The sequence below is a fragment of the Pseudomonas sp. FDAARGOS_761 genome, from assembly GCF_013343155.1.
Classification (GTDB): domain Bacteria; phylum Pseudomonadota; class Gammaproteobacteria; order Pseudomonadales; family Pseudomonadaceae; genus Pseudomonas; species Pseudomonas aeruginosa.
In genome coordinates this window covers 1,492,871-1,938,526 of record NZ_CP054572.1, presented here as the reverse complement: position 1 = coordinate 1,938,526, position 445,656 = coordinate 1,492,871, and the positions used below count along the sequence as shown (strand labels likewise).

Below are 445,656 nucleotides of genomic sequence, written 5' to 3'. Positions count from 1 at the left end.
GTAGCCCGGAGGAACTGCTCGGCCACCGTTGCATCGGCTGGCGCAAGGTGTCTTCCGGAGAGCTGTACAAATGGCAATTCAGCAAGGGCACGAAAGCGCTTTCGGTGGCCGTGAGCGGACCGCTGGTCCTCGACGACCCGCGCCTGATGCTACAGGCGGCGCTGGCCGATGTCGGGATTGCCTTCGCCATCGAGGAGGAAGTCGCCGAGCACCTCGCCGCCGGCCGCCTGGAACGGGTCCTGGCGGATTGGTGCGCCCCCTTTCCCGGTTTCCATCTCTATTATCCAAACCGCCGCAACCACCCGGCGGCGTTGAGCGCCGTGATCGACCTGCTGCGCTACCCCGGCGAGGAACACCCAGGTCCCGCGTAGGCACATCGGCGGAAGCGCCCGTGGCAGCCTGGAGGCAAGCATGGAGGCTGGCCCGTACCGACGCACGGCGTAGGGCGTAGGGCGCATAACCGCATCGCGGTTATCCGCCGAATCTCGGCATATCGGCGGATAGCGCCTGTGGCGCTATTCGCCCTACCAATGGCGGCTGGAGGCAAGGGCCTGTACCGACGCGCGGCGTAGGGCGCATAACCGCATCGCGGTTATCCGCCAAACCTCGGCATATCGGCGGATAGCGCCCATGGCGCTATTCGCCCTACCCGTGGCGGCCTGGCTGGCAAGAACCAGGGGATACCGGGGTGGCGTCATCCGCCGCGGTACGCGACCACGAGAAAGCCGGCCCGAAGCCCGGCTCTCCATGCGACGTCAGGACTCAGAACAGCTCGCCCTTCGCCGCCTTCTCCAGCAACAGCGCCGGCGGCTCGAAGCGCTCGCCGTACTGTTCGACCAGGTATTGGGCGCGGGCGATGAAGTCCTTCAGGCCGTACTGGTTGATGAACTGCAAGGCGCCCCCGCTCCAGGCGGCGAAACCGATACCGAAGATCGAGCCGATGTTCGCGTCGGCGGTGGAGTGCAATACCCCCTCCTCCACGCAACGCACGGTCTCGATGGCCTGGATGAACAGCAGGCGGTCGCGTACGTCCTCGGCGGATATTTGCGCATCGGGCTTCTCGAAGCGGCTCTTGAGTTCCGCCCAGAGATGTTTCCTGCCGTTCGCCGGGTAGTCGTAGAAGCCGGCGCCGGCCGCCTTGCCCGGGCGCTTGTACTCATTGACCATCAGGTCGATCACGGCGAACGCGGGGTGCGTCGGCAGAGCCTTGCCCTCGGCCTCGAGGTCGCGGGCGGTCTGGTTGCGGATGTGGGTCATCAGGCTCAGCGAGACTTCGTCGGAAATCGCCAGCGGCCCCACCGGCATACCGGCCTGGCGCGCCTGGTTGTCGATCATCGCGGCGCTCACGCCTTCGCCGAGCATGGCGATGCCTTCGTTGGTGAAGGTGCCGAATACCCGCGAGGTGAAGAAGCCGCGGCTGTCGTTGACCACGATCGGCGTTTTCTTGATCTGCAGCACGTAGTCGAAACCGCGTGCCAGGGTTTCGTCGCTGGTCTTTTCGCCACGGATGATCTCCACCAGCGGCATCTTGTCCACCGGGCTGAAGAAGTGCAGGCCGATGAACTTCTCCGGCCGCGCCACCGCCTGGGCCAGACCGGTGATCGGCAGGGTCGAGGTATTGGACGCCACCACCGCATCGGCCAGGGCATGTTTCTCGGCCTCGGCGGTGACCTTGCCTTTCAGCGCGCGGTCCTCGAAGACCGCCTCGATGATCAGGTCGCAGCCTTCGAAGTCGGCTTCGCTGACGCTCGGCACGATCCGCGCGAGGAAGGCGTCGCGCTTCTCGGCGGACAGGTGCCCGCGCGCAACTTTCTTGTCCAGCAGCCTGGCCGAATAAGCCTTGCCCTTCTCCGCCGCTTCCAGCGAGACGTCCTTGAGCACCACCTCGATGCCGGCCGCCGCCGATACGTAGGCGATGCCCGCGCCCATCATCCCGGCGCCGATCACGCCGACCTTTTTCGTCGCCCGCACCGGATACCCCTGCGGCCGCGACTTGCCGGCGTTGATCTCGTTGAGCTGGAACCAGAAGGTGCCGATCATGTTCTTCGCCACCTGGCCGGTGGTCAGCTCGGTGAAATAGCGCGCCTCGATCAGTTGCGCGGTGTCGAAATCGACCTGGGCGCCCTCCACCGCCGCGCACATGATCTTCTCGGGCGCCGGGAAGCAACCCTTGGTCTTGTCGCGCAGCACCGACGGTGCAATGGCCAGCATCTGCGCCACGTTGGGACTGGCAGGCGTACCGCCGGGAATCTTGTAGCCGGCGCTGTCCCAGGGCTGCTTCGCCGCCGGGTTGGCGAGGATCCAGGCGCGGGCCTTCTCCAGCATTTCCTCGGGGCTGTCGGCCAGTTCGTGGATCAGCCCGGCCTTGAGCGCTTCCGCCGGACGCACCTTCTTGCCTTCGGCGAGGTACGGCAGGGCTTTCTCCAGGCCAAGCAGGCGCACCATACGTACCACCCCGCCGCCGCCCGGCAACAGGCCGAGAGTCACCTCCGGCAGGCCGAGCTGCACGCCGGGATTGTCCAGGGCGATGCGGTGGTGGCAGGCCAGGCAGATCTCCCAGCCGCCGCCCAGCGCAGCGCCGTTGATCGCGGCGACCACCGGCTTGCCGAGGGTCTCCAGGCGCCGCAGTTGGCCCTTGAGTTCGAGGATGCCCTGATAGAAGACCGGGGCGTCGGCCTTGGTGACCTTGATCAGCTCGTTGAGATCGCCGCCGGCGAAGAAGGTCTTCTTCGCCGAGGTCAGCACCACGCCGGCGATCCCCTCTTTCTCCGCCTCCAGCCGCGCGATGGTCTTCGCCATCGCCTCGCGGTAGACACCGTTCATGGTGTTGGCGCTCTGCCCGGGCATGTCCATGGTCAGGACGACGACGTTGTCCTGACCTTTTTCGTAACGGATAGCGTCAGTCATTCCGGTTCTCCCTTCACACGCGCTCGATGATGGTGGCGATGCCCATGCCGCCACCTACGCAGAGGGTGGCCAGGCCGTAGCGCAGGTTGCGCCGCTCCAGTTCGTCGAGCAGCGTGCCGAGGATGATGCAGCCGGTGGCGCCGAGCGGGTGGCCCATGGCGATGGCGCCGCCGTTGACGTTGACCTTGCTTTCCGCCACGCCCATGTCCTTCATGAATTTCATCACCACCGAAGCGAACGCCTCGTTGACTTCGAACAGGTCGATGTCTTCCACCTTCAGGCCGGCCTTGGCCAGGGCCTTGCGGGTCGCCGGCGCGGGGCCGGTAAGCATGATGGTGGGGTCGGTGGAGGTCACCGCGGTAGCGACGATCCGCGCCCGCGCCTTCAGGCCCAGTTCGCGGCCCTTGGCCTCGGAGCCGATGAGCATGGCGCTGGCGCCGTCGACGATCCCCGAGCTGTTGCCCGGCGTATGCACGTGCTCGATGCGCTCGACCTGGCTGTACTTGCGCAGCGCGGTGGCGTCGAAGCCCATCTGCCCCATCATCTCGAAACTCGGCTTGAGCGCGGCGAGCCCTTCCAGGGTGGAGTCGGCGCGAATGAACTCATCGTGGTCGAGCAGGACGATGCCGTTCTGGTCGGCGACCGGCACCAGCGACTTGCCGAACAGCCCTTCGGCGCGGGCCTTGGCGGCCTTCTGCTGGGAGCGCAGGGCGAAGGCATCGACATCGGCGCGACTGAAGCCTTCCAGGGTGGCGATCAGGTCGGCGCCGATCCCTTGCGGGACGAAGCTGGTGTGCAGGTTGGTTTCCGGATCCAGTGCCCAGGCGCCGCCGTCGGAGCCCATCGGCACGCGTGACATGGACTCGACGCCGCCGACCAGGACTAGGTCCTCGAAACCGGAGCGTACCTTCATCGCCCCCAGGTTCACCGCCTCCAGGCCGGAGGCGCAGAAACGGTTGATCTGCACGCCGGCAACCTGTTCGTCCCAATCGGCCACCAGCGCCGCGGTCTTGGCGATATCGGCGCCCTGGTCGCCCACCGGCGTCACGCAGCCGAGCACGATATCGTCGACCTGGGCGGTATCCAGGTCGTTGCGCCGCTGGACCGCGCGCAACAGCCCGGCCATCAGGTTCACCGGCTTGACGCTGTGCAGCGCGCCATCCTTCTTGCCCTTGCCGCGGGGAGTACGCACGGCGTCGTAAATGAATGCGTCGGTCATGGCGGTCTCTCTTATCCTGTTCTCGTCCGGCCGAGCGGGCCTCCGCCTACCTTAAACAGGCTCGCCGGCGGGACAATGACCGAACCGCTCAGGCTGATTGACCGCCCAGCTCAGCCTGCAACGCCGGGAAGATAGCACCATGCCATCTTTCGACCGGAAACCCGGACACCGGACGAACGGTCGAGACGCACGCCAGAGCCGTCACCACGCTGTCATATAGAGGGAATATGTCTAGACCGGAGCAGCTTGTATCCAAGTGGTCTAAGCCCGCGCAGGCCGGGGCTTAGACTGATTCATGCAAGCGTTCGAAAGGGAGGTCGACGCCGGGGATGCCGGGCCGACCGAAGAGTACGCCACTGCGTGGCAAGCCGTTCCGCCGGGCCGTAGCGCGGAGCAGGCAGCCACCCGACAACAAGAAAGGCAGACAGGCCATGTTGAACGAGCAGCCAAAAAGATGGCGGCAAGCGAGCCTCATCGTCTTCGCCACCACAGTCATCCTGATCCTTCCCAACCTTAACAGTCTGATCCGCTAGGGCACCCTGCTGCCTGCACGCTGCGCACCGCCTCGCGGTCAGCGCAGCGCAGGCAGCCACCAGGTCAGCAGCAGCGGAATGAAGGCGAACGACAGCAAGGTCGAACACAGCACCAGGCTGGCGACCTGATCCGGCGAACGATTGCCGCGCAAGGCGTAGAGATAGTTGAACACCGCCACCGGCATCGACGATTGCACCACCAGCACCCCCTGCGCCAGCGGCGGCAATTGCAACGCCAGCGCCACCGACCAGCCCACCAGCGCCCCCAGCAGAAGACGCAGGCCGCCATAGAAGAAGCCATTGCCCAGTTGCCGCGGACGGATGCTGGCCAGGGACACGCCGAGGGTGATCAGCATCAGCGGAATGGTCAGCCCGGCCATCAGGTCGACGGTATTCGCCATCCAGCGCGGCAGTTGCAGGTCGAGCCCCATCAACAACAAGGCCAGCAACACGCTGAGCAGGATCGGATTGCCCAGCAGCGAGCGCCAGGAGCGCTCGCCGCTCATCCAGAACACGCCGAGGCTGAAGTTGCCGATCGACATGATCAGGTAGAACGCCACCGCCAGGGTCATCCCCGCCTCGCCGAACGCATACAGGCACACCGGCAGGCCCATGTTGCCGACATTCGGGAAGCTGTAGGCCGGCACCAGCACCTGCCACTCCTGGCGCCCGAGGCGCGCCGCCGCCCAGCCCAGCGCAGCCATGCAGACGCAGATCAGCGCGCTGGCCAGGGCCATCCGGCCGAAGCTGTGCAGGTCCACCCGGGTATGCGCCAGGGTGGCGAGGATCAGGCATGGCGAACCGATGTTGAACACGATGCGCGAAACGAACTCGGTCGGATAGGCGTGTCCGAGACGGACCCAGACATAACCGACACCGGCGCCGAACAGCACGGGCGCCATCACGGCGAACAACTCGGCGAGCACGGGAACCCCTTGGTTAGCCAGCTATGCAATGGCCCGCATGCTACCGCGAGGCCCCCGTTCCGTGCCAATCTCTCGCTCCATGTCATAACCGGCGGATGCACGAGGAACCCGCATGCCTGTCACTTTCCCGCGCCTGGCGTTGCTAGGTGCCCTGCTCTTCCCTGTGGCTGCCGCCTGGGCCGCCGAGCTCCGCCTGGAACTGCCGGGGGGCACGCAGACCTGGAGCAGCGAAGAACTGCTCAGGCATCCGCAGGCCCGCGACCTGGACATCCCGGCCGACGTCGCCTACCGCCGGAACATGCGCTACCGCGCCGTGCCACTGGCGGCCTTGTTGAAAGGCGTGCATCCCGAAGACCATTTGCAGGCCGTGGCCAGCGATGGCTTCGCCGCCGAGTTGCCGGCCGCCCCGCTGCTCGCCGAACAGGGCTCGCAAGCCTGGCTGGCGATAGAGGATCCGCAGCGCCCCTGGCCGCTGTTGGGCGCCGGCAAGCCGTCCGCCGGGCCGTTCTATCTGGTCTGGAGCAAACCCGAGGAAAAACGCATCGGTCCGGAGCAATGGCCCTTCCAGGTCGTCCGCATCCGCTATCAGCCCCCTCTGGCCGAACGCTTCCCGGCCCTGCTGCCGGCCGCCGACGCCAGCGCGGAAGTGCGCGCCGGCTTCGCCGTGTTCCAGAAGAACTGCCTGGCCTGCCACCGTCTCAACGGTGCCGGCGACGCCCAGTTCGGCCCGGACCTGAACCTGCCGTACAACCCCACCGAGTACTTCCAGCCGCAATTCCTCGCCCGCTACATCCGCGACCCGCAGGCGCTGCGGCAATGGCCACAGGCGAAGATGCCGGCGTTCCCGGAACGGGTGATCGACGACCAGGAGTTGCGCCAGCTGATCGGCTACCTGCGCCACATGGCCGGCCGCAAAGCGGGCGCGGCCGGCTGAAGCGGCGTCAGATGTTGTACGCCGAGGGCGGCGACGGCAGGCGCTCCAGCAAGTCGTGCAGGCCGGCGCTCCACTGGCGGCGGATGGCGCTGAAATAGGCGTCGTCCTCGGTGACCCGGTAGCCCTCCGGCAGGATCAGGCTGTCGCGGTGGTAGACCAGCAGGTCCAGCGGCATGCCCACCGAGAGGTTGCTGCGGATGGTCGAGTCGAACGACACCAGCGCGCAGCGCAGGGCCTGCTCCAGCGGCGTGTCGAAAGTCAGATTGCGGTCGAGGATCGGCTTGCCGTACTTGCTTTCGCCCAGTTGCAGGAAAGGCGTGTCCGGCGTGGCCTGGATGAAGTTGCCCTGGGGGTAGATGCTGTACAGCGCCGGCGGTCCGCCGGCGATCTGCCCGCCGACCAGGAAGGAACAGCTCAGGTCGGTATTGCCGGCCAGATTGCCGCCGTCGCGGGCCATCACCTCGCGGGTGGTCTCGGCGATCAGCGCCGTGGCGTCGTAGACCGAGGGCACGTTGAGCAGGCTGGCGCCGTCCCGGCGGATGCGCTGCTGCAGCAGGTTGATCACCGATTGCGAGGTCGCCAGGTTGCCGGCCGTCTGCACCACCAGCAGGCGCTCGCCGGGCGTGCCGAAGGTGAACAGCTTGCGGAAGGTGGCGATATGGTCGATCCCGGCGTTGGTCCGCGAATCGGAGGCGAACACCAAGCCGTCGGCCAGGTGCATCGCGACACAGTAGGTCATCTCGAATCTTCCTTATTCCGTCCGTCCCCGCCCCTCAAGCGTAAAGGCAATCGCCGATAACGCCAGGCGCGCAATGGATCGTCACTGTTGCTGCACCTGCAGCAGCGGCGCGCTGACCAGCACCCGCGCATGCATCTGCTCGCAACCGCCGCCACGGCGCAAGCCGCGCACCGGGCAGGCATCCAGGTAGTCGAGGCCGACGGCCAGCTTGAGATGGCGCTCCGGACGGCCGAGCCGGTTGGTCACGTCGAAGCTGTACCAGCCGTCGCCGAGCCAGGCCTCGGCCCAGGCATGGCTGGCCAGGTGCGTGTCGTCCTCGGTGTAGAGGTAGCCGGAGACATAGCGCCCCGGCACACCCTGGCTGCGGATGCAGGCGAGGAAGGCATGGGCATGGTCCTGGCAGACCCCGGCGCGTGCGCCGAAGGCCTCGATGGCGGTGCTGTCGACGCGGGTCGCCCCCGGCTGGTAGAGGATATGCTCGTGCAGCGCATGCATCAGGTCGAGCAGGCCGCCGCGATCCTTGCGGCCGCCCATGGCGCGTTCGGCGAAGGCGCGCATCTCGGCATCGGCGCCGGTCAGGCGGGTGCTGCGCAGGAACGGCAACGGCGACTGGCGATCGTGCTCCACCTCGCGCTCCTCGTCGATCTCGACCAGGCCGTGGGCGGCGATCAGGACCGACTCATGCGGTTCGTCCAGGGTCAGGACGTGCAGGATGTTGCCGTACGGATCGCGCAGCGGCCGCGCCGGGCGCGGCAGGTCCAGGCGCCAATCGACCACGTGCTGGCGCTCGCTGTCCTGCGGGGTCAGGCGCAGGTACTGGATGCTGGCGCGCACCCGGTCTTCGTAGCGATAGGTGGTGTCGTGGGTGATCGAGAGTCTCATGCGGCCTCCAGGTAGGAGCTGTGAATGGCGTTGGCCAACTGGCGAACCAGCAGGATGTAGTCGGTGATCCAGGTATGCAGGCCCTGTTCCAGCACCTCGTCGATGCCGGTGTAGCGCACCCGCGCCTCCAGCTCGGCGGCCAGGCGCTGCGCCGGCCGGCCGTTGACGCCGGGCAGGCCGGAAAGGATCTCGCTCAGTTCCTCGATGCAGGACAGCAGCGAGCGCGGCACGTCCTCGCGCAACAGCAGCAATTCGGCGATGTTGCGCGCGTTGGGCGAGGCGCGGTACAGCTCGGTGTAGCCCTCGAAGGCGGATAGCGCCCGCAGCAGCGCGCTCCACTGGTAGTAGCCGCGCGCGGTGCCCTCGTCCGCCCCGGCGAGCGCCGCTTCGCCCTGGGTCTGGTAGCGCGCATCGAGCAGGCGCAAGGTATTGTCGGCGCGTTCGATGAAGGTTCCGAGACGGATGAAGCGGAACGCATCGTTGCGCATGCTGGTGGCGAAGGTCGCGCCGCGGAACAGGTGCGAGCGGTCCTTCACCCATTCGCAGAAACGACTGATGCCATAGCGCAGGATGCCCTCGGCGGCGATGCCGCGCATTTCCAGCCAGGTGGCGTTGATGTTCTCCCACATGTCCAGGGTGATCCGCCCGCGTACCGCATGGGCACTGGCGCGCGCTGCAGCCAGGCAGCTGTAGATGCTCGCCGGGTTGTCCGGGTCGAGGGCGAAGAAACTCAGCAGGCGCTCGGCGGCCAGTTCGCCGTGGCGCTCCAGGTAGGCGTCGAGGGTGCCGGTGATCAGCAGCGGCATGGCCAGTTCGTCCAGGCCGCCGCCGTTGCGGTCCTGCGGCAACAGCGACAGCGAGTAGCTGACGTCGAGCATGCGGGCGAGGTTCTCCGCGCGTTCCAGGTAGCGCGACATCCAGTACAGGTCGGAAGCGGTCCGGCTGAGCATGCTTATTCCTCCACCACCCAGGTGTCCTTGGTGCCGCCGCCCTGGGACGAATTGACCACCAGCGAGCCTTCGCGCAACGCCACCCGGGTCAGCCCGCCAGGCACCAGGCGAACCCGATCCGGCGCCGACAGGACGAACGGCCGCAGGTCGATATGGCGTGGCGCGACGCCGCTCTCGACGAAAGTCGGACAGGTCGACAGGGACAGCGTCGGTTGCGCGATATAGGCCTCCGGGCGAGCCTTCAGGCGCTCGCGGAACAGCTCGATTTCCTCCCGGCTGGCCGCCGGTCCGACCAGCATGCCGTAGCCGCCGGAACCCTGGGTCTCCTTCACCACCAGCTCCGGCAGGTGCGCCAGGACGTGCGCCAGTTCCTTCGGCTTGCGACATTGCCAGGTCGGCACGTTGTGCAGCAGCGGGTCTTCGCCGAGGTAGAAGCGGATCATGTCCGGCACGTAGGGGTAGATCGACTTGTCGTCGGCCACCCCGGTACCGATCGCGTTGGCCAGCACCAGGTTGCCGGCCCGGTAGGCGGCCAGCAGGCCGGGCACGCCGAGCAGCGAATCCGGGTTGAACGCCAGCGGGTCGAGGAAGGCGTCGTCGATCCTTCGGTAGATCACGTCCACCGGTTGCGGTCCGGCCGTCGTGCGCATGTAGACCCGCTCGTCGCGGACGAACAGATCGGCGCCTTCGACCAGTTCCACGCCCATCTCGCGGGCGAGGAAGGCGTGTTCGAAGTAGGCGCTGTTGAAACGTCCCGGCGTCAATACCACCACGCTCGGCGATTCGACGTCACTGGCCCGCTTGAGGGTGTCGAGCAGCAGGTCCGGGTAGTGGTCGATCGGCGCCACGCGCTGGCGGACGAACAGCTCGGGGAACAGGCGCATCATCATCTTGCGGTTTTCCAGCATGTAGGAAACACCGCTGGGCGTGCGCAGGTTGTCCTCCAGCACGTAGTAGTTGCCGCTGCCGTCGCGGACCAGGTCGACCCCGGCAATGTGCGCGTAGACGTTGCCCGGCAGGTCCAGTCCCTGCATCGCCAGTTGGTACTGGTCGTTGGCCAGGACCTGCTCGGCAGGAATCACGCCGGCCTTGAGGATGCGCTGTTCGTGGTAGAGATCGGCGAGGAACAGGTTCAGCGCCTGGACGCGCTGGATGCAGCCGGCCTCGATGTGCGCCCACTCCGCCGCGGGAATGCTGCGCGGGATGGTGTCGAAGGGGATCAGGCGCTCGGTGCCCTGCTCGTCGCCGTACAGGGTGAAGGTGATGCCGGCGCGGTGGAACAGCAGGTCGGCTTCGCGCCGGCGTTGCAGCAATTGCTCTTCAGGGGTGTCGGCCAGCCAGCGAGCGAATTCCCGATAATGCGAGCGGCATTCGCCGCCAGCATCGTGCATCTCGTCGTAAAACATGCGTGCCATGCCGGACTCCTTGTCGTCACGAACGATGGGGAACTCGCAAAGCCCGTGCCAGCGCGCGGATCACGGCTCGTCGGCGATTCGCAGGGTCGGCGCGGCGGGTTCGCCCCAGTCTGGTGCATCCTGCCCACAGGGAGAGGAAGGGCGCCCCGTTCGACGGCATGCGCGCCCCGCGGCCACGGACCGGCATCGACCTGCCGATCGCGAAGCGACCTGTGGGACCGATAAGTCTAGAACAGACCCGGAAGGGAGACGGCTTCTCCCCTCCCTTCCATGCAGACAGCCGTCTCGCTCGAACGAGCGATAAAGCGGACCGGCGGTAGTGCCAGGGAGGCGCCCGCGGCCGGGAAGGTCAATCGATCAGCGACAGCCAATGACGGTAGAAACCCTCGGCCACCCGATTCAGCCCGGCAACCTTGGCAGGCAACCCGGCCAGCATGTCCTCGGCGGATTGCTGGCTGGGCTGGGAGGGATCGAGCAGGTGCGGCCAGCCGGCGATCCAGCGCCGCACCAGTTCCTCGGTCATTTCCGGATGGCCTTGCAGGCCGAGTACGTGATCGCCCCAGGAAAACCCCTGGTTCTCGCACCACGGGCTGGACAGCAGGCGCTCGGCGCCCTGCGGCAGGTCGAAGGCATCGCCGTGCCACTGGAAGATCGAGAAGCGCTCCGGCAGCCCGGCCAGCCATGGACTGTCGCGGCTTTCCCGCTGCATGGGCTGCCAGCCCATTTCGGTGTAGGGCTGGTGCCGCACCGTCGCGCCCAGGGCGCGGGCCAGCAACTGGCCGCCGAGGCAATGGCCGATCAGCGGGATGCGCCGCTCGATGAAGCGACGCAGCAGCGCCAGTTCGTCGCGCAACCAGGGCAGGTCGTCGTTGACGCTCATCGGCCCACCCATGATCGCCACCGCTCGCGGGCGTTCGGCGTCGAGACCGGCGAGTTCGCCGAGGTCGGCGCGGATCACGCGGAAGTCCAGGCCGCGCGCCGCCAGCACGGCACCCAGATGGCCTGGCGGACAGAACTCGGCATGGGTCAGGATCAGAATATCGCTCATGGCTTACCTCCTTCCCCAGTCTGAAGGAAAGCCTTCGAGGAAGGAAAGCCCGACGCAGGAGCCCCGGCCCAGGATCGCGGCCGGGGTCCCGCCGCCGTCACGGACGCAGCGAAGTGACCTCCTGGGTCACGCCCCACCCGTCCAGCACGCCGCCCAGCGGCACCACGACTTCCTCCAGGTCGTGTTCGAAGGCACCGATGGCGGCATGGGTGGCGTACATCACCTTGCTGACCTGCAGGTTCCAGGAGCCATCGTCGCGAGCGACGACCTGGGCCCTGAGGGATTCGCCGCGAAACTGGCCCGCTGCCTGGCGGGCCTCCCGCTCACTGGGAAAGATGGCGAAGAAGTCGATGGGATGGATGCGCGCGAAGTCGAAGCCGCCTTCTTTCATGCGACGCAGGACATTCACGCTGACATCATCCGAGAAGGGCTTTTCCATGAGACGCACCTCCTGTCGAGACATTCAGAAAGTTCACCGATTCCCCATTCAGCTGAAGCCATCGTCGGCGATCATGAGAGTTTTTTGATCAAGCCAGAGGAAGATCGGACGACCATGGCTTCTTTCAGGGTAGCGTCAACCTGCCAGCGCTGCCGAGCTTTCCGCCGCCTGCCCCGGCGGGCGGCGACCGGCGGCAGACAAAGCGCTGTACAAAAGGCCCGGCCGTTGAGCAAGATTCCGCCTGCGCCGGCGACCGTTGGTCCTGCCCGATGGCATTGGCGAAAGCGACTCATGCAATAATATCAGGTTGATATCAACCACTTCTCTCCCGCTATCCCGTTCGGACGCTTTCATGCTTATCAGCAGCTACAACCAGGTTCTTGTCGCCTTTTCCCTGATTGTGGCCATCCTGGCGTCCTACACCGCTCTCGACATGGCCGGCCGGGTGACCCTGGCGAAAGGCCGCGAGGCGCTCTCCTGGCTGATCGGCGGCGCTTTCGCCATGGGCTTCGGCATCTGGTCGATGCATTTCGTCGGCATGCTCGCCTTCAGCCTGCCGATCCCGCTCGGCTACGACCTGGGCCTGACCCTGCTGTCGCTGCTGCTGGCCGTCGGCAGTTCGGCCTTCGCCCTCTGGCTGGTGTGCCAGGCGGAACTCCCCTGGCAACGCCTGGCGCTGGGCGCCCTGCTGATGGGCAGCGGCATCGCCGCCATGCACTACACCGGGATGGCCGCCCTGCTGATGATGCCGGGGATCGTCTACGACCCGCTGTGGCTCGGCCTCTCCATCCTGATCGCGGTGATCGCCTCCGGCGCCGCGCTGTGGATCGCCTTCCGCCTGCGCCATGGCAGCCGGCGCATCGTCCTGGTCCGGGCCGGCGCCGCCCTGGTGATGGGCTGCGCCATCGTCGGCATGCACTACACCGGGATGGCCGCCGCGCAGTTCCCCCTGGGCAGCTTCTGCGGCGCCGCCGGCCGAGGCATCGACAACGGCTGGCTGGCGGTGCTGGTCATCGTGATCACCCTGGCGGTGATCGCCATCGCCCTGATCGTCTCGGTGCTGGACTCGCGCCTGGAGGCGCGTACCTCGGTGCTCGCCACCTCCCTCGCACGAGCCAACCGCGAGCTGATCCAGTTGGCCCTGCACGACAACCTGACCAAGCTGCCCAACCGCATGCTCCTCGACGACCGCCTGGAGCAGGCGATCCAGCAGGCGATCCGCGACGATCGCCGGTTCGCCGTGCTGTTCATGGACCTGGACGGCTTCAAGGCGGTCAACGATGCCTACGGCCATCACCTCGGCGACCTGTTGCTGATCGAAGTCGCCGAGCGTATCCGCGCCAACGTCCGCGCCCAGGACACCATCGCCCGCCTCGGCGGCGACGAGTTCGTCCTGCTGATCGAGGCCCGCGAGCCCGCCGACGCCGCGACCCTGGCCGAGAAGCTGGTGAAGCGGATCAGCCAGCCGTACCAGATATCCCGCCACGAGGTGCGGATCTCGGCGAGCATCGGCATCGCGCTCTACCCCGGCGACGGGCAGACCCGCCACGAACTGATGATCAATGCCGACGCGGCGATGTATCACGCCAAGGACCAGGGACGGAACGGCTACTGCTTCTTCGAGAGTTCGATGAACGCCAACGCCCAGGAACAGTTGCAACTGCTCCATGACCTGCGCCAGGCCCTGGAGCGCCGGCAGTTGGTCTTGCACTACCAACCCAAGGTACTGGCGCCGAACGGACCGATGGTCGGCGTGGAAGCGCTGCTGCGCTGGGAGCATCCGCAACACGGACTGATCCCCCCCGACCAGTTCCTGCCGCTGGCGGAAAAAACCGGCCTGATCGTGCAGATCGGCGAGTGGGTGCTCGACGAAGCCTGCCGGCAGATGCGCCTCTGGCTGGACGGCGGGCATGCGGAGTGGAACATCGCGGTGAACCTTTCGGCCCTGCAGTTCGCCCATGCCGGCCTGGTCGACTCGGTGCGCAACGCACTCCTGCGCCACAGCCTGGAGCCCAGCCACCTGATCCTCGAGGTGACCGAATCGACCGCCATGCGCGATGCCGATGCCAGCCTGGTGATCCTCGAGCAGTTGTCGGCGATGGGCGTCGGCATCTCCATCGACGACTTCGGCACCGGCTACTCCAGCCTGCTCTATCTCAAGCGCCTGCCGGCGAGCGAACTGAAGATCGACCGTGGCTTCATCAACGAGCTGGCCCACGACAGCGACGACGCCGCGATCGTCTCGGCGATCGTCGCCCTCGGCCGCACGCTGAACCTGAAGATCGTCGCCGAGGGCGTGGAAACCGAGGCCCAGCAGGAGTTCCTGACCCGCCTCGGCTGCAATTCGCTGCAAGGCTTCCTGCTCGGCAGGCCGATGCCGGCCGAGCAGTTGCTCGCCAGCGTCGCCTGAGCGCCGCCAGCGGCGCGCCACGTGACCTGTCAGAAGCGGCAGATTCGCCCATCGCCGTCTCGTTGACTTCCGCCCGCGCTGCGAACACCTTATGTCGCGCCCGCCGGGCGGCATGCCGCGACATGTCACGCCGCCACGACGAGCGTCTATCCAATAACGAGAAAACATGCATGAACAGGCTGTGTGTACTGGGGCTTCTCATCGGGCTGAGCGGGAGCCCGGCACTGGCGGCTGGCCAGGGCGAATCCGGCAATCCACCGGCTACCGACAAGGAGCGTTTCATCGCCAGCCTGATGGCTCGCATGAGCAACGCGGAAAAGATCGGCCAGCTACGCCTGGTCAGCGTCGGCGCCGACCATCCCAAGGAAGCGCTGATGGCGGATATCCGCGCCGGCAAGGTCGGCGCCATCTTCAATACCGTGACCCGCCCGGACATTCGCGCCATGCAGGACCAGGTCCGCCATAGCCGCCTGAAGATCCCGCTGTTCCATGCCTACGATGTGGCCCACGGCCACCGCACCATCTTCCCCATCAGCCTCGGCCTCGCCGCCAGCTGGGACCCCGAGGTGGTCGCCCGCAGCGCGCGGATCTCCGCCCTCGAAGCCAGCGCCGACGGGCTCGACATGAGCTTCTCGCCGATGGTCGACATCACCCGCGACGCGCGCTGGGGGCGGGTCTCGGAAGGCTTCGGCGAAGATACCTACCTGACCTCGCTGCTGTCCGGCGTGATGGTCCGTGCCTACCAGGGCTCCAACCTGGCCGCCCCGGACAGCATCATGGCGGCGGTCAAGCACTTCGCCCTGTACGGCGCGGCCGAAGGCGGCCGCGACTACAACACCGTGGACATGAGCCTGCCGCGCATGTTCCAGGACTACCTGCCGCCCTACAAGGCCGCGGTGGACGCCGGCGCCGGCGCGGTGATGGTCTCGCTGAACACCATCAACGGCGTGCCCGCCACCGCCAACCGCTGGCTGCTGACCGACCTGCTGCGCCAGCAGTGGGGCTTCAAGGGGCTGACCATCAGCGACCATGGCTCGGTGAAGGAACTGATCAAGCACGGCCTCGCCGGCAACGAGCGGGACGCCACGCGCCTGGCGATCCAGGCCGGTGTCGACATGAACATGAACGACGATCTCTACTCGACCTGGCTGCCGAAGCTGCTGGCGGCCGGCGAGATCGACCAGGCCGACATCGATCGCGCCTGCCGCGACGTGCTGGCGGCGAAGTACGACCTCGGCCTGTTCGCCGATCCCTACCGGCGCCTGGGCAAGCCGGACGACCCGCCGTTCGACACCAACGCCGAGAGCCGCCTGCACCGCCAGGCCGCCCGCGAGGTGGCTCGCGAAGGACTGGTCCTGCTGAAGAACCGCGACGGTCTGCTGCCGCTGAAGAAACAGGGGCGGATCGCGGTGATCGGCCCCCTGGCCAAGAGCCAGCGCGACGTCATCGGCAGTTGGTCGGCAGCCGGCGTGCCACGCCAGGCGGTAACCGTCTACCAGGGCCTGGCCAATGCCGTCGGCGAGCGTGCCACCCTGCTCTACGCCAAGGGTGCCAACGTCAGTGGCGACCAGGCGATCCTCGACTACCTGAACAGCTACAACCCGGAAGTCGAGGTCGATCCGCGCTCCGCCGAGGCGATGCTCGAGGAGGCCTTGCGCACCGCGCGCGACGCCGACCTGGTGGTCGCCGTGGTCGGCGAATCGCAGGGCATGGCCCACGAGGCCTCCAGTCGCACCGACCTGCGCATCCCGGCCAGCCAGCGGCGGCTGCTGAAGGCACTGAAGGCCACCGGCAAGCCGCTGGTGCTGGTGCTGATGAACGGCCGACCGCTGTCGCTGGGCTGGGAGCAGGAAAACGCCGACGCGATCCTGGAAACCTGGTTCAGTGGCACCGAAGGCGGCAATGCCATCGCCGACGTGCTGTTCGGCGAGCACAACCCCAGCGGCAAGCTGACCATGTCCTTCCCGCGCTCGGTGGGCCAGGTACCGGTCTACTACAACCACCTGAACACCGGCCGGCCGATGGACCACGACAACCCCGGCAAATACACCTCGCGCTATTTCGACGAAGCCAACGGCCCGCTCTACCCGTTCGGCTACGGCCTCAGCTACACCGAGTTCAGTCTCTCGCCCCTGCGCCTGTCCAGCGAACGGCTGGCCCGCGGCGACACCCTGGAAGCGCGGGTCACGCTCAGCAACAGCGGCAAGCGCGCCGGCGCCACGGTGGTCCAGCTTTACCTGCAGGACCCGGTCGCCAGCCTCAGCCGTCCAGTGAAGGAACTGCGCGGGTTCCGCAAGGTGATGCTGGAGCCCGGCGAATCGCGGGAGATCGTCTTCCGCCTCGGCGAGGCGGACCTGAAGTTCTACGACAGCCAGCTCAGGCACACGGCCGAGCCAGGCGAGTTCAAGGTCTTCGTCGGCCTGGACTCGGCGCAAACCGAAAGCCGCAGCTTCACCCTGCTCTGAAGGCGCCGACCGCACCGCCAGCGTCGCCGCCGCGGGCGAACGGCAGCGCCTCAGCCCTCGGCCCGGAGCCAACACCCGGGCCGGGGGCGGCGCCTGGTTCCCTCAACCGGCGTCCCCTTCCTCCTCGCCGCTCCGCGCCACGCCCTCCGTCAATGCGGCCTGCAACGCCGCCAACTGGCTGTCGAGCGATGCGTCGATGATCCCGATCTCGGTTTCCAGGATGCAACCGCCCTGGTCCAGCCGGGCATCGCCGACCACTTCCAGGTAGCCCACCTCGGGGAAATCCTTGAGCACCCGGGCGACCTGCTCGCGCACCGCGACCAGCTGTTCCGGCTGGACGTGCAGGATCACCTGCTTCTGGTTGCTCACCAATGCCAGTGCCTCGCGCGTGGCCGCCAGGGTCAGCTCGACAGCGTCGTAGTGGCGCAACACCTTGCGCACCGCCTGCAGCACCACCTCGCCAAGCTGGCGATCGACCTGCCGGTAGTAGCGATTGCAGCGCAGTAGCGTTTCCTGGATCAGCCCGGCCTGGCGCAGACGCGCCTCCTCCAATCCGGCCTCCCAGCCCAGGCGCTTCTGCTCCTGGTAAACCTCGTGGGCCTCGCGCTCGATTTCGGCGGCACGCTCGCGTGCCGCTTCCACCAGGCGGTTGGCGCTGAGGTAGTCCTGGTAGTCGCGGGCGCGCAACAGGGCCTGCCCGGGGGCCAGCCGTACGCGACTGGCGTCTAGTTCAACAAATGGAAGCATTCATCGCTCGCTTGTCGGGCGACCTTCAGGCACAGGGTCCGCGCCAGGGATCGCCGTTGTTCGTCGAAGGTCCAGTCCGCCGGGGCCGGCATGGCCTCCAGACGCAGGCGCAGGCGCCGCGAGAAACCGCAGTCGGCATCGCTACAGGCGGCCAGCCAGAAAGCCAGGCCGCAGCGCCGGAAATAGCCGTCTTCCGGGTTTTCCGGCAAGGCCCGCTGCCAGCCGGGCGGCCAGCGACCGATGAGCAGGTCGAGCTGTTCCAGGCAGAAACGCTGGCCCTGTTCGCCGATCTGCGCGCGGATGCGCCGTACCCGCGCACCGTCCAGCACCTGCCGCAAGGCCTGGCCGTGCAGCAGCGCGCCGAGCCAGCCCAGGGTCCGTTCCAGCGCCGCCTGCGGGTAAAGGGCCAGCCCGCCCAGTTGCGCGGGCATGCGGAACGCGCAGTCCAGTTCCAGCTGCTCCAGCAGCCAGGCGTTGAGAACGCTCTGTCGCCGCCAGTCCGGCAGCGCCGGCAGCAACCGCAGCAATACCGCGGGCAGGTGCGACTCGTGGATGTAGCGGGCCGGGCAGAAGCGCAGCTGGTAGGCCGTCAATGGCATCGCGCCGCTCAGCCCCGTTGCCGGTGCCAGAAGAACTGCGCCAGGTTGCTCGCCAGCAGCAACGCCAGCAGCAGGCCGAACAGACCGAGCAGGCGTCCGCGCGAGTGCTCCGCCACCTGGATCGAGAAGACACTCTCGAAGCGTGGCGCCAGCGGGACCTGGCGGACCCCGGCCGACGGCACCAGCACCACGCTGATGCGGTCGTAGCTGAGGCCTTCGATGCCGTTGTTCACCAGTTGCTTGATCTGCGGTACGTAGGCATCCAGTTGCACGTCGGCGGCGTGCTTGATGAACACCGAGGCCGATGCCGGCGAGGACTTCCTGCCCAGTCCGTCGCGCTCCTCGGGCAGCACCACATGGACCCGCGCCACCAGCACGCCATCGATCTCGGAAAGGGTATGGGAAATCTCCTGGGCCTTGGCGTAGTTGAGCCGCGCGCGCTCTTCGATGGGCGAGGAAATCAGCCCGTCCTTGGGAAACACATCCTTCAGCGTGGAGAAGTTCTCCCGCGGATAGCCCTTGCGCTTGAGCACCTCCACCGCCTCGGCGATATCCGACTCCTCCACCAGCAGGCGCACGGTGCCATCCTTGTCCGCCTGCTTGTCCGCGGAAACGCCCTCCGAACGCAACAGCGCCAGCATCTCGTTGCCTTCCTTCTGGCTGATCCCGGTATAGAGTTCGACCTTGCACCCGCCCAACGCCAGGACCAGCGCCAGGAGCGCCATGCGCGACAGACCTTTCACCGTTCGCCTCATTGGGTCTTCATCAGGGTTTCGACGTTCTGGCTCATGCGCCCGACGGTCTTGGCGATCAGCTCTTCCTGCATGGTGATGCGCATCAGCGACCACTGCATCTGCATCAGGCTGTTGGGATCGTCGCCGGGCGTCGACAGCTCCACCTGCAACTCCTGCTTGGCCTGGCTGAAACGCTCCCTGATCTGCCCCAGTTCGCTGAGCAGGTCGCCGCCCAGGCTGCCGGCACCGCCCATCGCCCGTTCGAACTCGGCGACGTGGGCCGCGCCGGCCGGGCCGCCGGAGAGTTCTTCGAGACTGGTGATCTGCGCCTGGGCGCCCATCCGAGAGATATCCATCATGACTCCAGGTCGAGTTTGTGGCTGTTGCGCACGAGGTTGTCGAGCATGCCGTTGAGCGGGATCAGCACCTGCAATTCGCGACGCACCAGTTGCGCCAGGTATTCGCCGCCCGGCGCATGCTCGACTGCACCGAGCAACTGGAGGAGAAAGGTTTGCTGCTGGCGCCCCAGCGGCAGTTCCGCGCGGAGCATCGCCTTCAGCTCCAGGCGGTCCGCCTCCAACCCTTGCAGCGGCTGGGCAAAGCGCTGCAGCAGGCGCTCGCCGAGAGCGCCGTTCTCCAACCCGGCCAGGCGGCGTCCGGCCGCCGGCGGCTCGCCGCCGAGGGCCTGCTCGAAAGCCAGCACCTGATCGACAGCCGGCAGGTTCGCCGCCTTTGGACTGGCCGACGGATAGACGGCGAATCCCGGCGGCGTGTCGATGCGGCTCATGTCCGCACCTGGGCGCGCATGCCGGCGGCGAAGTCGGCCAGGGCAGGATCGCTGCTGCCGCCCAGCCCGGCCAGCCTGCGGTCCAGCGCGGCGCCCAGCCCCAGGTGCCACTCGCACAAGGCGAACCAGGGCTCCAGCGCCGGCCAGGGATTGCCATGGGCGAAGACCAGGGCCTCCTGATAGCGCCCCTGGTTGGCCAGGCTGGAAATCCGGATCAGCCGTGCCGCTTCGTCCTGTCCGAGGCGCTCCAGCCACTCGGCGATGCACAGCGCCTCTTCGTGGCAGTGCTGCCCGCTGCCGGCCAGCGCCAGTTCCGCCAATTCGCGTATCAGTGAAGTGTCCATGTTCAGATCTTCTGCAGGATGCCTTGCATCAGGTCGCGCAGCGCCCGGGTCACCGTCGAGTTGATGTTGTAGATGACCGACCACTTGTTGATCTTGTGTTGCAGCTCGGCCAGCAGCGCCGGGTTGTCGGCATTGTCGGTCCCCTGCAAGGCCTTGATCGCGTCGTTGACGTCCTTGTTCGCTGCGTTGGCCTGCTCCTTCAGGGCATTGGCCACGGTATCGAGGGTATTCCCCGGGTTGGGGTTGAATATCTGCGCCATGCTTAGTCCTCTGTGAGCTGCGAAAGAATGCCGAGACCGCCTTCGAGGGCCCGGGCCTGCTGTTGCAGGAATTGAAAGCGCTCCGGGCCGGCGCCTCTGGCCAGTTCCCGGCGACACTCCGCCAGCGCCGCCTGCAGACGCTGCCGGAGCGCTGCGGCATGCGTGCCGTCAGCGACCGACAGTCGCGTTTCCAAGGCTGTCATCATGGAGCACCTCCCCTTTGAGATTGATGATGAAACGCTGCTTGCCGCGGGCCACCAGGATCGACTCCGGCTCGATGGCGAGGATTCGCACACCGCGGGATGTCGAGGCGCCCACCGGGTATTTCTGGCCGTCGCCGAGCACTACATAGGGCACCCGCCCCAGCGACACCGAGCGCACCGTGAACTCCAGTTCGTCGCCGCTGGCGCGCTTGCCGCGACTGAGCAGCTCCAGGCTCGGGCGGTTGCCGAACTCCTGCTGGAACTCGCGCTGCAGGCGGTAGAAGGCGCTGAGCTGGACCTCGTCGAGCGTGCCGCTCAACTCGATGCGCTCGCCGCGCTCGCGGAAACTCAGTTGCCGGTCGAGGCCGGCGTCCGCCAGCAGGCGCTCGAGGCGGCGCAGGTGCGAGCCGGCCACCCGGACCTGGTTTTCCACCCCGAGCAGGCCCGGCACCTCGGACTCCAGCAATGCGTCGATCCGCGCCCAGCGTTCGTCCTGTTCCGCCAGTTCGCCGTTGAGCCGGACCCAGCCAGGCTTGTCCGCGTTGCTGCTGAGGATCTGCCGATAGCCGAATTTCTGCAGGATGAAATCCACGCCCTGGCGAATGTCTTCCATGCTCCGTGCTTCCAGTCGGTAGTCCACGCCGCTGCCATCGAGGTAGCGCTGCAGCGCCAGGCGCCGAGCGTTGTCCTCCAGGTAGCCGCCGAGCAGGAGACTGTCGCCCTGGCGCTGCACATCCACCTCGCTCATGCCCTGCTCGCGCAGGTAGGCGCGCACCCTCGCCAGGGGCTCCTCGCCGGCCATGCCGTGCTGGCGGGCCGACCAGGGTTCGACGAGCATGCCCAGCAGGCACAGGGCCAGCGCCAGGCTGATGCCGAGCAGCCAGGCCCCGCCGGCACGGGCGGACGGCTTGCGGCGCACTGGCGCGGTCTGCGCCTCGACTTCGGGGAAACGCTCGGGAAAACTCCGCTGCGGGTCGCAGAATGCCCAGCGCAGCGGGCCGCAGGTCTGCCCGGCAAGCGCCTGCAGGATCGCTCCGGCGACTTGCGCCTGGCCGTCCTGGCGAGGCTCGCAGCCCTCCGCCCACTCCAGCAGGCGCACGCCCTGGGCATCGACCTCGAGCACCAGGTGGACTGCCGCGATGCCCTCGTCGAGCAACACCAAGTCGGCCTGCAACGGATCGCTGCCAAGCGCCACCCGGCCCTCTCCGAGCGAGACTTCGGCGCCCTGGTTCAGCCCGCTGTAGAAGCGGATCTTCCAGGCCATGCTAATTCCCGCGCTCCGCGCCGACGCACCAGGCGCCGTCCTTGGGACAGGCGCCGTCGGTCACCCGCCAGCCCTCCTGCGCCCCCATCCGGCAGGGCGTGAGGAACGAACCCTGGCCGGCCTGGCGCAAGCGCTCCTGTTCGGCCCTGGCCGGCGCCAGCGCCTGGCAGCGGGCGCTACCGAGCAGCTTGCGCAACGACAGGCTCTGGTTCGACAACTCGTCGATTTCAAGCAGGCCGCCGCGCAGGTCGCGACGGTTGTTCAGCGCCAGGTAATGGCCGACGCCATCGTCGATCAGCCGAGGCTCGATGAGGAACAGCCGCACCGAGCGGCGCACGGTGTCCGCGGTAGTGCGGAACAGCGCGCCGAGATAGGGAATGTCGCCGAGCCAGGGTACCTTGCGCTGGCTCTGGCTCAGTTCGTCGCGGTAGATGCCGCCGATCAGCAGGCTCTGGCCATGGCCCACGCGGGCGATGGTATCGATCACCGTGCGGTTGATCGTGGGGATCTTGTCCAGGCCGGCGCTGTTGGGTTTCTGGCTGCCGTCCTCGATGTGCAGGCTGAGGCTGATCTCCGGCGTATCGCCGAGAGTCACCACTCGCGGCGTCATTTTCAGCATGGTGCCGTAGGTGATCGCCTTCAGCTCGGCCACCCGCTCGCCCGTGACCCGCACATAGTAGGTTTCGCTCTGGTCGAGCACCGCCTGGGTATTCTCCTGGGTCAGCAGGGTCGGCCGGGATCCGATCTGCGCCTGCCCCTGGCTCTGCAACAGGGTGACCTTGGCCAGCAGGAAATCCAGCCCGCGACTGTCCACCAGACTGCCGACCGCCCCGTTACCGGCGCCGCCGCCCTCCTCGCTATCCTGGCCGGTGGTACGGATCTGGATCGACTTGTTGTTGCCCAGGCGAATCCCGGCGCTCCAGTCGACGCCCAGCTGGGCGAGGTTCTCGGCATTGATGTCGATGATCGACAAGCCGACCTCGATCCGCGCCGAGGGCCGGTCGAGGGCTTCGATCAGGCGGCGATACATGGGCAACCGGTCCTTGTGGTCGCGCACCACCACCGCGTTCAGCGACGGTTCCGCCTGGACCACCGCATGGCTCGATTGCGGTCCCGGGCGCAGCTTGCCCGGCTCGTCGCCCACCGCAACCACGTTGGCATCGCTGAGCACCCGCGAGAGGATGCTGGCGATGCCCGGCGCCTCGATCTCGTCGTCGCGGTACTCGATCTTGCGGTCCTCGGCGACCGCATAGCGCAGCGGGAAGATCTCCACGCTGAGGTCGCCGGTCTTTTCGCTGCGCAGGGTGTATTGCTGCTCCAGCACCTGGGCGGTCTGCTCGACCAGTTCGAGATAGCGCCCCGGACCGGACACGTGCACCAGCCGCCCGGAAGGGTCGGCACGCCAGCCGAAGCGCGGTTCCCAGATGCCGGCGGCGGTCAGCGCGCGCTTCAGCTCGGCCTCGCCGACCTGCTCCAGCCTCACCAGCCGCGATTGCATCTCGGTGGTCTTGAATACGTACAGCACGGTGCCGTCGTAGTACCAGCCGAGGTTGTAGAGGGAGGCCATCAACTGCAGGAAGGCCTGCGGGCTTTCCAGGTCGAAGCGACCGCTGACCTGGTCGTTGACCTTGTCGCTGACGATCACCGAGGCATCGTAGTTGGCGCCGAAGTTGGCCAGCACGTCGCGCAGGCTTTCGCCCTGCGCCACATAGTCGTAAGGCAGGCTGGGCCAGTCCAGCGGCTGCGCGCGCAAGACCGCGCCAGGCAGCAGCGCCAGCAGTCCGCCGATCAGCAGGCGGCGCATCAGGGACGCCACACCGGAACCTGCGGCGGCAACCCGCGGGGCAGCGGCTCCAGCTCCGGCGCCAGCGCCTCGAGCAGCCCCACCTGGGCGGCCAGGGCCCGTTCGAGTCGCTCGGGATCGAGGCCATCGAGGCCCAGCCGCGCCTGCAACAGCAGGCGCCCGTCCGCATCCAGGACGATGGCCTGGGGATAGCGCCGGCTCCAACTGGCGACCCGCGACAACAGCGCCCGCAGCAACCCCTGCTGGTCGCGCTGCGGGTCCAGGGGGGCGTGCTCCAGCGGGCTTTCCAGCAGCAGGTCGTCGCCCTGGCGCAGCAACAGGACGCTCTGTCCGTCGATGCGCAGGTGGTACGAACCCGTCCGATCGGCAACAAAGGGCCCTTGGCCCAGGCGAGTGGCCAATCCGCTCAACAGATGATCCATGATTCCTCGGTAGGGCCGGCTTTCGCCGGCCGCTCAGCTCTGCCAGTAGAAGTGATCCTGTGCCTGGCACAGGTTGCGTTCGTGCAGCCAGGCCTGGACGGCGTCCGCCGCGCCGACGTCGTCGTCCAGCCGGCAGAGAGGTTGCCAGAGGCATTCGAGGACCTCGGGGATCGGCTCGAAGCCGGCCAGCCCGCCGCTGGCGAGCAGCGTCGCCATGCCCCGCTGCCAGTTCGGCCAGGCGCTCTTCGCCAATGCCGAAGCCGTCTCCAGCTTGCCGGCCAGTTCGGCCACCTGTTCCTGGGTGCGCGCCTGGCACTTGGCGACCCTGGCCAGTTCCTCGCGGGCCTGCTCCGGCTCCAGCTCGGCCACGCGGGACCAGAATTCGGACTTGATTCGCAGTTGCCGAGACTGGGTTTCCAGCTCCACCAGCGACAGGCGCCAGCCGGGGATCGCCTGGTCGAGCAGGCTTTCCCACCAGCCATAGACCGGCAGCAGGACCCAATCGATCATCGACTGCGGCACGGCGAGGTTGACCCGATCGCCCAGTTCGGCGCACCAGCCGTCGTCGTCCTGCGCCGCGCAGAGGAGAATCTGCCGCACCTCTTCGCGCCCCAGTGCCAGGCCGCGCGCCAGGCGCTGCTGCAACCATTCGCAGCGGAACAGTTGCTCCAGCCGCAGGCGCGGCAGCATCCGCTGCAGCAACGCCAGTTGCCGCGCACTGATGATTCCGGACTCACGATACAAACTGCTCGATGCGTAACCCGGCACCCGACCCCGCGAGCGGGCGTCCGAGCCCACCACGGATACCCGCCTGCCGGCGAACACCGCTTCTCGGGAGTACTGCTTATCGTCTTCCTGCTCCATTCTCTGCCTTGGCTTCCTCACTACATTGCGCGCTCGTCAGAGCCTGCAATTTGGGCCGATTCTACTCATGCAGCCGCTACCGGGCTTTCAAAAAACGTCAGTTATTTTTAGCCCGGCATTCGTCCTTCCCCTGCCGCGAGCGGCTCGGTGTGCAGCCGAAACGGCGGCGATAGCTCTGGGTGAAATAGGACTGACTGGAAAAGCCCGCCTCCATGGCGATGTCGACGATGCTCATGTCGCTGTTGAGCAGCAACTGATGGGCATAGAGGATTCTCCGCTCGCTGATCCAGGCGCGCGGCGAAACCCCGTAGACACTGCCGAACAGCTCCTTGAAGGTGGTCAGCCCCATGCCGAACTCGCGGGAGAAGTCGGACAGCTTCCACTCGTTGAGGTAGTGCTTCTCCATGAATAGCTGCAGACGCTCGACATGCCGGTTGCTCAGTTGCCGCAGGACCGACATCAGCAGCGGCCCCTGCGGACTGAACGCGAAGAGCATCAGCAACTCCTCGATCTTCAGGCAGGCGAGCATCGGCGGATGCTCATGCACAAGCAATTCCTTCAACCCCTTGACGCAACCGGCCAGCAGAGGCGTGGCAGCGAACGCGATGATGCCCGGCACGGGCTCGTCGCAACGCTCGACTTCGCTCAACAGCGCGCCGAAGCGCTGGACGAAGCCTTGTAGAAACTGGGCAGATAATGGAATCCAGAGTATTCGGCTGTCCTTTCCCTTGGTACTTACGACATAGCTTCCGCGGCGGACGAAAAGCAACTCGCCAGGCGCCAGGCAAAAAGTGGAATCGATGTCCTGGACGGTCAGTTCGCCCTCGAGCAGAACATATACGCCCTCTTCCTTGTTTACCCTGTATTCGAAAGTTGGAATGTTCCAATGACAAGACGTTATCTGCTTTCGGCCAAGAGATTTGGCTCCTTGCATATTATAAGAACCCCAACACTTCCCGTCGTACCTTGAATGCCCCGCCTAGCGGAGAGGCATGAATACGCTCCGTTTTATTGATTTTCAAAGCCATGAGCACGGAGTCGATTTTATAATAATCAGGATTATCCGACGTGCGCTGATTCGCAGAGCGAGTCGGCTTCCGCCAATTAATCCAGCCTTCTTTAGAAGCGGAACAAAAGTACCAGTTTTATTATTCGAGGCCTTCCCTGACAACGAACGAGACTTGCACTTCTTTAATCTCCATACGCACTTTCCGAAACAGCAGGCAATGTATCAATCGTTGCCAGATCTTTCTTCCGGGCGAGCGGCCGTACAATTCGGAAAACAGTCGCGCCGAACCAGCCGGACCCGCTCATCGACGCCCGCCGCCACCCGCTGCCAGGCGCTCGCCTGGACCGCCGCGACGCCCACCCAGGAAAGCTCGGTGCGTAGGTACAATGCCTCGCCCTCCAACCTGTCGACCTCCAGATCGAACGCATAGCGCAACGGCAACCCGGACACCCGGTAGCGCCGCTCGGCAATCGTTTGCATCCCTCCCTGAACGACGGCATACAGGCGCAGCCTGAGTTGCGCCTGGCGCGCCTGCAGGGAAACGCCGCCCACCGAACCGCCCACCGTCACCTTCGGCGACATCGGCGCGGGCTGGCTGACGCAACCGCCGAGCAGCAACGCCAGCGGCAACAGCATCCAGCACCTCACCTGCGCCGGACCGTGCGCGCCTCCAGCGGCGTGCCGTCGCCGTCGGCGAGGCGCTGCAAGGCCTGCTCGCTGCGCGGATCGCCAGCCACGTTGCGCGCCAGCCAGCGCGCCAGCCCGGCCACGCTGGAACGGTCGTCGCCGCGAACGGCCGCGCGGGTCACCGAACGCCCCTCGAAATGCCCCACCGTCTCGGCTCCTGCGTCTTGGGACGGCTGCACCGGCGAAATCGATTCGATTTTCATGGGGCCACTCAAACCCTCATGCCGACCGCAGCGACCGCCTCGCGATCGCTGTCGCACGGCAGCAGGCGTTGCCAGAACTCGGCGTGGTCGAGCAGGTTGGCCAGGGTCGCCTCGAAGCATTCGAGGGTCAGTTGCGCTGCGAGAATCTGCGCATACAACTGGACCTTGCCGGTCAGCTCGTCGAAGCCGAAATGCAGATCGAAACGGTGCCAATGGCGGTTGAAGCTGGCGAGCTGGCGAAAGATCCCCTCGCCCAGCACATCGATGCCCGCCACATCGGCCTCCAGCAACAGACGCTCGCGCTCGGCGAGCAGCAACAGGGTGACGCCCACCTGTTCGTCGAACAGCAGGCTCGCCATGCCCTCTTCGTCGAGGGACAGGGAAGGCAAACCGATACGGCCTGCGAACTCGGCAAGCAGTCGGTTGACCTTGCTCGTTAAATCCATGGGGGCGCCTCCTAAAGCTCAGCGCATGCTAGCACCGGGCTATGCATCGCTTTTGTCACTGAGAGACTTTTCTTTTAAGAAAAAAGCCACATCGCTGTGGCCTTTTTCCTCCCGCGCGGAGACGGCTCAGACCACTCCGGCCGCCGCACGCCAGGCCTGGTTATGGCTCTGGGTGTACTGCTGGATGAGCTGCAGGACGTCCTTCATGAAGCCGGCATCGAAGCTCATCTGGTCCTCGACCTTCTGCTTCTGGCTCTGCCCGATGGTGGCGTTGACCTCCTCTTCCCGGGCGCTCGCCTGCGACTCGCCCTGGCGCACCTGGACCGAGGCGTTGGCCATCTGGACGAAGGACTGGATCACCGTGTTGGCCACCTGCAGGGCGCCGTTGCGGCTCTCGAAGGCACGGCCCGCCGCGCGCAACGCCACACTGTCCTGCGCCTGGTCCGCCGCCCAGACCTTGCCGACGATCTTGCGATCCTCATCGGAGGTCTTGCCCAGCGCCTGCATCTTCGCGTCGATCAGTTCGTTGCGCCCATCGATGTTCTTCTGCAGGGTCTTCTCCTGGCTGATGGCCTTGCCGTTCTTCAACGCGCCGAGACTGCCGACCACTGCCGAGGCCAACGCGCCGACGCCGGCGATCACCGCCATGGCGATCATCAGCGTGGCGCCGCTGCGCATCTCGTCCACCTGCGCCTTCTGCGCGTGGATGATCGCCTGGTTCTCGTTGTCGCGCTGGAGCACGCCCAGCTCGCGCGCCTTCTGCGCGATGCGGAAGAGAATCAGCAGAAGCTCGACGCTGCTGTCCAGCTCGCTGCCGGCCGCTTCCATACGCACCGGGTCGAGCGCCTGGCGCGGAGCGTTCAGTTCGACCCGGTCGGCCCGCGCGGCCGGCACCTGCGGCAGCTCCGCAGCCGCTTGCGGCGTGCCGACGGAACGCCCGGCGGCGCCGGGAGCGATCGGCTCGGAGGGGATCGCGGCCTGGGTAGCCGCCAGGGAATATTGCGTATCGATCATGTGACGCCTCCTCAGATCGCTGCCGGTCGGCTGGACAGGTTGTGCAGGGTTTCACCCTTGGCCTGGAGCATGGCGAAGATCCGCTCCATGATTTCCTGGAATGCTTCCAGCATGCGGCTCAGCTCTTCCTTCAGGCGCTCGATCACGCCCTGCAGGGTGGTCAGGTCGGCACGCGATTCCTGCACGTCGGCCTGGCGGTTCGCGGCCTTCGCCTGGAATCCCGAATGAGTGGCCTGGGCCGCGCCGTTGGCGACGTCCAGGGTCAGGTCGGAAACCTGCACGCCGAGTTTCAGCGAGTGCGACAGCGATTGGCCGGCCAAACTGCCGAACTTGCCGCCCAGGTCGGCGACCTTGCTCGCCAGGCTGGCGGTCATCTCGGCCGCCTTGCCGCCGATCTTCGCGCCCAGCTTGGCCAGCCCGCCGACCGCTGAGCCGCCGAAGCTGACCACCGCCGCCAGCAGCGCGACGGCGATCTCGATACCCATCAGTGCCGGGCCGAGCTTTTCCATCACTTCCTTGCTGATCAATCCGTCCGCGGCTGCCTGCTGTACCGACTGGGAGACCACTCCCATGACACCGCCCGCGATCATCAGTGCACCCGCGGCCGCGCCGACGCCGGTTGCCACCATGATTGCGCCGACGATGATCGAAGCTATTGCACTGATCCAACCAAAGATTTTGGCTGCCAGACCGGACTTCTGGGCTTCTTTCGCGGCTTCTTCCGATTCCCTGATCTTCTGCTGGTTGTCTTCCATCTTCTGCAGGTTCTGCTTTCGCGCCTGCTCGATTTCGGTCAGCTTGAGTTTCTTCTGCTGGTTCTCGACTTCGCCGGTGATTTTCGCCAGCTCGATCTCGAACGCCTGCGGCGACATCAGGCCGACGGACAACAGCGTCGAAGCGCCGGCCAGCACAACCTGCCGCGCCAGTCCGGCATCCTCGCCCACTGCTTGCACCAGGCTGGCGATCTCCGCACGATTGGCGACCTCCAGGCGCTGCTGGCTGGCTGCGGACGGCGGCGTCAGCGCCACCCCCGTGCCGCTCGCGGAAGCCGCGGCCGGCGCCGCCAGGCGCTCCACCCGCAGACTCTCGACATCCCTCGCGACCGGCCTGCCGAGCGCCGGGATATCCCCGGCGTCGGCCACCCCGTAGGGCAGTCCGGCGCGTTCAAGCGTTATCGGATTCATATGTTCGATCCTTTCTCGCGGTTACGGCTTCCAACATGGCGCCGGCACGCGCGGCCAGGGCCTCGTGCGCCGGCTGTGCCGCGGCCAGGGCCCGGGCCGAGTAGAAGCCACTCTCGGCTCCGTCGAGATCACCCAGTTGCAGGTGGCACTCGGCGGCATGGAAGGGAAAGCGCGGCTCGTTGATGTCCATCAGCGCGCCGTAGCTGTAGCTCTGCAGGGCCTGTTCATAGAGACCGAGGGACTGGCGGCAGGCGCCCAGGCCGAGAAAGTAGCGGGCGTCGTAGTGGTCGAGCATGCACAGTGCCTGGAAGATCTTCTGCGCGTCGTCCCACTTGCCCGCCTGGTACTGGTTGAAGCCCAGCGCATAGAGCTGCTCCAGGGTGTCCTCGCTGAGTCCGCGAAGCATCGCCAGGGTGCCGCCGTCGCGCAGGAAGGCCTCCAGCGCCTGTTGCTGGTCGGTGTCGGAAGGGGTCGCTTGCTGGTTCATGGATACCTCTAGATCGCGCTGAGAATGTCGCGCAGGACGCTGTCGTATTTCTGGATGAAGCGGTTGAGCGCCTCGACCGCCGAGTTGTAGCGGGAGCTGGTGTCGTTGAGCAGGGTGGTCTTCTCGTTGACCTTGTCGTTCAGCGGACGCGAGCGGTCGCTCACCGTGGTGGCGAAATTGCCGACCGGGTTGTTGTCCTTCTCGAAGGGGTACTCATCCTTGAGGCCCTTGAGTTCCCCGCTCTGCTTCGGCGAGCCGCTGAGAAAATCCTTGATCGACAGCTTGCCGCTGAAGGTATCCAGATTGCTCAGCAACGCATACTCGGGGCTGTCCTTCCACCTGGGATCGCCGACGGCATAGCCATAGAGCGTGGGGTCGACCAGATCGATACCGCCAGCGTCGATCCTGATGCCCTGCTTGGCCGACAGCGCGGCGTTGATCTGCGACTGGATCACGCTGTAGACCTTCAACTCCGCGGTCAGCGCCTTGAGCTCGTCGAGCAGCGCCTTGCGCTTGCCGTCCTGGGTCTGCAGGACATCCTTGTAGACACCGATGACATCCTCGTCGAGACGGCCGTGCAGGCTGAAATAGGCCGACACCAGGAACTCGCGCAAATCCCACTGCGCACCGGGCTGCCGACGTGCCTGCAGGACTTCGCGGAGTACCTCGAGGCCCTGCCCCGGAGGCGCGGACGGATTGGCCGCGAGCAACCAGGCGAGCGCCTTGAGCACTTGCGCCTCGCTCAGCGGCTGGCCGGCGTGGGCCAGCACGATCCGCTCGCTGCGCAACAAGGCCAGCAGTTCCTCCTGCTCGGCACTGGCAGGCGCCGCCGGCGCGGCCAGGAGTTCGTCCAGGAACAGCTCGCGAGCGGCATTAAAGTTTCTGACTTCCATCGTGATTCCTCAGATCAACAAGCCACGCATCGGCGTCGGACGCCGCGGCCGGGTACCCTGCTCGCCCTGCGTCGGCTGGGAACTGCGCATGCGCCGCAGTTCGGCCAGCAGCTCCTCTTCGGCGGCTCGCGCCAGCTCTCGCTCCGGCGCCAGGAACAGCAGCTCGCCGGCGTCCGCGGCAAGCCCCAGGCCTTGCCACATTTCCGCCAGCAGGCGGCCGCGTTCCTCGCTGTCGCGAATCGCCAGTTCGGCGGCCTGGACGGTCGCCCGCAGGGTGTCTTCGGTGTATTCGTTCATGTCGCCCATGGTAGGGATCGACGTCGCCGGAGCCTGTCAGGCACGGTCGGGTTTTTGTCGTTTTCGCAGGCTTCGCTGCGTCACCACCCGCCCGGCCTCCAGCTCGAACCAGCCGTCGGCGGGCTCGGCGGCGCCGGTCCAGCGGCGATAGAAGCGCGCCATGCGCTCGCCAGGCAGCGGGCTGCCGGCCAGCGCCAGGACCTTGCCGTAGAGACGCTGGCGCGGCCCCAGCGTATCGAGCGTGGCCTCCGCCAGCAGGTACAGCGCGGCGAATGGATTGGCCAATCCGCTGCGCGCCTGCCGCCGACGCAACATCACGATCCAGACCCGCTCGCCGTCGCAGCGCCAGGCCAGTTCGCAGCCATGGGCCAGGACCTGCCAACCGAGCGCGATCGAGGTGTCGCGCAGGCAATGCGGACGCACCGCCAGGCCGCGGGCGAGAAACCAGGGAATCAGCGGATCGGCGCTCACAACACGATCCTGCCAAGCGGCTGGATGTTGATCTGCTGGGTCAGCTCCTGGTAGGACAGCACCGGCAGCCCGGCATAGTCGCTCTCCACCAGCTTGCGCACGTAGCGGCGGATATCCATGGAAACGATCAGCACCGGCCGGTTCTGCATCTGCGCGAGATCGCCGACGGTCTGCCGCACGCGCTCGAGGAAGGCCTGGGTTATCGCCGGGTCGAGGGCCAGGTAGCTGCCGGCGCTGGTCTGGCGGATGCCACCGCGGATCTGCTCCTCCACCGCCTGGTCCAGCAGGTAGGCGGGAAGGATGTTGTTGCCGCTGGAGTACTTGTAGCAGATGTAGCGCTTGAGGCTGCTGCGGATGTACTCGGTGAGCTGCACCACGTCCTTCTCCTTCTGCCCCCACTCCACCATCGCCTCGAGGATCGCCCGCATGTTGCGGATCGAGATGTCCTCGCCGACCAGGCGCTGGAGAATCTCGGTCATCCGCTGCAGGGGAACGATCCGCTGCGCCTCCTTCACCAGCTCGCCGTAACCCTGCTCCATCTGCTCCAGCAGGTAGCGCGTCTCCTGGATGCCGATGAAATCCTCGGCGTACTCCCGCAGCACATGGGACAGGTGCCAGGTGAGCACCTGCTCCAGGCCCAGGCAGGCACAGCCGGAACGCTCCAGGCGATCCTGGTGCGCCTGCTCCACCCAGCTCGCCTCTTCTCCCGGCACCTGCAGCTCTGCCGGCTCGTGGGGGACCGCGAGCAGTTCCAGCTGCGCGGCGCGTTCGCGCACCAGCAACCAGCCCGGCCGCAGGCATCCGCGCGCGACCGGGACCTCCTGTAGCTGCACCAGGTATTCGCCATCGCCCATCGCTTCGTTGAAGCGCAAGTGGATACCCGGGAACGGCACGCCGAAATCCAGGTACAGCGCGCGTCGTACCCGCACCAGCTCCTCGTTCAGCGACATCGCCTCGAGACGTTCCTGGAGGCTGGCATCGACGTCGATCAGCAACGGCACGGTGAGGGCGAATTCTTCCTGCTCGGCGAGACGCCCGGCCTTCGGCTTGCCGCCGCCAGCCTTGCCACGCGCCTTGGCCGATGGCGCTCCGGCGCCCTGCGCGAGCAACGCCGGCAGGTCGCGGGAACCGGCGCTGGCCTGGGCCCGCTGGCGCCAGAGCATGAAGTAGCCGCCGCCACCAACCAGCAGCGCGAGAGCCAGGAAGGTCAGGGTCGGGAAACCGGGAATCAGGCCGAACAGTACCAGCAACAGGCCGCCGATCAGCAGCGCCTTGGGCTGCGCCACCACCTGTTCGCCGATGTCGCTGCCGAGGTCCGCCGACTCGTCGGAAGACACCCGCGTGACGATGATCCCGGCGGTGATGGCGATCAGCAACGCCGGCACCTGCGAGACCATGCCATCGCCGACGGTCAGCACCGCGTACAGTTGCAGCGCGTCGGCAGTGCTCAGGCCCTTCTGCGTGACGCCGATGGCGATGCCGCCGAGGATGTTGACGACGATGATGATCAGCCCGGCGATGGCGTCGCCCTTGACGAACTTCATCGCGCCGTCCATGGAGCCGAACATCTGGCTTTCCTTTTCGATCACCGCGCGCCGCGCCCGCGCCTCGTTGACATCGATCACGCCGGCACGCATGTCGCCGTCGATGCTCATCTGCTTGCCCGGCATGGCATCCAGGGAAAAGCGCGCGCTGACCTCGGCGACCCGCTCGGCACCCTTGGTGATCACCAGGAACTGCACGATGGTGATGATCAGGAAGATGATGATGCCCACCACCAGGTTGCCGCCGACCACGAAGCTGCCGAAGGTGTTGACGATCTGCCCCGCGTCGGCCTGCAGCAGGATCATCCGCGTGGTGCTCACCGACAGCGCCAGGCGGAACAGCGTGGTGATCAGCAGCACTGCCGGGAACACCGAGAACTGCAACGGCGAGCCGATGTACACCGACATCATCAACAGGACCACGGAGATGGTGATGTTGACGGCGATGAGGATGTCCAGCAGCAGCGGTGGCAACGGCAGCACCATCATGAACACCACCGCCAGCAGCAACACCACCAGCAGGATGTCCTTGCGCTCGCCGACCCGGCCGAGAAGCCCGCTCAGGTCGTTCATTCCCGCGCCTCCAGCTCCAGCGCCCGGGCGTGCGCGGCACGCGCCGCGTCGAGACGCCCGGCGAGCTGTTCGGCACGGCTCAGGCAACGCCACAGACCGGGCTCCTCCTCGCCATCCTCCTGCAACTGCCGGCACAGGCGCACGGCGGGCTCGCCGAGGCCTTGCTGGAGCAACGCCAGGAGCAAGGCGCGGCGCCCGTCGCGGCGCTCCGGCGCAACGCTCAGCAAGGCCTCCAGCAACACCTGGGCGCGTCGCGGCTGGCCGCATTGCAGGTGCAGCCAGCCCAGCATCAGCAACAGGCGCTGTTGCGTCGGTTTCAACGTCATCGATTCATACCTTGTGCAACAGGTTCAGGGCCATTTGCAGCAGTCGCTCGTCTTCGTCGCGCTCGCCGAGCAGGCAGGCCGCAGCCTGCAGGGCTGGCTGGCCGGGCAGCGTGAGGGCCAGGCGGAGATCGCGCAGCGCCTGGCGGAAGTCGCCGGGGCGCAGCAGGCCGTGGAACTCCAGCTGGGGCCGGGCGTAGTCGAACAGGCGCTGTTGCGCCTGCTGCGCGGGATACAGGCTGGCGACGTGGGTCTCGACCGGCCGGCCGTCGGGCGCCAGTAGATGGCGCTCCGGCAGGGGCGGCGCGAACGGCTCGGCATGCGCCAGGTCGAGTCGTTCGATGCCGATGTGCCAGGCACCGACCCGGCTCATGCGGCGAGCACTTCGCTGCGCGCCGAGCGCAGCGCCTGCAAGGCCTGGTGCAGCGTCGGGATGCCGACCTGCCGGGCTTCCAGGGTGATGCACAGCAGCAGGCGCGATTCGCCGCTCCAGGCGCAACGCAGCGGCAGGCTCCCGGCCGCGCGCGCATGGCACAGGCGCAACGCCCGCAGCGTTCCGCGATAGGCCTGGTGCCAGGCCAGGTCACAGGCCAGCCAGAGCGACAACTGTTCGCCATGGCGTTCCAGCTGCAAGGTGCCGCTGTCCTCGAAATCCAGTTGCACCACGCGCGCCAGCGGCGCCGGTACGCTCACCCGCAGGTCCTGGCAGAACTGCGCGACGGCCAGCTCAACCCAGTCCATGCTGCTGCTCCTCTTCGCGCTCGATCGCCAGGTCGAGTGCCATCTGGCAGGCATTCAAAAGATTCTGGCGCTGCTCGTCGTCGCCGAACACTTCGACCGGCAACAGGCGGTAGAGACGCTTCAGTTCGCGGAAGAAATGGATCTGCCGGGCGACGTCGGCCAGCGGCAACGGCTCGAGCAACGCCTGCACCTCGGCGACGCCGACCCAGCGCTTCTCGAGCAAGGCGATGACTGCGCCGGTCAATTCAGAAGGCCCGTATGCCATGGCCCCGCTCCCCTGTCACCAGCACCTGCCAGAGCGCCCCCACCTGCTCCGCCAGGCCGCCGAGCACGCGCAGCTTGTGCATGTCGCTCATGACCCGCTCCAGCTTCACCGGATCGAGCCGGCTCGACTGACTGTCCAGGTCGGCGCTCAGGGCTTTCTGCAGGAAGGCCACGACCCGCTCCAGCGGCGTCGCGGCGAAGCGCGCCTGGATGTCCTGCCAGGCCGCCGACAGGCCCCGGTAGTCGAGTACCGCGTCACGGTAGGTATCGCGCAGCGCCTGGATATCGCCGACACCGGCGGCGGAAGCCTCGGCGGCCAGCGGCTCGATGCGCAGGCCGAGTTCGATCTCCAGGCCCTGCTCGTCGGCCATCCGCAGCAACGCCTGGTCGACCAGCGCCAGCATCGCCCGCGCCTCCGGCCGCCCGGCCAGGACGTCGCGCGCCCGCGACAGCGCCAGGAAGCGCTGGCTGATCTCGCTGGAGAAGCCCTCCAGGTAAGCACTGAGCTGCGCCAGGCTGCTCAGTTGGCCGCTGCCCAGGTGGGCGATCAGCGCCTCGAGCTTCTGCTGGCTTTCCAGGTCCGGAATGCGCTTCCAGTACTCCTGCAGCATGGCCTGGACTTCGCTCAGGCGCGCATGGGCGTCGCTCAGGCGGCGCTTGGCCAGGGATTTCTCGGCGCGCTCGGAAAAGGCGAAGGTCAGCTCTTCCGCGGCATCGGCCAGCGACTGCGAAACGGAAACGTAGTGGACGCGCTCGCCCTGGAAGCTGCCGCCGGCCTGCTGCGCGGGGGCGTTGGCCGCTTCCCGCGGCGCGAGGGGCGCGGCGGAGGAACTCTGGAGGATGTCCATCGTGGCTGTGGTTCCTGGTCTGCAAAGGCGGCGCAGTATAGGAACCGGCCCGGCGCCGCCGATGCCAATATCGGCCGGTTTTTTTTAGCCGCGGCGGCAACCGATTTCTAAAAACTCCCGGCTGGCACTGAAATTCGTCGCGCGAGGCTTTCTCTATAGTGCGCGCCGACTCCAGCCGAACCGACCCGCCATGCCCGCGCCTCTCTCTCCTCTCATCGTCCGGATGCGCCACGCCATCGAAGGCTGCCGGCCGATCCAGATCCGCGGGCGGGTCACCCAGGTCACCGGAACCCTGCTCAAGGCCGTGGTGCCCGGCGTGCGCATCGGCGAACTCTGCCAGTTGCGCAATCCCGACCAGAGCCTGGCGCTGCTCGCCGAGGTCATCGGCTTCCAGCAGCACCAGGCGCTGCTCACCCCGCTCGGCGAGATGCTCGGGGTTTCCTCCAACACCGAGGTCAGCCCTACCGGCGGCATGCATCGCGTGGCGGTTGGCGAGCACCTGCTCGGGCAGGTGCTCGACGGCCTCGGCCGCCCCTTCGACGGCAGCCCGCCGGCCGAGCCGGCGGCCTGGTATCCGGTCTACCGGGATGCCCCGCCGCCGATGAGCCGGCGCCTGATAGAGCGGCCGCTATCGCTGGGTGTGCGCGCCATCGACGGCCTGCTGACCTGCGGCGAAGGCCAGCGCATGGGCATCTTCGCTGCCGCCGGCGGCGGCAAGAGCACCCTGCTGGCCAGCCTGGTGCGCAATGCCGAGGTGGATGTGACGGTACTCGCCCTGGTCGGCGAGCGCGGTCGCGAAGTCCGCGAGTTCATCGAAAGCGACCTCGGCGAACAGGGGCTGCGCCGCTCGGTGCTGGTGGTCGCCACTTCCGACCGACCGGCGATGGAGCGCGCCAAGGCCGGCTTCGTCGCCACCAGCATCGCCGAGTATTTCCGCGACCAGGGACGCCGCGTCCTGCTGCTGATGGACTCGCTGACCCGCTTCGCCAGGGCCCAGCGCGAAATCGGCCTGGCGGCCGGTGAACCGCCCACACGCCGCGGCTATCCGCCATCGGTGTTCGCCGCGCTGCCACGCCTGATGGAGCGTGCCGGGCAATCCGAGCGGGGCTCGATCACCGCGCTCTACACCGTGCTGGTGGAAGGCGACGACATGAGCGAGCCAGTGGCCGACGAGACCCGCTCGATTCTCGACGGGCACATCGTGCTGTCGCGCAAGCTGGCCGCCGCCAACCACTATCCGGCCATCGACGTGCTGCACTCGGTGAGCCGGGTCATGAACCAGATCGTCGACGACGATCAGCGCCATGCGGCCGGACGCTTGCGCGAATGGCTGGCGAAGTACGAGGAAGTCGAGTTGCTGCTGAAGATCGGCGAATACCAGAAAGGCCAGGACAGCGAAGCCGACCAGGCCATCGAGAAGATCGGGGCGATCCGCCAGTGGCTGCGCCAGGGTACCCACGAAACCAGCGATTACGCACAGGCCTGCGCGCAGTTGCGGAGCCTCTGCGCATGAGCCTGGCGCTGCTGTTGCGCGTCCGACGCCTGCGCCTGGACCGGGCCGAGCGCGCCCAGGGCCGCCAATTGCTACGGGTTCGCGCCGCGGCGCAGGAACACACCGAGCGCCAGGCGGCGCAACGGGACTACCGCGACTGGCGACTGGCCGAAGAGCAACGGCTGTTTCTCGCCTGCCAGGCGGCCATGCTCGACCGCCGACGCCTGGAAGCCTGGCAGCAGCAGGTAGGGCTGCTGCGGGAAAAGGAAGCCGGCCTGGAACAGGACTGCGCCGAGACCGCGCAGCGCCTCGAAGGGGAGCGCGAGCGCCTGCGGCAGTGCCGGCGAGAACTGCTGGAACGCCAGCGGCAACTGGAGAAGTTCGCCGAACTGGAGCGCCACGTCGACGCCGAGCGCCAGGGGCTGCGCGAACGCAGCGAGGAAGGCGAACTGGAAGAATTCACCCGCCACGAGACCTGGCCATGCTCAAGCTGAACGCCGTGGATACGGCTCCGCTCGTGTCGTCCGACACCCCTGCCCCCCTTCCGCCGCTGCGCGCGCAGCAGATCGCCTTCGAACAGGCCCTGCCCGCGCACCGACCGCCGGCGCCCAGGCCACCGTTCGACAAGGGCGACGAAACGACAGAGGCCGAAGAGCCCGCCGCGACAGCCGACGCGCCGACCTCGACGCCTCTCGCCGACCAGCCCGCGGCGCCTGCCGCCGACCGGCCGCCGACCACTCGGCAAGCCCCCGTGCCAGTTGCCGCGGACGCAACGCCAACGCCAACGCCAACGCCAACGCCAACGCCAACGCCAACGCCAACAGTGTCGCCGTCCGGATCGGTAGCACGGCAAGCGCCGGCGGTCTCCGCGCGCGTCGCGGCGTCCACGCAAGCCCGGGAGCCGGCCAGCGTTTCGGCGCCTCCGGTCGACGAACCGCCGCTGGTGCCGGTGTCCTCCCACCCGCAAATCGCAGGTCGGACGCATGAGCGGCCGCAGCCCGGCCCCGGCTTCCCGGCGAAAGCCGCAGCCGAGGTCGCGCCCACGGCGCAGGCCAGTGCCCAGGCTTCGCCGCCCGCGCCGACAGCGGGCGGCGAAGGCCGCGGAGAGGAGCGTCGGCAACCCGGAGAAACCGATCCATCCGCACTGCCCCCCGACGACCAAGCGCCTGTGCCACTGCCTGCCATGCAAACCCCCGGCGACCGCCTGCTGGCACGCCTGCTGGCATCGAGCGGGAGCCGGCCACTGCCGCTGGCCGATCTCGCGCGCCTGCTCGATGCCGTGCAGGGGCGCATCCAGGTCGCCAGCGCAGCCGAAAGCCATGCGGCACGCCTGCAGGTGCAACTGCCCCAGCTCGGCGCCGTGGAGGTGCAGGTCCTGCATGGCCATGGCCAGTTGCAGATCGAGATCAGTGCCAGCCCCGGCAGCCTGGCGTTGCTCCAGCAAGCCCGTGGCGAGTTGCTCGAACGCCTGCAACGGCTGCATCCGGAACAACCGGTGCAACTCACCTTCAATCAGCAGCAGGACAGCGGTCAGCGCTCGCGGCAACGTCGCTACCTGCATGAAGAGTGGCAAGCCGAATGAACGGTGCGGACCTCGACCTGCCGCTCGCCAGCCGCGCCGAACTGGATCTCCAGCGACGTCTCGCACGTTGCCGTCGCCACTATGTCGGCAACGCTTTGCAAGCGCGCCTGGACATCGCCCAGGCCGCCCCCGACGTCGATCTCGAACTGAGCCTGGCGTGGGACGGCCTGCCCCTGCGCTTTCTCTGCCAGGCCCCGGCGCTGGCCCGCTGGCTCGCGCCGAACCTGCAGGAGGCAGCCTTCGCCAGCCTGCCGGCGGCCCTGCAACTGGCCTTGCTGGAGCGCGAAGGCAACGTCTTTCCCGGCCTGGTCTGGTACGGCCTGAGCCCGGCGCAACCACGCGCTGCGATGGGCCTGCGCCTGAGCCTGGAACGCGACGACCAGCGCCTGGCGCTCTGGCTCGACGGCGATCCGGCGACGCTGCTGGCACGCCTGCCGCCGCGCCCCTCGGCGCAACGCTTGGCCATACCGCTGCGCCTGTCGCTGCAATGGCCCGGCCTGCCGCTGGAGGCCGGCGAGCTGCGCACCCTGGAGCCCGGCGACCTGTTGCTGCTGCCTGCCGGCCATCGCCCCGACGCAGCGCTGCTGGGGGTTCTCGAAGGACGCCCCTGGGCGCGCTGCCAACTCCACTCCACGCAACTGGAACTGCTCGACATGCACGACACCCCCTCCCTCGCCGACAGCGAGGACCTGCACGAACTCGACCAACTGCCGATCCCGGTCAGCTTCGAGGTCGGCCGCCGCACCCTGGACCTGCATACCCTCTCGACTCTGCAGCCAGGCTCGCTGCTCGATCTCGACTGTGCCCTGGACGGCGAAGTGCGCATCCTCGCCAACCGGCGCTGCCTCGGTATCGGCGAACTGGTCAGGCTCCAGGACCGGCTCGGGGTGCGCGTAACCCGCCTGTTCGGATACGACGAAGCATGATCCAGTTGCCCGACGAGCTCGGCCTGATCCTCGGCCTGGCCCTGCTCGCGCTGGTCCCGTTCATCGCGGTGATGGCGACCTCCTTCATCAAGATGACCGTGGTCTTCTCGCTGCTGCGCAACGCCCTGGGCGTCCAGCAGATTCCGCCGAACATGGCGATGTACGGGCTGGCGATCATCCTCAGCCTGTACGTGATGGCACCGGTCGGCTTCGCCACCCGCGACTACCTGCGCAACCACGACGTCAGCCTGAGCGACTCGGCATCGGTGGAACGCTTTCTCGACGAGGGCATGGCGCCCTACCGGAACTTCCTCAAGCGGCAGATCCAGGAGCGCGAACACACCTTCTTCATGGAAAGCACCCGCCAGGTCTGGCCCAGCGAATACGCCGAGCGGCTCGACCCGGACAGCCTGCTGATCCTGCTGCCGGCCTTCACCGTCAGCGAACTGACCCGTGCGTTCGAGATCGGCTTCCTGATCTACCTGCCCTTCATCGCCATCGACCTGATCATCTCCAACATCCTCCTGGCGATGGGCATGATGATGGTGTCGCCGATGACCATTTCCCTGCCGTTCAAGCTGCTCCTGTTCGTCCTCCTCGACGGCTGGGCGCGGCTGACCCACGGCCTGGTCATCAGCTACGGAGGCTGACCATGAGCAGCGCCGACATCCTCCACTTCACCAACCAGACCCTGTGGCTGGTGCTGGTCCTGTCGCTGCCGCCGGTACTGGTCGCGGCCCTGATCGGCACCCTGGTATCGCTGGTCCAGGCACTCACCCAGATCCAGGAGCAGACCCTCGGCTTCGTCGCCAAGCTGGTGGCCGTGGTGGTGGTACTGTTCGCCACCAGCGGCTGGCTGGGCGGCGAGCTGTACCGTTTCGCCGAAATGACCCTGCTGAAGGTGCCGCTGGTGCGATGAGCGTCCAGGACCTGCAGCAACTGCTGCTGACCTACAGCCTGCTGCTGCCGCGGATCATCAGTTGCTTCGTGGTCCTGCCGGTGCTGGCCAAGCAGACCCTGGGCGGCGGCCTGGTGCGCAACGGCGTGGCCTGCTCGCTGGCGCTGTTCGCCTACCCGATCGTCGCCGGCAGCCTGCCGCCGGCCCTCGGCGCGCTGGACATCGCCCTGCTGATCGGCAAGGAAGTGCTGCTCGGCCTGCTCATCGGCTTCGTCGCCACCATTCCCTTCTGGGCCATGGAAGCGACCGGCTTCATCATCGACAACCAGCGTGGCGCGGCACTCGCCTCGACCCTCAACCCCAGCCTGGGCAGCCAGACCAGCCCCACCGGGCTGTTGCTGACGCAGACGCTGATCACCCTGTTCTTCTCCGGCGGCGCCTTCCTCGCGCTGGTCGGCTCGCTGTTCAGGAGCTATGCCAGTTGGCCGGTGAGCAGTTTCTTCCCGCAGTTCGGCAGCCAATGGGTGGCATTCTTCTACGCGCAGTTCTCGCAGATGCTGATGCTCTGCGCGCTGTTCGCCGCGCCGCTGCTGATCGCCATGTTCCTCGCCGAGTTCGGCCTGGCGCTGGTCAGCCGCTTCGCCCCGTCGCTGAACGTGTTCATCCTCGCCATGCCGATCAAGAGCCTGGTCGCCAGCCTGCTGCTGGTGCTCTACCTGGGCATCCTCATGGAGCACGCCTACGATGCCCTGCTGCTCGCCGTCGACCCGCTGCGCCTGCTGCGTCCCGTGCTGGAGACGCCATGAGCGCCGAGAAGACCGAGCAGCCCACGGCGAAGAAGCTGCGCGACGCCCGCCGGCAGGGCCAGGTGGTGAAGAGCAAGGAAATTGTCTCCAGCGCGTTGATCCTGTCGCTGGTGGCGCTGCTGATGGGCTTTTCCGACTACTACCTGGAGCATCTCGGCAAGCTGCTCCTGCTGCCCGCCGAGTACATCGACCTGCCGTTTCGCCAGGCGCTGGAGACCATCCTGGAGAACCTTCTCCAGGAACTCCTCTACCTGCTGGCGCCGGTCCTGCTGGTCGCGGCGCTGGTGGTGGTGCTCAGCCATGTCGGCCAGTACGGCTTCCTGCTCAGCCTCGACAGCGTCAAGCCGGACCTGAAGAAGATCAACCCGGTGGAGGGCGCGAAGAAGATCTTCTCGATCCGGAGCCTGGTGGAGTTCCTCAAGTCGACCCTGAAGGTCGCCCTGCTCTCCCTGCTGGTCTGGCTGACCTTGCAGGGCAACCTGGCCAGCCTCCTGCGGATTCCCGCCTGCGGGCTGGACTGCGTGGCACCGGTGAGCGGGCTGATGCTCAGGCAACTGATGCTGGTCTGCGCGGTCGGCTTCCTGGCGATTGCCGTCGCCGACTACGCCTTCGAACGCCACCAGCACTACAAGCAGTTGCGCATGAGCAAGGACGAAGTGAAGCGCGAGTACAAGGAGATGGAGGGCAGCCCGGAGATCAAGAGCAAGCGCCGGCAATTCCATCAGGAACTGCAATCGAGCAACCTGCGCGCGGATGTCCGGCGTTCCTCGGTGATCGTCGCCAACCCGACCCACGTCGCCATCGGCATACGCTATCGACGCGGCGAAACACCCCTGCCGCTGATCACCCTGAAGCACACCGACGCCCTGGCCCTGCGGGTCCGGCGCATCGCCGAGGAAGAAGGAATCCCGGTGCTGCAACGAGTTCCGCTGGCACGGGCGCTGCTGCGCGACGGCAATGTCGACCAGTACATACCGGCGGACCTGATCCAGGCCACCGCCGAAGTCCTGCGCTGGCTGGAAAGCCAGCAGACGGATACACCCTGAACGCTATCGGGCAGGGCGGCCGCCTCGGCACCGGCAACGCAAGACGCTGCGACCTGGCGCCGAAAAAAAGGGGCCCGAAGGCCCCTTTCTCATGCTTGCTACGGGTCAGTCCTTGTCCGGGATCCCGTGTACCACGCCCGCGGTATTCTCCAGCAGGCTCTTGGTCGCGGTCTGGATGAACGACTCCAGCTTCTTCTGTAGCTCGGCCTGGTCCGGCACGTCCTTGGTGATCACCGCCTTGGCATCGCCGCCCAGCTGGTAATCGTAGACGCGCACGTCACCGTCCTTCGGCCGCACCAGGATGCGGTTGCCGGAGACGATGGCGACGTTCTGCTCGCTGCCCGACGGCTTGATCACGCCGAAGCCCTTGTCGCCTTCCGGCAGGTTCAGCAGGTCGCGGCCCCAGCACTGGTGGACGGTCTCGCCGCCGAGCAGGCCCATGATGGTCGGCACGATGTCGACCTGGGTACCGACGGTCGGCAGGTGGGTACCGAACTTCTCCTGGATGCCGGGGGCGATCAGCAGCAGCGGCACGTTGAAGCGGTGCAGGTCCATCTCGGTGAGCTGCTCGGGGCTGCCGAAGCCATGGTCGCCGACCACCACGAAAAGGGTGTCCTTGTAGTACGGCGACTTCTTCGCCTTCTCGAAGAACTGGCCCAGCGCCCAGTCGGAATAGCGCATGGCGGTCAGGTGCTCGTCGAGCGAACCGTAGCCGGTCACGCGCTCCACCGGCAGGTCCTTCGGCAACGCGTAGGGCACGTGGTTGGAGAGGCTCTGCAACAGCGCATAGAACGGCTTGCCGGTGCTCGCCAGCTTGTCCAGCTCCTCGTTGCCACGGGCGAACATGTCCTGGTCGGAGACGCCCCAGGTCGGATCGGAGAACACCGGGTCGACATAGTCGTTGCGGCCGATGAAGGTGGTCATGCCCTGGTTGCTGAAGAAGCCGGACTGGTTGTCCCAGGCGAAATCGCCGTTGTAGACGTAGACGTCCTCGTACTGGCGGGCGCTGAGCAACTGCGGCAGGCCGGAGAACTTGTGGCCGCCCTCCGGGGTTTGCATCAGGTATTCGAAGCCCGGCAGGTTGGGGAAGCAGGCCATGGTGGCGAACATGCCCTGGTGGGTATGGGTGCCGTTGGAGAAGAACTGGGTGAACAGCAGGCCTTCCTTCGACAGCTTGTCGAAATACGGCGTGATGTTGCCCGGCGCGCCCAGGGCGCCGACATAGTGGCCGGCGAAGCTTTCCAGCAGGACCACCACCACGTTGCGGATCGGCAGGGTATTCGCCGCCGGCGGGGTGAACTCGCGGCGCACCGCGGCCTCGTCGGCGTCCACCAGCTTGTCGTTGGGGGTCAGCAACATCTGCCGGGTGGTCTCCAGGGCGACCTTGTCGTCCAGGGTGGCCTTCCAGATGTTCGCGCGGTCTTCGGAGAAGCGCTCCTTGGCCGCCTTGACCAGGGTCAGGGTGCCGTTCAGGCCCAGTTGGTTGGCGAACATGGATTCGGTGGTGAAGGCATCGCCCCAGCGCAGCGGCGGGCCCTGGCGCAGGGTGCCGCGGGCGGCGAGGACGCAGACCAGCACGCAGAGGAACAGCACCACGCCGCGCACGTACCAGGGCGCGGCAGCGCCCGGGCGGGCGATCACGCTGTCTTCGCGGGGCTTGCGCTGGCTCGGGCGGGTCGCCAGGTCGATGGCCTTGAACACCCGGTACAGCACCCAGGTGGCGAAGGCCCAGGCCAGCAGGTAGCGGACCACCGGGAAGCCGTACCAGAGCATGCTCATGACGGTCTTCGGGTCTTCCGACATGTACTGGAAGACCAGGCTGTTCAGGCGCTGGTGGAACTCGCGGTAGAAGTCCAGTTCGAGTACGCCGAGGAACAGGGTGATGCTGGCGAACAGCGTCAACCATGTACGGAACAGGCCGCGAGCGGCCATCGCGCGTACCGCGAACAGCGACAGCACCAGCGGCGCCACGGCATAGACGACGACCCGCAGGTCGAAACGCACGCCGTTGCCGAACGCCTCGAGGAAGGTGCTCGCCGGGGTCGCGCCGATCAGTTCGCGGTTGTAGATCAGCAAGGCCAGGCGCAGCAGGCTGAACATGACCAGCAGCACCAGCGCGCTGAGCGCGGTGAACGCCAGGTGGCTGCGGATGGTGGGCTGGAACAGCCGTGGGGGCGATTGGGTGGTTCGGACTTCCGTTTGGTCCATGTTTACAATTCGCTCTTCTGTCGTTCGATTTCGAGAATGCGGTCCCGCCCCTGCTCGGCCAGCAGGTAGCGGCCGGGCCCGATGGGCAGTAGGGACTGTGCGGAACGCAGGCGCCGTACGATCACCTGCAGCGGCCCGTCGGGCGGCAGCAGCAAGGCTCGCGCGTTATGCGTCGAGTCCTCGGTGATCCACAGGCCTTCGCTGTCGCACAGCAAAAAGCTCGGTGCATTCAGTCCGTTCAGCACCACCTCGTCCTCGGCCCCCTCATGCAGACGCATGACGTGGCCACGTTTCTTTTCCGTGTAGAAGACGCTTCCGTCCGGGCAGGCGGCCACCCCTTCGGAGCGCTGCAATCCCTCGCGCAGTACCGTCAGTCCGCCGGTCTCCGGGTCGTAGCGGAGAATCCGCCCGTCCAGGTCGCGATCCTCGGCGGCGTACAGGTAGCGGCCGTCGCTGGCGACGCCCTCCACCTGGATGCCGTCGAACAGCGGCCGGGCCTGCTGGGCATGCCACCAGAACACCGGCGAGGCGCCCTGCTCCTGGCTGATCGCGATGCCGTCGCGGAAGCTGGCCATGCCGTCGGGCTTGGACAGCCCGTCGAGCACCGTATCGCGGCTGCCATCGGCGGCGATGCGGAACACCAGGCCCTTGCCGTCCTGCAACTCCTGGCTCACGTAGAGCAGGCCGTCCGGGTCGCGGGCCAGGGCACTGACGTGGGGAATGTCCTCGAGCACCACCCGGTAGGTCCAGCCGGACACGGTGGCTGCCGGGGCGAAACGCTGCCAGCCGAGGAAGGCCAGGGCGATGAAGAGGACGCTACCGAGCAGGCAGGAGACTACTACGCCGCTCTGGCGCAATCGTTTGGTCAGCATTCGATGCACTCAAGGACAAAACTGCCATTTATAGCCATGGCAACGGAAAAAAGCGCGCAGATTTTCCCGGATCGATTGTGAAAAAAATGTTAGCTGGCAGTAACAGGGGATGTCGGAGCGACGCATGAAAAAGGGCCTTGCGGCCCTTCCCGGTGAAGCGTCAGTCGTTGTCCTGCTTGCCGATGGCCTGCAGCACGTACTGCGGCAGAGCAAACGCGCCCAGGTGGATATCGGCGTTGTAGTAGCGGGTGGCGATGCCGCTGTCGCGGAAGCGCTGGCGCAGCGTTTCCAGCGGAAGGCGACGCAGGCCTTCGCGAGTCGAGCCCCAGGCGAAGGTCATGGCGCCGCCGATATAGGTCGGCACCGCCGCCTGGTAGAAATGCCAGTCGGCGAACAGCCCGTCGGTACGTGCGGCGGTGGTGCGCACTTCCTCCAGTTGCATGAACGGCGTGCCGTTCTGGGTGACCAGGATGCCGCCCTCGTTCAGGCAGCGCCGGCAGGCCTGGTAGAAGTTCTCGGAGAACAGCACCTCGCCAGGGCCGATCGGGTCGGTGGAGTCGGAGATGATCACGTCGAAGCGTTCTTCCGTGGTAGCCACGAAGCGCATGCCGTCGTCGATCACCAGGTTCAGCCGCGGGTCGTCGAAGGCGCCCTGGGAGTGGTTGGGCAGGAACTCCTTGCACATGTCGACCACGGTGCCGTCGATCTCGACCATGGTGATCCGCTCGACGCTCTTGTGCTTGGCCACCTCGCGCAGCATGCCGCCGTCGCCGCCGCCGATGATCAGGACGCGCCGGGCCGCGCCGTGGGCGAGGATCGGCACGTGGGTGAGCATCTCGTGGTAGATGAACTCGTCGGCCTCGGTGGTCTGGATCACTCCATCGAGCGCCATCACCCGGCCCATCCGGGCGTTTTCGAAAATCACCAGGTGCTGGTGCTCGGTGCGCACCTCATGCAGCATGTTGTCGATGCTGAAGCGCTGGCCGTAGCCCTGGTACAGAGTTTCCTGATAATCGCTCATGGGCCGGGATCTCCCTGGTAAGGCTGCAATCTGGCAGCGGGACTTGCCCGCGCCGCGAAGAAAGGCGCGCATTCTACGCTGGCGGCAATGACAGGTCGAACCCCGCCGGCGGATGGCGCCGGCTGCGCCGGACAGGTATCGTCTGCCCATGAGCCAGCCTACCTCTCCCCTCGTCCTGCACCTGCCCTACCAGTCGCCCTGGGAATGGCGCCAGTTCCACCAGCATTTCGCCCTGCGCCTGCTCGCCGGTGTCGAAAGCCTGGGCGACGACCACTATGCCCGCAGCTTCCGGGCCAACGGCCGCCCGGCCTGGTTCGAGGTGCGACCGCTGGCGGAACGCCAGGTCCTGGCGCTGAGCCTCAGCCCGTCCGCCCATGCCCTGGCCGCCGAACTCGAGGCACGGGTCCGCCGGATGTTCGACCTGGACAGCGACCCGGCCGCCATCGCCCGGCATTTCGCCGGGGATCCCCTGCTCGGCCCGCTGGTAGCCGCCAATCCGGGGCTGCGCCTGCCGGTGGCCTTCGACCCCTTCGAACAGGCGGTGCGCGCCATCGTCGGCCAGCAGGTCACGGTGAAGGCCGCGGTGACCATCACCGGGCGCCTGATCCAGCGCCTCGGCGAGCCGCTGGAAAATCTCGGCTACGACGGCATCAGCCACCTGTTCCCGACACCCGCCGCGCTGGCGCAAGCCAACCTCGACGGCATCGGCATGCCCGGCAAGCGGGTACAGACGCTGCAACGCTTCGCCGCGGCGATCGCCTCGGGAGAGCTGAGCCTGGACCTGGCGGACGGCCCCGAGGCGCTGGTGGAGCGCCTCTGCGCGTTGCCCGGCATCGGCCCCTGGACCGCCGAATACATAGCCCTGCGTGCCATGGGCGAAGCCGACGCCTTCCCCGCCGCCGACCTCGGCCTGCTGAAATCCACGGTCTGGGGGCCGCAAGGCATCGATGCGCGCAGCCTCAAGGCCCGCGCCGAGGCCTGGCGGCCTTGGCGCGCCTACGCCGCCATCCACCTGTGGCACCACTACGCCGCAGGCGGCTAGCGCCGCGGCGGGAGGCTACAGCCTGACGTTGCCGCGCGGGCCGGCGATGGCCCAGATGATCAGGCCGAGCACCGGCAGGACGATGATCACCAGGACCCAGATGATCTTCATCCCGGTTTCCGCAGTGCTTTTCAGGATGTTGACGATGGCCCAGATATCCAGGGCCAGGATGACCAGGCTGATCAGCCCGCTGAGGGTGGAACCCATGGCGCGATGCTCCCGAGCAAGAGTGTTCCCTCAGGATAGCCGGCGCGCTCACTCCACGACGATGTCGGCGAAGCTGGCCACCGTCGGATGGCCGTCCAGGCTGCCGCCTTCGCGGGCCAGGCCGAGCGTGCGCATGCCCGCGTCGCGCGCGGCATCCAGCTCCTGCAGCACGTCGGAAAGGAAAAGGATTTCCGCGGCCGGCAGGCCGATGGCCCCGGCGATCCGCGCATAGGAGGCGCTTTCCCGCTTCGGCCCGCTGGTAGTGTCGAAGTAGCCGGAAAACAGCGGGCCCAGGTCGCCGGCCTCGGAACAGCCGAAGATCAGCTTCTGCGCCTGGATCGAGCCGGAGGAATAGACGTACAGGTCCAGCCCACGGGCCTTCCACTCGCGCAGCGCCTGCACCGCGTCCGGGTAGACGTGGCCCTTCAATTGACCGTCGCGGTAGCCCTGGGCCCAGACCATGCCTTGCAGGGCCTTCAGCGGCGTCGCCTTGCGGTCCTCGGCGATCCATTGCAGGAGGATCGCGATCGCCCGCTCGACATCGGCGTCCGCCTCACCGCTCTCGGCACGCACCGCCGCCAGTTGCGCGGCTACCTCGGGCTCCCCGGCGTGTTCGCGGACGAAGTCCGGCAGGTGCCGGGCGGCATAGGGAAACAGCACGTCGAAAACGAAGCTGACCGCGCTGGTGGTGCCTTCGATGTCGGTGAGGATGGCTTTGATGGTCATGCGGACTCCGGATGAAACCGCCCCCGGCAGGACCGGGGGCGCGGATGGTGACGGATGGGACGGCGCCTCGCTCAGTCTTCCAGCAGGGGGAAGCGGCTGGCGATGTCGTCGCCGGTGAACTGGGCGACCCAGCCCTCCGGGTTGTTGAACAGGCGCACGGCGACGAAATGCGGGTGCTCGCCCATGTCGAACCAGTGGCGCGTGCCGGCCGGCACCGAGATCAGGTCGTTGCGCTCGCAGAGCACGGCGTAGACATGCTCCTCGATATGCAGGACGAACAGGCCGCGCCCGGCGACGAAGAAGCGCACCTCGTCTTCGCCATGGCGGTGCTCGTCGAGGAACTTGGCGCGCAATTCGGCCTTCTGCGGGTGGTCGCTGTTCAGGCTGACCACGTCCACGGTGATGTAGCCGCGCTCGCGCTTGAGCCGCTCGATCTCGTGGGCGTAGGCGGCGATCACCTCGTCCTGGCTGGCGCCGGCGGCGATCGGCGCGGCGGCTTCCCAGCGTTCGAAACGGACGCCGACCTCGGCCAGGGTCGAAGCGATGTCCTCGGCATGGGTCAGCAGCTTCAGCGGCTGCTCCGGCTGGTTCTCGTGATAGACGGTAAGGCTGCTCATCGGCTCAGACTCAGTACTTTCAGTTCACACTCGAACAGAAACTCGAAAGCTTCCACCTGACGCAGGGCATCGCTCATGCGCGCGCCCCAAGTGTACAGCCCGTGGCCGCGGATCAAATACCCCGGGCAGTGCGGATGCGCCTCCAGCCAGGGCTGCACGCGGCTGGCCAGGCGGGCGATGTCCTGGTCGTTGTCGAAGATCGGCACCTCGACCTGGCCTTCGTGGGTGGTGACCCCGGCGAAGGCCTTCTGCAGTTCGTAGTCCTGCAGCACCAGGCGGTCGCCGCGAACCAGGCGGGAAAGCACGGTGGCATTCACCGAGTGGGTATGCAGCACCGCGCCGATCGCCGGGTTCCAGGCATACAGCTGGGTGTGCAGGAGGGTCTCCGCCGAGGGTTTCTTGCCCGGTTCCAGGCTGTTGCCGGCCAGGTCGGTGACCAGCACGTCGTCGAAGCCCAACTGGCCCTTGTGCTTGCCCGAGACGGTGAGCAGCGCGCGCTGTTCGTCCAGGCGCGCGGAGTAGTTGCTGCTGGTTGCCGGCGACCAGCCGCGGCCGTAGAGGAACCGGCCGGCGTCGATGATCTGCTGGGTCAGCTGTTCACGGTTGTCGTTCATGCCCGCACCTCTTGCAAACGGGTACTGATGATAGCGGCTGCCAGCAAGGCTGCCAGGCTGGCGATGGCGAAGGTCCAGGCAGGGCCCAGGCTGTTCCAGCTATAGCCGGAATACAGCGCGCCCAGGGCTCCGCCGGTACCGGCCAGCGCAGCATACAGGGCCTGGCCCTGGCCCTGCTGGCGCGGGCCGAAGCTACGCTGCACGAAATGGATGGCAGCCGCATGAAAACTGCCGAAGGTAGCGGCATGCAGCGTCTGGGCAAAGACCAGCAGCGCCAGGCTGTCGGCCAGGTTGCCGAGAAGCAGCCAGCGCAACGACGCCAGCAGGAAGCTCGCGGCCAGCACCTGGCGCAGGCTGAAACGTTGCAGCAGGCGTGGCATGGCGAGGAACAGGATGACCTCGGCGACCACCCCTAGCGCCCAGAGCAGACCGATCAGCGCCCGGCTGTAGCCCAGCGATTCCAGGTGCAGGGTCAGGAAGGTGTAGTACGGCCCATGGGACAGCTGCATCAGGCACACGCACAGGTAGAACGCCAGCACGCCCGGCTGGCGCAACTGGGCGAGGAAGCCGCCCTCGCCTTCGCGCGGTTCGCGATGGGCCGGCTGGGCATTGGGCACCCACCAGCTGCACAGCACGATGCCGAGCATGATACCCAGCAGCGTCGCCGGGTAGACATCCAGGCTCAGGCGCTCGAACAGCGCGCCGAGACCGACCACGGTGCAGATGAAACCGATCGAGCCCCACAGGCGAATCCGGCTGTAGCTGGCGCTGCGCTCGCGCAGGTGGGCCAGGGTGATGACCTCGAACTGCGGTAGCACGGCATGCCAGAAGAACGCATGCAACGCCATCACCAAGGCCAGCCAGGCGTAGCTGTGGCTGACGAAGATCAGCGAGAAGCCCAGCGCCGTGCATACCGCGCCGAAGCGCACGATGGCCAGGCGCTGGCCGCTGCGGTCGCCCAGCCAGCCCCACAGGTTGGGCGCGACGCAACGCATCAGCATGGGAATCGCCACCAGCTCGCCGATGCGCGGGCTGGGGAAGCCCAGGTGATGGAAATACAGGGCGAGGAACGGCGCCGTGGCGCCGAGCAGGCTGAAATAGAAGAAATAGAAGCTGGACAGGCGCCAGTAGGGAACCGCGCTGGTCACGATCCGCCGTTCACCCGTCCCGCACCGCGGCCTGCCACAGCCCTCACAGCTGCGGCAGGACCGGCGTGTCGACGCGCACGTCGGCGTTCTGCCCACGCTGGCGCAGCAACTGGTCGAGCAGGACGATGGCCATCATCGCCTCGGCGATCGGCGTGGCGCGGATGCCGACGCACGGGTCGTGACGGCCCTTGGTGATCATGTCCACCGGCTCGCCGGCGGTATCGATCGAGCGCCCGGGAGTGGTGATGCTGGAGGTCGGCTTCAGCGCCAGGTGGGCGACGATCGGCTGGCCGGAGGAGATCCCGCCGAGGATGCCGCCGGCATTGTTCGACAGGAAGCCTTGCGGGGTCAGTTCGTCGCGGTGCTCGGTACCGCGCTGGGCGATGCTGGCGAAGCCGGCGCCGATCTCCACGCCCTTCACCGCGTTGATGCTCATCAGCGCATGCGCCAGTTCGGCGTCCAGGCGGTCGAAGATCGGCTCGCCCAGGCCCGGCGGCACGCCTTCGGCAACCACGGTGATCTTCGCCCCGACCGAATCCTGGTCGCGGCGCAATTGGTCCATGTAGGCCTCCAGCTCCGGCACCTTGTCCGGGTCGGGGCTGAAGAAGGCATTCTGCTCGACGCTGTCCCAGCTCCTGAACGGAATCTCGATCGGCCCGAGCTGGCTCATGTAGCCGCGCACCTGGATGCCCAGGCCCGCCAGGTATTTCTTGGCAATAGCCCCGGCGGCCACGCGCATGGCGGTCTCGCGCGCCGAAGAACGGCCGCCGCCGCGGTAGTCGCGCACGCCGTACTTGTGGTGGTAGGTGTAGTCGGCGTGGGCCGGGCGGAACAGGTCCTTGATCGCCGAGTAGTCCTTGGACTTCTGGTCGGTGTTGCGGATCAGCAGGCCAATCGGCGTGCCGGTGGTCTTGCCCTCGAACACCCCGGAAAGAATCTCCACCTCGTCGGCTTCCTGGCGCTGGGTGGTGTGCCGGCTGGTGCCGGGCTTGCGCCGGTCGAGGTCGCGTTGCAGGTCCCGGGCGGACAGTTCCAGCCCCGGGGGGCACCCATCGACGATGGCGACCAGCGCCGGGCCGTGGCTTTCGCCTGCGGTGGTGACGGTGAAGAGCTTGCCGTAGGTGTTGCCGGACATGCGAGGCTCCGCGTGAGGACGAGAGGGAAAGACATGGGAGTATACCCGTCAAGGACGGGCCTGCGAACCTTCCCCGGAGGACGCGATCAAAGCGCTATCATCGGCCCATGAAGACCTCCATGCCGCGCGCCCTCCTCGCCCTGTTCTGCCTGCTCGCCAGCCTGGCCCACGCCGCTCCCAACAGCATCCTGCACCGCCCCTACGACCTGGACACCGGGCACGGCGTGCTGCGCGGCTCCTTGCTGCTGCCGCGCAGCGCCGTGCCGCCGCCGGTGGTCCTGCTGGTCGCCGGCTCCGGTCCCACCGACCGCGACGGCAACAACCCCTTCGGCGGCAACAACCGCTACCTGCTGCGTCTCGCCGAGGCCCTGGCCGAACGCGGAATCGCCAGCGTGCGCTACGACAAGCGGGGAGTCGCCCGCAGCCTGGCGGCGGCGCCGCGCGAGGAAGACCTCAGCGTCGGCGCCTATGTCGACGACGTGGTCGCCTGGAGCGAGCGGCTGGCCCGCGACCCGCGCTTCTCCCGGCTGATCCTGGTCGGCCATAGCGAAGGCGCGCTGATCGCCAGCCTGGCGGCGCCTCGCACGCCGGCCGAGGAATTGATCGCCATCGCCGGCAGCGGCCAACCCATCGACCGGGTGTTGCGCGAGCAACTGCGCGGTCGCCTGCCGCCGGCGCAACTGCGCCAGGCCGACTCGGTGCTGGCTTCGCTGAAGGCCGGCGAGACCCGCAGCGATATCCCGCCGGCGCTCTCCAGCCTGCTCCGACCCAGCGTGCAGCCGTACCTGATCTCGCTGTTCCGCGAAGACCCGGCCCGCGCGTTCGGCCGCCTGCGCATCCCGACCCTGATCGTCCAGGGCCGCAATGACATCCAGGTCGGCGTCGCCGACGCCAAGGCGCTCCAGCGGGCCAAGCCCGACTCGCAACTGGTGCTCATCGACGGCATGAACCACATCCTGCGGATCGCCCCGAGCACCGGTCTGCAGCAGCTTTCCGCCTACAACGACCCGAACCTGCCGCTGGCCCGGCAACTGGTCGAGGCGGTCAGCCGCTTCATCCTGCGCGGCGCAGACGCGGAAAAAGGCCGCTGAGCCGCTACAGAAATCGCTTCCCGCGCCGACAAGTTCTGAAAGCCGGCCCGTGAAGGCGGCCGGCCAGAGGATGTCCGATGATCGATAGCGATACCCAACCGGCCGCAGAAGAAGCCGAGAAGAAACCGCCGCACCCCTGGGCCGAACTGGCGCCGGAGCATTTCCGCCTGCTCCGCCTGGCGCCGCTGCCCACCGACCGCGCGACCGGCGCCCGCCCCCTGCGCTTCGTCCAGCTCGGCAGGGTCGAACGGCATAGCGCGGACCAGAGCCTGCTGCGCCTGAGCATCCAGGTGCCAGGCCTGATGCTGCGCAAGGAGCAGAACCTGCTGGAGGTCTGGGCCGATCATCGCAACAAGGAAGTGCGTTTCGGCTCGGACGCCGGGCTCAGCCTTGAACCCTTGAACCGCGGGCTGGGCCGTTTCCTGCTGGCCCAGGCGATCGCCTGGGCGCAACGACGCTGGGCCCACTACAAGGTGGAAGGCGGCGCACTGGCGCTGAAGGATGGCCTGACCGAAGACGCACGCCTGCGCCGCGACCATTTCATCCGCGCCCAGGGCTTCGACGTCAGCTATGAGGACCAGCGGTTGCTCAAGGCCCGCTACAGCGCCGGCCGGGTCAGCGAGCTGCACAGCGATTGGCACAAGGACAAGGTGCAGATCGTGCCGCTGCTGGACGCCGCGGCGATGCTGGAACAGGCCGAGCAGACCCTGCAGGCCCAGGATGCGGAGATCCGCCAACTGGAACAGCGCATCAACCACTACCGCCGCGACGACACCAGCTTGCGCTTCACCATCGCCTGCCTGACCGCCTTCGCGGTGTTCCAGGCCGGCCTGCTGATCTGGATCGCCACTCACTGAACCGGCGGCACCAGCCGCCTCCGATCACTTTTCCAAGCGCGAACGGAACAGTTCCCGGTGCTCGCGGCACTGCGCGGCGGACAGCATGAACACCCCGTGGCCGCCGTGCTCGAACTCCAGCCAGGTGAAGTCCACTTCCGGATACAGCGCCTGCACATGGACCTCGCTGTTGCCCACCTCGACGATCAGCAGGCCTTTCTCGCTGAGGTGGTCGGCCGCCTCGGCGAGCATCCGTCGCACCAGGTCCAGGCCGTCGTCGCCGCAGGCCAGGCCGAGTTCAGGCTCATGATGGAACTCCGCCGGCATGTCGGCGAAATCCTCGGCATCCACGTAGGGCGGATTGGACACGATCAGGTCGAAGCGCTGGCCGGGAAGCCCGGCGAAACCGTCGCCCTGGACGGTGTAGACCCGCTCGCCGAGGTCGTGGCGCTCGATATTGACGTTGGCCACCTCCAGCGCATCGAAGGACAGGTCGGCGAGCACCACCTCCGCCTGCTCGAACGCATAGGCGCAGGCGATGCCGATGCAGCCGGAACCGGTGCAGAGGTCGAGGATTCGCGCCGGCTCGGCCGGCAGCCAGGGCGCGAAGCGCTGTTCGATAAGTTCGGCGATAGGCGAGCGCGGCACCAGCACGCGTTCGTCGACGCTGAAGGGAATCCCGCAGAACCAGGCTTCGCCCAGCAGGTAGGCCGCCGGAATCCGTTCCTCGATGCGCCGCCGGAGGATCTCCGCCAACTCGGCGCGTTCATCGTCTTCCAGGCGGCAATCCAGGTAGCTGTCAGAAATTTCCCAGGGAAGGTGCAGGGAGCCCAGAACCAGGTGGCGCGCCTCGTCCCAGGCATTGTCGGTGCCGTGACCGAAGAACAGGCCGGCGGCGTGGAAACGGCTGACAGCCCAGCGGATGTAGTCGCGCAGGGTGAGCAGACGGGACTCGGACATGACGGAATTGCTCCTCGCAACGCACAAAAGGGCGACATTCTAGCCGATCGCGCCGGAGCTGGCCTCCAGCGCGGGAAGTCCATACCACTTTAGTGCGCATGCGGCAAAGGTTCACAGGCTCGCCGATAGGGGCCAGAATGAAAGGCATGTGCCTTCTCAGGAGTAGTGACATGCCTCATCCGCTCACCCTTTTGCAGATCAGCGGACGCGGCTACCCGCCAGCCCCCCTTCGGCAGAGCACCTTGCTGATCATCGATGCCCAGGAAGAGTACCGCAGCGGCGCCCTGAGCCTGCCAGGCCTGGACGCTGCCGCCGCGGAAATCGGCGTGCTGGTGCAGGCAGCCCGCGCCAACGGTACGCCCATCGTGCATGTGCGCCACCTGGGTATCCAGGGTGGCCTGTTCGATCCGCAGGGTCCGCGCGGCCAGTTCCTCCCGGAACTGCAACCGGAAGCCGGGGAAAAGGTCGTGGAGAAACGCCTGCCCAATGCCTTCTCCGGCACCGAGCTGCACGACCTGCTGCAGAACCACGGCCGTCTCGACCTGATCGTCTGCGGTTTCATGACCCATTCCAGCGTCAGCACCACCGTGCGCGCGGCCAAGGACTACGGCTACCGCTGCACCCTCGCCGACAGCGCCTGCGCCACCCGCGACATACCCACCCTGAACGGCGGGGTCCTGAGCGCCGCGGACCTGCAACGCGCCGAGATCGCCGCCCTCGGCGACAACTTCGCGGCGATCGTCGCCCAGGCCCGGGACCTGCTCTGACCGCCCATCCAGCCGCCCTCCCGCCCCGCCCTGCGGAGGACTAGTCTGCCTGCAGGGCCATGGCTTGCGGCGAGAAGACGAGCGGCGCACGGTTTGCCCACGGCTCCCGGGAATCCGGGAACCCGGCCGGAAGGTTCCGGTCCTAGCCCCGATGACACACGAGGAAGTCGGGATGAAGCTGTCCGATAGTTTCGATGCGCGCCGGCTGCGCCCGCGCCGGCCGAGAGTCTGGCGCTGGCGCCTGGCGGCGGCGTTCGCGGCCCTGGTGGCGAGCCTGGGCGTGCTGCTGTCGCTGGCCGGCACCTCGGCCTTGATCGGCCGCCAGCCGGCTGTCGGCATGCTGCATATCGAACCCGCCGCCGGCGGCGTATTGCTGGCCCTTGGCCTGCTGTCGCTCTGCCTCGGCGTGTTCTTCTGGCGTTTCAGCCGCCGTCGCAGCCGCCGCAACAGCGACCTGAGCCTGTCGCCGAACCTGATGAAAAAGCGCGACTGAGCGGGCTGCCGGCGTGCGGCCGATCCGGTAAACTGCGCCGCTTCGCGGAGGCTCCCATGCAAGACGACGACTTTTCCCTGTTCAAGAGCGAGATGCGCGGCGTCAAGCGCATCTCGGTCGATCGAGCCGATACCGGCAAACCTCGCAACGACCGCCAGCAACTCAAGCAGCGCCAGCTCAATGCCAGCGTGCGCAACGACGAAATCCGCGTCGACGGCCTGTCCGACCAGTTCGTCATCGACGTCGGCCCCGAGGACGAGCTGTCCTGGGCCCGCGACGGCGTCCAGGAAAGCCAGTTGCGCAAGCTCAAGCAGGGCCTGGTGCCCTTCGACGGTAGCCTCGACCTGCACGGCATGAGCGTGGAGAAGGCCCGGCAGACGCTATGGGACTTCCTTGCCGAGGCCACCCGCCTGGAAATCCGCTGCGTGCGCGTGACCCATGGCAAGGCCGCGCGCAAGGACGGACGCAGCCCGCTGGTGAAAAGCCACGTCAATACCTGGTTGCGCCAACACCCGCAGGTGCTCGGTTTCACCTCCTGCCTGCCACGCCACGGCGGCACCGGCTCGGTCTACGTGATGCTGCGCAGGACCATGCTCGAAGGCCGCGACGAGTAGCCGGCAAGCGCCGAGTCTTGCCAGCGGCCCGGCGACGTCCTACCCTCCGCGCTGGTAATCGTCTGACTGGAACGCCCATGTCCCTGGAACAACACTACTCCTCGATCCTCACCCAGCTCGGCGAGGACGTTAACCGCGAAGGTCTGCTGGACACGCCCAAGCGTGCCGCCAAGGCCATGAAGTACCTGTGCCGCGGCTACCAACAGAGCCTGGAAGAAGTCGTCAACGGTGCCCTGTTCAGCTCCGACAACAGCGAAATGGTATTGGTCAAGGACATCGAGCTGTACTCGCTCTGCGAGCACCACCTGCTGCCCTTCATCGGCAAGGCCCACGTGGCCTATATTCCGAACGGCAAGGTGCTCGGCCTGTCGAAGGTCGCGCGGATCGTCGACATGTACGCCCGCCGCCTGCAGATCCAGGAGAACATGAGCCGGCAGATCGCCGAGGCGGTCCAGCAGGTCACCGGCGCCCTCGGCGTCGCGGTGGTGATCCAGGCCCAGCACATGTGCATGATGATGCGCGGCGTGGAGAAGCAGAACTCGTCCATGGTCACTTCGGTGATGCTCGGCGAATTCCGCGACAACGCAGCCACCCGCAGCGAATTCCTCAGCCTGATCCGCTGAGGCCAGGTCCGCTGGCGAAAGAACCGGCCCCACTGGGCCGGTTTTGCGTTTCCTTCCCCGGCGATCAGCCGAAGAAGCGCTTCATCGAGCGCGACAACCAACCGCCCTCGCTCTTGTCCTTGACCAGTTCGGACATGCTGTGGCGTACCGCATCCACATATCCGGCGTCGTCGTTGCGGATGTGGTTGAACAGCCAGCGCGAGAGCAAGCCCTTGAGTTCATCGCCGACATCCTCGCCGGCCTGGAAGCGCACCCGGTATTCGGAGACCCGGCGGATGAACAGCTCGTGGATCTTCTTGTGCGCCCGGGAAAACTGGTAGCCGGCATCCTCCATCAGGGTTTCCTCGAAGGCGAAGTGCGACAGCGTGTAGTCCACCAGCTCCTCGATCACCTCGGCGATCGCCGCGTGTTCCTTGCCTTGCTGGGCGTCGTGCAGGTGATTGATCATCTCGACGATGCGTTTGTGTTGATTGTCGATGACCTGAATACCGGTATTCAGGTCATCCTGCCAGACCAGATGCGCCATGATGACTTCCCCCAAGCGAACAGCGAACGGCCTTTCCGAACGGCCTGGGGCCAGGGTATTTTTGTGACGCAGTACGGGTATTGACGCCGGTCAAGCGGGACAAGATGTTAATGAATTTCGCATGAATTCATTCGCCCCCCTCGCGGCGGCATGCCCGCCCGATCCGCTCGGTTTCGCGCGGCTGAACATCCGCCATCGTCGCCGGAAAGCGGCGTCACCAGTGGTCCCGACAGGACAGGAAGGAAATGAACCTGATCGCGCACGTGGAAATACCGGTGTCCGACCTGGAGAGGGCGATGCGTTTCTACGCCTCGGTGTTCGGAGTGGCGTTCGGCGAGGTAGCCACCCTGCACGGAAGCAGAATGGCGCATTTCCCCTTCGAGGAAGGCCGTGACGGTGCCAGCGGCGCACTCGCCGAGGGCGACGTCTACGTGCCTACGCTACATGGGGCGATCATCTACCTGAATGTCGCGGACCTGGATGTCGTCCTTGCCCGGGCCCTCGGCGAAGGCAGCGAAATCCTCTTCCCGAAGACGCCGCTTGGCGACGGCGTGTTCATCGCCGAGATCAGGGACAGCGAAGGCAATCGTATCGCCCTGCAGAGCGCTTGCGGAGAGCGGCCGTAGAGGTCCTGCAAACCGAGCGCCGCCGGCTCAACGGGCAAGAACGCCGGCCAGCCAGGAACGCCGCGCGCCCAGCGCTTCCTGCAATTCGCGGACGCCGATGCAGCGCCGTTCGGGGTCGAGGCTCAGGGCGGTACGCAGCGCCGGCCAGCAGCGCCGAGGCAGGTGTCCGGGCGCGCGCAGCTGGCGCTCCAGCCCCTGCTCCCGGGCCTGGTTCGAGGGCAGGCGGCGGAACGGATGGCGACCGTCGGCCAGTTCGTAGAGGACGCAGGCCAGCGCATACAGGTCGGCTGCCGGCGACAACGGCGCACCCTCGAGCAGTTCGGGAGCGGCGTAGCCCGGGGTCCAGGCGTCGATGCGGCCCCGGCTGAGCTGCGGCAGGCCGTCCAGGATGCCTGCCTGCGCCTGGCCGAGGCCGAAGTCGAAGAGCCGCACGCCCTCCTCGCCGAGCATCACGTTGCTCGGCTTCAGGTCGCCATGCAGCACCCCTTGTTCGTGGACATAGGCCAGGGCGTCCAGCAACGGCCGGGCGATCGCGCTCAACTCGGACCAGGGCAGGCCTTCGGGACGTTCGCAGAGCAGGCGATCGAGCGGCAGGCCAGGCATGAGTTCCATGACGATGTAGGCGCGCTGGCAGGCGGTGTCGACGTCGAAGGTGAACAGACGCACGACGTTCGGATGGCGCAAGCGCCGGGTCAGGGCGAACTCGCTATAGAGCAAGGCGCTGGCGTCGGGTGACTCGGCGACCGATTCGTTGAGCAGCTTCAACGCTACCAGCGGCGCCGGGTCGCCGAACTGCTCATGGAGCAGGTCCCGGGCACGGTATACCGTGCCCATGCCGCCGGCGCCGAGCATCCGCTCCAGACGGTAGCGCCCGGAAAGAACGTCCGGCAGCGGACCGGGCAACACCGCCGGCAGGTCCGGCGCCGAGGCGGTCGGGGCGGCGAAGGCGAAATAGGTCAGGTTCGCGCCGCCCTCCTCCTCCGGCAGCAGCTCCAGCGACGACAGCGGTTCGTTCATTGGCGGATCACCACGGCCGTCAGGTTGTCCCGCGCGGCGCCGCTCAAGGCGCCGTCGAACAGCCGCTCCACCGCCACCTGCGGCGATGCCAGGCTCAACGCGCGGCCCAGTGCATCGGCGCTCAGCTCTTCGTAGAGTCCGTCGCTGCAGAGCAGGAAGACGTCACCGGGATGCACCTCCAGTTCCAGCACGTCCAGCACCAGTTGTTCGCTGGCGCCGACGGCACGGGTCAGCGCGCGCGCCGAGGGATAGGCGCGGGCCTGCTCGATATCCATCCGCCGTTCGTCGACCAGTCGCTGCAACAGCGAGTGGTCGCGGGACAGCTGGTACAGCCGCTGGCCGCGCCACAGATAGCAGCGGCTGTCGCCGACCCACACGCAGGCCGCCCGCGCCCCCTCCACGACCAGCGCCACCACCGTACTGCCGATGATCCTGTCGCCGCGTTCGGCGCTGAGGGTGAGTTCCTCGCCCAGGCGCCGGTTGAGCCAGTGCAGGCACTGGCGCATCGCGTTCAGGCGCTCGTCGAATCCCGTCCGGGCCGGCAGTTCCGCCAGGCTGGTGACGATCATCCGGCTGGCCAGGTCGCCGGCCTGGTGCCCGCCCATGCCATCGGCGACCGCCCAGAGCCCGCGATCCGGGCAGTCCAGGAAGGCATCCTCGTTGCGCGCGCGGACCTTGCCGCGATCCGTGCGCGCCGCGCTGCGCCAGGGCTCGGTGCGTTGCATCAGAGCTGCACCGGCATGCGGAAGCTGCGCAGGACCGCGAGATCGAACGGATTCGGCGTGCGCTGGGCGAGCAGCAGGTAGTTGGCGCGCAGGCCGCCCAGGTCGGCCTTGAGCACCATCACGTCACGCCCGCTGAGGTACTCGGTCTGCATCAGGTCGAACAGCCTGAACAGAGACCAGGGCCCGGTATTGCGTTCGATTCCCACCGGTCGTCCGGCCATCTTCTCCAGCACCAGGCTGGTGCGGCCGCCGTCGGCGTCGCTGGGCCACTTGAACGACATCGGCACGATCGGGCCGTGGCGGTACTCCATGGACTGACCGTCGAAACGGAACTCGGCGCGGCTGACGCCAGGATCGAGGGTATAGGGCTCCAGGCGGAAGCGCACCTGTGGCTCGGCCGGGTTCTCGGCGAAGAAGCTCTGGCGGATCACCTGGGCCGTGCCCATCTGGTCGAGATAGACCTTGGACATCGGCAGGCTGTAGCCGTCCACGCTGCGCAGGCGGTAGCTGCCCGGGTCGCCGCTGACGAAGGGCCGCATGTAGGTTTCGAAGAAGCGTTCGGCGACGCCCTGCGCCTTGAAGAACTCGCGGAAATCGCTGACCGCGACATCGCTGGCGCTGTGCGCGTTGAACGGGTAGCGCTTGTTGATCGCCTTGCTGTAGAAACCGTACAGCTCGCTCTGGTAGCGCTGGTTGAGGTACAGGTAGGCATCGCCGAGGACCAGCCGCCAGGCGTCTTCGGCCAGCACGCTGAACCATCCGCCGAGCGGTCGCGGCAGTCGCGCGGAGGCGTTGCGCAGGTTGCTCAGGGCATCGCGCTGGCCGCCCATGCGGCTCTTCGCCATGTCGAAAGCCGCCTGCTCCGGCTGGCTGGCGCGCGCCAGTCCGGCGAGTTGCAACTGCAACTCGTTGAGCGCCTGCAACAGCGGAGTGAGGTCGGCCGCCGGGCCGTTGTTATCGTCGAGCAGGCGATGCAGGGGCTCGAAGCGGCGTTGCAGGGACTTCTTCGCGGTATCCGGCAGGTTCTTCGCCAACGCGTCCCTGGCCTTGCCGGCCGCCGCGGCGGCCGCCTTGCCCAGCTTGCCGCCCTTTTCCGCGGCCTTGTCGCTGGCCTCTGCCAGCGCCTCGGCGCTCTCCGCCAGGACCGGGAAACGGGTGTTCTCACGGACCTCCAGCAACAACTGGAGGATCGGCGAGTTGGCGGCGAGCAGCCCGGAAACCTGGTCGGCGCCCTCGCCGGCATCGTTGAACGGCAGCAGGCCCAGGCGTCCGACCGCCTCGCTCCAGAAGTTCGCGTAGTCGCGGAAATACAGCTGCTCGAGTTCGACCATCAGGCGCCGCAGGTCCATGTCACTGATCCCGCTGCCCTCGCCCAGGACCCAGTTGTCGCGAAGGATGTCGTTGACCAGGCTGGCGCCCTGGACCACGAAGTACTGCTGGTAGCCCTGCTGGGTGTAGAACCCCGGGATCACGTAGTCGGTGCCGACGAACAGACCGGCCTGCGGCCCCAGGTGCTGGCCGAAGCGATACTCGGGCAGGCTTCGCGCCTGTTCGCGCAGCACCCGGTAGACCACGTTGGCCAGGGACTCGCTGCGCAGCACCTGGCGTGCCTGGGCCACCAGGGTGTCGTTCAGCGGATAGCTGAACGGTTGCTCGAGCAGACGGGCGAAATGCGTGTTCAGGCCATTCTGCACGGTGCCGTTGCCGGCATAGCGCTGCGACCAGTCGGTAGCCACCCAGTCCTTGAGCCATCCGTTCTCGCGGCGCTCGCGCAGATTCAGCATCAGGTAGGCCCGCAGGCTGTTGAGCAGGCGTTCGCGATTCTGCATGTTGCCGCGGATCTGCGCTTCGAGCATCCGCGCCACGCGCGGCAGCAGTTGCGTCTCCAGCTCGCGGCGATAGGCAGCGGCCAGCGGCGGGTTGACCTCGTTGCCCTGGTACAGCCCGGCGCGCTCGTGCAGCGAGACTTCCCCTTTGGGCGGAAACACGGTGGTCGCCGCATAGCTGCTATCCAGCGTCTTCAGCGCCGCCATGGCGTCATCGCGCTCGCCAAGCGCCTGGCGCTGCTGGGTCCATTGCTGCGCCAGCTCGCGGACCCGCTCCAGGCGCTCGTGGTTGGCCGAGAAACCGCCAGCCCAGAGCAGGCCGAATAGCAGAAGGAGCGCCAGCGAACCGACGTACAGGGCGCGCTGGCCCCAGTGGATGCGCGTGCGTTCGCGGCGATCGAGACCTGCCAGGTTGGCCTCGGGGAAGATCACCTGGCTCAGCAGGTGATGGATGAAGCGCGAGCGCCCGTTGCGCAGGGTCGGCAGCAGGCCGCTGGCGATCCCCAGGTTGGCGCCGATGCCGGCGGTGTCCTCGTCCAGCTGCTGGGCCAGGTGCGGCGCGCTGGTCAGGTAGAAGCCGCGCAGGCGGCTGGCGCGCTGGTAGCGATTGCCGGTGAAGGCGAGTTCGACGAACAGGCACAACCGCTCGCCGATCTGGCCAAGCTGGTGCGGGAAGTCGAGGATGCGACCGCGACGCAGGGTATCGCGCTCCTGGTGGATGCGCATGATCACCTGGCTGTTCAGGCGTCGCAGAAGGTCCTCGAACGCCTGGCGCAGGACCGTCACATCGGTGCCGTTCTGCTCCTTGCCGAAGCTGGTGCCCAGAACCTGGTCGCTCTCCTCGTGGCTCAACTGGTCGAAGAACTCGTCGAAGCCGAGCAACTGGTCGGCCTTGCTCAGCACCAGGTAGACCGGCAGATCGAGGTGCAGGGTCTGCTGGATTTCCTGCAGGCGCGCGCGCACCTGGCGAGCCAGCGTATCCAGCGCCATCTCGTCGTCGCTGAGCAACGTCTCCACCGGAATCGACACCATCACGCCATTCAACGGCCGTGCGCGGCGGCGCTTGCGCAACAGGCCGAGCAGGGTCGCCCAGGCGCCCCCATCGACCTCGCCGTCGGCTTGGGTCAGGTAGCGCCCGGCGGTGTCGATCAGGACGCCGTGATCGGCGAAGTACCAGTCGCAGTAGCGCGTGCCGGCGGTATCGCGGGTCAGCTTGCGGTCGATCCGGTTGATCGGGAATTCCAGTCCGGAAAAGTCCAGCAGGCTGGTCTTGCCGCTTCCCTGCGGGCCGATCAGCAGGTACCAGGGCAGCTCGTTGCGCCAGCGCTCGCTACGACCGCGGTACAGGCTGGAGGTCTTCAGGGTGCGCAAGGCGTCCTTGAAGCGGCTGCGCAATTCCTTCTGTTCGTCTTCGATCAGACCGTCGCGGCGCAGGCGCTCCTGGCCCTCGTCGCTGTCCTCGACGGCCTTGCGCCGCACTCCGGCGCGCCAGCTGACGAAGACCATCGCCAGCCCCCAGACCAGGAACATCAGGCTGATGCTCAGCAACCGCGAAGTCGGGCTTTCCCAGAACTTGTAGTCGGCGACCGCCAGCAGCGGCCCGACGAACCACACCAGCAATGCCGCCAGGAGTACCAGCAGCAGCGTCCAGACCCACGTCTTGCGCAGGAAGGCGCCGACTTTCTTGAAGAAGTTTTTCATTTCGCGTCCCTGTGTTTACGAACCGGGCTGTCCTGCCGCCGCATCGAGCGACTGGTAAGGCTGCAGCACCGTGTCGCGTTGCTCGCCGAGAACCCAGGCGAATCCCGAATACATCACCACCAGGCAGACCAGGGTGAACAGCGCCACCATCCACCAGGGCACGATCCGCACCAGGCCGCGACGCTGGTCGCTGAGCCCCTGCCAGTGCGGCGACAGTTCGCGCGGCACGTCGCCGCGCAACTGGCGGATCTGCCGGTAGAGCGCATCGGAAATACCGTCCAGGTCGAGCACGCCGCGAGCCATCACCCGGTACTTGCCCTCGAAGCCGAGGGCCAGGCAGAGGTACATCAGCTCCAGCATCGGCAGGTGCTTGACCGGGTTCTTCGACAGCCGGTCGAGCAACTGGAAGAACTTCTCGCCGCCGAAGGTCTCGTTATGGAAGCTGCTCAGCAGGCTGATCTTCGACCATTCGCTTTCGTTGCCCCACGGGGTAGTCACCACCGCCTCGTCGACCACCGTGCACAGCACGTAGCGCGCCGCCATGACCTGGCTGTTTTCCACGCCATCCTGCACGGCGCGGAATTCGAAGAGCTTCATGGCGGAGGTCAACCGCTCCTTGAGCGCCGCAAGGTTCTCCAGCACGGTGCTGTGCTTGAGCCGGACCACTTCCGAAAGCAGTTCGGAAGCCGCCGCCACCAGCGGGTTCAGGCTGACGTTGAAGGCCTCGCCCGGACGCAGGCGCGCCGCGTAGATCATCCGCTCCTCGAGCTGCTCGAAGCGCGGCGGTTCGGCGAAATCGGTCAGCGGCCCCTGGGCCGGTACCTGTCCCTGGTGATCGAGGAGGACGGTCTTCTCGTCCTCGTGGTATTCCCTTTCCTTGATCATGTTCAGTTCCTGATGGCCCAGAATTTCAGTTCAAGCTCGGAGAACTCGCCGGATACGTGGAACGCGAAACCGCCGGAGCGCTCCAGCTGGGTCATATCCTCGGCGTTGGGTTCGAGAATGAAATAGGTCTTGTTGGAGTGGAACGGGATCTGCCGCGGCGCCACCGGCAGCGGCTTGACCCGGATCCCCGGCAGGTGCAGGTTGACCAACTGGCGAATGTGCTCGACCGCACCCACCTTGAGATGCGCGGGCAGGCGCTGGCGCAGTTCCTCCGACTCGCAATTGGCACTGGCGGCGAGCACGAACGAGGCGCTGCCGAGCAGCTTGTGGTCGTGCAGGGGCGAGACCAGGATGCCGTACTGGCGGGCCTGGAGAGGCAGTTCGATGGCATGCTGCTCGAGCACCATCGACAGGACCTGGCGGATCGCCTCCATCAGCCTGCGGAAGCTGGCGCCCTGGTCGCTGTGCTGGTAACGGCTGTCCAGGCGCGGACGCTTGCTCTCGCTGCCGAAGGTGGCGAGGTCGCCGAGCATGGTCAGCAGCACCCGGTACAACTGCTCCGGATGCACCTGCTCCAATCCCAGGTAGTGGCGCAGCAGCAACTCGGTGCGATTGATCAGTTGCAGCATCATGAAATCGCCGACCTCCGCGCCGCCGACCTTGCCATTGGACCGGATACGCTCGGCGATGGTGTCGCCGCGATGGCCGAGCATGCTGATCACTTCCTTCAGGCAGGACAGCAGGTAGGCGGATGCGTGGGCATGGAGGTAGCTCGGCACGAAGTCGGGATCGAGGCTGATCACCCCGTCCGGCGTGGTATCCAGCACCACCGCCACCTTCAGTTTGACGTAGGCCTGGTCACTCTGCTGCTCGCCGAGCAGCAGGCGAAAATCCGGCCGCGCGCAGCTGACCTGCACCATGGAATCCTCGCCGGCGTTGGAGTCCGCCACCTCCAGGTCGTAGGCGGTATAGCGCGCCAGGACCTCGGCCTGCTCCGGCCGGCGCGCCTCGATGTGGTTGCCGGTGACCAGCGGCAGGGCCAGGTAGATCGGCACGTTCGAGGTATTGGGCGGCACGTCGAGGGCGAGCGGCTCGGTGTTGCCGCCGAGTTCGAACAGGCTGCCGTCGGGCAATACGCCGGAGGCCTGGCTGATCACCAGCTTGCCCATGTTGAGGAACTGGCGGTCCAGCTCCAGGGCGAGGAAGCCCCAGTTGTAGCTGCCCAGCAACTGGGTCCGGGCCTTCATCTGGTTGTCGTAGTAGCGGTCGTTGTGTTGCAGGTGCTGCGGGCGCAGCAGCATGCCTTCCTGCCAGACGATCTTGTGCACGTTCATCGCGCGTCACCCGCCTTGCCGAGCAGTTCGCCGGCATTCAGGATGCCCTTCTGGCCCAGCTTCAGCTCTACCCGGGTCAGCTCTTTCGCCGTGACCGGCACCACGTAGCGCCACCTTGCCTCGCCGAGATCGCGGTAGGCGGCGAGCACGCCCACGTAGCGGCTCCCCTCCTCCACGCTGAGCTTGAGTTCGACCCGCTCGCCGGGACGCAGCTCCAGCTCCTCGCTGGTCACCAGGTCGGGGTCCAGGGTCTCCTTGGGACGTTCGTAGAGGCTGAAGAAGTCGGCGTTCTCGAACGCCACCGGGTGCTTCAGCTCGAACAGCCGCACTACCACCGGCGACGGCCGGCCATTGAGGTCGGGATTGACCCGCTCGCCGGCGCTCAGGGCGAGGTCGAGCTTGGTCAGTCTGGAATACGGCGATAGCGTGGAACAGCCGGCCAGCAGCGCCAGGACGGCGAGCATGGCCAGCGCCCTGGCTGGCGGAATCGGGCGACGAGACATGGCGATCATCCTTGGTGCTCGGTGTAGAGGGTGGAAATCAGGCGAACCTGCTCTTCGTAGGCCTGGGCGAAATCACGTGCCAGCAGGCGCTCGCTCCAGTCGTCGTCCTGGCATAGCGACTGGTGGTAGCGACCATAGGCACGCCAGCGGCTGCCCGAGGTGGCCAGCAACGGCCGGCGGCCGTCGCGCTCGAAACGCAGGGTCAGCTGCTGCGGCGAGAAATGCTCGAGGGTCGCGCGCACCGCCGCCCGGCTGGCGCCGAGCAGCGCCACCTGGTGCGCCTGGAGGTCGCGGAAACTGCGTGCGACGGCCTGTTCGCCACTCAACTGGCCAGGCTTGCCATCCCGTAGCAGATGACCCAGCGCCTCGCCGGCATCGGCGCTGAAGCGCAAGGGATTCTTGCCGGTATCGCGCAACGTGCTCAGCGACAGGCGCAGTTCGTTCTTCAGTTCGCTGCGGGTCCGCAGGCTCTGCTGCAAGCCGCCGATGCACTGCCGCAGCAAACCGGCGGCGTTGATCGCCAGCGCTTCGCGCGCAGCGCCGTCGAGGCCTTCGAGGTCCATTCCCAGGGCCTGGCCGAAACGCTGCCAGAAGGCTTCGTCGTGACCCGGACGCGGACTTTCCACGGGTTCCTGCGGAGCCGCCGGGGCGGGCACCAGCTCCGGTACGACCAGGCTTTCCATGTCGATCCGCGCGTAGTCCGCACGCGCCCCGGCCTCCTGGCTGGGCAGGGCGATCGCGCTCAGGTCGTCGAGTTCGTAGGCATCTGCACCGTCCTGGTCGAGCGCCTGCAACGGATCGAGGGCCAGGAAGGCATCGTCCGGAATGATGCTGCCCGCCGGCTGCGGCCGCCCGACGTCCATGGCGAGCTCGTCGGGCTCGCGCAGCAACCGCGCGCGGATCTCGAAGTCGCCGAGCAGGAAGACGCTGTCCTGCTCGATGCGCTGCGGCTCGCCATGCGGCAGGCGGCTGCCGTTGCCGGCGCGGATGCCGTTGCTGCTGGTGTCGGTCAGGTAGAACGCGCCGTTGCGATAGCTGACCCGCGCATGCTGCTTGGACAGGTGCCGCTTGCGATCGGGAATCGCCCAGTCGCACTCACCGCCGCGGCCGATGAGGCCTCCGTTCCTGCCGAAGGTCTTGCTGCACAGCTCCGTCGGTACGAATTGCTTGGCGCTGAGCATTTCCAATACCAGTTCCATGAGATCGCTCCTTGCGGTCACTTGCCGCGATTGACCGCCTGCGGATCGCCAAGCGGGCGATAGTCGCCGTCGTTGAATTTGTAGTTGCCGCTGCAACCGGCGAGGCCGCAGAGGACGGCCAGGGCCAGAAGCACGGCGGGCCAGTGACGAACAGGCATCAGGGAGTCTCCATGGAAGGGCCGCGGACGCCGCGCTCCAGGCGCGCGCCCGGCAGGGCTGGATGGAAGGAAATCTCGATCATGGGCTTCAGGTCCGGGGATCGCCGAAATGAATGTTCAGGCGTCCCATGCGATAGATCAGGGTTCGGCGCGGCAGACCCAGTTCGCGCGCAGCGAGGGTCTGGTTGCCAGCGTTCCTGCGCAGGCAGGCGAGCAGCAGGTCGCGCTCGATCTGCTCCAGGTGCTCGCGCAGCTTGAGCGGCGCCTCCGCTTCCGGGGGCGCGCGCAGGGAAAAGTGTTCGGCCAGCAGCACATCGCCTTCGCAGAGCAGTACCGCGCATTCCACCAGTCCCTTCAGCTCCCGAACGTTGCCGGGAAAGCCATAGCCGTCGAGCAGTTCCAGCGCTTCCGCGGACCAGCCCAGCGGCGCGCGGCGCAGGAACACGCAGGCGCGTTCGGCGAAATGCCGGGCCAGTTCGAGGGCGTCGCCCTCGCGCTGGCGCAACGGCGGCAACTCGATGGGAAACTGCGCCAGCCGGTAGTAGAGGTCTTCGCGGAACTTGCCATCGCGTACCAGCAGGGCGAGGTCACGGTGGGTAGCGGCGATGATGCGTACATCGACCTTGTGCGTGTCGTTGCCGCCGAGCGGGCGAATCTCGCCTTCCTGCAACACGCGCAACAGCTTGGCCTGGAGCGACAGGGGCATGTCGCCGATTTCGTCGAGCAGCAGGGTTCCGCCATCCGCGGCATCGAACAACCCGGGACGATCGCGCTCGGCACCGGTAAAGGCGCCCTTGCGGTAGCCGAACAGCTCGCTTTCCAGCAGGTTTTCCGGAAACGCCGCGCAGTTCTGCACCACGAACGCCTGTGCTCGCCGCGGGCCGTACTCGTGGATCGCCCGTGCGACCACCTCCTTGCCGGTGCCGGTCTCGCCCTGCAGCAACACGGTATAGGGGTTGTGCAGGACCTTGCTGATCAGGCGGCAGGTCTCACGCATCGCCGCGCTCCTGCCGATCAGCCCGTAGCCGCTGACCACCGGCGCGCTGGACGGTCCCTGCGGCTCGCCGGAGGGTTGCGAGAGGCGTTGCAGCAGATGCAGCTGGGCCAGCACGAACGAGCCCAACTGGCCCAGTGGATGGGCGAATCCCTGCAGGTCCAGTGGGCGCCGGGTGGCGCAGACCACCATGCCCTCGACCGTTTTCTCCGGGCTCACCAGCGGAACGCAGAGCAGGGACAGCCAGGGCTGCTCCCCTGCCGGCAGGAAGCCGGTCTCGTGCAGCCGCGACGGCAGGTCGACGAGACTGACCACGCGGTTCTGGCACAGGGCGAACTGCAGCAACTGCTCGCCGGTGTAGTCCGCCGGCAGGCTCGACGGCTCCAGCGCCTGCAACAGGCCGTCCCGGCATTCGGCGTTGAGGGTGAGCGCGGTATGGGTCTGGTCGAGCAGATACAGCTGGCTCAGCTCGCAGCCGCTGAGTTCGCCGACTGCGCGTGCGAAACCGCCCAGCAGGGCCGCGATGTCGGTTTCCCGCGACAGCGCGCCGAACTGAGCGAGCAGGGCTTCGGCGAAGGCCAGGGGTTGCGGTACGCGGCTGAACATCGCACCCACCTCAGGCGAACTCGCAGAGCACGCGGCCGTGCTCGCCCAGCGTCGCATGGACCCGCTCGAGACGCTCGTCGCGCGCCATCGCTTCCAGCAAACGGTCGGCCACCAGCGGCAGCAGGTGCGTGTCCAGCAGGTGGTCGATCAACCGTGCGCCGCTGTCGCTCTGGGTGCAACGCTCGGCCAGGTGGTCCACCAGCGCCTGGCTGTAGTCGAAAGCCAGTTGACGGCGCGCCAGACGCTCGCCGAGGCGTTCCAGCTTGATCTCGATCAGCTCGCGCAGTACCGGGCCGCCCACCGGGTAGTAAGGCACCACGCGCATGCGCGCCAGCAGCGCCGGCTTGAAATGCCGGCTGAGCGCCGGCCGGATGGTTTCCTCCAGGAGTTCGGCGGAAGGCCGCGCGCCGTCCTGGCAAAGCGCGGCGATGTGCTCGCTGGCGAGGTTGGAGGTCATCAGGATCAAGGTATTGCGGAAATCGATCTCGCGCCCTTCACCATCGTTGGCCACGCCCTTGTCGAAGATCTGGTAGAACAGGTTGAGCACGTCCGGATCGGCCTTCTCCACCTCGTCCAGCAATATCACCGAATAGGGCTTCTGGCGTACCGCCTCGGTGAGCATGCCACCCTCGCCATAGCCGACATAGCCGGGCGGCGCGCCGATCAGGCGCGAGACGGTGTGCTTCTCCTGGAACTCGGACATGTTGATGGTGGTGATGAAACGCTCGCCGCCATACAGCAGGTCGGCCAGCGCCAGCGCGGTCTCGGTCTTGCCCACCCCGCTCGGGCCCACCAGCAGGAACACGCCGACCGGCGCATCGGGCTTGTTCAGCCCGGCCGCGGTGGCGCGCATCGCGCGGTCCAGGGCGCTGACCGCCTGTTCCTGGCCACGGATCCGCGTCCGCAGGTCGTCGGCGAACCCCATCACCTTGGCGTTGTGTTCCCGCGCCAGTTGTTCCACCGGTACGCCGGTCCAGGCGCCGATCACCTCGGCAACCAGGCGCGGGCAGACCTCGAAGCTGACCAGCCGCCCCTGGGCCTGGGCATCGGCGAGCGCCTGGCGGGTTTCGTGAAGGGCCTTTTCCAGGGCTTCGACACCGCCATGCTCGTCGGCCGGGAAAGCCTCCGCGTCCGCCTCGCTGCCCTGCTCTTCCCGGTTCGCCTCGCGGGCCCTGGCCAATTGCTGGCGCAGGGCGAGCAGGCGCTCGGCGAGTTCGCGCTGGCGGCTCCACTGGTCCTCCTGTACGTGCCGCTCGCTTTCCGCCTGGGCCAGACGCTCCTCCAGCGCCTGCAGGGCATCGTGGTCGATCGGCAGGCCTGCCTCGGCATCGCGGCGCAGGGCCTGGCGCTGGCGCTCACCTTCGGCCAGCTCGCCGCGCAGGCGCTCGAGACTCTCCGGCGCCGCCGCCAGGCTGATGCGCACCCGCGCACAGGCGGTGTCGAGGACGTCGACGGCCTTGTCCGGCAACTGGCGACCCGCCAGGTAGCGGGCGGACAGTTCGGCGGCGGCCACCACCGCGTCGTCGCGCAGGTAGATACCGTGGCTTTCCTCGTAAACCCGGGCCAGGCCACGCAGGATCGTCACCGCCTCGGCAACGCTCGGCTCATGCAACTGCACGGGCTGGAAGCGCCGGGCCAGCGCCGGGTCCTTCTCGAAATACTTCTTGTATTCGGCCCAGGTCGTCGCCGCGATGGTGCGCAACTCGCCACGTGCCAGGGCCGGCTTGAGCAGGTTGGCGGCATCCGAGCCGCCGGCCTGACCGCCCGCGCCGATCAGCGTATGGGCCTCGTCGATGAACAGGATGGTCGGCCTGGGCGCTGCCTTCACTTCGTCGATGACGCCTTTCAGGCGCCGCTCGAACTCGCCCTTCACGCTGGCACCGGCCTGCAACAGGCCCATGTCGAGGGACAACAGCTCGACGTCCCTCAGCGCCGGCGGCACTTCCCCTGCGGCGATCCGCGAGGCCAGGCCTTCGACGATGGCGGTCTTGCCGACGCCAGCCTCGCCGACCACGATGGGGTTGTTTTTCCGCCGACGGGCCAGGATGTCGACCATCTGGCGAATAGCCCCGTCGCGACAGAGCACCGGATCGAGCTTGCCGTCGCGCGCCTGCTGGGTAAGGTTGTGGGTGAAACGCTGCAACAGGGACTCGCCGCCGCCCGGCTTGCCGCTGGGCGCGCCCTCCAGCGGCTGCGAGAGCGCGAAATCCTTCAACCGCTCGATGTCGAGCCGCGCCAGCAGCGGCTGGTAGCGGCTGCCGGCATAGCGCAACGGGTTGCGTAGCAGGGCCAGGATCAATGCCGCCTGGTCGATCTGGCTACGGCCCAGTTCGAGGTTGGCCAGCAACAGCGCATCCTGCAGCCACTGCACCAGCTCGGGCGCGAACACCGGATTGCGCGAGGCGCTGTGCTCGCCCCGCGCTTGCAACGCGGCGTTGAGTTCGCCGGCGTCCACCGCGGCATCCTGCAGGGCGCGCGCCAGCAGTCCCTGGGGACGCTCCAGCAGGCCCAGCAACAGGTCCTCCACCAGTACCTTGCTGCCGCCACGGGCTACGCAGCGCTCGGCCGAGCCTTCGAGGTCGCGCCGGGTGTCGGCATCCAGCGCCTGAATCAGTTGTTGCAGGTCTACGTTGATCATGCTCATCCATCCTTAATGAATCTTGCTGCCCAGCGTCACCACGCCATCGGCGCGCTCCCGGCCTAGCCAGCTGGTCCAGCCAAGGCGGCAGGCGTTCTGCGCGCCGATGCGGAACTCGCGGATTTCCTCGTGGCGCAAGACCAGCCGGATGTCGTAGTCGAGCGGGTCGCGCAGGGTGAAGCGGACCAGCGCGCAAAGCGGCTGGTAGCCGGGACCGATCGGCAGGAACTCGTGGAAGCGCTGCCAGTCGAGCTGGCGGATATGAATGCGGAACTTGCCGCTGCGGTCGCGGACCCGTTCGCCCAGCACCGCGTCTTCGCCAAGCTGGCTGTTGAACAGGCCGAGTCGGTTGCGCTGCTCTTCGAGGATCGCGACGCGCCGTTCGATACACTGCTCGGCGACCAGTTCGGCATGCTTGAAGTAGTAGCGCAGCACCGACTCGATCAAGGCCGCCGAGTGCGCCCGCAGGCTGAGCAGGCCCAGGTAGGGCAGCAGGCGTTTCCAGTTCAGTTCCCTGGCCTTGCGGATCTCTTCCCCGCCCAATCCGACGAGGGCGAACAACTGAGCGGAGAACGCATCGCTCGCGCCGCTCTGGAAGCTCACCCGGTAGCGGTACTTGCGCCAGATCGGCAACAGCAGCCGATGCAGGCGGTGATGGAAGAGATCGAGGAAGTTCCGCGTAGGATTGCCCTCCTCGCTGTCGCCCAGGGCCTGTTCGCTGTAGAACGCCGGCAACGGCGAACTGGCACCGAACAAGCCGATCAGGTTGAAACGCAGCCGCGCCCGCAGCATGCCGCGCTCTTCGAAGAACTCCACCCGATCGACATCGCTGCCCGGGAAGCCGAGGCTAGGATTGGCCTGGAATTCCAACTGATCGTAGAGCGCCTCGTCTCCCAGGCCGGGATGTTCCTCGCGCAGGCGATCCATGACCAGCAGGACCGCCTGGAACAGCGAGTACTCGCGAATGCCCCGGGCCAGCGCGCTTACAGCAGGGGCTGCAAACCCATGCGCGGTTTCCATTGGTACACGTCTCCCTGTGTGCTCCTCACCCGCAACTCGTGGTAGGAGTTGATGCTGGCGTAAAGCGCGAAAAATTCGTTCAGAACCGAAGCGAACACGAACAGGTCGCCCTCGCCGATGTAGCCTTCCGGATCGATCGTCAGCTCGGTACGCAAGCCGCGCAGCGGCAGGCCCCGATGCAGGCGGTCGACATGCTCGTGGCGGACCGCCTTGAGCCCGCCCAGCAGGCGCTTGCTGACCTTCGCCGCATGCTGGTCGTAGTAGCGCGGCAGGTCGTAGGTTTCGAGGATCACCTTGAGCGCGTCGACGTTGGCCAGCGACAGGTAGTTGAGCGACATGTTGCTGATCAGTTTCCAGAGGAAATCGCGGTTCAGCGGCGGCGCGTAGCTCGGCGTCGCCGGGGTGATATTGCGGAAACTGAGGAACTCCGGCGTGCCTTCGCAGGCGACGCAGATATCGCCCAGGCGCAGCCGTTGGGGCAGGTTCTGGTTGGTGCAGGTCAGTTCCACCGACAGCGTCTCGATCTGCTCGGGATGGCGGATGCCGAAGCTCAGGTAGGTGTCCAGGCCATCGTGCAGCAACGAGGTCCGTTGCCGGACGCTGTAGTGGGGCCGTGCTTCGGGAACGTCGAAGCTGGGATCGTGCTCGAAGGACTCGAACGGCACGTAGGCCTGGTAGCCGAGCCCGCCCGGCCGCCAGCCAGTGACGCCTTCTACCGAGAACACCCCGCAGTCCTCCAGGCTGTATTCGGCCGGCATCAGCAGGTACTCGTCCTGCTTGCCGTCGAGGCGGATCGGCAGCGCATCGTGGCGGAACAGGTTGGCCACCGGCGTACAGTACAGCTTGACGTTCTCCAGCGTCGGGTGCAGGCGCTGGATGCCGCTCTTGCGGATATCGAAGCGCAACTCGAGGCCGCGGACCTGCTTGAGGGTTTCCTCGGGCAGCGCGCCGAGCAGGTCAAGGCCATCCACGTCGACGAACAGGAACTTGTCCTGGAACGCGAAGTACTCCTGCAGGTAGCGATAGCCACGGAAGGTATTCAGCGGATAGGGAATCAACGCCTCGTCTTCGGCGAAACCCACCGGCTGCACCCGCTCGCCCGTCAGGCGGAACGACATCGGCTTGCCGGCCACGCCATCCAGCGGCCGCCCATGGGCGTCCAGCGGAATCAGCTGGATGCTCTCCAGGTTGCGCAGCAGGCACAGGTAGAGCATCTGGCTGATGTAGCGCTCGCCGGCCAGGTGCAGGCGCAGCCGACTCAGGCCCAGCTCGCCGAGGTGCCCGTCGCAGTTCATCGCCAGGCGCAGGCCGAGCAGCGCTCCCTCGCCGGTCACCGAATAGTTGAGCGCCTCCAGCACCAGCGGCAGGACCTCGGTGGCGTAGCAGGTACGGAAGCGACAGGCGACCTCGCCCACCGGCCGGCTCTCGACCGGCGTATCGCGCTCCACGCGCAGCGCCCCGCCCGGGCGGGTCAGGGGGTCGAACTGGAGAATGCTGAAAGCCGGCAGCGGGCGCATATAGTTCGGCCACAGCAGGTGCATCATCGAGTGGCTGAGTTCCGGCAACTCGTCGTCCAGCTTCTGCCGCAACCGCCCGGTCAGGAAGGCAAAGCCCTCGAGCAGGCGCTCGACATCCGGATCGCGTCCGACCTGCCCGAGAAACGGGGCCAGGGCCGGGCTACGCTCGGCGAAACGGCGCCCCAGCTGGCGCAGTGCGGTGAGTTCGCTCTGGTAGTAATGATTGAAGGACACGGCTTACCTGCTGGATATCGTTTCACTGATGGCAGTCGTCTGACCGCTGCCGCCAAAACCGCAATGACATTTCTGGCCTGAAGATCGGAAACCCACGGTGTCCGTTGTCTTTCCGTAATCGACCCGATTCGCGCCCATCTCAGAAGACCTCATGGACGAACCAGGCATCGAAGCGGTACAGCGCCAGGCCGAGGCGTCACCCTGGCGGGCCGCCGCGAGGCCGTCGAAGAACACGTCGGCGGAACCGACGACGATGGGATTGCTGCCATGCCCGGGGAGCGGACAAGCGGTAGGATCGGAAACGCGGGCTGCGGGTTTGCCGGACATCGAAACCTCCTTAGCTGACCTTCACCTGGCCGCTGCCATCCAGGCATGCGGAAAAACTCACCTGGCGCTTGAAACCTTCCACCTCCAGCAACCCTTCGATGCTGAAGGCCAGGCGGAGCTGGTCGTTGTCGCGCGGCAGGGAAACGACACGCACGTTGCTCAAGCGCGGTTCGTAAGCCTCGATGAAACCTTCGATGGCCGAGCGGGCCTGGCTCAGGGAGTCGTGCAGGCTCAGGCGCATGTCGTTGAGATCGGGCAACCCGTAGTCGGACAGCGTCTGCACGCTGCCCGCCCGGGTGCTGAGCATCTTGCCCAGATGGGCAGCCACCGACGCCATGGCGGAAACCTCGCGGCTCCAGCCGACGCGCTTATCCGCGTCGCCGTTCAGGCGCTCGAACAGGCTGCCGTATCCGGTCATGGAAAGCTCCGCTTACTCTTTGTCCAGCTTGCCGACCAGCGACAGGGTGAAGTCCGCCCCCATGTACTTGAAGTGCGGGCGCACGTTCAGGCTGACGCGGTACCAGCCCGGCTCGCCCTCGACGTCACTGACGATGATCTGTGCAGCGCGCAGCGGGCGACGGCCGCGCACTTCGGCGCTGGGGTTTTCCTGGTCGGCGACGTACTGGCGGATCCACTTGTTCAGCTCCAGCTCGAGGTCGGTACGCTCCTTCCACGACCCCAGCTGTTCGCGTTGCAGGACCTTCAGGTAATGGGCCAGGCGGTTGACGATCATCATGTACGGCAACTGGGTGCCGAGCTTGTAGTTCAGCTCCGCGGCCTTGCCTTCGGCGCTGATGCCGAAGAACTTCGGCTTCTGCACCGAGCTGGCGGAGAAGAACGCGGCGTTGTCGCTGCCCTTGCGCATGGTCAGGGAAATGAAGCCTTCCTCGGCCAGTTCGTACTCGCGGCGATCGGACACCAGCACCTCGGTGGGGATCTTGGTCTCGATCTCGCCCATGCTCTCGAAGTGGTGCAAAGGCAGGTCCTCCACCGCACCGCCGCTCTGCGGCCCGATGATGTTCGGGCACCAGCGATACTTGGCGAAGCTGTCGGTCAGCTTGGTGCCGAAGGCATAGGCGGTGTTGCCCCACAGGTAATGCTCGTGGCTGTTGGCCACGGTCTCCTTGTAGGCGAACGACTTGACCGGATTCTCTTCCGGATCGTAGGGCGTGCGCAGCAGGAAGCGCGGTACGGTCAGCGCCACGTAGCGGGAATCCTCGGACTGGCGGAAGCTCTGCCACTTGGCGAACTGCGGGCCTTCGAAATGATCCTTCAGGTCCTTCAGGTCCGGCAGGCCGGTGAAGCTTTCCAGGCCGAAGAACTTCGGACCGGCGGCCGCCACGAACGGCGCATGGGCCATGCAGGCCACGCTGGAGACGTATTGCATCAGCTTGACGTCGGGCGAACTGGGCGACATGTAGTAGTTGGCGATGATGGCGCCGACCGGCTGGCCACCGAACTGGCCGTATTCGGCGGTGTAGATGTGCTTGTACAGGCCGGACTGCATCACCTCGGGCGAGTCCTCGAAATCGTCCAGCAGGTCCTGCTTGGAAACGCTGAGAATCTCGATCTTGATGTTCTCGCGGAAGTTGGTGCGGTCGACCAGCAGTTGCAGGCCGCGCCAGGCCGACTCCAGCGCCTGGAAATCGGGATGATGGAGGATCTCGTCCATCTGCGTGCTGAGCTTGGCATCGATCTCGGCGATCATCCGGTCGACCATCGCCTTCTTCACCGGCTCGCCGTCGTTCTGCGGCTTGAGCAATTCCTCGATGAAGGCGGAGACGCCGCGCTTGGCGATGTCGTAGGCCTCGTCGTCCGGGCTCAGGCGGGTCTCGGCGATGATGCTGTCGAGAATGTTGTATTCGCCGTTCTGGTTCCGGCCTTGCTGTGCGGCACTGGTGCTCATGTATCTGCTTCCTTGGCTAGGGGTGGCTCAGGCGTCCTGGGAGGGGGCGGCGCTCAGCCCCAGCTCGCCCAGCACACGGCTACGGGACTCGTCGTCGGCGAGTACGCTTTCGATGGCCTTGCGGAACGCCGGGGCGTTGCCCAGCGGGCCCTTGAGGGCCACCAGCGCATCGCGCAACTCCATCAGCTTCTTCAGCTCGGGCACCTGCTCGACGATGCTGGCCGGGTTGAAGTCCTTCATCGAGTTGATCTGCAGCCCCACCGCCAGCTCGTCGCTGCCGCCCTCCTCCTGGAGACGATTGGGTACGCTCAGCGTCAGCCCCAGCTCCTGCTTGGCCAGGACCTCGTCGAAGGTCATCTTGTCGATGCCGATCGGCTTGCGGTCCTCCACCTTGCGCTCATCCGCGCGCTGGGTGTAATCGCCGATCGCCAGTAGCTTCAACGGCAGTTCGATTTCTTCCTGGGCACCGCCGGTGGCGGGCTTGAAGGTGACGTTGATGCGTTCCTTTGGGGCTACCGAGCCTTCTTTGGCCATGGCTTTTTCTCCTTGAGAATTGAGGGCGCGAAGCCCTATTCGAGCACCACCTCGAGATCGAGGTGGCACAGCCTGCGATAAATGTCTTCCTTGCGTTCTCGCACGGCGTGGTTCTGCGGCAACAGCTCGCAGCAGCTATGCAGCAGGTGCAGTACATCCAGCGCCAGATCGGGCTCCCAGGCGTGCAATCCCGATTCGTGCAACTGATGGTCGAGGCTCTCCAGCTGGGTCTTGGCCAGCTCGTACTTCTTCGCCAGGAAGCACAGTCGCGCGAGGCTCAGTTGCCAGAAGAACCGGGCGCGCCCGCCGTGGGCGCGCTTCATGCCCTGCTTCAACACCTGTACCGCCGCCTTCAAGCCGTCCTTGCGCAACACCGGCTGGACCTCGTCCAGGGCGACGTCCCATTCGGCCTGCAGGGCCACGGTCTCGACCTTGCGCGGCGCACTGTCGTTCTGGAGATGGGGCATGACATGGGCGCTGATCCAGCCGCGGGTGGCCGCATCGGCGAATGCGCTGCCGTCGTGGAAACGCAGCTCCACCAGCCCCGGCAGACGCTGCAGGAGCAAGGCGAAATGCATTTCGACTTCCCGCATCGCCTGCTCGGCGTTGAGCCCTTGCAGGCACTCCCAGACCAGGCGCTGGCCGTCGAACCAGAACGGCGCCCGTGCCAGGCTCGCCTCCAGCTCCACCAGGAGATCGGCGTACAGGCCCTGGGCGAAACGCTCCTGGTAGCTTTTCAGCTTGTCCGCCGGCACTCCCCTTAGCGCGGTGACCTGTTCGGCATTGCGCTCGGGCATGGACTCGATGGGCAGCCAGAGCATCGTCCGGTTGAGGCGCAGCGCGCGCAGATCGGTGGCTTTCTGCTTCAGCCACCAGGCGCACAGGGGGCGTGCGGCCTCCTGCTGGGCGCGCATGGCCTTGTGGGCGTCGCGCTCGTTGTCGATGGGCGCACCCGGCGCCAGCAACTGGCTGGCCGCCTGCTTGACCTGGGCCACCACGGCGCCGACCACGCCAGGTTCGGGCTGGTTGTCGGCGGCGCGCTGGAGCATGCCCGAAAGGCGTCGGCTGATCGGCAGCAACAAGGGCGCGTCGTCGCCCAGTTGCGCGGTCAGCGCGGTATCGAGTTTTTCCAGGTGCTCGGCGAGACGCCGGAACAGGGGGAGTTGCTCCTTGATCGGTACGTTCTCGTTCAGCGCCTGCTCCAGCCGGGGCACCAGCCAGGCAATGGCCGCGGCGCGAGTGCGCGCCTTGAGCGGATGGATCTCGACCCAATGCCGGCTGCACAGACGTTCCAGCAATCCCAGTCCGGCCAGCAAACCGGGAAAGGATTCCCGTTGGTAGAGGGCCCAGGTCAACCAGGCTGCAACACGCAGGTCCTTGGATTGGGCACGAAGCAGCGCTTCGCTGTTTTCCAGGATTTTCAACCAGTCGGTCTGGCCGTTCTCATGGAGCGAGAGCGCCTTGCCCAGCTCATTTTCCAGCGCCTCGTATTCGCTGGAAAAACGCACATCCTCACCCGCAAAGACATCCTTTGAAATCGGCTGTTCCGCGAGTTCCAGATAATGCGAGGAGAGCTTGCTCGAATAGGTCATCCTAACCCTTCAATGCACACCATGTGCGCCAATGAATATCTTAACAATTCAACTAGTTGGCATAAAAACCGAACGAGAATCCCAATAGTCTGAAAAGCTCTTTGCCTTTTCCATGAAAACAACATAAAAACTGGCAAGCAACAGGACATTCCCTCTTTGGGAATTTTCCTATTCATTGATACGAATCAATGAAAGATTTTCAGCCAAACGTCAGGCGTCTGCGTCCATGCCCTTTACGGCTTGGCTATAGCCATCATAACGACATTGATGGCCATTTGGAAAACCCTACCAAAACAGGTAGTTAACAATTTATAAAAAATAAGGCAGGCAGTATGGATTTATCCGGAGAGCCTCGAAACATAGGCCTTCCAAGCGGACCAACAGCTGATTTAGAGCGTAACAGCGATTGTGCAAGAAGTTGCACAATGAAAACCAAGAAACATCCCCAATAACAGTCCACAGCCCTTGAAAATACTGGCCTGGACACTACTGCGCAAAAAGTTGCACAGCACTGCGCAACTTCTTGCTCAATTCACTTGTTATATTTCTTTTCAGAATGAGACATGGATAACAATCAGCCATTGTATGAGATTGATTAAAAGAGCCATGAAAAGACTGGCACGGGAATTGTTCGAGAAATTAATCGAGATGGGCGGTCCCATGGCCACCGGCGAGGAAGTTGCGCCGTGACCGACTGCAGGCGGGACGCACCGCTGCGTTTACCCTGGACACGCCCGTACCGCACCGGCTGGGCGGAAATCGATAGCGACCCGAGCAGTCAGGAAAGCAGGATTCGATGACCGCCGCAGCGCCTATCGCCAAGCCCTCGATGACCAACTTATGCGGTAGGCCGCGTACGGCGACGACAGAGAATTGCGCACCGCTTACCCGCTCGACAGTGCTGTGCGCCTACTGGCGAGAAAGCTGCCCGACAGTAGTCGGGTCGGCTAGCGCGGCCAGTCGGTCGATGCCCTCCTGGGCATCGACCTCAACGGCCAGTAACTGACCCGCCACCAGCGCAGCGCCGGGTACCAACAGCAGCGCCAGGAAAGCGAGCTACGAATAATCAGGAAAAACGCGCATCCAGCCCGATGCATAAAAATTTCGCTCTACCCGAAATTCCCGCTCATGACAGAAATCACTGCCTCGCCAACCGCTGATCGAAGCTCCCCTCAATCCAGCATCCCCACATACCCCGGCACCTCCCCCACTCGCTTGATCCACGCGCGGATCGCCGGGTAGGCCGTCAGGTCGAAGCCGCCTTCATGGGCGACATGGGTGTAGGCGTAGAGGGTGATATCGGCGATGGAGAACTGTTCGCCGACCAGGAATGGCGTGCGCGACAGCTGTTTCTCCATGACGTCGAGGGCCTTGTAGCCGCCGATCTTCTTCTCTTCGAACTCGGCGCGGCGGGCTTCCGGGAGGCCGAGGTAGAGCTTGATGAAGCGCGCCACGGCCACATAGGGCTCATGGCTGTATTGCTCGAAGAATTGCCATTGCAGCACCTGGGTGCGCAGGCGCGGTTCGCTGGGCAACAGGGTGCTGCCGTCGGCGAGGAAGTTGAGGATGGCGTTGGACTCCCACAGGCAACTGCCGTCCTCCAGCTCCAGCACCGGTATCTTGCCGTTGGGGTTCTTCGCCAGGAACTCCGGGGTCTGGGTCTCGCCCTTGAGAATGTCCACCGGAACCCACTGGTAGTCGATGCCGAGCAGCGACATGGCCAGCTTGATCTTGTAGCAGTTGCCCGAACGGTAATCACCGTAGACCTTGTACATCGTGTCGCTCCTCGGATCGAATGGCCGGCGCCCTCGGAGGAGCGCCGATGAGGGTTCAGGCCGCTTCGGCGGCCTGGGCGTCGCGGACGACCTTGGCCAGGCGCCGCAGGCCTTCGTGCAGGCGCTCCGGGGCGACGTGGCTGAAGTTCAGCCGCAGACGCCCGAGGTTCTGCTCCGGCTCGGCGAAGAAAGGTTCGCCGGGCATGAATGCGACATCGGCGGCCAGCGCCGGCTGGAGCAGGGTGCGGGTATCCAGCGGCTGCCTGAGGGTCAGCCAGAAGAACAGCCCGCCCTCCGGGATATTCCATTCGGCCAGCTCACCGAAGTGCTCCAGCAGCGCCTCCTGCATGGCGTCGCGGCGGACCCGGTAGAACTCGCGCAGTTCGGCCAGGTGCTGGCGGTAGGCCTCGCTGCCGAACCATTGCAGCGCCTGCCACTGCCCTACCCGGTTGGTATGCAGGTCGGCCGACTGTTTCAGCCGCAGCAGGTGCGGGAACAGGTCCGGGGTGGCGATCAGGAAACCGACGCGCAGGCCCGGCAGCAGGGTCTTCGACACCGTGCCGGTATAGATCCAGCTGGACTTGCGCAGGCGGCTGACCAGCGGGGTTGCGCGGCCCTCGTCGAACACCAGTTCGCGATAGGGTTCGTCTTCGATCAGGGTCACGCCGAATTCGTCGAGCAGCGCCGCCACCGCGTCGCGGCGTTCCTCGCTGTAGCGCACGCCGGACGGATTCTGGAAAGTCGGGATCAGGTAGGCGAAGGCCGGCTTGTGTCGCTCCAGGCGCTGCCGCAGGGCAACCAGGTCGGGGCCCTCGGCACCCAGCGGCACGGTCACGCAATCGGCGCCGAACAATTGGAAGGCCTGTAGCGCGGCGAGGTAGGTCGGCGCCTCGAGCAGCACCTCGGTGCCCGGATCGATGAACAGCTTGCTGGCCAGGTCGAGGGTCTGCTGCGAACCGCTGACGATCAGCACCTGGCTCGCCTCGCAGGGGACGCCGAGGGCACGCGCTTCGGCGGCGATGGCTTCGCGCAGGGCAGGCTCGCCTTCGCTCATGCCGTACTGGCCCATGGAGGCCGGCATCTGCTCCCACTGCACCTTCGGCAGCATCGGCTCGGCCGGCAGCCCGCCGGCGAACGACATCACCTCCGGACGCTGCGCCGCGGCAAGGATTTCGCGGATCAAGGAGCTTTTCAGGCGGGAGATGCGTTCAGAGAAGGCCATGGGATCACCGGTAGCGTAGGCGGGGAAAAATGAGTCAAACTGCTTGACCGAAACTACGATGCCGCACCCGGAAGCGTCAATATGCCTGACCTGAAAAACCACGCCGTCCAGCAGCAGGCCATGATGGAAGCCTTCTTCTTCGCGTACCAGGCCTTCACCACCAAGCCTGACGAGATGCTCGCCCGCCGCGGCCTGGGTCGCGTGCACCACCGCGTGCTGTTCTTCATCGCCCGCTATCCGGGACTCAGCGTGAAGGAACTGCTGGCCCTGCTCGGCGTGACCAAGCAGGCGCTGAACATCCCGCTGCGCCAGTTGCTGGAGATGAACCTGATCGGCAGCGCCACCGCCGACGACGACAAGCGCAAACGCCTCCTCGGCCTCACCGCCGAGGGCGTGCGGTTGGAAAAGGCGCTGCGTCGCGAGCAGTCGCGGCTGCTCCAACGCTGCTTCGAGGAAGCCGGCGGCGAAGCGGTCTCCGGCTGGCTGGCGGTCAATCGCACCCTGGCTCGGGCGCATGCAGGCAGCCGCGGCGAAGCGGCGACGGAGGCCGCCGACTGACGCCCATGGGCCTGGCGCCTGGACGCTCGGCAAGCCGACCGGCTGCCCGCTAGCCCCGCTCCAGCTCCCGCGCCGCGCGCCAGCAGGCCAGCGCCATGGCCAGGGTGGCGGCCAGCAGCGGCAGTACCGCCAGCACCAGCAACAGCACCGAAGCCAGCATCGCGCCGCCGGCGATGTCCAGCCAGGCCATGATCCGCAGCGACGGATAGAGGTTTTCCTGCTTGAGCAGACGCAGGCCCAGCCAGAGGGTGGTAGCGCCGATCAGCGCAAGCAGCGCGAAGTACACCAGCGCCTGCCAGTTCCAGCCCTGCAGCGCATCGTCGGTAACCGCCAGCAGGCTCCAGCCCTCGCCCAGCAGGGTCAGGAGAATCGACAACCATACCGGCCAGGCCAGCGAGGGGCCGCGAAAGCGCGACTCGACCAGGTGCTTGAGCCGCAGCAGCAGGTAGGCGCCGAGCAGGCTGAGGAGCAGGCCCAGCCAGTCGGCGTAGACCCCGAACGCGGCGCCATCGCCGAATGCCTCCAGCAGGCTGAGCACCATCAGCACCACGCCGCCGGCTATCGAGGCCAGGCAGAGCCAGGCGAGGATGCGCAGTTGCGCGGGCGTCCAGCGCCGGCGGAAAGCATCCGGTATGCCCTGCTCGACCAATTCGACACGCGGCGTGGCGTAGGGGTTTGCATCCATGGCGAAGCTCCTCGGCAAATGCCGGGAAGTTACCAGCTCCGCCAGCTTCCGGCAGCTGCGACTGTATGGCCAACTATGTCCGCGGCTGTACCGGGACAGCCCCTGGCCGGCTGTTTAGGCTGCGCAAAACAGAAAAAGATGATCGGCACTCCGCGCCTCGCGCAACCTGCCCCGTGGCTCCGCCCACCGCCGTGCCCGGTCGTCCCGCACACTCCATGGAAGTACCCGGCATGACCGAAACCACCCAGCCCCAGCCTCGTCTGCGTCCGTTCGCCGACTCCTCTCCCGCCGCCGTGGTGGCCGGCTTCGTCGCCATGCTCACCGGCTACACCAGCTCGCTGGTACTGATGTTCCAGGCCGGGCAGAACGCCGGTCTCAGCAGCGCGCAGATTTCCTCGTGGATCTGGGCCCTGTCGATCGGCATGGGCCTGGCGACCATCGGCCTGACCCTGCGCTACCGGGTGCCGATCGTGATCGCCTGGTCCACCCCCGGCGCGGCGCTGCTGATCAGCAGCCTGCCCGGAGTGCCGTACAGCGAGGCGATCGGCGCCTTCATCGTCTGCGCCCTCCTGATCACCCTGTGCGGCGTCACCGGCAGCTTCGAACGCCTGATGCGCCAGGTTCCCTCCTCGCTGGCCTCGGCGCTGCTGGCCGGGGTGCTGTTCCGCATCGGCATCGAGATCTGCAACGCCGCCGAGCAACAGACCCTGCTGGTGCTGGCGATGTTCTTCAGCTATCTGCTGTGCAAACGCTTCTCGCCGCGCTATGCGGTGTTCGCTGCGCTACTGGTGGGGGTGCTGCTGGCCGGGATACTGGGCCAGCTGGACTTCAGCAGGTTCCGCCTGGAACTGGCGGTACCGGAGTGGACCACGCCGAGCTTCTCCCTGGCCGCCACCATCAGCATCGGCATCCCGTTGTTCATCGTCGCCATGGCGTCGCAGAACATGCCCGGCATCGCCGTGCTGCGCGCCGACGGCTACCAGGTGCCGGCCTCGCCGCTGATCTCGAGCACCGGCATCGCCTCGATCCTGCTGGCGCCGTTCGGCTCCCACGGGATCAACCTGGCGGCGATCAGCGCGGCGATCTGCACCGGTCCCTCGGCCCACGAGGACCCGCACAAGCGCTATACCGCGGCGCTCTGGTGCGGCTTCTTCAACTGCGTCGCGGGAACCTTCGGCGCCACCCTGGCAGCGTTGTTCGCGGCGTTCCCCAAGGCACTGGTACTGTCCATCGCCGCCATCGCCCTGCTCGGCTCGATCATGAACGGCCTGGCCAACTCGATGGCCGACGAGCGCCAGCGCGAGGCCGCGCTGGTGACCTTCATGGTCACCGCCTCCGGCTTCACCCTGCTGTCCATCGGCTCGGCGTTCTGGGGCCTGGTGGCCGGCCTGCTGACTCAGTTCGTGCTCAACTGGCGGCGCGGCTGACCGACCTCAGTCCGGCGCCGTCACGGGCGCCGGCGCGGCCTGGTGGCCACGGCTGACCCACCAGCCGAAGGCCGCCGCGGTGAAGAACATCAACACCCCGTAGATCGCCGGCGGAATCGCCATGGTGCTGTTGTTCAGCAGGCTCGGACTCAGCGCCAGGGCGATCGCCAGGGTGCCGTTGTGGATGCCGATCTCCATGCCGATGGCCACCGCCTGGGCCTTCGGCAGGCGCAGCAGGCGCGGTACCCAGTAGCCCACCGCCAGGCTCAGCAGGTTGAAGGCCAGCGCGGCCAGCCCGACCACCGGCGCGTAGGTGACAAAGGTCTGCCAGTCCTTGGCCAGCGCCAGCAGGATGATCACCAGCAACAGCAGCGCGGAAAGGATCTTCACCGGCTTCTGCAGCCGATCCGCCACGGCCGGCAGGCGGTTGCGCACCAGCATGCCGATGGCCACCGGGCCGAGGACGATGACGAACACCTGCATGACCTTGCCGAACTGCAGGGGAATCGCCTGCCCGTCGCCCATGAAGTATTGCAGCGACAGATTGACGATCAGCGGCATGGTGAGGATGGCGATCACCGAGTTCACCGCGGTCAGGGTGATGTTCAGTGCCACGTCGCCATGCGCCAGGTGGCTGTAGAGGTTGGCGGTGGTGCCGCCGGGCGAGGCCGCCAGCAACATCATGCCGACCGCCAGGGCCGCCTCGAGGGCGAAGCCCTGGACGATCAGGAAACAGGCCATGGGCAGCAGGACGATCTGGCACACCAGGCCGACCAGCACCGGCTTCGGGTAGCGCACCACGCGGAGGAAGTCGGCCGGGGTCAGGGACAGTCCGAGACCGAGCATGATGATGCCCAGGGCGATGGGGAGGAACAGGGTCAGGATGGGATCGGCGGTCATTATTGTTATTGCTCCGATGCGATGGAGACGGGCTCAGGCCCCGGATTCTCGACCCAGGTTAGTCCCCCGGCAGTGGCCTGGCGCGCCAAACCGCGTGCCGACCTGTAACAGAATGCGAATGCCCCGCGCCGGGGCATCCCGGTTGTATCGCCGCCCGCTCAGATCGCCGTCGCCCCGCCGTCCACCGGCAAGGCGATACCGGTGGTGAAGCCTGCGTTGTCGCTGCACAGATAAAGCACCGCGGCGGCGATTTCCTCGACCCGCCCGACCCGACCCAGCGGATGCATCGCGGCGGCGAACTCGGCCTTGCGCGGATCGGCCTCGTAGGCGCGGCGGAACATGTCGGTGTCGATCACCGCCGGACACACGGCGTTGACGCGGATGCCCTTCTTCGCGTACTCGATCGCCGCCGATTTGGTCAGGCCGATCACCGCGTGCTTGGAAGCAGCGTAGATGCTCATCTTCGGCGCCGCGCCGAGCCCGGCGACCGAGGCGGTGTTGACGATCGCGCCGCCGCCCTGGGCCAGCATCAGCGGGATCTGGTGCTTCATGCACAACCAGACGCCCTTCACGTTGACAGCCATGATGGCGTCGAACTCGGCTTCGTTGCCGTCGGCCAGCTTGCCCTGCTCGATCTCGATGCCGGCGTTGTTGAAGGCGTAGTCGAGACGGCCGTAGGCCGCCGCGCAACCCTCTACCAGCGCCTTGACCTCGGCGTCGCGGGTGACGTCGCAGCGAATGAAGAGGGCTTCGCCACCTGCCTGGCGGATCGCTTCGACCGTGCCCTCGCCGCCGGCGCTGTCCAGGTCGGCGACCACCACCTTGACCCCGGCGGCGGCGAAGGCCAGCGCGGTAGCGCGGCCGATGCCCGCCGCACCGCCAGTGACCAGTGCGACCTGGCCGGAAAGAAGTTTGCTCATCTGCTGCTCCTCGGAAAATCGCCTTCCGCCAACCGCGACGGAACCGGGCCGCGCCAGTCTAGCCAGGGCCGGCGCAAGGCATAGCACTATCAGGGGACTGGAGGATGGGCCATCCAGCCCGCTGATAAGACTGATGGCGGCGAATCATCGGCATAGATGACCGGTCATTTCCGCACTCGCCTTCGCTTGCCGCCGGCGCCGGCGCCGGCTATCCCTAGGGGCCTGTTTCCCGACATTCGAGTGCCCTGCCATGACCTCCCAGATCAATCGGCAATACCAGTTGGCCCAGCGTCCCAGCGGGCTGCCCGGCCGCGACACCTTCAGTTTCGTCGAGACCCCGCTCGGCGAGCCGGCCGAGGGCCAGATCCTGGTGAAGAACGAGTACCTGTCGCTGGACCCGGCGATGCGCGGCTGGATGAACGACGCCCGCTCCTACATCCCGCCGGTGGGGATCGGCGAGGTGATGCGCGCGCTCGGCGTCGGCAAGGTGCTGGTTTCGAAGCACCCCGGCTTCCAGACCGGCGACTACGTCAACGGCGCCCTCGGCGTGCAGGACTATTTCGTCGGCGAGCCCAAGGGTTTCTACAAGGTCGACCCGTCCCGCGCGCCGCTGCCGCGCTATCTCTCGGCGCTGGGCATGACCGGCATGACCGCCTACTTCGCGTTGCTCGACGTCGGCCAGCCGAAGAGCGGCGAGACCGTGGTGATCTCCGGCGCCGCCGGTGCGGTGGGCAGCGTTGCCGGGCAGATCGCCAGGCTCAAGGGCTGCCGGGTGGTGGGCATCGCCGGCGGCGCCGAGAAATGTCGCTTCCTGGTCGAGGAGCTGGGCTTCGACGGCGCCATCGACTACAAGAACGAAGACCTCGCCGCCGGACTCAAGCGCGAATGCCCGAAGGGCATCGATGTGTTCTTCGACAACGTCGGCGGCGAAATCCTCGACACGGTGCTCACCCGTATCGCCTTCAAGGCACGCATCGTCCTCTGCGGGGCGATCAGCCAGTACAACAACAAGGAAGCGGTGCGCGGCCCGGCCAACTACCTGTCGCTGCTGGTCAATCGGGCGCGCATGGAAGGCATGGTGGTGATGGACTATGCCCAGCGCTTCCCAGAAGGCCTGAAGGAGATGGCCACCTGGCTGGCGGAAGGCAAGCTGCAATCGCGCGAGGACATCGTCGAAGGCCTGGAGACCTTCCCCGAGACCCTGCTCAAGCTGTTCAGCGGGGAAAACTTCGGCAAGTTGGTGTTGAAGGTCTGAGGTCCGCCGCCGGCGCGAAGAAGCGGCGGATAGTGCCTGGCGCTATCCGCCCTGCGCCTCGCCTCGAAGAGCGTGTGCACTGAAGAAATAATGATTCCCGGCAATCCTGCCGCCTGTCCTTCGGGCTAAGCTGCGGCATCCGCGCCTGCAAGGAATCAGCCGCATGCCACTCGCCCGCTGGGTACCCGGACTCGATAGCCTGCTCCACTACCGCCGCGCCTGGTTCCGTCCGGATGTCCAGGCCGGGCTGTCGGTGGCGGCGATCCAGATCCCCACTGCCATCGCCTACGCCCAGATCGCCGGCTTCCCGCCCCAGGTAGGCCTCTATGCGTGCATCCTGCCGATGCTGATCTACGCCCTGATCGGCAGCTCGCGACAGTTGATGGTCGGCCCCGACGCGGCGACCGCGGCGATGGTCGCCGCCGCCATCACCCCGCTGGCGGCGGGCGACCCGCAGCGCCTGGTGGACCTGTCGATGATCGTCGCGATCATGGTCGGGCTGTTCTCCATCGTCGCCGGCCTGGCCCGCGCCGGATTCATCGCCAGCTTCCTCTCGCGACCGATCCTGGTCGGCTACCTCAACGGCATCGGCCTGAGCCTGCTGGTCGGGCAACTGGGCAAGCTGTTCGGCTACGAGGCGGCGACCAGCGGCTTCGTCGCCGGCATCCTCGCGCTGCTGGAGAACCTGCTGCACATCCATTGGCCGACGCTGATCCTCGGCAGCCTCTCGCTCTTGCTGATGGTGCTGCTGCCGCGGCGCTTCCCGCAGTTGCCCGGGGCGCTCTGCGGCGTCCTCCTGGCCAGTCTCGCCGCGGCGCTGCTGGGCCTGGATCGCTACGGCGTGGAACTGCTTGGCGAGGTACCGGCCGGGCTGCCGCAACTGAGCTGGCCGCAGACCAGCCTGGAGGAACTGAAAAGCCTGCTGCGCGACGCCACCGGCATTACCGTGGTCAGCTTCTGCAGCGCCATGCTCACCGCGCGCAGCTTCGCCGCCCGTCACGGCTACAGCATCAACGCCAACCACGAATTCGTCGCCCTCGGCCTGGCCAACATCGGCGCCGGGGTCTCCCAGGGCTTCGCCATCAGCGGCGCCGACTCACGCACCGCGGTGAACGACATGGTCGGCGGCAAGACCCAACTGGTCGGCGTGGTCGCCGCGCTGGTGATCGCCGCCACCCTGTTGCTGCTGAACAAGCCCCTGGGCTGGGTGCCGATGCCGGCGCTCGGCGCGGTCCTGTTGCTGGCCGGCTGGGGCCTGATCGACGTGCAGGCGCTGAAAGGCTTCTGGAAGCTCAGCCGCTTCGAGTTCAGCCTCTGCCTGCTGACCACCGTCGGCGTGCTCAGCGTCGGCGTGCTGCCGGGAATCTTCGTCGCCGTCAGCATCGCCGTACTGCGCCTGCTCTACTACACCTATCGCCCGAGCGACGCGGTGCTCGGCTGGATGCACGGCATCGACGGCCAGGTCGAGCTGGCCAAGTACCCGCAGGCCACCACTCTTCCCGGCCTGGTGATCTACCGCTTCGACGCCCCCCTGCTGTTCTTCAACGCCGACTACTTCAAGCAGCGGGTGCTTGCCGTGGTGGACGGCAGCGAGCGGCCGAATGCGGTGCTGCTCAACGCCGAAGCCATGACCAACCTCGACATCAGCGGCCTGGCCACCCTCCACGAGGTGCAACAGATCCTCAAGGCCCAGGGCGTGCACCTGTCGCTGGCGCGGGTGACCGGGCAGACGCTGGACCTGCTGCAACGCTCGAGCATGCTCGGCGAGATCAAGCCGCCGCTGGTGTTCAGCTCGGTGCGCTCCGGGGTCAGTGCCTATCGCTACTGGCTGCGCCAGCAGGAAAGACTCGCCGCCCAGGCCGCGGCTACAAGCGGAAATGCCTGACCATGCCCTGTAGTTCGCGCCCCAGCTCCGCCAGTTGTTCGCTGGACGAAGCCGTCGACTGCATGGCCTGGGCCGACTGATCGGCCACCTCGCGGATCGCCGTGACGCTGCGGTTGATCTCCTCGGCGACCGCGCTCTGCTGCTCGGAGGCCGCGGCGATCTGCTGGTTCATCTGCTGGATCAGCGCCACCGCCGTGGCGATGTTGCCCAGCGCCGCCTCGGTCTGCAGCGCGTCGTCGACGCTCTGGTCCACCAACTGGTGGCTGCGCTGCATACGCTGCACCGCCTGCTGCGTGCCATTCTGCAGGGCACCGATCAGGGTCTCGATCTCGGCCGTGGACTGTTGGGTGCGCCGCGCCAGCGCCCGCACCTCGTCGGCGACCACGGCGAAGCCTCGACCCTGGTCGCCGGCCCGCGCCGCCTCGATGGCGGCGTTCAGCGCCAGCAGGTTGGTCTGCTCGGCCACGCTCTTGATCACGTCCAGCACGCTGCCGATGCGCTGGCTGTCGGCGCTCAGCGCCTCGACGCTGGCGGTGGCCGCGCGCACCGCCTCGGCCAGTCGCTCGATCCGATCCAGGGTCTGGCGTACCACCTCCTGGCCGACGCTGACCTTGCCGTCGGCGCTTTCCGCCGACCCCGCGGCTTCCTCGGCGTTGTGCGCCACTTCGTGAACGGTGGCGGCCATCTGGTTCATCGCCGTGGCCACCTGTTCGGTTTCCGCCCGCTGGCTGTCGATTCCCAGGCGGGTGCGCGTGGTAACGCCGGACAGCGCCTCGGAGGCGCCGGCAATCCGCCCGACGCCGTCCTGCAACTGGCTGACGATACCGCGCAGGCTACCGGTCATGGCGCGCATCGCGGCCATCAGTTGGCCAACCTCGTCGCGCCGCTCGCTGTCGACCCGTACCGCCAGGTCGCCTTCGGCGATCCGCTGCGCCACGCCCATCGCCTGGCGCAACGGACGGACGATCAGCAGGCTGATGCCGAAGGCCGCGCCCAGGCCCACCAGCAGCGCCAGCACGGCGGCGCCGACGATCAGCAGGGAGTTTGTCCGCAGGCTGTGGAGCATGGCCTGCTGCTGCGCCTCCCAGCTACGGTCGACACGCGCCATCACCTGCCCGGCACGCTCGCCCATGGCGGCGTACATCTGCCGCTCCTGGCGCTGGCTGGCGCGGTACTCGGCGAGCTTGTCGGCGAAACCGCGGATATTGGTCAGCACGTCCTTGACCACCGACACGTAGGCATCGTCGGTGATCGCCTGCTCCAGCCGGGCGGCCAGCTCCAGCGCCTCGCGCAGCGATTTCGGCGGCCCCTCCTGCGCATCCGCGGCGCGCGCTTCGAGACGCGAGCGGGCCTCGTCCAGCCCCTGCAGGACCAGGCGATTGACCTGGGCGACCTGGGCCGCCTGCTGCAACAGCGGTTCGCCGTCGCGTCCCTGGCTTTCCTTCAGCGCATAGGCGCCATCCTCGGCCAGGCTGGACTGGAGGATATCGAGGCTGTTGGCGGCGCCGTTCAGCGACCAGCTGGCGCTTTCCCAAGCCAACTGGCGTCCCTGGATGGACTGCTCGAAGCGGCCGAACGCTTCGAGGTATGCCGCCAGCACCTGCTCCACCTCGGCCATGCCAAGCGCCTGATCGGCGTCGCCGTCGGCCTTGAGCCGGCCCACCCGTTCGAGGGTCGCGGCCAGGCGCTGGCGCAAGCGCTCGGCGTCGCTCTTTTCCCCGTGCAGGGCAAAGTCCTTCTCGGCCTGGCGAACCTCCAGCACGTCGCGATTGATCGCGCTCATCTCCTGCAGGCGCGCGAAGCGCTGCCCCAGCGCATGCAGCGAGAGCACCGCGAGCGCGGCCACCAGCGCGGTCAATAGCAGGACCAGGGTAAAACCGATGGCCAGTTTCTTCGCCGTGCCGAGATCGGCCAGACGCCTGCGCAGCAACCCCAGCATGACTCCCCTCCCCCGTGACGCGCCGTCTGCGTGCGCATTTCCCGCTGTGTCGCGCGTTTTTCGCCGAACCTGAGCGGCCGGGCAAGGTAGTGGCACGATAATGGCCAGGAGAGATATGCGCAGGTCGTTTCCAGGATATCCGGGCTGACGTCGGGCGGGCGCGGAGCCATACTGGGCGCCCCATGGAAAAAGGAGCTTGCCATGCGTCCCGTATTGCCGCTGTTGCTGTCGCTGAGTCTGTGCGCCCCCGCCCTGGCCGACTGGAGCGGCCCGATCGAGCAGCCGCTCTGGTCGTTGCCGGCGGCGCCGGGCCTGTCGCGCTGGCTGATCGTGCACAACCTGTCGAGCGCGGCGGCCGACGGCCTGTACCACGTCGAGGTCCTGGAGCGCCGCCAGGGCCAGCAGCCCTGGCAGTTCCAGCGCCTGGCCGCGCACCTGGCGCTGACCGAACAGGCGCTGCGCGCGAGTATCGTGGCGCCGCTGAAACGCGGCGGGGTGTATCCGGAAAGCTACCAGTTCGCCTATCGCCAGTGGCAGGAACGGCAGGCCGCGGGCCAGGCGCCGGTGTGCCGGCGCACGGTCGACGAGTGCCTGCGGGCGCCGGACTGAGCCCGGCTACCTGGGCCGGATCATGCTGAACGTGTCGCGGGTATAGCTGTAGTGGCTGCCGCCCAGGCGACCGACCAGGTCGAGCCTGTCGCTATCCACATGGCGCTCGTCGGCCAGCACGGCATCGTCGACATGGGCCAGCAGCACGCGGGCGAAGATCAGGTGGCAATTGGGGTTCTCCGCCGGATACGGCTTGATCTCCGCCACCTCGCACTCGAAGGCCACCGCCGCCGCGGCGATCCGCGGCGGCGCCACGCGTACGCTGGACACGGTAGGGATGCCGACCGTCTCGATCTCGCTCACGCCATGGGGCAGCCAGGCGGAGGTGGCGTTCATGGTCTCTGCCTGGGCGGCGCCGACCAGGTGGATCACCAACTGCCCGGTGGCCTGGACGTTGCGCAGGGTGTCCTTGAGGCTGCCGTCGTCGCGCAGGCTGACGTTGACCATCAGGGTCGGCGGCTCGTCGCTGATCACCTGGAAGAAGCTGAACGGGGCCAGGTTGCTGGCGCCCTCGGCGGACAGGGTCGAGACCCAGGCAATCGGTCGCGGGGTGACGGTGGAAGCCAACCAGCGATAGGCCTCGGCGGGAGCGATGGTGGTGAAGTCCAGTTGCATGGCGGTCTCGCGGAAATCGACGGAGGGGACGCCGATTATGCCGCAGCCCCGCAGCTCTCGCGACCGTCTGCGCCGCGGCCCTGCGCCACCTGGAGGCAGCGGCTAGACTTGCCCTACCCTCACCCAGGAGCCTTGCCATGAACTATCGAGGAAGCTGCCACTGCGGAACCATCGCCTACGAAGTCGAAGGCGACCTCGACCAGGTGATCCAGTGCAACTGTTCACTGTGCAGCCGGCGCGGCTGGCTGCTGTGGTTCGTCCCGCGCGACCGTCTGGCGCTGAAGACGCCGGCCAGCGCGATGCACACCTATACCTTCAACACCCATCGCCTGCAGCATCACTTCTGCCCCACCTGCGGCTGCGCGCCGTTCAGCGAAGGCATAGGCCCGGACGGCCAGGCGATGGCCGCGGTCAACGCGCGCTGCCTGGAGGACATCGACGCCAGCGCGCTCCCGGTACAGCACTACGATGGCCGCAACGCCTGACGCTGGCGCAGGTAGCCGATCACCTCGGCCTGGTTGCCGCGGAACTCGACGCGGTCTTCCTTGCTCTGCCGCTGGAAGGCGTACATCGGGTCGTAGTACTCCTTGAGCAGCCCCTCGATCCAGCCGCGATGGGTATCCACCGAGCCGTCGCGGCCCTGCTCTTCCAGCGCCTGCACGAGGATCGCCGCCAGCCGCTGGTAGCGCTCGCCGCCGAGGCGCTTGACGATGCCGGCGAGGCTCTTCTGCAGGTAGGCGGAGAAGGCGGCGAAGCCCTCCTCCACGCCCACCACGCGCTCGAACTCGCTGCGCAGGTCGATCACGTAGTCCCTGAGGATACGCTCGACACGCTGCTCGAAGGCATCCTCCAGCCAGACCAGCGGGTAGCCCTGCATGCCCTGGTACAGCTCCAGCGGCAAGGAGCAGCTGCCGACGATCCGCCCCTCGTCCTCGAGGACGAACTGGCCGACGCCACGATGACGCTTCTTCAGGATGTCGATGGCCAGGCGGTTCTCGAAGTCGATCTGCGCCGGCTGCGGCGTGGCTCGCCGGCCAAAGCTGGAGCCGCGGTGGTTGGCGTGGCCTTCGAGATCGAGGCTGTTGTCCAGCGCCGCGATCACCTCGGTCTTGCCGCAACCGGTGAGGCCGCCGACCAGCACGAAATCGCACTCGTCGACCGCCGCTCGGGTGGTTTCGAAAAGGAAGTTGCGCAACGCCTTGTAGCCGCCGATCACCCGTGGGTAGTCGATGCCGGCGTCCTGCTTCAGCCACTGCTGGACGATCTGCGAGCGCAGGCCGCCGCGGAAGCAATACAGGTAGCCGTTCGGGTTGGCTTCGGCGAAGGCTTTCCAGGCCGCCAGCCGTTCGGCCTTGAGCGCCCCGCAGACCAGTTCGTGACCAAGGGCGATGGCGGCCTGCTGGCCGTGCTGCTTATAGCTGGTGCCGACCTTCTGCCGCTCGATGTCGTTCATCAGCGGCCGGTTGACCGTGTTGGGAAAGGCGCCCTTGTGGTACTCCACCGGGGCGCGCACATCCATCAGGGGGATATCGTCGAGAAACAGTTCGCGGTAGTGCTGGGTGTTGTCGCGCATTACAGCACCTGTACCGCGAGACTCTGTCGCTCGACCAGTTCGCCGATCGGCGCCAGTTGCAGGCCGAGTTCCGCCGCCACGGCGAGGAACTCCGCCTCGCCTTCCGGAGCCACCGCCACCAGCAGGCCGCCGCTGGTCTGCGGATCGCAAAGCAACAGCTTCTGCACCTCCGGCAGTGGCGCGATGCGCTCGCCATAGCTGTCGAAGTTGCGCAGGGTGCCGCCGGGCACGCAGCCCTGCTCCAGGTAATATTCGGCACTGGCCAGGCGCGGCACCGCGGCGTACTCAACGCGCGCGGTGAGCTTGCTGCCGTCGGCCATTTCCACCAGGTGGCCGAGCAGGCCGAAACCGGTGACGTCGGTCATCGCCTTGACCCCGGCCAACCGACCGAAGCGCGCGCCAGGCCTGTTCAGGGTGCACATCCAATCGCGCGCCACGCCGACGTCCTCGGCGCGCAGCCTGGCCTTCTTCTCGGCAGTGGTGAGGATGCCGATGCCCAGCGGCTTGGTCAGGTACAGCCTGCAGCCGGCCTCGGCGGTGTCGTTGCGTTTCATGAAACGCTTCTCCACCACGCCGGTCACGGCCAGGCCGAAGATCGGCTCGGGGGCGTCGATGGAGTGCCCGCCGGCCAGCGGGATGCCGGCTTCCTCGCAGACCTTGCGGCCGCCGGCGATCACCTCGCGGGCGACTTCCGCGGCCAGCACGTTGACCGGCCAGCCGAGGATGGCGATGGCCATCAGCGGGTCGCCACCCATGGCGTAGATGTCGCTGATGGCGTTGGTCGCGGCGATACGGCCGAAATCGAAGGGGTCGTCGACGATCGGCATGAAGAAATCGGTGGTGGAGACCACCCCGCGCTCCTCGTCGAGGGCGTAGACAGCCGCGTCGTCGCGCGAGGCGTTGCCGACCCAGAGCTTCGGATCGAGGTTCTGCGCGCCGCTGCCGGCGAGGATCACCTCCAGTACCTTGGGCGAAATCTTGCAGCCGCAGCCGGCGCCGTGGCTGTACTGGGTCAGGCGGATCGCCTCGCTCATCGGTGTACTCCCGTGGATGTCGGAAAAGTGCCCATTCTAGCAAAGCCGGCGCCGCCGCCAGAGGTCCGATCGCCGCGCCCGGCTCAGCGCCCGGCGCGCGACTCGCGGATATAGAAGCGCGCCTTCTCGGCCTTGCTGGTGCAGCCCTCGTAGGCTTCGAACTGCTGCTGGGTCTTGGCCCCGGTGAGCAGGGTCAGGGCCTTCGAGTAGCTGACGGTGCCGGCGAAGCCTTCGGCCTTGGCCAGGTCGAGTTCCTTCCAGGCCGCGTCCAACTGGTCGGCGCAGTTCTCCCGGTAGGCGGTCTTGCCGGCGCAGCCGGCCAGGGTCAGGGCAAGGACGGGCAGAACGATCCAGGTTTTCATCGAACGATCTCCGGACAGGGAAAGGGCCGCGCATCGCCGCGACGCACTTGGCGGCGGCCGGGCGACACGCGTATCGTTTTCGCTTCGTCACGCAGTATTGGCAAGGGGTTGCAGATGAGCAAACAGGTCGCCCTGGTATTGGGCTCCGGCGGTGCGCGCGGCTACGCGCACATCGGCGTGATCGAGGAACTCGAGGCGCGCGGCTATGAGATCACCTGCATCGCCGGTTGTTCCATGGGCTCGGTGATCGGCGGCATCTACGCCGCCGGCAAGCTGCGCGAGTACCGCGAGTGGGTGGAAAGCCTGGATTACCTCGACGTGCTGCGCCTGCTCGACGTCAGCTTCCGCCTCGGCGCAATCCGCGGCGAGCGGGTGTTCGGCAAGATCCACGAGATCCTCGGCGAGGTGAACATCGAGGACCTGTCGATCCCCTACACGGCGGTTGCCACCGACCTCACCAACCAGCAGGAAATCTGGTTCCAGGAAGGCTGCCTGCACCAGGCCATGCGCGCCTCGGCGGCGATCCCCAGCCTGTTCACCCCGGTCATGCAGGGCAGCCGCATGCTGGTCGACGGCGGCCTGCTCAACCCGTTGCCGATCGTGCCGGTGGTGTCGGCCCACAGCGACCTGATCATCGCGGTCAACCTCAACGCCACCAACCAGAAGCAATACCACCTGCCGGTGATCGAGCGTCCGGCCGCGCTCAAGGGGCGCTTCGACAGCATGATCGAGAGCCTCGGCCACAAACTCTCGTTCTTCCGCCGCCACGGCGACGACAATACCCCGCCGGAGCTGAGCGCCGACGCCCTGCTCCATCCGGTTCCGGCGGAATCCGAGGAGCCCGCCGAGCCGCAACTGCAACAGCCGGCCGCGGCGCCGCAAGGCAAGGACTCGCCGAAGTCGGCCAGCGGCACCACGGTGGTGGAAAGCAGCGGTCCGGCATCGCTGCTGGAACTGGTCAACCAGAGCTTCGAGGTGATGCAGACCTCGCTGGCGCAGTACAAGATCGCCGGCTACCCGCCGGACATCCTGATCAACGTGCCGAAGCGGGTCTGCCGCTTCTTCGAGTTCTACAAGGCGCCGGAGTTGATCGCCCTCGGCCGGCAGATCGCCAGCGACACCCTGGACCGCTACGAGGAAGACAACGCCTGAGCCTCAGCGGCTGAACTCGAGGACCTCGTAGCCGCCGCGCCGTTCCGGGAACAGCAGGAGGAAGCCGCCGGCGTGCGGGCGCAGCAGCGCGACCACGTCGGACTCAGCCGGCGCGCCGTGGGCCAGGCCACTGAAGGCCACCTGGGGCTCGTCGTTGACCGTGGCGCCGCCGAGGAACACGTAGCGCTGCGTGCCTTCGCGGAACAGGTAGCCGCTGACCCGCTGCGAACCGCTGGTCTTCTCCAGGAACAGGCCGCGGTCGGTACGCCGGATGCGGCACTGGAAGTTCGGATAGCGATAGATGCCGTACTGGTCGGCCTGGGTCGAGCGGCACTTCCAGTCGCCCAGCAGGCCTTTCTCGTCGACGGCGACGACGGGCTGCGCCAGGCTGAGTTCCAGTTGCTCCAGTTCCGGCAGGAATTCCTCGAAGGCACTGTCGTAGTAGCGCTTGTTGATGGCCTCGGCGTCCTGCTCGACGGCCAGCACGCTGCGCTGCTGCTGGTCGCTGGTATAGCCACGCCAGTCCGGCTCGGCGGCGCCGGCGTGCGCGCAGGCGGCGAGAACGGTGAGGCAGGCGAAGACACGGGAAACGGGAATCGGGCGGGACATGGCGACCATCCTGGCGAGTGGACCGGCGCATCCGGCGCCGGCAAGCGGTAGCCGCAGAACATAGCGCAGCGGCGCCGGGAATTCGAGCGCCACCACGACGGGCGGCGGTTTCAGAAGATCGACCAGCCGATCCGCTCGCTGAGTTTCTCCAGCGCGGCGATGCCCGCCAGCGAATTGCCCGCGGCGTTCAGCTCCGGCGACCAGACGCAGACCGTGAAGCGCCCCGGCACTACCGCGATGATGCCGCCGCCGACACCGCTCTTGCCCGGCAGGCCGACCCGGTAGGCAAAGTTGCCGGCCTCGTCGTAGAGCCCGCTGGTGGCCATGATCGCGTTGACCTGCTTGGTCTGTCGCTCGTTGAGCACCTGCTCGCCGCTGTGCTTGCAGAAGCCCTTGTCGGCGAGGAAGCAGAACGCCCGCGCCAGGTCGACGCAGCTCATGCGCAACGCGCAATGATGGAAATAGCTGAGCAGCACCGCCTCGACGTCGTTGTGGAAGTTGCCGAACGATTTCATCAGGTAGGCCGCCGCCGCGTTGCGCGAGCGGTGCTGGTACTCCGAGCGCGCCACCACCGAGTCCGACACCACTTCCGGGTTGCCGCACAGGCGCCGGACGAAATCGCGCATCGATTGCGCCGGCGCGGCGAAACGCGACTGGTTGATGTCGCAGATCACCAGGGCGCCGGCATTGATGAACGGATTGCGCGGCTTGCCGCGCTCGAACTCCAGCTGCACCAGGGAGTTGAAAGGCTGGCCGGAGGGCTCGTGGCCGAGGCGTTGCCAGATGTCCTCGCCGGAATGCTGGATCGCCTGGACCAGGCTGAACACCTTGGAAATGCTCTGGATGGAAAACGGCCGCAGGGCGTCGCCGGCATGGAACAGCTCGCCGTCGCGGCTGTACACGGCGATCCCCAGCTGGTTCGGCTCGACGCCGGCGAGCGCGGGGATGTAGTCGGCGACCTTGCCGCGCCCGATCAGCGGGCGGACTTCATCGAGAATCTCGTTCAACAGTTGCTGCATGATGACCTTCGTCGTGACACCGGGGCGCCGACCCGGCGCATCCGGGCCAGCGCGAATGCGCGGCATCATAGGCGATGAACGCGCGGGAGGCATGCCCCTCGCGCAGAATTGCGCTGCGCGTCAGCTGTCGCGCAGGCGATAGCCGACGCCCGCCTCGGTCACCAGGAAGCGCGGGCTGGCCGGATCGTCGCCGAGTTTCTGCCGCAGGTGGCCGACCACGACCCGCAGGTAATGGGTGTCTTCGACATGGGTCGGGCCCCAGATATCCTTGAGCAGTTGCTGCTGGGTCACTACCCGTCCGAGATGGCGTGCCAGCGCGGCGAGCACCGCGTACTCCTTGCGCGTCAGCGCCACTTCCACACCCTCCAGGGTGACCCGGCGATAGGCGAAGTCCACCTGCAACGGGCCGACCGCCACCGCCGCCTCCGGGCTTTCGCCCTGCGCCGCCTGGCGCAGCAGGACGCGCACGCGGGCGAGGAACTCCTGGATGCCGAACGGCTTGGTCACGTAGTCGTTGGCGCCGCCGTCCAGGGCCAGTACCTTCTCGCCCTCGCTGGCGCGCACCGACAGCACCAGCACCGGCACCTGCGACCATTCGCGCAGGTCGCGGAGGATGTCCTGGCCGTCGCGGTCCGGCAGGCCGAGGTCGAGCACCACCAGGTCCGGCCGGTTCAGCGCGGCCTGGGCCAGCCCCTCTTCGCCGGTGCCGGCCTCGAGTACCCGGTAGCCCTGGGCATTGAGGCTGATACGGAGGAACTTGCGGATCTGCGGTTCGTCGTCGATCAGCAGGATGCTGTTCTGCAATTGGGTCATGGCACTCGGCACGGCAGGTGAACACGGCGACGAGCCAGCGGCGGCGTCGCGGAAACGGCAGGAATAGCGCGAGCGCGGGCGCCAGGCAAGTGCGCCGGGCTCATTCGTCGCCCTCCAGTTGCCCGAGGTCCGGCTGCGGATGCAGCGGCAGGTGCAGGACCAGCGTGGTGCCGCGACCGTCCAGGCCTTCGCCGACGCTGATGCGCCCGCCGTGGGCGCCGATCATGCCCTGGCAGATCGCCAGGCCCAGGCCGGTGCCCTGGCCACCGCGGTCGCCACGGGCAGCGGTGTAGAACATGTCGAAGATCTTCTCCCGCTCGGCCTCGGGAATCCCCGGCCCCTCGTCGCTCACCGCGAAACGCAGCTCGGCGGCATCCTGGCTGACCTCGATGCGCAACCGGCCGTGGCTCGGCGAGAAGCGCGCGGCATTTTCCAGCACGTTGATCAGCGCCTGTTCGATCAGCGCCGCATGCACGTAGAGCAACGGCAGGTCGTTGGCCACGATCGCCTGCACCCGGTACGGCGCCAGCACCGCACGCAGGCGGTTCAGCGCGCTGCCGACGATGTCGCCCGGCGCCACCCAGTCGCGCGCCAGCTTCAGGCCACCGTGGCCGAGACGGGTCATGTCGAGCAGGTTCTGGATATAGCGGTCCAGTCGCTCGGCCTCGTCGCGGGTGCTTTCCAGCAGTTCGCGACGATCCGCCGGCGGGATCGCCTCGCCCAGCGCCAGCAGGCTGTCGATGGAACCGCGCATGGCCGTCAGCGGCGTGCGCAGGTCGTGGGACACCGAGGCGAGCAAGGCGCTGCGCAGTTGCTCGGTTTCGCCGTGCAGGCGCGCGGCCTCCAGGTCCTCGGCCAGGCGAGCCCGCGCCAGGGCCTGGGCCAGGGGCTGGCCGAGGGCGGCGAGCAGGCGCCGGCGCTGCGGGCTCAGCGGCTGGCCGTCCAGCGGCGCGACGCCGAGCAGTGCCAGCGGCCCCTCTTCCGCCGACAGCGGCCACCACCACCAGCGTCCTCCGGGCAGCGTGCCAGTACCGAGGCCGGCCGGCTGGTCGTGGGCCCAGGCCCAGTCGGCGGCGACCCGTTCCTGGTCGGCGAGTTGCCGCTGCACGCCGGCCTCGGTCTTCCACTCGCCATTGACCTGACCGAGCAGGCAGACCTCGACGTCCTTCCAGTCGTCGAACTGCTGGGCGGCGGCGGCCAGCACCGCCTGGCGGTCGGTGGCGGCGGTGAGCTTGCGCGACAGCTCCAGCAGCAGGCTGGTTTCCTCCTGGGTATCACGCAGCGCCTCCAGCTGGCGCCGCTGGCGTGCCGCCAGGTTGCCGGTGAGGCCGGCCATGAACAGGAAGAACGCCAGGCTCAGCAGGTCTTCATGGCGATGGATGGCGAAGGAAAAATGCGGTGGGATGAACAGGAAGTCATAGGCCAGGAACGACGCCACCGCGCACAGCAGTGCCGGCATCAGGCTGCTGCGCACTGCCACCAGCAGCACCGCCATCAGGAACACCAGGGAGATGTTCGGCAGTTCCAGCAGGTGCGCCACGACCCAGGCCAGGCCGCTGGCCAGGGCGGTCGCCAGCAGCGCCAGCAGATAGTCGTTCCACACCACCGGATAGCGTGGCCGCGGTTCCGCCGGGCGCAGGTCGGCCTCGCTGTCCAGGGCACTGATCTCCAGGCCCTGGCCGTCGCGCAGCAGGCGCCCGGCGAGACCACCGCCGAAGGCCCGGCGGTACCAGCGGCGCCGCGACTGGCCAACCAGGACCAGGCTGGCGCGGCGCTCGCGGGCATGTTGCAGGAGGGTCCGCGCCACCTCGCCGGCGCGCAGCACGACGATCTCGCCGCCGAGCCGCTCGGCCAGTTGCTGCGCACCCTGCAGGCGCATCCGCGCCTGCTCGCCGCGCAAGCCGCCGGTATCGACGTGTACCACGCTCCAGGGCAGGTGCCGACGTTCGGCGACCCGGCAGGCGTGGCGCACCAGGCGTTCGGCCTGTTCGTCACCGTCGATGCCCACCAGCAGCCGCCCGCGCAACGCCGGCGCCTCCTCGCCGCGCTGGCGGTAGCGGTGGTTGAGGTCGGCGTCGACCCGCGCGGCGGCGGTCTGCATCGCCAGTTCACGCAGCGCGGTGAGGTTGGTCTGCGAGAAGAACGCGTCGATCGCCGCCCGCGCCTGTTCCGGCACGTAGACCTTGCCCTCGCGCAGGCGCTCCAGCAGCTCGCGCGGCGGCAGGTCGATGAGGACGATCTCGTAGGCCTCCTGCAACACCCAGTCCGGCACCGTCTCGCGGACCTGCACGCCGGTGATGTCGCGGACCTGGTCGTTGAGGCTCTCCAGGTGCTGGACGTTGACCGTTGTGTAGACGTCGATTCCCGCCGCCAGCAACTCCTGGATGTCCTGCCAGCGCTTGGCGTGGCGGCTGCCGGGAACGTTGCTGTGGGCCAGTTCGTCGACCAGGGCCAGCGCCGGCGGGTCGGCGAGGAGACCGTCGAGGTCCATTTCCTGCAGTTTCATCCCTCGATACTCGAGGCTGCGCAGCGGCTGCTGCGGCACGCCTGCGAGGAGGGACTCGGTTTCCGCCCGCGAGTGGGTCTCGACCACCCCGGCACGCAGTTTCACGCCCTGGCGCAACTGGGCCTGGGCGGCCTGCAGCATGGCGAAGGTCTTGCCCACCCCCGGCGCCGCGCCGAGAAAGACTTTCAGGCGGCCGCGCCCGTCAGCGGGCAGGTCGGCCAGCAGCGCGTCGGCGCGTGCGGTGTCGGTCATGGATCGGTCGTACTCCGTTGCTCTGCGCCGCGCGGGGCGGACGATCGCCGGCGATCATCCGCCGATGCGGCGATATTGCAAGCCCTTGCGTGGGTCTCTGGGGAAACCTAGCGCTTCAACCCCGTCAGCGCCATGTTCAGCGCCAGCACGTTGACCACCGCCGGCCCCACCAGCGGCCGCTCGGTGTGGCTTTCCACCAGGTCTTCCACCAGCCGCAGCGGCAGCCCGCGCGCCGTGGCCACCCGCAGCGCCTGGTAACGCGCGGCCTGCGGCGGCAGCTGCGGATCGAGTCCGCTACCGGAGGTAGTGACCAGCGCCAGCGGCACCGGCCCCTGGTCGGCGATACGCTCCTGCGCGGCGTCCCTGGCGATGCGCTCGGCCAGTGCCGGGTTGCTCGGCGCCAGGTTGCTCGCGGCACTGGAAACGGTGGCGTAGTCGCCCGCCGAAGGCCGCGAATGGAACCACTCCTCGCCGTCGAACTTCTGCGCGATCAGCCGCGAGCCGAGCACCTTGCCCTCGGCGTCGCGCAGCAGGCTGCCATTGGCCTGCTCGGGGAACGCCAGTTGGGCGATACCGGTGACCAGCAGCGGATAGGCCACGCCGGTGACCAGGCTCAGCACCAGCAGTGACGCCAGTGCCGGACGGAGTTGCTTGAACATGTGCAGATCCTCTCTTCAGTCCCAGGCCCTCGCCCGACGGCGAGGGCCGTTGTTCATGCCAGGCCGACGGCGGTCAGCAGCAGGTCGATCGCCTTGATCCCGAGGAACGGCGCCACCAGGCCGCCGACGCCATAGATCAGCAGGTTGCGCTGCAGCAGTTGCGAAGCGTCCGCCGCCTGCACCCGCACGCCGCGCAAGGCCAGTGGGATCAACGCGACGATGATCAGCGCGTTGAACACGATGGCCGACAGGATCGCGCTCTGCGGGCTTTGCAGGCGCATCACGTTGAGCACGTCGAGCTGCGGGTAGATGCCAACGAACAGCGCCGGCAGGATGGCGAAGTACTTGGCCACGTCGTTGGCGATGGAGAAGGTGGTCAGCGCGCCGCGGGTGACCAGCAACTCCTTGCCCACCTGGACCACGTCGAGCAGCTTGGTCGGGTCGCTGTCCAGGTCGACCAGGTTGGCCGCCTCGCGGGCGGCCTGGGTGCCGTCGTTCATGGCCATGCCGACGTCGGCCTGAGCCAGCGCCGGGGCGTCGTTGGCACCGTCGCCGCACATCGCCACCAGGCGACCTTCGCCCTGCTCCTGGCGAATCCGCGCCAGTTTCTTCTCCGGGGTAGCCTCGGCGATCACGTCGTCGACCCCAGCCTCGGCGGCGATGGCAGCGGCGGTCAGCGGGTTGTCGCCGGTCACCATCACAGTGCGGATGCCCAGCCGGCGCAGTTCGGCGAAGCGCTCGCGAATGCCCGGCTTGACCACGTCCTTCAGGTGAATGGCGCCGAGCAGCCGGCCGTTGGCTACCACCAGCAGCGGGGTGCCGCCGCTCTGGGCGATCTTGTCCACCTCCCGCGAAAGCACCTCGGGCATCTTCTCCCGCGGCAGGTCGATGAAGCGCAGCGCCGCATCCACCGCCCCCTTGCGGTACACCTGGCCGTTCCAGTCGACCCCGGACAGGCGGGTTTCCGCGCTGAAGGCGATCGGCGTCAGCTCCTCGCGGCGCGGCTCCTCGATCGGATGCAGGATGCGCAGGTATTCGACGATCGACTTGCCTTCCGGGGTGTCGTCGGCCAGCGAGGCCAGCAACGCGCCCTCGGCCAGTTCCTTGCCGCTCACCCCCGGCGCGGCGTACAGCGCGCTGCAGCGGCGGTTGCCGAAGGTGATGGTGCCGGTCTTGTCGAGCAGCAGCACGTGGACGTCGCCGGCCGCCTCCACCGCGCGACCGGACTTGGCGATCACGTTCAGGCGCACCAGGCGGTCCATGCCGGCGATGCCGATGGCCGAGAGCAGGCCGCCGATGGTGGTCGGGATCAGTGTCACCAGCAGCGCCACCAGGAACACCAGCGGCAGGTTGCCGCCAGCGAACAGGGCGAACGGCTTGAGGGTCACCACCACCAGCAGGAAGATCAGGGTCAGGCCGATCAGCAGGATGTCCAGCGCTACTTCGTTGGGGGTCTTCTGCCGCTTGGCGCCTTCCACCAGGGCGATCATCCGGTCCAGGGTCGACTCGCCCGGGTTGGCGCCGATCCGCACCAGCAGCCAGTCGGACACCACCTGGGTGTTGCCGGTCACCGCCGAGCGATCGCCGCCGGACTCGCGGATCACCGGCGCCGATTCGCCGGTGATGGCGGCCTCGTTGACCGCCGCCACGCCTTCGATGACTTCACCGTCGCCGGGAATCATCTCGCCGGCCTGGACCCGTACCACGTCGCCCTTGCGCAGGCTGCTGGCAGCGACGCTCTCGAAACTGCCGTCGGCGCGCCGCTTATTGGCGGAGAGGCCCTGGCTGCCGGCCTTGAGACTGTCCGCGCGGGCCTTGCCACGCCCCTCGGCTAGCGCTTCGGCGAAGTTGGCGAAGAGCACGGTGAACCACAGCCAGAGGGCGATCTGCAGCGCCACCGAGGTCGGCACCGCCTGGTCGGGGACGAAGCACAGCAAGGTGGTGAGCACGGCGGTCAGTTCGACCACCAGCATCACCGGCGAGCGCAGCAACTGGCGCGGGTCGAGCTTGACGAAGGCTTGCAGCAGCGCCGGCCGCCACAAGGCGGCGAGGCTGGTGGACGCGTTGTGGCGACGTTCGAGCGATTTGTGCAAGGCGTTCTTGGACGCCTGGGTCTGAGCGTTCATGTGCGATTCCTTCAGAAGCCGAGGCTCAGTTGTTCAGCGATCGGGCCGAGGGCCAGGGTCGGCAGGAAGGTCAGGCCGCCGACCAGCAGGATGGTCACGGTGAGCAGGCTGACGAACAGCGGACCATGGGTCGGGAAACTGTTCGGCCCCACCGGGCTGGCCTTCTTCGCCGCCAGGCTGCCGGCGATGGCGAGGATCGGCAGGATGTAGCCGAAGCGGCCGATGAGCATGGCCAGGCCGATCATCAGGTTGTGGAACGGCGTGTTGGCACCGAAACCGGCAAACGCCGAGCCGTTGTTGGCGCTCCCCGAGGTGTAGGCGTAGAGCAGTTGGCTGAAACCGTGCGGGCCGGGGTTGGTCACCGCCGAGGCCGGTCCCGGCAGGCTGGCGGCAATGGCGCCGAGCACCAGCACGCCGACAGGCATCACCAGGAGGGTGAAGACCAGCAGGCGGACCTCCTTCGCCTCGAGCTTCTTGCCCAGGTACTCCGGCGTCCGCCCGACCATCAGGCCGGCGAGGAACACCGCGATCAGGACGAACAGCAGCATGCCGTAGAGGCCGGCGCCGACGCCGCCGAAGATCACCTCGCCGAGCATCATGTTCAGCAGCGGCAGCATGCCGCCCAGGGGGCTCAGGCTGTCGTGCATGGCGTTCACCGAGCCGTTCGAGGCGGCGGTGGTGGTGATCGCCCAGAGCATGCTGGCGGCGGTGCCGAAGCGACTCTCCTTGCCCTCCATCGGTGCGCCCTGCTCGACCGGCAACTGCGCCAGCGCCGGGTTCGGCTGGTATTCGGCCCACAGCGACAAGCCCAGGCCGAGGCAGAACAGCAGCAGCATGCAGCCGAGGATCGCGCGGCTCTGGCGCAGGTCCTTCACGTAATGGCCGAAGGTGAATACCAGCGCCGCCGGGATCAGGATGATCGAGGCCACTTCGAACAGGTTGCTCCAGGCACTCGGGTTCTCGAACGGATGAGTCGAGTTGACGCCGAAGAAGCCGCCGCCGTTGGTGCCCAGTTGCTTGATGGCGATCTGGCTGGCCGCCGGACCGAGCGGGATGGTCTGCTCGGCGCCTTGCAAGGTGGTGGCATGGACGTAGTCGAAGAAGGTCTGCGGCACGCCCTGCCAGACCAGCAGCAACGCCAGCAGCAGGCACAGCGGCAGCAGCACGTAGAGGGTGCCGCGGGTCAGGTCGACCCAGAAGTTGCCCAGCTGTCGTGTGGAGCGGCGGCTGATGCCGCGCGCCAGGGCCACCAGCACGCAGAGGCCGACCGCCGCGCTGACGAAGTTCTGCACCGTAAGGCCGACCATCTGGCTGAAGTAGCTCAGCGAGGCCTCGCCGCTGTAGGCCTGCCAGTTGGTGTTGGTGACGAAACTGACCGCGGTGTTGAACGCCAGGGTCCATTCCAGGCCCGGCAGGTGCTGCGGGTTCAGCGGCAGGCTGCCCTGCAGCATGAGGATCGAGAACAGCAGGACCAGGCCGGCCAGGTTGAATGCCAGCAGCGCCAGGGTGTAGGTCTTCCAGTCCTGCTCGCTCGCCAGATCGACGCCGAACAGGCGATAGCAGACGCGCTCCAGTGGCGCCAGCGGCGCGCTGAGGAGATTGCGTTGGCCTTCCATCACCTTGAAGCAGTAGCGCCCGAGGAACGGTGCAGGCACCAGGACCAGGGCGAAAAAGGCCAGGATCAAGAGAATCTCGTGGCTGTTCATGTGCCCTCCCCTAGGCACGGTCGGCGCGTAGCAGCGCCACCAGCAAATAGACGAACAGTCCCGTGGCCAGGGCCAGGGACAACCAATCCAGAACGGTCATGTGTGCGATCTCTCCTTCGAACGGCCTCTGCCGCTTGAGGGAAAGTCTCCGCAAAGGGGGCGTAAAGAAGCGATTCCGGGCCGCGCCGGACGGCATAAAGAAAGCGTAAAGAGTGGCGCGGACAGCGCCTGGGAGAGCAACCGGCCGGGGACTGCGCCACGGCCGGTGACAAGGCGAAGGATCGACGCTAGCCCTGGGCGGCGCGGATCATGTTGCGGGCGATCAGCAGTTGCTGGATCTGCGTGGTGCCCTCGTAGATGCGGAACAGTCGCACGTCGCGATAGAAGCGCTCGATCCCATAGTCGCCGATATAGCCGGCGCCGCCGAAGATCTGCACCGCGCGGTCGGCGACGCGGCCGCACATTTCCGAGGCGAACAGCTTGGCGCAGGACGCCTCGGTACCGACATCGCGGCCTTCGTCGCGCTGCCGCGCGGCGTCGATGACCATGCAGCGCGCCGCGTAGGCTTCGGCCTTGCTGTCGGCGAGCATTGCCTGGATCAACTGGAACTCGGCGATCGGCTGGCCGAACTGCTTGCGTTCCAGGGCATAGCGCAACGCATCCTCGAGCATCCGCTCGGCGACCCCCACGCAGACCGCGGCGATGTGCAGGCGGCCCTTGTCGAGCACCTTCATCGCGGTCTTGAAGCCGACGCCCTCGACCCCGCCGATCAACTGGCTGGCAGGCACCCGGCAGTCGTCGAAGATCACGTCACAGGTATGCGCGCCCTTCTGTCCCATCTTGCGATCCGGCTTGCCCAGGGACAGCCCGGGCGTACCGCGCTCGACGACGAAAGCGGAGATTCCGCCGGCGCCACGGATCGCCGGGTTGGTGCGTGCCATCACGGTGTAGATGCCGGCCTGCGGGGCGTTGGTGATGAAGCGCTTGGTACCGTTGAGCACGTAGTGCTGGCCGTCACGCACCGCCGTGGTCTTCAGCGAGGCGGCGTCGGAACCGGAGTCCGGTTCGGTGAGGCAGAACGAACTGAGCAGTTCGCCCGACGCCAGGCGCGGCAGGTAGCGCCGCTTCTGTTCTTCGGTGCCGTCGATGACGATGCCCTGGGAGCCGATGCCATTGTTGGTGCCCAGCAGCGAACGGAACGCCGGCGAGGTCCGCCCCAGTTCGAAGGCGATGCTCACCTCTTCCTCCATGGTCACTCCGAGGCCGCCGTAGGCCTCCGGGATCGACAGGCCGAACAGGCCCATCTCGCGCATGCGGGCGATGATCGCCTCGGGGATGCGGTCGGTTTCCGCCACCTCCTGCTCATGAGGCACCAGGCTTTCGCGGACGAACTGGCGGATGCTGTCCAGCAGCAGGTTCAGGGTTTCCGGATCACGAATCATGCTCACTCCAATAGGCCCTTAGGCCGGTTGCCATGATTCCGTCACCGGCCTCGGTCAGCGGGTGGCGGCCTCGATGTTGTGGACCATGTGCAGCAGGCGCGGGCCGATGTCGTCCTCCAGTTTCTCGCGCTTGAGGTGGAAACTCGGCCCGCCGCAGTTGAACGCCAGCAGCCCATGGCTCTCGTGGTGCAAGGCCACGCCCACCGCGTTGACGTCGCGTTGCCACTCGCCGAGCGACAGGCAGAAGCCGTAGTCGGCATAGTCGCGGAAGGCCCGCTCCAGCCCCTTGCGCACTTCCGGCCAGTCTTCCGGGTGGCGCTTGCGGATGTGCCCGAGGATGAACTCCCGCTCGTCCTCCGGCATCGCCGCCAGGCAGGCCCGACCGATCGCGCTGCGGTGCAGCGAGAGGTGGCTGCCGACCTGGCGACGCATGGTCAGGTTGGCCTCGCCATGCACCACGTCGAGGTAGACCATGCTCAGCCGGTCGCGGGCCGCCATGGCCACCGCGGCCTTGGCGTAGCCGGCCATCTCTTCCATCAACGGGCGGGCGAGCGCGCGAATCGACAGGTTCGAGAGCATCGCGTAGCCGAACGACATCACGCCCACTTCCAACTGGTACTTGCCGCTATGCGGCAGGTGACGCAGATAGCCCAGCCGGGTCAGGGTGTGGGTCAGACGCGACACCGTCGGCTTCGGCAGGCCGGTCTTCTTCGCCAGTTCCTGGTTGCCCAGCAGGCTTTCCCGTGGTGTGAAACAGCGCAGCAATTCCAACCCGCGGGCCAGCGCGGTGACGAACTGGCGGTCCTTGAGTTCCTCGTCTTTCTCCTGCATCGGGTCGATCAGCACAGCTTCGAAGGCGAACACTTCCGCTTCCGTACTGGCACCTTCCGCCGGACTCCGGCGCTCGTCGTTGCCGCGCATAGTAGGGACCTCTTTTTCAAAAAATCAATAAAACAAAATCATATTTCGCATAGCGAAACTAATAGAAGAACCCATGAACTTTCAACAACGAAAATAAAATCCTTTTAAAACAGTAAATTGTATAAGTAGATCGTCCGAAATCCGACGCGAGTATTTACAACGCCACGGCTGGCGCTGATTATTTTCGATAAATCATGAAACTATATTTCGCATAGCGAAATATCAATTCATCGGAGCTTCCATGTCCGCCGATCCTTCGCCCGTGGTTCTGCTCGAATTTCCCGCAGCCGATATCGCCCTGCTTCGCCTCAATCGTCCGCAAGCCAGGAACGCGCTGAACGACGAAGTGCGCCAGCGCCTCGCCAGCCACTTCCAGACGCTCGGCGCGGATCCGGCGATCCGCGTCATCGTGCTCACCGGCGACTCGCGCTGCTTTGCAGCTGGCGCCGATCTCCGCGATCTCTCGACGAGCACGGCGATCGGCCTGTACGGCCGCCACAGCGAGCGCTACTGGGAAGCCATCGCGCGCTGCCCGAAGCCGGTGATCGCCGCGGTCAACGGCTTCGCCCTGGGCGGCGGCTGCGAACTGGCGATGCATTGCGACCTGATCGTCGCCGGCGAGTCGGCACAGTTCGCCCAGCCGGAGATCAAGGTCGGGGTGATGCCGGGTGCCGGCGGCACCCAGCGCCTGGTACGGGCGGTGGGCAAGTTCCAGGCGCTGCGCATGCTGTTCACCGGCTGCCTGGTGAAGGCTCCGCAAGCGCTGGCCATGGGCCTGGTCAGCGAAGTGGTGGCGGACGAGTCGACGCGGGCGCGCGCCCTGGAACTGGCCACGGAGATCGCCCGCCTGCCCCCTCTGGCGCTGGCGCAGATCAAGGAGGTGGTCCTGGCCGGTGCCGACCTGCCGCTGGACAGTGCCCTGGCCCTGGAACGCAAGGCGTTCCAGTTGCTGTTCGACTCGCAGGACCAGAAGGAAGGCATGCACGCCTTCCTGGAGAAACGCCCGCCGAACTACCAGGGGAAATAGACGATGCCCGATATTCGTTGTATCGCCGTGGTCGGTACCGGTGCGATGGGCACCGGGATCGCCCAGATCGCCGCCCAGGCCGGCCTGACCGTGTGGCTGTTCGACAGCCGCGCCGAGGCCGCCGCCGAGGCACGCCAGCGCCTGCGGCAGACCTTCGAGGGCCTGTGCGGCAAAGGCAAGCTGAGCGCCGCCGACGCCGAGGCCGCGCAAAACCGGCTGCGGGTGGCGGAACGCCTGGAACAACTGGGCGACTGCGAACTGGTGGTGGAGGCCATCGTCGAGCGCCTGGAGGCCAAGCAGGAATTGCTGCGCCGGCTGGAAGCCATAGTCGCGCCGGAGACCATCCTCGCCAGCAATACCTCGTCGCTGTCGATCACCGCCATCGCCGCCGCCTGCGAGCGGCCGCAGCGGGTCGCCGGCTTTCACTTCTTCAACCCGGTGCCGCTGATGCGCGTGGTCGAGGTGGTCGACGGCCTGGCCAGCGCTCCGGAAGTCGGCGACGCCCTGCTCGCCCTCGCCGCGCGCCTGGGCCACCGCGGCGTACGGACCAAGGACAGCCCCGGCTTCATCGTCAACCATGCCGGCCGCGCCTATGGCACCGAGGCCCTGCGCATCCTCGGCGAAGGCGTCGCCGAATGCGCCGAGATCGACCGTGTGCTGCGCGAGTGCGCCGGCTTCCGCATGGGGCCGTTCGAACTGCTCGATCTTACCGGCCTCGACGTGTCGCACCCGGTGATGGAATCGATCTACCAGCAGTACTACCAGGAACCGCGCTACCGCCCGCACCCGCTGACCCGCCAGTTGCTCGCCGCCGGCCGTCTCGGGCGCAAGAGCGGCCAGGGCTTCTATCGCTACGTCGACGGCCAGCCGCAGGACAAGCCCGGTCCGCAACCGGTGCCGCAGGCCGCCGCCCGACCACCGGTGTGGCTGGGCTGCGAAAACGAGGACGACCGCCGCACGCTCGCCGAACTGCTGCATCGCCTCGGCGTCGAGCCGGAAACCGGCGAACGCCCTTCCGCCGCAGCGCTCTGCCTGCTGGCCGCCTGGGGCGAGGACCTGAGCAGCGCCGTGCAGCGCTTCGCCTGTCCCGCCGAGCGCAGCGTCGGCATCGACCTGCTCTGCGACCTCGAGCGCCGGCGCTGCCTGATGCTCTCGCCGCTGACCGCCCCGGCCATGCGCGACGCGGCACACGCGCTACTGGCTGGCGACGGCGTCGGGGTCACGGTGCTGCGCGACAGTCCCGGCTTCGTCGTCCAGCGGGTACTGGCGATGATCGTCAACCTCGCCTGCGACATCGCCCAGCAGGGCATTGCCAGCGTCGAGGATATCGACCAGGCGGTGCACCTCGGCCTCGGCTATCCCCACGGCCCGCTGGAATGGGGCGACCGCCTCGGCCCGCGGCGCCTGCTGAGCATTCTCCAGCGCCTGCAGGCGCTTACCGGTGACCCGCGCTACCGGCCCAGTCCCTGGCTGCGCCGACGAGCGCAACTGGGCATGTCCCTGCGCGCCGGCGAAACCACCGCCGTAGACTGACGCATCGGCGACCTGGCGGCGCAGCGTCATGCGTCTCGCCGCCAGGCCAACGCGTTTTCCCCGAGCGACGCTTTCCGGGCTTGCAGCTGCCGAGGTATCCTGCGCGCCAATTCATCCGATGATTGGATGTTTCTTCCGTGACCATTCCCCTCAAGCGCTCCCTGGTGGACATCGCCCTGGAGCAGATCCGCCAGCGCATCGACGCCGGCCATTGGCCGCTCGGCCAGCGCCTGCCGCCGGAGCCGGAACTCGCCGAGCTGCTCGGCATGAGCCGCAACACCGTGCGCGAAGCGGTGCGCGTGCTGACCTTCTCCGGCGTGCTGGAAGTCCGCCAGGGCGACGGCACCTACGTGCGCGCCTGCGCCGATCCACTGGAAACCATGCTGGTGCTGGCGCGCAGCGCGGTGCAGCACTCCCTGGAGGCACGCGGGATGATCGAGATCGAGGCGGCGCGCCTGGCTGCCGTTCGCCGCGACGACAGCGACCTGAGCGCATTGCGCGAGTATCTCGACGCATCGCGCCAGCGCTACGGCAGCGACGACCTGCAGGACTACATCGAGCACGACGTCCGCTTCCACCAACGGATGGTCGATGCCGCCCACAATCCGGTGCTCAGCGAACTCTACCGCTACTTCTCGCAGGTCATCCGGACCTCGCTGGAACGCACCATGGCCGACCCACAAAGGGCCCAGCCCTGCTTCGAGCTGCACCAGCAACTGCTCGACGCCATAGAACGCGGAGACCCGGACGCTGCCGCCGCGGCCAACCGCGCACTGCTGATCTGAACCCGGGACAGACCCATGACTCACGCCTTGAATGCCCGGCCGGGAGCGCACCCCGGCCATCCTCCGGAAGAACTGCTGATCGATGCCGAAGTCGACGACGAACCAGCCCCGCCGGCGCCGCCGCTACGCCCCTGGCTGCTCCTGCTGGGCCTGGTGCTGGTGGCGCTGAACCTGCGCCCGGCGCTGTCCAGCCTCGCCCCCCTGCTCAACCAGGTACGCGACGATACCGGCCTCTCGGCCGCCGCCGCCGGCCTGCTGACCACCGCGCCGGTACTCTGCCTGGGGTTGTTCGCGCCGCTCGCGCCGCGCCTGGCCCGGCGTATCGGCGCCGAACGCAGCGTGCTGCTGATCCTCTTCTGCCTGGCCGGCGGCATCGTCCTGCGCAGCCTGTTCCCGGTGTTCGGCCTGTTCGCCGGCAGCGTTCTGGCCGGCGCCAGCATCGGCATCATCGGCGTGCTCCTGCCGGGCATCGTCAAACGCGACTTCCCGCGCCAGGCCGGGGTGATGACCGGGGTCTACACCATGGCCCTGTGCCTGGGGGCCGCGCTCGCCGCCGGCGCCACTGCGCCGCTGGAGAAGCTCTTCGGCAACTGGGAACTGGCGCTGGCGTTCTGGTCGCTGCCGGCGATCCTCGCCGCCGCCTTCTGGCTGCCGCAGACCCGCCAGGGCCAGCACGCCCATCGCCAGGCCTTCCGTGTCGTCGGCCTGTGGCGCGACCCGCTGGCCTGGCAGGTCACGCTGTACATGGGCCTGCAATCGTCCCTGGCCTACATCGTCTTCGGTTGGCTGCCGTCGATCCTGATCGACCGCGGCATGACTGCGGTGGAAGCCGGCCTGGTGCTGTCCGGCTCGGTGATGCTGCAACTGATCACCGCCCTGCTCGCGCCCTGGCTCGCCGCTCGCGCCAGGGACCAGCGCCTGGCGGTGGTGCTGGTGATGGCTACCACCCTCGCCGGCCTGCTCGGCTTCCTCTATGCGCCGCTGCCGACCATCTGGGGCTGGGCGGTCCTGCTCGGCCTCGGCCAGGGCGGCACCTTCAGCATCGCCCTGGCGCTGATCGTCCTGCGCTCGCGCGACGCCCACGTCGCCTCGCATCTGTCGGGCATGGCCCAGGGCGTCGGCTACACCCTGGCGGCCATGGGACCGTTCATGGTCGGCGTGGTCCACGACCTGACCGGCGGCTGGAACGCGGTCGGCTATATCTTCATCGGCGTCGCCATCGCCGCTACCCTGTTCGGCCTCGGCGCCGGGCGCAGCCAGTACGTGGGGGCCCGCAGCGAACACCTGTAGCCCCGCAGACGCAAAAAGCCCCGCATCGCGGGGCTTTTTCTCCTTCGTCACTCAGGCATCCGGGCCGCGCCCTTCGCCGGGCGGCGTCCGCGGCGTGCTGGCGATCCAGTCGCTGAGCAGGTTGTAGGCCACTGCCAGCAGGATCGGGCCGAGGAACAGGCCCATGAAGCCGAACGCCAGCAGGCCGCCGAACACCCCGAGCAGCACCACCACCAGCGGCAGGTTGCCGCCACGGCTGATCAGGTAGGGTTTGAGGATGTTGTCCACCCCGCTGATGATGAAGAAGCCCCACAGGCCGAGGAACACCCCGTGGCCATAGTCGCCCTTGAAGAACAGCCAGGCGGTGGCCGGGCCCCAGACCAGCGGCGGGACCATCAGCAGGCTGCAGGCGAAGGTCAGCAGGCCGAGCAGCATGGCTCCCGGTACGCCGGCGATCGTGAAGCCGATCCAGGCCAGCAGGGCTTGCGCCGCGGCGGTGCCGATCACCCCGTTGACCACCCGCTGTACGGTGCCGGCGACAAGGTCGCGATAGTGCTCCGCGCGGTTGCCGATCAGGCGTTCCAGGGCACGGTGGACGATGGACTCCAGGCGCGGCCCGTCGCGGTAGAAGAAGAAGATCAGGATCAGACTGAGGACCAGTTCCAGGATCCCTCCACCGATCTTCGCGCTGCGCGCCAGCAGCCAGTTGCCGACCTCGCCGACATAGGGCTTGAGCACGTAGAAGAACGCCACGCCCTGTTGGTCGATGGAGTTCCACCAGCCGATCAGGCGGTCGCCGATCAGCGGGACGCCGGCCATCCACGAAGGCGGCGGCGGCAGGCCCTCGACCTGGAGATTCTTCAATAGCTCCATCAGCGAACGAACGTTGTCCGCCAGGCCGAAGCCGAGCCAGATCAGCGGCAACGCCACCAGGACGATCCAGCCCAGGGTCAGCAGGCCCGCCGCCAGCGACTCGCGGCCACCGAGCAGGCGCGTGAGCATACGCATCAGCGGCCAACTGGCGAAAGCCAGCACCGCGGCCCAGAACAGCGCCGACCAGAATGGCGCCAGCACCCAGAGACTGGCACCGAGCAGGCCGAACAACAGCACGCGAAGCAACAGCCGATCGTTATCGAACATCAAGGCAGGCCTTCCTCAAAGGGGGATACACCGATAGACAGCGCTCGGCGTGCGCCGTTTCCAGCCGGAGCGTGGGGCGCGGGGGAAAGGCAGTCTACTCTGGCGGGCGGCCTTGCCGAAGGCATTTTCGCCATCGCCCGGGCCCGCAGGCCCGGGCGAACGCGTTCAACGCAGCCAGTTGAGGTGCAGGCCCTCGACCTCCGACTGGCCCAGCTCCATGCGGCTGTTCAGCACGCCCTGCCCGCGCAGGGCGTCGCGCCACTCCTGGGCGTGCTTGCCGGACAGCTCGACCCGCACCCCGGTATCCAGGCGCAGGGTCCGTACCAGCAGCTCCAGCCAGGAGCCGGCCGGCTCCGCCGGCACATGGCTGAGGGTCAGTTCGCCGTTGGCCTTGAGCAGGCGCAGCAGGGTCGCCGGGCTCGGCAGCAGTTCCGCCAGCGGCGCATCGGCCTTGAGTTCCTCGGCCTGCAGGTAGGCGCGGCGATTGCCGCGGGTGATCGAGTAGACCGCCACCAGGCTGTTCTCCTGTGGCGCCGCCAGGCGCACCAGCAGGTAGGCCTGCTGCTCGTCCGGGCCGTACAGCTTGGCATTGCCGAACACGGCGTTGGCCAGCAGGCTGCTGGAGCCGCAGTCGCGCCGCTCGCACCAGAACAACGGCGTGGCGTCGGCCTTGAGCAGCGCGGTGCGCGCCGCGGCGAACGCCTCCTGGCTGCTGTGCTCGGGCGGCAAGCGGTAGGTTAGTGCGGTCAGCTTGCCTTCGGCGCGCACCTCGCCCTCCATGCGCAGGCGACCGCTGATGCGGCTGATCGCCCCTAGCGGGTAGATACGCTCCTCGCTCGGCGCCTGGCGGAAGTCGACGATCTCGGCGCGCGGGAAGCGCGGCAGGACGTCCAGGTCATGGCTGCCGGGAAGGTCGGCGGCCAGCGCCGAAAAGCTGAAAACGCCCAGGGATAGCAACAGGAACCCTCGCATACCGGCCCTCAACGGGTCAGCATCGACTGGGCGGTACGGATGGCGTCGTCGCCCTCCTTCTCCCGCCGCGGCACCAGCAGTCCGCGCTGCACCGCGGGACGCGCCTCGATGGCGGCGATCCAGCGCTGCAGGTTGTCCAGCCCGTCGACGGCGACACCGGACCAGTCGTGGATGCGCACCCAGGGATAGGTGGCGATGTCGGCAATGCTGTAGTCGCCGGCGAGGTACTCGGCCTCGCCCAGGCGACCGTCGAGAACTTCGTAGAGGCGCCGGGTCTCATGCTGGTAGCGGTCGATGGCGCCCTGCAACTTCTCCGGGAAATAACGGAAGAACACGTTGGCCTGCCCCTGCATCGGGCCGACCCCGCCCATCTGGAACATCAGCCACTGGATCACCCGCGAGCGACCCTTGACGTCGGCGGGCATCAGTTGCCCGGTCTTCTCGGCGAGGTAGATGAGGATCGCGCCCGACTCGAAGACGGCGAAGTCGTCGTTGTCGCGGTCGACGATGGCCGGGATGCGGCCGTTGGGATTGATCCTGAGGAATTCCGGAGCCTTCTGCTCCTTCTTGTCGAACGACAGCGCGTGCACCCTGTAGGGCAGGCCCATTTCCTCGAGGGCGATGGAAACCTTGTGGCCGTTCGGCGTGGCGGCGGTGTAGAGATCGATCATGCGGTGACTCTCCGTAACGATCCGTCCAGCCTTACGGCTGGACCCGGAATAGTCAAGGAAACAACGGCAAGCCGGTGTTTCAGCGCGCGAAGAAGGCCGCGAAGACCCTGGCCACCGCCTGCGCCCCGGCCTCGTCGTCCAGATGCAGGTGATGCCCGCCCGGCAGGTGGTGCCGCTCGAACGGCAGGGTCTCCAGCAGCGCCCGCATGCGCGGCTCCACCGCCAGCATGCCCTGTTCGGCCAGTACCAGGCTGACCGGGCATTCCACGCTGCGCACGAAGTTCAGCGCGTGGGCCTGGGTCAGGCGCAGCGGCGACGGTAGGGTCAGGCGCGCGTCGGTGCGCCAGGTATAGCCGCCGGGCACCGGTTCCAGGCCGCGCTGGGCGAGCAGTTCGGCGGCCTCCCGGGAGATCTCGCCGACCCCGCGCATCCGCGCTTCCACGGCTTTTTCCAGCTCGGCATAGACCGGCTTGCGCTTGTGGCGTAGCGCCAGTTGCGCCTTCAGCGCTTCGCCGAGCTTCTGCGGCGCCTTGTCGGCTTCGCCAGTGTAGGGAATCAGGCCATCGATCAACGCCAGCCGCTCGATGCGCTCGGGCAAGGCCCCGGCGAGCAGCACCGAGACGATGGCGCCCATCGAGTGTCCCAACAGGGAAAACCGCTCCCAGCCCAGTTGCTCGGCCACCATCAGCACGTCCAGCGCGTAGTCCCAGAGCAGGTAGCTGGCACCCTCGGCACGATGCGCGGAATGCCCGTGGCCGGCGAAGTCAAGGGCGACGATACGCAGCCCGGCGAGCTTCGGCGCCAGGCGCGAGAAGCTCATGGCGTTGTCCAGCCAGCCATGCAGGGCGATCACCGGCTTGCCGTCCGGCGGACCGAACAGATGCGCGGCCAGTTCGATGTGCGGCAGGCTGATGCGTACTTCCTCGACCTGCAGGCTCATGCCGAACGCTCCTCGGTCGCCCGCGACCAGCGATCGAACACGCCTTTCAGCAGTTCGGCGGTTTCCCGCGGGCGCTCCAGCGGGAACATGTGGCCGCCGGGCAGCGACATGAACTCGCCGCGCGGCATCGCCCGGATCAGCCGGGTGTGGTGCGGCAACACCACCTTGCTGTGCCGCCCGCGCACCATCGCCAGCGGCACCTGCAACTGCCGCGCACGCCCCGGACTGCTGTGCGGCACGCTGCGGTAGATGCTGATCTCGGTGGCCGGATCGAAGCGCAGGCGCAGGCCGGAACCGCCGCCGCTGTCGGCCAGCCCATGGCGTACGTAGGCCTCCAGGCAGTCGGGGTCGAAACGGCGGAACAGCGCCTTGCCGGAGAAGTAGGCCCGCGCCTCTTCCAGGTCGGGGAACGCCTCGCGACGCCCCAGGGTGCGCCCGGCCGGAGTGATCCGGTCGATGAAGCCGAAGCGCTTGGCGGCACGGATCACCAGGCGGTCGGCGAGGGTCAGCACCGGCGAATCGAGCATCACCACGCCGCGGTAGAGTTCCGGCCGGCGCAGCGCCGCGTGGTAGTGCAGCACGCCACCGAGGGAATGGCCGACGCCCCAGACCGGCTGTTCCAGGCTGGCGAGATGGTGCAGCAGTTCGTCCACCAGGTTGTCCCAGTTGTCGTTCACCGGGAAACGCGGGTCGTGCCCGTGCATTTCCAGGTGATCCACCCGGTACTCCGGCGCCAACGCCTCGAACAGCTTGGCGTAGGTAGCCGACGGGAAGCCGTTGGCGTGGGCGAAGAAAACCGATTGCGACATGCGCGACGTCTCGACAGGGCTGATGCCAGGGATTCTCCGGCAGCCTCGCCGAGGCGGCAATGGCTTTGCCGGCTGCCTTGCACGGCGAAGCGGCCAAAACCTCAGGCAGAGCGGACGAGATGCTCGAGGATCGCCGCCGCAACCAGCAGGAACACCACCCCGCAGGCCGCGTCCAGCCAGGGCACCGCGCGCAACAGGCGGGCCTGCAGGGCCGGGCGGGTAAGGGTCAGGCTGAGCAGGCCGAACCAGCAGGCGCCCATACCGAACAGCAGCGCCGCCACCGCCAGCTTGCCGCCGAGCGACATCTGCGCAGGAATCAGGCTGCCGAGCAAGGCGATGAAGAACACCAGCGCCTTGGGATTGAACAGATTGGTCGCCACCCCGCGCAGCCAGGGCCCCAGGGGCGACGGCGGCAGCGCCCCGTCGAGCCGGCCCGGCTGGCCGTCGCCGCGCCGCAGCCAGGCGCGCAGCGCGCCGACGCCGAGCCAGGCCAGGTACAGCGCGCCGAGCGCCTGCAGGATGGCGAACAGCACAGGCGTACGGCTGAGCAGCAGCGACACGCCGGTCAGCACCAGGGTGGTATGCAGGAGAATCCCGCAGGCCAGCCCCAGCGCGCTGGCCAGGCCGGCCCGCCGCCCCTGGTGCAGGGACGTGCGCACCACCAGGGCGACATCGGGACCGGGGCTGACCAGGGCGACGGCGAACACCGCCGCCAGGGTCAGCAAGACAGACAATTCCTGCATGGCTACTCCACGAAAAAGGGATCGGAAAGGAAAACGCGATTCAGCGCTGGCGCAGGCGCGCCGGCGGTAACCCGTAGGTGCGACGGAACAGACGGCTGAAGTGCGCCTGGTCGTAGAAACCGAACTGCTGGGCCACCTGGCTCAACGGCTGCTCGCCGCGCAGTACCAGCGGCAAGGCGCGCTCCAGGCGCAGTTGGGTCAGCCACTGGTGGGGCGGCAGGCCGCAGTGACGGCGGAAGCGCCGCAGCACCTGCCAGGGGCTCAGGCCGCAGAAGGCGGCCAGTTCCTCCAGGTTCGGCGGGTACTCCAGGCGCGACTCCAGCCAGTCGCGCAGCCGCGTCCAGTCGCGCTGGCCGAAGCCTTGCCGGTCGCCCTCCTCCAGGCGCAGGCTGCTGCCCAGGCTGAGCAGGCAGGCCAGCGCCTGCCAGAGGTGCTCTTCCAGGGCCAGACGGTTCTCCAGCGCCGCCGCGCCGCCGAGCATGCCCAGGTGCAACTGACGCAGGCGCTGTTGCAGACGCTCGTCGCGGACCAGGCTGCTGGTCAGGCGCGGCGCCCCCCGGCGGCCGTCGCTGAAGTCGCGGCTGGCGCGCTCCAGCCAGTCGGCATCGAGCGCCAGGACGCGGATACGGTAGCCCTCCTCGCCGGCGCTGCTGCCGTCGTGGATGCTTTCCGGCGCCATCAGCAACGCGTCGCCGGCCCCGGCCAGGCGCCGTTCGCCGCCGGCGGCATAGCGATGCCGGCCCTGCAGCAGCAAGCCGATGTGGTACTCCAGGTGGAAGTGCCGGGGAAAGGAAAAGCGGTTGTGCTCGGCGTCGATCAGGCGTACGCCGGGAATCCCGCTGCTGAGATGGGTGATCTGCTCCATCCCGCTACTCTACCGCCAGCGGGACGGAACGATCTTGGACAAAATTGCGGACCGCGCTCAGCCCGCCCTGCCCGCCAGCGGCACCACCGCCATGGTCAGGCGGGCGATGCAACTCGGCTTGCCGTCGTCGCCACTGAGGCGGATGTCCCAGACATGGGTGGTACGCCCCAGGTGGATCGCCCTGGCCACCGCAGTGACCCGGCCGCTGCGCAGGCCGCGCAGGTGGTTGGCGTTCACTTCCAGGCCGACGCAGTAGTACTGGCTGGTGTCGACGCACAGGTAGCTGGCCATCGAGCCCAGGCTTTCCGCGAGGACCACCGAGGCGCCGCCATGCAGCAGGCCGAACGGCTGGTGGGTACGCGAGTCGACCGGCATGCTGGCGGTCAGCGACTCGTCGTCGAAGGCTTCGAAGCGGATGCCAAGCAGGTCGCCGATGCTGTTCTTCTGCGAGGCGTTCAGTTGCTCCAGGTCGGGCGTTTGTCGCCAGAGGCTCATGGGAATTCCTTGCGCAAGGGGGAAGCCCGGAAGGGCTTCCCGTCGGTGGGAGTCATTCGTGCCAGAGCACGGCCTCGCGGCGTTCCACCCATTCGTGGAAGCGCGAGCCATAGGCACCTTCCACCATATTGCGCTTGATCTTCAAGGTCGGCGTGAGGAAACCGTTGTCCACCGCCCAGGTTTCCTGCACCAGGACCAGGCCGACCAGGCGCTCGTGCTTGTCGAGCGCACCGTTGACCTGTTCCAGGTGCGCCCGCAGGCTGCTTTCCAGCGCCCCGCGGGTACCGTTGAGGGCCTCCCGGCGACCGACCTCGGAGAGCACGCAGAGCCCCAGCGGCGCGCTGAGGCCCTCGCCGACCACGCAGACCTGCTCGATGCGATCGTGCACCGCCAGGCGATTCTCGATCGGCGCTGGCGCCACGTACTTGCCCTTGCTGGTCTTGAAGATTTCCTTCATCCGCCCGGTCAGGCGCAGGTTGCCGTCGGCGTCCTGCTCGCCCTTGTCGCCGGTGCGCAGGAAACCGTCGGCGGTGAGCACCTCGGCGGTCTTCTCCGGCTCCTTGTAGTAGCCGACCATGGTTGCGCCGCTACGCACCTGCACCTCGCCCTCGTCGCTGATGCGTACCTCGACGCCGGGGCTGTTCTGGCCGATCCAGCCGGTCTTCTGCCTTCCGGGCCGGCAGACGTGGGAGTAGCCGCTGTTTTCGGTCATCCCGTAGACCTCGAGCACGTCCAGGCCCAGGCGGCGATACCAGAGCAGCAGCGCCTCGGGTACCGGCGCCGCGCCGCAGAGCGCGTAGCGCACCGCGTCCAGGCCTAGCCCGGCGAGCACCTTGCGACCGACGATGCGGCCGAGGATCGGCAGCTTCAGCAGGCGGTCGAGCTTCTGCGCCGGCATCTTCGAATACACCCCCATCTGGAACTTGGTCCAGATGCGCGGCACGCCGAACAGCAGGGTCGGCCGCGCACGCTTCATGTCCTCGACGAAGGTGTCCAGGCTTTCGGCGAAGAACACCGTGGTTCCCCCGTAGAGCGACCCCATCTCGACGAACATCCGCTCCGCCACATGGCACAGCGGCAGGTAGGAGAGCATCCGGTCGTCTTCGCGAGTGCCGAACAGTTCCACGCCGCGGCTGGCGGCGAAGGCGAAACTGCTGAAGTTGTGCATCACCCCCTTGGGCACGCCGGTGGTTCCAGAGGTGTAGATCAGGGTGGCGAGTTGCTCGGCGGCGGTCGGCGTGTCGCCTTCGAGCGGCGCGCAGGCCTGCAGGTCGCTCCACTGGCGGTCGAAACGCCCTTCCGGGTGCAACGGCATGGCCACGGTCGGTATGCCCTCGGGGACTCCGGGCGCCATCGCCGGCCAATCGTCGAGCTTGCCGACGAAGACCACCGCCGACTCGGAATGCTCCAGCACCTGGCGCGCCGACTCGGCGGTGAGATTGGGATAGAGGGGGACGGAAACGTGCCCGGCCATCCAGATCGCCAGGTCAGTGACGATCCAGTGCGCACAGTTCTTCGAGATGATCGCGATACGGCTGCCGGCGGGGAGATCCAGGCTGCGCAACCAGGCGGCTGCACGCCGCGCCTGGTCGCCCACCTCGCCCCAGCTCAGCTCCTCGACCCGGCCGCCACCGATGGGCTGCACCAGGTAACGCCGTTGCGGATGACGCTTTTCGCGCTCGAAGAAGACTTCGAGCGGCAGACGATTTGCAGTGACCACGTACCGCCTCCGTTGTTGTTGTTCTGGGAGATCGACCAAGCACTTGCTTGGTCGAATATTTCATCACAGCCAACCGCAGGCAAGCCGGGAAATGTTTCGGTTTGTAGTCGTTGCGCCAGGCGCTTCCTAGCCGTGCCGCGGGTGATGCAGCGAGACCAGGGTCATCAGCCCGGCGGCGGCGAAGTCGCCTTCCAGCTCGGCCAGCGAGGCAGTGCTCATCGGCAACGGATCACGCCGGTTGCCATGCACCAGCAGACCGCCCAGCGCTCCGACCAGGGGCTGGTGGCTGACCAGCAGGAGATTGCGCTCGCTGCGCTCGTCGAGGAAGCCGAGCACCTCGCGCGGATCGTCGTCGGGGGTCAACCAGGGGGCGGTGCCGACCGGCTCGACCAGGCCCAGTGCCTCGCGCACCAGTTCGGCGGTCTGCTGGGCGCGCACGTAGGGGCTGGCGAGAATCCCGTCCAGCGGCAACCCGGCCAGCCGCGCGGCGCTCTGCAGCACCTCCTTGCGTCCATGGGCGGTCAGGCGCCGCTCGGAGTCCCGGCTGGCGTGCGGTTCGGCCTCGCCGTGGCGCAACAGCCAGAGCTTCACAGCTTCGGCTCTTCGTCGCGCGCCGGGTGCGCGGCGGGCGGCACGCTGTGGGCGGCCTCGCCCTCGGCGGCGCGGGCGCTCGGCCAGTCGGCGAACGGCCAGGGTTTCTCGTCGCTGTGGAAGGTACCGAAACGGCCGATCTGCGCCAGGTACTGGCTGAGGCTGTCGCCGAAAGCCATCAGGCTGCCGTTCGGCGCGCCGTAGATCAGTCGGTAGACCAGCTGGATCACCACCACCGCCCCGAGGAGCAGTTCGGCGACCTGCCAGACCAGGACGAACAGCAGCATCCAGAGGATGCGGATGGCGATCGATTCGCGTGCTTGCGGGTCTGCGGACATGGCGGTCTCCTCGTCAGAAGCCGGTGGTGGGAATGAAATCGACGTCGGTCTTCGGCTCGCCGCGCATCAGCAGCTGGATGACCTGCGCCAGGGTGCGGCCTTCGAAGAGGATCGCATGGAGACCGGCGACCAGCGGCATGTACACCTGCATCTCGTCGGACTTTTCCTTGAGTACCTTGAGAGTGTTCACACCCTCCGCGGTCTCGCCCATGCGCGATACCGCCTCCTCCAGGCTGAGCCCCTCGCCGAGGGCGTGGCCGACCTGGTAGTTGCGGCTCTTCGGCGAGGAACAGGTGACGATCAGGTCGCCGACGCCGGCGAGGCCGAGAAAGGTCATCGGGTTGGCACCGAGCTTGACGGCGAACCGGGTCATTTCCGCCAGCGCCCGGGTAATCAGCATGCTGCGGGTGTTCTCGCCCATGTCCATCGCCGCGGCCAGGCCGGCCATGATCGCGTAGACGTTCTTCAGCGCACCGCCGAGTTCCACGCCGAAGCGGTCGCGGCTGGCGTAGACGCGGAAGGTGCGGCCGTGCAGGGCCGCCTGGACGCGGGCGCACAGCTCGTCGTCCTCGCTGGCGACCACCGTGGCGGTCAGCTCGTGCTCTGCGATCTCGCGCGCCAGGTTCGGGCCGGAAATCACCCCGATACGGGCTTGCGGGGCGATTTCCTCGAGAATCTCACTCATCAGCTTGAAGGTGTGCGCCTCGATGCCCTTGGTCAGGCTCACCAGCAGCTTGTCCGTCAATGCCGCCTGGTGTGGTTGCAGAACCTTGCGCAGGGCGCTGGAGGGCAAGGCGACGAAGATCAGTTGGCAATCGGCCAGGGTGCGCTCCAGGTCGGTGACCGGGTCGACTCCGGGATGCACCTTGACCCCTTTCAGGTAGCGCGGGTTCTCGCGTCGTGTGCGGATCGCCTCGGCCTGTTCCGGGTCGCGCATCCACTGGCGGACCGCCTGGCCGTTCTCGGCCAGCAGGTTGGCGATGGCGGTGCCGAAACTGCCGCCGCCGAGCACGGCAATCGGTTGCTGCTCTGTCATGATTCATCCATTTCTGGCCGCCACGCGGCAATCACGCCATTATACGGTCGGCCAGCCGGCCGACCAGTCTTGACGCCGGCGCTGGCAAAAGCCCGCGCCTCGTTTACCATGCCCGGGCCAGACAATACCTATCGAGAACAAGGTCGTTCCGTGCCCATCGCTTCGCGTGCTCCCGTCTCCCTGACCCTGCTGGCCCTGCTGTTCGGCAGCAAGCTCGCGGCCGCCGACCTGTTCAACGATCCCAGCGGCGTTCCCGAAGTATTGACCGCGACACGCCTGAAACAATCCCCGGCGGAAGTTCCCGGCAGCATCAGCGTGCTCGACCGCGAGCTGATCGTCGCCAGCGGCGCCCGCGACATTCCCGAACTGATGCGCCTGGTCCCGGGCATGATGGTCGGCTACCTGTCCGGCAACCAGCCCACGGTCAACTACCACGGCACCAGCATGTCGGGGGCGCGGCGCCTGCAAGTACTGATCGACGGTCGCTCGGTGTACCGCCCGGGCCTCGCCAGCGTCGACTGGAGCGACCTGCCGCTGGCCCTCGAGGATGTCGAGCGGATCGAAGTGTTCCGCGGTCCGAATACCGTCAGCTACGGCGCCAACGCATTGATGGGGGTGATCAACATCATCACCCGGGCCCCCGGCGAGTCGCCCGGCACGCGCCTGAAATACACCGCAGGCCAGCGCGGCATCCGCGACTGGTACGCCAGCCAGAGCATCGCCCTGGAAGACAGCGACTTCCGCCTGTCGCTGTCCGGCCAGGAAGACGACGGCTTCGACCACGACCACGACGGTCACGCCCTGCGCGACGGCCGCCGGCTCAGCCGCTTCAACCTCAACGCCAGCCACAGCCTGGCGCCGAACCAGAGCCTGGAGTGGCAACTGGCGGCCAAGGAAGGCTCGAACCAGCACCCCTACGCCTACCGCTCGCCGTTTCCCCAGGTTCCCGACGACGTCGACAACTCCGATACGCTCGCCCACGACTATGCCGGTTCGCTGCGCTGGAACGTCGACCTCGACCCACGCCACAGCTTCTATATACAAGGCTACGCGCAGCACTGGGAGCGCCGGCAGGAGTGGAACGCCTGCGAGGCGGGCATCGCCTTCAGCCCGCAACTGGCGCAACTCTGGGAACTGAACCCGGACTACCTGCGCAGCTTCGCCGACGATCCGACCCGGCTGCCGCCCGGCAGCGCCCAGGAGTTGCAACTGGCGACCCAGGTCCTCGACCAGCTACGCAACGGCGGACTGCGTCCGGTCTGCGGCCGGGTCGACCGCAACATCCGGGAAAGCCGCTACGACCTGGAGATGCAGGACACCCTCAGCCTGGGCGACAACCTGCGCCTGCTGAACGGCCTGAGCTACCGCTACGACCAGGCAAACTCCGAGACCTTCTACGGCGGCAGGGTCAGCAGCCAGATCTGGCGGCTGTTCAGCCAACTGGAGTGGCATGCCGGCGAACACTGGCTGCTGCAGGGCGGCGGGATGCTCGAAGACGTCGAGGGCTCCGGCAGCTCGTTCAGCCCGCGGCTGGCGGTGAACTACCTGTTCAACCCCCAGCACAGCCTGCGCGCGGTCTATTCGGAGGCGGTGCGGTCGCCGGGCATGTACGAAAACGACGTCGACTGGCGCTACCGGGTCCGCCACCTGACACCGGCGCCCTACGGGCAGAGCGAAGCCTACTACTTCGCCAGCGCCCACGGCCCCGGCGACCTGGGCAAGGAACACACCCGTTCGCGCGAGATCGGCTACAACGGTTTTTTCCGCGAGACCGGGCTGGCCGTGGATGTACGCCTGTTCCACGAGGAAATCACCGGACTGATCAGCGATCCGCTCAGCGTCGTCGACTTCAGTCCGGACAATGGCGATCGCATCCGCTTCTCCGGCGCGGAAGGCCAGCTCGACTGGCGCCTGGGCCTGCGCGACCGCCTGCGCGCCACCTACGCCTATCTCGACTACGACGCCACCAGTCGCTACGACCGGCGCCTGACCGCCCGCCACGGCGGCTCGGCCGGCTGGATGCGCGACTGGGGCCAAGGCTGGTCCAGCGCCCTCTTCTATTACGGCGACGATTCGCTCAATGGACATCGTTTCGAACGCGTCGACCTGCGCCTGGCCAAGCGCATTCCCCTGGGCAAGGCCGCCCTGGAATTGGCCGGCGTGCTCCAACAGCGTCTCGACGACCAACCGCTGACTTTTCCCGACAACCGCTACGACAGCCGCCACCTGCTCTACTTCAGCGCCGAGGTGACGTTCTAGATGCGTCGCTTGCGCCCCGCCCGTCGGGCTTTCCAGGCGCTGCTCGCGCTCGTCGTCTGCTGTCTCCCGCATGTCGGCGAGGCCGCGCAACTGGTCCTGGTCAGCGCCAACCAGGGGGCCGCGGTGAACGCCTTTCGCGACGCCCTGTCGCAGCGACGGCCGCAGGACCAGGTGGAACTGCGCACGCCCGCGGCCCTGGCGGAGGGGATGGTCTTCACCGACGACACCCGCCTGCTCCTGCTCGGCCCCGAGGCCCTGGCCTGGCGCCTGCGCCAGCATCGGGCGCCGCCGACCCTGGCGCTGCTGCTCAACCGGGTCGATGGCCAGCGCCTGCTGCCAGGCGCCAACGGGCATGGCGGACACGGCGTCGGAGGGCTCTGCGTACTCTGGAGCGACCCGCCGGCGGCCCGCCAGCTCCGCCTGGCGCGCCTGATCCTGCCGGGCATCCAGCGCATTGGCGTGCTCTACGGCAAGGACAGCGAATTCCTCCTCGACGAGCTTCGTCGCGAGGCCCGCAGCCAGGGGCTCGAGCTGTTCGTCGCCAGCAGCAGCGGCAACGACGACCCGCGCCCGCTGCAGTTCCTGCTCGGCAATAGTGACCTGCTGCTCGGCATCGACGACAAACAGCTGTACAACTCGCAGAGCATCAAGAGCCTGCTGCTCGGCAGCTACGCCAAGAACCGCGCGCTGCTCGGACCCACCGCAGCCTTCGTCAAGGCCGGCAGCCTGGCGAGCAGCTACAGCGACCAGGAGGACTGGCTGGACACCCTCGACGAACTGCTCGGCCAGGCGCCCAGGCACTGGCCCCTCAGCCTCTATCCAGGGCATTTCAAGGTGCTCGGCAATCGGCAGGTAGCCCGCTCCCTGGGTATCGACCTGGCCAGCGACGCCGACCTCGGCCGGCGCCTCGCCGAAGGAGAAGAACCATGAGCCAGCGCCACGGCTGGGACATCCGTACCCGCATGCTGGCGATCAGCCTGGGCCCGGCGCTGTTGCTGACCCTGCTGCTCACCGCCTACTTCACCTACTCCCGCTTGCAGGACCTGCGCCAGGAACTGACCCATACCGGCCAGTTGATCGCCGACCAGTTGGCGCCGGCCGCCGAATACGGCGTGATCGCCGGCAACACGCCCGTGCTGCAGAAGCTGCTGCAGGCCACCCTCGACACCCCGCATGTGCGCTTCATCGAGGTACGCGACCGCAACGACAATATCCTGGTGTACGTCGAACAGTTGTCCGGCGCGTTGCAGAACGCCGCGCCGATCGACATCTTCCACTCCACCATCCAGCGCCAGCGCATCGCCCTGGCCAGCGACCCGCTGCTGGACGGCGCCAGCGAAGGCGACGGCCAGTCCGGCGAGGACTACCTCGGCCGGGTGGTGGTCGGCATGTCCAACGACGCCTTCAGCCAGCGGCAACAGGAAATCCTCCTGAAGGCCGCCCTGCTGGCCGCCTTCGCCCTGATCCTCACCTTCCTCGTCGCACGCCGCCTGGCGCAGCGCCTGTCGGCGCCGATCAGCACCATGGGCCAGGCGGTCGAGGCGATCCAGAGCGGCGACTACAAGACCAGCCTGCCGATCCTCGACGACGGCGAGATCGGCGACCTGGCCCGTCACATCAACAATCTCGCCAGCGGGCTGGACCGCGCGAGCCGGGAACAGGAACAGGCGATCGGCCAATTGATCAGCGCCCGCGAGGAAGCGGAGCAGGCGAACCGGGCGAAGTCCGACTTCCTGGCGATGATGAGCCACGAGCTTCGCACCCCGATGAACGGCGTGCTGGGCATGCTGCAACTGCTGGAAACCACCGAGCAGACCCGCGAACAGGCCGAGTACACGGCGCTGGCCACCGAGTCCACCGAACACCTGCTGAAGGTCATCAACGACATTCTCGATTTCTCAAGGATCGAACGCGGCGCGCTGGAACTGGAGTGCATTCCCTTCAACCTGCTGGAACTGGTGCAAGGCTCCGCCCTGGTGTTCCAGCACAGCGCCCAGCAACGCGGCCTGGCGCTGGAATTGCAGATCCAGGCCGGCCTGGAGAATATCGAGGTCTGCGGCGATCCGACGCGGATCCGACAGATTCTGGTGAATCTGCTGGGTAATGCGCTGAAATTCACCGAGGAAGGCGCCATCCATCTCAGCCTGGAGTGGCAGGCGCTCGATCACGACGTACTGTGGCTGACCTGCGCGGTGCACGACAGCGGCATCGGCATCTCGCCGGAACGCCTGGAACATATGTTCGACGCCTTCCAGCAAGCGGATTCGTCGATTTCCCGGCGCTACGGCGGCACCGGGCTCGGCCTGGCGATCGCCAGGACCCTGGCGGAACGGATGGGCGGCACCCTGCAGGCAGAGAGCAAGGAAGGCTCGGGATCGACCTTCACCCTGGAGATTCCGCTGCCCTTCCAGCAGTCGCCGGCGCACCGGCAGCAGGCCGCTGGCGACGCCGCCCCGATTGCCGCCGGTCAGGAAATCCTCCTGGTCGAGGACAATCCGGTGAACCAGACAGTCATAGAAGCCATGTTGCGCAGCCTCGGCTATCGCGTCACCCTGGTCGCCGACGGTATCCAGGCGGTACGCAGCGCCGAGCGCCAGCGCTACGACGCGATCCTGATGGACTGCCGCCTGCCGGTGCTCGACGGCTACTCGGCGACACGGGAAATCAGGGCCCAGGAGAACGGCCGGCGGGTACCGATCATCGCCCTGACCGCCAACGCCCTGCAGGGCGATCGGGAGAACTGCCTGCAGGCGGGAATGAACGATTACCTGGCCAAGCCATTCAAACGGGCGGAATTGCAACGCATACTGCAACGCTGGATCGGCTCGCAGCCGGAACTCCCCGTGACGTCGAACGAAACCGGACGAGGGGAGCCGGAATGATCTACGACAAGGGCGGCAAGCGGACGCGGGAATAAAGTGAACATCTGTTCGCCGGACACTGTGACTTTCACCGCAACGCAACAGTCTATGACTAGGCTGCCGCTGCGACGCCGATACAATAACCCGGCGCGACGGCCGCTGGACGAACCGCCACAACCCTGCAGTTCAGGGATTTTTGAGGAGCTCGCATGACCAAACAACACGCCTTCACCCGAGAAGACCTGCTGCGCTGCAGTCGCGGCGAGCTGTTCGGCCCGGGTAACGCGCAACTTCCCGCCCCCAACATGCTGATGATCGATCGCATCGTTCACATCAGCGATGTCGGCGGCAAGTATGGCAAGGGCGAGCTGGTCGCCGAGCTGGATATCAACCCGGACCTGTGGTTCTTCGCCTGTCACTTCGAAGGCGATCCGGTCATGCCCGGTTGCCTGGGCCTGGATGCCATGTGGCAGTTGGTCGGTTTCTACCTCGGCTGGCAGGGCAACCCCGGCCGCGGCCGCGCCCTGGGTTCGGGCGAAGTGAAGTTCTTCGGTCAGGTTCTGCCGACAGCGAAGAAGGTCACGTATAACATTCATATCAAGCGCACGATCAATCGTTCGCTGGTCCTGGCCATCGCCGACGGCACCGTCAGCGTCGATGGCCGCGAAATCTACAGTGCCGAAGGCCTCCGCGTCGGCCTGTTCACCTCCACTGACAGCTTCTAAGGGTTATCCGCATGCGTCGCGTCGTTATCACCGGTCTGGGCATCGTTTCCTGCCTCGGCAATGACAAAGACACCGTTTCCGCCAACCTCCGTGCGGGTCGGCCCGGCATTCGCTTCAATCCGTCCTACGCCGAGATGGGCCTGCGCAGCCACGTTTCCGGTTCGGTCGACCTGAACCTCGAAGAGCTGATCGATCGCAAGGTCTTCCGCTTCATGGGCGATGCCGCCGCCTACGCCTACCTGGCGATGGAGCAGGCGATCAAGGACTCCGGCCTGACTCCGGAACAGATTTCCAACCCCCGCACCGGCCTGATCGCCGGCTCCGGCGGCGCTTCCACCCTGAACCAGATGGAAGCCATCGATACCCTGCGCGAGAAAGGCGTCAAGCGCATCGGCCCATACCGCGTGACCCGCACCATGGGCAGCACCGTATCGGCCTGCCTGGCCACGCCGTTCCAGATCAAGGGCGTCAACTACTCGATCTCCTCCGCCTGCGCCACCAGCGCGCATTGCATCGGCCAGGCCATGGAACAAATCCAGCTGGGCAAGCAGGACGTGGTCTTCGCCGGCGGCGGCGAAGAGGAACACTGGAGCCAGAGCTGCCTGTTCGACGCCATGGGCGCCCTCTCCACCCAGTACAACGAGACGCCGGAAAAGGCCTCCCGCGCCTACGACGCCAAGCGTGACGGCTTCGTCATCGCCGGCGGCGGCGGCATGGTGGTGGTCGAGGAGCTGGAGCATGCGCTCAAGCGCGGCGCCAAGATCTACGCCGAGATCGTCGGCTACGGCGCCACCTCCGACGGCTACGACATGGTCGCCCCGAGCGGCGAAGGCGCGATCCGCTGCATGCAGCAGGCGCTGGCCACCGTCGACGCGCCGATCGACTACCTGAACACCCACGGCACCTCCACCCCGGTCGGCGACGTCGCCGAGATCCGAGGCGTGCGCGAAGTGTTCGGCGACAAGGCGCCGGCCATCAGCTCGACGAAGAGCCTGTCCGGCCACTCGCTGGGCGCCGCCGGCGTACACGAGGCGATCTATTGCCTGCTGATGATGGAAGGCGGCTTCATCGCCGGCTCCGCCAACATCGACGAACTCGACCCGGAAGTGGCCGACCTGCCGATTCTCCGCGAGACCCGCGAGAACGCCAAGCTCGATACCGTCATGAGCAACAGCTTCGGCTTCGGCGGCACCAACGCCACCCTGGTCCTCAAGCGCTGGCAGGGTTGATTCCCTCCATCGCCGCATGAAGCGCCCTTCGGGGCGCTTTTTTGTACCCAGCGTTTCTTTACCCGAACTGCATGAACGGGCTAAACCTGGCGCCCCGCCTGCCGATAGAACTGATCAGCCCCGTCTCTCTCCTGCCCCCTGGAATCCGCCATCATGTCTTTGCGCAGTATGCCCATCGCGACCCGTGCCGCCCTGAGTTTCGCCCTGATCACCGCTCTGCTGGTCATCACCGGCATCTTTTCCCTGAACCGAATGGGTTCGCTCAACGAAGCCTCTTCGGACATCAGCGACAACTGGCTGCCTAGCGTCCGCGAAAGCGCCGAGTTGAACGTTCTGCTCGCCGAACTGCGGCAGGTGCAACTGGCCCATGTGCTGGCGGCGGACGACAGCAGCAAACGCTTCCTGGAAAGCCGCATGACGGAAATCGGCAAGGAACTGACCGATCGCGAGGGCGCCTACCAACGGCTGATCAGTGGTGCCGACGAGCGCTCGATCTACGAGCGCTACCTGGCTACCCGGCAGACGCTCCTGCAAAGCCAGCAGACCCTGGTGCAGATGTCGCGCAGCAAGCCGCTGGAAGAGACCCGCCAGTACACCGAAAGCACCTTGCTCGACCAGTACCGCGCCACCCAGCAGCAACTGCAGGCGCTGATCGACTTCAACGTCAAGGGCGCCAGCCAGGCCAGCCACACGGCCGATGAGGTCTATCACAGCGCCTTCGCCGCGGTGATCGGCGTACTGCTGGTCGCCGGCCTCGCTACCGTGGTACTGGCCTGGCTGTTCACCCGCAGCATCACCCAACCGCTCGGCGAGGCGCTGCGAGTGGCCGAGGTGATCGCTTCCGGCGACCTCACCAGCCGCATCGACACCTCTGGCCGCGACGAACCGGCCAAGCTGCTGGTCGCCCTCCAGGACATGCAGGCACAACTGCGCCAGACCATCCAGCAGATCGGCAGCTCGGCGACCCAACTGGCCTCCGCCGCGGAGGAACTCAGCGCCGTCACCGAGCAGGGCAACCGCTCGCTGACCCAGCAGAACGACGAAATCCAGATGGCCGCCACCGCGGTCAACGAGATGACCGCCGCCGTCGAGGAAGTGGCGCGCAACGCCAGCTCCACCTCGGACGCCTCGTCCGCCTCCGAGCAATCGGCGCAGAACGGACGCCAGCGGGTACTGGAGACGGTCCAGGCGATCCGCCTGATGAGCGAAGAAGTGGACAATACCTCGGCGCTGGTCGGCGGCCTGGCGGAAAAGGCCCAGGACATTTCCAAGGTCCTCGACGTGATCCGCGGTATCGCCGAACAGACCAATCTCCTGGCGCTCAACGCGGCCATCGAGGCGGCTCGCGCCGGCGAGCAGGGCCGCGGTTTCGCCGTGGTCGCCGACGAGGTTCGCGCCCTCGCCCATCGCACCCAGGAATCCACCCGCGAGATCGAGCAGATGATCGCCAACATCCAGGAAGGCACCGGCGCCGCGGTCGGCGCCATGGACAGCAGCAGCGTACGCGCCCGCAACATGCTGGAGATCGCCGAAGCCGCCGGCCTGGCGCTGAACGAGATCGCGGAGCGGGTCGGCCAGATCAACGAGCGTACCCTGGTGATCGCCAGCGCCTCCGAGCAGCAGGCCCAGGTGGCCCGCGAGGTCGACCGCAACCTGGTGAACATCCGCGACATCTCGCTGCAGACGTCCGCCGGCTCCAACCAGACCGCCGCCGCCAGCCAGGAACTGTCGCAACTGGCCATCGACCTGAACAACATGGTCACCCGCTTCGTCGTCTGACCATGCCGTGCGCCGTCTCACGGCGGCGCACTTGCTGCGGTTGCCCAGCGTGGAGCCCGGGTTTTACCATGAAACCCGATCCTCTCCCCTCCGGAGCCGCCCTGATGGTCAAGCGCACCAGCCACAAGCAAGCCAGTTGTCCAGTCGCCCGCCCGCTGGACGTGATCGGCGACGGCTGGTCGATGCTCATCGTGCGCGATGCCTTCGAAGGACTGACGCGCTTCGGCGAATTCCAGAAGAGCCTCGGCCTGGCCAAGAACATCCTGGCGGCGCGCCTGCGCAACCTGGTGGAGCACGGCGTGATGGTGGCGGTCCCGGCCGAAAGCGGCAGTCACCAGGAATACCGCCTGACTGACAAGGGACGCGCGCTCTTCCCCCTGCTGGTGGCGATTCGGCAGTGGGGCGAGGACTATTTCTTCGCCCCGGACGAATCCCATGTCCGCCTGGTCGAGCGCGACAGCGGCCAGCCGGTGCCGCGCCTGCAGGTACGCGCCGGCGACGGCAGTCCGCTCGCCGCGGAAGATACCCGGGTCAGCAGGGACTGATCGAAGGACGAACAAGCTACCATCGGCATCCGCGCGTACGCCGCCAAAACGGCGGATAACCGCAGGCGGTTATTCGCCCTGCCGCACGCAGGCAACCCTTGCCCGGTAGAGCGAATGGCGCCCCCGCGTTATCCACGCGACACAAGAAAACCAGCGCTTTGCATGGCTCGCGCTCAGCGCACGTCGAAGGATTTCGACGCCAGCAGGCGATCGCCCTGGAACACCATCAACCGCCATTCGCCCTTCACCACTTCGTGCGGCTCGGTGAATTCGTAGGCCATGACATCGGTCGGCGCGCCCGGCACCAGCTTCTGCACCACTTCGAACTTGTCATGCCGCTGGCCATCCGGAGTGACCACGCCCGGGGTGAGGTAGAGCAGCGTCAAAGGCGTATCGCCTTCCTGCTTGCCGCTGAGTTGATAACGCATGCCGAACTTGGTGCCGAGCTTGGCCGGGACTTCGGTGGTCTGCTGGATGTTCTGCTCGCTACGGGTCAATACCCGTTCGCCGGGCTGGAAATCCTGGTAGCGGCTTTCGAACACGCCATATTCGATGGGGCCGTCGATACGCACCTCGGCCTGCGCCGCCACGGCGACGCCGGCGCCGAGCAGGAAGACGGAACGACTGATGCAAGAACGGATGAAGGACATGACTCACTCCTGGATGGGACTGGCGCGAGCCTATGACGCCGGCATGACAGACTGATGACGAATCCGGGTTATTCGCCTCGCGGATCGGCGGGCTGGCGCGGCAGCACCGCCAGGAAGTTGTCCCGCGCCACCTGGCGAGCGACCTGCTCGGGCAAGGCGTCGAGGAACGGATCGAAGCTCGCCATCAACTCGGGCAGGCTGTCGAACTGGCCGACCACATCGGAACCGAGCATGAAGCGTTGCGGAAACCGCTCGACCAGTGCCAGCCACTGCGGGTCGGGCTTGCCCTGCTCGTCCAGCAGGTACGGGCGCAACACCGACCAGGACAGGTCGATGTAGAGGTTCGGGTAACGCTGCAGCAGACGCCCAAGGGTCGGCAGGAGGAAGTCCAGTTTCTTCTGGTGGCGATGGATCTCCATGCTGGTCCCGGCATGGGCCCAGATGAACCGCACATGCGGGTGATTGCGCAGGGGCTCCTCGATTTCCGCCAGGTACAGCGGGTTACGTTCGCGCTTGGAAGTGACGTTGGCGTGCAGCAACACCGGCAGGTCGAATTCGGCGGCCAGGTGATAGACCCGCGCCAGCGCCTCATTGTTGGCCCTCGGCACGTCGCCGTAGGTCAGCGCGGTGAGGTCGTCGTGCCGGGTAAAGATCTCGCCGATGCCCTGCCAGAGTCCCGGGTCCAGCTCCAGCATGCGACGGATGTGCGCGTCGGCGTTCTTGTCGGTCGGGTTGAAACCGGTCAGGAACGGATGCACGCGCCGCCGCTGCTCGGCTGGCAGGGATTTCACCGCCGCCGCCACGATCACGTCGGTGGCGCTGTACCAATAGGCTCCGGCATCGTCGCCAGCGTAGTAGCGCGGCCGCTTCGGCTCGTCCTCGTGCCATTTCTTGGCGACCGCGACGCCGCTGAGCATCACATGGTCGACCCGGCCTTTGTCCATCGCCTCCAGCAGGCGCGGCATGCCTTCGCTTTCCTGGAAGAAATCCACGTAGTGCACGTGAGCGTCGCTGTAGCGATAATCCCTGGCATGGGTCAAGGATGTCACCAGGGACAGGGCGAACAATGTCGAAAACAGGGCACGCGTACGGGGGCCAGCCATGGCATTCCTCCTGATAGGCCTGAGTGAACATAGACCGCAGCCGCTCGGCCAGGGTTCGCCGCTCCGCTGGCTGGCCCTGCTGTTCGGCCTGCTGGCCTGGCATGCCGGGGCTGGCGAACGGCTGATCTATCCGCGCCATTCCGAAGGGCGCAACCCCGAACCCTACGTCGTCGAGCTGCTGCAACTGGCGCTGGCCAGGAGCGGCGGCGACTACCGCCTGGAGCCCAGCGCGCAGCCCATGCCGCAGTCCCGTGCGCAACTGCGCCTGGAGCAGGACGATCCGGGCCTGCAGGTGATGTGGGCGCAGTCCCGCGACGACCTGGAAGAGACCCTGCTGCCGATCCGCATTCCGATCTATCGCGGCCTGATCGGCTGGCGCATTCCTCTGGTCAGCGCCGCCAACAAGGACCTCCTGGCCTCGGTGCGGACCCTCGACGATCTCCGCCGCCTGCGCTTCGGCCAGCGCCAGGACTGGGCCGACACACCGATCCTGCGCGCCAACGGCCTGGAGGTGAAGACCAGCCAGAGCTACGAGAGCCTGTTCCGCATGCTCGATGCCGGCCGCTTCGAGGTCTTCCCCCGCGAGGTCGTAGTGATCGACGGAGAACTGGAGGACGCCTCCCGCGCCGGGCTGCACCTGGCGATCGACCAGCACCTGGCCCTGCACTACCCCGCGGCCTTCTATTTCTTCGTTTCGCGTCAACGCCCGGAACTGGCCGAGGCCATTCGCCAGGGCCTGGAGAAGGCGATTGCCGACGGTAGCTTCGAACGGCTGTTCGAGCGACATTTCAAGACGCGGCTGGAAAAGCTTGCCCTTCGGCAGCGGAGAATAATCGAGCTGAAAAACCCCTATCTTCCAGGAAAAACTCCTTTTCAGCGCGAGGCACTCTGGTACCGGCCGTGAGCTAGAATGAGGCCCTCACGCCACCACCGATGCCCAGCATGTCCCGTACCACCCCGTACCGCCTCGACGACCAGATCGGCTTCATCCTGCGCCAGGCCAACCAGCGCTATGCAGCGTTGTTCGCCAATGGCATCGGCAACGGCCTGACCCCCACCCAGTGGGCCGCCCTGGTCCGCCTCGGCGAGACCGGACCCTGCCCGCAGAACCAGCTCGGCCGGCTCACCGCCATGGACGCCGCGACCATCAAGGGCGTCGTCGAGCGCCTGGACAAACGGGGACTGATCCAGCGCAGCGCCGATCCGGACGACGGCCGGCGCCTGCTGGTCAGCCTCAGTCCTGCCGGACGCGCCGAACTCGAGGCCGGCCTGGCGGCCGCCCGCGAGATCAACCGGCAGGCCTTGGCTCCCCTCTCCCCGCAAGAACAGGAAACCCTGCGCGGGTTGCTCACTCGCCTGATCTGAGGCCATTGCGGTCTATCTTTTTTTCCGCGTTACGTCGTCCGGAGCTGCGCCTTTCGTCGTAGCGGCCTGCCATTGACAGTTCGCCGCAGGCATCCATAACATGTTTGTATACAAACAAATTCCCGCAGAGCCGCACGCTACCAGGCACGGCCGACGGGACATCCGCCTGATGAACAGCCATGCCCCCGGCATGGGGAGAAACCGCCATGAGCGATGCCCTTGCCCTGACCGTCAACGGTCAGTCCCTGCGCCTCGATGTCGCCCCCGATACCCCCCTGCTCTATGTCCTGCGCAACGACCCGCAACTGAACGGTCCCAAGTTCGGCTGCGGCCTCGGCGAGTGCGGGGCCTGCACCGTGCTGATGGATGGCGTCGCCACCCGCTCCTGCATCACCCCGGTGGAGGCCGCCGTGGGCCGCCGGGTAGTTACCCTCGAAGGACTCGGCGATGCCGCCCATCCGCATCCGCTGCAACAGGCCTTCATCGACGAACAGGCCGCCCAATGCGGCTACTGCATCAACGGCATGGTGATGACCGCCAAGGCGTTGCTGGATCGCAACCCGAACCCCAGCGACGGCGAGATCCGCCAGGAATTGGCCTACAACCTGTGTCGCTGCGGCACCCATGTGGAGATTCTCAAGGCCGTGCGGCGTGCCGCCGAGAGCCTGAAGGAGCGTCAGGAGGAGCACCCGGCATGAGCCTGGCCAATCCCTCGCGACGCGGCTTCCTCAAGGCCGGCGGCCTGCTGCTGGTCACCGTCAACCTGCCCGCCCCGCTGCTCGCCCTCGCCGAGCAGGGCGCCACCGACCTGCCGCTGGACCAGGTCGACTCGTTCATCGCCATCGCCGCGAACGGCAAGGTCACCGCCTTCTGCGGCCACGTCGACCTTGGTACCGGCATCCGCACGGCACTGGCGCAGATCGTCGCCGAAGAGTTGGACGTCGCGTTCGAGCAGGTCGAGATGATCCTCGGCGACACCCGTCGCACACCGGACCAGGGGCCGACCATCGCCAGCGCCAGCATCCAGGTCAGCGCCGTGCCGCTGCGCCAGGCCGCCGCCGAAGCCCGGCGCTTCCTCCTGCGCCAGGCCGGAAGCCATTTCCCGGTGCATCCGGACAGCCTGCGCAGCGAAAACGGCCAGGTCTTCGCCGCCGCCAATCCGCAGCGACGGATCGGCTACGGCGAGTTGCTGCGAGGCCAGCGCTTCAACCTGAACATCGACGGCAAGGCGCCGCTCAAGCCGCGCAGCGAGTACCGCCTGGTCGGCAAGCCGGTGCGTCGGGTGGACATCCCGGCGAAGCTGACCGGCCAACTGACCTATGTCCACGACATGCGCCTGCCCGGCATGCTGCATGGGCGAGTGGTACGCCCGCCCTATACCGGCGCGGATGTCAGCGCCCCGCTCGGCAGCGGCCTGCTGGCGGTGGACGAAAGCTCGGTCGCCGGGCTGCCGGGGCTGGTCAAGGTGGTCGTGATAGGCGACTTCGTCGGCGTGGTCTGCGAACGCGAGGAGCAGGCGATCCGCGCCGCGCGCCAGCTCAAGGTGCGCTGGAAGGACTGGCAGGGCCTGCCGCCGCTGGAACCCGACCGGCTCGAGGACACGCTTCGCCGGCATCCGAAGAAGCCACGCACGCTGCACGACTCGCCCGGTCTCGAGCAGCACCTCGCGGGCATCGCCCGGCCGCTGTCGGCCACCTATGTCTGGCCCTACCAGTTGCACGCCTCCATCGGCCCTTCCTGCGCCCTCGCCGAGGTCGATGCGCAGCGCGCTCGCGTCTGGTCCGGCACGCAGAACCCGCACGACCTGCGCAACGACCTGGCCAGGCTGCTGCAGCGCGAGACCGGGGACATCGAGGTGATCCGCATGGAAGCCGCCGGCTGCTACGGACGCAACGGCGCCGACGACGTCAGCGCCGACGCCGTGCTTCTGGCGCAGGCGGTGGGCCGGCCGGTGCGGGTACAACTGATGCGCGAACAGGAACATGGCTGGGAACCGAAAGGCACCGCGCAACTGATCGAGGTCCGCGGCGGTCTCGACGAGCAAGGCCGGGTGGCGGCCTACGACTTCGCCACCTGCTACCCCTCCAACGGTGCGCCGACCCTGGCCCTGCTCCTCACCGGGCGGATCCCGGCCACCCCGCAGGTGGCCGACATGGGCGACCGCACCGCGATCCCGCAATACCGCTACCCGCGGATGCGGGTGGTGGCCAACGACGCCGCCCCCATCGTCCGCGCGTCCTGGATGCGCGGCGTCTCGGCGCTGCCGAACGTGTTCGCCCATGAGTCCTACGCCGACGAACTGGCGCACCTGGCCGGCATCGACCCCATCGCCTTCCGCCGCCGCTACCTGGACGACCAGCGCGCCCTGGCGCTGATCGACGCCCTGGTCGCCCGCGCCGGCTGGCAGCCACGCACCTCCCCCAACCCAGAGGCGCGCCGGGACGGCGTGCTGAAGGGACGCGGCTTCGCCTATGCGCGCTACTTCCACAGCAAGTTTCCCGGTTTCGGCGCCGCCTGGGCCGCCTGGATCGTCGACGTCGAGGTGAACCCGGAGAACGGCGCGGTGCGCGTCGCCAAGGTCTGGGTCGCCCATGACTGCGGGCAGATGGTCAATCCCGATGGGGTCAGGCACCAGGTCCACGGCAACGTCATCCAGTCCACCAGCCGGGTACTCAAGGAGTTCGCCACCTTCGACCGCCGTGGCGTCACCAGCCTGGAATGGGGCGGCTACCCGATCCTCGGCTTCCCCGAACTGCCGGAGATCGACGTGCTGCTGCTCGACCGCCCCGAGCAGCCACCGATGGGCGCTGGCGAGTCAGCCTCGGTGCCCAGCGCCGCGGCCATCGCCAATGCGATCTTCGACGCTACCGGAGCGCGCCTGCGACAGGTGCCGTTCACTCCGGAACGCGTACTCGCGGCGCTGCGCAGCGCGCAGGCCTGATCCTTTTCCCCGGGGCGCCGCGGCGCCCCGCGCAGTGGATGACTGACAGATGAAGAAGGCAACACGCATCGGCCTCTGGGCCTCCGGCAGCCTCGTCGCGCTCGCCGCCATCGCCCTCGGCTACGCCTGGCAACCGGCCATCGCGCCACTGGAAGGCACACCCGGTCCCTTCAGCGCCGAGCAGATCGCCCGCGGCGAACGCCTCGCCGCCCTCGGCGACTGCGCGGTCTGCCACACTCGCGAAGACGGCCCGCGCAACGCCGGCGGACGGGCCTTGCCGACGCCGTTCGGGACGATCTACAGCAGCAACCTCACGCCGGATCGCGCGAGCGGCATCGGTGGCTGGTCCTACCCCGCCTTCGAGCGGGCCATGCGGCATGGCGTGGCCCGCGACGGCAGCTATCTGTATCCGGCGTTCCCTTACACCGCCTTCACCAGGACTCGCGACGAAGACCTGAAGGCCCTGTACGCCTACCTGATGAGCCAGCCGGCGGTGCACAGCGAAACGCCTGCCAACCAGTTGCCGTTCCCCTTCGACCAACGCCAGCTGATGGCCGGCTGGAACCTGCTGTTCCTGGAGCCCGGCGCCTACCGCGACGAGCCGACGCGCAACCAGCAATGGAACCGCGGCGCCTATCTCGCCGAAGGCCTCGGCCATTGCAGCGCCTGCCACTCGCCGCGCAACGCGCTCGGCGCGGAAAAGTCCGGCAGCGCGCACTTCGCCGGCGGCGAAGCGGAGGGCTGGACCGCGCCAGCCTTGAACGCCAGTTCGCCGGCGCCCATCGCCTGGAGCGAGGAGGCCCTCTACGCCTACCTCCGCCACGGCTATTCGGCCTACCACGGGGTCGCCAGCGGGCCGATGGCGCCAGTGGTCGGCGAAGGCCTGGCCAAGCAGTCGGACGAGGACCTGCGGGCCCTGGCCCATTACCTTGCGTCCTACGCCGCTGCCCCGGCCGGGGAAACCGATCAGCAACAGGCGCAACGCCTCGACCGGCAGGGCTACGGCCGCGTGCAACCGCCCAGCGGCAGCGGCGCGCGCCTGTTCGCCGGGGCCTGCCTGGCCTGCCATCATGACGGCGACGGGCCGCGCTTCTTCGGCGTGCGTCCATCCCTGGCGCTGAACAGCAATGTGCATGCGGACAGCCCGGACAACCTGCTGCGGATCATCCTCGACGGCATCCACAGCCCGGCCACCGGCGACCTCGGCTATATGCCCGGCTTCCGCCATAGCCTCGACGACCGGCAAGTCGCCGCCCTGGCCAACTACCTGCGCGAGCGTTTCGCCGGCAAGCCCGCCTGGCCGGACCTCGCGGCCAAGGCGGCAAGCCTGCGCCGACAGGCGGCGCCCTGAAGCATGCGGCTCAGTTGGGCAAGCGCAGGGAGCGGGCGAAGCAACCGGGGGTCTGGCCGAAATGACGCTGGAACAGGCTGATGAACGCCGAGGTGGAGTCGTAGCCAAGGTCGCTGGCCACCCGCGTCACGCTGGCGCCCTCCTCCAGCGCGGCGACCGCGTTGAGCAGACGCAGGCGCTGGCGCCACTCGCGAAACGACAACTGGGTCTGCTCGCGGAACAGCCGCGCCAGGGTCCGTCGGGAAGCCCCCACCAGTCCCGCCCAATCCGAGATGCCGCGCGGATCGGCGGGATCCGCCTGTAGCGCGTCGGTGATCCGGCGCAAGCGCGGGTCGCCAGGCAACGGCAGGTTCAGCGGCGCCTCGCGAAGGCGCCCGACCTCATCGGCGACCACCTGCATGAGACGCTCGGCCTCGCCACCCGGCGGATATTCACGGGGAAACTCCGCCGCCCGCAGCAACAGTTCGCGCAGCAGGCCGGACACCTCCAGTACCCGGCAACCGCCGGGCAGCGAACGATCCAGGTAGAGACTGCGGAACAGCACAGGGTTGCAAGCCTCCGCGGCGTGCCGGACGCCCGGCGGAATCCACAGCGCCCGCTGCGCCGGCACCAGATAGCTGTGCCGCTCGGTGCTGGCGCGCAAGGTGCCGCTGGCGGCGTACATCAGTTGGCCCCAGGGGTGGTCGTGCATCTCCACCCGGTGCCCGGCGGGCATCTCGAAGGCGCGCAGATACACCGCGCAGGGCAGGCTGCGGAATCGCGGCAGGTCGCGTTCTTGTCCCGTTTGCGGCATCGGTTGTCCCCATCCGTCGAGTGAGCGGTGCGTGGCCGATGGTAGCGTGTGGCTCCCCATAGACAAACCGGAGCCACGCCATGAGCAGTCATCGCCCGCAACATCGCCTGTCCGTTCCCGATATCCAGCGCCGCAAGGGTGCCGGCAGCCTAGTGGCGCTGACCGCCTACAGCACGCCCATGGCCCGCCTCCTCGATCCGCACGCCGACCTGCTGCTGGTCGGCGATTCGCTGGGCATGGTGCTCTATGGCATGCCCAGTACCCTGGGAGTGAGCCTGGAGATGATGGTCGCCCACACCCTGGCGGTGATGCGCGGCAGCCGGCGCGCCTGCGTGGTGGCCGACTTGCCGTTCGCCAGCTACCAGGAATCGCCCCGACAGGCGTTCCGCAACGCCGCACGCCTGCTGGCAGACAGCGGCGCCCAGGCGGTGAAGCTGGAAGGCGGTGAGGAAATGGAAGAAACCGTGGACTTCCTGGTACGCCGTGGCATACCGGTGCTCGCCCATATCGGCCTGATGCCGCAGCAGGTCAACGCCATGGGCGGCTTCAAGGCCCAGGGGCGTGACCCGGAAAGCGCCGAACGGGTACGCCGCGACGGCCTCGCCATGCAGCGCGGCGGCGCCTTCGCGGTGGTCATCGAAGGCGTAGGCGAGCCGCTGGCCCGTCGCCTTAGCGAAGAACTGGCGATCCCCTGCATCGGTATCGGCGCCTCGCCGGCCTGCGACGGCCAGGTACTGGTCAGCGAGGACCTGCTCGGGCTAAGCGGCGAACAGGTACCGCGCTTCGTCGAACGCTACGCGCGCCTCGACCGGGAAATCGACGAGGCGGCCCGGCGCTTCGCCGAGGACGTGCGTGAAAGGCGCTTCCCCAAGGCCAGGCATTGCTTCGCCATGCGCGAGTGAGCCGGCGGTCTCAGGCGAAGACTTCCGCCAGCAGGTCGTCCATCGCCTGGAAGGCACGCCGGGAGGTCCTGGCGTCATAGTGCATCTTGCCCGGCACCTTGGCGTTCGGATCGGTGAAGGAATGCACCGCGCCGCCGTAGCTGGTGAGCTGCCAGTCGACGCCGGCATCGGTCATCTCCCTGGCGAAGGCCGGCAACTGCTCGCGCGGCACCAGCGGATCGGAGGCGCCGTCGAGGACCAGTACCGCGCCCTTGATATTCCTGGCATGCGCCGGGTCCGGCGTATCCAGGGTGCCATGGAAGGACACGAAGGCCTTCAGCTCGGCGCCGTCGCGAGCCAGCTCCAGCGCGCAGCAACCGCCGAAGCAGAAACCGAAGGCGGCCTGGCGGGTCGTATCGACAGCCGCGAGCGCCTGTCCGCGCAAGGCCGCCAGCGCTGCCTGCATGCGCTTGCGCAGCAGGGCCCGGTCGTTCTTCAGCGGCATCATCGCCGCGCCCGCCTCGTCGCCGTTCTGCGGACGCACGTCCCTGCCGTAGAGGTCCGCCACCAGCACCACGTGCCCACGACCGGCGACCTGCCGGGCGATGTCCAGCGCGGCGGCGCTCACGCCCATCCAGTTCGGCGCCATCAGCAGGCCCGGGCGCGGCCCCGCGTAGCTGGCGTCGTACACCAGTTGACCTTCGTACGGCTGCCCATCGATGTCGTAGGCGACCGGCTCTACACGAATCTCACTCATGGGTACTGCTCCTGCGAGAGTTGGAAAAGACAAAGCCCGCCGAAGCGGGCTTTGTCGGGGCTACTGCTTAAGCGGACAGCTCCACCAGCAGCTTGTTCAGTCGGCGTACGTAGGCGCCCGGATCCTTGAGGCTGTCCCCCGCGGCCAGGGCGGCCTGGTCGAAGAGAATATGCGACAGCTCGCCAAAGCGGTCCTCGTCCGGCTCCGCATCCAGCTTCTCGATCAGCGGATGCTGCGGGTTGATCTCGAAGATCGGCTTCGAGTCCGGCACTTTCTGCCCACTGGCCTCGAGGATCTGGCGCATCTGCAGACCAAGGTCCTGTTCGCCGATGGCGAGGATCGCCGGCGAATCGGTCAGGCGGTGGGAGACGCGGACTTCGCTGACCTGCTCGTCGAGCACCTTCTTCAGGCGCTCGATCAGGCCTTCCTTGCTCTTGGCGACTTCTTCCTGGGCCTTCTTGTCCTCTTCCGAGTCCAGGCTGCCCAGGTCCAGGTCGCCGCGGGCGACATCGACGAACTGCTTGCCGTCGAACTCCGGCAGGTAGCTCATCAGCCACTCGTCGATGCGATCGGTGAGCAGCAGCACCTCGATGCCCTTCTTGCGGAAGACTTCCAGGTGCGGGCTGTTCTTCACCTGCGAGTAGCTCTCGCCGGTGAGGTAGTAGATCTTGTCCTGGCCTTCCTTCATCCGACCGATGTAGTCGGCCAGCGCTACGCTCTGCTCGCCCGAATCGTCGCCGGTGGAGGCGAAGCGCAGCAGGCCGGCGATCTTCTCCTTGTTGCCGAAGTCTTCCGCCGGGCCTTCCTTGAGGACCTGGCCGAAGTTCTTCCAGAAGGTCTTGTACTGCTCCGGCTCGTTCTTCGCCAGCTTCTCCAGCATGTCCAGCACGCGCTTGGTCAACGCCGACTTCATCGAGTCGATCACCGGATCCTTCTGCAGGATTTCCCGGGAGACGTTCAGCGACAGGTCGTTGGAGTCGACCACACCCTTGATGAAGCGCAGGTACAGCGGCAGGAACTCGTCGGCCTGGTCCATGATGAACACGCGCTGTACGTACAGCTTCAGGCCTCGCGGCGCTTCGCGATGGTACAGGTCGAACGGCGCGCGGCCCGGCACGTAGAGCAGCGAGGTGTATTCCAGCTTGCCTTCGACCTTGTTGTGGCTCCAGCTCAGCGGGTTCTCGAAGTCATGGGCGACGTGCTTGTAGAACTCCTGGTATTCCTCGTCCTTCACCTCGGCGCGCGGACGGGTCCACAGCGCGCTGGCGCGGTTGACCGTTTCCCATTCCGGCTCGGCGGGCTTGTCGGCCTCTTCGCCGTGGAATTCCTTGGGTAGCTCGATCGGCAAAGCGATGTGATCGGAGTATTTCTTGATCACGTTGCGCAGGCGCCAGCCATCGGCGAACTCCTCCTCGCCCTTTTTCAGGTGGAGGACGATGCGGGTGCCGCGCTCGGGCTTGTCGATGGTGGCGACGTCGAACTCGCCCTCGCCCTTCGACGACCAGTGCACGCCTTCGCTGGCCGGCTGGCCGGCGCGACGGGAGTAGACGTCGACCTTGTCGGCGACGATGAAGGCACTGTAGAAACCGACGCCGAACTGGCCGATCAGGTGCGAATCCTTCTTCTGGTCGCCAGACAAGTTCTTCAGGAAGTCGGCGGTCCCGGACTTGGCGATGGTGCCCAGGTGAGTCACCACATCCTCGCGGCTCATGCCGATGCCGTTGTCTTCCAGGGTGACGGTGTTGGCTTCCTTGTCGAAGCTGACGCGGATCTTCAGCTCGGCGCCGCCCTCGAGCAGCTCGGGATTGGCCAGGGCTTCGAAACGCAGCTTGTCGGCGGCGTCCGAGGCGTTGGAAATCAGTTCGCGGAGGAAGATTTCCTTGTTCGAATAGAGAGAATGAATCATCAGGTGAAGCAGTTGCTTCACTTCAGTCTGAAAGCCCAGTGTCTCTTTTTGGGTTTCCACGCTCATCGCTCCAAGCTCCATCAATGACATAAGCCGCGTACCACGGCGGATGTCCCCTAGGTGGGGCCTTCTTCCGGCTTTTCAAGCGCTTATGCGAAAAAACCGCGCACCGTCGTGCGACGACTAGCGTTCGAGCAGTTCGAGACGGGCGATCTCCGCCGGGCGCAACAGGTAGCTCGCCTCCCCCGCACCGGGCATTTCCCGGCGGATCACCAGGCGCCCCTCGCTGTCGAGGCCGGTGAAACGGCCCTCGGCGATACGCCCGCGTACCGTAGTGGCCTTGACCAGGCGCTGGCTGTAGCTCTGCGGTTCGACCTGGACCAGCTCCAGGTCGAGGGTGGCGTTGCCCGGCGCCGGCAGCGCCTGCGGCTCGGGCGGCGCCGCCGCGGCCACGGTCGCAGGCTCCGCCGGCAAGGCGGGGAACGCGTCGCCGCGCACCGTCCACTCCCGCCGGGCGTTCTTCTCCAACGTCAGCTCCAGCACCTGAGTCTGGCCGGCCACCAGGGCCTCGATACGCAGCGGCCGCGCATGGCTGGCCGCGCGCCAGGACGGCGCCCGCACGAGGCTGACGTCGCGGCTGGCGAAGCGTCGCTGCAGATAGTCGCGCAAGACCAGGGCCAGGGTATCGTCGGAGTCGTAGCCCAGGTCGACCTTGCCGTGCCGATAGCGCAGCCGGTCGGTATACAGCTCGACGTGGCCGCTGAGGGTGGTCCGGTAGTCGCTCGGCAGGCTCAGGTGGAACTCGCCCTCCAGGCGGTTCGGCGCCTTGGGCCGCAGGTCCAGGTGCAAGGTATAGCCACGCAGGAGACGACGCGCCTCGGGCAGGTCCTGCTCCGGTTGCAGCCAGCTCAGCTCGACTTCTGGCAACGCGCCGCCGTCCTCGGGCAGCACGTCCAGGCGCAGCGCCCCGAGCGGCTGTGCCGGAAGGCGGATCTGCAGCTCGCGCTGGGCGTAGAAATCGTGCCCCTGGCGCAGGCTCAGCACGCCGCCGATCAACTCGCCGCTCTGCGGCGCGAAAGGCTTGCCGTTGAACTCCCCGCTGAGCGCGATGGCCAGTTCCGCCGGCGGCCTGGCCTCCGGCTTCAGCCAGCGCAGGCTGAGGATCGCCTCCAGTCGCGCAGCGTCGTGACTGGCCAGCAGCGCCAGGCCGACCACCAGCGGGATGCAACCCAGCGCGGCCAGCCCGACGCCCTTGCGCGCCGTACGCCAGTGCACGCCGATATAGGCCAGTGCCACCGGCGGGAAAAGGCTGCCGTAACCCCACAGCAGACCGGTACCGAAGGCCAGGACGATGACCCAGATATAGCCGGCGACCATCAGCAGCAGGCCGCCCAGAATCAGCAAGGCATCCATCGCGATATCCTCAGCCCACTTTCCGCAGCGTACGGCTCACGGCTCGTCCACCTTGAAATGCGCCCGCGCGGTGGCGATGGGCTCGCCCTGGGTGGTCTGCCAGGCGTTGATCGCGACGTTCGCCACCCGTCGCCCCTGGCGCCAGACCTGGCATTGCGCGTAGGTATCGCGGAAGTGCCCGGCACGCAGGTAATCGATGGAGAAATCGATGATCTTCGGCAGGTGCGGAATGCTCATGAAAGTCAGCAGGTGCAACATCGCCGCATGCTCCATGAAGCCGGCGATCACACCGCCATGGATGGCCGGCAGGGTCGGGTTGCCGATGTTGTCCTTGTTCGCCGGCAGGCGGAAGACCATGTCGTCGCCCAGGCGCAGGCATTCGATGCCGAGCAGCTTGGCGTACGGGATCAGCTCCACCAGCGGGCTGTAGTCGTTGTTCCGGCGCGCGTCGCGGACCAGTTGCTCGAGGCTGGTCGGGCTCATGCCGCACCTCCCTGCGCGGCCGGCCTGGCCGCCCCGGAGCGAGCCGAACCGCCCATGCGCATGAAGGCGCCGACGACATGGGCGATGGGCTGGCCCGGATCGTCCTGGTAGGCGAAGCCGCGGGTGAAGATCACGTTCGGCGTGACCCGGTAGCACTCGGCGAAGCCATAGACATCCTTGTGCGGTTCGGCGGGATGCATATAGTCGATGCGCAGGTCGAGCGTCGGGCAGATCTCGAAGTCCGGCAGCACGCAGACCGTGGAAATACCGCAGGTGGTGTCCATCAGGGTGGTGATCGCACCGCCGTGGACGACCCCGCTTTCCGGGTTGCCGATGATCGCCTGGCTGTAGGGCAGGCGCAGGGTCAGTCCTTTCTCGTCGGCGGCCTCGACCGTCAACCCCAGCACCTGGCAATGACGCAAGGCCGAGAGAAAGCGCCGGGCGCGCTCGAGGAGAGGATTTTCCGACATGACGGCGACCTTGCTGGGAGTTTTCTGGAGGGCGAATCATACCCTGCCGCCAAAGCCCCGGCAGCCGGGGTTTTGGACATAACGATCGAAATAGTCGAAGTGTGTGGAACTTCACGCCAGCGCAAATGTTCAAAGGGCTACAACGAGGAAAGCCGCACATGGAGGCTAAACGATGAAAAAGACCGTAACTCTTGCCCTGCTGCTCGCTGCCAGCCTTGGCCTGGCCGCTTGCGACAAGAAAGAGGAAGACAAGGCAGCGGCCCCGGCAGCTCCGGCTACCGAGACCCAGCCGAGCGCTCCGGCTACTCCCCCTGCCGAGCCCAGCGCCCCGGCGCCGTCGAGCGACACTCCGGCAACCCCGCAGACTCCGGCACCGACTCCGGAGCAACCGCAACAGAACCAGCAATAAGTTCTCGTTGACGTACCCTGAAAGAGCCCGCGCAAGCGGGCTTTTTCATGCCAGGGATTCAGCCTCTGGGCACCTCGCCCTCGCCTTCCCGCGGGCTTTCGGCGATTGCGGTCTCGGTGTAGACCATCACCTCCAGCACGTCCGAATGGAACTCGCGGCGATACAGGACCAGCACCACGCCGGCCGTCACCAGCATGAAGAACCAGGAGTTGATGAACCAGGCGAGCATGGCCAGGCCGAAATAATACGAGCGCAAGCCGAAGTTGAACTGGTTGGCCGCCAGCGAGATGACCCGGGCGGCACGCTCGGCAAAGGATTTGCGCTCCAGCTCGCCGACGTTGCGCTCGCCGATCATCGGTGCCGAGCCGACCAGGATCGCCGCGAAGTTGTACTGGCGCATGCACCAGCTGAAGGTGAAGAAGGCATAGACGAAGACCACTGCCAGGCACAGCAGCTTCAGTTCCGACAGTCCCCGGCTGGCCTCCTCCACGAACGGCAGGTCGGCCAGTACCGAGACGGCGCGGTCGGTGGAGCCCAGCAGGGTGAGGATGCCGGCGAGGATGATCAGCGTGCTGGAAGCGAAGAACGACGCGTTGCGCTCCAGGTTGCCGATCACGCTGGCGTCGGCGATACGGTTGTCACGCAGCAGCAGCCGGCGCATCCAGTCCTCCCGGTAGAGGTGCAGGACGCTGGCCAGGCAGGCGGTGTCGCGGCCCTTCCAGGTGGCGTAGCGGGTGTAGCCCACCCAGCAGAACAGGAACCAGAGCGCCGCCAGCAGGTGTTGCGGCAGGTGCCCGTTGAAAATGCCGAGTTCGGCGGTCATGAAAACTCCCTCTTGAGCCGGCCGGGAATCGCCCCGCCGTTGTTTCGCGCCGTTGGGACGCCGCTCGCCGCGGCCAGGACACGACTTTCGTCGGCTCATGAAAAAGGCCGCCCGGAGGCGGCCTTCCTGGGGTTCGCCTGACGTCTCAGGCGACCGCTTCGCGCGGCTTGCCCAGCAGCCGATCGCAAACGACTGCCAGGACCAGCGCAATGGATACCGGCAGCAGCCAGCCAAGGCTCTGATCGGCGAGCGGGAGCTTGGCGAAGACGTCCGGCACCCACCCGTTCAGCTTGGCCGCCCCCAGCCCGTCGACGATGCCGAAGAGCAGCGCGACGATCATCACCGGCACGAACACCCGCGGGGCCGACACCCAGAGCCGGTCGAACAGGCTCAGGGCGATCAGCACGATGGCGAGCGGATAGAGTCCCACCAGAACCGGTACCGAAAGGCTGATCAACTGGGTCAGTCCCTGGTTGGCGACCAGCAGGCTGAACAGCGAGAACACGATCACCACCGTCTTGTACGAAACCGGCAGCAGGTCGCTGAAGAACTCGCCGCACGCCGTGATCAGCCCTACCGCCGTGGTCAGGCAGGCCAGGGTGATGACCACCGCCAGCAACAGGCTGCCGGAAACGCCAAAGGTCTGCTGCACATAGGCGGTGAGGATCTGTACGCCATTCTGGGCGTCGCCGGCGATGCCCTGGCTGGTGGCGCCAAGATAGAACAGCGCCAGGTAGACCAGGGACAGGCCGGTGGCGGCGATGACCCCGGCGATCATGGAATAGCGCGTGACCAGCCGGCTGTCGCTGATGCCGCGGTCGCGAATGGCGGTGGCGATGACGATACCGAAGACCAGGGCACCGAGGGTATCCATGGTCAGGTAGCCCTGCAGGAAACCCTGCACCAGGGGCGCGCTCTGGTACTCGCCGGAACTGCTGCCGATCTCTCCCGCCGGCGCGAAGATCGCCGCGCCGCCAAGGACCAGCAGGGCCGACAGCAGCACCGGCGTGATGACCTTTCCGACCCGGTCGACAAGGCGACCCGGGTTCAGCACCAGGAACAGAACCACGGAGAAGTAAGCGACGGTATAGACGAGCAATGGCGCGCCGCCGTCCCCGGTGAAGGGCGCGACGCCCATCTCGAAGGACACCACGGCTGTACGCGGGGTGGCGAACAGCGGGCCGATGGCAAGATAGACGGCGATGGCGAACGCCACTCCCGCGCGCCGCCCGATCGGCTGGGTCAGGCGGCCAATACCGCCTCCGACCCGGGCCAGGGCGACCACCGTCAGCAACGGCAGGCCGACACCGGTAAGGAGGAAGCCGAAAGCCGCGCTCCATACGTGTTCGCCCGCCGCCATGCCGGCACTGGGAGGAAAGATGATGTTACCCGCGCCGAGAAAAAGCGCGAACGTCATGAAGCCAAGGGCGAGCAGGTCGAACCCTTTCAAATGAGTCATAGGAGGATGTACCACTGGCAGAAGTCTCGGTTGTTCGGGGTTTCCCTTTGGGGGTGTTAGGAAACATCGTCCTTCCGGATGAGGAGGACCGGTCAAGCCGCCCGACCCCTTTTGAGGGCCATGTGGCGCTATAGCTGCAGGCGCGCTGGCCTGCGGGATGATGCGTGGCGCGCCCGGGGTTTTGTCGGACACGAACCGTTGGCAATGATAGCGCATCGCGGCAACATTCGTTTGACGGATGCGATAGAACGACGAAGGCCACCGCTGTGAGGCGGTGGCCTTCGTCCTGGAACTCAGAAAACCCGGGAAATCAGGCCTTCTTCACTTCCCAACCGGTCAGCTCGGCCAGGGCCTTGCCGATGTCGGCCAGGGAACGCACGGTCTTCACACCGGCGTCCTGCAGGGCGGCGAACTTCTCGTCCGCGGTGCCCTTGCCGCCGGAGATGATGGCGCCGGCGTGGCCCATGCGCTTGCCCGGAGGGGCAGTCACGCCAGCGATGTAGGACACCACCGGCTTGGTCACGTTGGCCTTGATGAAGGCCGCGGCTTCTTCTTCGGCGGAACCACCGATCTCGCCGATCATGACGATGGCTTCGGTCTGCGGATCTTCCTGGAACAGCTTCAGGATGTCGATGAAGTTGGAGCCCGGGATCGGGTCGCCGCCGATGCCCACGCAGGTGGACTGGCCGAAGCCGGCGTCGGTGGTCTGCTTCACGGCTTCGTAGGTCAGGGTGCCGGAACGCGACACGATGCCTACCTTGCCCGGCAGGTGGATGTGACCCGGCATGATGCCGATCTTGCACTCGCCGGGAGTGATCACGCCCGGGCAGTTCGGGCCGATCAGGCGTACGCCCAGCTCGTCGCACTTGACCTTGGCGTCCAGCATGTCGAGGGTCGGGATGCCTTCGGTGATGCAGACGATCAGCTTGATGCCGCCGAATGCCGCTTCCAGGATCGAGTCCTTGCAGAACGGAGCCGGAACGTAGATGACCGAGGCTTCGGCGCCGGTGGCTTCCACGGCTTCCTTGACAGTGTTGAACACCGGCAGGCCGAGGTGGGTGGTGCCGCCCTTGCCGGGGGTCACGCCGCCGACCATCTTGGTGCCGTAGGCGATGGCCTGTTCGGAGTGGAAGGTGCCCTGGCTACCGGTGAAGCCTTGGCAGATGACTTTGGTGTCTTTGTTGATCAGGACGCTCATTACTTACCCTCCGCGGCCTTGACGACTTGCTGGGCAGCGTCGGTCAGGCTGGTTGCCGCGATGATGTTCAGGCCGCTTTCGGCCAGGACCTTGGCACCCAGTTCAGCGTTGTTGCCTTCCAGGCGGACGACAACCGGAACCTTCACGCCGACTTCTTTGACGGCGCCGATGATGCCTTCGGCGATCATGTCGCAACGCACGATGCCGCCGAAGATGTTCACCAGGACAGCCTTCACGTTGCTGTCGGACAGGATGATCTTGAACGCTTCGGTCACGCGCTCCTTGGTCGCACCGCCGCCAACGTCGAGGAAGTTGGCCGGCTTGCCGCCGTGCAGGTTGACGATGTCCATGGTACCCATGGCCAGGCCGGCGCCGTTGACCATGCAGCCGATGTTGCCTTCCAGCGCGACGTAGTTCAGCTCCCACTTCTGCGCATGGGCTTCACGGGCGTCGTCCTGGGACGGGTCGTGCATGGCGCGCAGCTTCGGCTGACGGTACAGGGCGTTACTGTCGATGTTGATCTTGGCATCCAGGCAGTGCAGGTTGCCGTCTTTCTTGATCACCAGCGGGTTCACTTCCAGCAGGGCCAGGTCGTAGTCCTGGAACAGCTTCGCCAGGCCGACGAAGATATGGGTGAACTGCTTGATCTGGTCGCCCTTCAGGCCCAGCTGGAAGGCCAGCTCGCGGCCCTGGTACGGCTGCGCGCCGACCAGCGGGTCGATGGTGGCCTTGAGGATCTTCTCGGGAGTGTCGTGGGCGACCTTCTCGATGTCCACGCCACCTTCGGTGGAAGCCATGAACACGATGCGGCGGCTGGAACGATCGACGACGGCGCCGAGGTACAGCTCCTTGTCGATGTCGGTGCAGGACTCCACCAGGATCTTGCTGACCGGCTGGCCGTTGGCGTCGGTCTGGTAGGTCACCAGGTTCTTGCCCAGCCACTGCTGGGCGAACGCCTTGGCGTCCTCTTTGCTCTTCACCAGCTTCACACCGCCCGCTTTACCGCGGCCGCCGGCGTGCACCTGAGCTTTGACGACCCACTCGCTGCCGCCGATCTTGTCGCAGGCTTCTGCGGCCTCTTCGGGGGTGTCTACGGCAAAGCCCTTGGATACAGGCAGGCCGTATTCAGCGAACAGCTGCTTACCCTGATATTCGTGGAGATTCATGCTTGTCTACCGTTATTCGTCTAGGTATTGCGCATTTCGGCGGAGCGCTCGTGGCACCCCACCACCTGTGACCGTCGCTTCGCGAACCACCCGGCTCGCGAAAAAACAGTCCGGCGGCATACGCCCGCGGCCACCTCGCAACGGTCGCCGGCGCTCACCCGCCGTGGTTCTTCTGAAAGTCTGCCGCCTGCGTCATCCCGACGCAGGCGGCAAACCGTGGATTCTACAGAACCCGGACCCGACAAGGCCAGGAACCTGTCCTGGCCTGACGGACGACGCGTCCCGCGTCGCTGTGACGCCCCTGGCGTGAACCGGGGCGTCGGATCACTCAGCGCTTCTTGCGGTTGGCGATGTGGATGGCATGGCCATTCACCGCCAGGGCAGCTTCGTGCAGGGCTTCGGACAGCGTCGGGTGGGAGAAGACCATCATGCCCAGATCTTCGGCGCTGGTGCCGAATTCCATGCCGATCGCGCCTTGCTGTACCAGCTCGGCGGCGCTCGGGCCGATCACGTGGACGCCCAGGACGCGGTCGGTCTTCGCATCGGCGATGACCTTGACCAGGCCGGTGGTGTCGTTGGCAGCCATCGCGCGACCGCTGGCGGCGAACGGGAAGGTGCCGACGTTGACTTCGACGCCCTCGGCCTTGAGGGTCTGCTCGGTCTTGCCGACCCAAGCGATTTCCGGGTGGGTGTAGATGACCGACGGGATCAGGTCGTAGTTCATCTGCGCCTTGTGGCCGGCGATGCGCTCGGCGACCATCACGCCCTCTTCCGAGGCCTTGTGCGCGAGCATCGCGCCGCGAACCACGTCACCGATGGCGAAGACGCCCGGAACGCTGGTCTTGCAGTGGTCGTCGACGTAGATGAAGCCACGCTCGTCCAGGGTCACGCCGCTGTCGGCGGCCAGCAGGTCGGTGGTCACCGGGCGACGGCCGACCGCGACGATCAGCTTGTCGAAGGTTTCCTTCTGCTCGCCGTTGGCATCGGTGAAGGTCACGGTTACCTGCTTCTTCTTCACTTCCGAAGCGGTCACGCGGGCGCCCAGGCGAATGTTCAGGCCTTGCTTGGTCAGGACCTTCAGGGCTTCCTTGGCGATCTGCTCGTCGGCAGCCGGGAGGAACTTGTCCAGGGCTTCCAGCACGGTCACCTCGGCACCCAGGCGGGCCCATACCGAACCCAGCTCCAGGCCAATGACGCCGGCGCCGATCACACCCAGCTTCTTCGGCACGGCCTGGAATTCCAGGGCGCCGGTGGAGTCGACGATGATGTCGTCGGTCAGCGGGGCCGGCGGGATCTCCACCGGGCGGGAGCCGGAAGCGATGATCACGTTCTCGGCTTCCAGGACCTGGGTCTTGCCGTCCAGACCGGTCACTTCCACCTGCTTGTTGGCCAGCAGCTTGCCGTGGCCTTCGAAGGAGGTCACGCCGTTGGCCTTGAACAGGGTAGCGATGCCGCCGGTCAGGTTCTTGACGATGTTGGCCTTGCGCGCAACCATCGCCGGAACGTCGATGGTGACGCCCTTGGCTTCGATACCATGGACTTTGAAGGCCTCTTTGGCCTCATGGTACTTGTAGGAGCTGTCCAGCAGCGCCTTGGACGGGATGCAGCCAACGTTCAGGCAGGTACCGCCGAGCGCCACCTTGCCTTCCTTGCCGATGTACTTCTCGATGCAGGCGGTCTTCAGGCCCAGCTGGGCAGCGCGGATGGCGGCAACGTAACCGCCGGGGCCGGCACCAATCACTACCACGTCGAATTTCTGGCTCATATCTCAATCCTTATTCGGGTGAAACCGGACGGCCCCACGAGGGGGCCGCCGTGAAGAGAAACGCTAAATCAGACGTCCAGCAGCAGGCGAGCCGGATCTTCCAGCAGGTCCTTGATCGCCACCAGGAAGCTCACCGCTTCCTTGCCGTCGATCAGACGGTGGTCGTAGGACAGCGCCAGATACATCATCGGCAGGATCACCACCTGGCCGTTCACGGCCATCGGGCGCTCCTGGATCTTGTGCATGCCGAGGATGGCGGTCTGCGGCGGGTTGACGATCGGGGTCGACAGCAGGGAACCGAACACGCCACCGTTGGAGATGGTGAAGGTGCCGCCGGTCATGTCTTCGATGGTCAGCTTGCCTTCCTTCGCCTTCTTGCCGAAGTTGGCGATGCCGCCCTCGATCTCGGCCAGGCTCATGAACTCGGCGTTACGCAGTACCGGAACCACCAGGCCGCGGTCGCTGGAAACGGCAACGCCGATGTCCTGGTAGCCGTGGTAGACGATGTCGTTGCCGTCGATGGAAGCGTTGACCCCCGGGAAGCGCTTCAGCGCCTCGGTGGCGGCCTTGACGAAGAAGGACATGAAGCCCAGGCGCACGCCGTTGTGCTTCTTCTCGAACAGGTCCTTGTACTTCGAACGCAGGTCCATGATCGGCTTCATGTTGACCTCGTTGAAGGTGGTCAGCATGGCCATGGCGGACTGCGCCTCGACCAAGCGCTCGGCGACCTTGGCCCGCAGGCGGGTCATCGGCACGCGCTTCTCGACACGGTCGCCGGCGGCGAAGATCGGCGCCTCGGCAGCCGGGGCGGCAGGCTTGGCCGGGGCGGCCGGGGCGTTCTTCTTCGCTTCGACCGCAGCGACCACGTCTTCCTTGGTCACGCGACCGCCCTTGCCGGTGCCGGCGATGCTGTTCGGATCGATACCGGCCTCCTCGGCCAGCTTGCGCGCGGCCGGGGACAGGATGGCGTCGTCGCCGCCAGCGGCGGCCGGAGCGGCGGCCTGGGCAGCCGGAGCGGCGGCGGGCGCAGCGGCAGCCGGAGCGGCCGGAGCGGCGGCGCCGCCTTCGTTCAGCTTGCCGAGCAGCTCGTTGCTCAGAACGGTGTCGCCTTCGTTCTTGATGATCTCGGCCAGCACGCCGTCAGCCTCGGCGAGAACCTCGATGACCACCTTGTCGGTCTCGATGTCGACGATCAGTTCGTCGCGCTTGACCGCTTCGCCCGGCTTCTTGTGCCAGGTGGCGACGGTGCCGTCGGCGACCGATTCCGGGAAGGTTGGGGCTTTGATTTCGATAGCCATTGTGTGCGTTTCCTTAAATTCGGTTTCTTCAGCGCGTAGGCGTTAAACAGTAAAGGCGTCTTGCAGCAGTTTTTCCTGCTGCTCGGCGTGCATCGAGGCGTAGCCGCAAGCCGGAGCAGCGGAGCCTTCGCGGCCGGCGTACTCGAGATTGAGGCCCTTCTTGTGCGCGGCGATGACACGACGCATGTGATGCTGGCTGCAGAACCAGGCGCCCTGGTTCATCGGCTCTTCCTGGCACCAGACGATGTGCTTGAGGTTCTTGTAGGGAGCCAGAACTTCCGCCAGGTCGTCTTCCGGGAACGGATACAGCTGCTCGATACGGACGATCGCGGTATCTTCGCGGCCTTCCGCGCGACGCTTCTCCAGCAGGTCGTAGTACACCTTGCCGCTGCACAGCACGACGCGGTCGACCTTCTTCGGATCCAGGCTGTCGATTTCCGGGATCACGGTCTGGAAGGAACCGTTGGCCAGATCTTCCAGGGTCGAGATGGCGAGCTTGTGACGCAGCAGGGACTTCGGCGTCATCACCACCAGCGGCTTGCGCAGCGGGCGGATCACCTGACGGCGGAGCATGTGGTAGACCTGAGCCGGGGTGGTCGGCACGCAGACCTGGATGTTCTGCTCGGCGCAGAGCTGCAGGTAGCGCTCCAGGCGCGCGGAGGAGTGCTCCGGACCCTGCCCCTCATAGCCGTGCGGCAGCAGCATGGTCAGGCCGCAGAGTCGGCCCCATTTGCTTTCGCCACTGGTGATGAACTGGTCGATGACCACCTGGGCGCCGTTGGCGAAGTCGCCGAACTGAGCTTCCCAGATCACCAGCGAATTCGGCGTGGTGGTGGCGAAACCGTATTCGAACGCCAGCACGGCCTCTTCCGAAAGGAAGGAATCGTAGATATCCAGGCGCGGCTGGCCGTCGAACAGATTGGCCAGCGGTACGTAGACCGAGTCGTCCTTCTGGTTGTGCAGCACCGCGTGACGGTGCGAGAAGGTGCCACGGCCGACATCCTGGCCGGTCATCCGTACCGGATGGCCTTCGAACAGCAGGGTCGCGTAGGCCAGGGTCTCGGCGAAGCCCCAGTTGATCGGCAGGCCACCGGCCGCCATCTTCTGGCGATCTTCGTAGATCTTCGAAACCTGGCGCTGAACCACGAAGCCTTCCGGCACTTCCAGCATCTTGCTGGACAGTTCCTGCAGGGTCTTCAGGTCGAAGCGGGTGTCGTGACGCGCGGTCCAGGCATGGCCCAGGTACGGACGCCAGTCGACGAACAGTTCCTTGTTGGGTTCCTTGACCAGGCTCTTCACCACGTGCAGGCCGTTGTCCAGGGCGTCGCGGTAGTCGTCGATCTTCGACTGAACCTGCTCGGCGCTGAGCACGCCGGCGTTCACCAGCGCGTCGGCGTACAGCTCGCGGGTAGTACGCTGCTTGGCGATCTGCTGGTACATCAGCGGCTGGGTGCCGCTCGGCTCGTCCGCCTCGTTGTGGCCGCGGCGACGGTAGCAGACCAGGTCGATGACCACGTCACGCTTGAACTGCATGCGATAGTCGACGGCCAGCTGGGTGACGAACAGCACGGCTTCGGGATCGTCGCCGTTGACGTGGAAGATCGGCGCCTGAATCATCTTCGCCACGTCGGTGGCGTACTCGGTGGAACGCGCATCGTCCTGGCGGCTGGTGGTGAAACCGACCTGGTTGTTGATCACCAGGTGGATGGTGCCACCGGTCTTGTAGGCGCGGGTCTGCGACATCTGGAAGGTTTCCATGACCACGCCCTGCCCCGCGAAGGCGGCATCGCCGTGGATGGAAATCGGTACCACCTTGTCGCCGGAGCTGTCCTTGCGGCGGTCCTGGCGGGCACGAACGGAACCCTCGACCACCGGGGAAACGATTTCCAGGTGGGACGGGTTGAACGCCAGCGCCAGGTGGACTTCGCCGCCGCTGGTCATCACGTTCGAGGAGAAGCCCTGGTGGTACTTCACGTCACCGGAGCCCAGCTCGACGATCTTCTTGCCTTCGAACTCGTCGAACAGGTCGCGCGGGTTCTTGCCCAAGGTGTTGACCAGGACGTTCAGGCGACCGCGGTGGGCCATGCCGATGACGATTTCCTTGGCGCCGTAGGAACCGCAGCGCTGGATGATCTCGTCGACCATCGGGATCAGGCTTTCGCCGCCTTCCAGGCCGAAACGCTTGGTGCCCGGGTACTTGGTGCCCAGGTACTTCTCCAGGCCTTCGGCCGCGGTCAGGCGCTCGAGCAGGTGCGCACGCGCCTCGGCGGAGAAGCCGGGACGGCCACGCACGCTTTCCAGGCGCTGGAGGAACCACTTGCGCTGCTCGGAATCGACGATGTGCATGAACTCGGCGCCGAAGGTACCGCAATAGGTGCTCTTCAGGCTGTCGACGATTTCACGCAGGGTCGCCTCTTCCTTGCCGATGTAAAGCTCACCGGTGCGGAAAGTGGTGTCCAGGTCGGCACCCGTCAGACCGTAGTGGTCGATCGACAGGTCGGCAGGCGCGGGACGCTGCCACAGGCCGAGCGGGTCGAGGGTGGAAGCCTGGTGGCCGCGGAGACGGTAAGCGTGAATGAGACGAAGGACTTCGACCTGTTTCTTCTCGTGCTCGCTGCTCACGCTACCGGCGGAAACCGGCTGGGCACGGCGCTGGTTCTTGGCCAGCAGGACGAAATGATCGCGCACTGTGGAGTGCGAGACGTCGGGGGCGGGATTGCCATCGGCGGGAAGCTTCTGGAAATACGTGCGCCACTCTTCTGGCACAGCGTTAGGGTCGTGCAGGTAGAGCTCGTAGAGCTCTTCGACGTAGGCAGCGTTACCACCGGATAGATGGGCACTGTTCCACATCCGCTGCATTACGCTTTCGTGCATGCTAGGTCACCCTCGGTAAGGGGACAACCACCTGGCGAAACCTTGAAGGCTCCGAAGTCCTCAGGCAGCGACATCGGTATGGCCACTACAGATCCCGCAGATAGTCCGGGTACCAGCCCGGATGCCCCTGCTGGTCATATTTTTCAAATCTGGGCCATGGCTTTGTGAGCTTGGCCCGCTTAGTTGCTGCGACGCCGGAAGAACTCCGGCGCCACAGGTGTTGCTAGGTACAACTCATATAACAACTGCGAGAGGATCAGGTTCCGCTCTGCAGCAGCATATTACGCACGTGGCCGATCGCCTTGGTCGGGTTCAGACCCTTCGGGCAAACGTTCACGCAGTTCATGATTCCGCGGCAGCGGAACACACTGAACGGGTCGTCCAGCGAAGCCAGGCGCTCTTCGGTCTTGGTGTCACGGCTGTCGGCCAGGAAACGATAGGCTTGCAGCAGTGCGGCCGGACCGAGGAACTTGTCGGGGTTCCACCAGAAGGACGGGCAGGAGGTCGAGCAGCAGGCGCACAGGATGCACTCGTACAGACCGTCCAGCTTCTCGCGCTCTTCCGGGGTCTGCAGACGCTCGATGGCCGGGGCCGGCGTATCGTTCTGCAGGAACGGCTTCACCTTCTCGTATTGCTTGTAGAAGATGCTCATGTCCACGACCAGGTCACGAATGACCGGCAGGCCGGGCAGCGGACGGATCACCAGCTTGCCGCCCTTCAGGCCGGCGGCCGACAGCGGGGTGATGCAGGCCAGGCCGTTCTTGCCGTTGATGTTCATGCCATCGGAGCCGCAGACGCCTTCACGGCAGGAACGACGGTAGGAGAAGCCCTCGTCCTGTTCCTTGATCAGCGCCAGCACGTCGAGGACCATCACGTCCTTGCCGTTGGTGTCGACCTGGAAATCCTGCATGTACGGCGCAGCATCTTTGTCGGGGTTGTAACGATAAACACTCACTTGCAACATGGCGGGCACCCTTAGTAAGTCCGAACCTTGGGTTCGAATGCCGGAACGGTCTTCGGCGCGAAGTTGACGGAACGCTTGGATACGCGCTTCTCACCCGGGAAGTACAGGGTGTGGCACAGCCAGTTCTCGTCGTCGCGCTCCTCGAAGTCTTCACGGGCGTGGGCGCCACGGGACTCCTTGCGGTGCTCGGCCGCGATCGCGGTGGCCTCGGCCACCTCGAGGAGGTTTTGCAGTTCCAGCGCTTCGATGCGCGCGGTGTTGAATGCCTGGCTCTTGTCGTTGATCTTGACGTTGGCGATACGCTCGCGCAGGTCGGCCAGCTGGGCGATGCCCTTCTGCATGTACTCGCCGGTGCGGAATACACCGAAGTAGTTCTGCATGCAGCTTTGCAGCTCGCGCTTGAGCGGAGCGACTTCTTCGCCGCTGGTGCGCTCGTTCACGCCGTTCAGGCGCTTGAAGGAGGCTTCCAGGTCGCTCTCGGAAGCGCCGCGGGCGTCGATGCCCTCTTTCAGCGCTTTTTCCAGGTGCAGACCGGCGGCACGGCCGAATACCACCAGGTCGAGCAGCGAGTTGCCGCCCAGGCGGTTGGCGCCGTGTACCGATACGCAGGCCACTTCGCCCACGGCGAACAGGCCTTCGACGATCTGGTCGTTGCCGTTGGCGTCCTGGGTGATGGCCTGGCCATGGATGTTGGTGGCAACGCCGCCCATCATGTAGTGGCAGGTCGGGATCACCGGGATCGGCGCAACGACCGGGTCGACGTGGGCGAAGGTCTTGGACAGTTCGCAGATGCCGGGCAGGCGGCTGTGCAGGACTTCCTCGCCGAGGTGGTCGAGCTTCAGCAGCACGTGGTCCTTGTTCGGACCCACGCCGTTGCCGGCCAGGACTTCCTTGACCATGGAACGGGCGACCACGTCGCGGCCGGCCAGGTCCTTCGCGTTCGGCGCATAACGCTCCATGAAGCGCTCGCCGTGGGCGTTGATCAGGTAACCGCCTTCGCCGCGGCAACCTTCGGTGACCAGTACACCGGCGCCGGCGATGCCGGTCGGGTGGAACTGCCACATCTCGATGTCCTGCACCGGCACGCCGGCACGCAGGGCCATGCCCACGCCGTCACCGGTGTTGATCAGCGCGTTGGTGGTGGAGGCGTAGATACGGCCGGCACCGCCAGTGGCCAGGACCACGGCCTTGGAACGGATGTAGACGGTCTCGCCGGTCTCGATGCAGATGGCGATGATGCCGACCACCGCGCCGTCCTGGTTCTTCACCAGGTCGACCGCGTACCACTCGTTGAGGAACGAGGTGCCATTCTTCAGGTTGGCCTGGTACAGGGTGTGCAGCAGCGCGTGGCCGGTACGGTCGGCGGCGGCGCAGGTACGGGCGGCCTGGCCACCCTTGCCGAAGTCCTTGGACTGGCCGCCGAACGGACGCTGGTAGATGCGGCCGGTTTCGGTACGGGAGAACGGCAGGCCCATGTGCTCGAGCTCGAACACGGCCTCGGGGCCGACGGAACACATGTATTCGATCGCGTCCTGGTCACCGATGTAGTCGGAGCCCTTGACGGTATCGTACATGTGCCAACGCCAATCGTCGTTCGGGTCGGCCGAAGCGATGGCGCAGGTGATGCCACCCTGTGCGGATACGGTGTGGGAACGGGTCGGGAAGACCTTGGTCACCACGGCGGTCTTGTGGCCGCCCTGGGCCAGTTGCAGCGCGGCACGCATGCCGGCGCCACCGCCACCGACGATGATGGCGTCAAAGGAAAGTGTACGAATGCTAGCCATGGATCACATACCCCAAAGAATCTGCACACCCCAGACGAAGAATGCGAACATCGCCATGCCGCAAACCGCCTGGAAGAGGAAACGCACGACTGTCGCCGCCTTGCCGAGAGCCATCGAAGTCAGGTAGTCGGTGGAGATGGTCCACATACCGACCCACGCATGGACGCTCAGGGCAACCAGGGTCAACAGGCTGAAGATGCGCATCCAACCCTGCGAGAACAGGCCGTGCCAGTCCGCGTAGGAAATGTTGGGGTGAGCAATGAGGTAGCCCAGCAGGAAAATGACATAAGCCGCGAGAACGACCGCGGAAACGCGCTGGGCCATCCAGTCGTAGAGGCCGGAGCGCGAGAAGTTTGTGACGTTAGTTACCATACCCATACCCCCGCCAGAACGATCAGCACCACCGCGATGGCGATGACGATTTTGGAGCCACGCTTACCGCCTTCCAGCGTCTCGCCGACGCCAGCGTCCATGACCAGGTGGCGAACACCGGCCACCAGGTGGTACAGCAGCGCAGACAGCAGGCCCCAGATCACCAGCTTGGCCAGGGGACTGGTCAGGCACGCCTTCACCTGCTCGAAGCCTTCTTCCGAACTCAGCGACTTGTCGAGCGCGAACAGCAGCACGGCAATACCGAGGAACAGGATGACGCCAGAGATACGGTGGAGAATGGACGTGTAAGCGGTGACAGGGAGTTTGATGGTCCTTAGGTCTAGGTTTACAGGTCGTTTGCTATTCACGGCTTTTTTCACACTGAGAGCCCTAACGAACAGGGCTAGTTGTCGGGAAGTGCACTTGTCAGGTACCCATCACCAGGGAGTGGCGACCGTCTATGAAAGCGGGCCAGGAATACCCCTTGCGGTCGGACGCCGAGTATAGACAGTTAGGCTACTAATGACAACGAAAACACCCATCGCCAAATGGTTGATTGCGGGCCTTTTATAAAAGGCGTAAATAGCCCCCTTTTTCTGCGAAAACCCCGCAACGAAAGGCTCTACGGCATGGATTCGCGCAAATTGACTTTCGAATTTATCCCTCTATAGTGGTGCGGGCCCTGCGTGGGGGGTACTGATGATTTCAAGCATAAATAGGAGGCCATCATGGCTGACAAAAAAGCGCAGTTGATCATCGAGGGCTCAGCCCCCGTCGAACTGCCCGTCCTATCCGGTACCATGGGTCCCGATGTAGTGGATGTACGGGGCCTCACCGCCACGGGCCACTTCACCTTCGATCCTGGCTTCATGTCGACCGCCTCCTGCGAGTCGAAGATCACCTATATCGACGGCGACAAAGGCGTCCTCCTCCATCGCGGCTACCCCATCGAGCAACTGGCAGAGAAATCCGACTACCTGGAAACCTGCTACCTGCTGCTGAACGGCGAGCTGCCCACCGCCGCGCAGAAGGAACAGTTCGTCGGCACCATCAAGAACCACACCATGGTTCATGAGCAGTTGAAGACCTTCTTCAACGGCTTCCGCCGCGACGCCCATCCGATGGCCGTGATGTGCGGCGTGATCGGCGCCCTCTCGGCCTTCTACCACGACTCCCTGGACATCAATAACCCGAAGCATCGCGAAGTCTCCGCGCATCGCCTGATCGCCAAGATGCCGACCATCGCCGCCATGGTGTACAAGTACTCCAAGGGCGAGCCGATGATGTATCCGCGTAACGACCTGAACTACGCGGAAAACTTCCTGCACATGATGTTCAACACCCCCTGCGAGACCAAGCCGATCAGCCCCGTGCTGGCCAAGGCCATGGACCGCATCTTCATTCTCCACGCCGACCACGAGCAGAACGCCTCCACCTCCACGGTGCGTCTGGCCGGCTCCTCCGGCGCCAATCCGTTCGCCTGCATCGCCTCCGGCATCGCCGCCCTGTGGGGACCGGCCCATGGCGGCGCGAACGAAGCGGTGCTGCGCATGCTCGACGAGATCGGCGACGTGTCCAACATCGACAAGTTCGTCGAGAAGGCCAAGGACAAGAACGATCCGTTCAAGCTGATGGGCTTCGGCCATCGTGTCTACAAGAACTTCGACCCGCGCGCCAAGGTCATGAAGCAGACCTGCGACGAGGTCCTCCAGGAGCTGGGCATCAACGACCCGCAACTGGAACTGGCGATGAAGCTGGAAGAAATCGCCCGCCACGACCCCTACTTCGTGGAACGCAACCTGTACCCGAACGTCGACTTCTACTCGGGGATCATCCTCAAGGCGATCGGCATTCCGACCAGCATGTTCACCGTGATCTTCGCCCTGGCGCGTACTGTCGGCTGGATCTCGCACTGGCAGGAAATGCTCTCCGGCCCCTACAAGATCGGCCGCCCGCGCCAGCTCTATACCGGCCACACCCAGCGCGACTTCACCGCCCTCAAGGATCGCGGCTGAAACCCGTCACGCCCGGCGAGAAAGGCTGCTTCGGCAGCCTTTTTTGTGCCCGCCCCCTTTCCGCCGGACACAAAAAAACCGCCCCGGAGGCGGTCTTTTTGCAAGGAAGGCGCGCTCAGCGCTTCTCGGCGGCGCTACGCAGGCCCTTGAGGGTGTTCAGCGGCGCGTCGACCACGAAGCTGTTGGCCAACCAGGAAGGAATGCTGCCACCCGGCTCGGTTTCCACCTGGTAGGTCACTTCCGTCACGCCCTGCCCCTTCGGCTGCAACTTCCACTCGCCGACCAGCTTGGGCACGCGGATCTGGCCCTTTTCCTCGGGGATATAGGTCGGATCGGCCTTAAGGTGACGGATCACGGTGCCATCCGCAGTCTTCTCGGTGGTGACATGGATGACCACGTCGCGACCGGTGACCGGCCAGGGCATGTCGATCTTCGAGTAGGTCCAGGCGTCGGCGCCTTCCTGCTTCAGGAGTTTCATCTCGGCGCAGGCATGGATCCACTTGCAGGAACCCTTGACGTCCTCCTGCAGCGCCTCGATGGTCGCCACGTCGGCCTTGATGTCGGTAACGCCGCGATAAGCCTTGTACTTGGAGCCCTGGACACTGCTGAGGTAGACCTTCACGCCATCCTCGTCCTTGGCCAGCTTCCAGTCTTCGGCCAGCGCATTGCCGGCCACCCCGAACACTGCGGCAGCCAGCACGGTCATACGCAAAATGCCACGCATCGTTCCTGTTCCTCTCTTTATGGTTATTTTCGGTTCGCCGGCCGGGCGGTCGACGCCCTGCAAGCCGCGATCCTGAGCCTTCGGCGCAGGATGCGCAGCAGTATGGCGTGAGACAGCCAGACTTCCAACCCGTTCACGCGGCAGTGATGACTTCCCACTCCGCGATCAGGGCCAGCGCCTGCTCACGGCTGTCGCCGCAGATTTCCGGATCGGCGCCGAACTGGCCGCACACAGCCGGTCGCTCCGGTCGGCCGAACAGCCCGCAGAGATGGTTTTCGTCCAGGTGCAGGCAGCGTACGCCCGCGGGCTTGCCGGCCGGCATGCCCGGCAGCGGAGAGGAAATCGACGGTGCTATGCAGCAGGCGCCGCAGCCGGCTCTACATTGCATGGGAAGGATCTCGCCCGAAAGTTGGCAGAGGAGCGGCCAGGACAGCCGTCCGGAACGGGCGCAAAGAATACGGACCGGCCAGGCCGCCGCCAAGCCCGGCGGATCAGCGGCGCGTTTCCGCCTCGAGACGCGCGCTACGAAGCTGCCACTGCTCGCGGTTGCCGGCAGCGAACAGCCAGGCCCTGGCCGACTCGGTCGCAGCCCGCCATTGCACCCGGCCCGGCTCGCGCAGGTCGAGGGATTGCGCCGCCGTCGAGTGGCCGAGGAAGGCGTTGCCAGCGGAACTCCAGTAGCCGGCGACCCCGGCCGGCAAGACCCAGGAGCGACCTTCCGCCTCGTCATCGACGATACCGGACAAGCGCTCCCCCGCTCTACGCCGCCAGGACAGGGCGACCCGGTTCAGCTCGCTGTCCGCCAGCGCGACGCGCACCTCCACGCCGCCCTGGCGCGGCTCGAACGACAGCTCGTAGGCGCTGAGCCGGCCATCGGCGCAGCGCAGGTGCCCCTTCAGGGACAAGCGTCGACCGACCAGCTCGAAGCTCTCCAGGCTCTGCTCCTGGCAGCGCAACTGCAGGCGACCGGCGCTTTCCCGCCCGGCCCCGAGAAAACCGCCCTCGCTCTCCCACAACGGCGGCCGGGCGCTACCCGCCACTGACAGGGCGAGGCTCTTGCCGCCCCAGCTCAAGCGGTATTCGCCCAGGTTGAAATCGCGCGGGATGGCAAACGCCGGCGGCACCCGCAGCTCGCTCCACAGAGCCGGCTCCCGCGACGCCTGGCTCGCCCACCAGGCGGCCGCCAGCACGACGGCCAGCCCGCTCAGCGCGAGCCCCCAGACCAGCGAGCGCTTGTGCAACCGCATACCTTTCATCCTTTTCCGAGCACCAACCCCTACCGACCGATGCCTGCCCACTTGGTTTTATCGCCGCAGCCAATTAGGCTGCGCCGTCCCAGCCCTCCGGAGCCCATCCATCATGCCTGTCTGGCTGCAAACCGCCTTGTTGCTAGCCTGCTCCAACCTGTTCATGACCTTCGCCTGGTATGGCCACCTGAAGACCCTCAACAGCAAGCCCTGGATCATCGCCGCCCTGATCAGCTGGGGTATCGCGCTGTTCGAATACCTGCTGCAGGTGCCGGCCAACCGCATCGGCTACACCGAACTCTCGGTCGGCCAACTGAAGATCATGCAGGAAGTCATCACCCTGGCGGTCTTCGTCCCGTTCAGCGTCTACTTCATGCAGCAGCCGCTGAAACTGGACTACCTCTGGGCCGGCCTGTGCCTGCTCGGCGCGGTGTACTTCATCTTCCGCGCCTGAGCCGCGTCACGAACGTAGCCGGGCGATCAGGCTGGAGGTATCCCAACGACCGCCGCCCATCGCCTGCACTTCGGCGTAGAACTGGTCGACCAGCGCCGTGACCGGCAACTGCGCGCCGTTGCGTCGCGCCTCGGCGAGCAGGATCGACAGGTCCTTGCGCATCCAGTCCACGGCGAAGCCGAAGTCGAACTCTCCGGCCAGCATGCTCTGGTGGCGGTTTTCCAGTTGCCAGGACTGGGCCGCGCCCTTGCCGATCACCTGCATCGCCGCCTCGCCGTCGAGACCGGCGCACTGGGCGAAGTGCAGCGCCTCGGCCAAGCCCTGGAGCAGCCCCGCGACGCAGATCTGGTTGACCATCTTGGTCAATTGCCCGCTACCCACGTCGCCCATTCGCCGGACCATCCGCGCATAGCTGCGCAGCAGCGGTTCGGCGCGTCGATAGAAGGCCTCCTCGCCACCGACCATCACCGTCAGGGCGCCGTTGACCGCGCCCGCCTGGCCGCCGGAGACCGGCGCGTCGAGAAAGCCCAGCTCACGCTCGGCAGCCAGCAGCGACAGCTCGCGGGCGACTTCCGCCGAAGCGGTAGTGTGGTCGACGAACAGGCTGCCCGGCGCCATTCCGGCGAAGGCGCCCTGCTCGCCCAGCGCCACGGCACGCAGGTCGTCGTCGTTACCGACGCAGCAGAACACCAGTTCGGCGCCGGCACAGGCCTCGCGCGGCGTATCGGCGTATCGTCCGGCGTACTCCTCGACCCAGCGCAGCGCCTTGGCCGACGAGCGATTGTAGACGCAGACGTGATAGCCCTCGCGCTGCAGGTGCCCGGCCATCGGGTAGCCCATCGTGCCCAGGCCGAGAAATGCGACCGCAGTCATTCCGTCATCTCCTCGAAATCCGATCCCGCAGCCTAGCACAGCGGTTTGCCGAGGTCCGGAAGCCCCGCCATACTCAGCGCGGACCCTGGTATGGATAGCTCCGATGCCTCACTGGCTGGTAATCGATCTGGAGGCCACTACCGCGGAAGGCGGCTGGCCCCTGGAGGAAATGGAAATCATCGAGATCGGCGCCACCCTGGTCGCCGCCGCGGACGCCCGCGAACTGGACCACTTCCAGCGTTTCGTACGACCGGTCAGGCGGCCGCTACTGACCCACTTCTGCCGCGACCTCACGCATATCAGCCAGGCCAACGTCGATGGCGCCGCCCATCTCGACACGGTCTGGGAAGCCTTCGAGCGCTGGCTCGCCCAGCATCGTCCGCGACTGGCCGGCTGGGCCAGCTGGGGCGACTACGACCGCCGCCAGTTGGAGCAGGAGTGGCGCCAGCACGGGCTGACCAGCCAGCTCAGCGAAGTGCCGCACGTCAATCTCAAGCAACGCTTCGGCGAAGTCCGCCAGTTGCCCCGCCCGGTCGGCCTGAACGCGGCCCTGCAACTGGCCGGGATGAGTTTCCAGGGCCAGCAGCACCGCGCCCTGGAGGATGCCCGCAATACCGCACGGCTGCTGCCGCTGGTATTGCCGGTGGAGCATTGAACGAGGCCCGCGCCGCCTAGTGACGCCTTTCCGAGGCTTGGGCATACTGGCGGGCCTTTTCAAACCCGCCTGTTCACCCCTTCAGGAGAAGCCCATGTTCAAGGTCAACGAATACTTCGACGGCACCGTCAAATCCATCGCCTTCGACATGACCGCCGGCCCGGCCACCATCGGCGTGATGGCGGCAGGCGAATACGAATTCGGCACCAGCCAGCTGGAGATCATGCATGTGGTCGCCGGCGCGCTGACGGTCAAGCTGCCGGGCAGTGACGAGTGGCAGGAATACGCCAGCGGCAGCCAGTTCACCGTCCCGGCGAACAGCAAGTTCCAGCTCAAGGTCGCCCAGGACACCGCCTACCTCTGCGAATACCGCTGAGCCCCGGCAGACAGGAAAACCGGCCGCAGGCCGGTTTTTTCTTGCCCGCCGTCCAGCGGCGGCGGAGGGATCAAGGTACGCTCATCCGCCGCTGGAGCGGCTCGCCTAGCCCATTCAGCCCTGCGGGAAGCGGTAGTGGCCGATGACCTGGTAGCGGAACAGCAGGTCCTCTTCCCGCACGCCGGCACCGATGTTGTGCAACACCAGCGGCCTGCCCTCCAGCCTGCGATCGGAAAGCACGCCGATATGCAGCAGGCCGTTGTCCAGGCGCCAGGCGACGATGTCTCCGGCCCGGTAGGCGGAGGCGTCGCGGCTCGGCGCCAGGGCCAGGCCCTGGCGGCTGAACCAGGTCATCAGGTTCGGTACGCGGCGGTGATCGATGTTGCGGTCGGTGCCTTTCATCCCCCATTGCTGCGGGTAGGCCGCGAAGTGGCGACGCATGTCCTCGTGCACCGCCTTCTGCAGGTCCAGCCCCTGTCCACGCAGCGCACGGACCACCACGTCGGTGCAGACCCCGGTCTGCAGCGGCACGTCGCCGCCCGGATAGTCCAGTTGCCGGTAGGCCGGGTCGTAGCCCAGGGTTACGCCCACCTGGGCACGCGCCGCATCCACCAGTCGCTGCGGTTCGACCGCAGCGGCCGCCACCAGCGGCAGTCCGAGCATGGCGAGCAGCAACAGGCAGCGCAGCGCGCCGGATACGTCCTTGTCCATCCTTTTCCTCCTAAGCGCCCGCGGGCGCGTCCTGGTCCTTCCCGTATCCCAGCGGATACAGCAGTTCTTCCTTGTAGCCGGCCCAGACCCGGATGGCGTCCGGGAAGCTGTCGTCCAGCACCGGGTCGCCGCTGTCGACCAGCAACGGGCGGCCCCCGAGGGTCCCCAGCTTGCGCTTGGTGGCGACCACCCGCATGCGCTCCAGGCCGATGGCGCGCAACACCCGGGGACTGATCTGCTGGTTGCCGCGACCGATCACGTGGCCCTGGCCGCCGATGGCGGTGACCAGCAGGAACGCCGGATGACCGTCCACCAGTTCGAACAGCCGCGCCTCGTCGACGTCGCGGGCGAGCACCGCGCCATACTCCAGCACGTCGACGCCCAGCAGGGTGGTTTCCAGGCCGAGATTGCGCGCCAGGCCATGCAGGGTCGAGCCCGGCCCGAGCACATAGCGCACGCCGTCTTCCCAGCTTTCCGCCAGCCAGTCGGCGAGGTCCACCAGCACCAGCTCCTCGGACTCCATCCCTGCCTGCTTCACGTGCTGCATGAAGTGGCCCTCCTCCGGCACCGTCATCTCGCCGTACCAACGCGCGGCGACGCGGCCGGCGCGCAGCGCCTCTTCGTCGAGGTCGCGCACCTCGCCGCTGGCCAGGCGCACCAGGCCGCCCTCGACCAGGCGCCTGGCCAATTCGCCGGCCGCGCGCGGACTGATGGCATAGACCCCGGAGTGGATCTTCACCCCGGCCGGAATGCCGAGCACCGGCTGTTGCTCGCGCACCACCCCGGCAACATCCCGTGCTGTGCCATCACCACCGGCGAACAGGATCAGGGCGACGCCGGCCTCCTGCAAACGCTCGACCGCCAACCGGGTATCCGCCGCGCTGCTGACCGCTCCCTGCCACTCGCCGAGCAGGCGATGGCGGAAGCCCATGCGCTCGAGCAACTCGCCGCCCATGGCCCCGGGAAAGGTCAGGAACTCGATCTTCTCGACCAGTGGCAACAGGCACTCCAGGGCTATCCGGGTGCGCTCCAGCGCACGTGGTTCGGCGCCTCTGGCCAGGGCCTCGGCGGCCACCCCGTCGCTGCCCTTCAAGGCGACCGGGCCACCCAGCCCGGCCAGGGGATTGACCACCAATCCCAGGCGAAACATGTCCATACTCATCCTCGGGCGAACTCCAGGGCGCCCACACCGGTCGGACCACTATAACCAGAAAAACCCAGCGGTAGCCGGCAAGCTGGCACGCCGACTGCAAGATTGCTATGGTCCATGGCTTTCGCGTTGGAGCGGCACGACATCCGCCGTTTGTCACGGCGGTTTCATCTGCGCTCCCTAGACTGCCGATAAACCTGATGAGGAGACGGGCAATGAATTCGCAACACACCGATACCGCCAAGCGCCGCGTGATCCCCTTCAATACGCAGCAGCACAGCGGTGGCGCCATCATCGACGCCCAGGGCCGGGAGATCCCGATCACCGAGGTGATGATCCAGCGCGCCTGCCGCGAACTGGACAGGTCCCTGGAGCAGGAACAGAAGCAGGCCTGAGTGCCCGCCAGCACGACTTCGAAGCCCGGCATCCGCCGGGCTTTTTTTCGCTTGCGCGAAGCCACGCCCTAGCTCGGCGCCGACAGGTCCTCGCCGACCAGGTCGAGGAAGGTCTCGACGATCCGCCGCGAGCGCTGTTCGCGCAGGCACACCAGGGTCTCGGTCAGGCGTCGCTGGCAATCGACGATGGGCAGCGCATGGACCCGCGTGTCGGCGCCGAACTCCGCGGCCGACACCACCCCCACGCCGATCCCCGCCACCACCGCCTCGCGCGAGGCCTCGCGGCCTTCGACCTGGATCGCCGGGCGGATCCGCAGGCCGGCGCGGCTCATCTCCTCCTCCAGGGTCTGGCGGGTCACCGAGCCCTGCTCGCGCAGCACCAGCGGCATGTCGTCGAGATCGGCGAGGCGGATCGACTCGCGCCCGGCCCACGGATGGCTGAGCGAAACGAAGGCGACGATCGGGTCGTTGCGCAGGGTCAGCGAAAGCAACCGCTCGTCGCTGACGTCCCGGCCCAACAGAGCCAGGTCGGCCTGGTAGCTGAACAGTCGCTGCAGAGACTCGTCGGTATTGCCGGTCTCCACCCGCACCGCGATGCCCGGATAGCGCTCGCAGAAACGCGCGATCTGCGGCAATACGTGCACCGGCGCATCCACCGCCAGGGTCAGGGTGCCGGTCCGCAGGGCGCTGGAGGCGGACAACAGCTCCTCCGCCTCGGCCTCGATCGCGAACAGCCGCTGGGTCACCGCGAGCAGGCGCTCGCCCAGTTCGCTCAGGCGCACCGAGCGCTTGTTACGGTGGAACAGCAGCACGCCGTAACGCTCCTCCAGCTTGCGCACCTGGTCGGAAACCGCCGGCTGGGTGAGAAACAGGCGCTCGGCGGCGCGCGTGAAGCTGCCGTACACGGCGACTGCATGGAAAGCCTTCAACTGCGCATGGGATACCGACATGGACCTTCACCACTCCAGGCAGGACAAGGGGTTCCGCGCCATGGGCGGCGCACACGGGGATGACCGTTCGGTCAACTTCTTCGAGCCACGCGGCGTCAGGCCTACGGACAAACAAGTAAAACTTATATTTAAAATTTGATAAATCGATTTCATTTATTTATCCGGAATTGTTTCCATCGCTTCACCACAGCGCGCCAGCGCCTCGGCAGCCAGCCCCTGCCTGGGCATGCGCAACCCTTACCCAGGAGGTGAAGCCGACTCCAGATCCCTCTGACCAGGCACCGCGACATGGCGGTGCGGAAGTGCTCATCAGAACAACAACAAGGCGTGTTCCCCTCACACCTGCCGGCACCGATAACAAGATCGAGGTCAGAACCATGAATCAACGTCCCGGGACGGCGCTGCCGTCCTCTCCCGTGTCCAGCTTCCAGCGCTGGCGCCTGCAGATATTCGCGATCACCTGGCTGGCCTACGCCGCCTTCTATTTCACCCGCAAGGCCTTTTCCGTCGCCAAGCTCGGCATCGCCGAAGATCCGGGCTTCCAGTTGGACAAGATGGCGATGGCCGATCTCGACGCCATCTATCTCGCCGCCTATGCCGTCGGCCAGTTCACCTGGGGCGTGCTGGCCGACCGCTTCGGCCCGCGCATCGTGGTGTTCGGCGGCCTGCTGATCTCCGCACTGGCCGCGCTGGTCATGGGCACCTTCGCCACCCTGCCGATCTTCGCCACTTGCATGGTGGTCCAGGGACTGGCGCAGTCCACCGGCTGGTCGGGGCTGTGCAAGAACATCGGCAGTTTCTTCGCCACTCACGAACGCGGTCGGGTGCTCGGCCTGTGGAGCACCTGCTACGCCTTCGGCGGCCTGGTCGCCTCGCCGTTCGCCGGCTGGTGGGCGTACAGCGTGTTCGGTACCTGGCACGCGGCGTTCTACTCCAGCGCCGCGGTGGTCGGCGGCTTGGCCCTGCTGTTCCTGTTGTTACAGCGCAACCGCCCGGAGGACGTCGGCCATCCACCCGTCGAACCGCAGGTCGCGAGCGAGGCCGTGCGCTATGCCGGCTTCAGGCCGGAAGGCGGCAACGGCGGCAGCCTGCAGGTACTCGCCAAGGTGGTGCGCAACCGCACGGTGCTCTGCCTCGGCCTGGCCTACTTCCTGCTCAAGCCGGCGCGCTACGCGATCCTCCTGTGGGGACCGGTGATCGTCTACGAACGCATGCCGGCGCTCGGCAAGGTCGGCGCGGCGATCGTTCCCACCGCCTTCGAGGTAGCCGGCCTGCTCGGCCCGATCCTGATCGGCTTCGCCTCGGACAAGCTGTTCGGCGCACGGCGCATGCCGGCCTGCGTGATCAGCCTGCTGGCGCTGACCGTCTGCCTGGCGCTGTTCGTCCCGGCGATGACCACCGGCAGCATTCCGATAGTGGTCGGCCTGCTGTTCATGATGGGACTGACCCTGTACGGCCCGGACTCGATGATCTGTGGCTCCGCCGCCATCGACTTCGGCACCGGCGAGGCCGCCGGCACCGCCTCCGGCTTCGTCAATGGCTGCGGTTCGGTGGGCGCGATCCTCGGTGGCCTGCTGCCCGGCTATTTCGACACCTACACGGTGTTCATCGGCTTCACCGTCGCCGCCCTGATCGCCACCGCGGTGCTCCTCCCGCACTGGAACAGCCGACCCGACGGTGTTGTGAAAGGCCACAGGAACATCCCCAGCCTGGGGGACTTCCGCCCGATCCGCTCCTGACTCCGGCGCGCCCGCCGCGCCACCAGCGTCTTTTCAAGCCAGGGAAACCCTCATGCATATCGAACGCTTCGAAGTCGTCAAACGCCGGGCCGAAATGGCCCTGCACGGCAACACCCTCTACATCGGCGGCCAGGTCGCCGACGATCCCAGCGGTGACATCCAGGACCAGACCCGCCAGGTCCTGGAGAACATCGACCGGCTGCTCCAGAGCGTCGGCAGCGACCGCGGCCAGGTGCTCTCGGTACGCATCCTGCTCGCCCACCGCGAGGACTACGCCGGTCTCAACCAGGTCTGGGACCAGTGGTTTCCCGAAGGCCGGGCGCCGACCCGCGCCTGTAGCCTGGCCGAGTTGATCGACCCGCGCTGGCGGGTGGAAATGATCGTCGTCGCCGCCCGTCCGCAGTGAGAGCACAGCCATGACCTTCCGACCCTTCTGGCTGGACCAGGCCCTACGCTCCGAACATGCGGCCCCCTGCCCGCCGCTGGCCGGCGATACCCGCGCCGACCTGTGCATCGTCGGCGGCGGCTACACCGGCCTGTGGACCGCCATCATGCTCAAGGAGCACGATCCCGGACTCGACGTGGTGCTGGTCGAGGCCGACCTCTGCGGCGCCGGCGCCAGCGGCCGCAACGGCGGCTGCGCGCTGTCCTGGTCGGCCAAATTCTTCACCCTGGAACGGCTGTTCGGGCTCACCGAGGCGATCCGCCTGGTCAAGGCCTCCGAGGACAGCATCCGGGCCATCGGCGCCTTCTGCCAGCGCTACGACGTCGAGGCCGACTACCGGCTGGACGGCACCCTCTATACCGCCACCAACCCGGCCCAGGTCGGCAGCACCGACAGCGTGATCGCCGCCCTGGAACGCCATGGCATCAACTCCTTCGTCAAGCGCCCGCTGGCCGACGTGCAACGCCTGGCCGGCTCGCGCCGGCACCTGGAAGGCTGGTTCTCGCCGGCTGCCGCGACGGTGCAGCCAGGCAAGCTGGTTCGCGGCCTGCGCCGGGTCGCCCTGCAACTGGGGGTACGCCTGTACGAAGGTACGCCGATGCGAGGACTGGAGCACGGCCGCCCGGCGGAAGTGGTCACCCCCCACGGGCGGGTCGTCGCCGACCGCGTGGTGCTGGCGCTGAACGCCTGGATGGCGAGGGCCTTCCCGCAGTTCGAACGCAGCGTGGCGATCGTCTCCAGCGACATGCTCATCACCGAGCCACGACCGGACCTGCTGCAGGAGATCGGCCTGACCAGCGGGGTCAGCGTGCTCGACTCGCGGATCTTCGTGCATTACTACCACAACACCCCGGACGGCCGGCTGATGCTCGGCAAGGGCGGCAACACCTTCGCCTACGGCGGACGCATGCTGCCGGTGTTCGACCGCCCCTCACCGTATCTCGGGCAACTACGCGGCAGTTTGCGGGAGTTCTTCCCCGAGTTCGCCGAGGTCGCCATCGAAGCCAGCTGGAACGGTCCATCGGATCGCTCGGTGACCGGCCTGCCGTTCTTCGGCCGGCTCGACGGCCGCGACAATGTGTTCTACGGCTTCGGCTACTCCGGCAGCGGCGTCGGCCCATGCCACATGGGCGGGCAGATCCTTTCTTCGCTGGCGCTCGGCCTGGACAATCCCTGGACCCGTTCGCCGCTGACCCAGGGACCGCTCGGTCGCTTCCCGCCGGAGCCGATCCGCTATGTCGGTTCGCTGATGGTGCGCAACGCGATCCGCCGCAAGGAGCGCGCCGAAGACGTCGGCCGGCGCCCGCGTCATCTCGACGTACGCCTGGCCAGGTTCGCCGCCGCCGCGGGCAAGGCCGACAAGGGGTGAGCCGCTTTCCGGGCGCCTCTTCAGCCCATTCGGGGGCGCCCTTCTTTTTCCTTCGGTTTCGATTTCGCTCAAGCAAAGGTCGTAAAAAGCGCATTTAATTCACCCGTCAGCCTGTGCGAGTCTGTTCCAACCCCTGGCCCAGTTTTCCTTCATGCACCTACCGACGACGCGCACCCTGCCCTACCAGCCTTCCGCCAACCCGGCCGGAACGCCCGCGCGTCTACCCCGCAAGCACAGCCGGTGGCTGGAACTGGAGCCGCTCGCCCTCCCTCTCGAACTGGCCTTCTGGGCGCTCTGGCATTGCCGCCACGCGCGTCCGCCGGACGCTCGTCACGCCTGATTTCCCTCCGGCCCCGCGCAACGGCGGGGCCGGCCTGCCGCTTGCATGCCGTTCCGCGACGCTGCCGTCGCCGGAGCGCCGCTGCGAGCATCGCGACGCTACCGGACAAGACCGACAAGAGAGCCCCATGAACTTCGCCTGCGAACAAGAAGCCCAGGATTTCCTGGCCGCCAACCCCGATATCGAACTCTTCGAACTGTTCATTCTCGACGCCAACGGCGTGCCGCGCGGCAAGCTGCTGCACCGCGACGAACTGCTGGCCGTCTACCGCAGCGGCCGGCCGCTGCCGAGCACCATCCTGGGGCTGACGATGAACGGCGAGGACGTCGAGGACTCCGGCCTGGTCTGGGACGTCGGCGACATCGACTGCCGCGCCTACCCCCTGTCCGGCAGCCTGGTGCGCCTGCCCTGGCGGCAGATCCCGACGGCGGCGGTGCAGGTCAGCATGCACCCGAGCGAGGGCCTGCCCGCCAGCGTCGCCGATCCGCGCCACCTCCTGGTGCGCACCATCGACGCGCTGAAGAGCGAGGGCTATCACCCGGTGATGGCCGCCGAGCTGGAGTTCTACCTGCTCGACCGTGAGCGCGACGCCAACGGCCGCCCGCAACCGGCTCGCGACGCCGATGGCGGCCGCCCGCGGGCGACCCAGGTCTACGGCCTGCGCGAACTGGAGCAGATCGAGCCGTTCCTCGCCGACCTCTATGCCGCATGCAAGGCGCAGGGCCTGCCGGCACGCACGGCGATCTCGGAATACGCCCCGGGCCAGGTGGAAATCACCCTCGACCACGGCGACGCCCTAGTCGCCATGGACCAGGCGATCCGCTACAAGCGCCTGGTCAAGGGCGTCGCGCACAAGCACGGAATGCTCGCCTGTTTCATGGCCAAGCCGTTCGACGACCTGGCCGGCACCGGCATGCACCTGCACGTCAGCCTGGCCGACGAACAAGGCCACAACCTGTTCGCCAGCGACGACCCCGCCGGCACGCCGTTGCTGCGCCAGGCGGTCGGCGGCATGCTCGCCAGCCTGCTCGACTCGCTCCTGCTGTTCTGTCCCAACGCCAACTCCTACCGGCGCTTCCAGGCCAACAGCTACGCGCCGCTGGCGCAGACCTGGGGCGTCGACAACCGCACCGTGAGCCTGCGCGTGCCGGGCGGCCCGGCCTCCAGTCGGCATATCGAGCACCGCATCTGCGGCGCCGACGCCAACCCCTACCTGGCCGCCGCGGCGCTTCTCGCCGGGGTCCACCGCGGCATCCGCGAAGGCATCGATCCGGGCGCGCCGGTGGAGGGCAATGGCTACGCCCAGGCCGGCAAGCGCCTGCCCACCGACTGGCTGACCGCCCTCGACGCCCTGCAAGGCTCCGAGTGGGCGCGGGAAGCCTTCGGCGAGCCGTTCCTCGGCGTCTACCTGGCGGTGAAGCGCGCGGAATACCGGCAATTCATGGGCGAGGTCGGCGAGCAGGACTGGCGCTGGTACCTGACCCAGGCCTGAGCCACCCCGGACCCGCCCGCATACGGCGGCGCGCCGGCAGGACGCGCCGCACTGGAACAAGGAATACCCGATGAACGCAGCAATCCATCCCCGTCCGGCCGCGGAACGCGCGCCATCCTACTACGCCGCCACGCTCAACGAGGAAACCGACTATCCGACCCTGCTGGGCGCGGTGACGGTCGACATCGCCATCATCGGCGGCGGCTTCACCGGCGTCGCCACGGCGGTCGAACTGGCCGAGCGTGGCTACAAGGTGGCCCTGGTCGAGACCCATCGCATCGGCTGGGGTGCCAGCGGGCGCAACGGCGGCCAGGTCACCGGCAGCCTGTCCGGCGACGCGGCGATGCACAAGCAGATGCGCCAGTGGCTGGGCGCCGAGGTCGAGGACTTCATCTGGCACCTGCGCTGGCGCGGCCACGAGATCATCCGCCAGCGGGTGGAGAAGTACGGCATCGCCTGCGACCTTCGCCATGGCCACCTGCACGCGGCGATGAAGGCCAGCCACATGGGCAAGCTGCAGGCCTCCTACGAGGAGGCGGTGCGCCGCGGCATGGGCGACCAGGTGCTCCTGCTGGACAAGGCCGGCGTCCAGGCCCACCTGGAGACCGAGCTGTACTGCGGCGCGCTGAAGAACACCCGCAACATGCACCTGCACCCGCTCAACCTGTGCATCGGCGAGGCCAGGGCGGCGGCCGGCCTCGGCGCGCTGATCTTCGAACATTCCGAGGTCCTGGATATCGTCCACGGCCCGCGGCCGGCGGTGATTACCCGCGAGGGAAGGATCGAGGCGCAGCAGATCCTGCTTGCCGGCGATGTCTACCACAAGCTCGAACGCAGGCAGCTCAAGGGCATGATCTTCCCGGCCATGGGCGGAATCGTCACCACCCGGCCGCTGGGCGAGCTGGCACGGGAGATCAACCCGCAGGGGCTGGCGGTCTACGATTGCCGCTTCGTCCTCGATTACTACCGCCCCACCGCCGACGGCCGCCTGCTGTTCGGTGGCGGCGCCAACTACTCGGGCCGCGACTCGCGGGACATCGCCGCCGAGCTGCGGCCATGCATCGAGCGCACCTTCCCGCGCCTGAAGGGCGTGGAGATCGAGTTCCAGTGGAGTTGCGCCATGGGCATCGTGATGAACCGCATCCCCCAGCTCGGCAAGCTCTCCGACAACGTCTGGTACTGCCAGGGCTACTCGGGGCATGGCGTGGCCACCAGCCACATCATGGGCGAAATCATGGCCAAGGCGATGAGCGGGAGCCTGGAGCAGTTCGACACCTTCGCCCGTTGCAAGCACCTCAAGGTGCCGCTGGGCGACCTCTTCGGCAATCCGATGCTGGCCGCCGGGATGTGGTACTACCAGCTCATGGAGAAGCTGCGCTGAAGCGCGTGGGATGGCGGGGTCCGCGGAAGGCCTAGTCGGCCTTCTTGCGGATCCAGTAGAGATAGGTGCCCGCCTCTTCCTGCTGCTCGACCAGCTCGTGACCGAGGAACACGCAGAACTTGGGGATGTCGCGGCGGGTCGAGGGATCGGTGGCGATCACCTTGAGCAGGCCGCCGGGCGCCAGGTCGCGGACCTTGTTGTGCAGCATCATCACCGGCTCGGGACAGTTCAGGCCGGTGGCGTCGAGAATGGCGTCGACAGAATGGGTCATCGGGAAACTCCGCAACAGAATCCGCGCATTGTCGCGCATGCGGCGCGGCCGGTCACCTGTCCCCGGCCGGAATGCCGCCGCCCCTCAGCGTTCAAGGCGGCGTAGATGGCAGGTCACTTCCTCGCGGTCGTGATACAGCTGCTTGCAGCCGATCGCTACCTTCAGGCCGCGCGCGTCGAAGCTCTCGCGCAGGCGCTGGAGGATCTTGCGCACCTCGGCGTAGCGCTGCTTCATCGGCAGCTTGAGGTTGACCACCGCCTCGCGGCAAAGCCCTTCGCCGATCCAGGTCTCGATCAACGCACCGGTGCGTGCCGGCTTCTCGACGATGTCGCAGACCATCCAGTCGACCCGCTGGCGCGGGCGGTACTGGTAGCCGTCGACCTTCTGGTGGTCGACCAGCCCGGAATACATCAGGTTCTCCGCCATCGGCCCGTTGTCCACGGCGGTCACCCGCATCTCCCGGTTAACCAGTTGCCAGGTCCAGCCGCCCGGCGCCGCGCCGAGGTCCACGGCGAGCATATCCGGCGCCAGGCGCTTGTCCCATTCGCTGCGCGGGATGAACTGGTGCCAGGCTTCCTCCAGCTTCAGCGTCGAACGGCTCGGCGCCTCGCGGGGAAACTTCAGGCGCGGGATGCCCATCGGCCAGAGCGCGCTGTTGCGCGGCTCGGCGAGGCCGACGAAGACCTCCCGGCCGGAGCGGAAGGTCAGCAGCAGGCGCGGCAGCGCCGGGTCCTCCTGCAACCGCCCGGCCTTCACCAGCGCGGCGCGCAGCGGTTTCTCGAACTTGCGGCAGAAGGTCGAGACCTCCTTGCCGGCATTGGTGTCCAGCACCTCCAGCCAGAGGCTGCCGCAGACCGGATAACTCGCCAGTTCCGCCAGCAGCACCTCGATGCGCTGGCTTTCCGGCAATTCGATGAAGCCGGGTCCGCGCGCCCACTGGCGCGGGAAGATCAAGTCGGCGAAACGCAGGCGGCGCATCAGGCGCTCGGCGCCGTCGGCGTCCTGGCAGACGAACTCGACGTGGGCGCTGGCCGGCTTGCTCTTGGCGTAGCCGGGAATCTCGAGAGTGGCTGCATGCTCGGCGATTTCGGCGCAGACTTCACCTTCGAAGCCTGGCCGGCAGTGCATCAACAGGGTATTCATGGGGTTGTCTCCTTGGCCGCGCACTATAGTGCCGGGCATGCCTCAAGGGAACTGCAGCGACCGTTCGTCGGTCCAGTGTATATGGCAGGAGCCCTCGAGCCGGTCTAGCTTGAAGGTTTCGAACAACGCTATCCCAAAGTCTGACTCTCGCCAGCGGCCGGTACCGATGGGATCGGGCCACCGCGCATTACCGAGGTAACGGCACCCTGGCGTCCGCGGACGCCGCGGGTCCCGGGCGAAGCCAGGCACTATCGGCTCGACGACGGGCCTGGCGTCAGGACGAGGCCAGGCCCGCCGCCCCCGGGCCCGCCGTGAGGAAATCAGAAATGCCTGCTTTGGACAGCCTGAAAACCCTTCGCAGTCTCGCTGTGGACGGCAAGACCTACCACTACTACAGCCTCCCGGAAGCCGCCCGGACCCTGGGCGATCTCGGCAAGTTGCCGATGTCGCTGAAGGTCCTGCTGGAAAACCTCCTGCGCTGGGAGGACGGCAGCACCGTCACCGGCGACGACCTCAAGGCCCTCGCCGGCTGGCTCAGGGAGCGCCGCTCCGACCGCGAGATCCAGTACCGCCCGGCGCGGGTCCTGATGCAGGACTTCACCGGGGTGCCCGCGGTGGTCGACCTGGCCGCCATGCGCGCGGCCATGGCCAAGGCCGGCGGCGACCCGCAGAAGATCAACCCGCTGTCGCCGGTGGACCTGGTCATCGACCACTCGGTGATGGTCGACAAGTTCGCCAGCGAATCGGCCTTCGAACAGAACGTCGAGATCGAGATGCAGCGCAACGGCGAACGCTACGCCTTCCTGCGCTGGGGCCAGAACGCCTTCGACAATTTCAGCGTGGTACCGCCGGGCACCGGCATCTGCCACCAGGTCAACCTGGAGTACCTGGGCCGCACGGTCTGGACCAAGGAAGAGGATGGCAGGACCTACGCCTTCCCCGACACCCTGGTCGGCACCGACTCCCACACCACCATGATCAACGGCCTCGGCGTGCTCGGCTGGGGCGTCGGCGGCATCGAGGCGGAAGCCGCCATGCTCGGCCAGCCGGTATCGATGCTGATCCCCGAGGTCATCGGCTTCAAGCTCACCGGCAAGCTGCGCGAGGGCATCACCGCCACCGACCTGGTGCTGACCGTCACGCAGATGCTGCGCAAGAAGGGCGTGGTGGGGAAATTCGTCGAGTTCTATGGCGACGGCCTGGCCGACCTGCCCCTGGCGGACCGCGCCACCATCGCCAACATGGCCCCGGAATACGGCGCCACCTGCGGCTTCTTCCCGGTGGACGAGATCACCCTCGGCTACCTGCGCCTGTCCGGACGCCCGGAAAGCACGGTCAAGCTGGTCGAGGCCTACAGCAAGGAACAGGGCCTGTGGCGCGAGAAGGGCCACGAGCCGGTGTTCACCGACACCCTGCACCTGGACATGGGCGAAGTCGAGGCCAGTCTGGCCGGACCGAAGCGCCCGCAGGACCGCGTGGCCCTGCAGAACGTCGCCAGCGCCTTCAACGAGTTCCTCGGCCTGCAACTGCATCCCTCCAGCACCGAAGAAGGCCGCCTGCTCAGCGAGGGCGGCGGCGGCACCGCGGTCGGCGCCAACGCCGCCTTCGGCGAGATCGACTACCAGCACGACGGCCAGACCCACCGCCTGAAGAACGGCGCGGTGGTGATCGCCGCCATCACCTCCTGCACCAACACCTCCAACCCCAGCGTGATGATGGCCGCCGGCCTGCTGGCGAAGAAGGCGGTGGAGAAAGGCCTGCAACGCAAGCCCTGGGTGAAGAGTTCGCTGGCGCCGGGCTCCAAGGTGGTCACCGACTACTTCAAGGCCGCCGGCCTGACCCGCTACCTCGACGAACTCGGCTTCGACCTGGTCGGCTACGGCTGCACCACCTGCATCGGCAACTCCGGGCCGCTGCTGGAGCCGATCGAGAAAGCCATCCAGCAGGCCGACCTGACCGTCGCCTCGGTACTCTCCGGCAACCGTAACTTCGAAGGCCGCGTGCACCCGTTGGTGAAGACCAACTGGCTGGCCTCGCCGCCGCTGGTGGTGGCCTACGCCCTGGCCGGCAGCGTGCGGATCAACCTCAGCGAGGAACCGCTGGGCACCGGCAAGGACGGCCAGCCGGTCTACCTGAAGGACATCTGGCCGAGCCAGAAGGAAATCGCCGAGGCGATCCAGAAGGTCGACACCGAGATGTTCCACAAGGAGTACGCCGAGGTCTTCGCCGGCGACGAGAAATGGCAGGCGATCCAGGTGCCGCAGTCGGACACCTACGAGTGGCAGGCCGACTCCACCTACATCCAGCATCCACCCTTCTTCGAACACATCGCCGAGGCGCCGCCGGCCATCGCCGACGTCGAGCAGGCGCGGGTGCTGGCGGTGCTGGGCGACTCGGTGACCACCGACCACATCTCCCCCGCCGGCAACATCAAGGCCGACAGCCCGGCCGGCCGCTACCTGCGCGAGCACGGCGTGGAACCGAAGGACTTCAACTCCTACGGCTCCCGTCGCGGCAACCATGAGGTGATGATGCGCGGCACCTTCGCCAACATCCGCATCAAGAACGAGATGCTCGGCGGCGAGGAAGGCGGCAATACCCTGTACGTGCCCAGCGGCGAGAAACTGGCGATCTACGACGCGGCCATGCGCTACCAGCAGGACGGCACCCCGCTGGTGATCGTCGCCGGCAAGGAATACGGCACCGGCTCGTCGCGCGACTGGGCGGCCAAGGGTACCAACCTGCTGGGCGTGAAGGCGGTGATCGCGGAGAGCTTCGAGCGCATCCACCGCTCCAACCTGGTCGGCATGGGCGTGCTGCCGTTGCAGTTCGAGAACGGCCAGGACCGCAAGAGCCTGAAGCTGACCGGCAAGGAGGTGCTGAACATCCGCGGCCTCGGCGGCGAACTCAAGCCGCACATGCCGCTCAGCGTGGAAGTGACCCGCGAGGACGGCAGCCAGGACAGCTTCAAGGTCCTTTGCCGCATCGACACCCTCAACGAGGTCGAGTACTTCAAGGCCGGCGGCATCCTCCACTACGTGCTGCGCAGCATGCTCTGAGGCAGCGGCGGTACGCGCGGAGGGGTGGCTTCGGCCACCCCTTTTTCATTCCGGCGCCCGGGGCGGCGGGCGCTTCGCAGGGAGAACAACGCCCCGGCGTCATCCGCCGATACCCCGCAGTACCGGCGAATGGCCGCCTCGCGCTTATCCGCCAGGCCCCTCCCCAGCCCATGCGCGCCGCCGGGAATGACACGAAACCGTAACGTATTGACCTCCATCAGCGAATCCGCCATCTATCCGACCACGTGGTCGGTTCTCATGCTTTGGGTCAATAGCTATCTGTTTTTCCTCGTGAAAGCATTCACAAATCCCTCATGTGAAAGGCGTTTTCGCCGATGCAGAGGTAAATGCTTCACTTGTTTTGGAAGGCCCATGCGCAACAATCAACCGATCACCCAGCACGAGCGCGTCTATCCGGCGGAGCAACGCCTGATCACCACCACCAATCTCAAAGGCATCATTACCTACTGCAATGAAGCCTTCATCGACATCAGCGGCTTCAGTCGCGAGGAGCTGATGTCCGCGCCGCACAATCTGATCCGTCACCCCGACGTCCCGCCGGCGGTGTTCGCCCACATGTGGACCACCCTCAAAGCCGGCCGCCCGTGGATGGGGATCGTCAAGAACCGCTGCAAGAACGGCGACCACTACTGGGTCAGCGCCTATGTCACGCCGATCTACGACCAGGGCGCGGTGGTCGGCTACGAGTCGGTGCGGGTCAAGCCGACCGCCGAACAGATCCAGCGCGCCGAGGCCCTCTACCGTCGCCTCGGCGCCGGCAAGCCGGCGATCCCCCGGCGCGACCGCTGGCTGCCGGTACTGCTCGACTGGCTGCCGTTCATCCTGATCAGCCAGATCGGCTTCCTCATCGGTATCTGGCTGAACTCCTGGTGGGGCTTCATCCTCGCCGGCCTGCTCGCCGTTCCGCTCGGCCTGGCCGGACTGCGCTGGCAGAAGCGCGGGCTGAAGCGCCTGATGCGGCTCGCCGAACAGACCACCTCCGACCCGCTGATCGCGCAGATGTACACCGACAGCCGCGGCGAGCAGGCGCGCCTGGAAATGGCCATCCTCAGCCAGGACGCGCGCCTGAAGACCTGCCTGACGCGCCTGCAGGACACCGCCGAATACCTCACCGAACAGGCGCGCCAGGCCGACACCCTGGCCCACCACAGCTCCGCCGGTCTGGAACAGCAGCGCGCAGAGACCGAACAGGTGGCCACCGCGGTCAACGAGATGGCCGCCACCACCCAGGAAGTGGCGAACAATGTCCAGTTGACCGCCGACGCCACACAGAAGGCCAACGAACTGACTTCGCGCGGCCGCGACATCGCCGCGGAGACGCGCAACGCCATCCAGCGCCTGTCGGAGTCGGTGGGCGAGACCGGGGCCGCGGTGAGTCGCCTGGCCCAGGACAGCAACGAGATCGGCGGCGTGGTCGATGTGATCAAGGGCATCGCCGACCAGACCAACCTGCTCGCCCTCAACGCCGCCATCGAGGCGGCGCGGGCCGGCGACCAGGGACGCGGCTTCGCCGTGGTGGCCGACGAAGTGCGCTCGCTGGCGCAACGCACCGCAGCCTCCACCGAGCAGATCCACCATCTGATCGCCAAGTTGCAGAACACCGCCAACGATGCGGTACATACCATGGAGAGCGGCCTGCAGCAGGCCGAAGCCGGGGTCCAGCGGGTGCTGGAAGCCGACAGCGCGCTGGTCGGCATCAGCGAGGCGGTCAGCAACATCACCGAGATGACCACCCAGATCGCCGCCGCCGCGGAAGAACAGAGCGCGGTGGCCGAGGAAATCAACCGCAACATCAGCACCATCGCCGCCCTGGCCGAGCAGACCTCCGACGAGGCGCTGCGCACGGCGAAACTGAGCGAGGAACTGACCACCACCGCGCAGAGCCAGTATTCCCTGGTCGAGCGCTTCAACCGCTGAGATCAGGCCGCGGGGAGGAAACTCCCCGCGCCTGCCGTCACTTGAAGTCCCATTGCATCTGCGCCGGGATGCTCACCGCGCTGGACGACTGCACGCAGACGTCGAGGTAGTCGGTGAAGCGCGGTGGCGCGGAGATCCCCTCCTCAAGCAGACGGCTGTTGTCGAACAGGTAGTTGAGGTCGGCAAAGCCGCTGTACAAGCGCAACGCGCGCAGGACCAGACGCGGATTGGCCGGGCCGATGCGCGACTCGAAGCTCTTCGCCAGTTCCTTGAGGTCGTCCACCTCCACCTTGCGGTAGCGCTCGCCTACCGGCGCCGCCCCGTTGGCGCGGGCGAAGGCCTCGTCGATCTCACCGAAGGTGCAGGCCGCGCGATGGCCGGCGGAGATATGGTAGAGGCTGTGCCCCAGGCACGGCTTCAGCGCCAGGCCGATCAGCGCCTCGGCGCAGTAGTCGACCGGGATCACGTCGATCTGCTCGTCCAGGCCGCAGGTGAAGCTTTCCAGGGCGAAGCCCATGCGGAAGACCCAGAAGATGCTACCGGAGGCCTGGCAGCCAAGGGTACGGTGGCCCACCACGATGGATGGCCGCGCCACCACCAGGGGCAGGCCCGGCAGTTCCTCGCGCATACGCCGCTCGATTTCCGCCTTGGACGCGGTGTAGTCCACCAGTTGCTGCTCCGCCGCCGGGAATTCCCAGGACTCGCTGATCGGCGACTCTCGCTGCGGTCCGCAGCACATCGCGGTACCGACGTGGAGGAAACGCTTCAGTCGCTTCGAACGGCTCAGCACGTCGGCGAAGGCGAAAGTGCCGTCGACGTTGACCGGCCAGATGGTCGGGTTCTTCGAGAACGACGCTACGGCGGCGCAATTGATCACCCGCTCCACCTGCATCAGGCGCGGCGTCTCGCGGGCCAGCCAGGAGGTGTCGAGGAAATCGCCGCAGAGGATCTGCTCCGCCCGCAGTGCCAGGCAGTCGGCTTCGTCGACGCCATGCATCAGCAGGTTGCCGCGCAGGCGCTCGAGCCCCTCCTGGCGGGATTCGGCGCGGACCAGGAAGGACAGGTTGGCGCCGTGTCCGGCGGCGATCAGCTGGGCGGCGACCGAACCGCCGAGAAAGCCGGTGGCCCCCGTCAGCAGGATGCGTTCGCGGGTATCGATAGCGGTGATCTGCTCACCGTCGGCATGCATGTTCATGTCTTCCCCCCTCAGAGAAGTCAGTCGCCCACGCCTCGATGCGAGGGTGGTTGCGCCGCAGCTTATGAGGGGATGCCTTAAGGAACCGTTAATGGCCCTGGAGCCCGCGAAGGAAGCCGGCCACCTCCCGCGCCGTTGCCGCCAGGTGCTGCTCGTGGGTCAGGCCGGAGGCCTTCAGCGGCTTGAGGTCGTGGTCCGCCGCGGCCAGCCAGTGCAGGCGGATCGTCGGCGCCAGCGCATAGCCCGCCACCGCCTCGCGGTTGCCCAGGGCGTCGCGCTCGCCCTGGACGATCAGGGTCGGCGTGCGCAGCCCGGCGAGGTGCGCGACTCGCGGCTTCTCCGGCTTGCCGGCGGCGTAGAACGGGTAGCCGAGGCAGACCAGGGCATCCGCGCCCAGCTCGTCGGCCAGCAGGCTGGCCATGCGCCCGCCCATCGACTTGCCGCCCAGGGCCAAGGGCCCGTCCAGGGTCTCGCGGACCTGCGCATGGACCCGCCGCCAGCAGTCGAGCAACTGCGCCTGCGGATTCGGCGGACGCTTGCGGCCGTCCTCGCGGCGCTGGGCCATGTAGGGAAACTCGAAGCGCGCGACGGCGATGCCCTGGGCGGCGAGCAGTTCGGCGATGCGCTCCATGAACGGGCTGTCCATCGGCGCCCCGGCGCCATGGGCGAGAATCAGGGTGGCCGACAGCGAGCCGGCCGGGCGGTTCCATTTCAGCGACAACTTGCCACACCTCGTATGCAGTGGGGGTCGGGAAGCCAATTGATCCCGATCAATATTTCATAACGCCCCATTATCCATGCTTCCTCTCGCTAATTACGCCAATTAGACCAGCCCCAATGGGGGGACGCCCGGCATCCCAACTGCCGGAAAAAGCCATAGCGTATAACCGTGGATGGAAGCCCATAGCATGAGCACCACTAACCCAGAGTCCGCCTATAACTACAAGGTGGTCCGCCAATTCGCCATCATGACCGTGGTCTGGGGCATCGTCGGCATGACCGTCGGTGTCCTGATCGCCGCCCAGCTGGTATGGCCCGACCTGAACTTCGGCTTGCCGTGGACGAGCTTCGGCCGCCTGCGCCCGCTGCACACCAACGCGGTGATCTTCGCCTTCGGCGGTTGCGCACTGTTCGCCACCAGCTACTACGCGGTGCAGCGCACCTGCCAGGTGCGACTGTTCTCCGACACCCTCGCCTCCTTCACCTTCTGGGGCTGGCAACTGGTGATCCTGCTGGCCGCCATCAGCCTGCCGCTGGGCTACACCTCGTCCAAGGAGTACGCCGAGCTGGAGTGGCCGATCGACATCCTGATCACGGTGGTCTGGGTCGCCTACGCGGTGGTGTTCTTCGGCACCCTGGTCAAGCGCAAGGTCAAGCACATCTATGTGGGCAACTGGTTCTTCGGCGGGTTCATCCTCACCGTCGCCATGCTCCACGTGGTGAACAACCTCGAGCTGCCGGTGACCTTCACCAAGTCCTACTCGCTGTACGCCGGCGCCACCGACGCCATGGTCCAGTGGTGGTACGGGCACAACGCCGTGGGCTTCTTCCTCACCGCCGGCTTCCTCGGCATGATGTACTACTTCGTGCCCAAGCAGGCCGAGCGTCCGGTCTATTCCTACCGCCTGTCCATCGTCCACTTCTGGGCGCTGATCGCGGTGTACATCTGGGCCGGCCCGCACCACCTGCACTACACCGCGCTGCCGGACTGGGCGCAGTCGCTGGGCATGGTGATGTCGCTGATCCTCCTGGCGCCGAGCTGGGGCGGCATGATCAACGGCATGATGACCCTCTCGGGCGCCTGGCATAAGCTGCGCAGCGACCCGATCCTGCGCTTCCTGGTGGTGTCCCTGGCCTTCTACGGCATGTCCACCTTCGAAGGCCCGATGATGGCGATCAAGACCGTCAACGCCCTCTCCCACTATACCGACTGGACCATCGGCCACGTACACGCCGGCGCCCTCGGCTGGGTCGCGATGGTTTCCATCGGCTCGCTCTACCACCTGATCCCGAAGGTCTTCGGCCGCGAGAAGATGTACAGCCTGGGCCTGATCAACGCGCACTTCTGGCTGGCCACCATCGGTACCGTGCTTTACATCGCCTCGATGTGGGTCAACGGCATCACCCAGGGCCTGATGTGGCGCGCGGTCAACGAGGACGGCACCCTGACCTACTCCTTCGTCGAAGCGCTGGCCGCCGGCCACCCCGGCTTCATCGTGCGCATGCTCGGCGGTTTCATCTTCCTGCTCGGCATGTTCCTGATGGCCTACAACACCTGGCGCACCGTCAGTGCCGCCAAGCCGGCCGAATACGAAGCCGCCGCACAGATCGCCTGAGGAGCCGAGCATGAAACACGAAATACTCGAGAAGAACGTCGGCCTGCTGGCGCTATGCATGGCCGTGGCCGTGAGCATCGGCGGCCTGACCCAGATCGTGCCGCTGTTCTTCCAGGACGTGACCAACACCCCGGTCGAAGGCATGAAGCCCTACACCGCGCTGCAACTGGAAGGCCGCGACATCTATATCCGCGAAGGCTGCGTCGGCTGCCACTCGCAGATGATCCGTCCGTTCCGCGCCGAAACCGAACGCTACGGCCACTACTCGGTGGCCGGCGAGAGCGTCTGGGACCACCCGTTCCTGTGGGGTTCCAAGCGTACCGGTCCGGACCTGGCCCGCGTCGGTAGCCGCTACTCCGACGACTGGCACCGCGCGCACCTGTTCAACCCGCGCAACGTGGTGCCCGAGTCGAAGATGCCGGCCTACCCGTGGCTGGTGGAGAACAAGCTCGACGGCAAGGACATCGAGAAGAAGCTCGAAGTGATGCGCACCCTCGGCGTGCCCTATACCGACGAAGACATCAAGGGCGCCAAGGACTCGCTGAAAGGCAAGACCGAAATGGACGCCGTGGTCGCCTACCTGCAGGTGCTCGGCACCTCGATCAAGAACAAACGGTGACGGCAATGGATATCGGGACGCTGCGAGGACTCGGCACGCTGCTGATCATGGTCGCCTTCATCGGTCTGGTGATCTGGGCCTACAGCGGCAAACGCAAGAAGAGCTTCGACGAAGCGACGATGCTGCCCTTCGCAGACGATCCCGAAGCCAAAAAGCACGTCGAGCAAGCTTCTAGGAGTAACAAAGAATGACCACCTTCTGGAGTCTGTACATCACAGCTCTTACCGTCGGTACCTTGATCGCCCTGCTCTGGCTGGTCTTCGCCACCCGCAAGGGCGAGGCCAAGGGTACTACCGAAAAGACCATGGGCCACTCCTACGACGGCATCGAGGAGTATGACAACCCGCTGCCGAAGTGGTGGTTCATGCTGTACATCGGCACCATCGTCTTCTCCGTCGGCTACCTGGTCCTGTACCCGGGCCTGGGTAACTGGAAAGGCGTGCTGCCGGGCTACGAGGGCGGCTGGACCCAGGACAAGCAGTGGGAACGCGAGATGAACATCGCCCAGGAGAAGTACGGGCCGATCTTCGCCAAGTACGCCGCCATGCCCATCGAGGAAGTGGCCAAGGACGAGCACGCCATGAAGATGGGCAGCCGCATGTTCGCCACCTACTGCTCGATCTGCCACGGTTCCGACGCCAAGGGCGCCCTCGGCTTCCCCAACCTGGCCGACAACGAGTGGCGCTGGGGCGGTGACCCGCAGAGCATCGAGACCACCATCCTCGGCGGTCGCCACGCGATCATGGCGGCCTGGGGCGACATCCTCGGCGAAGACGGGGTGAAGAACGTCGCCGCCTACGTCCGCACCGAACTCGCCGGGCTGAAGCTGCCGGAAGGCACCAAGGCCGACGTCGAGGCCGGCAAGCAGATCTTCTCGGTCAACTGCGTCGCCTGCCACGGCCCGGAAGGCAAGGGTACCGCCCTGGTCGGCGCGCCGAACCTGACCAACCCCGGCGCGTTCATCTACGGCTCCAGCTACGCCCAGCTCCAACAAACCATCCGCCATGGCCGCCAGGGCCAGATGCCGGCCCAGGAGCCCTACCTGGGCAAGGAAAAGGTGCACATCCTGGCCGCCTACATCTACAACCTGTCGCACAACCAGGGCAGCAACTGACCCCTCCCCCCACCCGCGCCCTCCCGGGCGCGGGTCCTCCCCCCGGTCTCAGACCTTAGTCCCAGGCGGCGCGACGAAGTGTCGCACCAGCGGACGCCTTTCCTACCCATCCTTTTCAATCGCGTCTAAGCTGCTCTGCATTCGTCCCTCTCCGGCAGAGCGACGGGACACCTAACTTCACCGGCCGAACCCACTCGCCCGGATAGCGCCAGAAAGCCATACGGCCGCCTTGGAAAGCGCTCTGAAGCAGGCATCAAACTGGCGTCGCCCCTGGCCTGGCGCGTTGCAATGCCCACCCGCTTTCTCCATACTTGCCGCCGATTTTTTGTCCCTAAAAAAGTCCATTAACCGTGGAACCCCTAGCATGAGCACAGCAATCAGTCAGACTGCTTATAACTATAAGGTGGTCCGCCAGTTCGCCGTTATGACGGTGGTCTGGGGGGTCATTGGAATGGGTCTCGGTGTCCTGATCGCCGCCCAACTGGTATGGCCCGAATTGAACTTCGACCTGCCGTGGACGAGCTTCGGCCGCCTTCGCCCCCTGCACACCAACGCGGTGATCTTCGCCTTCGGTGGGTGCGCCCTCTTCGCCACCTCGTACTACGTGGTGCAACGTACCTCGCAAGCCCGACTGATTTCAGACACGCTGGCGGCCTTCACCTTCTGGGGTTGGCAGGCCGTGATCGTGGGCGCCGTGCTGACCCTGCCGCAGGGTTTCACCACCTCCAAGGAATACGCCGAACTGGAATGGCCGCTGGCCATCCTCCTGGCGATCGTCTGGATCACCTACGCGATCGTGTTCTTCGGCACCATCGTCAAGCGCAAGGTCAAGCACATCTATGTGGGCAACTGGTTCTACGGTGCCTTCATCCTGGTGACGGCGATGCTGCATATCGTCAACCACATGTCGCTGCCGGTGAGCTGGTTCAAGTCCTACTCCGCCTACTCCGGCGCCACCGATGCGATGGTCCAGTGGTGGTACGGCCACAACGCCGTGGGCTTCTTCCTGACCACCGGCTTCCTCGGCATGATGTACTACTTCGTGCCCAAGCAGGCCGAGCGTCCGGTCTATTCCTATCGCCTGTCCATCGTCCACTTCTGGGCGCTGATCTCCCTGTACATCTGGGCCGGCCCGCACCACCTGCACTACACCGCGCTGCCGGACTGGGCGCAGTCGCTGGGCATGGTGATGTCGCTGATCCTCCTGGCACCGAGCTGGGGCGGCATGATCAACGGCATGATGACCCTCTCCGGCGCCTGGCATAAGCTGCGCACCGACCCGATCCTGCGCTTCCTGGTGGTATCCCTGGCCTTCTACGGCATGTCCACCTTCGAAGGCCCGATGATGGCGATCAAGACCGTCAACGCCCTCTCCCACTACACCGACTGGACCATCGGCCACGTGCACGCCGGTGCCCTCGGCTGGGTGGCGATGATCTCCATCGGCTCGCTCTACCACCTGATCCCGAAAGTCTTCGGTCGCCCGCAGATGCACAGCATCGGCCTGATCAACGCGCACTTCTGGCTGGCCACCATCGGCACCGTGCTGTACATCGCCTCGATGTGGGTCAACGGCATCACCCAGGGCCTGATGTGGCGGGCGGTCAACGAGGACGGCACCCTGACCTACTCCTTCGTTGAAGCACTGGTCGCAAGCCACCCGGGCTTCATCGTGCGCATGATCGGCGGTGGTTTCTTCCTCACCGGCATGCTGCTGATGGCCTACAACACCTGGCGCACCGTGCGTGCTGCCAAGCCGGCCGAATACGAAGCCGCCGCGCAGATCGCCTGAGGAGCCCGACGTAAATGAAGAACCACGAAATACTCGAGAAGAACGTCGGCCTGCTGGCCATCTTCATGGTGATCGCCGTCAGCATCGGCGGCCTGACCCAGATCGTTCCGCTGTTCTTCCAGGACGTGACCAATACCCCGGTCGAAGGCATGAAGCCGCGTACCGCCCTGGAACTGGAAGGTCGCGACATCTACATCCGCGAAGGCTGCGTCGGCTGCCACTCGCAGATGGTCCGTCCGTTCCGTGCCGAGACCGAACGCTACGGCCATTACTCGGTCGCCGGTGAAAGCGTCTGGGACCACCCGTTCCTGTGGGGTTCCAAGCGTACCGGCCCGGACCTGGCCCGCGTCGGCGGCCGTTACTCCGACGACTGGCACCGCGCGCACCTGTACAACCCGCGCAACGTGGTGCCCGAGTCGAAGATGCCTGCCTACCCGTGGCTGGTAGAGAACAAGCTTGATGGCAAGGACACCGCCACCAAGATGGAAGTCCTGCGCAAGCTGGGCGTGCCTTACACCGACGAGGACATCGCCGGTGCACGTGAAGCCGTGAAGGGCAAGACCGAGATGGACGCCCTGGTGGCGTTCCTTCAAGGCCTGGGAACCTCTATCAAGAGCAAACGGTGAGTGTGATGGATATCGGGACTCTGCGTGGACTGGGCACCGTGGTGATCATGGTCGCCTTCATCGGCCTGGTGATCTGGGCCTACAGCGGCAAGCGCAAGAAGAGCTTCGACGAAGCGACGATGCTGCCCTTCGCAGACGATCCCGAAGCCAAAAAGCACGTCGAGCAAGCTTCTAGGAGTAACAAAGAATGACGACCTTCTGGAGTCTGTACATTACAGCTCTCACCCTCGGCACCCTGCTGGCGCTGACCTGGCTGATCTTCGCCACCCGCAAGGGCCAGCGCAGCAGCACCACCGACGAGACCGTGGGCCACTCCTACGACGGCATCGAGGAGTACGACAACCCGCTGCCGAAGTGGTGGTTCATGCTGTTCGTCGGCACCCTGGTGTTCGCCGTGGGCTACCTGGCCCTGTACCCGGGCCTGGGCACCTGGAAAGGCCTGATGCCGGGCTACCAGTCCGCCGACGAATTCGCCGACAAGGAAAAAGGCTGGACCGGCGTCCACCAGTGGGAAAAGGAAATGGCCAAGGCCGACGAGAAGTACGGCCCGATCTTCGCCAAGTTCGCCGCGATGCCCATCGAGGAAGTCGCCAAGGATCCGCAGGCGGTGAAAATGGGCGGTCGCCTGTTCGCCTCCAACTGCTCGATCTGCCACGGCTCCGACGCCAAGGGCGCCTACGGCTTCCCCAACCTGACCGACGCCGACTGGCGCTGGGGCGGCGAGCCGGAAACCATCAAGACCACCATCATGGCTGGCCGCCACGCCGCCATGCCGGCCTGGGGTGAAGTGATCGGCGAGGAAGGCGTGAAGAACGTCGCCGCTTTCGTCCTCACCCAGATGGATGGCCGCAAGCTGCCGGAAGGCGCCAAGGCAGACATCGAGGCCGGCAAGCAGGTCTTCGCCACCACCTGCGTCGCCTGCCACGGTCCGGAAGGCAAGGGCACCCCAGCGATGGGCGCTCCCGATCTGACCCACCCCGGCGCGTTCATCTACGGCTCCAGCTTCGCGCAACTGCAGCAGACCATCCGCTACGGTCGCCAGGGCGTGATGCCGGCGCAACAGGAACACCTGGGCAACGACAAGGTGCACCTGCTGGCCGCCTACGTATACAGCCTGTCGCACGGCGAGAAGAGCGCCGAATAAGCGCTCCCCTCCCCCACGACCCAGACGGCGCCGGCAACCCCGGCGCCGTTTTATTTTGTGCAAAAGAAAAGCGCGAATGGGACAATACGCGACCAAAAGTCGCACAGTTACCGCAAAAAGCCTGATAGATCAGGCGTATAATCAGTAGGCGTGCAACTATTTTCTGACCCTGTCGGCATGTACCGGCCGGGCGCCCCCCACTGCCGTGGTACGCACTGATGAGCAAACAGATTCCCGTTCAAGACGTCACCCCGCCTGCCAAGGGCGACACCAATAACAACGATCTCTACGCCAAGCGCGAGAAGATCTACACCCGGGCCTTCACCGGTATCTTCCGCCGACTGCGCATGGTGGGCGGTGCGGCGCTCTTCCTCCTCTACTTCGGAACCGTCTGGCTCAACTGGAGCGGTCGCCAGGCCGTCTGGTGGGACCTGCCCGAGCGCAAGTTCTACATCTTCGGCGCCACCTTCTGGCCGCAGGACTTCATGCTGCTGTCCTGGCTGCTGATCGTCTGCGCCTTCGGCCTGTTCTTCATCACCGTGTTCGCCGGTCGCGTCTGGTGCGGCTATACCTGCCCGCAGAGCGTGTGGACCTGGATCTACATGTGGTGCGAGAAGGTCACCGAAGGCGACCGCAACCAGCGCATCAAGCTGGACAAGGCCCCGATGAGCGGCAACAAGCTGCTGCGCAAGACCGCCAAGCACAGCCTGTGGCTGCTGATCGGCCTGGTCACCGGCCTGACCTTCGTCGGCTACTTCTCGCCGATCCGCGAGCTGATTCCCGAGCTGCTCACCGGCCAGGCCGACGGCTGGGCCTACTTCTGGGTCGGCTTCTTCACCCTGGCCACCTACGGCAACGCCGGCTGGCTGCGCGAGCAGGTGTGCATCTACATGTGCCCCTACGCGCGCTTCCAGAGCGTGATGTTCGACAAGGACACCCTGATCGTCTCCTACGATCCGCGTCGTGGCGAGAAGCGCGGCCCGCGCAAGAAGTCCCTCGACTACAAGGCCCAGGGCCTGGGCGACTGCATCGACTGCACGATGTGCGTGCAGGTCTGCCCGACCGGCATCGACATCCGCGACGGCCTGCAGATCGAGTGCATCGGCTGCGCGGCGTGCATCGACGCCTGCGACAGCATCATGGAGAAGATGAACTACCCGAAAGGGCTGATCAGCTACACCACCGAGCACAACCTCAACGGCCAGAAGACCCACCTGGCCCGGCCGCGCCTGATCGGCTACGCCATCGCCCTGGTGCTGATGATCTCCGCCCTGATCACCGCGGTGGTCCTGCGTCCGCTGGTCGGCTTCGACGTTAGCAAGGACCGCGTGCTCTACCGCGAGAACGAACTCGGCCGCATCGAGAACGTGTACAGCCTGAAGATCATGAACAAGGATCAGCAGGACCACACCTACATCCTCGGCGCCAAGGGCCTCGAAGGCCTGACCCTGGAAGGCCGGCGCGAGCTGAAGGTGGCGGCGGGCGACATCCTCAACCTGCCGATGGAACTGTCCATCGAGCCGGAGAAGCTGCCTTCGACCACCAACGAGATCGTCTTCACCATCGAGTCGGCCGACGACCCGAGCATCCATAAAGAAGCGAAGAGTCGCTTCATTGGCCCACGCACCCGTTGAGTAACTTGAGCATGCAGTCCGAGACCCACCCTCAACCCTGGTACAAACACTTCTGGGCCTGGTTCATCGTGGCCCTCCTGGCGACCTCGGTGGTGCTCGGGCTGAGCCTGGTCACCATCGCGGTGCGCAACCAGGACACCCTGGTCACCGACAACTACTACGAGGCCGGCAAGGGCATCAACCGCTCCCTGGAACGCGAGAACCTGGCCGTACGCCTGCAAGTCCACGCCAAGGTCAAGGTCGACGACCTGACCGGCGAAGTCGAAGTGCGCCTGACCGGCAACAGCCGTCCGGATCAGCTCACCCTCAACCTGATCTCGCCGACCCAGCCGGAGAAGGACCGCCGCGTGGAGCTGCTGCGCAGCAACTCCGACCGCGAGCGCTACGTCGGGCAACTGACCGACGCCGTCGAGGGCCGTCGCTTCGTCGAACTGCTCGGCCAGGAAGGCAGCGGCCAGTGGCGCCTGTTCGAGGAAGAGGTGGTATCGCCGACCGTGGTCATGGAGCTGGGTGACGAACCGCTCCAGGGAGCAGAAGCGAAGCGCCCATGAGCGCCCCCCTGCCCTGCTACCACTGCGGCTTGCCGGTCCCCGCCGGCAGCCGCTTCGAGGCCCGCGTGCTCGGCGAGACGCGGGCCATGTGCTGTCCCGGCTGCCAGGCGGTGGCCGAGGCCATCGTCGCCGGCGGCCTGGAAAGCTACTACCGGCACCGCAGCGAAAACGCCGCCAATCCCGAGGCATTGCCCAAGGCGCTCAGCGAGGAGTTGCAGCTCTACGACCGCCCGGACGTACAGGGTGGCTTCGTCCGCCATGAGGGCGAGCTGGCGGAAACCAGCCTGATGATCGAAGGCATCAGTTGCGCTGCCTGCGGCTGGCTGATCGAGAAGCACCTGCGCCAGTTGCCTGGCGTGGCCGAGGCGCGGCTCAACCTGTCCAACCATCGCCTGCACGTGCGCTGGCAGGACAGCCAGCTGCCGCTCAGCCAGTTGCTCGGCGAACTGCGCCAGATCGGCTATGCCGGCCATCCCTACCAACCCGACCGTGCCACCGAGCGCCTGGCCATGGAGAACCGCCGCGCCCTGCGCCAGCTCGGTGTCGCCGGGCTGCTGTGGATCCAGGTGATGATGGCGGTGATGGCGACCTGGCCGGAATTCAACCTCGACCTTTCCGCCGGCATGGACCGCATCCTGCGCTGGGTCAGCCTGATCCTCACCACGCCGATCGTCTTCTACTGCTGCGGCCAGTTCTTCCGTGGCGCCCTGCGCGACCTGCGCACCCGCCACCTGACCATGGACGTCTCGGTGTCGCTGGCGATCGGCGGCGCCTACGTCGCCGGCATCTGGTCGACGATCACCGGCCAGGGCGAGCTGTATTTCGACGCGGTCGGCATGTTCGCCCTGTTCCTCCTCGCCGGCCGCTACCTCGAACGCCGCGCGCGGGAGCGCACCGCCGCCTCCACCGCGCAACTGGTCAACCTGCTGCCGGCGTCCTGCCTGCGCCTGGACGCCGCCAACCAGGGCGAGCGCATCCTGCTCAGCGAACTGCGCGTCGGCGACCGCGTACTGGTACCGCCAGGCGCCGTGCTGCCGGCCGACGGAGTGATCCTCGACGGCCAGTCCAGCGTCGACGAGTCGCTGCTCACCGGCGAGTACCTGCCCCATCCACGCCAGGCCGGCGACACCGTCACCGGCGGTACCCTGAACGTCGAGGGGCCGCTGACCGTCGAGGTCGGCGCCCTTGGCGACGACAGCCGCCTGTCGGCCATCGTCCGCCTGCTGGAACGCGCCCAGGCGGACAAGCCGCGCCTGGCGGAACTGGCCGACAAGGTGGCGCAGTGGTTCCTGCTCATCGTCCTGCTGGTCGCCGCAGCGGTCGGCGCGCTGTGGTGGCAGGTCGACCACCAGCGCGCCTTCTGGGTGGTGCTGTCGCTGCTGGTCGCCACCTGCCCCTGCGCCCTGTCGCTGGCCACGCCCACCGCGCTCACCGCGGCCACCGGCAGCCTGCACAAGCTCGGCCTGCTGATCACGCGCGGGCACGTGCTGGAAGGGCTGAACCACATCGACACGGTAATCTTCGACAAGACCGGCACCCTCACCGAAGGCCGCCTGACGCTCAAGCAGGTGCTACCCCTGCGCGATCTCGACGCGGATCGCTGCCTGGCCCTCGCCGCCGCCCTCGAGAACCGTTCCGAACACCCCATCGCCCGCGCCTTCGGCCGTGCGCCGGAGGCCGCCGACAGCGTCGCAAGCCATCCGGGACTGGGCCTCGAAGGCCTGGTGGAAGGCCGCCGCCTGCGCATCGGCCAGGCCGCCTTCGTCAGCGACCTGGGCGGCAGCGCCACGCCCGCGATGCCCGGCGACTCCGGACAGTGGCTGCTGCTCGGCGACGAGCAGGGACCGCTGGCCTGGTTCGGTCTCGACGACCGCCTGCGCAGCGACGCCCCCGCCCTGCTCGCCGCCTGCAAGGCGCGCGGCTGGCGCACCCTCCTGCTATCCGGTGACGCCTCGCCGATGGTCGCCAGCGTCGCTGCCGAACTGGGCATCGACGAAGCCCGCGGCGGCCTGACCCCGGACGACAAGCTGGCCATGCTCGAACGCCTGCACGGCGAGGGCCGCCGGGTGCTGATGCTCGGCGACGGAGTCAACGACGTACCGGTGCTCGCCGGTGCCGACATCAGCGTCGCCATGGGCAGCGCCACCGACCTGGCCAAGACCAGCGCCGACGCGGTGCTCCTGTCCAACCGCCTGGACAGCCTGGTGCAGGCTTTCCGGCTGGCGCGCCGCACCCGCCATATCATCATCGAGAACCTGGCCTGGGCCAGCCTGTACAATGGCCTGGTCCTGCCCTTCGCCGCGCTCGGCTGGATCACCCCGGGCTGGGCGGCGATCGGCATGTCGGTCAGTTCGCTGCTGGTGGTGGTCAACGCCCTGCGGCTGACCCGAATCCCTTCGCCGAGGTCCGTATGGCCGCGCTCTACATCCTGATCCCCGTCGCGATCGTCATCGTCGCCATCGCCATCTACGTGTTCTTCTGGGCGGTGGACAGCGGCCAGTACGACGATCTCGACGGCCCCGCCCACAGCATTCTCTTCGACGACGAAGACCCGAAGCACCAGGCCGGCGTCGACGAAGCGGAGAAGCCGTCGAAACCCGAGGACCGACCGCGTGGCTGAACTGGCGCCGCTGCTGGTTTCCGCGCTGATCCTCGGCCTGCTCGGGGGAGGCCACTGCCTGGGCATGTGCGGCGGCCTGATGGGCGCCCTGACCCTGGCCATTCCCGCCGAACAGCGCGGCCGTCGCCTGCGCCTGCTGCTGGCCTACAACCTCGGCCGCATCCTCAGCTACGCCTGCGCCGGCCTGCTGCTCGGCCTGGCCGGCTGGGCGGTGGCGCGCACCCCGTTGGCCGGCGCGCTGCGGGTGGTCGCCGGGCTGCTGCTGATCGCCATGGGACTCTACCTGGCCGGCTGGTGGAGCGGCCTGACCCGCGTCGAGGCGCTCGGTCGCGGCCTCTGGCGCCACCTGGAACCCTTCGCCCGGCGCCTGCTGCCGGTCTCCAGCCTGCCACGGGCCCTGCTGCTCGGAGCGATCTGGGGCTGGCTGCCCTGCGGGCTGGTCTACAGCACCCTGCTCTGGGCCACCAGCCAGGGATCGGCACTGGACAGCGCGCTGCTGATGCTGGCGTTCGGCCTCGGCACCTGGCCGGTTCTGCTGGCCACCGGCATGGCCGCCGAACGGGTGACCGCCCTGCTGCGCCGTCGCGGCGTACGCATCGTGGGCGGCCTGATGGTCATCCTCTTCGGCCTCTGGACCCTCCCAGGACCGCACCAGGCCTGGCTGATGGGGCATTGACGGACGCCCGTCCCAACATCGGGCGACACATCCTGTATACATTCACCCGCTTGATACAAATCAACAGGCCTTCCCGGCGCAATCCCTAGACTTCCCGACTAAAGCTCGCCAACTGGGGATCTCTGGCATGCTCGACACCATTCGCTGGGACGCTGACCTGATTCGGCGCTACGACCTTTCCGGCCCGCGTTACACCTCCTATCCGACCGCCGTGCAGTTCCACGAAGGCATCGGCCCGTTCGACCAGTTGCACGCCCTGCGCGACAGCCGGAAGGCCGGACACCCCCTGTCGCTCTACGTGCACATCCCGTTCTGCGCCAACATCTGCTACTACTGCGCCTGCAACAAGGTGATCACCAAGGATCGCGGGCGCAGCGCGCCGTACCTTGCGCGCCTGGTCCGCGAGATCGAGATCGTCAGCCGCCACCTCTCCCGCGAGCAGGTGGTCGAGCAACTGCACTTCGGTGGCGGAACCCCGACCTTCCTCAGTCCCGGCCAGTTGCGCGAACTCATGTCGCAATTGCGCACCCACCTCAACCTGCTGGACGACGATTCGGGCGACTACGGCATCGAGATCGACCCGCGCGAGGCCGACTGGTCGACCATGGGCCTGCTCCGCGAACTCGGTTTCAACCGCGTCAGCCTCGGCGTACAGGACTTCGACATGGAGGTGCAGAAGGCGGTCAACCGCATGCAAACCCCGGAGGAGACCCGTACCATCGTCGAGGCCGCGCGCACCCTGCAGTACCGCTCGATCAACCTCGACCTGATCTACGGACTGCCGAAACAGACGCCGGACAGCTTCGCCCGCACGGTCGACGAAGTGATCGCGCTACAGCCGGATCGCCTCTCGGTGTTCAACTATGCCCACCTGCCCGAGCGTTTCATGCCGCAGCGGCGGATCAACGCCGACGACCTGCCGAGCCCGGGCCAGAAGCTGGAAATGCTCCAGCGCACCACCGAGCAACTCGCCGCGGCGGGCTACCGCTATATCGGCATGGATCACTTCGCCCTGCCCGACGACGAGCTGGCCAGCGCCCAGGAAGACGGCACCCTGCAACGCAATTTCCAGGGCTACACCACCCACGGGCACTGTGACCTGGTAGGTCTCGGGGTCTCGGCGATCAGCCAGATCGGCGACCTCTACAGCCAGAACAGCAGCGACATCAACGACTACCAGACCAGCCTCGACAACGGCCAGTTGGCGATCCGTCGCGGCCTGCACTGCAACAGCGACGACCGGGTGCGGCGCGCGGTGATCCAGCAACTGATCTGCCACTTCGAACTGGCCTTCGAGGATATCGAGACGGAGTTCGGCATCGACTTCCGCAGCTACTTCGCCGAGCTGTGGCCCGACCTCGAACGCTTCGCCGCCGACGGCCTGATCCGCCTGGACGCCAAGGGCATCGACATCACGTCTTCCGGACGTCTGCTGGTGCGTTCGATCTGCATGCTGTTCGACCGCTACCTGCCCAGCCTCAACCGGCAGCGCTTCTCCCGGGTGATCTGAAAGCGCACCGCCCTGCCCGCACGACAGGGCGGTGAATCCCCGCCCCTTCTACCGGCTGCCCATGACCTTCATGATCAGCGCCGGGTCGCTGATACCCATCTCCTTGATGGCCGATGCCATCGCTGCCGTCGCCGTCTGCAGGGCGGAGTTGAGTTGTTGCAACTCCTTCTGCAACTCAGACACGCGAGCCTCCTTCGCCCCCGGATCGGACGACCTCATGGCCTCCTGCAGCTCCCTGAGCTTCTCCTCGATCTTCTTCTTCAACTCGCGGATCATCTTCACCATCGGCCGCAACTCCTGCGGGATATCCTCGTCCTCCTCCTCCACCGGCACCCCCATGGTGGCGGCCAGCTCGCGCCCTGCCTGGGAAAGCTGTACATGCTGATCGGCGGCGTCGGTACCGGCGGCCGGGTCTTCCGCCTGCTCGGCGGTGCCGGTCCGCGCGGCCTTGGCGTCCGCGGCGGCGCGCGATGAGGGCGGCACCTGGGTGGTGATCCAGCCACTGAGGGTCAACATTCCAGTCACTCCGGGAAAAATGGAATTCTTCCATTGGATCGGCCCACGCGTCGCGAACTTGAGCCCCCTTTTCGTCGCCCCTTGACAGGGTGCGACAGGTAGTCGCAGCTGTTTGACGCAAGTCACTGATTGGAAACGCCATCGGCCTGTCAGAAATGGTCGTTGCCAGACCTATGGCTGGCACCCGCATCGCGGCTGCGTTACCCTTACTCCTGTTGTGCCTTTAACCTAGCAAGGACCCCTCAATGGCCGAAACCATCAAGGTGCGCGCACTGCCCCAAGCACACTGCAAGGATTGCAGTCTGGCCCCGCTGTGCCTCCCCCTGTCGCTGACCGTGGAAGACATGGATTCGCTGGACGAGATCGTCAAGCGCGGTCGTCCCCTGAAGAAAGGCGAATTCCTGTTCCGCCAGGGCGATCCTTTCGGCTCGGTCTTTGCCGTGCGCTCCGGCGCCCTGAAAACCTTCAGCATCACCGATGCCGGCGAAGAGCAGATCACCGGCTTCCACCTGCCCAGCGAGCTGGTCGGCCTGTCCGGGATGGATACCGAGACCTATCCGGTATCCGCCCAGGCCCTGGAAACCACCTCGGTCTGCGAGATTCCCTTCGAGCGCCTGGACGAACTGTCCGAGCAGCTGCCGCAACTGCGCCGTCAACTGATGCGTCTGATGAGTCGGGAAATCCGCGATGACCAGCAGATGATGCTGCTGCTGTCGAAGAAGACTGCCGACGAGCGCATCGCCACCTTCCTGGTCAACCTGTCGGCGCGCTTCCGTGCCCGTGGCTTCTCCGCCCAGCAGTTCCGCCTGGCCATGTCGCGCAACGAGATCGGCAACTATCTCGGCCTGGCCGTGGAAACCGTGTCGCGGGTCTTCACCCGCTTCCAGCAGAACGGCCTGATCAGCGCGGAAGGCAAGGAAGTGCACATCCTCGACTCCATCGAGCTGTGCGCCCTCGCCGGCGGCCAGTTGGAAGGCTGAAGCGCCTGCGAACCGCCGACGGGCCCGCCTCAGCGCGGGCCCGTTGTATGATGGGCCCCGAAAAACGCCCAGCCCAGGATCTTCCATGATTTTCGACGAGTTCACCCTCAAGTCGCAGATCCGCGCCGTGCCGGACTTTCCCAAGCCCGGCGTGGTGTTCCGCGACATCACCCCGCTGTTCCAGTCGCCGCGCGCGCTACGCATGACCGTGGACAGCTTCGTCCAGCGCTACATCGAGGCCGATTTCAGCCACATCGGCGCCATGGATGCCCGTGGCTTCCTCATCGGCTCGGCGGTGGCCTATGCGCTGAACAAGCCGCTGGTCCTGTTCCGCAAGCAGGGCAAGCTGCCCGCCGACGTACTCGCCGAGGGCTACCAGACCGAATACGGCGAGGCCTTCCTCGAAGTACATGCCGACAGCCTCTGCGAAGGCGACAGCGTACTGATCTTCGACGACCTCATCGCCACTGGCGGGACCCTGCTGGCGGCCGCAAGCCTGGTACGACGCCTCGGGGCCAGGGTCTTCGAGGCCGCGGCGATCATCGACCTGCCGGAACTCGGCGGCTCCACTCGCCTGCAGGACGCCGGCATCTCCACCTTCAGTCTCACCGCGTTCGCTCTCGACGAGCGTTGATACGCCGGGGCGCGCCCTGGCGCCCCGCGTTCGCTTCTTGCGCCCCATCTTCCGTCTGGTCGAGCCGACCTGGCCATTAATGACTTCGAAATGGCCAGAAATGACCTCCCGCTGTTGGACAATCCTGCAATAATTACATCAGCTAATGACACATTCAGAGGTGTTATAGCGAACTCGCCATAGGGAACCCGAGGAAACCTGTGCGTTTCCCCTCCCCAGAACAACAAAAGGAGTTAGCCATGACTGCCACTGGCACCGCCTCCCCGGTTCGCGCCAATTTCCCCGTGCGGCGGATGGATTTCAGCTTCAGCGAAACCCCGAAGTACTGGTGGGACGGCCAACCCTTCATGACCCAGTTCATGAACAACCTGTCCTCGCTCTTCCCCTACGGCGAAAAATTCTTCGTCGATAGCGTGCGCGCGGTGCGCGACCGCCTGGAGGATCCGCAACTGAAGAAGGACGTCAGCGCCTTCATCGGCCAGGAGGCGATGCACTCCAAGGAGCATGCCGCCTACAACGAATATGCCGAGGAGCACGGGGTCGACCTGGAGTGCCTCGAACTGCGGATCAAGGTCCTGCTGGAAAACGTCAGCAAGGTCACCACCAGGAAACACCAGTTGGCGATCACCTGCGCCCTCGAGCATTTCACCGCGACCATGGCCGCGCAGCTGCTCAAGCGCGAAGACCTGACCATCCAGATGCAGTCGCCGAAGATGTACAAGCTGTGGATGTGGCATGCCATCGAGGAGAACGAACACAAGAATGTCGCCTACGATGTGTACCAGAAAGTCTACGGCGGCTACTTCACCCGGGTTCTGGTGATGATGCTGACCACCCTGATGTTCTTCGGCGTCATCGGCTGGTTCCAGCTCGACCTGCTACGCAAGGACGGCCAATTGTTCAACTGGCGCTCCTGGAAGCATGGCCTGGGCACCCTGTTCGGCCTGCGCAAGGGCTTCTTCACCCGCCTGCTGCTGCCCTACCTGGACTACTACCGGCCGGGCTTCCACCCCAGCGACCACGACACCGCGAAACTGGAGAAATACTGGAAGGACAAACTGGCCTTCGCCGATTGAAGCCCGCCTCCGCCAGTGCCGCTCCGCCCCCGACGCCAGGCCCCGCCTGGCGTTTCTTATTCGAGAGAAGAACAGGATATTGCACACGGAAAAGCCTCCGTTTCGACTACCGTTCCTGAATCCGCCATTTTACGGAGGAAATAATTAGTCAATTCCTATCGATTGGCTTTTTATGATGCCCTGAGGTAATATCATGTTCATTATGTTGAACACTAAGGCATTACCTCTCCCCACTTCCCGTCTGGTCTCCCGCGAGCGTCACTGGACCGGCGACCTCTAGCTCCCTCCCTCGACACCTGCTGTCGGTGGCGACCGCCCCTGCGCTTCGGGGTCTTTCCCGCCCCTCGCCACCGCTCTTCGTCATCTTTGGCCGCGGCCTCCATTCCGCGGTGCCCATGGGAGGGCAACATGCGTTCCTGGATCTATCTGTTACTGGCTATCGGCGCCGAAGTGATCGGCACCACCTCGATGAAACTGGCCGCCACCCACGCCCCTGTCGCAGGCATGCTGCTGATGTACGGGATGATCGGCCTGTCCTATTTCTTCCTCGCCCTGGCGGTCAAGCGTGTCCCCGTCGGAGTCGCCTACGCCCTTTGGGAAGGCATTGGCATCGTCCTGATCACGGCGGTCAGCGTCGCCTGGCTGGGCGAAAGCATCGGCCTGTACAAGGCCGTCGGCCTCGGCGTGATGATCGCCGGCATCCTGCTGATCAAGTCCGGCACCCGCAACGCCAGCGGCACGCCGGCGCAGCCCCGTGGGGAGGCCGTCACATGCTGACCCTGAACTGGATTCCCTTCGCCTGGCTCGGCCTGGCGATCGCCCTCGAGGTCGTCGCCAACCTGCTGTTGAAATACTCCGACGGTTTCCGCAGGCGCGGCCTCGGGATCGCCTCGATCCTCTGCGTGATGGCCGCCTTCACCGCGCTGGCGCAGGCGGTGAAGGACATCGAGCTGTCACTCGCCTATGCGATCTGGGGCGGCTTCGGCATCCTCGCCACCGTCGCCATGGGCTGGGCGCTGTTCGGCCAGCGCCTGGCCTGGCGCGGCTGGCTCGGCCTGTTGCTGCTGCTGGCCGGCATGAGCCTGCTCAAGCTGGCCTGACGCCTCGGCGTCCAACGAAACGCCCATCATCTGCAGGACCGCGGCGCCGGTGAACAACAGCAGTATCTGTTCCTCACCCAGGGCGCAGATTTCCCGACGCCGCTCCGGCTGGCCGATATAGTCCAGCGACAACTGAAACAGCTGGCGGCCGATCAGGCTGGAGAGGCGGCGGATGGTCGCCTCGCTCACCGCCGGCAACAACCTGAATTCGATGATGTCCTCCGACATGTCCTCGGCGAACTCATCCATGATCTGACGCAGGGCACCACGCAGCACCGGCGAAGCCCCATGCAGTTCGCGCACGCCGACGATGAACGCGGCGGGATTGCTCTCCACGAAGTCGAAGAACAGCCGCACCGTCTCCCGGCAGACCCGCCGCCCCCTTTCCAGGTCCAGCCCGAACGGCGTCGTCTGCGCTCGGGCGCTGGGCGCCGCACGAGTCGCGGCCTCGCGGCGAAGCTGGCGCAGCGGCTGGCGCAGCTGGGTAGAGATGTCGCGGATCATGGTCAGGCCAAGATCGTCGATATCGCGGAAATGCCGATAGAAGGTGTTCGGATTCAGGCCCGCCTCGCGCGCCAGCTCGCGCAAGCCGATGGCCCCCAGGCTGCGGCTGCTGCTGCCCAGGCGCAAGGCCGCCTCCAGCAAGGCGCGTTTGCCGGGAGCGTCGGCAACCCTGTCCTTCGTTTCGTTCATATCGCTCATGTTCCACCTGGTTGTTTCCATGCGCCACAAGTTCGGCCGTTGCGTCGCGCCGACCCTACCTAAGGTTGGCTTGACCCTGAAGTATACAGATGTCTACATTCGCAGGTAGACGAGTGTATACGCCAGCAAACAATCATAACAGGAGCTTGGCCATGAGTACCCAACCCACCCCTGCCGCCGCCCGGCACTGCAAGGTCGCCATCATCGGCACCGGTTTCTCCGGGCTGGGGATGGCGATCCGTCTCCGCCAGGAAGGCGAGGACGACTTCCTGATCTTCGAAAAGGACGCCGGCGTCGGCGGCACCTGGAGAGTCAACAACTACCCTGGCTGCGCCTGCGACGTGCAATCCCACGTCTATTCCTTCTCCTTCGAAGCGAACCCGGAGTGGACGCGGATGTTCGCCCGCCAGCCGGAAATCCGCGCCTATCTGGAGAAGTGCTGGGAAAAATACCGCTTGCAGGAAAAGACCCTGCTGAACACCGAGATCGGCAAGCTGGCCTGGGACGAGCGGCAAAGCCTCTGGCACCTGCATGACGCCCAGGGCAACCATTACACCGCGAACGCCGTGGTTTCCGGCATGGGCGGCCTGTCCACCCCGGCCTATCCACGCCTCGATGGCCTGGAGAACTTCCAGGGCAAGGTCTTCCATTCCCAGCAGTGGGACCATGACTACGACCTCAAGGGCAAGCGCGTGGCGGTGATCGGCACCGGCGCCTCGGCGATCCAGTTCGTCCCGGAGATCCAGCCGCTGGTGGCCGCGCTCGATCTCTACCAGCGCACTCCGCCATGGATCCTGCCCAAACCCGACCGGGCAATCAGCGAAACCGAGCGCCGCCGCTTCCGGCGCTTCCCGCTGGTGCAGAAGCTCTGGCGCGGCGGCCTCTACAGCCTGCTCGAAGGGCGGGTGCTGGGCTTCACCTTCGCCCCGCAGGTGATGAAGCTGGTGCAGCGCCTGGCGATCCGCCACATCCACAAGCAGATCAAGGATCCGGAACTGCGCCGCAAGGTCACGCCGGACTACACCATCGGCTGCAAGCGCATCCTCATGTCGCACAACTACTACCCGGCCCTGGCGGCCGCCAACTCCACGGTGATCACCGAAGGCATCCGCGCCGTCACCGCCAACGGAATCGTCGACGGCAACGGCCGGGAGCGCGAGGTCGACGCGATCATCTTCGGTACCGGCTTCACCGCCAACGATCCGATCCCCCGCGGAGTGGTCTTCGGTCGCGACGGCCGCGACCTGCTGGACAGCTGGACCAAGGGCCCGGAAGCCTACAAGGGCACTACCACCGCCGGCTTCCCCAACCTGTTCTTCCTGATGGGACCGAACACCGGCCTCGGCCACAACTCGATGGTCTACATGATCGAGTCGCAGATCGCCTACGTCCTCGATGCGCTGAAGCTGATGAAGCGCCGCGAACTGCTCAGTCTCGAGGTCAAGGCCCCGGTGCAGGAACGCTACAACGAATACCTCCAGCGCAAGCTGGACCGCAGCGTCTGGAGCGTGGGCGGTTGCAAGAGCTGGTACCTGCATCCGGTCAGCGGCCGCAACTGCACCCTGTGGCCGGGATTCACCTGGCGCTTCCGTGCCCTGACCCGGCAGTTCGACGCCTCCGCCTACCACCTCACCACGACACCGCTCGCCGCCCTGAGCAACGAAGCCCGCCAACAGGCCGAAGGGGTACCCGCATGAAGTCGTTCGAAAACAAAGTCGCCGCCATCACCGGCGCAGGCTCGGGCATCGGTCGCGCCCTGGCCGTGGAGCTGGGCAGGCAGGGTTGTCACCTGGCCCTGGCCGACGTCAATGCCGCAGCTCTCGAGGAGACCCGCCAATTGCTCGCCAGCAGCGGGGTACGCGTCTCCACCGCGGTCGTCGACGTGGCCGACCGCGAGCAGGTGCAGGCCTGGGCCGACAAGGCGGCCAGCGAACATGGCCGGGTGAACCTGATCTTCAACAACGCGGGCGTCGCCCACGCCGGTACCGTGGAAGGCAGCGACTACTCGGAATACGAGTGGATCATGAACATCAACTTCTGGGGCGTGGTGAACGGCACCAAGGCGTTCCTTCCGCACCTGAAGGCCTCCGGCAACGGCCACGTGGTCAATGTCTCCAGCGTCTTCGGGCTGTTCGCCCAGCCCGGCATGAGCGCCTACAACGCCACCAAGTACGCGGTGCGTGGCTTCACCGAGTCGTTGCGCCAGGAACTGGACATGGAGGACTCCGGCGTCTCCGCCAGTTGCGTGCATCCCGGCGGGATCAGGACCAACATCGCCAAGACCGCGCGAATGAACGAGAGCATGGCCAAGGTCACCGGCCAGGCTGCCGACAAGGCTCGCCAGCAATTCAACGACCAGTTGCTGCGGACCACCCCGGAGAAGGCCGCCCAGGTCATCTTGCGCGGCGTGCAGCGCGACAGCCGGCGCATCCTGATCGGCGCCGACGCCCACGCGATCGACGTGATGCTGCGCCTGGCGCCAGTGCTCTACCAGCGCGTGGTCACCGCCAGCATGCGCCTGGCAGCGCGCTTCGCGCCGCGCCCGAAGAGCCCCCAGGGCGCCCGCGAAGCCAGCGAGTGAACAGGCCCGCCGGGTAGCCGCTAGGCTGCCCGGCACGTCATACTCGACGGCCAGTCTCCAGGGTACGGCCGTCATGAACCCTCCCCTTCCTCACTTCCGCTACCATCCCGAACCGCTCGCCAGCGGCAGCATCGAGGCTTCCGCCACCACCTGCCAGTGCTGTGGCAAGGCTCGTGGCTACGTCTACACCGGTTCGCCCTATTCCCGCCACGAGTTGCCGCCCGGCAGCCTTTGCCCCTGGTGCATAGCCGACGGCAGCGCGGCCGCGCGCTACGAAGCGAGCTTTTCCGACGACTATCCGCTGCTCGACGCCGGCGTCGCCGCGGATATCGTCACCGAAGTCTGCGAGCGCACGCCCGGCTACACCTCCTGGCAGCAGCAGGAGCGCTGGCTGGTTTGCTGCGAGGATGCCTGCGCCTTTCGCGGCGACGCGGGGCGTGAGGAAATCGGGCAACTGGGAGCCGAGGGCCTGGCGCAGCGCTTCGCCGATTTCGCCTGGCCGGCTAGCACCTGGCAACGCCTCGTCGACGCCTATACGCCCGGCGGCAATCCGGCCATCTACCGCTTCGACTGCCTGCACTGTGGCCAGGCGCATTACGACCTGGACTTCACCTGATAGAACGCGGCCCTACAACCCCATCTGCTTGCCGATGATCTCGTTCATGATTTCCCGCGAACCGCCGCCGATGGAGAGAATCCGGTTGTCGCGATACAGCCGCTCCACCAGGCTTTCGCGCATGTAGCCCATGCCGCCGAGCACCTGCACGGCATCATAGGTCAGGCGATCGGCGACATCGGTAGCGAAGTTCTTGGCCATCGAGATCTCCTTGATCACGCTCTTGCCGGCAGCCATCTTCGCTGCCTGGCGATAGGTGAACTCGCGGGAAACCTCCAGTTGCGTGGCCATTTCCGCGAGACGATGGCGCAGCACCTGGAACTTGCCGATCGGCTTGCCGAACGCTTCTCGCTCGCGCGCCCAGCGCAGCGACTCCTCCAGAGCCAGTTGCGCGGTCATGTTGGCCATCACCGCCAGGGCCAGGCGCTCGCTCTGGAAATTGGCCATGATGCAGGCGAAGCCAGCGTTCTCCACGCCGATCAGGTTTTCCGCAGGCACCCGGCAGTCGTCGAAGAACAGTTCGGCGGTATCCGACGCCCACCAGCCCATCTTCTTCAGCTTGCGTCCGACACTGAACCCGGCAGTGCCCTTCTCCACCAGCAGCAGGCTGATGCCGGCGAAACCCTCGCCGCCGGTACGCACCGCCACCGTGTAGTAGTCCGCGCGCACGCCGCTGGTGATGAAGGTCTTGCTGCCGCTGACGCGATAGTGATCGCCATCGCGCACCGCACGGGTCTTCAGGTTGGCCACGTCGGAGCCGCCGGAGGGCTCGGTGACCGCCAGGGCCATGATCTTCTCGCCGCGCAGCACCGCCGGCACCACCCGCTCGCGCACCTCGGGACGGGCCCACTTGACCACCGGGGGCAATCCGATATCCAGCGATCCCAACCCGGCGACCAGGCCGCCGGAACCGCAGCGCATGAGTTCTTCGCTGGCCGCCACCTTGGCGAACAGATCGCCTTCGCAACTGCCGCCGTAGGCTTCCGGGTAGCCGATGCCGAGGATCCCGGCCGCGCCGGCCTTGAGATAGAGTTCACGGGGAAATTCCTCGGCCTCCTCCCATTCATCGATGTGCGGCAACACCTCGCGCTCGACGAAACGGCGCACCGAATCCCGGATCAGTTGATGGGACTCGTCGAAGTACTGCTGGAAGTCAGTCATGGCCGGGCTCCTGATGGGAGCCTCAGAACTTACCTAGCGCTTGCTTGGTTTTCAATACGGGAAACTGGCCATCGGCGAGGGCGTATAGGCCGCTCTTCCTACGGACACGGGAGGCACAGAACTCAGGAGATCGGCCGCCGTCCGGCCAGGGCGTGGGCCAAGGTGCCGCCATCGACCAGCTCCAGCTCGCCACCCAGCGGCACGCCATGGGCGATACGCGACAAGGTCAGGCCGCGGCCGGCCAGTAGCTGGGCGATATAGTGGGCGGTGGCCTCGCCTTCCACGGTGGGGTTGGTGGCGAGGATCACCTCGCTGAAGGCTCCGTCCCTGATCCGCGCTTCCAGTTCGGGAATGCCGATCGCCTCCGGCCCCAGGCCGTCGAGCGGCGACAGGTGTCCCTTGAGCACGAAATAGCGGCCGCGGTAGCCGGTCTGCTCCACCGCGAATACGTCCAGCGGGCCTTCCACCACACAGAGCAGCGAGTCGTCGCGTCGCGGGTCGGCGCACTGCGGGCACAGCTCCTCCTCGCTGAGGGTACGGCACTGCCGGCAATGACCGACCCCTTCCATCGCGGCGGTCAACGCCTGGGCCAGCTTCAGGCCGCCGCTGCGATCGCGCTCCAGCAGCATCAGCGCCATGCGCTGGGCCGACTTCTGCCCGACACCGGGAAGAATGCGCAGGGACTCGATCAGTTGGCGGATCAGCGGGCTGAAACTCATGCAGGACTCGTCGGATAGAGGGAGGGGAATGGCTGCCGGGCGCCGTCCTAAGAAGGCGGACCCGGCACGAACGCAGAATCAGAAGGGCATCTTGAAGCCGGGCGGCAGTTGCATGCCCGAGGTGAAGCCGGACATCTTTTCCTGGTTGTTCTGCTCGATCTTGCGCACCGCATCGTTGACCGCGGCGGCGATCAGGTCTTCGAGGATTTCCTTGTCTTCCTGCATCAGGCTGTCGTCCAGGCTGACGCGCTTGACGTCGTGGCGCCCGGTCATCACCACGCTGACCAGACCGGCGCCGGATTGCCCGGTCACTTCGGCGTTGGCCAGCTCTTCCTGCATCTTCTGCATCTTTTCCTGCATCTGCTGCGCCTGCTTCATCAGGCCGGCCATGCCACCTTTCATCATGTTCTTCACCTCGAATGTCGTCTTGTTGCGTGCGCCAAGCGCCGGTCAGGCCTTGGCTTCCAAAGGTTCGATGGTACCGTCACGGACCACCGCGGCGAACTGCTCGCGCAACTGCCGGACCAACGGGTCGGCATCGATCGATGCCTCGGCCGCCCGCTGGCGCTCGGCACGCCGGCGTGCCGCTGCCTGGGCCGGGGTCTCCTGCTCAGGCTTCTGCAGGGTCACCTCCAGTTTGAGGGTGCGCCCCAGGTGCTGGTTCAGCGCATCGTTCAGCCGCCGCTGCTGGGTGGCGTTGAACAGCGCGCTCTGGCCCGGATCGAGATGCAGATGCCAGTGGTCGCCGTCGGCAGCTACCAGCGTACAGTTGGCAGCGATGCTCGCGGTCAGGCCGCCGAGGCCGAGCCGCGGGAACAGCTCCAGCCACTCCGCGGCCAGGCCGGTGGCCGGCTTCGCCGCCGGCAGCGGCTCCTCCACCACGACCACGTCAGGCTCGGGCGCGGCATCCAGGTAGGCCAGGGTATCCATGTCGACTTCGTAGTAGTCGTCCGCGGGCGGTGGCTCATCGTCCTGCTCGTCCTGCTCGTCAGGTGCTACCGGCAACGCAGCCGGCAGGGCTTCCAGAACGGTTTCCACCACCGCCTCGACCGCCACTGCCGGAGGGACCGAGGGAGCCTCCACGGCTAGCGGCTCGGGCTCGGGCTCGGGCTCGGGCTCGGGCTCGGGCTCGGGCTCGGGCTCGGGCTCGGCAGCGAGGCTCGGAGCCGGCTCTTCCCAGGGCAAGTCGACGACCTCTGCCGCGGCGGCGGGCTCTTCGACAACCGCTTCCGCGACGCGCACCTCGACCGCCGCCGGCGGCGCGGATGGCGCTGCCGGCGGGGCAGCCGGGGCTTCGACGGGCGCAGCCACGACAGGCGCGGCAGCAACGGCAGCGACCGGCGCAGGCGAGGCCGCGCCGGCCACGGGGGAGTTGGCGGGATCAGTCGTGGCCTTGCTGATCCCCAGGTCCTTTAGCGGCGTCCTCGGCGCGCCGTCGGCGTCCGCCGGGCGGAACGCGAGCATCCGCAGCAACACCATCTCGAAGCCGCTACGCGGATCGGGCGCCAGCGGCAGGTCGCGACGGCCGATCAGGCCCATCTGGTAATAGAACTGTACGTCTTCCGCCGGCAACGCCTGGGCCAGGGCCAGCACCCGCTCGCGGTCGCCCTGGCCATTGTCGATCGCTTCCGGCAGGGCCTGGGCGATCGCGACGCGGTGCAGCACGTTGAGTATTTCGGCAAGCACGCCGCCCCAGTCCGGCCCCTGCTCGGCCAGGTGGCGCACCGCTTCGAGCAGGGCGCGCGCATCGCCCTCCAGCAAGGCCTGGAGCACGCCATAGACCTGGCCGTGATCGAGGGTACCGAGCATCGCCCGCACGTCTGCGGCCAGCACCTTGCCCTCGCCGAAGGCGATGGCCTGGTCGGTCAGGCTCATGGCGTCACGCATCGAGCCGTCGGCGGCGCGCCCGAGCAACCACAGGGCGTCATCCTCGAAGGGCACGTTCTCGGCTCCGAGCACGTGGGTCAGGTGCTCGACCACCCGCTCCGGCGGCATGTTCTTCAGGGAGAACTGCAGACAGCGCGAGAGGATGGTCACCGGCAACTTCTGCGGGTCGGTGGTGGCCAGCAGGAACTTGACGTGCGGCGGCGGCTCCTCGAGGGTCTTGAGCAGCGCATTGAAACTGTGCGACGAAAGCATGTGCACTTCGTCGATCAGGTAGACCTTGTAGCGTCCGCGGGTCGGCGAGTACTGCACGTTGTCGAGCAGCTCGCGGGTATCCTCGACCTTGGTCCGGCTCGCGGCGTCCACTTCGATCAGGTCGACGAAGCGGCCTTCGTCGATTTCGCGACAGACCGAGCATTCGCCGCACGGCGTGGAGCTGACCCCGGTCTCGCAGTTCAGGCACTTGGCCAGGATCCGCGCGATGGTGGTCTTGCCGACCCCGCGGGTACCGGTGAACAGGTAGGCATGGTGCAGCCGCTGGTTGTCCAGGGCGTTGATCAGAGCCTTGAGCACATGGGTCTGGCCGACCATTTCACGGAAGGAACGGGGACGCCATTTACGCGCAAGAACTTGATAACTCATCGAAAACCGTCGCAGAAGGGAAGCACAAGTCGGCCAATGCTAGCGCAATTTACCCCTTCTGCGCTCGCCGACTTGGCAAACTGCGTGCTAAGAATTCCCCTGGCCCTTCAGCAGCCCTCGTCGGTGGCAATGACTCTACCCTCCCTGACTTCGTTCATGCCTCATTTCGGCGCACCGGCGCTGCTCCTGCTGCAGTTGCTCGCGGCCCTGCCAGCGACGGCCGCGGAGGCCGACGCGACGCCATTGCGCTTCTCGGTGATGGAAAGCTGGAGCATGCCGTTGGTCCGCCTGCAACGGGGCCAGCCGATCGACGGCATCGTCTACGACATCACCCGCTCCCTTGCCCGGCAGGTCGGCCGCAAGGCGCTCTACCACCCCTACCCGCGCGGGCGCATCGAGCAGGCGATGAACGCTGGCGAAATCGATGTCCGCTGCTACATCAGCCCCGCCTGGCTCAGCCACGACTTCCCCGGCTATCGCTGGAGCGTCGCGCTGCTGGTGCAACGCGACATCCTGGTCGCCCGCGAAGGCTTCGCGCCGATTCCCGAGGCGCTGCCGGCCCAGCGTATCGGTACCGTCCTCGGCTACAGCTATCCGCGCTTGCAAGCGCTGTTCGACATCGGCCGACTGCGCCGCGACGATGCGCGCACCCAGGACCTGGTGCTGGAAAAGCTGCGCGCCGGCCGCTACCGCTACGCGGTCAGCCATCAACTGTCGCTGCACTGGAGCAACCGCCAGGCGCCGGGGCAGCCGCCACTCCAGGAAGCCGCGCAGCTCGAAGAGACGGCGGTGAGCTGCCTGGTGCGGGACTCCGCGGAGGTTCCGGTGGAAGCGATACTGAAGACGTTCGAGGAAATGAAGCGCAGCGGAGAGATCGAGGAGATACTGCAGCGCTACCGATAAGAGCGTCGACGGCCTGCGAAAAATGGCGGGCCTGAAATGGAGGCGGCCCCGCCAGTAGCATCCTAACGCCGGCAAGGCATCACCCGACGCCAACTGGTATCGCCTCAGGAACGGGGCGAAGTAATACAGGAAATGAAAAAGCCCGCTAGTCAGCGGGCTCCTATTAGCAGCACGCAGCTCATTCGTAGTAAGCAATGGAGCCCTTGAGCTGATCTGCGAATGTGTAGATGTCATCCAGGGAGGAGATAGGATGACGAGTTTCGTTCTTCTCTTGGTCGAACAGGCCAATGTACTTCTGACTACGATTAAAGTGAAGCCTGCAAATCGGCTTCCGGTTGTTATCGTCCAGCAACACGCCGAAGTAGCTCTGCGTATCGCGATGCACAATCCGCTTCGCATCAACGACAGCCCGAACAATAGCCTTAACGATATGAAACCCCTCCAGCTCCTCCAGCGTGGTGTGGACTCGGTCATCGTCAGTATTGCTTTCAGCCTGAGATGCCATGGAAGGCTCTGCGGGCGCCATCGTGATCGCCGGCTGAATTGCACCGCTCATGGCCGACTTCAAGCGGTCGTTGACCTGATCTCCTAGAAATTGAGACGCAGCCTTTCGGGTTAGAACACCAAACTGCTCTCGCACCTTCTGCGTGATGATTCCGTCGTATACGCGCGCAGCGAAAAACCTCACGAAATCGTCGTCAGGCTGATTGAACTGATTGGCCATTTCCCGCTTGATCTGACTCACGTACTTCAGCTCCCCAGCCGCATTGATGATCGAATCAACATCGAATGCAGCCTTGGTTAGCTTCTGGAGCTCGGGCAATACGTGCTCATCAACATCCAGCAGATCAAGCTCCAGGAACGGCTTTTCGTCCATCTTGTTGGGAGCGTCTAGGTCCGTGAAGAACTTGTAGACCTGCCCGTTAGTGAGGATGGAGATTCGGGCACTCGTGACGTGGAAGTAGCGGAAAAGCTGGCTGGCATGATTGATGTGCAAAGGCTCACCGATCTTCTTGCACTCAATCAGAATCTGAATCTGGCCATCCTTCAGAATGGCGTAGTCGATCTTCTCGCCTTTCTTGGTACCGATGTCGCAGATGTATTCAGGCGTCACCTCGGACGGGTCGAACACATCGTAGCCGAGCACAGAGTTTATGAAGGGCATCACCAAGGCAGTCTTGGTGCCTTCCTCCGTCTGGATCGCCCCGCCTTGCTGTCGAACCTTGGCTGAGAGTGCATTCAGTCGCTCTACGAATTCCATGTCACGCTCCTTGTTGAGAACACATTCATCGTAGTAACAGGCGTCGATACTGGCAATTGGCAAGCACAGCCCGCCAGTTGACCCAGCTCAAAGGCAGCAGCGAAGGCTTCGGTACGGACAGCAGAGCACCAGCTCTACAGCGATTCAGCGGTATGACGGCCTACATCAGAGAAAAGCGGACGGCTAGAATCGCCCTTACGGCGCACCACACAGGTGTACCAGGGCGCTGTCACACTCAGAGTTTTTCAGGAGAGGAAGTCCTTTAGAATTAAGGACCTACGAAATGGAGGCGGCCCCGCCAGCCACACCCCGGCACACGATGTTCCCGCTGTGGCTGCTTCCTTCCGGACCTGACCAGGTTGACGGGTAATCGTTGCGGGGGGACCGACAGGGCCACCATTGCAGCCTACCCTCGGGTAGGCCGCGCCATTCTACCGGCTTGCGCGTAAGTTACAACCACTTCAAGCACTTACGTTTGCAATCCATTTCGCGAAAGCGGTTCATTGCTGCTGGATCAGACCCTCCGGCGGCGGCTGGGTCGATACGCTCAGCTCGGTATCGACATACAGGTCCAGGGTGCCCCAGCCCGGCTTGGTGCTGAACGACGCATACTTCTCCTCACCGCGATGGAAGGAGAAGGCGATCCGGTAATCGCTGCCGCCGAACAGCTTCACCGGAAACTCGCGGACCTGGCCGGGCCGGATCTCCCCGGAGAAGGTTTCCACGCCCTGCTCCTTGTAGCTGTAGGCGATCGGCGCCGAAGCCTGGCCACTGTAATGCAGCAGGATGCGCGGCCGCTCGCTCCAACCCACGTAGGCGCCGAACAGCACCACCAATGCGAGCACGCCCAGCAACCGCTGCTTTCTTGCCTTGTCCATCGTTCACTCCAGTCTTCGGAAATCTTTCGCAGCAGCGCCGCCGCTTCAGCGGGCGACGCCGTGCTCGTCGAACAGTTTCAGCAGGCCGTCTTCGTCGAGCACCTTCACGCCCAGCTCGTTGGCCTTGGTCAGCTTCGAGCCGGCGCCGGGCCCGGCGACCACGCAGTGGGTCTTGGCCGACACCGAGCCGGCCACCTTGGCGCCGAGCCCTTCCAGCTTGTCCTTGGCCACGTCCCGGCTCATCGCCTCCAAGGTGCCGGTCAGCACCCAGGTCTGCCCGGCCAGAGGCAGGCCTTCGACCGCCTTGCGCTCGCTCTGCCAATGCATACCGAACTCACGCAACTGCGCCTCGATGGCCAGGGCACGCTGCACGTTGGCCGGCTCGTCGAAGAAATCGCGCAGGCTTTTCGCCGCTCGCTCGGGCAGACGCTCCACCTGGCGCAGATCGAGCCAGTCGGCACGGATGATGCCGTCGAGCGAACCGAAGCGGCTGGCCAGCTTTTCCGCGCCGGTGGCGGCGATGAAGGGAATGTTCAGCTTGTCGATGAAACCGGCCAGCGAGGCACAGGCGGCGAACTCCGCGGCGACCTCGCCCTCTTCCTGCAACTGCACGCCATGTTCGGCATCGCGCAACTGGGCGATCACCTGGCGGTTGTGCTCGTCGGCGAAGAAGTTGTGGATCTCGTAGGCCACCTCGGCGCCGACGTCCGGCAGGTAGGTCAAGACTTCCGGGAGCGCCTTGCCGATCCGCTCGAGCGAACCCAGCGAACGCGCCAGCAGCTTGGCGGTTTCCTCGCCGACGTCGGGAATCCCCAGGGCGAAGATGAAGCGCGCCAGCGAAGGCTTGCGGCTGTCGGCGATGGCCGCCAGCAGGTTGTTGGTGGACAGCTCGGCGAACCCTTCCAGCTCGAACACCTGTTCATAGGTCAGGGTATAGAGATCCGCCGGCGAGGCGACCAGCCCGCGATCCACCAGTTGCTCGACGATCTTGTCGCCAAGACCGTCGATGTCCATTGCCCGGCGCGATACGAAATGGATGATCGCCTGCTTCAACTGCGCCTGACAGGAGAGGCGGCCGACGCAGCGATAGATGGCGCCCTCGCTGATCGACTCCCTGCCCTTGCTACGCTTGACCAACTGGGTCCGCTCCACGGCCGAGCCGCAGACCGGGCAATGCTCGGGCACCTCGATCGCCTGCGCATCCGCCGGGCGGCGCTCGAGCACCACCTGCATGACCTGCGGAATCACATCGCCAGCACGGCGGATCACCACCGTATCGCCGATGCGCAGGCCCAGGCGGGCGACTTCATCCATGTTGTGCAGGGTCGCATTGGACACCGTGACGCCGGCCACCTGCACCGGCTTGAGGCGTGCCACCGGGGTCACGGCGCCGGTGCGGCCGACCTGGAACTCGACACCCAGCAGCTCGGTCAGCTCCTCGCGCGCGGGGAACTTGTGGGCGATCGCCCAACGCGGCTCGCGCGCGCGGAAGCCCAGTTCGCGCTGGAAGGCGATGCGGTTGACCTTGAACACCACGCCGTCGATCTCGTAGGCCAGCGCATCGCGTCGGCGACCGATGTCGTCGTAGTAGTCGCGGCAGGCCTGGGCGCCCTTGACCAGGCGCAGCTCGCGACTGATGGGGATACCCCAGCCGCGGAACGCCTCGAGGATGCCCACCTGGGTGTCCGGCAGCGTCCCGCTAACCTGGCCGAAGCCGTAGGCACAGAACTCCAGCGGGCGACTGGCGGTGATCTTCGAATCCAGCTGGCGCAGGCTGCCGGCCGCCGCGTTGCGCGGGTTGGCGAAGGTCTTGCCGCCGGTTTCCACGGCCTTGGCGTTGAGCGCCTCGAAACCGGCCTTGGACATGAACACCTCGCCGCGCACTTCGAGGATCTCCGGCCAGCCTTCGCCGTGCAGCTTCAGCGGTACGTTGCGAATGGTGCGTACGTTGCTGGTGATGTCCTCGCCGGTGCTGCCGTCGCCGCGGGTGGCGCCGCGCACCAGTTGGCCGCGCTCGTAGAGCAGGCTGACGGCCAGGCCGTCCAGCTTCGGCTCGCAACTGTACTCGACCTCCGCGCCACCGCCGAGCAGGTCGCCGCCAGGCAACAGGTCGGCCAGTCCTTCGCGTACGCGGCGGTCGAAGTCCAGCAGGTCCTGCTCCTCGAAGGCGTTGCCGAGGCTGAGCATGGGGATCTCATGGCGCACTTCGCCGAACGCCGAGGCCGGCGTGCCGCTGACCCGCTGGGTCGGCGAGTCGGGCGTCAGCAGTTGCGGGTACTCGGTCTCCAGCGCCTGCAACTCGCGGAACAGGCGATCGTATTCGGCGTCGGGAATGCTCGGTTCGTCGAGCACGTAGTAACGGTAGTTGTGGGTGTCCAGTTCGGTTCGCAGTTGCGCGATGCGTTCGGCGGCAGCCTGGGTGTCGGTCATGGTGGGAGTCCGTGAAACGAAAAGAGCAGCCTCGGCTGCTCTATAGAGTAGTTCGCCCCCTCTCCCGCACGAAGAAAGGGGCTGTGGCCGGATCAGCGCTTCTGCATCAAGCTGCGGCGCTCATGGTCGATGATGCGCTGGCGGTAGTGCTCGATGGTCTGGGCGGTCAGCACGCTGCGCTGCTCGTCCTTCAGCTCGCCGTTCAGCTCGTGGGCCAGCTTGCGCGCGGCGGCGACCATCACGTCGAAGGCCTGCTTCGGATGGCGCGGCCCCGGCAGGCCGAGGAAGAAGCTCACGGCGCGGGTGCTGAAGTTGTCGATGTCGTCCAGGTCGAAAGTGCCCGGTTTCACCGCATTGGCCATGGAGAACAGGATCTCGCCATTGCCGGCCATGCTTTCGTGGCGATGGAAGATGTCCATGTCGCCGAAGCGCAGGCCGCTCTCGAGGATGTTCTGCAGCAAGGCCGGCCCCTTGAAGCCGCTTTCGTCGCGGGCGATGACGTTGATGATCAGCACCTCGTCGACCGGAGCAGGTTCGGCAGCGACCGCAGGGGCTTTCTCCCGCTCTTTCTCCTTGCGTCCCTTCGACTTGCCCTTGCGTGGCTCCACCGGCTCGGCGGCATCGCTCGGGTCCGCCTCAAGGGCCAGCCCCTCGTCGAGGTCCAGATCGCCCTGGCGCGGCTCTTCCTGGCGCTTGCCGCCCTTGCGCTCCTTGGTTTCGCGGGCACTGACGCTGGGCAGGTCCTGTTCGTCGAAGGACGGCTCGCGATGCTCGACCACCCGCGCCGGCCCCAGCAGTTCAGCCGAGTCGCCGTCGTCGTCCGGCAGATTGGCGAAACTGCGGTCGAGCTTGAACTTCAACTTGCCCTTGCCGCCCCGCATCCGCCGCCAACCGTCGAAGAGAATGCCGGCGATCACGATAAGCCCGATAACGATAAGCCATTCGCGCAGACCGATATCCATGTAATTCCGTAGCCCCTAGTGAAAATGGTGAATAAAAAAATGAAAAAAGGACGTCCCGTCCCTTGAAACGTGGAGCCAACCTTGTTCTGACAGAACTTTCCCACGCGATACAAAAAGTGGCCATTAAACTAACATGCCCATGCACAAGTTTACACTGCCTGACACTCAGGCTTCAGCCAATGCGACCGCCTCTTCCACGTCAACTGCAACAAGCCGTGAACAGCCCGGCTCATGCATGGTCACGCCCATCAACTGATCGGCCATTTCCATGGCGATCTTGTTGTGGGTGATATAGATGAACTGCACCTTTTCCGACATCTCCTTCACCAATCGCGCATAACGTCCGACGTTGGCATCGTCCAATGGCGCATCGACTTCGTCGAGCATGCAGAACGGCGCCGGGTTCAACTGGAAGATGGCGAATACCAGCGCCAGCGCGGTCAGCGCCTTTTCCCCGCCGGACAACAAGTGGATGGTGCTGTTCTTCTTGCCCGGCGGGCGCGCCATGATCGCCACACCGGTATCGAGTAGATCTTCGCCGGTAAGTTCCAGATATGCCGTACCGCCGCCGAATACCTTCGGGAACAATGCCTGAAGGCCAGCATTGATCTGGTCGAAGGTTTCCTTGAAGCGATTGCGGGTTTCCCGGTCGATCTTGCGGATGACGTTTTCCAGCGTCTCCAGCGCTTCGGCCAGGTCGTCGTTCTGCGAGTCCAGGTAGCGCTTGCGCTCGGACTGCTGCTGGTACTCCTCGATCGCCGCCAGGTTGATCGGCCCCAGACGCTGGATGCGCGCCGCGAGACTCTCGAGACGCTCCTCCCATTCGCGTTCACTGGCATCCAGGGGCAGGTTGGCCAGTACCGTGTGCAGGTCGTAGCCGTCTTCGGCGAGTTGCTCCTGCAAGGCCTTGCGCCGCACCACCAGCCCCTGCCACTCCAGGCGCTGCTGCTCCAGCTGGCCACGCAGCAGTTGCGATTGCTGCTCGGCCTGGCCGCGGCGCTTCTCCACCTCGCGCAGTTCGCGATCGGCGTCTTCCAGGGCCAGCCGCGCCTGCTTGAGTTCGTCCTCAACGGCCATCCGTCGCTCCAGCAACTCCTCGAGCTTCATGCGCAGCTCTTCCAGCGGCGCCGCACCCTCCTCCAGATTGAGGTTGAGCTGTTCGCAACGCTCGTTGAGGCGCGCCGACTGCTGGTCGAGGCGCTCCAGAGCCTGCTGGGTGGAATTGTGCTGCACCCTCAGCGAGCCGACCCGCACCGCCAGTTGGTGCGCATGGTCCTTGTGGGTACGGGCATCCTGGCGAATCCGGTCGAGCCGTTCGCGCAGGGCGTCACGCTCCGCCAGCAGGGTTTCCCGGCGCTCGGTGTCCAGCGCCATGCTATCCAGCGCTTCCTGCAGGGTCAGGCGCGCCTCGCTCAGTTGCTCCTGTTCCAGCGCGCGCTGCTCGACCAGTTCCGCCACTTCTTCGTCGAGACGGCGGCGACGCAGTACCAGTTGCTCGACCTTGGCCTGCTGCGCGGACAACTGCGCCTTCAGCTCGCCGTGCCGGCGGCCCTCCTCCTGGATCTGGCGCCGCACCTGCTCGCGCGCGCCTTCCAGCTCGCGCTGCTCGTCGCGGGCCGCAGCCAGACGCTCCTCGCCCTCGGCGACGCGGGTTTCCAGGGCCTCGCGCCGTTCCTGCAACGCCTCCAGTTCCTGGGCGCGGGCGAGCATGCCGCCTTGGGCCTCGTCGCTGCGCCGGACCCGCAGGAAGTGCCGGCCGACCCAGTAGCCATCGCGACTGATCAGGCTCTCGCCGTCGTCCAGGGCGCCGCGCTGGGCGAGCGCCTGTTCCAGGGTCTCCACCGGTTTCACCCGGGCCAACCAGGGACTCAGGTCGGCGTCGGCGCGGACCTTGTCCAGCAGCGAACCGGCCGCCGTCGCGGCTCCGCGAGCGGGGCTGAGCAGGCGCAGCTCGCCCTTGCCGAAGCCGGCCAGGGCGAGCCCGTCGAAGCCGTCCAGCAAGACCGCCTGCAGATCCGCGCCGAGCACGGTCTCCACCGCCAGCTCCCAACCCGGCTCGACACGCAAGCCTTCGGCGAGGCGCGGACGTTGTTCCAGGCCCTGCTCGCGCAACCACTCCAAGGCGCCCTGTCCGGGGTCGAGAGCGGCCTGCTGCAGGGCCTCCAGCGAAGCGATGCGCCCGTTCAGGCGCTGCAACTCGCCCTGCGCCTGGTGCTGTTCGGCGGCCAGCTGCTGCAATTCCTGGCGCAATTGTTCGAGTCGCTCGGCTTGGCCCTGCTCCTGCAATTGCAGTTCTTCCAGGGCCAGTTCGGCGATCGCCACCTGTTCGTTGAGTTCGAGGATCGCCGCGTCCTCGGGGTCGGCCGCCAACTGGCCACGCTCCTCCTGCAGGCGCCGCTCGCGATCCTGCAGGCGCTCCAGGCTCTGCTCCAGGTGCTGGATGCGCGACTGCTGCACCTCGGCCTGGCGGCGGGGTTCGGCGCTCTGCTGGTTGAAGGCATCCCACTGCTGCTGCCAGGCCTGCATGCCCTGCTCGGCCTGTTCCAGGGCGATGCCCGCTTCTTCCGCGGCGGCCGCGCTGAGTTCCTGTTCCGGTGCGAGCATGGCCATTTCCTCGGCCAGGGTCGCGAGCAAGGTACGGTCGTGCCCGAGGTGCGATTCGGTTTCCTGGCGGGTCCGTTCGGCTTCGCGCAAGTCGTCCTGCAACTGGCGCTGGCGCTGCTGGCCATGCTGGATGCTCTGCTCGACCCGGGCGATGTCGCCGCCGACCGAATAGAAGCGCGCCTGCACCTGGTTGAAGCGTTCGGACAACTCGTGATGGCCGTCGCGCAGCCGTTCGATGCCGGCATCGGCACCACGCTGCTCGGCCACCAGGGCCTCGAAGGCGATCTCCTGGTCGCCGATGACCCGCTCGCGCTGACCGACCTGCTCGTTCAGGTCGCGCCAGCGCACGGCACCCAGCTGGGCCTTGAGCTGGCGCTCCTCGGCCTTGTGTTCCTGGTATTTTTCCGCCGACTGGGCCTGCCGGTGCAGGCGTTCCAGTTGCCGCCCCAGCTCTTCGCGCAGGTCGGTGAGGCGTGCCAGGTTTTCCTGGGTCCGACGGATGCGGCTTTCGGTTTCGCGGCGGCGCTCCTTGTACTTGGAAATACCCGCGGCTTCCTCGATGAAGTTGCGCAGGTCTTCCGGACGCGCCTCGATCAGCTTGGAGATCATGCCCTGTTCGATGATCGAGTAGCTGCGCGGCCCCAGGCCGGTGCCGAGGAAGATGTCGGTGATGTCGCGCCGCCGGCACTTGGTGCCGTTGAGGAAATAGGTGTTCTGCCCATCCCGCGAGACCCGTCGGCGAATGGATATCTCGGCGTACTGGGCGTATTCGCCCACCAGGGTGGTCTCGGCGTTGTCGAAGATCAGCTCGATGCTCGCCTGGCTCACCGGCTTGCGGGTATTCGAGCCGTTGAAGATGACATCGGTCATCGACTCGCCGCGCAGGTTCTTCGCCGAGCTTTCGCCCATCACCCAGCGCACCGCGTCGATGATGTTCGACTTGCCGCAGCCGTTCGGCCCTACCACTGCCGCCATGTTGCTGGGGAAGTTCACCGTGGTCGGATCGACGAAGGACTTGAACCCCGCCAGCTTGATGCTCTTCAGGCGCATGCGTGCGCTCCCGCCAGGGTCGCCATCAGCGTTCGGCGAGCGCGGCCAGCACCAGCTGGCAGTTGTGGCGGCCGTATTCCAGCAGGACCTCGCGGATCCTCGCCTCGTCACGGGCGATCACCGCTTGCAGGAGCTGGGCGAAACTGCCGAGGAACTGGTTCATTTCCGCCTTGCGCCGCTCCAGCGCCAGGTGGTAGGCGCGACTCACCGCTGGCAGCAGGTTTTCGACGGTCTCCTGCAGGTAGGGATTGTTCGCGAAAGGAAAGGCCGCGCGCATGATGTCGAAACTGGCCTCGACGAAGCCGTCGATATCGCTTTGCGCCAGGTTGTTCAGCAGGCGCTGCTGGATGGCCAGGAACGGTGCCAGCTCGGCTTCGCTGCGCCAGCGCCGGGCGACGCTTTCCGCCAGCAGGATGTAGAGCTGCACGATCAGGGCGTAGAGGCTTTCCACATGTTGCGGGGACAGTTCGGACACCTGGGCGCCGCGGCGCGGCAGGATGTTCACCAGGTGGCGGCGTTCGAGAATCAGCAGCGCCTCGCGGACCGAGCCGCGACTGACGTTGAGGGTCTGGGTGACCTTCTGCTCCTGGATACGTTCCCGTTCCTTGAGTTCTCCCCGGATGATGCGTTCCGCGAGGTGGTGGGCGATCTGCTCTGCCAGGCTGTCCGGGGCCTTGAACGTCATGGTGATCCTTTTATCCAGGGGCGCGTTTTCCGGGGGTATATGGATGGGAAGTGTAACACAGGGCGTTACCCCGCCGGCTTCCCGGCGAAGCGGCGGACAGAACGAAGGTTGGGATGGGGCAGGCCGGCCAAGGGAGGACAATTGTCAGACAATCTAACAAGATAAATACGAGGACTTCCCATGTTTGCCTCGCTTTCCTCTGCCTGGATGCTGCGTCTGAAAAAGTACGGCTACTGGATCTGGCTGATCGCGGTGCTCGGCATTCCGCTCAGCTACTGGTGGTCGCTCGGTAGTGACTATCCCAACGCCTGGCCCTGGCTGGTGATCAGCGTGGTGTTCGGGCTGATCCCGATCCTCGATGCCATCGTCGGCCGCGATCCGGCCAACCCCGAGGAAGCCAGCGAAGTGCCGGAGATGGAAGCACAGGGCTACTACCGCGTACTGTCCCTGGCCACCGTCCCGCTGTTGCTGGGCATGCTCGTCTGGTCCGGCTGGATCCTCGCCCACGAGACCCGCTGGGACTGGGTCGGCCAACTGGGCTGGATCCTGTCGGTGGGCACCGTGATGGGCGCCATCGGCATCACCGTCTCCCACGAACTGATCCACAAGGACCCGCAACTGGAACAGAACGCCGGCGGCCTGCTGCTGGCAGCGGTGTGCTATGCCGGCTTCAAGGTCGAACACGTGCGCGGCCACCATGTACACGTCTCGACCCCGGAAGATGCCTCGTCCTCGCGCTACGGCCAGAGCCTCTACTCGTTCCTCCCGCACGCCTACAAGCACAACTTCCTCAACGCCTGGCGCCTGGAGGCCGAGCGCCTGAAGCGCAAGGGCCTGCCGGCCCTGCACTGGCGCAACGAGCTGATCTGGTGGTACGCCATCAGTGCCCTCTTCCTGCTCGGCTTCAGCCTGGCCTTCGGCTGGCTGGGAGCGATCTTCTTCCTCGGCCAGTCGGTGATGGCCTTCACCCTGCTGGAGATCGTCAACTACGTCGAGCACTACGGCCTGCATCGGCGGCGTCTGGACAACGGCCGCTACGAACGCACCACGCCGGAACACTCGTGGAACAGCAATTTCCTCCTGACCAACCTGTTCCTTTTCCACCTGCAGCGCCATTCCGACCACCATGCCTACGCCAAGCGCCGCTACCAGGTGCTGCGCCACTACGACAGCAGCCCGCAACTGCCCAACGGCTACGCCGGGATGATCGTCCTCGCCCTGTTCCCGCCGCTCTGGCGCGCGGTGATGGACCCGAAGGTGCGCGCCTACTATGCCGGCGAGGAATACCAGCTTACCGACACCCAGCGCATCTGAGCGTCCCGCCCCTGGGAAACGGCACCTTCGGGTGCCGTTTTCGTTTATGGGGAAACTGACTGACCTACAGGTCAAAAAATTATTTGACTCAAAAGTCAGTTTTTTCTAGATTCGCCTCCATAGCTCCTACCGTGGAGCCCTGTGCGGAAACCGCCCCACTCCGGCCGGTTCTCCTGCAAGGCCTAGAATTCAATAACAAGAACCCGCCTGGAGGCACGCCTTGATCAGGTTCCTGCTCAATCGGGAGATCCGCGTCGAAGAACGCCTGGACCCCAACCTCACCGTCCTCGACTACCTGCGCCGGCACCTCGGCAAGACCGGCACCAAGGAAGGCTGCGCCTCCGGCGATTGCGGCGCCTGCACCGTGGTGGTCGGCGAATTGGTCACCGGCGAGGATGGTGCCGAACGCATCCGCTATCGCAGCCTGAACTCCTGCCTGACCTTCGTTTCCGCCCTTCACGGCAAGCAATTGATCACCGTCGAGGACCTCAAGCACCAGGACCGTCTGCACGACGTGCAGCAGGCGATGGTCGACTGCCATGGCTCGCAGTGCGGGTTCTGCACGCCGGGCTTCGTCATGTCGCTGTTCGCCCTGCAGAAGAACAGCGCCGGCGCCGATCCGGCCAAGGCCCACGAGGCGCTCGCCGGCAACCTCTGCCGCTGCACCGGCTACCGGCCGATCCTCGACGCCGCCGAGCAGGCCTGCTGCCACAAGCGCGCAGACCAGTTCGACGCCCGGGAAGCCGCCACCATCGAGCAATTGCGCGCCATCGCTCCGCGCGAAACCGCCGAGCTGAACAGCGGTGACCGGCGCTGCCTGCTGCCACTCACCGTCGCCGACCTGGCCGACCTCTACGGCGCCAATCCGCAGGCACGCCTGCTGGCCGGCGGCACCGACCTGGCGCTGGAGGTCACCCAGTTCCATCGCGAACTGCCGGTGATGATCTATGTCGGCCACATCCGCGAAATGAAACGCATCGAAGTGGGCGTCAACTGCCTGGAAATCGGCGCCGCCACCCCGCTGACCGACTGCTACCAGGCGCTGGCCGCGGACTACCCGGACTTCGGCGAATTGCTGCAGCGTTTCGCGTCCCTGCAGATCCGCAACCAGGGCACCCTCGGCGGCAATATCGGCAACGCCTCGCCGATCGGCGACGCCCCGCCGCTGCTGATCGCCCTCGGCGCGAAGATCGTCCTGCGCCGCGGCGAACGGCGCCGCGAGCTGCCGCTGGAGGAGTACTTCCTCGACTACAAGGTCACCGCCCGCGAAGAAGGCGAGTTCATCGAGAAGATCCTCGTCCCGCGTGCCCGGCCCAGCCAGGCGTTCAAGGCCTACAAGGTCTCCAAGCGCATCGACGACGATATTTCCGCGGTCTGCGCCGCCATCAGCCTCGACCTGGAAGATGGCCGGATCGCCCGCGCCAGGGTCGCCTTCGGCGGCATGGCGGCGATTCCCAAGCGCGCCGCCGCCTGCGAAGCGGCGCTGCAAGGCGCGCGCCTGGAAGCCGCCAGCTTCGAACGCGCCGCCGCCGCCCTGGCGAACGACTTCACCCCGCTCAGCGACTTCCGCGCGAGCAAGGAATATCGCCTGCTGACCGCGCAGAACCTGCTGCGCAAATGCTTCCTGGAGCTGCACGCTCCCGCCGTCGAAACCCGGGTGACCGCCTATGTCTAACCATCGCAAGCCGCACAAGAGCCAGGAAGAGCTGGCCGACCTGTTCCGCGCCGAGCTGACCACCGGAGTCGGCCGCAGCGTCAAGCACGAAAGCGCCCCCAAGCACGTCAGCGGCGAGGCGATCTACATCGACGATCGCCTGGAGTTTCCCAACCAGTTGCACGTCTATGCGCGCCTGAGCGAGCGCGCCCACGCCCGCATCACCCGCCTCGACGTGACGCCCTGCTACCAGTTCCCCGGCGTCGCCATCGCCCTCACCGCCGCCGACGTTCCCGGCCAGCTGGACATCGGCCCGGTGGTGGCCGGCGACCCGCTGCTGGCCGATGGCAAGGTGGAGTATGTCGGACAGATGGTCCTGGCGGTCGCCGCCGACAGCCTGGAAACCGCGCGCAAGGCGGCCATGGCGGCGATCGTCGAGTACGAAGACCTGGAACCGGTGCTCGACGTGGTCGAGGCCCTGCGCAAGCGCCATTTCGTCCTCGACAGCCACCAGCACCGCATCGGCGATTCCGCCGCCGCGCTGGCCGGCGCGCCGCATCGCCTGCAAGGCACGCTGCACATCGGCGGCCAGGAGCATTTCTACCTGGAGACGCAGATTTCCTCGGTAATGCCCAGCGAAGACGGCGGCATGATCGTCTATTGCTCGACGCAGAACCCCACCGAAGTGCAGAAGCTGGTGGCCGAGGTCCTCGGGGTTTCCTTCAACCGCATCGTCATCGACATGCGCCGCATGGGCGGCGGCTTCGGCGGCAAGGAAACCCAGGCCGCGGCGCCGGCCTGCCTGTGCGCGGTGGTCGCCTACCACACCGGGCGTCCGGCGAAGATGCGCCTGCCGCGCATGGAGGACATGCAGATCACCGGCAAGCGTCACCCGTTCTACGTCGAATACGACGTCGGCTTCGACGACGATGGCCGCCTGCACGGCATCCAGATCGACCTGGCCGGCAATTGCGGCTATTCGCCGGACCTCTCCGGCTCGATCGTCGACCGCGCCATGTTCCACTCGGACAACGCCTACTTCCTCGGCAACGCCACCATCAACGGCCATCGTTGCAAGACCAACACCGCCTCGAACACCGCCTACCGCGGTTTCGGCGGGCCCCAGGGAATGGTCGCCATCGAGGAGATCATGGACGCCGTGGCCCGCAGCCTGGGTAAGGATCCGCTGGAGGTGCGCAAGCTCAACTACTACGGCAAGGACGAACGCAACGTCACCCATTACCACCAGACCGTCGAGCACAACCTGCTGGCGGAGATGACTGCCGAGCTGGAAGCGAGCAGCGAGTACGCCCGCCGCCGCGAGGAAATCCGTGCGTTCAATGCCGCCAGCCCGGTCCTGAAGAAAGGCCTGGCGCTGACCCCGGTGAAGTTCGGCATTTCGTTCACCGCGACCTTCCTCAACCAGGCAGGTGCGCTGATCCACATCTATACCGACGGCAGCATCCACCTGAACCATGGCGGCACCGAGATGGGCCAGGGCCTCAACACCAAGGTCGCCCAGGTGGTCGCCGAGGTCTTCCAGGTCGACGTGGAGCGCATCCAGATCACCGCCACCAATACCGACAAGGTGCCCAACACCTCGCCCACCGCCGCCTCCTCGGGCACCGACCTGAACGGCAAGGCCGCGCAGAATGCCGCCGAAACCATCAAGCGGCGCCTGGTGGAGTTCGCCGCGCGGCACTGGAAGGTCAGCGAGGAAGACGTCGAGTTCCGCAACAACCAGGTGCGTATCCGCGAGCTGATCCTGCCGTTCGAGGAACTGGTCCAGCAGGCCTACTTCGGCCAGGTCTCGTTGTCCAGCACCGGCTTCTACCGCACGCCGAAGATCTTCTACGACCGCGAGCAGGCCCGTGGCCGGCCCTTCTATTATTTCGCCTACGGCGCTGCCTGCTCGGAGGTGATAGTCGATACCCTCACCGGCGAATACCGCATGCTGCGCACCGACATCCTGCATGACGTCGGCGACTCGCTGAACCCGGCCATCGACATCGGCCAGGTCGAAGGCGGCTTCGTCCAGGGCATGGGCTGGCTGACCATGGAGGAACTGGTCTGGAACGCCAAGGGCAAGCTGATGACCAGCGGCCCGGCCAGCTACAAGATTCCCGCCGTCGCCGACATGCCGCTGGACCTGCGGGTGAAACTGCTGGAGAACCGCAAGAATCCGGAGCAGACCGTGTTCCACTCCAAGGCCGTGGGCGAGCCGCCGTTCATGCTCGGCATCTCGGTCTGGTGCGCGATCAAGGACGCCGTGGCCAGCCTCGCCGACTACCGCGCGCAACCCGCCATCGACGCGCCGGCGACGCCCGAGCGGGTGCTCTGGGGCGTGGAACAGATGCGCCGGTTGAAGACCGCCCAGGCGCAAGCGGCGGACGCCGCGGTCGAGCCGGCCTGAACCGCCGCGATCGGGAGGATGACGAGATGAACTGGATCAGCGCCCTGGCCGAGTTGCAGCATAGCGGCGAACCTTGCGTTCTGGTGACCATCATCGAGGAGCGCGGCTCGACCCCGCGCAACGCCGGCTCGAAGATGGTGGTCAGCGCCGAGCGGCTCTACGACACCATCGGCGGCGGCCACCTGGAATACAGGGCCCAGGCCATTGCCCGGGAAATGCTCGCCGCGCGGACCCAGGACACCCGCCTGGAGCGCTTCAGCCTGGGCGCCAGTCTCGGCCAATGCTGCGGCGGCGCCACGGTGCTGCTGTTCGAGCCGATGGGCCAGCCGCAGGCACACATCGCCGTGTTCGGCGCGGGCCACGTCGGTCGCGCCCTGGTACCCTTGCTCGCCAGCCTGCCCTGCCGGGTGCGCTGGATCGATTCGCGGGAACACGAATTTCCCGCGCTCCTGCCCGACGGCGTGGAGAAAGTGGTGAACGACGAAGTGCTCGACGAGGTCGAGCGGATGCCGCCCGGCAGCCACTTCATCGTCATGACCCACAACCACCCGCTGGACCTGGAGCTTACCGCGGCGATCCTGGCGCGCAACGACTTCGCCTACTTCGGCCTGATCGGCTCGAAGACCAAGCGCGTCAAGTTCGAGCACCGCCTACGCGAACGTGGCGTCGACGCCGAACGCCTGCAACGGATGCGCTGCCCGATGGGCCTGGATCAGGTGAAAGGCAAGCTGCCGGCGGAGATCGCCATCTCCATCGCCGGCGAGGTGATCGCCACCTACAACGCCGCCTTCGGCCTGGAACGCAAGCAGGGGCCGTCGAGCGTCACCCGGCTGACCCCGGAGTCGCGCCGCGCCCACGAATCCTGAGCGGCCCCCCGCTCCCCCGCGTCCGCCGCCAGGCGGCGGACCTCCCACGAACCTTTTTTCGAGACTGCCATGACCCGCAACGCCAAAGCCTACCGCGCCGCCATCCTGCACAGCATCGCCGACCCCGCGGAGGTCGGCGTCGAACGCTCCTACGAATACTTCGAGGACGGCCTGTTGCTGGTGGAGGACGGCAAGGTCGCTCGCCTCGGTGACGCCGAAGCCCTGCTCGGCGAGATCGGCGACGTCGAGGTCTTCGAGTACCGCGACGCGCTGATCACCCCCGGCTTCATCGATACCCACATCCATTTCCCGCAGACCGGGATGATCGCCTCCTACGGCGAACAACTGCTGGACTGGCTGAACACCTATACCTTCCCCACCGAGCGCCAATTCGGTGACCAGGCCCATGCCGATCAGGTCGCCGAGATCTTCCTGCAGGAACTGCTGCGCAACGGCACTACCACCGCGCTGGTCTTCGGCAGCGTGCACCGGCAGTCGGTGGAATCGCTGTTCGAGGCCGCCCGGCGCCTGGACCTGCGCCTGATCGCCGGCAAGGTGATGATGGACCGCAACGCGCCGGACTACCTGACCGACACCGCCGAGAGCAGCTACCGCGACAGCAAGGCGCTGATCGAGCGCTGGCACGGCCAGGGCCGTCTGCTCTACGCAGTGACCCCGCGCTTCGCCCCGACCAGCACCGCGGAACAGCTGGACATGGCGGCGCGGCTGCTGCGCGAGCATCCCGGCGTATACCTGCACACCCACCTGTCGGAGAACCTCAAGGAAATCGAGTGGGTGAAGGAGCTGTTCCCCGAGCGCAGCGGCTACCTGGACGTCTACGACCACCACGGCCTGCTCGGGCCGCGCTCGGTGTTCGCCCATGGCGTGCACCTGTGCGACGGCGAATGCCAGCGCCTGGCGGAGACTGGCTCGGCAGTGGCGTTCTGCCCGACCTCCAACCTGTTCCTCGGCAGCGGTCTGTTCGACCTGCCGAAGCTGGAGCGCTACAAGGTCAAGGTCGGCCTCGGCACCGATGTCGGCGCCGGCACCAGCTTCTCCCAGTTGCAGTCCCTGAACGAGGCGTACAAGGTCATGCAGTTGCAGGGCGCCCGCCTCGATCCGTTCAAGTCGCTCTACCTCGCCACCCTCGGCGGTGCCCGCGCGCTGGAGCTGGACGACCGGATCGGCAGCTTCGCCACCGGCAACGAGGCGGACTTCGTGGTCCTCGACTACCACGCCACCCCGCTGCTCTCCTACCGCCTGAGCCAGGCCGGCAGCCTGGCCGAACGGCTGTTCGCGCTGACCATGCTCGGCGACGACCGCACGGTGAAGGAAACCTTCGCCGCCGGTCGCTCGGTGCATCGCCGCGACTGACTCCCGGCGGAAACGAAAAAGCCCCGCATCGCGGGGCTTTTTCATGCTTCGGATCAGGCCGCCGAGTCGCTGTCGGCCTTGGCCCGGCGAGGCTTCTTCTTGCCGCCGAGGAGGTGCGAGAACACCGCGTGCAGGTCGCCGGAAGCGTTGTCGCTCTCCAGGTTGAGCTTGCTGTCGATATGCTCCATGTGGTGCATCATCAGGGTCACCGCGCGCTCCTTGTCGCCCTTCTCGATGGCGTCGAGGATCTCGTTGTGCTCGTCGAACGAGCAGTGCGAGCGACCGCCGCTTTCGTACTGGGCGATGATCAGCGAGGTCTGCGACACCAGGCTGCGCTGGAAACTCACCAGAGGAGCGTTGCGCGCCATCTCGGCGAGCTTCAGGTGGAACTCGCCGGACAGGCGGATGCCGGCGCCCCGGTCGCCACGGGCGAAGCTGGATTGTTCCTGCACCACCATCTCGCGCAACTCGGCCAGGCGCTCGGCGGTGGCGTTGTCGGTGGCCAGTTCGGTGATGGCGCGCTCGACGGTGCGGCGGGCGAAAAGGATCTGCCGGGCCTCGTCGATGCTCGGGCTGGCGACCACCGCGCCGCGGTTCGGCCGTAACAGCACCACCTGCTCGTGGGCCAGGCGCGAGAGGGCGCGGCGAATGATGGTGCGGCTGACGCCGAATATCTCGCCGAGCGCTTCCTCGCTCAGCTTGGTGCCGGGGGCCAGGCGTTGTTCGAGGATGGCGTCGAAGATGTGGGCGTAGACGATCTCGTCCTGGGTACCGCTGCGGGCAGCCTTGCCGGTGCGCGGCGGCTTCCTGATGTGTTGCAACTGATCGGTCATCGGTCTCGAACCTTGTGCGTCCGGCTTGTGGCCTGGGCTGATCCTCGCTCACGGGCGTGGGTGAGGCACGCCGGCGGCTGATAGCGAAATAGTGTACACAAGCAGCGGCATCCGGCGCACCACCCCTTTCCGCCCATCGTTCCGAGCGCGCGGCACCGCCCGGAAGGACGCGTGACGGAAAGCTGATAAAAATGTGGCGAAACACCCTCAAACATTCTTTGACCTTTTTGTATACAAAGGCATAATCGCTCGCACGAGTTCTTGACCCAAAGGTCAGAAAATCGTGCCCTCACATCACCTTCGAGCCGCGTCAGGGATCTGGTAACCAACCGGCCCGCAGGACCTAACAACAAGAGCGATGAGGAGTACCTGCTGTGGAAAGCACCAAACAAGAAGAACAAGGGATCTACGCTGCGACACCGCCCGCCACCGGCCTGCTCGAACGCCTGTTCAAGCTCCGCCAGCATGGTACGACGGTCAGGACCGAGCTGGCGGCCGGGCTGACCACCTTCATCACCATGGCCTACATCATCTTCGTCAATCCCAACATCATGGCCGACGCCGGCATCGACCACGGCGCGGCGTTCGTCGCCACGTGCCTGGCGGCCGCCCTCGGCTGCTTCCTGATGGGCTTGTACGCCAACTGGCCGGTGGGCCTGGCGCCGGGAATGGGGCTGAACGCCTTCTTCACCTACACCGTGGTCGGCACCATGGGCTACAGCTGGCAGATCGCCCTCGGCGCGGTGTTCATCTCCGGGGTGATGTTCATGCTGCTGACCTTCTCCCGGGTCCGCGAATGGCTGCTCAACAGCATCCCCCGCAGCCTCAGGTTCGCCATGGGCGCGGGTGTCGGCCTGTTCCTCGGCCTGATCGGCCTGAAGACCGCCGGCATCGTGGTGGCCAGCCCGGCGACCCTGATCAAGCTCGGCCACCTCACCTCGCCCGGCCCGCTGCTGGCGGCACTGTGCTTCCTGATGATCGCCGTGCTCGAGTACCGCCGGGTGTTCGGCGGCATCCTCATCAGCATCCTCAGCGTCACCCTGGTCGGCTGGGCCCTCGGCCTGGTGCAGTACGGCGGGGTGTTCTCGGCGCCGCCGAGCCTGGCGCCGACCTTCCTGGCGATGGACATCGCCGGCGCGTTCAACGTCACCATGATCAGCGTGATCCTGGCCTTCCTCTTCGTGCACATGTTCGATACCGCCGGCACTCTCATGGGCGTCGCCCAGCGCGCGCACCTGGTGAAGGAGGACGGGCGCATCGAGAACCTGTCGAAGGCGATGAAGGCCGACAGCGCCTCCAGCGTGTTCGGCGGCATGCTCGGTGTCCCGCCGGTGACCAGTTACGTGGAGAGCGCCGCGGGCGTGGCCGCCGGCGGACGTACCGGGCTCACCGCGGTGGTGGTCGGCGTGCTGTTCGTCGCCGCGATGTTCTTTGCCCCGCTGGCCGGGATGATCCCCGCCTTCGCCACCGCCGGCGCGCTGATCTACGTGGCCATGCTGATGATGGGCGGGATGGCGCACATCGACTGGGACGAGCACACCGAAACCATCCCGGCGATCGTCACGGTGATCATGATGCCGCTGACCTTCTCGGTGGCCGACGGTATCGCCCTGGGCTTCATCACCTACGTCGCGATGAAGGTCCTCACCGGCAAGCACCGCGAAGTCTCGGCCAGCCTCTATGCCTTGTTCGTGATCTTCGTCGCCAAGTTCATCTTCCTCTGACCCGCCCGGATGGCGGATGGCCGCACGCGGCTATCCGCCTCGAACCTGTCGTTGCCCCGCAGGGCTCGCGACGCACAGCCTCATCCGTCGCCCATTCACACCTTGCGCCGCATCGTCCTGCCCCCCCGCAGATGGCGGATAACCGGCAACCCTCGGCGCCTTCCCCGCGAACGAAAAAAGGCCCGCTCGACGGCGGGCCAGGGAAAAGGACTCAGGGAGTCAATGTTTCGTGGCACGCACCTAGCTGCCGCGATAGGTCGAATAGCTGTAGGGCGAGATCAGCAGCGGCACATGGTAGTGATCGTCGGCGGAGGCGATGCCGAAACGCAGCACCACCTGGTCGAGGAATGCCGGCTCCGGCAATTGCACGCCGCGGGCGCGATAGTAGTCGCCGGCGTTGAACACCAGTTGATAGACCCCGGGACGGAAGTCCTCGCCTTGCAGCACCGGCTGGTCGCAGCGGCCGTCGTGGTTGGTCAGGGTGGTGGCGATCAGTTCCAGTTGCTGGCCTTCTACCCGGTACAGCTCGATCTTGATGCCATGGCCGGGGCAGCCGTGTGCGGAATCCAGTACATGCGTGGTCAAACGTCCCATGGGTTGCGGGCGCCCGCTGGCGGACACCACTCCTCCTCTTGCCTTCGTTCGATGGGGATCGCTCCGGGACCTGCCCGGCGCCGCTCGCTTGCAGCCCGCCAGGGAGCCGCTTGCGAAGCAATATAAGTTATCTTTCGATGAATTGTATACAAAAAACACCGCCACAACCGAAAATGCGGCAGCCGCCCCGAAATCGGGCATTCCTTCCACAAGCCCCACCCCGCAGGGCCTCATTCTTCGCTAACTGACCAGTCGGGCAGGTTTTTTGCTGGATGAATGGCAGGGATCGGCAAGCAGGATTGTATTTACAGACCGCAGGCAAACTTGTATACAATAAATCCATCACGGCATCCCCGGCCCGTCCGGCCCGCCGCCCCATCCACAATAAGGAACACTGCTGTGAGCGCTGACTACCCACGCGACCTGATCGGATACGGCAACAACCCTCCCCACCCTCACTGGCCCGGCGATGCGCGCATCGCCCTGTCCTTCGTGCTCAATTACGAAGAAGGTGGCGAGCGCTGCGTCCTGCATGGCGACAAGGAGTCCGAGGCGTTCCTTTCCGAGATGGTGGCTGCCCAGCCCTTGCAGGGCGTGCGCCACATGAGCATGGAATCGCTCTACGAATACGGCAGCCGCACCGGGGTCTGGCGCCTGCTCAAGCTGTTCAAGCGACGCAACGTGCCGCTCACCGTGTTCGCCGTGGCCATGGCGGCGCAGCGCAACCCTGAGGTGATCAGGGCGATGGTCGCCGACGGCCACGAAATCTGCAGCCACGGCTACCGCTGGATCGACTACCAGTACATGGACGAGGCCCAGGAGCGCGAGCACATGCTCGAAGCCATCCGCATCCTCACCGAACTCACCGGCCAGCGCCCGGTGGGCTGGTACACCGGACGCACCGGCCCGAACACCCGGCGCCTGGTGATGGAGGAAGGCGGCTTCCTCTACGACTCCGACACCTACGACGACGACCTGCCCTACTGGGACCCGGCCAGCACCGCGGAGAAACCGCACCTGGTGATTCCCTATACCCTGGACACCAACGACATGCGCTTCACCCAGGTGCAGGGCTTCAACAATGGCGAGCAGTTCTTCCAGTACCTGAAGGACGCCTTCGACGTGCTCTACGAAGAAGGCGCGACGGCGCCGAAGATGCTCTCCATCGGCCTGCATTGCCGGTTGATCGGTCGCCCGGCGCGGATGGCCGCCCTGGAGCGCTTCATCCAGTACGCGCAGAGCCACGACAAGGTCTGGTTCGCCCGCCGCGAAGACATCGCCCGCCATTGGCACCGTGAGCATCCTTTCCAGGAGACCGAGGCATGAGCCGTTTCCAGACCCTGACCCCCGCCTCGCTGTCCCGCGAGGCCTTCATCGAAGCCTTCGCCGACATCTACGAACACTCCCCCTGGGTCGCCGAGAAGGCCTATGACCTGGGTATCGACGACAGCCTCAACGATATCGAGGGCCTGCACCAGCGCATGGCCGACATTCTCCTGTCGGCAAGCCGCGAGGCCCAGCTGGCGCTGATCAACGCCCACCCGGACCTCGCCGGCAAGGCGGCGATCCGTGGCGAACTGACCGCCTCCAGCACCTCCGAGCAGGCCGGCGCCGGGATTCACGAATGCAGCGCCGAGGAGTTCGCCCGCTTCACCGAACTCAACGACACCTACAAGGCCAGGTTCGGCTTCCCCTTCATCAAGGCGGTGAAGGGCAGCAACCGCCATCAGATCCTGGCGGCCTTCGAGGAACGCATCCAGCACTCCGCCGACGAGGAGTTCGCTACCGCGCTGGCCGAGATCAACAAGATCGCCCTGTTCCGCCTGCAGCAGCTCTGAGGCCTGCGGAGACGAGCATGAACGCCGAACACTCGCCCTTCCGCCACTACCTCGACCTCGCCGACGCACGCCTGGGCAGCCAGGTGGTCGCCGTCAGCGACGAATGGTTCGCCCCGGCCAGCCGCATGCTGCAGGCCGGCGAACCGGTGTGGAAGGAAGGCGTGTTCGACGACAGCGGCAAGTGGATGGACGGCTGGGAAACCCGCCGCAAGCGCTTCGAGGGCCATGACCAGGCGGTGATCCGCCTGGGTGTGCCGGGCGTGCTGAAGGGCGTCGACATCGACACCCGCTTCTTCACCGGTAACCACCCGCCGGCGGCTTCCCTGGATGGCTGCTTCTGCGCCGAAGGCGACCCGGACGACAGCACGTCCTGGAGCGAAGTGCTGGCGGCGGTGGGGCTGCAGGGCGATAGCCATCACTACCACCCGATAGACGACGAACGTCCCTGGACCCACCTGCGCCTGAACATCTACCCGGACGGCGGTATCGCCCGCCTGCGCCTCTATGGCGTGCCCTACCGCGACTGGAGCAGCCAGCCGCCGGGAACGGCGCTCGACCTGGCCGCAGCGGTCAACGGCGGCCGGGCGCTGGCCTGTTCCGACCAGCATTTCGGACGCATGGGCAACCTGCTCAACCCCGGACGCGCCATCAACATGGGCGACGGCTGGGAAACCGGCCGCCGCCGCACGCCGGGCCACGATTGGGTGATCGTCGCCCTCGGCCATCCCGGCAGCATCGAGGCCGCGGTCGTCGATACCTTGCACTTCAAGGGCAACTATCCGGAAAGCTGCAGCATCCAGGCCGCCTTCGTGGAAGGCGGAAACGAGGCCCGGATCGAGGCGCAGAGCCTCTTCTGGCGCGAGCTGCTGCCAGCGCAGAAGCTGGAAATGCACCAGGAACACCGGTTCGAGCGGCACCTCAACACCCTCGGCCCGATCACCCATGTACGCCTGAACATCTTTCCCGACGGCGGCGTCAGCCGCCTGCGCCTGTTCGGCAGGCCACAATTACCGTGAGACCCGGGCCCCGCGTGCGTCCGGAATACAACAAACAGAATCGACAGGATCAGTATGCGCACTCTCAAGATCGAGCCGTTGACCAAGGAAGCCTTCGCCCCGTTCGGTGACGTGATCGAAACCGCCGGTAGCGACTATTTCATGATCAACAACGGCTCCACCCGCCGTTATCACAAGCTGGCCACGGTCGAGACCGCGCAGCAGGAAGATAACGCGATCATCAGCATCTTCAGCGCCGAGAAGCTGGAAATGCCGTTGCGCATCCGCATGCTGGAACGCCATCCGCTGGGCAGCCAGGCCTTCATCCCGCTGCTCGGCAACCCCTTTCTGGTCGTGGTCGCGCCACTTGGCGATGTACCTGTACCGGGCCTCGTCCGCGCCTTCCTGACCAACGGAAGGCAGGGCGTCAATTACCACCGCGGCGTCTGGCACCATCCGGTGCTGACGATCGAAAAGCGGGATGACTTCCTGGTGGTCGATCGCAGCGGTTCCGGGAACAACTGCGACGAGCATTTCTTCACCGAGGACGAACAGCTCCTCCTCGACCCCCAATCAAACCAATAAGAGAGGTCCTGCCGCCGGTCCGCCGGCCAGGGCAAGAGGTACAAGACTGTGGAAGCACATCTCATCGAATGGCTGAACCTGCTGGTGCGCTGGATTCACATGATCGTCGGGATCGCGTGGATCGGCGCTTCGTTCTATTTCGTCTGGCTGGAGAACAACCTCAACCGCAGCAACCCGCGTGAAGGCCTGTCCGGAGACCTCTGGGCAATCCACGGTGGCGGCATCTACCACCTGGAGAAATACAAGCTGGCTCCGCCGAAAATGCCGGAGAACCTGCACTGGTTCAAATGGGAGGCCTACTCCACCTGGATGTCCGGGGTGGTGTTGCTGACCATCGTGTTCTACCTGAACCCGACCCTCTACCTGATCGCCCCCGGCAGCGACCTGGCGCCGGCGGCGGCCATCGCCATCGGTATCGGTTCGCTGGTCTGCGGCTGGTTCGTCTACACCATCCTCTGCGATTCGGCGCTGGGCAAGACCCCTGCCCTGCTCGGCCTGGTCCTGTTCGTCCTGCTGGTCGCCGCCGCCTACGGCCTGACCCAGGTGTTCAGCGGCCGCGGCGCCTACCTGCACGTCGGCGCGATCATCGGCACCATCATGGTCGGCAACGTGTTCAGGGTGATCATGCCGGCCCAGCGCGCGCTGGTGAAAGCCATCGAAGAAAACCGCGAGCCCGATCCGGTGCTGCCGGCCAAGGGCCTGCTGCGCTCCCGGCACAACAACTACTTCACCCTGCCGGTGCTGTTCATCATGATCAGCAACCACTTCCCGAGCACCTACGGCAGCCAGTACAACTGGCTGATCCTGGCCGCCATCGCGGTGCTCGCGGTACTGGTACGCCACTACTTCAACACCCGCCACGAAAGCAACCGCTTCGCCTGGGCACTGCCCGCCGGCGCGCTGGGCATGATCGCCCTGGCCTTCGTCACCACGCCGAACTACCAGCAGGCTTCCGCACCGCTGGCCAGCACCCCGGCGGCGGCACCGGCACAACCGGCGACCGGCGGCGACGCACCAGCCGCGCCCGCCGCGCCCCAGGCCTCCAATGCCGGGACCGCGAGCGGAGCCGACTTCGACAAGGTCCATCACGTGATCCAGGAGCGCTGCACCGTCTGCCACTCGGCGAAACCGACCAGCCAGCTGTTCAGCACCGCGCCAGGCGGGATCATGCTCGACACCCCGCAGCAGATCCAGCAACTGGCACCGAAGATCCAGGCCCAGGCCGTGGCCTCGCAGATCATGCCGCTGGGCAACATCACGCAGATGACCCAGGAAGAACGCAACCTGATCGGCAGCTGGATCGCCAAGGGCGCACAGATCAACTGAGCCTTGGCCGAAAGGCGAAGAACCGCACCTCCGGTTCCCCGCAGCAGAACAACCCTGCTGGCCCTACCCCAAAAGCCCTCTCCATAGAGGGCTTTTGGCCATAACTCGCCATATCTTTCAGCCCCCAACCTCTCCGATAACTCACTTTCCTTCACCCTGGGCCGATGGAACGAAACCGTGCGGCGCTATCTTCGCCTACCTTGCCAATGAAGAACTGTGCAACTTTTTGGTTGATAACGTTGTGGATAGAACGCTAGGGAACAAATACCCAAAGGGCTCCGAGAGAGTGCGCAACTTTTTGCAAGCGGTGCGCAAAAAGTTGCGCAATTTTCAGTGTTCTTCCCATGAGAATCGCCAGCGAATTTTTGGTTTCCCCCAATAACGCCTTGATGGAAAAGAGTTTCAAGACCAGTGGCACGGTTCTTGTCTAGCACCGGTGACCCCGGCATATCGCCTGGGCACTTTCAACGACAAGGAACGTATCCATGGCAACCCCCGCCTATATGTCCATCACCGGCACCAAGCAGGGCCTGATCACCGCCGGCGCCTTCACCGAGGACTCGGTCGGCAACACCTATCAGGAAGGCCACGAGGACCAGGTGATGGTCCAGGGCTTCAACCACGAAGTGATCATCCCGCGCGACCCGCAGTCCGGCCAGCCGACCGGCCAGCGCGTGCACAAGCCGGTGGTCATCACCAAGGTCTTCGACAAGGCCTCGCCGCTGCTGCTGGCCGCCCTGACCTCCGGCGAGCGCCTGACCAAGGTCGAGATCCAGTGGTACCGCACCTCCGCCGCCGGCACCCAGGAGCACTACTACACCACCGTCCTGGAAGACGCGATCATCGTCGACATCAAGGACTACATGCACAACTGCCAGGACCCGGGCAACGCCCACTTCACCCACCTGGAAGACGTGCACTTCACCTACCGCAAGATCACCTGGACCCACGAAGTCTCCGGCACCTCCGGCTCCGACGACTGGCGCTCGCCGGTCGCAGGGTGAGTTGACAGGCACACCGGTCGTACACCTGTGCGATCGGTTCTCCGTCGAGCCGAAAATGTCCGCTACTTCGCGAAATCGACACAGAGCCAAGACTTTCGGCAGCGGCTGAGCAAGAGTAACGTGGGGCTCGCTTCTCCAACGGATGGGGGAGGAACCGCCCGCCAGGAACAAGGAACGATCCATGCGTCAAAGGGACCTGAAATTCACCTTCGTCGTCGGCGAAGGGAAACTCGCGTTCGATGTCGTCGAGTTCGAACTGGAAGAAGCGCTCTGCGAGCCTTTCCGCCTGAACCTGAAGCTGGCCAGCGACAAGAACGCCATCGATTTCAAGCAGGTACTCGACCAGCCGGGCACCTTCACCCTCTGGCAGGACGGCCGTCCGGCCCGCTACGTCCATGGCATCGTCAGCCACTTCACCCAGGGCAGCTCGGGTTTTCGCCGGACCCGCTACGAACTGCTGCTGGAACCGCAGTTGGCGCGCCTGGAGCTGTGCTGCAACTGGCGGATATTCCAGGAGAAGAGTGTTCCGGAGATTCTCCAGGCGCTGCTCAAGGAGCACCAGGTGCTCGACTACGAACAGCGTATCTACCACGAGCACCTGCCACGCGAATACTGCGTGCAGGCCGGCGACAGCGATCACTACCTGCACGACCGGCTGGCCTTCGAGGAAGGCCTGGTCTACTACTTCCGCTTCGACGAACACCGCCACACCCTGGTCTGCAGCGACCGGCTCTACGTCCAGGAGCGTATCACCGGCGGCCCGGTACTGTTCAGCGCCCAGCCGGAGGGCGACAACCCACAGCCGGTGCTTCATTCTTTCCGCTACAGCGAAAATGTTCGTACGGCTCGACAGACCCAGCGGGACTACAGCTTCAAGCGCCCGACCTACGACCAGGAGCATCATCTCGCTGGCGAGGCGCTCGAGCATCAGGGCTCGTCCTACGAGCGCTACGACTACCCCGGTCGCTACAAGCAGAGCGGCGCCGGCCGGCCTTTCAGCGAAAGCCGCCTCAGAGGGCACCGGCGCGATGCGCGGGTGGCATCGGTCAGCGGCGACGACCCGCGGCTGATCCCGGGCCACGCCTTTGCCCTGGAAGGTCATCCGCGTGCCGACTTCAACGCCTGGTGGCGGCCGGTACGGGTGGTCCATCGCGGCACCCAGTATGCCGGCCAGGAGGAAGAGTCCGCCGACGCCCCTCTGGGGGTGAGCTACGACCTGCGCGCCGAACTGGTGCCCGAGGACGTCGAATGGCGTCCCGCACCGCTGCCTCGGCCGCGTATCGATGGTCCGCAGATCGCGACGGTAGTCGGCCCGGTAGGGGAAGAGATCCATTGCGACGAGTGGGGGCGGGTGAAAGTCCAGTTCCCCTGGGATCGCGAGGGACGTCACGATGAATTCAGTACCTGCTGGATACGGGTCGCGCAGAACTGGGCAGGTGCCGACTGGGGGCACATGGCGATCCCGCGGATTGGCCAGGAGGTGATCGTCGATTACCTGGACGGCGACTGCGACCAGCCGATCATCACCGGGCGTACCTACCGGGCGACCAACCGGCCGCCCTACGCGCTGCCCGACCACAAGATCCTCAGCACCATCAAGAGCAAGGAGTACAAGGGCAGCCGGGCCAACGAGCTGCGCATCGACGACACCACGGCGCAGATCAGTGCGGCGCTGATGAGCGACCACGGTGCCAGCGCGCTGCACCTGGGCTACCTGACCCATCCTCGGCCCGAAGGCGGCAAGCCACGCGGCGAGGGCTTCGAACTGCGCACCGACGAACATGGCGCGGTGCGTGCGGCCAAGGGGCTGCTGCTGAGCACCGAGGAGCAGCTCAGGGCCGGCGCCGGCCATCTCGACCGAGGCGTCGTGGTGCAGGTGCTGGAGGCGGCGCTGGAGCTGGCCCGCGAGCTGGGCGACTACGCCGGGGAGCACCAGGGCGTGGGGCACGACGCGGCGCCGCAGCAAACCCTCCAGGAAGCCGTGCGCGACCTCGGCCACGGTGCCAACGACGAGTCCGGCAAGAGCAACGGAGGCAAGCCGGCGATCGCCTTGAGCGGTCCGGCAGGGATCGCCGCGGCGACGCCGGCGAGCCTGACCCTGGCCGCCGGCGAGCACGTCGACAGCGTGGCCCGGCAGAACCAGCAGGTGACCGCCGGGCAGAAGGTGGTGATCAACGCCGGCAGCGACATCGGCCTGTTCGCCCAGGGCGGCGAGCTGCGCCAGATCACCCACCAGGGGCCGATGCTGCTGCAGGCGCAGAAGAACGACATCCGCCTGGAAGCCGAGCAGAGCGTGGAGGTCAGCGCCAGCCAGCAGCACGTGCTGGTCACCGCGAAGGAGCACATCACCCTGATGTGCGGCGGCGCCTACCTGACCCTCAAGGGCGGCAACATCGAGCTGGGCATGCCCGGCAACTTCGTGGTCAAGGCGGCGAAGCACAGTCATGTCGGTCCCGCTCATGCATCGACCAGCTTCAACGCCTGGGATTCGACACCGTTCGATGACCGGTATGTCCTGCGCGACGAAGCCACGCTGGAGCCGTTACCCAATATCGCCGTTGAAGTGATACGAGGCGATGGTGGTGTGGTGAAACTGATGACCGACAGCCAGGGCCGTTTACCCAAGCAACAACACCTGGCCATGGACCCGGTGCAGATACGCATCCTGGGCAAGGGCAGTCACAACAGCGACACGGAGTCCAACACATGAGCAGCGAACCGCTCGAGCCGAATCAGGATGTGATCATCCCTCGCTCTCGCGACAGGCTGGGACGGCCTGTCTACAAGGCGCAGTTGACCCGTACCGACAACCAGAGCGAAAAGGTGGCGCTGGTTCGGCAGACCGCTCCCCTGCCGGTGATCTTCATTCCGGGGATCATGGGAACCAACCTGCGCAACAAGGCAGATAAAAGCGAGGTCTGGAGGCCGCCGAATGGTCTGTGGCCTCTGGGAGACTTCGCTGCCTCGTTTGGTGCGTTGTGGACTTGGGCCTGGAGGGGCCCAAAGGTCCGTCAAAAACTTCTGAGATCCGAGAGAGTGGAAGTCGATGACCAAGGCACGATCGATGTCGGCCAGTCTGGCCTGGATGAAGAGGCTGCCCGCCTGCGCGGCTGGGGCAAGGTCATGCGCAGTGCGTACAACCCCGTCATGGGATTAATGGAGAGGCGACTGGATAACATCGTCAGCCGTAGGGAACTCCAGGCATGGTGGAATGACGAAGCCCTCTCTCCTCCTGGAGATCAGGGTGAGGAGCAGGGAAAGGTGGGGCCGATCGATGAAGAGGAATTGCTCAAGGCCAGCCGATACCAGTTCGACGTCTGGTGCGCCGGTTATAACTGGCTACAGTCCAACCGGCAGTCGGCGCTGGATGTACGCGACTACATCGAGAACACGGTGTGGCCCTTCTACCAGAAGGAGTATGGTCTCGATCCCGAGCAAATGAGTCGTATGAAAGTCATTCTGGTCACCCACTCGATGGGAGGGCTGGTGGCGCGTGCCTTGACGCAGTTGCACGGCTATGAGCGCGTATTGGGGGTGGTGCATGGCGTGCAACCTGCGACGGGTTCCTCGACCATCTACCATCATATGCGTTGTGGCTATGAAGGTATCGCACAGGTCGTGCTGGGACGAAATGCCGGTGAAGTGACAGCCGTTGTCGCCAACTCGGCCGGCGCGCTGGAGTTGGCCCCTAGCGCCGAATACCGGGAAGGACGTCCCTGGCTGTTTCTGTGCGACGCGCAAGGCCAGGTACTCAAGGATATTGATGGAAAGCCTCGGGCTTATCCGCAGAACCAGGATCCTTATGAAGAGATATACAAGAGCTCTACGTGGTATGGATTGGTTCCTGAACAAAATGCACAATATCTAGACTTATCAAACACTGAAAATAAAAAGAAAAATCCCAGGGTAATTTTTGAGAAGAAAATTGATGCTATTGCTGACTTTCATAATGAATTGGCTACGGCGGGCTACCACGTCGAAACCTATGTTCATTACGGTGCTGACGATAGCCGCCATAGTTGGCGTGATTTGATCTGGAAAGGTGACCCGACCCCTCTGGAAACCCCTGGCGCCACACTCAACGACGATGAGAACGGCACTTACAACAGTTGGTTCCGCCGGGGCTTGCCCACCATAGTGCAGGGTCCGCTGGAGGCGGGAAATCCACTGGACGCTTCCGGCAGCGGAGGTGACGAAACGGTACCGACCGACTCCGGCCAGGCGCCTGCCCTGGCAGGTGTCAAGGCCAGCTTTCGGCATGGCAGCAAGGGCAAGGGACAGGCCAATACCAAACGGGGCTATGAGCACCAGGAGAGTTACAACGATGCTCGTGCCCAATGGGCAGCGCTATATGGTGTGATCAAAATCACCCAGTTGGCGGATTGGCATCCTAATGACAAAGGAGGGACATGATGCATCCCCGTCGGTTGTTTGCTGTACTTGGGTTGGTGGTCTTGACCAGCATGACCAGTTGTACTTCGTTTTCTTCTTCTCGGAGCCCTTCCATGGACAAGACCGGATGGATCACTCACTGCTTTGGTCGCTTTCTGATTGATCTGCCGCCTGACGCGGTAATTAACGCCGGATACTATCTATGGGGCGACAACATCCAACGGCTAGATGGCACACCTGCTGAGCTAGCAGCCAGGATTGCCCATCGCGAGCAAGAGTTACGGAATGGCATTCATAAAAAAACAAAGGAGAGCATGTTTGTTCGGAGGGCGGAAGACAAGGCTGGAGCCATTAGCCTGTGGTCTTGGGATTCGAATGCTAGTTTGCTTTCTTATAGGGTTGACTCATATTTTGTGGCTCATCCCAAGGGAGAGGTTTTTCTATACTCAGGAGAAGTTACTCACGACAAAGAGAAGGAAGGGGAGGAAGCTATCAATGATATATCCCGAAGCCTTCGCTCTCGCGAGCCCAAAGAAGCTCCAACTGAGCCGGGCTTTTGCATTGATCATGCCTATATTGCAGGGGATAGTTTTCAAGATGAAGAGTTTGGCGTAGGTGTTACCTTTCCCAATCACCCTGGTGCGCGCTTTGAATTCCGCTCCTCCACGGGATCTGAGCTAAACAGCCTTCTTGAGCGAGTCGACGGCTTCGTGCAGAACATGCTCGCTACGGTTGCTGGAGTCGAGAGATTGAGAAAGGGGAAGCACCCTGTGGGGAGCCTTCCGGGAGAGGAGTACTTGGTTGCGGGAAGCAACAAGGGACAGCGCGCCTACACATTCATGTGGGAGGTTCAAGGCAAGGAGGAATCGCTAACCGAGCCCAATCTTACTGCGGGACTGGCGGTACTGGAACGCAGCAATGAAAACGGTAAACCACCGCCCCCTGCCTTCAAATCGGACAAAGAGGCTTTGGAACTGTGGGACGCCATTGTCGATTCGATCCGCGTGCGCCCGACGTCTTCATCGCCGCGTGGCGGAAATGCCGGTCCTTCCCCTGCTCCGAAACCCGCTACGCCTGGCGGCCAAACGCTCGGTGATGACTATGTCTATGAGGAATTCCTCTCTAGCCTGAAGCCGAAAGACAGCTGGCTGGACGACCTATAGGAGCAACCCGCGATGGACATCATTCGCCTTGGCGACACCACCAGCCATGGAGGCACGGTGATTGAGGCGTTCGGCCAGACCGACCTCAACGGCAAGCCGATGGCCGGTGTAGGCCACCAAGTGGTTTGCCCCTTGTGCAAGGGAACCTTCCCCATTACCGAAGGTAGCGCCCTGCTGGATGTGAATGGGGTCCCGGTCGCGCTACATGGGATGAAAACAGCTTGTGGTGCCAGCCTGATTGCCAGTGGCCCGTTGGGCGCTGCCGAAAACTGAAAAAGGGGGGACGTTCGATATGCCGAACGACTTCGGCGACCTCCTTCGTGCCTCTCCTGTAGAACGCTCAGGAAAACTCCGCCGGCTTCTTGTCCAGCCTGACCTGCCCCGAGCCTTGGCACGTTGGCCAGTCTGCCGTTGTGCACTCCAGCAAACGCTGGCGGCATTCTCTTTGCTCGTTGAGCGTCTCCATTGCCGCCAGGATCTACTGGCGCTCAGATAGCCGGTTGCTCTCGCGCACGTCGCTGCTTGTAGTCGCCAATGCAAGCAGGCGTTCCGCAAAGCCCCATGGCTGATCCCGGGCGACAGGGTTCAAGGCCTTGCTGCACCAGGCTTGCGCTCACTGAGGTAGGGGTCGCTGAAAACTCCCAGCGGCTAGAGCACGTCGGCTATCCGACCAATGTCGTACACCGCCGGGCGTCCCGGGGGTAGCCGGCGCCAGTTCTATGGATACAGTGGAAGCAGCTCTGGAAAGCCTGTAGTAGACCGATTGGTCAACTACAAAAATTTCTTTGTATACAAAAAATCGATTGAATCGAGCACACAACGGGGATATAAAACACCCCACCGCATCGCCCTGAAGCCTGGGGTGGATGTTCGGCCAGAAATACCCGGCCGCCGGAACCTGTCTTTTCCGGTGTCCGCCTGCGACTGACAACAATAAAAACGCCTGAGGTGTTGCATGTCCGTGGTAACTGATCGCCGCATCCCCGACTCGCCCGTAGACCAGCGCCTGCCTCTGACGCAGCTGCTGCTGGTGGGCTTCCAGCATGTGTTGCTGATGTACGGTGGCGCCGTCGCCGTGCCTCTGATCGTCGGCCAGGCGGCCGGCCTCTCGCGCGAGGAAATCGCCTTCCTGATCAACGCCGACCTGCTGGTCGCCGGCATCGCCACCCTGGTCCAGTCGCTGGGCATCGGCCCGATGGGCATCCGCATGCCGGTTATGATGGGCGCCAGCTTCGCCGCCGTCGGCAGCATGGTGGCGATGGCCGGGATGCCCGGCGTGGGCATCACCGGGATCTTCGGCGCGACCATCGCCGCCGGCTTCTTCGGCATGCTCATCGCCCCCTTCATGTCGCGCATCGTGCGTTTCTTCCCGCCGCTGGTGACCGGCACGGTGATCACCTCGATCGGCATGTGCCTGTTCCCGGTGGCGATCAACTGGGCCGGCGGCGGCAAGGGCGCGGAAGACTTCGGCTCCCTGCACTTCCTGTTCCTCTCCAGCCTGGTGCTCTGCACCATCCTCCTGATCAACCGCTTCATGCGCGGTTTCTGGGTCAACATCTCGGTGCTGATGGGCATGGGCCTGGGCTACGCGATCGCCGGCGGCATGGGCATGGTCGACCTCGGCGGCCTGGCCGAGCGCCCCTGGTTCGACATCGTCACCCCGCTGCACTTCGGCGCGCCAACCTTCGACCTGGCGCCGATCCTGTCGATGTGCCTGGTGGTAGTGATCATCTTCGTCGAGTCCACCGGCATGTTCCTCGCCCTGGGCAAGATCACCGGCCGCGAGATCACCCCGACCGAACTGCGCCGCGGCCTGCTCTGCGACGCCGGCGCCTCGTTCTTCGCCGGTTTCCTGAACACCTTCACCCATTCCTCGTTCGCCCAGAACATCGGCCTGGTGCAGATGACCGGGGTGCGCAGCCGCTACGTCACGGTGGCCGCCGCCGGTTTCCTGATCCTCCTCAGCATGCTGCCCAAGGCCGCCTTCCTGGTCGCCTCGATCCCGCCGGCGGTACTCGGCGGCGCCGGCATCGCCATGTTCGGCATGGTCGCCGCCAGCGGCATCCAGATCCTCCACGAGGCCAACATCACCGACCGCCGCAACCAGTTGCTGGTGGCGGTAAGCATCGGCATGGGCATGGTGCCGGTGGTGCGCCCGGACTTCTTCGCCCGCCTGCCGGTCTGGATGGAGCCGATCACCCATAGCGGCATCGCCATGACCGCGATCTGGGCGGTGGTGCTAAACCTGCTGTTCAACATCCTCAGCCGCAACGACCGCAGCCACTTGTGCGGCAGCCACGCGCCGGCGCCCAAGCACTCCTGACTCCCTGGCGGACCGGCGACACTCCCGGTCCGCCCTTCCCTCGGGCCGGACTTCGTCCGGCTTCTTTTTTTCCGCTCGCGGTCCGCACCACTCAGTCCCGCCGAAGGAAAGGCCCCGCCTTGCGCTCCAGCAGATGCAGCAATTCCGCCTGCATGTAGGCGTAGTCGTCCGGGATATCCAGGCAGACCAGGCGCTTGCCTTTCATCGCCGCGGCGTGCCGGCGCAGCAGAGCCTGCCGGTGGCGGCGCTCCATGACGACGACCAGCGTCGCCCACTCCAGTTGCTCGCGCTCCAGGGGCGTCTCGGCGTCCGCCGCCAGCCCGGCGGAATCGGTCTCGACGCCCGGCCAGTCGGCGAACAGCCGTTCGGCGCTGGGACTACGCAGGCGGTTGCGGCTGCAGATGAACAGGACCCGGTGCATGGGAGGCTTTCCTTTGCTGGCGCGGCAGGCAGCATGACGTCTTCGCCGCGTTTCGGCGTTGCGCCGCGTCGCTTTTCCCGGGACGGGGCAGCGAGCGGTGCGTGCCGGAACACGGTCGCCCGGGTGGCATGGGAGAGGAAGCGGCGGATGGCGCCGTTGGTGCCATCGCCCCAGGAGGATACCGTCAGCCGCCGGTCATGCTCATGAAACGCAGCACCTGGACCTGCTCCTGGGCGTCGAAGTGATGCCGCTCCGGCTTCAGGTTCAGCGCCGCCACCAGTGCCGCGCTCAGGCGCTCGCGGTCGCCGGGATGGCTGCGCAGCAGTTCGCGCAGGTCGAGCGCCCCCTCGTGGCCGAGGCAGAGCACCAGCTTGCCCTCGGCGGTGACGCGCACGCGGTTGCAGTCGCCGCAGAAATTATTGCTGTGAGGTGAGATGAAGCCGATCCGGCTGGGCTCGTCGCCGATCTGGTAATACCGCGACGGCCCGCCGCTGCGCGCCAGGCTCGGGGTCAGCGGCCAGCGGCGCTCGATGATCGCCCGGACTTCGTCGCTGGTGCAGAGAGTCAGTTCGCGACGGTGGCTGGTGATGCTGCCCAGCGGCATTTCCTCGATGAAACTGATGTCCAACTGGTTGGCCAGGGCGTACTCGACCAGGTCGAGGATCTCGTCGTCGTTGCGGCCCTTCTGTACCACGCAGTTCAGCTTGATCCGCTCGAAACCGGCTTCGCGCGCCGCCTGGATGCCGTCCAGCACCTGCTCCAGGCGATCGCTACGGGTGAAGGCGGCGAAGCGTTCGCGCTGCAGCGAGTCGAGGCTGACGTTGAGGCGGCGGACGCCGGCGGCCTTCAGCTCGGCGGCGCGCTCGCGCAGTTGCGAACCGTTGGTGGTGATCGCCAGGTCTTCCAGTTCCGCACGCTGCCCCAGGCGTGCCAGCAGGCCGGTGATGCCCTTGCGCACCAGCGGCTCGCCGCCGGTGATACGAATGCGCCGCACGCCGAGGCCGATGAAGGCGTCGGCCACCGCGTACAGTTCTTCCAGGCTGAGGACCTGGTCGCGGGGAAGGAACTGCATGTCTTCGCTCATGCAGTAGGTGCAGCGGAAGTCGCAGCGATCCGTCACCGACAGGCGCAGGTAGGTGATGCGACGGCCGAAGGGATCGACCAGGCGGGAATCGGACATAGTGACTCGTTCTGTTCCGGGGGGGCTCGCCCGGCGCTCGGTGGGTGAGTGCGAGCGGGCGACTCGATACCCCTAACGAATACTCCAAATACCGGGAAATGTATAGGGCAAATGAACCGGCGGGTCAGGATTTCCCGGGCCTCCGCCTCGCTCGCACCTTGCTTGAGGGGCGCTCCGGGCGGGTGCTACCATCCTCGGCTTCCTGCCGCCGTTGCAGCAATGAAGAACAAGGACTGATGACCAGCATCCGCGAGCGCAACAAGCGCCTGATCCTCCGCGCCGCCAGCGAGGAATTCGCCGACAAGGGCTTCGCGGCGACCAAGACCAGCGACATCGCCGCCCGCGCCGGCCTGCCCAAGCCCAACGTCTACTACTACTTCCAGTCCAAGGAAAACCTCTATCGCTGCGTGCTGGAAAGCATCGTCGAGCCGCTGCTGCAAGCGTCGGCGCCGTTCCGCGTGGAAGACGACCCGCTGCTCGCCCTGCCCGCCTACATCCGCTCGAAGATCCGCATCTCCCGCGAGCTGCCGCATGCCTCCAAGGTCTTCGCCAGCGAGATCATGCACGGCGCGCCGCACCTGCCGAAGGAATACCTCGACGAACTGAACGCCCAGGCCCAGCGCAACGTCACCTGCCTGCAGACCTGGATCGACCGTGGCCAGCTCGCCCCGGTGGACCCGCATCACCTGCTCTTTGCCATCTGGGCGGCGACCCAGACCTATGCCGACTTCGATTGGCAGATTTCCATCGTCACCGGCAAGGAACAGCTCAGCGACGCCGACTACGACGCTGCGGTGGAAACCATCACCCGCCTGGTCCTGAAAGGCTGCACGCCCGACGGGCAATCCGGCAAGAGCGCCGGCCGGCTTCGGCCGCTGCCGCTCTGACCCGCCGCGGCACGCTCAATCGCGTGCCGCCCCCGCCCCTGCGCCGGCCTCGCACCGAGCGGCGTGACGCGGTATTCGACCCGCGGCGGCAGCTCCGCATACACCTCGCCTGGACGCTATCGGCGGAGTTGCTCGAGCACGGTATCCGGGTCAACGCCCTGAGCCCGGGGCCGACCCGGACGCCAGCGCTGGACAAGGCCGCTACCGATCTCGAGGCCGCCCAGGCGCTGAGGGAGAAGATTGGCCGGGACGCCTGGGGGAGCCGCTGGAGATCGCCAGTGCCGCGCTATTCCTGACCTCGAACGAGCCCCGCTGCAGGTATGGCACGGAAATCCTGGTGGATGGCGGCGTACGCCATCTGAAGAAGGGAGCGAAGGCCCGGTCCTGGTGAACGGGCCGCAAGCTCAACCGGCGTCGGGTACCAGCCCGACCGCCAGCACGCCCTGGATCGCGCATTGCTCGTCGATATCCGAGGTATCGCCGCTGATACCGACCGCGCCGACCACCTCTGCCTTGTCGTTGCGAATCAACACCCCGCCCGGCGCCGGAACCAGATTGCCATGGGCCAGGGTGTTCACCGCGGAAATGAACGAAGGCCGCTGCTGTGCATCCGCCGCCAGCAGCCGCGACGACTTGCCCAGGGCCACGGCGCCCCAGGCCTTGCCGATGGCGATCTGCGGTCGCAGCATGCTGGCGCCGTCCTCGCGCTGCAGCGCCACCAGGTGGCCGCCAGCATCGAGCACCGCGATGGTCAGGGGCGCGGTGGACAGCTCGCGCCCCACCGCCAGCGCCTGGCGGGTAATGCCCAGCGCGGTTTCCAGACTGATGGTGGTCATGGTCGTTCCTCTCGAGTTGTTAAGGCTAGAAATCGGGAAACCACCCGCGATGCGGGCGCGTTCGAAAATTTGTACCCAATCTAGTAGCCGACCGGCCCTACGAAAGCAACATTTCAGAACAATATGAACATAATTTTGTATACATTTTTTCAAACGCTGGTTTTATAAGCCTGCTAACAAAAATGGTAATTCATTGTTTTTATTATGAAAAAATTGATTTCAGCGGCTTTTTCCAGCGTATACAACCCATCTTGACCTTGCGCTGCCCCTCTGCCTAGAATCGTTCCAACTTTTGTACACAATTAGTATAAGAACGAGGAACAAAACGATGGCCAGAATGAGAGCAATCGAAGCCGCCGTACTGGTGATGCGCCGCGAAGGCGTGGATACCGCGTTCGGCGTCCCCGGTGCCGCGATCAACCCCATGTACGCCGCGCTGAAGAAGATCGGCGGCATCGACCATGTCCTGGCCCGTCACGTCGAAGGCGCCTCGCACATGGCCGAGGGCTACACCCGTACCAAGGCCGGCAACATCGGCGTCTGCATCGGCACCTCCGGCCCTGCCGGCACCGACATGATCACCGGCCTCTACTCCGCCTCCGCCGACTCCATCCCGATTCTCTGCATCACCGGCCAGGCACCGCGCGCCCGCCTGCACAAGGAAGACTTCCAGGCGGTCGACATCTCCAGCATCGCCGCGCCGGTGGCCAAGTGGGCGACCACCGTGCTGGAACCGGCCCAGGTCCCCTATGTATTCCAGAAGGCCTTCCAGCTGATGCGCAGCGACCGGCCCGGCCCGGTACTGATCGACCTGCCGTTCGACGTACAGATGGCCGAGATCGAGTTCGACATCGACGCCTACGAGCCCCTCCCGGTGAGCAAGCCGAAGGCCACCCGGGTCCAGGCCGAGAAGGTCCTGGCCATGCTCGACGAAGCCGAGCGCCCGCTGCTGGTGGCCGGCGGCGGCATCTTCAACGCCGACGCCGCCGAGCGCTTCCGCGAATTCGCCGAGCTGACCGGCATCCCGGTGATCCCGACCCTGATGGGCTGGGGCGTAATCCCCGACGACCACCCACAGATGGCCGGCATGGTCGGCCTGCAGACCTCGCACCGCTACGGCAACGCCACCCTGCTGGAATCCGACCTGGTGCTCGGCATCGGCAACCGCTGGGCCAACCGCCACACCGGCAGCGTCGAGGTCTATACCGAAGGTCGCCGCTTCATCCATGTCGACATCGAACCGACCCAGATCGGCCGGGTGTTCATGCCCGACCTGGGCATCGTCTCCGACGCCGGCGCCGCCCTCGACGCATTCCTCGAAGTGGCCCGCGAGTGGAAGGCCGCCGGCAAGCTGAAATCGCGCGCCGCCTGGCTGGAAAGCTGCCAGCAGCGCAAACGCACGCTGCAGCGCAAGACCCACTTCGACAACGTGCCGGTGAAACCGCAGCGCGTCTACGAAGAGATGAACGAGTTCTTCGGCAAGGATGCCTGCTACGTCAGCACCATCGGCCTGTCGCAGATCGCCGGCGCACAGTTCCTCCACGTCTACCAACCGCGCCACTGGATCAACTGCGGCCAGGCCGGCCCGCTGGGCTGGACCATTCCCGCCGCGCTGGGAGTGGTCAAGGCCGACCCGAGCCGCCAGGTGGTGGCGCTCTCCGGCGACTACGACTTCCAGTTCATGATCGAGGAACTGGCGGTCGGCGCGCAGTTCAAGCTGCCCTATATCCACGTACTGGTGAACAACTCCTACCTGGGCCTGATCCGCCAGGCGCAGCGCGGCTTCGACATGGACTATTGCGTGCAGCTGGCCTTCGACAACATCAACGCCCCCGAGCTGGAAGGCTACGGCGTCGACCACGTCGCGGTGGTCGAGGGCCTGGGCTGCAAGGCGATCCGGGTGTTCGACCCGAACGAGATCGGCGCCGCCCTGGCCAAGGCCCGCGAACTGATGCAGCAGCACCAGGTGCCGGTGGTGGTCGAGGTGATCCTGGAGCGCGTCACCAACATCTCCATGGGTACCGAGATCAACGCCATCAACGAGTTCGAGGAACTGGCCGAGAAAGGCGCCGACGCGCCGACCGCCATCTCGCTGCTCGACTGATCGCCGGCCTTTCCCGGAGGCGCGGACGGTGCGTGCGGCACCCCGCCCCCGGCGAAAGGCCTCCCGAACGTTTGACCGAACGATAGGAGCAAGACATGCCCCGTTTCTGCGCCAACCTGTCCATGCTGTTCACCGAGGTGGATTTCCTCGAACGCTTCGACGCCGCCGCCAAGGCCGGCTTCGCCGGCGTCGAGTACCTCTTCCCCTATGACGTCGAGGCCGAGGCGATCAAGGCCCGCCTGGAAGCCAACGGCCTGGAACAGGTGCTCTTCAACCTGCCGGCCGGCGACTGGGCCAAGGGCGAGCGCGGCATCGCCTGCCACCCGGATCGGGTCCAGGAGTTCCGCGAGGGGGTCGACAAGGCCATCGCCTACGCCAGGGTGCTGGGCAACCGCCAGGTGAACTGCCTCGCCGGGATCCGGCCGCAGGGGCACGACTGCGCCAGCGTCGAGAAGACCTTCGTCGACAACCTGCGCTACGCCGCCGACAAGCTGGAAGCCGCAGGCATCCGCCTGGTCATGGAGATGATCAACACCCTCGACATCCCCGGCTTCTACCTGCAGAACACCCGCCAGGCCCTGGAGATCCGCGACAAGGTCGGCAGCGCCAACCTGTTCCTGCAATACGACATCTATCACATGCAGATCATGGAAGGCGACCTGGCCCGCACCCTGGAAAACCAGTTGGCGGCGATCAACCACGTGCAACTCGCCGACAACCCCGGCCGCCACGAACCGGGCACCGGCGAGATCAACTACCGCTTCCTCTTCGAGCACCTGGACCGCATCGGCTACCAGGGCTGGATCGGCTGCGAGTACAAGCCGGCCACCACCACCGAAGCCGGCCTCGGCTGGATGAAGACGCACAACGTCGTCTGATCCGCACCCACGAACAAGACGCTCCCGCCTCCCTGCGCGGAGCCACTCGACAGACAGAACCAGGAGACACTCTCATGGCCAAGATCGGATTCATCGGCACCGGAATCATGGGCAAGCCCATGGCGCAGAACCTGCAGAAGGCCGGCCACAGCCTGTTCCTTTCCACCCACCACGACGCCGCTCCGGCCGACCTGCTGGAGGCCGGCGCCATTGCCCTGGCCAACCCGAAGGAAGTGGCCCAGGAAGCCGAGTTCATCATCGTCATGGTGCCGGACACCCCGCAGGTCGAGGATGTGCTGTTCCGCAAGGACGGTATCGCCGAGGGCGTCGGCCCGAACAAGGTGGTGATCGACATGAGTTCGATCTCCCCCACCGCCACCAAGGGCTTCGCCGAGAAGATCAAGGCTACCGGCGCGCAGTACCTGGACGCCCCGGTCTCCGGCGGCGAGGTCGGCGCCAAGGCGGCGACCCTGAGCATCATGGTCGGCGGCTGCCCGAACACCTTCGAACGCGCCTTGCCGCTGTTCCAGGCGATGGGCAAGAACATCACCCGCGTCGGCGGCAACGGCGACGGCCAGACCGCCAAGGTGGCCAACCAGATCATCGTCGCGCTGAACATCCAGGCGGTCGCCGAGGCCCTGCTGTTCGCCGCCCGCAACGGCGCCGATCCGGCCAAGGTGCGCGAGGCGCTGATGGGTGGCTTCGCCTCCTCGCGGATCCTCGAGGTGCACGGCGAACGCATGGTCAAGGGCACCTTCGACCCGGGCTTCCGCATCAGCCTGCACCAGAAGGACCTCAACCTGGCCCTGGCCGGCGCCCGCGAGCTGAACCTGAACCTGCCCAACACCGCCAACGCCCAGCAGGTGTTCAGCACCTGCGCGGCCATCGGCGGCAGTAACTGGGACCACTCGGCGCTGATCAAGGGCCTGGAGCACATGGCCAACTTCTCGATCCGCGACGAGTGATCCGCAGTCCGCGCGGGCCGTCACCCCGCGCGGAGCGACGAACCCCTTTTCGAAGGGCTCGGGGAGAGGAACGGTCGGCGAACTCCGGTGTTCGCCGCCGCCCTCTTCCTTCCCCGCCCACAAGGCGGGGTAAAGGAAGCGAACGCCCGGCCGGGAGATTCACGGCCTCTGCGTCCGGGCGCCTCGCTTCCATTCCCCAGTTCCCGCCGGCGCGGGTGCTGCGGAATGGAAGCGTCGACGACGCTGCGACCGCCGGTCCGACCGGCGGCACGACAACAAGAAATTCGGAGCCTGTCATGAGTACCGATCCACGCGCCTTTCTCACCGAGCTGTTCAATACCGCGGTGGCAGCCGGCCATCCCTACCAGGTGCTGGCCGACCACCTGCCGGAAGATCGCAGCGGGCGCGCCATCGTCATCGGTGCCGGCAAGGCCGCCGGAGCCATGGCCGAAGTGGTGGAGAAGCACTGGCAGGGCGAGATCCAGGGCCTGGTAGTGGCGCCTTACCGCTACGGCGCGCAATGCAGTCGCATCGAGGTGGTGGAAGCCTCCCATCCGGTGCCCGACGACGCCGGCGAGCGCGTCGCCCGTCGCGTGCTGGAACTGATCAGCGGCCTGAACGAGAGCGACCGGGTGATCTTCCTTCTCTCCGGCGGCGGCTCCGCACTGCTTTCGCTGCCTGCCGAAGGCATTGGCCTGGCGGACAAGCAGGCGGTGAACAAGGCGCTGCTCAAGTCCGGCGCCGCCATCGGCGAGATGAACTGCGTGCGCAAGCACCTCTCGGCGATCAAGGGCGGTCGCCTGGCCAAGGCCTGCTGGCCGGCCAGCGTCTATACCTACGCGATTTCCGACGTTCCCGGCGACGAGGCCACGGTGATCGCCTCCGGCCCCAGCGTCGGCGACCCGACCACCTCCGCCGACGCCCTGGCGATCCTCAGGCGCTACGCCATCGACGTACCGCAGAACGTCCTCGACTGGCTCGCCGACCCGCGTTCGGAAACCGTCAAGCCCGACGACCCGCGCCTGGCGCGCAGCCACTTCCAGTTGATCGCCACGCCACAGAACGCCCTCGACGCAGCAGCGGTGAAGTGCCGCGCGGCCGGCTTCTCGACGCTGATCCTCGGCGACCTGGAGGGCGAGGCGCGGGAAGTCGCCAAGGTCCACGCCGGCATCGCCCGGCAGATCCGCAAGCACGGCCAGCCGCTGGCGGCGCCCTGCGTGATCCTCTCCGGCGGCGAGACCACCGTCACCGTGCGCGGCAACGGTCGCGGCGGACGCAACGCCGAGTTCCTCCTCAGCCTCACCGCCGAGCTAAAGGGCGAACCGAACATCTGGGCCCTGGCCGGCGACACCGACGGCATCGACGGCTCGGAAGACAACGCCGGCGCGCTGATGACGCCCTGCTCCCATGCGCGCGGCGAAAAGGCCGGGCTGAAGATCCGCGACGAGCTCGACGACAACAACGGCTACGGCTATTTCCAGACCCTCGGCGACCTGCTGGTGACCGGACCGACCCGCACCAACGTGAACGACTTCCGCGCCATTCTCATCCTCGAGTCCTGACATGACAGCCGACAAGAAAGCCAAGATCCTCGCCACCCTCGGCCCGGCCACCCGCAGCCGCGACGATATCCGTGCCCTGGTGGAGGCCGGCGCCAACCTGTTCCGCCTGAACTTCAGCCACGGCGACTACGCCGATCACGCGCAGCGCTTCGCCTGGGTGCGCGAGGTGGAAGCGGAACTGAACTACCCGATCGGCGTGCTCATGGACCTGCAGGGTCCGAAGCTGCGAGTCGGCCGCTTCGCCGCCGGTGCCGTGCAATTGCAGCGTGGGCAGACCTTCACCCTCGACCTCAGCGACGCCCCCGGCGACGAGCGGCGGGTCAACCTGCCGCATCCGGAGATCATCCATGCCCTGGAACCGGGCATGAGCCTGCTACTGGACGACGGCAAGATCCGCCTGGAAGTGGTCAACTGCCACAGCGACGCCATCGAGACCCGCGTGGCGGTGGGTGGCGAGCTGTCCGATCGCAAGGGCGTCAACGTGCCGGAAGCGGTGCTGCAACTCAGCCCGCTGACCGACAAGGACCGCCGCGACCTGGCCTTCGGCCTGGAACTGGGGGTCGACTGGGTGGCGCTGTCCTTCGTGCAACGCCCGGAGGACATCGACGAGGCCCGTGGGCTGATCGGCGACAAGGCCTTCCTCATGGCCAAGATCGAGAAGCCCAGCGCGGTGAGCGCCATCGAGGCGATCGCCGAGCGCGCCGACGCGATCATGGTGGCGCGCGGCGACCTCGGCGTAGAGGTGCCGGCGGAGAGCGTGCCGGGCATCCAGAAACGCATCGTCCAGGTCTGCCGCCAGCTCGGCAAGCCGGTGGTGGTGGCCACCCAGATGCTCGAGTCGATGCGCTTCTCCCCCGCCCCCACCCGCGCCGAGGTGACCGACGTAGCCACCGCGGTGGGCGCCGGCGCCGACGCGGTGATGCTCTCGGCGGAAACCGCTTCCGGACAATACCCTCGCGAGGCGGTAGAGATAATGGCGAAGATCGTCCGCCAGGTGGAGGCCGAGCCGGACTACCACGTCCAGCTCGAGGTCAACCGTCCGCAGCCCGACGCTACCGTCTCCGATGCGATCAGCTGCGCGATCCGCCGGGTCAGCCGGATCCTCCCGGTGGCGGTGCTGGTGAACTACACCGAGTCGGGCAACTCGACCCTGCGCGCCGCCCGCGAGCGGCCCAAGGCGCCGATCCTCAGCCTGACCCCGAACCTGCGTACCGCGCGGCGACTGACCGTGGCCTGGGGCGTGTATTCGGTGGTCAACGAGCAACTGGCGCACGTCGACGAGATCTGCTCGACCGCCCTCGACATCGCCCTGGCCCAGCGCATGGCGCGCCGCGGCGACACCGTGGTGGTCACCGCCGGCGTGCCGTTCGGTCGCCCCGGCTCGACCAACATGCTGCGCATCGAGACCGTGGCGCCGCCGCTGGGAGATCTCTGAAGCAACGAGTTCGGTCCGGCTCGCGCCGTCCCCCCGGGCATGCGGGTCGGGCCACCCTTGTCTCTCTCGGATGGATGGGGCCGGAAATACGGGGCCGCGTCTCCATCCATCCGGGAAAGACCTTCTTGTCGGACCATGGCCTCCCTCGCGCACTCCCATGCAGGCCATGGACATTCAAGGCCTCCGGTTCAACTCCTGCCGGAGGTCTTTTTTTCTTCTTGGAACGCCCTGCATGCATGACCCTCGCCTGGCCTTCTCGTCCGGGGTGCGTCGCCTCCGCGCCAGACCCTACAATGACCGCCCCCGCCCCTCGCGCAGGCCTGGCATCTCCGTGCCTGCCGAGCGGCCCTTGCCGCACTGACCGCCATGCCCCTGCAACCTCTCCTCAATGCATCCCGAATCCTCCTGCGCGGCATCAGCCAGGTGTTCCTCCAGGGCGACCCACGCCTGGGCCTGGCCTGTCTGCTGGCGATCGCCGTCGGCGCACCGCCGCTGCTCGCCGGCGCCCTCCTTGGCGGCGCCCTCGGCCCGTTGCTGGCTCACCTGTTGCGTTGCGCCGACAGCGACATCGAGGCCGGGCTGTACGGTTACAACGCCGTGCTGATCGGCATGCTGCTGGCATTCCGCTTCGCCTGGTCGCCGGGACTGGTGTCGCTGGTAGCGCTCGGCTGCCTGGCCAGCGTGGCGTTGCAGCGCCTGTTCCTGCATGGGCTGCGCCGACGCCGCTGGCTACCGCCCTATACCCTTGGCTTCGTCCTCAACGGCTGGTGGCTGGTGCCCCTCGGCGCCTGGCTAGGCCTGGCCCCGGCGGCCCATGGCGGCTGCTTCAGCTGCGCCTGGAGCGGCACGGCGGAGCTGGCGGCGCTAACGCTGGGGATCGGCGAGATCATCTTCCTCGGTGAACCGCTGGCAGGGCTGCTGGTCTGGCTCGGCCTGCTGCTGGTCTCGCGTCCCTCGGCCGCCTGGGCCCTCGCCGGCGCCGCGGCCAGCCTGCCGCTGGCCTGGCTGCTGGGCTACGACTGGGCGAGCGCGCTCGCCGGGCTCTACGGCCTGAACGCCGCTCTTGCCGGGCTGGCCCTGGCCTTGCGCTACCGCAGCGTCTGGCCGCCACTGCTCGGCATGGGCCTGGCGGTGGCGCTGCAACCGCTGTTCGGCCTGCTCGGCCTGCCGGCGCTGACCGCACCGTTCATCCTCGCCTGCCTGCTCTGCATCGGCGGCGAGCGCCTTTACCTGCGCCTGGCCGGCAGCCTCGGCGCGCGCCTCGGCCGGCGGCGCTCCTGAGCGGGGAACGCTGGCGCCGGCGGGCTAGTCTGGTAAGGTGCCGCATCCATCATCAGGAGCCACGATGAGCGCACCCGACAGCTGGCGCGAACGCCTCTACATCGTCATCTTCCAGACCGACACCCGCGACGGCCGGCGCTTCGACAGCGCGCTGCTGCTGGTGATCCTGGCCAGCCTGCTGGTAGTGATGATCGACAGCATCGACGAGATCCACCAGGACTACGGCGACCTGCTGGCCTACATCGAATGGGGCTTCACCGGCATCTTCCTGGTGGAATACCTGCTGCGCCTGTACTGCTCGCCCAAGCCGCTGCGCTATGCCTTCAGCTTCTACGGCCTGGTCGACCTGCTGGCGATCCTCCCCGGCTTCCTCGCCCTGCTCTACCCCGACGCCCAGTACCTGCTGATCGTCCGGGTGATACGCATGCTGCGGATCTTCCGCGTGCTCAAGCTGCGCCAGTACCTGAGCCAGGCCAATTTCCTGCTCACCGCCCTGCGCGGCAGCAAGCAGAAGATCATCGTGTTCTTCCTCACCGTGATGACCCTGGTCACCGTGTTCGGCGCGCTGATGTACGTGGTCGAAGGCCCGGAGCACGGTTTCACCAGCATCCCCCGCGGCATCTACTGGGCGATCGTCACCCTGACCACGGTCGGCTTCGGCGACATCACCCCGAAGACCCCGCTCGGCCAGGCCATCGCCAGCCTGGTGATGCTCACCGGCTACTCGATCATCGCGGTGCCCACCGGGATCTTCACCGCCGAACTCGCCACCGCGATGCGCCAGGACCCGGCCAACCTGTTGCAGCGGGATTGCCCGGTGTGCCGCAAGGCGACCCACGAAGTGCAGGCGGCATTCTGCTGCCGCTGCGGCAACCCGTTGTTCCCTCGCGAGGAAGGCAGCCATGGGAAGTCTTGACCGGCAGCGCTGGGACGCCCTCTGGCAGCGACTCGGCGGCAACCCGCCGGCGGATGCCTTCGACGCGCTGCTGGCGGCCTATGGCGGGGCCGACCGGCACTACCACAGCGATCGCCACATCCTCGCCTGCCTGGAGCACTTCGACCGCTGGCGCCAACTGGCGCGGCGGCCGGACCTGGTGGAGCTGGCGTTGTGGACCCACGACCTGGTCTACGACACCCAGCGCCAGGACAACGAGGCCGCCAGCGCCGCCAGCACCGAGCGCTGGCTCGACCAGGCCGGGCTGGCGGCGCTGCGGCCGGCCCTGCGCGAACTGATCATGGCCACCTGTCACCAGGCGCCGCCGGGAGACGCCGACGCAGCCCTGGTGGTGGATCTCGACCTCGCCATCCTCGCCGCGCCGGCGCCGGTCTACGCACGCTACGAGGCGGACGTCCGCGCCGAATACGCCTGGGTGCCGGAACCGCTGTTCCGCGCCGGGCGCGGCAAGTTGCTGCGCCAGTTGCTGGAGCAACCGGCGCTGTACCACTGCGAACCGCTGCGGCAGCGCTGGGAGGCCGCCGCCCGCGCCAACCTGCGCGGTGCCCTGGAGCGCCTGGAACAGCCGGCCTGAGCCGCACGGGAAAATTTCTTCGCGCCGCTTAACCCGTCTTTCACCGCGCTTGCGTCTCAGGCAGCAGGAAGGGACCGCACGCACGGGTTCCTCGCCCCTCCATCCGCCCAAGGAAGAGATATCGTGAATCGACTCGCCGCCTCTCCGCTCCTGTTCGCCGGCCTGTTCGCCAGCGCTCCGTTGCTGGCCGCGCCACAAGCGGTCGACAGCCGCATCAGCGCGGTCACCGTCTACGCCGACCGTGCCGTGGTCACCCGCACCGCCCGCCTGCAATTGCCCAAGGGCCAGCATGAGATCGCCCTGGAGCAACTGCCCTTCCAGCTCGACGACGCCAGCCTGCGCGCGTCCCTCGGCGCCAGCGCCGCCGCCACCCTGCTCGACGTCAGCAGCGCCGCGCAACGGGTCGAGCGCCCGGACGACAACCGTGTGCAGCAGCTCGACCAGCAACTGCGCGAGATAGACCGGCAACTGCGGGAAATCCATGACCGCGGCAGCGTGCTCGAAGCGCAGAAGAAGTTCCTCGCCGACATCCAGAGCGGCAGCACCCAGCCCGGCAAGGATCGCCCCATGCCCGGCATCGACGAGCTGAAGAGCCTGCTGCAACTGACCGAAGGCAACCTCGAACGCCTGCTCGCCGAGCAGCGCCAGCTGGACGACCGCGCCGCCGAACTGGAACAGCGCAAGCAGCAGTTGCAGGAGCAGCGCGGCACCCTCAACGGCGACGGCAAGCGCTTCAAGCGCGCGGTCCTGCGGGTCGCCCTGGAGCAACCGGCACAGGTCGAGGTGAAGCTCGACTACACCCTGCGCGACGCCTCCTGGCAGCCGACCTACGACGCGCGCCTGCGCGACGGCGCGAAGACCATCGAACTGACCTACCAGGGCCTGGTCCGGCAGAGCAGCGGCGAAGACTGGACCGACATCGACCTGACCCTCTCCACCGCCCGTCCGGCCCTGGGCGGCAACGTACCGCGGCTGAATCCCTGGATCGTCGACATCGACGCGCCCAACGCCTACTACGGTGCCGAGATGGCCATGCAGGACGCTCCGGCGCCCATGCCGCAAGCCGCGCCCATCGCCAGGACCTCGGCGAAGATGGCCATGCCGGCCTCGGCGCCGAAGCTGGCCGAGGCGCGGCTCGCCACCGCGGAGGTCAGCAGCGGAGCCGCCAGCGCCTCTTTCCACATCCCCGTGCCGGCGACCCTGAACAGCGACGGCAGCGCGCAGAAGGTCACCATCGCCCGCCTGGAAATGCCGGCCAAGCTGCGCTACCTGGCGGCCCCGGCCCTGCGCGAAACCGCCTACCTGGAGGCGGAAACCCGCAACGACAGCGACTACCCGCTGCTCCCCGGCACCCTGAATACCTTTCTCGGCAACAGCTTCGTCGCCAGCGGCCATCTGCGCGGGGTGATGCCCGGGGAAAGCTTCGAACTGGCACTGGGCGCCGACGAGGGCATCGGCATCGAACGCAAGCTGGTCAAGCGCTACACCGACAGCAGCGGCCTGATCGGCAACCGCACGCGGGTCAACTACGAATTCCGCATCGACGTGCGCAACAACCACAAGAACGCCGAACGCGTGCAGTTCGAGGACCAGTTGCCGGTCTCGCGCAACGAGCAGATCCAGGTCACCTTGCTGGAACCCAAGGCGCAGGAAATCAAGCGCGAGGACGACGGCAAGCTGAAGTGGGACTGGACCCTGCAACCCGGCGAGAAACGCAGCGCCACCCTGAAGTTCAGCGTGGAGTATCCCAAGGACCTGGCGGTCAGCGGCCTCGACTAGCGCTGGCCAAAGCGCCGGCCGCGGCATAGGCTCGAGCGGGTAATAAGCAAAGCAGTTTTTGATATTTACCCTGCATATAACCCGACGTTATAGTCGAGCCACTACAACATGCCCAAAGGAACTGCCCTGTGAAACGACTGTTCAGCGCCTCCCTGCTGGCCGCCGGCCTGGCGCTCGGCGGCGCCGCTCACGCCGCCCAGCCCCTGCTCAACGTCTCCTACGACGTGATGCGCGACTTCTACAAGGAATACAACCCGGCCTTCCAGAAATACTGGAAAGCGGAGAAAGGCGAGAACATCACCATCCAGATGTCCCATGGCGGTTCCAGCAAGCAGGCGCGCTCGGTGATCGACGGTCTGCCCGCCGACGTCATCACCATGAACCAGGCCACCGACATCGACGCCCTCGCCGACAACGGCGGCCTGGTGCCGAAGGACTGGGCGACCCGCCTGCCGAACAACAGCGCGCCGTTCACCTCGGCCACCGTGTTCATCGTTCGCAAGGGCAACCCCAAGGCCCTGAAGGACTGGCCGGACCTGCTCAAGGACGGCGTCCAGGTAGTGGTGCCGAACCCCAAGACCTCCGGCAACGGCCGCTATACCTATCTCTCCGCCTGGGGCTACGTGCTGAAGAACGGCGGTGACGAGAACAAGGCCAAGGAATTCGTCGGCAAGCTGTTCAAGCAGGTACCGGTGCTCGACACCGGCGGCCGCGCCGCCACCACTACCTTCATGCAGAACCAGATCGGCGACGTACTGGTGACCTTCGAGAACGAAGCCGAGATGATCGCCCGCGAATTCGGCCGAGGCGGCTTCGAGGTGGTCTACCCGAGCGTGTCCGCCGAGGCCGAGCCCCCCGTGGCGGTGGTCGACAAGGTGGTCGAGAAGAAAGGCAGCCGCGCCCAGGCCGAGGCCTACCTGAAGTACCTGTGGTCGGACGAGGGCCAGACCATCGCCGCCAACAACTACCTGCGCCCGCGCAACCCGGAGATCCTCGCCAAGTTCGCCGACCGCTTCCCGAAAGTCGACTTCTTCTCGGTGGAGAAGACCTTCGGCGACTGGCGCAGCGTGCAGAAGACCCACTTCATCGACGGCGGCGTATTCGACCAGATCTACAGCCCCAACTGATCCCTCGCCGCTCGACGAAAAAGCCGGAAGCGCTCGCGCTTCCGGCTTTTTCATTCGGCTTGCAGTTCAGCCACTGCCGCCTCAGCGAAACTCGTGCTCCACCTCGGACCAGAGGCTCACCCGCTGTCCGCCGGCCTCGAAGAACTCCATCTCGCGGCGGATGCCGGCGCTGTCTCGCCAGCCCGGCAGGTCGAGGACGATCAGCTCTTCCAGGTGATCCATGTAGAAGGCGTCCACCGGCGCCCACAACCTGCCGATCGCCGCGCGGTCGAGATCGGCCAGGCACAGGTTGATCGGGTGGGACATGGAGACCTGGCTGAATACCACGTGGCCGGCGCGGACGATGGTCGCCGCGACCTCGTTGCAGGCACGGAAGCGCTGCTCGACCACCTCGGCGTCGGCATGGCTGTAAGGACAGGCTAGGAATATCTTGCGCATGGTTACCTCGTTGCGGAAAAGCGACGCCGCGATGGCTCGCGGCGCTCGTCGGGGGATGTTTCAGGCTGCGTGCAGGGCGCTTTTTTCCGCCTCGTCATGCTCCTGCCGGGCATAGCGCTCGGCGGCAGGCACCGAGATGCGGATGGCGATGAATACCGCCAGCAGGCCACCGAACAATTTGCCGAGCAGGATCGGCAGGATCAGCGTCGGCTGGAAGTTGGCGGTGAATGCCAGGTGATCGCCGATGGTGGCCTGGGCGCAGACGCCCAGGGCCACGCAAAGCACCTTGTCGCGAGCATTCATGTATTTGAACAGGTGGTAGGTGGCGATGATGTTCGCCAGCACCATGACAAAGGCGGTGGCGCCCGGCTGGGACAGCCCCAGGTAACGGCCGAGGACCGCCATCGGGCGCTTGCAGTAGCGCTGGAACAGGTAGCAGATGGGGAAGGTCCCGGCCAGCATGATGCCGATGTAGCCAGCGATCTCGATGGCGCGGAACAACTCTTTCTCGTCGGCGAACATCGGGTCGAAGTCCCAGCCGCCGAAGACCTTGGTGAAGACTCCGGTGAAGTGCTGGACGATGGAAAGCGCCAGGGCCATCTTGATGAACGCGTCCATCACCTTGCCGAATACCAGGAACCCGGTGACCATCGCCGTCGCCCGGTACTTCAGGCCGGCGGCCAGCAGGAAGCAGAAGACGAACAGTGGCGCCAGCAGCCGAAGCATGCCGAGGAAGTCCAGCGACAGGTAGTGCAGGGCCGGCGAACCGGTCGATACCAGTTCGCGCACCGGGATGTGGTTGAGGGTAATCAGCAGCAACGCCGCCAGCACCGCGAACGGAATGCTGATCAACCCGGCCATCGCCCCCAGCGCCAGGTACTTGTGGTCCTTGCGCTCGAGCATGGTCAGGCCGACCGGGATCAGGTAGACGATGGTCGCGCCGGAGGTGTAGCCCACCAGCATGGCGGTAATCCACATGTCGCGGTTGGCGGTCAGGGCATCGGCCAACTGGTAGCCGCCCATGTCCACCGCGATGATCGACAGCGCGGCGATGGATACGTCGGAACCGAGGGTCTGGAAGAACGGGCCGAGGGCATGGGAAATCGCCTTCGACAGATAGGGAATGGCTACCATGATGCCGGCCTGGGCGAGGAACACCGGACCGATGGCGTGGATGCCGTTGACGAACTCGCGGCCCAGACCGCTTTCCGGGCGCAGGATGGAAGCCAGCGCGCCAAGTACCGCACCCAGCATGATCAGGTAAATCACATAGTTTCCGAACTCGGCCATCTGCGTCGTTCTCCCCTCGGCAGGCTCCCGTAGCGGGATGCGTTCTTCTGGTTGTCTGGTCGGGAGGCCGGCCACGCCGGTCGCTCCGCCGAAGCGAACACTCGCATTTCGCGTGCCACAATTTGGTTTTCGTGTTGATTTGAAGGTTCGTTTTACCTAAATTGGTCACCCATACGGTCAAGTAGGCGGCCAATCCAAGAGCATACCTGCCTTACGGACCTGTGGGATTTTCCGCCGGGCCTGCGCAAAGCCTCGCCCCGCCCCCTTCCGCCCAGCGCCGCCAGGCGCTACCGGGCGATTCACGGTAACAATCGCCGCACCAGGATGCGGCCCATGGGAGAACACGATGCGCCCCGAGGAACGCCGCCGCCACATTCTCGAATTGCTGCGCCAGCGCGAGCGGATCTCGGTGGACGAACTGGCGCGGACCCTTTCCACCTCCCAGGAAACCATTCGCCGCGACCTCGCCGCGCTGGCCGAACAAGGCCTGGTCAGCAAATTCCACGGAGGGGCCGCCCTGCCGCCCAGCGGCGAGCACGAGAACGCCTTCCAGACCCGAATGAACGAGCACGCCCAGGAAAAACGCGCAGTCGCCCGCTACGCCGCCGGCCTGTTCGGGCCCGGTGACAGCATCTTCATCGACACCGGCACCACCACCCTGCTGTTCGCCCGCGAACTGGCGCGCCAGAGCCATCTGACGGTGATCACCAACTCGCTGTTGATCGCCGGCAGCGTCGGCGCCTCCGGCAACCGTGCATTCATGATCGGCGGCGAGTACCGCCCGGAATCCGAACAGAACGTCGGCGCCCTGGCCATTGAGCAGATCGCCCGGTTCAACGCCGAGCATGCGGTGATCACCGTCGGCGCGCTGAACGGCGATGGCGCCATGGATTTTTCCATCGAGGAAGCCGAGATCGCCCGTGCCATGATCGCCCAGGCCCGCCAACTGACGGTTATCGCCGACTCCTCGAAGCTCGGCCGGCGCGCCCTGTTCCAGGTCTTCCCGCTGAGCCGGATCAACCGCCTGGTGGTCGACCGCAAGCCTACCGGGGAACTCTGGGAAGCCCTGCAACAGGCGCGGGTGGAAGTCCACGAAGCCCCCCTGCGCACCCCGCAGGCCTGACTCCCCTCGCGGGCAGCCCCGGAGACAGGCCGGGGCTGTGCCGGTGGCTGCCCGTCGATTAATCGATTGACTGTTTCTTTTTCAGTTGCCACATTAAAACAACAAATTTCACATAAAATTCTGTGTGAAAATTCAGTGTTACGGTCAAAAAGCAAACTGATACCAAAAGAAACAGGCAGAAACGATGACTGAGCCGCTTGCGACAAAGACCGCGATCTTCGACGTTGCAGTGATCGGCGCTGGCGTGGTGGGTTGCGCCATGGCCCGCCGCTTCGCCCTGGAAGGTGCGCGGGTGGTCCTGCTGGAAAAAAGCACCGACATCCTCTCCGGTGCCAGCAAGGGCAACAGCGCGATCCTCCATACCGGTTTCGACGCGCCGCCCGGCAGCATCGAACTGGCCTGCATGCAGGAGGGCTATCGCGAATACCGCGACATCCATGCGCGCCTCAACCTGCCGCTGCTGGAAACCGGCGCCCTGGTGGCGGCATGGAGCGACGAGGATCTGGCGCGCCTGCCGGCCATCGTCGAGCAGGCCCACGGCAACGGTGTCGATGACGTCCGCCAGATCGGTCGCGACGAGGTCCTGGCGCTGGAGCCGCAGTTGGCCGGCAATGTGCTCGGTGCGGTGCGGGTCCCCGGTGAGCATCTGATCGACCCCTGGTCCGCGCCGCTCGCCTATCTGCAACAGGCGCAGGCCCATGGCGCCGAGGCCTGTTTCAACGTCGAGGTGCTGGACGGCGCCTTCGACGGCGGCGAATGGCTGTTGCATACCCGCCGCGGCGATCTGCGCGCGCGCCAGGTAATCAACTGCGCCGGACTCTTCGGTGACCAACTGGAACAGCGCCTGCTCGGCGCGGCGAGCTTCGCCATCCATCCGCGCAAGGGCCAGTTCGTGGTCTTCGACAAGGCCGCCGCGGCGCTGCTGCGGCACATCCTGCTGCCGGTACCCAACGAGCGGACCAAAGGCGTGGTATTCACCCGTACTGTCTTCGGCAACCTGCTTGCCGGCCCCACCGCCGAGGAACAGGACGACCGCGAACAGGCACGGGTCGACAGCGACACCCTGCAGCGACTGATAGACGCCGCCGTCGAGCGGCTCCCCGGCCTGCGCGGCATGCCGGTCACCGCCACCTACGCCGGGTTGCGGCCGGCCAGCGAAAAGAAGGAATACCGCATCCGCCAGGTCGACGGACGCAACTGGATCAGTGTCGGCGGCATCCGTTCCACCGGTCTCACCGCGGCGCTGGGCATCGCACGCCACGTCTATCGTCTCTACCAGGGTGGGCGCTTCCACGAAGCGGTTCGCGAGCCGCTCTGGCCGCAGGTACCGAACCTCGCCGAACACCTGCCGCGCGACTGGCAGCGTCCCGGCTACGACGAGATCGTCTGCCACTGCGAGATGGTCACCCGCCGGGAAATCCTCGCCGCCCTGGAAGGCCCGCTGCCAGCCGGCGACTTCGGCGGCCTGAAGCGTCGCACCCGCGCCTGCATGGGACGCTGCCAGGGTTTCTACTGCAACGCGCGGGTCGCCGAGCTGAGCGCCGGCCGCCTCGCCCAGCCCCTCGCCACCGGGAGTTGCCATGAGCATCACTGAACAGGTCGACGTCGCCATCGTCGGCAGCGGTCCCGCCGGATTGGCGGCCGCCATCGAACTACGCCGCCAAGGCGTCGCCCGGGTCTGCGTGCTGGAGCGCGACGGCGAGGCCGGCGGTATACCCCGGCATTGCGCGCATCCGCCGTTCGGCCTGCGCGAGCACGGCCGCCTGTTGACCGGCCCGGCCTACGCGCTGCGTAACGTCGAACAGGCTGAACGGGCCGGGGTGGATATCCGCCTGCGCCATAGCGTGGTCGCTCTCGCCGCCGCCGGTCTGCTGCAACTGGCCACCCCCGAAGGCCCGCGCAGTCTGCGCGCGACACGCGTGCTGCTGGCCACCGGCGCACGCGAGACGCCACGCTCGGCGCGCCTGCTGGGCGGCGACCGGCCACTGGGCGTGATCAATACCGGCGCGCTGCAAGCCTATCTCTATCTGCAAGGCCTGAAGCCGTTCGAACGGCCGCTGATCGTCGGCACCGAGCTGGTCAGCCTGTCCGCCGTGATGAGTTGCCGGCGTGCCGGCATCCGCCCGGTGGCCATGCTCGAACGCAACGCACGGGCCACCGCGCGTTGGCCGCTATCGTTGTTTCCCAGGCTGTGCGGAGTACCGATGCACTTCTCCAGCGAGCTGCTGGAGATCGAAGGCCGCGGCCGGGTCGAGGCGGCGCGGGTACGCCTGGGCGACGGGCGGGTCGAACGGATCGCCTGCGACGGCATCCTCCTCAGCGGACGCTTCGTTCCCGAATCGAGCCTGGTCCGCCTCAGCCACCTGGAACTGGACCCGGCCAGCGGCGGCCCGCGCATCGATCAGTTCGGCCGCTGCTCCGACCCCGCCTATTTCGCCGCCGGCAACCTGCTCCGGCCGATCGAGACCGCCGGCTGGTCGTTCCGCGAGGGACGAAGGATAGCCGGCCTGCTGGCCGCCGACCTGCGGGCCGAACTGCCGATCGCCGCGCCCGGTATCGCCATCGATTGCAGCGGTCCGCTCAAGCTGTGCGTGCCGCAGCGGCTGCTGGACGATCCGACACCCGGCCTGGCGCATCTACAGCTACGCGTAAGCGAGGCCGCCAGCGGACGCCTGCGGATACTGGCCGATGGTCGCCCGGTGTGGGAACGCGCCCTGTCCTGCCTGCCGGAGCGCCGCCTGCTGGTGCCGCTGGCCGCCCTGCGCCTACCGCCGGACACCCGGCGCCTGGAAGTCGCCTTCCTCACCTCCGGCCACTGAACCCGCGAAGAGAACCGACCATGCGAATCGCCGCCCTCGACCAGGGAACCACCAGTACCCGCGTGCTGGTCGCCAGCCAGGACGGCAGCGCCGATATTCAGTTGGCGCTGCGTCACCAGCAACATCATCCGCAGTCCGGCTGGGTCGAGCACGATCCGCTGGAACTGCTGGCCAACCTGCAACGCTGCCTGGAGGCCAGCGGCCGGGTCGACGCCATCGGCCTCGCCAACCAGGGCGAAAGCTGCATGGCCTGGGACGCCCGCAGCGGCGAGCCGTTGTCGCCGCTGATCGTCTGGCAGGACAACCGCACCACCCCGCACATCGAGCGTCTACGCGCCAGCGGCGCCGAGGCGCTGGTCCTGGAACGCAGCGGCCTGCCGCTCGATGCCTATTTCTCGGCCAGCAAGCTGGGCTGGATCGTCGAGCACCTTCCTGCCGCTCGCCGGGCTCTCGAGGCCGGCCGCCTGCGCCTGGGAACCAGCGACGCCTGGTTTCTCGACCGCTTGTGCGGAACCTTCGCCACCGACGTCACCACCGCCTCGCGCACCGCATTGATGAACCTCGCCGAGGGCCGCTGGGACCCCGAACTGTGCGCCCTGTTCGGCGTGCCGATCGAGTGCCTGCCGGAAATCCGCGATACCGTCGGCCATTTCGGGGTGATCGGCAACACTCCGCTGACGGCCTCGGTGGTCGACCAGCAGGCCTCGCTCTACGGTCACGGCTGCCGCCAGCCCGGTGATGCGAAGATCACCTTCGGCACCGGCGCCTTCGCCCTGACCCTTAGCGGCGAGCGGATCATCCGCTCGCCGGAGACAGGCCTGCTCGCCACCATCGCCTGGCAGATCGATGGCAAGCCGGTGTACGCCATGGACGGCGGGGTCTACGATGCCAGCGCCGCAGTCGAGTGGGCCGGGCGTCTTGGCCTGTTCAGCGACTTCTCGGAACTGGCCGGCTTCGACCGGCCGCCGGCCATCGACCGCGGGCTGGCCTTCGTCCCGGCCTTGTCGGGACTCGCATGCCCGCACTGGGACCGCAGCGCCGGCGCGATGTGGCTGGGAATGGACGCCGGCACCCGCCGCGAGGACCTCTGCCAGGCCCTGCTCGAAGGCGTGGTGCTGCGCAGCGCCGAGGTGATCCAGGCGATGGACGGCTACCTGAAGGTCACCGACCGCCTGTCCATCGACGGCGGCCTGGCGCGCAGCCCCTACTTCGCCCAGTTCCTCGCCGACAGCCTGCAACGGCGCATCGTCACCCAGCGCTTCGACGAACTCACCGCCTTCGGTTGCGCCGCCCTTGCCGCGCGTGGCCTCGGCTACGAGCTGGCGGAGCCGCGCAACACCCGCACGGAGTTCCAGCCGCGGGTCGACGCCGGCACCGCCCGGCGCTGGCAGGTGCGTTTCAGCGAAGCGGTGGCGCGCACCCGCGGCTGGCGCTGAGCCGCTTTCAGCGTCCCGGCCAGCCGGTCTCGCGCAGCGCCGCCAGGAGCGTCTCCCCCTTCAGCGCGGGCACCAGCCGGCCGTCCTCGGTGCGCATGTCCTCGCCGGCCAGCAGCACGTTGACGATGGCTTCTTCCACCGCCTCCGCCGCCGCGGCGAACAACGGCGAGATGTGGTCGTTGTTGAGCATCCGCAGCGGCGTGCTCTGCGGCAGGTCCTTGCGCGCATAGTCGGCTGGCGGCAGGTCCTGGTTGCCGGTGGCGAAGGCGAGGAACACGTCGCCGCTGGAGTCCTCGGTGCCACCGCCGGTGCGAGCGATGCCGATCGAGGCGCGCTGCGCCAGGCGCTGGCACTGGTGCGGCAGCAGCGGCGCGTCGGTGGCCAGGATCACCACGATGGAGCCCATGCCCGGGGTGCCTTCCTCGCTGAACGGCGAGGGGATGTCGCCCAGCCGGCGGCCGACCGGATAGCCATCGACCCGCAGCTCGCGACGCTGGCCGTGGTTGGCCTGGACCAGCGCGCCCACCGTCCAGCCGCCCTGCTCCGCCGGCAGCCGCCGCGATGCGCTACCGATGCCACCCTTGAACTCGTGGCAGATCATCCCGGTGCCGCCGCCCACCGAACCTTCGCGGACCGGTCCGGACTCGGCGCAGGCCAGCGCCTCGCCGACCTGGCGGGCGCCGACGTGCTGGCCCCAGATATCGTTGAGCAGGCCGTCGAAGGTCTCCATCACCACCGGCATGCACCAGTACAGCCCGCTGTCGCCGAGTTCGGCGCGCTCCTCGGCGATCAGCGCGTCGCGCACCGCGCCGACGCTGTGGGTATTGGTGATGGCGATCGGGGTGGTCAGCAGGCCGGCTTCGCGGATCCACTCCAGGCCCGTGGCGTCGCCGTTGCCGTTGAGCACGTGGCAGCCGGCGAAGCAGGGTTGCAGGCGCGCCGCACCGGCGCGCGGCTGGACCAGGGTGACGCCGGTGCGAACCTGCCTGCCGTTGATCCGCTGGTTCAGGGTGCTGTGGCCGACGCGCACGCCGGGAACGTCGGTGATCGCGTTGAACGGGCCGGGAGTGCCCAGGCCGAGGGTGATGCCAAGTTGTCGAGCGCGCATGCGGACTCCTGTTTCAAAGCTTCTGGAACGCCGGACTGAGCTTGCCGTAGGTGCAGTAGAGAATCACCGACACCGCCAGCAGTCCGACAATGATCATCACGTCCCTGGCCGAGGCCGCCAGGAACAGGTTGAGCAGCAGGTATCCCGCCCCGCTCACCGCCAGCAGCGCCGGCAGCGGCCACAGCGGCATCCGGTAGGGATGCTCGCGGTCGCGCCGCAGCACCCGGCTGAACAGCGCGCAGAGGGCGACGATCAGGTAGACCATGACGATCAGCAACACGGTGAACGAGGTCAGTTCGGCCAGGTTGGAGCTGAAGCTCAGCGCCGCCGAGGGAATGGCGAGGAACAGCGTGGCCAGCCAAGGCGATTCCCAGCGCGGATGGATACGGGTGAAGGCACGGTTCAACGCCGGCATCCAGAGCGCGTCGCGACCGCTGCTGAAGATCACCCGGGCGCTCTGGATGACGATGGCGACGATGGCGTTGAACACCGAGAGGAAGATTCCCGCGCTGACCAGGCGCGACAGCGTCTCGTTGCCATGGCTGTTCAACAGATAGCCGATCGGGTCGGGGCTGGCGAGCATCGCCGGGAGCGACGGCGCGCCGATCAGCAGCGCGGCGAGCGGGACGATCTCGATCAGCACCACCAGCGCCAGCGACCAGAGCACCGCGCGATGCACGCTGTGGCCGCCGTCCTTCATGTCCTCGGCGAGCAGCACCGCGCCGCCGAAACCGTTGTAGGAGAACAGCGCGGTACCGACCGCTCCGATCACCAATGCCCAGGGTGCGATCGCCAGCAGCCCGCCGTCGCCGACTACCTGCGGCTGCAGCAGGACGCTCGCCGGTTGCTGTGCATGGCCGAAACCGAGGCCGACGATCACCAGCAGCGCCGCCACTTCCAGCAGCAGGCAGGTACCCGTGACCCAGGCGTTGACGCGGATGTTGAGGATGCCCAGCAGGTAGCTGAAGGCAACGATCGCCAGGGCCACGGTCTGCGCATCGAAGTGGGTGCCGAGGGCGGCGTTCAGGTAAGTCGCCGCGCCGGTGGCGAGCACCGGCGGGATGAACAGCAGCATCGCCAGCACCGTGAGGAAGGTGGCGTAGCCGGCCAAGCCGCCGAACACCCGCTTGGCGTAGACATACTCGCCGCCGGCGGTGCTGTGCGCCCTGCCCAGCTCGGCATAGCACCAGGCGAACATCAGCGCCAGCACCCCGGCCAGGGCGAAGGCCCAGAAAGCGCCGGTGCCGGCCTGCTGGATGGCGAAAGGGGCGATGACGAAGACGGAACTGGCGGGAGTGACCGCGGAAACGGTGATGGCGACCACGTCGAACACGCCCAGGGTGGGTTTCAGCGCACTTTCGGGCGCGGGGGAAGAGCTCATGTCGTTGTCCTCTGATTGTTATTGAAGTTGAGGCAGTAACGGAGACTCGCGGCGGCCCCTTGCCGGGGCGCTGGTTATGCGCCGACTCTAGGAGCGCGGAACCGGCGGGCCAATCACCCTTTGGGGTTACGCCCCTTGACGCGGCGGGTGGAAAAGCCGCAAACCGGAGCCTGCGAAAACCCACCGTGGAGCGAATACGGATGCACACCCTGTTCCGGGACATCGGCATGCACGCCAGCCTGGGCCGCGCCATCGAACAGATCGGCGGCAACCGCTTCTGGAAGCAATTGATCCTGCTGCTGCGCCAGCACCTGCCGTTCGACAACGCCCTGGCGATCTTCTACCCCGCCAACGGCGTGCCGGTGGCCCTGGAGGAATACGACGCCGAACCGCACGCCGGGCCGGCCTCGATGCTCGCCTACCTGAACGGGCTGTACCTGCTCGACCCCTTCTACCAGGCTTGCCGGGAAGGCCTGGCCAGCGGCCTGTACCGCCTCGAGGAGATCGCCCCGGACCATTTCCGGCAGAGCGAGTACTACCTTAGCTACTTCCACGACAACGTTCTGGAGGACGAGGTGCAGTTCATCCTACAGGTGCCCGGCCAGGGCGCGCTGTCGCTGTCGTTGGGCATGCAGAGGATGTTCGCCGACGAGGAATGCGGGATGCTCGGCTTGCTCTCGAGCTGGGTCCTGGCGCTGATGCAGCAGCACTGGCAGCAGCGCAGCCAGCGCCTGTTGCCGGCCGCACCGCAGGAAGAGATGGCCACGCAGATACGCGACGCCCTCAGCCACTTCGGCGCCAGCGTGCTATCGGAACGGGAACTGGAGATCGCCCGCCTGATCCTTCGCGGCTACTCGTCGAAGGCCATGGCCGAGCGCCTGGCGATCTCGCCGGAGACGATCAAGGTCCATCGGCGCCACCTGTACGCCAAGCTGGACATTTCCTCGCAACCGGAACTGTTCTCGCTGTTCATCCAGTCGCTCGGGCACGACCCGGAGAACCCCTAGGGGTCATGGATTGGCGTAGCGCCGGCTGAGACCGGGCGGGATGCCGCGGGCGTCGGTCTCGGTCCAGGGACCCTGCGGGCTGGTGGACCAGAACCAGCCGCCGTCCCAGCGGTAGTAGGTACGCTGGCGGTAGTAGAGATCGCGCTCGCCGCGGATCACATAGACCCCCAGGCTGCCGTCCCAGACGCCCTTGCCGCCTGGCGGCGGGGCGAACTGCGGACGCGAGCGGCTGGGCTGCGCCGGAGTCTGCGGTTGCGGGGTGATGGGCGGCGGGGTGGCGCCGGGCGCGCTGGACGGACCGGGCTGCGGCTGGCTTTGCGGCGGCAGCGAGGCCGGCGGTTCGCTGGTCTGCGGCGGATGCACCACGCACCCGCCGAGACCGCCCAGGAGAATCGCCAGACCCAGATACTTCGCCTTCACCGCCGCACCTCCCGCCAACCCGTTGTCGTTATGGCCGGGCCGCCTGGGGCTGGTCCGGGCCGTCGATGGTCAGCGCTTGCGCCGACGACTGGGCGGTAGACAACGGTTTGCCGCGTCCGATCCATTCGCCGGAGATGGCGTTGCCGGCGCGGGATACCCGCGCGACCAGCTCGACCTGCGGGAATCCGCTGAGCTTGAGCTGCGGCATCATGGCGTCGGCATCGCTCAGGCTGACCTCGGCCGGCAGGTCGGCGACGGTCAGGCGCTTCACTGCCAACGGCATCGGCGGGCCGCCGACGGCGCGGGCGAAGATGAACACGCTGTCGTCGGCCTTGACCTGGCCCTTCACCGCGTCGCTGATATCCACCTTCACCGTCAGGGTCACCCCGGCGGCAGCGGGCGCGGCCGGCGCCGGCGGGGTCTGCCCGGCCTCGGTCATGCGCTCGCGGGCGCGCTGGATGCCGCCCTGGATCGCCGAGCGTGCCGGGTCCTCGTTCGGCAACACCGACACCAGGCGCTCCCAGAAGCCGATGGCGTCGGCGTAGCGCTGCTCTTCGAAGGCGGCGATGCCGAGCAGGCCAAGGGTGGTCACTTCGGCCGGGTCGCCCTTCAGCGCCTCGTCAGCCAGGGCCTTGATCTGCGCGGTCATTTTCTTGCCACCGGAGAAATACAGTGCCTGCGCCCACTGGCCGAGCACTTCCGGCTGCCGCCCGCTGAGTTCGGCGGCGCGTTCGAAGGCCCGCGCCGCATCGGCGCCGCGTTCCTGGGTCATGTAGGTGCGACCGAGGAAGTACCAGCCCTGGGCGGAATCCGGCTGAGCCTGTACCGCGCGCTCCAGGCGCGCGGTCATCTCTTCCATGGAGTGCGGCGCCTGGGCGAATTCGCGGGCCAGCTCGACCTTGTCGCTGGCGCCCCAATGCAGGTACAGGCCGAGCGCGACCAACGGCACCAGCAGCGCCGCGACCAGCGGGACCGCCCGGCCCAGGCGCGAGCTACGCTCTTCGCCGCTGCCCTCGGTGTCGGCGAGCAGTTCGCGGGCAGCCTCGGCGCGGCCATTCTCCAGTTGCTCGGCGGTCAGCGTGCCGGCGGCCTGCTGGCCGGCCAGCTCGGCGATCCGCTCCTGATAAAGCGCGACGTTCAGGGCGGTACGGTCTTCCTCGGCCTGGGCGCGACGGCCACGCAGCAGCGGAATCAGCAGGAATGCCAGGGCCGCCAGCAGCAGCAGGCCGGCAGCGAGCCAGAAATCGATCATTTGTCGTTCTTCAACAGGTTGGCGAGGCGCGCTTGCTCCTCGGCGGACAGGGTGGTTTGCACCTTGGCGGCGGTGCGCCGGCGGCGCAGGACGATCACGCCGATCACCAGCACGCCGAACAGCAGCAAGGCGCCCGGACCGAACCAGAGCAGCCAGGTACGCTCGTTGACCGGCGGCTTGTAGCGAACGAAGTCACCGTAGCGGGCAACCATGTAGTCGACGATCTCGCCGTCGCTCTTGCCCTGCTGCAACTGGCCGTAGATCTGCTTGCGCAGGTCGGCGGCGATCGGTGCGTTGGAGTCGGCGATGTCCTGGTTCTGGCACTTCGGGCAGCGCAGTTCCTGGGTCAGGTTGCGGAAGCGCTCGCGCTCGGCGTCGCTGGCGAACTCGTAGGTGTCGATGGCGGCCCGGGCCACGCCGCAGAGGGCGAGACCGAGCAGCGCGGTGGCGAGGAAACGCTTCATCGGGCCTCCGGCTCGTCCAGCAGTTGCTGGTACAGCGGCGCCAGTTGCTCGCGCCAGACTTTCTGGTCGACCACCCCGACGATCTTGTGGCGGATGATGCCCTGCTTGTCGATCAGGTAGGTTTCCGGCGCACCGTACACGCCCAGGTCCAGGCCCAGGGTGCCGTCGGCGTCGCTGATGCTCAGCAGGTAGGGATTGTGCAGCTCGTTCAGCCACTTGATGGCGGCGGCGTTGTCGTCCTTGTAGTTGATCCCGTAGATCACCACGCCCTGCTCGGCCAGTCGGGTCAGTTCCGGGTGCTCGACCCGGCACGACGGGCACCAGGTGCCCCAGACGTTGACCAGCGCCGGCTTGCCCTTGAGGTCGGCCTCGGTCAGGCGCCGGGCCGGGTCCTGCACGCTGGGCAGGTCGAAGGCCGGGAACGGCTTGCCGATCAGCGCCGAGGGCAGCTCGCTGGGGTCCAGCCAGAGGCCGCGGAAGAGGAACACCGCGACGATCAGGAAGATCCCCAGCGGCAGCAGCAGAATCGCTCGTTTCAAGACTCAGGCTCCCTGACCGGCGAGGCCCAGGGCCTCGCGCACACGTGTTTTCACCTTCACCCGGTAGCGCCGGTCGAGCGCCGCCAGGGCGCCGCCGAGGCCCATCAGCAGGCCACCGAACCAGATCCAGCGGACGAACGGCTTGACGTGCACGCGCACCGCCCAGGCACCGTTCTCCAGCGGCTCGCCGAGCGCCACGTAGAGGTCGCGAGTAAAGCCGGCATCGATCCCGGCCTCGGTCATCATCGAACTCTGCACGGTGTACAGGCGCTTCTCCGGATGCAGGGTGGCGATCTCCTTGCCGTCGCGGCTGACGTGGATGCTGCCCTTGTCCGAGGTGTAGTTCGGCCCTTCGTGATGCTTCGCGCCGTCGAAGAGGAAGTGGTAGCCGCCCAGTTCGACGGTGTCGCCGGGCGACATGCGCAGGTCACGCTGGGCGCTGTACTGGCTGCTGAGGACGATGCCGATGGCGCACACGGCGATGCCCAGGTGCGCCAGTTGCATGCCCCAGTAGCTGCGGGTCAGGCTGCGGGCGCCGGCCAGCACGCCCTTGTGCCGGGTCTTGTCGAGGAAGTCGCGGAAACCGGCCAGGACCACCCAGGCGGACAGCAGGAACACCGCCAGCACCGCCCAGTTGAAATCGCCGAAGTACATCGAACCGGCCGCCGCCAGGACCGCGCTGGCCACCAGCACCGGGGTCAGCATGCCGAGCAGCCAGCGGCTCGGGGTGTCCTTCCAGCGCACCAGCACGCCGACCGCCAGGGCCGCCATCAGCGCCGCCATCAGCGGCAGGAACATGGCGTTGAAGTACGGCGGGCCGACCGACAGCTTGGCGCCGCTGAGGGCATCGAGCAGCAGCGGGTAGAGGGTCCCGAGGAGGATCATCGAGGCCGCCACCACCAGCACCAGGTTGTTCAGCAGCAGCAGGGTCTCGCGCGACCACAGGGCGAAGCCGACCTGGCTCTTGACCACCGGCGCGCGCAGGGCGAACAGGGTCAGCGAGCCGCCGACCACCAGCAGCAGGAAGGCGAGGATGAACACCCCGCGCTCCGGGTCGGAGGCGAAGGCGTGCACCGAGGTGAGCACGCCGGAGCGAACCAGGAAGGTGCCCAGCAGGCTCAGGGAGAAAGCGGCGATCGCCAGCAGCACGGTCCAGCTCTTGAACACGCCGCGCTTCTCGGTCACCGCCAGCGAGTGGATCAGTGCAGTGCCGACCAGCCAGGGCATGAAGGAGGCGTTTTCCACCGGGTCCCAGAACCACCAGCCACCCCAGCCCAGCTCGTAGTAGGCCCACCAGGAGCCGAGCACGATGCCGATACCGAGGAAGGCCCAGGCCACCAGGGTCCAGGGCCGCGACCAGCGCGCCCAGGCGGCGTCCAGGCGGCCGCCGAGCAGTGCGGCGATGGCGAAGGCGAAGGCCACCGAGAATCCGACGTAACCCATGTAGAGCATCGGCGGGTGGACGATCAGGCCGACGTCCTGCAGCAGCGGGTTGAGGTCGTTGCCGTCCATCGGGGTCTGCGGCAGCAGGCGGCTGAACGGGTTGGAGGTGATGATCAAGAACAGCAGGAAGCCGGTGCTGATCATGCCCATCACCGCCAGCACGCGGGCCAGCATGACCTCCGGCAGTTGCCGGGAGAAGATCGACACGGCGAAGGTCCAGCCGCCGAGGATCAACGCCCAGAGCAGCAGCGAACCTTCGTGGGCGCCCCAGACGGCGCTGAACTTGTAGTACCAGGGCAGCGCGCTGTTGGAGTTGCCGGCCACGTAGGCCACCGAGAAGTCGTCGCGCAGGAAGGCCCAGGTCAGGCAGCCGAAGGCGAAGGCGAGGAAGGCGAACTGCCCCCAGGCCGCCGGGCGCGCCAGGCTCATCCACTGGCGGTCGCCGCGCCAGGCGCCGACCAGCGGCAGGCTCGATTGCACCAGGGCCAGGCAGAGGGCGAGGATCAGGGCCAGGTGGCCGAGTTCGGGGATCATCTACTCGCCCTCCTGGTTGTACGAGGTCTCGCCGGCGGCCTTGCCGTTCTCGTAGTGCTTCAGTTGGCCGCTGTCCTTGAGCGCCTTGGTGACTTCCGGCGGCATGTAGTTCTCGTCGTGCTTGGCCAGCACTTCATCGGCCACCAGCACGCCGTCGCCGCCCAGCTTGCCGAGGGCGACGATGCCCTGCCCCTCGCGGAACAGGTCGGGAAGGATGCCATGGTAGGCGATGGTCACTTCCTTGGCGCCGTCGGTGACCACGAAACGCACGTTCAGCGAATCCTCGCTGCGTTGCAGAGAACCCTTTTCCACCAGGCCGCCGGCGCGTATGCGGGTGTCGGTCGGCGCTTCGCCGTTGGCGATCTGGGTCGGGGTGTAGAACAGGTTGATGTTCTGTTGCAGGGCCGATAGCGCCAGGCCCACCGCGGCGCCGACGCCCACCACGATGGCGAGGACGATGATCAGACGTTTCTTGCGGACCGGATTCACTGCTGGGCCTCCCGGCGCAGACGACGCGCCTCTTCTTGCAGGTAGCGGCGCCGGGCCAGCAGCGGCTCGGCGACATTGATCGCCAGCACCAGCAGGCTGATGCCGTAGGCCGACCAGACGTAGGGGCCGTGATGGCCCATGGCGAGGAAGTCGCCGAACGATTCGAAGCTCATCGTGCCTTCTCCACCAGGGCCTTCACCTCGGCCTTCGCCCAGGCGGTGCGGGACTCGCGCTTGAGCACTTCCAGGCGCATGCGCACCAGCAGCATGGCCGCGAAGAAGCAATAGAAACCGAGGACCATGATCAGCAACGGCAACCACATCTCCACCGGCATCGCCGGTTTCTCGGTGATGGTGAAGGTGGCCGGCTGGTGCAGGGTGTTCCACCACTCCACCGAGTACTTGATGATCGGGATGTTCACCACGCCGACGATGGCCAGTACGGCACAGGCCTTGGCCGCGCTGTCGCGGTTACTGATCGCCTGACCGAGGGCGATGATGCCGAAATAGAGGAAAAGCAGGATCAGCATCGCCGTCAGGCGCGCGTCCCAGACCCACCAGGCGCCCCAGGTCGGCTTGCCCCAGACGGCCCCGGTAAGCAGCGCGACGAAGGTCATCCAGGCACCGATGGGGGCGGCGCACTGCACCGCCACGTCGGCGATCTTCATCTTCCAGATCAGCCCGACGGCACCGGCCACGGCCAGCATGACGTAGCAGGACTGGGCGAGGAAGGCCGCCGGCACATGGATATAGATGATGCGGAAGCTATTGCCCTGCTGGTAGTCCGGCGGCGCGAAGGCCAGCCCCCAGACGCAGCCGGTGACGATCAGCAGCGCCGCCGCCACGGCGAACCAGGGCAGCCAGCGGCCGCTGATCTCGTAGAACCACTTGGGCGACCCAAGCTTGTGAAACCATGTCCAATTCATCATCAGGCTCTGTTTACAGGGCTCTTTGGAAATACCGGGCAGGCCTTCCGCTGCCAGCCCGGGTCAAGCGTGGGTGGCGCAGCCGCCCGGTACCGCACGCCCGCCGATGCCTTCGGCGGGCGGACTCACTCGCCTACGCTGATCTTCAGGCCGGCAGCGATGGCGAATGGCGTGAGTGTCAATGCTAGCGCCGTCAGGCTCGCCAGCCACAATAAATGTCCGCTGCTGGGCAGTCCCTGCAACGAAGCCTGCAGCGCCCCGCTACCGAGAATCAGCACCGGGATGTACAGCGGCAGGATCAGCAGCGCCAGCAACAGGCCGCCGCGCTTGAGGCCCACGGTCAAGGCCGCGCCGACGGCGCCGAGCAGGCTCAGCACCGGCGTACCGAGCAACAGGGAAAGCAGCAGCACCGGTATGCAACGGGCCGGCAGGCCCAGCATCAGCGCGAACAGCGGCGACATCAGGACCAGGGCCAGCCCGGAAAACAGCCAGTGTGCCAGCACCTTGGCCAGCACCAGAAGAGCCAGGGGGTGCGGCGAAAGGACCCACTGCTCCAGAGAACCGTCCTCGAAATCGCTGCGGAACAGCCCTTCCAGCGAGAGCAGCACGGCCAATAGCGCCGCCACCCAGACCAGGCCGGGCGACAAGGTTTGTAGCAATTGGCTTTCCGGCCCGACCGCCAGGGGGAACAGGGCGATGACGATGGCGAAGAACACCAGCGGGTTGGCCAGCTCCGCCGGTCGGCGGAACAGCAGGCGCGCCTCGCGCGCCAGAAGCAGGCTGAAGACGTTGCTCATGCCGGATCGCCCAGCGCCGGCTCGACCGTCGCGCCGCTGGCCGCCTTGAGCGCACCGAGGTCCAGCTCGCGGTAGCCGGCGGGCACCTGCTGCAGGCTGTGGTGGGTGGTCAGCACTACCATCCCGCCGCGCTGGCAATGCCCGGCCAGGTGCGCTTCCAGTTGCGCCACCCCCTGCTTGTCGAGGGCGGTGAAGGGTTCATCGAGGATCCACAAGGGCGGTGCGTCCAGGTACAGGCGGGCCAGCGCCACGCGGCGTTGCTGGCCGGCGGAAAGGGTGTGGCAGGGAACGTCCTCGAAGCCACGCAGGCCGACGTCGGCCAGGGCCTGCCAGATCGCCTCGCGGCTGGCCGGCTGGTGCAGCGCGCAGAGCCAGGTGAGGTTCTCCTCGGCGCTGAGCAGGCCCTTGATTCCCGCGGCGTGGCCGATCCACAGCAGGCTGCGGGCCAGTTCGCCGCGCTGTTCGGCGAGCGGCCGGCCGTTCAGGCGGACTTCCCCGGCGGTCGGCTGCATCAGTCCGGACAGCAGGCGCAGCAGGCTGGTCTTGCCGCTGCCGTTGGGACCCACCACCTGCAACATCTCGCCGGCGGCCAGGCGCAGGTCGAGGCGCTCGAACAGCATGCGCCAGTCGCGCTCGCAGGCGAGCCCGACGGTTTCCAGCAAGGGGCTGGCTGTGGGGACTTCAGCAGGATCGGACATCGAACAACATCGCCAAGCGTCTCTCCTCGTCGCGGCGCCGGAGGCCTTCACGGAACAGACCCTAAAGTCGGGATAAACACGGCCGCTATACTGGTGACGACGCGGCCAGCCTGTTTGACAGGCGCGGCATTATACACGCCCTTCCCCAGCCTCCGCAGGGTCGTTTAAGACAGGTTGTTACCCATGCCAGCCGAGATAGGCGCTTCCCCATCACTACCCCCGGTTTCCGCCCCGCGCCCGCTGCCGCCGGCGCAATCGCAGGGCAACGCCCAGGCCGACGCCGAGATGACCCTGAAGCTGGTGCAGACCCTGGCCGGCCTGCTGGGCGAAGGCGAGTCGGGCAAGGCCGAGGTGCTGGCGGTCAAGGAAGGCCTGGCGAACAATTTCCAGGTCCTGCTCAAGCTGACCCTGGCGAACAGCGGGCAGAGCCTGGTGGAAGTGCAGAGCAACCGGCCGCTGGTGCCGGGCAACCTGCTCAACGTCAGCGCCACCAGCAACACCAGCGTGGTTGCCACCCTGCTCGACAGCATGGCCGGCGCTGGCCCGCTGAGCAGCCTCGACCTGGAGCAACTGCCGCCCGGCACCCTGCTCCAGGGCAAGGTCCTGTCCAGCACCGCGCTGCCGGCGGACAAGGCCCAGCAGGTGGTCTACCGGGTCCTGCTGAACCTGCTCAACACGCCGCTCGCCGGCAGCAAGCTGAGCCTCGACTCGCCCCAGGCGCTGCCGGTCGGCAGCCTGCTCACGGCGCTGGTGAAAAACAGCCAGCAGATCGACTTCCTGCCGCTCAGCGGACGCCTCGACCAGCTTGCGCTGGGCCAGCAACTGGCCGGGCAGAGCGCCCGCCAGGCTTCCCTGGAAGGCCTGTTCGCCGCCCTGCAGGGGCTGAACGGCCGCAACGACCTGCCGGACAGCCTGCGCCAGGCCGTGGAGCGCCTCTTCGCCGGCCTGCCGGAGGCGCAGAAGATGGGCGATTCCAAGCTGCTCGGCCAGGCCCTGCAGCAGAGCGGCCTGTTCCTCGAGGCGCGCCTGATGCAGGGCGCCACCGATCATCTCGGCCAGGACCTGAAGGCCAACCTGTTGCGCCTGTTCGCCCAGCTGTCGCCGCTGCCGCCGACCGGCGCCCAGGCGCCGGGCATGTTCGCCGGCAACACGGCGAACCTGGCCCAGGCGCTGCCGGCCTTTGTCCGCAACGCCCTGGGCAACCTGGGACAGAGCGCCAACAAGACCCAGGCACTGAACTTTCCCCTGCCGAGCAAGGTTCTCCAGCTGTTCGACGAGGACATGGAACTGGAGTCGCTGCTGCGCCTTGCCGCCGCGGCGATCTCCCGCCTGCAGACCCATCAGCTATCGAGCCTGGCGCAGACCAGCATCCTGCCGGATGGCACCCAACTGGCGACCTGGCAGATGGAGGTGCCCATGCGCCATCAGCACTCGGTGGTGCCGTTGCAGGTGAAGTTCCAGGAAGAACAGCGCAAGACCGGCGAAGAGGCCCGCGAAAGCCTCTGGCGCGTCGAACTGGCCTTCGACCTGGAGCCGCTGGGACCGCTGCACGCCCAGGCGACCCTGCTGCGCGGCAGCCTGTCCAGCCAGCTTTGGGCCGAGCGCGACGCGACCGCGCGGCTGGTCGAGCATGAACTCGGCCACCTGCGCCAACGCCTGCGCGACGCCGGCCTGACCGTTGGCGAGATCACCTGCCAGCGCGGCCGCCCGCCCCAGGGTCCGCGAGCGACCATCGAACAACGCTGGGTAGACGAAACCGCATGAACAGAAAGCAGTCACCCGCCCCGCGCCAGGCCATCGCCCTGAGCTACGACGGCCAGGCCGCGCCGACCCTTTCCGCCAAGGGCGACGCCGAACTGGCCGAGGCGATCCTGGCCATCGCCCGCGACTACGAGGTACCGATCTACGAGAACGCCGAGCTGGTCCGCCTGCTCGCCCGCCTGGAACTCGGCGACGCCATTCCGGAAGCGCTGTATCGCACCATCGCCGAGATCATCGCCTTCGCCTGGCACCTGAAAGGCAAGTGTCCCGAGGGATTCGCGCCGGACGCCGCGGATGGCAACGAGATGCTGCTGCTCGGCGGTCCCGGCGACTGAGCGGACCCGCCAGGCGTCGAAACCGAAGCGCCGGAACCGGAATCCGCGAGAGCAGTCCCAGCACAGTCCACCTGCCACTTCCCAGGCCGCCCATGCCCTCGCCAAGCCCCCTCCTCCTCGCCGCCCTGCTGCTTATCGCCAGCCATGTCCAGGCCGCCCCGGCCATCCTCGGCGACGAGGAAAAGGATGCAATCATCGATCGGCACCGGCTGACTCCGGAGTTCCGCATCAATCGGCAAGCCAAGGTACGCCATCACGAAGGAACCATCGACCGCGTGGTCCTGCTTCAGGATAGGGACCGCTTCACCTACCGAAGCTACCTTCGCGACGACCAGAAGGAGCCTGCCACCTTCTGGATCCTGGAGTTCGACGCACGCAGCGGGAAACGGCTGAGCGAACGCCAGACCGATGAGGACGACTATTGGCGTAGACGCGACGCCGACTCGCAACGAGCCGACAGCGGCGAAAGGAACCGATAGATAGCGCAGCCGAAACCTTCGACGCGTCGTCCCGGTACAGCGGCTCAGGCGAAACCGCCGTTGACCCGCAGCACTTGGGTATTGACCCAGGCCCCATCCGGCCCGGCGAGGAAGGACACCGCCGCGGCGATCTCGTCCGGCTCGCCGAGACGCTCCAGCGGCGCCAGCCTGGCGATCTGGTCGATCTGCTCGGCGCTCTTGCCGTTGAAGAACAGCTCGGTGGCCACCGGGCCGGGCGCCACCGCGTTGACCCTGATGTCCTGGCCGCGCAACTCGTTGGCCAGCACGTGCACCAGCCCCTCGACCCCGGACTTGGACGCGATGTACGGACCGTAGCTGGGCAGCGCCCGGGCGATCACGCTGGTGGACAGGGCGATGATCCGTCCGCCGCGCTCGACATGCCGGGCAGCCAGGCCGAGCACGATGAAGGCGCCGCGCAGGTTGGTGCGGATCACCCGGTCGAAGCTCTCCAGGTCGCCATCGGCGATCTTCAGGTAAGGCATCGTGCCGGCGCTGTTGACCACCACGTCGATGCGGCCGAAGGCGCCCCTGGTGGCTTCGAACAGCTTGTCCATGTCCTCCGCGCTGGCCACGTCGCCCTGCACGGCGATAGCCGCGCCGCCGGCGGCGACGATTTCGGCCACGACCTCGTCGGCCATGGCCTGGTTGCCGGCATAGTTGACCGCGACCGCGAAACCGTCGGCGGCCAGCCGCCGGGCAATGGCGCGACCGATGCCGCGGGAGGCGCCGGTGACGATGGCGGCTTGGGTGATGTCAGGCATGCTGGGACTCTCCTGGAATGAGCGTGGCGACAGCCACGCATCGACAAGAAAAGTCTAGAAGCCGGCTATTGGCGGATAAACAGCAGACAACCGTCATGACTATCCAGGATTTCCGGACAATACCGATACGCGGTCACGGCTTGCGCGCGATCCAGGCGTACTGCTGGCGCTTCTCCTCGCCCAGGCGCTGGCGTCGGCGATGACTGGCGAACGCATCGCCGGAACAGTAGGTGCAGACGGCGCTGGCTTCGATCTGCGCCGGCCCGACGCCGGCGGCCTGGAACAACTGGCGACAGAAGGCCACCAGGTCCAGCCAGGCGCCCTGCTCCGCCTGCCTTGGCTCGGGCGGAGCGAACCGGGGCGGCCGCTCGGGGAGCGGACGACGCTGGCTCCAGGGAGGCGCCGTGCCTTCCCAGAGGCGGCCGTGGCCGACCTGCAACGCCTCGATGAACCCGGCACTCACCTCGTAGCAGCAGGCTTTGATCCCGGGACCGATGGCGACCCGGATGTCCGCGCTGGCGACGCCGCGCGCATTGAAGCGCGCCACCGCCGCGCCGACGATACCGGCGACGAGCCCCTGCCAGCCGCCATGCAGGGCGGCCACCACCCGACCGTCGCGGCTGCTCATGAGAATCGGCAGGCAGTCCGCGGTGACCACCGCGACCGCCAACGGCCCTTCGCTGAAGACGCCGTCGGCGGCATGCCGTCCCGATTCCGACAGCGAGCGCGCGTCGACGATCTCGGCGCCATGCACCTGCCGGCAATGGAATATCTGCTCGGAGAGTGCCTGGCCGGCTTGCTGGAAGCCATGCTCGATGCCTTCGATCGCCTTGAGGATGTCGGCCTGGACGGTCATGCGCTGTCTCGCCATGGAAGGTTGGAAAACGACCTTACCTCATCTTCCCGGGAGCCGCCTCAGGCGATGCCGCGCAGGAGGTCGGGGCAGCCGCGATCACGCTTGATCAACGCGGCCAGGGCGACCTGGCCCAAAGGCCGGTCGGACACCGCGCCGATGCTCAGGCCATGGCCTCTGCTCCACTCGAACAACAGGCGCTTCTCGCGGCAATCGAGTTCGCCCACCAGCAGGAAGCGCCGGATGCTGCCGCTGCGCCCCAGCATCGCCAGCGTGCCCTTGCAGCCCTGGTCCAGGCGGAATCCGTCGTAGAGGAAATAGTCGTACGGGTAACCCTGGTCCAGGGAGCGCCGCAGCTCCCGTCGGTCCAGGCACAGGCTCAGGTGGAAGTAGCCGCAGCGGTTGAACAGCGCTCCGTACCTGAGCAGACGGCCGGGGTTGGCGCACAGCACCATGGCGCGCAGGGGTATTGCAGGCATCCTTGTGGCCTCCTGGAAACGTGCTGGTTGACCAGGACCGATTCTAGAAAGCGGCAGCCGCGCGATTAATAGGACTTTTCCTCTAAATGCCTACCTGTGATCCGAAGCTTCCTCCTGGCCCAGGTTACGCAGGACACGCTCGGCCTGGCGCCTCAACGGCTCGCGCAACTCCAGCGGCTGCCTGACCTCGAAGTCGAACGGCAGGCCGCACAGGCGCCGGGCGAACCAGTCCAGGTCGTCGGTGCTGGCGCGCAACAGCGTACCGCCATCGACCTCGGCGAGCAGACCGAGGGGCTCGCCGAGCACCGCGACCACCTGCTCCCTCGCCGCCCGCATCAGGATTTCCACCGGGTAGGCGCGCGGCATCCGGGCGAAGCTCTCCCGCAGGTGGCGGAGGGTATCGAAATCCGCCGGTCGCTCGAAGCGCTCCGCCAGCATGCGCGGCGCGTCCAGGCGATCGAGACGGAACGAGCGCAACGCCTGGCGCAGGTGGCAGAAACCGCTGACGTACCAGCAGCCGTTGCGATAGACCAGGCCGTAGGGATCGAGTTGGCGGAGGGTTTCGGCGCCCTGCGGGTCGCGATAGCGGAACTCGACCCGCGCACGGACCTGGGCGGCTTCGGCGAGGGTCGCCAGCGCCGCCACACTGGTTCCCGCCCGGGCGCGGGCCAGGTCCAGGCTGGCGGTCTCGCGGAGCGCCACGAGGCGCCGCCGCAGCGCATCGGGCATCACCCTGCTCAGCTTGGCCTGCGCGCTTTCCAGGGCCAGCTCGCTTTCGCCCAGGCCGAGACTGCGCACCGCCAGCAGGCCGAGGGACACGGCCAGGGTTTCCTCCGCGCTGAACATCAGCGGCGGGAGCTTGAAACCGGCCACCAGGCGGTAGCCGCCATGGCGTCCGCGCTCCGCCGAGATGGGAATGCCCAGCTCCTCGAGGGCGACGATATAGCGACGCAGCGTCCGTCCATCCACCTCCAGGCGCCTGGCCAGCTCGCTACCGCTGAGCTGGCCGTGGCTCTGCAGCAGTTCGAGCAGGGCGAGCACGCGCACCGTGGGCTTGGACATTTTTCGATCCACCGGAAAAATCAGGACCGAATATAGCCTATATCCCCCCTACCCTGCGTTCAGCCCGGTTGCGATGCGCAACACGCGTTACCTGAACGGAGATGGAAAATGGAACCTGTACTGTTTTATGGCGTACCCCACGGCTGTTCCTTCGGCTCGATCGTGGCCCTCGAGTGGCTCGGCCGCCCCTATCGCCTGTGTCGGATCGAGATGCCGCTGGAGACCGGCGAGCGCACCTACGTACGCCTGAACCCGGCTCGCCAGACGCCTACCCTGCTCCTGGAGGACGGCCGCGCGCTCAGCGAAAGTCTGGCCATTCTCCAGCACCTGGCGGCGCGCGACCTGTGCAGGAAGCTCGGCTATCCGCAGGGCAGCGCCGAGTTCGACGAACTGAACTTCGCCCTCGCTCTCCTGCATACCGAATGCCATTCGGCCTGGGGGGCCCTGTTCTATCTGGAGGACGCCGACGCAACCACGACGGCAAGGGCGCTGGCGCGCGCGGCGCGAGCCTATGGCCGGATCGACAAGCTGCTCGGCGACCGCAAGTGGCTGGCCGGCGAAGGGCCGAGCGTGGCCGACGCCTACCTCGCGGGTACCGCTCGTTGGGGACGGGAGCTGGGCTACTTCGACCTGCAACACGACTTTCCGCGCCTACATCGACACCTGGAGAAGCTGGAGCAGGACCCGGCGGTGCGCTTCGCCCATGCCATCGAGGATCGCCTGCCGGCGCAGAGCTGCGGGGAGTTCAGGGGAGAGGTGACACTGGCAGAAGTGGCGAGCCGCCTGCTCGCCTGAAAAGCGCCAGCGCCGGGTCGGTGGCCGTCACTTGCCCTTGGCTTCGTGCAGGCGCGCCACCAGCTCGGCCTCGGCCTGCGACAGCCCGCAGGCCTGGGTCAGGTCTTCGGCGCTGGCGCCTAGCCCGACCAGGCGTGCGGCCTGGCTGAACGACAGCGTGGTCGGATCGCGCTGCTCCAGGCGCGCGACCCGGTCGGGAAGCGGCGCGAGTTGCTTGCCCAGGTCCTGCAAGGCCTCGCCCATGCGCACGTTGACCTGCTGGTAGGACTCGATGCGCTTGCTCAGCTCCTTGAGCCGGCGCTCGCGCGCCGCGCCCTCCTCCGCCTGCTGCGCCAGCGTAGCTTGCAGGCGGCGCAATTCACGGCGCAGCCACAGGCACGCCGCCGCCAGGCCGAGGCAGGCGGCGAGCGCCAGTGCCAGCGCGACGACCTCCATCTCAGCAGGCCCTCGTTTCGGTCGAACGCATCAGATGCTGCCCAGCTCCGACCATTCTTCCTCGGTCATCATCTTGTCCAGCTCGACCAGGATCAGCAGCTCGCCGTTCTTGTTGCAGACGCCCTGGATGAACTTGGCCGATTCTTCGTTACCGACGTTCGGCGCGGTCTCGATTTCCGACTGCTTCAGGTAGACCACCTCGGCGACGCTGTCGACCAGGATGCCGACCACCTGCTTGTCCGCCTCGATGATGACGATCCGCGTGTTGTCGCTGACCGGCGCAGGGTCCAGGCCGAAGCGCTGCCGGGTGTCGATCACCGTGACCACGTTGCCGCGCAGGTTGATGATGCCCAGCACGTAGCTCGGCGCGCCCGGCACCGGGGCGATCTCGGTGTAGCGCAGCACCTCCTGGACCTGCATCACGTTGATGCCATAGCTCTCGTTGTCCAGGCGGAAGGTGACCCACTGCAGGATCGGATCTTCGGCGCTTTGCGCGGTGGCTTTGCTCATTCCCCTAACCTCTCGAAAACCGCCGCAAGCGGCGGAAGCTGTCTATCAATGGTCGCCGTGCAGGCGCTTGACGGCGCCGCTGGCGATCAGTTCGGCGAGCGCCGCCACATCCAGCAGCGCACACATGTGTTCGATGACCGTGCCGGCCAGCCAGGGCCGCTGGCTACGCTGGCTGCGCCATTTCACCTCGGCCGGGTCGAGGCGGATCGAGCGGCTCACCTGGTGCACCGCCAGCCCCCACTCGTAGCCCTGGACCGAGATCACGTACTTGAGGCCGTCGCGATAGTCGTCGCGGTAGCGTTCGGGCATCACCCAGCGTGCGGTGTCCAGCACCTTCAGGTTGCCCGCCTGCGACGGCAGGATGCCGAGGAACCAGTCGGGCTGGCCGAACAACGGGGTCAGTTCCTGGTTCTCCAGCGGATAGATCGAGCCGAGGCACACCAGCGGCACCGCCAGGGTCAGCCCGGCGACGTCGAACAGCAGGCACTCGAAGGGCTCCGCCGCCCAGGCCGGACGACCGTCGTCGAGCAGCGGCAGGTCGAGCAGCGCCGGCTCGCTGGCGCTCGCCGGGGCGCTCGGCACGCGCAGTTCGATGACTTCGTGGGGCCGTGGCTCGACCGGCAGCTCGCGCAACGTCGTCGGTTCGTCGAGCAGGGCCGCCGGCGCCGGCGGAACCAGGCGCGCATCGCGGACCTGCTCCTCGAGCACCGCGGCCTCGAACTCGTCGAACCCGTGGTCGACCGGCAGCGTTTCCAGCGCCGGGGCCGGTGTCGCCACTTCGGCGACCGCCAGCGCGACAGGCTTCAACGGCGCGGGCGCAGGCGCTGGCGGCGTCTCGACGGGAGGTTCCAGGTCCTCGAAAGTGGCCTCCTGGAGCAACGCATCCAGGTAGGACTGCAAGGCCAGTTGCGAACGGGTGGCGGTGGCGGCGCTCATGTGGGTATTCCGCGACAGGGGTCTACAACGGTTATCGGCCGCACTCCGGTGCGGCTTGAATGCGCCTGTCGGCGCGGCGACCGGCGCGCCATCAGGCCACCCGGGTGGCCGGCTGCTGCGCCAGCAGATGCTTGAGCAAGGCGCGGTAGGCGATCACCCCGCGACTCTTGCCGTCGTGTTGCGACGGCGTGACCCCGGCCCGGCTGGCATCGCGCAGGCGGGTATCGACGGGAATGAACGCCTGCCACAGGTTGTCCGGGTAGTTCTCGTTGAGAATCCGCAGCGTGCTCAGCGAAGCCTGGGTCCGCCGATCGAACAGCGTAGGTACGATGGTATAGGGCAACGCCTGTTTGCGCGACCGGTTGATCATCGCCAGGGTGTTGACCATCCGCTCCAGCCCTTTCACCGCGAGGAACTCGGTCTGCACCGGAATCACCAGGTGCTGGCTGGCGGCCAGGGCATTGACCATCAGCACGCCGAGCAGCGGCGGGCTGTCGATGATCGCATGGTCGAAATCCTGCCAGAGCTGCGCCAGGCTTTTCGAGACCACCAGGCCGAGACCGCTCTTGCCAGGCGACTGGCGCTCCAGGGTGGCCAGCGCGGTACTCGACGGCAGCAGGGAGATGCGTTCGTTGCTGGTGCTGCGCAGCAGCGAGGCCGGCAGCCCCTCGGGGACGTTGCCCTGGTGCAGGAACAGGTCGAAGGCGCTGTGCTCGAGGGTGTCCGGGTCATAGCCGAAATAGCTGGTCATCGAGCCGTGGGGGTCCAGGTCGACCACGACCACGCGCTTGCCGGCATCCGCCAGCAGGCCGGCCAGGGCGATGGACGAGGTGGTCTTGCCGACCCCTCCTTTCTGATTGGCGACTGCCCAGACTTTCATTGCTCTACTCTTCCTGGCATGGGTCCAACCGGTTGGGGCCGCACTACTGGCCAGTTCGGCCCCAGCGCCCGTATGCAAACCATGGTTCGCACGCTCATGGCGAAGGCGACGGGGAATTGACGGTTGCCGGCGCGGGCGCCGGCGTACCGCCAGTATCTGCAGCTTGCGTGCCAGCTGCCGAGCCTGCGTGGCGGAGTGCCGAATCCGGCTGCGCCTTGCCGCTGCCGACCCCGCTGACACTGCGCCGTACCTCCAGGTTGCGCGAGATCACCAGCACCACCCGGCGATTCTTCGCCCGCCCCTCGGCGCTGGCATTGTCCGCCACCGGCTGAAATTCACCATAGCCCACCGCAGCCATCCGCGACGGCTCGACCCCATCGTTGCCGAGCAGGCGGACGATGCTCGCCGCCCGCGCCGCCGACAGTTCCCAGTTGGTGGGATAGCGCGGGCTATGGATCGGCACGTCGTCGGTGAAGCCCTCGACATGGATCGGGTTCTTGTAGGGCGCCAGGATCTTGGCGACCTTCTCGACGATATCGAAGGCGGCATCGTTGGGCAGCGCATCGCCGCTGGGAAACAGCAGGCTGGAATTGAGAGTGATCTCGATCCACAGCTCGTTGCCGCGCACGCTCAACTGGTCGGAGGCGATCAAGTCGCCGAAGGCATCGCGCACGCTGTCGGCGATCCGCTCCAGCGAGTCGGCGCTGGCCGCGTTGTCGCTGGGCTGCTCCTCGACGCTGGTGCGCTCCGGCTCGGTGGTGCGCGGCCGCTCGTCGCCGATGGGAATCGGCTTCAACGAGCGGTCGGGCTGGTTGAACACGCCGGTGAGGGTCTCCGAGAGGATCTTGTACTTGCCCTCGTTGATCGAGGAAATCGAATACATCACCACGAAGAAGGCGAACAACAGGGTGATGAAATCGGCATAGGAAACCAGCCAGCGTTCGTGGTTCTCGTGTTCCTCCTGGTGGCGACGGCGACGCTGCATGCTCGGCTCCGGTCAGTCCATGAAGCCTTGCAGCTTCAACTCGATGGAACGCGGGTTCTCGCCCTCGGCGATGGACAGCAGGCCCTCCAGGAGCATCTCGCGGTAGCGCGACTGGCGCAGTACCAGGGTTTTCAGCTTGTTGCCGATCGGCAGCAGGAGCAGGTTGGCAAAGCCGACGCCATAGATGGTGGCGACGAACGCCACGGCGATGCCGCTGCCGAGCTGCGCCGGGTTGGCCAGGTTGCCCATCACATGGATCAGGCCCATTACCGCGCCGATGATGCCGATGGTCGGCGCATAGCCGCCCATGCTCTCGAACACCTTGGCGGCCTGCAGGTCGCGACTTTCCTGGGTGAACAGGTCGACCTCGAGGATGCTGCGGATGACTTCCGGCTCGGCGCCGTCCACCAGCAGTTGCAGGCCCTTGCGCGCATAGGGATCGGGCTCCGCGTCGGCGATGCTCTCCAGGCCGAGCAGGCCTTCCTTGCGCGCGGTCATGCTCCAGGAGACGATCCGGTCGATTCCCCCGGAAAGATCCTCGCGCGGCGGGAAGAACACCCAGCCGAGCATGCCCAGGCCGCGCTTGAGCACGTTCACCGGGGTCTGCAACAGCGCCGCGGCCAGGGTGCCGCCGATCACGATCAGCGCCGCCGGACCGTTGAGCAGGGCTCCGGCGTGGCCGCCCTCGAGGAAGTTGCCGCCGACGATGGCGACGAACGCCAGGATGATCCCGACCAGGCTGAGCACATCCATCAGTGCGTCCCCTCGGCTCGGCGAAGGCGCGCGCAGGTCGTCACGTGGGTGGCCATCGAAGGCAGTCTCCTCATTCCTGCACGCACGCTTACTGGCACGCCTCGACCAGGTGCCGGCCGATGTCGTCGAGCCCGTACACCGCGTCCGCCAGGTTGGCCTTGACCACGGCCATCGGCATCCCGTAGATCACGCAACTGGCCTCGTCCTGCGCCCACACCTGGCTGCCGCCCTGCTTGAGCAGGCGCGCGCCCTCGCGTCCGTCGGCGCCCATGCCGGTGAGGACCACCGCCAGGACCTTGTCGTTGTAGGCCTTGGCCGCCGAGCCGAAGGTCACGTCGACGCAGGGCTTGTAGTTCAGGCGTTCGTCGCCGGGGAGGATGCGCACCGTGCCGCGGCCGTCGACCATCATCTGCTTGCCGCCCGGCGCCAGCAGCGCCAGGCCGGGACGCAGGATGTCGCCGTCCTCTGCTTCCTTGACGCTGATCCGGCACAGCTTGTCGAGGCGCTCGGCGAAAGCCTTGGTGAAGGCCGCCGGCATGTGCTGGATCAGCACCAGCGGCGCCGGGAAGTTGGCCGGCAACTGGGTCAGCACCCGCTGCAAGGCAACCGGTCCACCGGTGGAGGTACCGATCGCGACCAGCCGGTAGGCCTTGCGCTTCGGCGCCGCCGAGGTCGACGCCGGGGCCGGCGACGCGCCGGCACTGGCACGCGCGCTCGCGCCGAGGCTGGAGGACGACGCCGGCGCATGGCTGGACGAGGTGGCCGAAGGCAGCGGCGGCAGGCTGATCGAGCGACGATTGCTACGGGCGATGGTCAGGACCTTCTCGCAAAGCAACTGGCGGACCTTGTCCGGGTTGCGCGAGATGTCCTCGAAATTCTTCGGCAGGTAGTCGACCGCTCCGGCGTCCAGCGCATCCAGGGTCACCCGCGCGCCCTCGTGGGTCAGCGAGGAGAACATCAGGACCGGGGTCGGGCAACGCTGCATGATGTTGCGTACCGCGGTAATGCCGTCCATCAGCGGCATCTCGTAATCCATGGTGATCACATCGGGTCTCAGGGCCAGCGCCTGCTCGATGGCCTCGCGGCCATTGGTGGCGGTGCCGACCACCTGGATCTGTCCATCGGCGGAGAGAATCTCCGAGACACGGCGGCGGAAGAACCCCGAATCGTCCACCACCAGGACTTTGACTGCCATAGCTACTCCTCAGAGGGCGACGCTCCTGCGCCGCCGGAAACCCATACGCGGCGTCAGATGCGCCGTGCGTAACGCTTGAGCATGCTCGGCACATCGAGGATCAGGGCGATGCGCCCGTCCCCGGTGATGGTGGCGCCCGCCATGCCGGGGGTGCCCTGCAACATCTTGCCGAGTGGCTTGATCACCACTTCTTCTTGTCCCACCAACTGGTCGACGACGAAACCGATGCGCTGGGTGCCGACCGACAGGATCACCACGTGCCCCTCGCCCTGCTCCTCGTGGGCCGCGCTCGGCACCAGCCAGCGCTTGAGGTAGAACAGCGGCAAGGCCTTGTCGCGGACGATCACCACTTCCTGGCCATCCACGACATTGGTGCGCGACAGGTCAAGATGGAAGATTTCGTTGACGTTGACCAGCGGGAAGGCGAACGCCTGGCTACCCAGCATCACCATAAGGGTAGGCATGATCGCCAGGGTCAGCGGCACCTTGATGACGATCTTCGAGCCGGACCCCTTCTGCGAGAACACGTTGACCGTGCCGTTGAGCTGGGAAATCTTGGTCTTCACCACGTCCATGCCGACGCCGCGGCCGGACACGTCGGAAATCTCGGTCTTGGTCGAGAAACCCGGGGCGAAGATCAGGTTGTAGCACTCCAGGTCGGTCAGGCGGTCCGCCGCGTCGCGCTCCAGCAGGCCTTTCTCCACCGCCTTGTTGCGCAGCACCTCGGCGTCCATGCCCTTGCCGTCGTCGGTGATCATCAGGAGGATGTGGTCGCCCTCCTGCTCCGCCGACAGCACCACCTGGCCGACCCGCGGCTTGCCGGCGGCCTCGCGCTCCTCCGGACTCTCGATGCCGTGGTCGACGGCGTTGCGCACCAGGTGCACCAGCGGATCGGCGAGGGCCTCGACCAGGTTCTTGTCGAGGTCGGTCTCTTCGCCCACCAGCTCCAGGTTGATCTCTTTCTTCATGTTCCGCGCCAGGTCGCGGACCAGACGCGGGAAGCGGCCGAAGACCTTCTTGATCGGCTGCATGCGGGTCTTCATCACCGACATCTGCAGGTCGCCGGTGACCACGTCGAGGTTGGCCACGGCCTTGGCCATGGCCTCGTCGCCGCTGTTCAGGCCCAGGCGCACCAGGCGGTTACGCACCAGCACCAGCTCGCCGACCATGTTCATGATCTCGTCGAGACGCGCCGTATCCACCCGCACGGTGGTCTCCGCCTCGCTCGCCGCCGGCCTGTCGGGCGCCGCCGGACGCGCGGCGGCGGCCTTGGCCGGAGCGACCGGTTTCGCCGCGGGACTCTTCGCCGCGATGTTCTTGGCTACCGCCGCAGCGGCCGCCACGGCTTCGGAGGCGCCGTTGAACTTGCCCTTGCCGTGCAGTTCGTCGAGCAGCGACTCGAACTCGTCGTCGCTGATCTCATCGCCGCCCGCGGCGGCCGGCGCCTTGCCCTGCTCCGCCGGCGCAGCCGCTGGAGCCGCGGCAGCCGGTGCGGCGGGTGTGCCGGCGGCTTCCGGGACATCGCCGAACTTGCCCTTGCCGTGCAGTTCGTCGAGCAGCGCCTCGAACTCGTCGTCGCTGATATCGTCACCAGCGGCAGCCGCGGCCGGCTCGACCGCCTCGGCGGGGACTTGCGCAGGCTCGGCCGAGACCGCCGGCGGGACGAACTTGCCCTTGCCGTGCAACTGGTCGAGCAACGCCTCGAACTCGGCGTCGCTGATCTCGTCGCCAGCGGGAGCCGCGGACGCTTCTGCAACGGCGGAGGCCGGCGCTTCGTCGCCCTGGAGAGCATCCAGCAACTGCTCGAACTCGTCGTCGGTGATATCGCTGGAGCCACTCTGCGCGGGCGCTTCCGGCGGCGCCGCAGGCTCGGCTGGCGGAACGGCCGCTGGCGGCGCTTGCACAGGTTCCGCGGGCGCGGCGCCCTCGGGCTCGGCCAGGCGGGCAAGGGCCGCCAGCAGTTCGGGCGTCGCCGGGGTCGGTTCGGACTGCTCGCGCACCTGGTCGAACATCGCGTTGACCGTATCCAGCGCCTGCAGCACCACATCCATCAGTTCGGAGCTGACGCGCCGCTCGCCCTTGCGCAGGATATCGAAGACGTTTTCCGCAATGTGGCAGCATTCCACCAGCGCGTTCAGCTGGAGGAAGCCGGCACCGCCCTTGACCGTATGGAACCCACGGAAAATGGCATTGAGCAGGTCCATGTCGTCCGGCCGGCTCTCCAGCTCGACCAGTTGCTCGGACAATTGCTCGAGAATCTCGCCGGCCTCAACCAGGAAGTCCTGGAGGATTTCTTCATCGGCGTCGAAGCTCATTCGGCTGCTCCCAGAGACGTGTTACTCGAAAGGATCGGCAGGACCGCTGTCCTGCCGGAAATACCGGTCCGGCTTTCCGGACCGACTTCAGCCCGCCCGCCGGGATCACCGGCATGACGAAGGCTGTGCCGGCAGCCCGCGGATGCCAGCGTTCAATGCTTACTTAACGGCAGCGATGCCGCAGTCTTGAGCCGGGCGGGTCAGAAACCCAGGCTGGACAGCAGATCGTCCACGTCATCCTGCCCGGACACCACATCCTCTCGTTTTTCCGCGGCGACCTGCGGCCCCTCGCCCTTGGCCGAACGCTCCAGCGCGGCCTGGTGGCGCATGCTCACGTGGTCGTGCTCGATTCCGGCGTAACGGTCCACCTGGCCGGCCATCCAGACCAGCTTCACGAGGTTGCTCTCGACCTCGGTGACCAGCTTGGTGACACGCTTGATCACCTGGCCGGTCAGGTCCTGGTAATCCTGCGCCAGCAGGATGTCATTGAGCTGCGAGGACAACTGGCCGGCGTTCTCGCCGCTGCGCACGAGGAACTGTTCGATGCGCTTGGCCAGCTCGCGGAAGCCGTCGGCGTCGATTTCCCGGCGCATGAAGCGTTGCCACTCCTGGTGCAGCTCCCGCGAATCGTCGCCCAGTTGGTTGACCAGCGGGGCGCTCTGCTCCACCAGGTCCATGGTCCGGTTGGCGGCCTTCTCGGTCATTTCCACCACGTAGGAAAGACGATCGGTGGCATCGGCGATCTGCGACATTTCCTGCGCGTGGGGGGAATGCGGGTCGATCTGGAAATCGACGATGGCGTTGTGCAGTTCGCGGGTCAGCTTGCCCACTTCCTGGTAGAGGCCACGGTCCCTGGCCTGGCTGAGCTCCTGGATCAATTGCACCGCCTGCTGGAAGTGCCCCCGTTCGAGACAGTCCACCAGTTCGCGCGCGTGTTTTTTCAGGGTCGATTCGAATTCGTCGCCCGTGGAATCGTTACCAAGCACCATGACACCCTCTTGGCCGGCTTCAGCCGTTGACCCGCTCGAAAATCTTCTCGATCTTTTCCTTCAGGACCTGAGCGGTGAAGGGTTTGACCACATAGCCGTTGACCCCGGCCTGGGCCGCTTCGATGATCTGGTCGCGCTTGGCCTCGGCGGTGACCATCAGCACCGGCAGGTGCTTGAGGCGCTCGTCGGCGCGAACCGCGCGCAGCAGATCGATGCCGGTCATGCCCGGCATGTTCCAGTCGGTGACGAGAAAGTCGAAATTGCCGCTGTGCAGCATCGGCAGCGCCGTGGTGCCGTCGTCGGCCTCGGCGGTATTGGTGAAGCCCAAGTCCCGCAAGAGGTTCTTGATGATGCGTCTCATCGTGGAAAAGTCGTCCACGATGAGAATTTTCATGTTCTTGTCCAAGTAAACCTCCGTACAGACCAGAGCGCGCCCCAGGGGACGCGCCACACATTCTTTTGCGTTAACGGTTACAAGCTGCGGTCGAGGCCGGTTCAGGCCGACCGCCAATCGGCCAGGCGCGCACGCAAACGCGCGGCGCACTGGCTGTGCAACTGGCTGACCCGCGATTCGCTGACGCCCAGTACCTCGCCGATCTCCTTGAGGTTGAGTTCCTCGTCGTAATACAACGCCAGCACCAGGCGCTCGCGCTCCGGCAACTTGGCGATGGCATCCGCCAGGGCCGCCTGGAAACGTTCGTCGAGCAGGCCGTGGATCGGTTCGTTGTGACTGAGGCTGGTGTCTTCCGGCAATCCATGTTCGCCGTCCTGCAACAGGTCGTCGAAGCTGTACAGGCGGCTGCCCTGCGTGTCGCTGAGGATGCCGTAGTAATCTTCGAGGCTCAATTGGAGTTCGGCAGCAACTTCGTGATCTTTAGCGTCGCGTCCGGTTCTCGCCTCGATCGCGCGGATCGCGTCGGTCACCATGCGCGTGTTGCGGTGCACCGAACGCGGCGCCCAGTCGCCCTTGCGGACCTCGTCGAGCATGGCCCCGCGGATGCGGATGCCGGCATAGGTCTCGAAGCTGGCGCCCTTGCCGGCGTCGTATTTCTTCGCGGCCTCGAGCAGGCCGATCATGCCGGCCTGCATCAGGTCCTCCACCTGCACGCTGGCCGGCAGGCGGCCGAGCAGGTGATAGGCGATGCGCTTGACCAGTGGTGCGTAACGCTGGATCAGTTGCTCCTGGGAGTTCTGCGCTTGCGCCTTGCTATACATACGCACTCCAGAGGCCGCTGTCATACGGCCGAACCTGTCGCGGGGTGTTGGACCAGTCGTTCGACGAAGAACTCCAGGTGCCCGCGCGGGTTGGCCGGCAGCGGCCAGCTGTCGACCTTCTGCGCGACCGCCTTGAAGGCCAGGGACGCCTTCGAGCGGGGGAATGCCTCGTATACGGCTCGCTGTTTCTGCACGGCCTTGCGTACCGACTCGTCGTAAGGGATGACACCTACATACTGTAGTGCGACGTCGAGGAAACGGTCAGTGACCTTGGTCAGTTTGGCGAACAGGTTGCGTCCTTCCTGCGGGCTGTGGGCCATGTTGGCCAGGACCCGGAAGCGGGTCATGCCGTGGTCGCGGTTGAGCAGCTTGATCAGGGCGTAGGCATCGGTGATCGAGGTCGGTTCGTCGCAGACGACCAACAGCACCTCCTGCGCGGCGCGGACGAAACTGACCACCGAATCGCCGATTCCGGCGGCGGTGTCGACGACCAGGACATCGAGGTTGTCGCTGATATCGCTGAACGCCTGGATCAGCCCCGCATGCTGCATGGGCGAGAGGTGCACCATGCTCTGCGTGCCGGAGGCCGCGGGAACGATGCGCACGCCACCGGGACCGAGGAGGAGGACATCGCGCAGTTCGCAGCGTCCCTCGATCACGTCGGCCAGGGTGCGCTTGGGCGTGAGTCCCAGCAGGACGTCGACGTTGGCCAGGCCGAGGTCGGCATCCAGCAGCATGACGCGACGGCCAAGATCGGCCAGAGCCAGTGCCAGGTTCACCGACACATTGGTCTTGCCGACGCCGCCCTTGCCGCCAGTTACTGCGATCACCTGTACGGGATGCATGCTACCCATCTGCTTCATACCTTGTGTTGTCGTCTTCCCGGAACGCCCCTTCCAGCGCTCTCCGGTATTGGCGGGAACGATGCGCCATCGTTCCCGGCCCGGCGGAAGCCACCTTCGCTTCCGTCACCCGCGCCACGCGCGGTTCTTCCCACGTCCTCAGCCGGCACGCCGCGCCGGTTGCTGGTAGAGCCCGGCGAACAGCTCGGCCATGGCGTCCTCGCTGGGCTCTTCCGGTGCCTGCAGGCTCACCGCCCGGCTGACCAGTTGGTGACTGCGCGCCACCTGCAGGTCGTCCGGAATCCGCGGCCCATCCGCCAGATAGGCTACCGGGAGACGCTGGGCGATAGCCAGCGCCATCGATTCACCGAGGCTGCCCGCCTCGTCCAGCTTAGTCAGGATGCAACCCGCCAGCCCGCAGTGCCGATAGGTCTGGTAGGCCGACTTGAGCACCTGGCTCTGGCTGGTGGTGGCCATCACCAGGTAATTCTTCACGTTCAGGCTCGGCGACGCCAGTGCCTCGAGCTGCATGCGCAACGCCGGGTCGCTGGCCGGCAGGCCGGCGGTATCGATCAGCACCATGCGCTTGCGCGCCAGCGGCGCCAGGGCCTGGATCAGCGACTGGCCGGGATCGACCAGGGTCACCGGTACGTTGAGGATCCGACCGAGGGTCTTGATCTGCTCCTGGGCGCCGATCCGGTAGCTGTCCATGCTCACCAGCGCCAGGCTCTGGGCGCCGTACTTGAGGACGTAGCGCGCGGCCATCTTCGCCAGGGTGGTGGTCTTGCCGGCGCCTGCCGGGCCGACCAGGGCCAGTACGCCGCCCGCGTCGAGCGGGTCCTGCTCGGGGGTCTGCACGGCACGCGACAGGTGCGCCAACAGCATGCGCCAGGCCTGGCGCGTATCGCCCACCGCGGCGACCCGCTCCAGCAACGGCTTGCTCAGCTCCGCCGGCAAGCCCATGCGCTGCAGGCGCCGCCAGAGATTGGCCTGCTGCGGACGCTGGTGCTGCAACTGGCCCCAGGCGATGGAACCCAGTTGTACCTCGATCAGCTCGCGCAGGCCGTTCAGTTCGAAACGCATTGCCTCGAGGGTCTGGCCGCCCGCCTGGGGCTTGGCCTGCGCCGCCGTCATGGACTCGGCCAGGGACGGACGCGCCGGCTTCTCCTCGGCGAACAATTGACGGTCCTTGCGCTGGTTTTCCGCCGGACGCGCCGTCAATTCGGCGCGCGCCTCGGCGATCCGCGCCTGGGTCTTGCGCAGCTCCACTTCCAGCGCCGGGTTGGGCTTGCTCGGCGCCGGCGGGGCCTGGTAATCCAGCGCCGCGGTCAGCTCGATGCCGCCGGCGACCCGGCGGTTGCCGAGAATCGCGGCGTCCGGACCCAGTTCGTCGCGGACCAGTTTCATGGCCTGACGCATATCGGCGGCGAAGAAGCGTTTGACTTGCATTGCCCGAACCCCTCAGTTCAGTAGTCTTGCCGGCAACCTCAGGTTGCCCGGTGTGCCGGCCCTGGAGCCGGCGCAGCCCTCGTTCAGTTCTGCCCCACCGTCGCGACGATGGTGACTTGCTTGTTGTCCGGGATTTCCTGGTAGGCCAGCACATGCATGCTGGGCACCGCCATCCGCGCGAAGCGCGACATCATCGAGCGGATCGGTCCGGCAACCAGCAGGATCGCCGGCTTACCGAGCATCTCCTGGCGTTGCGCGCTCTCGATCAGCGAGCGTTGCAGCTTCTCGGCCATCCCCGGCTCCAGCAACATGCCGTCCTCGGAGCCTTGTCCGGCCTTCTGCATGCTGTTCAGCAAAATCTGTTCCAACCTCGGCTCGAGCGTGATCACAGGCAGCTCCGGCTCAAGCCCGACAATGCTTTGCACGATTGCGCGGGACAACGCGACGCGAACCGCGGCGACCATCGCGCCGGGATCTTGACTCCGTGGAGCGACGTTGGCGATGGCCTCGGCGATGGTACGGATGTCGCGCACCGGCACCTGCTCCTGGAGCAGCGCCTGCAGGACCTTGAGCAGGGTGGACAGGGAAATCAGCCCCGGCACCAGCTCTTCCGCCAGCTTCGGCGAGCTGCGCGCGAGCAATTGCAGGAGCTGCTGCACTTCTTCATGGCCCAGCAGCTCGTGGGCGTGCTTGTGCAGCACCTGGTTCAGGTGAGTGGCGACCACGGTGCTCGCATCCACCACGGTGTAGCCCAGCGACTGCGCCTGGTCGCGCTGGCCGGGCTCGATCCATACCGCCTCCAGGCCGAAGGCCGGGTCCTTGCCGGCGATGCCGTTGAGGCTGCCGAATACCTGGCCGGGGTTGATCGCCAGCTCGCGATCGGGATAGATCTCCGCTTCGGCCACGCTGACCCCCATCAGGGTCAGGCGGTAGGCGTTGGGCAGCAGGTCGAGGTTGTCGCGGATGTGCACCGAGGGCATCAGGAAGCCCAGCTCCTGGGACAGCTTCTTGCGTACGCCCTTGATCCGCGCCAGCAGTTGCCCGCCCTGGTTGCGGTCGACCAGCGGGATCAGCCGGTAGCCGACTTCCAGGCCGACCATGTCCACCGGGGTGACGTCGTCCCAGCCCAGTTCCTTGACCTCCTGGGCGCGCTGCGCCGGCAGCAGCTCCTGCTGGCGCTGCACCTCCTGCTCGGCGACCTGCTTGGCCTTGTTCTGCCGGTGCCAGATCCAGTAGGCGGCAGCACCGGCCAGGGCGCCGAGGCCGATGAAGGAAACGTGCGGCATGCCCGGCACGGCGCCCATGGCGATCAGGATCGCCGCGGAAATCGCCAGCGCCTTGGGCGAGGCGAACATCTGCCGGTTGACCTGCTGGCCCATGTCCTCGGAACTGGAGACCCGCGTCACCATGATCGCCGCCGCGGTCGACAGCAGCAGCGACGGCAGTTGTGCCACCAGGCCGTCACCGATGGTCAGCAGGGCGTAGACCTTGCCGGCGTCGCCGAAGGACATCGAATGCTGGATCATGCCGATGGCGACGCCGCCGATCAGGTTGATGAAGAGAATCAGCAGGCCGGCGATGGCGTCGCCGCGGACGAACTTGCTGGCACCGTCCATCGAACCGTAGAAGTCGGCCTCCTGGGCCACCTCGCTGCGGCGCTTCTTGGCTTCCTCCTGCTCGATCAGGCCGGCGTTGAGGTCGGCGTCGATGGCCATCTGCTTGCCGGGCATGGCATCCAGGGTGAAGCGCGCGCTGACTTCGGAAATCCGCCCGGCGCCCTTGGTCACCACCACGAAGTTGATGATCATGAGGATCGCGAACACCACCACCCCGACCACGTAGTTGCCGCCGATCACCACTTCGCCGAAGGCCTGGATCACCTTGCCCGCGGCGCCATGGCCGTCGTGGCCGTGGAGCAGCACCACGCGGGTCGAGGCAACGTTCAGCGCCAGGCGCAACAGGGTCGCCACCAGCAGGATGGTCGGGAACACGGCGAAGTCCAGCGGCCGCAGGGCGTACACGCAGACCAGCAGGACGACGATGGACAGGGCGATGTTGAAGGTGAACAGCACGTCCAGCAGGAATGGCGGGATCGGCAGGGTCATCATCGCCAGCATGGCCAGCAGCAGGATCGGCACGCCGAGGCTGCCGCGCCCCAGCCCCGCCAGGTTGCTGCGCACATTGCTGATCAGTTGCGTGCGATCCACTCTCGACTCCCCTGCCCTGCGTATGGCGCCCGTAGGTGAGCGCCGAACAAACTTTTGACGCCGGAATGCGCGTCGGGCGGGTCACTGCAGGAACCGTTCCAACTTTTCAATTCATTGATTGAAAAAGGGTTTTCGCCAATCACCAACTGCCGGAGGCGCCACCACCGCCACTCGAGCCTCCGCCGCCGGAGAACGAGTCCGAAGACGAACTGGACGAACTCGACGACGAGGAAGACGAGGAACCCGATGAGCTAGCGTAATCGCCGCCGCGCCGACGCCCTCCCCCCGAGCCGCCGGCGCTGAAATTGCAACCGATGAGCAGCGGCAGGCAAGCGGCGGGCAGGATGATCAGCGCCTCGATGCTGTTCAGCGGGTCGTCCACCAGCAACAGCAGACACTCCAGGGCCAGGGTCAGCAGCAGGCCGAGCAGGCCCGGCAGGTAGGCCCAGCGCCGTCCTCTGCGCAGCCCCTGCCAGGCACCGGCCAGCATCAGCAGGGTCAGCCCCAGCGAAAGCGGCACGGCCAATCCGTAATGGAGCACCGGCAGGCCATAACGGCCGTAGGCCCAGAACAGCCCCAGCGCATAGAGCACAAGAATGGCGAAGAACCAGCGGGCACCGCGCGAATACTTGAGCAAGGCGCCGAAGCCGACGCCCAGGACCGCCACCATCTCCGCCAGCGCCACCATCGCCCATGCCGGCCAGTGCCGCCCCAGCGCCAACGCCGCAGCGAGCGCCACTACCGTACCCAGGGTCCAGTACCAGGCGCGCGGGCGTACCAGCAGCGCCACCCCGCCGAGAGCGCCGAGCAGGAATGCGATAGCCAGGGTCTGCCGTACCGCGCCGGGCTCCAGCGGGTCGCGCGGCGGCGGCGGCAACGCCTCGCCGTCGATCAGTCGTACCAGGCGCTGCGCCGCCGCTTCCAGGCCGCCGGCGTAGTCTTGCTGACGGAACGCAGGGGTCATGTATTCGCGGATGACCCGCCCGGCATCGATGTCGGTGATCGTTCCTTCCAGGCCATAGCCGACTTCGATGCGCATGCGCCGGTCGTCCTTCGCCACCAGCACCAGGACGCCGTCATCGATCCCCTTGCGCCCCAGCTTCCATGCCTCGAAGACCCGCGTCGCATAGGCCTCGATGCTGTCCGGATAGGTGCTGGGCACCATCAGGATCGCTACCTGGGCACCCTTCCGGGCCTCCAGCGCGGCCAGCGAAGCTTCCAGGCGGGCACGCTCGGCGGAGTCGAGGGTCGCGGTAAGGTCGGTCACCCGCCGCGCCAGCGCCGGAACCTCCGCGGACTCGTAGCCCGCATCGCGCGCTGCCTCGGCCTCGGCGCCGACCGCCGATGCCTCCACGGCCTCCTCCTCGACATCGGACGCTGCCACCGCGACGGTGACCGGCACCGTCGCGGTGGCAACGGAGGGAATCGCGGCGGCGCAGAGCAGCATGCCGGACAGGCGAAGCATGGCGAGATAACGCGTGATTGCAGACATCCTTGTCTCCGAATGAAATGAACGGGAACCCATTACCAACTGCCCGAGGCACCGCCCCCGCCGCTGGAACCACCGCCCCCGGAAAAGCCGCCGGACGACGAGGAGGAAGAGGAGGAGGAACCGCCGCCGGAGCTTCCCGACGAGCCTCCACCACCCCCACCCAGGCGTACCTGGCCGAACACCAGCAGCCCGAGCATGAGCTGGAACGGTAGCAGGGCCAGCCAGACCAGCGGTGCGTCCAGGCCACCGGACAGCAATCCGAGCAGCAGGTAGGCCGCCAGCAACGCCCACAGTCGGCGGTGGAAACTTTTCCGCCGCTCGCGCCACAGCGAGCGCATCAGGCGGTAGTTCGACCAGCAGAGAACCGCCAGCATCAGCACCCCGGCCGGCCACAGCAGGCCGTAGATGAAGGACACCGCGCTGAACCAATGCGCCGCCAGCCCGAGCAGGGCTACATAGACCAGTACGCCGATCACCAGGTAGAAAGCCGGGCGCACCGTCCACAGCGCGCCGAAGGTCGCGCCGCCGACCAGCATGCACAGCGGAGCCACCAGCAGCACGCTCATCCATTCGCCGGAAGCGCCGGCCAGCGTGCCCAGCAGCCAGCAGAGCAGCGCCCCGCCGAGCAGCCAGGGCCAGCGCAGCGCCCGGGCACTCAACAGCACTCCGGCCAACGATCCGTAGATGAAAGCGACCAGCAACGCCCAAGCTTCCGCCGGCAATGGCCCCAGCGAGACCTCCGGCGTACCCGACGACGACGCAGCCGCCGGCAGCGTTTCGCCGTCGACCAGGCGGATCAGCTCGTCCACCGCGGCCTCGATCCCGCCGGCGTAGTCGCCCTCGCGAAATGCCGGGGCCATCCGCTCGCGAATGATCCGTCCGGCGACCACATCGGGCACCGCACCCTCCAGGCCGTAGCCGACCTCGATGCGCATGCGCCGGTCATCCTTGGCCACCACCAGCAGCAGACCGTCGTCGACCGCCTTGCGGCCGAGCTTCCAGGCCTGGAACAGCTTGTCGGAGAAGGCTTCGATATCGAGGGTACCGGTAGTCGGCAGCATCACCACCGCGATCTGCGCGCCGCGTCGCCGCTCCAGCACCTCGAGCTTCTCCACCAGGCGTTGGCGCGTCGCCTCGTCCAGCGTGTGGGTGGCATCCACCACCCGCTCCGACAGGGGCAAGGCGACCCATTCCGCCGGCGCTTCGGCGTGCGCAGGCATCCAGGGCAGCAGCCAGGCCAGGGCGAGCAACAGGAGGACAGACGGGAAAATACGATCAGACAGGGTTCGATCCATGAACGGCAAAGCTCTCATCCCGAGCGGGTATCGGCCAAGGCTGCCACAGCGCGGCGCGCAGCTCCAGCCCGGTCACTCGTCGCGACGCAGGTCCGGCGGGATCGGCAGGTCCTTCAACGGGCTCGGCCGCTTGCCCTTGCCGGCCTGGTACTGCTTGAGCTGGTAGACATAGGCCAGCACCTGGGCCACGGCGAGATAGAGCCCGGCGGGAATCTCCTGGTCCAGCTCGGTGGAGTAGTACACCGCTCGCGCCAGCGCCGGCGACTCCATGACCATCACCTTGTGCTCCTGGGCCACCTCGCGGATCTTCAGGGCCAGGAAATCGTTGCCCTTGGCCAGCAGCAGCGGCGCCCCGCCGCCCGCCGGGTCGTACTTCAGGGCCACGGCGAAGTGGGTCGGGTTGGTGATCACCACGTCGGCCTCCGGCACCGCCGCCATCATCCGTCTCTGCGCCATCTCGCGCTGCATCTGGCGGATCTTCGACTTGACCTCGGGCTTGCCCTCGGAGTCCTTGTATTCGTCGCGGACTTCCTGCTTGGTCATCAGCAGCTTCTGGCGGTTGTCCCAGATCTGGTAGGGCACGTCCACCGCGGCGATCAGCAGCAGGCTGCAGGCCATCCAGAAGGCGCTCCAGCCGACCACCCGCACGCTGTGCAGGATCGCCTGCTCGAGCGGCTGGTGCGCCAGCGCCAGAAGGGCGTCGCGGTCGGCGGAGAGCACCAGCAGGGCCACCGCCAGCACCACCAGGAACTTGATCAGCGCCTTGCTCAGTTCGAGCAGCGACTTGGCGGAAAACATCCGTTTCAGCCCCGACAGCGGGTTGAGCCGGCTGAACTTGGGTTGCAGGGCGTCCATCGAGAACAGCCAGCCGCCGAGGGCGATCGGCCCGACGATCGCCGCCACCAGCAGCATCAGCAGGATCGGCCAGAGCCCCTGGGCCGCCAGGTAGGCCGAAGCGCCGAGCAATTGCAGCATGCTCTCGGTATTCATCGCGGTTTCCCGGGACAGCTCGAAATTGCTGCGCATCAGGCGCAACAGGGCGCCCGCCAGGTCGGCGCCGTAGATCAGCAGGCCGCCGGCGCCGGCCATGAGGATGGCCAGGGTGTTCAGCTCCCGCGAACGCGGCAACTGCCCTTTCTCGCGCGCCTCGCGGCGGCGTTTCTCCGTGGGTTCCTCTGTCTTGTCCTGCCCGCTCTCGCTCTCGGCCATGGCTACCTCGCCCGCACCAGTTCACGGAGGAATTGCAGGGCCTCGCCGGCCAGCACCTGGTACTGGCTGAGCAGGTCGGCGGTGCCGATCCAGAGGATCACCAGGCCCAGCACCAGGGTCAATGGAAAGCCGATGGAGAAGATGTTCAGTTGCGGCGCCGCGCGGGTCATGGCGCCGAAGGCGAGGTTCACCACCAGCAGCGCGGTGATCGCCGGCAGCGCCAGCAGCAGCGCCGCGCCCATCACCCAGCCGAGCTTGCCGGCGATAATCCAGAAATGGTTGCCGCTCAGGCCCTCGCCCACCGGCAGGGTGACGAAGCTCTCGGCGATCACCTCGAACACCACCAGGTGGCCGTTCATCGCCAGGAACAGCAGCGTCACCAGCATGGTGAAGAACTGGCCGAGCACCGGCACCGAGACGCCGTTGGCCGGATCGACCATGGAAGCGAAGCCCAGGCCCATCTGCATCGAGATGATCTGCCCGGCGATCACGAAGGCGTGGAACAGCAACTGCAGGGAAAAGCCGAGCAAGGCGCCGACCAGGATCTGCTCGCCGATCAGCAGCATGGCCTTCATGCTCAGCGCGTCCACCTGCGGCATCGGCGGCAGGTTCGGCACCAGCACCACGCAGACGCCCAGCGCCAGGTACAGGCGCACCCGCACCGGCACCAGCTGGGTGCCGATCACCGGCATGGTCATCAGCAGCGCCGCGACCCGGAACAGCGGCAGCACGAAGCTGGCGATCCAGCCGCCGATCTGCGCGTTGGTCAGCTCCAGCATCAGCCGATCAGCAGCGGGATGTTGCCGATCAGCGTCTGGGTGTACTCCATCAGCTGCCGCAGCAGCCAGGGACCCAGCACGATCAGGGTGAGCAGGATCACCATCAGGCGCGGCAGGAAGCTCAGGGTCTGTTCGTTGATCTGGGTGGCGGCCTGGAACATCGCCACCACGAGACCGACCAGCAGGCTCGGAACCACCAGCACGCCGACGATCATCGCCGTCAGCCACAACGCCTCGCGGAACAGGTCGAGTGCCACCTCAGGGGTCATGTCTCTCTCCAGCGCGCCAGCGGCGCGTCAAGCCGGCGGCACCGCTAGACGGTGCCGAAACTGCCCGCCAGCGTCCCGATGATCAGCGCCCAGCCATCCACCAGGACGAACAGCATGATCTTGAACGGCAGGGAAATGATCAGCGGCGACAGCATCATCATGCCCATCGCCATCAGCACGCTGGACACCACCAGGTCGATGATCAGGAACGGGATGAAGATCATGAAGCCGATCTGGAACGCGGTCTTCAGCTCGGACGTGACGAAGGCCGGGACCAGGATGGTCAGCGGCGTCGCCTCCGGGCTGCCGATGTCGGTGCGCTTGGACAGGCGCACGAACAGCTCCAGGTCGGAGGTGCGAGTCTGCGCCAGCATGAACGCCTTCAGCGGTACCTCGGCCTTTTGCAGGGCTTCCTGGGCGGGAATCTGCTCGTTCAGGTAGGGCTGCAGGGCCTGGCTGTTGATCTTGTCGAATACCGGGGCCATGACGAACATGGTCAGGAACAGCGCCAGCCCCACCAGCACCTGGTTCGACGGCGTCGATTGCAGGCCCAGCGCCTGGCGCAGGATGGAGAAGACGATGATGATCCGGGTGAAGCTGGTCATCAGCATGACGAACGCCGGGATGAAGCTCAGCGCGGTCATGATCAGCAGGATCTGCAGGCTGACCGAATACTCCTGCTGGCCCTGGCCGTTGGTGGTCACGGTGATCGCCGAGATCGATGTCGGGTCGGCGGCCAGCGCCGGCCACGGCGCCAGCAGCAGGAGGCAGAGCGCGGTGAGCGCGCCGGCCAGGGAGATGCGCGGAGTCATGGCTTACCCTTGGGGTCCTTGTTCAGCAGCTCCAGCAGGCGCTGGGCGAATTCCGGCGTGGCCGGCTCGCCGTCCGGCAGGTGTACCGGCTCCTTGAGCACGTGCAACGGCGTGATCCGGCCGGGCGTCAGGCCAAGCAGGATCTGCTCCTCGCCGACCTGCACCAGCACCAGCCGGTCGCGCGGACCCAGCGGCTGGCTGGCGAGGGTGCGGATCAAGCGGTTGCCGCGCGGACCGGCCTGTTGCACCCGGCGCACCAGCCAGGCGAGCAGGAAGATCAGGCCGATCACCAGGCCCAGGCCGAGCACCAGTTGGGCCAGTTGCGCGGCGGCGCCGGAAGCGGCGCCCACCGTCGGCGCGGCGGCACCCGTCGTCCCCTCGGCGGCGCACAGCGGCGCGCTCAGCGAGGCGAGTGCCGGCAGGAAGCCGGCGAACAGGTAGCGACGCATGTCAGCGCAGCTTCTTGATGCGTTCGCTGGGACTGATCACGTCGGTCAGGCGGATGCCGAACTTCTCGTTCACCACCACCACCTCGCCGTGGGCGATCAGGGTGCCGTTGACCAGTACGTCCAGCGGCTCGCCGGCCAGGCGATCGAGTTCGATCACCGACCCCTGGTTCAGCTGCAGCAGGTTGCGGATGCTGATGTCGGTATGCCCGACTTCCATGGAGATGGTCACCGGGATGTCCAGGATCACATCCAGGTTGGGCCCCTCCAGGCCGGAAATGGTCGGCGCCTTCGGCGAAGCGCCGAACTCTTCCATCGGCGCCCGCGGGGTGCTCGGCTCCGCCACGGGGGTCGCGCCGCCCTGGGCCATCAGCGCATCGATGTCGTCCTGGCTGGCGTCGCCCGCCTCGGCCAGCGCCGCCGCCCATTCGTCGGCCAGTGCCTGTTCCTCGGTGGTCACTTTTTCTTCGTCTGCCATGGTTCGTCTTTCCTCCGGGGGAAGCGGTCAGCGCGAGCGCTCGACCGCTTCGAGAATCTGTAGCGCCAGGTTGCCCTTGTGGGCGCCCAGCTTGACCTTGAAGGCGGGCACGCCGTTGGCGCGCATCACCATGTGTTCCGGCATCTCCACCGGGATCACGTCGCCCGGCTGCATGTGCAGGATGTCGCGCAGCTTGAGCTGGCGGCGGACCACGGTGGCGCCGAGCGGTACCTGGACGTCCAGCACGTCCTCGCGCAGGGCCTTGATCCAGCGCTCGTCCTGGTCGTCGTGGTCGGACTGGAAACCGGCGTCGAGCATCTCGCGGATCGGCTCGATCATCGAATAGGGCATGGTGATGTGCAGGTCGCCGCCACCGCCGTCCAGTTCGATGTGGAAGGTGGAGACCACCACCACCTCGCTGGGACTGACGATGTTGGCCATGGCCGGGTTGACCTCCGAGTTGACGTACTCGAAGTTCATCTCCAGCACCGCCTGCCAGGCTTCCTTCAGATCGACGAAGGCCTGCTCCAGCACCATCCGCACCACCCGCAGTTCGGTCGGGGTGAACTCGCGGCCCTCGATCTTGGCGTGGCGGCCGTCGCCGCCGAAGAAGTTGTCCACCAGCTTGAACACCAGCTTGGCGTCGAGGATGAACAGCGCGGTGCCGCGCAGCGGCTTCATCTTCACCAGGTTGAGGCTGGTGGGAACGTACAGCGAGTGCACGTACTCGCCGAACTTCATCACCTGCACGCCGCCGACCGCGACGTCGGCCGAACGGCGCAGCAGGTTGAACATGCTGATGCGGGTGTAGCGGGCGAAACGCTCGTTGATCATCTCCAGGGTCGGCATGCGGCCCCGGACGATGCGGTCCTGGCTGGTCAGGTCATAGGACTTGACCGATCCCGGCGTCGCCTCGACTTCGGTTTCCACCAGGCCATCGTCGACGCCGTGCAACAGCGCGTCGATTTCATCCTGGGAAAGCAGATCTTGCACGGCCATGGGATACCTACTGCAGCACGAAATTGGTGAACAACACTTGTTCGATAGCCAGTTGGCCGGTTTCCTTCTTGGCCAGTTCCTGCAATCCGGCGGTCGCCTGCTGGCGGAGCATTTCCTTGCCCACCGGCGTCACCAGCGAGTCGAAACTCTGACTCGAGAACAGCATCACCAGTTTATTGCGAACCAGCGGCATGTGCTCGCGCAATGCGTCCATCTGCGCCTTGTCGCGCCCCATCAACGCGACGCCGACCTGCATGTAGCGCTGCCGGCCGTTCTGGTTGAAGTTGACGACGAAGGCCGGCGCCAGGATCTCGTAGAGCGCCGGCTGCTTGCCCGGCTTCGCCGCCTCGCTGGCGACTTCCTCGGTCTTCTCGGCCTTCAGCGACTTGCTGAGGAAGAACCAGGTGCCGCCCACCGACAGGCCGATCGCCAGCAGCAGGCCGACCACGATCAGCAGGATCAGCTTCAGCTTGCTCTTGCCGCCGCTCGGAGCCCCCGCGTCGGCGGGTGTCGCCTCTTTCTTAGCCATGCCAAAAATCCGTCGCTATAGCGTCAAATGAAGGGTTTCACAGGGGCAGAGCAAGGGTTGTGCCATTTCTGCAACGCCGCCCCGCCCCCTGGGGCCAGCCCCGGAATGCTGTCCGAGATGATAGACGGCGCGGATATTACAGCCTGGCCACAGGAAATCATCCCCGTCTTTTGCGAAATCGCCCGCTCCGGAAAAAGAAAGGCCTCCCGCAGGAGGCCCAAAGGGGAAATGCAGTCGTTCGCCTCAGGCGTAGTAGTCGACCAGACCGCGCGCCGCCGAGGAACCCGGCCGGCTGCGGATCTCGCTGACTCCGGCAAGGGTTTCCTCATCGCCCGAGGCCTCGCCGGCAAAGCCTCGTCCGCGCGCCGATCCGCCCTCGCCCTGCTGCTGGCCCTGCCAGCCCCGCGCCAGCGACTGGTCGGAGACGTTCACGTCGAGCTGGTTCATGCCCTGCTGGCTGAACATGTCACGCAGCCGGTGCATCTGGCTTTCCAGGGCGTCGCGAACGCCGGCGTTGGGACTGGCGAAGGTCACCTGGGTCTGGTCGGCGGTCATGTGGATGCGCACGTCCAGGCGTCCCAGCTCGGCCGGGTCGAGCTGGATCTCCGCCGACTTCAGGTTCTGGCTGGACATCCACATCACCCGGTCCACTACCGCCTCGCTCCAGCCGTTCTGCTGTATCGCCACCGGCTGGCCGGGCACCGTACCGTTCACCGGACGGTTGGTCAGGGCCTGTTGCGCCATGGCCTGGGTCAGCCCGTTGAGCTTGGCCGCGAAAGGCTCGCCGCGCGGCTCCGCCTTGCTCTCCAGCAGGCTCTCGGAGGCGGCGCTGGCGACGGCCGGCTCGGCGGTCTGCTGCAACTGGGCCTCGAGCGCCTTGCCGTCGACGGCCTTGGTCAAGGAATCCGAGGTCAGGCCGGCAAGGGCATCGCCGAGGTTCGCCTGGCGCGGATCGGCGCTCTTCGCCGGCCCGCCTTTCGCCGTCTGCGCGGCGTCCTGGGCGCCCTGCTCCAGGGCCATGTTCACCGCCGGCACGCCGTTGAGCTTGACCAGGGTCGGGTCGCTGCTGGCTTCGGTAAGGCTGGCCGGAGCACTGCTGGCCGTCGGCACGGCCGGTGGCAGCAAAGTCGCCTGGGTATTCTCGTCGAGCAACGGTACGGCACCGCCGAGACCGAGCAATTGCAGCGGATCGACCGGCGTTTCGACTTTATCTTCGCCGTCGGCCTTGGCCTGGCCGTCGGCCGGCAAAGGCTTGCCGTCTTCGGCAACGGCCGGCTGCCTGACGGCATCCGTCGGCTGCGCTTCGGCGGCGTCCTTGCCGGCGTCCCGTGGCTTGTCCCGCGAACCCTTCGCGGGACCGTCGGCGCGCTCGGCGGGCTTCTTCGCGGTCTCCTTGGCATACATGTCGGAGAAGCTGGAAGTCTTGTCGTTACTGGGCTCAGGCGTTTTCTGCTGGCTCTTCGGCGCAGCGGCCTTGGGCTTTACATCAGGCGTCGGCGGCAACAACACACCAGGGGCGACGGCCATGGGAATTCTCCATTTGCGAAGGGATTGCGTCGTGGCTTGCGCAAGGGATGGAGCAAGGTCCGGGCCAACTTCGCCGAGAGCCTCCGTGAAACGCTCGCCAGGGCGCCGCAGCAGGCACGCTCGCTTTGCCCGCAGGTCCCGTCTGGACTACAATCCAGAGCCGCATCCCTCCCGAGGTAGTACCCTGATGTCCTTCGCCGAAAAACTGTCCCGTCTGCAAGCCTTCCTCGATGCCGATGACCTGCACGAAGAAGCGCTGGACTACGTGGCGACCCACGGCTACCTGACCGCCCTCTCCATCTGCCCGGAGCAGGTGCCGGAGCGGGAGTGGATCGACGCCCTGTTCGCCGAACCGCCGCACTACCGCAGCGATGAGGAGCGCCAGGAGATCGAGACTTCCCTCGAGCAGCTCAAGGCGCACATCACCCGCGTGCTGGCCAGCGACGAAGACCTCGAGCTGCCCTGCGACCTCGACCTCGGCGACGAGCCGGACGACTCCGACCTGCGCGGCTGGTGCATCGGCTTCATGGAAGGCGTGTTCCTTCGCGAGGAAGTCTGGTTCGAGCAGGCCGAGGAGGAAGTCAGCGAGTTGCTGCTGCCGATCATGGTCGGCTCCGGCCTGTTCGACGAGCAGCCCGAGTTCGACGAGATCGCCCGCGACCGCCACCTGGTGGACGACATGGTCGCGCAGATTCCCGACCTGCTGACCAACCTGTTCCTGCTCTGCCAGGCGCCGGAAGAAAAGCCCGCCCTGCTCAAGCCGCGCACGCACTAAGGAGCGCCGCGGTGGCGCAGCGGGAAATTCGCCCGAGCGCTCGTGCCTGGGTGCGCTATAGCCTCCAGGCCGTGGGTTTCCTAAGCGTAGCCCTGGGCGTGATCGGCATCTTCCTGCCGGTGCTGCCGACCACGCCTTTCCTGCTCCTCGCGGCGGCCTGCTTCATGCGCAGCTCGCCGCGCTTCTACCACTGGCTGGTCGGCCATCCACGGCTCGGCCCGTGGATCCGCGACTATCTCGACGGCGAAGGCATCCCGCTCAAGGGCAAGGTCTACGCCATCGGCCTGATGTGGGCCAGCATCGCCCTTTCCTGCTACCTGGTCCGACGCCCCTGGGCCCAGGGCTTCATGCTGACCAGCGCGGTACTGGTCAGCATCTATATCCTCCGCCAGAAGACCCGCCCGCCGCACGACGCCTGAGGGCCCGCTCAGGACAGTGCCGGATCGCCCTCGCCCAGCGGCAAGCGGTCGCCGGACCCGCGTCGCTCGGGGCTCAGCACGGTGAAGCCGAAGGTGTTCCAGCCGTCCGCGCTGTCGACGAACACCGAACCGCCGTGCATGCTCGCCACCGCCTTGACGATGGACAGGCCGAGGCCATGGTTGGCCTCGCTGTTGCTGCGCGCCGCGTCGACCCGATAGAAGCGCTCGAACAGGTGCCTGCGGTGCTCGTCGGCGATCGGCACGCCGGGGTTGCTCACCGCCACCCGCACTTCGTCGCCACGCCGCTCGACGCCGACCCGCAGCGTGCCGCCGGCGGCGGTGTGCTGGGCGGCGTTGTACAGCAGGTTGGTCACCGCCCGCTGGAACAGGGCGCGCTCGACCAGCGCGCGGGCCTCGCCGCGCACCTCGATACCGACCCCGGCCTCGTCGAAGATCACCTCGAGGAAATCCACCGTGGTGGCGATCTCGCCGGCCAGCGAGGTTTCCTCACGCTCGCAGGCCAGGCGTCCCTGGTCGGCGCGGGCGAGGAACAACATATCGTTGACGATCGCCCGCAGCCGCTCCAGCTCCTCCAGGTTGGATTGCAGGACCTCTTCGTAATGTTCGCCGCTGCGTTCGCGGGACAACGCCACCTGGGTCTGGCCGATCAGGTTGGTCAATGGCGTGCGCAGCTCGTGGGCGACGTCGGCATTGAACGACTCCAGGCGCACGTAGGCCTGCTCCAGGCGGTCCAGGGCGCCGTTGAACGCTCCCACCAGTTCGCGCAGCTCGGCCGGCAGCGGCGAGAGCTGCAAGCGCTGCGACAACTGCCGCGGGCTGATCCGCCGGGCCTCCTCGGAGAGCCGATGCACCGGCCACAGGCCCAGGCGGGCGATCCAGTGGCCAAGCAACGAGGCCAGCAGCACACCGAGGGCGGACAGGCCGAGCAGCCATTTCAGGGTGGAGGTCCGCGCCTCATGGAACGCCGCGCTGTCGATGGCGGTGACGTAGGTCAGCCGCGGCCGCCCCTCGCGCGCCGGCAACACGCCGACCCGCGCGGTCAGCGCGTACCGGTGCTCCGGCAACTCCAGTTCGTAGCGGCCGGCGCCATCGGCGATCAGCCGCTGCACCGGTTCGCTGAAGCGCCCGTAGTGATAGCGCGGGTCGTCGCTGTCGATCCAGAAACGAATCAGCTCGTACTCCTGGCTCAGGTTGTCCAGCTTGCCCTGCAGGTGCGGCCAGCGCTCGGCCAGGTCGGGATGGTCGAGCATCCGCGAGACCATGTTGAAGCGCACGTCCACCTCGCCCTGCTGCAGGCGCTCGGTCTGGCGGTCGAGGATGCAATAGAGCATGGTGCCGATGAGGGCGAAGATCACCACCGCGGCGCCGGCGAACATTCCCGCCAGGCGGGTCGACAAGGACATGCCCACCTCAGCCCGACTCCGCCAGCGCACGGTTCTCCAGGACGTAGCCCATGCCCCGGATGGTATGCAGCAGCTTGTTCTCGAACGGACCGTCGAGCTTGGCGCGCAGGCGCTTGATCGCCACCTCCACGACATTGGTGTCGGTATCGAAGTTGATGTCCCAGACCAGTTCGGCGATCGCCGTCTTCGATAGGATCTCGCCGCTGCGCTGGGCCAGCACGCAGAGCAGCGCGTACTCCTTGGCAGTCAGCTCCAGGCGAGTGTTGCCGCGGAAGACCTTGCGGCTGAGCAGGTCGATGGACAGGTCGGCGATGCGCATCTGCGAATGGCTTTCATGGTTGCCGCCGCGCCGGGTCAGGGCCTGCAGGCGGGCGACCAGTTCGAGGAAGGAGAACGGCTTGATCAGGTAGTCGTCGGCGCCCTCGCGCAGCCCGCGCACCCGGTCTTCCACGCGCTCGCGCGCGGTGAGCATGATCACCGGGGTCTGCCGCCGCTCGCGCAACGCCCGCAGAACGCCGTAGCCGTCGACGCCCGGCAGCATCACGTCGAGCACGATCACGTCGTACTCGCCATGGAGCGCCAGGTGGCGACCGTCGATGCCGTTGTCCGCCAGGTCCACGGTGAACCCCTGTTCACTGAGGCCACGGTTCAGGTAGTCCGCCGTCTTCGCCTCGTCCTCGACAATCAGTACCCGCATCTATCGCCCGATCCTCTGTTCGCCTTCGCATCCCGGGCGGGACGCATGCCTGCCTGCATCCTAGCCACGCGCCGCCGTCCAGGAAAGCCGTGTCCGTTACGCCTCATGTCGCCGTCGCCCCAGCGGTTCCGCCGTCCGAGGTCGTCGCCCCGCGCCGGTGGAACAGTCGCTCCAGGGCCAGGTATACCACCGGCGTGCTGAACAGGGTCAGCACCTGGCTCACCAGCAGCCCGCCGACCACCGCGATGCCCAGAGGCTGGCGCAGCTCGGAACCGGTGCCGAAGCCGATCATCAGGGGTATCGCGCCCAGCAGCGCGGCCAGGGTGGTCATCATGATCGGCCGGAAACGGGTCAGGCAGGCCTGGTAGATCGCCTGCTCCGCGCTCATGCCCTGCTCGCGCTGGGCGACGATGGCGAAGTCGACCATGAGGATGCCGTTCTTCTTGACGATACCGATCAGCAGCACGATGCCGATCAGCGCCATGATCGAGAAGTCCTGGCCCCAGGCCCAGAGCAGGAACACCGCGCCGATCCCCGCCGAGGGCAGGGTCGAAAGGATCGTCAGCGGATGCACGAAACTCTCGTAGAGCACCCCGAGGATGATGTACACCGCGATCAGCGCGGCGAGGATCAGCAGCGGTTGCGAGGCCAGCGAGCTCTGGAAGGCCTGCGCCGCGCCCTGGAACACGCCGATAATGGTCGAGGGCATGCCGATCTCCTCCTGGGCGCGCTGCACCGCCTGCACCGCCTCGCCGAGGGACACCCCGGCAGCCAGGTTGAAGGACAGGTTGACCGCCGGGAACATGCCGTTGTGGTTGATCTGCAGCGGCCCGGAGCGCGGCGCCGCGACCTTGGCGATGGCCGACAGCGGGACCATCTCGCCGCTCAGCGGCGAGCGCAGGTAGAACCAGTCCAGGCTTTCCGCGCGGCCGCGCTGGCGCGCATCGAGTTCGAGGACCACCTTGTACTGGTTGACCTCGGTCTGGTACTCGCCGACCTGGCGCTGGCCGAAGGCGTCGTAGAGGGTCTGGCTGACATCCTCGGCGCTGAGGCCGAAACGCGCCGCGGCCACCCGGTCGATGTCCAGCGCGGTGACGCTGGCGCCGACCTGCAGGTCGTTGGACACATCCATCAGCCCCGGCACCTGCTTCAGGCGCTCGGTGAGGCGTTGCGCCCAGAGCGCCAGCTGGGTGCTGTCGCTGCTGCGCAGGGCGTACTGGTACTGGGTCCGCGAGGGTCCGGAACTGAGGTTGATGTCCTGCGCCGCGCGCAGGTAGAGCATGATTCCCGGCACCTTGGCCAGTTGCGGGCGCAGCCGGTCGATGAACTCGCCGACCGAGACATCGCGCTCGCCACGGTCCTTGAGGACGATCCAGAAACGCCCGTTGGCCAGGCTCTGGCTACCGCCGGTGACGCCCACCGCATGGTTGTAGCTCTGCACCGCCGGGTCGCTGGCGATGATCTCGGCCAGTTGCCGGTGCTTGGCGGCCATGTCGTCGTAGGAGATATCCTCGGCAGCCTGGCTCGTGCCGAAGACGAAGGCGGTGTCCTGCAAGGGGAAGAAACCCTTGGGAATCCCGACGTAGCCGGCCACCGCCACCAGCACGGTAAAGGCGAAGCCGACCAGCATCAGCCGCTGGTGCCCGAGCGCCCAGCGCAGGCCGCGTTCGTAGCCGCCGGTCAGCCATTCGGCGAAGCCCTTTCTCGGCGCTTCGGCATGCCGCAATGCCGGCATGAAGCGCGAAGCCAGCATCGGCGCCAGGGTCAGCGAAGCGACCACCGAGATCAGGATCGCCACCGTCACGCTGACCGCGAATTCGCGAAACAGCCGGCCGACGATCCCGCCCATGAACAGCAGGGGAATGAACGCGGCGATCAGCGAGAAGCTGATGGAAATCACGGTAAAGCCGATCTCCGCCGCGCCCTTGAGCGCCGCCTCGACCTTCGAGGCGCCCGCTTCCAGGTGTCGGTGGATGTTCTCCACGACCACGATGGCGTCGTCGACGATGAAGCCGACGGCGATGATCAGCGCCACCAGGGTCAGGTTGTTGAGGGTGAAGCCGAGCACGTACATCGCCGCGAAGCTGGCGCTCAGGGACACCGCCAGCACCGTGGCGACGATCAGGGTCGCCGACAGCTGGCGGAGGAACAGGCCCATCACCAGCACCACCAGGCCAATGGTCAGCAGCAGGGTCAGTTCGACCTCGTGCAACGACGAGCGGATGGTCCGGGTGCGGTCGTTGAGCACGTCTACCTCGATGGTCGCCGGGAGCATCTCGCGCAGGCGTGGCAGCGCGGCCTGGATCGCGTCGGCGGTATCGACGATGTTCGCCCCAGGCTGGCGGAGGATCACCAGCGCCACCCCGGGCACGCCGTTCGGCCAGGCCTGCACGTAGTCGTCCTCGGGCGCCGAGACGATCCGCGCCACGTCCTTGAGGAACACCGGCGCGCCCTGGCGGTAGGCGACCACCAGGTCGTCATAGTCGCTGGCGTTGAACAACTGGTCGTTGGCCGCGAGGGTCGACACCCGCCCCTCGCCGTAGAGCGCACCCTTGGCCAGGTTGACGCTGGCCGACTGCAACGACTGGCGCAGGTCGGCCAGGGTCAGCTGGTAGGCGGCGAGCTTCTCCGGCTGGGCCTGGATGCGGATCGCCGGGCGCTGCTGGCCGACCACGAAGATCTGCCCCACGCCGTTCACCTGGCTGAGCTGGCGGGCGAGGATGGTCTCGGCGTAATCGCTGAGTTCGATCAGCGGCATCATCTCCGAGTTGACCCGCAGGATCATGATCGGGCTGTCCGCCGGGTTGACCTTGCGCCAGGTCGGCAGGTTCGGCATGTCCACCGGCAGCCGCCCGGCCGCGGCGTTGATCGCCGCCTGGACCTCCTGGGCGGCGACGTCGATGCTCTTGTCGAGGCTGAACTGCAGGGTCAGGGTGGTGGTGCCCAGGGCGCTGCTGGAGGTCATCTCGGTGATCCCGGGAATCGCGCTGAACTGCACTTCCAAGGGGGTGGCCACCGACGAGGCCATGGTTTCCGGGCTACCGCCGGGCAGCAAGGCGTTGATCTGGATGGTCGGGAAGTCCGCCTCCGGCAACGGCGCCACGCCGAGCCGGAGGAACGCCAGCAGCCCCAGCAGCAGCGAGGCCAGGGTCAGCAGCGCGGTGGCGATCGGGTGCCGTACGCACCAGCCGGAAATCCCGGCGCGCGGCGTCACGGCTGCCGCTCCGTGGCCTGAGCCAGGCTCGGGCGCGGCTCCTGGATATCGACCAGGGCTCCGGGCATCAGCCGCGAGTGGCCGTCCACCACCACCTGGTCACCGCTGGCCAGGCCTTCCACCACACTGAGGCCGTCGATGTCCTGGAGCACCCGCACTGGCACCGCCTCGACCCGGTCGGCGGCGACCCGGTAGACGAAATTGCCCTCCAGGCCGCGGCGCACCGCCTTGCTCGACAGCACCAACTGGTCGCGCCGGACCCCGGTGTGCAGGCTCACCGCGACGAACTGCCCGGGCCAGAGCCGGGCCTGGCGGTTATCGAAGGAGGCGCGCACGCGGATGGTGCCGGTGGAAATGTCGATCTGGTTGTCGATGGTCAGCAACCGGCCCTCGCCCAGCGCGCTCCCGCCGTCGCGGCTGTAGGCGCGCACCGCCGCCTCGCCGCCGAGCAGCGCCTGCAACTGGGGCAACTGTTCCTGTTGCAGGGAGAAGACTACGGAGATCGGTGCGATCTGGGTCACGCTGAACAGGCCGAGACTGTCGCCGACCCGCACCAGGTTGCCGACATCGACGTTGCGGATACCAACCTTGCCGGATACCGGCGAGGTGATCCGGGTGTAGGACAGGCGCACCCGCTCGGCGTTGATGGTGGCATCGTTGGCCTTCAGGGTCGCGCGCAACTGGTCGACCGTCGCCTGCTGCTGGTCCAGCAGTTGGCGTGACACCGCACGCTCGGCATACAGGCTGCGGTAGCGTTGCAGGTCCTGCTCGGCGGATTTCAGCTGGGCCTGGTTGCTCGCCCTGGAGGCCTGCGCCTGCTCCAGCGCGGCGACGACGGCGCGGTCATCGATGGTCGCCAGCAACTCGCCCGCCTCGACCATCTGCCCTTCGCTCACCAGCAGGCGGGTCAACTGGCCGTCGATCTGGGTGCGGATCACCACGTTGTGCAACGAAGTCACCGTACCGATGCCGCTGACCTGTTGCTCGACGTCGCGCCGCTCCACCCGCGCCACGTTCACCGGGACCCTGGCCGGCGCGGGCGCCGCCTTCGCCCCGGCGTCGCCGCCGAGCCATGCCCAACCGCCGAAGGCGACCAGGCCCGCCGCCAGCACGCCCACCAGGACCCGCCCCCCACCACTGCGCAACGCCTGCATCTGTCCACCTTTCCCAGTCGCCGGCCTCGCGCGGCCGACTTCGTTCTTCTTTATAAGCAGCGCAGCGGGACCCCACCCTGACCCCTGAATGACAATCCTGTCAGTTTCGCCGGACACCCCGCGCTGGCAGGCCGCCCGGCGCTCTCGTAGACTTCGCTGAGTCCTTCCGGAGCCCGCTCGATGTCACCAACCCCCGGCGCCCGCCGGCCCTGCCCCAGGGCCTACGCCCCCTGGCTGCTGTCGCTGGCGGCGACATTGCTGCTGGCAGTCGGCGCGGCGCTGGCGCAGTGGGACCTGGAGTCGATACTGAGCCGTGCCGAGCAGCGCTACGGCGAGCTGGGCGCGGCGAAATCGCGCCTGGGCGACTGGGGCCGCCTGCTCGAACAGGGCGGCACGCTCGACGAAGCGGCCAAGCTGCGCGCGGTCAACGACTTCTTCAACCAATCGCTACGCTTCACCGACGACATCGAGATCTGGCGACAGGAAGACTACTGGGCGACTCCGGTCGAAGCGCTGGTCAAGGGCGCCGCCGACTGCGAGGACTACGCCATCGCCAAGTACGTGACCCTGCGTCGCCTCGGCGTCGCCAGCGACAAGCTGCGCATCACCTACGTCAAGGCCCTGCGCCTGAACCAGGCGCACATGGTGCTGACCTGGTACGCCAGCCCGGGCGCCGACCCACTGGTGCTGGACAACCTGATCGGCGAGATCCGCCCCGCTTCGCAACGCGACGACCTGTTGCCAGTGTACGCCTTCAATGCCGAGGGCCTCTGGCTGCCCGGACCCGACGGCGGACGCCGGACCGGCGACAGCAAGAAGCTGTCGCGCTGGCAGGACCTGCTGACCAAGATGCGCGCCGAAGGCCTCGACCTCGACGCACCCAAGGAGGATTGAATGTCACTGCTCAAGCAATTGTTCCTCGCCATCTGCCTGTTCCTCGTCGTCGCCTTCAGCGGCAGCTTCGTCAGCAGCGTGGAGAACTCCCGCGAGCAGTTGCGCGGCCAGTTGCGCTCCCACGCCCAGGACGCCGCCACCGCCCTCGGCCTGTCCCTGACGCCGCACGTGGACGACCCGGCGATGGTGCAACTGATGGTCAGCTCGATCTTCGACAGCGGCTACTTCGCCAGCATCCGGGTGATCGACATCAAGAGCGGCAAGCCGCTGGTCGAGCGCGTGCAGGCGCATGCCGAGCGCACGGTGCCAGGCTGGTTCGCGCGCCTGGTGGATCTTCAGCCCCAGGGTGGCGATGCGCTGATCATGCGCGGCTGGGAACAGGCGGCGCGGGTCGAGGTGATCAGCCATCCGCAATTCGCCCTGGCGCGCCTGTGGGACAGCGCCCTGGGCAGCCTCTACTGGTTGCTGGCCTGCGGCGCGGTGAGCCTGCTGCTTGGCGGCTGGCTGCTGCGCCGCCAACTGCGCCCGCTCGACCAGATGGTGCGCCAGGCCCATGCCATCAGCCGGCGGGAATTCCTCAGCCTGCCCAGGCTGCCGCGCACGCCGGAGCTGCGCCGCGTGGTGCAGGCGATGAACCAGATGGTGGAGAAACTTCGCACGCTGTTCGCCGAGGAGGCCGCGCGTAGCGACAAGCTACGCGCCCAGGCCTACCAGGACAGTCTCACCGGCCTACCCAACCGGCGCCTGTTCGACGCCCGCCTCAACGAACAGCTGGGTGCCGGCGAGCACGAGCATGCCGGGCAGCTCCTGCTGCTGCGCCTGAACGACCTGAACGGGCTGAACCAGCGTCTCGGCGGGCAGCGCACGGATGAACTGATCCAGGCGGTCGCCCGCTTGCTGGTCGACTCCTGCGGCCAGCAAGGGCGCGCCGACTGGCTGCTGGCCCGCAGCCGCGGCGGCGAGTTCGCCGTGCTGGCTCCCGGTTGCTCCCGCGAGCAGGCCGAACGCCTGGCCGAGGAACTCTGCGAAGGCCTGGAGAATCTTGCCCGCACCGGTGCCAGCGATCTCACGCCGGTCGCCTATCTCGGTATCAGCGCGTTCGCCGAAGGCGACTCGCCCGCGGATCTCCTGGCCCGTGCCGACCAGGCCCTGGCCCAGGCCGAAAGCCAGCCCGCCCAGCCCTGGGCGAGCCAGGACGGCACCGCGCTCGCGGCGCTCAACGACAGCCAGGACTGGCACGACTGGATCGACCAGGCCCTGACGGAGCGCCGCCTGCTGCTCTATTTCCAGCCGGTGGTGGACTGCCTGGACACCCAGCGCGTCCTCCACCACAAGGTCCTCGCGCGCCTGCTCGACCCGCAGGCCACGGCCATCGCCGCCGGGCGCTTCCTGCCCTGGATAGAACGTTTCGGCTGGGCCGCGCGTCTCGACCTGGCGATGCTCGAACAGAGCCTGGAGCACCTGCGGCGCCATCCACGGCCGCTGGCGCTGAGCCTGTCGGCCGCCAGCGTCCGCAATGCGCAGGCGTTCGCCCCGCTACTGGCCCTGCTCAAGGCGCATCCGCAGGAGGCGCGCCAGCTGACCCTGGAACTGGACGAGCGGCACCTGCCAGCCGCGGCCGAACTGGAGCGCCTCAGCCAGGTCCTGCGCGAACTGGGCTGCGGTCTCGGCCTGCAGCATTTCGGCGGCCGCTTCAGCCTGATCGGCAACCTTACCCATCTGGGGCTGGCCTACCTCAAGCTGGACGGCTGCTACCTGCACGCCGTCGACCGGGAAGGCGACAAGCGGTTGTTCATCGAAGCGGTCTATCGCACCACCCACAGCATCGATCTACCGTTGATCGCGGAACAGGTGGAAACCCTCGGTGAACTCGAAGTACTGCGGGAAATGGGCTTGCGTGGCGCCATGGGACGCCTGTTCGGCAGCCCGGCGCCCTGGTCCGGGGATGCCTGATAGCGAGTCCGGAGCGGGTCGGACTCGCTTTACAGCGGATTCGGCATCGACGCCAGGCGCTCCCTCTCCGACAGAGAACGCGCCGGCGCGAGCCGACAGGTCCCCGTCATGAAACCGCCAGTCGCTGTTCCACCAGCACTCCCCCGTAAAGCGCGATCTGGGTCTTGGCATTGAGTTCGATGCGCAAGGCCACCGCGCGCTCGATGCCGATCTTCAGGTGCGGACCGAAGCGCGATACGTCCAGGCCGGCACGGATCATCATCTTCTCCACCCCTACGGTGGTTACCGTCACCAGCGTCTGGATGTCGTTCTGCAGGCTGTAGCGGGCCAGCGCGCGCATCGCCTCCAGCGTACAGTCGGAAAAGCCCAGCGAGCCTTTCTGTCCAGAGTTGATGGCGAAACGGCTGAGTTCCCAGATGTGCGGCGAGCAAGGCGCTTCCTTGCCGTGCAGAAGCTCCGGGAAGGTGTTCTTCAGCATGTAGGGGCCAGTGGTATCGAGAATTCGCCAGCAACCGAAAACCTGGGCTTCAGGAGTATCTTCCTGGATCAACATGTAATAAGGACTGAGTGCGTCATAACCATCGATTTCCATCTCGTCGATGACACTAACGTCCCAGCCTTTGCGCTCCTTGAACACTTGAGCACGCAACTTGTGCATCTCGCCCAGCAGTTTTTTATCGAACTCTTCGCGCCGACCAATTTGTACGATCATCTTCACTTCCTCCAAATAGGAAGCTGAAGAATTTATGCAAATTTCATAATTTTATAACTAGCAAATGAGATAGATTTCGGTGAACCCGGACCCTTGCTAGGCTCGAAGAAACGTCCGAAAAGATCAGAGCAATGGCTTCACACGAGAGAACACAGCCCCAAAACATGGCCTTCCGGGCAAAGGCCACCCGCACCGCCCGACGGGAAAGCCAGGAAACTTTCTGGAGCCGCTTCGGGATAAGCCAATCCTGCGGCAGTCGTTTCGAGAATGGCGAGAACCTGCCCTTCCCCATATACCTGCTTTTGCATTTCTATATAGAAGGGCAAATTACCGATCGCCAGCTCGCCGACCTGAGAGGCAAGATCAGAGAGTAATAAGACCCAAATTAACGGCCATAATGGCCGCTACGCGGCGGGAGGTCACACCGAACTTCCGCCGAATGTTTCCCATATGGAAGTTCACATTGGCTTCCGAGCAGTTGCAGATAACCGATATCTCCCAACTGGTCTTGCCGATGGCGCACCACTGCAACACTTCCTTCTCCCGGCTGGTCAGAACCACCGGTTTGCTGACCGGATGTTCGAAGGCCAGTCCGGCACCGCTCTGCAGTGCGTAGTCCTTGAGCATCCACAGGGTCGGCAGGACCGACTCCATGAAACGGTTGGCCTCGGCCCGGTTTTCCGCTTCCACGCTGAGGCTCAGCGCGCCGAGTTCGCCGCGCGCACCATGCAGCGGCATGGTCAGCCCATACACCAGGCCGGCCGCCGAGGCTTCCTCGAAGAACTCGTGCTGCTTTCGCGTCTGGTAGATGGACGGTTCCCAGAAAATCGGCAGTACGCTCTGGGTACAGTGACTGACCGTTGGGTCGACCCGCGCGTAGCCAGCCCGGTCGTAATGCTCGCGCCAGGCGGCCGGGTAGTTGCCGACGATGAAGGCGTTCTCGTAGTCCTGGCTGTCCTTAGGCAACAGGCCGAAGAGGATCTTCGAGAATCCAAGGTCGCTCGCCATCTTCTGCAGGATGGCGCTCCACTCCAATTTCCCACTTGAGCGTTCCAGCTCAAGAAAACCGTCAACCAAGGCCATAGCGCTACGTTCTTCTTAAACTATTAACCAATCAGCCAAATATGGATTCGGCACCCGATATCCGGCACGTTGTACGGCAGTCCGAGAATCCCGGCTTCCTGCCGAGGCGCATGCGCCCGTGCCCGACGACCCCTGAAGATGTCCAGTCAGCCCACTCTATAGAGTTGGCGTTGTGCCGGAAAGGCACATTTCAGTCCCACTTAACAATAGACCGCGGCGTTTGATGCACCTAGTACGATACCCGTCCTAGAGGGTAAGCAAACGTTTAAATGTGATCTAGATCACATTTTATGCGAACTGAATACCCAGTCACGCCTGGTCCCCGGGTTCACTGTCGGCCCATCGCCACGCGTGCGACCGCTCTCGGCCGGGCGATCCGAGGCGCAGTCGTCGGTGCGCGGCGCACGGGCAAAGGCACAGCGCCGTGGCCAAAGGGGCGACCTCGCGGCATCAGGCCTGCCGGGCACGAACCCGGCGACATAGCCACTTTTCCAGTTCGGCGACGCAGAACAGGCCAAGCCCGGCCAGCAGCACCCGCGCCCACTCGCCCGGGGCCAGGCCGACCGAGCCGAACAGCGCCTGCAACGGCGGCGCGTAGGTATAGAGCAGTTGCAGCACCACGCAGGCGGCGATCGCCAGCAAGACCTGGCGGTTGCCGAACAGGCCCTCGCGGCTGAGCACCGAATCGTAGATATGCCGGCTGTTGAGCAGGTAGAACATCTCGCACACCACCACGCTGTTCACCGCCATGGTCCGCGCGCGCTCCAGCCCGGTGCCATGCTCCAGCTCCCAGAGGAACAGGCCCAGGGCGCCCGCCATCATCAGCAGCGAGACCAGCAGCACCCGCCAGACGAAGAACAGCGACAACAGGGGCTCCGCCGGCGGGCGCGGCGGACGCTGCATCAGGCCGCGCTCGGCCGGATCGAAGGCCAGCGCCAGGCCCAGGGTGCTGGAGGTGACCATGTTGATCCAGAGGATCTGCGCCGGCGTCATCGGCAGGATCAACTGGAACAGGATCGCGGCGATCACGATCAGCGCCTCGCCACCGTTGGTCGGCAGCATGAAGAGGATGAATTTCTTCAGGTTGTCGTAGACCGCCCTTCCCTCGCGCACGGCATTGGCGATGGTGGCGAAATTGTCGTCGGCGAGGACCACCTCGGCCGCCTCCTTGGCCGCCTCGGTGCCCTTGTTGCCCATCGCTACGCCGACGTCGGCGCGCTTCAGCGCCGGCGCATCGTTGACCCCGTCGCCGGTCATCGCCACCACCTCGCCGCTGGCCTGCAGGGCCTGCACCAGGCGCAGCTTGTGCTCGGGGCTGGCGCGGGCGAACACATCGACGCCCGGCAGCACTTCGCGCAGGCGCTGGTCGTCGAGCAGTTCGATCTCCGCGCCGGTCAGCGCCGGCCGGTCGATGCCGATCCCGAGCATGGCTCCGATCGCCCGCGCGGTGTCGACGTGGTCACCAGTGATCATCTTCACCGCGATACCCGCCGCCTGGCATTCGGCGACCGCGGCCACGGCCTCCTCGCGCGGCGGATCGATGATGCCCACCAGGGCCAGCAGGGTGAAGCCATGTTCCACGTCGGCGAAATCCAGCGTGCGCTGCTCCGCCGGCATCGCCCGTCGGGCGATGGCCAGCAGGCGCAGGCCGCGAGCGGCGGTGTCGGTGGCCAGGCGCCGCCAGTAATCCGGGTCCAGCGGCCGCACCGAGTCGCCCACCCGTTCAGCCTCGCACATGTCGAGGATGCGCTCCGGCGCGCCCTTCAGGTAGACCATCGCCTGGCCCGCGTGGTCGTGGTGCAGGGTGGCCATGAAGCGATGCTCGGACTCGAACGGAATCGCATCGCTGCGTGGCCGTTCCGCCGCCAGCGCCTGCGGATCGAGGCCCAGCTTGAGGCCGAGGCTGAGCAGCGCGCCTTCGGTGGGGTCGCCCTCCAGTTGCCATGCCTCGCCCTCCTGGTGCAGGCGCGCCTCGTTGCACAACAGCGCCGCACGACCGATCTCCTGCAGATCGTCGCGTCCGGCGGGATCGAGGCCTTCGCCGTTGTGGCTGAAACCACCCAGCGGAGCGTAGCCGGCGCCGCTGACCTCGATCACCTGGTCGGCGGTGACGATACGCTGCACGGTCATCTCGTTGCGGGTCAGGGTGCCGGTCTTGTCCGAGCAGATCACCGTCACCGAACCCAGCGTCTCCACCGCCGGCAGGCGGCTGACGATGGCGTTGCGCCGGGCCATGCGCTGTACGCCGAGGGCGAGGATCACCGTCATGATCGCCGGCAGCCCCTCGGGAATCGCCGAGGCGGTCAGCGCCACCACCAGCATGAACATGTCCACCATCGGCTGGCCCTGCCAGAGGGTGCCGAGGACGAAGGTGGCGCCGGCCAGCAGCAGGATCGCCAGGGCCAGCCAGCGACTGAAGCTGGCGATCTGTCGCAGCAGCGGAGTGGCCAGGGTGCGGACTTCGCGCAACAGCGTACCGATCCGGCCCAGTTCGGTATCCCCGGCGGTGGCGACCACCACTCCGCGCGCCTGGCCGCTGGTCACCAGGGTGCCGGAATAGGCCATGCAACGGCGGTCGCCGAGCAGCGCGTCGATGGCCACCGCGACGCAGCCCTTCTCCACCGGCACCGACTCACCGGTCAGGGCCGACTCGTCGACATGGAAGTTCTTCGTTTCGAACAGCCGCAGGTCGGCCGGCACCCGGTCGCCGGAGGCCAGCAGCACCACGTCGCCCGGTACCAGGCGTTCGGCGTCCAGCGCCTGGCGCTGGCCGTCGCGCAGGACCAGGGCATGCAGCGAAAGCATGTCGCGGATGGCGTCCAGCGCGTTGGCCGCCTTGCCCTCCTGGACGAAACCGATCAGCGCGTTGACCACCACCGCCAGGAGGATTACCGCACTGTCCACCCAGAAGCCGAGCAGCGCGGTGACCAGCGAGGCGAACAGCATCATGTACAGCAGGACGTTGTGGAACTGCCGCAGCAAGCGCAGCAGCGGCCCCTGGCGTTTCGGCGCGGGCAACCGGTTGTAGCCGTGCGCCGCCAGGCGGCGGGCGGCCTCGTCCGCGTCCAGGCCGGCGGCGGAGCTGTGCAATCGTTCCAGCACCCGTTGCGGCGGGCTGGCATGGGCGTCGCGGGAAGACAGGGGTGGGATGCCGTTCATGGGATTCCTGCGCCTCGTTCTGATGAACAGAACTATCGGGCAGGCCTGCGCCGCAACGTTTGACCTGTCTCAAACGGATGCTTGCAGTTGAAAGCATCTGGCCGGGGAAAACTTTTCCGGATGTTGCGCGGCACCTCGCCCCACGTGGCGAGGTGCCGCGCCCTCCTAGAGGCTCATGTGCAGCAGCGGGAACGGCCGCCCCGCCGAGTCGGTCGCGGAGCGGCCGGTCTGGCGGAACCCATAGTGTCGATAGAAACCGCAGGCCTGCGGGTTCTGCTCGTTGACATCGACGCTCAGGCGCGGCCAGGTCGCCCGCGCATGATCGAGCAGGCGTCGGCCGATACCCCGGCCGCGCAGCCCGGGTTCGACGAAGAGCATCTCGACATGCGCCTGGTTCAGGCCAATGAAGCCCTGGGCCACGCCGTCGTCGTCGACCAGCACCCAGACCTCGACGGCCGGCAGGTACAGGTCGCGGACCTGTGGGTAAAGCTCGACGATGTTCGCTTCACTGAGAAAGTCGTGGGTCGCGCGGACGGAACGTTCCCACAGGTCGACCAATGCCGTGTTGTCGGCGTCGACGCGCTTGCGAATGTGCATGCTGGATTCCTTTATCCGAAAGATTCCAGGTAGAACGAAAGGCAGCCGCGACCGCCAGGCCGGGCGCCACGCTGAGGTTCGTCGCCTGGATGCCCGTGGCGCGAATCAACGCATGGACGGTGCACAGCGGCGGCGACGAGGGAGGAAGGGAGCGCCATCCTAGAAGAAAACGACCGGTCGGAACAGCCGCGCTTCTCATGCTTTTCCCGAAACGACGAATGAACGACACTGCGCCCGACTCTATTATCCCGGTATCGCCCATGCCCAGCTCCCCGCTTCCTTCCGGCCGCAGGCTGCCCGCTTGCGCCTTCGCCGACATCGGCGAGCCCTGCGCCGTGTTCCAGGCTCCCGGCGGCGCGCTCCTCGCGGTGGCCAGCGCCTTTCATGGGCAACACCCGGGCCGACAGCTCGACGTCTACGAACAGAGCCTGCGCCTGTACCGCGGCGGCGACCTCGAATGCATCGCCGTCCTGCCGGACCTGGGCTTTCCGCTCAACGCCATCGCCTGGCACCCGAGCCGGCCCGTACTGGTGATCGGCGGCGGACGCTACGACGGCGGCGCCTTCTTCGAAGGCGGTCTGCTGGCCTGGGACTACGCGAGCGGCAAGACCCAATCGCTGCTCGCCGACAACCGCGAAGTGCTCGCCTGCGACTTCGAGGACGACGGCCGGCGCCTGACCTTCACCGTCGCCCCCAGCGACGACCTGGAGGACCGACCGTTGTTCCGCCAGCGCCATTCGCTAGCCTTTCCGGTCGACGCCCCACTGGTGCTGGACGACCTGCCCGGCACCCGCCTGCCCTTCGACTGGGCCCTCTACCCTGCCTCGACACAACGCGAAGCAGCGCTGCCGATCCTGGAAAACCTAGCCCTGGGCAAAGATCGGCGGTTCCTGCATCGTCCACCGGTGTGGGACCTGTGCTTTCTCGACGGACAACGCCTGGCCATCGCCCGCGCCAGCCCCCGGCTCGAGCTCTGGAATCTGGCCGACGACAGCCTGCGCAGCTTCGAACTGGCCGAACGGGGCCAGTGCCTGCAGGTCTTCCATAACGCCACGGACGACAGCCTGCTGGTCAATCTGCAACTCGGGTATGCCGCCCAGCGACTGTTCAAGGTGCCGCTAACGCCGGGACAACCGCTGCTCCTGAGCGACTGCCGCCATCTGCTGGCGCAATCCGCCCAAGGCGGTTTTCTCGCCCGCCAGATCGCCCTCGAGGGCAAAGACCTGGAAGACCTCGTGCTCGACCCGGCCGGCCGGATCGTCCACAGGCGCCGTCTCGGACACTACGACCTGTTCAACCACCATCTGCGCATCGACCGTGGCGAAGCCTTCTTCTACCTGGCCGGCAATCCGCCGGAGCAGCACCAGGACAAAGGCCTGTTCCGCCTCGACCCGCAGACCTTCAAGACCCGCGAAGTGCTACGCCTGGAGCGCCACCCGGAGCACTTCAACAACCTGCACGGCTGCCTGCTGGGCAATCGCCTGCTGCTCAACGCCAAGGTCTACAACTCGCCGCATCACGCCTACGGTACCCAGCGCCTGACCTGCTACGACCTGGAGAGCCGCGGCACGCTCTGGGGCGCCACCCTGTCCGCCCAGGTCAGCGCCTTCGCGCCGTTGCCCGGCGGACAATGGATCGCACTGGCGCTGGTCGATGGTCAGGTCGAGGTACGCGACCTCGCCAGCGGCGAATGTCGCTGGCGCTACCGCACGGCAGACGCCATACCGCTGTGCCTGGCAGTCAGCGACAAACTCCTCGCCATCGGTTTCAGCCACGGCGGAGTCAGCCTCCTGCAGGTCGCGGCGGATGGCCAGCTCATCGGTCCTCCAGGCGCCAACCCGTGGCAGTAGCCCGCAGTTCGCCGTCCAGCGCCAGGTGGCGGAGAAACACCGGGTCGTGGGACACCACCAGCAAGGCCCCACGGTACTGCCCGAGCATGCTTTCCAGGGCCTGCCGCGCAGCCAGGTCGAGGTGGTTGTCCGGTTCGTCGAGCAGTAGCAACTGCGCCGGCCGGTCGGCGTAGAGCACCAGGGCCAGGGCCGCCTTCAGGCGTTCGCCGCCGCTCAGCGTCGCGCACGGCTGGGCGAGCCGTTCAGCCGGCAAGCCGAGTTGCGCCAGGCGCGTGCGCAGCCAGCTTTCGCCGCGACTGCGATTGACCTCCAGCAACTGCTCCAGCACGCCTCGCCCGTGGTCCAGCACGCTCAGCCGCTGGTCGAGATAGGCGGCGCCCACCGTCACCGCGCAGGTTCCCGCCAGCGGCGCCCGTTGCCCGGCCAGCAGCCGCAGCAGGGTCGACTTGCCGCTGCCGTTCGGGCCGACCAGCGCCAGCCGTCGCGGACCGCTCAGGAGCAGGTCGATTTCGCGCAACGGCCCGCGCAGATGCGGCAGGACCACGCCCTTCAACTCGACGATCCGGCGCTGCGCCGCCAGTTCGGCATCGGGCGAATCGAGCAGCAGCGGCGACGCCTCCTCGACCTCCCGGGCAGCCTCGCGCACCTCGCGGTCGAGGCGCTCGCGCTCCGCCTGGTGGGCATTGCGCAGCTTGCCGGCGCTGACCTCGCTACGTTCCCTGAACCCACCGAGCAGGATCTTCGCCTGGTTCGCCGTCTTGCCTTCGCGCCGGCCGCTGGCCTGGCGCCGCTCCTGGCGCTGCTGCTGTTCGCGCATGGCCAGGGTCTGCCGCTTGCGCTCCAGACGACGCTGGTCCAGGCGGCGCTCGGCGGCCTCGCGCGCCTCCTCCCGGCTCTGCGCGTAGAAGGAATAGCCGCCGCCATAGCTGCGCAGGCCGAGGGTCGACAGCTCGACGATCCGCTGCATGCCCTCGAGCAGTTCGCGGTCATGGCTGACCAGCAGCAGGCCGCCGTCCCAGGCCGCCAGCCGCGCCCGCAACAAGGCGCGCGCCGGCCCGTCGAGAGGGTTGCTCGGTTCGTCGAGGATGAGGAAGTCGGCGTCGTCGAGGAATGCGCCGAGCAGCGCTACGCGCATGCATTCGCCGCCGCTCAGGCGTTCGCTCGGGGTATCCGCGCGGAGATGGCCGAGCCCCTCGGCGGCCAGGGCGTCGGCCAGGCGTTGGCGGATGTCCCAGCGCTCGCCCAGGCATTCGTAGTCGGCGGCGTCGAGGCTACCCGCCTCGATCCGCGCCAGCGCCTCCAGCCATGGGCGGACGCCAGCCAGGTCGGCGACGGTCGGATACTCGGCCGGATCGAGCTGCTGCGCCAGGTAGCGCACGCGCCCCTGGCGCCGGACGCTGCCGCTGGACGGCTGCAAGTGTCCGGCGAGCAGGCGCGCGAGCAGCGACTTGCCGACGCCGTTGCGTCCCACCAGCCCGGTGTGCCGGGTGTCGAAGGTTTCGTCGAGATCGGAAAACAGAAGGCTGCCGTCCGGCAGCTGGAAAGAGACGCCATCGAGCGTCAGGGTCGACGTATTCGTCATGGATACCCCCTTGATGCCATGCATTCCCCCGGGCCCTCGGGCCAGGGACGGAAAACCGGCCGTGCGGACACGGCAGCATCAAGTGCGCATCGGACGAACACCTCGTAAGGAAGGAAAGACCGCGGCAGTCTACTCCGCCCATGCGGTCCCGCCAATCGGGCATACTTTTCGCTTTCGACAGACACGACCGACCGACATGGCCAGACTGCGCATCGCCGAACTCTTCGAACGGGAACCCTCGCGCTGGGGCGGCCGTGGCGACCCCTACCTCTGGCAGGAAATGGCCGGGCAACTGGCGGACGCGCCCTGGCCGGCCTCCGCCGCGGCCCTGGAACGCCTGCTCGGCGAGACCTTCGAGCGCCTCAGCGGCCATCCGCTGGAATACGATGCCCTGATCTACCTCGCGCGCCACGCCCACGGCGGCATGTCCAGCGGCATGGTCAGCCCGGAGTTCTGGCGCGAAACGGCGATCCCGGAACTGCTCGACCGCTATCGGCGGCGGCGCTCCTGGTTGAGATGGTTGCGCCGGTAGGTATCCTCCCCCATCGCCGCGATCTGCCCCTCGATCAGGGCATCGAATGGCTTCAGCAGGGCTTCGTGGGTACGCGGCGCCTCCAGTTCGTCGAGCGCCGCGGCGATTGCCTCGATGGTCGACAGCGCGCCCTCTCCCGGCGCCTTGCGCAGGCGATAACGCGACGCCGTGCCTTCGGCCAGGCTCACCCGCGGCAGGGCCGCCAGGGCCGGGTTCAGGTGCAGCAGCTTGCGCGCCTTGCGCCAGGTGCCGTCCGGCACCACCAGCAGGAGGGGCTCGCCGGCGGCCTCGGCGGCCATCCCCGCCAGCGCTCGCGCCTGCTCGCCGGGAAACAGCAGGCAGGCCCGGTAGCCCGGCACTCGCCAGGTCTCCTCGGCGAAACGCTCGCCGACCCGCAATTCCGCATTGCGCAAGCCGAGCACGGCCAACCCTGCGGTATTCAGCGCGTGCCCGACCTCGCTGGGGTGCTGCAGGACCAGCACCCGCGTACGCGACGGCAAGGAGGGAATCAATGCGCAGAGGCAGTGGCTGGCGGGGCGAGCGCAACGCTCGCAGCGGATACGTGACATGGGACGACTCCTGGAAGGGGCCCAGTGTGCCACAGGCGGAGAGGCATTCTCTCGCTCGCAAAAACGTCATATTTCCGACGAACGGCAGCAACTTTCTTCACCCATTAAGAATAACGACGAATTTTTGTCGTTCGATGAAAAAATACAATCGTCCCGCCCTCTCAACTCCCGTCCGTCCGCGCCGAAGACTGGGATGAGCCCCTCTCTATCCAAGGATGTTTCTCATGTTCACTCGCAAGTACCGACAGATGAACGCCGACTTGCAACAGCAACTCGCCGCCGAGCGCCTGCACATGGCAGCGCTGGACCGCTCCATGGCGCGCGTGGAGTTCGACCCCGACGGCAACATCATCGATGCCAATGAGAATTTCCTGACCCTGCTGGGCTACCGCCGCGACGAGATCCTCGGCAAACCGCATCGCCAGCTTTGCGACGGCGCCTACGCGCAATCGGAAGACTACCGGCGCTTCTGGGAACGCCTGCGGCGCGGCGAACACTTTTCCGGCCGCTGCAAGCGCATTACCCGCGAGGGCCGGCCACTCTGGCTGGAAGCCACCTACAACCCCGTACGCGACGGGCAGGGTCGACTGCTCAAGGTGGTCAAGTACGCCAGCGACATCGATGCCATCGTCCACCAGGAACACGAGATGCAGAGCAAGCTGGATGCCCTGTCCCGCTCGATGGCGATGATCGAGTTCGACCTCGACGGCAATGTCCTCGCGGCCAACGACAACTTCCTCGCCACCATGGGCTATGGCCGAGCCGAGCTGGCCAGCGCCAACCACCGCCAGTTCTGCGAACCGGGCTACCGCGACGGCCCGCAGTACGCCGACCTCTGGCGCCGCCTGAACCGCGGCGAGTACGTTACCGGGCAGTTCCGCCGGGTCCACCGCAACGGCCAGCCGGTCTGGCTGGAAGCCAGCTACAACCCGGTCTACGACGCCGACGGCAAGCTGTTCAAGGTGGTCAAGTTCGCCAGCGACGTCAGCGACCGCATGCGCCGCTACCAGGCCGAGGCGGACAACGCCCACCAGGCCCACACCCTGTCCACCGAGACCCGCACCGTCGCCGAACACGGCGCGCTGATCATCCAGAGCGCGGTGGAGGAAATGCTCAAGATCGCGAATACCCTGGATGCTTCCTCGCTGAACATCGGCGAACTGTCACAGCACTCGCAACAGATCACCTCGATCGTCAACACCATCCGCGAGATCGCCGAGCAGACCAACCTGCTCGCCCTCAATGCCGCCATCGAGGCCGCCCGCGCCGGCGACCAGGGTCGCGGCTTCGCCGTGGTGGCCGACGAGGTGCGGCAACTGGCGGAACGCACCAGCAAGTCGACCAAGGAGATCGCCGACATGATCGGTCGCATCCAGACCGGCACCCGCAGCGTCATCGACGACATGCAGCACAGCCAGGAACAGGCGCGGCGCGGCGTGGAGCTGGCCAACGAGGCCGGCACGGCGATCCTCGGCATCCGCGAGAGCACGCACAAGGTGGTAGAGGCGGTGCAGCAGTTCTCGCGCACCCTCAACGCCGATCTCTAGGGCTCAGGCCAGGCTCATCTGCGTCCGCAACTGGTCGCGGAAGGCCTGGATCAGCGGCTCGCGCGAGCGGCCGCGGCGGAGGATCAGGGAGAATGGCGCCTGGTAGCCGAAGGTCGCCGGCAGCAGGGCGCGCAGACGGCCCTGCTCGACCCACGGGTGGGCGTAGTGCTCCGGCAGGTAGCCGATGTAGCCGCCGGACAGGATCAGGATCAGTTGCGCCTCCATGCTCTCCACCGTCCCCGCGCTGTGCTTGAAGCCGTGCCGGGCCAGCTCGGCCTGGCTCCAGTAGCCGCGGCCGACCATGCGTTGCTGGGTGATCAGGTCGGCGGGAATCCTCCGCCCGTCGAACAGCGGATGCCGGTCGCTGCAGTACAGCCAGTGCTGTTCGCGGTACAGCGGCTGGTAGACCAGTCCGTTCATGCGACTGGAAAAGGCGCCGATGGCCAGGTCCTGGCGGTTCTCCAGCACGCTCAGTTGCAGTTCGTAGGGGCTCTGCACCAGCAGGTGCAGGTGCACCGCCGGGTGTTCGCGGCTGAAGGCGCCGATCACCTCGGCCAGCGGCAGCGCCGGGTCGCTCACCGTGGAATCGAGCACACCGAGGTTCAGGGTGCCGCGCAGCTCGCCCTTCAACGCCAGCGCGTAGCGTCCGAAGCCTTCCAGTTCGCCGAGGATGCGCAGGGTCTCCTGGTGGAACAGCTCGCCCTTGCTGGTCAGGCTGAAGCCGCCGCGGCCACGGTGGCAGAGCACGATGCCGAGCTGGTTCTCCAGTTGGCTCATGTAGGTGCTGATCGCCGAGGTCGACAGGTTCAACTCCTGCTGGGCGGCGGCGAAGCCCTGGTGGCGCACCACCGCGGCGAAGATGCGCAACAGGCGCAGGTCGGGCAAGGCGTTGGACACGGCGACTCCGGTTTGCGGGGCGAGGATTTCGGACTGCGGGCCGAGGCAAAGGCCGCCGTCCGGGCTCGGCGGCGAAGTCTAGCCGCTTCGCCATTAGTTTAGAAATCTCTGAACTGATTATTTGTAGCCAGCGATTTGACTCGCTACCGGCTGTGAAGAGAATCCGTCCGACCCCTAAAACAACCACAACGACCGTGAGGCCACCCCGTGGACAAGAATCTCCACCAGCCCCTGGGCGGCAATGAAATGCCCCGCTTCGGCGGCATCGCCACCATGATGCGCCTGCCCCATGTCCAGTCCCCCGCCGAACTCGACGCCCTCGATGCCGCCTTCGTCGGCGTGCCCCTCGACATCGGCACCTCGCTGCGCTCCGGTACCCGCTTCGGCCCCCGCGAGATCCGTGCCGAATCGGTGATGATCCGTCCCTACAACATGGCCACCGGCGCCGCCCCCTTCGACTCGCTGAACGTGGCGGACATCGGCGACGTTGCGATCAACACCTTCAACCTGCTGGAAGCCGTGCGCATCATCGAGCAGGAATACGACCGCATCCTCGGTCACGGCATCCTCCCGCTGACCCTCGGCGGCGACCACACCATCACCCTGCCGATCCTCCGCGCGATCAAGAAGAAGCACGGCAAGGTCGGCCTGGTCCACATCGACGCCCACGCCGACGTCAACGACCACATGTTCGGCGAGAAGATCGCCCACGGCACCACCTTCCGCCGCGCGGTGGAAGAAGACCTGCTGGATTGCGACCGCGTGGTGCAGATCGGCCTGCGCGCCCAGGGCTACACCGCCGAGGACTTCAACTGGAGCCGCAAGCAGGGCTTCCGCGTGGTGCAGGCCGAGGAGTGCTGGCACAAGTCGCTGGAGCCGCTGATGGCCGAGGTCCGCGAGAAGGTCGGCGGCGGCCCCGTCTACCTGAGCTTCGACATCGACGGCATCGACCCGGCCTGGGCGCCCGGCACCGGCACCCCGGAAATCGGCGGCCTGACCACCATCCAGGCGATGGAAATCATCCGCGGCTGCCAGGGCCTGGACCTGGTCGGCTGCGACCTGGTCGAAGTCTCACCGCCCTACGACACCACCGGCAACACTTCGTTGCTGGGCGCCAACCTGCTCTATGAAATGCTCTGCGTCCTCCCGGGCGTGGTGCGTCGCTGAGCCGTAGCGCGACCATGACCGACGACCGCGTCGAACAGGTGCTGGAGGCCGCCCGCCGACTGGTGGCGGCCTTCGCCCGCAACGATGCCGAGGCCTATTTCGCCGCCTTCAGCGAGGACGCCAGCTTCATCTTCCACAACTGGCCTCAGCCGCTGCGCTCGCGCGCGGCCTACCGCGAGTTGTGGGAGCGCTGGCGACGCGAGGACGGCTTCGAAGTGCTGGCGTGCGAATCCAGCAATACCTGCGTCAGCCTGCAAGGCGACCTGGCGATCTTCAGCCACGACGTCGCCACCCGGCTGCGCCTCCAGGGAACGGAAAGCCTGAACCGGGAACGGGAAACCATCCTGTTCCGCCTAGAACAACAAGAAGGCCGTTGGCTGGCCTGCCATGAGCACTTGTCGGCGATGCCGGAGTACCTGCCATCGACTAGCTAGCTCTCCCGGGAGAACGTCATGGATAACAACAATAACCAACACGCAATCACACGCATCGAAACCTTCGGGGTCGAACAGATTCCCGACCACGAACGCAACGCCACGCCGGTCGATCTGTTCCGCATGATCTTCGGCGGCGCCAATACCTTCGCCACCGCCGTGCTCGGCAGCTTTCCGGTGCTCTTCGGGCTGTCCTTCCAGGCCGGGCTGTGGGCGATCCTGCTGGGCGTCACGCTGGGCGCGCTGATCCTCGCCCCGATGGGCCTGTTCGGCCCGCTCAACGGCACCAACAACGCGGTCTCCTCCGGCGCGCACTTCGGCGTGCACGGGCGCATCGTCGGCTCCTTCCTCTCGCTGCTGACCGCCATCGCCTTCTTCTCGCTCTCGGTATGGAGTTCCGGCGACGCCCTGGTCGGCGGCGCCCGGCGCCTGGTCGGCCTGGAAGAGAGCGAACTGAACCTGGGCCTGGCCTACGGCCTGTTCGCCGTGCTGGTGCTGACCGTATGCATCTACGGCTTCCGCTTCATGCTGCTGGTCAACAGGATCGCCGTGTGGGCCGCCAGCCTGCTGTTCCTGCTCGGCCTGTTCGCCTTCGCCGGCCCCTTCGACGCCGCCTACGCCGGCAGCGTGCAGCTCGGCCAGCCGGGCTTCTGGGCCGCCTTCATCGGCGCCACCCTGCTGGCCATGAGCAACCCGATCTCCTTCGGCGCCTTCCTGGGCGACTGGGCCCGCTACATCCCCCGCCAGACCTCGCAGGCACGGATCATGCTGGCGGTGATCGGCGCGCAGCTGGCGACCCTGGTTCCCTTCCTGTTCGGCCTCGCCACCGCGACCATCGTCGCCGTCCGCGCGCCGGACTACATCGCCGCCAACAACTACGTCGGCGGCCTGCTGGCCATCGCTCCCGGCTGGTTCTTCCTGCCGGTATGCCTGATCGCGGTGATCGGCGGCATGTCCACCGGCACCACTTCGCTGTACGGCACCGGGCTGGACATGTCCAGCGTGTTCCCGCGCCTGCTCTCGCGGGTGCAGGCCACGGTGCTGATCGGGGTCGCCTCGATCGGCTTCATCTTCGTCGGCCGCTTCGCCTTCAACCTGGTGCAGAGCGTCTCCACCTTCGCCGTGCTGATCGTCACCTGCACCACCCCGTGGATGGTGATCATGCTGATCGGCCTGCTGACCCGTCGCGGCTTCTACCGCCCGGACGACCTGCAGGTGTTCACCCGCGGCCAGCGCGGCGGCGCCTACTGGTTCGAGCACGGCTGGAACTGGCGCGGAATGGGCGCCTGGATTCCCAGCGCGGCAGCCGGCCTGGCCTTCGTCAACCTGCCGGGGCAATTCGTCGGTCCGCTCGGCGAACTGGCCGGCGGCATCGACCTCAGCCTGCCGGTCGCCCTCGGCCTGGCCGCCCTGCTCTACCTGGCACTGCTGCGCCTGTTCCCGGAGCCGCCTTGCGTCTATGGCCCACAAGGACCGCGCTGGGTGCGCGCGCACGGCACGCGGAGGGCCCCTGCGATAGCCACCGCCTGAGGCGGGGTACACACACGGCGGGACGCCAGCGTCCCGCGCTTCCGGCGCCTCGCCGGATACAACAATGACAATGAGAAACTTGGGAGACCTGATATGGCCCTCGACATATTCGTCGTTCTGATCTACGCCGCGGGCATGATCGCGCTGGGCTGGTACGGCATGCGCCGCGCCAAGACCCGCGACGACTACCTGGTGGCCGGCCGCAACCTCGGCCCCGGCTTCTACCTGGGAACCATGGCCGCCACCGTCCTCGGCGGCGCCTCCACCATCGGCACCGTGCGCCTGGGCTACGTCCATGGCATCTCCGGCTTCTGGCTGTGCGGCGCGATCGGCCTCGGCATCGTCGGCCTCAGCCTGTTCCTGGCCAAGCCGCTGCTGAAGCTGAAGATCTACACCGTCACCCAGGTCCTGGAGCGTCGCTACAACCCCGCCGCGCGCCACGCCAGCGCCCTGATCATGCTGGTCTACGCACTGATGATCGGCGCCACCTCGACCATCGCCATCGGCACCGTCATGCAGGTCCTGTTCGGCCTGCCGTTCTGGGTCTCGATCCTGATCGGCGGCGGCGTCGTGGTGCTCTACTCCACCATCGGCGGCATGTGGTCGCTGACCCTGACCGACATCGTGCAGTTCCTGATCATGACCGTCGGCCTGGTGTTCCTGCTGATGCCGCTGTCGATCAACGACGCCGGCGGCTGGGACGCCCTGGTGGCCAAGCTGCCGGCCAGCTACTTCGACTTCACCGCGATCGGCTGGGACACCATCGTCACCTACTTCCTGATCTACTTCTTCGGCATCTTCATCGGCCAGGACATCTGGCAGCGGGTGTTCACCGCCCGCAGCGAGACCGTGGCCAAGGTCGCCGGCTCCGCCGCCGGTATCTACTGCGTGCTCTACGGCATGGCCGGGGCGCTGATCGGGATGGCCGCCAAGGTCCTGCTGCCGGACCTGGAGAACGTCAACAACGCCTTCGCCAGCGTGGTCGAGCACAGCCTGCCGAACGGCATCCGCGGCCTGGTCATCGCCGCCGCCCTGGCGGCGCTGATGTCCACCGCCAGCGCCGGCCTGCTGGCGGCGTCCACCACCGTCACCCAGGACCTGCTGCCGCGCCTGCGCCGCGGCCGCGGCCAGTCCGACAACGGCGACGTGCACGAGAACCGCATCGCCACCCTGCTGCTGGGCCTGGTAGTGCTCGGCATCGCCCTGGTGGTCAGCGACGTGATCAGCGCCCTGACCGTGGCCTACAACCTGCTGGTAGGCGGCATGCTGATCCCGCTGATCGGCGCGATCTACTGGAAGCGCGCCAGCACCGCCGGCGCCATCACCAGCATGACCCTGGGCTTCCTTACCGTGCTGGTGTTCATGATCAAGGACGGCCTCGACGCGAATACGCCGATCTACTACAGCCTGGCGGTCGGCCTGCTCAGCTTCGTCCTGGTCAGCCTGTTCTCGCGGCGCCCGACGGGTGTCGCCAGCGCCGCCTGAACCAGGCACAACCCCGACAGGCGAGGGACTTTCCCTCGCCTTTTCCATTCCCGAGAACATGAAAAAGGAACGGCCATGACCACCTGCGGCGAATTCCTCGTCAAGCAACTCGAAGCCTGGGGCGTCGAGACCGTCTTCGGCATCCCCGGCGTACATACCGTAGAACTCTACCGCGGCCTGCCCGGCAGCCGTATCCGCCATGTCACCCCGCGCCACGAGCAGGGCGCCGGCTTCATGGCGGACGGCTACGCACGGGTCACCGGCAAGCCCGGCGTGTGCTTCATCATCACCGGCCCGGGGATGACCAACATCCTCACCGCCATGGCCCAGGCCTACGCCGACTCGATTCCGATGCTGGTGATCTCCAGCGTCAACGAACGCGCGCGCCTGGCCCACGGCAACGGCTACCTGCACGAGCTGCCGAACCAGCGCAACCTGGTAGGCAACGTCTGCGCCTTCAGCCATACCCTGATGAGCGCCGAGGAGCTGCCGGCGGTGCTCGCCCGCGCCTTCGCCGTGTTCGACAGCGAGCGGCCGCGGCCGGTGCACATCGAGCTGCCGCTCGACGTCATCACCGCGCCCGCCGAACACCTGGCCCTGCGCCCGCGCACCGTCGCCAGCCGCCCGGCGCCGGCACTCGCGCCCTTGCGCGAGGCCGCGGCGCGCCTGCGCAACGCGAAGAAGCCACTGCTGCTGCTCGGCGGCGGCTGCGTCGAGGCCGCCGCCGAAGCGCGTGCCCTGGCCGCCGCGCTGGACGCGCCGACCGCCCTGACGATCAACGCCAAGGGCCTGCTACCGGCCGACCACCCGCTGCTGCTGGGCAGCAACCAGTCCTGCGTGCCGGTACGCGAGCTGGCCGCCGAGGCCGACGTGGTGCTGGCCATCGGCACCGAGCTGGGCGAAACCGACTACGACGTGGTGTTCGACGGCGGCTTCGCCCTCGATGGCGAGTTGATCCGCATCGACATCGACCCGCAGCAACTGATGCGCAACTACACGCCTAGCCTGGCCATCCACAGCGACGCCCGGCTGGCCATGCGCGTGCTGCTGGCCGAACTGCCGGGCGGCGAGGCCTCGCCGGACAGCCCCGGGGCCCGGCGCGCCGCCGCCGTGCGCCAGCGCCTGGCCGAAGACTTCGCCGGCTGGTCGCACTATCGCCAGCTGTTCGCCGCGATCCTCGCCGAGTGGCCGGACGCCCGCTTCGTCGGCGACTCGACCCAGACCGTCTACAGCGGCAACCACCTGGTCGATCTCGACGAGCCGCGCCGCTGGTTCAACGCCTCCACCGGCTACGGCACCCTCGGCTATGGCCTGCCCGCCGCCATCGGCGCCAAGCTCGGCGAGCCGGGACGCCCGGTGGTCAGCCTGATGGGCGACGGCGGCCTGCAGTTCACCCTGCCGGAACTGGCCAGCGCGGTGGAAGCCAAGGTCGGCATCGTCGTGCTGCTGTGGAACAACCACGGCTATGGCGAGATCAAGCGCTACATGGAGCGGCGCGAGATCACTCCGCTCGGGGTCGATATCTACACCCCGGACTTCCTCGCCATCGCCCGCGGCTTCGGCTGCGCCGCCGAACGCGCGCGCGATCTCGAGCACCTGCGCGAACTGCTGCGCGGCGCCCCGGCGGACCGTCCGCTGATCGTCGAGGTGCTGCAAGCCGCGCCCTTCCATCCCTGACCCGGAGCCCGCCATGGACGATTCCGAACTCTACCGCTCCCTCTGCGAGATCCTCGGCGCCCGTGGCGTGCGCGACAGTGCCGCGCTCGCCGGGCAGGACCCCGGCTACCATCCGCAGAACCTCGCCGGAAGCTTCCTGGTCCTGCCGGAAAGCACCGACCAGGTCGCTGCCGTGGTGCGTCTGTGCCGCCAGGCGGGACGCGCCCTGGTGCCCCAGGGCGGACTCACCGGCCTGGTCGGCGGCGGCGCCGCGCAAGCCGGCGACGTGCTGCTCTCGCTGCGCAGGCTGAACCGCATACATCGGCTGGATGCGGCCAGCCAGACCCTCGACCTCGACGCCGGCGTCACCCTCGAACAGGCCCAGGCGCTAGCCGCCGATGCCGGACTCGACCCCGGCATCGATCTCGCCGCGCGCGGCAGCGCCAGCATCGGCGGGCTGGTCGCGACCAACGCCGGCGGCATCCGCGCCTTCCGCTTCGGCACCATGCGCCAGCGCGTGCTCGGCCTGGAAGCGGTACTCGCCGACGGCAGCGTCTACAGCGACCTGCGCGGGCTGCTGAAGAACACCACCGGCTACGACCTCAAGCAGTTGTTCGTCGGCGCCGAAGGCACCCTGGGCATCGTCACCCGTGCGGTACTGCGCCTGGAGCCGTTGCAGCGTCCCGGCGCCACCGCCCTGCTCGGCCTGCCCGACGTCGACGCGGCGATCAGCATCGCCGTGCGCCTGCGCCGCGAGCACGCCGAACGCCTGTTCGCCTGCGAGATCCTCTGGCACGACTACCTGCAATGCACCGCCACACCCATGGGCGACAGCGCGCCGAGCCTGGCGCCCTGCCCTCTCTACCTGCTGGTGGAACTGGCCGAGGACCGCCACCTGGATGCCGGCGAGGCGCTCACCGCCCTGCTGGAAGACTGCTTCGAGGACGGGCTGGTGGAAGACGCCCTGCTCGCCGCCAACGAAACCCAGCGCCTGGCCATCTGGCGCCTGCGCGAAGACTCCGACGCGGCCATCCACGCCGGCGTCGACAGCCTGTCCTTCGACGTATCGCTGCCGGTGCCGGCCCTGGCCGGCTACGTCGAGCGCATCCGGCGGCGCCTGGACGACCTGGTGAAGGGCATGCAGGTCTTCCTCTTCGGCCATTTCCTCGACGGCAACCTGCACGTCATGCTCGCCGCCGACGTCCCGCTGCTGCCGCTGCACCAGGCGGTGGAGGAAATCCTCTACGGCGAGTTGGGCGAATGCGCTGGCGTGATCTCCGCCGAGCACGGCATCGGCCTGGAGAAGAAGGAAGCCCTGGGTCGCTACGCCGATCCGCTGAAGCTCGCGCTGATGGCGCAGATCAAGGAACTGCTCGACCCCAGCGGGCTGTTCAACCCGGGCAAGGTCATACCCTGAACGCCTATCCTCCTGGGATAGCCTTTCCACCGACAGAGACCGCGATGAGAATCGTCAGCCGCGACCGCTGGTTCGAAACCCGGCACTTCTACAACGGCATCAGCCTGATCCACGAGCCCTACGTGCGCCCCTTCTATCGCTGCAACATGTGGCATGTCCAGGGCCGCGAGCGCGACGTGCTGGTGGACAGCGGCTCCGGTCTGGTCAGCCTGCGCGAGCAACTGCCCTGGCTCACCGCACGACCGCTGCTGGCGGTGGCCAGCCACACCCACTTCGACCATATCGCCGGCCACCACGAATTCGCCGAGCGCCTGGCGCATCCGGCCGAGGCGGAGATCCTCGCCGCGCCGGACGGCGACAACACCCTGGCGCGCGCCTATGTCGGCGACGAGATGTTCGAGGCGCATCCGGAGTGCCCGCTGTGCTATGCCGAGTACCGGGTGCGGGCGGCGCCGGCGACCCGCCTGATCGACGAAGGCGACGTGCTCGATCTCGGCGACCGCGTGCTGCAGGTGCTGCACACGCCCGGGCACTCGCCGGGCGGCATCAGCCTGTGGGAAGCGGCGACACAGACGCTGTTTTCTGGCGACATCGTCTACGACGGTCCGCTGGTCGAGGACGCCTATCATTCCAACCTCGACGACTATGCCGCCAGCCTCGCGCGCCTGCGCGAGCTACCGGTGCGCACCGTGCATGGTGGGCATTTCGCGAGCTTTTCCGGGGAGCGTTTGCGGGAAATGATCGTCGCCTGGTTCAGGAACCACGATCGATAGGCCAAAACCGGGACTCTGGCCAGCGCCACAGGCGGAGGCCAGAGCGTCGGGGAACCGGCTCAGCGACGTTGCCGCGCGGCGAGGCGCCGGCGTTGCTCGTCGTTTTCCACCGGGATGGGTTGCATGCGCGGGGGCTCGATCAGGCCAAGGGCGACACCGAGTTGCCACGCCAGGTTTTGCAGCCAGAGTTTCATGACAGGCCCCTTGTCCAAGGGAAGGAGAATCGGGCGACCTGACAAGTCAGGTCGCCCTAGGAAAGAGTAGACCGGCGTCCCACTCTCCGCACGTTCCACTCCGTCCTTGGAAACAACTTTACTGCGGGAAACCGGCCCCGGACCCTGACCTGAATCAAGCCAACGCCGATTCCCGCCCTTGCAGAAGACCGATCCAGGCCTTCAGGTTGGCGCCGACCATGCCCTTGCGCCAGACCAGCCAGGTACTCGCCCGGGCGAACGGTTCGGCCAGCGCATGCACCGCCACCGACTCCCGCCCCGGCAGGCTTTGCAGCATCGACACCGGCATCAGCGCCACCCCGCCGCCGGCCACCACGCAGGCCAGCATGCTGTGGTAGGACTCGATCTCCATCACCCGGCCCATGCTCACCCGCGCGCTGGCGAACCAGGACTCCAGCAGCAGGCGATAGGAGCAGCGCGGGCGGAAGGCGATCACCGCGCTGCCGGCCACGTCCTCGGGACCGCGCACCGGCGGGTGGCCATTCTCGGTGACCAGCACCATGCGCTCCTCGAACATCGGCAGGCCCTCCAGGCCGTCGAAGTCCAGCGGGCCGTCCACCAGCACGGCATCCAGGCGCCCGCCCAGCAGCGACTCGACCAGCTCGCCGCTGGGCGCGGTCTGCAATTGCAGGTTCACCGCCGGATAGCGCCGGTGGTATTCCGCCAGGCGCGGCGGCAGATGGATCGCCGCGGTGCTGTACATCGAGCCGAGGGCGAAATCGCCCACCGGTTCGCCCCCCTGCACCGCCGCGCGCGCCTCCTCCTGCAGGGCGAACAGCCGCGCGGCGTAGTCCAGCAGGACCTTGCCGGCCGGCGACAGTTGCAGGCGCTGGCGTTCGCGGAGGAACAGGTCGACGCCAAGCTGTTCCTCCAGTTGCCGCAGGCGCGTCGACAGGTTCGACGGCACCCGGTGCAGGCGCTCGGCGGCGCGGGCGATGGAGCCTTCCTCGGCGACCGCCTGGAAGATCCTCAACTGGCCGAACTCCACGGTTAATTCTCCAAAACAGAACAAGTAATTCACGATTATTCATTTTTACAGAATTGCCGCAAGGCCTAACCTGCTGCCATTCATCCCCCGGCAGGAATCCGCACATGTCCCGTGATTTTCTTCGTTCGCCGCTGGTCGGCCTGCTCGCCTGCCTGCTGGCGCTGGTGGTCGCCATGGGGGTCGGGCGCTTCTCCCTGACCCCGCAACTGCCGCACCTGATCCGCGAAGGCCAGCTCGACCTGACCGGCGCCGGCCTGCTGGCCGCCGCCAACTACCTCGGCTACCTGGTCGGCGCGCTGGACGCGCTGTTCGCCCGCGAAGCGCGGCAGGCGCGCTTGCGCCTGCTGGTCGGGCTATGGGCCTGCTTCGGCCTGACCCTGGCCTCGGTCTGGGCCGAGGGCTTCTGGCCGCACGCGCTGCTGCGCTTCGGTCTTGGCGTAGCCAGCGCCTGGGTCCTGATCATGGTCACCGCCCTCAGCCAGCGCCTCGCCGCGGAAAGCGGCCGGGCCCGGCTGGGCGCGCTGGTGTTCGCCGGCCCCGGCATCGGGGTGATGGTCACCGGCCTGCTGGCGGCATTGGGCAACGCCCTGGGCCAGGACTCGGTGTTCATCTGGAAGCTCTTCGCCGACCTCGCGCTGGTCCTGATCCTCATGCTCCTGCCGCTGCTGCCGCGCCCGGCCGCACGCAGCGCCGGCCACGACGCGCCTGCAACGGCAAGCGAGAACGCCGGCCTCGGCCGCCTGACCTGGGCCTACGGACTGGTCGGCCTCGGCTACATCATCCCGGCCACCTTTCTCTCGCAGATGGCCGCGGCGCGTTTCCACGGGCAATGGCAGGCCGATCTGTTCTGGCCCTGCTTCGGCCTGGCCTCGGCCACCGGGGTAGTGCTGATCAGCCTGCGCCGGCAGCGCCCGGACGGCACCCGCCGCTGGCTGGTCGGCGCGCTCTGGCTACAGGCCCTCGGCGTGCTCGCCTGCCTGCTGCCGGGGATCGGCGGACTGGCCCTGGGGGTAGTGCTGACCGGCCTGCCGTTCCTCGCCGGCATGCAACTGGTGATGCAATACGCCCGCGAACTGGCGCCACATACGCCGCAGCGCAACGCCGGCCAACTGACCACCGGTTTCGCCCTCGGCCAGTTGCTCGGCCCGCTGCTGGCGGCGCTCAGCACGCATTTCGCCGGCGGCCTGCAACCGGCGCTGGCGCTCGCCGGGCTCGGCCTGGTCTTCGCCGGCCTGCTGTTGCGCCGGTCGCACTCGCTCAGCGTCGCAGCAGGCGTCGCAGCCACTGCTCGCCGCTGACCAGGGTGATGCCGGCGAGGACCAGCGCCGCGCCGGCGACGAAGTTCAGGCTGAGCGGCTCGCCCAGCAGCAATACGCCGAAGGTGACGCCGAACAGGGGGGTCATGAAGGAGAAGATCGCCAGGTTGTTCGCCAGGTAGCGACGCAGCAGCCAGAACCAGCAGAAGTAGCTGGCGAACGACACCACCACGCCCTGGAACAGCACGCTGGCGGTGCTCACCGGGGTCCAGCGGACCTCGCCGAACTGGCCGCTGAAAAGAGCGATCAGCAATAGCCCGGCGCATGCCACGAACAATTGGTAGAACAGCGTCAGGCTTGGCGGTGCCTCGGACAGCCGGGTGCCGCGCACTGCCACCGTGGTCGCGCCCCAGGACATCCCGGCGAGCAGGCCGAAAGCGTCGCCGAGCAGCATCCGCCCATCCATTTCCGCCCACGACAGGCCTCCGCCGAAGGCCACCGCTATGCCGCCGAAGCACACCGCCACGCCCAGCCACTGCAAGGGCCGCAGGCGTTCGCTGGGAAGCAGGAAGTGCAGCCCGAGGGCAGAGAAGATCGGCGCGGTATAGAGGAACACCGACATGTGCGAAGCCGTGGTGTATTGCAGGCCGAGGGCGATGAACAGGAACTCCAGGGCGAACAGCGTGCCGGTCAGCAGGCCGGCGCCCAGGGTGCCCTGGCGCAAGCCCTCCCAGCCGCCGCGCCAGCACATCAGCAGGCCGACCAGGGCGGCGGCGATGCCGGAACGGATGGCCGCCTGCATCACCGGCGCGATGTCCGTCGCCGCCCACTTGATGGTCACCTGCTGGATGCCCCAGATCACGCAGAGCAACAGCATCGTCTGGAAGGCGAAGGCATCGGCGGACTTACGCATGGCGGACTCACAGGCAGGCATGGAAGGAAGCGGCCGCCAGCGGCGACCGTCGGGCAGCGCCATTATGGACAAGCCGGCGCGCCCGGTCGAAGCCTGGAAGCGACCTCCAGCGGGTCGTGGGCGGCGGTTCCGGCCTGCTTGCCTGGCCTGGGGGACGCTATCCGTCCTGCGAACCCGCCATCTGGCCGCGGCCGCTCACTTGCCGGTCTTGATCCTGCTCCAGGTCCGCGTGCGCAGCCGCTCCAGCTTCGGCGGCAGCATCTCCACCGAATACAGCCTGGCCTGCACTTCTTCCGGCGGGTAGACGTTCGGATTGTCGCGCAACTCCGCCGAGATCAAACCGTCCGCCGCCTTGTTCGGGTTGGCGTAGGCCACGTAGTCGGAGATCGGCGCCACCACCTCCGGGCGCAGCAGGTAATTGAGGAAGGCGTGCGCCTGCTCGACGTTCTTCGCGTCGCGCGGAATCGCCAGCACGTCGAACCAGGCCGCGGCGCCCTCCTTCGGAATGCGGTACTCGATGCGTATGCCGTTCTTCGCTTCCCTGGCCCGGTTGGCCGCCTGCATCGCTCCGCCGGACCAGGCGATGGCCACGCAGACGTTGCCGTTGGCCAGGTCGCTGACGAACTTCGAGGAACTGAAGTAGGTGATGTACGGGCGCAGCTTCGCCAGGTGCTCCTCGGCTCGGCGGTAGTCTTCCGGCTGGTGGCTGTTGGGCGACAGGCCGAGATAGTGCAGCACCTCGGGGATCACCTCGGTGGGCGAGTCGAGGAAGGCCACGCCGCACTGTTGCAGCTTCGCCAGGTTCTCCGGCTTGAACACCAGGTCCCAGGAGTCCAGCGGCGCATCGTCGCCGAGCACCGCGCGGACCTTGTCGAGGTTGTAGGCGATGCCGTTGGTGCCCCACATGTAGGGCATCACGTAGCGGTTGCCGGGGTCCTTGCCGGCAAGCACCTTGAGCAGGGCCGGGTTGAGGTTCTTCCAGTTCGGCAGCTTGCTCTTGTCCAGCGGCTGGAACACCTCGGCCTTCAGGTAGTTGGGCAGGAAGCTGTCGCTGGGCACCACCAGGTCGTAGCCGGAATGCCCGGACAGCAGCTTGGCCTCGAGCACCTCGTTGCTGTCGTAGACGTCGTACTTCGGCGCGATGCCGGTCTGCGCCTGGAAGTTCTTCAGGGTGTCCGGGGCGATGTAGTCGAACCAGTTGTAGATCCGTACTTCCGGCGCGGCCTGGACCAGCCCGGCGGAAACGGCCAGCGCGAGGCCGGCCAGCAGCTTGCGAGTCGATTGCATGCTTCGCTCCTCAGCGGGCCGCGCCTTCGTAGCCCTGCAGCACGTTGACCGCGTTGATGCCGATGGCTTCCACCGCATAGCCGCCTTCCATGATGAACAGGGTCGGCAGGCCCAGCCGGGCGATGCGCTCGCCCATCCGCAGGTAGTCCGGCGAATCCAGCTTGAACTGGGAGATCGGGTCTTCCTTGTAGGTGTCCACGCCAAGGGAAATCACCAGAGCATCCGGGGCGTAGCCGGCGATCCGCACGCAGGCGTCGTCGAGCGCCGCCGACCAGAGGTCCCAGCCGCTGCCATGGGCCAGCGGATAGTTGTGGTTGCAGCCCTCGCCGGCGCCTTCGCCGCGCTCGTCGGCGTAGCCGAGGAAGTACGGGTATTCGACCCGCGGATCGCCATGGATCGAGGCGAACAGCACGTCGTCGCGGCGGTAGAAGATATCCTGGGTGCCGTTGCCATGGTGATAGTCGACATCGAGGATCGCCACGCGCCGGGCGCCCTGGTCGAGGAACGCCTGGGTGGCGATGGCGGCATTGTTGAGGAAGCAGTAGCCGCCCATGAAGTCGCCACCGGCGTGATGGCCCGGCGGACGGCAGAGAGCGAAGGCGCTGCGGGCGCCCTGGCGCATATGCTCCTGGGCGGTCAGCGCGACCTGGGCGGAGCTGTAGATGGCCTGCCAGGTGCCGGCGGTGATCGGCGCCTCGGTGTCGAAGCTGTAGTAGCCCAGCTCGCCCATCAGCGCCGTGGGGATCGGCCCGTCGCGGCGCAGGCGGCGGCCGGGGAAGGTGGTGGACACCAGGTCGCCGCTGTGGCCTTCGGCGGTCCAGCGGGCCCAGGCGCCCTGGAGGAAGTCCAGGTAGGCGGCGTCGTGGATGCGCAGCAGCGGCTCGCGGCCGAAATCCTTCGGCGCGATCACCTCGCCAAGGTTCTGCGACTTCACCCGGGCCAGCACGGTGTCGGCCCGGCTGGGCATTTCGAAACAGGGTTGCAGCTTGCCGTCGACCAGTTCCGACTGGCCGAAGTGCAGACGATGATCGTCGCTGTAGACGCTCAGCATGGAGAGACCTCGCAGGTTTCTTGTTCTTGGTGGAGGGATTCTGCCCAGCGCGCGGTCGCGGCAAAACGGCGGCGGCGGCCAAAAAGGGATCGATATGGCCAGAATACATGTCCCTTTAGCGCCGCCTGGCGATTATCGACGCGGGGAATTACTCGGCGCCCGCACCGGTCCATACTGCTTGAGCCAGTCAGGATCGAAAGGGGGATTCGATGAGGCGCGCCAGCCTGCATATGTTGCTCTGCCAGTTCGCCATGGCCCTGGGCCTGCTCCTGAGCCTGGGCAGCGAGGCCTGGGCCGCCAGGCCGGCTCCGCAGGCGGCCGTCGACCTGGAAGCGCCGGCCGCCCTGGCCGAGGACGCCAGCCTCGACCAGCTCAACGCGCAACTCGACCTGATCCGCCAGCGCGTCACCGCCGACGCCAGCGACGACCTCCTCGCCGAGTTGCGCCAGAGCGCGCTGCAAGTCCAGCGCCAGGCCGACGCCCTGCTCGCGCTGCGGGTGGCCGACATCGAGCGGCTCGACGATCAGTTGAAAGTGATCGGCCCGCCGCAGCCCGACGAGGCGGAAAGCCTCGCCGCCCAGCGCCAGGCCCTGACCCGGCAGAAGAACGCCCTGCTCGACGACGAACGCCAGGCCACCCAGCTCGGCCAGTCGTCCCGCGACCTGGCGGCACAGATCGTCAACCTGCGCCGCAGCCTGTTCAACTCGCAGATCAGCAGCCGCGCGGCGACACCGTTCAGCCCGAGCTTCTGGTCGACCCTGATCCGTCCCACCGACGACGACCTGCGCCGGCTGGACAAGCTGAAGGCGGAGGCCCTGGTCGCCTTCGACAGCGCCATCGCGCCCGGACACCGCTGGGCCTTCGCCGGAACCCTGCTGGCCACCGTGCTGGTCTGGAGCTTCGGCCGCCGCCTGCTGGAGCGCATGCTTACCTGGGCGATGATCCGCTGGCTGCCGGAAGGCCGCCTGCGGCGCAGCGCCCTGGCCCTGGCGGTCGGGCTGGCGACCATCCTGACCATCGTCGGCGCGGTGTCGCTGATGCGCTGGGGCCTGGAAAGCAACGCCAGCCTGAGCCCCGACATGGCCAGCCTGACCGATCAACTGGTGAGCCTGGCGACCTTCTGCGCCTTCATCGCCGGCCTCGGCCGCGCCCTGCTGATGCTGCCGCGACCATCCTGGCGGCTGCCGGCGATCCCGGACAGGATCGCCAGCGCCCTCGGCCCGTTCCCGGCGATCCTCGCAGTGGCGCTGATGCTGGTGGCCACCGAGGAACGGATCAACAGCGTCACCGGCACCAGCCTGGCCCTGACCGTCGCCCTCAACGGCCTGACCGCGCTGGTCACCGCGCTGATCTTCGCCGCCGCCCTGCTGCGCTACCACCATGTGCGGCGCAAGCACGACCTGGAGCGGCCAGGCGGGATCGCCGGGCTGATCCCCTTCGTCGCCTCGGTATGGATCGCGGCGATCCTCCTCGCCCTGTTCACCGGCTACCTGTCGCTGGCCTACTTCCTCACCGGCAAGCTGCTGTGGATCAGCGTGATCGCGGCCACCACCTACCTGCTGATCGCTTTCTTCGGCGACATCTGCGAAACCCTGCTCTCGCCCAAGCACCCCAGCGGCCTGGCGCTGGCCAATGCGCTCGGCCTGTCGCCGCGCCACCAGGCCCAGGCCAGCACGGTGCTGGCCGGGGTCGGCCGCACCCTGCTGCTGCTCACCGCGCTGCTGCTGGCCTTCCTTCCGGTCGGCTCGAGCCCCAGCGAACTGCTGCAGGGCTTCGCCCAACTGGGCGAAAGCAGCAAGACCCTGGGCAACCTGAACATCGTCCCGCAGGACATCCTGGTCGCCCTGCTGCTGTTCGTCGGCGGCCTGTTCGCCCTGCGCATCGTCAAGCGCTGGCTGAGCGAGCGGTTGCTGCCGGAAACCAACATGGACGCCGGCATGCGCGCCTCGCTGGTGACCCTGGTCGGCTACCTCGGCTTCGTGCTCCTGGCGATGCTGGTGATGTCCACCCTGCGCATCAACCTGACCAGCCTGACCTGGGTGGTCAGCGCCCTCTCGGTAGGCATCGGCTTCGGCCTGCAGGCCATCGTGCAGAACTTCATTTCCGGCCTGATCCTGCTGACCGAGCGGCCGGTGAAGGTCGGCGACTGGGTCAGCCTGGGCGGGGTCGAGGGCGATATCCGGCGGATCAACGTGCGCGCCACCGAGATCCAGATGGGCGACCGCTCCACGGTGATCGTGCCGAACTCGCAGTTCATCTCCCAGACCGTGCGCAACGTGACCATGGGCAATGCCCTCGGGGTGGTCGGGGTGAACCTGACCCTGCCGCTGGACACCGACGCGATGAAGGTCCGCGAACTGCTCTTGCAGGCCTTCGCCGAGCACCCGGCGATCCTCGACGCACCGGCGCCCTCGGTGACGTTCAAGGATCTCGCCAGCAACGGCCTGGTGCTCAACGCCAGCGGCTTCGTCAACAGCCCGCGTTCGGTGGCCGGCGCGCGCAGCGACCTGCTCTTCACCATCCTCGACCGCTTGCGCAGCGAAGGCATCGCGCTGTCCTCGCCACAGAGCCTGCTGATGATCCAGGATGGCGGCCCGGCCAGCGCCGCGCCTGCGCCCGCGACGCCCGATTGAAGCGAAGGGGCGGACTGTCCGTCACGCAACGGGTAGAATCCGCCCCTTTTTCAACGCCGAACCGTCATGAATCGCGAAGCCCTCGATACCCTCCTCCAGCACCTGCTCGCCGCGCTGTCCCCGGCGCCGGCGGAGACCCGCCGTCTGTTCCATGGTCGCGGCCGCTGCTGGCCGGGCCTGGAACAATTGACCGCGGACTGGCTGCAGGGCGTCCTGCTGGTGACTCTGTTCAAGGAGCCGCAGCCGGAGGAACTGGAGGCCTTGCGTCGGACCCTGGGGCAACTGACCACGGCGCCGGCCTGGGCTGCGAGCCAGGGCCGGCACCTGGTCCTGCAGCACCGCTACCGCCCAGACAGCGCCTGCGAATGGCTGTCGGGCGAGCCGCTGGAAACCTGGGACATCGTGGAAAACGGACTGCGCTTCCGCCTCGACCTGGGACGCAACCAGAACACCGGGCTATTCCTCGACATGCGCCTGGGCCGCCGCTGGGTGCAGGAGCAGGCCGCCGGCCGCCGCGTGCTCAACCTGTTCGCCTACACCTGCGGCTTCTCGGTGGCGGCCATTGCCGGCGGCGCCAGCCAGGTGGTCAACCTGGACATGGCCCGCGGCCCGCTCAACCGCGGCCGCGACAATCACCGCCTGAACGGCCACGACCTCGGCCGGGTGAGCTTCCTCGGCCACGAACTGTTCAAGTCCTGGGGCAAGCTGCGCAAGCTCGGCCCGTACGACCTGGTGATCGTCGATCCGCCGAGCTTCCAGAAGGGCAGCTTCGTCCTGACCCAGGACTACCGCAGGATCCTCCGCCGCCTGCCGGAACTGCTGGTGCCCGGCGGCACCCTGCTGGCCTGTATCAACGACCCGGCCATCGGCCCCGACTTCCTCCTCGAGGAAACCGCCCGCGAGGCGCCGTCGCTGCACTTCGTCGAACGCCTGGAGAATCCGCCGGAGTTCCCCGATGTCGACCCCGCGGCGGGCCTCAAGGCGCTGCTGTTCCGCAACGCAGGCTGATCGACGCGCGGGCGGCGTGTCGCTAGGCTGTCGCCATGGACATGCCCGAGGGCTTCATCCCCCTGCCGCCACGCGTCGAACCGCAGGCGGCCTTTCGCCCCCTGCTCGACGACCTACGCCGGACCCTGGCCCGGCCTCCGTTCGAGCGGGCCTTGCACAGCGTCTACCTGTACGGCAGCGTCGCCCGCGACGAGGCCAACGCGGGGCGCTCCGACCTCGACCTGACCCTGGTCCTGCGCGACCCGCCCAGCCCCGAACTGGCCGCGCAACTGGAAACCGCGCGCCTGGCATTGCAGGCGCGCCACCCGGAAGTCAGCAAGATCGATTTCGATATCGGCCACCTGGACCAGGCCCGCGATCCGGCCAACCGCGATAGCTGGGGCTATTGGCTCAAGCACCGCTGCCGCTGCCTGTGGGGCGAAGACCTGGCCAGCGCCCTGCCGCCCTTGCGTCCGGCGAAAGCCATCGCCCTGGCCCTCAACGGCGACTATGCGCAGGTGCTGGAAGACTATGCGCGACGCCTGGAAAGCGCGTCCTCGGAGGAGGAGCGCCGCCGCCTGCAACGGGAAGCGGCGAAGAAGCTGATCCGCTCCAGCGACATCCTTCGCGGGGAGACGGAAAGCGCCTGGCCGGAAACCCTGGAGCATTACCTGGCGCTGTTTCGCGCGCGGCACCCCGGACAGGCGCCGGCCCTGGAATATTTCAAGGCCGTGCTGGACGGCCAGGTCACCGACCCGGCGGTGTTCATCGAGCGCCTGCGCGCATTCAGCGCCTGGATGCAGCGCCAGGCGTAGCCCGCCGAGACGGTCGTCCTCAGCGTCGGGCCAACAGGGCCGTGGCGCCCTGCGCCTTGCGCGTGTACCAGAGCACCCGGCTGACGCCACGGGTGATCGCCACGTAGGCCAGGCGCAGGCTTTCGTCCTCCATGGCCTGGTCGTAACTGTTGCGGAAGAAGCCCGATGCCGCGTACAGCGCGTTGCGCAACGGATGCTTCTCGCCCGGCAGGCAGTCGTCGACGACGATCGCCACTTCGGCCTGGAGGCCCTTGGCGCGATGGATGGTCATGCCCTTCACCGGCAGCGCGCGATCCAACTCCGCCTGGATCGCCTGCAACGGCTCGTTGCGCCGGCTCAACAACAGCACCGCGGTGCGCTCGCTGCTCTCGCGAGCGGCGGCGTGCTCGCACTGGGCGCGGATTTCCGCCAGTAGCTTCGGCAGTTGCGCACGCAGGTCGAAACGCTGCACCAGCTTCACGCCATGGTCGCCCGGCTGGATCGGGCGGAACACGCGGCAGGTCTTGTCCTGCTTGAAACGCACCCCGGCCAGCACCTTCTCGCCGTCGCGAATGATCGGTTCGACGGAGCGGTAGTTGGTTTCCAGCACCAGCAGCGCGCTCTTGCGTCCCCGCCCACGCGAGGGGAAGTGCCGGTCGAAGTCGATGAACAGCTCCGGCGAACTGCCGCGCCAGCCGTAGATTGACTGCCAGTCGTCGCCGATGGCCATCAGGCTCGGCGCGGTGCCCTGGGTCGCCAGGCGACGGTGCAACGCCTGTAGCCAGAGGACGATCTGCGGCGAGACATCCTGGAACTCGTCGATCAGCAGATGGGTGAACGGCGCCAATGCCGTTTCCGCCAGGGCCCCGCCGGCCATCCGCTCGCCGAGCTGCTGGAACGCGGCGTCGAAGGTCATCAGGCCCTCCTCGCGCAACAGTGCCTGGAACCTCGCCCAGAACAGTGCCATGGCTTCGACGAAAATCTTCTCGCGCAGCCCGCATTCCAGCTTGCCGCTGTCCAGGCGTTCGACGCACAGGCCCAGGCTCTCGGCGAACCCGGCCTGGGCATGGAAGGCTTCGTACAGCGGCAGCGCCTGGAACTCGCCGGCCAGCTTGAACGGCTCCAGCGGCGCCTTCGGCTGCCGCCGCGCGCCCTCTTCCGGCTCCGCCGGAGGCGGCAGTTCCAGCAGCTTGTGGGTCTTGGCGCGGAACGCCAGGCTTTCCGCGTAGCACTGCTGGTAGGCCTGCTTCAGCAGGCGCTGCTGGGCCGGACGCAGGCGTCCGGCGGCAAGGGGGTTGTCCGGCTCGGCGGCGGGGTCGCGGTCGTCCAGTTGTTCGAACCAGCGCGGATTGCCGAGCACCTCGCGGGCCAGGCTGCCGAGCGCCGAATGGAAAGTGCGCACGCACTGCCGCGCCTGGGCCGCGTCGAACGGGTATTGCCAATGGGCGAGCACGCGCAGCAATTGTTCGCGCAACTGCGCGCAGGAGGCGTTGGTGAAGGAAATCACCGTCAGCCGCTGCGGCTCGACGCCCAGGTGGCAGAGCATGAACACCACCCGCAGGACCAGGGTGGTCGACTTGCCCGAGCCGGCACCGGCAAAGATCCGCGCCAGCGGCTGGCGGCAGAGGATCATCGCCCACTGTTCCTCGGACGGCGGGCTGACCACGCCGAGCGTCGCGGCCTGCGCCACCTGCTCGCGCATGGCGCGCTCCTGGGATTCGTCGACCTTCAGTGCGGCAGCCGGATAGATTCCCTGCGGCGCGCGCCGCGAGGCGGCAGCGGGCTTGCGCGGGGTCCCCCGAACGGCGCCTTTCGCAGGCTTGCCGGCGGCCTTGGCCGGAGCCTTCGCGGCGTTCTTCCTGGAGCGGGCCTTGGCCGGCTGCAACAAGGCTTCGCGGGCCTCGCGCTCGGCCTGCAGGTAGGCGGTGGTACGCGGGAAACAACGCGCCAGGGCGCTGGAGAGCATCGACTTGTAGCGCCGTACGGCAGACAGCATCGGGGACCGGTCCAGACAAAGCATGTGGCTGAATCATAAGTGTTTTCCGCCCTCGGCCGACAGTCGGACGGGGACCGCCCATCGCGCCAGGGCAACCCTTGCGCGACCGCGCCGGTCTACCCTTCGGGCCCTGCCGGCCTGCCAACTCAGCGAAAACAAGGAGCCTACCCATGAGCGATTGGGCAATCACCTACAGCAAGGACGAAGCCACCGAGCGTCAAGTCCTGCCGTTCCCCCACAAGCCGAGCCCCGAAGAGGTCGCCGAGCACCTGCTGGAATGGGCCGAGGCCAACCTCAAGCCGGGCCACTACAGCACCGGCAAGCTGGAAAGCGACGAGCCGGCGGAACTGCTGCTGCGCCGCTTCGGCATCGTCGTTACCGGCATCGCCGAAGCCTGATCCCTCCCGCGACCGGCAGGCGCCGGTCGCTTCCGCCGATACGCGCCTGCCCCGCCAAGCCTACGAACGCGCCAGCCGCATACCTGGGACCGCTGGGCCAAGCGACGGTTTTGCTCCGGCCACACGGCACCTCAGCGCTCGCCAAGGGCGGCGAGATAGGCGCAGAGCATATCGGCCAGGGCCTCGGCGTAACGCTCGATCTCCGCCTCGCTGCGTGGCTGTTCGGAGAACTGCTTGCCGACCGCGCCGAGGGTGGTGGTGAGCAAGTCGCCGGCCAGGCCGCGCTCGGCCTCGGCGACCTCCGGCAAGGCCTCCCGGAGAAACGCCTGGAACACCCGCGCGCCCTCCGCCTTCACCTCCCGCGCCTCGTCGGCGTCGCGATACAGCGGCGCCGCGTCGCTCAGCGCCACGCGTATCGCCGCCTCTTCGCACTCCGAGCGCACGAATGCCAGCACCAGCCGGCGCAAGCGCTCCAGCGGCGGCCGGGCGGTGTCCTCGAGGATCTCGCCGAGCAGACGCGTGGTGCGCCGCCACTCGTCGCTTTGCAGGCGGAAGAGGATCGCCGCCTTGTTCGGGAAATACTGGTACAGCGAACCGATGCTCACCCCGGCGCGCTCCGCCACCCGCGCGGTGGTGAAACGTTGCGCGCCTTCGCTGGCCAGAACCTGAACAGCCGCCTCCAGGATGCTCGCCACCAGTTCGCTGGAACGGGCCTGCTGCGGCTGCTTGCGCGAGGAAATACGCGGGTTTCGCTTGTCGCTCATGGAAGGCTCCGGAATGCGAATGGCGGAATGCGATGAATCCGTCGCATTCTAGGTCCACGCACTTACGCGCTCAAACATTCCCGGAGCCATCCATGAATACCCTCACCAACGCCCCGCTCGCCGATCTCCTGCAACGCCTGTTCGCCGAAGCCGAGGCCAGCGCACCGGGCGACAGTCCCGCCCTCGCCGACCTCTCGGAGGCCGAGCTGAAACGCCTCATGGGCAGCAAGACCGAATACCGCGAGCTCTACGGTCGCCTGAAGGACCTGGCCCTGCCCGTCTCCCGCGAAACCGGCAGCCTGCTCTACATGCTGGCGCGCAGCAGCTCGGCGCGCAGCATCGTCGAGTTCGGCACGTCCTTCGGTCTGTCCACCCTGCACCTCGCCGCAGCGCTGCGGGACAACGGCGGTGGCCGCCTGATCGGCAGCGAGTTCGAACCCTCCAAGGCCGAGCGGGCACGGCGCAACCTGGCCGCCGGGGGGCTGCTCGACCTGGTGGAACTGCGCGAGGGCGACGCCCTGCAAACCCTCGCCAAGGACCTGCCGGACAGCATCGACCTGGTCCTGCTGGACGGCGCCAAGGCGCTCTACCCGGAGGTCCTCGCCCTGCTGGAAAGCCGCCTGCGCCCCGGCGCGCTGGTGATCGCCGACAACGCCGAGCATAGTCCCGAGTATCTGGCCCATGTCCGCTCGCCGGCCAACGGCTACCTGTCGACGCCCTTCGCCGAGGATGTCGAGCTGTCCATGCGCCTGGGCTGAAGCCTAGCGACTGACGGCGTCTCGCGGGTTTGCTAGGGTCTGGCTCATGCCGCCCGGACAGCTCGAAGGAGACCCGCATGACCCGTGACCGACTCGCCGAGCGCTATCGCGCCTACATCGACTGCCTGAACCGCCAGGACTGGGCGCGCCTGGGCGACTTCGTCCATGACCGGGTGCGCTACAACGACGTGCAGATCGGACTCGACGGCTACCTGCGGATGCTCGAAGGCGACTTCCTGGCAATCCCCGACCTGCGCTTCGAGATCGAACGCCTGCTCGTCGATCCGCCGGGCGTCGCCTGCCGTCTGCACTTCGACTGCACACCCAGCGGCCGGCTGTTCGGCATCCCGGTCAACGGCCAACGGGTACGCTTCGCCGAGAACGTCTTCTACGAATTCGAAGACGAGCGCATCGCCGGCGTCTGGTCGGTGATCGACAAGGCGGCGGTCGCCGCGCAGGTTCAGGCGACGCCGTCGTCCTGAGGCGCCAGGGCACTGCGGGCCGACCATCTACCAGGTATCCACGAACGGCCGCTTGCGCCCCGCCCTCGGCGCCGGTTCTCCAGCGACGGCCAGGCCGCGCAGGAGCCAGGCGCGGGTCTCCGCCGGGTCGATCACCGCGTCGATCTCCAGGTAGCTGGCCATGTTCAGCGCCTTGCCGTTGCGGTAGGCCTTGTCCACCATGCCGCGGAACAGCGCCTCGCGCCGCTGGGGGTCTTCCTCGGCCGCCAGCTCCTTGGCGAAGCCCAGCCGCACCGCGCCTTCCAGGCCCATGGCGCCGAACTCGCCGCTGGGCCAGGCGACGGTGAACAGCGGCGAATGGAAGCTGCCCGCCGCCATGGCCTGGGCACCCAGTCCGTAGCCCTTGCGCAGGACCACGGTGAAGAACGGCACCGTCAGGCTGGCGGCGCTGACGAACATCCGCGAGACGTGGCGCACCGTGGCCTGTTTTTCCGCCTCCGGGCCGACCATGAAGCCAGGGGTGTCGCAGAGCGAGACGATCGGGATGTCGAAGGCGTCGCACAACTGCATGAAGCGCGCGGCCTTGTCGCCGGCCGCGGCATCGATGGCGCCGCCGAGATGGCCAGGGTTGTTGGCGATCAGGCCGAACGCCCGGCCCTCGATGCGCAGCAGCGCGGTGACCAGGCCGGGAGCGAACTGGCGCCGCAGTTCCAGCACGCTGCCCCGGTCGGCCAGGACCTCGATCGCCTGGCGGATGTCGTAGGCACGCAGGCGGTTCTCCGGTACCAGGTGGCGCAACTCGCGCTGGTCGGCGCAACTCCAGTCGGGCAGCGGGCCCTGGAAATAGCCGAGGTAGCGCCTGGCCACCGCGACCGCTTCGGCCTCGTCCGCCACCAGTACGTCGATCACTCCGTTGGGCCCCTGCACGCCCGTCGGACCGACCTCCTCGGCGGCGAAACGGCCCAGGCCGCCGCCCTCGATCATCGCCGGGCCGGCCATGCCGATGGTGGCGTCGCGGGTGGCGATGATCACATCGCAGCAGCCCAGCAACGCGGCATTGCCGGCGAAGCAGCGACCGGAGACCACTCCCACCAGCGGCACCAGCCCGGAGAGCCGGGCCATGCCGACGAAGGTATGGCAATCGAGGCCGGCGACGCCGACGAAATCGGTATCGCCCGGGCGCCCGCCGCCGCCCTCGGCGAACAGCACCAGCGGCAAGCGCCACTGTTCGGCCAGGCCGAGCAGGCGGTCGGTCTTCTTGTGGTTCATCACCCCCTGGGTGCCGGCGAACACCGTGTAGTCGTAGGCCAGTACCAGGCAACGCGCGGCCTGCACGCCGAAGCTGGCGGCCCCCACCGTACCGGTGCCGGCGACCAGGCCATCGGCGGGGCTCAGCTCCAGCAACTCCTCGGCGGAGCGCCGGCGACGCTGGGCGGCCAGGGCGAAACCGCCATATTCGCTGAAGCTGCCCTCGCCCAGCAGGTCGAGCACGTTCTCCCGCGCGGTACGCTGTCCGGTCTTGCGCCGCCTGGCCAGCGCCTGCGGACGACGCTCGTCGCCCAGCGCTGCCTGGCGCTCGAGTACCTCGGCGAGATCGGCGCGGATATGCGCCAGGTCCAGCGCCTGTTCGGTCGGTGCCTGCTCGTCGTCATCCTCCGTCGGTTCGAGGAACAGCAGCGTCGCGCCCTCCTCCAGAGGCTCCCCGAGGCTCGCCGCGAGCCGCCGGACGATACCGCCGCCGGGTGCCTTGACCTCGAACTCCATCTTCATCGCTTCCAGGATCGCGACCCGCTGGCCGGCACGCACCCGTTCGCCCTCGGCCACTTCCAGGGCCACCAGCACCCCGCTGCTCGGCGCAGGCAGCGGCAGGCTGCCGAGTGGCGCCTCGACCCGCGCAGGCGCTGCGTCCTCGGCGAGCGGGCACTCGGCGCGGAGCCGCGGATGGCTCGCCGGGATAGGCGCCAGCAGTGTCTCCAGGTGGCTTTCGACGAAGCGGGTGTCGACCCGGTTGGCCTGTACCGCCGGATGCAGCAGAAGGTTGCGCAGCAGATCCAGGTTGCTCGCCACGCCCTCCAGGCAGAATTCGCAGAGCGCCCGGTAGGCCCGGCGCAACGCGGCGGGATAATCCGCACCGCGCACGACCAGCTTGGCCAGCAGCGAATCGTAGCTGGGGCTGACCCGATAGCCGGCATAGCCGTAGCCGTCCACCCGCAGGCCGGGACCGCTGGGCGGTTCGTAGGCGCCGATAGTGCCCACCGCCGGACGGGCGCTGCCGTCGGCCGCCAGGGTCTCCAGGTTGATCCGCAGTTGCACCGCGCAGCCGCCGATCGCCGGCGGTCGCTCCAGGCCGAGGGCGGCAAGCTCCATACCGGCGGCGAGACGCAACTGGGCGTGCAGCAGGTCGACCCCGGTGACTTCCTCGGTGACGGTATGCTCCACCTGGATGCGCGGATTGGCTTCCATGAAATAGAAGCGCCCGGGGCGCTCCTCGTCGACCAGGAACTCGAAGGTACCGATCCCCCGATAGCGCACCGCGCCGGCCATGCGCAGGGCGCAATCGATCAGCGCCTCGCGGGTGGCCTCCGGCAGGTCCGGGCTGGGCGCGATCTCCAGCAGTTTCTGCTGGCGCCGTTGCAGGCTGCAATCGCGCTCCCAGAGGTGGCTGACCGCACCGCTGCCGTCGCCGAGCACCTGTACCTCGATGTGCCGGGCCCGCGCCACCCGTTGCTCGACGTATAACTCGTCCCGGCCGAACGCCGCCTGCGCCTCGGCACGGCAGCGGCGGTAGGCATCGGCCAGTTGCGCGACCTCCTCCACTGCACGCATGCCACGTCCGCCGCCGCCGGCAAGAGCCTTGAGCATCACCGCGGCGCCATCGCCCAGCCCTTCCAGGAACGCTTCGGCCTCTTCGACGCTGACCGCGCGGTTGATCCCGGCCACCAGCGGCACCTCCAGGCGCTCGGCCAGGGCACGCGCGGCAGCCTTGTCGCCGAACAGGTCGAGCACTTCCGCTTGCGGCCCGACGAAGTGGATGCCCGCGCGCTGGCAGCGCCGGGCGAATTCGCCGTTCTCGGCGAGGAAACCGTAGCCCGGATGGATCGCCTCGCAGCCCTGCTCCAGGGCCAGCGCGACCAGCCGATCCATGTCGAGATAGGCCGCCACGCCACGGCCGGCCAGCGGCAGCGCGACATCGGCCTTGCGCACGTGCAGGGAAGCGGCATCGTCCTCGGCGAACACCGCCACCGAGCGGATACCCAGGTCGGCGCAGGCGCGAGCGATGCGAATGGCGATCTCGCCGCGGTTGGCGATCAGCAAGGCGTTGAAGGGAGCGGTCACGGCAGGTTCTCCGGGGAGCGGGTCAGGCGGCCGGCGAAAGGAGCTGGCCCGGCGGCGCGTTGGTCATCGTCGCAGGCATCTTAGGCAGCCGAAGGAAGCGGCAGAACTGAGGCTTATTCATCGCCATCCATGAAGCCTATGCATGGTTCTATCGGCGAGCATGCCTGCTAGGCTGGCGCCTTCCCCAGACAGGCGCGCGCAAACATGAATCAGCCACATGAATGGTCGCCCCTCAGCCGTTTCGATCTGAACCTGTTCCGGGTCTTCGAAGTGGTCTATCGAGAACGCAACCTGACCCGCGCGGCGGGCCTCCTGCATCTCAGCCAGTCGGCCGTCAGCCACGCCCTGGCGCGCCTGCGCGACCAGCTCGGCGACCCGCTGTTCGTCCGCCAGGGGCGCGGGGTTGCGCCGACGCCGCTGGCCGAGCGACTGGCGCCGGGCATCCATGACGCCCTCGCCGGCCTGCACCGCAGCATGAATCGCTGCCAGACATTCGACCCTCGGCGCGACGCGCGGACCTTCCAGTTGAACATGCCGGAGCAACTGGAGCCGCTGGTGCTCCCGGCGATCCTCGACCACCTGCGCCAGGCCGCGCCGCGCATCGAGATACGCTGCAACAGCCTGCACTGGGCGGACCTGAAGGCGGAACTGGGCGCCGGACGCATCGACCTCGCCATCGAGATCGCCCGGCCCACCGACGCCGCCCTGCGCCGCCAGCACCTGCTCGACGATAGCCTGTGCGTGATGGCCGGGCCGGGCTTCGCCGGCGAACTGAGTGCGGAGGAGTACCTGGCGGCGGACCATGTCGCGGTGACCTCGCGGCGACGCGGCATCTGCATCGAAGACCTGGCCCTCGGCCACCTCGGCCTGACCCGCCAGGTGCGCCAGCGCTGCCAGCACTATCTGTCGGCGGCGTTGCTGGTGGCCCAGGGCGGCTACCTGCTGACCCTGACCCGAGGCTACGCCGAACTGATCAACCGCGGCCTGGGCAACCGCCTGCTACCGATGCCGCTGGCCCTGCCAGCGGTGACTCTGAATCTCTACTGGTCGCGCCAGGCCGACGACGAAGCCGGCAGCCTCTGGCTGCGCGGCGAACTGGCGGAGCTGGCGACGCGCCTGCGCTGAGCGCGGGCGCTGCGACTAGGGCTTCGCCGCCTTGGCGCGGGCCTTCTGCAGCCACTGCCCGGCCTTCGCCGAACACTCCGTGACATAGGTCGTATCGATCGCGCAGCGCTCCCCGGTGGCCTTGAGCAGGTAGGCGGCATCGGCTACCTCGTAGTCGGTGTGCCGGCGCGGCGTACCCTTCGCCTGGGATTCGCGTTCGTCCTCGCGGATGTCGCAGTACAGCGCATTGCTGCGGGCGAACAGTTCAAGGCACTCGGCATCCTTGCCCAGCAACGGGTTGGCGCTGTCCTCGGCGGACTTGGAGCAGCCGCCGAGCAGCAGGCAGGCGCAGGCGATCGTGGCAAGCGGGCTACGCATGTGTCCGTTTCCTTGGCCATGGAGAGAGCGCCATTAAAACAGCCCCGGCGCCTCGGCGCATCCGCCATCGCCTCAGAGCCGCTCCCGCGCGGCAAGCCGTGCCCAGCCAGCCATTTCTCCCAGCGGCAGATGGCGGCCGAGCGGCTAGCCTGTCCGATGGTCCTCGGCCTGGAGATGCCCCACAAGCCACGCCTGCTGCGCTTCTTCACCGCGCTTCAAACCGATGCCCTGAAAGACGGGCGTCGCCAGCACGTGTCGGTATTGCGCGAACGTCGCTACAACGCGCGCCTGCCCATGTGGCTTGGAACAGGTCCCAGGCAAAAAGCCGAGGGGAGGCGGATATGGATAGAGCTCTCGATAGGGTTTGTTTGACTCCGCTCTATCCAAGCGTATCGATATCCAGATCGAACACCGCTCCAGGGGCATGGCCGCCTACCAGGGTAGCGATCGCGCGCTCATTGCTGTCGGCATCCGGCGGGGCCATCGCGAGTTGTTCATGCGAGCGATTGAACGAGTGCGCCAGCCAGCGCTCCAGGCTCACCGCCAGCGCCTCGGGCCGCTCGGCAACCCGGCCGTAGACCTTGGCCTCGCTGACACGCTCGACGCTCAATGCTTTCAGTCGCACAGCGGTCTGTTGCAACCTGCCGATTTCAGCGCGCAATGGCCCCATTATCTGTTGTTCCCTGGCAGAACCGTAGGCCGCAGCCTCCTTTTCCCGCAACTGCGCCTTGAAGTCCTGCAGCGCTTCCCCGACCCGCTCATACTCGGTCGGAGTCACCACGGTGCGGCCTTCCTCCAAGGCCTCTTGCGCACGGCGCAAGGAAGCCCAGCAATGCGGAATGTAGCTGGCGACCATCTTGTGATCGGCATTATCCAGCATCTGCCGCAGCAGCCCGCCTCGCTCCGGCAAGCCATTCCTTGCAGCCAGTGCCTTGGCGCAAACCGCCGCGCCGCCGCGCTCGGTAATGCTTTCGCAGCCGGGCGTCCACAGGATCGCGGACTTGTGGCCATCGGCAAACGACACGGGCATGAAATGACGCAGTTTGCCGTGGTGCGTGTAAGGCTCGCCGACGATGTTGACGGGACTCAGGAGCACCACCGCCCCTCCGATGGCGGGGTTGAAGAGCATCAGCAGGACGCCCGCCCCCGACATGCGCCAGGACGTTTTCATCCAAGCCGCCGGGACACTGGGCACCGGATCGTTCTGGTTGACCATGCGGTGATGCACCAGAGGCCTGGCGTTTTCCACGAAGGTCTTGTCGCCTACGCGCGGGCTGCCGTAGGTGTAGAGCACGATTTGATATTTCTCCGGTCTTTGCCGCAACATCTCGGCGATCAGCAGCGCAACTGCGCCACCAAGGCTGTGACCGGTGATCAACAGCTTCTGCCCGCTGTAGAACTTATCCAGGTAGGTTGTAAAAAAATTGAAGGCCACCTTGGCCGACTCGTAAAAGCCGTTGTGTACCTTGCCGCTGGTTTCCTCGAACGGCGTCTGCGCAGCATCCACATCGCGCAGAACGTCAGCCATACTCGCGGTGCCGCGTACCACCAGCAGGATCAGCTCATCATTGTGGGTGATATAGGCTTGCGTATCGGTACCACCCCTTGTATCCGAGTCATCCAAGTAGTGGAGCCTGGCCGGATGTTCCTGATCCACCCCAAGCTCGGGGCTGTTCACTTCGGGGTAAAGTTCGGGGTCGAACGGTACGACCTCCAGGCGCCTGGAGTAGGCCACATCTTCATACAGGGGGTAATAAGCCTTCCCGCCGGCCTGAGTTGCGTCCACTTGCCACAGCTCATCGGACCTGGCCAGGGCATCGCCGAACCAGTTGCCGACGCTGGGTTGCGCCGGAAAGCTCACGCTGTCAGTTTCCACCGGTTGCGTATCGGGTTCCTGGCCAAACGGGCTATAGCTCAGGGTCGACATCAGCGCCAACTGGTACAGGTTGAGGTAGCAGAACGCTTCGCCCGTGGACAGGAGCGGACTCAGCGCCCGCAAGGGGCGCACCTCCAGCACATGGTGCCGGTTCGGCAACAGCGCGATACCGCGAACCCGGGGAGGCCTGGGAGCAAATCCCAACTCCGCCATGGCGGCCGAGGGACGGCGCATCAGCGCATGCACCTGGTGCCGAGGCGGAAAGAACCGGGGCGCCAGGGGCGGAAGATGGGCCCGGTGCTCCACCAGTTCGCTCACTTCGACCTGGCAGAAAGAATCGGCCTGGCCTTGGGCGGGGTTGGACCGGGTGCGGTCGCCGTCAGGGTTGACAAAGCGGGTCTTCTCGGCACGCACTTGCAGTTCAGTGATGGGGAGCGGGTAATGTGGCCTCTTTTGTAAAAACGTGTAGCTCTTCTCACTCCCTTGATAGGCTTGAGCGAGCTTAAGAACGACCGGCCCGCAATAGTGACGATTGATTCGGCCTGTCCCTGTTTCGTCCAGAACACCAAGGTAGACAACTTCCTCAGAATCGCTGACTTCATAGGCCAGACCGGCATAGGGGCTGCCATCCCCCCGCTCATCCACCAATTGAAAGCTGGTCGAGTGAGTGCGACGCGGGCAGGCATGGATACGTTCACTGAAGAACGGCTTTTCCCACTCCTCCATCGGCCCAGGGGTCATGGGGTCACCGCCTTGTTTTCCGTACAGCCGGGATAGAGGGTGCAGTTGCGTCCATCCGGCATTCTGAAGGAGCTGAAGTCCTTATAGTTTCCATAGCAAAATGCGTATTGATCTTCAAAATTATCACCCAAGCAGCGTTTCCACCCTCCAGGTACCTTGACCCACGTGTCGCCGATAGCTGGCAGCTCTTCGTCAGCCAGCTTGATCCTCAACCTCACCGTCTTGCCGGGCAGTTGGTCCAGGGTGTAAGCCACGAAAGGTTTCGCTTTGCGCCGTACACCCGTCTCATCCATCCTTTTGCAATCGAGGAGCTTTCTCAGAACACGGGTCTTCCCGGCTGTACGAAACAGCCACTGGCATTGCCCGGCAAACTCGCTTTCCCCGGCCGCATTGAAAGTGCCCTTTTTCACCTCGACCAGCTTGTCTCGTACGACGATCAGGGCCGAGTCACGCCCGAAGTCCCCCCTAGCCTTGCCGTACCAGCCATAGATATAGAAATCGATGCTCTGCAGTACCAGAGGGCAGCCGCTGACCGTGCGACGTAACAAAATCTTCGAATCACGTTTGTACTTTTCCCGGCCCGAGTTGTAGCCAATTTTGGTATCCCGCCTACCCGGCACTGTGCAAGTCTCACCTTTGGCCGGGACATAGGCCGCCGTGGCTTCGTAAGTAAACTCAGGTGGCAGGTCCGCCGTAACGGTAAAACTGTTGGACTTGCCCAAGGCAGTGCAGCCCTGGGCCAGCGCAAGGCAACTGGCAAGGGTCATGTTTTTAAGGGTGCGGTTCATCTGGAGGCGTCTCCTTGCCAATAACTGCAGTCTTGGACGTTATTCGTCCACGGGTTGAAAGTTGCTGGAGCGCGAGCGCAGTGGGCAGGTATGGATACGCTCAGCGAAGAACGGCTTTTCCCATTCCTCCATCAGACCAAGAGTCATGGGGTCACCGCCTTGTTTTCCGTACAACCGGGATAGAGGGTGCAACTGCGTCCATCCGGCATTCTGAAGGTGCTGAAGTCCTTGTAGTTTCCGTAGCAGAATGCATATTGATCTTCAAACCCTTTCCCCATACAGCGCTTCCACCCACCAGGGACCTTGACCCAGGTATCCTTCATATAGGGGCGCTCTTCATCAGCCAACTTGATCCTCAACTTCACCGTCTTGCCGGGCAGTTGATCCAGGGTGTAAGCCACGAAAGGTTTCGCTTTGCGCCGTACGCCCGTCTCATCCATCCTTTTGCAATCGAGGATTTTTACGATACGGCGCAATTTTCCTACCGTGCGGAATAGAAACTGGCACTGCCCGGAGAACTCACTTTCCCCGGCGGCATTAAAAGTACCCTTTTTCACTTCGACCAGCTTTTCGCGCACGGCAATCATTGCTGAGTCTCGCCCGAAATCCCCCCAGTCCTTGCCATACCAACCGTATACATAAAAATAGATGTTCTGCAGTACCAAGGGGCAGCCACTGACCGTACGGCGTAACAATATCTTCGAATCCCGTTCATATTTTTCCCGCCCCGAGTTGTAGCCAATTTGGGTATCCTTCCCCCCCGGCACCGTGCAGGTTTCACCGTTGGCCGGCACATAAGTTGCCGTGGCTTCGTAAGTGAACTCAGGTGGCAGGTCCGCCGTAACGGTAAAACTGTTGGACGTGCCCAGGGCAGTACAGCCCTGGGCCAGCGCAAGGCAACTGGCAAGGGTCATGTTTTTAAGGGTGCGGTTCATATGGAGGCGTCTCCTTGCCAATAACTGCAGTCTTGGACGTTATTCGTCCACGGGTTGAAAGTTGCTGGAGTGCGAGCGCAGCGGGCAGGTATGGATACGCTCAGCGAAGAGCGGCTTATCCCACTCCTCCATCGGCCCAAGAGTCATGGGGTCACCGCCTTGTTTTCCGTACAGCCTGGGTAGATGGTGCAGTTGCGCCCATCCGGCATTCTGAAGGTGCTGAAATCCTTGTAGTTGCCGTTGCAATAGGCTCTTTGATCGTCAAAACTCTCGCCCATGCAGCGCTTCCAACCACCGGGCACTTTGATCCAAGTGTCGCCCCACCCCGGCCTCTCTTCGTCAGCCAGCTTGATCCTCAACTTCACCGTCTTGCCGAGCAGTTGGTCCAGGGTGTAGGCCACGAAAGGTTTCGCTTTGCGCCGTACACCCGTCTCATCCATCCTTTTGCAATCGAGGAGCTTTCTCAGAACACGGGTCTTCCCGGCTGTACGAAACAGCCACTGGCACTGCCCGGCAAACTCGCTTTCCCCGGCCGCATTGAAAGTGCCTTTTTTCACCTCGACCAGCTTGTCTCGTACGACGATCAGGGCCGAGTCACGCCCGAAATCCCTCCAACTCTTGCCATACCAGCCATAGATATAGAAATCGATGTTTTGCAGTACCAAAGGGCAGCCACTGACCGTACGACGTAACAATATCTTCGAATCCCGTTCATATTTTTCCCGCCCCGAGTTGTAGCCAATTTGCGTATCCTTTCCCCCCGGCACCGTGCAGGTTTCACCGTTGGCCGGCACATAAGTCGCCGTGGCTTCGTAAGTGAACTCAGGTGGCAGGTCCGCCGTAACGGTAAAACTGTTGGACGTGCCCAGGGCAGTGCAGCCCTGGGCCAGCGCAAGGCAACTGGCAAGGGTCATGTTTTTAAGGGTGCGGATCATACGGGGGCGTCTCCTTGCCAGAACCGCACCTCCTGATACACACGCTCGAAATGCGTCGTGGGGGTTTCGTCAGGCAGGGGTGACCAGGACCTGGGCAGGGCGTCATCCGATGCGAACAGGCGTTGAAGCAGTAGAAAGCGGATCTGTTCAGGCGCCCGCCAGCCCCATGTGCGGGCCAGTTCCAACTGCGCCCGAAGCCAGGCGTCGGCATCCCGCTGCCCGGCCAATTCCGCAAACGGCTCCGTCCACTCGGCAATCAGGTAGCGCCAGGCGTTGTCGAACTGAATACCTGCCGCCGTCTCCGAAGCCGTGGGGACAACGAGCCACGCCGGTTCGGCCGGCACGGGATGGTCGCCAGGGGCGGGGTTGTCGGCATGGAGCCATCGCCCGGCCAGCCAGTAGCACGCGCTGGAGATCGGTCCCAGGAACGCCGGGCGCTGCTCCGGCTGCAGGTGTGCCAGGGCGCGACCCAGCACGCGACTGTCGTGAAAGCGATAAAGCGCCTGGTTCGGCCGCTCGCCCGTTACCAGGCGAGTGCGCCAATGCCGGGCCAGCGACTCCAGATCACTGCTCACGCTGCTGGCCAGCCAGCCCCAATGACGTTCGGGCGACTTGAGCAACGCCTGAATGACCGGATGGTCCAGCGCATCGAGCCGGAACAGGTAGGGACCTATCGCCGCCAGCGAACTGGCGGGCGTACCGCTATACAGATTGCCGTACTGATGGGGTTCGCGCCCTTCGAGCAAGGCATCGCGCTCGTCGAGCTGGCCATCGGAGTCCAGTACCAGGTACAGGTATCGGCCCAGCTCGCCTTGTTTCTGCAGCCATTGTTCGGCCGTGGTCATGCGGCACCTCCAACACGGCACAGTCCATCGCGACAGATTTCGCAGAGCGGGCAGAAGTCCGCGGCGCGTTGCCTGGCGGCAGCCACGAGAGGCAGCGAATTGGCGACGACGGTCTGTGCTGCTTCGGCCAGAGCCTGGAGTGCCTGCTGCGGTGCGATGCCGGCCATCGGGGCTCCGCCCTGCACGATCGGCACGCTGCTGAAAATCCCTGCGGAGTTGATGACGATATGCTGTCCACCGGCCTTGAGTGTCAGGTTCACGCCGGCATCGACTAGCACATTGGTGGCGGTGACGCGGGCCTGTGATCCGGCTTGCACGACCCAGGTGCCGTCCACGGCGATGCTGCCGGCGCCGCTGATGGAAAGCAGTTCGTTGCCGCCGATCCGGGTGTGGCGCTCACCCTGGGTGGTATGCAGCTCATCGCCCTTGATCAGGCTGGAACTGTTCATGTTCACCTGCTCAAAGCGGTCGTTTTCGACCAGGCTGCGGCTGTCCCGGCTTATCCGTTCGTGACGGTCATTGCCGATGCTGGTGTGACTGTCGTTGAGGATCAGTTGCTCGATATCGCGCTGCGCGCGCAGGAAGATCTTTTCCTGGCCTGCCCGGTCTTCGATCGAAAGTTCGTTGTAACCGCCGCTGTTCGGCGTACTTCGGCTACGCAATACGGTTCTGCTTTTGTTCGCCGGCAGCGCGTAGGGCACAGGCGTGGTCTTGTTCGGCACGACACCGGTAATCAACGGGCGGTCCGGGTTGCCTTCAAGGAAGCTCACCACCACTTCCATGCCAACGCGCGGGATGGTCACCGCGCCGAAACGCTCGCCTGCCCAACTGGAAGCAACCCGCAGCCAGCAACTGCTTTTGTCGCTTCCCAGTTCCCGTCTGTCCCAATGCAGTTCGACCTTCACCCGCCCGTATTCATCACAGAAGATTTCCTCGTCGGCCGGACCGGTGACCCGAGCGGTCTGGCACCCCGGCAGGGGCCGGCGCGTCAGCAGCGGCGGCCGGAAAAACACATCCCATGGAATGGCGGTGAAGGTATTGCGATAACCCTGGGTGAAGCGGTCTTCTGCCTGGCTATCCCCGGTCACGGACTCTTCGAGTGACTGGGGTTGCCGACCAGAGTGCGTGACGCTCAGCAACAACCACAGTTCGTTGCATGTCTTGCGCGGATGTTCGGTCAGCTTGAAGAAGTGACCGCTGCGCAACGTCGGCTGATCGCTCTGGCCTTCGGCCAACTGGTAATCGACACGATGCCGTTCCAGAGCCTGTCTGGCCAACACCTGTCCACGCTCCAGCGTGGTGATCGGCGAAGGATAACGATAGTCCTCGAGGGCCGGCTCGAACTCCGCGGTGAACTGGCTTTCCAGCAACAGGCTTGGCCGCTTCAGGTCGTAGTCGCGGCGAGTCACCTTGCTGGTGCGGGAACTGAAACGCTGGGAAAACCGATTGACCACCGGATGATCGGCGACCGTCCCAGTATCCTGGCGGTATGGCGTACATCCCAGCAAGGGGAACCAGGCCTGGTCCTCGGTGAACACCAGCAGGTGATTCTCCGCTGAATGCTGGTGGTGCCAAGCGATGCCGTCCTCGGCACACAGCCGCTGGATGAAATCGAAATCACTTTCACCGTACTGGGTGCAGTATTCGCGTTCCGGGCTGGTGTGGACATTGAAGACGTAGACATCAGGCTGGATACCATGGCCTGCCAGCACCTGTGCGATGATCTGCGGTACTGTCAGGTGCTGGAAAATGCGCTGGTTGAAGCTGAACTGCAGGTAGTGCAATACCGGCACCAGGGTCAGGTGATAGCGCGCCAGGCGCCTACCGGCTTCGCCCACGTACACGTCTTCGATATGCCCATGGATCCCTTCGCCGCTCAGGCCGAACTGGAGAAACGCCGGTTGACCGAGCAAACCCTCTAGGTCGAAATCGGGGTTCTCGCTAACCAGTTCGATACGGAGGGCATACAGGGTGCTGATGGCTTCGGTGCCATCGAAAGCCAGTACCTTGAAGTCATTGCGTACGGAGGGGATCGATAGCGCAAAGTGCGCACTATTGGCTGGCGCGAACATTTTGCTTTTCCTTAAGCTGGACAGCGCACTTGTAAAAATGCAGCTGCGCGGGCATGGAGCGAGGACTCTAGCAAGTCGCCCTTCGAACGTATGCGCAGAAAATTCTGAAAACGCTGTCTGACCAGAAGTGGTTCTGTCGGGACCTGCTGCCGTCTCACTCAGGCAGTCAAGCGACTGTCAAGCCATACTCGCAACGCTACTGAACGTGCCGAGCCGCATGGTCTTGGCCTGTTAGGACCAAGGCCCCATGCCGGCGGAAGGACAAGGCGCACGACGTCTGATCGGCGCCGGGCCCATCGCCGCCGCTACTCCCCGTCGCCATGCCCCAGAGCCGCCCGATACTTCACCGCCGCCGCGGTCCGCGACGGCACGTCCAGCGCCCGCAGCAGCGACGACACATGGATGCGCACCGTGTAGTGGGAGATGTCCAGGGCGCGGCCGATCTCCTTGTTGCTCTTGCCCTGGGCCAGCAGGCGCAGGACATCCAGCTGGCGCTCGGTGAGCCCCTCCAGGCGCGGGCTGGGCTGCAGCGGCAGGAGGCCGGAGGGTTCGTAGCGCACCAGCACTTCCCCGGCGCGGATGGCCAGAATCGCCTGGCCGAGTTCCTCGGGCGCGATGCTCTTGCCGAGGAAGCCGTCGGCCCCTGCGTTCATCACTTCGCCGATGAGTTGCGGGTCGTCGACCATCGAGACGACGATCAGGGTGGTGCGCGGGAACCGGCGGCGCAAGTCGGCGAGCATCTCGATGCGGGTCAGGCCGGGGAAACGCAGGTCGAGGATCAGCGAATCGGGCTGCTCGCCTTCGCCAGCCAGGCGCAGGACCCCGGCGAGATCGCCGGCCTCCTCGATCCTGGCCTCGGGCAGCAGGCGCTGGAGGATACTCAGCATGCCCTCGCGAAACAGCGGATGATCATCGGCGACGATGATGCGGCCAGTCATTCTTGTAGTCTCCAGGAGTCGCAGTTTCCGCCGCGCATGCTACCTTAGCCCGCTACCGCCGCGCCCACCCTTCGTCCGTCTTCGTGACGAAGGGGGCGAAACAGAGGAAAAGGCGCGCGGCGCTCCCATGCACACGGAGGTGCACATGAAGTTCGAGAAGAATACCGAGCTGGACCAGGCCAACCTGCGACTGATCGTGGCCACCTGCGCGATTCTCTACGTGGTGCTGATCGGCCTGCTGCCCGGCCTGAAGGTCGAGACCTACCTGCCGATCGTTGCCTACTACGGCCTGTTCCTGATCGCCTCCATACTGCTGCGCCAGGCCATCGTGCGCTGGCCGGGGCACTACCCGGCGCGGCGGATCTTCTGCATGCTGCACGACTACGCCGGCACCTCGTTCGGCCTGATCGTGGGCGGCGAGGCGGCGCTGCCGCTGTACGCGGTGATGGTCTGGATCAACCTGGGCAACGGCATGCGCTACGGCTCGCGCTACCTGGCCATCGCCACCGCCCTGGCGCTGCTCGCGCTACTGGTCATCTATCGCCTGACCCCGGCCTGGCAGGCTCAGCCGTTCATGGTGCTGATGCTGATGACCACCAGCACCGTCATTCCCTTCTACGCGCACCTCCTGCTGGAGCGCACGCGCAAGGCCACCGAGGAAGCGTTGCAGGCGAACCAGGAGAAATCGCGCCTGCTGGCCCAGGCCAGCCACGACCTGCGCCAGCCGATCCACTCCATCGGCCTGTTCACCGCCTGCCTGCGCGACGCCCGCCTGGGCGACGAGGAACGGCGCCTGGTGGACAACATCGACCGCTCGCTGCTCAACGTCTCGCAACTGTTCCGCTCCATCCTCGATCTCTACACCCTCGACAACGGCCGGCTCCAGCCCAAGCAGGAGAACGTCCACCTGGGCGAGTTGCTGCGCGACCTGGTCCGGCGCAACGCCGAGGCGGCGCGCTGGGCCGGGGTGGAGTTGCGCCTGCGCCCTTGCCGCCTGTGGACGCGAACCGATCCGGGGCTGCTGTCGACCATGCTGCAGAACCTGCTCTCCAATAGCCTCAAGTACGCCGCCGAGCGCCCGCTGCTGATCGGCGTGCGGCGGCGAGGCGACGGCCTGGCCGTAGCCATCTACGACCAGGGCCGGGGGATCGCGGAGGAACACCTGCCGCGGGTGTTCGAGGAGTTCTACCGGGTACGCGAGACGCGCGACCGCGACGTCGAGGGAATCGGCCTGGGGCTGTCCATCGTCCGCCGCCTGGGGCAGTTGACCGGGATCGAGGTGACGCTGCGCTCGCGGGTCGGACGCGGCACCGCGGTGACCCTGCACGGCCTGCCGGCAGTCGCCGCGCAAGCCCTGCCCCGCCGCGACGATCCCCTGCAGGCCGGCCTGCTCACCGGCTTGCGGGTGTGCCTGGTGGAAGATGATCGCAACGTCCTGCGCGCCACCTCGGCGTTGCTCGAACGCTGGGGCTGCACGGTCCAGGCGGAAACCGAGGCGGACGGCTGGCGAACCGATTGCGACATACTCGTCGTCGACTACGACCTCGGCCCCCACGCCTCCGGCGTCGAGTGCATCGAGCGGGTACGGCGGCAACGCGGAGAGGCGATACCGGCGCTGGTGATCAGCGGCCACGACATCGAGCGTATCCAGGCCAGCGTCGAAGACACCGACATCGCCCTGCTCTCCAAGCCCGTGCGCCCCACGGAATTGCGCGCCACCCTGCGCGCCCTGCGCGAGCGCCCGGAGGCCGCCAGCCACGCTTCCTGAGGCAAGGCAGGTCGAGGAGCGCAGGCCTACGGCGGGCCGTACTTCATGCCGGCGCAGCCGTGGGACAGCAGCAACTCGCCGTCGTCGGCCTCGAACTGGGTGATCCGCTTGCTCTTGTCGACGGTGACGGAAATGATGCAGCGATTGGGGTGGTTGACGGTATCCCAGTAGTTGGTGTTCACCATCACGTTGCCCTGCATCTCCGAGCTGGAGCCCACCACTTCATAGCGGGAATAGCTGGTGTCGGTGTACCACTGCATCACCACCTGCGAGCCGTCGGCGGTGCGCTCCATGTTCTGCGGCGTACCGAAGAAGGCTATCGCTTCCTCGGCGGAACGGCCCTTCCACTGGCTGCGGGCGTAGACCTCGGGCAGCGTGTCCATCTGGATGCAGCCGCCCAGGGAAAGCGACGCCAGTAACGGCGCGATGAATATCCGGCGCATGGGTTGACTCCGTGTCTAGGGGTTCTTCGGCGGGTTGCCAGGCAGCAGGTCGAAGGCTCGCAGGCCCGGCGCGGCGTCCTGCCCGGACGCTTGCGCGCGGTTCGCCTGCTCGGCCACGGCCATTCCGCTCTGTGCGCCGACGGGTTTCCTCGACGCCGCAAGCGAACGCCCACCGGCAGAGAACGACTCGCGCGCCGGCTCGTCGCCGCTGCCGAAGCACCACCAATCGCTGGCCTCCGGGCCGGTGGCGAGTACGGATTGCCGAGTCATGGTTCCTTCCAAGTCGCGTGCGTCCTGCACAACCGGTTTCCGCGAAACGCGGGGATCAAGGGCGGGACTATAGCGTCGCGGCGAAGAAGCTCGAATAGCACAGAGGTACTATTTTCGGTTCGGGCCCTTGACCACGCAGCCACTTCAAAGCAGCCCCTGTTGAAGCTTGTGGCGGGCCTTGCAACGCGACGGGGTCGTGTCGTCCGAGCTCAATCTGCCTGTAGTGGAACTGAAAAGTGTTGCATGACCGGTTGGATCCGTTCCTTTTTCCTCGTCCGAACCCATCCGGGCGCCACTAGGCCGATTTTCTATGGCAAGGGCCCACCTCAGCGTCCGCTCCCCACTAATGCGACGACACGTACTCCTCTCCCCCCTGCGCCGGCGGCAGCGAGAACCCCGCGCGCAGGCGCCGGGCTTCTGCCAGCGGCGAGCGGCCGAACAGACGCTTGAACTCGCGGTTGAACTGCGAAGCGCTGGCGTAGCCGACCGCATGGCAGGCGGCCTGGGCGCTCATGCCCTGGCGCACCATCAGCAGACGCGCCTGATGCAGGCGTGTGCACTTCAGGTACTGCATCGGCGAGGTCTGGGTGATCGCCTTGAAGTGGCTGTGGAACGACGGCACGCTCATCCCCGCCTCGCCCGCCAGTTGCGCCAGCTCGAGCGGCTCGGCGTATTGCGCGTGGATGCGGCGCAGCGCCCGGGCAATGTTGCCGAAGCGCCCGCGCATGGCCAGTGCCGCGCGCATGGCGCCGCCCTGAGGGCCGGTGAGCACGCGGAAGTACAGCTCGCGCAGTAGCGCAGGCGCGAGGATCGCTGTCTCCAGCGGATCGCCCAGCGCCTCCAGGAAGCGCAACACCGATGCCCGCAGCGGCGCGTCCATAGGGCTGGACATCAGACTGCGTGGCGCTTCGACCTGCGCAAGCGCGCGCTGACGGTCGATCTCCACCGCCAGCCCGGCCGCCAGCGGGAAATCCAGGTGCAGGTAGATCGCCAGCAGCGGTCGCTCTGGCGTGGCATCGGTCTCCATGGTGAACGGCACCGGCACCGCCACGGCCAGGTAGTGCTGCTCGTCGTACAGGTAGATCTGCTCGCCGAAATAGCCGCGCTTTCGCCCCTGGCAAACGATGACGATCCCCGGATCGTAGAGCACCGGCGTCCGCGCCAGCGGACGATCCGAACGCAGCAGGCGGACGCTGTCGAGCCCGGTGAGGTTGTAGCCCTCCTGGGGCGCCAGGTTTTCAAGCAACGCGACCATGCGCTGTCGGTCGGCGGAGCGGATGGCTTCTGAATCAGGCGGTGATGCGCTCATAGAATCAGGCAATGAAACGAGAGATTCCGGTCTCTGAGATAGGGACATTTCTGCGTATTGTGCACTCATTCCCCCATAACGGAGTCACACCATGTCGTTTCGCAAGACCCTGTTGATCACCGGCGCCAGCAGCGGCTTCGGCCAGGCCCTGGCCCGCGAGGCCCTGGATGCCGGTCACCGCGTGGTGGGCACGGTGCGCAGCGAGGAGGCCAGGAGCGCACTGGAAGCCGTGGCGCCGGGCCAGGCCTTCGGCCGGCTGCTGGATGTCACCGACCTCGCCGCCATCGAGCCGACGGTCGCAGCCATCGAGCGCGACATCGGTCCGCTGGACGTGCTGGTGAACAGTGCCGGCTATGGTCATGAAGGCATCCTCGAGGAGTCGCCGCTGGCCGAGATGCGCCGGCAGTTCGAGGTCAACCTGTTCGGCGCGGTCGCGATGATCCAGGCCGTGCTGCCCTACATGCGTCGGCGCCGCCGCGGTCATATCCTCAACATCACTTCCATGGGCGGCTACATCACCATGCCCGGCATCGCCTACTACTGCGGCAGCAAGTTCGCCCTGGAAGGGGTTTCCGAAGCCTTGGGCAAGGAGGTGGCCGGCCTCGGCATCGCCGTCACCGCCGTGGCCCCCGGCTCCTTCCGCACCGACTGGGCGGGCCGCTCGATGGTCCGCAGCCCGCGCACCATCGCCGACTACGACGCGCTCTTCGACCCGGTCCGCCAGGCGCGCCAGGAAAAGAGCGGCAAGCAACCGGGCGACCCGCGCAAGGCCGCGCGCGCCATGCTCCAGGCCATCGACGCGGAAAACCCGCCGGCGCACCTGCTGCTGGGCAGCGATGCACTGGGGCTGGTGCGGCAGAAGCTGAAGGCGCTGGAGGAGGAAATCGCGGCGTGGGAAGAGGTCACGCGGTCGACGGATGGATGAGATTTGGAAAGTCGTAGACGGATAATTCCACGGCATTATCCGCCGATACCGCGCCGAACCGGCGGATAACCGCACTGCGGTTATCCGCCCTACGCCATGGCCAGGTTGCTGGCCCGCTCCGACAACGGACAGCCCTTTTCCTGCAAGTACCGAATCGCCTGCCGTGCCGTGGCGGGATTCATCGTATTGCCGATGAAGGTCGTCAGCGAGTCGGTGAACTCCAGCACGATGTTCTCGGTGTAGTGCCATTTCCGATAGTCCACCCGGGAAATGCTGGAATACGGCTTCGAGCGCGTGCGGATGACGCGGAACTCGACACGGTCCGCATGCAGGACCAGCCGCGGGGACAGGTCGCTGTGGGCCCAGCATAGCCAGGGAATGCCTTTCCAGCCGGCGAACGCGGCGACCAGGCGCACGTTCAGGCCGCTGTCCGTCGCAGGATCCTTCGTCACGCGCCCTCGCCTCCCAGATAACAGCCGCGCTGCTTGTCCACTGTCACCGGATGCGCGTTTTCCGCAAAGACCGGCATCAATCCATCGATTCCCTGTTCGCGCTTGAGCCGGTATTCCCGTTCGGAAAGCGGCACGACCCACAACAGGTCGACGGGATGGGCTGCCGCGTGGAAATCGTCGAACAGCCGCGCATCGATCTTCACCAGGGTATTCAGCAGCAGGAAATGGCACAGGTGCCCACCCTCGAAGATCGGCATGCCGAAGTGCACCGTATGCCCGAAGCCCAGGACGAACCTGTCGTAGAACGGAAGCCCGGCCAGCCATTGGGTGGTCTGGAGGTCGCGCCGGTCCGCCTCGTCGAAATACCAGATCAGTTCGCTCGCCCAGCGCTCTCCTTCATAGGTGGGCAGGAAGTCCATGGGCTGGCGGCTCATCCCGGCGGTGATCAGCACATCGTGCGGCCTGCCCGTGTCCTCTTTGCGGTAGACGAATACGTCGATCGCCGGCACGCCAGCGCTATCGTCCCAGTATTCGTGGCCTGGAAAGACCGTGCTCGGTTCGCTGCCGAAGTGGGCATCGTATTTCGAGCGCAGGGTCTCGATGTAATCACTCATGTTCCGACTCCACCTTCATTCCTTGTCGGGCCCGGTTTCGCGACGGCCCGAAGCCGATTCTGGCCAGCGTCGATCCCAGGTTGTCTTTCAGCCAAAGCAGCCGCTTGGGGGCAGCTATTCTTCGGGGGGCGACAGGCCATCCACTTGGCCCTGCGCCCAATACTTTTTCTCTTTTTGAAGCGTCAGGCGCCTGCCTGATTGCGGTTGCACGCCTTCAGTGGCCGTTCCTCGAACAGGACGCACTTCGAATATCCGGCTCGGCCAATCGAAGCTGGTCGTGAAAGCCGCGAATAAGCAAGGAGCATGGTATGGCTATCACTCTCATTTTGGGTTGCAAGCAAGGTGACTTCAACGCACGGCATGATGGCTCCTGCGAAGGCATTTCCTTTTATTTCTGCATGCGCGCGCTCGACCTGGGTCCGGTGCCAGGACTTGCCGACCTGATGCAACAGCGGAATATCGGTGGGAAGGTTGAGCGAATCATGGATCTGCAGGACCAGATCTGTGGGGGTCTCATGAGTTCCGGCACCTATGAAACCGGTATCGACGGCGTGCCGATCAGCAACCCCAGCGGGGGCAACCTTCCCGGTATTCGCAATCAGGGCAAGGCGATCCAGGCGTTTCATAACCTCTACTCACAGGAGGCACAGACCCTGGGATGCAAATCGATTGGAACCTTGTCTTCCTTCTTCGAGGGAGGCTTCGTCCAGTTGCTGACGCACACCATCCAACTGTTGATTCGCAGCCGGCGCGGCGCGGCCCTGGTCGCCATGCAAAGCCCTACGCCCCACTCGGTGGCGCTTGTCTATGACGGTAGCGATCTCTATTTCTTCGATCCCAACTCCGGCGTTCACGAATTGACGAACCTCGCCTCGGCAGCTACGGAACTGGAGAACCACCTGACGACCCGCTATGCAGTCCCCTATTGCGTTCACGCCAATATGTTCAAGTTGAACCACTGAGCGGGTCACGCGCACATCCTGCTATCGACGAACTTCCGAGTGAAAGGTTGGGGACGGATTCATTTGCCGGGCAAACTGGCCGCTGCTGGCCGGAGGCAGCCTCCCGGCCACCCTCACTCCCCCACCCGCCCCTCGACCCTCCTCAAGCGCGCCATGCTGTACACGTCCACGAAGCGCCCATCCCGCACCGCATAGTCACGCATCTCCCCTTCGGTCGCGAAGCCGAACTTGCGATACAGCGCCAGCGCCGGGGCGTTGTCGGTGTAGACGGTGAGTTCGACGCGGCGCAGGTTCATCCAGTTGTCGGCGATGTCCAGCAGTTCGCCGAGCAGACGGCTGCCGACGCCCTTGCCCTGCCAGGCGACGGCGACGCCCAGGCCGATGCTGCCGCTGTGGCTGCGGCGGATGCGCGGGTGCTGTTCGAGGCTGGCGCTGCCGATGACGTCCCCCTGGTGCAGGGCGACGAGGATCAGCAGGCGGTCGTCATCCGCGCTGTCGTGCAGGCGCTTGCGGCGCTGCTCCACCGACTGGTAGGGCATCTGCAGGACCTGGCGGGCCACGGCGGGGTCGTTGTACAGGGCGGTGAGGCCTTCCACGTGGCGTTCGCTGTAGCGTTCGAGGCGGATCGTCGGCGATTCGGCGGTCATTGCGGTCATCCCTGGGCTGTCTGGCCACCCAGCATAAGCGTCTGCGCCGGGCTCGACCAGCCGGTCGGAGATCGCGCTTTCCCTGCCGCGCGGCTCTGGCTAAGCTCGACCTTCGAACAACGAAAGGACGCCAGCATGGTCCAGAGCGCCCCAGCCAGCGAAATCGCCGCCCTCATCCTGCGCGGTTTCGACGATTACCGAGAGCAGTTCCGCGAGATCACCGACGGCGCCCGTGCCCGCTTCGAGCAGGCGCAGTGGCAGGAAGCGCAGCGCGCCTCGGCGCAGCGGATCAACCTCTACGAGGAAAAGGTCGCCGAGACGGTGGCCGGGCTGCGCGCGGGGCTGGCCGACAGCGAGCTGCTGGACGTGGAGCGCTGGCCGATCATCAAGAGCGCCTACATCGCGCAGATCGACCTGCGGCTGGACGACGAGCTGGCCGAGACCTGGTTCAACTCGATCTTCTGCGGGCTGTTCAGCCACGACAACATCAGCGACGGCACGATGTTCGTGCACACCACCCGGCCCTCGCTGCGCGCCCACGCCCGCGCGCCCTACACCCGCACCTACCGGCCGGGCGGCGACCTGCGCCAGGCGCTGGAGAAGATCTTCGACGACTACCGCTTCGACGTGCCCTACGACGACCGCGAGCGCGACCTCGAACGGATCGACGCACTGCTGCACAGCAACCTGCCGGACTGGGTGTGCAAGGACCCGGACCTGGCCATCGAGCTGATCGGCTCGGTGTTCTATCGCAACAAGGGCGCCTACCTGGTGGGCCGCCTGTTCACCCCGGACGAGCAGTGGCCGCTGGTGTTCCCGCTGCTGCACCGCGAGGGCCACGGCATCCAGTTCGACACGGTGATCACCGACGAGGCGGAAGTCTCGATCATCTTCTCCTTCACCCGCTCCTACTTCATGGTCGACGTGCCGGTGCCGGCCGAGCTGGTGGCCTTCCTCAAGCGTCTGCTGCCGGGCAAGCACCTGGCCGAGCTGTACACCTCGATCGGCTTCTACAAGCAGGGCAAGAGCGAGTTCTACCGCGCCCTGATCAACCACCTGGCGACCACCGACGACCGCTTCGTCATGGCCCCCGGCGTGCGCGGCATGGTGATGAGCGTGTTCACCCTGCCCGGCTTCAACACGGTGTTCAAGATCATCAAGGACCGCTTCAACCCGTCGAAGAGCGTCGACCACGCCACGGTGATCCAGAAGTACCAGTTGGTGAAGAACCACGACCGGGTCGGACGCCTGGCCGACACCCAGCAGTTCGCCGACTTCCGCTTCCCGGTGAGCAAGTTCGAGCCGGAGTGCCTGGCCGAACTGCTGGAAGTGGCGCCGTCGACGGTGGTGATGGAAGGCGACGTGGTGCTGATCCGCCACTGCTGGACGGAGCGGCGCATGACCCCACTGAACATCTACCTGGAGAACGCCAGCGAGGCGCAGACCCGCGAGGCGCTGAACGACTACGGGCTGGCGATCAAGCAACTGGCGGCGGCGAACATCTTCCCCGGCGACATGCTGCTGAAGAACTTCGGCGTGACCCGCCATGGCCGGGTGGTGTTCTACGACTACGACGAGATCTGCTACCTCACCGAGGTGAACTTCCGCTACATCCCCGAGCCGCGCTTCCCCGAGGACGAGATGTCGTCCGAGCCCTGGTATTCGGTGGGGCCCAACGACGTGTTCCCGGAAGAATTCCCGCGCTTCCTGTTCGTCGACCTCAACCAGCGCCGGCTATTCGCCAAGCTGCACGGCAACCTCTACGACGCCAAATACTGGCAGGGCCTCCAGGAGCAGATCCGCGAGGGCAAGGTGATCGACGTGTTTCCCTATCGGCGGCAGGAGACGCCTGAGCAGTTGCTCGGGTAGGTGCGGAGACAGGAATCGAACCAGTCGCACGTTCCTACACCAACTGCGCCCCCAGCGCCCGCACCACCCGCTGCAACCCCGCCTGTCCACCGGTGGCGACGCGCAGGCCGGTGATCTCGCGGCGCGGCGGGTAGTGTTTGCGCAGGGCGTCGAAGGCGGCGCGGCGGTTGGCGCTGTCGCCGGTCAGGCTGCGGCGGAAGGCGGCGTCGTCGCTGCGCGGGTCGTATACCGCGCGGCACAGCGTGGCCAGCGCCCAGGCCGGGTCGCAGCCGGGGTTGAGTTGCAGGCCGGCGAGCCAGGTTTCCGGCAGCACGTCTTGCAGGCTCACGCGTTCGGCGATGCCGCGCCAGGCGCAGTAGGCCTGGTAGATCTGCGCGGTGCCGCGCAGCTTGCCTTCCAGGCTGTAGCCGGCGATGTGCGGCGTGGCGATCAGGCAGCGCGCGGCCAGCTCGGGGTCGGCCTGCGGTTCGCCTTCCCAGACGTCCAGCGCCACTTCCAGGTCGGCGCCGCCTTCGAGCAGGCGGCGCAGGGCCTGGTTGTCGACCACCGCGCCACGGCTGGCGTTGACCAGCCAGGTGCCGGGACGCAGGGCGGCCAGGCGGGGCTCATCCAGCAGGTGGCGGGTCGGGTGTTCGCCGTCGCGGTTCAGCGGAGTGTGCAGGCTGATCACGTCGGCCTCGGCCAGCAGCCGTTCCAGCGAGACGAATTCGCCGTCCGGCTCGCGTGCCTGGCGCGGCGGATCGCAGACCAGCACTTTCCAGCCCAGCCCGCGCAGCACCTCCACCAGCCGCCCGCCGACCTGCCCGGCGCCGACCACGCCATAGGTGCGTTCGGCCAGGTCGGCGCCGCGCAACTCGGCCATCGCCAGCAGGCAGCCGAGCACGTAGTCCACCACCCCGCGGGCGTTGCAACCGGGTGCGCTGGACCAGGCGATGCCGGCCTCGGCGAAGTAGTCGAGGTCGAGGTGGTCGGTGCCGATGGTGCAGGTGCCGACGAAGCGCACCGGCGAGCCGGCCAGCGCGGCGCGGCTGACCTCGGTGACCGAGCGCACCAGCAGCACGTCGACCTCGGCCAGCGCCGCGCGGTCGATGGCGCGCCCGGGCAAGCGGCGAATGGAGCCCTGGTCGGCGAAGAAGGCGTCGACCACGGGAATGTTTTCATCGGCGAGAATACGCATGCAGACCTCCGCGAACGAGGCTGCACACTCTAGCAGGCCGAGGGCTCGCGGTGTTGCCGAACGGCTCGCGAGGCGGACCTGCCAGCGCCATGCGCAAGCCTCGACGATCGCGTTTTTCCCAACCACGACCGCGAACGATGGCCAGCTACAAGGAACAGAACCACGAACGCCTCGTCCGTCTCCTCGACCAGGCGGCGGACGCCAGGGAGCCCGTTCATCGAGCCGGTAGCTCGCTCCGCTCCGGCATGGCCGCCAGGCGCTGGCGCATTTCCTCGCTGGCGGCAGGCCCGGCCTGCACGGTGCATTGCTCCAGCGGTACCGTTCGGCCATCGGCGAGAGCCGCCATGAACGAGCGCACCGGCCGCCCGCTTGTTCGCTCGACGAGCTGCACGCTCTGCCCTTCCTCTGCGTAGTGGCGATTGCCCCAGGCGACGAAAGCCATGAGCACGACGCGAAAATCCTCGCCCTTGGCCGTGGGCACGTACTGATAGCGCAGCGGGCGCTGGCTGTAGGGCTGGCGTTCGAGCAGGCCCGCCTCCACCAGCGCGTTCAGGCGCCGGGTGAGCATGTTCGGCGCGATATCCAGGCTGCGGGAAAATTCGTCGAAGCGGCGCAGGCCCTGTAGCGCATCGCGCATGATCAGGATGCTCCACCATTCGCCGACCCGTTCCAGGCTGCGGGCGATGGGGCATTCGGCATCGGCGAAGGTCTTGCGTTGCATGGTTCTTCCTTGGCGAGGCTCACAAAGTGCTGGTCCGCATGTTACTTTCATGATGATAGTTACGTCCACTGACTGCTATTCCAACGGAACAGAAGGACTCGGACCCTCATGAGCAAACGTATCGTCGTCACCGGCATGGGCGCGGTCAGCCCGCTGGGCTGCGGAGTCGAACCCATATGGCAACGCCTGCTGGCCGGGCAATCGGGCATCGCCACGCTCCCGGCGGAGCTGATCGGCGACCTGCCCATCAGCATCGGCGGCCAGGTCCCCGACCGTGTCCAGGACCCGCAGGCCGGCTTCGATCCCGACCTGCTGCTGGCCGCCAAGGAACAACGCAAGATGGACCGCTTCATCCTCTTCGCCCTGGCCGCCGCGCAAGAGGCCCTGGCCCAGGCCGGCTGGGCGCCGCAGAGCGCCGAGGCGCAGGAGCGCACGGCGACCGTCATCGCCTCCGGGGTGGGCGGCTTCCATGCCATCGCCGAAGCGGTGCGGACCACCGACGGCAAGGGACCGCGCCGCCTGTCGCCCTTCACCATCCCGTCCTTTCTCTGCAACATGGCGGCCGCCCATGTGTCGATCCGCCATGGCTTCAAGGGACCGCTGGGCGCCCCGGTGACCGCCTGCGCGGCGGGCGTGCAGGCCATCGGCGACGCGGCGCGGATGATCCGCGCGGGAGAGGTCGACGTGGCGCTCTGCGGCGGCGCGGAAGCGACCATCCACCGGGTGAGCCTGGCCGGCTTCGCCGCCGCGCGCGCCCTGTCCAGCGATTTCAACGACAGCCCCGAACGCGCCTCGCGCCCCTTCGACCAGGCCCGCGACGGCTTCGTCATGGGCGAAGGCGCCGGCCTACTGGTCATCGAGGAACTGGAGCACGCCCTGGCGCGCGGCGCCAGGCCCATCGCCGAGCTGGTGGGCTACGGCACCAGCTCCGACGCCTACCACATGACCGCCGGGCCGGAAGATGGCAGCGGTGCCCGCCGGGCCATGCAGCAGGCGCTGCGCCAGGCCGGCGTGGAAGCGGCCGCGGTGCAACACCTGAATGCCCACGCCACCTCCACCCAAGTAGGCGACAAGGGCGAACTGGCCGCCATCAAGGCCGTGTTCGGCGCCGGCAGCGGGCTCGCCATCAGCGCGACCAAATCCGCCACCGGCCACCTCCTGGGCGCCGCCGGCGGCATCGAGGCGATCTTCACGGTCCTGGCACTGCGCGACCAGCTCGCCCCCGCCACACTCAACCTGGAAACGCCCGACACCGACGCCGAGGGCCTCGACCTGGTTCGCGGCGAAGCCCGGCGCTGGCCGATGGAACACGCGCTGTCCAATGGCTTCGGCTTCGGCGGGGTGAATGCCAGCCTGTTGTTCCGGCGCTGGGTGTAGCGCGTCCTACTCTGGAAGCGATCGTGCCAGATGCCTGCCCTCTGCCAGCAGCCCAAGCTCCCGCTGGTGGAGGGACATCAGTTCGCCGCCAGGCCATGTCGAGCATGAGCTCAGACACATGAGGTCTTTTCCGATGCGGCAGTTACATCATGACGGCTTTTACGAGCGATCTGGAGCAAGTATCAGGAGGGTAATGTTTAGGTAACGCACCCAATTAGCGTTTTCGCTCCAAGCTAGCCATGAATATCTACCAAGGTTATTTACAATCTCAAATATCAGGGGCTCTGGTATTCTTCATGGGAAAAAAGTTTCAGGTTTAACTCGCAGGCTTTCAGATTCAAGAAACCTCCACCACAGGGAGGACTCGCAGAAAAAACCAGCCTTCCAACCCAACCAGACCAACGCCATGCTTATCGACTTGAAATTTCGCCGACCTGAACTAGCATGCCTATTAAACTCTTGGCTCATTTACTACAACCAGAAAACAGGGAGACTTGCATGAGAGTTAAAAATGTATTTATATTCACGGTTGGACTTAAGGGCTGCAGCCCAATACCTAGCGTACTTGGCATTTACCACAAGTATGCATCAAGAAGCGAAGTCAAATTCATTGGCTGGTACCACCTTTCTGCGAAGCGCTCGCAGAGCGATATCCAGGAAATCTTCTCGAATAATAGCGATGAGCCTTTGAAAGGTTTCGAAGTGTTGGAGGCCGAAGCCGTTACAAGGCATGCCACTGAAGACATTCACACTCCAGACTTGTCAACACTTCAAGGAGATGCGGGCGCAATAATTCTTGCTCACGGTGGAGGAGCTCAGGCGGGAAGCAGCAGTGCCGAGGCCGTGGCGAAAGCGGTCGCTGACTTCAGAAAGAAAACAAAACTGCCTATGCAATTTAGAAAAATAGTATTTGACGTATGCAACATGGCCTCCCCCATCAAGACGGTCACTGCCGACCAGGGCAAGTTCTCCGGAATAGGTTTTTACGACAGCGAAGGAAATGCAATCGCCAAGTCAAAAGAATTTCAGTTAAACTTCCTACAGGCATTCACCGCCATCTATGGAGCACTGACACACGATGCCGGATCAGTAAAAGTTGCGGGATGGGACTCTGGAATTTCGGTCTTTCATCCAGCCAACGAATATGTCATGGGCACACCTGCGCCAGCTAATGGCTGGACTGCAACCGTCAGCAATCGCGAGCTCGTCGCGACACTCAAGCATGGGCAGAAATTCCTCAGCAATAGAATCAGTGATGAGGAGAATTCAAAAACCACCTACACGCTCAAATTGATTGACAATGGCGTCAGGGCCTCGCTTAAAAAAACCTACCAGTATGTATCAGTTCAGAATGAAGGCGAAAAGGGCAAAGTAATCCAGACAAAACTGGAAGGCTGGTCGGACAAAGAACTGTAGAGAAACGAGCCTAATCATTAGGCTACTCTAACCAGCCAGCTCTTATGATTTTCCAGCCCGCACGCCACCATCATGCCGCTCCCCGCAAGCCGGCCAACTAACGCTCAAATCCGAAGATACTTCGAATACGGAATCCGTAGAAGAAGAGAGCACACTGGCCCCTTTTTACCGCACGCTGTCCCTAACGAAAACAACTACCGTCCCGCGGCAGCCCCTCGAAAGTTCCCCCTCCGGTTTCGGACGGCAGCTCTCTAGCCTATCCTCCCCCGCCACAACAACAGGAGGTTCCATGCCGGTTTCGTTACCCTTCGAGCAAGTCGATGTCTTCTCCGAACAGCCCTTCAAAGGCAACGCCGTTGCCGTGGTGATTGGCGCCGACCGCCTGAGCAGCCAGCAGATGCTCGAGTTCGCCGCCTGGACCCAGTTGAGCGAGACGACCTTCCTGCTGCGGCCGACCGTTGCCGAAGCCGACTATCGCGTGAGGATCTTCACCCCGTTGCGGGAGTTGCCCTTTGCCGGGCATCCGACGCTGGGGAGCTGCCAGGTCTGGCTGAACCAGGGGGGCGGCAATGCTGCTGACGAGATCGTCCAGGAGTGTCTGGCGGGCCTGATCCGCATCCGCCGCAAGGGCGCCTTGCTGTCGTTCGCGGCGCCTCCCCTGCTTCGTGGCGGAGCGGTCGAAGACGAGGTGTTGCGACGGATCGAGAGCGGGCTTGGCCTGTCCCCGGGGCAGGTACTCGGCAGCCAATGGGTGGACAACGGACCCGGCTGGGTCGCCGTTCGGCTGGCCACGCGTGACGAGGTCCTGGCCATTCGCCCGGACTACGCGAAGCTCGACGGGCTCAACGTGGGCGTGGTCGCGCCCTGGCAAGGTCCCCAGGCGGAGGCGGATGTGGAAGTGCGCGCCTTCATGGGCGAGGAACTCAATGAAGACCCCGTTACCGGCAGCCTCAACGCGAGCCTGGCGCAATGGCTGATCGGCACGGGAGTCATGCCCGGGCGCTACACGGCGAGCCAGGGCACGGCCTTGGGTCGCCGGGGGCGGATAAGCGTCGAGCAGATCGGCGGCGATATCTGGATCGGCGGTGAGGTGCAGCCGGGCATGTCGGGGCAGGTCGTGTTCTGAGCGGGACGGCGTACCCTGTCCTTCCCCATTACCTGGCCGACCTGGATCGGCGTCCGGCATTGGACGGAAATGCCTGCCCATGACAACGGGGCCGCCGTCCCTCTGGAAGCACCCTCCCTGCCCACCGGGCCGCCCAGGCCCGGTGGCTCCGCCCTCCCCTCACCAGTTGTGCGTATAGCTCGCCGTCAGCACCGTGCCCGGCGCCGGCAGGTGGCTGGTGTTGTTGTTGTTGCGCAGCAACTGGCTGTAGAGCGGGTAGTAGTCGCGGTTGAACAGGTTCTGGATGCCCAGGCTCAACTGGTCGTCGGGGGTGATGCGGTACTGGCTGACCAGGTCGACCGTGGTGTAGGTGCTGACCTGGCGCCGGCCGAAGCTTTCCACGCCGTCGAGACGGTAGTCCTTGGAGTCGAAGAAGGTGGCCTGCAGGCGGTTGTTCCAGTCGGCATCCGGCTTGTATTGCAGGTAGGCGGTCAGCTTCAGCGGCGGCACGCGGTAGCCGGTCATGTCCTGCCAGTCCTTGCCGTCCGGCTTCTCGCGTCCGCGCATCCAGGTGGCGCTGCCGCCCGCGCCCCAGACTTCGTCGTCGCTGAGCCAGTCGGCGCTGGCCTCGACGCCGTAGATGCGCTCCTTGGTGCGGGTGAGGATCAGGCCGTTGTTGAAGCTCTGCACGTCGCCCAGCTTGGAGGTGGTGTAGAACAGCGCCAGGCTGCCCAGGGTGTTGCCGCCGATGGCGCCGCGCCAGCCGAGTTCGTAGTTGTTGGTCTTCACCGGTTCGAGGTTCGAGGAGCCGATATCGAAGCCACGGCGGGCGTTGCGCAGCTGGATGCCGACGTCGGGCAACTGGAAGCCCTGGCTGAAGGAGGCATAGATTTCCTGGCCAGCCACCGGCGAATAGACGATGCCGAGGTTCGACAGCACCGCGTCGTAGTCGAGGTCGCCGCCCTTGACGGTCACCGGCGAGGCTGCCTTGGACTCGGAGAGCGGGATGAAGTCGTCGAATTCGGCGGTGGAGTATTCGTAGCGCAGGCCGCCGTCGATCGACCAGTGTTCGTCGAAGCGATGCTGCAACTGGGCGAACGCGCCGGCGCTGCGGGTGCGTAGCGGCGGCATGTAGGTGAGCTTGCCGATCTTGTCGAAGACCAGCCCGCCGCTGGCGTCGTAGGCCGCCGGGTCGAACACGTCGAGCGGCATGTCGCTGCGTTCCTGGTTGTAGTCGCCGCCCCAGACCAGTTCGGTATTGCCGCTTTCGCCCAGCGGCGTGCGCAGGGTCAGGCGGCTGCCGAACACTTCGCTGTTCTGCATGATCTGGTCGACGTTGCCGCCGCGGGTGGAAACGGCGCGGGCGTCGAACGGGGTGAAGCGGGTGAAGTAGTCGCGGTAGTAGAGCTGCGCGGAGAGCCGGCTGCCGAGGATGTCGAGGTTCTCGTACTCGAGGTTCGCCAGGGTGTTGCGGATGCGGTTCTGCTCGTCCAGCTCCAGGCCCTTGATCGCGTTGGCCGGGACCGAGCCCGCCGGCAGCCTGGCGACCCTCGGGTCGGTGGCGTAGTCGGTGTCCTGGCGGGCGTCGTAGTGGCTGAGGGCGAGCTGCACGCGCTGGTTCTCGTCGATGCGCAGGCCGAGCTTGCCGCCGATGTTGTAGACGTTCGAGTCGAACAGGTCGCCCTGGCTGGGTTCCGGGGCGATGCGGTCGCCATGGGCGTCGTAGGAAGCGCCGACGTGGCGGGTGCCGAAGTCGAACGAATAGTCGAGCGCCCCCAGGGAGCCGGCGAAGTATTGCTGGAACTGGCCGCCGAGGCCATCGCTGCCCAGCCGGGTCAGCGGCGAGGTGGCGCTGAGGCGGGTTTCCGCGCGGTTCTCGCCGCCGGCCGGACGGGTGGTGATGGAGATGATCCCGCCGGTGGCGCCGCTGCCGTAGATGGCGCTGCTGCCACGGATCACCTCGATCCGCTCGATCAGCGCCGGGTCGATGTTGGCCAGGTTGCGCGAGGAGTCGCGGTTGGTGTTCAGCGGCACGCCGTCGACCATCACCAGCATGCTGCGCCCGCGCAGGGTCTGGCCGTATTCGGTGATGGTGCGGCTGGAATCGGACATCCCCGGCACCGCCTTGGCCAGCACGGTGGCCAGGCTGTCGGAGCCCTGGCGCAGCTCCTCCAGTTGGGCATGCTCGATGACGGTGGACTGGCGCGTGGCGGAGACCAGGTCGCTGCTGGTGCGCGAGGCGGTGATTTCCATCTGCTCCATGTCCAGCGGTTCGCTGCGGGCATGCGTAGCGGGCACGGCGGCTTCGCTGGCCGGAACGACGATGAAGGTATGTTCGTCCCTGGCCTGCGCCTTCAGGCCGCTGTCCCTGAGCAACTGGCGCAATGCCTCTTCGGGGGTGAAACGCCCCTTCAGCGCGGGCGCCTGGCGGCCGGCGCCGAGATCGCCGGCGAAGAGGATCTGTACCGAGGATTGTTGCGCGAGGGCGTTGATCGCCTGGCCGAGCGGCGCGGCGGGCAGATCCACGTCGAGCTTTTCCTGGCCCTGGGCCGACACCGCCAGGAGCAGGCTGCTGGCGAGCAATGAAGGACGCAGGTGGCGACTGCGGAGGGAAAAATGCACGTCTCGATTTCCTATGCAGGTTGGCTTTTCCTGGATAGCCGCCACGGCGCGCGGGAAACCCTACCTGCGTCCGAGAATTATTTTCGCGTCGATTTGCGTTGGATCTCGACGCTGCCGTCCTCCTGCCGCGACACGGCCACGGGAAGGATGCTCGGCAGCAGGTCGAGCAGCCGGTCGGCGTTGTGCGCGGCGAAGACGCCGGTCAGCCGGAGGGAGGCCAGGCTGGGGTCGTCCAGGAGAATGGGCGCCTTGCGATAATGGCGCAGCAGCGCGACGGCTTCGCCCAGGGGCGTGCGCTCGAAGACCAGGCGGTCGTCTTTCCAGGCCATCGCCGTGGCGGCATCGACCTTGGCCAGCGGCATCAGTTGCCCGCCAATGGCATCGACCTGCTGGCCCGGCAGGAGCACGACTGGCGCTTGCGCCGTAGCCGAGGTGCCGACCTCCACCCGGCCACGCTCCAGGGTCACGCGGACATCGTCGTCCAGGCGGCGCACGTTGAACCGGGTGCCGAGCACGCGGATGTCGGTCGAACCCGCGGACACCACGAAGGGCCGATAGCGCGCCGGGGATACCTCGAAAAGCACCTGCCCCGCGCGCAACGCGACCCGGCGGCTGAGCGGGTGCCAACTGACCTCGATCTGGCTGCCGCTGTCGAGCAGGAGCTGGCTGCCGTCGGCCAGGGTCACGTCGCGCCGCTCACCGATGGCGGTGGCGAAGCGCTCGCGCTTGTAGGCCGGGTCCAGCCAGGCCAGGGCGCCGATGGCCAGCGCCAGCAATAGCGCGACGCCGGCCGCCTTGCTTGCCTTGCGCGATTTCGGCCGGGAGGGCGGCAGCGGGAACAGGTCCTTCAGCGCGTCGCGATGGCGCTCCAGGGCGTCGTCCAGCGGAACCTGCCCATTCCGTTTCGAGGGCTGGGTCATGGCCGTGCCTCGCCGCGGCCGAGCCGTTCCCGGCAGGCCGCCAGTCCGAGGCGCAGGTGCTTTTCCACGGTCTTGACGGAGATGCCGAGGCGGTCGGCGACTTGCGCCTGGGGAACTTCGTGGATCTTGTGCATGACGAAAACGGCCTGGCAGCGAGGAGGAAGCGTGGCGATGGCGTCGACCAGTGCCTGGAACTCGCGCTCGGCCTCATGGCGACCCATGGGCGTCGCCGCCATGCAGGCGACTTCCGGAAGCTCGGCGACGGCTTCCACCCAGGCGGTTCGACGACGGTCGCTACGATAGCGGCTCACGGCGGTGTCGTGGGAGATTTTCCGCAGCAGGGCCAGGGGCGTGTGCACGTCCTCCTTCTCGTCGCGTTCGAGCAACTGCACGCACACGTCGTGCACCACTTCGCGCGCCATGCCCCGGTCGCCGAAGCGCCGGCGAACATGGTCGACCAGTTCCTCGTAGTGACGAACCAGTGTGGACAACAGCGTCGGCTTGGCGGGATCGAACGGCACGATGCACCCAGGAAAGGAGCCTGGCTCCGAAGAATGGGGGTCGAGTGTAAATGAGAAACAGTCGCAGATGAAAGACCGGTCATCGTCAGGGATTGCCTGGGTTGGCGTGCGTAGCGGGCAGGTGGCTTTCGCCCGACCGCGCAACTGCCGAGCCAGGGCGGAGAGGGATCCCCTTTTCGCCCCGCTACTCAACCCCCCGGCCTTGCCGGGGGGCACCGCCTCCGTCGGTTATCGGTGTCTGCGTGCGTATTCCGCCTCGAACAGCGACAGGGCGTCGCTGAGCAACGACAGCAGGGAACCGGTGATGCGGCAGATGCTTTCGCCGGGCTCTTCGGTTTCGTCGAGCAGGTCGAGGACGCTCAGCGTTCCGATCGCCGACTCCAGCCGGCGGCGGGCGGTGTCGAACAGATCTTCGCTGGCTGCGCTGCTGTCCAGGTAGAGGGTGGCGCAACCGGGGTGCTGGTTGCATTGCGAGGTGCGTCGCAGGGGGATGAAGGTGGAAGGGGACTGTGCGGTTATTGCGGGATTCGACGTATCATCGGCCTTAGCCATGGGTCAGCTCCTTGATTAGCTGGTCTCTGGTTAGCGGGTCGTAGGTGTTCCTGCACCTGCGGCCCGCGTCTTTTCTGCCCCCAAGAAAACAGATGGACTTGGCGACCCCTCCATCTTCCTCCTACTGGTTTTTTATCCAATTCCTGGGCGTCTGAGAGAGGCTGCGGAAAAGTCTGGGGGAGATGTCCGGCGTTTCCAGGGCATGTCATCCGCCGCTGTCACGGGTATGTGGCGGATAACCGCCAGGCGGTTATTCGCCCTACGGGGTCGGGCCTCAAGCGGGCAGCGCGGGGTCGTTTGTCTGCGCGTAGCGCGGTGGGGGGCTGGGTAACCGGCACGACCCTGCTGACCCTTCCTGACCACCCCGTCAACCCGTAAACTACGCGGTTCCCCTGCCCAGACAAGGACTGCCGTGAACAGCCCCGCCCTGCCCCTTTCCCGTGGCTTGCGCATCCGCGCCGAACTCAAGGAACTGCTGACCCTCGCCGCGCCGATCATGATCGCGCAACTGGCGACCACCGCCATGGGCTTCGTCGATGCGGTGATGGCCGGGCGCGCCAGTCCGCACGACCTGGCAGCGGTGGCGCTGGGCAACTCGATCTGGATCCCGATGTTCCTGCTGATGACCGGCACCCTGCTCGCCACCACGGCCAAGGTCGCCCAGCGCCATGGCGCCGGCGACCAGCCCGGCACCGGGCCGCTGGTGCGCCAGGCGCTGTGGCTGGCGCTGCTGATCGGACCGCTGTCGGGGGCGGTGCTGTGGTGGTTGTCGGAGCCGATCCTCGGCTTGATGAAAGTGCGCCCGGAACTGATCGGGCCGAGCCTGCTGTACCTCAAGGGCATCGCCCTGGGCTTCCCGGCGGCGGCGCTGTATCACGTACTGCGCTGCTACACCAACGGCCTGGGACGGACCCGGCCGAGCATGGTGCTGGGGATCGGCGGGCTGCTGCTGAACATCCCGATCAACTACGCGCTGATCTACGGCCACTTCGGCATGCCGAAGATGGGCGGCCCCGGCTGCGGCTGGGCCACCGGCTCGGTGATGTGGTTCATGTTCCTCGGCATGCTGTTCTGGGTGAACAAGGCCTCGATCTACCGCGCCAGCCAACTGTTCTCGCGCTGGGAGTGGCCGGATCGCGCGACCATCGGCCCGCTGGTGGCGGTCGGCCTGCCGATCGGCATCGCGGTGTTCGCCGAGTCGAGCATCTTCTCGGTGATCGCCCTGCTGATCGGCGGGCTCGACGAGAACGTGGTGGCCGGACACCAGATCGCCCTGAACTTCAGCGCGCTGGTGTTCATGATTCCCTATTCGCTGGGGATGGCGGTGACCGTGCGGGTCGGCCACAACCTCGGCGCCGGCCTGCCGCGCGACGCGCGCTTCGCCGCCGGCGTGGGGATGGCCGCGGCGCTGGGCTACGCCTGCGTCTCGGCGAGCCTGATGTTGTTGCTGCGCGAGCAGATCGCCGCGATGTATTCGCCGGACCCGGCGGTGATCGCCATCGCCGCCTCGCTGATCGTGTTCTCCGCGCTGTTCCAGTTCTCCGACGCCCTGCAGGTCACCGCCGCCGGGGCCCTGCGCGGCTACCAGGACACCCGGGTGACGATGATCATGACCCTGTTCGCCTACTGGGGCATCGGCCTGCCGGTGGGCTACAGCCTCGGCCTCACCGACTGGATCCAGGAACCCACCGGACCGCGCGGCCTGTGGCAGGGCCTGGTGGTGGGCCTGACCGGCGCGGCGATCATGCTCTGCATCCGCCTGGCGCGCAGCGCGCGGCGCTTCATCCGCCAGCACGAGCGCCTGCAGCGGGAGGACGCGGCGGCCGCCTCAGTCCTTGGCCGGTAGCGCCGGGGCGGCGCCACGCGACTTGACGCTGAGGGTAGTGCCGACCGAGGCGAGGATGATCGCGCCGATGGCCAGCCATTGGGTCGGGCTCAGCCGCTCGCCGAGGAACAGCAGCCCGGAGAGCGCGCCGAAGGCCGGCTCGATGCTCATCAGGGTGCCGAAGGTGCGCGCCGGCAGGCGGGTCAGCGCGACCATTTCCAGGGTGTAGGGCAAGGCCGTGGAGAGCACCGCGACGCCCAGCGCCAACGGGATCAGCGCCGGGTCGAGGAGGTCGGCGCCGGCGTGGGCGACGCCGATCGGCACCACCAGGATCGCCGCCACCAGCACCCCCAGCGCGGCGCCCTGGGCGCCATGGTCGGCGCCGGCGCGCTGGCCGAAGAGGATGTACAGCGCCCAGCACACGCCGGCGCCGAGGGCATAGGCGGCGCCGACCAGGTCGAGCGGCTCGGCGCTGTTGCCCAGCGGCAGCAACAGCCAGATGCCGAACACCGCCAGGCCGATCCAGAGGAAGTCCAGCAGGCGCCGCGAGGAGAGGATCGCCACCAGCAGCGGCCCGGTGAACTCCAGAGCCACCGCGATGCCCAGCGGCACGGTGCGCACCGAGAGATAGAACAGCAGGTTCATGCCGCCCAGGGCGATGCCGTAGACCACCACCGAGCGCAGCGATTGCAGGCTCAGGCGCTTGCGCCAGGGACGCAGGAGCAGCAGCAGGATCAGCGCGGCGAAGAACAGCCGCAGGGCCGTGGTGCCCTGGGCGCCGACCAGGGGGAACATGCTTTTCGCCAGGGAGGCGCCGCTCTGGATCGAGGCCATGGCGATCAATAGCAGGCCGACCGGCAACAGCGTTCCGGCGAGGCCGCGGGAGGTGGAGGTCATGGAAGAGGTCCGGCAGTGGGAAGCAGCCCGATGGACTGCGGGAAACGGGATGTGCACTATAATGCGCAAAACCGCGACAGTGAGCAATATATTGCCCAACCCTACCGAACGCCCCAGCGTCCTCGAACATGTCTCCGGCAACGTCCGCCGCCTGCGCCTGCAAGCCGGCCTCAGCCAGGAAGCGCTGGCCCGCGCGGCCAGTGTCAGCCGGCGGATGCTGGTGGGCATCGAGAGCGGCGACGTCAATGTCAGCCTGTCGACCCTCGACCGTATCGCCGCCGCCCTCGGCGTGCTGTTCCCCGACCTGGTCCAGGCACCGGCCACCGACCGCTCGCGGATCAATGCGGTGGCCTGGGTCGGCCACCACCCCGAGAGCCGCGCCACCCTCCTCGCCAGCGCGCCGGCGCGGCGCGAGGTGGAACTCTGGGCCTGGTCGCTGGGACCGGGCGAGCGCTACGTATCGGAACCCGACGCCGCCGGCTGGCGGGAGATGGTTCTGGTCATCGAAGGTCGCCTGCGCCTGGAACTGGCCGACGGCGAACGGCGCATCGAGGCCGGCGACTTCCATGCCTTCGCCAGCGACCAGCCGTACGCCTACGTCAACGACGGCGACGAGGTGGTGCGTTTCACCCGCAACGTGGTGAGCTAGGCTCTAGCCTCGAGCCAGCCTTCCAGAGGAGACCGCGATGAGCGCACGCGTACGCCCCTTCCTGATGTTCCAGGGGGTCCAGGCCGAGGCGGCCATGAACTTCTACCTGTCGCTGTTCGACGACGCCGAGATCCTCCAGATCCAGCGCTACGGCGCCGAGGGGCCGGGCCCGGAGGGCTCGGTGCTGAAGGCGCTGTTCCGCCTCGGCGACCAGAGCGTGCATTGCATCGACAGCCATGTGCGGCACGCCTTCGATTTCACCCCGGCGTTCTCCTTCTTCGTCGAGTGCGAGAGCAACGCGCAGATCGAGCGCCTGGCCGAAGCCCTGGGCGACGGCGGCAAGGCCCTGATGCCGCTCGGCGACTACGGCTTCAGCCAGCGTTTCGCCTGGCTGGCCGACCGCTTCGGGGTGTCCTGGCAGCTCAACCTGGCCTGAGCCCGGCAGTTGCCGTCAGGCTTCCTGGAGGACTTCCTGGCACACATCGACCCACTGCGCATCCACCAGCTCGGCCATCCGTTGCGGGGCGATGCGGACCGCGCTGTGCACCGCGCCGGCGGCCGGCAGCACTTCGTCGAAGGCTTGCAGCGAGACGTCGCAGTACACCGCCAGCGGCGTCGCCAGGCCGAACGGGCAGACTCCGCCGACCGGGTGCCCGGTCAGCTCGACCACGTCCTCGGCGCCGAGCATCTTCGCCTTGCCGCCGAAGGCGGCCTTGATCTTGCGGTTGTCCAGCCGCGCGTCGCCGCGCGCCACTACCAGTACGGTGCGCTCGCCGACCCGCAGCGACAGGGTCTTGGCGATCCGCCCCGGCTCCACGCCATGGGCCTCGGCGGCCAGGGCGACGGTGGCGGTGCTGGTTTCCAGCTCGATGATGCGCAGGTCCGGGGCTTTCTCGGCGAAGAACCGCCGGACGGATTCGAGGCTCATGGGGTGGGCTCCTTGGCGAAAACCCACGAACTTATGCAAGCGCGCCGAGGCTGTCCAGCGCCGCGCGCTCAGGCGAAGCGCACGCAGTAGATCGGCGGCAGGTTGGCGGAGAGCTGCTGCCAGTCCTCCCCGCCGTTCTCGCTGAGCCACAGGCCGCCGGTGGTCGAGCCCATGGCCAGGCGCTCGCCGCTGGGGTCGATGTCCAGGCCGTGGCGGTAGACCAGGTCGTAGGCCGGGCCGTCGGGCAGGCCGCGCTCGAGGGTCTCGAAGCTGCGGCCGCCGTCGCGGGTGCGGGTGACCACGAAACGGGCGTCCCTGGGAATGCGGCATTCGTCCTTGGTCGCCGGGACGAACCAGGCCGTGTCCGGCTGCCGCGGATGCACGGCGACGGCGAAACCGAAGCTGGACGGCTCGGCGACCACGCCCTGCCAATGCAGGCCGCCGTCGCGGGAACGGAAGATGCCGTTGTGGTGCTGCACCCAGAGGAACTCCGGGCGCGCCTGGCACTGCACCAGGCGGTGCGGGTCCTGGATCGCCGCCTCCTCGCTCTGCTCCGGCGGCATGTAGTCGGCGCGCATGCCTTTGGTGGTGCAGGTCCAGCTGCGGCCGTCGTCGTGGCTCTGCCAGACGCCGCCGCAGGACACCGCGACGGTGAGGTGGCGACTGTCGCGTGGGTCGACGCAGATGGAATGGATGCCGGGATGGTCGTAGCCGCCGCCGAACCACTGGGCGCGCTCGGGTCGTTCCCAGAGTTCGCGGTTGAGGCGCCAGCTGGCGCCACGGTCGTCGGAGCGGAACAGGCCGCCGGGGATGGTCCCGGCCCACAGCGTGCCGGGCCGGTCGGCGCCGCCTGGCTCGAGGATCCACAACTGCTGTAGCGACCAGGGTGGCTCCGCCGCCTGGCCTTCCAGCGGTTCGGCCGCTGGCGGCTGCGGCGGATAGACCGGCACCGCGCATTCCATCCAGTCCGTCGCGCCGGCGTCGCGACGCCACAGCTTGACGCCGAAATGGCCGAGGTTCAGCACCGCGTAGAGCGCGCCGTCGCGCGGGTCGGCGAGGAGCATGCTCAGCGGCTCGCCGAGGAAGTGGCTGGCCATCGGCAGCCACTGGCCCGCCGCGTTGCGCCGCAGCTCGAACAGGCCCTTGCGGGTGCCGACATAGAGTCGCTCGCTCACCGGATGTCCTCCTCTGTTGGTCAACCGCCGCTCAGCGCCTGCACCACGTAGATCTCGCTATCGTCTTGGAGCGGATCGCCCAATCCCCGGCGATCGCGGACCTGCACGCCATCGACGAACAGCGCCACATGCCGGCGCAGACTGCCCTGGTCGTCGAGCAGGTAGCCGCGCAAGCGCGGCTCGCGGGCGAAGGCCGCCTGCAAGGCGGCGGCGACGGTGGCGGCGCCGACGTCCAGCGCGGGCATGGCGACATGCCGCTGGATGGCCGGGGCGAAGACGATACGGGGCATGCCGAGGCTCGCGGAAATGGTTCTGCTGGAACAGTGTAGAAGCCCTGCAGGCCACGGCTGGCGCGGCCCGCCCAGCGGTCGGCACACTCCGCAGCGACGCTCGTCGGCCATCCCGGCCGCTCGGCGCGGGCCTCCTATACTGCCCCGGCCAGCGAAAAAACCGCCGTCGCCTGTCGATCCGCCGGCCCGCCGTTCGACCAGTTCGGGAGGCGGGCCAGAACGGGCCGTCATTGCGCAGAACAACAAGGAGAACGCAGATGAGATTCATGGTGATCGTCAAGGCCACCCAGGCTTCCGAAGCCGGCGAGATGCCCAGCGAGGAACTGCTCGCGGCGATGGGCCGCTACAACGAGGAACTGGTCAAGGCCGGGGTGATGCTCGCCGGCGAAGGGCTACAGCCCAGCGCCAAGGGCGCCCGGGTGCGTTTCTCCGGCAACGCGCGGACGGTGATCGACGGCCCCTTCGCCGAGACCCGCGAGCTGATCGCCGGTTTCTGGATGTTCCAGGTGGCCTCCCTGGAAGAGGCCATCGAGTGGGTCAAGCGATGCCCGAACCCATTCGACGGCGAATCCGAGATCGAGATCCGCCAGGTCTTCGAGGCCGAGGACTTCGGCGAGGAGTTCACCCCGGAACTGCGCGAGCGCGAGGAGCGCCTGCGCGCCGAGCTGGAAAAACGCAACTGAACCGCCCCGCACTCCGCCAAGAACGAGGAAAGCGCCATGCAAATCGTCCCCTACCTGATCTTCAACGGTAATTGCCGGGAGGCCTTCAGCTGCTACCACCAGCACCTGGGCGGCACCCTGGAGGCCATGCTGCCGTTCGGCGACAGCCCCGAGTGCGGCGACATCCCGGCCGACTGGAAAGACAAGATCATGCACGCACGGCTGGTGGTCGGCAGCTTCGCCCTGATGGCCTCGGACAATCACCCGGCCTATCCCTACGAAGGCATCAAGGGCTGTTCCATCAGCCTCAACGTCGACAGCAAGGCCGAGGCCGAGCGCCTGTTCAACGCCCTCGCCGAGGGCGGCTCGGTCCAGATGCCGCTGGGCCCGACCTTCTGGGCGGCGAGCTTCGGCATGTTCACCGACCGCTTCGGCGTGGCCTGGATGGTCAACTGCGAGCAGGACCGGTAGCGTCCGCTACGCGGGCCCGCCGCCAGGTGTGAATCGGCGGCGGGCCCGCGTTCCGCTGTGCGCGAGTCGCGATCGATAGACGCACTGCCGCGATAATTTAAGTTGCATTTTAAAACCAAAATTCCTAGCCTCCGCATAGTTTCATATTGAAACCTTACGGAGCGCTTCGCATGCCATCCTCGCCATCCTCCCTCCCCTCCGCGCTGGTGCTGCTGTTCGCCGTCGCCTGCGGTCTCAGCGTGGCCAACGTCTATTACGCCCAGCCGCTGCTGGACGTCCTCGGTGCCGAGTTCGCCATCGGCCAGGCCGGGGTCGGCCTGCTGTTCGGCGCGACCCAAGCCGGTTGCGCCCTGGCGCTGCTGCTGGTGGTGCCGCTGGGCGACCTGCTGGAGCGGCGCCGGCTGATGTTCGTCCAGCTCCTGCTGCTGGTGCTGTCGCTGCTGCTGGTGGGCTTCGCCGGCGATACCCTCGGCCTGGCGCTGGGGCTGCTCGGACTGGGCCTGCTCGGCACCGCCATGACCCAGGGACTGCTGGCCTACGCCGCGGCGCTGGCGGCGCCTGGCGAGCGCGGGCGGGTGGTCGGCGCGGCGCAGGGCGGCGTGGTGATCGGCCTGCTGCTGGCGCGCAGCCTGGCCGGGCTGCTCGCCGACCTCGGCGGCTGGCGCAGCGTCTACCTGGTCTCGGCAGCGAGCATGGGCGGGCTTGGCCTGCTGCTCTGGCGGGTACTGCCGGCGGCGCCGAGCAACGAACTGGGGCTGTCCTACCGGCAGCTGCTCGGCTCGATGTTCGGCCTGCTGGCGAGCCAGCGCGTGCTGCAGGTGCGCGGCCTGCTCGGGCTGTTGATGTTCGCCGCCTTCGGGGTGTTCTGGAGCAGCCTGGTATTGCTGCTCGGCGCGCCGCCGTATTCGCTGTCGCACAGCGCCATCGGCGCCTTCGGCCTGGTCGGCGCGCTCGGCGCGCTGGGCGCGGCGCGGGCCGGCAGCCTGGCCGATCGCGGCCACGCCCAGGCGCTCAGCGGCGGCGCCCTGCTGCTGTTGCTGCTGTCCTGGCTGCCGCTCGCCCTCGGCGCGCATTCGCTGGCGGCGCTGATTCTCGGCGTGCTGCTGCTCGATCTCGCCGGCCAGGCGATCCATGTGCTCAACCAGAGCCTGGTCTTCGCCATCGACCCGCGCGCCCACAGCCGCCTGGTGGGTTGCTACATGCTGTTCTACGCCGCCGGCAGCGGCCTCGGCGCCAGCGCCGGCACCGCCATGTACGCCTGGGCCGGCTGGGACGCGGTGAGCCTGCTCGGCGCGGCGATCAGCCTGGCGGCCCTGGCGTTCTGGTGGTTCACCCGTGGCGTTGGCGGCGAAGCGCGTACGGCCTGCGCCAACGGCGCCTGAGCCGGCTTCAATCGAGTTCGCGCAGGCGCTGCTCGATGAAGCGCCGCTCCGGCTCCTGGCGCGCCAGGGCCAGTGCCGCGCGGTAGGCCTCGCGGGCCTCGCGGCGGCGACCGAGACGGCGGCAGAAGTCGGCGCGCGCCGAGTGCGCCAGGTGGTAATCGGCCAGTTCACCCCGCGCCAGCAACGCATCGACCGCGGCCAGCCCGACCTCGACGCCATCGCGCATGGCCAAGGCCACGGCGCGGTTGAGTTCGATCACCGGCGATGGCGCCAGGCGCAGTAGCGCGTCGTAGAGGGCGACGATCCGTGCCCAGTCGGTGTCCTCGGCGCGCGGCGCCTGGGCGTGCACCGCGACGATGGCCGCCTGCAGGGTGTAGGGCCCGAAACGGCGGCTGGCCAGGGCTCGCTCGACCAGGCCGAGCCCCTCGACGATCAGTCCGCGATCCCATAGCGTGCGGTCCTGCTCGTCGAGCCGCACCAGTTCGCCGCTGGCCGAGGTCCGCGCCTGGCGCCGCGAGTCGTGCAGCAACATCAGGGCGAGCAGGCCGAGGGCCTCGGGGTCGGGCAGCAGTTCGACCAGCAGGCGGCCGACGCGGATCGCCTCGCCGCTGAGATCGGCGCGGGTCAGGCTGGTGCCGGTGGAGGCCGAGTAGCCCTCGTTGAACACCAGGTAGATCACTTGCAGGACGTTGCCCAGCCGCTCGGGGAGTTCCTCCAGGGTCGGTACCTGGTAGGGAATCCGGGCCTCGCGGATCTTGTTCTTGGCCCGCACGATGCGTTGGGCGATGGCGCTGGGCGCGGCGAGGAAGGCGCGGGCGATCTCCTCGGTGCGCAGGTCGCAGACCTCGCGCAGGGTCAGCGCCACCTGTGCCTCGGGGGTCAGCGCCGGGTGGCAGCAGGTGAAGATCAGGCGTAGCCGGTCGTCTTCCACCGCATCGCCCTCCTCCGGCGGCGCCTCGGCCTGCTCTTCCAGTTGCTCGGCGAGCAGCCGCTGCGAGGCGTCGAAGCGCGCTCGCCGGCGCAGGTTGTCGATGGCCTTGAAGCGCCCGGCGGAAACCAGCCAGGCGCGCGGGTTGCGCGGGATACCGTCGCGCGGCCACTGCTCGACGGCGGCGATGAAGGCGTCGTGCAAGGCTTCCTCGGCCAGCTCGAAATCGCCGAGCAGGCGGATCAGGGTCGCCAGCACGCGCCGCGACTCCTCGCGGTACAGCGCCTCGATGCGGCTGCGCAACGGCTCGCCGTGCTCCCTCAATGGCTGGCCTGCGCGTGGCAGCAGGCGCTTTTCGGCGCCTCGTCGTAGCGGTCGTGGTGACGCAGCCAGTCCATGATCGCGTCCTCGTTGCGCCCCTTGGGCGTCAGGTCGAGGAAGGTGTAGGTGGTGAGCAGGATGTCGAGGCCGCGCGCATAGGCCGAATAGGTGTGGAACACCTCGCCCGCCGGATTGCGCAGGAACACGCTGGCACCCGGCATTTCCTCGCCGGCGTCGGGGGTCGGCTGGTAGTTGTAGTCGACGCTGCCGGCGGCCAGTTGCGCCTTGTCGAAGGACACCCCGAAGTCACGGTTGAAATCGCTGCCGTACGAGGAGTACCAGTCGAAACGCCAGCCCATGCGCCGGCGGAACGCCTGGAACTCCTCCAGGGGCGCGCGCGATACCGCCACCAGGCTGACGTCGTGGTGCGCCAGGTGCCGGTTGGCGCCGTCGATGTGGTCGGCGAGGAACGAACAGCCGACGCAGCCTTCGCTCCAGCCCGGCGCGAACATGAAGTGGTAGACGATTAGCTGGCTATTGCCGCCGAACAACTCGGCCAGCGAACGCTCGCCGCGCTCGCCCTGGAAGCGGTAGTCCTTGTCCACCCTGACCCAGGGCAGTTCGCGTCGTTCGGCGGCGACCTGGTCGCGCAGGCGGGTGAGTTGCTTTTCCCGCGCCAGCAGACGGCGACGGGCGTCCAGCCATTGTTCCCGGTTGCTCACCGGGTGGTCCTGCAAAGAAGGATTCATTGCCGATTCTCCACGGAAATTCTCGGTATTCCAGCCTGCCCGGGGTCGTTCCGCCAGCGGCGCCGGCGCCCGGTCGCCAGGGCGAAGCCGGCCAGCGAAGCGCCGCCGGCGCACAGCAGGGACAGGGATGCGATGCAAAGGGGGCACATGCTTCACCTCCGGCGCCGGGCGCCCTCACTCCCATTCCTTGACCGGTCGCACCTCGACGCAGCCGAGCCGTCCCGGCGGAATCTTCGCGGCGATCTGCAGGGCCTGGTTGAGGTCGCGCGCCTCGATCAGGTAGAAACCGCCGAGTTGCTCCTTGGTCTCGGCGAACGGCCCGTCGGTCATCGCCAGCCGCCCGCCCTGGTGGCGCAGGGTGGTGGCGGTCTGCACCGACTGCAGGGCGTGCGAGGCGATGTAGTGGCCGGCCTTGCCCAACTGGTCGGAGTAGGTCATGCACTCGTCGACGATGGCGGCAAGCTCCTCGGCCGGCACGGCGGCCAGCTTCGCTTCGTCGAAATAGATCAGGCAGAGGTATTTCATGGCGGTGGGCTCCTGGTGCGGATCGACGATCCGTTCGTTCGGTAGTCGCCCGGCGAGGGCGCCTTTCGACAGCGGCGGGGAAAAAAGCCCACGGCGCGGACGAACGGTCGGCGCTCGCCGTGGAACGCCGCCGACCGCAGCACAAGCCTAGACCCGCCCGGCCACCGGGCGCGGGCCGTCGGTCAGGGCTGGCGCGGTGCGTAGGAATTCAGGCGGGGATCGCGCAGCGGGCTTTCCCGGGTCGGCCCGGGATCGTCCTGGCGCAGGCGGAGACTGCCGTTGCCGATCTTCAAGCCGTCCTTGGTCGTCGCCTCCCCGTCGGCGCTGGCCGCGTCGCTGCCCGGCAGGTCCGGCTCGGCGGCCTCCGGTTGCGGCTGTGGCGCGCTGCCCATGGGCAACGGCGCGACCGGCGGCGCGGCGGGCAAGGCTGCCGGCAGCTCGTCCGGCAGGGGCGCGGCGAGGGTCGGTTGGCCCAGGCCGGCGAGCACCATGGCCAGGAGCAGGAAAAGCACACGCGACATGACAAAGCCTCGATAGGCCTCGGGACTTCCACCATAGCCGCGCAACGGCCCCGGCGAGCAAAGTACGGACCAGCGGCATCGCGCATTGGAAAAAGGGAATTCCTGGAATTGTTCCATAGAACCCTGGCCACCTCCGTCAACTGTCAATCGACTTTTCGAACAACGCGCCCGCCCCCTATTAGAACAGCGCAAAAAAACTCGATCAAAAGTACAGCCTGGGCATGAGGTCGCGGATATAACCTGAAATCGAATTGCGCCCCGGCGTAGTTGCTCCGGTAACACTTCACAGACGCAGGAGTCGAACGCCACCGAAAAGAAGATAGCACTTGCCAGAGAAACTTCCGCAGGACCCAACGAACATCCCGGCACGCACTCGCCTCGCCATCTTTCTTCCATTCAAAGACCCGCCCACATGTAAATGAGTGGAGTAGCCAATGACGCTATTGGATATCGAAAAGCTGCTGGACATGACTCACCACATGTCGGTGCACATTCCCATCGAACTGATCATTTCCTGGGAGCAGAGCGAAGAGGCCTGGAGTGTGAAAGACAACTGTCTCAACTTCGTCTATGTCAATCGTCGCTATACCGAACTGATCACCCCGCGGTTCGGCCAGAAGAACTCCCTGCTATCCCCCTTCAGTGCCAGCATCGAAGAGCACGACAAGCTGGTCATCCAGACCGGCAAGCGCATCGAGGCCCTGGCGCTGCTCAGGCCGGACGATCATCCGGCACCCTGCTGCCTGTATTTCGAACGCATGCCGCTGTATGACCGGCGCGGCAACCGCACCGGGGTGATCGCCCATGCCAAGACCCTGACCTCGGTCGCCCCGCGCGGCTTCATCGCCACCGACGGCATCGGTACCTTCACCTTCACGCCCCCCTCGGAGTTGTTCACCTCGCGCGAATGGGACGTGATCTACCTGCTGCTTTCCGGCCTCTCGGAAAAAGAAATAGCCGAACAGATCAGCCGCTCCTTGAGTACCGTCAAGTTCCACAAGAGCAACATCTTCCAGAAGGTCGGTTGCAGTTGCATCGGCGCCTTCAAGGCACTCGCCCGGCAAAAGAAGTGGAACTTCTATATCCCGCCGACCTTCGCCAGCGCCAAGTACATCATCAATCACTAGTCGCGCCTCGCGAGAGCCTTCGGCGTGCCGGGCGACGCTTTTGCCGGCGAAACCGAGCGGTTCGAATGGACAAGGACAACAGCATGTCTCGAAACAATCCTTCGCGTCATTCAATACTCGTCACTTCCAACATAAACGCGGTCAATGACGCGAATCGTCTTTCCGAGCTTTGTCGACAACTGGAAATACGCGGCTATCGACTCTTCCAGGCGCCAAGCCGCAAGGTCGCCCTGGATTTTCTCGGCAACGCCGCGCACCCCGCCGGCATCCTCCTGCTCGTCGCGGAGCCGACAGGCGAGAACGAGGCCGCACAATTGGCGGCGCTCGATGAACTCCGCCAGGTCGCGCCGTCCATCCCGCTGTTCCTGTTGTTTCGTCAACTGCGCATCGAGCAGTTGTCCAGCCAGCTACTGGACGAGGTCCAGGGATGCTTCAACCTGGCCGCCGGCCCCGCACGCTTCATCGCCGAGCGCATCGACAGCGACCTGCGCGAATGGCGCGACCCGGCGGGCCCCAGGCGGCTGCGCGACTATGCCCCGCCGGTCCCGCGCACGCCGGTGAGTGCCCGCTACAACGGCCGCGCACGTCTCGACCTGGCGCCGGCCAAGCAGTGGCGGATCGGCTCGGGGAGCACCGCGGAGCGCCTGGCGACGCCGCTGAACGACCTCTCCACGGCCTACCGCGAGACGTCCGCAGGAGCCCCGGCGGCGCATGCCGGCGACATCGCCGAGGCCTTTCGCCGGGCGCTCTGCGAAGCCGCCGCGCGGCTCGCCAGGGAGGATGGCGATACGTGGTTCTTCGAGATACTGCGGGGCAACCCGGGGCCCGGCATCGAGGCCGGCCGGGAGACGCCGGCGAAGCGCTGGCACGGGCTCGCCGAGACGCTCGACAGCAGTCCTCGGCTGGACCCGCTGCGCGTCGCCCTGAGCGCCCCCGGCCTCGATTCGCGCGGTCGCCCGGCCAGCTTCGGAGTACCCGCCGCGGTGGTCTGCCGCTACCTGCGCCGGCACGGCATCGCCCCGTTGCGCACCGGCGACTATCGCTTCCTGCTGCTGTTTCCCCAGGGCGCCAGGGCGGAACACGCGCAGCCGCTGGTGGACAGGCTGTGCGAATTCAAGCGCCGGCACGACGACGATGCGCCGCTGAAGCAGGTGTTGCCGGAGTTGCTCGACAGCTCGCCGCTGTACCGCTACATCGGCCTGCGCGAACTCTGCGCGATGATCCACGAGGCCAGCCTGCGGCTGCACCTGACCGCTCTCGCCGACGCTGCCGCCAGGGCTGCCGGCCACGCCGCGCTGGCGCCGGCCACGGTCTATGGGCACCTGGTCAGGGACGAAACCGAAGCGGTGGCGATCGACAGGCTCGGCGGCCGTGTGGTCGCCAGCCTGGTCGGCGTCCATCCGGCGGCCACGCCGCTGCTATTGCCCGGCGAACGGGTGGCCGAGGAATCGCCGGCGCTGATCGACTACCTGCTGGCCTTGCAGGCCTTCGGCGAGCACTTTCCCGGTTTCGCTCCCGAGTTGCAGGGCATCGAGATCGATGAGTGCGGCCGCTACCGGGTCCGTTGCGTCAGGCCGGCAGCCCTCGCCCGCGGCTCCGGCCTGCGCCTGGCCACGCGCCGGCCGGACTGAAGCGCGCCGCTCAGCGCAGCGCCTTGCTCAACTGGCCACGGTGCTTGAGTTCCAGGCGCTGGACGAAGGCCTGGAGGATGCGCCGGTAGAGTTCGTCGCCGAGCTGGCCGTCCTCGATGCCGGCATCGATATTCGGGTTGTCGTTGACCTCGATGACCAGCACCTTGTCGCCGGCCTGCTTCAGGTCCACCCCGTAGAGGCCGTCGCCGATCCGCCCGGCGGCCTCCAGGGCCAGCTCCAGCACCGCCGGCGGCACCTGCTCCAGCGGCACGGCGCGGCACTCGCCGTTGACGTCCTGGCCGTCGGCCTTGTGGTTGTAGATCTGCCAATGGCCGCGCGACATGAAGTACTGGCAGGTGTACAGCGGTTGGCGGTCGAGCACGCCGATGCGCCAGTCGTACTCGGTGTAGAAGAACTCCTGGGCCAGCAACAGGACCGAGCGCTCGAACAGCTCGCTCGCCGCCGCCAGCAGTTCGCTGTCGTCGTTGACCTTGACCACGCCACGGGAGAAGCAGCCATCGGGAATCTTCAGCACCAGCGGGAAGCCCAGGCGCCGGGCCACCCGCTGCCAGTCCTGCGGGCGTTCCTTGTAGAGGATCTCGGTGAGCGGCATGCCCAGTTGCCGGCAACCAAGCAGGTCGGCCAGGTAGACCTTGTTGGTGCAGCGCAGGATCGATGCCGGGTCGTCCATCACCACCAGGCCTTCGCGCTCGGCCTTCTCGGCGAAGCGATAGGTATGGTGGTCGACCCGGGTGGTCTCGCGGATCAGCAGGGCGTCGAACTCGGCCAGGCGCGCGTAGTCCTTGCGTCCGATCAGTTCGACGTCGATGCCGAGGCTGGCGCCGACCCGTACGAAGTTGGCCAGCGCCTGCGGGTTGGACGGCGGCAGCGCTTCGTCGGGATCGTGCAGGATCGCCATGTCGTAGCGTGCCACCCGCCGCGAACGCGGCATGCGCCAGGCGCGCCGGCTGAAACCGTCGAGGGCATCGGCGAAGACATCCTCCTGGTCGCTGCGCAAGCGGTTCAGCACGCCAGGGCGCACGCCCTCGATATGCCAGCCCTGCTGGCGACGGAACTCCACCAGCAGGATCGGACAGGGAAAGGCTTCGAACAACTGGCGCGCGAGGTCGGCCAGCGGCTCGAACTCGGTATGGCCGAAATACAGGGTCAGGGTGAAGCCGTCGGTGGCGCCATAGGGCGTACGGCACAGCGCCTTGTCCAGGGCCTTGTCGAGGCCACCCAGGGCCAGCCCGTACACCGACTTGCGAGCCAGTTCGCTGATGCAGCGCAGCGACGGGATCACCCGGTGGCCACGGGCCTCGGCCAGCAGCGAACAGTAGTAGCCGAGGCCGAGGTACTTGTAGCCGCGGCACAGGTTGATCACCTGCACGCGGCGGCCGCCGTGGTCGCGCGCCGATTGCTCGAGGTATTCCTGGGCGGTGAGTACTTCCTCGCTGGGCAGGTAGGAGGCCCAGTCCTCGCGTCGCTCGACGACGATCATCAGGCGGCTGCCGAGGTCGGCGAGAGCCGGCGGTCGGGGTTGCTCGACGGGGGTCATGCGGAGCGACCCGTCGAGGGTGGCTAACGAGGCTGCTGACATGAGTGGCGGTATCCTCTGAATGACGGTACCTGCCGTTCTAGACCTGCCGGCGCCTCCTGTCGCGCCTCGTTACGCAAGCTTTACGAGCGCCGCCGCCAGACGCCGGCGCGGCAACCGGCCAGGGCCGCCGGGTACCGCGCCGCGAGTGCCGAGGAGCATTTTTACGCTGGCGTTGCGCGCTCGTCAGGCCAGGCTGTCGAGCACCCCGCCGTCGACCCGCAGGGCCGCGCCGGTGGTCGCCGAGGCCTGGGTCGAGCAGGTGTAGACCACCAGGTTGGCGACTTCCTCGGGCGTCGCCAGGCGCTGGATGATCGAACTGGAACGGTGCTGCCGGACAAAGGCGGTGCCGGCCTCTTCTATGCTCTGCCCGGCCTTCTGCGCATCCTCGCGAAGCATCTCGGCGACGCCTTCGGTGAGGGTCGGTCCGGGCAGCACCGCATTCACCGTCACCCCGGTGCCGGCCAGGCGCTTGGCCAGGCCGCGCGACACCGAGAGGTTGGCGGTCTTGCTGAAGCCGTAGTGGATCATGTCCGCCGGGATGTTCAACGCCGATTCCGAAGACAGGAACACCACTCGCCCCCAACCCCGCTCGACCATTCCCGGGACGTAGGCGCGGGCCAGGCGTACCCCGGACATCACGTTGACCTCGAAGAAGCGGCTCCACTCGGCGTCCTCGATGTCGAAGAAGTCCTTCAGCTCGAAGATGCCCAGGTTGTTGACCAGGATGTCCGCCTTCGGCTCGGCCGCGACGAAAGCCGCGCAGCCTTCCGCCGTGCCCAGGTCGCCGGCGACGCCGCGTACCCTGGCATCCGGCTGGCCGTTCCGGATCGCCGCGATCGCACGGTCCACCGCCGCCTGGCTGCGTCCGTTGACCACCACGGTGGCGCCGGCGGCGGCGAGGCCGCTGGCGATGGCGAAGCCGATGCCGGCGGTGGAACCGCTGACGATTGCCAGTTTGTCGCTCAGATCGATCTGCATGGGAGTCTCCTGTCGAGTGACGAACCGCTCAGGAGCGCGGCTCGGGGAACAGACGACAGCCTAGACCAGCCAGCGTTCCGTGCCCGCCCTGGGCCTCAGAGACGCAGGCCGAGGTTGATCATCGCCGCCGAATTGCCGAGCAGCACCAGCTCGCTGCCCAGCGGGCCGAAGCGAACGCCCACCGAGGGGATGATCGCCGGCGCGACGCCGAAGCGGTTCAGCGGGATCTTGTCGCGGTATTCGCCGCGATAGCCCTGCAACAGGCCGCCGGTGAGCTTCAGGTAGACCGGGTAGCTGTCACTGTCGAAGCGCTTGCCCAGGTAGGCGTAGTTGGAGCGCTGGCTGAACGAGTTGCGGAAGGTCGCGCCGCCGGCCAGCACGCCATCGGCGCGGTTGTATTCGAGGCCGAGCAGGTCCTGGTGGTTGTTGTGTTCCGGGTCCGGGTTGAAATGCCGGGTGTAGACGCTGGTCTGCAGGTACCAGAAGTCGCCGTCGTCGGCAGCCCAGGCAGGTGCGGCGAGCACGGCCAGCAGGCTCAGGATGAGATAGCGCATGGGGACTCCAGGCGGCCGTCGCCAGGTAAGGAAGGCAAGACGTGACGGCTTGCGCCTCGCAGCGTGAATTCTGCTGAACCCGGCCTGAATCGGGCCTGAACGAAGCCTGAACAATTTCTGAACGAACCGTCAGAAAACCCCGGAATGGCTCAAGAACGGACCTCGGCGAAACGTTCGGAAAACCGAACGCCATGCCCCGAAAATATTCGGAAGAGCGGACGAAAGGCCATTTCGGGGCATTTTCATCCAAATTTAATTTCTTTTACTTTCAAATAGTTAGGCTAAAAAAAGCCGGATTTCATAAGCTGGCATGCATCCTGCCACTACACTGTTCGGCAAGCACGATACTCTCGTGGCTTCCCCCGCCGGGGAAAACCGCGAAACACCCTGTCCCGGAGAGGCCAGGCGCTCGCGGCTCAATAAAAATCAAAACAAGTCGAGGAAGAAATTCATGCGTATCGCTCCCAGTCTGCTGAGCACCGCCATCGTGGCCGCTCTGTTGTCCGCTCCGGTCGTCGCTGACGAGCTCACCGGCACGCTGAAGAAGATCAAGGACACCGGCACCATCACCCTCGGTCACCGTGACGCTTCGATTCCCTTCTCCTACCTCGGCACCGAGCCGGGCAAGCCGATCGGCTACTCCCACGACCTGCAACTGAAAGTGGTCGAGGCGGTGAAGAAGGAACTCAACCTCCCCGACCTGAAGGTCCGCTATAACCTGGTCACCTCGCAGACCCGCATCCCGCTGGTGCAGAACGGCACCGTGGACATCGAGTGCGGCTCCACCACCAACAACGAAGAGCGCCAGAAGCAGGTCGACTTCTCCGTCGGCATCTTCGAGGTCGGCACCCGCCTGCTGTCGAAGAAGACCGCCAACATCAAGGACTTCGACGACCTCAAGGGCAAGAACGTGGTGACCACCGCCGGCACCACCTCCGAGCGCCTGCTCAAGGCCATGAACGCGGACAAGAAGATGGGCATGAACATCATCTCCGCCAAGGACCACGGCGAGTCCTTCATGATGCTCGAATCCGGCCGCGCGGTGGCCTTCATGATGGACGACGCGCTGCTCTACGGCGAAATGGCCAAGGCCAAGAAGCCGGACGACTGGGTCGTCGGCGGCACCCCGCAGTCCTTCGAGATCTACGGCTGCATGGTGCGCAAGGGCGACGCGGCGTTCAAGAAAGTGGTCGACAAGGCCATCACCGATACCTACGCCTCCGGCGAGGTCAACAAGATCTACGACAAGTGGTTCACCCAGCCGATCCCGCCGAAGGGCCTGAACCTCAACTTCCCCATGAGCGAAGAGCTGAAGAAGCTGATCGCCAGCCCGACCGACAAGGCCGCCGAGCAGATGTAACGAGCGCCAGGCGTTCCTCCCGGAGCGCCAGCGCTTCGCGCGTCGCCCCCGCCTCGCGGCGGGGCCTCGGGGACGCGGGAGGGGCCTGCCCCTCCCCAGCCGTCTCCCCCGGAAGAGCAGCGCCGCCAGCCCGTACGGCCGCGCCGGCGCCTGCCTTCCCCGCCAGTGTCTGCAACCGATTGAACCGAGGGGAAACCCCAACATGAATTACAACTGGGACTGGGGCGTGTTCTTCAAGTCCACCGGGATCGGCAGCGAAACCTACCTCGACTGGTACATCGCCGGTCTGGGCTGGACCATCGCCATCGCCCTGGTCGGCTGGATCATCGCCCTGGCGCTGGGCTCGCTGCTCGGCGTCATGCGCACCGTGCCGAACCGCCTGGTATCGGGGATCGCCACCGCCTACGTGGAAATCTTCCGCAACGTGCCGCTGCTGGTGCAGCTGTTCATCTGGTACTTCCTGGTACCCGACCTGCTGCCCGAGGGCCTGCAGACCTGGTTCAAGCAGGACCTCAACCCGACCACCTCGGCCTACCTCAGCGTGGTCGTCTGCCTCGGCCTGTTCACCGCCGCGCGGGTCTGCGAGCAGGTGCGCACCGGCATCCAGGCGCTGCCCTACGGGCAGACCTCGGCGGCCCGTGCGATGGGCTTCCGCCTGCCGCAGATCTACCGCCACGTGCTGCTGCCGCAGGCCTTCCGGATCATCATCCCGCCGCTGACCTCGGAGTTCCTCAACATCTTCAAGAACTCCTCGGTGGCGTCGCTGATCGGCCTGATGGAGCTGCTGGCGCAGACCAAGCAGACCGCCGAGTTCTCCGCCAACCTGTTCGAGGCCTTCACCCTGGCCACGCTGATCTACTTCACGCTGAACATGAGCCTGATGCTGATCATGCGCCTGGTGGAGAGAAAGGTCGCCGTACCGGGCCTGATCTCCGTAGGAGGTAAATGATGGACTTCAGTGGAATCGTTCCCGCCCTGCCGAGCCTCTGGGAAGGCATGCTGATGACCCTCAAGCTGATGGTCCTCGGCGTCCTCGGCGGCGTCGCGCTGGGTACCGTGCTGGCGCTGATGCGGCTGTCGCACAGCAAGTTGCTGTCGAACATCGCCGGCTTCTACGTCAACTACTTCCGCTCGATCCCGCTGCTGCTGGTGATCACCTGGTTCTACTTCGCGGTGCCCTTCATCCTGCGCTGGATCACCGGCGAGGACACCCCGGTGGGGGCGTTCACCTCCTGCCTGGTGGCCTTCATGATGTTCGAGGCGGCCTACTACTGCGAGATCGTCCGCGCCGGCATCCAGGCCATCCCGAAAGGCCAGATGGGCGCCGCCCAGGCACTGGGCATGACCTACGGGCAGACCATGCGCCTGGTGATCCTGCCGCAGGCGTTCCGCAAGATGACCCCGCTGCTGCTGCAACAGAGCATCATCCTGTTCCAGGACACCTCGCTGGTCTATACCGTCGGCCTGATGGACTTCCTCAATTCGGCCCGTTCGCGCGGCGACATCATCGGCCAGGCCAACGAGTTCCTGATTTTCGCCGGCCTGGTCTACTTCGTCGTAAGCTTCACCGCCTCGTTCGCCGTCAAACGTCTGCAGAAAAGGTTAACCGTATGATTTCCATCAAGAATGTCAGCAAGTGGTATGGCGACTTCCAGGTCCTGACCGACTGCTCCACCGAGGTTGCGAAAGGCGAAGTGGTGGTGGTCTGCGGGCCGTCCGGCTCGGGCAAGTCGACCCTGATCAAGTGCGTCAACGCACTGGAACCCTTCCAGAAGGGCGACATCGTCGTCGACGGCACCTCCATCGCCGATCCGAAGACCAACCTGCCCAAGCTGCGCTCGCGGGTCGGCATGGTGTTCCAGCATTTCGAGCTGTTCCCCCACCTGAGCATCACCGAGAACCTGACCATCGCGCAGATCAAGGTGCTCGGCCGCAGCAAGGAAGAAGCCACCAAGAAGGGCCTGGCCCTGCTCGAGCGCGTCGGTCTCAAGGAGCACGCGCACAAGCACCCCGGCCAGCTCTCCGGCGGCCAGCAGCAGCGCGTGGCGATCGCCCGCGCGCTGGCGATGGACCCGGTGGTGATGCTGTTCGACGAGCCGACCTCGGCGCTCGACCCGGAAATGGTCAACGAAGTGCTCGACGTGATGGTCCAGCTGGCCCACGAAGGCATGACCATGATGTGCGTGACCCACGAGATGGGCTTCGCGCGCAAGGTCGCCAACCGGGTGATCTTCATGGACCGCGGGCAGATCGTGGAAGACTGCGAGAAGGAGGAGTTCTTCGGCGACGTCAGCGCCCGCTCCGAACGCGCCCAGCAGTTCCTCGCCAAGATCCTCCCGCACTGATGTACCCGCCCTCGCCGGCCCGCCCGGCGGGGGCCTGCTCCACCCTCGCCTGCGATAACAATAAATAGGGAAAGCCCATGCAACCTGTGCTCTTCAGAACCCTGTCCCTCGGCGTCGCCATTGCCGCCGCATCCTCCTCGGCCTTCGCCGCCACGCTCGACGGCGGCGCCGTCGCCGCGCCCGACGAGTACGGCGCCAAGGTCGCCGCGCAGATCCTCAAGGCCGGCGGCAACGCGGTGGACGCCGCGGTGGCCACCGCCTTCACCCTGGCGGTCACCTACCCCGAGGCCGGCAACATCGGCGGCGGCGGCTTCATGACCCTGTACATGGACGGCAAGCCGTACTTCCTCGACTACCGCGAGGTGGCGCCGAAGGCCGCGAGCAAGACCATGTACCTGGACGACAAGGGCGAGGTGATCGAGAACCTCAGCCTGGTCGGCGCCAAGGCCGCCGGCGTGCCGGGCACCGTGATGGGCCTCTGGGAAGCCCACAAGCGTTTCGGCAAGCTGCCCTGGAGCGAGCTGCTGACCCCGGCCATCGGCTACGCGCAAAAGGGCTTCAAGGTCGCAGACAAGCAGTTCCAGTACCGCCAGGACGCCGTCGCGCTGTTCAACGGCAAGACCAACTTCGGCGACTACTTCGGCCACATGAAGGCCGGCGAGGCGTTCCTCCAGCCGGACCTGGCGAAGACCCTGGAGCGTATCGCCGACAAGGGCCCGGACGAGTTCTACAAAGGCCATACCGCCGACCTGCTGGTGGCACAGATGCAGCAGGACAAGGGACTGATCACCCACCAGGACCTCGCCGACTACAAGGTCAGGTGGCGCGAACCGATGCGCGTCGACTGGCAGGGCAACACGCTCTATACCGCGCCGCTGCCAAGCTCCGGCGGGATCGCCCTGGCCCAGTTGCTGGGCATCAAGGAAAACCGTGCCGCCGACTTCAAGGGCGTCGAGCTGAATTCCGCGCGCTACATCCACCTGCTGGCGGAGATCGAGAAACGCGTGTTCGCCGACCGCGCCGACTACCTCGGCGACCCGGACTTCTCCAAGGTCCCGGTGGCGCGCCTGACCGATCCGGCATACCTGAAGCAGCGTGCCGCCGAGGTCAACCCGACGGCGATCTCGCCGACCGAGAAGGTCCGTCCCGGCCTGGAACCGCACCAGACCACGCACTTCTCCATCGTCGACGCCGACGGCAACGCGGTGAGCAACACCTACACCCTCAACTGGGACTTCGGCAGCGGCGTGGTGGTCAAGGGCGCCGGCTTCCTGCTCAACGACGAGATGGACGACTTCAGCGCCAAACCGGGCGTGGCCAACGCCTTCGGCGTGGTCGGCAGCGACGCCAACGCCATCGAGCCGGGCAAGCGCATGCTCTCCTCGATGAGCCCGAGCATCGTCACCCGCGACGGCAAGGTCAGCCTGGTGGTCGGCACGCCCGGCGGCTCGCGGATCTTCACCTCGATCTTCCAGGTGCTGAACAACATCTACGACTTCCACCTGCCGCTGGAGAAGGCCGTGGCCGCGCAGCGCGTGCACCACCAGTTGCTGCCCAAGGACACGATCTACTACGACGCCTACGCGCCGCTCGCCGGCAAGGTCGCCGAGGAGCTGAAGGCGATGGGCTACACCCTGGAGGACCAGGGCTGGAACATGGGCGATATCCAGGCCATCCGCGTCGACGGCAAGGCCCTGGAGACCGCCTCCGATCCCCGTGGCCGCGGCGTCGGCCTGGTGGTGAAACCCTGACAGGACGGCGGGCGGCCGACGCCGCCCGCGCCTGATTGCGTGCAACGACGATAACCCTACCAACCTACCGACACGAGATATCGCCATGAAGCCATTGCTCCACGCGTTCGCCCCCGGTGTTATGGCCCTGATGCTCCTGCTGCCGCAGGCCGCCCAGGCCAAGGAAGTCGCACCGCAACAGAAACTGTCCAACGTGGTCATCCTGGCCACCGGCGGTACCATCGCCGGCGCCGGCGCCAGCGCCGCCAACAGCGCCACCTACACCGCCGCCAAGGTGCCGGTCGACCAGTTGCTGGCCAGCGTGCCGCAGCTCAAGGACATCGCCAACGTCCGCGGCCAACAGGTGTTCCAGATCGCCTCGGAAAGCTTCACCAACGAGAACCTGCTGGAACTGGGCAAGACCGTCGCCAAGCTGGCCGATAGCGACGACGTCGACGGCATCGTGATCACCCACGGTACCGACACCCTGGAAGAGACCGCCTACTTCCTGACCCTGGTCGAGCACACCGAGAAGCCCATCGTGGTGGTCGGCTCGATGCGCCCGGGCACCGCGATGTCCGCCGACGGCATGCTCAACCTGTACAACGCCGTGGCGGTGGCCGGCGACAAGTCGGCGCGCGGCAAGGGCGTGCTGATCACCATGAACGACGAGATCCTCTCCGGCCGCGACGCGAGCAAGATGGTCAACATCAAGACCGAAGCGTTCAAGAGCCCGTGGGGCCCGCTGGGCATGGTGGTCGAAGGCAAGAGCTACTGGTTCCGCGCACCGGTGAAGCGGCACACGATGAACTCCGAGTTCGACATCAAGCAGATCTCCGCGCTGGCTCCGGTGGAAATCGCCTACAGCTACGGCAACGTCAGCGACACCGCCTACAAGGCCCTGGCCCAGGCCGGCGCCAAGGCGATCATCCATGCCGGCACCGGCAACGGCTCGGTGCCCGCGCGCGTGGTGCCGACCCTGCAGGAACTGCGCAAGCAGGGCGTGCAGATCATCCGCTCCTCGCACGTCAATGCCGGCGGCTTCGTCCTGCGCAACGCCGAGCAGCCGGACGACAAGAACGACTGGATCGTCGCCCACGACCTGAACCCGCAGAAGGCGCGCATCCTGGCCGCGGTCGCGATGACCAAGACCCAGGACAGCAAGGAGCTGCAACGGATCTTCTGGGAATACTGAGTGAACCCTTCCGGCGCCGCCTGCCGGCCGTGCCGGAAAACCGCCCGCTCCGCCGCCCATCGTGGCGGCGGGCTGGCCTAGCCGCGACGACTGTGATGGAATCCCCCGACCCGCCCTGCAGCGTACCTCCGTCACTGACCGTGAAGCCCCGCCTCGTCCGCCAGTTGCTGCTCCCCATTCCCCTGCTCCTGCTGATGCTCGGCTTCGGCTACGGCGGCTACCGGGTCAGCGAGAGCGCCGGCATCCGTGCCCTCGCCGAGAATGGCGAACGCCAGCTGGAGCTGCATGCGCGGACGGTCGAGAGCGAGATCAGCAAGTACACCTACCTGCCCAGCCTGCTGGAGCTGGAGCGCAGCGTCAGCCACCTGCTCACCGACCCGACGCCATACCGGCGCAACCAGGTCAACGCCTACCTCGAAGGCCTCAACCGCCGCGCCGGCAGCCGCGCGGTGTACCTGCTGGACACCAACGGCCGGGTCCTGGCCACCAGCAACTGGAGCGACCCGGACAGCTACCTCGGCGAGGACCTGTCGTTCCGCGCCTACTGGCAGGACGCGATGAAGGGCAAGCCGGGCCGCTTCTACGGCATCGGCAGCACCCGCGGCGAGCCGGGCTACTACCTGGCCCACGGCCTGGTCCACGGCGGCCGGATCATCGGCGTGGCGGTGGTCAAGGTGAAGATGGACGCCCTCGAGGAGCGCTGGGAGAAGGCGCGCCTGGAAGCCTTCGTCAGCGACGAGAACGGCATCATCATCCTCTCCAGCAACCCTGCCCTGCGCCTGAAGGCGGTGCGCTCCCTGAGCGCCGACGACAAGGAGCGCCTGGCGCGCAGCATGCAGTACTACTGGTGGGCGCTGAACGAGTGGCAGCCGCTGCTGCGCGAGCCGCTGGCCGCCGGAGTAGAGAAGCTCAGTTTCCCCGCTGATGAGCAGCACCCGCGCGGCGAAGCGGTCACCTACCTGGCGCAGACCCGCGCGCTGAATGACACGCCGTGGAACCTGACCCTGCTCAGCCCGCTGGAAGACCTGCGCCGCGACGCGGTGCGCAATGGCATGCTGGCCGCCATCGGTTTCGCCCTCCTGGCCTTCCTGCTGATCGCCTGGAACGAGCGGCGCAAGGTACTCGCCACCCGCCTCGCCGCGCGCGAGGCGCTGCAACGGGCCAACGGCGAGCTGGAAGTGAAGATCGCCGAACGCACCGCCGACCTGCAGGCCAGCAACGCACGCCTGACCGCCGAGATCCACGAGCGCCAGCAGGCCGAGGACACCCTGCGCAAGGCCCAGGACGAACTGGTCCAGGCCGGCAAGCTGGCGGTGATCGGGCAGATGTCCACCAGCATCGCCCACGAACTCAACCAACCGCTGGCGGCGCTGCGTACGCTGTCCGGCAACACCGTGCGCTTCCTCCAGCGCGGCAAACTGGAGACCGCCAGCACCAACCTCGCCACCATCAATGAACTGGTCGACCGCATGGGCCGCATCACCGCCAGCCTGCGTGCCTTCGCCCGGCGCAGCGACGACGCCGGCCAGGCCAGCCTGGCCAAGGCGGTGGACGCGGCGCTGCTGATCCTGCACGGGCGCCTGGAGCAGGACCCACCGACCCTGCACCGGCATTTCGACGACGTGCGCCTGGGCATCGACCAGACCCGCCTGGAGCAGATCCTGGTCAACCTGCTGGCCAACGCCCTCGACGCCATGAGCGGGCAGGCCGACCGCCAGCTCTGGCTGGAAGGCCGGCGCGAGGAGGAGCGCTACGTCCTGCGCGTGCGCGACAACGGCCCCGGTATCCCGCCGGCGGCGCGCGTCCACCTGTTCGAACCCTTCTTCACCACCAAGCCCGGCGAACATGGCCTGGGCCTCGGCCTGACCCTCTCGGCCAGCCTGGCCACCGCCGCCGGCGGCAGCCTCAGCGTGCAGCACCCCGAAAGCGGCGGAACCGCCTTCGAGCTGAGCCTGTCCCTGGTTCCCGATTCCCCGACTGCGAGTCCCGCCCGATGAACGAGCCGCTTTCCGTCCTGATCGTCGAAGACGATCCGCATGTCTTGCTCGGCTGCCAGCAGGCGCTGGAGCTGGAGGACATCCCCTGCATCGGCGTCGGCAGCGCCGAGGAGGCGCTGCAACGGGTCGACCGCGACTTCGCCGGCATCGTCGTCAGCGACATCCGCCTGCCCGGCATCGACGGCCTGACCCTGCTGGAGCGTCTCAAGGCCCTCGACCCGAGCCTGCCGGTGGTGCTGATCACCGGTCACGGCGACATCTCCATGGCGGTACAGGCGATGCACGCCGGCGCCTACGACTTCATGGAGAAGCCCTTCTCTCCGGAACGCCTGGTCGAGGTCGCCCGCCGCGCCCTGGAGCAGCGCGGGCTGGCCCGCGAGGTCAGCGCGCTGCGTCGCCAGTTGGCCGGCCGCCAGGACCTGGCGCAACGGATCATCGGCCGCTCGCCGGCGATCCAGGCGTTGCGCGAGCTGATCGCCAACGTCGGCGACACCTCGGCCAACGTGCTGATCCTCGGCGAGACCGGCACCGGCAAGGAGCTGGTGGCGCGTTGCCTCCACGACTATAGCCGGCGCCACCAGCATGCCTTCGTCGCGCTGAACTGCGGCGGCCTGCCGGAGAACCTGTTCGACAGCGAGATATTCGGCCACGAGGCGCACGCCTTCACCGGTGCCAACAAGCGGCGGATCGGCAAGATCGAGCATGCCAACGGCGGCACGCTGTTCCTCGACGAGATCGAGAGCATGCCGGTCAACCTGCAGATCAAGCTGCTGCGGGTGTTGCAGGAACACACCCTGGAACGCCTCGGCTCGAACCAGTCGATCCCGGTGGACTGCCGGGTGATCGCGGCGACCAAGGCGGACCTCGCCGCCATGGGCAAGAGCGGCCAGTTCCGCAGCGACCTCTACTACCGGCTCAACGTGGTGAGCCTGGAACTGCCGGCACTGCGCGACCGCCGCGAGGACATCCTGCTGCTCTTCGAACACTTCCTCCAGCAATCCTCGCTGCGCTTCGACCGCCCCGCGCCGGAACTCGACCGTGCCACCGTGGCCAGCCTGATGGCCCACGACTGGCCGGGCAACGTACGCGAACTGCGCAACGTCGCCGAACGCTTCGCCCTCGGCCTGCCGGTGTTCAACAAGGGCGGCCAGGCCGTACAGACCGGCGGCCCGCGCTTCGCCGAAGCGGTGGAGGCATTCGAGAAGGCCCTGCTCGGCGACGCCCTGGCCCGCCACCACGGCAACCTGACCCAGGCCAGCCAGGACCTGGGCATGGCCAAGACCACGCTGTTCGACAAGGTGAAGAAGTACGGCCTGCAATAGGCCGGAGCGCCCTCTTCGCCCTGCCCGCCTGGCGTGGGGCGCAGGACGCGATGCTTCATCCGGCATTTCTCACCCGCCTGCGATTCCGCTCGGCGGATAACGCCAGGGGCGTTATTCGCCCTACCCGCCGGTGTGGGGAATGCGCTATCCGGGCATTCGTGAATTGAACTCAAGTGTCATTTTCCCTGGCAGCGGTTTTTCGCACGAATCGTTCCGCCAATAATGCGCTCACCTTCTTCCAGCGCGCCGCGCCACGGCCGGCCTCACGAGCGAGATCGCCATCATGCTGTTCAGCCCCTATGCCCTTGGCCACCTGACCCTCCCCAATCGCATCGTCATGCCGCCGATGACCCGTTCCCGAGCCGCCAGTGGCGAAGTCGCCACCGCGCTGATGGCCGAGTACTACAGCCAGCGCGCCGGCGCCGGCCTGATCGTTTCCGAAGGCACCCAGATCAGCCGGCAGGGCCAGGGCTACGCCTGGACGCCGGGCATCCACAGCGCCGAGCAGGTCGCCGGCTGGCGCCAGGTCACCGACGCGGTGCACGCCGCCGGCGGGCGCATCTTCGCCCAGCTCTGGCACGTCGGCAGGGTCTCGCACACCTCGCTGCAACCGGGCAACGCCGCCCCGGTGTCCTCCTCGGCGCTGGTGGCCGAAGGCGTGAAGGTCTTCGTCGATCCCCAAGGCCGCGGAGCGCAGGCCGGCGGCGGCGAGATGGTCCAGCACTCGGCGCCGCGCGCGCTGGCCGTGGAGGAAATCCGGGAGATCGTCGCCGACTATGCCCAGGCCGCACGCAACGCCCTCGACGCCGGCTTCGACGGGGTCGAGCTGCACGGCGCCAACGGCTACCTGATCAACCAGTTCATCGACTCCCAGGCCAATGCGCGCAACGACCAATACGGCGGCTCGCTGGAGAACCGCCTGCGCTTCCTCCGCGAGGTCGCCGAGGCGGTCACCGCGGTGGTCGGCAGGGAGCGCATCGGCGTGCGCCTGGCGCCGCTGACCACCCTGCAGGGCGCGGTCGACGACACCCCGCAAGCCACCTACCTGGCCGCGGCGCGGCTACTGGACGAGATCGGCGTAGCCTACATCCACATCGCCGAGGCCGACTGGGAAGACGCCCCGGCCATGCCGGCGGCGTTCAAGGAAGCGTTGCGCATCGTCTACCGTGGCAGCCTGATCTACTCCGGCATGTACACCAAGGCGCGCGCCGAGGAAGCCCTGGCCAGGGGCTGGGCCGACCTGGTCGGCTTCGGCCGGCCGTTCATCGCCAACCCTGACCTGCCCTACCGCCTGGAGCACGACCTGGCGCTGGCCGACGGCGACCGCTCGACCTACTTCGGTGGCGGCGCCGCCGGCTACACCGACTACCCGAGCCTGCCGCAGGCGGCCGGTTGAAACCCCTAGCCGACCGGACCGCGAGCGCGCGGCCGGTTGGCGAAACATGCCGCCACAACCTCGCCTTTGGTCGACTAGAACCCACGGCTGGCGGGACCTAGACTCAATTCGCCAGATATTCATTATTAATAGGCCTGATTTCCTGGACAGGGGGGACCACCGATAGCATCGAGGAACATTTCGAGGAATCCGCCATGAGCAAGTCCCTGATCGTCTCCCTGGCCGCCAGCCTGGTCGTCCTGGCCGGTTGCGCCAACCCGCCGCGCAGCGTCGAACGCCCCTACAGCGACGCCGAAATCAAGTCCTACGCCCTCGACAGCCTGGAACGCAGCAACCTCTCGCCGAAGCGCCTCGACCAGTACCGCAGCGTGCTCGGCACGCCGCACCGGCAGACCCTGTAGCGCCTTCAGACGGGGCGCCGCCAGACGCTCGCCAGCCAGGGCTGCTGCTCGCGCGGCAGGCCCGGCGGCCGGTAGTAGTGCTCCAGCTCGACGAAACCGGCTTCCTCCAGCAGGCGTTTCCAGGCCGGGTAATCGTGGTAGGCACCGTAGCGTTGGCCATTCCAGCCCTCGCGGTTGTCGCCGCGCGGATTGGAGCTGAACAGCACGCCGCCCGGTCGCAGCGCTTCGAAGAGTTCGCCGAGCACCCGCGGCAAGGCGCTGCCGGGCACATGGAACAGGCTGGCGTTGGCGAAGGTGCCGTCGAAGTGCCCGGCCGGCAGTCGCAGCGCCAGGAAGTTCTGTTGCCACACCTCGCAACCGCTGTCGGCCCTGGCCATCTCGACGAAGCGCGGCGTGCCTTCGAGCCCGACCGGCTGGTGGCCGAGGCGACGGAAGGTGGCCAGGTCGCGCCCGGGACCGCAGCCGAAATCGAGGATCCGGTACGGCGGCGGCCCGTCGATGTGGCGCAGCAGCGCCTCGACGTTCTGGCTCACGTCGTGGCCGCGGGTGCCCTCGCGGAAGCCTTCGGCGTTGCGCTGGTAGTCGGCCAGGGTGGTGGCGGTGATCGCGTCGAAATCCTCGGTGCTCATGTCTGCTCGCAGTGGCGGGGTTCCGCCCAGTCTAGCGCCGGCACGGGTTTCGCCTAAGGTTTTGTAATAGTTTCCCGCTGTGGCGAGGGCCCGCGACACAGTAGGATCGACTTCCCTTTGACTCTCAATGGCCATCATGACCACCCTTTCGGAGCCCCCCAGTCGTCCTTCCGGACAACCCTCCCCGCTTCGCCTTCGCCACCTGCGTCCGCCCCTCGACGCCGAATCCCTCGCCTCGTCCCCCGCCGTCACCGCCGGCTGCCGCAGCCGCGCCGTGCAGCGTCGCGCCAGCGCGACGGCCAGCCGGACCGGGAGGTAAGCGCACATGGAATGGATAGCTGACCCGACTGCCTGGCTCGGCCTGGCGACCCTGATCGTGCTGGAGATCGTCCTCGGCATCGACAACCTGGTGTTCATCGCGATCCTCGCCGACAAGCTGCCGCCGCACCTGCGCGACCGCGCCCGGGTCCTCGGCCTGTCGCTGGCGCTGCTGATGCGCCTGGGCCTGCTGGCGAGCATCTCGTGGATGGTGACCCTCACCGAGCCGCTGTTCGAGGTATTCGGCAAGAGCTTCTCCGGCCGCGACCTGATCATGCTGTTCGGTGGCGTGTTCCTGCTGTTCAAGGCCACCATGGAGCTGCACGAACGCCTCGAAGGCCATGTCGCCCAGCACGCCGGCAACAAGACCTACGCGCTGTTCTGGCCGATCGTCGCGCAGATCGTGGTGCTCGACGCGGTGTTCTCGCTCGACGCGGTGATCACCGCGGTGGGCATGGTCGAGCACCTGGAAGTGATGATGATCGCGGTGATCGTCTCCATCGGCCTGATGATCGTCGCCAGCAAGCCGCTGACCCGCTTCGTCAATCGTCACCCGACGGTGATCATGCTGTGCCTGGGCTTCCTGATGATGATCGGCTTCAGCCTGACCGCCGAGGGCCTGGGCTTCCATATCCCGAAAGGCTACCTGTACGCGGCCATCGGCTTCTCGATCCTCATCGAGGTGTTCAACCAGGTCGCCCGCAAGCGCCGCAAGAAGAGCCTGCAGGGCCACCGCCCGCTGCGCGCGCGTACCGCCCATGCGGTGCTGCGCCTGCTCGGCGGCCAGCGCCTGGAGGCCGACGAGGTCGGCGAGGAAGTCGCCGACCTGTTCGAGGAGGGCGACGACCAGGTGGTCTTCGACCGCCGCGAGCGGGTGATGATCAGCGGCGTGCTGCAATTGGCCGAGAAGCCCATCCGCAGCCTGATGACGGTACGCGCCGAGGTCGACTGCATCGACCTCGACAGCGGCCGCGAGGCGATCCGCGCGGCGCTGCTCGAATCGTCCTACTCGCGCCTGCCGCTGGTGCGCGACGGGCGCGTCGAGGAGCCGCTGGGCTACGTGCACAAGAAGGAACTGCTCAAGGAGCTGCTCGCCGGCGCCCAGCCGGACCTGGAAAGCCTGGCCCGCCAGCCGCTCAACCTGTTGCAGGACTGCTCGATCCTCAACGCCCTGGAGCAGATGCGCGAGGCCTCGACCCACGTGGCCTTCGTGGTCAACGAGTTCGGCGAATTCATCGGCCTGCTGACCCTGACCGACATTCTCGAATCCATCGCCGGCGAGCTGCCCGACGCCAGCGAGATCGACGGTCCGGACGTGGTCGAGGAGAACGACGGCTATCTGGTCAGCGGTGCCATGAACCTCAGCCAGGTGCGTCGACGCGTGGGGTTCGACGCGCGCGCCACGGAGGACTACCAGACCCTCGCCGGGCTGGTGATGAGCCTGCTCGACCGCCTGCCGGTGATCGGCGACCGCCTGCAGTGGCAGGACTGGGAACTGCGGGTGGTGGAAGTGGAAGAACGCCGGGTGACCCGGGTCCTGCTACGCAGGGGCTGAGTGAAGCGGCGGCCGCCGATCCGGCCGCCGCCCTCCCCGGCGCAGCGGCAGACCGCTACAGGCGGCGCTGCCAGGCCTGCACCTGCTCGTCCTTGACCACCTCGACGAAAGCTTCCGGCAACAGGGTGCGGAACGGTCCTTCGTCGGCCTCGGCCAGCTCGACCATCCGCGCGATCATTTCCTCCGGATCGTACTGCTCGAAGGGAAAGCGCACGCCGCTGTGGTCGGTGAAGTGACGCTGCGGGTCGTACCAGCGTTTCCAGGTTTCCATCATGCGATCGTTGAAACCGGTCTGGTACGGGCCGGGATTGATGGTGCCGACCTGGATGCCGAACGGCTTCAGCTCGGCATGCAGGGCCTCGGCGAAGGCCTCCAGGGCATGCTTGGAGGCGCAGTAGGGGCCGGTATAGGGACCGGTGATCAGGCCGGCGATGGACGACACGAAGAGCACCTTGCCGCCACGCTTCTGCTCGACCATGCGCCGGACGAAACCCTGGGTCAGTTCCAGGTTGGCGAACACGTTGGTCTCGAACAGCGCGCGCACCAGTTCCAGCGGGATCTCCGCGCTGGCCCCGGCCTCGGCGCTGCCGGCATTGTTCAGCAGCACGTCGATATCCCATTCCCAGGCGCGTTCGCGATCGGCGGCGACGGTGATGTCGAGGGTTTCCACCCGCAGCGGGACGCCACGCCGCCCGGCCTCTTCGCGCAGGTCGGCGGCCTGCCCGGCGCCGCGCACGCCGGCGATCGTCCGATGGCCGCGGGCGGCCAGGCGCAACGCCACTTCCCGACCGAAGCCGCTGCCGGCCCCGGTCACCAGGATTCGCTTCTGTTTCATCTCGATTACCTCTGGATTGTTGCCATGGCCACGGCGGCCTCGGCGATGGATTGGTCCTGGGCCGCGCTGGCGCCGGAGACGCCGACGCCACCCAGGCAGGAACCGCCGGCATCGCCCAGCGGCATGCCGCCGGCGAAGCAGGCCAGCCCGCCGTTGCTCTGCTCGATGCTCCACAACGGCTGGCCCGGCCCGGCGAGTCGGCCCAGCTCGCCGCTGGGCAGGCGGAACAGCGCGGCGCTGCGCGCCTTGCGCTGGGCCAGGTCGATGGCACCGGGAACGCTGTCGTCCATCCGTACGAACGCCAGCAGGTTGGCATGGGCGTCGACCACCGCGACGCAGACCGCCAGGCGCTGCCGCTGCGCTTCGGCAATGGCCGCCGCGATGCAGCGTTGGGCATGTTGCAGAGACAGGTGGGTAGACATGGCCGGCGTCCTCATCGAGTGCTTGCGGGCCAGTCTAGAAAGGTCGAAGCTTTAACAGAACCGACCTTCTCCTACGTAGACTTTCAAGTTTTTCTAACAATGAATCGACGCGATCCCCTCGCCGGCCTGCACGTCTTCAGGCAGGTCGCCGACACCGGCAGCTTCACCCGCGCCGCCGCCCTGCTCGGGGTGACGCCGGCGGCGGTGAGCCAGGCGATCAACCAACTGGAAGCCGAGCTGCGTCTCAAGCTGTTCCACCGCACCACCCGCGGGGTCAGCCTGAGCGAGGCCGGGCAGCGCTACCACGAACAGACCGAACAGCCCTACCGCGATCTGGTGCGCGCCCGCGAAGCGCTCGGCGAAAGCCTCGCGGAACCCTCCGGGCAGTTGCGCATCAGCGCCCTGCACCTGGCGAAGAACCTGGTGATCGCACCGATGCTCAACGAGTTCGTGCGACGCTACCCGAAGGTGCAACTGGAGATCCGCTACGAGGACCAGTTGGTGGATATCGTCAGGGAACGGCTGGATGCCGGCATCCGCCTGGCCGACGCCCTGCAGCCGGGCATGGTCGGGGTGCAACTGACAGCGCCGCTGGCGTGCCTGCTGGTGGCCACTCCGGCCTACCTCGCCGAGTACGGTACGCCGGCCAGCGTCGCCGACCTCGATGGGCATGCCGCCGTGCGCTTCCGTTTCCCGCGCAGCGGCCGCCTGCACAAGTGGCGCTTGCGGGAAGACGGGCGGGAACTGGAAGTGGACCTGCCGGCACGCTTCGTCAGCACCGACACCGAGACGATCATCGAGGCGGCCCGCGCCGGCGCCGGGATCGCCCAGGCATTCATCCGCGAGCGGGTCGCCGCGGACCTCGCCGCCGGGCGCCTGGTGGAAGTGCTGCCTGGCAGTTGCCTGCCGCTGCCGCCGATGTGGCTGTATTACCTGAACCGCCGCCACGTACCGGCCAAGCTGCGCGCCTTCATCGAACTGCTACGCGAGTGGCGGCAGCCGGCCTGAACCTCAGCGGCCCTTGCCGGCCGGCCCCGGCCGGCTCAGCAGAAGGTCGTCCGGTCCGTCGATCTCGATGAAGCGTCCGCTTTCCAGCGCCTCCTCCAGCGGCGTGCCGGCGAGCACGTCGGCCTTGCGCAGGGCGCTGGAGAAACGCAGGTCGGCGCTGGCCTCGACCTTCGCCAACGGCACCTGGTAGGTCTTGAACGCACCGTAGCGGAAGCCTTCGCTGGGCATCATCCCTTCCTGCCCCAGCAGGTAGGCGGACACTCCCAGTTCGCCGCTGTCGGCGTCGATCATCGCCACCACCTTCCAGAACTCCAGCGGCACCTGCACGCCCTGGTAGAGCGGATCGTCGTCGCGGAACACCGGGCCGGTGAACACCGAGATGCGGAAGCCCTCGCTCCTGGCGTTCTGCAGCACGTAGTCCTCCAGCGACAGCCAGCTGCGCTGGTTGAGCTGCGCCACCTGGGGCACCGCGTTGGTGTAGACGAAGGTGTCGTCCTCGGCCTGCCGGGCGATGGCATCGCTGTCGCCCCAGCCGGGATCCTCGCGACGCACCATGTGGCCCTTGTCGAACGAAGCCGGACCGTAGAAGTCCTTGTGTCCGACCTGCGCGGCCGCCTCGATGCGCGGGTCGAAGCCCCAGGAATCCTTGCGCTTGAGCGAACGCTTGAGCGCGCCGTCGATATTCACCGCGGTGAGGATCGGCAAGCGCCGGCTGGCGCTCATCACCACCGAGAAATGCAGATAGTCCAGGCGCGTGCCCTTGCCCACCGGCAGCACCTGGTGGCTCTTGCCCGGCTTGGGCAAGGTCGCCTTCGGCCCGAGGAAGGCCTCGTCGAAGCCCTTGCGCTCGGCCAGGTCGGCGACGCTGCGCTGCTTTTCCTGGAAGCGCGGCGCGCCGCGCTTCAGCTCCGCCCCGGCCACCGGCACCCAGGCGCGACGCGCCAGCAGGCTGCGGATCACGCTGGCCTTCACCGCATAGTTGGTCTTGCGGAACTGGCCGCCGAAGTGCAGGCCGACCACCTCGCCGCCGTCGATCGAAAGCACCGCCGAGCCAGAATTGCCGCCCAGGGTCGAGCAGTCGTGGGTGAGGTACCAGGCGTCATGGGGCAATCCCACGACTTCGCCGGGAGCGAAACGCTTGACGTCGTAGATGTTGCCGAAGATATCTTCCATCGCCCCGGCGTCGTTGCGGCTGTCGCGCGCCGGATAGCCGACCACCGCCACCGCCTGGCGCGGCTCGGCATCCTGGCGCGCGAGGACCAGCGGCGGCGGCAGCAGGTCGCCCTTCACTACCTGGAGGATCGCCATGTCCGGCGCCTCGGAGACGTCCGGGGCGATCCACAGGACCCGCGCGATCACATGCTCGTCGCTTTCCGGCTGGCGGTATTCCTCGCGGAAGTCCACGCGGGTGCGTACCTGCTTGCCAGCCTGGTTGAGACGGAAGCGGAACAGGCTGCCCTGGCGTTCGGCGAACAGGCTGGCGACATGCCGGTTGGTGACGATCAGGTCGTCCTCGATGCGCCAGCCGGTACCGCACCAGTCCATGCTGTCGTGGTCGATCAATTCCAGCCGACCGACCGAGCGGATCGGCGTGGCCAGCGCGGCGCGATGCTTCTTCAGGCGCTGCTCCAGGCCGGCCAGCGGCGCTTCGTCGAAGATACCGTTCTTCACCAGCAGCACCGGCCGGCTCTTGAGCAGGACGATCGCCTCGCTGAAGCGCCGCGAGTCGAAGAACGAGGCGTCGGATTCCGGCGACACGCTCTTGCCCAGGTGGTCGGCGATCTGCTCGCGGCTGGCGTTGTACGCCGGCACGTTGCTCCACTCACCGCGGGCGGCGAGGTGGGCGAGTTCCTCGCGGGTGCCCTTTTCCTTCAGTACCGAGCAGACCCGCAGTTCTTCCGGCGTGGCCCGCCGGGGGTTGCGCTTGCGCATGGCCATGTCCCTCGCTGGGCGGATATCCCTGGCAGGAGTCTAGCCGAGGGACATGACAGGGCCATGTCCCGCTGGCGGAGCGCCGCTCAACCGGCGAATAGCCGGTAGGCCGGGTTGTGGGTTTCCTCCCAGTACGGATAGCCGATGGCTTGCAACGCCGCCTCCAGCTCGCCGCGCTCCTCGTCCGGCACCTGCAATCCGGCCAGCACCCGACCGTCGGCGGCGCCGTGGTTGCGGTAGTGGAACAGGCTGATGTTCCAGCGCGAGCCGAGCTTGTCGAGAAAGTTCAGCAAGGCCCCGGGGCGTTCGGGAAACTCGAAGCGGAACAGCCGCTCGCGGCGCACCTCGGTACCGTGGCCGCCGACCATGTGGCGGATGTGCAGCTTGGCCATCTCGTTGTCGGTCAGGTCGAGTACCGGGAAGCCCTGCTCGCGCAGGCCGGCGAGCAGGTCGGCGCGACTGTCGGTGAGCGGATGGGTCTGCACGCCGACGAACAGGTGGGCCTGGCGGTCGCTGTGGTAGCGGTAGTTGAACTCGGTGATCTGGCGCCGGCCCAGCGCCGCGCAGAAGGCCTTGAAGCTGCCCGGCCGCTCGGCCACGGTGACAGCGATGATCGCTTCGCGCTGTTCGCCCAGTTCGGCGCGCTCGGCAACGTGGCGCAGGCGGTCGAAGTTGATGTTGGCACCGGAGTCGATGGCCACCAGGGTCTGCCCCTCGGTGCGTTCGCGGGCCACGTACTTCTTGATTCCCGCTACGGCCAGGGCGCCGGCCGGCTCGGTGATCGAACGGGTGTCGTCGTAGATGTCCTTGATCGCCGCGCAGATTTCGTCGCTGCCGACGGTGATCACCTCGTCGACGTGGTCCTTGCAGACCTCGAAGTTGCAAGCGCCGATCTGCGCCACCGCCACCCCGTCGGCAAACAGCCCGACCTGGCCCAGCACCACCCGCTCGCCGGCGGCCAGCGCTGCCTGCAGGCAGTTGGAATCCTCCGGCTCGACGCCGATCACGCGGATATCCGGACGCAGGTGCTTGACGTAGGCGGCGATCCCGGCGATCAGGCTGCCGCCGCCGACCGGCACGAAGATCGCGTCGAGGCGGCCGCTGTGCTGGCGGAGGATCTCCATCGCCACCGTGCCCTGTCCGGCGATCACGTCCGGATCGTCGTAGGGTGGGACGAAGGTCATGCCTTCGCGCTCGGCCAGTTGCAGGGCATGGGCCAGCGCATCGGGGAAGGCGTCGCCGTGCAGCAACGCCTCGCCGCCGCGCGCCAGCACGCCCTTGACCTTGAGTTCGGGAGTGGTGCGCGGCATCACGATCACCGCCCGCACGCCCAGGCGCTGCGCCGCCAGGGCCAGGCCCTGGGCATGGTTGCCGGCGGAGGCGGTGATCACCCCGCGGGCCTTCTGCTCGTCGCTCAGGCGCGCGACACGGGTATAGGCGCCGCGGATCTTGAAAGAGAACACCGGCTGCAGGTCCTCGCGCTTGAGCAGCACCCGGTTGCCCAGGCGCTGGGACAACTGCGGCGCGACCTGCAAGGGGGTTTCCACGGCGACGTCGTACACCGGCGCGGCCAGGATGCTTTCCACGTAGCCGGCCAGCAGGGGTTTGCTTGCGCTGAGGGTCGAGGCGCTCATCGGCTGGCCTCCGCGCTCGCCGCCACCGAGGCCAGCAGGTCGGTGCCGTAGGAGTTGTCCACCGCGCAGCGCCACTGGCCATCGGCCTCCTGGCGGAACACGTAGGTGGCCCGACGTTGCAGGCGTCCGGCCTTCGACTCGATCACCGCCTCGGCCATGACCAGCGCCGTATCTCCCGCCTCGATCACCCGCAGGTCGTGCTGGCGCACTCGCAGGCTGTGCTCGAAGTGCCGGGCGATGGCGTCGAACGCCTGGCGGATCTGCGCCTTGCCGCAGGCGTTGAGGCCCGGCTTGACCACCAGGGTGGCGTCGTCGCAATAGAAATCCATCAGGGCATCGAACTGCCCGGCATTGATCAGGGCGTCGGCCCGGCCAACGAGGTTCTGGAGGGTCTGGTGCTGCATGCTGTTCTCCCGGTTCGGTGGTTTTGGCCCAGGAGACAGAACGAAGAACCCGCCTCGAGGGCGGGTTCGGAGTGGACGCTGGCTAACCCGCCATAGCTGGAATGGCGGTAATAATGCTGCGGCGGGTAAGCAGGGTCGCGAAGGTCATGGGTATCGAAACTACGGCGCCGCCCTGTTGGCTGTCAAGCGGTCCGGCCGCGCCGGCAGGAAAAAGCCCCTGCCGCGATGGCAGGGGCTTGCCGTTTTGGCCGAGCGCCGCCGGAGATCAGCGGGTCAGCAGCACCTTCTGCGGCTGCGAGCCGCTCACGGTGACCAGCTTGGTGACGGTGCCGCCCTCGGTGATGGTCTTGCCATCGCTCTGGGCGCTCCAGGTCAGTTCGCTGGAAATGTAGTAGGTGCCGTTGGGGATGTGGTCGAAGTCGAAGCGACCGTTCTGGTCGGTGGTCGCCTCGCGCACGTAGGTGGCGCGTCGCGGGTCGAGCACCGGCGGTTGCACGTCGGGATCGCGCTTGGCGGCATCGAGGTTGCCGAACTTCGCGTAGTAGGCCTTCATGTAGCTGGTCGCAGGCTCCAGGGTGACCTTGGTGTTGGTCCCCTTCTGGATCGCACCCGACGCGCTGGTCAGGTACAGGTCGCCGTTGATCACGCCCTCGCCCACCTGCTGGGTCGCCGCGTATTCATGCTCCGGGAAATCCGGCAGGTCGTTGGGGTTGGAGGCGCAGGCCGCCAGGGCCACGGTCATGGCCAGGAGGCCGAGGTTCTTCTTGATCGAAAGCATGGGCAATTCCTTTTTTCAAGCGAAGGTAACGAGTCCGTTGTGCGGCACCGACCGCGTGCTCAGGAGCGGCGCCCGAGCAGGAAGCCGGCGAGCAGGCCCACCGCGGTGGTGATGGCCACGGTCTGCCAGGGATTGGCGCCGATATAGCTTTCCGTCGCATCCACCGCGTGGCGGCTGCGTTCGGCCACGGCGCTACCGCCCTTGCCGAGGGCATCGTTGGCCTTCTCCAGCAGCGCGCCGATCCGCGCACGGGCGCTGTCGGCCTTGTCGCCGGCGAAGGCGGCGCTGTCGGCGAGCATGCTGTTGGCTTCGGAGAGCAGTTCCTGCAGCTCGCTGTAGCTCTGGTGCTGGATCTGCTCGAGGTTGTCTTTCACTGCGTTTTTGCGTGCCATCGAAGAGGCTCCCTGAAAAATGACTTGCAAAGGAGTTGATAGGCGCCGCAGTGAAAAAGTTCAGAGGAAATCGCCGGGAAGAACCGGCGCCCAGGCAGTGGGCGCCGGCTTCCATGGCCTGCCTGCCGTCAGAACGCGTAGATCGCCGAAAGAATCGCCGTGCGACCGTCGCCATACTCGATGGCCGAGGAGCGCGACTGGTTGCCGTACACCTGGCGCACCCGCTCGACGTAGGCCTTGTCGAACAGGTTGTCGAGGTTGAGTTGCAGTTTCAGGTCGCGCGTCGCCTGGTAGCCGAGCATCATGTTGTGCACCCAGTAGGCATCCAGCTTGCCGTTGTCCACCGAGGTGACGTTGCGCTGGCTGACGTAGCGTGCGCCATAGCCCAGGGTCACGCCCTCGGGCAGTTCGTAGGTGCTCCAGAGGCTCAACGAGCGCGGCGGGGTATTGCCCAGTGCCTGTCCCTCGCGCTGCGGGTTGCTGGATTTCAGGGTTTCGCTGTCGAGGTAGGTGTAGGTGGCGAAGAGGTCCCAGTGCTCGTTCAGCTTGCCGCTGGCGCTCAGCTCCAGGCCACGCACGCGCTGTTCGCCGGCAAGCACGTAGCTGCCGTCGGCCAGGCGTTCGCGGGCGTCTTCCTTCTTCACCTGGAACAGCGCCGCGTCCAGCTCCAGGCGCCGTCCGAGGAACTCCCACTTGGTGCCCAGCTCGTAGGTGCTGTTCTTCTCCGGCGCCAGGCCTCCGGTCGCCTCGGTCACGCCCGAGCCGGTGGTGACCAGGTGTTCCGCCGAGGGGTTGAAGGAGGTGCCGTAGGAGACGTACACCCGCCCGTTCTCCAGCGGCTTGAATACCAGCCCCGCCCGTGTGCTCAGCTTGCCGTCGGAACTGTCGGCGCGCACCGTCGGCTTGCCTGAGGGCGTGCTCCGCGAGGTGCCGTCGATCCAGTCGTAGCGCAGGCCCAGGCTGAGGTCCCAGCGCTCGTCCAGGGCGATGGTGTCGAAGGCGTACAGCGCCTTGACCTCCAGTTCGGTCCGGTTGCGCGCGCTGTCGCGCTTGTCGGTGGGGCCGTTCCAGTAGCCCGGCGGGTTGTGCAGGTCGAAGCCGTTGGCCGGGTAGAACTTGCCCAGGTTGTAGGAGTAGGTGGTGCGGTCGTAGGTCTCGCGGGACAGCTCGAAGCCGCCGATCAGCGTATGCGCCAGGCCGAAGGTGTCGAAGCGGCCGGTGAGGTTGGTCTGGTTGATCCACATCCGCGTCTTCGAATCGCGCCCGTAGGCTTGCGGTCCCGCCGGCAGGTAGCGCCCCGGCGGCAGGCCCTTCTGGTTGACGTGGGAGGCGGAGATCACCGTGTCCCGATGCAGGTGGGAATAGCGGATGAGGTTCTGCAACTGGAAGTCGTCGCTGAAATCGTGTTCGAGCTTGAGGGTGGCGACGTCGTTGTCGTTCCGCTCCTCGTCCAGGTTGCGCCAGCCGAAATAATCGTGGCGGCTGACGCCGTCCAGCTTGCGCCCGTTCAGCGCCGGCACGCCATAGTCGGGAAGGTTGTCGTCGCGTTGGTGGAAGTAGCTCAGGGTCAGGCGGGTCGGGGTGTCCAGGCCGAAGGTCAGGGATGGCGCGATGCCCCAGCGCTGCTTGTCGATCTGTTCGCGCCCGGCGACATCGTTGTGGTGGGCCATGAGGTTGAGGCGGAAGGCGGTCGACTCGCCGAGCCCTTCCAGCGGCTGGTTGGTGTCCAGGGTCAGGCGCCGGTAGCGGTCCGTGCCCAGCCCGGCGCCCAGGTGGGTGAAGGCTTCGGCCTTGGGCTGCTTGCTGACCATGTTGATGCTGCCGCCGCTGGTGCCGGCGCCGCCGAACACCGAGTTCGGTCCCTTGATCACTTCCACCGCCTCCAGGTTGAACAGGTCGCTGCGGCTGGTCTGGGCGCTGTCGCGCAGCCCGTCCACCTGCATGTTGGCGTTGGCGCTGAAGCCGCGGATGTTGATGCTGTCGCCGGAACCGCCGCCGCCTTCGCCGGCGTTGAAGGTGATGCCGGAGACGTTGGACAGCACCTGGCGCAGGCTCAGGGCGTTCTGCTCCTGGATCACCTTTTGCGGCACCACCGTGACGGTCTGCGGGGTATCCAGCAGCGGCACGGCGTACTTGGCCGAGGCCGAGCGTTCGACCCTGGACGAGGCCTGCTCGCCGGTGACCGTGTCGGCTCCCAGTTCCAGGGGATCGTCCTTGCGCGCCGCGTCCTCGGCCAGGGCCGGCGAGGAGCAGGCGGCCATCAGCAGCATCAGCGGCGCCAGCGGGCGTTTGGTGGGCAAGGGGGACGGCTCGTTGCGACGATCCATGAAGTACTCCATCTTGGTTATTGAGAATCATTGGCATTTGATTGATGGAGGGTTTTTTCCACAAGCCGGACAGCTCCGAAAAAGCTCCCGGAAAAATCTGATAACCAACGGCAGAGTCCCGGAACAGAGGGCTCGCCGCGCGGCCCTTCTGCCAGGCGGCGACCGCATCCCTGCCATCGCGCAGACAAAAAAAAGCCCCGCCAATCGACCGGCGGGGCTTTCCCTAAAGCGTGTCGCCTCAGAACAGCGAGGCGACCAGATGAGTGGCGGGCGCCACCTGGAAGTCGATGGACATCATCACGCTCAGCGCGGTGATGGCGACGATGGAGAAGGCGAACAGCTTGCGCGCCCAGACCCGGTCGTCGGCGGTCCAGTAGCCGGTCAGGGCGATGGCCAGCCACCACAGGCTCACCGCCACCGCCACCAGCAGGTAGCCGTAGCCGGCGTAGCCGCCCAGGCACAAGGCGAGGGTCGCCGCCATGAAAGCGAGGATGTAGAGCACGATGTGGATCTTGGTCACCGCGATGCCGCGCGCCACCGGCAGCACCGGGATGCCGGCCGCCTCGTAGTCCTTCAGGCGGAAGATGGCGATGGCATAGGAGTGCGGCATCTGCCACAGGCAGAAGATCGCCAGCAGCGAGGCGGCGCCGGCGTCGAACTGGCCGCTCACCGCGCAGTAGCCGACCACCGGCGGCATCGCCCCGGAGAGGCTGCCGACCAGCGTGCCGTACTGCGAACGACGCTTGAACCACAGGCTGTACAGGCCGACGTAGACGAAGTAGCCGAAGCCGGCCAGCGCGGTGGTCAGCGGGTTGGTCCGCCACCACAGCAGGCCGAAGCCGGCGACCCCGAGGACCAGGCCGTGGGCCAGGGCAGCCTTCAGCGAGATCTGCCCGGTCACGGTGACCCGCCCGCGGGTCCGCTCCATGTGCCGGTCGATGTCGCGGTCGATGCAGTTGTTCAGCACGCACCCACTGGCGACCACCAGCGACAGGCCGATGACCGTGGCCAGCAACAGCATCGGCTCGACGCTGCCGCGGGCGGCGAGGAAGTATCCCCCCGCCACCGCGATCAGGTTGCCGAAGATGATTCCCGGCTTGGCCACCAGGAGATAGCGTTTCAGCTTCACGTCATGGCCCTCAGGGCATCGGCATCATCAGCATGTCGGCGCTGAAGATGATCCACAGCGAGAGACCGACCACCAGCAGGATGACGATCACCGTGAAGATGAACGCCATCACGTTCCAGCGCCCTTCCGACGACATGTTCATGTGCAGGAAGCAGATCAGGTGCACCACCACCTGCACCAGGCCGAGGACGACCATGGTGAGGATGGTGGCGTGGCGCGAGAAGCCGCCGTCCATGACCATGTAGAACGGGATCGCGGTGAGGATCACCGAGAGCACGAAGCCGATCGCGTAGGAACCCAGGCTGCCGTGGCCGGCGCCGTGGTTGTCGTGTGCAGCGCTGCTCATTACAGGGCCCCCATCAGGTAGACGACGGTGAAGACGCAGATCCAGACGATGTCGAGGAAGTGCCAGAACAGGCTCAGGCACATCATCCGGGTGTTGTTCTGCGCGGTGAGGCCGCGGGTCCAGATCTGCGCCATCAGCACCAGCATCCACAGCAGGCCGGCGCTGACGTGCAGGCCGTGCATGCCGACCAGGGTGAAGAAGGACGACAGGAAGGCGCTGCGGCTCGGGCCGAAACCTTCGGCGATCAGGTGGTGGAACTCGTTGATCTCCATGCCGATGAACGCGGCGCCGAGCAGGAAGGTGACCCCGAGCCAGGCGATCGCCTGGCCCTTGGCGCCCTTGTGCGCGGAGAGCATGGCCAGGCCGTAGGTGCAGCTGGAAACCAGCAGGATGGCGGTTTCCACCAGCACGTAGGGCAGCTCGAAGATGTCCTTGCCGCTGGGGCCGCCGGCGGTGTGGTGAACCAGCACCGCGTAGGTGGCGAAGACGCTGGCGAACAGCACGCAGTCGGTCATCAGGTAGAGCCAGAAACCGAATACGGTGTTGCCGCCGCTATCGTGTGCATGATCCTGGTCGTGGCCCACTTCGTGGGCGTCGGCCAGATGCTTGTTCAATACTGCCGTCGACATGGTTCAGACCTGCTTGGCGAGTTGCTGGAAACGGGCGCTTTCGATCTTCTCGATCTCTTCGGGCTGGACGTAGTAGTCGACGTCCTGGTTGTAGCTGCGCACGATGAAGGAGCCGATCATGCCGACGAAGCCGACCGCCATGAGCCACCAGATATGCCAGATGGCGGCGAAGCCGAAGACGAAGGCGAACACGGCGATGGAGAAGCCCGCGGCGGTGTTCTTCGGCATGTGGATCGGCTGGTAGGCCGGCAGCTTGCGGTAGGCGGTGCCGGCCTTCTTCATGTCGTGGAAGGCATCCACGTCCTGTACCTTCGGCAGCTCGGCGAAGTTGTAGAACGGCGGCGGCGAGGAAGTGGCCCATTCCAGGGTGCGGCCTTCCCACGGGTCGCCATTGACGTCGGCCAGTTGCTTGCGGTTGCGGACCGAGACGAACAGCTGGATCAACTGGCAGGCAATGCCGCAGAAGATCAGCACGGCGCCGAAGAACGCGACCACCAGGTACGGCTTCCACAGCGGGTTGTCGTAGTGGTTCAGGCGACGGGTCATGCCCATGAAGCCGAGGATGTAGAGCGGCATGAAGGCCATGTAGAAGCCCACCAGCCAGCACCAGAAGGAGCGCTTGCCCCACTTCTCGTCGAGGGTGAAGCCGAACGCTTTCGGGAACCAGAAGGCGAAGCCGGCCAGGTAGCCGAACACCGCGCCGCCGATGATGGTGTTGTGGAAGTGGGCGATCAGGAACAGGCTGTTGTGCAGCAGGAAGTCCGCGCCCGGGATGGCCAGCAGGACGCCGGTCATGCCGCCGATGGTGAAGGTCACCATGAAGCCCAGGGTCCACAGGATCGGCGTGCTGAAGCGCAGGCGACCCTTGTAGATGGTGAACAGCCAGTTGAACAGCTTCACCCCGGTGGGGATCGAGATCAGCATGGTGGCCACGCCGAAGAAGCCGTTGACGTCACCGCCCGAACCCATGGTGAAGAAGTGGTGCAGCCACACGGTGAAGCCGAGGAAGGTGATCGCGGCGCTGGCCCAGACCATCGACTTGTAGCCGAACATGCGCTTGCCGGCGAAGGTCGCGGTGACCTCGGAGAAGATACCGAAGGCCGGCAGGATCAGGATGTACACCTCGGGATGGCCCCAGGCCCAGAAGAGGTTGATGTACATCATGGCGTTGCCGCCAAGCTCGTTGGTGAAGAAGTGCATGTCCAGGTAGCGGTCGAGCGACAGCAGGCCCAGCGCAGCGGTGAGGATCGGGAACGAGGCGACGATCAGGATGTTGGCGAAGGTGCAGGTCCAGGTGAAGATCGGCATCTGCATCAGCTTCATGCCCGGGGCACGCATCTTGAACACGGTGACCAGGAAGTTGATCCCCGTGAGCAACGTGCCCATCCCGGATATCTGTAGCGCCCAGATGTAGTAATCCACCCCTACCCCGGGGCTATAGGCCAGCTCCGACAGCGGCGGATAGGCCACCCAGCCGGTACGGGCGAATTCGCCCAGGCCCAGCGACACGTTGACCAGCATGGCGCTGACCACGAGCAGCCAGAAGCTCAGCGAGTTGAGGAAGGGGAACGCCACGTCGCGCGCGCCGATCTGCAGCGGCACGGCCAGGTTCATCAGGCCGGTCATGAACGGCATGGCCATGAAGATGATCATGATCACGCCATGCGCGGTGAAGATCTGGTCGTAGTGCTCCGGCGGCAGGTAGCCGTGGTTGGCGCCTTCGGCCAGGGCCAGCTGGCCGCGCATCATGATCGCGTCGGCGAAGCCGCGGACCAGCATGACCAGGGCGACGACGATGTACATCACGCCGATCTTCTTGTGGTCGACCGAGGTCAGCCACTCGGTCCACAGGTAGGTCCACTTGCGGTAGTAGGTGATCGCACCGACCACGCCGAGGCCCAGCAGGGCGACGACGGCCAGTGTGACCATGACGATGGGCTCGTGGTAAGGCACGGCCGAGAGTGTCAGTTTCCCGAACATCTGCGCTTACTCCTGGGTACTCGGTTGCATGTGCATGTCCTTCATGTCTTTCATGCCCTGCATGGCTTGCATGTCCATGTCCTGCATGTCGTGACCGGTCATGGCGGCTTCGTGCTCAGCCCCGGCGTGCTCGCCGTGCGCGGCACCCTTGGCGTCGCCGTGGTGCTCGTACTTGGTGAGGATGTGGCCGAACAGTTCCGGGCTGACCGAAGAGAAGTAGGTCGGCGGAACGTTCTCGCTCGGCTTGACCAGCTCCGGATAGGTGCCGATCGACAGGCTGGCCGGTGCCGCCTTGACCTTGGCGACCCAGTCCTGGAAGCCCTGCTCGGAGGTGGCGATGGCCTTGAAGCGCATGCCGGAGAAACCGCCGCCGCTGTAGTTCGCGGAGATACCGTCGAACACGCCTTCTTCGTTGGCGATCAGGTGCAGCTTGGTCATCATCCCGGCCATCGAGTAGATCTGGCTGCCCAGCTGCGGGATGAAGAACGAGTTCATCACCGAATCCGAGGTGATCTGGAAATTCACCGGGGTGTCTTTCGGGAAGGCGATCTCGTTGACCGTGGCGATACCCTGCTCCGGGTAGATGAACAACCACTTCCAGTCCAGCGAAACGGCCTGGATGGTGACCGGCTTGACCTCGGAGTCCAGCGGACGGTACGGGTCGAGCTTGTGGGTGCTTTCCCAGGTGATCCAGCCGAGGATCGCGATGATCACGCAGGGCACCAGCCAGACCACCGCCTCGATGCGGTTGGAGTGGTGCCAGTCCGGCTTGTACTCGGCCTGGGTGTTCGAGGCGCGGTACTTCCAGGCGAACGCCAGGGTCATCACGATCACCGGGATGACCACGATCAGCATCAGCAGGGTCGCGGTAATGATCAGGGTGCGCTCGTCCATGCCCACCTGCCCTTTCGGGTTGAACAGGGTCATGTCGCAGCCGCCGAGCAGCAGCGCGGGCGCCAGGGAAAGCCATTTCAATGCGGCAAACGGGTTTGCTTTGGTCATCTTCCGGCCTTAATCGATGGAAGGAGCGAGTGGTCGCTCATGGATGTCTCCTTGCAAGGCTTGTGGCGGAGACCGCTGGCTTCAGCCAGTTCCAGACATGCAGTCGCCACCGGGGTACGGAACGGCCATTGCCCGGCCACGGGAGAAGGCAAACGGATACCTTTCCCGATTCCGGTGACGGACTCGTTCCACGCGCTGAGTCGTTCCTTGATGAACAGCGTTTTCGAAGCTGTGCCGGAAGAGGCCAAGGGCGGCCAAGGCACGTGCATGCCTGGGCGAGAAGGATTGCCCTTCCCGCCGGGTGATCAGGTCGCAGTTATCGGTCGGCTATTTGTTGTGCAACAGGCAAGGCAGGAACCCATTTATCGCGATGCGGAGCAGAGACTCGCGCGACGCTCGTTGGACCGAAACTGAGCGTCAGTTATTACAATTCATTTCAGCTGAGGAGCCTATGACACATCTTGCAATAGACTTTCTCAAACATAGATAAAGTAGGGCTTTTACCTGCCTGCGACAGGTTGTCGCAGGTCATACCCTAGCACAATAGTTGGAATACGCGAATATTCTTCGCTTCGAGCAGCATAGCGCAAGGAAATCGCCCCCACGCCAGCATCGTGACCCGAGAGTCAGCGTCTATCGGCCTGCAACTGTACCCCTGCCGTTCGTCCAGATGCGCCAACTGTATCCGCCGCCGGGCCGGCGCTAACGCGCAGCCGCCAGATCAGCGCGGCCGGCAGCTCGGCGTCGAGTCCCGCCAGGGAACCAGGCAAGCGATGGGCCGTGACCGCCTGGGTGGCGAGGCGCGCCTGGCGCACCCGACGCCGGCTAGAAAACCGAGGCCGCCGCGATTGCCCGCGGCGGCCTCGGCACAGACGTGGCTCAGTTACCCTGCGGCATCTCGCCGCGCGCCAGGCGCGCATTGATGTCGCGGACCACCGCTGGCAGCTCGGCGATGGTCTCGATCAGGTAGTGCGGACGCGAACCTTCGAACATCTGTTCGATACGCGTCCGCTCGCGCTCCAGTTCGGCCGCCGGCAGCGCCTTGTACTGCTCGTAGGTGAGGCCCAGGGCATTGCCCGAGCAGGTCAGCGCCACCGTCCACATCCCGGCGCGGCGCCCTTCGAGGATACCCGGCCAGGTGTCGTCGACCTTCACGCAGGCCGCCACATCGTCGATCCCCAGGGCGATCACGTTGGCCAGCGCCTGGGCCGGCCATGGCCGGCCGTTGGGCACTTCGTCGGTGGCCACCACGTGGTCGGCGACGTAGCCGTTGGTCTCGGCCAGGGCTACCACCTTCTCCATCACCACCGCCGGGTAGCCGGAACAGGAACCGATCTTCAGGCCCATCCCGCGGAGTTCGGCGATCGCCTGCAGGGCGCCGGGGATCAGCGCCGAATGTTCGGCGATCTTTTCGATCTGCAGCGGCATGAAGCGCTCGTAGATGGCGGTGACATCGTCGTCGCTGGGCAGGCGGCCGAAGACGGCGCGGTAGCGCTCGGCGATCGCCGGGATGTCGCAGAGGGTGCGGATGTGGTCCCACTTGCCCATTCCCATCGGACCGCGCGCTTCCTCCAGGCTGACCTGGACGCCGAATTCGGCGAAGGCCTCGACGAAGATCTGGGTCGGCGCGAAGGAGCCGAAATCGACCACGGTTCCCGCCCAGTCGAGGATGGCGGCCTGGAGGGTGGCTGGCTGGTTGTAATTCATTGTCGTGAACCCTTTTCTGCTCGTTGTCGTTCAGTTCAGATCTCGAGGACTTCCAGTTCGCGCAGCGCCTCGCCGATGGCGGCGACCGCCTGCCGCATCTCCGCGGCGTCGACGTGGCCGATGCAGCCGACGCGGAAGGTTTCCACCTGGGTCAACTTGCCCGGATAGAGGATGAAGCCCTTCTCCCGCACGCGTTGGTAGAAGTCGGCGAAGCGGTAGCGCGGATCGCGCGGCGCGTGGAAGGTAACGATGATCGGCGCCTGGATTTCCGCCGGCAGGAAGCTGCGGAAACCGAGCCGGGCCATCTCGCCGAGCAGCGTTTCGCAATTGCTCGCGTAGCGCCGCTGGCGCGCCGGCAGGCCGCCCTCCTCTTCGTACTGGCTGAGCGCTTCGTGCAGGGCGGCGACCACATGGGTCGGCGGGGTGAAGCGCCACTGCCCGGTCTTGCGCATGTAGGCGTGCTGGTCCTGCAGGTCCATGGCCAGGGAGTGGCAGTTGCCGGCGCTGGCTTCCAGGGCGGCGCTGCGGGCGAAGACGAAGCCCATCCCGGGGACGCCCTCCAGGCACTTGCCGGAGGCGGCGATCAAGGCATCGAACGGAACTTTCCGGGCATCGATCCCGATCGCCCCGAAGGAGCTCATGGCATCGACGATCAGGCGCTTGCCGTGACGCTCGACGGCCTTGGCGATGGCCTCGAGCGGATTGAGGATGCCGGTGCTGGTCTCGCAGTGGATCAGCGCCACATGGCTGATCGCCGGATCGGCGGCCAGCAGGCGCTCGACGTCAGCGGCGGTGGTCGGCACGTTCTCTTCGGTCTCGAAGGTGCTGAAGGGCCGTTGCAGGACCTCGCAGATCTTCGCCAGGCGCTTGCCGTAGGCACCGTTGATCAACACCAGGACCTTGCCGTCGCGCGGCACCAGAGTGCCGATCGCCGCTTCCACGGCGAAGGTGCCGCTGCCCTGCAACGGTACGCAGGTGTGGCTGCCTTCGCCGCCGACGATCTTCAGCAGGCGCTGGCAGACGCTGGCGGTGAGTTCGTTGAAATCGCTGTCCCAGGAGCCCCAGTCGACCATCATCGCCCGACGGGTACGGTAGGAGGTGGTCAGCGGACCGGGGGTCAGCAGGATGGGTGCGCGTTCGGCAGTGCTCATGCTCATTTCCTCTGCGGGAATCGGCGAAAGAAACCGGATCGGGCTTCGCGGCCCGGGCAGACGTTCCGCGCCGGCGTTCCGGGGAAGCCTGGAGACATAAGGTGAGCGCCGCGCTACTATCGTTCAAATTGTTTGTTCCGATGCCAGCCATAAGCCAGGCCGATACTATGAATCTCTTCCAGCTCCGCGCCTTCGACGCCGTCGCCCGCGAAGGCAGTTTCACCCGCGCCGCCGAGCGCCTGTGCATCAGCCAGCCGGCGGTGACCGGACACGTCAAGGCACTCGAGGAGCACTACCAGGTCACCCTGTTCCGGCGCACCGCCCGGCGCATCGAACTGACCGAGGAAGGCTCGCGCCTGGTGGCGATCACACGCACCCTGTTCGCCCTGGAGGAAGAAGCCGAGGCCCTGCTCGACGCCAATCGACAATTGGTCTCCGGCCGCCTCGAGGTCGCCGCCGACGGCCCGCACCTGGTGATGCCGATGCTCGCCCGGCTGCGCGCGAGCTATCCGGGAATCACCGTCAACCTGCGTCTGGGCAACGCCCAGGAGACCCTCGCGGCGCTGCTCAGCGAACACGTCGACGTCGCCGTGCTGACCGAGGTCGAGGCACGTCCCGGGCTGTTCCTGGAGGAGTTGGTGAATTCACGCATCTGCGCCCTGTTGCCTCGCCAGCATCCCTGGTGCGAACGCAGCGAAGGCGTACCGCTGGAAGAACTCGACCAGCAGATCATGGTGCTGCGCGAACCCGGCTCGATCACCCGCCGCACCTTCGACCGCGCCTGCGCCAGCCAGGGCGTGCAGCCGCGGGTGCTGCTGGAGCTGGACAGCCGGGAAGCGGTGACCGAAGCGGTGGCCGCCGAACTGGGCGTCGGCGTGGTGTCTTCCCTGGAGGTCGGCAACGATCCGCGGGTTCGCGCGGTGCCGCTGGTCGGTCCCGAGCTGACCAACTGCCACCTGATCGGCTGCCTGGAGAAGCGCCGCGGCCTGCGGGTGATCAGGGCGTTCCTGGAACTGGCGGCGGCCTGAGTCGCGCCGTCAGCTCCAGTGACGCTCGCGGGTGCGGCGGTCTTCGCCGAAGCCGAACAGCGAGGCCAGCGAATACACGATCAGCTCGGCGATCCAGGCGACCAGCAAGGCGCAGCCCAGGCCCCAGGCGATCACCTCGGGCTTGAGCAGGATCTGGTAGCTGTAGCTGGCATAGGTTTCCATCAGCAACTCATGGTTCGGTGCGCGCAGCATGTGCCAGGCGCGGGCGTACCAGGGCCCCTGCATGGCCTGCCACTCGGCGTCGAGCATGCGCGCGCGGCGCATCAGGCGGTCGAGGTTCTCGCCGTCGCGCTGGAACACCGGATCGCTGTTGCTGCGGTAATGCCTGACCAGTTCCTCCAGGCTGCCGTTGAAGAACTGCCCGGCGGTCTGCTGGAAGCCCTGGATGTTCTGCGCGGCCTCCAGGCGATGGGCGTCGACGCGTTTGGCGTAGTCGTCGATGAAGCCGGGCACCTGCACCCCGAGCAGCAGGCCCAGGGTGAACAGCACCAGTCTCAGGTAACTGCGGAACATGCGCTCTCCTCGTCCACGGCGGCGATTCAGACCCGCCCCTTGGCCAACACCTCGCCGCCCCACCAGAGGACCCACTCGCCGCTCTGCTGCAAGGTCCAGTTCTCGTTGTCGGTGAGCGGCTCGGTGGCGATCACCGTGACCACGTCGTCCGGCGTGGTTTCCGCATGGAAGTCCACGGTCAGGTCGGCATCCTTCAACCGCGCCGGGCCGAACGGCGCGCGGCGGGTAATGTAGGCGAGTTTGCTGGAGCAGAAGGTGAACAGCCAGTCGCCGTCGCTGATCAGGGCATTGAACACGCCTTTCTTGCGATATTCGTCACAGGCCGAGATCAGCACCGGCAACAGCACCTCCACCGGCACCGGCTCGGGGAAAGCCCGGCGCACGCGGTTCAGCAGGTCGCAGAAGGCCGCCTCGCTGTCGGTCTCGCCGACCGGGCGGTAGAAGCCGGGCTTGGGCTGGAAGTCGGCCAGTTGGCCATTGTGCGCGAAGGTCCAGTAGCGCCCGCCGAGTTCGCGGATGAAGGGGTGGGTGTTGCTCAGCCCGACCTTGCCGACGTTGGCCTGGCGGATGTGCCCGATGACCGTCTCGCTCTTGATCGGGAAGCGCTGCACCAGCCGCGCCACCTCCGAATCGACGCTCGCCAGCGGGTCCTGGAACAGCCGCACGCCGCGTCCTTCGTAGAAGGCGATGCCCCAACCGTCGCGGTGCGGGCCGGTGCCGCCGCCGCGCTGCATCAGTCCGGTGAAGCTGAAGACGATGTCCGTCGGGACGTTGGCGCTCATGCCCAATAGTTCACACATGGCTCAAACCTCCCTGAGCAAGGCTGTACGTAGTAGTTCTCCTTCCCGCTGCAGACGCGCCTGCAGGCTCGCGCGACCGATCGGCAGGAAACGGGTCAGGGCGCGCCAGAGCAGTCGCGGCAGGTCGCCGCGACGCCGGGGAATCAGGTGCAGATGCAGGTGCGCCACGTGCTGGTTGGCCGCCACGCCATCGTTGAGCAACAGGTTGATGCCTTCCACGCCGAAACCGGCCCGGCGCAACGCGCGACCGGTACGCTCGGCGAGCGCCGGGAGGGCGTCGCGGGCGGCGGCGGAAAGATCGCTCAGGTGCGGGGCGTGCTCGCGGGCTACGATCAGCACGTGCGCCGGTCGCAGCGGAAAGATGTCCAGCAGGACGATGAAATGCTCGTCCTCGAAGAGTCTGTGCGCCGGCTCGCGGCCACCCGCTATGGCGCAGAACACGCAATCCATGGGAAATCCCGACATAGGCCTCGCCTCATGCTGAACGCCTGCCGGGCGTAGTGCAAGAATGGATTTCGTCGCGAAAGGCTACAGGCGCGGCTCGATGCGCATGCGCCGGTCGCCGTGCTCGTCGGTGCGGGTGTCGACGTCCGGCATCAACTCGGGCTGCATCATCTGCCGCAGGGTCGGCTCGTCCTCGGCGTCCTGCGACGGATGCCGGCGATTCTTCCAGGCCCGCTCCAGCGGCCAGCGGATGGCGGCGATCAGCAGGTACAGGCCGAAACCCAGCAGCGCCACCAGGGCCAGGTCGGAGACCGCGCGCCAGGCGTTGTTGCCGACCTTGAACACGACGTCCAGCGCGGTGATCGCGATGGCCGGGGCGTAGAGGTCGTTCTGCGGGTCCACCGGAGTCGGCGTGAACAGCAGGATGAAGACGATCAGCCGCAGGGGTTCGCGCAGCCAGCGCCACATCCAGCCGGTCATCAGCCAGAACACCAGCATC

Annotated in this window: 425 protein-coding genes, 1 other RNA gene and 3 pseudogenes (2 of these 429 only partly in view); 170 read left to right on the top strand and 259 right to left on the bottom strand. The window is 66.6% G+C overall.

Going from position 1 to position 445,656, the window contains the following annotated elements; translation table 11 throughout:
• Positions 1-371, top strand: partial view of a LysR family transcriptional regulator gene (locus tag FOC67_RS09255; protein ID WP_003087749.1) — the 3' end only. The gene continues 544 nt to the left of window position 1, outside the view; 371 of the gene's 915 nt are visible here — the last part of the coding sequence; its start codon lies off the left edge, out of view; its stop codon occupies positions 369-371.
• 391 nt (positions 372-762) lie between these two features.
• Here FOC67_RS09255 and FOC67_RS09250 read toward each other — a convergent pair whose 3' ends face one another.
• The 3 genes from FOC67_RS09250 to FOC67_RS09240 form a co-directional block, all read right to left on the bottom strand.
• On the bottom strand, positions 763-2,907 hold the full coding sequence (locus tag FOC67_RS09250; protein WP_009314640.1) for a 3-hydroxyacyl-CoA dehydrogenase NAD-binding domain-containing protein: 2,145 nt from the start codon (positions 2,905-2,907) through the stop codon (positions 763-765).
• Between the two features lie 13 nt (positions 2,908-2,920).
• Positions 2,921-4,126: an acetyl-CoA C-acetyltransferase gene (locus tag FOC67_RS09245; protein ID WP_003087747.1), complete on the bottom strand. Its 1,206-nt coding sequence runs from the start codon at positions 4,124-4,126 to the stop codon at positions 2,921-2,923.
• Positions 4,127-4,697: 571 nt separating this feature from the next.
• Positions 4,698-5,585 carry an AEC family transporter gene (locus FOC67_RS09240; protein WP_003087746.1) on the bottom strand — a complete coding sequence of 296 codons (888 nt, stop codon included), beginning with the start codon at positions 5,583-5,585 and terminating at the stop codon, positions 4,698-4,700.
• 112 nt (positions 5,586-5,697) lie between these two features.
• Here FOC67_RS09240 and FOC67_RS09235 point away from each other — a divergent pair, with 112 nt between their 5' ends.
• Positions 5,698-6,519 carry a cytochrome c gene (locus tag FOC67_RS09235; RefSeq protein WP_174707716.1) on the top strand — a complete coding sequence of 274 codons (822 nt, stop codon included), beginning with the start codon at positions 5,698-5,700 and terminating at the stop codon, positions 6,517-6,519.
• 7 nt (positions 6,520-6,526) lie between these two features.
• Here the strand turns inward: FOC67_RS09235 and FOC67_RS09230 are convergent, their stop codons facing one another.
• The 6 genes from FOC67_RS09230 to FOC67_RS09205 form a co-directional block, all read right to left on the bottom strand.
• Positions 6,527-7,258, bottom strand: coding sequence for a peptidase (locus FOC67_RS09230; RefSeq protein ID WP_003100716.1), 732 nt, complete (start codon positions 7,256-7,258; stop codon positions 6,527-6,529).
• 81 nt (positions 7,259-7,339) lie between these two features.
• The gene (locus tag FOC67_RS09225; RefSeq protein WP_003087743.1) at positions 7,340-8,140 is read right to left on the bottom strand and encodes a transglutaminase family protein; all 801 of its coding nucleotides are present in this window, start codon (positions 8,138-8,140) and stop codon (positions 7,340-7,342) included.
• On the bottom strand, positions 8,137-9,090 hold the full coding sequence (locus tag FOC67_RS09220; protein WP_003087742.1) for an alpha-E domain-containing protein: 954 nt from the start codon (positions 9,088-9,090) through the stop codon (positions 8,137-8,139). The genes FOC67_RS09225 and FOC67_RS09220 overlap by 4 nt, the downstream gene beginning before the upstream one ends.
• Before the next feature lie 2 nt (positions 9,091-9,092).
• Complete coding sequence (locus FOC67_RS09215) at positions 9,093-10,505, bottom strand: circularly permuted type 2 ATP-grasp protein (RefSeq protein WP_003087741.1); 1,413 nt, start codon at positions 10,503-10,505, stop codon at positions 9,093-9,095.
• Between the two features lie 349 nt (positions 10,506-10,854).
• The gene (locus tag FOC67_RS09210; RefSeq protein ID WP_003087739.1) at positions 10,855-11,553 is read right to left on the bottom strand and encodes a GMP synthase; all 699 of its coding nucleotides are present in this window, start codon (positions 11,551-11,553) and stop codon (positions 10,855-10,857) included.
• 97 nt (positions 11,554-11,650) lie between these two features.
• Positions 11,651-11,992: a ribonuclease E inhibitor RraB gene (locus FOC67_RS09205; RefSeq protein WP_003087738.1), complete on the bottom strand. Its 342-nt coding sequence runs from the start codon at positions 11,990-11,992 to the stop codon at positions 11,651-11,653.
• 352 nt (positions 11,993-12,344) lie between these two features.
• Between FOC67_RS09205 and FOC67_RS09200 the strand changes: the two genes are divergently transcribed.
• Positions 12,345-14,402: a bifunctional diguanylate cyclase/phosphodiesterase gene (locus tag FOC67_RS09200; protein WP_003087737.1), complete on the top strand. Its 2,058-nt coding sequence runs from the start codon at positions 12,345-12,347 to the stop codon at positions 14,400-14,402.
• 170 nt (positions 14,403-14,572) lie between these two features.
• Positions 14,573-16,867, top strand: coding sequence for a beta-glucosidase BglX (gene bglX / locus FOC67_RS09195; protein WP_009314642.1), 2,295 nt, complete (start codon positions 14,573-14,575; stop codon positions 16,865-16,867).
• A 102-nt stretch (positions 16,868-16,969) separates the two neighbouring features.
• Here the strand turns inward: bglX and pscL are convergent, their stop codons facing one another.
• From pscL to popN, 28 genes are all read right to left on the bottom strand, one after another.
• Positions 16,970-17,614, bottom strand: coding sequence for a SctL family type III secretion system stator protein PscL (pscL, locus tag FOC67_RS09190; RefSeq protein WP_003087735.1), 645 nt, complete (start codon positions 17,612-17,614; stop codon positions 16,970-16,972).
• Positions 17,593-18,213: a SctK family type III secretion system sorting platform protein PscK gene (gene pscK / locus FOC67_RS09185; protein WP_003087734.1), complete on the bottom strand. Its 621-nt coding sequence runs from the start codon at positions 18,211-18,213 to the stop codon at positions 17,593-17,595. Before pscK ends, pscL begins: the two co-directional genes overlap by 22 nt.
• An 8-nt stretch (positions 18,214-18,221) precedes the next feature.
• Positions 18,222-18,968 carry a SctJ family type III secretion inner membrane ring lipoprotein Psc gene (pscJ, locus tag FOC67_RS09180; RefSeq protein WP_003120329.1) on the bottom strand — a complete coding sequence of 249 codons (747 nt, stop codon included), beginning with the start codon at positions 18,966-18,968 and terminating at the stop codon, positions 18,222-18,224.
• The gene (gene pscI, locus FOC67_RS09175) at positions 18,965-19,303 is read right to left on the bottom strand and encodes a SctI family type III secretion system inner rod subunit PscI (RefSeq protein WP_003120330.1); all 339 of its coding nucleotides are present in this window, start codon (positions 19,301-19,303) and stop codon (positions 18,965-18,967) included. The genes pscJ and pscI overlap by 4 nt, the downstream gene beginning before the upstream one ends.
• Entirely contained in the window at positions 19,303-19,734 is a 432-nt protein-coding gene (gene pscH / locus FOC67_RS09170; RefSeq protein WP_009314644.1) for a YopR family T3SS polymerization control protein PscH, read from the bottom strand. The genes pscI and pscH overlap by 1 nt, the downstream gene beginning before the upstream one ends.
• Positions 19,731-20,078: a YscG family type III secretion system chaperone PscG gene (gene pscG / locus FOC67_RS09165; RefSeq protein WP_003109513.1), complete on the bottom strand. Its 348-nt coding sequence runs from the start codon at positions 20,076-20,078 to the stop codon at positions 19,731-19,733. The genes pscH and pscG overlap by 4 nt, the downstream gene beginning before the upstream one ends.
• Positions 20,079-20,080: 2 nt before the next feature.
• Complete coding sequence (gene pscF / locus FOC67_RS09160; protein WP_003087729.1) at positions 20,081-20,338, bottom strand: type III secretion system needle filament protein PscF; 258 nt, start codon at positions 20,336-20,338, stop codon at positions 20,081-20,083.
• 2 nt (positions 20,339-20,340) lie between these two features.
• Positions 20,341-20,544, bottom strand: coding sequence for a YscE family type III secretion system co-chaperone PscE (gene pscE, locus FOC67_RS09155; protein WP_003100751.1), 204 nt, complete (start codon positions 20,542-20,544; stop codon positions 20,341-20,343).
• Entirely contained in the window at positions 20,507-21,805 is a 1,299-nt protein-coding gene (pscD, locus tag FOC67_RS09150; RefSeq protein ID WP_003132859.1) for a SctD family type III secretion system inner membrane ring subunit PscD, read from the bottom strand. Before pscD ends, pscE begins: the two co-directional genes overlap by 38 nt.
• A gap of 1 nt (position 21,806) precedes the next feature.
• Positions 21,807-23,609, bottom strand: a complete 1,803-nt coding sequence (gene pscC, locus FOC67_RS09145) for a SctC family type III secretion system outer membrane ring subunit PscC (RefSeq protein ID WP_003109511.1) — start codon at positions 23,607-23,609, stop codon at positions 21,807-21,809.
• A complete protein-coding gene (gene pscB / locus FOC67_RS09140) occupies positions 23,609-24,031 on the bottom strand; it encodes a YscB family type III secretion system chaperone PscB (protein WP_003109510.1) in 423 nt (140 codons plus the stop codon). The genes pscC and pscB overlap by 1 nt, the downstream gene beginning before the upstream one ends.
• A 33-nt stretch (positions 24,032-24,064) precedes the next feature.
• On the bottom strand, positions 24,065-24,895 hold the full coding sequence (gene exsD, locus FOC67_RS09135) for a T3SS regulon anti-activator ExsD (protein WP_003109509.1): 831 nt from the start codon (positions 24,893-24,895) through the stop codon (positions 24,065-24,067).
• Positions 24,896-24,992: 97 nt separating this feature from the next.
• Complete coding sequence (exsA, locus tag FOC67_RS09130; RefSeq protein WP_003120334.1) at positions 24,993-25,829, bottom strand: T3SS regulon transcriptional activator ExsA; 837 nt, start codon at positions 25,827-25,829, stop codon at positions 24,993-24,995.
• Positions 25,830-26,126: 297 nt separating this feature from the next.
• On the bottom strand, positions 26,127-26,540 hold the full coding sequence (exsB, locus tag FOC67_RS09125; protein ID WP_003109507.1) for a YscW family type III secretion system pilotin ExsB: 414 nt from the start codon (positions 26,538-26,540) through the stop codon (positions 26,127-26,129).
• Between the two features lie 8 nt (positions 26,541-26,548).
• On the bottom strand, positions 26,549-26,794 hold the full coding sequence (exsE, locus tag FOC67_RS09120; protein WP_003117722.1) for a T3SS regulon translocated regulator ExsE: 246 nt from the start codon (positions 26,792-26,794) through the stop codon (positions 26,549-26,551).
• Positions 26,795-26,802: 8 nt separating this feature from the next.
• Entirely contained in the window at positions 26,803-27,240 is a 438-nt protein-coding gene (gene exsC, locus FOC67_RS09115) for a type III secretion system regulatory chaperone ExsC (RefSeq protein WP_003100769.1), read from the bottom strand.
• Positions 27,241-27,366: 126 nt separating this feature from the next.
• A complete protein-coding gene (popD, locus tag FOC67_RS09110; protein ID WP_009314655.1) occupies positions 27,367-28,254 on the bottom strand; it encodes a type III secretion system translocon subunit PopD in 888 nt (295 codons plus the stop codon).
• Positions 28,255-28,265: 11 nt separating this feature from the next.
• Positions 28,266-29,438 carry a type III secretion system translocon subunit PopB gene (popB, locus tag FOC67_RS09105; protein ID WP_009314657.1) on the bottom strand — a complete coding sequence of 391 codons (1,173 nt, stop codon included), beginning with the start codon at positions 29,436-29,438 and terminating at the stop codon, positions 28,266-28,268.
• Entirely contained in the window at positions 29,419-29,925 is a 507-nt protein-coding gene (pcrH, locus tag FOC67_RS09100; RefSeq protein ID WP_003087708.1) for a SycD/LcrH family type III secretion system chaperone PcrH, read from the bottom strand. The genes popB and pcrH overlap by 20 nt, the downstream gene beginning before the upstream one ends.
• A gap of 8 nt (positions 29,926-29,933) precedes the next feature.
• Positions 29,934-30,818 (bottom strand): type III secretion system needle tip protein PcrV, encoded by an 885-nt coding sequence (pcrV, locus tag FOC67_RS09095; protein ID WP_003109502.1) that lies wholly within the window; start codon positions 30,816-30,818, stop codon positions 29,934-29,936.
• A gap of 9 nt (positions 30,819-30,827) precedes the next feature.
• Entirely contained in the window at positions 30,828-31,124 is a 297-nt protein-coding gene (pcrG, locus tag FOC67_RS09090) for an LcrG family type III secretion system chaperone PcrG (RefSeq protein WP_003109501.1), read from the bottom strand.
• 27 nt (positions 31,125-31,151) lie between these two features.
• Complete coding sequence (pcrR, locus tag FOC67_RS09085; RefSeq protein ID WP_003100791.1) at positions 31,152-31,586, bottom strand: LcrR family type III secretion system chaperone PcrR; 435 nt, start codon at positions 31,584-31,586, stop codon at positions 31,152-31,154.
• A complete protein-coding gene (gene pcrD, locus FOC67_RS09080) occupies positions 31,583-33,703 on the bottom strand; it encodes a SctV family type III secretion system export apparatus subunit PcrD (RefSeq protein ID WP_003100792.1) in 2,121 nt (706 codons plus the stop codon). The genes pcrR and pcrD overlap by 4 nt, the downstream gene beginning before the upstream one ends.
• Positions 33,700-34,029, bottom strand: a complete 330-nt coding sequence (gene pscY / locus FOC67_RS09075; protein WP_003113547.1) for a type III secretion system chaperone PscY — start codon at positions 34,027-34,029, stop codon at positions 33,700-33,702. Before pscY ends, pcrD begins: the two co-directional genes overlap by 4 nt.
• Before the next feature lie 4 nt (positions 34,030-34,033).
• Positions 34,034-34,399, bottom strand: a complete 366-nt coding sequence (gene pscX, locus FOC67_RS09070; RefSeq protein WP_003140044.1) for a type III secretion system protein PscX — start codon at positions 34,397-34,399, stop codon at positions 34,034-34,036.
• Positions 34,396-34,767, bottom strand: a complete 372-nt coding sequence (gene sycN, locus FOC67_RS09065; protein WP_003087694.1) for a type III secretion chaperone SycN — start codon at positions 34,765-34,767, stop codon at positions 34,396-34,398. The genes pscX and sycN overlap by 4 nt, the downstream gene beginning before the upstream one ends.
• Complete coding sequence (gene pcr1 / locus FOC67_RS09060; RefSeq protein WP_003087693.1) at positions 34,754-35,032, bottom strand: Acr1 family type III secretion system gatekeeper subunit Pcr1; 279 nt, start codon at positions 35,030-35,032, stop codon at positions 34,754-34,756. The genes sycN and pcr1 overlap by 14 nt, the downstream gene beginning before the upstream one ends.
• The gene (gene popN, locus FOC67_RS09055; RefSeq protein ID WP_003087692.1) at positions 35,013-35,879 is read right to left on the bottom strand and encodes a SctW family type III secretion system gatekeeper subunit PopN; all 867 of its coding nucleotides are present in this window, start codon (positions 35,877-35,879) and stop codon (positions 35,013-35,015) included. Before popN ends, pcr1 begins: the two co-directional genes overlap by 20 nt.
• A gap of 190 nt (positions 35,880-36,069) precedes the next feature.
• Between popN and pscN the strand changes: the two genes are divergently transcribed.
• Genes pscN through pscU form a run of 8 tightly spaced genes read left to right on the top strand, consistent with a single transcriptional unit; the run spans position 36,070 to position 42,629 of the window.
• Positions 36,070-37,392 (top strand): SctN family type III secretion system ATPase PscN, encoded by a 1,323-nt coding sequence (gene pscN, locus FOC67_RS09050; RefSeq protein ID WP_019371912.1) that lies wholly within the window; start codon positions 36,070-36,072, stop codon positions 37,390-37,392.
• A complete protein-coding gene (pscO, locus tag FOC67_RS09045; protein WP_003109497.1) occupies positions 37,389-37,865 on the top strand; it encodes a type III secretion system central stalk protein PscO in 477 nt (158 codons plus the stop codon). The genes pscN and pscO overlap by 4 nt, the downstream gene beginning before the upstream one ends.
• Positions 37,853-38,953, top strand: coding sequence for a type III secretion system needle length determinant PscP (gene pscP / locus FOC67_RS09040; protein WP_073651032.1), 1,101 nt, complete (start codon positions 37,853-37,855; stop codon positions 38,951-38,953). The genes pscO and pscP overlap by 13 nt, the downstream gene beginning before the upstream one ends.
• On the top strand, positions 38,950-39,879 hold the full coding sequence (pscQ, locus tag FOC67_RS09035) for a SctQ family type III secretion system cytoplasmic ring protein PscQ (protein WP_009314675.1): 930 nt from the start codon (positions 38,950-38,952) through the stop codon (positions 39,877-39,879). The genes pscP and pscQ overlap by 4 nt, the downstream gene beginning before the upstream one ends.
• Positions 39,876-40,529, top strand: a complete 654-nt coding sequence (gene pscR / locus FOC67_RS09030) for a SctR family type III secretion system export apparatus subunit PscR (protein WP_003087674.1) — start codon at positions 39,876-39,878, stop codon at positions 40,527-40,529. Before pscQ ends, pscR begins: the two co-directional genes overlap by 4 nt.
• Positions 40,530-40,531: 2 nt before the next feature.
• Positions 40,532-40,798, top strand: coding sequence for a SctS family type III secretion system export apparatus subunit PscS (gene pscS, locus FOC67_RS09025; RefSeq protein WP_003087672.1), 267 nt, complete (start codon positions 40,532-40,534; stop codon positions 40,796-40,798).
• Positions 40,795-41,583, top strand: coding sequence for a SctT family type III secretion system export apparatus subunit PscT (pscT, locus tag FOC67_RS09020; RefSeq protein ID WP_003132884.1), 789 nt, complete (start codon positions 40,795-40,797; stop codon positions 41,581-41,583). The genes pscS and pscT overlap by 4 nt, the downstream gene beginning before the upstream one ends.
• Entirely contained in the window at positions 41,580-42,629 is a 1,050-nt protein-coding gene (gene pscU / locus FOC67_RS09015; protein ID WP_003087668.1) for a SctU family type III secretion system export apparatus subunit PscU, read from the top strand. The genes pscT and pscU overlap by 4 nt, the downstream gene beginning before the upstream one ends.
• Positions 42,630-42,734: 105 nt before the next feature.
• Here the strand turns inward: pscU and FOC67_RS09010 are convergent, their stop codons facing one another.
• The 3 genes from FOC67_RS09010 to speE form a co-directional block, all read right to left on the bottom strand.
• Positions 42,735-44,837, bottom strand: a complete 2,103-nt coding sequence (locus FOC67_RS09010) for an LTA synthase family protein (protein WP_003087666.1) — start codon at positions 44,835-44,837, stop codon at positions 42,735-42,737.
• Positions 44,838-44,839: 2 nt separating this feature from the next.
• Complete coding sequence (locus tag FOC67_RS09005; RefSeq protein ID WP_003087664.1) at positions 44,840-45,709, bottom strand: YncE family protein; 870 nt, start codon at positions 45,707-45,709, stop codon at positions 44,840-44,842.
• 160 nt (positions 45,710-45,869) lie between these two features.
• The gene (speE, locus tag FOC67_RS09000) at positions 45,870-46,730 is read right to left on the bottom strand and encodes a polyamine aminopropyltransferase (protein WP_003103196.1); all 861 of its coding nucleotides are present in this window, start codon (positions 46,728-46,730) and stop codon (positions 45,870-45,872) included.
• Between the two features lie 148 nt (positions 46,731-46,878).
• Here speE and FOC67_RS08995 point away from each other — a divergent pair, with 148 nt between their 5' ends.
• Positions 46,879-47,772, top strand: a complete 894-nt coding sequence (locus tag FOC67_RS08995; protein ID WP_003087659.1) for a DNA-3-methyladenine glycosylase — start codon at positions 46,879-46,881, stop codon at positions 47,770-47,772.
• A gap of 15 nt (positions 47,773-47,787) precedes the next feature.
• Here the strand turns inward: FOC67_RS08995 and FOC67_RS08990 are convergent, their stop codons facing one another.
• The 6 genes from FOC67_RS08990 to aroC form a co-directional block, all read right to left on the bottom strand.
• The gene (locus tag FOC67_RS08990; protein WP_003087658.1) at positions 47,788-47,979 is read right to left on the bottom strand and encodes a PLDc N-terminal domain-containing protein; all 192 of its coding nucleotides are present in this window, start codon (positions 47,977-47,979) and stop codon (positions 47,788-47,790) included.
• A 48-nt stretch (positions 47,980-48,027) separates the two neighbouring features.
• Complete coding sequence (gene mtnC / locus FOC67_RS08985; protein ID WP_009314683.1) at positions 48,028-48,705, bottom strand: acireductone synthase; 678 nt, start codon at positions 48,703-48,705, stop codon at positions 48,028-48,030.
• Positions 48,706-48,776: 71 nt separating this feature from the next.
• Entirely contained in the window at positions 48,777-49,322 is a 546-nt protein-coding gene (locus FOC67_RS08980) for an acireductone dioxygenase (protein ID WP_003087656.1), read from the bottom strand.
• Complete coding sequence (locus FOC67_RS08975; RefSeq protein ID WP_003087655.1) at positions 49,319-49,936, bottom strand: methylthioribulose 1-phosphate dehydratase; 618 nt, start codon at positions 49,934-49,936, stop codon at positions 49,319-49,321. Before FOC67_RS08975 ends, FOC67_RS08980 begins: the two co-directional genes overlap by 4 nt.
• Positions 49,933-51,084 (bottom strand): MFS transporter, encoded by a 1,152-nt coding sequence (locus tag FOC67_RS08970; RefSeq protein ID WP_003110431.1) that lies wholly within the window; start codon positions 51,082-51,084, stop codon positions 49,933-49,935. The genes FOC67_RS08975 and FOC67_RS08970 overlap by 4 nt, the downstream gene beginning before the upstream one ends.
• A gap of 43 nt (positions 51,085-51,127) precedes the next feature.
• Entirely contained in the window at positions 51,128-52,219 is a 1,092-nt protein-coding gene (gene aroC, locus FOC67_RS08965; RefSeq protein WP_003087653.1) for a chorismate synthase, read from the bottom strand.
• A 107-nt stretch (positions 52,220-52,326) separates the two neighbouring features.
• Here aroC and FOC67_RS08960 point away from each other — a divergent pair, with 107 nt between their 5' ends.
• Positions 52,327-53,310, top strand: a complete 984-nt coding sequence (locus tag FOC67_RS08960; RefSeq protein ID WP_003132885.1) for an alpha/beta hydrolase — start codon at positions 52,327-52,329, stop codon at positions 53,308-53,310.
• Positions 53,311-53,387: 77 nt separating this feature from the next.
• Entirely contained in the window at positions 53,388-54,167 is a 780-nt protein-coding gene (locus tag FOC67_RS08955; RefSeq protein WP_003087649.1) for a hypothetical protein, read from the top strand.
• 24 nt (positions 54,168-54,191) lie between these two features.
• On the opposite strand, the gene prmB is transcribed toward FOC67_RS08955, so the two are convergent.
• A complete protein-coding gene (gene prmB, locus FOC67_RS08950; protein WP_003087648.1) occupies positions 54,192-55,106 on the bottom strand; it encodes a 50S ribosomal protein L3 N(5)-glutamine methyltransferase in 915 nt (304 codons plus the stop codon).
• Between the two features lie 170 nt (positions 55,107-55,276).
• On the opposite strand from prmB, the gene FOC67_RS08945 reads away from it, so the two are divergent.
• The 4 genes from FOC67_RS08945 (at position 55,277) to folE (ending at position 57,603) form a co-directional block, all read left to right on the top strand.
• Complete coding sequence (locus FOC67_RS08945) at positions 55,277-55,873, top strand: cysteine hydrolase family protein (protein ID WP_003110433.1); 597 nt, start codon at positions 55,277-55,279, stop codon at positions 55,871-55,873.
• A gap of 172 nt (positions 55,874-56,045) precedes the next feature.
• Positions 56,046-56,366 (top strand): hypothetical protein, encoded by a 321-nt coding sequence (locus FOC67_RS08940; protein ID WP_003087644.1) that lies wholly within the window; start codon positions 56,046-56,048, stop codon positions 56,364-56,366.
• Between the two features lie 56 nt (positions 56,367-56,422).
• Positions 56,423-56,980 carry a Smr/MutS family protein gene (locus tag FOC67_RS08935; protein ID WP_003087642.1) on the top strand — a complete coding sequence of 186 codons (558 nt, stop codon included), beginning with the start codon at positions 56,423-56,425 and terminating at the stop codon, positions 56,978-56,980.
• A 77-nt stretch (positions 56,981-57,057) separates the two neighbouring features.
• Positions 57,058-57,603: a GTP cyclohydrolase I FolE gene (gene folE, locus FOC67_RS08930; protein WP_003087639.1), complete on the top strand. Its 546-nt coding sequence runs from the start codon at positions 57,058-57,060 to the stop codon at positions 57,601-57,603.
• Positions 57,604-57,667: 64 nt separating this feature from the next.
• Here folE and FOC67_RS08925 read toward each other — a convergent pair whose 3' ends face one another.
• A complete protein-coding gene (locus tag FOC67_RS08925) occupies positions 57,668-58,129 on the bottom strand; it encodes a bacteriohemerythrin (RefSeq protein ID WP_003087637.1) in 462 nt (153 codons plus the stop codon).
• 245 nt (positions 58,130-58,374) lie between these two features.
• Here FOC67_RS08925 and FOC67_RS08920 point away from each other — a divergent pair, with 245 nt between their 5' ends.
• Positions 58,375-58,755 (top strand): VOC family protein, encoded by a 381-nt coding sequence (locus tag FOC67_RS08920; RefSeq protein WP_003110435.1) that lies wholly within the window; start codon positions 58,375-58,377, stop codon positions 58,753-58,755.
• Positions 58,756-58,782: 27 nt separating this feature from the next.
• On the opposite strand, the gene FOC67_RS08915 is transcribed toward FOC67_RS08920, so the two are convergent.
• The 19 genes and pseudogenes from FOC67_RS08915 to FOC67_RS08825 all read right to left on the bottom strand — a co-directional run bounded on the left by FOC67_RS08915 (position 58,783) and on the right by FOC67_RS08825 (position 82,468).
• Positions 58,783-59,772, bottom strand: a complete 990-nt coding sequence (locus tag FOC67_RS08915) for a serine/threonine-protein kinase (RefSeq protein WP_003087629.1) — start codon at positions 59,770-59,772, stop codon at positions 58,783-58,785.
• A complete protein-coding gene (locus tag FOC67_RS08910; protein WP_009314686.1) occupies positions 59,769-60,497 on the bottom strand; it encodes a PP2C family serine/threonine-protein phosphatase in 729 nt (242 codons plus the stop codon). Before FOC67_RS08910 ends, FOC67_RS08915 begins: the two co-directional genes overlap by 4 nt.
• Positions 60,497-64,024 (bottom strand): type VI secretion system membrane subunit TssM, encoded by a 3,528-nt coding sequence (gene tssM, locus FOC67_RS08905; RefSeq protein ID WP_009314687.1) that lies wholly within the window; start codon positions 64,022-64,024, stop codon positions 60,497-60,499. Before tssM ends, FOC67_RS08910 begins: the two co-directional genes overlap by 1 nt.
• Before the next feature lie 15 nt (positions 64,025-64,039).
• Positions 64,040-64,909: a type IVB secretion system protein IcmH/DotU gene (gene icmH / locus FOC67_RS08900; protein ID WP_003087622.1), complete on the bottom strand. Its 870-nt coding sequence runs from the start codon at positions 64,907-64,909 to the stop codon at positions 64,040-64,042.
• A 2-nt stretch (positions 64,910-64,911) separates the two neighbouring features.
• Positions 64,912-66,243 (bottom strand): type VI secretion system baseplate subunit TssK, encoded by a 1,332-nt coding sequence (gene tssK / locus FOC67_RS08895; RefSeq protein ID WP_003087620.1) that lies wholly within the window; start codon positions 66,241-66,243, stop codon positions 64,912-64,914.
• A complete protein-coding gene (gene tssJ, locus FOC67_RS08890) occupies positions 66,240-66,746 on the bottom strand; it encodes a type VI secretion system lipoprotein TssJ (protein ID WP_009314688.1) in 507 nt (168 codons plus the stop codon). The genes tssK and tssJ overlap by 4 nt, the downstream gene beginning before the upstream one ends.
• Before the next feature lie 5 nt (positions 66,747-66,751).
• Positions 66,752-67,945 (bottom strand): type VI secretion system-associated FHA domain protein TagH, encoded by a 1,194-nt coding sequence (gene tagH, locus FOC67_RS08885; protein WP_009314689.1) that lies wholly within the window; start codon positions 67,943-67,945, stop codon positions 66,752-66,754.
• Positions 67,946-67,962: 17 nt separating this feature from the next.
• Positions 67,963-68,103 carry a hypothetical protein gene (locus FOC67_RS08880; protein ID WP_003087614.1) on the bottom strand — a complete coding sequence of 47 codons (141 nt, stop codon included), beginning with the start codon at positions 68,101-68,103 and terminating at the stop codon, positions 67,963-67,965.
• Positions 68,104-68,191: 88 nt separating this feature from the next.
• Positions 68,192-69,703, bottom strand: coding sequence for a sigma-54-dependent Fis family transcriptional regulator (locus FOC67_RS08875; RefSeq protein ID WP_003140081.1), 1,512 nt, complete (start codon positions 69,701-69,703; stop codon positions 68,192-68,194).
• Positions 69,704-69,713: 10 nt separating this feature from the next.
• Positions 69,714-72,347, bottom strand: a complete 2,634-nt coding sequence (gene tssH / locus FOC67_RS08870; RefSeq protein WP_073699984.1) for a type VI secretion system ATPase TssH — start codon at positions 72,345-72,347, stop codon at positions 69,714-69,716.
• Between the two features lie 6 nt (positions 72,348-72,353).
• Positions 72,354-73,361 carry a type VI secretion system baseplate subunit TssG gene (gene tssG, locus FOC67_RS08865; protein ID WP_003110442.1) on the bottom strand — a complete coding sequence of 336 codons (1,008 nt, stop codon included), beginning with the start codon at positions 73,359-73,361 and terminating at the stop codon, positions 72,354-72,356.
• Positions 73,325-75,112 (bottom strand): type VI secretion system baseplate subunit TssF, encoded by a 1,788-nt coding sequence (gene tssF, locus FOC67_RS08860; protein ID WP_033984639.1) that lies wholly within the window; start codon positions 75,110-75,112, stop codon positions 73,325-73,327. The genes tssG and tssF overlap by 37 nt, the downstream gene beginning before the upstream one ends.
• A 159-nt stretch (positions 75,113-75,271) precedes the next feature.
• Positions 75,272-75,439, bottom strand: a pseudogene (locus tag FOC67_RS08855) (PAAR domain-containing protein); the annotation flags it as partial.
• A 10-nt stretch (positions 75,440-75,449) separates the two neighbouring features.
• On the bottom strand, positions 75,450-75,857 hold the full coding sequence (gene tssE / locus FOC67_RS08850; RefSeq protein WP_003140089.1) for a type VI secretion system baseplate subunit TssE: 408 nt from the start codon (positions 75,855-75,857) through the stop codon (positions 75,450-75,452).
• Between the two features lie 12 nt (positions 75,858-75,869).
• On the bottom strand, positions 75,870-77,345 hold the full coding sequence (tssC, locus tag FOC67_RS08845) for a type VI secretion system contractile sheath large subunit (protein ID WP_003087596.1): 1,476 nt from the start codon (positions 77,343-77,345) through the stop codon (positions 75,870-75,872).
• A gap of 27 nt (positions 77,346-77,372) precedes the next feature.
• Positions 77,373-77,879: a type VI secretion system contractile sheath small subunit gene (tssB, locus tag FOC67_RS08840; protein WP_003114607.1), complete on the bottom strand. Its 507-nt coding sequence runs from the start codon at positions 77,877-77,879 to the stop codon at positions 77,373-77,375.
• Positions 77,880-77,914: 35 nt separating this feature from the next.
• The gene (tssA, locus tag FOC67_RS08835) at positions 77,915-79,471 is read right to left on the bottom strand and encodes a type VI secretion system protein TssA (protein WP_003097814.1); all 1,557 of its coding nucleotides are present in this window, start codon (positions 79,469-79,471) and stop codon (positions 77,915-77,917) included.
• 1,172 nt (positions 79,472-80,643) lie between these two features.
• Positions 80,644-81,246 (bottom strand): glutathione S-transferase family protein, encoded by a 603-nt coding sequence (locus tag FOC67_RS08830; protein WP_003087575.1) that lies wholly within the window; start codon positions 81,244-81,246, stop codon positions 80,644-80,646.
• A 55-nt stretch (positions 81,247-81,301) separates the two neighbouring features.
• Positions 81,302-82,468: a PLP-dependent aminotransferase family protein gene (locus tag FOC67_RS08825; protein WP_003097818.1), complete on the bottom strand. Its 1,167-nt coding sequence runs from the start codon at positions 82,466-82,468 to the stop codon at positions 81,302-81,304.
• 81 nt (positions 82,469-82,549) lie between these two features.
• Here FOC67_RS08825 and FOC67_RS08820 point away from each other — a divergent pair, with 81 nt between their 5' ends.
• Entirely contained in the window at positions 82,550-83,026 is a 477-nt protein-coding gene (locus FOC67_RS08820) for a MarR family winged helix-turn-helix transcriptional regulator (RefSeq protein ID WP_003097819.1), read from the top strand.
• Positions 83,027-83,075: 49 nt separating this feature from the next.
• Here the strand turns inward: FOC67_RS08820 and FOC67_RS08815 are convergent, their stop codons facing one another.
• Positions 83,076-83,711, bottom strand: a complete 636-nt coding sequence (locus FOC67_RS08815) for a hypothetical protein (protein ID WP_003087573.1) — start codon at positions 83,709-83,711, stop codon at positions 83,076-83,078.
• 230 nt (positions 83,712-83,941) lie between these two features.
• Here FOC67_RS08815 and FOC67_RS08810 point away from each other — a divergent pair, with 230 nt between their 5' ends.
• Positions 83,942-85,138 (top strand): benzoate/H(+) symporter BenE family transporter, encoded by a 1,197-nt coding sequence (locus FOC67_RS08810; protein ID WP_003087572.1) that lies wholly within the window; start codon positions 83,942-83,944, stop codon positions 85,136-85,138.
• Between the two features lie 6 nt (positions 85,139-85,144).
• Here FOC67_RS08810 and FOC67_RS08805 read toward each other — a convergent pair whose 3' ends face one another.
• Both FOC67_RS08805 and FOC67_RS08800 read right to left on the bottom strand, forming a co-directional pair.
• Entirely contained in the window at positions 85,145-86,038 is an 894-nt protein-coding gene (locus tag FOC67_RS08805; RefSeq protein WP_003087569.1) for a bile acid:sodium symporter family protein, read from the bottom strand.
• A gap of 158 nt (positions 86,039-86,196) precedes the next feature.
• Complete coding sequence (locus tag FOC67_RS08800; RefSeq protein ID WP_003087566.1) at positions 86,197-86,958, bottom strand: SDR family oxidoreductase; 762 nt, start codon at positions 86,956-86,958, stop codon at positions 86,197-86,199.
• Positions 86,959-87,208: 250 nt separating this feature from the next.
• Here FOC67_RS08800 and FOC67_RS08795 point away from each other — a divergent pair, with 250 nt between their 5' ends.
• Positions 87,209-88,213 carry an NADP-dependent oxidoreductase gene (locus tag FOC67_RS08795; RefSeq protein ID WP_003087564.1) on the top strand — a complete coding sequence of 335 codons (1,005 nt, stop codon included), beginning with the start codon at positions 87,209-87,211 and terminating at the stop codon, positions 88,211-88,213.
• 163 nt (positions 88,214-88,376) lie between these two features.
• A complete protein-coding gene (locus FOC67_RS08790) occupies positions 88,377-90,098 on the top strand; it encodes a SulP family inorganic anion transporter (protein WP_003087559.1) in 1,722 nt (573 codons plus the stop codon).
• Here the strand turns inward: FOC67_RS08790 and FOC67_RS08785 are convergent.
• A complete protein-coding gene (locus FOC67_RS08785; protein ID WP_009314697.1) occupies positions 90,079-92,037 on the bottom strand; it encodes a methyl-accepting chemotaxis protein in 1,959 nt (652 codons plus the stop codon). The genes FOC67_RS08790 and FOC67_RS08785 overlap by 20 nt on opposite strands.
• A gap of 201 nt (positions 92,038-92,238) precedes the next feature.
• On the opposite strand from FOC67_RS08785, the gene FOC67_RS08780 reads away from it, so the two are divergent.
• Positions 92,239-92,646: a DUF5086 domain-containing protein gene (locus FOC67_RS08780; protein WP_003087555.1), complete on the top strand. Its 408-nt coding sequence runs from the start codon at positions 92,239-92,241 to the stop codon at positions 92,644-92,646.
• A 6-nt stretch (positions 92,647-92,652) separates the two neighbouring features.
• Here FOC67_RS08780 and FOC67_RS08775 read toward each other — a convergent pair whose 3' ends face one another.
• On the bottom strand, positions 92,653-93,261 hold the full coding sequence (locus FOC67_RS08775) for a flavin reductase family protein (RefSeq protein WP_003087553.1): 609 nt from the start codon (positions 93,259-93,261) through the stop codon (positions 92,653-92,655).
• A 137-nt stretch (positions 93,262-93,398) separates the two neighbouring features.
• On the opposite strand from FOC67_RS08775, the gene FOC67_RS08770 reads away from it, so the two are divergent.
• Complete coding sequence (locus tag FOC67_RS08770) at positions 93,399-93,746, top strand: GFA family protein (RefSeq protein WP_003087550.1); 348 nt, start codon at positions 93,399-93,401, stop codon at positions 93,744-93,746.
• On the opposite strand, the gene mnmH is transcribed toward FOC67_RS08770, so the two are convergent.
• From mnmH to FOC67_RS08755, 3 genes are all read right to left on the bottom strand, one after another.
• Positions 93,725-94,834: a tRNA 2-selenouridine(34) synthase MnmH gene (mnmH, locus tag FOC67_RS08765; protein ID WP_003087548.1), complete on the bottom strand. Its 1,110-nt coding sequence runs from the start codon at positions 94,832-94,834 to the stop codon at positions 93,725-93,727. The genes FOC67_RS08770 and mnmH overlap by 22 nt on opposite strands.
• Positions 94,834-95,868: a selenide, water dikinase SelD gene (selD, locus tag FOC67_RS08760; RefSeq protein WP_003087546.1), complete on the bottom strand. Its 1,035-nt coding sequence runs from the start codon at positions 95,866-95,868 to the stop codon at positions 94,834-94,836. Before selD ends, mnmH begins: the two co-directional genes overlap by 1 nt.
• An 83-nt stretch (positions 95,869-95,951) precedes the next feature.
• Positions 95,952-96,230, bottom strand: coding sequence for a hypothetical protein (locus FOC67_RS08755; protein ID WP_003097836.1), 279 nt, complete (start codon positions 96,228-96,230; stop codon positions 95,952-95,954).
• Positions 96,231-96,344: 114 nt separating this feature from the next.
• On the opposite strand from FOC67_RS08755, the gene FOC67_RS08750 reads away from it, so the two are divergent.
• Entirely contained in the window at positions 96,345-97,382 is a 1,038-nt protein-coding gene (locus FOC67_RS08750; protein ID WP_003087542.1) for a patatin-like phospholipase family protein, read from the top strand.
• A gap of 3 nt (positions 97,383-97,385) precedes the next feature.
• Here FOC67_RS08750 and FOC67_RS08745 read toward each other — a convergent pair whose 3' ends face one another.
• The 10 genes from FOC67_RS08745 to FOC67_RS08700 form a co-directional block, all read right to left on the bottom strand.
• On the bottom strand, positions 97,386-97,991 hold the full coding sequence (locus FOC67_RS08745) for a DUF4893 domain-containing protein (protein WP_003110632.1): 606 nt from the start codon (positions 97,989-97,991) through the stop codon (positions 97,386-97,388).
• 110 nt (positions 97,992-98,101) lie between these two features.
• Complete coding sequence (gene glsB, locus FOC67_RS08740) at positions 98,102-99,010, bottom strand: glutaminase B (protein WP_003087537.1); 909 nt, start codon at positions 99,008-99,010, stop codon at positions 98,102-98,104.
• 120 nt (positions 99,011-99,130) lie between these two features.
• Positions 99,131-99,823, bottom strand: a complete 693-nt coding sequence (locus FOC67_RS08735; protein ID WP_009314699.1) for a response regulator — start codon at positions 99,821-99,823, stop codon at positions 99,131-99,133.
• Positions 99,824-99,923: 100 nt separating this feature from the next.
• Positions 99,924-102,581, bottom strand: coding sequence for a sensor histidine kinase KdpD (locus FOC67_RS08730; protein ID WP_003140123.1), 2,658 nt, complete (start codon positions 102,579-102,581; stop codon positions 99,924-99,926).
• Between the two features lie 107 nt (positions 102,582-102,688).
• Positions 102,689-103,240 (bottom strand): potassium-transporting ATPase subunit KdpC, encoded by a 552-nt coding sequence (gene kdpC / locus FOC67_RS08725; protein WP_003136152.1) that lies wholly within the window; start codon positions 103,238-103,240, stop codon positions 102,689-102,691.
• Between the two features lie 53 nt (positions 103,241-103,293).
• Positions 103,294-105,366, bottom strand: a complete 2,073-nt coding sequence (gene kdpB / locus FOC67_RS08720) for a potassium-transporting ATPase subunit KdpB (RefSeq protein ID WP_003087527.1) — start codon at positions 105,364-105,366, stop codon at positions 103,294-103,296.
• An 11-nt stretch (positions 105,367-105,377) separates the two neighbouring features.
• Complete coding sequence (gene kdpA / locus FOC67_RS08715; RefSeq protein ID WP_009314700.1) at positions 105,378-107,072, bottom strand: potassium-transporting ATPase subunit KdpA; 1,695 nt, start codon at positions 107,070-107,072, stop codon at positions 105,378-105,380.
• A gap of 10 nt (positions 107,073-107,082) precedes the next feature.
• On the bottom strand, positions 107,083-107,172 hold the full coding sequence (locus FOC67_RS08710; protein ID WP_003097848.1) for a K(+)-transporting ATPase subunit F: 90 nt from the start codon (positions 107,170-107,172) through the stop codon (positions 107,083-107,085).
• A gap of 187 nt (positions 107,173-107,359) precedes the next feature.
• A complete protein-coding gene (locus FOC67_RS08705) occupies positions 107,360-108,514 on the bottom strand; it encodes an acyl-CoA dehydrogenase family protein (RefSeq protein ID WP_003144825.1) in 1,155 nt (384 codons plus the stop codon).
• Positions 108,515-108,568: 54 nt separating this feature from the next.
• Positions 108,569-109,435 carry an IclR family transcriptional regulator gene (locus FOC67_RS08700; RefSeq protein WP_009314701.1) on the bottom strand — a complete coding sequence of 289 codons (867 nt, stop codon included), beginning with the start codon at positions 109,433-109,435 and terminating at the stop codon, positions 108,569-108,571.
• Positions 109,436-109,676: 241 nt separating this feature from the next.
• Between FOC67_RS08700 and FOC67_RS08695 the strand changes: the two genes are divergently transcribed.
• The 4 genes from FOC67_RS08695 to FOC67_RS08680 all read left to right on the top strand — a co-directional run bounded on the left by FOC67_RS08695 (position 109,677) and on the right by FOC67_RS08680 (position 114,070).
• Complete coding sequence (locus FOC67_RS08695) at positions 109,677-110,462, top strand: enoyl-CoA hydratase (protein ID WP_009314702.1); 786 nt, start codon at positions 109,677-109,679, stop codon at positions 110,460-110,462.
• A gap of 3 nt (positions 110,463-110,465) precedes the next feature.
• Complete coding sequence (locus tag FOC67_RS08690; protein ID WP_009314703.1) at positions 110,466-111,995, top strand: 3-hydroxyacyl-CoA dehydrogenase; 1,530 nt, start codon at positions 110,466-110,468, stop codon at positions 111,993-111,995.
• Positions 111,996-112,132: 137 nt separating this feature from the next.
• Positions 112,133-112,780 (top strand): FadR/GntR family transcriptional regulator, encoded by a 648-nt coding sequence (locus FOC67_RS08685; protein ID WP_003087512.1) that lies wholly within the window; start codon positions 112,133-112,135, stop codon positions 112,778-112,780.
• A gap of 15 nt (positions 112,781-112,795) precedes the next feature.
• Complete coding sequence (locus FOC67_RS08680; RefSeq protein ID WP_003140135.1) at positions 112,796-114,070, top strand: MFS transporter; 1,275 nt, start codon at positions 112,796-112,798, stop codon at positions 114,068-114,070.
• A gap of 51 nt (positions 114,071-114,121) precedes the next feature.
• Here FOC67_RS08680 and FOC67_RS08675 read toward each other — a convergent pair whose 3' ends face one another.
• From FOC67_RS08675 to FOC67_RS08620, 12 genes are all read right to left on the bottom strand, one after another.
• A complete protein-coding gene (locus FOC67_RS08675; RefSeq protein WP_003087507.1) occupies positions 114,122-115,189 on the bottom strand; it encodes an AI-2E family transporter in 1,068 nt (355 codons plus the stop codon).
• Between the two features lie 165 nt (positions 115,190-115,354).
• The gene (locus tag FOC67_RS08670; RefSeq protein WP_009314704.1) at positions 115,355-116,161 is read right to left on the bottom strand and encodes a DUF4892 domain-containing protein; all 807 of its coding nucleotides are present in this window, start codon (positions 116,159-116,161) and stop codon (positions 115,355-115,357) included.
• Between the two features lie 8 nt (positions 116,162-116,169).
• Positions 116,170-116,832, bottom strand: coding sequence for a glutathione S-transferase family protein (locus FOC67_RS08665; RefSeq protein WP_003087500.1), 663 nt, complete (start codon positions 116,830-116,832; stop codon positions 116,170-116,172).
• 79 nt (positions 116,833-116,911) lie between these two features.
• Positions 116,912-117,772 carry an alpha/beta fold hydrolase gene (locus FOC67_RS08660; RefSeq protein ID WP_003097867.1) on the bottom strand — a complete coding sequence of 287 codons (861 nt, stop codon included), beginning with the start codon at positions 117,770-117,772 and terminating at the stop codon, positions 116,912-116,914.
• On the bottom strand, positions 117,769-118,581 hold the full coding sequence (locus FOC67_RS08655; protein WP_003087496.1) for an alpha/beta fold hydrolase: 813 nt from the start codon (positions 118,579-118,581) through the stop codon (positions 117,769-117,771). Before FOC67_RS08655 ends, FOC67_RS08660 begins: the two co-directional genes overlap by 4 nt.
• A 101-nt stretch (positions 118,582-118,682) precedes the next feature.
• Positions 118,683-119,324: a LysE family translocator gene (locus FOC67_RS08650; RefSeq protein ID WP_003120430.1), complete on the bottom strand. Its 642-nt coding sequence runs from the start codon at positions 119,322-119,324 to the stop codon at positions 118,683-118,685.
• 40 nt (positions 119,325-119,364) lie between these two features.
• Entirely contained in the window at positions 119,365-120,189 is an 825-nt protein-coding gene (locus FOC67_RS08645) for an AraC family transcriptional regulator (protein ID WP_009314707.1), read from the bottom strand.
• Positions 120,190-120,246: 57 nt separating this feature from the next.
• Complete coding sequence (locus FOC67_RS08640; RefSeq protein WP_003087490.1) at positions 120,247-120,684, bottom strand: hotdog fold thioesterase; 438 nt, start codon at positions 120,682-120,684, stop codon at positions 120,247-120,249.
• Positions 120,685-120,736: 52 nt separating this feature from the next.
• Complete coding sequence (locus FOC67_RS08635; protein WP_003087486.1) at positions 120,737-122,404, bottom strand: AMP-binding protein; 1,668 nt, start codon at positions 122,402-122,404, stop codon at positions 120,737-120,739.
• A 126-nt stretch (positions 122,405-122,530) separates the two neighbouring features.
• Positions 122,531-122,995, bottom strand: a complete 465-nt coding sequence (gene sixA / locus FOC67_RS08630) for a phosphohistidine phosphatase SixA (RefSeq protein WP_003117751.1) — start codon at positions 122,993-122,995, stop codon at positions 122,531-122,533.
• Positions 122,992-123,333, bottom strand: coding sequence for a DUF4389 domain-containing protein (locus FOC67_RS08625; RefSeq protein ID WP_003097882.1), 342 nt, complete (start codon positions 123,331-123,333; stop codon positions 122,992-122,994). Before FOC67_RS08625 ends, sixA begins: the two co-directional genes overlap by 4 nt.
• Positions 123,334-123,346: 13 nt before the next feature.
• The gene (locus FOC67_RS08620) at positions 123,347-124,369 is read right to left on the bottom strand and encodes an NAD(P)H-dependent glycerol-3-phosphate dehydrogenase (RefSeq protein WP_003109958.1); all 1,023 of its coding nucleotides are present in this window, start codon (positions 124,367-124,369) and stop codon (positions 123,347-123,349) included.
• Between the two features lie 150 nt (positions 124,370-124,519).
• Here FOC67_RS08620 and FOC67_RS08615 point away from each other — a divergent pair, with 150 nt between their 5' ends.
• The 7 genes from FOC67_RS08615 to FOC67_RS08585 all read left to right on the top strand — a co-directional run bounded on the left by FOC67_RS08615 (position 124,520) and on the right by FOC67_RS08585 (position 133,767).
• On the top strand, positions 124,520-126,628 hold the full coding sequence (locus FOC67_RS08615; RefSeq protein ID WP_009314709.1) for a TonB-dependent siderophore receptor: 2,109 nt from the start codon (positions 124,520-124,522) through the stop codon (positions 126,626-126,628).
• 171 nt (positions 126,629-126,799) lie between these two features.
• A complete protein-coding gene (locus tag FOC67_RS08610; protein WP_003140145.1) occupies positions 126,800-127,558 on the top strand; it encodes a hypothetical protein in 759 nt (252 codons plus the stop codon).
• Positions 127,555-129,510, top strand: coding sequence for an ATP-binding protein (locus FOC67_RS08605; RefSeq protein ID WP_003109961.1), 1,956 nt, complete (start codon positions 127,555-127,557; stop codon positions 129,508-129,510). The genes FOC67_RS08610 and FOC67_RS08605 overlap by 4 nt, the downstream gene beginning before the upstream one ends.
• Before the next feature lie 188 nt (positions 129,511-129,698).
• Complete coding sequence (fabA, locus tag FOC67_RS08600) at positions 129,699-130,214, top strand: 3-hydroxyacyl-[acyl-carrier-protein] dehydratase FabA (protein WP_003087475.1); 516 nt, start codon at positions 129,699-129,701, stop codon at positions 130,212-130,214.
• 11 nt (positions 130,215-130,225) lie between these two features.
• Positions 130,226-131,443, top strand: coding sequence for a beta-ketoacyl-ACP synthase I (fabB, locus tag FOC67_RS08595; RefSeq protein ID WP_003087471.1), 1,218 nt, complete (start codon positions 130,226-130,228; stop codon positions 131,441-131,443).
• Positions 131,444-131,596: 153 nt separating this feature from the next.
• Positions 131,597-133,222: a methyl-accepting chemotaxis protein gene (locus tag FOC67_RS08590; RefSeq protein WP_009314713.1), complete on the top strand. Its 1,626-nt coding sequence runs from the start codon at positions 131,597-131,599 to the stop codon at positions 133,220-133,222.
• 104 nt (positions 133,223-133,326) lie between these two features.
• Positions 133,327-133,767 (top strand): helix-turn-helix domain-containing protein, encoded by a 441-nt coding sequence (locus tag FOC67_RS08585; protein WP_003087468.1) that lies wholly within the window; start codon positions 133,327-133,329, stop codon positions 133,765-133,767.
• A 173-nt stretch (positions 133,768-133,940) separates the two neighbouring features.
• Here FOC67_RS08585 and FOC67_RS08580 read toward each other — a convergent pair whose 3' ends face one another.
• Positions 133,941-134,417 carry a DUF3859 domain-containing protein gene (locus FOC67_RS08580; protein WP_003140147.1) on the bottom strand — a complete coding sequence of 159 codons (477 nt, stop codon included), beginning with the start codon at positions 134,415-134,417 and terminating at the stop codon, positions 133,941-133,943.
• Positions 134,418-134,485: 68 nt separating this feature from the next.
• Positions 134,486-135,520 carry an amidohydrolase family protein gene (locus tag FOC67_RS08575; protein ID WP_003140148.1) on the bottom strand — a complete coding sequence of 345 codons (1,035 nt, stop codon included), beginning with the start codon at positions 135,518-135,520 and terminating at the stop codon, positions 134,486-134,488.
• Here FOC67_RS08575 and FOC67_RS08570 point away from each other — a divergent pair.
• The 5 genes from FOC67_RS08570 to FOC67_RS08550 all read left to right on the top strand — a co-directional run bounded on the left by FOC67_RS08570 (position 135,519) and on the right by FOC67_RS08550 (position 141,177).
• Positions 135,519-136,424: an ABC transporter substrate-binding protein gene (locus FOC67_RS08570; RefSeq protein WP_009314715.1), complete on the top strand. Its 906-nt coding sequence runs from the start codon at positions 135,519-135,521 to the stop codon at positions 136,422-136,424. The genes FOC67_RS08575 and FOC67_RS08570 overlap by 2 nt on opposite strands.
• Positions 136,425-136,462: 38 nt before the next feature.
• Positions 136,463-136,885, top strand: coding sequence for a MarR family winged helix-turn-helix transcriptional regulator (locus FOC67_RS08565; RefSeq protein ID WP_009314716.1), 423 nt, complete (start codon positions 136,463-136,465; stop codon positions 136,883-136,885).
• Between the two features lie 206 nt (positions 136,886-137,091).
• Positions 137,092-137,583 carry a (2Fe-2S)-binding protein gene (locus FOC67_RS08560; protein WP_009314717.1) on the top strand — a complete coding sequence of 164 codons (492 nt, stop codon included), beginning with the start codon at positions 137,092-137,094 and terminating at the stop codon, positions 137,581-137,583.
• A complete protein-coding gene (locus tag FOC67_RS08555) occupies positions 137,580-139,826 on the top strand; it encodes a xanthine dehydrogenase family protein molybdopterin-binding subunit (RefSeq protein WP_009314718.1) in 2,247 nt (748 codons plus the stop codon). Before FOC67_RS08560 ends, FOC67_RS08555 begins: the two co-directional genes overlap by 4 nt.
• Before the next feature lie 49 nt (positions 139,827-139,875).
• Positions 139,876-141,177, top strand: a complete 1,302-nt coding sequence (locus FOC67_RS08550) for a cytochrome c (protein WP_049243674.1) — start codon at positions 139,876-139,878, stop codon at positions 141,175-141,177.
• Positions 141,178-141,187: 10 nt separating this feature from the next.
• On the opposite strand, the gene FOC67_RS08545 is transcribed toward FOC67_RS08550, so the two are convergent.
• Positions 141,188-141,970 (bottom strand): helix-turn-helix transcriptional regulator, encoded by a 783-nt coding sequence (locus FOC67_RS08545; RefSeq protein WP_003097919.1) that lies wholly within the window; start codon positions 141,968-141,970, stop codon positions 141,188-141,190.
• Between the two features lie 80 nt (positions 141,971-142,050).
• Between FOC67_RS08545 and panB the strand changes: the two genes are divergently transcribed.
• Positions 142,051-142,872 carry a 3-methyl-2-oxobutanoate hydroxymethyltransferase gene (gene panB / locus FOC67_RS08540; RefSeq protein ID WP_009314721.1) on the top strand — a complete coding sequence of 274 codons (822 nt, stop codon included), beginning with the start codon at positions 142,051-142,053 and terminating at the stop codon, positions 142,870-142,872.
• Positions 142,873-142,882: 10 nt separating this feature from the next.
• On the opposite strand, the gene FOC67_RS08535 is transcribed toward panB, so the two are convergent.
• From FOC67_RS08535 to FOC67_RS08515, 5 genes are all read right to left on the bottom strand, one after another.
• A complete protein-coding gene (locus tag FOC67_RS08535; RefSeq protein WP_009314722.1) occupies positions 142,883-143,608 on the bottom strand; it encodes a dienelactone hydrolase family protein in 726 nt (241 codons plus the stop codon).
• Positions 143,609-143,675: 67 nt separating this feature from the next.
• A complete protein-coding gene (htpG, locus tag FOC67_RS08530; protein WP_003087446.1) occupies positions 143,676-145,580 on the bottom strand; it encodes a molecular chaperone HtpG in 1,905 nt (634 codons plus the stop codon).
• 117 nt (positions 145,581-145,697) lie between these two features.
• Positions 145,698-146,927, bottom strand: coding sequence for an MFS transporter (locus FOC67_RS08525; RefSeq protein WP_009314723.1), 1,230 nt, complete (start codon positions 146,925-146,927; stop codon positions 145,698-145,700).
• 36 nt (positions 146,928-146,963) lie between these two features.
• Positions 146,964-147,410 carry a PaaI family thioesterase gene (locus FOC67_RS08520; RefSeq protein ID WP_003087441.1) on the bottom strand — a complete coding sequence of 149 codons (447 nt, stop codon included), beginning with the start codon at positions 147,408-147,410 and terminating at the stop codon, positions 146,964-146,966.
• The gene (locus tag FOC67_RS08515) at positions 147,407-147,880 is read right to left on the bottom strand and encodes a PaaI family thioesterase (protein WP_003087438.1); all 474 of its coding nucleotides are present in this window, start codon (positions 147,878-147,880) and stop codon (positions 147,407-147,409) included. The genes FOC67_RS08520 and FOC67_RS08515 overlap by 4 nt, the downstream gene beginning before the upstream one ends.
• 172 nt (positions 147,881-148,052) lie before the next feature.
• On the opposite strand from FOC67_RS08515, the gene FOC67_RS08510 reads away from it, so the two are divergent.
• On the top strand, positions 148,053-148,289 hold the full coding sequence (locus FOC67_RS08510) for a hypothetical protein (protein WP_003087435.1): 237 nt from the start codon (positions 148,053-148,055) through the stop codon (positions 148,287-148,289).
• Between the two features lie 58 nt (positions 148,290-148,347).
• Here FOC67_RS08510 and FOC67_RS08505 read toward each other — a convergent pair whose 3' ends face one another.
• The 11 genes from FOC67_RS08505 to sdhC form a co-directional block, all read right to left on the bottom strand.
• Positions 148,348-149,112: a DUF599 domain-containing protein gene (locus tag FOC67_RS08505; protein WP_003111671.1), complete on the bottom strand. Its 765-nt coding sequence runs from the start codon at positions 149,110-149,112 to the stop codon at positions 148,348-148,350.
• A gap of 145 nt (positions 149,113-149,257) precedes the next feature.
• The gene (gene brnQ, locus FOC67_RS08500) at positions 149,258-150,571 is read right to left on the bottom strand and encodes a branched-chain amino acid transport system II carrier protein (protein ID WP_003087430.1); all 1,314 of its coding nucleotides are present in this window, start codon (positions 150,569-150,571) and stop codon (positions 149,258-149,260) included.
• Positions 150,572-150,881: 310 nt separating this feature from the next.
• Complete coding sequence (sucD, locus tag FOC67_RS08495) at positions 150,882-151,769, bottom strand: succinate--CoA ligase subunit alpha (RefSeq protein ID WP_003087428.1); 888 nt, start codon at positions 151,767-151,769, stop codon at positions 150,882-150,884.
• Positions 151,769-152,935 (bottom strand): ADP-forming succinate--CoA ligase subunit beta, encoded by a 1,167-nt coding sequence (gene sucC, locus FOC67_RS08490; RefSeq protein ID WP_003087425.1) that lies wholly within the window; start codon positions 152,933-152,935, stop codon positions 151,769-151,771. Before sucC ends, sucD begins: the two co-directional genes overlap by 1 nt.
• Before the next feature lie 328 nt (positions 152,936-153,263).
• Positions 153,264-154,700, bottom strand: a complete 1,437-nt coding sequence (gene lpdA, locus FOC67_RS08485) for a dihydrolipoyl dehydrogenase (protein WP_003087422.1) — start codon at positions 154,698-154,700, stop codon at positions 153,264-153,266.
• Positions 154,701-154,768: 68 nt separating this feature from the next.
• Positions 154,769-155,998, bottom strand: coding sequence for a 2-oxoglutarate dehydrogenase complex dihydrolipoyllysine-residue succinyltransferase (gene odhB / locus FOC67_RS08480; protein ID WP_003114264.1), 1,230 nt, complete (start codon positions 155,996-155,998; stop codon positions 154,769-154,771).
• Between the two features lie 42 nt (positions 155,999-156,040).
• Positions 156,041-158,872 carry a 2-oxoglutarate dehydrogenase E1 component gene (locus tag FOC67_RS08475; RefSeq protein WP_003087413.1) on the bottom strand — a complete coding sequence of 944 codons (2,832 nt, stop codon included), beginning with the start codon at positions 158,870-158,872 and terminating at the stop codon, positions 156,041-156,043.
• Positions 158,873-159,128: 256 nt separating this feature from the next.
• Positions 159,129-159,836, bottom strand: a complete 708-nt coding sequence (locus FOC67_RS08470; RefSeq protein ID WP_003087410.1) for a succinate dehydrogenase iron-sulfur subunit — start codon at positions 159,834-159,836, stop codon at positions 159,129-159,131.
• A gap of 11 nt (positions 159,837-159,847) precedes the next feature.
• The gene (gene sdhA, locus FOC67_RS08465; RefSeq protein WP_003087407.1) at positions 159,848-161,620 is read right to left on the bottom strand and encodes a succinate dehydrogenase flavoprotein subunit; all 1,773 of its coding nucleotides are present in this window, start codon (positions 161,618-161,620) and stop codon (positions 159,848-159,850) included.
• A 3-nt stretch (positions 161,621-161,623) separates the two neighbouring features.
• A complete protein-coding gene (gene sdhD / locus FOC67_RS08460) occupies positions 161,624-161,992 on the bottom strand; it encodes a succinate dehydrogenase, hydrophobic membrane anchor protein (protein WP_003104386.1) in 369 nt (122 codons plus the stop codon).
• The gene (sdhC, locus tag FOC67_RS08455) at positions 161,986-162,372 is read right to left on the bottom strand and encodes a succinate dehydrogenase, cytochrome b556 subunit (protein WP_003104388.1); all 387 of its coding nucleotides are present in this window, start codon (positions 162,370-162,372) and stop codon (positions 161,986-161,988) included. Before sdhC ends, sdhD begins: the two co-directional genes overlap by 7 nt.
• Positions 162,373-162,720: 348 nt before the next feature.
• On the opposite strand from sdhC, the gene gltA reads away from it, so the two are divergent.
• Positions 162,721-164,007, top strand: coding sequence for a citrate synthase (gene gltA / locus FOC67_RS08450; protein WP_003087400.1), 1,287 nt, complete (start codon positions 162,721-162,723; stop codon positions 164,005-164,007).
• Between the two features lie 115 nt (positions 164,008-164,122).
• Here gltA and FOC67_RS08445 read toward each other — a convergent pair whose 3' ends face one another.
• From FOC67_RS08445 to FOC67_RS08435, 3 genes are all read right to left on the bottom strand, one after another.
• The gene (locus tag FOC67_RS08445; RefSeq protein WP_003104390.1) at positions 164,123-164,731 is read right to left on the bottom strand and encodes an START domain-containing protein; all 609 of its coding nucleotides are present in this window, start codon (positions 164,729-164,731) and stop codon (positions 164,123-164,125) included.
• A gap of 133 nt (positions 164,732-164,864) precedes the next feature.
• Entirely contained in the window at positions 164,865-165,119 is a 255-nt protein-coding gene (locus tag FOC67_RS08440) for a YkgJ family cysteine cluster protein (RefSeq protein ID WP_003087397.1), read from the bottom strand.
• Between the two features lie 103 nt (positions 165,120-165,222).
• Entirely contained in the window at positions 165,223-165,978 is a 756-nt protein-coding gene (locus tag FOC67_RS08435) for a hypothetical protein (protein WP_009314730.1), read from the bottom strand.
• A 112-nt stretch (positions 165,979-166,090) separates the two neighbouring features.
• Between FOC67_RS08435 and FOC67_RS08430 the strand changes: the two genes are divergently transcribed.
• The gene (locus FOC67_RS08430) at positions 166,091-166,432 is read left to right on the top strand and encodes a DMT family protein (protein WP_003087393.1); all 342 of its coding nucleotides are present in this window, start codon (positions 166,091-166,093) and stop codon (positions 166,430-166,432) included.
• A 6-nt stretch (positions 166,433-166,438) separates the two neighbouring features.
• On the opposite strand, the gene FOC67_RS08425 is transcribed toward FOC67_RS08430, so the two are convergent.
• Complete coding sequence (locus tag FOC67_RS08425) at positions 166,439-167,305, bottom strand: NAD(P)-dependent oxidoreductase (RefSeq protein WP_003110964.1); 867 nt, start codon at positions 167,303-167,305, stop codon at positions 166,439-166,441.
• A 103-nt stretch (positions 167,306-167,408) separates the two neighbouring features.
• Between FOC67_RS08425 and FOC67_RS08420 the strand changes: the two genes are divergently transcribed.
• The gene (locus FOC67_RS08420; protein WP_003087377.1) at positions 167,409-167,960 is read left to right on the top strand and encodes an exonuclease domain-containing protein; all 552 of its coding nucleotides are present in this window, start codon (positions 167,409-167,411) and stop codon (positions 167,958-167,960) included.
• A 94-nt stretch (positions 167,961-168,054) separates the two neighbouring features.
• The gene (locus FOC67_RS08415; protein WP_003087375.1) at positions 168,055-168,336 is read left to right on the top strand and encodes a pyrimidine/purine nucleoside phosphorylase; all 282 of its coding nucleotides are present in this window, start codon (positions 168,055-168,057) and stop codon (positions 168,334-168,336) included.
• A gap of 114 nt (positions 168,337-168,450) precedes the next feature.
• On the opposite strand, the gene FOC67_RS08410 is transcribed toward FOC67_RS08415, so the two are convergent.
• Positions 168,451-169,047 (bottom strand): DUF1287 domain-containing protein, encoded by a 597-nt coding sequence (locus FOC67_RS08410; RefSeq protein ID WP_009314733.1) that lies wholly within the window; start codon positions 169,045-169,047, stop codon positions 168,451-168,453.
• 10 nt (positions 169,048-169,057) lie between these two features.
• Positions 169,058-170,203 carry an ATP-NAD kinase family protein gene (locus FOC67_RS08405; protein WP_009314734.1) on the bottom strand — a complete coding sequence of 382 codons (1,146 nt, stop codon included), beginning with the start codon at positions 170,201-170,203 and terminating at the stop codon, positions 169,058-169,060.
• Between the two features lie 209 nt (positions 170,204-170,412).
• Between FOC67_RS08405 and FOC67_RS08400 the strand changes: the two genes are divergently transcribed.
• Positions 170,413-170,592, top strand: coding sequence for a PA1571 family protein (locus FOC67_RS08400; RefSeq protein WP_003087367.1), 180 nt, complete (start codon positions 170,413-170,415; stop codon positions 170,590-170,592).
• Positions 170,593-170,660: 68 nt separating this feature from the next.
• Here FOC67_RS08400 and FOC67_RS08395 read toward each other — a convergent pair whose 3' ends face one another.
• Complete coding sequence (locus tag FOC67_RS08395; protein WP_003140168.1) at positions 170,661-171,542, bottom strand: LysR substrate-binding domain-containing protein; 882 nt, start codon at positions 171,540-171,542, stop codon at positions 170,661-170,663.
• Positions 171,543-171,919: 377 nt separating this feature from the next.
• Between FOC67_RS08395 and FOC67_RS08390 the strand changes: the two genes are divergently transcribed.
• From FOC67_RS08390 to FOC67_RS08365, 6 genes are all read left to right on the top strand, one after another.
• A complete protein-coding gene (locus FOC67_RS08390) occupies positions 171,920-173,281 on the top strand; it encodes an MFS transporter (protein WP_009314735.1) in 1,362 nt (453 codons plus the stop codon).
• Between the two features lie 52 nt (positions 173,282-173,333).
• Positions 173,334-173,687: a RidA family protein gene (locus FOC67_RS08385; RefSeq protein ID WP_003087359.1), complete on the top strand. Its 354-nt coding sequence runs from the start codon at positions 173,334-173,336 to the stop codon at positions 173,685-173,687.
• A 10-nt stretch (positions 173,688-173,697) separates the two neighbouring features.
• Positions 173,698-175,095, top strand: a complete 1,398-nt coding sequence (locus FOC67_RS08380; protein ID WP_003140172.1) for an FAD-dependent oxidoreductase — start codon at positions 173,698-173,700, stop codon at positions 175,093-175,095.
• A 151-nt stretch (positions 175,096-175,246) separates the two neighbouring features.
• Positions 175,247-175,435: a hypothetical protein gene (locus FOC67_RS08375; protein ID WP_011666714.1), complete on the top strand. Its 189-nt coding sequence runs from the start codon at positions 175,247-175,249 to the stop codon at positions 175,433-175,435.
• 127 nt (positions 175,436-175,562) lie between these two features.
• Positions 175,563-176,927, top strand: coding sequence for a glutamine synthetase family protein (locus FOC67_RS08370; protein WP_009314736.1), 1,365 nt, complete (start codon positions 175,563-175,565; stop codon positions 176,925-176,927).
• Between the two features lie 70 nt (positions 176,928-176,997).
• Complete coding sequence (locus FOC67_RS08365; protein ID WP_009314737.1) at positions 176,998-178,308, top strand: FAD-binding oxidoreductase; 1,311 nt, start codon at positions 176,998-177,000, stop codon at positions 178,306-178,308.
• Between the two features lie 31 nt (positions 178,309-178,339).
• Here FOC67_RS08365 and tusA read toward each other — a convergent pair whose 3' ends face one another.
• Together tusA and rlmM are read right to left on the bottom strand one after the other, a co-directional pair.
• Entirely contained in the window at positions 178,340-178,579 is a 240-nt protein-coding gene (gene tusA, locus FOC67_RS08360) for a sulfurtransferase TusA (protein WP_003105999.1), read from the bottom strand.
• 84 nt (positions 178,580-178,663) lie between these two features.
• Positions 178,664-179,722, bottom strand: coding sequence for a 23S rRNA (cytidine(2498)-2'-O)-methyltransferase RlmM (gene rlmM / locus FOC67_RS08355; protein WP_003087345.1), 1,059 nt, complete (start codon positions 179,720-179,722; stop codon positions 178,664-178,666).
• A 326-nt stretch (positions 179,723-180,048) separates the two neighbouring features.
• On the opposite strand from rlmM, the gene acnA reads away from it, so the two are divergent.
• Both acnA and FOC67_RS08345 read left to right on the top strand, forming a co-directional pair.
• Positions 180,049-182,781 carry an aconitate hydratase AcnA gene (gene acnA, locus FOC67_RS08350; RefSeq protein WP_003087332.1) on the top strand — a complete coding sequence of 911 codons (2,733 nt, stop codon included), beginning with the start codon at positions 180,049-180,051 and terminating at the stop codon, positions 182,779-182,781.
• A gap of 372 nt (positions 182,782-183,153) precedes the next feature.
• Positions 183,154-184,719 (top strand): methyl-accepting chemotaxis protein, encoded by a 1,566-nt coding sequence (locus FOC67_RS08345; protein WP_003140182.1) that lies wholly within the window; start codon positions 183,154-183,156, stop codon positions 184,717-184,719.
• Positions 184,720-184,756: 37 nt separating this feature from the next.
• On the opposite strand, the gene cprA is transcribed toward FOC67_RS08345, so the two are convergent.
• A complete protein-coding gene (gene cprA / locus FOC67_RS08340; RefSeq protein ID WP_009314738.1) occupies positions 184,757-185,914 on the bottom strand; it encodes a cationic peptide resistance protein CprA in 1,158 nt (385 codons plus the stop codon).
• 88 nt (positions 185,915-186,002) lie between these two features.
• Entirely contained in the window at positions 186,003-186,635 is a 633-nt protein-coding gene (locus tag FOC67_RS08335; RefSeq protein WP_003105994.1) for an alpha/beta family hydrolase, read from the bottom strand.
• Between the two features lie 187 nt (positions 186,636-186,822).
• Between FOC67_RS08335 and ccoN (FOC67_RS08330) the strand changes: the two genes are divergently transcribed.
• From ccoN (FOC67_RS08330) to hemN, 14 genes are all read left to right on the top strand, one after another.
• Positions 186,823-188,250, top strand: coding sequence for a cytochrome-c oxidase, cbb3-type subunit I (gene ccoN / locus FOC67_RS08330; protein WP_003087322.1), 1,428 nt, complete (start codon positions 186,823-186,825; stop codon positions 188,248-188,250).
• Between the two features lie 10 nt (positions 188,251-188,260).
• Positions 188,261-188,869 carry a cytochrome-c oxidase, cbb3-type subunit II gene (gene ccoO, locus FOC67_RS08325; RefSeq protein WP_003087318.1) on the top strand — a complete coding sequence of 203 codons (609 nt, stop codon included), beginning with the start codon at positions 188,261-188,263 and terminating at the stop codon, positions 188,867-188,869.
• A gap of 5 nt (positions 188,870-188,874) precedes the next feature.
• Positions 188,875-189,060, top strand: coding sequence for a CcoQ/FixQ family Cbb3-type cytochrome c oxidase assembly chaperone (locus tag FOC67_RS08320; protein WP_003087314.1), 186 nt, complete (start codon positions 188,875-188,877; stop codon positions 189,058-189,060).
• Positions 189,057-189,983 (top strand): cytochrome-c oxidase, cbb3-type subunit III, encoded by a 927-nt coding sequence (gene ccoP / locus FOC67_RS08315; RefSeq protein WP_003087308.1) that lies wholly within the window; start codon positions 189,057-189,059, stop codon positions 189,981-189,983. The genes FOC67_RS08320 and ccoP (FOC67_RS08315) overlap by 4 nt, the downstream gene beginning before the upstream one ends.
• A 364-nt stretch (positions 189,984-190,347) precedes the next feature.
• Entirely contained in the window at positions 190,348-191,775 is a 1,428-nt protein-coding gene (ccoN, locus tag FOC67_RS08310; protein ID WP_003087306.1) for a cytochrome-c oxidase, cbb3-type subunit I, read from the top strand.
• Between the two features lie 14 nt (positions 191,776-191,789).
• Positions 191,790-192,401: a cytochrome-c oxidase, cbb3-type subunit II gene (gene ccoO / locus FOC67_RS08305; protein ID WP_003087303.1), complete on the top strand. Its 612-nt coding sequence runs from the start codon at positions 191,790-191,792 to the stop codon at positions 192,399-192,401.
• A gap of 5 nt (positions 192,402-192,406) precedes the next feature.
• Positions 192,407-192,592 (top strand): CcoQ/FixQ family Cbb3-type cytochrome c oxidase assembly chaperone, encoded by a 186-nt coding sequence (locus FOC67_RS08300; protein ID WP_003087298.1) that lies wholly within the window; start codon positions 192,407-192,409, stop codon positions 192,590-192,592.
• A complete protein-coding gene (gene ccoP / locus FOC67_RS08295; RefSeq protein ID WP_003087292.1) occupies positions 192,589-193,545 on the top strand; it encodes a cytochrome-c oxidase, cbb3-type subunit III in 957 nt (318 codons plus the stop codon). The genes FOC67_RS08300 and ccoP (FOC67_RS08295) overlap by 4 nt, the downstream gene beginning before the upstream one ends.
• 218 nt (positions 193,546-193,763) lie before the next feature.
• Positions 193,764-195,179: a cytochrome c oxidase accessory protein CcoG gene (gene ccoG / locus FOC67_RS08290; protein ID WP_003087288.1), complete on the top strand. Its 1,416-nt coding sequence runs from the start codon at positions 193,764-193,766 to the stop codon at positions 195,177-195,179.
• An 11-nt stretch (positions 195,180-195,190) separates the two neighbouring features.
• Complete coding sequence (locus tag FOC67_RS08285) at positions 195,191-195,730, top strand: FixH family protein (RefSeq protein ID WP_003159982.1); 540 nt, start codon at positions 195,191-195,193, stop codon at positions 195,728-195,730.
• Entirely contained in the window at positions 195,727-198,162 is a 2,436-nt protein-coding gene (locus FOC67_RS08280) for a heavy metal translocating P-type ATPase (RefSeq protein WP_009314745.1), read from the top strand. Before FOC67_RS08285 ends, FOC67_RS08280 begins: the two co-directional genes overlap by 4 nt.
• Positions 198,141-198,350 carry a cbb3-type cytochrome oxidase assembly protein CcoS gene (gene ccoS / locus FOC67_RS08275; RefSeq protein ID WP_003087273.1) on the top strand — a complete coding sequence of 70 codons (210 nt, stop codon included), beginning with the start codon at positions 198,141-198,143 and terminating at the stop codon, positions 198,348-198,350. The genes FOC67_RS08280 and ccoS overlap by 22 nt, the downstream gene beginning before the upstream one ends.
• Positions 198,343-199,026: a sulfite exporter TauE/SafE family protein gene (locus tag FOC67_RS08270; RefSeq protein WP_003087270.1), complete on the top strand. Its 684-nt coding sequence runs from the start codon at positions 198,343-198,345 to the stop codon at positions 199,024-199,026. The genes ccoS and FOC67_RS08270 overlap by 8 nt, the downstream gene beginning before the upstream one ends.
• A 127-nt stretch (positions 199,027-199,153) precedes the next feature.
• Positions 199,154-200,536 carry an oxygen-independent coproporphyrinogen III oxidase gene (hemN, locus tag FOC67_RS08265; protein ID WP_003087267.1) on the top strand — a complete coding sequence of 461 codons (1,383 nt, stop codon included), beginning with the start codon at positions 199,154-199,156 and terminating at the stop codon, positions 200,534-200,536.
• Positions 200,537-200,584: 48 nt separating this feature from the next.
• Here hemN and FOC67_RS08260 read toward each other — a convergent pair whose 3' ends face one another.
• A complete protein-coding gene (locus tag FOC67_RS08260) occupies positions 200,585-201,052 on the bottom strand; it encodes a hypothetical protein (RefSeq protein ID WP_009314746.1) in 468 nt (155 codons plus the stop codon).
• Between the two features lie 245 nt (positions 201,053-201,297).
• On the opposite strand from FOC67_RS08260, the gene anr reads away from it, so the two are divergent.
• The 5 genes from anr (at position 201,298) to mdtI (ending at position 204,842) form a co-directional block, all read left to right on the top strand.
• Positions 201,298-202,032, top strand: coding sequence for a transcriptional regulator Anr (gene anr / locus FOC67_RS08255; protein WP_003087262.1), 735 nt, complete (start codon positions 201,298-201,300; stop codon positions 202,030-202,032).
• Between the two features lie 85 nt (positions 202,033-202,117).
• On the top strand, positions 202,118-202,666 hold the full coding sequence (locus FOC67_RS08250) for an adenine phosphoribosyltransferase (RefSeq protein WP_003087259.1): 549 nt from the start codon (positions 202,118-202,120) through the stop codon (positions 202,664-202,666).
• A 239-nt stretch (positions 202,667-202,905) separates the two neighbouring features.
• Positions 202,906-203,742: a metal-dependent hydrolase gene (locus FOC67_RS08245; RefSeq protein ID WP_003087258.1), complete on the top strand. Its 837-nt coding sequence runs from the start codon at positions 202,906-202,908 to the stop codon at positions 203,740-203,742.
• Between the two features lie 408 nt (positions 203,743-204,150).
• Positions 204,151-204,519: a multidrug/spermidine efflux SMR transporter subunit MdtJ gene (locus tag FOC67_RS08240; RefSeq protein WP_003087256.1), complete on the top strand. Its 369-nt coding sequence runs from the start codon at positions 204,151-204,153 to the stop codon at positions 204,517-204,519.
• On the top strand, positions 204,513-204,842 hold the full coding sequence (mdtI, locus tag FOC67_RS08235) for a multidrug/spermidine efflux SMR transporter subunit MdtI (protein WP_003103934.1): 330 nt from the start codon (positions 204,513-204,515) through the stop codon (positions 204,840-204,842). The genes FOC67_RS08240 and mdtI overlap by 7 nt, the downstream gene beginning before the upstream one ends.
• Positions 204,843-205,415: 573 nt before the next feature.
• On the opposite strand, the pseudogene FOC67_RS29710 reads toward mdtI, so the two are convergent.
• Positions 205,416-205,535, bottom strand: a pseudogene (locus tag FOC67_RS29710) (TetR family transcriptional regulator); the annotation flags it as partial.
• Positions 205,536-205,657: 122 nt separating this feature from the next.
• Between FOC67_RS29710 and FOC67_RS08225 the strand changes: the two are divergent.
• The 3 genes from FOC67_RS08225 (at position 205,658) to FOC67_RS08215 (ending at position 208,741) form a co-directional block, all read left to right on the top strand.
• Entirely contained in the window at positions 205,658-207,241 is a 1,584-nt protein-coding gene (locus FOC67_RS08225) for an NAD(P)/FAD-dependent oxidoreductase (RefSeq protein ID WP_003121915.1), read from the top strand.
• Complete coding sequence (locus FOC67_RS08220) at positions 207,238-208,125, top strand: SDR family oxidoreductase (RefSeq protein WP_009314747.1); 888 nt, start codon at positions 207,238-207,240, stop codon at positions 208,123-208,125. Before FOC67_RS08225 ends, FOC67_RS08220 begins: the two co-directional genes overlap by 4 nt.
• A 73-nt stretch (positions 208,126-208,198) precedes the next feature.
• Positions 208,199-208,741, top strand: a complete 543-nt coding sequence (locus FOC67_RS08215; protein WP_009314748.1) for a CbrC family protein — start codon at positions 208,199-208,201, stop codon at positions 208,739-208,741.
• Positions 208,742-208,753: 12 nt separating this feature from the next.
• On the opposite strand, the gene FOC67_RS08210 is transcribed toward FOC67_RS08215, so the two are convergent.
• The 4 genes from FOC67_RS08210 to dnaX all read right to left on the bottom strand — a co-directional run bounded on the left by FOC67_RS08210 (position 208,754) and on the right by dnaX (position 213,147).
• On the bottom strand, positions 208,754-209,902 hold the full coding sequence (locus FOC67_RS08210; RefSeq protein WP_003111078.1) for an acyl-CoA dehydrogenase family protein: 1,149 nt from the start codon (positions 209,900-209,902) through the stop codon (positions 208,754-208,756).
• 122 nt (positions 209,903-210,024) lie between these two features.
• Complete coding sequence (gene recR, locus FOC67_RS08205) at positions 210,025-210,621, bottom strand: recombination mediator RecR (protein WP_003087237.1); 597 nt, start codon at positions 210,619-210,621, stop codon at positions 210,025-210,027.
• A 78-nt stretch (positions 210,622-210,699) separates the two neighbouring features.
• Entirely contained in the window at positions 210,700-211,026 is a 327-nt protein-coding gene (locus FOC67_RS08200; RefSeq protein WP_003087236.1) for a YbaB/EbfC family nucleoid-associated protein, read from the bottom strand.
• A gap of 45 nt (positions 211,027-211,071) precedes the next feature.
• Positions 211,072-213,147 (bottom strand): DNA polymerase III subunit gamma/tau, encoded by a 2,076-nt coding sequence (gene dnaX, locus FOC67_RS08195; RefSeq protein WP_031629959.1) that lies wholly within the window; start codon positions 213,145-213,147, stop codon positions 211,072-211,074.
• 36 nt (positions 213,148-213,183) lie between these two features.
• Here dnaX and FOC67_RS08190 point away from each other — a divergent pair, with 36 nt between their 5' ends.
• Positions 213,184-214,050, top strand: a complete 867-nt coding sequence (locus FOC67_RS08190) for an ABC transporter substrate-binding protein (RefSeq protein WP_073657140.1) — start codon at positions 213,184-213,186, stop codon at positions 214,048-214,050.
• A gap of 178 nt (positions 214,051-214,228) precedes the next feature.
• Here FOC67_RS08190 and FOC67_RS08185 read toward each other — a convergent pair whose 3' ends face one another.
• From FOC67_RS08185 to FOC67_RS08155, 7 genes are all read right to left on the bottom strand, one after another.
• Positions 214,229-215,311 (bottom strand): type I restriction endonuclease, encoded by a 1,083-nt coding sequence (locus FOC67_RS08185; RefSeq protein ID WP_003133016.1) that lies wholly within the window; start codon positions 215,309-215,311, stop codon positions 214,229-214,231.
• A gap of 293 nt (positions 215,312-215,604) precedes the next feature.
• An RNA gene (gene ffs, locus FOC67_RS08180) (signal recognition particle sRNA small type) lies at positions 215,605-215,701 on the bottom strand.
• Between the two features lie 110 nt (positions 215,702-215,811).
• Positions 215,812-216,189 carry a hypothetical protein gene (locus FOC67_RS08175; protein WP_003083354.1) on the bottom strand — a complete coding sequence of 126 codons (378 nt, stop codon included), beginning with the start codon at positions 216,187-216,189 and terminating at the stop codon, positions 215,812-215,814.
• Between the two features lie 45 nt (positions 216,190-216,234).
• The gene (ligA, locus tag FOC67_RS08170; RefSeq protein ID WP_009314752.1) at positions 216,235-218,619 is read right to left on the bottom strand and encodes an NAD-dependent DNA ligase LigA; all 2,385 of its coding nucleotides are present in this window, start codon (positions 218,617-218,619) and stop codon (positions 216,235-216,237) included.
• Between the two features lie 92 nt (positions 218,620-218,711).
• Positions 218,712-219,581, bottom strand: coding sequence for a cell division protein ZipA (zipA, locus tag FOC67_RS08165; RefSeq protein WP_003110778.1), 870 nt, complete (start codon positions 219,579-219,581; stop codon positions 218,712-218,714).
• A 165-nt stretch (positions 219,582-219,746) separates the two neighbouring features.
• Positions 219,747-223,235 (bottom strand): chromosome segregation protein SMC, encoded by a 3,489-nt coding sequence (gene smc, locus FOC67_RS08160; RefSeq protein WP_009314753.1) that lies wholly within the window; start codon positions 223,233-223,235, stop codon positions 219,747-219,749.
• Between the two features lie 25 nt (positions 223,236-223,260).
• Positions 223,261-223,920 carry a GntR family transcriptional regulator gene (locus FOC67_RS08155; RefSeq protein WP_003087224.1) on the bottom strand — a complete coding sequence of 220 codons (660 nt, stop codon included), beginning with the start codon at positions 223,918-223,920 and terminating at the stop codon, positions 223,261-223,263.
• Between the two features lie 180 nt (positions 223,921-224,100).
• On the opposite strand from FOC67_RS08155, the gene alkB2 reads away from it, so the two are divergent.
• The 5 genes from alkB2 to guaD all read left to right on the top strand — a co-directional run bounded on the left by alkB2 (position 224,101) and on the right by guaD (position 231,541).
• The gene (gene alkB2 / locus FOC67_RS08150; protein WP_003083349.1) at positions 224,101-225,234 is read left to right on the top strand and encodes an alkane 1-monooxygenase AlkB2; all 1,134 of its coding nucleotides are present in this window, start codon (positions 224,101-224,103) and stop codon (positions 225,232-225,234) included.
• A gap of 220 nt (positions 225,235-225,454) precedes the next feature.
• Positions 225,455-226,909: a xanthine dehydrogenase small subunit gene (gene xdhA, locus FOC67_RS08145; RefSeq protein WP_003087219.1), complete on the top strand. Its 1,455-nt coding sequence runs from the start codon at positions 225,455-225,457 to the stop codon at positions 226,907-226,909.
• Positions 226,902-229,301 (top strand): xanthine dehydrogenase molybdopterin binding subunit, encoded by a 2,400-nt coding sequence (xdhB, locus tag FOC67_RS08140; protein WP_003087217.1) that lies wholly within the window; start codon positions 226,902-226,904, stop codon positions 229,299-229,301. Before xdhA ends, xdhB begins: the two co-directional genes overlap by 8 nt.
• Positions 229,302-229,327: 26 nt before the next feature.
• Entirely contained in the window at positions 229,328-230,167 is an 840-nt protein-coding gene (xdhC, locus tag FOC67_RS08135) for a xanthine dehydrogenase accessory protein XdhC (RefSeq protein WP_009314754.1), read from the top strand.
• Between the two features lie 69 nt (positions 230,168-230,236).
• Positions 230,237-231,541: a guanine deaminase gene (guaD, locus tag FOC67_RS08130; RefSeq protein ID WP_009314755.1), complete on the top strand. Its 1,305-nt coding sequence runs from the start codon at positions 230,237-230,239 to the stop codon at positions 231,539-231,541.
• A gap of 53 nt (positions 231,542-231,594) precedes the next feature.
• On the opposite strand, the gene FOC67_RS08125 is transcribed toward guaD, so the two are convergent.
• Positions 231,595-232,374: a GntR family transcriptional regulator gene (locus FOC67_RS08125; protein WP_003083340.1), complete on the bottom strand. Its 780-nt coding sequence runs from the start codon at positions 232,372-232,374 to the stop codon at positions 231,595-231,597.
• Positions 232,375-232,748: 374 nt separating this feature from the next.
• Here FOC67_RS08125 and FOC67_RS08120 point away from each other — a divergent pair, with 374 nt between their 5' ends.
• The gene (locus FOC67_RS08120; RefSeq protein WP_003087209.1) at positions 232,749-234,098 is read left to right on the top strand and encodes an NCS2 family permease; all 1,350 of its coding nucleotides are present in this window, start codon (positions 232,749-232,751) and stop codon (positions 234,096-234,098) included.
• Positions 234,099-234,338: 240 nt separating this feature from the next.
• Here FOC67_RS08120 and uraH read toward each other — a convergent pair whose 3' ends face one another.
• Positions 234,339-234,719 (bottom strand): hydroxyisourate hydrolase, encoded by a 381-nt coding sequence (gene uraH / locus FOC67_RS08115; RefSeq protein WP_003087207.1) that lies wholly within the window; start codon positions 234,717-234,719, stop codon positions 234,339-234,341.
• Positions 234,720-235,091: 372 nt separating this feature from the next.
• On the opposite strand from uraH, the gene puuE reads away from it, so the two are divergent.
• The 11 genes from puuE to FOC67_RS08060 all read left to right on the top strand — a co-directional run bounded on the left by puuE (position 235,092) and on the right by FOC67_RS08060 (position 248,318).
• Positions 235,092-236,018 (top strand): allantoinase PuuE, encoded by a 927-nt coding sequence (puuE, locus tag FOC67_RS08110; RefSeq protein WP_009314756.1) that lies wholly within the window; start codon positions 235,092-235,094, stop codon positions 236,016-236,018.
• Positions 236,015-236,530, top strand: a complete 516-nt coding sequence (gene uraD / locus FOC67_RS08105; RefSeq protein WP_009314757.1) for a 2-oxo-4-hydroxy-4-carboxy-5-ureidoimidazoline decarboxylase — start codon at positions 236,015-236,017, stop codon at positions 236,528-236,530. Before puuE ends, uraD begins: the two co-directional genes overlap by 4 nt.
• A gap of 17 nt (positions 236,531-236,547) precedes the next feature.
• Positions 236,548-237,546, top strand: a complete 999-nt coding sequence (gene alc, locus FOC67_RS08100) for an allantoicase (RefSeq protein WP_009314758.1) — start codon at positions 236,548-236,550, stop codon at positions 237,544-237,546.
• A 54-nt stretch (positions 237,547-237,600) separates the two neighbouring features.
• Positions 237,601-238,110, top strand: coding sequence for an ureidoglycolate lyase (locus FOC67_RS08095; RefSeq protein ID WP_009314759.1), 510 nt, complete (start codon positions 237,601-237,603; stop codon positions 238,108-238,110).
• A gap of 48 nt (positions 238,111-238,158) precedes the next feature.
• Entirely contained in the window at positions 238,159-239,436 is a 1,278-nt protein-coding gene (locus tag FOC67_RS08090; RefSeq protein WP_003120469.1) for a urate hydroxylase PuuD, read from the top strand.
• A 485-nt stretch (positions 239,437-239,921) separates the two neighbouring features.
• Entirely contained in the window at positions 239,922-240,440 is a 519-nt protein-coding gene (locus FOC67_RS08085) for an Hcp family type VI secretion system effector (RefSeq protein ID WP_003083317.1), read from the top strand.
• 181 nt (positions 240,441-240,621) lie between these two features.
• Positions 240,622-243,150: a type VI secretion system Vgr family protein gene (locus FOC67_RS08080; protein WP_009314762.1), complete on the top strand. Its 2,529-nt coding sequence runs from the start codon at positions 240,622-240,624 to the stop codon at positions 243,148-243,150.
• Positions 243,147-244,853, top strand: coding sequence for a triacylglycerol lipase (locus FOC67_RS08075; RefSeq protein ID WP_009314763.1), 1,707 nt, complete (start codon positions 243,147-243,149; stop codon positions 244,851-244,853). The genes FOC67_RS08080 and FOC67_RS08075 overlap by 4 nt, the downstream gene beginning before the upstream one ends.
• A complete protein-coding gene (locus FOC67_RS08070) occupies positions 244,850-245,995 on the top strand; it encodes a T6SS immunity protein Tli4 family protein (RefSeq protein ID WP_031627624.1) in 1,146 nt (381 codons plus the stop codon). Before FOC67_RS08075 ends, FOC67_RS08070 begins: the two co-directional genes overlap by 4 nt.
• A 12-nt stretch (positions 245,996-246,007) precedes the next feature.
• Positions 246,008-246,268, top strand: coding sequence for a PAAR domain-containing protein (locus FOC67_RS08065; protein ID WP_003083211.1), 261 nt, complete (start codon positions 246,008-246,010; stop codon positions 246,266-246,268).
• Positions 246,269-246,950: 682 nt separating this feature from the next.
• Positions 246,951-248,318: a nucleobase:cation symporter-2 family protein gene (locus tag FOC67_RS08060; RefSeq protein WP_003083208.1), complete on the top strand. Its 1,368-nt coding sequence runs from the start codon at positions 246,951-246,953 to the stop codon at positions 248,316-248,318.
• Between the two features lie 91 nt (positions 248,319-248,409).
• Here the strand turns inward: FOC67_RS08060 and FOC67_RS08055 are convergent, their stop codons facing one another.
• Together FOC67_RS08055 and moaA are read right to left on the bottom strand one after the other, a co-directional pair.
• Complete coding sequence (locus tag FOC67_RS08055) at positions 248,410-248,739, bottom strand: low molecular weight protein tyrosine phosphatase family protein (protein ID WP_003087185.1); 330 nt, start codon at positions 248,737-248,739, stop codon at positions 248,410-248,412.
• 184 nt (positions 248,740-248,923) lie between these two features.
• On the bottom strand, positions 248,924-249,919 hold the full coding sequence (gene moaA / locus FOC67_RS08050) for a GTP 3',8-cyclase MoaA (protein ID WP_003083204.1): 996 nt from the start codon (positions 249,917-249,919) through the stop codon (positions 248,924-248,926).
• A 236-nt stretch (positions 249,920-250,155) separates the two neighbouring features.
• On the opposite strand from moaA, the gene FOC67_RS08045 reads away from it, so the two are divergent.
• Both FOC67_RS08045 and FOC67_RS08040 read left to right on the top strand, forming a co-directional pair.
• Entirely contained in the window at positions 250,156-250,806 is a 651-nt protein-coding gene (locus FOC67_RS08045) for a TetR/AcrR family transcriptional regulator (protein ID WP_003087183.1), read from the top strand.
• A 23-nt stretch (positions 250,807-250,829) separates the two neighbouring features.
• Positions 250,830-251,102: an SDR family oxidoreductase gene (locus FOC67_RS08040; protein ID WP_124080878.1), complete on the top strand. Its 273-nt coding sequence runs from the start codon at positions 250,830-250,832 to the stop codon at positions 251,100-251,102.
• Between the two features lie 108 nt (positions 251,103-251,210).
• Here FOC67_RS08040 and FOC67_RS08035 read toward each other — a convergent pair whose 3' ends face one another.
• Complete coding sequence (locus tag FOC67_RS08035; protein WP_003083199.1) at positions 251,211-251,642, bottom strand: heme-binding protein; 432 nt, start codon at positions 251,640-251,642, stop codon at positions 251,211-251,213.
• Between the two features lie 328 nt (positions 251,643-251,970).
• Between FOC67_RS08035 and gcl the strand changes: the two genes are divergently transcribed.
• From gcl to FOC67_RS07985, 10 genes are all read left to right on the top strand, one after another.
• Entirely contained in the window at positions 251,971-253,746 is a 1,776-nt protein-coding gene (gene gcl, locus FOC67_RS08030) for a glyoxylate carboligase (protein WP_003087182.1), read from the top strand.
• Between the two features lie 95 nt (positions 253,747-253,841).
• A complete protein-coding gene (hyi, locus tag FOC67_RS08025) occupies positions 253,842-254,624 on the top strand; it encodes a hydroxypyruvate isomerase (protein WP_003087181.1) in 783 nt (260 codons plus the stop codon).
• A gap of 74 nt (positions 254,625-254,698) precedes the next feature.
• A complete protein-coding gene (locus tag FOC67_RS08020; RefSeq protein ID WP_003087180.1) occupies positions 254,699-255,589 on the top strand; it encodes a 2-hydroxy-3-oxopropionate reductase in 891 nt (296 codons plus the stop codon).
• A 296-nt stretch (positions 255,590-255,885) separates the two neighbouring features.
• A complete protein-coding gene (locus tag FOC67_RS08015) occupies positions 255,886-257,151 on the top strand; it encodes a glycerate kinase (RefSeq protein WP_009314767.1) in 1,266 nt (421 codons plus the stop codon).
• Between the two features lies 1 nt (position 257,152).
• Positions 257,153-258,586, top strand: coding sequence for a pyruvate kinase (pyk, locus tag FOC67_RS08010; protein WP_023101381.1), 1,434 nt, complete (start codon positions 257,153-257,155; stop codon positions 258,584-258,586).
• A 366-nt stretch (positions 258,587-258,952) separates the two neighbouring features.
• On the top strand, positions 258,953-259,867 hold the full coding sequence (locus FOC67_RS08005) for an urea transporter (RefSeq protein WP_009314770.1): 915 nt from the start codon (positions 258,953-258,955) through the stop codon (positions 259,865-259,867).
• A 64-nt stretch (positions 259,868-259,931) separates the two neighbouring features.
• A complete protein-coding gene (locus FOC67_RS08000) occupies positions 259,932-260,783 on the top strand; it encodes an ion transporter (RefSeq protein ID WP_003083179.1) in 852 nt (283 codons plus the stop codon).
• Positions 260,770-261,396: a hypothetical protein gene (locus FOC67_RS07995; RefSeq protein ID WP_003083175.1), complete on the top strand. Its 627-nt coding sequence runs from the start codon at positions 260,770-260,772 to the stop codon at positions 261,394-261,396. Before FOC67_RS08000 ends, FOC67_RS07995 begins: the two co-directional genes overlap by 14 nt.
• A 123-nt stretch (positions 261,397-261,519) precedes the next feature.
• Entirely contained in the window at positions 261,520-263,175 is a 1,656-nt protein-coding gene (gene muiA, locus FOC67_RS07990; RefSeq protein ID WP_009314771.1) for a mucoidy inhibitor MuiA, read from the top strand.
• A 128-nt stretch (positions 263,176-263,303) separates the two neighbouring features.
• Positions 263,304-264,302, top strand: coding sequence for a sulfate ABC transporter substrate-binding protein (locus FOC67_RS07985; RefSeq protein ID WP_003087175.1), 999 nt, complete (start codon positions 263,304-263,306; stop codon positions 264,300-264,302).
• A gap of 81 nt (positions 264,303-264,383) precedes the next feature.
• On the opposite strand, the gene FOC67_RS07980 is transcribed toward FOC67_RS07985, so the two are convergent.
• Complete coding sequence (locus FOC67_RS07980; RefSeq protein WP_003087170.1) at positions 264,384-264,740, bottom strand: DUF1937 family protein; 357 nt, start codon at positions 264,738-264,740, stop codon at positions 264,384-264,386.
• Positions 264,741-264,800: 60 nt separating this feature from the next.
• Positions 264,801-266,030: an ethanolamine utilization protein EutH gene (gene eutH, locus FOC67_RS07975; RefSeq protein ID WP_009314772.1), complete on the bottom strand. Its 1,230-nt coding sequence runs from the start codon at positions 266,028-266,030 to the stop codon at positions 264,801-264,803.
• A 346-nt stretch (positions 266,031-266,376) separates the two neighbouring features.
• Here eutH and FOC67_RS07970 point away from each other — a divergent pair, with 346 nt between their 5' ends.
• From FOC67_RS07970 to FOC67_RS07955, 4 genes are all read left to right on the top strand, one after another.
• Positions 266,377-267,153: a DeoR/GlpR family DNA-binding transcription regulator gene (locus FOC67_RS07970; protein ID WP_003083169.1), complete on the top strand. Its 777-nt coding sequence runs from the start codon at positions 266,377-266,379 to the stop codon at positions 267,151-267,153.
• Positions 267,154-267,337: 184 nt separating this feature from the next.
• Positions 267,338-268,747 (top strand): NAD(P)/FAD-dependent oxidoreductase, encoded by a 1,410-nt coding sequence (locus tag FOC67_RS07965; protein ID WP_009314775.1) that lies wholly within the window; start codon positions 267,338-267,340, stop codon positions 268,745-268,747.
• The gene (locus FOC67_RS07960; RefSeq protein ID WP_009314776.1) at positions 268,734-269,972 is read left to right on the top strand and encodes an NAD(P)/FAD-dependent oxidoreductase; all 1,239 of its coding nucleotides are present in this window, start codon (positions 268,734-268,736) and stop codon (positions 269,970-269,972) included. The genes FOC67_RS07965 and FOC67_RS07960 overlap by 14 nt, the downstream gene beginning before the upstream one ends.
• 20 nt (positions 269,973-269,992) lie before the next feature.
• Positions 269,993-271,408 (top strand): glycerol kinase, encoded by a 1,416-nt coding sequence (locus FOC67_RS07955; RefSeq protein WP_003087165.1) that lies wholly within the window; start codon positions 269,993-269,995, stop codon positions 271,406-271,408.
• 7 nt (positions 271,409-271,415) lie between these two features.
• On the opposite strand, the gene FOC67_RS07950 is transcribed toward FOC67_RS07955, so the two are convergent.
• Complete coding sequence (locus FOC67_RS07950; protein WP_003110693.1) at positions 271,416-272,516, bottom strand: P1 family peptidase; 1,101 nt, start codon at positions 272,514-272,516, stop codon at positions 271,416-271,418.
• A gap of 13 nt (positions 272,517-272,529) precedes the next feature.
• Entirely contained in the window at positions 272,530-273,897 is a 1,368-nt protein-coding gene (locus FOC67_RS07945; protein WP_003110692.1) for an APC family permease, read from the bottom strand.
• 200 nt (positions 273,898-274,097) lie between these two features.
• Here FOC67_RS07945 and FOC67_RS07940 point away from each other — a divergent pair, with 200 nt between their 5' ends.
• Positions 274,098-274,904 carry a helix-turn-helix transcriptional regulator gene (locus tag FOC67_RS07940; RefSeq protein WP_003083150.1) on the top strand — a complete coding sequence of 269 codons (807 nt, stop codon included), beginning with the start codon at positions 274,098-274,100 and terminating at the stop codon, positions 274,902-274,904.
• Between the two features lie 3 nt (positions 274,905-274,907).
• Here the strand turns inward: FOC67_RS07940 and FOC67_RS07935 are convergent, their stop codons facing one another.
• From FOC67_RS07935 to ccmA, 10 genes are all read right to left on the bottom strand, one after another.
• The gene (locus FOC67_RS07935; RefSeq protein ID WP_009314777.1) at positions 274,908-275,324 is read right to left on the bottom strand and encodes a hypothetical protein; all 417 of its coding nucleotides are present in this window, start codon (positions 275,322-275,324) and stop codon (positions 274,908-274,910) included.
• A 28-nt stretch (positions 275,325-275,352) separates the two neighbouring features.
• The gene (gene ccmI / locus FOC67_RS07930) at positions 275,353-276,576 is read right to left on the bottom strand and encodes a c-type cytochrome biogenesis protein CcmI (protein WP_009314778.1); all 1,224 of its coding nucleotides are present in this window, start codon (positions 276,574-276,576) and stop codon (positions 275,353-275,355) included.
• Positions 276,573-277,040, bottom strand: a complete 468-nt coding sequence (gene ccmH / locus FOC67_RS07925) for a cytochrome c maturation protein CcmH (RefSeq protein WP_003114292.1) — start codon at positions 277,038-277,040, stop codon at positions 276,573-276,575. The genes ccmI and ccmH overlap by 4 nt, the downstream gene beginning before the upstream one ends.
• Positions 277,037-277,579, bottom strand: coding sequence for a thiol:disulfide interchange protein DsbE (dsbE, locus tag FOC67_RS07920; RefSeq protein ID WP_003083138.1), 543 nt, complete (start codon positions 277,577-277,579; stop codon positions 277,037-277,039). The genes ccmH and dsbE overlap by 4 nt, the downstream gene beginning before the upstream one ends.
• 3 nt (positions 277,580-277,582) lie before the next feature.
• Entirely contained in the window at positions 277,583-279,556 is a 1,974-nt protein-coding gene (locus FOC67_RS07915) for a heme lyase CcmF/NrfE family subunit (protein WP_003107324.1), read from the bottom strand.
• Entirely contained in the window at positions 279,557-280,045 is a 489-nt protein-coding gene (gene ccmE, locus FOC67_RS07910) for a cytochrome c maturation protein CcmE (RefSeq protein ID WP_009314779.1), read from the bottom strand.
• A complete protein-coding gene (ccmD, locus tag FOC67_RS07905) occupies positions 280,042-280,218 on the bottom strand; it encodes a heme exporter protein CcmD (protein ID WP_003083136.1) in 177 nt (58 codons plus the stop codon). The genes ccmE and ccmD overlap by 4 nt, the downstream gene beginning before the upstream one ends.
• A complete protein-coding gene (locus FOC67_RS07900) occupies positions 280,215-280,973 on the bottom strand; it encodes a heme ABC transporter permease (protein ID WP_003083135.1) in 759 nt (252 codons plus the stop codon). The genes ccmD and FOC67_RS07900 overlap by 4 nt, the downstream gene beginning before the upstream one ends.
• A 122-nt stretch (positions 280,974-281,095) precedes the next feature.
• The gene (gene ccmB, locus FOC67_RS07895) at positions 281,096-281,767 is read right to left on the bottom strand and encodes a heme exporter protein CcmB (RefSeq protein WP_003083130.1); all 672 of its coding nucleotides are present in this window, start codon (positions 281,765-281,767) and stop codon (positions 281,096-281,098) included.
• Positions 281,764-282,465: a cytochrome c biogenesis heme-transporting ATPase CcmA gene (gene ccmA, locus FOC67_RS07890; RefSeq protein WP_003140265.1), complete on the bottom strand. Its 702-nt coding sequence runs from the start codon at positions 282,463-282,465 to the stop codon at positions 281,764-281,766. Before ccmA ends, ccmB begins: the two co-directional genes overlap by 4 nt.
• Positions 282,466-282,750: 285 nt before the next feature.
• Here ccmA and FOC67_RS07885 point away from each other — a divergent pair, with 285 nt between their 5' ends.
• The 3 genes from FOC67_RS07885 to FOC67_RS07875 all read left to right on the top strand — a co-directional run bounded on the left by FOC67_RS07885 (position 282,751) and on the right by FOC67_RS07875 (position 285,040).
• Entirely contained in the window at positions 282,751-284,229 is a 1,479-nt protein-coding gene (locus FOC67_RS07885; protein WP_079278277.1) for a flagellar hook-length control protein FliK, read from the top strand.
• Positions 284,226-284,561 (top strand): EscU/YscU/HrcU family type III secretion system export apparatus switch protein, encoded by a 336-nt coding sequence (locus tag FOC67_RS07880; RefSeq protein ID WP_009314781.1) that lies wholly within the window; start codon positions 284,226-284,228, stop codon positions 284,559-284,561. The genes FOC67_RS07885 and FOC67_RS07880 overlap by 4 nt, the downstream gene beginning before the upstream one ends.
• Before the next feature lie 92 nt (positions 284,562-284,653).
• On the top strand, positions 284,654-285,040 hold the full coding sequence (locus tag FOC67_RS07875; RefSeq protein ID WP_009314782.1) for a hypothetical protein: 387 nt from the start codon (positions 284,654-284,656) through the stop codon (positions 285,038-285,040).
• A 44-nt stretch (positions 285,041-285,084) separates the two neighbouring features.
• Here FOC67_RS07875 and FOC67_RS07870 read toward each other — a convergent pair whose 3' ends face one another.
• From FOC67_RS07870 to FOC67_RS07855, 4 genes are all read right to left on the bottom strand, one after another.
• Positions 285,085-285,822 (bottom strand): SDR family oxidoreductase, encoded by a 738-nt coding sequence (locus tag FOC67_RS07870; RefSeq protein WP_009314783.1) that lies wholly within the window; start codon positions 285,820-285,822, stop codon positions 285,085-285,087.
• Positions 285,823-285,955: 133 nt separating this feature from the next.
• Positions 285,956-286,678 (bottom strand): polyphenol oxidase family protein, encoded by a 723-nt coding sequence (locus FOC67_RS07865; RefSeq protein ID WP_009314784.1) that lies wholly within the window; start codon positions 286,676-286,678, stop codon positions 285,956-285,958.
• Positions 286,679-286,737: 59 nt separating this feature from the next.
• The gene (locus FOC67_RS07860) at positions 286,738-287,154 is read right to left on the bottom strand and encodes a hypothetical protein (RefSeq protein WP_003087127.1); all 417 of its coding nucleotides are present in this window, start codon (positions 287,152-287,154) and stop codon (positions 286,738-286,740) included.
• Positions 287,155-287,244: 90 nt separating this feature from the next.
• Positions 287,245-288,216, bottom strand: a complete 972-nt coding sequence (locus FOC67_RS07855) for a YafY family protein (RefSeq protein WP_003140266.1) — start codon at positions 288,214-288,216, stop codon at positions 287,245-287,247.
• Between the two features lie 108 nt (positions 288,217-288,324).
• Between FOC67_RS07855 and FOC67_RS07850 the strand changes: the two genes are divergently transcribed.
• On the top strand, positions 288,325-289,011 hold the full coding sequence (locus tag FOC67_RS07850) for a glutathione S-transferase family protein (protein ID WP_003133197.1): 687 nt from the start codon (positions 288,325-288,327) through the stop codon (positions 289,009-289,011).
• A gap of 27 nt (positions 289,012-289,038) precedes the next feature.
• Here the strand turns inward: FOC67_RS07850 and FOC67_RS07845 are convergent, their stop codons facing one another.
• The 25 genes from FOC67_RS07845 to FOC67_RS07725 all read right to left on the bottom strand — a co-directional run bounded on the left by FOC67_RS07845 (position 289,039) and on the right by FOC67_RS07725 (position 313,557).
• The gene (locus FOC67_RS07845; RefSeq protein WP_009314785.1) at positions 289,039-289,446 is read right to left on the bottom strand and encodes a DUF2802 domain-containing protein; all 408 of its coding nucleotides are present in this window, start codon (positions 289,444-289,446) and stop codon (positions 289,039-289,041) included.
• Between the two features lie 30 nt (positions 289,447-289,476).
• Positions 289,477-289,956 carry a chemotaxis protein CheW gene (locus FOC67_RS07840; protein WP_003083098.1) on the bottom strand — a complete coding sequence of 160 codons (480 nt, stop codon included), beginning with the start codon at positions 289,954-289,956 and terminating at the stop codon, positions 289,477-289,479.
• A 45-nt stretch (positions 289,957-290,001) separates the two neighbouring features.
• A complete protein-coding gene (locus FOC67_RS07835) occupies positions 290,002-290,892 on the bottom strand; it encodes a CheW domain-containing protein (RefSeq protein WP_003087116.1) in 891 nt (296 codons plus the stop codon).
• Positions 290,893-290,983: 91 nt separating this feature from the next.
• Positions 290,984-291,772 (bottom strand): ParA family protein, encoded by a 789-nt coding sequence (locus tag FOC67_RS07830; protein WP_009314786.1) that lies wholly within the window; start codon positions 291,770-291,772, stop codon positions 290,984-290,986.
• 94 nt (positions 291,773-291,866) lie between these two features.
• The gene (gene motD / locus FOC67_RS07825) at positions 291,867-292,757 is read right to left on the bottom strand and encodes a flagellar motor protein MotD (RefSeq protein WP_003083090.1); all 891 of its coding nucleotides are present in this window, start codon (positions 292,755-292,757) and stop codon (positions 291,867-291,869) included.
• 12 nt (positions 292,758-292,769) lie between these two features.
• Entirely contained in the window at positions 292,770-293,510 is a 741-nt protein-coding gene (locus tag FOC67_RS07820) for a flagellar motor protein (protein ID WP_003083089.1), read from the bottom strand.
• An 88-nt stretch (positions 293,511-293,598) separates the two neighbouring features.
• Entirely contained in the window at positions 293,599-294,705 is a 1,107-nt protein-coding gene (locus FOC67_RS07815; RefSeq protein ID WP_003087115.1) for a chemotaxis response regulator protein-glutamate methylesterase, read from the bottom strand.
• Between the two features lie 53 nt (positions 294,706-294,758).
• Positions 294,759-297,020 (bottom strand): chemotaxis protein CheA, encoded by a 2,262-nt coding sequence (locus FOC67_RS07810; protein WP_009314787.1) that lies wholly within the window; start codon positions 297,018-297,020, stop codon positions 294,759-294,761.
• Between the two features lie 200 nt (positions 297,021-297,220).
• On the bottom strand, positions 297,221-298,009 hold the full coding sequence (locus tag FOC67_RS07805; RefSeq protein ID WP_003083075.1) for a protein phosphatase CheZ: 789 nt from the start codon (positions 298,007-298,009) through the stop codon (positions 297,221-297,223).
• 19 nt (positions 298,010-298,028) lie between these two features.
• Positions 298,029-298,403: a chemotaxis response regulator CheY gene (locus FOC67_RS07800; RefSeq protein WP_003083073.1), complete on the bottom strand. Its 375-nt coding sequence runs from the start codon at positions 298,401-298,403 to the stop codon at positions 298,029-298,031.
• 101 nt (positions 298,404-298,504) lie between these two features.
• The gene (fliA, locus tag FOC67_RS07795; RefSeq protein ID WP_003083070.1) at positions 298,505-299,248 is read right to left on the bottom strand and encodes an RNA polymerase sigma factor FliA; all 744 of its coding nucleotides are present in this window, start codon (positions 299,246-299,248) and stop codon (positions 298,505-298,507) included.
• Positions 299,245-300,087, bottom strand: coding sequence for a flagellar synthesis regulator FleN (fleN, locus tag FOC67_RS07790; RefSeq protein WP_003083064.1), 843 nt, complete (start codon positions 300,085-300,087; stop codon positions 299,245-299,247). Before fleN ends, fliA begins: the two co-directional genes overlap by 4 nt.
• A 138-nt stretch (positions 300,088-300,225) precedes the next feature.
• Positions 300,226-301,515 (bottom strand): flagellar biosynthesis protein FlhF, encoded by a 1,290-nt coding sequence (flhF, locus tag FOC67_RS07785; protein WP_009314788.1) that lies wholly within the window; start codon positions 301,513-301,515, stop codon positions 300,226-300,228.
• Positions 301,516-301,598: 83 nt separating this feature from the next.
• Positions 301,599-303,722 carry a flagellar biosynthesis protein FlhA gene (gene flhA, locus FOC67_RS07780; protein ID WP_003087100.1) on the bottom strand — a complete coding sequence of 708 codons (2,124 nt, stop codon included), beginning with the start codon at positions 303,720-303,722 and terminating at the stop codon, positions 301,599-301,601.
• A 139-nt stretch (positions 303,723-303,861) separates the two neighbouring features.
• On the bottom strand, positions 303,862-305,214 hold the full coding sequence (locus tag FOC67_RS07775; protein ID WP_009314789.1) for a YgcG family protein: 1,353 nt from the start codon (positions 305,212-305,214) through the stop codon (positions 303,862-303,864).
• A gap of 32 nt (positions 305,215-305,246) precedes the next feature.
• On the bottom strand, positions 305,247-306,509 hold the full coding sequence (locus tag FOC67_RS07770; protein ID WP_009314790.1) for a YgcG family protein: 1,263 nt from the start codon (positions 306,507-306,509) through the stop codon (positions 305,247-305,249).
• Positions 306,510-306,581: 72 nt separating this feature from the next.
• Positions 306,582-307,718, bottom strand: coding sequence for a flagellar biosynthesis protein FlhB (gene flhB / locus FOC67_RS07765; RefSeq protein WP_003083056.1), 1,137 nt, complete (start codon positions 307,716-307,718; stop codon positions 306,582-306,584).
• Between the two features lie 2 nt (positions 307,719-307,720).
• Complete coding sequence (gene fliR / locus FOC67_RS07760; protein ID WP_003133221.1) at positions 307,721-308,497, bottom strand: flagellar biosynthetic protein FliR; 777 nt, start codon at positions 308,495-308,497, stop codon at positions 307,721-307,723.
• Complete coding sequence (fliQ, locus tag FOC67_RS07755) at positions 308,497-308,766, bottom strand: flagellar biosynthesis protein FliQ (protein WP_003083053.1); 270 nt, start codon at positions 308,764-308,766, stop codon at positions 308,497-308,499. The genes fliR and fliQ overlap by 1 nt, the downstream gene beginning before the upstream one ends.
• A gap of 44 nt (positions 308,767-308,810) precedes the next feature.
• Positions 308,811-309,578, bottom strand: coding sequence for a flagellar type III secretion system pore protein FliP (gene fliP, locus FOC67_RS07750; protein ID WP_009314792.1), 768 nt, complete (start codon positions 309,576-309,578; stop codon positions 308,811-308,813).
• The gene (gene fliO / locus FOC67_RS07745; RefSeq protein ID WP_003083051.1) at positions 309,575-310,027 is read right to left on the bottom strand and encodes a flagellar biosynthetic protein FliO; all 453 of its coding nucleotides are present in this window, start codon (positions 310,025-310,027) and stop codon (positions 309,575-309,577) included. The genes fliP and fliO overlap by 4 nt, the downstream gene beginning before the upstream one ends.
• A 1-nt stretch (position 310,028) precedes the next feature.
• Entirely contained in the window at positions 310,029-310,502 is a 474-nt protein-coding gene (gene fliN / locus FOC67_RS07740; protein WP_003083049.1) for a flagellar motor switch protein FliN, read from the bottom strand.
• A gap of 27 nt (positions 310,503-310,529) precedes the next feature.
• Positions 310,530-311,501, bottom strand: a complete 972-nt coding sequence (fliM, locus tag FOC67_RS07735; protein ID WP_003083045.1) for a flagellar motor switch protein FliM — start codon at positions 311,499-311,501, stop codon at positions 310,530-310,532.
• 7 nt (positions 311,502-311,508) lie between these two features.
• The gene (gene fliL, locus FOC67_RS07730) at positions 311,509-312,030 is read right to left on the bottom strand and encodes a flagellar basal body-associated protein FliL (RefSeq protein WP_003083042.1); all 522 of its coding nucleotides are present in this window, start codon (positions 312,028-312,030) and stop codon (positions 311,509-311,511) included.
• A 243-nt stretch (positions 312,031-312,273) separates the two neighbouring features.
• Positions 312,274-313,557: a flagellar hook-length control protein FliK gene (locus FOC67_RS07725; protein WP_009314793.1), complete on the bottom strand. Its 1,284-nt coding sequence runs from the start codon at positions 313,555-313,557 to the stop codon at positions 312,274-312,276.
• 187 nt (positions 313,558-313,744) lie between these two features.
• Here FOC67_RS07725 and FOC67_RS07720 point away from each other — a divergent pair, with 187 nt between their 5' ends.
• Positions 313,745-314,332: a YecA family protein gene (locus FOC67_RS07720; RefSeq protein WP_003083037.1), complete on the top strand. Its 588-nt coding sequence runs from the start codon at positions 313,745-313,747 to the stop codon at positions 314,330-314,332.
• Between the two features lie 11 nt (positions 314,333-314,343).
• Positions 314,344-314,751, top strand: a complete 408-nt coding sequence (locus FOC67_RS07715; RefSeq protein ID WP_003087079.1) for a YbaN family protein — start codon at positions 314,344-314,346, stop codon at positions 314,749-314,751.
• Positions 314,752-314,759: 8 nt separating this feature from the next.
• Here the strand turns inward: FOC67_RS07715 and FOC67_RS07710 are convergent, their stop codons facing one another.
• From FOC67_RS07710 to mexM, 4 genes are all read right to left on the bottom strand, one after another.
• Positions 314,760-316,205, bottom strand: a complete 1,446-nt coding sequence (locus FOC67_RS07710; protein WP_003122945.1) for a sensor histidine kinase — start codon at positions 316,203-316,205, stop codon at positions 314,760-314,762.
• Entirely contained in the window at positions 316,183-316,872 is a 690-nt protein-coding gene (locus tag FOC67_RS07705) for a heavy metal response regulator transcription factor (protein WP_003083028.1), read from the bottom strand. The genes FOC67_RS07710 and FOC67_RS07705 overlap by 23 nt, the downstream gene beginning before the upstream one ends.
• A gap of 103 nt (positions 316,873-316,975) precedes the next feature.
• Positions 316,976-320,086, bottom strand: coding sequence for a multidrug efflux RND transporter permease subunit MexN (gene mexN / locus FOC67_RS07700; RefSeq protein WP_058171033.1), 3,111 nt, complete (start codon positions 320,084-320,086; stop codon positions 316,976-316,978).
• Positions 320,083-321,240 carry a multidrug efflux RND transporter periplasmic adaptor subunit MexM gene (mexM, locus tag FOC67_RS07695; protein ID WP_009314797.1) on the bottom strand — a complete coding sequence of 386 codons (1,158 nt, stop codon included), beginning with the start codon at positions 321,238-321,240 and terminating at the stop codon, positions 320,083-320,085. Before mexM ends, mexN begins: the two co-directional genes overlap by 4 nt.
• 180 nt (positions 321,241-321,420) lie before the next feature.
• Here mexM and lapG point away from each other — a divergent pair, with 180 nt between their 5' ends.
• Both lapG and lapD read left to right on the top strand, forming a co-directional pair.
• A complete protein-coding gene (gene lapG, locus FOC67_RS07690; protein WP_009314798.1) occupies positions 321,421-322,134 on the top strand; it encodes a cysteine protease LapG in 714 nt (237 codons plus the stop codon).
• Positions 322,135-324,087 (top strand): cyclic di-GMP receptor LapD, encoded by a 1,953-nt coding sequence (lapD, locus tag FOC67_RS07685; RefSeq protein WP_073699815.1) that lies wholly within the window; start codon positions 322,135-322,137, stop codon positions 324,085-324,087.
• 106 nt (positions 324,088-324,193) lie between these two features.
• On the opposite strand, the gene lasI is transcribed toward lapD, so the two are convergent.
• Positions 324,194-324,799 (bottom strand): acyl-homoserine-lactone synthase LasI, encoded by a 606-nt coding sequence (gene lasI, locus FOC67_RS07680; RefSeq protein WP_003083017.1) that lies wholly within the window; start codon positions 324,797-324,799, stop codon positions 324,194-324,196.
• A gap of 131 nt (positions 324,800-324,930) precedes the next feature.
• Between lasI and rsaL the strand changes: the two genes are divergently transcribed.
• On the top strand, positions 324,931-325,173 hold the full coding sequence (gene rsaL / locus FOC67_RS07675) for a quorum-sensing transcriptional regulator RsaL (RefSeq protein ID WP_003083010.1): 243 nt from the start codon (positions 324,931-324,933) through the stop codon (positions 325,171-325,173).
• On the opposite strand, the gene lasR is transcribed toward rsaL, so the two are convergent.
• The 3 genes from lasR to FOC67_RS07660 all read right to left on the bottom strand — a co-directional run bounded on the left by lasR (position 325,163) and on the right by FOC67_RS07660 (position 329,638).
• Positions 325,163-325,882 carry a transcriptional regulator LasR gene (gene lasR / locus FOC67_RS07670; protein WP_003082999.1) on the bottom strand — a complete coding sequence of 240 codons (720 nt, stop codon included), beginning with the start codon at positions 325,880-325,882 and terminating at the stop codon, positions 325,163-325,165. The two genes, rsaL and lasR, sit on opposite strands and share 11 nt — an antisense overlap.
• A gap of 450 nt (positions 325,883-326,332) precedes the next feature.
• Positions 326,333-329,041, bottom strand: coding sequence for a cation-transporting P-type ATPase (locus FOC67_RS07665; protein ID WP_009314801.1), 2,709 nt, complete (start codon positions 329,039-329,041; stop codon positions 326,333-326,335).
• A 165-nt stretch (positions 329,042-329,206) separates the two neighbouring features.
• On the bottom strand, positions 329,207-329,638 hold the full coding sequence (locus tag FOC67_RS07660) for an acetyltransferase (RefSeq protein WP_009314802.1): 432 nt from the start codon (positions 329,636-329,638) through the stop codon (positions 329,207-329,209).
• Positions 329,639-329,898: 260 nt separating this feature from the next.
• Between FOC67_RS07660 and FOC67_RS07655 the strand changes: the two genes are divergently transcribed.
• Positions 329,899-331,488 (top strand): hypothetical protein, encoded by a 1,590-nt coding sequence (locus FOC67_RS07655; RefSeq protein WP_009314803.1) that lies wholly within the window; start codon positions 329,899-329,901, stop codon positions 331,486-331,488.
• Here FOC67_RS07655 and FOC67_RS07650 read toward each other — a convergent pair.
• Positions 331,454-333,070, bottom strand: coding sequence for an ATP-binding cassette domain-containing protein (locus FOC67_RS07650; protein WP_174707715.1), 1,617 nt, complete (start codon positions 333,068-333,070; stop codon positions 331,454-331,456). The genes FOC67_RS07655 and FOC67_RS07650 overlap by 35 nt on opposite strands.
• Before the next feature lie 196 nt (positions 333,071-333,266).
• On the opposite strand from FOC67_RS07650, the gene FOC67_RS07645 reads away from it, so the two are divergent.
• Positions 333,267-333,602 (top strand): hypothetical protein, encoded by a 336-nt coding sequence (locus tag FOC67_RS07645; RefSeq protein ID WP_003087031.1) that lies wholly within the window; start codon positions 333,267-333,269, stop codon positions 333,600-333,602.
• Here FOC67_RS07645 and FOC67_RS07640 read toward each other — a convergent pair.
• Positions 333,560-334,171 (bottom strand): tRNA-uridine aminocarboxypropyltransferase, encoded by a 612-nt coding sequence (locus FOC67_RS07640; RefSeq protein WP_009314806.1) that lies wholly within the window; start codon positions 334,169-334,171, stop codon positions 333,560-333,562. The genes FOC67_RS07645 and FOC67_RS07640 overlap by 43 nt on opposite strands.
• A gap of 293 nt (positions 334,172-334,464) precedes the next feature.
• Between FOC67_RS07640 and bdlA the strand changes: the two genes are divergently transcribed.
• A complete protein-coding gene (gene bdlA, locus FOC67_RS07635) occupies positions 334,465-335,718 on the top strand; it encodes a biofilm dispersion protein BdlA (protein ID WP_003140296.1) in 1,254 nt (417 codons plus the stop codon).
• A 3-nt stretch (positions 335,719-335,721) separates the two neighbouring features.
• Here bdlA and FOC67_RS07630 read toward each other — a convergent pair whose 3' ends face one another.
• On the bottom strand, positions 335,722-336,615 hold the full coding sequence (locus FOC67_RS07630) for a LysR family transcriptional regulator (RefSeq protein ID WP_003087025.1): 894 nt from the start codon (positions 336,613-336,615) through the stop codon (positions 335,722-335,724).
• A 207-nt stretch (positions 336,616-336,822) separates the two neighbouring features.
• Here FOC67_RS07630 and speB point away from each other — a divergent pair, with 207 nt between their 5' ends.
• From speB to FOC67_RS07595, 7 genes are all read left to right on the top strand, one after another.
• On the top strand, positions 336,823-337,782 hold the full coding sequence (speB, locus tag FOC67_RS07625; RefSeq protein WP_003087022.1) for an agmatinase: 960 nt from the start codon (positions 336,823-336,825) through the stop codon (positions 337,780-337,782).
• 14 nt (positions 337,783-337,796) lie between these two features.
• Positions 337,797-338,216, top strand: a complete 420-nt coding sequence (locus FOC67_RS07620) for a nuclear transport factor 2 family protein (RefSeq protein ID WP_003109911.1) — start codon at positions 337,797-337,799, stop codon at positions 338,214-338,216.
• Positions 338,217-338,234: 18 nt separating this feature from the next.
• Positions 338,235-339,746, top strand: coding sequence for a cytosine permease (locus FOC67_RS07615; RefSeq protein WP_003087019.1), 1,512 nt, complete (start codon positions 338,235-338,237; stop codon positions 339,744-339,746).
• 93 nt (positions 339,747-339,839) lie between these two features.
• On the top strand, positions 339,840-341,231 hold the full coding sequence (locus FOC67_RS07610) for a sodium:solute symporter (protein WP_003087011.1): 1,392 nt from the start codon (positions 339,840-339,842) through the stop codon (positions 341,229-341,231).
• Positions 341,232-341,306: 75 nt separating this feature from the next.
• Positions 341,307-342,908, top strand: a complete 1,602-nt coding sequence (locus FOC67_RS07605) for a 5-guanidino-2-oxopentanoate decarboxylase (RefSeq protein ID WP_003122953.1) — start codon at positions 341,307-341,309, stop codon at positions 342,906-342,908.
• Between the two features lie 13 nt (positions 342,909-342,921).
• On the top strand, positions 342,922-344,304 hold the full coding sequence (locus FOC67_RS07600) for an FAD-binding oxidoreductase (RefSeq protein WP_009314809.1): 1,383 nt from the start codon (positions 342,922-342,924) through the stop codon (positions 344,302-344,304).
• A 44-nt stretch (positions 344,305-344,348) separates the two neighbouring features.
• Entirely contained in the window at positions 344,349-345,077 is a 729-nt protein-coding gene (locus FOC67_RS07595) for an MBL fold metallo-hydrolase (protein ID WP_009314810.1), read from the top strand.
• A gap of 59 nt (positions 345,078-345,136) precedes the next feature.
• Here the strand turns inward: FOC67_RS07595 and FOC67_RS29705 are convergent, their stop codons facing one another.
• Both FOC67_RS29705 and FOC67_RS07590 read right to left on the bottom strand, forming a co-directional pair.
• Entirely contained in the window at positions 345,137-345,271 is a 135-nt protein-coding gene (locus FOC67_RS29705; protein WP_003087006.1) for a PA1414 family protein, read from the bottom strand.
• A gap of 154 nt (positions 345,272-345,425) precedes the next feature.
• Complete coding sequence (locus tag FOC67_RS07590; RefSeq protein ID WP_003087005.1) at positions 345,426-346,298, bottom strand: LysR family transcriptional regulator; 873 nt, start codon at positions 346,296-346,298, stop codon at positions 345,426-345,428.
• Positions 346,299-346,402: 104 nt separating this feature from the next.
• Here FOC67_RS07590 and FOC67_RS07585 point away from each other — a divergent pair, with 104 nt between their 5' ends.
• On the top strand, positions 346,403-347,596 hold the full coding sequence (locus FOC67_RS07585; protein ID WP_003133268.1) for an MFS transporter: 1,194 nt from the start codon (positions 346,403-346,405) through the stop codon (positions 347,594-347,596).
• Here FOC67_RS07585 and FOC67_RS07580 read toward each other — a convergent pair.
• From FOC67_RS07580 to aphA, 3 genes are all read right to left on the bottom strand, one after another.
• Complete coding sequence (locus FOC67_RS07580; RefSeq protein ID WP_003082945.1) at positions 347,556-348,467, bottom strand: DMT family transporter; 912 nt, start codon at positions 348,465-348,467, stop codon at positions 347,556-347,558. The genes FOC67_RS07585 and FOC67_RS07580 overlap by 41 nt on opposite strands.
• A 195-nt stretch (positions 348,468-348,662) precedes the next feature.
• Complete coding sequence (locus tag FOC67_RS07575; RefSeq protein WP_003140299.1) at positions 348,663-349,754, bottom strand: extracellular solute-binding protein; 1,092 nt, start codon at positions 349,752-349,754, stop codon at positions 348,663-348,665.
• A 10-nt stretch (positions 349,755-349,764) separates the two neighbouring features.
• Entirely contained in the window at positions 349,765-350,805 is a 1,041-nt protein-coding gene (gene aphA, locus FOC67_RS07570; RefSeq protein WP_003082940.1) for an acetylpolyamine amidohydrolase AphA, read from the bottom strand.
• Between the two features lie 209 nt (positions 350,806-351,014).
• Between aphA and FOC67_RS07565 the strand changes: the two genes are divergently transcribed.
• The 3 genes from FOC67_RS07565 to FOC67_RS07555 all read left to right on the top strand — a co-directional run bounded on the left by FOC67_RS07565 (position 351,015) and on the right by FOC67_RS07555 (position 355,240).
• The gene (locus FOC67_RS07565; RefSeq protein WP_003124946.1) at positions 351,015-353,438 is read left to right on the top strand and encodes a DUF3772 domain-containing protein; all 2,424 of its coding nucleotides are present in this window, start codon (positions 351,015-351,017) and stop codon (positions 353,436-353,438) included.
• Positions 353,439-353,504: 66 nt separating this feature from the next.
• On the top strand, positions 353,505-354,446 hold the full coding sequence (locus tag FOC67_RS07560) for a class I SAM-dependent methyltransferase (protein ID WP_003086994.1): 942 nt from the start codon (positions 353,505-353,507) through the stop codon (positions 354,444-354,446).
• 35 nt (positions 354,447-354,481) lie between these two features.
• Positions 354,482-355,240 carry a nucleotidyltransferase domain-containing protein gene (locus FOC67_RS07555; RefSeq protein ID WP_009314813.1) on the top strand — a complete coding sequence of 253 codons (759 nt, stop codon included), beginning with the start codon at positions 354,482-354,484 and terminating at the stop codon, positions 355,238-355,240.
• Positions 355,241-355,259: 19 nt separating this feature from the next.
• On the opposite strand, the gene FOC67_RS07550 is transcribed toward FOC67_RS07555, so the two are convergent.
• Positions 355,260-356,852 (bottom strand): DEAD/DEAH box helicase, encoded by a 1,593-nt coding sequence (locus FOC67_RS07550; protein ID WP_083842317.1) that lies wholly within the window; start codon positions 356,850-356,852, stop codon positions 355,260-355,262.
• A 533-nt stretch (positions 356,853-357,385) separates the two neighbouring features.
• Here FOC67_RS07550 and FOC67_RS07545 point away from each other — a divergent pair.
• Positions 357,386-357,613, top strand: a complete 228-nt coding sequence (locus FOC67_RS07545) for a hypothetical protein (RefSeq protein ID WP_003082927.1) — start codon at positions 357,386-357,388, stop codon at positions 357,611-357,613.
• Between the two features lie 131 nt (positions 357,614-357,744).
• Here the strand turns inward: FOC67_RS07545 and FOC67_RS07540 are convergent, their stop codons facing one another.
• Complete coding sequence (locus FOC67_RS07540) at positions 357,745-358,377, bottom strand: TetR family transcriptional regulator (protein WP_009314815.1); 633 nt, start codon at positions 358,375-358,377, stop codon at positions 357,745-357,747.
• A 92-nt stretch (positions 358,378-358,469) separates the two neighbouring features.
• On the opposite strand from FOC67_RS07540, the gene FOC67_RS07535 reads away from it, so the two are divergent.
• Positions 358,470-359,135 carry an O-methyltransferase gene (locus tag FOC67_RS07535; protein WP_009314816.1) on the top strand — a complete coding sequence of 222 codons (666 nt, stop codon included), beginning with the start codon at positions 358,470-358,472 and terminating at the stop codon, positions 359,133-359,135.
• Between the two features lie 77 nt (positions 359,136-359,212).
• Complete coding sequence (locus FOC67_RS07530) at positions 359,213-359,617, top strand: ester cyclase (RefSeq protein ID WP_003086989.1); 405 nt, start codon at positions 359,213-359,215, stop codon at positions 359,615-359,617.
• Between the two features lie 27 nt (positions 359,618-359,644).
• Here FOC67_RS07530 and FOC67_RS07525 read toward each other — a convergent pair whose 3' ends face one another.
• On the bottom strand, positions 359,645-362,932 hold the full coding sequence (locus FOC67_RS07525) for a carboxyl transferase domain-containing protein (RefSeq protein ID WP_009314817.1): 3,288 nt from the start codon (positions 362,930-362,932) through the stop codon (positions 359,645-359,647).
• 204 nt (positions 362,933-363,136) lie between these two features.
• Here FOC67_RS07525 and FOC67_RS07520 point away from each other — a divergent pair, with 204 nt between their 5' ends.
• A complete protein-coding gene (locus tag FOC67_RS07520; protein WP_003122963.1) occupies positions 363,137-364,057 on the top strand; it encodes a LysR family transcriptional regulator in 921 nt (306 codons plus the stop codon).
• A gap of 15 nt (positions 364,058-364,072) precedes the next feature.
• Here FOC67_RS07520 and FOC67_RS07515 read toward each other — a convergent pair whose 3' ends face one another.
• The 8 genes from FOC67_RS07515 to FOC67_RS07480 all read right to left on the bottom strand — a co-directional run bounded on the left by FOC67_RS07515 (position 364,073) and on the right by FOC67_RS07480 (position 373,544).
• Positions 364,073-364,414 (bottom strand): hypothetical protein, encoded by a 342-nt coding sequence (locus FOC67_RS07515; RefSeq protein ID WP_003086981.1) that lies wholly within the window; start codon positions 364,412-364,414, stop codon positions 364,073-364,075.
• 379 nt (positions 364,415-364,793) lie between these two features.
• Entirely contained in the window at positions 364,794-367,031 is a 2,238-nt protein-coding gene (locus FOC67_RS07510; RefSeq protein ID WP_009314819.1) for a lipase, read from the bottom strand.
• The gene (locus tag FOC67_RS07505; protein ID WP_009314820.1) at positions 367,028-367,819 is read right to left on the bottom strand and encodes a hypothetical protein; all 792 of its coding nucleotides are present in this window, start codon (positions 367,817-367,819) and stop codon (positions 367,028-367,030) included. The genes FOC67_RS07510 and FOC67_RS07505 overlap by 4 nt, the downstream gene beginning before the upstream one ends.
• Before the next feature lie 143 nt (positions 367,820-367,962).
• Positions 367,963-368,754 carry a hypothetical protein gene (locus FOC67_RS07500; RefSeq protein ID WP_009314822.1) on the bottom strand — a complete coding sequence of 264 codons (792 nt, stop codon included), beginning with the start codon at positions 368,752-368,754 and terminating at the stop codon, positions 367,963-367,965.
• Positions 368,755-368,897: 143 nt separating this feature from the next.
• Positions 368,898-369,689 (bottom strand): hypothetical protein, encoded by a 792-nt coding sequence (locus tag FOC67_RS07495; RefSeq protein ID WP_009314824.1) that lies wholly within the window; start codon positions 369,687-369,689, stop codon positions 368,898-368,900.
• The gene (locus FOC67_RS07490) at positions 369,686-370,534 is read right to left on the bottom strand and encodes a DUF4123 domain-containing protein (protein WP_009314825.1); all 849 of its coding nucleotides are present in this window, start codon (positions 370,532-370,534) and stop codon (positions 369,686-369,688) included. The genes FOC67_RS07495 and FOC67_RS07490 overlap by 4 nt, the downstream gene beginning before the upstream one ends.
• Positions 370,531-372,606 carry a type VI secretion system tip protein VgrG gene (locus FOC67_RS07485; protein ID WP_009314826.1) on the bottom strand — a complete coding sequence of 692 codons (2,076 nt, stop codon included), beginning with the start codon at positions 372,604-372,606 and terminating at the stop codon, positions 370,531-370,533. Before FOC67_RS07485 ends, FOC67_RS07490 begins: the two co-directional genes overlap by 4 nt.
• Before the next feature lie 305 nt (positions 372,607-372,911).
• Positions 372,912-373,544, bottom strand: coding sequence for a response regulator transcription factor (locus tag FOC67_RS07480; RefSeq protein WP_009876145.1), 633 nt, complete (start codon positions 373,542-373,544; stop codon positions 372,912-372,914).
• A 145-nt stretch (positions 373,545-373,689) separates the two neighbouring features.
• Here FOC67_RS07480 and FOC67_RS07475 point away from each other — a divergent pair, with 145 nt between their 5' ends.
• Positions 373,690-375,312 (top strand): two-component system sensor histidine kinase, encoded by a 1,623-nt coding sequence (locus FOC67_RS07475; RefSeq protein ID WP_003140316.1) that lies wholly within the window; start codon positions 373,690-373,692, stop codon positions 375,310-375,312.
• 26 nt (positions 375,313-375,338) lie between these two features.
• On the opposite strand, the gene FOC67_RS07470 is transcribed toward FOC67_RS07475, so the two are convergent.
• The 3 genes from FOC67_RS07470 to FOC67_RS07460 all read right to left on the bottom strand — a co-directional run bounded on the left by FOC67_RS07470 (position 375,339) and on the right by FOC67_RS07460 (position 377,334).
• Positions 375,339-375,755: a hypothetical protein gene (locus FOC67_RS07470; protein WP_003086969.1), complete on the bottom strand. Its 417-nt coding sequence runs from the start codon at positions 375,753-375,755 to the stop codon at positions 375,339-375,341.
• Between the two features lie 15 nt (positions 375,756-375,770).
• Positions 375,771-376,025, bottom strand: a complete 255-nt coding sequence (locus tag FOC67_RS07465; protein WP_009314835.1) for a hypothetical protein — start codon at positions 376,023-376,025, stop codon at positions 375,771-375,773.
• Between the two features lie 343 nt (positions 376,026-376,368).
• Positions 376,369-377,334: an AraC family transcriptional regulator gene (locus tag FOC67_RS07460; RefSeq protein WP_003140318.1), complete on the bottom strand. Its 966-nt coding sequence runs from the start codon at positions 377,332-377,334 to the stop codon at positions 376,369-376,371.
• Positions 377,335-377,425: 91 nt separating this feature from the next.
• On the opposite strand from FOC67_RS07460, the gene FOC67_RS07455 reads away from it, so the two are divergent.
• The gene (locus FOC67_RS07455) at positions 377,426-378,259 is read left to right on the top strand and encodes an oxidoreductase (protein WP_003112398.1); all 834 of its coding nucleotides are present in this window, start codon (positions 377,426-377,428) and stop codon (positions 378,257-378,259) included.
• An 89-nt stretch (positions 378,260-378,348) separates the two neighbouring features.
• Here FOC67_RS07455 and FOC67_RS07450 read toward each other — a convergent pair whose 3' ends face one another.
• Positions 378,349-378,711, bottom strand: a complete 363-nt coding sequence (locus FOC67_RS07450; RefSeq protein WP_003082890.1) for a hypothetical protein — start codon at positions 378,709-378,711, stop codon at positions 378,349-378,351.
• Positions 378,708-379,325 (bottom strand): suppressor of fused domain protein, encoded by a 618-nt coding sequence (locus tag FOC67_RS07445; protein ID WP_009314841.1) that lies wholly within the window; start codon positions 379,323-379,325, stop codon positions 378,708-378,710. The genes FOC67_RS07450 and FOC67_RS07445 overlap by 4 nt, the downstream gene beginning before the upstream one ends.
• A gap of 308 nt (positions 379,326-379,633) precedes the next feature.
• Between FOC67_RS07445 and FOC67_RS07440 the strand changes: the two genes are divergently transcribed.
• Positions 379,634-380,287 carry a hypothetical protein gene (locus FOC67_RS07440; RefSeq protein ID WP_009314843.1) on the top strand — a complete coding sequence of 218 codons (654 nt, stop codon included), beginning with the start codon at positions 379,634-379,636 and terminating at the stop codon, positions 380,285-380,287.
• A 113-nt stretch (positions 380,288-380,400) separates the two neighbouring features.
• Here the strand turns inward: FOC67_RS07440 and FOC67_RS07435 are convergent, their stop codons facing one another.
• A complete protein-coding gene (locus FOC67_RS07435; RefSeq protein WP_031636368.1) occupies positions 380,401-380,934 on the bottom strand; it encodes a GNAT family N-acetyltransferase in 534 nt (177 codons plus the stop codon).
• Between the two features lie 135 nt (positions 380,935-381,069).
• On the opposite strand from FOC67_RS07435, the gene aceK reads away from it, so the two are divergent.
• Positions 381,070-382,803, top strand: a complete 1,734-nt coding sequence (gene aceK, locus FOC67_RS07430) for a bifunctional isocitrate dehydrogenase kinase/phosphatase (RefSeq protein ID WP_003082886.1) — start codon at positions 381,070-381,072, stop codon at positions 382,801-382,803.
• Between the two features lie 34 nt (positions 382,804-382,837).
• Here aceK and pdxB read toward each other — a convergent pair whose 3' ends face one another.
• Both pdxB and FOC67_RS07420 read right to left on the bottom strand, forming a co-directional pair.
• Positions 382,838-383,980, bottom strand: a complete 1,143-nt coding sequence (pdxB, locus tag FOC67_RS07425) for a 4-phosphoerythronate dehydrogenase PdxB (RefSeq protein ID WP_009314847.1) — start codon at positions 383,978-383,980, stop codon at positions 382,838-382,840.
• 214 nt (positions 383,981-384,194) lie between these two features.
• Positions 384,195-384,701, bottom strand: a complete 507-nt coding sequence (locus tag FOC67_RS07420) for a helix-turn-helix domain-containing protein (RefSeq protein ID WP_003086962.1) — start codon at positions 384,699-384,701, stop codon at positions 384,195-384,197.
• A gap of 108 nt (positions 384,702-384,809) precedes the next feature.
• Between FOC67_RS07420 and fabF the strand changes: the two genes are divergently transcribed.
• From fabF to FOC67_RS07405, 3 genes are all read left to right on the top strand, one after another.
• A complete protein-coding gene (gene fabF / locus FOC67_RS07415) occupies positions 384,810-386,078 on the top strand; it encodes a beta-ketoacyl-ACP synthase II (RefSeq protein ID WP_003109587.1) in 1,269 nt (422 codons plus the stop codon).
• Positions 386,079-386,576: 498 nt separating this feature from the next.
• Positions 386,577-387,494, top strand: a complete 918-nt coding sequence (locus FOC67_RS07410) for a hypothetical protein (protein WP_009314848.1) — start codon at positions 386,577-386,579, stop codon at positions 387,492-387,494.
• 289 nt (positions 387,495-387,783) lie between these two features.
• Positions 387,784-388,620 (top strand): PhzF family phenazine biosynthesis protein, encoded by an 837-nt coding sequence (locus tag FOC67_RS07405; protein ID WP_003109588.1) that lies wholly within the window; start codon positions 387,784-387,786, stop codon positions 388,618-388,620.
• Between the two features lie 159 nt (positions 388,621-388,779).
• On the opposite strand, the gene FOC67_RS07400 is transcribed toward FOC67_RS07405, so the two are convergent.
• The 4 genes from FOC67_RS07400 to FOC67_RS07385 form a co-directional block, all read right to left on the bottom strand.
• Positions 388,780-391,221, bottom strand: coding sequence for a TonB-dependent receptor (locus FOC67_RS07400; protein ID WP_009314849.1), 2,442 nt, complete (start codon positions 391,219-391,221; stop codon positions 388,780-388,782).
• A gap of 77 nt (positions 391,222-391,298) precedes the next feature.
• The gene (locus tag FOC67_RS07395) at positions 391,299-392,141 is read right to left on the bottom strand and encodes a FecR family protein (protein ID WP_003101998.1); all 843 of its coding nucleotides are present in this window, start codon (positions 392,139-392,141) and stop codon (positions 391,299-391,301) included.
• Complete coding sequence (locus tag FOC67_RS07390; RefSeq protein WP_003449595.1) at positions 392,138-392,662, bottom strand: RNA polymerase sigma factor; 525 nt, start codon at positions 392,660-392,662, stop codon at positions 392,138-392,140. The genes FOC67_RS07395 and FOC67_RS07390 overlap by 4 nt, the downstream gene beginning before the upstream one ends.
• Positions 392,663-392,890: 228 nt before the next feature.
• Positions 392,891-393,214 carry a hypothetical protein gene (locus FOC67_RS07385; protein WP_003082848.1) on the bottom strand — a complete coding sequence of 108 codons (324 nt, stop codon included), beginning with the start codon at positions 393,212-393,214 and terminating at the stop codon, positions 392,891-392,893.
• Positions 393,215-393,626: 412 nt separating this feature from the next.
• Between FOC67_RS07385 and pmpM the strand changes: the two genes are divergently transcribed.
• Positions 393,627-395,060, top strand: a complete 1,434-nt coding sequence (gene pmpM, locus FOC67_RS07380; RefSeq protein ID WP_003086920.1) for a proton-coupled multidrug efflux MATE transporter PmpM — start codon at positions 393,627-393,629, stop codon at positions 395,058-395,060.
• Here the strand turns inward: pmpM and rhtA are convergent.
• Entirely contained in the window at positions 395,043-395,936 is an 894-nt protein-coding gene (gene rhtA / locus FOC67_RS07375; RefSeq protein WP_003086919.1) for a threonine/homoserine exporter RhtA, read from the bottom strand. The genes pmpM and rhtA overlap by 18 nt on opposite strands.
• Here rhtA and FOC67_RS07370 point away from each other — a divergent pair.
• Together FOC67_RS07370 and FOC67_RS07365 are read left to right on the top strand one after the other, a co-directional pair.
• A complete protein-coding gene (locus FOC67_RS07370; protein WP_003082844.1) occupies positions 395,935-396,585 on the top strand; it encodes a helix-turn-helix domain-containing protein in 651 nt (216 codons plus the stop codon). The two genes, rhtA and FOC67_RS07370, sit on opposite strands and share 2 nt — an antisense overlap.
• Positions 396,586-396,622: 37 nt before the next feature.
• Positions 396,623-397,021 (top strand): VOC family protein, encoded by a 399-nt coding sequence (locus tag FOC67_RS07365; protein ID WP_009314853.1) that lies wholly within the window; start codon positions 396,623-396,625, stop codon positions 397,019-397,021.
• 15 nt (positions 397,022-397,036) lie between these two features.
• Here FOC67_RS07365 and FOC67_RS07360 read toward each other — a convergent pair whose 3' ends face one another.
• The 3 genes from FOC67_RS07360 to FOC67_RS07350 form a co-directional block, all read right to left on the bottom strand.
• Positions 397,037-397,513, bottom strand: coding sequence for a YbaK/EbsC family protein (locus tag FOC67_RS07360; protein WP_003086914.1), 477 nt, complete (start codon positions 397,511-397,513; stop codon positions 397,037-397,039).
• Between the two features lie 68 nt (positions 397,514-397,581).
• Positions 397,582-398,688, bottom strand: a complete 1,107-nt coding sequence (locus tag FOC67_RS07355; RefSeq protein ID WP_009314854.1) for an exo-alpha-sialidase — start codon at positions 398,686-398,688, stop codon at positions 397,582-397,584.
• 20 nt (positions 398,689-398,708) lie between these two features.
• Positions 398,709-398,978 carry a MoaD/ThiS family protein gene (locus tag FOC67_RS07350; protein ID WP_003086912.1) on the bottom strand — a complete coding sequence of 90 codons (270 nt, stop codon included), beginning with the start codon at positions 398,976-398,978 and terminating at the stop codon, positions 398,709-398,711.
• Positions 398,979-399,235: 257 nt separating this feature from the next.
• Here FOC67_RS07350 and FOC67_RS07345 point away from each other — a divergent pair, with 257 nt between their 5' ends.
• From FOC67_RS07345 to FOC67_RS07335, 3 genes are all read left to right on the top strand, one after another.
• The gene (locus tag FOC67_RS07345) at positions 399,236-399,661 is read left to right on the top strand and encodes a YciI family protein (RefSeq protein ID WP_003086910.1); all 426 of its coding nucleotides are present in this window, start codon (positions 399,236-399,238) and stop codon (positions 399,659-399,661) included.
• Positions 399,662-399,697: 36 nt separating this feature from the next.
• A complete protein-coding gene (locus tag FOC67_RS07340; RefSeq protein WP_003082839.1) occupies positions 399,698-400,111 on the top strand; it encodes a VOC family protein in 414 nt (137 codons plus the stop codon).
• A gap of 170 nt (positions 400,112-400,281) precedes the next feature.
• Positions 400,282-401,493: an MFS transporter gene (locus tag FOC67_RS07335; RefSeq protein WP_003145238.1), complete on the top strand. Its 1,212-nt coding sequence runs from the start codon at positions 400,282-400,284 to the stop codon at positions 401,491-401,493.
• Between the two features lie 7 nt (positions 401,494-401,500).
• Here FOC67_RS07335 and FOC67_RS07330 read toward each other — a convergent pair whose 3' ends face one another.
• The 4 genes from FOC67_RS07330 to FOC67_RS07315 form a co-directional block, all read right to left on the bottom strand.
• Positions 401,501-402,724, bottom strand: a complete 1,224-nt coding sequence (locus tag FOC67_RS07330) for an RNA polymerase sigma factor (protein ID WP_031627630.1) — start codon at positions 402,722-402,724, stop codon at positions 401,501-401,503.
• A gap of 17 nt (positions 402,725-402,741) precedes the next feature.
• Entirely contained in the window at positions 402,742-403,491 is a 750-nt protein-coding gene (locus FOC67_RS07325) for a thioredoxin family protein (protein ID WP_003086907.1), read from the bottom strand.
• Between the two features lie 174 nt (positions 403,492-403,665).
• A complete protein-coding gene (locus FOC67_RS07320) occupies positions 403,666-404,016 on the bottom strand; it encodes a YciI family protein (protein ID WP_003082795.1) in 351 nt (116 codons plus the stop codon).
• 182 nt (positions 404,017-404,198) lie between these two features.
• Complete coding sequence (locus FOC67_RS07315) at positions 404,199-404,537, bottom strand: hypothetical protein (RefSeq protein WP_009314856.1); 339 nt, start codon at positions 404,535-404,537, stop codon at positions 404,199-404,201.
• Between the two features lie 434 nt (positions 404,538-404,971).
• Here FOC67_RS07315 and FOC67_RS07310 point away from each other — a divergent pair, with 434 nt between their 5' ends.
• Both FOC67_RS07310 and FOC67_RS07305 read left to right on the top strand, forming a co-directional pair.
• A complete protein-coding gene (locus FOC67_RS07310; protein WP_003082787.1) occupies positions 404,972-405,664 on the top strand; it encodes a LuxR C-terminal-related transcriptional regulator in 693 nt (230 codons plus the stop codon).
• A gap of 65 nt (positions 405,665-405,729) precedes the next feature.
• Positions 405,730-407,295: an Orn/Lys/Arg decarboxylase N-terminal domain-containing protein gene (locus tag FOC67_RS07305; protein WP_009314857.1), complete on the top strand. Its 1,566-nt coding sequence runs from the start codon at positions 405,730-405,732 to the stop codon at positions 407,293-407,295.
• Between the two features lie 10 nt (positions 407,296-407,305).
• Here the strand turns inward: FOC67_RS07305 and FOC67_RS07300 are convergent, their stop codons facing one another.
• The 3 genes from FOC67_RS07300 to pagP all read right to left on the bottom strand — a co-directional run bounded on the left by FOC67_RS07300 (position 407,306) and on the right by pagP (position 410,427).
• Positions 407,306-408,895 carry a RimK family alpha-L-glutamate ligase gene (locus FOC67_RS07300; protein WP_009314858.1) on the bottom strand — a complete coding sequence of 530 codons (1,590 nt, stop codon included), beginning with the start codon at positions 408,893-408,895 and terminating at the stop codon, positions 407,306-407,308.
• A gap of 183 nt (positions 408,896-409,078) precedes the next feature.
• Entirely contained in the window at positions 409,079-409,873 is a 795-nt protein-coding gene (locus tag FOC67_RS07295; protein WP_003082773.1) for an SDR family NAD(P)-dependent oxidoreductase, read from the bottom strand.
• Positions 409,874-409,968: 95 nt separating this feature from the next.
• Entirely contained in the window at positions 409,969-410,427 is a 459-nt protein-coding gene (pagP, locus tag FOC67_RS07290; RefSeq protein WP_003082771.1) for a palmitoyltransferase PagP, read from the bottom strand.
• A 451-nt stretch (positions 410,428-410,878) separates the two neighbouring features.
• On the opposite strand from pagP, the gene FOC67_RS07285 reads away from it, so the two are divergent.
• From FOC67_RS07285 to FOC67_RS07240, 10 genes are all read left to right on the top strand, one after another.
• Positions 410,879-411,787 (top strand): glutamate/aspartate ABC transporter substrate-binding protein, encoded by a 909-nt coding sequence (locus tag FOC67_RS07285; protein ID WP_003140367.1) that lies wholly within the window; start codon positions 410,879-410,881, stop codon positions 411,785-411,787.
• A gap of 202 nt (positions 411,788-411,989) precedes the next feature.
• A complete protein-coding gene (locus tag FOC67_RS07280; protein WP_003082767.1) occupies positions 411,990-412,736 on the top strand; it encodes an amino acid ABC transporter permease in 747 nt (248 codons plus the stop codon).
• Complete coding sequence (locus FOC67_RS07275) at positions 412,733-413,401, top strand: amino acid ABC transporter permease (RefSeq protein ID WP_003082765.1); 669 nt, start codon at positions 412,733-412,735, stop codon at positions 413,399-413,401. The genes FOC67_RS07280 and FOC67_RS07275 overlap by 4 nt, the downstream gene beginning before the upstream one ends.
• Entirely contained in the window at positions 413,398-414,132 is a 735-nt protein-coding gene (locus FOC67_RS07270; protein ID WP_003082761.1) for an amino acid ABC transporter ATP-binding protein, read from the top strand. The genes FOC67_RS07275 and FOC67_RS07270 overlap by 4 nt, the downstream gene beginning before the upstream one ends.
• 77 nt (positions 414,133-414,209) lie before the next feature.
• Positions 414,210-415,883 carry a gamma-glutamyltransferase gene (gene ggt, locus FOC67_RS07265; RefSeq protein WP_003086881.1) on the top strand — a complete coding sequence of 558 codons (1,674 nt, stop codon included), beginning with the start codon at positions 414,210-414,212 and terminating at the stop codon, positions 415,881-415,883.
• 85 nt (positions 415,884-415,968) lie between these two features.
• Positions 415,969-417,057, top strand: a complete 1,089-nt coding sequence (locus FOC67_RS07260; protein WP_009314859.1) for an asparaginase — start codon at positions 415,969-415,971, stop codon at positions 417,055-417,057.
• A 95-nt stretch (positions 417,058-417,152) separates the two neighbouring features.
• On the top strand, positions 417,153-419,054 hold the full coding sequence (locus FOC67_RS07255) for a sensor histidine kinase (protein WP_015503237.1): 1,902 nt from the start codon (positions 417,153-417,155) through the stop codon (positions 419,052-419,054).
• Positions 419,051-420,376: a sigma-54 dependent transcriptional regulator gene (locus FOC67_RS07250; RefSeq protein ID WP_003086877.1), complete on the top strand. Its 1,326-nt coding sequence runs from the start codon at positions 419,051-419,053 to the stop codon at positions 420,374-420,376. Before FOC67_RS07255 ends, FOC67_RS07250 begins: the two co-directional genes overlap by 4 nt.
• 283 nt (positions 420,377-420,659) lie before the next feature.
• On the top strand, positions 420,660-421,772 hold the full coding sequence (locus tag FOC67_RS07245; protein WP_003109249.1) for an alkene reductase: 1,113 nt from the start codon (positions 420,660-420,662) through the stop codon (positions 421,770-421,772).
• A 194-nt stretch (positions 421,773-421,966) separates the two neighbouring features.
• Entirely contained in the window at positions 421,967-422,173 is a 207-nt protein-coding gene (locus FOC67_RS07240) for a hypothetical protein (protein WP_003109250.1), read from the top strand.
• Positions 422,174-422,178: 5 nt separating this feature from the next.
• On the opposite strand, the gene FOC67_RS07235 is transcribed toward FOC67_RS07240, so the two are convergent.
• Complete coding sequence (locus tag FOC67_RS07235; protein WP_009314861.1) at positions 422,179-422,802, bottom strand: class I SAM-dependent methyltransferase; 624 nt, start codon at positions 422,800-422,802, stop codon at positions 422,179-422,181.
• 325 nt (positions 422,803-423,127) lie between these two features.
• Between FOC67_RS07235 and FOC67_RS07230 the strand changes: the two genes are divergently transcribed.
• Complete coding sequence (locus FOC67_RS07230; RefSeq protein ID WP_003082751.1) at positions 423,128-424,675, top strand: TerC family protein; 1,548 nt, start codon at positions 423,128-423,130, stop codon at positions 424,673-424,675.
• 55 nt (positions 424,676-424,730) lie between these two features.
• Here the strand turns inward: FOC67_RS07230 and FOC67_RS07225 are convergent, their stop codons facing one another.
• Together FOC67_RS07225 and FOC67_RS07220 are read right to left on the bottom strand one after the other, a co-directional pair.
• Complete coding sequence (locus FOC67_RS07225) at positions 424,731-425,510, bottom strand: SDR family oxidoreductase (protein WP_003145264.1); 780 nt, start codon at positions 425,508-425,510, stop codon at positions 424,731-424,733.
• Between the two features lie 5 nt (positions 425,511-425,515).
• Positions 425,516-425,947, bottom strand: coding sequence for a heme-binding protein (locus FOC67_RS07220; protein ID WP_003082743.1), 432 nt, complete (start codon positions 425,945-425,947; stop codon positions 425,516-425,518).
• Positions 425,948-426,031: 84 nt separating this feature from the next.
• Between FOC67_RS07220 and FOC67_RS07215 the strand changes: the two genes are divergently transcribed.
• Positions 426,032-426,940, top strand: coding sequence for a LysR family transcriptional regulator (locus tag FOC67_RS07215; protein ID WP_003082741.1), 909 nt, complete (start codon positions 426,032-426,034; stop codon positions 426,938-426,940).
• A gap of 3 nt (positions 426,941-426,943) precedes the next feature.
• Here the strand turns inward: FOC67_RS07215 and FOC67_RS07210 are convergent, their stop codons facing one another.
• The 14 genes and pseudogenes from FOC67_RS07210 to phnW form a co-directional block, all read right to left on the bottom strand.
• Positions 426,944-428,872, bottom strand: a complete 1,929-nt coding sequence (locus FOC67_RS07210; RefSeq protein WP_009314862.1) for a DNA/RNA non-specific endonuclease — start codon at positions 428,870-428,872, stop codon at positions 426,944-426,946.
• Positions 428,873-428,958: 86 nt separating this feature from the next.
• Positions 428,959-430,506 carry a threonine ammonia-lyase, biosynthetic gene (gene ilvA, locus FOC67_RS07205; protein WP_003082739.1) on the bottom strand — a complete coding sequence of 516 codons (1,548 nt, stop codon included), beginning with the start codon at positions 430,504-430,506 and terminating at the stop codon, positions 428,959-428,961.
• On the bottom strand, positions 430,503-430,910 hold the full coding sequence (locus tag FOC67_RS07200) for an SgcJ/EcaC family oxidoreductase (protein WP_003082737.1): 408 nt from the start codon (positions 430,908-430,910) through the stop codon (positions 430,503-430,505). Before FOC67_RS07200 ends, ilvA begins: the two co-directional genes overlap by 4 nt.
• A 265-nt stretch (positions 430,911-431,175) precedes the next feature.
• Positions 431,176-431,688, bottom strand: a complete 513-nt coding sequence (locus tag FOC67_RS07195; RefSeq protein ID WP_003082734.1) for a prealbumin-like fold domain-containing protein — start codon at positions 431,686-431,688, stop codon at positions 431,176-431,178.
• A 59-nt stretch (positions 431,689-431,747) separates the two neighbouring features.
• Positions 431,748-432,080, bottom strand: a complete 333-nt coding sequence (locus FOC67_RS07190; RefSeq protein WP_003082731.1) for a YqjD family protein — start codon at positions 432,078-432,080, stop codon at positions 431,748-431,750.
• Between the two features lie 128 nt (positions 432,081-432,208).
• A complete protein-coding gene (locus FOC67_RS07185; protein WP_009314863.1) occupies positions 432,209-434,407 on the bottom strand; it encodes a TonB-dependent siderophore receptor in 2,199 nt (732 codons plus the stop codon).
• A gap of 238 nt (positions 434,408-434,645) precedes the next feature.
• Complete coding sequence (gene cyoE, locus FOC67_RS07180) at positions 434,646-435,536, bottom strand: heme o synthase (RefSeq protein WP_003082726.1); 891 nt, start codon at positions 435,534-435,536, stop codon at positions 434,646-434,648.
• A 10-nt stretch (positions 435,537-435,546) separates the two neighbouring features.
• Positions 435,547-435,882, bottom strand: a complete 336-nt coding sequence (cyoD, locus tag FOC67_RS07175; RefSeq protein WP_003109258.1) for a cytochrome o ubiquinol oxidase subunit IV — start codon at positions 435,880-435,882, stop codon at positions 435,547-435,549.
• A complete protein-coding gene (cyoC, locus tag FOC67_RS07170; protein ID WP_009314864.1) occupies positions 435,882-436,511 on the bottom strand; it encodes a cytochrome o ubiquinol oxidase subunit III in 630 nt (209 codons plus the stop codon). Before cyoC ends, cyoD begins: the two co-directional genes overlap by 1 nt.
• A gap of 3 nt (positions 436,512-436,514) precedes the next feature.
• Entirely contained in the window at positions 436,515-438,491 is a 1,977-nt protein-coding gene (cyoB, locus tag FOC67_RS07165; protein WP_003082705.1) for a cytochrome o ubiquinol oxidase subunit I, read from the bottom strand.
• A 6-nt stretch (positions 438,492-438,497) separates the two neighbouring features.
• Positions 438,498-439,493, bottom strand: coding sequence for a ubiquinol oxidase subunit II (cyoA, locus tag FOC67_RS07160; RefSeq protein WP_003082702.1), 996 nt, complete (start codon positions 439,491-439,493; stop codon positions 438,498-438,500).
• A gap of 626 nt (positions 439,494-440,119) precedes the next feature.
• Positions 440,120-440,296: pseudogene (locus FOC67_RS07155) on the bottom strand (MFS transporter); the annotation flags it as partial.
• Positions 440,297-440,372: 76 nt separating this feature from the next.
• Entirely contained in the window at positions 440,373-441,200 is an 828-nt protein-coding gene (gene phnX, locus FOC67_RS07150; RefSeq protein ID WP_003100114.1) for a phosphonoacetaldehyde hydrolase, read from the bottom strand.
• Between the two features lie 35 nt (positions 441,201-441,235).
• Positions 441,236-442,351: a 2-aminoethylphosphonate--pyruvate transaminase gene (phnW, locus tag FOC67_RS07145; RefSeq protein WP_009314865.1), complete on the bottom strand. Its 1,116-nt coding sequence runs from the start codon at positions 442,349-442,351 to the stop codon at positions 441,236-441,238.
• A 167-nt stretch (positions 442,352-442,518) separates the two neighbouring features.
• Here phnW and FOC67_RS07140 point away from each other — a divergent pair, with 167 nt between their 5' ends.
• On the top strand, positions 442,519-443,379 hold the full coding sequence (locus tag FOC67_RS07140; protein ID WP_003109262.1) for a LysR substrate-binding domain-containing protein: 861 nt from the start codon (positions 442,519-442,521) through the stop codon (positions 443,377-443,379).
• A 9-nt stretch (positions 443,380-443,388) separates the two neighbouring features.
• Here the strand turns inward: FOC67_RS07140 and FOC67_RS07135 are convergent, their stop codons facing one another.
• The 4 genes from FOC67_RS07135 to FOC67_RS07120 form a co-directional block, all read right to left on the bottom strand.
• The gene (locus FOC67_RS07135) at positions 443,389-443,913 is read right to left on the bottom strand and encodes a DUF2937 family protein (RefSeq protein WP_009314866.1); all 525 of its coding nucleotides are present in this window, start codon (positions 443,911-443,913) and stop codon (positions 443,389-443,391) included.
• A 26-nt stretch (positions 443,914-443,939) separates the two neighbouring features.
• Positions 443,940-444,713 carry a class II glutamine amidotransferase gene (locus FOC67_RS07130; protein ID WP_003082680.1) on the bottom strand — a complete coding sequence of 258 codons (774 nt, stop codon included), beginning with the start codon at positions 444,711-444,713 and terminating at the stop codon, positions 443,940-443,942.
• A 3-nt stretch (positions 444,714-444,716) separates the two neighbouring features.
• Complete coding sequence (locus FOC67_RS07125) at positions 444,717-445,178, bottom strand: HIT family protein (protein ID WP_003086845.1); 462 nt, start codon at positions 445,176-445,178, stop codon at positions 444,717-444,719.
• Positions 445,179-445,241: 63 nt separating this feature from the next.
• On the bottom strand, positions 445,242-445,656 hold the 3' portion of the coding sequence (locus FOC67_RS07120; protein ID WP_003086834.1) for a hypothetical protein. Its footprint extends 59 nt past the window's final position; the window shows 415 of its 474 coding nt (coding positions 60-474); its start codon lies off the right edge, out of view — the gene reads right to left on this strand; the stop codon is at positions 445,242-445,244.

What these genes read in the sequence shown, in the direction of transcription:
- pscL (WP_003087735.1), bottom strand. Translation starts at nt 17,614, where the DNA reads ATGCTTCCATTTGTTGAACTAGACGCCAGTCGCGTACGGCTGGCCCCC.
- FOC67_RS07660 (WP_009314802.1), bottom strand. Translation starts at nt 329,638, where the DNA reads ATGCACATTCGCAAGCGCGTCGACGCCGACAACACGGCATTGGTCGAC.
- bglX (WP_009314642.1), top strand. Translation starts at nt 14,573, where the DNA reads ATGAACAGGCTGTGTGTACTGGGGCTTCTCATCGGGCTGAGCGGGAGC.
- FOC67_RS08045 (WP_003087183.1), top strand. Translation starts at nt 250,156, where the DNA reads ATGACCAGCATCCGCGAGCGCAACAAGCGCCTGATCCTCCGCGCCGCC.
- exsE (WP_003117722.1), bottom strand. Translation starts at nt 26,794, where the DNA reads ATGAAAATCGAATCGATTTCGCCGGTGCAGCCGTCCCAAGACGCAGGA.
- alc (WP_009314758.1), top strand. Translation starts at nt 236,548, where the DNA reads ATGAACGCCGAACACTCGCCCTTCCGCCACTACCTCGACCTCGCCGAC.
- folE (WP_003087639.1), top strand. Translation starts at nt 57,058, where the DNA reads ATGTCCCTGGAACAACACTACTCCTCGATCCTCACCCAGCTCGGCGAG.
- FOC67_RS08670 (WP_009314704.1), bottom strand. Translation starts at nt 116,161, where the DNA reads ATGCGAGGGTTCCTGTTGCTATCCCTGGGCGTTTTCAGCTTTTCGGCG.
- smc (WP_009314753.1), bottom strand. Translation starts at nt 223,235, where the DNA reads ATGCGCCTGAAGAGCATCAAGCTGGCGGGGTTCAAGTCCTTCGTCGAT.
- aroC (WP_003087653.1), bottom strand. Translation starts at nt 52,219, where the DNA reads ATGTCCGGCAACACCTACGGCAAGCTCTTCACCGTCACCACCGCAGGC.
- FOC67_RS07800 (WP_003083073.1), bottom strand. Translation starts at nt 298,403, where the DNA reads ATGAAAATTCTCATCGTGGACGACTTTTCCACGATGAGACGCATCATC.
- FOC67_RS08960 (WP_003132885.1), top strand. Translation starts at nt 52,327, where the DNA reads ATGAAGACCTCCATGCCGCGCGCCCTCCTCGCCCTGTTCTGCCTGCTC.
- cyoA (WP_003082702.1), bottom strand. Translation starts at nt 439,493, where the DNA reads ATGACCAAAGCAAACCCGTTTGCCGCATTGAAATGGCTTTCCCTGGCG.
- pcrH (WP_003087708.1), bottom strand. Translation starts at nt 29,925, where the DNA reads ATGAACCAGCAAGCGACCCCTTCCGACACCGACCAGCAACAGGCGCTG.
- fliQ (WP_003083053.1), bottom strand. Translation starts at nt 308,766, where the DNA reads ATGACCCCTGAGGTGGCACTCGACCTGTTCCGCGAGGCGTTGTGGCTG.
- ccmI (WP_009314778.1), bottom strand. Translation starts at nt 276,576, where the DNA reads ATGATCGATTTCTGGCTCGCTGCCGGCCTGCTGCTGCTGGCGGCCCTG.
- FOC67_RS08035 (WP_003083199.1), bottom strand. Translation starts at nt 251,642, where the DNA reads ATGACCACCATCAGTCTGGAAACCGCGCTGGGCATTACCCGCCAGGCG.
- pdxB (WP_009314847.1), bottom strand. Translation starts at nt 383,980, where the DNA reads ATGCGTATTCTCGCCGATGAAAACATTCCCGTGGTCGACGCCTTCTTC.
- FOC67_RS07640 (WP_009314806.1), bottom strand. Translation starts at nt 334,171, where the DNA reads ATGTCACGTATCCGCTGCGAGCGTTGCGCTCGCCCCGCCAGCCACTGC.
- FOC67_RS09220 (WP_003087742.1), bottom strand. Translation starts at nt 9,090, where the DNA reads ATGCTCAGCCGGACCGCTTCCGACCTGTACTGGATGTCGCGCTACCTG.
- FOC67_RS07275 (WP_003082765.1), top strand. Translation starts at nt 412,733, where the DNA reads ATGATGGACTTCAGTGGAATCGTTCCCGCCCTGCCGAGCCTCTGGGAA.
- FOC67_RS08435 (WP_009314730.1), bottom strand. Translation starts at nt 165,978, where the DNA reads ATGCGGTTGCACAAGCGCTCGCTGGTCTGGGGGCTCGCGCTGAGCGGG.
- FOC67_RS08605 (WP_003109961.1), top strand. Translation starts at nt 127,555, where the DNA reads ATGAGCCAGCGCCACGGCTGGGACATCCGTACCCGCATGCTGGCGATC.
- cyoC (WP_009314864.1), bottom strand. Translation starts at nt 436,511, where the DNA reads ATGTCGACGGCAGTATTGAACAAGCATCTGGCCGACGCCCACGAAGTG.
- fliM (WP_003083045.1), bottom strand. Translation starts at nt 311,501, where the DNA reads ATGGCCGTGCAAGATCTGCTTTCCCAGGATGAAATCGACGCGCTGTTG.
- FOC67_RS07595 (WP_009314810.1), top strand. Translation starts at nt 344,349, where the DNA reads ATGAGAATCGTCAGCCGCGACCGCTGGTTCGAAACCCGGCACTTCTAC.
- FOC67_RS08415 (WP_003087375.1), top strand. Translation starts at nt 168,055, where the DNA reads ATGTTCAAGGTCAACGAATACTTCGACGGCACCGTCAAATCCATCGCC.
- FOC67_RS08215 (WP_009314748.1), top strand. Translation starts at nt 208,199, where the DNA reads ATGAACCCTCCCCTTCCTCACTTCCGCTACCATCCCGAACCGCTCGCC.
- tssG (WP_003110442.1), bottom strand. Translation starts at nt 73,361, where the DNA reads ATGGAAACCGCGCATGGGTTTGCAGCCCCTGCTGTAAGCGCGCTGGCC.
- ccoN (WP_003087322.1), top strand. Translation starts at nt 186,823, where the DNA reads ATGAGCACCACTAACCCAGAGTCCGCCTATAACTACAAGGTGGTCCGC.
- FOC67_RS09010 (WP_003087666.1), bottom strand. Translation starts at nt 44,837, where the DNA reads ATGGACCAAACGGAAGTCCGAACCACCCAATCGCCCCCACGGCTGTTC.
- tssK (WP_003087620.1), bottom strand. Translation starts at nt 66,243, where the DNA reads ATGAACGTGCACAAGATCGTCTGGCAGGAAGGCATGCTGCTGCGCCCG.
- pscT (WP_003132884.1), top strand. Translation starts at nt 40,795, where the DNA reads ATGAGCGTCCAGGACCTGCAGCAACTGCTGCTGACCTACAGCCTGCTG.
- ccmB (WP_003083130.1), bottom strand. Translation starts at nt 281,767, where the DNA reads ATGAGCAACGTCTTCAGCCTGCTTCTGGCGCGCGAGGCGCGCCTGCTG.
- FOC67_RS07545 (WP_003082927.1), top strand. Translation starts at nt 357,386, where the DNA reads ATGAGCGATTGGGCAATCACCTACAGCAAGGACGAAGCCACCGAGCGT.
- FOC67_RS07370 (WP_003082844.1), top strand. Translation starts at nt 395,935, where the DNA reads ATGGAAGAGGTCCGGCAGTGGGAAGCAGCCCGATGGACTGCGGGAAAC.
- rsaL (WP_003083010.1), top strand. Translation starts at nt 324,931, where the DNA reads ATGGCTTCACACGAGAGAACACAGCCCCAAAACATGGCCTTCCGGGCA.
- FOC67_RS07325 (WP_003086907.1), bottom strand. Translation starts at nt 403,491, where the DNA reads ATGAATCCTTCTTTGCAGGACCACCCGGTGAGCAACCGGGAACAATGG.
- popB (WP_009314657.1), bottom strand. Translation starts at nt 29,438, where the DNA reads ATGAATCCGATAACGCTTGAACGCGCCGGACTGCCCTACGGGGTGGCC.
- bdlA (WP_003140296.1), top strand. Translation starts at nt 334,465, where the DNA reads ATGGCAGCGCTGGACCGCTCCATGGCGCGCGTGGAGTTCGACCCCGAC.
- FOC67_RS08070 (WP_031627624.1), top strand. Translation starts at nt 244,850, where the DNA reads ATGATGCATCCCCGTCGGTTGTTTGCTGTACTTGGGTTGGTGGTCTTG.
- FOC67_RS08925 (WP_003087637.1), bottom strand. Translation starts at nt 58,129, where the DNA reads ATGGCGCATCTGGTCTGGCAGGATGACCTGAATACCGGTATTCAGGTC.
- FOC67_RS07965 (WP_009314775.1), top strand. Translation starts at nt 267,338, where the DNA reads ATGACTGAGCCGCTTGCGACAAAGACCGCGATCTTCGACGTTGCAGTG.
- aceK (WP_003082886.1), top strand. Translation starts at nt 381,070, where the DNA reads ATGGTCCAGAGCGCCCCAGCCAGCGAAATCGCCGCCCTCATCCTGCGC.
- FOC67_RS07485 (WP_009314826.1), bottom strand. Translation starts at nt 372,606, where the DNA reads ATGTTCGCGCCAGCCAATAGTGCGCACTTTGCGCTATCGATCCCCTCC.
- anr (WP_003087262.1), top strand. Translation starts at nt 201,298, where the DNA reads ATGGCCGAAACCATCAAGGTGCGCGCACTGCCCCAAGCACACTGCAAG.
- FOC67_RS08815 (WP_003087573.1), bottom strand. Translation starts at nt 83,711, where the DNA reads ATGGATGCAAACCCCTACGCCACGCCGCGTGTCGAATTGGTCGAGCAG.
- FOC67_RS07510 (WP_009314819.1), bottom strand. Translation starts at nt 367,031, where the DNA reads ATGACCCCTGGGCCGATGGAGGAGTGGGAAAAGCCGTTCTTCAGTGAA.
- FOC67_RS07215 (WP_003082741.1), top strand. Translation starts at nt 426,032, where the DNA reads ATGAATCGACGCGATCCCCTCGCCGGCCTGCACGTCTTCAGGCAGGTC.
- FOC67_RS09205 (WP_003087738.1), bottom strand. Translation starts at nt 11,992, where the DNA reads ATGGAAAAGCCCTTCTCGGATGATGTCAGCGTGAATGTCCTGCGTCGC.
- FOC67_RS07860 (WP_003087127.1), bottom strand. Translation starts at nt 287,154, where the DNA reads ATGCCTGCAATACCCCTGCGCGCCATGGTGCTGTGCGCCAACCCCGGC.
- FOC67_RS08745 (WP_003110632.1), bottom strand. Translation starts at nt 97,991, where the DNA reads ATGTCCCGCCCGATTCCCGTTTCCCGTGTCTTCGCCTGCCTCACCGTT.
- FOC67_RS07840 (WP_003083098.1), bottom strand. Translation starts at nt 289,956, where the DNA reads ATGAGCAAAGCCACCGCGCAAAGCGCCGAAGATCCGATCCTGCAGTGG.
- xdhB (WP_003087217.1), top strand. Translation starts at nt 226,902, where the DNA reads ATGTCTAACCATCGCAAGCCGCACAAGAGCCAGGAAGAGCTGGCCGAC.
- FOC67_RS08800 (WP_003087566.1), bottom strand. Translation starts at nt 86,958, where the DNA reads ATGAGCAAACTTCTTTCCGGCCAGGTCGCACTGGTCACTGGCGGTGCG.
- pscX (WP_003140044.1), bottom strand. Translation starts at nt 34,399, where the DNA reads ATGAGCCGGGTCGGTGCCTGGCACATCGGCATCGAACGACTCGACCTG.
- FOC67_RS07900 (WP_003083135.1), bottom strand. Translation starts at nt 280,973, where the DNA reads ATGATGAATTGGACATGGTTTCACAAGCTTGGGTCGCCCAAGTGGTTC.
- FOC67_RS07385 (WP_003082848.1), bottom strand. Translation starts at nt 393,214, where the DNA reads ATGGCTAAGGCCGATGATACGTCGAATCCCGCAATAACCGCACAGTCC.
- rhtA (WP_003086919.1), bottom strand. Translation starts at nt 395,936, where the DNA reads ATGACCTCCACCTCCCGCGGCCTCGCCGGAACGCTGTTGCCGGTCGGC.
- pscS (WP_003087672.1), top strand. Translation starts at nt 40,532, where the DNA reads ATGAGCAGCGCCGACATCCTCCACTTCACCAACCAGACCCTGTGGCTG.
- FOC67_RS08285 (WP_003159982.1), top strand. Translation starts at nt 195,191, where the DNA reads ATGCAGTCCGAGACCCACCCTCAACCCTGGTACAAACACTTCTGGGCC.
- FOC67_RS09215 (WP_003087741.1), bottom strand. Translation starts at nt 10,505, where the DNA reads ATGGCACGCATGTTTTACGACGAGATGCACGATGCTGGCGGCGAATGC.
- FOC67_RS08550 (WP_049243674.1), top strand. Translation starts at nt 139,876, where the DNA reads ATGAAGAAGGCAACACGCATCGGCCTCTGGGCCTCCGGCAGCCTCGTC.
- FOC67_RS07575 (WP_003140299.1), bottom strand. Translation starts at nt 349,754, where the DNA reads ATGCAATCGACTCGCAAGCTGCTGGCCGGCCTCGCGCTGGCCGTTTCC.
- glsB (WP_003087537.1), bottom strand. Translation starts at nt 99,010, where the DNA reads ATGCAGCAACTGTTGAACGAGATTCTCGATGAAGTCCGCCCGCTGATC.
- pscB (WP_003109510.1), bottom strand. Translation starts at nt 24,031, where the DNA reads ATGGATCATCTGTTGAGCGGATTGGCCACTCGCCTGGGCCAAGGGCCC.
- ligA (WP_009314752.1), bottom strand. Translation starts at nt 218,619, where the DNA reads ATGACCGACACCCAGGCTGCCGCCGAACGCATCGCGCAACTGCGAACC.
- FOC67_RS07500 (WP_009314822.1), bottom strand. Translation starts at nt 368,754, where the DNA reads ATGAACCGCACCCTTAAAAACATGACCCTTGCCAGTTGCCTTGCGCTG.
- FOC67_RS08770 (WP_003087550.1), top strand. Translation starts at nt 93,399, where the DNA reads ATGAACTATCGAGGAAGCTGCCACTGCGGAACCATCGCCTACGAAGTC.
- tusA (WP_003105999.1), bottom strand. Translation starts at nt 178,579, where the DNA reads ATGACCCATTCTGTCGACGCCATTCTCGACGCCACCGGCCTGAACTGT.
- FOC67_RS09235 (WP_174707716.1), top strand. Translation starts at nt 5,698, where the DNA reads ATGCCTGTCACTTTCCCGCGCCTGGCGTTGCTAGGTGCCCTGCTCTTC.
- motD (WP_003083090.1), bottom strand. Translation starts at nt 292,757, where the DNA reads ATGCAGCGTCGCCGTCGCCACCAGGAGGAACACGAGAACCACGAACGC.
- pscG (WP_003109513.1), bottom strand. Translation starts at nt 20,078, where the DNA reads ATGGACACTTCACTGATACGCGAATTGGCGGAACTGGCGCTGGCCGGC.
- FOC67_RS08155 (WP_003087224.1), bottom strand. Translation starts at nt 223,920, where the DNA reads ATGACGTTCAAGGCCCCGGACAGCCTGGCAGAGCAGATCGCCCACCAC.
- popN (WP_003087692.1), bottom strand. Translation starts at nt 35,879, where the DNA reads ATGGACATCCTCCAGAGTTCCTCCGCCGCGCCCCTCGCGCCGCGGGAA.
- FOC67_RS08280 (WP_009314745.1), top strand. Translation starts at nt 195,727, where the DNA reads ATGAGCGCCCCCCTGCCCTGCTACCACTGCGGCTTGCCGGTCCCCGCC.
- FOC67_RS07210 (WP_009314862.1), bottom strand. Translation starts at nt 428,872, where the DNA reads ATGCGCAAGCGCAACCCCCGGCGGGCCACGCCGGAAGAACTGCGGGTC.
- FOC67_RS07475 (WP_003140316.1), top strand. Translation starts at nt 373,690, where the DNA reads ATGAAGTTCGAGAAGAATACCGAGCTGGACCAGGCCAACCTGCGACTG.
- FOC67_RS07310 (WP_003082787.1), top strand. Translation starts at nt 404,972, where the DNA reads ATGACGCTATTGGATATCGAAAAGCTGCTGGACATGACTCACCACATG.
- FOC67_RS07880 (WP_009314781.1), top strand. Translation starts at nt 284,226, where the DNA reads ATGAACAGAAAGCAGTCACCCGCCCCGCGCCAGGCCATCGCCCTGAGC.
- FOC67_RS07190 (WP_003082731.1), bottom strand. Translation starts at nt 432,080, where the DNA reads ATGGCACGCAAAAACGCAGTGAAAGACAACCTCGAGCAGATCCAGCAC.
- FOC67_RS08525 (WP_009314723.1), bottom strand. Translation starts at nt 146,927, where the DNA reads ATGGATGCCTTGCTGATTCTGGGCGGCCTGCTGCTGATGGTCGCCGGC.
- sucD (WP_003087428.1), bottom strand. Translation starts at nt 151,769, where the DNA reads ATGAGCGTCCTGATCAACAAAGACACCAAAGTCATCTGCCAAGGCTTC.
- FOC67_RS07915 (WP_003107324.1), bottom strand. Translation starts at nt 279,556, where the DNA reads ATGATCCCCGAACTCGGCCACCTGGCCCTGATCCTCGCCCTCTGCCTG.
- FOC67_RS08385 (WP_003087359.1), top strand. Translation starts at nt 173,334, where the DNA reads ATGCATATCGAACGCTTCGAAGTCGTCAAACGCCGGGCCGAAATGGCC.
- FOC67_RS07585 (WP_003133268.1), top strand. Translation starts at nt 346,403, where the DNA reads ATGTCCCGTGATTTTCTTCGTTCGCCGCTGGTCGGCCTGCTCGCCTGC.
- FOC67_RS07855 (WP_003140266.1), bottom strand. Translation starts at nt 288,216, where the DNA reads ATGTCCAAGCCCACGGTGCGCGTGCTCGCCCTGCTCGAACTGCTGCAG.
- FOC67_RS08000 (WP_003083179.1), top strand. Translation starts at nt 259,932, where the DNA reads ATGAGCGCACCCGACAGCTGGCGCGAACGCCTCTACATCGTCATCTTC.
- rlmM (WP_003087345.1), bottom strand. Translation starts at nt 179,722, where the DNA reads ATGAATACCCTGTTGATGCACTGCCGGCCAGGCTTCGAAGGTGAAGTC.
- FOC67_RS08080 (WP_009314762.1), top strand. Translation starts at nt 240,622, where the DNA reads ATGCGTCAAAGGGACCTGAAATTCACCTTCGTCGTCGGCGAAGGGAAA.
- FOC67_RS07200 (WP_003082737.1), bottom strand. Translation starts at nt 430,910, where the DNA reads ATGCAGCACCAGACCCTCCAGAACCTCGTTGGCCGGGCCGACGCCCTG.
- pscD (WP_003132859.1), bottom strand. Translation starts at nt 21,805, where the DNA reads ATGGCCTGGAAGATCCGCTTCTACAGCGGGCTGAACCAGGGCGCCGAA.
- FOC67_RS07300 (WP_009314858.1), bottom strand. Translation starts at nt 408,895, where the DNA reads ATGTCAGCAGCCTCGTTAGCCACCCTCGACGGGTCGCTCCGCATGACC.
- FOC67_RS07285 (WP_003140367.1), top strand. Translation starts at nt 410,879, where the DNA reads ATGCGTATCGCTCCCAGTCTGCTGAGCACCGCCATCGTGGCCGCTCTG.
- FOC67_RS08735 (WP_009314699.1), bottom strand. Translation starts at nt 99,823, where the DNA reads ATGACCCAATTGCAGAACAGCATCCTGCTGATCGACGACGAACCGCAG.
- gcl (WP_003087182.1), top strand. Translation starts at nt 251,971, where the DNA reads ATGGCCAGAATGAGAGCAATCGAAGCCGCCGTACTGGTGATGCGCCGC.
- icmH (WP_003087622.1), bottom strand. Translation starts at nt 64,909, where the DNA reads ATGATCAAGGAAAGGGAATACCACGAGGACGAGAAGACCGTCCTCCTC.
- FOC67_RS07505 (WP_009314820.1), bottom strand. Translation starts at nt 367,819, where the DNA reads ATGAACCGCACCCTTAAAAACATGACCCTTGCCAGTTGCCTTGCGCTG.
- FOC67_RS07320 (WP_003082795.1), bottom strand. Translation starts at nt 404,016, where the DNA reads ATGAAATACCTCTGCCTGATCTATTTCGACGAAGCGAAGCTGGCCGCC.
- FOC67_RS08920 (WP_003110435.1), top strand. Translation starts at nt 58,375, where the DNA reads ATGAACCTGATCGCGCACGTGGAAATACCGGTGTCCGACCTGGAGAGG.
- FOC67_RS07130 (WP_003082680.1), bottom strand. Translation starts at nt 444,713, where the DNA reads ATGTGTGAACTATTGGGCATGAGCGCCAACGTCCCGACGGACATCGTC.
- FOC67_RS07870 (WP_009314783.1), bottom strand. Translation starts at nt 285,822, where the DNA reads ATGCCTGACATCACCCAAGCCGCCATCGTCACCGGCGCCTCCCGCGGC.
- FOC67_RS07555 (WP_009314813.1), top strand. Translation starts at nt 354,482, where the DNA reads ATGGACATGCCCGAGGGCTTCATCCCCCTGCCGCCACGCGTCGAACCG.
- FOC67_RS07260 (WP_009314859.1), top strand. Translation starts at nt 415,969, where the DNA reads ATGAAGCCATTGCTCCACGCGTTCGCCCCCGGTGTTATGGCCCTGATG.
- FOC67_RS08780 (WP_003087555.1), top strand. Translation starts at nt 92,239, where the DNA reads ATGCGTCCCGTATTGCCGCTGTTGCTGTCGCTGAGTCTGTGCGCCCCC.
- sucC (WP_003087425.1), bottom strand. Translation starts at nt 152,935, where the DNA reads ATGAATCTCCACGAATATCAGGGTAAGCAGCTGTTCGCTGAATACGGC.
- FOC67_RS08730 (WP_003140123.1), bottom strand. Translation starts at nt 102,581, where the DNA reads ATGACCGACACCGCACGCGCCGACGCGCTGCTGGCCGACCTGCCCGCT.
- FOC67_RS08300 (WP_003087298.1), top strand. Translation starts at nt 192,407, where the DNA reads ATGGATATCGGGACTCTGCGTGGACTGGGCACCGTGGTGATCATGGTC.
- FOC67_RS07360 (WP_003086914.1), bottom strand. Translation starts at nt 397,513, where the DNA reads ATGAGCCTCGAATCCGTCCGGCGGTTCTTCGCCGAGAAAGCCCCGGAC.
- FOC67_RS07610 (WP_003087011.1), top strand. Translation starts at nt 339,840, where the DNA reads ATGGCCCTCGACATATTCGTCGTTCTGATCTACGCCGCGGGCATGATC.
- cprA (WP_009314738.1), bottom strand. Translation starts at nt 185,914, where the DNA reads ATGAACATGCATGCCGACGGTGAGCAGATCACCGCTATCGATACCCGC.
- FOC67_RS08590 (WP_009314713.1), top strand. Translation starts at nt 131,597, where the DNA reads ATGTCTTTGCGCAGTATGCCCATCGCGACCCGTGCCGCCCTGAGTTTC.
- ccmH (WP_003114292.1), bottom strand. Translation starts at nt 277,040, where the DNA reads ATGAAGCGTTTCCTCGCCACCGCGCTGCTCGGTCTCGCCCTCTGCGGC.
- lpdA (WP_003087422.1), bottom strand. Translation starts at nt 154,700, where the DNA reads ATGAGCCAGAAATTCGACGTGGTAGTGATTGGTGCCGGCCCCGGCGGT.
- FOC67_RS08910 (WP_009314686.1), bottom strand. Translation starts at nt 60,497, where the DNA reads ATGCAACGCACCGAGCCCTGGCGCAGCGCGGCGCGCACGGATCGCGGC.
- pscN (WP_019371912.1), top strand. Translation starts at nt 36,070, where the DNA reads ATGCCCGCGCCTCTCTCTCCTCTCATCGTCCGGATGCGCCACGCCATC.
- FOC67_RS07140 (WP_003109262.1), top strand. Translation starts at nt 442,519, where the DNA reads ATGAATCTCTTCCAGCTCCGCGCCTTCGACGCCGTCGCCCGCGAAGGC.
- ccoO (WP_003087303.1), top strand. Translation starts at nt 191,790, where the DNA reads ATGAAGAACCACGAAATACTCGAGAAGAACGTCGGCCTGCTGGCCATC.
- FOC67_RS07615 (WP_003087019.1), top strand. Translation starts at nt 338,235, where the DNA reads ATGGATAACAACAATAACCAACACGCAATCACACGCATCGAAACCTTC.
- FOC67_RS08555 (WP_009314718.1), top strand. Translation starts at nt 137,580, where the DNA reads ATGAGCCTGGCCAATCCCTCGCGACGCGGCTTCCTCAAGGCCGGCGGC.
- FOC67_RS08810 (WP_003087572.1), top strand. Translation starts at nt 83,942, where the DNA reads ATGACCGAAACCACCCAGCCCCAGCCTCGTCTGCGTCCGTTCGCCGAC.
- FOC67_RS08775 (WP_003087553.1), bottom strand. Translation starts at nt 93,261, where the DNA reads ATGCAACTGGACTTCACCACCATCGCTCCCGCCGAGGCCTATCGCTGG.
- FOC67_RS08075 (WP_009314763.1), top strand. Translation starts at nt 243,147, where the DNA reads ATGAGCAGCGAACCGCTCGAGCCGAATCAGGATGTGATCATCCCTCGC.
- FOC67_RS07725 (WP_009314793.1), bottom strand. Translation starts at nt 313,557, where the DNA reads ATGGCCGTCGCCCCTGGTGTGTTGTTGCCGCCGACGCCTGATGTAAAG.
- FOC67_RS07305 (WP_009314857.1), top strand. Translation starts at nt 405,730, where the DNA reads ATGGACAAGGACAACAGCATGTCTCGAAACAATCCTTCGCGTCATTCA.
- popD (WP_009314655.1), bottom strand. Translation starts at nt 28,254, where the DNA reads ATGATCGATACGCAATATTCCCTGGCGGCTACCCAGGCCGCGATCCCC.
- FOC67_RS07940 (WP_003083150.1), top strand. Translation starts at nt 274,098, where the DNA reads ATGCACACCCTGTTCCGGGACATCGGCATGCACGCCAGCCTGGGCCGC.
- ccoN (WP_003087306.1), top strand. Translation starts at nt 190,348, where the DNA reads ATGAGCACAGCAATCAGTCAGACTGCTTATAACTATAAGGTGGTCCGC.
- tssM (WP_009314687.1), bottom strand. Translation starts at nt 64,024, where the DNA reads ATGAAAAACTTCTTCAAGAAAGTCGGCGCCTTCCTGCGCAAGACGTGG.
- FOC67_RS07980 (WP_003087170.1), bottom strand. Translation starts at nt 264,740, where the DNA reads ATGCGCAAGATATTCCTAGCCTGTCCTTACAGCCATGCCGACGCCGAG.
- pscC (WP_003109511.1), bottom strand. Translation starts at nt 23,609, where the DNA reads ATGCGCCGCCTGCTGATCGGCGGACTGCTGGCGCTGCTGCCTGGCGCG.
- FOC67_RS08650 (WP_003120430.1), bottom strand. Translation starts at nt 119,324, where the DNA reads ATGCAGGAATTGTCTGTCTTGCTGACCCTGGCGGCGGTGTTCGCCGTC.
- FOC67_RS07865 (WP_009314784.1), bottom strand. Translation starts at nt 286,678, where the DNA reads ATGACCGTCCAGGCCGACATCCTCAAGGCGATCGAAGGCATCGAGCAT.
- ilvA (WP_003082739.1), bottom strand. Translation starts at nt 430,506, where the DNA reads ATGAGCGCCTCGACCCTCAGCGCAAGCAAACCCCTGCTGGCCGGCTAC.
- FOC67_RS07830 (WP_009314786.1), bottom strand. Translation starts at nt 291,772, where the DNA reads ATGAAAGTCTGGGCAGTCGCCAATCAGAAAGGAGGGGTCGGCAAGACC.
- FOC67_RS08705 (WP_003144825.1), bottom strand. Translation starts at nt 108,514, where the DNA reads ATGATTCGTGATCCGGAAACCCTGAACCTGCTGCTGGACAGCATCCGC.
- FOC67_RS08405 (WP_009314734.1), bottom strand. Translation starts at nt 170,203, where the DNA reads ATGGACATGTTTCGCCTGGGATTGGTGGTCAATCCCCTGGCCGGGCTG.
- guaD (WP_009314755.1), top strand. Translation starts at nt 230,237, where the DNA reads ATGACCCGCAACGCCAAAGCCTACCGCGCCGCCATCCTGCACAGCATC.
- brnQ (WP_003087430.1), bottom strand. Translation starts at nt 150,571, where the DNA reads ATGACTCATTTGAAAGGGTTCGACCTGCTCGCCCTTGGCTTCATGACG.
- pscE (WP_003100751.1), bottom strand. Translation starts at nt 20,544, where the DNA reads ATGATGACAGCCTTGGAAACGCGACTGTCGGTCGCTGACGGCACGCAT.
- FOC67_RS07125 (WP_003086845.1), bottom strand. Translation starts at nt 445,178, where the DNA reads ATGTCGGGATTTCCCATGGATTGCGTGTTCTGCGCCATAGCGGGTGGC.
- FOC67_RS08660 (WP_003097867.1), bottom strand. Translation starts at nt 117,772, where the DNA reads ATGAGCCTGCAGGTCGAGGAAGTACGCATCAGCCTGCCGCACATCGAA.
- FOC67_RS07720 (WP_003083037.1), top strand. Translation starts at nt 313,745, where the DNA reads ATGTCCTTCGCCGAAAAACTGTCCCGTCTGCAAGCCTTCCTCGATGCC.
- pscI (WP_003120330.1), bottom strand. Translation starts at nt 19,303, where the DNA reads ATGGATATCTCTCGGATGGGCGCCCAGGCGCAGATCACCAGTCTCGAA.
- pscF (WP_003087729.1), bottom strand. Translation starts at nt 20,338, where the DNA reads ATGGCGCAGATATTCAACCCCAACCCGGGGAATACCCTCGATACCGTG.
- pscH (WP_009314644.1), bottom strand. Translation starts at nt 19,734, where the DNA reads ATGAGCCGCATCGACACGCCGCCGGGATTCGCCGTCTATCCGTCGGCC.
- FOC67_RS07270 (WP_003082761.1), top strand. Translation starts at nt 413,398, where the DNA reads ATGATTTCCATCAAGAATGTCAGCAAGTGGTATGGCGACTTCCAGGTC.
- FOC67_RS08955 (WP_003087649.1), top strand. Translation starts at nt 53,388, where the DNA reads ATGATCGATAGCGATACCCAACCGGCCGCAGAAGAAGCCGAGAAGAAA.
- FOC67_RS08975 (WP_003087655.1), bottom strand. Translation starts at nt 49,936, where the DNA reads ATGAACGACAACCGTGAACAGCTGACCCAGCAGATCATCGACGCCGGC.
- FOC67_RS09250 (WP_009314640.1), bottom strand. Translation starts at nt 2,907, where the DNA reads ATGACTGACGCTATCCGTTACGAAAAAGGTCAGGACAACGTCGTCGTC.
- FOC67_RS07410 (WP_009314848.1), top strand. Translation starts at nt 386,577, where the DNA reads ATGAGAGTTAAAAATGTATTTATATTCACGGTTGGACTTAAGGGCTGC.
- FOC67_RS08880 (WP_003087614.1), bottom strand. Translation starts at nt 68,103, where the DNA reads ATGCCTGTTCGTCACTGGCCCGCCGTGCTTCTGGCCCTGGCCGTCCTC.
- FOC67_RS08020 (WP_003087180.1), top strand. Translation starts at nt 254,699, where the DNA reads ATGGCCAAGATCGGATTCATCGGCACCGGAATCATGGGCAAGCCCATG.
- pscY (WP_003113547.1), bottom strand. Translation starts at nt 34,029, where the DNA reads ATGACGTTGAAACCGACGCAACAGCGCCTGTTGCTGATGCTGGGCTGG.
- FOC67_RS08125 (WP_003083340.1), bottom strand. Translation starts at nt 232,374, where the DNA reads ATGACCGATCAGTTGCAACACATCAGGAAGCCGCCGCGCACCGGCAAG.
- FOC67_RS08410 (WP_009314733.1), bottom strand. Translation starts at nt 169,047, where the DNA reads ATGGACAAGGACGTATCCGGCGCGCTGCGCTGCCTGTTGCTGCTCGCC.
- ccoG (WP_003087288.1), top strand. Translation starts at nt 193,764, where the DNA reads ATGAGCAAACAGATTCCCGTTCAAGACGTCACCCCGCCTGCCAAGGGC.
- FOC67_RS07835 (WP_003087116.1), bottom strand. Translation starts at nt 290,892, where the DNA reads ATGAGCGCCGCCACCGCCACCCGTTCGCAACTGGCCTTGCAGTCCTAC.
- eutH (WP_009314772.1), bottom strand. Translation starts at nt 266,030, where the DNA reads ATGGCCGAGTTCGGAAACTATGTGATTTACCTGATCATGCTGGGTGCG.
- FOC67_RS07470 (WP_003086969.1), bottom strand. Translation starts at nt 375,755, where the DNA reads ATGCGCCGGATATTCATCGCGCCGTTACTGGCGTCGCTTTCCCTGGGC.
- FOC67_RS07620 (WP_003109911.1), top strand. Translation starts at nt 337,797, where the DNA reads ATGACCGACGACCGCGTCGAACAGGTGCTGGAGGCCGCCCGCCGACTG.
- FOC67_RS07235 (WP_009314861.1), bottom strand. Translation starts at nt 422,802, where the DNA reads ATGAGCACCGAGGATTTCGACGCGATCACCGCCACCACCCTGGCCGAC.
- fabA (WP_003087475.1), top strand. Translation starts at nt 129,699, where the DNA reads ATGACCAAACAACACGCCTTCACCCGAGAAGACCTGCTGCGCTGCAGT.
- FOC67_RS08210 (WP_003111078.1), bottom strand. Translation starts at nt 209,902, where the DNA reads ATGACTGACTTCCAGCAGTACTTCGACGAGTCCCATCAACTGATCCGG.
- FOC67_RS08825 (WP_003097818.1), bottom strand. Translation starts at nt 82,468, where the DNA reads ATGGCCTTCTCTGAACGCATCTCCCGCCTGAAAAGCTCCTTGATCCGC.
- FOC67_RS08935 (WP_003087642.1), top strand. Translation starts at nt 56,423, where the DNA reads ATGCAAGACGACGACTTTTCCCTGTTCAAGAGCGAGATGCGCGGCGTC.
- flhF (WP_009314788.1), bottom strand. Translation starts at nt 301,515, where the DNA reads ATGCAAGTCAAACGCTTCTTCGCCGCCGATATGCGTCAGGCCATGAAA.
- aphA (WP_003082940.1), bottom strand. Translation starts at nt 350,805, where the DNA reads ATGCTGAGCGTCTACAGCGACGATCATCGTCTGCACTTCGGCCAGTCG.
- sdhA (WP_003087407.1), bottom strand. Translation starts at nt 161,620, where the DNA reads ATGGCTAGCATTCGTACACTTTCCTTTGACGCCATCATCGTCGGTGGC.
- FOC67_RS08790 (WP_003087559.1), top strand. Translation starts at nt 88,377, where the DNA reads ATGCCACTCGCCCGCTGGGTACCCGGACTCGATAGCCTGCTCCACTAC.
- FOC67_RS07520 (WP_003122963.1), top strand. Translation starts at nt 363,137, where the DNA reads ATGAATCAGCCACATGAATGGTCGCCCCTCAGCCGTTTCGATCTGAAC.
- FOC67_RS08065 (WP_003083211.1), top strand. Translation starts at nt 246,008, where the DNA reads ATGGACATCATTCGCCTTGGCGACACCACCAGCCATGGAGGCACGGTG.
- FOC67_RS08505 (WP_003111671.1), bottom strand. Translation starts at nt 149,112, where the DNA reads ATGACCGCCGAACTCGGCATTTTCAACGGGCACCTGCCGCAACACCTG.
- exsD (WP_003109509.1), bottom strand. Translation starts at nt 24,895, where the DNA reads ATGGAGCAGGAAGACGATAAGCAGTACTCCCGAGAAGCGGTGTTCGCC.
- FOC67_RS08945 (WP_003110433.1), top strand. Translation starts at nt 55,277, where the DNA reads ATGCCTCATCCGCTCACCCTTTTGCAGATCAGCGGACGCGGCTACCCG.
- FOC67_RS07845 (WP_009314785.1), bottom strand. Translation starts at nt 289,446, where the DNA reads ATGGAGGTCGTCGCGCTGGCACTGGCGCTCGCCGCCTGCCTCGGCCTG.
- ccoP (WP_003087292.1), top strand. Translation starts at nt 192,589, where the DNA reads ATGACGACCTTCTGGAGTCTGTACATTACAGCTCTCACCCTCGGCACC.
- FOC67_RS08200 (WP_003087236.1), bottom strand. Translation starts at nt 211,026, where the DNA reads ATGATGAAAGGTGGCATGGCCGGCCTGATGAAGCAGGCGCAGCAGATG.
- FOC67_RS08820 (WP_003097819.1), top strand. Translation starts at nt 82,550, where the DNA reads ATGCCTGACCTGAAAAACCACGCCGTCCAGCAGCAGGCCATGATGGAA.
- pscK (WP_003087734.1), bottom strand. Translation starts at nt 18,213, where the DNA reads ATGCCATTGACGGCCTACCAGCTGCGCTTCTGCCCGGCCCGCTACATC.
- FOC67_RS07600 (WP_009314809.1), top strand. Translation starts at nt 342,922, where the DNA reads ATGGACGATTCCGAACTCTACCGCTCCCTCTGCGAGATCCTCGGCGCC.
- FOC67_RS07365 (WP_009314853.1), top strand. Translation starts at nt 396,623, where the DNA reads ATGAGCGCACGCGTACGCCCCTTCCTGATGTTCCAGGGGGTCCAGGCC.
- FOC67_RS07245 (WP_003109249.1), top strand. Translation starts at nt 420,660, where the DNA reads ATGCTGTTCAGCCCCTATGCCCTTGGCCACCTGACCCTCCCCAATCGC.
- pcr1 (WP_003087693.1), bottom strand. Translation starts at nt 35,032, where the DNA reads ATGGCATACGGGCCTTCTGAATTGACCGGCGCAGTCATCGCCTTGCTC.
- tssC (WP_003087596.1), bottom strand. Translation starts at nt 77,345, where the DNA reads ATGAGCACCAGTGCCGCACAGCAAGGCCGGAACCAGAACGGCGAATAC.
- FOC67_RS08795 (WP_003087564.1), top strand. Translation starts at nt 87,209, where the DNA reads ATGACCTCCCAGATCAATCGGCAATACCAGTTGGCCCAGCGTCCCAGC.
- FOC67_RS08365 (WP_009314737.1), top strand. Translation starts at nt 176,998, where the DNA reads ATGAACGCAGCAATCCATCCCCGTCCGGCCGCGGAACGCGCGCCATCC.
- FOC67_RS07315 (WP_009314856.1), bottom strand. Translation starts at nt 404,537, where the DNA reads ATGTCGCGTGTGCTTTTCCTGCTCCTGGCCATGGTGCTCGCCGGCCTG.
- FOC67_RS08055 (WP_003087185.1), bottom strand. Translation starts at nt 248,739, where the DNA reads ATGCACCGGGTCCTGTTCATCTGCAGCCGCAACCGCCTGCGTAGTCCC.
- FOC67_RS07225 (WP_003145264.1), bottom strand. Translation starts at nt 425,510, where the DNA reads ATGAAACAGAAGCGAATCCTGGTGACCGGGGCCGGCAGCGGCTTCGGT.
- FOC67_RS08260 (WP_009314746.1), bottom strand. Translation starts at nt 201,052, where the DNA reads ATGTTGACCCTCAGTGGCTGGATCACCACCCAGGTGCCGCCCTCATCG.
- sycN (WP_003087694.1), bottom strand. Translation starts at nt 34,767, where the DNA reads ATGGACTGGGTTGAGCTGGCCGTCGCGCAGTTCTGCCAGGACCTGCGG.
- fliP (WP_009314792.1), bottom strand. Translation starts at nt 309,578, where the DNA reads ATGACTCCGCGCATCTCCCTGGCCGGCGCGCTCACCGCGCTCTGCCTC.
- ccmA (WP_003140265.1), bottom strand. Translation starts at nt 282,465, where the DNA reads ATGTCCGATCCTGCTGAAGTCCCCACAGCCAGCCCCTTGCTGGAAACC.
- FOC67_RS08990 (WP_003087658.1), bottom strand. Translation starts at nt 47,979, where the DNA reads ATGGGTTCCACCCTCAGCGGGCTGATCAGCCTGGTCATCCTGGCCCTG.
- FOC67_RS08445 (WP_003104390.1), bottom strand. Translation starts at nt 164,731, where the DNA reads ATGCGTGGCATTTTGCGTATGACCGTGCTGGCTGCCGCAGTGTTCGGG.
- htpG (WP_003087446.1), bottom strand. Translation starts at nt 145,580, where the DNA reads ATGAGCGTGGAAACCCAAAAAGAGACACTGGGCTTTCAGACTGAAGTG.
- pscO (WP_003109497.1), top strand. Translation starts at nt 37,389, where the DNA reads ATGAGCCTGGCGCTGCTGTTGCGCGTCCGACGCCTGCGCCTGGACCGG.
- FOC67_RS08005 (WP_009314770.1), top strand. Translation starts at nt 258,953, where the DNA reads ATGCCCCTGCAACCTCTCCTCAATGCATCCCGAATCCTCCTGCGCGGC.
- mtnC (WP_009314683.1), bottom strand. Translation starts at nt 48,705, where the DNA reads ATGACCATCAAAGCCATCCTCACCGACATCGAAGGCACCACCAGCGCG.
- FOC67_RS07950 (WP_003110693.1), bottom strand. Translation starts at nt 272,516, where the DNA reads ATGCGCGCTCGACAACTTGGCATCACCCTCGGCCTGGGCACTCCCGGC.
- FOC67_RS07440 (WP_009314843.1), top strand. Translation starts at nt 379,634, where the DNA reads ATGGCTATCACTCTCATTTTGGGTTGCAAGCAAGGTGACTTCAACGCA.
- alkB2 (WP_003083349.1), top strand. Translation starts at nt 224,101, where the DNA reads ATGTTTGCCTCGCTTTCCTCTGCCTGGATGCTGCGTCTGAAAAAGTAC.
- FOC67_RS08370 (WP_009314736.1), top strand. Translation starts at nt 175,563, where the DNA reads ATGAACTTCGCCTGCGAACAAGAAGCCCAGGATTTCCTGGCCGCCAAC.
- FOC67_RS08805 (WP_003087569.1), bottom strand. Translation starts at nt 86,038, where the DNA reads ATGACCGCCGATCCCATCCTGACCCTGTTCCTCCCCATCGCCCTGGGC.
- selD (WP_003087546.1), bottom strand. Translation starts at nt 95,868, where the DNA reads ATGAGCGAGGCGATCCGCCTGACCCAGTACAGCCACGGCGCCGGCTGC.
- FOC67_RS07480 (WP_009876145.1), bottom strand. Translation starts at nt 373,544, where the DNA reads ATGACTGGCCGCATCATCGTCGCCGATGATCATCCGCTGTTTCGCGAG.
- phnW (WP_009314865.1), bottom strand. Translation starts at nt 442,351, where the DNA reads ATGAGCACTGCCGAACGCGCACCCATCCTGCTGACCCCCGGTCCGCTG.
- lapD (WP_073699815.1), top strand. Translation starts at nt 322,135, where the DNA reads ATGTCACTGCTCAAGCAATTGTTCCTCGCCATCTGCCTGTTCCTCGTC.
- FOC67_RS07655 (WP_009314803.1), top strand. Translation starts at nt 329,899, where the DNA reads ATGCCCAGCTCCCCGCTTCCTTCCGGCCGCAGGCTGCCCGCTTGCGCC.
- FOC67_RS07875 (WP_009314782.1), top strand. Translation starts at nt 284,654, where the DNA reads ATGCCCTCGCCAAGCCCCCTCCTCCTCGCCGCCCTGCTGCTTATCGCC.
- sdhD (WP_003104386.1), bottom strand. Translation starts at nt 161,992, where the DNA reads ATGGTAACTAACGTCACAAACTTCTCGCGCTCCGGCCTCTACGACTGG.
- speE (WP_003103196.1), bottom strand. Translation starts at nt 46,730, where the DNA reads ATGAGCGATTATCAGGAAACTCTGTACCAGGGCTACGGCCAGCGCTTC.
- pscR (WP_003087674.1), top strand. Translation starts at nt 39,876, where the DNA reads ATGATCCAGTTGCCCGACGAGCTCGGCCTGATCCTCGGCCTGGCCCTG.
- FOC67_RS07815 (WP_003087115.1), bottom strand. Translation starts at nt 294,705, where the DNA reads ATGGCAGTCAAAGTCCTGGTGGTGGACGATTCGGGGTTCTTCCGCCGC.
- FOC67_RS08390 (WP_009314735.1), top strand. Translation starts at nt 171,920, where the DNA reads ATGAATCAACGTCCCGGGACGGCGCTGCCGTCCTCTCCCGTGTCCAGC.
- FOC67_RS08980 (WP_003087656.1), bottom strand. Translation starts at nt 49,322, where the DNA reads ATGAGCAGCCTTACCGTCTATCACGAGAACCAGCCGGAGCAGCCGCTG.
- fliA (WP_003083070.1), bottom strand. Translation starts at nt 299,248, where the DNA reads ATGACAGCGGCCTCTGGAGTGCGTATGTATAGCAAGGCGCAAGCGCAG.
- FOC67_RS08785 (WP_009314697.1), bottom strand. Translation starts at nt 92,037, where the DNA reads ATGCTGGGGTTGCTGCGCAGGCGTCTGGCCGATCTCGGCACGGCGAAG.
- flhB (WP_003083056.1), bottom strand. Translation starts at nt 307,718, where the DNA reads ATGGCCGAGAGCGAGAGCGGGCAGGACAAGACAGAGGAACCCACGGAG.
- prmB (WP_003087648.1), bottom strand. Translation starts at nt 55,106, where the DNA reads ATGTCCGAGTCCCGTCTGCTCACCCTGCGCGACTACATCCGCTGGGCT.
- fliL (WP_003083042.1), bottom strand. Translation starts at nt 312,030, where the DNA reads ATGGCTAAGAAAGAGGCGACACCCGCCGACGCGGGGGCTCCGAGCGGC.
- FOC67_RS07885 (WP_079278277.1), top strand. Translation starts at nt 282,751, where the DNA reads ATGACCCTGAAGCTGGTGCAGACCCTGGCCGGCCTGCTGGGCGAAGGC.
- FOC67_RS08470 (WP_003087410.1), bottom strand. Translation starts at nt 159,836, where the DNA reads ATGTTGCAAGTGAGTGTTTATCGTTACAACCCCGACAAAGATGCTGCG.
- FOC67_RS08475 (WP_003087413.1), bottom strand. Translation starts at nt 158,872, where the DNA reads ATGCACGAAAGCGTAATGCAGCGGATGTGGAACAGTGCCCATCTATCC.
- hyi (WP_003087181.1), top strand. Translation starts at nt 253,842, where the DNA reads ATGCCCCGTTTCTGCGCCAACCTGTCCATGCTGTTCACCGAGGTGGAT.
- pscU (WP_003087668.1), top strand. Translation starts at nt 41,580, where the DNA reads ATGAGCGCCGAGAAGACCGAGCAGCCCACGGCGAAGAAGCTGCGCGAC.
- FOC67_RS09200 (WP_003087737.1), top strand. Translation starts at nt 12,345, where the DNA reads ATGCTTATCAGCAGCTACAACCAGGTTCTTGTCGCCTTTTCCCTGATT.
- FOC67_RS08915 (WP_003087629.1), bottom strand. Translation starts at nt 59,772, where the DNA reads ATGAACGAACCGCTGTCGTCGCTGGAGCTGCTGCCGGAGGAGGAGGGC.
- lasI (WP_003083017.1), bottom strand. Translation starts at nt 324,799, where the DNA reads ATGATCGTACAAATTGGTCGGCGCGAAGAGTTCGATAAAAAACTGCTG.
- FOC67_RS08380 (WP_003140172.1), top strand. Translation starts at nt 173,698, where the DNA reads ATGACCTTCCGACCCTTCTGGCTGGACCAGGCCCTACGCTCCGAACAT.
- FOC67_RS08645 (WP_009314707.1), bottom strand. Translation starts at nt 120,189, where the DNA reads ATGGAGCAGATCACCCATCTCAGCAGCGGGATTCCCGGCGTACGCCTG.
- FOC67_RS07335 (WP_003145238.1), top strand. Translation starts at nt 400,282, where the DNA reads ATGCCATCCTCGCCATCCTCCCTCCCCTCCGCGCTGGTGCTGCTGTTC.
- tssJ (WP_009314688.1), bottom strand. Translation starts at nt 66,746, where the DNA reads ATGTCTCGTCGCCCGATTCCGCCAGCCAGGGCGCTGGCCATGCTCGCC.
- zipA (WP_003110778.1), bottom strand. Translation starts at nt 219,581, where the DNA reads ATGGATATCGGTCTGCGCGAATGGCTTATCGTTATCGGGCTTATCGTG.
- FOC67_RS07995 (WP_003083175.1), top strand. Translation starts at nt 260,770, where the DNA reads ATGGGAAGTCTTGACCGGCAGCGCTGGGACGCCCTCTGGCAGCGACTC.
- FOC67_RS07345 (WP_003086910.1), top strand. Translation starts at nt 399,236, where the DNA reads ATGAGATTCATGGTGATCGTCAAGGCCACCCAGGCTTCCGAAGCCGGC.
- kdpC (WP_003136152.1), bottom strand. Translation starts at nt 103,240, where the DNA reads ATGTTCAAGCAACTCCGTCCGGCACTGGCGTCACTGCTGGTGCTGAGC.
- FOC67_RS08830 (WP_003087575.1), bottom strand. Translation starts at nt 81,246, where the DNA reads ATGTACAAGGTCTACGGTGATTACCGTTCGGGCAACTGCTACAAGATC.
- FOC67_RS08700 (WP_009314701.1), bottom strand. Translation starts at nt 109,435, where the DNA reads ATGCGCGGCAACGACGAGCGCCGGAGTCCGGCGGAAGGTGCCAGTACG.
- exsA (WP_003120334.1), bottom strand. Translation starts at nt 25,829, where the DNA reads ATGCAAGGAGCCAAATCTCTTGGCCGAAAGCAGATAACGTCTTGTCAT.
- fliR (WP_003133221.1), bottom strand. Translation starts at nt 308,497, where the DNA reads ATGCTGGAGCTGACCAACGCGCAGATCGGCGGCTGGATCGCCAGCTTC.
- FOC67_RS08750 (WP_003087542.1), top strand. Translation starts at nt 96,345, where the DNA reads ATGAGCAAACAGGTCGCCCTGGTATTGGGCTCCGGCGGTGCGCGCGGC.
- FOC67_RS07650 (WP_174707715.1), bottom strand. Translation starts at nt 333,070, where the DNA reads ATGACGAATACGTCGACCCTGACGCTCGATGGCGTCTCTTTCCAGCTG.
- kdpB (WP_003087527.1), bottom strand. Translation starts at nt 105,366, where the DNA reads ATGAACGCTCAGACCCAGGCGTCCAAGAACGCCTTGCACAAATCGCTC.
- kdpA (WP_009314700.1), bottom strand. Translation starts at nt 107,072, where the DNA reads ATGAACAGCCACGAGATTCTCTTGATCCTGGCCTTTTTCGCCCTGGTC.
- FOC67_RS07550 (WP_083842317.1), bottom strand. Translation starts at nt 356,852, where the DNA reads ATGATCCTCTGCCGCCAGCCGCTGGCGCGGATCTTTGCCGGTGCCGGC.
- exsB (WP_003109507.1), bottom strand. Translation starts at nt 26,540, where the DNA reads ATGCTGTTGCCGCTGGCGTTGCTGCTCGGCGGTTGCGTCAGCCAGCCC.
- FOC67_RS08060 (WP_003083208.1), top strand. Translation starts at nt 246,951, where the DNA reads ATGTCCGTGGTAACTGATCGCCGCATCCCCGACTCGCCCGTAGACCAG.
- FOC67_RS07220 (WP_003082743.1), bottom strand. Translation starts at nt 425,947, where the DNA reads ATGAGGACGCCGGCCATGTCTACCCACCTGTCTCTGCAACATGCCCAA.
- FOC67_RS08425 (WP_003110964.1), bottom strand. Translation starts at nt 167,305, where the DNA reads ATGACTGCGGTCGCATTTCTCGGCCTGGGCACGATGGGCTACCCGATG.
- FOC67_RS07255 (WP_015503237.1), top strand. Translation starts at nt 417,153, where the DNA reads ATGGAATCCCCCGACCCGCCCTGCAGCGTACCTCCGTCACTGACCGTG.
- FOC67_RS07135 (WP_009314866.1), bottom strand. Translation starts at nt 443,913, where the DNA reads ATGTTCCGCAGTTACCTGAGACTGGTGCTGTTCACCCTGGGCCTGCTG.
- FOC67_RS08240 (WP_003087256.1), top strand. Translation starts at nt 204,151, where the DNA reads ATGCGTTCCTGGATCTATCTGTTACTGGCTATCGGCGCCGAAGTGATC.
- cyoD (WP_003109258.1), bottom strand. Translation starts at nt 435,882, where the DNA reads ATGAGCAGCGCTGCACACGACAACCACGGCGCCGGCCACGGCAGCCTG.
- FOC67_RS07535 (WP_009314816.1), top strand. Translation starts at nt 358,470, where the DNA reads ATGAATACCCTCACCAACGCCCCGCTCGCCGATCTCCTGCAACGCCTG.
- FOC67_RS08185 (WP_003133016.1), bottom strand. Translation starts at nt 215,311, where the DNA reads ATGGAATTCGTAGAGCGACTGAATGCACTCTCAGCCAAGGTTCGACAG.
- odhB (WP_003114264.1), bottom strand. Translation starts at nt 155,998, where the DNA reads ATGGCTATCGAAATCAAAGCCCCAACCTTCCCGGAATCGGTCGCCGAC.
- FOC67_RS08515 (WP_003087438.1), bottom strand. Translation starts at nt 147,880, where the DNA reads ATGTCGGAAAATCCTCTCCTCGAGCGCGCCCGGCGCTTTCTCTCGGCC.
- FOC67_RS08570 (WP_009314715.1), top strand. Translation starts at nt 135,519, where the DNA reads ATGGCATTCCTCCTGATAGGCCTGAGTGAACATAGACCGCAGCCGCTC.
- tagH (WP_009314689.1), bottom strand. Translation starts at nt 67,945, where the DNA reads ATGGAACTGGTATTGGAAATGCTCAGCGCCAAGCAATTCGTACCGACG.
- FOC67_RS09230 (WP_003100716.1), bottom strand. Translation starts at nt 7,258, where the DNA reads ATGACCTACTGTGTCGCGATGCACCTGGCCGACGGCTTGGTGTTCGCC.
- dnaX (WP_031629959.1), bottom strand. Translation starts at nt 213,147, where the DNA reads ATGAGTTATCAAGTTCTTGCGCGTAAATGGCGTCCCCGTTCCTTCCGT.
- FOC67_RS07970 (WP_003083169.1), top strand. Translation starts at nt 266,377, where the DNA reads ATGCGCCCCGAGGAACGCCGCCGCCACATTCTCGAATTGCTGCGCCAG.
- FOC67_RS07420 (WP_003086962.1), bottom strand. Translation starts at nt 384,701, where the DNA reads ATGCAACGCAAGACCTTCGCCGATGCCGAATGCCCCATCGCCCGCAGC.
- ccoO (WP_003087318.1), top strand. Translation starts at nt 188,261, where the DNA reads ATGAAACACGAAATACTCGAGAAGAACGTCGGCCTGCTGGCGCTATGC.
- FOC67_RS09225 (WP_003087743.1), bottom strand. Translation starts at nt 8,140, where the DNA reads ATGAGACTCTCGATCACCCACGACACCACCTATCGCTACGAAGACCGG.
- pscP (WP_073651032.1), top strand. Translation starts at nt 37,853, where the DNA reads ATGCTCAAGCTGAACGCCGTGGATACGGCTCCGCTCGTGTCGTCCGAC.
- mexM (WP_009314797.1), bottom strand. Translation starts at nt 321,240, where the DNA reads ATGCAGGCGTTGCGCAGTGGTGGGGGGCGGGTCCTGGTGGGCGTGCTG.
- FOC67_RS08520 (WP_003087441.1), bottom strand. Translation starts at nt 147,410, where the DNA reads ATGAGCCCGACCAGCCTCGAGCAACTGGTCCGCGACGCGCGCCGGAAC.
- FOC67_RS08400 (WP_003087367.1), top strand. Translation starts at nt 170,413, where the DNA reads ATGAATTCGCAACACACCGATACCGCCAAGCGCCGCGTGATCCCCTTC.
- phnX (WP_003100114.1), bottom strand. Translation starts at nt 441,200, where the DNA reads ATGAATTACAACCAGCCAGCCACCCTCCAGGCCGCCATCCTCGACTGG.
- fleN (WP_003083064.1), bottom strand. Translation starts at nt 300,087, where the DNA reads ATGAAGCAGATGGGTAGCATGCATCCCGTACAGGTGATCGCAGTAACT.
- FOC67_RS07445 (WP_009314841.1), bottom strand. Translation starts at nt 379,325, where the DNA reads ATGAGTGATTACATCGAGACCCTGCGCTCGAAATACGATGCCCACTTC.
- xdhC (WP_009314754.1), top strand. Translation starts at nt 229,328, where the DNA reads ATGAACTGGATCAGCGCCCTGGCCGAGTTGCAGCATAGCGGCGAACCT.
- FOC67_RS07945 (WP_003110692.1), bottom strand. Translation starts at nt 273,897, where the DNA reads ATGAGCTCTTCCCCCGCGCCCGAAAGTGCGCTGAAACCCACCCTGGGC.
- tssH (WP_073699984.1), bottom strand. Translation starts at nt 72,347, where the DNA reads ATGAGCATGATCAACGTAGACCTGCAACAACTGATTCAGGCGCTGGAT.
- FOC67_RS07705 (WP_003083028.1), bottom strand. Translation starts at nt 316,872, where the DNA reads ATGCGGGTACTGATTGTCGAGGACGAGGCGAAGACGGCGGACTACCTG.
- exsC (WP_003100769.1), bottom strand. Translation starts at nt 27,240, where the DNA reads ATGGATTTAACGAGCAAGGTCAACCGACTGCTTGCCGAGTTCGCAGGC.
- FOC67_RS07850 (WP_003133197.1), top strand. Translation starts at nt 288,325, where the DNA reads ATGGAACCTGTACTGTTTTATGGCGTACCCCACGGCTGTTCCTTCGGC.
- FOC67_RS08710 (WP_003097848.1), bottom strand. Translation starts at nt 107,172, where the DNA reads ATGACCGTTCTGGATTGGTTGTCCCTGGCCCTGGCCACGGGACTGTTC.
- FOC67_RS08640 (WP_003087490.1), bottom strand. Translation starts at nt 120,684, where the DNA reads ATGAGCCTCTGGCGACAAACGCCCGACCTGGAGCAACTGAACGCCTCG.
- moaA (WP_003083204.1), bottom strand. Translation starts at nt 249,919, where the DNA reads ATGTCCGATTCCCGCCTGGTCGATCCCTTCGGCCGTCGCATCACCTAC.
- FOC67_RS07580 (WP_003082945.1), bottom strand. Translation starts at nt 348,467, where the DNA reads ATGCGTAAGTCCGCCGATGCCTTCGCCTTCCAGACGATGCTGTTGCTC.
- FOC67_RS07775 (WP_009314789.1), bottom strand. Translation starts at nt 305,214, where the DNA reads ATGTCTGCAATCACGCGTTATCTCGCCATGCTTCGCCTGTCCGGCATG.
- FOC67_RS29705 (WP_003087006.1), bottom strand. Translation starts at nt 345,271, where the DNA reads ATGAAACTCTGGCTGCAAAACCTGGCGTGGCAACTCGGTGTCGCCCTT.
- FOC67_RS08875 (WP_003140081.1), bottom strand. Translation starts at nt 69,703, where the DNA reads ATGTTCAGCCGCGTACCGCAACCCCTGGCCTTCGCCGAAGCCCTGCTC.
- FOC67_RS07240 (WP_003109250.1), top strand. Translation starts at nt 421,967, where the DNA reads ATGAGCAAGTCCCTGATCGTCTCCCTGGCCGCCAGCCTGGTCGTCCTG.
- fliO (WP_003083051.1), bottom strand. Translation starts at nt 310,027, where the DNA reads ATGCGTCGCTACCTGTTCGCCGGCTTCCTGCCGGCACTCGCCTCGCTG.
- mdtI (WP_003103934.1), top strand. Translation starts at nt 204,513, where the DNA reads ATGCTGACCCTGAACTGGATTCCCTTCGCCTGGCTCGGCCTGGCGATC.
- tssB (WP_003114607.1), bottom strand. Translation starts at nt 77,879, where the DNA reads ATGGCCAAAGAAGGCTCGGTAGCCCCAAAGGAACGCATCAACGTCACC.
- lapG (WP_009314798.1), top strand. Translation starts at nt 321,421, where the DNA reads ATGTCACCAACCCCCGGCGCCCGCCGGCCCTGCCCCAGGGCCTACGCC.
- panB (WP_009314721.1), top strand. Translation starts at nt 142,051, where the DNA reads ATGAGCAGTCATCGCCCGCAACATCGCCTGTCCGTTCCCGATATCCAG.
- FOC67_RS08175 (WP_003083354.1), bottom strand. Translation starts at nt 216,189, where the DNA reads ATGGACAAGGCAAGAAAGCAGCGGTTGCTGGGCGTGCTCGCATTGGTG.
- FOC67_RS08085 (WP_003083317.1), top strand. Translation starts at nt 239,922, where the DNA reads ATGGCAACCCCCGCCTATATGTCCATCACCGGCACCAAGCAGGGCCTG.
- FOC67_RS08420 (WP_003087377.1), top strand. Translation starts at nt 167,409, where the DNA reads ATGCCTCACTGGCTGGTAATCGATCTGGAGGCCACTACCGCGGAAGGC.
- FOC67_RS07340 (WP_003082839.1), top strand. Translation starts at nt 399,698, where the DNA reads ATGCAAATCGTCCCCTACCTGATCTTCAACGGTAATTGCCGGGAGGCC.
- uraD (WP_009314757.1), top strand. Translation starts at nt 236,015, where the DNA reads ATGAGCCGTTTCCAGACCCTGACCCCCGCCTCGCTGTCCCGCGAGGCC.
- FOC67_RS08545 (WP_003097919.1), bottom strand. Translation starts at nt 141,970, where the DNA reads ATGCCGCAAACGGGACAAGAACGCGACCTGCCGCGATTCCGCAGCCTG.
- fliN (WP_003083049.1), bottom strand. Translation starts at nt 310,502, where the DNA reads ATGGCAGACGAAGAAAAAGTGACCACCGAGGAACAGGCACTGGCCGAC.
- FOC67_RS07960 (WP_009314776.1), top strand. Translation starts at nt 268,734, where the DNA reads ATGAGCATCACTGAACAGGTCGACGTCGCCATCGTCGGCAGCGGTCCC.
- FOC67_RS08015 (WP_009314767.1), top strand. Translation starts at nt 255,886, where the DNA reads ATGAGTACCGATCCACGCGCCTTTCTCACCGAGCTGTTCAATACCGCG.
- FOC67_RS07805 (WP_003083075.1), bottom strand. Translation starts at nt 298,009, where the DNA reads ATGGTGCTTGGTAACGATTCCACGGGCGACGAATTCGAATCGACCCTG.
- ccoP (WP_003087308.1), top strand. Translation starts at nt 189,057, where the DNA reads ATGACCACCTTCTGGAGTCTGTACATCACAGCTCTTACCGTCGGTACC.
- pscJ (WP_003120329.1), bottom strand. Translation starts at nt 18,968, where the DNA reads ATGAGGCGAACGGTGAAAGGTCTGTCGCGCATGGCGCTCCTGGCGCTG.
- acnA (WP_003087332.1), top strand. Translation starts at nt 180,049, where the DNA reads ATGCCTGCTTTGGACAGCCTGAAAACCCTTCGCAGTCTCGCTGTGGAC.
- recR (WP_003087237.1), bottom strand. Translation starts at nt 210,621, where the DNA reads ATGAGTTTCAGCCCGCTGATCCGCCAACTGATCGAGTCCCTGCGCATT.
- FOC67_RS08675 (WP_003087507.1), bottom strand. Translation starts at nt 115,189, where the DNA reads ATGTTCGATAACGATCGGCTGTTGCTTCGCGTGCTGTTGTTCGGCCTG.
- FOC67_RS07460 (WP_003140318.1), bottom strand. Translation starts at nt 377,334, where the DNA reads ATGAGCGCATCACCGCCTGATTCAGAAGCCATCCGCTCCGCCGACCGA.
- ccoS (WP_003087273.1), top strand. Translation starts at nt 198,141, where the DNA reads ATGGCCGCGCTCTACATCCTGATCCCCGTCGCGATCGTCATCGTCGCC.
- FOC67_RS08625 (WP_003097882.1), bottom strand. Translation starts at nt 123,333, where the DNA reads ATGTCCGCAGACCCGCAAGCACGCGAATCGATCGCCATCCGCATCCTC.
- FOC67_RS08395 (WP_003140168.1), bottom strand. Translation starts at nt 171,542, where the DNA reads ATGTCGGTATCCCATGCGCAGTTGAAGGCTTTCCATGCAGTCGCCGTG.
- FOC67_RS07490 (WP_009314825.1), bottom strand. Translation starts at nt 370,534, where the DNA reads ATGACCACGGCCGAACAATGGCTGCAGAAACAAGGCGAGCTGGGCCGA.
- FOC67_RS07820 (WP_003083089.1), bottom strand. Translation starts at nt 293,510, where the DNA reads ATGGATGTGCTCAGCCTGGTCGGGATCATCCTGGCGTTCGTCGCCATC.
- FOC67_RS08535 (WP_009314722.1), bottom strand. Translation starts at nt 143,608, where the DNA reads ATGAGTGAGATTCGTGTAGAGCCGGTCGCCTACGACATCGATGGGCAG.
- FOC67_RS08755 (WP_003097836.1), bottom strand. Translation starts at nt 96,230, where the DNA reads ATGAAAACCTGGATCGTTCTGCCCGTCCTTGCCCTGACCCTGGCCGGC.
- FOC67_RS07435 (WP_031636368.1), bottom strand. Translation starts at nt 380,934, where the DNA reads ATGACCGCCGAATCGCCGACGATCCGCCTCGAACGCTACAGCGAACGC.
- pyk (WP_023101381.1), top strand. Translation starts at nt 257,153, where the DNA reads ATGACAGCCGACAAGAAAGCCAAGATCCTCGCCACCCTCGGCCCGGCC.
- ggt (WP_003086881.1), top strand. Translation starts at nt 414,210, where the DNA reads ATGCAACCTGTGCTCTTCAGAACCCTGTCCCTCGGCGTCGCCATTGCC.
- FOC67_RS08565 (WP_009314716.1), top strand. Translation starts at nt 136,463, where the DNA reads ATGTCCCGTACCACCCCGTACCGCCTCGACGACCAGATCGGCTTCATC.
- FOC67_RS07665 (WP_009314801.1), bottom strand. Translation starts at nt 329,041, where the DNA reads ATGAACGGCATCCCACCCCTGTCTTCCCGCGACGCCCATGCCAGCCCG.
- tssE (WP_003140089.1), bottom strand. Translation starts at nt 75,857, where the DNA reads ATGACCGGATACGGCAGCCTGTTCGAGCGCCTGAACGGCGACGCGGAT.
- FOC67_RS07770 (WP_009314790.1), bottom strand. Translation starts at nt 306,509, where the DNA reads ATGGATCGAACCCTGTCTGATCGTATTTTCCCGTCTGTCCTCCTGTTG.
- hemN (WP_003087267.1), top strand. Translation starts at nt 199,154, where the DNA reads ATGCTCGACACCATTCGCTGGGACGCTGACCTGATTCGGCGCTACGAC.
- FOC67_RS07605 (WP_003122953.1), top strand. Translation starts at nt 341,307, where the DNA reads ATGACCACCTGCGGCGAATTCCTCGTCAAGCAACTCGAAGCCTGGGGC.
- FOC67_RS08580 (WP_003140147.1), bottom strand. Translation starts at nt 134,417, where the DNA reads ATGTCCTTCATCCGTTCTTGCATCAGTCGTTCCGTCTTCCTGCTCGGC.
- mnmH (WP_003087548.1), bottom strand. Translation starts at nt 94,834, where the DNA reads ATGCGCGACAACACCCAGCACTACCGCGAACTGTTTCTCGACGATATC.
- FOC67_RS08250 (WP_003087259.1), top strand. Translation starts at nt 202,118, where the DNA reads ATGATTTTCGACGAGTTCACCCTCAAGTCGCAGATCCGCGCCGTGCCG.
- FOC67_RS07645 (WP_003087031.1), top strand. Translation starts at nt 333,267, where the DNA reads ATGGCCAGACTGCGCATCGCCGAACTCTTCGAACGGGAACCCTCGCGC.
- pcrG (WP_003109501.1), bottom strand. Translation starts at nt 31,124, where the DNA reads ATGGGCGACATGAACGAATACACCGAAGACACCCTGCGGGCGACCGTC.
- FOC67_RS07560 (WP_003086994.1), top strand. Translation starts at nt 353,505, where the DNA reads ATGAATCGCGAAGCCCTCGATACCCTCCTCCAGCACCTGCTCGCCGCG.
- FOC67_RS08375 (WP_011666714.1), top strand. Translation starts at nt 175,247, where the DNA reads ATGCACCTACCGACGACGCGCACCCTGCCCTACCAGCCTTCCGCCAAC.
- pcrV (WP_003109502.1), bottom strand. Translation starts at nt 30,818, where the DNA reads ATGGAAGTCAGAAACTTTAATGCCGCTCGCGAGCTGTTCCTGGACGAA.
- fabF (WP_003109587.1), top strand. Translation starts at nt 384,810, where the DNA reads ATGAGCAAACGTATCGTCGTCACCGGCATGGGCGCGGTCAGCCCGCTG.
- FOC67_RS08995 (WP_003087659.1), top strand. Translation starts at nt 46,879, where the DNA reads ATGAGCCAGCCTACCTCTCCCCTCGTCCTGCACCTGCCCTACCAGTCG.
- pcrD (WP_003100792.1), bottom strand. Translation starts at nt 33,703, where the DNA reads ATGAACGACCTGAGCGGGCTTCTCGGCCGGGTCGGCGAGCGCAAGGAC.
- ccmD (WP_003083136.1), bottom strand. Translation starts at nt 280,218, where the DNA reads ATGAGCTTCGAATCGTTCGGCGACTTCCTCGCCATGGGCCATCACGGC.
- FOC67_RS07230 (WP_003082751.1), top strand. Translation starts at nt 423,128, where the DNA reads ATGGAATGGATAGCTGACCCGACTGCCTGGCTCGGCCTGGCGACCCTG.
- FOC67_RS08510 (WP_003087435.1), top strand. Translation starts at nt 148,053, where the DNA reads ATGAAAAAGACCGTAACTCTTGCCCTGCTGCTCGCTGCCAGCCTTGGC.
- FOC67_RS09005 (WP_003087664.1), bottom strand. Translation starts at nt 45,709, where the DNA reads ATGCTGACCAAACGATTGCGCCAGAGCGGCGTAGTAGTCTCCTGCCTG.
- FOC67_RS09245 (WP_003087747.1), bottom strand. Translation starts at nt 4,126, where the DNA reads ATGACCGACGCATTCATTTACGACGCCGTGCGTACTCCCCGCGGCAAG.
- FOC67_RS08585 (WP_003087468.1), top strand. Translation starts at nt 133,327, where the DNA reads ATGGTCAAGCGCACCAGCCACAAGCAAGCCAGTTGTCCAGTCGCCCGC.
- FOC67_RS07495 (WP_009314824.1), bottom strand. Translation starts at nt 369,689, where the DNA reads ATGATCCGCACCCTTAAAAACATGACCCTTGCCAGTTGCCTTGCGCTG.
- FOC67_RS07515 (WP_003086981.1), bottom strand. Translation starts at nt 364,414, where the DNA reads ATGCGTAGCCCGCTTGCCACGATCGCCTGCGCCTGCCTGCTGCTCGGC.
- FOC67_RS08680 (WP_003140135.1), top strand. Translation starts at nt 112,796, where the DNA reads ATGACTCACGCCTTGAATGCCCGGCCGGGAGCGCACCCCGGCCATCCT.
- FOC67_RS08430 (WP_003087393.1), top strand. Translation starts at nt 166,091, where the DNA reads ATGCCTGTCTGGCTGCAAACCGCCTTGTTGCTAGCCTGCTCCAACCTG.
- FOC67_RS09210 (WP_003087739.1), bottom strand. Translation starts at nt 11,553, where the DNA reads ATGAGCGATATTCTGATCCTGACCCATGCCGAGTTCTGTCCGCCAGGC.
- FOC67_RS08245 (WP_003087258.1), top strand. Translation starts at nt 202,906, where the DNA reads ATGACTGCCACTGGCACCGCCTCCCCGGTTCGCGCCAATTTCCCCGTG.
- FOC67_RS08095 (WP_009314759.1), top strand. Translation starts at nt 237,601, where the DNA reads ATGCGCACTCTCAAGATCGAGCCGTTGACCAAGGAAGCCTTCGCCCCG.
- FOC67_RS08575 (WP_003140148.1), bottom strand. Translation starts at nt 135,520, where the DNA reads ATGGCTGGCCCCCGTACGCGTGCCCTGTTTTCGACATTGTTCGCCCTG.
- FOC67_RS07185 (WP_009314863.1), bottom strand. Translation starts at nt 434,407, where the DNA reads ATGGATCGTCGCAACGAGCCGTCCCCCTTGCCCACCAAACGCCCGCTG.
- FOC67_RS07955 (WP_003087165.1), top strand. Translation starts at nt 269,993, where the DNA reads ATGCGAATCGCCGCCCTCGACCAGGGAACCACCAGTACCCGCGTGCTG.
- FOC67_RS07350 (WP_003086912.1), bottom strand. Translation starts at nt 398,978, where the DNA reads ATGCCCCGTATCGTCTTCGCCCCGGCCATCCAGCGGCATGTCGCCATG.
- gltA (WP_003087400.1), top strand. Translation starts at nt 162,721, where the DNA reads ATGGCTGACAAAAAAGCGCAGTTGATCATCGAGGGCTCAGCCCCCGTC.
- FOC67_RS07195 (WP_003082734.1), bottom strand. Translation starts at nt 431,688, where the DNA reads ATGCTTTCGATCAAGAAGAACCTCGGCCTCCTGGCCATGACCGTGGCC.
- FOC67_RS07565 (WP_003124946.1), top strand. Translation starts at nt 351,015, where the DNA reads ATGAGGCGCGCCAGCCTGCATATGTTGCTCTGCCAGTTCGCCATGGCC.
- FOC67_RS08440 (WP_003087397.1), bottom strand. Translation starts at nt 165,119, where the DNA reads ATGCAATGTAGAGCCGGCTGCGGCGCCTGCTGCATAGCACCGTCGATT.
- FOC67_RS07540 (WP_009314815.1), bottom strand. Translation starts at nt 358,377, where the DNA reads ATGAGCGACAAGCGAAACCCGCGTATTTCCTCGCGCAAGCAGCCGCAG.
- FOC67_RS07250 (WP_003086877.1), top strand. Translation starts at nt 419,051, where the DNA reads ATGAACGAGCCGCTTTCCGTCCTGATCGTCGAAGACGATCCGCATGTC.
- FOC67_RS08220 (WP_009314747.1), top strand. Translation starts at nt 207,238, where the DNA reads ATGAAGTCGTTCGAAAACAAAGTCGCCGCCATCACCGGCGCAGGCTCG.
- FOC67_RS07465 (WP_009314835.1), bottom strand. Translation starts at nt 376,025, where the DNA reads ATGACTCGGCAATCCGTACTCGCCACCGGCCCGGAGGCCAGCGATTGG.
- FOC67_RS07810 (WP_009314787.1), bottom strand. Translation starts at nt 297,020, where the DNA reads ATGAGCTTCGACGCCGATGAAGAAATCCTCCAGGACTTCCTGGTTGAG.
- FOC67_RS08655 (WP_003087496.1), bottom strand. Translation starts at nt 118,581, where the DNA reads ATGTCGCAATCGGTTTTCTTCGCCCACGCCAACGGCTTCCCGTCGGCT.
- cyoB (WP_003082705.1), bottom strand. Translation starts at nt 438,491, where the DNA reads ATGTTCGGGAAACTGACACTCTCGGCCGTGCCTTACCACGAGCCCATC.
- FOC67_RS08320 (WP_003087314.1), top strand. Translation starts at nt 188,875, where the DNA reads ATGGATATCGGGACGCTGCGAGGACTCGGCACGCTGCTGATCATGGTC.
- FOC67_RS08560 (WP_009314717.1), top strand. Translation starts at nt 137,092, where the DNA reads ATGAGCGATGCCCTTGCCCTGACCGTCAACGGTCAGTCCCTGCGCCTC.
- FOC67_RS08690 (WP_009314703.1), top strand. Translation starts at nt 110,466, where the DNA reads ATGCCCGATATTCGTTGTATCGCCGTGGTCGGTACCGGTGCGATGGGC.
- lasR (WP_003082999.1), bottom strand. Translation starts at nt 325,882, where the DNA reads ATGGCCTTGGTTGACGGTTTTCTTGAGCTGGAACGCTCAAGTGGGAAA.
- FOC67_RS08695 (WP_009314702.1), top strand. Translation starts at nt 109,677, where the DNA reads ATGTCCGCCGATCCTTCGCCCGTGGTTCTGCTCGAATTTCCCGCAGCC.
- FOC67_RS07280 (WP_003082767.1), top strand. Translation starts at nt 411,990, where the DNA reads ATGAATTACAACTGGGACTGGGGCGTGTTCTTCAAGTCCACCGGGATC.
- FOC67_RS08620 (WP_003109958.1), bottom strand. Translation starts at nt 124,369, where the DNA reads ATGACAGAGCAGCAACCGATTGCCGTGCTCGGCGGCGGCAGTTTCGGC.
- pagP (WP_003082771.1), bottom strand. Translation starts at nt 410,427, where the DNA reads ATGCGCTATCTCATCCTGAGCCTGCTGGCCGTGCTCGCCGCACCTGCC.
- FOC67_RS08665 (WP_003087500.1), bottom strand. Translation starts at nt 116,832, where the DNA reads ATGATCGATCTCTACACCGCCGCCACGCCGAACGGCCACAAGGTTTCC.
- FOC67_RS07295 (WP_003082773.1), bottom strand. Translation starts at nt 409,873, where the DNA reads ATGCAGATCGATCTGAGCGACAAACTGGCAATCGTCAGCGGTTCCACC.
- FOC67_RS07405 (WP_003109588.1), top strand. Translation starts at nt 387,784, where the DNA reads ATGCCGGTTTCGTTACCCTTCGAGCAAGTCGATGTCTTCTCCGAACAG.
- tssA (WP_003097814.1), bottom strand. Translation starts at nt 79,471, where the DNA reads ATGACCTATTCGAGCAAGCTCTCCTCGCATTATCTGGAACTCGCGGAA.
- FOC67_RS08190 (WP_073657140.1), top strand. Translation starts at nt 213,184, where the DNA reads ATGCTAGCGCAATTTACCCCTTCTGCGCTCGCCGACTTGGCAAACTGC.
- FOC67_RS07530 (WP_003086989.1), top strand. Translation starts at nt 359,213, where the DNA reads ATGACCCGTGACCGACTCGCCGAGCGCTATCGCGCCTACATCGACTGC.
- pscQ (WP_009314675.1), top strand. Translation starts at nt 38,950, where the DNA reads ATGAACGGTGCGGACCTCGACCTGCCGCTCGCCAGCCGCGCCGAACTG.
- fabB (WP_003087471.1), top strand. Translation starts at nt 130,226, where the DNA reads ATGCGTCGCGTCGTTATCACCGGTCTGGGCATCGTTTCCTGCCTCGGC.
- FOC67_RS07455 (WP_003112398.1), top strand. Translation starts at nt 377,426, where the DNA reads ATGTCGTTTCGCAAGACCCTGTTGATCACCGGCGCCAGCAGCGGCTTC.
- FOC67_RS07395 (WP_003101998.1), bottom strand. Translation starts at nt 392,141, where the DNA reads ATGACCCAGCCCTCGAAACGGAATGGGCAGGTTCCGCTGGACGACGCC.
- FOC67_RS08940 (WP_003087644.1), top strand. Translation starts at nt 56,046, where the DNA reads ATGAAGCTGTCCGATAGTTTCGATGCGCGCCGGCTGCGCCCGCGCCGG.
- FOC67_RS08345 (WP_003140182.1), top strand. Translation starts at nt 183,154, where the DNA reads ATGCGCAACAATCAACCGATCACCCAGCACGAGCGCGTCTATCCGGCG.